General features: G+C 63.8%; 382 protein-coding genes, 11 pseudogenes and 3 riboswitches (2 of these 396 running past the window's edge). Of the genes and pseudogenes, 131 read left to right on the forward strand and 262 right to left on the reverse strand.

What is annotated here, in order from left to right; all coding sequences use genetic code 11:
- The 7 genes in view from XH96_RS24325 to XH96_RS24355 are tightly spaced (at most 10 nt apart) and all read right to left on the reverse strand, a layout consistent with a single transcriptional unit that may run on beyond the window.
- A protein-coding gene (locus XH96_RS24325; RefSeq protein ID WP_246789725.1) for an ABC transporter substrate-binding protein crosses the window boundary here: on the reverse strand, positions 1-533 show its 5' portion. It extends 430 nt beyond the left edge of the window; the window shows 533 of its 963 coding nt (coding positions 1-533); the start codon lies at positions 531-533; the stop codon falls past the left edge of the window.
- Positions 530-832, reverse strand: a complete 303-nt coding sequence (locus XH96_RS24330) for a DUF4286 family protein (RefSeq protein ID WP_194387999.1) — start codon at positions 830-832, stop codon at positions 530-532. Before XH96_RS24330 ends, XH96_RS24325 begins: the two co-directional genes overlap by 4 nt.
- Positions 833-839: 7 nt before the next feature.
- Entirely contained in the window at positions 840-1,793 is a 954-nt protein-coding gene (locus XH96_RS24335; RefSeq protein WP_194388000.1) for a dihydrodipicolinate synthase family protein, read from the reverse strand.
- Entirely contained in the window at positions 1,790-2,221 is a 432-nt protein-coding gene (locus XH96_RS24340) for a MaoC/PaaZ C-terminal domain-containing protein (protein ID WP_194388001.1), read from the reverse strand. Before XH96_RS24340 ends, XH96_RS24335 begins: the two co-directional genes overlap by 4 nt.
- A gap of 3 nt (positions 2,222-2,224) precedes the next feature.
- The gene (locus XH96_RS24345; RefSeq protein ID WP_194388002.1) at positions 2,225-2,632 is read right to left on the reverse strand and encodes a MaoC/PaaZ C-terminal domain-containing protein; all 408 of its coding nucleotides are present in this window, start codon (positions 2,630-2,632) and stop codon (positions 2,225-2,227) included.
- Between the two features lie 10 nt (positions 2,633-2,642).
- Positions 2,643-3,806, reverse strand: a complete 1,164-nt coding sequence (locus XH96_RS24350) for an acyl-CoA dehydrogenase family protein (protein WP_194388003.1) — start codon at positions 3,804-3,806, stop codon at positions 2,643-2,645.
- Positions 3,803-4,993 carry a CaiB/BaiF CoA-transferase family protein gene (locus tag XH96_RS24355; protein ID WP_194388004.1) on the reverse strand — a complete coding sequence of 397 codons (1,191 nt, stop codon included), beginning with the start codon at positions 4,991-4,993 and terminating at the stop codon, positions 3,803-3,805. The genes XH96_RS24350 and XH96_RS24355 overlap by 4 nt, the downstream gene beginning before the upstream one ends.
- 193 nt (positions 4,994-5,186) lie before the next feature.
- Here XH96_RS24355 and XH96_RS24360 point away from each other — a divergent pair, with 193 nt between their 5' ends.
- The gene (locus XH96_RS24360; RefSeq protein WP_194388005.1) at positions 5,187-6,089 is read left to right on the forward strand and encodes a LysR family transcriptional regulator; all 903 of its coding nucleotides are present in this window, start codon (positions 5,187-5,189) and stop codon (positions 6,087-6,089) included.
- Positions 6,090-6,094: 5 nt separating this feature from the next.
- On the opposite strand, the gene dapA is transcribed toward XH96_RS24360, so the two are convergent.
- Entirely contained in the window at positions 6,095-7,006 is a 912-nt protein-coding gene (dapA, locus tag XH96_RS24365) for a 4-hydroxy-tetrahydrodipicolinate synthase (protein ID WP_194394238.1), read from the reverse strand.
- Positions 7,007-7,190: 184 nt separating this feature from the next.
- Here dapA and XH96_RS24370 point away from each other — a divergent pair, with 184 nt between their 5' ends.
- The 6 genes from XH96_RS24370 (at position 7,191) to XH96_RS24395 (ending at position 12,791) form a co-directional block, all read left to right on the forward strand.
- Positions 7,191-8,276 (forward strand): LacI family DNA-binding transcriptional regulator, encoded by a 1,086-nt coding sequence (locus XH96_RS24370; RefSeq protein WP_194388006.1) that lies wholly within the window; start codon positions 7,191-7,193, stop codon positions 8,274-8,276.
- A gap of 3 nt (positions 8,277-8,279) precedes the next feature.
- Positions 8,280-8,648 carry a tautomerase family protein gene (locus XH96_RS24375; protein WP_194388007.1) on the forward strand — a complete coding sequence of 123 codons (369 nt, stop codon included), beginning with the start codon at positions 8,280-8,282 and terminating at the stop codon, positions 8,646-8,648.
- A gap of 12 nt (positions 8,649-8,660) precedes the next feature.
- The gene (locus tag XH96_RS24380; RefSeq protein WP_194388008.1) at positions 8,661-9,803 is read left to right on the forward strand and encodes an acyl-CoA dehydrogenase family protein; all 1,143 of its coding nucleotides are present in this window, start codon (positions 8,661-8,663) and stop codon (positions 9,801-9,803) included.
- A 4-nt stretch (positions 9,804-9,807) separates the two neighbouring features.
- Positions 9,808-11,391, forward strand: a complete 1,584-nt coding sequence (locus XH96_RS24385) for an acyl CoA:acetate/3-ketoacid CoA transferase (protein ID WP_194388009.1) — start codon at positions 9,808-9,810, stop codon at positions 11,389-11,391.
- Positions 11,392-11,400: 9 nt separating this feature from the next.
- Positions 11,401-11,883, forward strand: coding sequence for a MaoC family dehydratase (locus XH96_RS24390; RefSeq protein ID WP_194388010.1), 483 nt, complete (start codon positions 11,401-11,403; stop codon positions 11,881-11,883).
- A 71-nt stretch (positions 11,884-11,954) separates the two neighbouring features.
- Positions 11,955-12,791, forward strand: coding sequence for a transporter substrate-binding domain-containing protein (locus tag XH96_RS24395; RefSeq protein WP_194388011.1), 837 nt, complete (start codon positions 11,955-11,957; stop codon positions 12,789-12,791).
- A 1,270-nt stretch (positions 12,792-14,061) separates the two neighbouring features.
- On the opposite strand, the gene XH96_RS24400 is transcribed toward XH96_RS24395, so the two are convergent.
- The 3 genes from XH96_RS24400 to XH96_RS24410 all read right to left on the reverse strand — a co-directional run bounded on the left by XH96_RS24400 (position 14,062) and on the right by XH96_RS24410 (position 18,570).
- Positions 14,062-15,360: a lysine N(6)-hydroxylase/L-ornithine N(5)-oxygenase family protein gene (locus tag XH96_RS24400; RefSeq protein ID WP_194388012.1), complete on the reverse strand. Its 1,299-nt coding sequence runs from the start codon at positions 15,358-15,360 to the stop codon at positions 14,062-14,064.
- Positions 15,361-15,382: 22 nt separating this feature from the next.
- Positions 15,383-16,444, reverse strand: a complete 1,062-nt coding sequence (locus XH96_RS24405; protein WP_194388013.1) for a GNAT family N-acetyltransferase — start codon at positions 16,442-16,444, stop codon at positions 15,383-15,385.
- Between the two features lie 179 nt (positions 16,445-16,623).
- A complete protein-coding gene (locus XH96_RS24410) occupies positions 16,624-18,570 on the reverse strand; it encodes a cyclic peptide export ABC transporter (protein ID WP_371739876.1) in 1,947 nt (648 codons plus the stop codon).
- 55 nt (positions 18,571-18,625) lie between these two features.
- Here XH96_RS24410 and XH96_RS24415 point away from each other — a divergent pair, with 55 nt between their 5' ends.
- Both XH96_RS24415 and XH96_RS24420 read left to right on the forward strand, forming a co-directional pair.
- A complete protein-coding gene (locus XH96_RS24415) occupies positions 18,626-19,687 on the forward strand; it encodes a siderophore-interacting protein (protein ID WP_194388014.1) in 1,062 nt (353 codons plus the stop codon).
- A complete protein-coding gene (locus XH96_RS24420; RefSeq protein WP_194388015.1) occupies positions 19,684-20,538 on the forward strand; it encodes an ATP-binding cassette domain-containing protein in 855 nt (284 codons plus the stop codon). The genes XH96_RS24415 and XH96_RS24420 overlap by 4 nt, the downstream gene beginning before the upstream one ends.
- 21 nt (positions 20,539-20,559) lie before the next feature.
- On the opposite strand, the gene fhuB is transcribed toward XH96_RS24420, so the two are convergent.
- The 24 genes from fhuB to XH96_RS24540 all read right to left on the reverse strand — a co-directional run bounded on the left by fhuB (position 20,560) and on the right by XH96_RS24540 (position 75,374).
- Positions 20,560-22,566, reverse strand: coding sequence for a Fe(3+)-hydroxamate ABC transporter permease FhuB (gene fhuB / locus XH96_RS24425; RefSeq protein WP_194388016.1), 2,007 nt, complete (start codon positions 22,564-22,566; stop codon positions 20,560-20,562).
- The gene (locus tag XH96_RS24430) at positions 22,553-23,485 is read right to left on the reverse strand and encodes an ABC transporter substrate-binding protein (protein WP_194388017.1); all 933 of its coding nucleotides are present in this window, start codon (positions 23,483-23,485) and stop codon (positions 22,553-22,555) included. The genes fhuB and XH96_RS24430 overlap by 14 nt, the downstream gene beginning before the upstream one ends.
- Positions 23,486-23,550: 65 nt before the next feature.
- Positions 23,551-24,531 (reverse strand): alpha/beta hydrolase, encoded by a 981-nt coding sequence (locus tag XH96_RS24435; protein ID WP_194388018.1) that lies wholly within the window; start codon positions 24,529-24,531, stop codon positions 23,551-23,553.
- A complete protein-coding gene (locus XH96_RS24440; RefSeq protein WP_194388019.1) occupies positions 24,521-40,969 on the reverse strand; it encodes a non-ribosomal peptide synthase/polyketide synthase in 16,449 nt (5,482 codons plus the stop codon). The genes XH96_RS24435 and XH96_RS24440 overlap by 11 nt, the downstream gene beginning before the upstream one ends.
- Positions 40,962-47,531 carry a non-ribosomal peptide synthetase gene (locus XH96_RS24445; protein ID WP_194388020.1) on the reverse strand — a complete coding sequence of 2,190 codons (6,570 nt, stop codon included), beginning with the start codon at positions 47,529-47,531 and terminating at the stop codon, positions 40,962-40,964. The genes XH96_RS24440 and XH96_RS24445 overlap by 8 nt, the downstream gene beginning before the upstream one ends.
- A 2-nt stretch (positions 47,532-47,533) precedes the next feature.
- Positions 47,534-57,277 (reverse strand): non-ribosomal peptide synthetase, encoded by a 9,744-nt coding sequence (locus tag XH96_RS24450; RefSeq protein ID WP_194388021.1) that lies wholly within the window; start codon positions 57,275-57,277, stop codon positions 47,534-47,536.
- A gap of 57 nt (positions 57,278-57,334) precedes the next feature.
- Positions 57,335-58,303, reverse strand: a complete 969-nt coding sequence (locus tag XH96_RS24455; protein ID WP_194388022.1) for a TauD/TfdA family dioxygenase — start codon at positions 58,301-58,303, stop codon at positions 57,335-57,337.
- 4 nt (positions 58,304-58,307) lie between these two features.
- Entirely contained in the window at positions 58,308-59,027 is a 720-nt protein-coding gene (locus XH96_RS24460; protein ID WP_194388023.1) for a thioesterase II family protein, read from the reverse strand.
- 21 nt (positions 59,028-59,048) lie between these two features.
- The gene (locus tag XH96_RS24465; RefSeq protein ID WP_194388024.1) at positions 59,049-59,276 is read right to left on the reverse strand and encodes an MbtH family protein; all 228 of its coding nucleotides are present in this window, start codon (positions 59,274-59,276) and stop codon (positions 59,049-59,051) included.
- 354 nt (positions 59,277-59,630) lie between these two features.
- Positions 59,631-62,006, reverse strand: a complete 2,376-nt coding sequence (locus XH96_RS24470) for a TonB-dependent siderophore receptor (RefSeq protein WP_194388025.1) — start codon at positions 62,004-62,006, stop codon at positions 59,631-59,633.
- A gap of 537 nt (positions 62,007-62,543) precedes the next feature.
- The gene (locus XH96_RS24475; RefSeq protein WP_194388026.1) at positions 62,544-63,473 is read right to left on the reverse strand and encodes an urease accessory protein UreD; all 930 of its coding nucleotides are present in this window, start codon (positions 63,471-63,473) and stop codon (positions 62,544-62,546) included.
- Entirely contained in the window at positions 63,470-64,120 is a 651-nt protein-coding gene (gene ureG / locus XH96_RS24480; protein ID WP_194394240.1) for an urease accessory protein UreG, read from the reverse strand. Before ureG ends, XH96_RS24475 begins: the two co-directional genes overlap by 4 nt.
- The gene (gene ureC / locus XH96_RS24485; protein WP_194388027.1) at positions 64,117-65,823 is read right to left on the reverse strand and encodes an urease subunit alpha; all 1,707 of its coding nucleotides are present in this window, start codon (positions 65,821-65,823) and stop codon (positions 64,117-64,119) included. Before ureC ends, ureG begins: the two co-directional genes overlap by 4 nt.
- A 2-nt stretch (positions 65,824-65,825) precedes the next feature.
- Complete coding sequence (gene ureB / locus XH96_RS24490; RefSeq protein ID WP_246789726.1) at positions 65,826-66,521, reverse strand: urease subunit beta; 696 nt, start codon at positions 66,519-66,521, stop codon at positions 65,826-65,828.
- A gap of 19 nt (positions 66,522-66,540) precedes the next feature.
- Positions 66,541-67,221 carry an urease accessory protein UreF gene (locus XH96_RS24495; protein ID WP_246789727.1) on the reverse strand — a complete coding sequence of 227 codons (681 nt, stop codon included), beginning with the start codon at positions 67,219-67,221 and terminating at the stop codon, positions 66,541-66,543.
- On the reverse strand, positions 67,211-67,663 hold the full coding sequence (ureE, locus tag XH96_RS24500) for an urease accessory protein UreE (RefSeq protein WP_246789728.1): 453 nt from the start codon (positions 67,661-67,663) through the stop codon (positions 67,211-67,213). The genes XH96_RS24495 and ureE overlap by 11 nt, the downstream gene beginning before the upstream one ends.
- A gap of 33 nt (positions 67,664-67,696) precedes the next feature.
- Entirely contained in the window at positions 67,697-67,999 is a 303-nt protein-coding gene (locus tag XH96_RS24505) for a putative quinol monooxygenase (protein WP_194388029.1), read from the reverse strand.
- Positions 67,999-69,513 (reverse strand): amidase, encoded by a 1,515-nt coding sequence (locus XH96_RS24510; protein WP_194388030.1) that lies wholly within the window; start codon positions 69,511-69,513, stop codon positions 67,999-68,001. Before XH96_RS24510 ends, XH96_RS24505 begins: the two co-directional genes overlap by 1 nt.
- A gap of 84 nt (positions 69,514-69,597) precedes the next feature.
- Positions 69,598-70,299: an ABC transporter ATP-binding protein gene (locus XH96_RS24515; RefSeq protein ID WP_194388031.1), complete on the reverse strand. Its 702-nt coding sequence runs from the start codon at positions 70,297-70,299 to the stop codon at positions 69,598-69,600.
- The gene (locus XH96_RS24520; RefSeq protein WP_194394243.1) at positions 70,296-71,024 is read right to left on the reverse strand and encodes an ATP-binding cassette domain-containing protein; all 729 of its coding nucleotides are present in this window, start codon (positions 71,022-71,024) and stop codon (positions 70,296-70,298) included. The genes XH96_RS24515 and XH96_RS24520 overlap by 4 nt, the downstream gene beginning before the upstream one ends.
- A gap of 2 nt (positions 71,025-71,026) precedes the next feature.
- Complete coding sequence (locus XH96_RS24525) at positions 71,027-72,091, reverse strand: branched-chain amino acid ABC transporter permease (RefSeq protein WP_194388032.1); 1,065 nt, start codon at positions 72,089-72,091, stop codon at positions 71,027-71,029.
- Positions 72,091-72,957 (reverse strand): branched-chain amino acid ABC transporter permease, encoded by an 867-nt coding sequence (locus XH96_RS24530; RefSeq protein WP_061020378.1) that lies wholly within the window; start codon positions 72,955-72,957, stop codon positions 72,091-72,093. Before XH96_RS24530 ends, XH96_RS24525 begins: the two co-directional genes overlap by 1 nt.
- 62 nt (positions 72,958-73,019) lie before the next feature.
- Positions 73,020-74,258: an ABC transporter substrate-binding protein gene (locus tag XH96_RS24535; protein WP_061882172.1), complete on the reverse strand. Its 1,239-nt coding sequence runs from the start codon at positions 74,256-74,258 to the stop codon at positions 73,020-73,022.
- Positions 74,259-74,324: 66 nt separating this feature from the next.
- On the reverse strand, positions 74,325-75,374 hold the full coding sequence (locus XH96_RS24540) for a substrate-binding domain-containing protein (RefSeq protein ID WP_194388033.1): 1,050 nt from the start codon (positions 75,372-75,374) through the stop codon (positions 74,325-74,327).
- Between the two features lie 246 nt (positions 75,375-75,620).
- On the opposite strand from XH96_RS24540, the gene XH96_RS24545 reads away from it, so the two are divergent.
- Both XH96_RS24545 and XH96_RS24550 read left to right on the forward strand, forming a co-directional pair.
- Complete coding sequence (locus XH96_RS24545) at positions 75,621-76,076, forward strand: MarR family winged helix-turn-helix transcriptional regulator (RefSeq protein WP_131873153.1); 456 nt, start codon at positions 75,621-75,623, stop codon at positions 76,074-76,076.
- Positions 76,077-76,293: 217 nt separating this feature from the next.
- Positions 76,294-77,193: a LysR substrate-binding domain-containing protein gene (locus tag XH96_RS24550; protein WP_194388034.1), complete on the forward strand. Its 900-nt coding sequence runs from the start codon at positions 76,294-76,296 to the stop codon at positions 77,191-77,193.
- Positions 77,194-77,370: 177 nt separating this feature from the next.
- Here XH96_RS24550 and XH96_RS24555 read toward each other — a convergent pair whose 3' ends face one another.
- The 8 genes from XH96_RS24555 to XH96_RS24590 form a co-directional block, all read right to left on the reverse strand.
- On the reverse strand, positions 77,371-78,861 hold the full coding sequence (locus XH96_RS24555) for an amidase (protein ID WP_194388035.1): 1,491 nt from the start codon (positions 78,859-78,861) through the stop codon (positions 77,371-77,373).
- Positions 78,862-78,877: 16 nt separating this feature from the next.
- The gene (locus tag XH96_RS24560) at positions 78,878-79,675 is read right to left on the reverse strand and encodes a xanthine dehydrogenase family protein subunit M (protein WP_194388036.1); all 798 of its coding nucleotides are present in this window, start codon (positions 79,673-79,675) and stop codon (positions 78,878-78,880) included.
- Between the two features lie 11 nt (positions 79,676-79,686).
- On the reverse strand, positions 79,687-82,074 hold the full coding sequence (locus tag XH96_RS24565) for a xanthine dehydrogenase family protein molybdopterin-binding subunit (protein WP_194388037.1): 2,388 nt from the start codon (positions 82,072-82,074) through the stop codon (positions 79,687-79,689).
- A 2-nt stretch (positions 82,075-82,076) separates the two neighbouring features.
- A complete protein-coding gene (locus XH96_RS24570) occupies positions 82,077-82,568 on the reverse strand; it encodes a (2Fe-2S)-binding protein (protein ID WP_194388038.1) in 492 nt (163 codons plus the stop codon).
- A 21-nt stretch (positions 82,569-82,589) separates the two neighbouring features.
- On the reverse strand, positions 82,590-83,696 hold the full coding sequence (locus XH96_RS24575; RefSeq protein ID WP_194388039.1) for an ABC transporter ATP-binding protein: 1,107 nt from the start codon (positions 83,694-83,696) through the stop codon (positions 82,590-82,592).
- 2 nt (positions 83,697-83,698) lie between these two features.
- Positions 83,699-84,604, reverse strand: a complete 906-nt coding sequence (locus XH96_RS24580; RefSeq protein WP_194388040.1) for an ABC transporter permease — start codon at positions 84,602-84,604, stop codon at positions 83,699-83,701.
- Positions 84,601-85,479, reverse strand: a complete 879-nt coding sequence (locus XH96_RS24585; protein WP_194388041.1) for an ABC transporter permease — start codon at positions 85,477-85,479, stop codon at positions 84,601-84,603. Before XH96_RS24585 ends, XH96_RS24580 begins: the two co-directional genes overlap by 4 nt.
- Positions 85,480-85,562: 83 nt before the next feature.
- Positions 85,563-86,912, reverse strand: coding sequence for a PotD/PotF family extracellular solute-binding protein (locus tag XH96_RS24590; protein ID WP_194388042.1), 1,350 nt, complete (start codon positions 86,910-86,912; stop codon positions 85,563-85,565).
- Between the two features lie 253 nt (positions 86,913-87,165).
- Here XH96_RS24590 and XH96_RS24595 point away from each other — a divergent pair.
- Both XH96_RS24595 and XH96_RS24600 read left to right on the forward strand, forming a co-directional pair.
- Positions 87,166-87,297: pseudogene (locus tag XH96_RS24595) on the forward strand (IS3 family transposase); the annotation flags it as partial.
- An 84-nt stretch (positions 87,298-87,381) separates the two neighbouring features.
- Positions 87,382-87,600: a hypothetical protein gene (locus tag XH96_RS24600; protein WP_194388043.1), complete on the forward strand. Its 219-nt coding sequence runs from the start codon at positions 87,382-87,384 to the stop codon at positions 87,598-87,600.
- Positions 87,601-87,617: 17 nt separating this feature from the next.
- On the opposite strand, the gene XH96_RS24605 is transcribed toward XH96_RS24600, so the two are convergent.
- Positions 87,618-87,851 carry a DUF2274 domain-containing protein gene (locus tag XH96_RS24605; RefSeq protein WP_194388044.1) on the reverse strand — a complete coding sequence of 78 codons (234 nt, stop codon included), beginning with the start codon at positions 87,849-87,851 and terminating at the stop codon, positions 87,618-87,620.
- Positions 87,852-87,963: 112 nt separating this feature from the next.
- Here XH96_RS24605 and XH96_RS24610 point away from each other — a divergent pair.
- A pseudogene (locus XH96_RS24610) lies at positions 87,964-88,161 on the forward strand (hypothetical protein); the annotation flags it as partial.
- A 106-nt stretch (positions 88,162-88,267) separates the two neighbouring features.
- Entirely contained in the window at positions 88,268-88,579 is a 312-nt protein-coding gene (locus XH96_RS24615) for a TRAP transporter large permease subunit (protein WP_246789729.1), read from the forward strand.
- On the opposite strand, the gene XH96_RS24620 is transcribed toward XH96_RS24615, so the two are convergent.
- Positions 88,464-88,889: a response regulator gene (locus tag XH96_RS24620; protein WP_194388045.1), complete on the reverse strand. Its 426-nt coding sequence runs from the start codon at positions 88,887-88,889 to the stop codon at positions 88,464-88,466. The two genes, XH96_RS24615 and XH96_RS24620, sit on opposite strands and share 116 nt — an antisense overlap.
- 869 nt (positions 88,890-89,758) lie before the next feature.
- Between XH96_RS24620 and XH96_RS24625 the strand changes: the two genes are divergently transcribed.
- Positions 89,759-90,094, forward strand: coding sequence for an H-NS family nucleoid-associated regulatory protein (locus XH96_RS24625; RefSeq protein ID WP_124158613.1), 336 nt, complete (start codon positions 89,759-89,761; stop codon positions 90,092-90,094).
- 439 nt (positions 90,095-90,533) lie between these two features.
- On the opposite strand, the pseudogene istB reads toward XH96_RS24625, so the two are convergent.
- Positions 90,534-91,338 (reverse strand): annotated as a pseudogene (gene istB, locus XH96_RS24630) (IS21-like element helper ATPase IstB).
- 92 nt (positions 91,339-91,430) lie between these two features.
- A pseudogene (locus tag XH96_RS24635) lies at positions 91,431-91,946 on the reverse strand (IS21 family transposase); the annotation flags it as partial.
- A 79-nt stretch (positions 91,947-92,025) separates the two neighbouring features.
- On the opposite strand from XH96_RS24635, the pseudogene XH96_RS24640 reads away from it, so the two are divergent.
- Positions 92,026-92,277: pseudogene (locus XH96_RS24640) on the forward strand (DDE-type integrase/transposase/recombinase); the annotation flags it as partial.
- Between the two features lie 16 nt (positions 92,278-92,293).
- Here the strand turns inward: XH96_RS24640 and XH96_RS24645 are convergent.
- The 6 genes and pseudogenes from XH96_RS24645 to XH96_RS24670 form a co-directional block, all read right to left on the reverse strand.
- Positions 92,294-93,709: pseudogene (locus XH96_RS24645) on the reverse strand (IS30 family transposase).
- A gap of 194 nt (positions 93,710-93,903) precedes the next feature.
- Complete coding sequence (locus tag XH96_RS24650) at positions 93,904-95,022, reverse strand: UDP-N-acetylglucosamine pyrophosphorylase (protein WP_194388046.1); 1,119 nt, start codon at positions 95,020-95,022, stop codon at positions 93,904-93,906.
- A gap of 19 nt (positions 95,023-95,041) precedes the next feature.
- A complete protein-coding gene (locus tag XH96_RS24655) occupies positions 95,042-95,602 on the reverse strand; it encodes a hypothetical protein (protein WP_194388047.1) in 561 nt (186 codons plus the stop codon).
- Between the two features lie 290 nt (positions 95,603-95,892).
- The gene (locus XH96_RS24660) at positions 95,893-96,507 is read right to left on the reverse strand and encodes a transglutaminase-like cysteine peptidase (RefSeq protein ID WP_194388048.1); all 615 of its coding nucleotides are present in this window, start codon (positions 96,505-96,507) and stop codon (positions 95,893-95,895) included.
- Positions 96,508-97,116: 609 nt separating this feature from the next.
- Positions 97,117-97,488, reverse strand: a complete 372-nt coding sequence (locus XH96_RS24665; RefSeq protein WP_194388049.1) for a hypothetical protein — start codon at positions 97,486-97,488, stop codon at positions 97,117-97,119.
- Positions 97,489-97,647: 159 nt separating this feature from the next.
- Positions 97,648-98,535, reverse strand: a complete 888-nt coding sequence (locus tag XH96_RS24670) for an efflux RND transporter periplasmic adaptor subunit (protein WP_194388050.1) — start codon at positions 98,533-98,535, stop codon at positions 97,648-97,650.
- Between the two features lie 214 nt (positions 98,536-98,749).
- On the opposite strand from XH96_RS24670, the gene XH96_RS24675 reads away from it, so the two are divergent.
- The 7 genes from XH96_RS24675 (at position 98,750) to XH96_RS24705 (ending at position 112,710) form a co-directional block, all read left to right on the forward strand.
- Positions 98,750-100,666 (forward strand): HlyD family efflux transporter periplasmic adaptor subunit, encoded by a 1,917-nt coding sequence (locus XH96_RS24675; RefSeq protein WP_194388051.1) that lies wholly within the window; start codon positions 98,750-98,752, stop codon positions 100,664-100,666.
- A gap of 10 nt (positions 100,667-100,676) precedes the next feature.
- A complete protein-coding gene (locus tag XH96_RS24680; RefSeq protein ID WP_194388052.1) occupies positions 100,677-102,830 on the forward strand; it encodes a peptidase M50 in 2,154 nt (717 codons plus the stop codon).
- A 9-nt stretch (positions 102,831-102,839) separates the two neighbouring features.
- The gene (locus tag XH96_RS24685; protein ID WP_194388053.1) at positions 102,840-104,858 is read left to right on the forward strand and encodes a DEAD/DEAH box helicase; all 2,019 of its coding nucleotides are present in this window, start codon (positions 102,840-102,842) and stop codon (positions 104,856-104,858) included.
- A 149-nt stretch (positions 104,859-105,007) separates the two neighbouring features.
- On the forward strand, positions 105,008-110,701 hold the full coding sequence (locus XH96_RS24690) for a LamG-like jellyroll fold domain-containing protein (RefSeq protein WP_194388054.1): 5,694 nt from the start codon (positions 105,008-105,010) through the stop codon (positions 110,699-110,701).
- Between the two features lie 296 nt (positions 110,702-110,997).
- Positions 110,998-111,852: a hypothetical protein gene (locus XH96_RS24695; protein WP_194388055.1), complete on the forward strand. Its 855-nt coding sequence runs from the start codon at positions 110,998-111,000 to the stop codon at positions 111,850-111,852.
- Entirely contained in the window at positions 111,830-112,306 is a 477-nt protein-coding gene (locus XH96_RS24700; RefSeq protein WP_194388056.1) for a hypothetical protein, read from the forward strand. The genes XH96_RS24695 and XH96_RS24700 overlap by 23 nt, the downstream gene beginning before the upstream one ends.
- Before the next feature lie 170 nt (positions 112,307-112,476).
- Positions 112,477-112,710 carry a hypothetical protein gene (locus XH96_RS24705; RefSeq protein ID WP_194388057.1) on the forward strand — a complete coding sequence of 78 codons (234 nt, stop codon included), beginning with the start codon at positions 112,477-112,479 and terminating at the stop codon, positions 112,708-112,710.
- An 811-nt stretch (positions 112,711-113,521) separates the two neighbouring features.
- Here the strand turns inward: XH96_RS24705 and XH96_RS24710 are convergent.
- The 13 genes and pseudogenes from XH96_RS24710 to XH96_RS39880 form a co-directional block, all read right to left on the reverse strand.
- Positions 113,522-114,019, reverse strand: a pseudogene (locus tag XH96_RS24710) (transposase); the annotation flags it as partial.
- Positions 114,020-114,022: 3 nt separating this feature from the next.
- Positions 114,023-114,971, reverse strand: a protein-coding gene (locus XH96_RS24715; RefSeq protein ID WP_194394098.1) for an IS630 family transposase whose coding sequence is annotated in 2 segments (ribosomal slippage) — positions 114,023-114,634 and positions 114,636-114,971 — 948 coding nt in all. Because the reading frame shifts where the segments join, the coding sequence is not laid out codon by codon here.
- 207 nt (positions 114,972-115,178) lie between these two features.
- On the reverse strand, positions 115,179-115,781 hold the full coding sequence (locus XH96_RS24720) for a plasmid pRiA4b ORF-3 family protein (protein WP_194388058.1): 603 nt from the start codon (positions 115,779-115,781) through the stop codon (positions 115,179-115,181).
- Positions 115,778-117,343, reverse strand: a pseudogene (locus tag XH96_RS24725) (IS66 family transposase). Before XH96_RS24725 ends, XH96_RS24720 begins: the two are co-directional and overlap by 4 nt.
- A gap of 51 nt (positions 117,344-117,394) precedes the next feature.
- On the reverse strand, positions 117,395-117,748 hold the full coding sequence (gene tnpB / locus XH96_RS24730; RefSeq protein WP_194388059.1) for an IS66 family insertion sequence element accessory protein TnpB: 354 nt from the start codon (positions 117,746-117,748) through the stop codon (positions 117,395-117,397).
- A complete protein-coding gene (locus XH96_RS24735) occupies positions 117,742-118,164 on the reverse strand; it encodes a transposase (protein WP_194388060.1) in 423 nt (140 codons plus the stop codon). The genes tnpB (XH96_RS24730) and XH96_RS24735 overlap by 7 nt, the downstream gene beginning before the upstream one ends.
- An 80-nt stretch (positions 118,165-118,244) precedes the next feature.
- Positions 118,245-119,177 (reverse strand): annotated as a pseudogene (locus tag XH96_RS24740) (IS66 family transposase); the annotation flags it as partial.
- 122 nt (positions 119,178-119,299) lie between these two features.
- Positions 119,300-119,626 (reverse strand): IS66 family insertion sequence element accessory protein TnpB, encoded by a 327-nt coding sequence (tnpB, locus tag XH96_RS24745; RefSeq protein ID WP_194394245.1) that lies wholly within the window; start codon positions 119,624-119,626, stop codon positions 119,300-119,302.
- 252 nt (positions 119,627-119,878) lie between these two features.
- Positions 119,879-120,106, reverse strand: a complete 228-nt coding sequence (locus XH96_RS39215; protein ID WP_246789731.1) for a transposase — start codon at positions 120,104-120,106, stop codon at positions 119,879-119,881.
- 221 nt (positions 120,107-120,327) lie between these two features.
- Positions 120,328-121,641 (reverse strand): HlyD family type I secretion periplasmic adaptor subunit, encoded by a 1,314-nt coding sequence (locus XH96_RS24755; RefSeq protein WP_194388061.1) that lies wholly within the window; start codon positions 121,639-121,641, stop codon positions 120,328-120,330.
- On the reverse strand, positions 121,638-123,575 hold the full coding sequence (locus XH96_RS24760; protein ID WP_246789732.1) for a type I secretion system permease/ATPase: 1,938 nt from the start codon (positions 123,573-123,575) through the stop codon (positions 121,638-121,640). The genes XH96_RS24755 and XH96_RS24760 overlap by 4 nt, the downstream gene beginning before the upstream one ends.
- Positions 123,576-124,435: 860 nt before the next feature.
- Positions 124,436-127,219 (reverse strand): Ig-like domain-containing protein, encoded by a 2,784-nt coding sequence (locus XH96_RS24765; RefSeq protein WP_194388062.1) that lies wholly within the window; start codon positions 127,217-127,219, stop codon positions 124,436-124,438.
- Between the two features lie 381 nt (positions 127,220-127,600).
- A complete protein-coding gene (locus XH96_RS39880; protein ID WP_371739878.1) occupies positions 127,601-128,479 on the reverse strand; it encodes a reverse transcriptase domain-containing protein in 879 nt (292 codons plus the stop codon).
- A gap of 676 nt (positions 128,480-129,155) precedes the next feature.
- On the opposite strand from XH96_RS39880, the gene XH96_RS39220 reads away from it, so the two are divergent.
- Positions 129,156-129,668: a phosphatase PAP2 family protein gene (locus XH96_RS39220; protein ID WP_246790182.1), complete on the forward strand. Its 513-nt coding sequence runs from the start codon at positions 129,156-129,158 to the stop codon at positions 129,666-129,668.
- A 254-nt stretch (positions 129,669-129,922) separates the two neighbouring features.
- Here the strand turns inward: XH96_RS39220 and XH96_RS24780 are convergent, their stop codons facing one another.
- The 7 genes from XH96_RS24780 to XH96_RS24810 form a co-directional block, all read right to left on the reverse strand.
- Complete coding sequence (locus XH96_RS24780; RefSeq protein ID WP_194388064.1) at positions 129,923-130,960, reverse strand: glycosyltransferase family 2 protein; 1,038 nt, start codon at positions 130,958-130,960, stop codon at positions 129,923-129,925.
- Entirely contained in the window at positions 130,950-132,098 is a 1,149-nt protein-coding gene (locus XH96_RS24785; protein ID WP_194388065.1) for a glycosyltransferase family 4 protein, read from the reverse strand. Before XH96_RS24785 ends, XH96_RS24780 begins: the two co-directional genes overlap by 11 nt.
- Before the next feature lie 23 nt (positions 132,099-132,121).
- On the reverse strand, positions 132,122-132,937 hold the full coding sequence (locus XH96_RS24790; protein ID WP_194388066.1) for an FkbM family methyltransferase: 816 nt from the start codon (positions 132,935-132,937) through the stop codon (positions 132,122-132,124).
- Positions 132,938-132,953: 16 nt separating this feature from the next.
- Positions 132,954-133,709 (reverse strand): class I SAM-dependent methyltransferase, encoded by a 756-nt coding sequence (locus XH96_RS24795; protein ID WP_246789734.1) that lies wholly within the window; start codon positions 133,707-133,709, stop codon positions 132,954-132,956.
- Between the two features lie 103 nt (positions 133,710-133,812).
- Positions 133,813-134,781, reverse strand: coding sequence for a bifunctional 2-polyprenyl-6-hydroxyphenol methylase/3-demethylubiquinol 3-O-methyltransferase UbiG (locus tag XH96_RS24800; protein ID WP_194388067.1), 969 nt, complete (start codon positions 134,779-134,781; stop codon positions 133,813-133,815).
- A gap of 111 nt (positions 134,782-134,892) precedes the next feature.
- On the reverse strand, positions 134,893-135,942 hold the full coding sequence (locus XH96_RS24805) for a glycosyltransferase family 2 protein (protein WP_194388068.1): 1,050 nt from the start codon (positions 135,940-135,942) through the stop codon (positions 134,893-134,895).
- Positions 135,939-136,733: a hypothetical protein gene (locus XH96_RS24810; RefSeq protein WP_194388069.1), complete on the reverse strand. Its 795-nt coding sequence runs from the start codon at positions 136,731-136,733 to the stop codon at positions 135,939-135,941. The genes XH96_RS24805 and XH96_RS24810 overlap by 4 nt, the downstream gene beginning before the upstream one ends.
- Positions 136,734-137,002: 269 nt before the next feature.
- On the opposite strand from XH96_RS24810, the gene XH96_RS24815 reads away from it, so the two are divergent.
- Together XH96_RS24815 and XH96_RS24820 are read left to right on the forward strand one after the other, a co-directional pair.
- Positions 137,003-138,241 carry an O-antigen ligase gene (locus tag XH96_RS24815; RefSeq protein WP_194388070.1) on the forward strand — a complete coding sequence of 413 codons (1,239 nt, stop codon included), beginning with the start codon at positions 137,003-137,005 and terminating at the stop codon, positions 138,239-138,241.
- A gap of 33 nt (positions 138,242-138,274) precedes the next feature.
- Positions 138,275-139,351: a hypothetical protein gene (locus XH96_RS24820; protein ID WP_194388071.1), complete on the forward strand. Its 1,077-nt coding sequence runs from the start codon at positions 138,275-138,277 to the stop codon at positions 139,349-139,351.
- A gap of 25 nt (positions 139,352-139,376) precedes the next feature.
- On the opposite strand, the gene XH96_RS24825 is transcribed toward XH96_RS24820, so the two are convergent.
- The 5 genes from XH96_RS24825 to XH96_RS24845 all read right to left on the reverse strand — a co-directional run bounded on the left by XH96_RS24825 (position 139,377) and on the right by XH96_RS24845 (position 144,717).
- Positions 139,377-140,495, reverse strand: a complete 1,119-nt coding sequence (locus XH96_RS24825) for a glycosyltransferase family 2 protein (RefSeq protein ID WP_194388072.1) — start codon at positions 140,493-140,495, stop codon at positions 139,377-139,379.
- 28 nt (positions 140,496-140,523) lie between these two features.
- Complete coding sequence (locus XH96_RS24830) at positions 140,524-141,684, reverse strand: hypothetical protein (RefSeq protein ID WP_194388073.1); 1,161 nt, start codon at positions 141,682-141,684, stop codon at positions 140,524-140,526.
- Positions 141,681-143,204, reverse strand: a complete 1,524-nt coding sequence (locus tag XH96_RS24835) for a lipopolysaccharide biosynthesis protein (RefSeq protein ID WP_194388074.1) — start codon at positions 143,202-143,204, stop codon at positions 141,681-141,683. The genes XH96_RS24830 and XH96_RS24835 overlap by 4 nt, the downstream gene beginning before the upstream one ends.
- A 65-nt stretch (positions 143,205-143,269) precedes the next feature.
- Positions 143,270-143,923, reverse strand: coding sequence for a PIG-L deacetylase family protein (locus XH96_RS24840; RefSeq protein ID WP_194388075.1), 654 nt, complete (start codon positions 143,921-143,923; stop codon positions 143,270-143,272).
- Positions 143,920-144,717 (reverse strand): sugar phosphate nucleotidyltransferase, encoded by a 798-nt coding sequence (locus XH96_RS24845; RefSeq protein WP_194388076.1) that lies wholly within the window; start codon positions 144,715-144,717, stop codon positions 143,920-143,922. The genes XH96_RS24840 and XH96_RS24845 overlap by 4 nt, the downstream gene beginning before the upstream one ends.
- Positions 144,718-144,959: 242 nt before the next feature.
- Between XH96_RS24845 and rfbC (XH96_RS24850) the strand changes: the two genes are divergently transcribed.
- From rfbC (XH96_RS24850) to XH96_RS24860, 3 genes are read left to right on the forward strand one after another with little or no spacing between them, the layout of a single operon-like run.
- Positions 144,960-145,538 carry a dTDP-4-dehydrorhamnose 3,5-epimerase gene (gene rfbC / locus XH96_RS24850; RefSeq protein WP_194388077.1) on the forward strand — a complete coding sequence of 193 codons (579 nt, stop codon included), beginning with the start codon at positions 144,960-144,962 and terminating at the stop codon, positions 145,536-145,538.
- Positions 145,538-146,941, forward strand: coding sequence for an NAD(P)H-dependent oxidoreductase (locus XH96_RS24855; RefSeq protein ID WP_246789735.1), 1,404 nt, complete (start codon positions 145,538-145,540; stop codon positions 146,939-146,941). The genes rfbC (XH96_RS24850) and XH96_RS24855 overlap by 1 nt, the downstream gene beginning before the upstream one ends.
- 8 nt (positions 146,942-146,949) lie before the next feature.
- The gene (locus XH96_RS24860) at positions 146,950-147,240 is read left to right on the forward strand and encodes a hypothetical protein (RefSeq protein WP_194388078.1); all 291 of its coding nucleotides are present in this window, start codon (positions 146,950-146,952) and stop codon (positions 147,238-147,240) included.
- Between the two features lie 248 nt (positions 147,241-147,488).
- Here the strand turns inward: XH96_RS24860 and XH96_RS24865 are convergent, their stop codons facing one another.
- The 5 genes from XH96_RS24865 to XH96_RS24885 form a co-directional block, all read right to left on the reverse strand.
- Positions 147,489-148,541 carry an NAD(P)-dependent oxidoreductase gene (locus XH96_RS24865; protein WP_194388079.1) on the reverse strand — a complete coding sequence of 351 codons (1,053 nt, stop codon included), beginning with the start codon at positions 148,539-148,541 and terminating at the stop codon, positions 147,489-147,491.
- A gap of 188 nt (positions 148,542-148,729) precedes the next feature.
- The gene (locus XH96_RS24870) at positions 148,730-149,731 is read right to left on the reverse strand and encodes an NAD-dependent epimerase/dehydratase family protein (RefSeq protein ID WP_194388080.1); all 1,002 of its coding nucleotides are present in this window, start codon (positions 149,729-149,731) and stop codon (positions 148,730-148,732) included.
- A 233-nt stretch (positions 149,732-149,964) separates the two neighbouring features.
- Positions 149,965-151,227 (reverse strand): UDP-N-acetyl-D-mannosamine dehydrogenase, encoded by a 1,263-nt coding sequence (gene wecC, locus XH96_RS24875; protein ID WP_194388081.1) that lies wholly within the window; start codon positions 151,225-151,227, stop codon positions 149,965-149,967.
- A complete protein-coding gene (gene wecB / locus XH96_RS24880; protein ID WP_194388082.1) occupies positions 151,220-152,344 on the reverse strand; it encodes a non-hydrolyzing UDP-N-acetylglucosamine 2-epimerase in 1,125 nt (374 codons plus the stop codon). The genes wecC and wecB overlap by 8 nt, the downstream gene beginning before the upstream one ends.
- A 3-nt stretch (positions 152,345-152,347) precedes the next feature.
- Complete coding sequence (locus XH96_RS24885; RefSeq protein WP_194388083.1) at positions 152,348-153,142, reverse strand: WecB/TagA/CpsF family glycosyltransferase; 795 nt, start codon at positions 153,140-153,142, stop codon at positions 152,348-152,350.
- Between the two features lie 189 nt (positions 153,143-153,331).
- Between XH96_RS24885 and XH96_RS24890 the strand changes: the two genes are divergently transcribed.
- Complete coding sequence (locus tag XH96_RS24890; RefSeq protein ID WP_194388084.1) at positions 153,332-154,237, forward strand: glycosyltransferase family 2 protein; 906 nt, start codon at positions 153,332-153,334, stop codon at positions 154,235-154,237.
- A gap of 23 nt (positions 154,238-154,260) precedes the next feature.
- Here the strand turns inward: XH96_RS24890 and XH96_RS24895 are convergent, their stop codons facing one another.
- The 5 genes from XH96_RS24895 to rfbC (XH96_RS24915) are packed head-to-tail and all read right to left on the reverse strand — an operon-like array spanning position 154,261 to position 158,893.
- Positions 154,261-155,430, reverse strand: coding sequence for a hypothetical protein (locus XH96_RS24895; RefSeq protein ID WP_246789736.1), 1,170 nt, complete (start codon positions 155,428-155,430; stop codon positions 154,261-154,263).
- A gap of 54 nt (positions 155,431-155,484) precedes the next feature.
- Entirely contained in the window at positions 155,485-156,360 is an 876-nt protein-coding gene (rfbA, locus tag XH96_RS24900) for a glucose-1-phosphate thymidylyltransferase RfbA (protein WP_194388085.1), read from the reverse strand.
- Positions 156,269-157,255 carry a dTDP-4-dehydrorhamnose reductase gene (rfbD, locus tag XH96_RS24905; RefSeq protein WP_194388086.1) on the reverse strand — a complete coding sequence of 329 codons (987 nt, stop codon included), beginning with the start codon at positions 157,253-157,255 and terminating at the stop codon, positions 156,269-156,271. Before rfbD ends, rfbA begins: the two co-directional genes overlap by 92 nt.
- A 7-nt stretch (positions 157,256-157,262) precedes the next feature.
- A complete protein-coding gene (rfbB, locus tag XH96_RS24910) occupies positions 157,263-158,321 on the reverse strand; it encodes a dTDP-glucose 4,6-dehydratase (RefSeq protein ID WP_194388087.1) in 1,059 nt (352 codons plus the stop codon).
- Between the two features lie 14 nt (positions 158,322-158,335).
- The gene (gene rfbC, locus XH96_RS24915; protein WP_194388088.1) at positions 158,336-158,893 is read right to left on the reverse strand and encodes a dTDP-4-dehydrorhamnose 3,5-epimerase; all 558 of its coding nucleotides are present in this window, start codon (positions 158,891-158,893) and stop codon (positions 158,336-158,338) included.
- 339 nt (positions 158,894-159,232) lie between these two features.
- Between rfbC (XH96_RS24915) and XH96_RS24920 the strand changes: the two genes are divergently transcribed.
- The 3 genes from XH96_RS24920 (at position 159,233) to XH96_RS24930 (ending at position 165,304) form a co-directional block, all read left to right on the forward strand.
- The gene (locus XH96_RS24920; protein WP_194388089.1) at positions 159,233-161,554 is read left to right on the forward strand and encodes an AAA family ATPase; all 2,322 of its coding nucleotides are present in this window, start codon (positions 159,233-159,235) and stop codon (positions 161,552-161,554) included.
- 100 nt (positions 161,555-161,654) lie between these two features.
- Positions 161,655-163,658 (forward strand): hypothetical protein, encoded by a 2,004-nt coding sequence (locus XH96_RS24925; RefSeq protein ID WP_194388090.1) that lies wholly within the window; start codon positions 161,655-161,657, stop codon positions 163,656-163,658.
- Between the two features lie 176 nt (positions 163,659-163,834).
- A complete protein-coding gene (locus tag XH96_RS24930) occupies positions 163,835-165,304 on the forward strand; it encodes an exopolysaccharide biosynthesis polyprenyl glycosylphosphotransferase (protein WP_194388091.1) in 1,470 nt (489 codons plus the stop codon).
- A 75-nt stretch (positions 165,305-165,379) separates the two neighbouring features.
- Here XH96_RS24930 and XH96_RS24935 read toward each other — a convergent pair whose 3' ends face one another.
- On the reverse strand, positions 165,380-165,751 hold the full coding sequence (locus XH96_RS24935; protein ID WP_194388092.1) for an H-NS family nucleoid-associated regulatory protein: 372 nt from the start codon (positions 165,749-165,751) through the stop codon (positions 165,380-165,382).
- Positions 165,752-166,491: 740 nt separating this feature from the next.
- Here XH96_RS24935 and XH96_RS24940 point away from each other — a divergent pair.
- Positions 166,492-166,884: an H-NS family nucleoid-associated regulatory protein gene (locus tag XH96_RS24940; protein WP_246789737.1), complete on the forward strand. Its 393-nt coding sequence runs from the start codon at positions 166,492-166,494 to the stop codon at positions 166,882-166,884.
- A gap of 2,263 nt (positions 166,885-169,147) precedes the next feature.
- Positions 169,148-169,567, forward strand: coding sequence for an MBL fold metallo-hydrolase (locus XH96_RS39225; RefSeq protein WP_246789738.1), 420 nt, complete (start codon positions 169,148-169,150; stop codon positions 169,565-169,567).
- Positions 169,568-170,126: 559 nt separating this feature from the next.
- Here the strand turns inward: XH96_RS39225 and XH96_RS39230 are convergent.
- Both XH96_RS39230 and XH96_RS39235 read right to left on the reverse strand, forming a co-directional pair.
- On the reverse strand, positions 170,127-170,678 hold the full coding sequence (locus tag XH96_RS39230) for a transposase (protein ID WP_246789739.1): 552 nt from the start codon (positions 170,676-170,678) through the stop codon (positions 170,127-170,129).
- On the reverse strand, positions 170,675-171,088 hold the full coding sequence (locus XH96_RS39235) for a transposase (protein ID WP_246789740.1): 414 nt from the start codon (positions 171,086-171,088) through the stop codon (positions 170,675-170,677). Before XH96_RS39235 ends, XH96_RS39230 begins: the two co-directional genes overlap by 4 nt.
- A gap of 424 nt (positions 171,089-171,512) precedes the next feature.
- Between XH96_RS39235 and XH96_RS24955 the strand changes: the two genes are divergently transcribed.
- The 20 genes from XH96_RS24955 to XH96_RS25050 all read left to right on the forward strand — a co-directional run bounded on the left by XH96_RS24955 (position 171,513) and on the right by XH96_RS25050 (position 193,568).
- Complete coding sequence (locus tag XH96_RS24955; protein WP_061882139.1) at positions 171,513-172,763, forward strand: ABC transporter substrate-binding protein; 1,251 nt, start codon at positions 171,513-171,515, stop codon at positions 172,761-172,763.
- 121 nt (positions 172,764-172,884) lie between these two features.
- On the forward strand, positions 172,885-173,712 hold the full coding sequence (locus XH96_RS24960; RefSeq protein WP_194388093.1) for an AraC family transcriptional regulator: 828 nt from the start codon (positions 172,885-172,887) through the stop codon (positions 173,710-173,712).
- A gap of 193 nt (positions 173,713-173,905) precedes the next feature.
- Positions 173,906-174,916 carry a branched-chain amino acid ABC transporter permease gene (locus XH96_RS24965; protein ID WP_194388094.1) on the forward strand — a complete coding sequence of 337 codons (1,011 nt, stop codon included), beginning with the start codon at positions 173,906-173,908 and terminating at the stop codon, positions 174,914-174,916.
- 1 nt (position 174,917) lies between these two features.
- Complete coding sequence (locus XH96_RS24970) at positions 174,918-176,000, forward strand: branched-chain amino acid ABC transporter permease (protein ID WP_194388095.1); 1,083 nt, start codon at positions 174,918-174,920, stop codon at positions 175,998-176,000.
- Complete coding sequence (locus tag XH96_RS24975; RefSeq protein WP_194388096.1) at positions 175,993-176,775, forward strand: ABC transporter ATP-binding protein; 783 nt, start codon at positions 175,993-175,995, stop codon at positions 176,773-176,775. The genes XH96_RS24970 and XH96_RS24975 overlap by 8 nt, the downstream gene beginning before the upstream one ends.
- A complete protein-coding gene (locus XH96_RS24980; protein ID WP_194388097.1) occupies positions 176,768-178,978 on the forward strand; it encodes an ABC transporter permease in 2,211 nt (736 codons plus the stop codon). The genes XH96_RS24975 and XH96_RS24980 overlap by 8 nt, the downstream gene beginning before the upstream one ends.
- Positions 178,979-178,981: 3 nt before the next feature.
- On the forward strand, positions 178,982-179,815 hold the full coding sequence (locus tag XH96_RS24985) for a phosphoenolpyruvate hydrolase family protein (RefSeq protein WP_194388098.1): 834 nt from the start codon (positions 178,982-178,984) through the stop codon (positions 179,813-179,815).
- A gap of 25 nt (positions 179,816-179,840) precedes the next feature.
- Entirely contained in the window at positions 179,841-182,753 is a 2,913-nt protein-coding gene (locus XH96_RS24990; RefSeq protein WP_194388099.1) for a flotillin family protein, read from the forward strand.
- 9 nt (positions 182,754-182,762) lie between these two features.
- Complete coding sequence (locus XH96_RS24995) at positions 182,763-183,200, forward strand: SRPBCC family protein (protein WP_194388100.1); 438 nt, start codon at positions 182,763-182,765, stop codon at positions 183,198-183,200.
- Positions 183,201-183,202: 2 nt separating this feature from the next.
- Positions 183,203-183,646, forward strand: a complete 444-nt coding sequence (locus XH96_RS25000) for an SRPBCC family protein (RefSeq protein WP_194388101.1) — start codon at positions 183,203-183,205, stop codon at positions 183,644-183,646.
- Between the two features lie 2 nt (positions 183,647-183,648).
- Positions 183,649-184,467 (forward strand): xanthine dehydrogenase family protein subunit M, encoded by an 819-nt coding sequence (locus tag XH96_RS25005; RefSeq protein ID WP_194388102.1) that lies wholly within the window; start codon positions 183,649-183,651, stop codon positions 184,465-184,467.
- Between the two features lie 6 nt (positions 184,468-184,473).
- Positions 184,474-184,950: a (2Fe-2S)-binding protein gene (locus XH96_RS25010; RefSeq protein ID WP_194388103.1), complete on the forward strand. Its 477-nt coding sequence runs from the start codon at positions 184,474-184,476 to the stop codon at positions 184,948-184,950.
- A 12-nt stretch (positions 184,951-184,962) separates the two neighbouring features.
- Positions 184,963-186,555, forward strand: a complete 1,593-nt coding sequence (locus XH96_RS25015; protein WP_194388104.1) for a xanthine dehydrogenase family protein molybdopterin-binding subunit — start codon at positions 184,963-184,965, stop codon at positions 186,553-186,555.
- A gap of 1 nt (position 186,556) precedes the next feature.
- Positions 186,557-187,579, forward strand: a complete 1,023-nt coding sequence (locus XH96_RS25020) for a xanthine dehydrogenase family protein molybdopterin-binding subunit (protein WP_194388105.1) — start codon at positions 186,557-186,559, stop codon at positions 187,577-187,579.
- Positions 187,580-187,589: 10 nt separating this feature from the next.
- On the forward strand, positions 187,590-188,471 hold the full coding sequence (locus XH96_RS25025) for a MoxR family ATPase (protein ID WP_194388106.1): 882 nt from the start codon (positions 187,590-187,592) through the stop codon (positions 188,469-188,471).
- Positions 188,468-189,586, forward strand: a complete 1,119-nt coding sequence (locus XH96_RS25030; RefSeq protein WP_194388107.1) for a VWA domain-containing protein — start codon at positions 188,468-188,470, stop codon at positions 189,584-189,586. Before XH96_RS25025 ends, XH96_RS25030 begins: the two co-directional genes overlap by 4 nt.
- Positions 189,583-190,467: an amidohydrolase gene (locus XH96_RS25035; RefSeq protein ID WP_194388108.1), complete on the forward strand. Its 885-nt coding sequence runs from the start codon at positions 189,583-189,585 to the stop codon at positions 190,465-190,467. Before XH96_RS25030 ends, XH96_RS25035 begins: the two co-directional genes overlap by 4 nt.
- Positions 190,468-190,497: 30 nt before the next feature.
- Positions 190,498-191,346, forward strand: coding sequence for an MBL fold metallo-hydrolase (locus tag XH96_RS25040; protein WP_194388109.1), 849 nt, complete (start codon positions 190,498-190,500; stop codon positions 191,344-191,346).
- Between the two features lie 17 nt (positions 191,347-191,363).
- The gene (locus tag XH96_RS25045; RefSeq protein ID WP_194388110.1) at positions 191,364-192,938 is read left to right on the forward strand and encodes an isochorismatase family protein; all 1,575 of its coding nucleotides are present in this window, start codon (positions 191,364-191,366) and stop codon (positions 192,936-192,938) included.
- A gap of 3 nt (positions 192,939-192,941) precedes the next feature.
- A complete protein-coding gene (locus XH96_RS25050) occupies positions 192,942-193,568 on the forward strand; it encodes an FMN-dependent NADH-azoreductase (protein ID WP_194388111.1) in 627 nt (208 codons plus the stop codon).
- Positions 193,569-193,598: 30 nt separating this feature from the next.
- On the opposite strand, the gene hydA (XH96_RS25055) is transcribed toward XH96_RS25050, so the two are convergent.
- From hydA (XH96_RS25055) to XH96_RS25075, 5 genes are read right to left on the reverse strand one after another with little or no spacing between them, the layout of a single operon-like run.
- A complete protein-coding gene (gene hydA / locus XH96_RS25055; RefSeq protein ID WP_194388112.1) occupies positions 193,599-195,059 on the reverse strand; it encodes a dihydropyrimidinase in 1,461 nt (486 codons plus the stop codon).
- Positions 195,020-195,751, reverse strand: coding sequence for an aspartate/glutamate racemase family protein (locus tag XH96_RS25060; protein ID WP_194388113.1), 732 nt, complete (start codon positions 195,749-195,751; stop codon positions 195,020-195,022). Before XH96_RS25060 ends, hydA (XH96_RS25055) begins: the two co-directional genes overlap by 40 nt.
- 9 nt (positions 195,752-195,760) lie before the next feature.
- Positions 195,761-196,537: an ABC transporter ATP-binding protein gene (locus XH96_RS25065; RefSeq protein WP_194388114.1), complete on the reverse strand. Its 777-nt coding sequence runs from the start codon at positions 196,535-196,537 to the stop codon at positions 195,761-195,763.
- Complete coding sequence (locus XH96_RS25070; protein WP_194388115.1) at positions 196,537-197,388, reverse strand: ABC transporter permease; 852 nt, start codon at positions 197,386-197,388, stop codon at positions 196,537-196,539. Before XH96_RS25070 ends, XH96_RS25065 begins: the two co-directional genes overlap by 1 nt.
- Positions 197,372-198,376: an ABC transporter substrate-binding protein gene (locus XH96_RS25075; RefSeq protein ID WP_194388116.1), complete on the reverse strand. Its 1,005-nt coding sequence runs from the start codon at positions 198,374-198,376 to the stop codon at positions 197,372-197,374. The genes XH96_RS25070 and XH96_RS25075 overlap by 17 nt, the downstream gene beginning before the upstream one ends.
- Before the next feature lie 251 nt (positions 198,377-198,627).
- Here XH96_RS25075 and XH96_RS25080 point away from each other — a divergent pair, with 251 nt between their 5' ends.
- Positions 198,628-199,287 (forward strand): GntR family transcriptional regulator, encoded by a 660-nt coding sequence (locus XH96_RS25080; RefSeq protein WP_194394251.1) that lies wholly within the window; start codon positions 198,628-198,630, stop codon positions 199,285-199,287.
- A 2-nt stretch (positions 199,288-199,289) separates the two neighbouring features.
- Entirely contained in the window at positions 199,290-200,039 is a 750-nt protein-coding gene (locus tag XH96_RS25085) for an aspartate/glutamate racemase family protein (protein WP_194388117.1), read from the forward strand.
- Here XH96_RS25085 and XH96_RS25090 read toward each other — a convergent pair whose 3' ends face one another.
- Positions 200,040-201,428: an amidase gene (locus XH96_RS25090; protein WP_194388118.1), complete on the reverse strand. Its 1,389-nt coding sequence runs from the start codon at positions 201,426-201,428 to the stop codon at positions 200,040-200,042. It lies immediately after the preceding gene.
- A gap of 88 nt (positions 201,429-201,516) precedes the next feature.
- On the opposite strand from XH96_RS25090, the gene XH96_RS25095 reads away from it, so the two are divergent.
- The 4 genes from XH96_RS25095 to XH96_RS25110 are packed head-to-tail and all read left to right on the forward strand — an operon-like array spanning position 201,517 to position 205,386.
- Entirely contained in the window at positions 201,517-202,611 is a 1,095-nt protein-coding gene (locus tag XH96_RS25095; protein WP_194388119.1) for an ABC transporter ATP-binding protein, read from the forward strand.
- A 30-nt stretch (positions 202,612-202,641) separates the two neighbouring features.
- On the forward strand, positions 202,642-203,688 hold the full coding sequence (locus XH96_RS25100) for an ABC transporter substrate-binding protein (protein WP_194388120.1): 1,047 nt from the start codon (positions 202,642-202,644) through the stop codon (positions 203,686-203,688).
- 19 nt (positions 203,689-203,707) lie between these two features.
- The gene (locus tag XH96_RS25105; protein ID WP_194388121.1) at positions 203,708-204,571 is read left to right on the forward strand and encodes an ABC transporter permease; all 864 of its coding nucleotides are present in this window, start codon (positions 203,708-203,710) and stop codon (positions 204,569-204,571) included.
- Complete coding sequence (locus XH96_RS25110) at positions 204,571-205,386, forward strand: ABC transporter permease (RefSeq protein ID WP_194388122.1); 816 nt, start codon at positions 204,571-204,573, stop codon at positions 205,384-205,386. Before XH96_RS25105 ends, XH96_RS25110 begins: the two co-directional genes overlap by 1 nt.
- On the opposite strand, the gene XH96_RS25115 is transcribed toward XH96_RS25110, so the two are convergent.
- Positions 205,387-205,722, reverse strand: a complete 336-nt coding sequence (locus tag XH96_RS25115; protein WP_194388123.1) for a hydroxyisourate hydrolase — start codon at positions 205,720-205,722, stop codon at positions 205,387-205,389.
- Positions 205,723-205,745: 23 nt separating this feature from the next.
- On the opposite strand from XH96_RS25115, the gene XH96_RS25120 reads away from it, so the two are divergent.
- Positions 205,746-206,942, forward strand: coding sequence for an MFS transporter (locus XH96_RS25120; protein ID WP_194388124.1), 1,197 nt, complete (start codon positions 205,746-205,748; stop codon positions 206,940-206,942).
- Complete coding sequence (locus XH96_RS25125) at positions 206,929-208,290, forward strand: amidase (protein WP_194388125.1); 1,362 nt, start codon at positions 206,929-206,931, stop codon at positions 208,288-208,290. Before XH96_RS25120 ends, XH96_RS25125 begins: the two co-directional genes overlap by 14 nt.
- 129 nt (positions 208,291-208,419) lie before the next feature.
- On the opposite strand, the gene XH96_RS25130 is transcribed toward XH96_RS25125, so the two are convergent.
- Together XH96_RS25130 and XH96_RS25135 are read right to left on the reverse strand one after the other, a co-directional pair.
- On the reverse strand, positions 208,420-208,674 hold the full coding sequence (locus XH96_RS25130; RefSeq protein ID WP_194388126.1) for a hypothetical protein: 255 nt from the start codon (positions 208,672-208,674) through the stop codon (positions 208,420-208,422).
- Positions 208,671-209,525 carry a helix-turn-helix domain-containing protein gene (locus tag XH96_RS25135; RefSeq protein ID WP_194388127.1) on the reverse strand — a complete coding sequence of 285 codons (855 nt, stop codon included), beginning with the start codon at positions 209,523-209,525 and terminating at the stop codon, positions 208,671-208,673. The genes XH96_RS25130 and XH96_RS25135 overlap by 4 nt, the downstream gene beginning before the upstream one ends.
- Positions 209,526-210,031: 506 nt before the next feature.
- Here XH96_RS25135 and XH96_RS25140 point away from each other — a divergent pair.
- From XH96_RS25140 to XH96_RS25165, 6 genes are all read left to right on the forward strand, one after another.
- Positions 210,032-211,855 carry a PAS domain-containing sensor histidine kinase gene (locus tag XH96_RS25140; RefSeq protein WP_246789742.1) on the forward strand — a complete coding sequence of 608 codons (1,824 nt, stop codon included), beginning with the start codon at positions 210,032-210,034 and terminating at the stop codon, positions 211,853-211,855.
- Positions 211,852-212,523 carry a response regulator transcription factor gene (locus XH96_RS25145; protein ID WP_028179426.1) on the forward strand — a complete coding sequence of 224 codons (672 nt, stop codon included), beginning with the start codon at positions 211,852-211,854 and terminating at the stop codon, positions 212,521-212,523. The genes XH96_RS25140 and XH96_RS25145 overlap by 4 nt, the downstream gene beginning before the upstream one ends.
- 106 nt (positions 212,524-212,629) lie before the next feature.
- Positions 212,630-213,007 (forward strand): response regulator transcription factor, encoded by a 378-nt coding sequence (locus XH96_RS25150; RefSeq protein ID WP_194388129.1) that lies wholly within the window; start codon positions 212,630-212,632, stop codon positions 213,005-213,007.
- A gap of 170 nt (positions 213,008-213,177) precedes the next feature.
- Positions 213,178-215,073 carry an FUSC family protein gene (locus XH96_RS25155; protein ID WP_194388130.1) on the forward strand — a complete coding sequence of 632 codons (1,896 nt, stop codon included), beginning with the start codon at positions 213,178-213,180 and terminating at the stop codon, positions 215,071-215,073.
- Positions 215,070-215,273 (forward strand): DUF1656 domain-containing protein, encoded by a 204-nt coding sequence (locus XH96_RS25160; RefSeq protein ID WP_028179429.1) that lies wholly within the window; start codon positions 215,070-215,072, stop codon positions 215,271-215,273. The genes XH96_RS25155 and XH96_RS25160 overlap by 4 nt, the downstream gene beginning before the upstream one ends.
- An 11-nt stretch (positions 215,274-215,284) precedes the next feature.
- On the forward strand, positions 215,285-216,583 hold the full coding sequence (locus XH96_RS25165) for an HlyD family secretion protein (RefSeq protein ID WP_194388131.1): 1,299 nt from the start codon (positions 215,285-215,287) through the stop codon (positions 216,581-216,583).
- Between the two features lie 378 nt (positions 216,584-216,961).
- On the opposite strand, the gene XH96_RS25170 is transcribed toward XH96_RS25165, so the two are convergent.
- From XH96_RS25170 to XH96_RS25210, 9 genes are all read right to left on the reverse strand, one after another.
- A complete protein-coding gene (locus XH96_RS25170) occupies positions 216,962-217,897 on the reverse strand; it encodes an acyltransferase domain-containing protein (RefSeq protein ID WP_194388132.1) in 936 nt (311 codons plus the stop codon).
- A gap of 9 nt (positions 217,898-217,906) precedes the next feature.
- Positions 217,907-218,857 (reverse strand): AEC family transporter, encoded by a 951-nt coding sequence (locus XH96_RS25175; RefSeq protein ID WP_194394252.1) that lies wholly within the window; start codon positions 218,855-218,857, stop codon positions 217,907-217,909.
- Positions 218,854-219,735, reverse strand: a complete 882-nt coding sequence (mdcB, locus tag XH96_RS25180) for a triphosphoribosyl-dephospho-CoA synthase MdcB (RefSeq protein ID WP_194388133.1) — start codon at positions 219,733-219,735, stop codon at positions 218,854-218,856. Before mdcB ends, XH96_RS25175 begins: the two co-directional genes overlap by 4 nt.
- On the reverse strand, positions 219,732-220,412 hold the full coding sequence (mdcG, locus tag XH96_RS25185) for a malonate decarboxylase holo-[acyl-carrier-protein] synthase (RefSeq protein ID WP_194388134.1): 681 nt from the start codon (positions 220,410-220,412) through the stop codon (positions 219,732-219,734). Before mdcG ends, mdcB begins: the two co-directional genes overlap by 4 nt.
- Positions 220,387-221,109, reverse strand: a complete 723-nt coding sequence (gene mdcE / locus XH96_RS25190) for a biotin-independent malonate decarboxylase subunit gamma (protein WP_194388135.1) — start codon at positions 221,107-221,109, stop codon at positions 220,387-220,389. The genes mdcG and mdcE overlap by 26 nt, the downstream gene beginning before the upstream one ends.
- Complete coding sequence (locus XH96_RS25195) at positions 221,096-222,034, reverse strand: biotin-independent malonate decarboxylase subunit beta (RefSeq protein WP_194388136.1); 939 nt, start codon at positions 222,032-222,034, stop codon at positions 221,096-221,098. The genes mdcE and XH96_RS25195 overlap by 14 nt, the downstream gene beginning before the upstream one ends.
- Positions 222,031-222,348, reverse strand: a complete 318-nt coding sequence (gene mdcC / locus XH96_RS25200) for a malonate decarboxylase acyl carrier protein (RefSeq protein ID WP_194388137.1) — start codon at positions 222,346-222,348, stop codon at positions 222,031-222,033. The genes XH96_RS25195 and mdcC overlap by 4 nt, the downstream gene beginning before the upstream one ends.
- A 9-nt stretch (positions 222,349-222,357) precedes the next feature.
- Positions 222,358-224,004, reverse strand: coding sequence for a malonate decarboxylase subunit alpha (mdcA, locus tag XH96_RS25205; protein ID WP_194388138.1), 1,647 nt, complete (start codon positions 224,002-224,004; stop codon positions 222,358-222,360).
- Positions 224,005-224,178: 174 nt separating this feature from the next.
- Positions 224,179-224,964 carry an alpha/beta hydrolase gene (locus XH96_RS25210; RefSeq protein ID WP_131869954.1) on the reverse strand — a complete coding sequence of 262 codons (786 nt, stop codon included), beginning with the start codon at positions 224,962-224,964 and terminating at the stop codon, positions 224,179-224,181.
- Positions 224,965-225,216: 252 nt separating this feature from the next.
- Between XH96_RS25210 and XH96_RS25215 the strand changes: the two genes are divergently transcribed.
- The 6 genes from XH96_RS25215 to XH96_RS25240 all read left to right on the forward strand — a co-directional run bounded on the left by XH96_RS25215 (position 225,217) and on the right by XH96_RS25240 (position 232,539).
- Positions 225,217-225,576: a hypothetical protein gene (locus XH96_RS25215; RefSeq protein ID WP_194388139.1), complete on the forward strand. Its 360-nt coding sequence runs from the start codon at positions 225,217-225,219 to the stop codon at positions 225,574-225,576.
- A gap of 118 nt (positions 225,577-225,694) precedes the next feature.
- On the forward strand, positions 225,695-226,222 hold the full coding sequence (locus XH96_RS25220) for a hypothetical protein (RefSeq protein WP_194388140.1): 528 nt from the start codon (positions 225,695-225,697) through the stop codon (positions 226,220-226,222).
- Positions 226,223-226,242: 20 nt separating this feature from the next.
- On the forward strand, positions 226,243-227,415 hold the full coding sequence (locus tag XH96_RS25225; protein ID WP_194388141.1) for an efflux RND transporter periplasmic adaptor subunit: 1,173 nt from the start codon (positions 226,243-226,245) through the stop codon (positions 227,413-227,415).
- Positions 227,412-230,555, forward strand: a complete 3,144-nt coding sequence (locus XH96_RS25230; protein ID WP_194388142.1) for an efflux RND transporter permease subunit — start codon at positions 227,412-227,414, stop codon at positions 230,553-230,555. Before XH96_RS25225 ends, XH96_RS25230 begins: the two co-directional genes overlap by 4 nt.
- Positions 230,542-231,000 carry a thioesterase family protein gene (locus XH96_RS25235; RefSeq protein ID WP_194388143.1) on the forward strand — a complete coding sequence of 153 codons (459 nt, stop codon included), beginning with the start codon at positions 230,542-230,544 and terminating at the stop codon, positions 230,998-231,000. The genes XH96_RS25230 and XH96_RS25235 overlap by 14 nt, the downstream gene beginning before the upstream one ends.
- A 57-nt stretch (positions 231,001-231,057) precedes the next feature.
- The gene (locus XH96_RS25240; RefSeq protein ID WP_194388144.1) at positions 231,058-232,539 is read left to right on the forward strand and encodes a sensor histidine kinase; all 1,482 of its coding nucleotides are present in this window, start codon (positions 231,058-231,060) and stop codon (positions 232,537-232,539) included.
- 23 nt (positions 232,540-232,562) lie between these two features.
- Here XH96_RS25240 and XH96_RS25245 read toward each other — a convergent pair whose 3' ends face one another.
- Positions 232,563-234,851, reverse strand: a complete 2,289-nt coding sequence (locus XH96_RS25245; protein WP_194388145.1) for an FdhF/YdeP family oxidoreductase — start codon at positions 234,849-234,851, stop codon at positions 232,563-232,565.
- A gap of 250 nt (positions 234,852-235,101) precedes the next feature.
- Here XH96_RS25245 and XH96_RS25250 point away from each other — a divergent pair, with 250 nt between their 5' ends.
- Positions 235,102-236,349 carry a cupin domain-containing protein gene (locus XH96_RS25250; protein ID WP_194388146.1) on the forward strand — a complete coding sequence of 416 codons (1,248 nt, stop codon included), beginning with the start codon at positions 235,102-235,104 and terminating at the stop codon, positions 236,347-236,349.
- Positions 236,350-236,451: 102 nt separating this feature from the next.
- Here the strand turns inward: XH96_RS25250 and cydB are convergent, their stop codons facing one another.
- The 12 genes from cydB to XH96_RS25310 form a co-directional block, all read right to left on the reverse strand.
- Positions 236,452-237,438, reverse strand: a complete 987-nt coding sequence (gene cydB, locus XH96_RS25255) for a cytochrome d ubiquinol oxidase subunit II (protein ID WP_194388147.1) — start codon at positions 237,436-237,438, stop codon at positions 236,452-236,454.
- Positions 237,439-237,440: 2 nt separating this feature from the next.
- Positions 237,441-238,841 carry a cytochrome ubiquinol oxidase subunit I gene (locus tag XH96_RS25260; protein ID WP_194388148.1) on the reverse strand — a complete coding sequence of 467 codons (1,401 nt, stop codon included), beginning with the start codon at positions 238,839-238,841 and terminating at the stop codon, positions 237,441-237,443.
- A 19-nt stretch (positions 238,842-238,860) separates the two neighbouring features.
- Positions 238,861-240,399, reverse strand: coding sequence for a malate dehydrogenase (quinone) (mqo, locus tag XH96_RS25265; RefSeq protein WP_194388149.1), 1,539 nt, complete (start codon positions 240,397-240,399; stop codon positions 238,861-238,863).
- A gap of 51 nt (positions 240,400-240,450) precedes the next feature.
- Positions 240,451-240,855: a hypothetical protein gene (locus XH96_RS25270; RefSeq protein ID WP_194388150.1), complete on the reverse strand. Its 405-nt coding sequence runs from the start codon at positions 240,853-240,855 to the stop codon at positions 240,451-240,453.
- Positions 240,856-240,868: 13 nt separating this feature from the next.
- Positions 240,869-242,293, reverse strand: coding sequence for a class II fumarate hydratase (gene fumC, locus XH96_RS25275; protein WP_194388151.1), 1,425 nt, complete (start codon positions 242,291-242,293; stop codon positions 240,869-240,871).
- A 131-nt stretch (positions 242,294-242,424) separates the two neighbouring features.
- Entirely contained in the window at positions 242,425-243,018 is a 594-nt protein-coding gene (locus XH96_RS25280; RefSeq protein ID WP_246789743.1) for a YoaK family protein, read from the reverse strand.
- Between the two features lie 105 nt (positions 243,019-243,123).
- Entirely contained in the window at positions 243,124-243,960 is an 837-nt protein-coding gene (fdhD, locus tag XH96_RS25285; RefSeq protein ID WP_194388153.1) for a formate dehydrogenase accessory sulfurtransferase FdhD, read from the reverse strand.
- Between the two features lie 3 nt (positions 243,961-243,963).
- On the reverse strand, positions 243,964-244,563 hold the full coding sequence (locus XH96_RS25290; protein WP_194388154.1) for an HdeD family acid-resistance protein: 600 nt from the start codon (positions 244,561-244,563) through the stop codon (positions 243,964-243,966).
- Positions 244,564-244,746: 183 nt separating this feature from the next.
- Positions 244,747-245,322, reverse strand: coding sequence for a sensor histidine kinase (locus tag XH96_RS25295; protein ID WP_194388155.1), 576 nt, complete (start codon positions 245,320-245,322; stop codon positions 244,747-244,749).
- A gap of 85 nt (positions 245,323-245,407) precedes the next feature.
- Positions 245,408-245,908, reverse strand: coding sequence for a Dps family protein (locus XH96_RS25300; protein WP_028180084.1), 501 nt, complete (start codon positions 245,906-245,908; stop codon positions 245,408-245,410).
- A gap of 109 nt (positions 245,909-246,017) precedes the next feature.
- Complete coding sequence (locus XH96_RS25305; RefSeq protein ID WP_194388156.1) at positions 246,018-246,581, reverse strand: cytochrome b; 564 nt, start codon at positions 246,579-246,581, stop codon at positions 246,018-246,020.
- Positions 246,578-247,630, reverse strand: coding sequence for a catalase family peroxidase (locus XH96_RS25310; RefSeq protein WP_194388157.1), 1,053 nt, complete (start codon positions 247,628-247,630; stop codon positions 246,578-246,580). The genes XH96_RS25305 and XH96_RS25310 overlap by 4 nt, the downstream gene beginning before the upstream one ends.
- A gap of 841 nt (positions 247,631-248,471) precedes the next feature.
- Here XH96_RS25310 and XH96_RS25315 point away from each other — a divergent pair.
- Both XH96_RS25315 and XH96_RS25320 read left to right on the forward strand, forming a co-directional pair.
- A complete protein-coding gene (locus XH96_RS25315) occupies positions 248,472-248,714 on the forward strand; it encodes a hypothetical protein (RefSeq protein WP_061882075.1) in 243 nt (80 codons plus the stop codon).
- A gap of 232 nt (positions 248,715-248,946) precedes the next feature.
- Positions 248,947-249,180, forward strand: a complete 234-nt coding sequence (locus tag XH96_RS25320; RefSeq protein ID WP_194388158.1) for a hypothetical protein — start codon at positions 248,947-248,949, stop codon at positions 249,178-249,180.
- A 999-nt stretch (positions 249,181-250,179) separates the two neighbouring features.
- Here the strand turns inward: XH96_RS25320 and XH96_RS25325 are convergent.
- From XH96_RS25325 to XH96_RS25350, 6 genes are all read right to left on the reverse strand, one after another.
- Complete coding sequence (locus XH96_RS25325; protein ID WP_194388159.1) at positions 250,180-251,466, reverse strand: efflux RND transporter periplasmic adaptor subunit; 1,287 nt, start codon at positions 251,464-251,466, stop codon at positions 250,180-250,182.
- Complete coding sequence (locus tag XH96_RS25330) at positions 251,463-254,645, reverse strand: efflux RND transporter permease subunit (RefSeq protein ID WP_194388160.1); 3,183 nt, start codon at positions 254,643-254,645, stop codon at positions 251,463-251,465. The genes XH96_RS25325 and XH96_RS25330 overlap by 4 nt, the downstream gene beginning before the upstream one ends.
- Positions 254,646-254,705: 60 nt before the next feature.
- Complete coding sequence (gene rpoH / locus XH96_RS25335) at positions 254,706-255,722, reverse strand: RNA polymerase sigma factor RpoH (RefSeq protein WP_246790183.1); 1,017 nt, start codon at positions 255,720-255,722, stop codon at positions 254,706-254,708.
- Between the two features lie 168 nt (positions 255,723-255,890).
- The gene (locus XH96_RS25340) at positions 255,891-257,315 is read right to left on the reverse strand and encodes an ATP-binding protein (RefSeq protein ID WP_194388161.1); all 1,425 of its coding nucleotides are present in this window, start codon (positions 257,313-257,315) and stop codon (positions 255,891-255,893) included.
- Between the two features lie 16 nt (positions 257,316-257,331).
- Positions 257,332-258,009 carry a response regulator transcription factor gene (locus tag XH96_RS25345; protein ID WP_194388162.1) on the reverse strand — a complete coding sequence of 226 codons (678 nt, stop codon included), beginning with the start codon at positions 258,007-258,009 and terminating at the stop codon, positions 257,332-257,334.
- A gap of 74 nt (positions 258,010-258,083) precedes the next feature.
- Positions 258,084-258,263 carry a hypothetical protein gene (locus tag XH96_RS25350; protein ID WP_194388163.1) on the reverse strand — a complete coding sequence of 60 codons (180 nt, stop codon included), beginning with the start codon at positions 258,261-258,263 and terminating at the stop codon, positions 258,084-258,086.
- Between the two features lie 231 nt (positions 258,264-258,494).
- Between XH96_RS25350 and XH96_RS25355 the strand changes: the two genes are divergently transcribed.
- Positions 258,495-258,740, forward strand: coding sequence for a hypothetical protein (locus XH96_RS25355; protein ID WP_194388164.1), 246 nt, complete (start codon positions 258,495-258,497; stop codon positions 258,738-258,740).
- Between the two features lie 268 nt (positions 258,741-259,008).
- On the forward strand, positions 259,009-259,395 hold the full coding sequence (locus XH96_RS25360; protein WP_194388165.1) for a hypothetical protein: 387 nt from the start codon (positions 259,009-259,011) through the stop codon (positions 259,393-259,395).
- Positions 259,396-259,541: 146 nt separating this feature from the next.
- On the opposite strand, the gene XH96_RS25365 is transcribed toward XH96_RS25360, so the two are convergent.
- The 6 genes from XH96_RS25365 to XH96_RS25390 form a co-directional block, all read right to left on the reverse strand.
- Positions 259,542-261,596 carry an acetoacetate--CoA ligase gene (locus XH96_RS25365; RefSeq protein ID WP_194394254.1) on the reverse strand — a complete coding sequence of 685 codons (2,055 nt, stop codon included), beginning with the start codon at positions 261,594-261,596 and terminating at the stop codon, positions 259,542-259,544.
- 93 nt (positions 261,597-261,689) lie between these two features.
- A complete protein-coding gene (locus tag XH96_RS25370) occupies positions 261,690-262,385 on the reverse strand; it encodes an ABC transporter ATP-binding protein (RefSeq protein ID WP_061882067.1) in 696 nt (231 codons plus the stop codon).
- Complete coding sequence (locus XH96_RS25375; protein ID WP_028181856.1) at positions 262,385-263,134, reverse strand: ABC transporter ATP-binding protein; 750 nt, start codon at positions 263,132-263,134, stop codon at positions 262,385-262,387. The genes XH96_RS25370 and XH96_RS25375 overlap by 1 nt, the downstream gene beginning before the upstream one ends.
- Entirely contained in the window at positions 263,131-264,429 is a 1,299-nt protein-coding gene (locus XH96_RS25380) for a branched-chain amino acid ABC transporter permease (protein ID WP_194388166.1), read from the reverse strand. Before XH96_RS25380 ends, XH96_RS25375 begins: the two co-directional genes overlap by 4 nt.
- The gene (locus tag XH96_RS25385) at positions 264,426-265,373 is read right to left on the reverse strand and encodes a branched-chain amino acid ABC transporter permease (RefSeq protein WP_131869983.1); all 948 of its coding nucleotides are present in this window, start codon (positions 265,371-265,373) and stop codon (positions 264,426-264,428) included. The genes XH96_RS25380 and XH96_RS25385 overlap by 4 nt, the downstream gene beginning before the upstream one ends.
- A gap of 110 nt (positions 265,374-265,483) precedes the next feature.
- A complete protein-coding gene (locus XH96_RS25390) occupies positions 265,484-266,716 on the reverse strand; it encodes a branched-chain amino acid ABC transporter substrate-binding protein (RefSeq protein ID WP_061882063.1) in 1,233 nt (410 codons plus the stop codon).
- 417 nt (positions 266,717-267,133) lie between these two features.
- On the opposite strand from XH96_RS25390, the gene XH96_RS25395 reads away from it, so the two are divergent.
- Entirely contained in the window at positions 267,134-267,994 is an 861-nt protein-coding gene (locus XH96_RS25395; RefSeq protein ID WP_194388167.1) for an alpha/beta hydrolase, read from the forward strand.
- Positions 267,995-268,118: 124 nt separating this feature from the next.
- Here XH96_RS25395 and XH96_RS25400 read toward each other — a convergent pair whose 3' ends face one another.
- The 10 genes from XH96_RS25400 to XH96_RS25445 form a co-directional block, all read right to left on the reverse strand.
- On the reverse strand, positions 268,119-268,451 hold the full coding sequence (locus XH96_RS25400; RefSeq protein ID WP_371739880.1) for a Rieske (2Fe-2S) protein: 333 nt from the start codon (positions 268,449-268,451) through the stop codon (positions 268,119-268,121).
- A complete protein-coding gene (locus XH96_RS25405) occupies positions 268,444-269,148 on the reverse strand; it encodes an ABC transporter ATP-binding protein (protein WP_028176801.1) in 705 nt (234 codons plus the stop codon). Before XH96_RS25405 ends, XH96_RS25400 begins: the two co-directional genes overlap by 8 nt.
- A complete protein-coding gene (locus XH96_RS25410) occupies positions 269,141-269,923 on the reverse strand; it encodes an ABC transporter ATP-binding protein (RefSeq protein ID WP_194388169.1) in 783 nt (260 codons plus the stop codon). Before XH96_RS25410 ends, XH96_RS25405 begins: the two co-directional genes overlap by 8 nt.
- Positions 269,923-270,969 (reverse strand): branched-chain amino acid ABC transporter permease, encoded by a 1,047-nt coding sequence (locus XH96_RS25415; RefSeq protein WP_194388170.1) that lies wholly within the window; start codon positions 270,967-270,969, stop codon positions 269,923-269,925. The genes XH96_RS25410 and XH96_RS25415 overlap by 1 nt, the downstream gene beginning before the upstream one ends.
- Positions 270,966-271,838, reverse strand: a complete 873-nt coding sequence (locus XH96_RS25420; protein ID WP_194388171.1) for a branched-chain amino acid ABC transporter permease — start codon at positions 271,836-271,838, stop codon at positions 270,966-270,968. Before XH96_RS25420 ends, XH96_RS25415 begins: the two co-directional genes overlap by 4 nt.
- Positions 271,839-272,120: 282 nt before the next feature.
- Entirely contained in the window at positions 272,121-273,275 is a 1,155-nt protein-coding gene (locus XH96_RS25425) for an ABC transporter substrate-binding protein (RefSeq protein WP_194388172.1), read from the reverse strand.
- Between the two features lie 77 nt (positions 273,276-273,352).
- A complete protein-coding gene (locus tag XH96_RS25430) occupies positions 273,353-274,540 on the reverse strand; it encodes a 2Fe-2S iron-sulfur cluster-binding protein (protein WP_194388173.1) in 1,188 nt (395 codons plus the stop codon).
- Complete coding sequence (locus XH96_RS25435; RefSeq protein ID WP_194388174.1) at positions 274,537-275,373, reverse strand: xanthine dehydrogenase family protein subunit M; 837 nt, start codon at positions 275,371-275,373, stop codon at positions 274,537-274,539. The genes XH96_RS25430 and XH96_RS25435 overlap by 4 nt, the downstream gene beginning before the upstream one ends.
- On the reverse strand, positions 275,370-277,763 hold the full coding sequence (locus XH96_RS25440; protein WP_194388175.1) for a xanthine dehydrogenase family protein molybdopterin-binding subunit: 2,394 nt from the start codon (positions 277,761-277,763) through the stop codon (positions 275,370-275,372). Before XH96_RS25440 ends, XH96_RS25435 begins: the two co-directional genes overlap by 4 nt.
- A gap of 9 nt (positions 277,764-277,772) precedes the next feature.
- The gene (locus tag XH96_RS25445) at positions 277,773-279,050 is read right to left on the reverse strand and encodes an amidohydrolase/deacetylase family metallohydrolase (protein WP_194388176.1); all 1,278 of its coding nucleotides are present in this window, start codon (positions 279,048-279,050) and stop codon (positions 277,773-277,775) included.
- A gap of 187 nt (positions 279,051-279,237) precedes the next feature.
- On the opposite strand from XH96_RS25445, the gene XH96_RS25450 reads away from it, so the two are divergent.
- Positions 279,238-279,732, forward strand: a complete 495-nt coding sequence (locus XH96_RS25450) for a MarR family winged helix-turn-helix transcriptional regulator (RefSeq protein WP_246789744.1) — start codon at positions 279,238-279,240, stop codon at positions 279,730-279,732.
- Between the two features lie 266 nt (positions 279,733-279,998).
- Complete coding sequence (locus XH96_RS25455; protein ID WP_194388177.1) at positions 279,999-281,417, forward strand: cytosine permease; 1,419 nt, start codon at positions 279,999-280,001, stop codon at positions 281,415-281,417.
- A gap of 20 nt (positions 281,418-281,437) precedes the next feature.
- On the opposite strand, the gene treZ is transcribed toward XH96_RS25455, so the two are convergent.
- Positions 281,438-283,267 (reverse strand): malto-oligosyltrehalose trehalohydrolase, encoded by a 1,830-nt coding sequence (gene treZ / locus XH96_RS25460; RefSeq protein WP_246789745.1) that lies wholly within the window; start codon positions 283,265-283,267, stop codon positions 281,438-281,440.
- Positions 283,268-283,451: 184 nt separating this feature from the next.
- Here treZ and XH96_RS25465 point away from each other — a divergent pair, with 184 nt between their 5' ends.
- From XH96_RS25465 to XH96_RS25480, 4 genes are all read left to right on the forward strand, one after another.
- A complete protein-coding gene (locus XH96_RS25465) occupies positions 283,452-283,730 on the forward strand; it encodes a DUF3606 domain-containing protein (RefSeq protein ID WP_194388178.1) in 279 nt (92 codons plus the stop codon).
- Positions 283,731-283,750: 20 nt separating this feature from the next.
- Positions 283,751-285,988 (forward strand): glycogen debranching protein GlgX, encoded by a 2,238-nt coding sequence (gene glgX / locus XH96_RS25470; RefSeq protein WP_194388179.1) that lies wholly within the window; start codon positions 283,751-283,753, stop codon positions 285,986-285,988.
- Between the two features lie 232 nt (positions 285,989-286,220).
- Positions 286,221-286,454, forward strand: a complete 234-nt coding sequence (locus tag XH96_RS25475) for a DUF3551 domain-containing protein (RefSeq protein ID WP_194388180.1) — start codon at positions 286,221-286,223, stop codon at positions 286,452-286,454.
- Between the two features lie 69 nt (positions 286,455-286,523).
- Entirely contained in the window at positions 286,524-287,501 is a 978-nt protein-coding gene (locus XH96_RS25480) for a patatin-like phospholipase family protein (RefSeq protein ID WP_194388181.1), read from the forward strand.
- 34 nt (positions 287,502-287,535) lie between these two features.
- Here XH96_RS25480 and XH96_RS25485 read toward each other — a convergent pair whose 3' ends face one another.
- Complete coding sequence (locus tag XH96_RS25485; RefSeq protein ID WP_194388182.1) at positions 287,536-289,848, reverse strand: TonB-dependent receptor; 2,313 nt, start codon at positions 289,846-289,848, stop codon at positions 287,536-287,538.
- A 490-nt stretch (positions 289,849-290,338) separates the two neighbouring features.
- Here XH96_RS25485 and XH96_RS25490 point away from each other — a divergent pair, with 490 nt between their 5' ends.
- Complete coding sequence (locus XH96_RS25490) at positions 290,339-290,542, forward strand: hypothetical protein (protein ID WP_246789746.1); 204 nt, start codon at positions 290,339-290,341, stop codon at positions 290,540-290,542.
- Positions 290,543-290,568: 26 nt separating this feature from the next.
- Here the strand turns inward: XH96_RS25490 and XH96_RS25495 are convergent, their stop codons facing one another.
- From XH96_RS25495 to XH96_RS25540, 10 genes are all read right to left on the reverse strand, one after another.
- On the reverse strand, positions 290,569-291,570 hold the full coding sequence (locus tag XH96_RS25495) for a formate dehydrogenase subunit gamma (RefSeq protein ID WP_194388184.1): 1,002 nt from the start codon (positions 291,568-291,570) through the stop codon (positions 290,569-290,571).
- A 40-nt stretch (positions 291,571-291,610) separates the two neighbouring features.
- Complete coding sequence (gene fdh3B, locus XH96_RS25500; RefSeq protein WP_194388185.1) at positions 291,611-292,207, reverse strand: formate dehydrogenase FDH3 subunit beta; 597 nt, start codon at positions 292,205-292,207, stop codon at positions 291,611-291,613.
- Positions 292,208-292,220: 13 nt separating this feature from the next.
- Positions 292,221-295,163, reverse strand: a complete 2,943-nt coding sequence (locus XH96_RS25505) for a formate dehydrogenase subunit alpha (protein WP_194388186.1) — start codon at positions 295,161-295,163, stop codon at positions 292,221-292,223.
- A gap of 13 nt (positions 295,164-295,176) precedes the next feature.
- The gene (locus XH96_RS25510) at positions 295,177-295,386 is read right to left on the reverse strand and encodes a twin-arginine translocation signal domain-containing protein (protein ID WP_194388187.1); all 210 of its coding nucleotides are present in this window, start codon (positions 295,384-295,386) and stop codon (positions 295,177-295,179) included.
- Between the two features lie 29 nt (positions 295,387-295,415).
- Positions 295,416-296,195, reverse strand: a complete 780-nt coding sequence (locus XH96_RS25515) for a molecular chaperone TorD family protein (protein ID WP_194394257.1) — start codon at positions 296,193-296,195, stop codon at positions 295,416-295,418.
- Between the two features lie 129 nt (positions 296,196-296,324).
- The gene (locus XH96_RS25520) at positions 296,325-296,927 is read right to left on the reverse strand and encodes a DUF3306 domain-containing protein (protein ID WP_194388188.1); all 603 of its coding nucleotides are present in this window, start codon (positions 296,925-296,927) and stop codon (positions 296,325-296,327) included.
- Complete coding sequence (locus XH96_RS25525) at positions 296,924-297,442, reverse strand: DUF3305 domain-containing protein (protein WP_194388189.1); 519 nt, start codon at positions 297,440-297,442, stop codon at positions 296,924-296,926. Before XH96_RS25525 ends, XH96_RS25520 begins: the two co-directional genes overlap by 4 nt.
- Entirely contained in the window at positions 297,439-298,446 is a 1,008-nt protein-coding gene (locus XH96_RS25530; protein WP_194388190.1) for a DUF6352 family protein, read from the reverse strand. The genes XH96_RS25525 and XH96_RS25530 overlap by 4 nt, the downstream gene beginning before the upstream one ends.
- The gene (locus tag XH96_RS25535; RefSeq protein ID WP_194388191.1) at positions 298,443-298,982 is read right to left on the reverse strand and encodes a DUF6505 family protein; all 540 of its coding nucleotides are present in this window, start codon (positions 298,980-298,982) and stop codon (positions 298,443-298,445) included. The genes XH96_RS25530 and XH96_RS25535 overlap by 4 nt, the downstream gene beginning before the upstream one ends.
- A complete protein-coding gene (locus XH96_RS25540) occupies positions 298,979-299,686 on the reverse strand; it encodes a biotin/lipoate--protein ligase family protein (RefSeq protein ID WP_194388192.1) in 708 nt (235 codons plus the stop codon). Before XH96_RS25540 ends, XH96_RS25535 begins: the two co-directional genes overlap by 4 nt.
- 197 nt (positions 299,687-299,883) lie before the next feature.
- Here XH96_RS25540 and XH96_RS25545 point away from each other — a divergent pair, with 197 nt between their 5' ends.
- On the forward strand, positions 299,884-301,854 hold the full coding sequence (locus XH96_RS25545; protein ID WP_194388193.1) for a 4Fe-4S binding protein: 1,971 nt from the start codon (positions 299,884-299,886) through the stop codon (positions 301,852-301,854).
- A 50-nt stretch (positions 301,855-301,904) separates the two neighbouring features.
- Positions 301,905-302,204 (forward strand): hypothetical protein, encoded by a 300-nt coding sequence (locus XH96_RS25550; RefSeq protein ID WP_246789747.1) that lies wholly within the window; start codon positions 301,905-301,907, stop codon positions 302,202-302,204.
- 105 nt (positions 302,205-302,309) lie between these two features.
- On the opposite strand, the gene XH96_RS25555 is transcribed toward XH96_RS25550, so the two are convergent.
- Entirely contained in the window at positions 302,310-303,599 is a 1,290-nt protein-coding gene (locus XH96_RS25555) for a c-type cytochrome (protein WP_371740176.1), read from the reverse strand.
- 595 nt (positions 303,600-304,194) lie between these two features.
- Between XH96_RS25555 and XH96_RS25560 the strand changes: the two genes are divergently transcribed.
- Positions 304,195-304,431, forward strand: coding sequence for a hypothetical protein (locus tag XH96_RS25560; RefSeq protein WP_246789749.1), 237 nt, complete (start codon positions 304,195-304,197; stop codon positions 304,429-304,431).
- Positions 304,432-304,667: 236 nt separating this feature from the next.
- Here XH96_RS25560 and XH96_RS25565 read toward each other — a convergent pair whose 3' ends face one another.
- The 11 genes from XH96_RS25565 to XH96_RS25615 all read right to left on the reverse strand — a co-directional run bounded on the left by XH96_RS25565 (position 304,668) and on the right by XH96_RS25615 (position 315,977).
- On the reverse strand, positions 304,668-305,663 hold the full coding sequence (locus tag XH96_RS25565; RefSeq protein ID WP_194394261.1) for a tripartite tricarboxylate transporter substrate binding protein: 996 nt from the start codon (positions 305,661-305,663) through the stop codon (positions 304,668-304,670).
- A 172-nt stretch (positions 305,664-305,835) separates the two neighbouring features.
- Positions 305,836-306,597 (reverse strand): SDR family NAD(P)-dependent oxidoreductase, encoded by a 762-nt coding sequence (locus XH96_RS25570; protein WP_194388194.1) that lies wholly within the window; start codon positions 306,595-306,597, stop codon positions 305,836-305,838.
- Positions 306,598-306,630: 33 nt separating this feature from the next.
- On the reverse strand, positions 306,631-308,370 hold the full coding sequence (locus XH96_RS25575; protein WP_194388195.1) for a nitrilase-related carbon-nitrogen hydrolase: 1,740 nt from the start codon (positions 308,368-308,370) through the stop codon (positions 306,631-306,633).
- A 13-nt stretch (positions 308,371-308,383) separates the two neighbouring features.
- Positions 308,384-309,373, reverse strand: a complete 990-nt coding sequence (locus tag XH96_RS25580; RefSeq protein WP_194388196.1) for an acetamidase/formamidase family protein — start codon at positions 309,371-309,373, stop codon at positions 308,384-308,386.
- Between the two features lie 33 nt (positions 309,374-309,406).
- Complete coding sequence (locus XH96_RS25585) at positions 309,407-310,135, reverse strand: ABC transporter ATP-binding protein (RefSeq protein WP_194388197.1); 729 nt, start codon at positions 310,133-310,135, stop codon at positions 309,407-309,409.
- Positions 310,128-310,844: an ABC transporter ATP-binding protein gene (locus XH96_RS25590; protein ID WP_061883163.1), complete on the reverse strand. Its 717-nt coding sequence runs from the start codon at positions 310,842-310,844 to the stop codon at positions 310,128-310,130. The genes XH96_RS25585 and XH96_RS25590 overlap by 8 nt, the downstream gene beginning before the upstream one ends.
- Positions 310,844-311,908 (reverse strand): branched-chain amino acid ABC transporter permease, encoded by a 1,065-nt coding sequence (locus XH96_RS25595; RefSeq protein WP_194388198.1) that lies wholly within the window; start codon positions 311,906-311,908, stop codon positions 310,844-310,846. The genes XH96_RS25590 and XH96_RS25595 overlap by 1 nt, the downstream gene beginning before the upstream one ends.
- A 15-nt stretch (positions 311,909-311,923) precedes the next feature.
- Positions 311,924-312,796, reverse strand: coding sequence for a branched-chain amino acid ABC transporter permease (locus tag XH96_RS25600; protein WP_025035503.1), 873 nt, complete (start codon positions 312,794-312,796; stop codon positions 311,924-311,926).
- A 94-nt stretch (positions 312,797-312,890) separates the two neighbouring features.
- Positions 312,891-314,144 (reverse strand): urea ABC transporter substrate-binding protein, encoded by a 1,254-nt coding sequence (locus XH96_RS25605; RefSeq protein ID WP_194388199.1) that lies wholly within the window; start codon positions 314,142-314,144, stop codon positions 312,891-312,893.
- 10 nt (positions 314,145-314,154) lie between these two features.
- Complete coding sequence (locus XH96_RS25610) at positions 314,155-314,820, reverse strand: ANTAR domain-containing response regulator (RefSeq protein WP_194388200.1); 666 nt, start codon at positions 314,818-314,820, stop codon at positions 314,155-314,157.
- Positions 314,817-315,977, reverse strand: a complete 1,161-nt coding sequence (locus XH96_RS25615) for a transporter substrate-binding domain-containing protein (protein ID WP_194388201.1) — start codon at positions 315,975-315,977, stop codon at positions 314,817-314,819. Before XH96_RS25615 ends, XH96_RS25610 begins: the two co-directional genes overlap by 4 nt.
- Before the next feature lie 656 nt (positions 315,978-316,633).
- On the opposite strand from XH96_RS25615, the gene XH96_RS25620 reads away from it, so the two are divergent.
- Positions 316,634-317,770: a GNAT family N-acetyltransferase gene (locus XH96_RS25620; protein WP_194388202.1), complete on the forward strand. Its 1,137-nt coding sequence runs from the start codon at positions 316,634-316,636 to the stop codon at positions 317,768-317,770.
- 28 nt (positions 317,771-317,798) lie between these two features.
- Here the strand turns inward: XH96_RS25620 and XH96_RS25625 are convergent, their stop codons facing one another.
- A complete protein-coding gene (locus XH96_RS25625) occupies positions 317,799-319,022 on the reverse strand; it encodes an NAD(P)/FAD-dependent oxidoreductase (protein WP_194388203.1) in 1,224 nt (407 codons plus the stop codon).
- 465 nt (positions 319,023-319,487) lie between these two features.
- Between XH96_RS25625 and XH96_RS25630 the strand changes: the two genes are divergently transcribed.
- The 3 genes from XH96_RS25630 to XH96_RS25640 all read left to right on the forward strand — a co-directional run bounded on the left by XH96_RS25630 (position 319,488) and on the right by XH96_RS25640 (position 323,809).
- A complete protein-coding gene (locus XH96_RS25630) occupies positions 319,488-320,834 on the forward strand; it encodes a lipopolysaccharide biosynthesis protein (protein ID WP_194388204.1) in 1,347 nt (448 codons plus the stop codon).
- Between the two features lie 237 nt (positions 320,835-321,071).
- Positions 321,072-322,247: a glycosyltransferase family 4 protein gene (locus XH96_RS25635; RefSeq protein ID WP_194388205.1), complete on the forward strand. Its 1,176-nt coding sequence runs from the start codon at positions 321,072-321,074 to the stop codon at positions 322,245-322,247.
- Between the two features lie 29 nt (positions 322,248-322,276).
- The gene (locus tag XH96_RS25640) at positions 322,277-323,809 is read left to right on the forward strand and encodes a hypothetical protein (RefSeq protein WP_194388206.1); all 1,533 of its coding nucleotides are present in this window, start codon (positions 322,277-322,279) and stop codon (positions 323,807-323,809) included.
- Positions 323,810-323,864: 55 nt separating this feature from the next.
- Here the strand turns inward: XH96_RS25640 and XH96_RS25645 are convergent, their stop codons facing one another.
- Entirely contained in the window at positions 323,865-324,788 is a 924-nt protein-coding gene (locus XH96_RS25645) for a LysR family transcriptional regulator (RefSeq protein WP_194388207.1), read from the reverse strand.
- A gap of 107 nt (positions 324,789-324,895) precedes the next feature.
- Between XH96_RS25645 and XH96_RS25650 the strand changes: the two genes are divergently transcribed.
- From XH96_RS25650 to XH96_RS25700, 11 genes are all read left to right on the forward strand, one after another.
- Positions 324,896-325,219, forward strand: a complete 324-nt coding sequence (locus tag XH96_RS25650; RefSeq protein ID WP_028176754.1) for a Dabb family protein — start codon at positions 324,896-324,898, stop codon at positions 325,217-325,219.
- The gene (locus XH96_RS25655; protein WP_194388208.1) at positions 325,216-326,295 is read left to right on the forward strand and encodes a maleylacetate reductase; all 1,080 of its coding nucleotides are present in this window, start codon (positions 325,216-325,218) and stop codon (positions 326,293-326,295) included. Before XH96_RS25650 ends, XH96_RS25655 begins: the two co-directional genes overlap by 4 nt.
- A gap of 5 nt (positions 326,296-326,300) precedes the next feature.
- Positions 326,301-327,674 (forward strand): amidohydrolase family protein, encoded by a 1,374-nt coding sequence (locus tag XH96_RS25660; RefSeq protein WP_194394262.1) that lies wholly within the window; start codon positions 326,301-326,303, stop codon positions 327,672-327,674.
- A gap of 21 nt (positions 327,675-327,695) precedes the next feature.
- Positions 327,696-328,598, forward strand: a complete 903-nt coding sequence (locus XH96_RS25665; RefSeq protein ID WP_194388209.1) for an NAD(P)-dependent oxidoreductase — start codon at positions 327,696-327,698, stop codon at positions 328,596-328,598.
- A 13-nt stretch (positions 328,599-328,611) separates the two neighbouring features.
- Positions 328,612-329,496: an intradiol ring-cleavage dioxygenase gene (locus tag XH96_RS25670; protein WP_194388210.1), complete on the forward strand. Its 885-nt coding sequence runs from the start codon at positions 328,612-328,614 to the stop codon at positions 329,494-329,496.
- A gap of 55 nt (positions 329,497-329,551) precedes the next feature.
- Positions 329,552-330,946 (forward strand): FAD-linked oxidase C-terminal domain-containing protein, encoded by a 1,395-nt coding sequence (locus XH96_RS25675; RefSeq protein WP_194388211.1) that lies wholly within the window; start codon positions 329,552-329,554, stop codon positions 330,944-330,946.
- A gap of 24 nt (positions 330,947-330,970) precedes the next feature.
- Positions 330,971-332,494: a sugar ABC transporter ATP-binding protein gene (locus XH96_RS25680; protein ID WP_194388212.1), complete on the forward strand. Its 1,524-nt coding sequence runs from the start codon at positions 330,971-330,973 to the stop codon at positions 332,492-332,494.
- Positions 332,487-333,437 carry an ABC transporter permease gene (locus tag XH96_RS25685; RefSeq protein WP_194388213.1) on the forward strand — a complete coding sequence of 317 codons (951 nt, stop codon included), beginning with the start codon at positions 332,487-332,489 and terminating at the stop codon, positions 333,435-333,437. Before XH96_RS25680 ends, XH96_RS25685 begins: the two co-directional genes overlap by 8 nt.
- Complete coding sequence (locus XH96_RS25690) at positions 333,434-334,411, forward strand: ABC transporter permease (RefSeq protein ID WP_194388214.1); 978 nt, start codon at positions 333,434-333,436, stop codon at positions 334,409-334,411. Before XH96_RS25685 ends, XH96_RS25690 begins: the two co-directional genes overlap by 4 nt.
- A gap of 42 nt (positions 334,412-334,453) precedes the next feature.
- The gene (locus tag XH96_RS25695) at positions 334,454-335,428 is read left to right on the forward strand and encodes a sugar ABC transporter substrate-binding protein (RefSeq protein WP_194388215.1); all 975 of its coding nucleotides are present in this window, start codon (positions 334,454-334,456) and stop codon (positions 335,426-335,428) included.
- A gap of 77 nt (positions 335,429-335,505) precedes the next feature.
- The gene (locus tag XH96_RS25700; RefSeq protein WP_194388216.1) at positions 335,506-335,793 is read left to right on the forward strand and encodes a YciI family protein; all 288 of its coding nucleotides are present in this window, start codon (positions 335,506-335,508) and stop codon (positions 335,791-335,793) included.
- A gap of 3 nt (positions 335,794-335,796) precedes the next feature.
- Here the strand turns inward: XH96_RS25700 and XH96_RS25705 are convergent, their stop codons facing one another.
- The 13 genes from XH96_RS25705 to hydA (XH96_RS25765) all read right to left on the reverse strand — a co-directional run bounded on the left by XH96_RS25705 (position 335,797) and on the right by hydA (XH96_RS25765) (position 351,360).
- Positions 335,797-336,774: an ABC transporter ATP-binding protein gene (locus XH96_RS25705; RefSeq protein WP_194388217.1), complete on the reverse strand. Its 978-nt coding sequence runs from the start codon at positions 336,772-336,774 to the stop codon at positions 335,797-335,799.
- Entirely contained in the window at positions 336,771-337,760 is a 990-nt protein-coding gene (locus XH96_RS25710) for an ABC transporter ATP-binding protein (protein WP_194388218.1), read from the reverse strand. The genes XH96_RS25705 and XH96_RS25710 overlap by 4 nt, the downstream gene beginning before the upstream one ends.
- Positions 337,761-337,803: 43 nt before the next feature.
- Complete coding sequence (locus XH96_RS25715) at positions 337,804-338,727, reverse strand: ABC transporter permease (RefSeq protein ID WP_194388219.1); 924 nt, start codon at positions 338,725-338,727, stop codon at positions 337,804-337,806.
- Positions 338,724-339,665, reverse strand: a complete 942-nt coding sequence (locus XH96_RS25720; RefSeq protein WP_194388220.1) for an ABC transporter permease — start codon at positions 339,663-339,665, stop codon at positions 338,724-338,726. The genes XH96_RS25715 and XH96_RS25720 overlap by 4 nt, the downstream gene beginning before the upstream one ends.
- Positions 339,666-339,682: 17 nt before the next feature.
- On the reverse strand, positions 339,683-341,284 hold the full coding sequence (locus tag XH96_RS25725) for an ABC transporter substrate-binding protein (RefSeq protein WP_194388221.1): 1,602 nt from the start codon (positions 341,282-341,284) through the stop codon (positions 339,683-339,685).
- A gap of 142 nt (positions 341,285-341,426) precedes the next feature.
- The gene (gene nikE / locus XH96_RS25730) at positions 341,427-343,097 is read right to left on the reverse strand and encodes an ABC transporter ATP-binding protein (protein ID WP_194388222.1); all 1,671 of its coding nucleotides are present in this window, start codon (positions 343,095-343,097) and stop codon (positions 341,427-341,429) included.
- Positions 343,094-343,942: an ABC transporter permease gene (locus tag XH96_RS25735; protein WP_194388223.1), complete on the reverse strand. Its 849-nt coding sequence runs from the start codon at positions 343,940-343,942 to the stop codon at positions 343,094-343,096. Before XH96_RS25735 ends, nikE begins: the two co-directional genes overlap by 4 nt.
- Entirely contained in the window at positions 343,939-344,973 is a 1,035-nt protein-coding gene (locus XH96_RS25740; protein ID WP_194388224.1) for an ABC transporter permease, read from the reverse strand. The genes XH96_RS25735 and XH96_RS25740 overlap by 4 nt, the downstream gene beginning before the upstream one ends.
- Positions 344,974-345,001: 28 nt before the next feature.
- On the reverse strand, positions 345,002-346,621 hold the full coding sequence (locus XH96_RS25745; RefSeq protein WP_194388225.1) for an ABC transporter substrate-binding protein: 1,620 nt from the start codon (positions 346,619-346,621) through the stop codon (positions 345,002-345,004).
- A 97-nt stretch (positions 346,622-346,718) separates the two neighbouring features.
- Positions 346,719-348,155, reverse strand: a complete 1,437-nt coding sequence (locus tag XH96_RS25750) for an NAD(P)-binding domain-containing protein (protein WP_194388226.1) — start codon at positions 348,153-348,155, stop codon at positions 346,719-346,721.
- A complete protein-coding gene (locus tag XH96_RS25755; protein WP_194388227.1) occupies positions 348,152-348,901 on the reverse strand; it encodes an SDR family oxidoreductase in 750 nt (249 codons plus the stop codon). The genes XH96_RS25750 and XH96_RS25755 overlap by 4 nt, the downstream gene beginning before the upstream one ends.
- A gap of 1 nt (position 348,902) precedes the next feature.
- Entirely contained in the window at positions 348,903-349,874 is a 972-nt protein-coding gene (locus XH96_RS25760; protein WP_194388228.1) for an NAD(P)-dependent oxidoreductase, read from the reverse strand.
- Positions 349,875-349,890: 16 nt separating this feature from the next.
- On the reverse strand, positions 349,891-351,360 hold the full coding sequence (gene hydA / locus XH96_RS25765; protein ID WP_194388229.1) for a dihydropyrimidinase: 1,470 nt from the start codon (positions 351,358-351,360) through the stop codon (positions 349,891-349,893).
- A gap of 56 nt (positions 351,361-351,416) precedes the next feature.
- On the opposite strand from hydA (XH96_RS25765), the gene XH96_RS25770 reads away from it, so the two are divergent.
- Positions 351,417-352,079, forward strand: coding sequence for an aspartate/glutamate racemase family protein (locus XH96_RS25770; RefSeq protein WP_194388230.1), 663 nt, complete (start codon positions 351,417-351,419; stop codon positions 352,077-352,079).
- Here the strand turns inward: XH96_RS25770 and XH96_RS25775 are convergent.
- The 8 genes from XH96_RS25775 to XH96_RS25810 all read right to left on the reverse strand — a co-directional run bounded on the left by XH96_RS25775 (position 352,076) and on the right by XH96_RS25810 (position 363,837).
- Entirely contained in the window at positions 352,076-352,744 is a 669-nt protein-coding gene (locus XH96_RS25775) for a flavin reductase family protein (RefSeq protein WP_194388231.1), read from the reverse strand. The two genes, XH96_RS25770 and XH96_RS25775, sit on opposite strands and share 4 nt — an antisense overlap.
- Positions 352,741-353,673: an N-carbamoyl-D-amino-acid hydrolase gene (locus XH96_RS25780; RefSeq protein ID WP_194388232.1), complete on the reverse strand. Its 933-nt coding sequence runs from the start codon at positions 353,671-353,673 to the stop codon at positions 352,741-352,743. Before XH96_RS25780 ends, XH96_RS25775 begins: the two co-directional genes overlap by 4 nt.
- Before the next feature lie 112 nt (positions 353,674-353,785).
- Complete coding sequence (locus XH96_RS25785; protein WP_194388233.1) at positions 353,786-355,468, reverse strand: long-chain-fatty-acid--CoA ligase; 1,683 nt, start codon at positions 355,466-355,468, stop codon at positions 353,786-353,788.
- Entirely contained in the window at positions 355,465-356,760 is a 1,296-nt protein-coding gene (locus XH96_RS25790) for an aspartate aminotransferase family protein (protein WP_194388234.1), read from the reverse strand. Before XH96_RS25790 ends, XH96_RS25785 begins: the two co-directional genes overlap by 4 nt.
- A 10-nt stretch (positions 356,761-356,770) precedes the next feature.
- The gene (locus XH96_RS25795; protein ID WP_194388235.1) at positions 356,771-358,351 is read right to left on the reverse strand and encodes a hydantoinase B/oxoprolinase family protein; all 1,581 of its coding nucleotides are present in this window, start codon (positions 358,349-358,351) and stop codon (positions 356,771-356,773) included.
- Positions 358,348-360,357: a hydantoinase/oxoprolinase family protein gene (locus XH96_RS25800; RefSeq protein ID WP_194388236.1), complete on the reverse strand. Its 2,010-nt coding sequence runs from the start codon at positions 360,355-360,357 to the stop codon at positions 358,348-358,350. The genes XH96_RS25795 and XH96_RS25800 overlap by 4 nt, the downstream gene beginning before the upstream one ends.
- 423 nt (positions 360,358-360,780) lie before the next feature.
- Entirely contained in the window at positions 360,781-362,325 is a 1,545-nt protein-coding gene (locus XH96_RS25805) for a PLP-dependent aminotransferase family protein (protein WP_194388237.1), read from the reverse strand.
- A gap of 78 nt (positions 362,326-362,403) precedes the next feature.
- On the reverse strand, positions 362,404-363,837 hold the full coding sequence (locus XH96_RS25810) for an NAD-dependent succinate-semialdehyde dehydrogenase (RefSeq protein WP_194388238.1): 1,434 nt from the start codon (positions 363,835-363,837) through the stop codon (positions 362,404-362,406).
- Between the two features lie 271 nt (positions 363,838-364,108).
- Here XH96_RS25810 and XH96_RS25815 point away from each other — a divergent pair, with 271 nt between their 5' ends.
- The 3 genes from XH96_RS25815 to XH96_RS25825 all read left to right on the forward strand — a co-directional run bounded on the left by XH96_RS25815 (position 364,109) and on the right by XH96_RS25825 (position 366,017).
- Positions 364,109-364,933, forward strand: a complete 825-nt coding sequence (locus XH96_RS25815) for a helix-turn-helix domain-containing protein (protein ID WP_194388239.1) — start codon at positions 364,109-364,111, stop codon at positions 364,931-364,933.
- A gap of 107 nt (positions 364,934-365,040) precedes the next feature.
- A complete protein-coding gene (locus XH96_RS25820) occupies positions 365,041-365,271 on the forward strand; it encodes a hypothetical protein (protein WP_194388240.1) in 231 nt (76 codons plus the stop codon).
- Positions 365,268-366,017 carry a siderophore-interacting protein gene (locus tag XH96_RS25825; RefSeq protein WP_246789750.1) on the forward strand — a complete coding sequence of 250 codons (750 nt, stop codon included), beginning with the start codon at positions 365,268-365,270 and terminating at the stop codon, positions 366,015-366,017. Before XH96_RS25820 ends, XH96_RS25825 begins: the two co-directional genes overlap by 4 nt.
- Here the strand turns inward: XH96_RS25825 and XH96_RS25830 are convergent.
- Entirely contained in the window at positions 365,984-367,432 is a 1,449-nt protein-coding gene (locus XH96_RS25830) for a PepSY domain-containing protein (protein ID WP_194388241.1), read from the reverse strand. The two genes, XH96_RS25825 and XH96_RS25830, sit on opposite strands and share 34 nt — an antisense overlap.
- Positions 367,433-367,444: 12 nt before the next feature.
- Positions 367,445-369,802 (reverse strand): TonB-dependent siderophore receptor, encoded by a 2,358-nt coding sequence (locus tag XH96_RS25835; protein ID WP_194388242.1) that lies wholly within the window; start codon positions 369,800-369,802, stop codon positions 367,445-367,447.
- A 116-nt stretch (positions 369,803-369,918) separates the two neighbouring features.
- Positions 369,919-370,122: riboswitch (cobalamin riboswitch) on the reverse strand.
- A gap of 72 nt (positions 370,123-370,194) precedes the next feature.
- Here XH96_RS25835 and XH96_RS25840 point away from each other — a divergent pair.
- Positions 370,195-370,767: a histidine phosphatase family protein gene (locus XH96_RS25840; RefSeq protein WP_194388243.1), complete on the forward strand. Its 573-nt coding sequence runs from the start codon at positions 370,195-370,197 to the stop codon at positions 370,765-370,767.
- Positions 370,768-370,773: 6 nt separating this feature from the next.
- Here XH96_RS25840 and cobT read toward each other — a convergent pair whose 3' ends face one another.
- The 8 genes from cobT to cbiE form a co-directional block, all read right to left on the reverse strand.
- A complete protein-coding gene (gene cobT, locus XH96_RS25845; RefSeq protein WP_194388244.1) occupies positions 370,774-371,826 on the reverse strand; it encodes a nicotinate-nucleotide--dimethylbenzimidazole phosphoribosyltransferase in 1,053 nt (350 codons plus the stop codon).
- 10 nt (positions 371,827-371,836) lie between these two features.
- Complete coding sequence (cobF, locus tag XH96_RS25850; protein ID WP_194388245.1) at positions 371,837-372,586, reverse strand: precorrin-6A synthase (deacetylating); 750 nt, start codon at positions 372,584-372,586, stop codon at positions 371,837-371,839.
- 46 nt (positions 372,587-372,632) lie between these two features.
- Positions 372,633-373,310 (reverse strand): energy-coupling factor ABC transporter permease, encoded by a 678-nt coding sequence (locus XH96_RS25855; protein WP_194388246.1) that lies wholly within the window; start codon positions 373,308-373,310, stop codon positions 372,633-372,635.
- Positions 373,311-373,346: 36 nt separating this feature from the next.
- Positions 373,347-373,567: riboswitch (cobalamin riboswitch) on the reverse strand.
- Positions 373,568-373,612: 45 nt separating this feature from the next.
- The gene (cobA, locus tag XH96_RS25860) at positions 373,613-374,344 is read right to left on the reverse strand and encodes a uroporphyrinogen-III C-methyltransferase (protein ID WP_194388247.1); all 732 of its coding nucleotides are present in this window, start codon (positions 374,342-374,344) and stop codon (positions 373,613-373,615) included.
- Complete coding sequence (locus XH96_RS25865; protein ID WP_194388248.1) at positions 374,341-375,651, reverse strand: cobyrinate a,c-diamide synthase; 1,311 nt, start codon at positions 375,649-375,651, stop codon at positions 374,341-374,343. The genes cobA and XH96_RS25865 overlap by 4 nt, the downstream gene beginning before the upstream one ends.
- Complete coding sequence (gene cobM, locus XH96_RS25870; protein ID WP_194388249.1) at positions 375,651-376,433, reverse strand: precorrin-4 C(11)-methyltransferase; 783 nt, start codon at positions 376,431-376,433, stop codon at positions 375,651-375,653. The genes XH96_RS25865 and cobM overlap by 1 nt, the downstream gene beginning before the upstream one ends.
- On the reverse strand, positions 376,430-376,798 hold the full coding sequence (locus XH96_RS25875; RefSeq protein ID WP_194388250.1) for a cobalamin biosynthesis protein: 369 nt from the start codon (positions 376,796-376,798) through the stop codon (positions 376,430-376,432). The genes cobM and XH96_RS25875 overlap by 4 nt, the downstream gene beginning before the upstream one ends.
- Entirely contained in the window at positions 376,795-377,976 is a 1,182-nt protein-coding gene (gene cbiE, locus XH96_RS25880) for a precorrin-6y C5,15-methyltransferase (decarboxylating) subunit CbiE (protein WP_194388251.1), read from the reverse strand. Before cbiE ends, XH96_RS25875 begins: the two co-directional genes overlap by 4 nt.
- Between cbiE and XH96_RS25885 the strand changes: the two genes are divergently transcribed.
- Entirely contained in the window at positions 377,975-378,721 is a 747-nt protein-coding gene (locus tag XH96_RS25885; RefSeq protein WP_194388252.1) for a cobalt-precorrin-6A reductase, read from the forward strand. The two genes, cbiE and XH96_RS25885, sit on opposite strands and share 2 nt — an antisense overlap.
- Here XH96_RS25885 and cobJ read toward each other — a convergent pair.
- From cobJ to XH96_RS25920, 7 genes are read right to left on the reverse strand one after another with little or no spacing between them, the layout of a single operon-like run.
- A complete protein-coding gene (cobJ, locus tag XH96_RS25890; RefSeq protein WP_194388253.1) occupies positions 378,697-379,431 on the reverse strand; it encodes a precorrin-3B C(17)-methyltransferase in 735 nt (244 codons plus the stop codon). The two genes, XH96_RS25885 and cobJ, sit on opposite strands and share 25 nt — an antisense overlap.
- The gene (locus tag XH96_RS25895; protein ID WP_194388254.1) at positions 379,428-380,159 is read right to left on the reverse strand and encodes a precorrin-2 C(20)-methyltransferase; all 732 of its coding nucleotides are present in this window, start codon (positions 380,157-380,159) and stop codon (positions 379,428-379,430) included. The genes cobJ and XH96_RS25895 overlap by 4 nt, the downstream gene beginning before the upstream one ends.
- A gap of 2 nt (positions 380,160-380,161) precedes the next feature.
- Complete coding sequence (locus XH96_RS25900) at positions 380,162-380,791, reverse strand: precorrin-8X methylmutase (RefSeq protein WP_194388255.1); 630 nt, start codon at positions 380,789-380,791, stop codon at positions 380,162-380,164.
- On the reverse strand, positions 380,791-381,954 hold the full coding sequence (cobG, locus tag XH96_RS25905) for a precorrin-3B synthase (protein ID WP_194388256.1): 1,164 nt from the start codon (positions 381,952-381,954) through the stop codon (positions 380,791-380,793). The genes XH96_RS25900 and cobG overlap by 1 nt, the downstream gene beginning before the upstream one ends.
- Positions 381,951-385,199 carry a cobaltochelatase subunit CobN gene (gene cobN, locus XH96_RS25910; RefSeq protein WP_194388257.1) on the reverse strand — a complete coding sequence of 1,083 codons (3,249 nt, stop codon included), beginning with the start codon at positions 385,197-385,199 and terminating at the stop codon, positions 381,951-381,953. The genes cobG and cobN overlap by 4 nt, the downstream gene beginning before the upstream one ends.
- Complete coding sequence (cobW, locus tag XH96_RS25915; RefSeq protein WP_194388258.1) at positions 385,199-386,233, reverse strand: cobalamin biosynthesis protein CobW; 1,035 nt, start codon at positions 386,231-386,233, stop codon at positions 385,199-385,201. Before cobW ends, cobN begins: the two co-directional genes overlap by 1 nt.
- The gene (locus XH96_RS25920) at positions 386,230-386,604 is read right to left on the reverse strand and encodes a DUF1636 domain-containing protein (RefSeq protein ID WP_131870075.1); all 375 of its coding nucleotides are present in this window, start codon (positions 386,602-386,604) and stop codon (positions 386,230-386,232) included. The genes cobW and XH96_RS25920 overlap by 4 nt, the downstream gene beginning before the upstream one ends.
- 93 nt (positions 386,605-386,697) lie before the next feature.
- A riboswitch (cobalamin riboswitch) is annotated at positions 386,698-386,918 on the reverse strand.
- A 39-nt stretch (positions 386,919-386,957) separates the two neighbouring features.
- Between XH96_RS25920 and cobO the strand changes: the two genes are divergently transcribed.
- Positions 386,958-387,593, forward strand: coding sequence for a cob(I)yrinic acid a,c-diamide adenosyltransferase (gene cobO / locus XH96_RS25925; RefSeq protein ID WP_194388259.1), 636 nt, complete (start codon positions 386,958-386,960; stop codon positions 387,591-387,593).
- Between the two features lie 7 nt (positions 387,594-387,600).
- Complete coding sequence (locus XH96_RS25930) at positions 387,601-389,049, forward strand: cobyric acid synthase (RefSeq protein WP_194388260.1); 1,449 nt, start codon at positions 387,601-387,603, stop codon at positions 389,047-389,049.
- Here XH96_RS25930 and cobD read toward each other — a convergent pair.
- Together cobD and cbiB are read right to left on the reverse strand one after the other, a co-directional pair.
- Positions 389,038-390,003 (reverse strand): threonine-phosphate decarboxylase CobD, encoded by a 966-nt coding sequence (cobD, locus tag XH96_RS25935; RefSeq protein ID WP_194388261.1) that lies wholly within the window; start codon positions 390,001-390,003, stop codon positions 389,038-389,040. The genes XH96_RS25930 and cobD overlap by 12 nt on opposite strands.
- A gap of 11 nt (positions 390,004-390,014) precedes the next feature.
- Positions 390,015-390,956 carry an adenosylcobinamide-phosphate synthase CbiB gene (cbiB, locus tag XH96_RS25940; protein ID WP_246789752.1) on the reverse strand — a complete coding sequence of 314 codons (942 nt, stop codon included), beginning with the start codon at positions 390,954-390,956 and terminating at the stop codon, positions 390,015-390,017.
- Positions 390,957-391,083: 127 nt separating this feature from the next.
- On the opposite strand from cbiB, the gene cobU reads away from it, so the two are divergent.
- From cobU to bluB, 3 genes are read left to right on the forward strand one after another with little or no spacing between them, the layout of a single operon-like run.
- Positions 391,084-391,587, forward strand: coding sequence for a bifunctional adenosylcobinamide kinase/adenosylcobinamide-phosphate guanylyltransferase (gene cobU / locus XH96_RS25945; protein WP_194388262.1), 504 nt, complete (start codon positions 391,084-391,086; stop codon positions 391,585-391,587).
- Positions 391,584-392,369 (forward strand): adenosylcobinamide-GDP ribazoletransferase, encoded by a 786-nt coding sequence (gene cobS, locus XH96_RS25950; protein WP_194388263.1) that lies wholly within the window; start codon positions 391,584-391,586, stop codon positions 392,367-392,369. Before cobU ends, cobS begins: the two co-directional genes overlap by 4 nt.
- A 4-nt stretch (positions 392,370-392,373) precedes the next feature.
- Positions 392,374-393,006, forward strand: a complete 633-nt coding sequence (gene bluB, locus XH96_RS25955) for a 5,6-dimethylbenzimidazole synthase (protein WP_194388264.1) — start codon at positions 392,374-392,376, stop codon at positions 393,004-393,006.
- Positions 393,007-393,639: 633 nt separating this feature from the next.
- Here the strand turns inward: bluB and XH96_RS25960 are convergent.
- Positions 393,640-394,551, reverse strand: a complete 912-nt coding sequence (locus XH96_RS25960; RefSeq protein WP_194388265.1) for a LysR family transcriptional regulator — start codon at positions 394,549-394,551, stop codon at positions 393,640-393,642.
- A gap of 129 nt (positions 394,552-394,680) precedes the next feature.
- Here XH96_RS25960 and XH96_RS25965 point away from each other — a divergent pair, with 129 nt between their 5' ends.
- Together XH96_RS25965 and XH96_RS25970 are read left to right on the forward strand one after the other, a co-directional pair.
- Positions 394,681-395,619, forward strand: coding sequence for a ring-cleaving dioxygenase (locus tag XH96_RS25965; protein ID WP_194388266.1), 939 nt, complete (start codon positions 394,681-394,683; stop codon positions 395,617-395,619).
- Entirely contained in the window at positions 395,616-396,242 is a 627-nt protein-coding gene (locus XH96_RS25970; protein ID WP_194388267.1) for an alpha/beta hydrolase, read from the forward strand. Before XH96_RS25965 ends, XH96_RS25970 begins: the two co-directional genes overlap by 4 nt.
- A 48-nt stretch (positions 396,243-396,290) precedes the next feature.
- On the opposite strand, the gene XH96_RS25975 is transcribed toward XH96_RS25970, so the two are convergent.
- The 6 genes from XH96_RS25975 to XH96_RS26000 form a co-directional block, all read right to left on the reverse strand.
- On the reverse strand, positions 396,291-397,199 hold the full coding sequence (locus XH96_RS25975) for a DMT family transporter (protein ID WP_194388268.1): 909 nt from the start codon (positions 397,197-397,199) through the stop codon (positions 396,291-396,293).
- A 151-nt stretch (positions 397,200-397,350) separates the two neighbouring features.
- Complete coding sequence (locus tag XH96_RS25980; protein WP_194388269.1) at positions 397,351-398,424, reverse strand: L-dopachrome tautomerase-related protein; 1,074 nt, start codon at positions 398,422-398,424, stop codon at positions 397,351-397,353.
- A 53-nt stretch (positions 398,425-398,477) separates the two neighbouring features.
- On the reverse strand, positions 398,478-399,683 hold the full coding sequence (locus XH96_RS25985) for a major royal jelly family protein (RefSeq protein ID WP_246789753.1): 1,206 nt from the start codon (positions 399,681-399,683) through the stop codon (positions 398,478-398,480).
- 35 nt (positions 399,684-399,718) lie between these two features.
- A complete protein-coding gene (locus tag XH96_RS25990; protein ID WP_194388270.1) occupies positions 399,719-400,156 on the reverse strand; it encodes a heme-binding protein in 438 nt (145 codons plus the stop codon).
- Positions 400,157-400,220: 64 nt separating this feature from the next.
- A complete protein-coding gene (locus tag XH96_RS25995) occupies positions 400,221-400,742 on the reverse strand; it encodes a cupin domain-containing protein (RefSeq protein WP_194388271.1) in 522 nt (173 codons plus the stop codon).
- A gap of 54 nt (positions 400,743-400,796) precedes the next feature.
- Positions 400,797-401,810 (reverse strand): zinc-binding alcohol dehydrogenase family protein, encoded by a 1,014-nt coding sequence (locus XH96_RS26000; RefSeq protein WP_194388272.1) that lies wholly within the window; start codon positions 401,808-401,810, stop codon positions 400,797-400,799.
- Between the two features lie 147 nt (positions 401,811-401,957).
- On the opposite strand from XH96_RS26000, the gene XH96_RS26005 reads away from it, so the two are divergent.
- Positions 401,958-402,827, forward strand: a complete 870-nt coding sequence (locus XH96_RS26005) for a LysR substrate-binding domain-containing protein (RefSeq protein ID WP_194388273.1) — start codon at positions 401,958-401,960, stop codon at positions 402,825-402,827.
- Positions 402,828-403,120: 293 nt separating this feature from the next.
- On the opposite strand, the gene XH96_RS26010 is transcribed toward XH96_RS26005, so the two are convergent.
- The 6 genes from XH96_RS26010 to XH96_RS26035 all read right to left on the reverse strand — a co-directional run bounded on the left by XH96_RS26010 (position 403,121) and on the right by XH96_RS26035 (position 410,046).
- The gene (locus tag XH96_RS26010) at positions 403,121-404,617 is read right to left on the reverse strand and encodes an ABC transporter substrate-binding protein (protein WP_194388274.1); all 1,497 of its coding nucleotides are present in this window, start codon (positions 404,615-404,617) and stop codon (positions 403,121-403,123) included.
- Between the two features lie 50 nt (positions 404,618-404,667).
- On the reverse strand, positions 404,668-405,678 hold the full coding sequence (locus XH96_RS26015; RefSeq protein ID WP_194388275.1) for an ABC transporter ATP-binding protein: 1,011 nt from the start codon (positions 405,676-405,678) through the stop codon (positions 404,668-404,670).
- Entirely contained in the window at positions 405,675-406,688 is a 1,014-nt protein-coding gene (locus XH96_RS26020) for an ABC transporter ATP-binding protein (RefSeq protein ID WP_194388276.1), read from the reverse strand. The genes XH96_RS26015 and XH96_RS26020 overlap by 4 nt, the downstream gene beginning before the upstream one ends.
- Positions 406,689-406,690: 2 nt before the next feature.
- Positions 406,691-407,578: an ABC transporter permease gene (locus XH96_RS26025; RefSeq protein ID WP_194388277.1), complete on the reverse strand. Its 888-nt coding sequence runs from the start codon at positions 407,576-407,578 to the stop codon at positions 406,691-406,693.
- Positions 407,575-408,525 (reverse strand): ABC transporter permease, encoded by a 951-nt coding sequence (locus XH96_RS26030; RefSeq protein ID WP_035669781.1) that lies wholly within the window; start codon positions 408,523-408,525, stop codon positions 407,575-407,577. The genes XH96_RS26025 and XH96_RS26030 overlap by 4 nt, the downstream gene beginning before the upstream one ends.
- Before the next feature lie 99 nt (positions 408,526-408,624).
- Positions 408,625-410,046, reverse strand: a complete 1,422-nt coding sequence (locus XH96_RS26035) for an amidase (protein WP_194394266.1) — start codon at positions 410,044-410,046, stop codon at positions 408,625-408,627.
- A gap of 124 nt (positions 410,047-410,170) precedes the next feature.
- Here XH96_RS26035 and XH96_RS26040 point away from each other — a divergent pair, with 124 nt between their 5' ends.
- Positions 410,171-411,058, forward strand: coding sequence for a LysR family transcriptional regulator (locus XH96_RS26040; RefSeq protein ID WP_194388278.1), 888 nt, complete (start codon positions 410,171-410,173; stop codon positions 411,056-411,058).
- Between the two features lie 6 nt (positions 411,059-411,064).
- Here the strand turns inward: XH96_RS26040 and XH96_RS26045 are convergent, their stop codons facing one another.
- The 15 genes from XH96_RS26045 to XH96_RS26115 all read right to left on the reverse strand — a co-directional run bounded on the left by XH96_RS26045 (position 411,065) and on the right by XH96_RS26115 (position 426,311).
- Positions 411,065-412,000, reverse strand: a complete 936-nt coding sequence (locus XH96_RS26045; RefSeq protein WP_194388279.1) for a carbohydrate kinase — start codon at positions 411,998-412,000, stop codon at positions 411,065-411,067.
- Positions 412,001-412,005: 5 nt separating this feature from the next.
- Positions 412,006-413,649 carry an FGGY-family carbohydrate kinase gene (locus tag XH96_RS26050; protein WP_194388280.1) on the reverse strand — a complete coding sequence of 548 codons (1,644 nt, stop codon included), beginning with the start codon at positions 413,647-413,649 and terminating at the stop codon, positions 412,006-412,008.
- A 39-nt stretch (positions 413,650-413,688) separates the two neighbouring features.
- Positions 413,689-414,462, reverse strand: a complete 774-nt coding sequence (locus XH96_RS26055) for an SDR family NAD(P)-dependent oxidoreductase (protein WP_035669759.1) — start codon at positions 414,460-414,462, stop codon at positions 413,689-413,691.
- A gap of 31 nt (positions 414,463-414,493) precedes the next feature.
- Entirely contained in the window at positions 414,494-415,501 is a 1,008-nt protein-coding gene (locus tag XH96_RS26060; protein ID WP_035669757.1) for an ABC transporter ATP-binding protein, read from the reverse strand.
- 15 nt (positions 415,502-415,516) lie between these two features.
- Positions 415,517-416,347, reverse strand: coding sequence for a carbohydrate ABC transporter permease (locus XH96_RS26065; RefSeq protein ID WP_194388281.1), 831 nt, complete (start codon positions 416,345-416,347; stop codon positions 415,517-415,519).
- Between the two features lie 3 nt (positions 416,348-416,350).
- Positions 416,351-417,223, reverse strand: a complete 873-nt coding sequence (locus XH96_RS26070) for a carbohydrate ABC transporter permease (protein WP_131870100.1) — start codon at positions 417,221-417,223, stop codon at positions 416,351-416,353.
- An 84-nt stretch (positions 417,224-417,307) separates the two neighbouring features.
- Entirely contained in the window at positions 417,308-418,651 is a 1,344-nt protein-coding gene (locus XH96_RS26075; RefSeq protein ID WP_371739881.1) for a sugar ABC transporter substrate-binding protein, read from the reverse strand.
- Positions 418,652-419,055: 404 nt separating this feature from the next.
- On the reverse strand, positions 419,056-420,006 hold the full coding sequence (locus XH96_RS26080; RefSeq protein WP_194388283.1) for a sugar-binding transcriptional regulator: 951 nt from the start codon (positions 420,004-420,006) through the stop codon (positions 419,056-419,058).
- Positions 420,007-420,013: 7 nt separating this feature from the next.
- Positions 420,014-420,676, reverse strand: coding sequence for an HAD family hydrolase (locus tag XH96_RS26085; RefSeq protein ID WP_194388284.1), 663 nt, complete (start codon positions 420,674-420,676; stop codon positions 420,014-420,016).
- 71 nt (positions 420,677-420,747) lie between these two features.
- Entirely contained in the window at positions 420,748-422,664 is a 1,917-nt protein-coding gene (locus XH96_RS26090) for a nitric oxide reductase activation protein NorD (RefSeq protein WP_194388285.1), read from the reverse strand.
- Between the two features lie 7 nt (positions 422,665-422,671).
- Complete coding sequence (locus tag XH96_RS26095) at positions 422,672-423,478, reverse strand: CbbQ/NirQ/NorQ/GpvN family protein (RefSeq protein WP_194388286.1); 807 nt, start codon at positions 423,476-423,478, stop codon at positions 422,672-422,674.
- 62 nt (positions 423,479-423,540) lie between these two features.
- Positions 423,541-424,887: a cbb3-type cytochrome c oxidase subunit I gene (locus tag XH96_RS26100; RefSeq protein ID WP_194388287.1), complete on the reverse strand. Its 1,347-nt coding sequence runs from the start codon at positions 424,885-424,887 to the stop codon at positions 423,541-423,543.
- A 37-nt stretch (positions 424,888-424,924) separates the two neighbouring features.
- Entirely contained in the window at positions 424,925-425,377 is a 453-nt protein-coding gene (locus XH96_RS26105; RefSeq protein WP_194388288.1) for a cytochrome c, read from the reverse strand.
- A 101-nt stretch (positions 425,378-425,478) separates the two neighbouring features.
- Positions 425,479-425,733 (reverse strand): cytochrome C oxidase subunit IV family protein, encoded by a 255-nt coding sequence (locus XH96_RS26110; protein ID WP_194388289.1) that lies wholly within the window; start codon positions 425,731-425,733, stop codon positions 425,479-425,481.
- Positions 425,734-425,735: 2 nt separating this feature from the next.
- On the reverse strand, positions 425,736-426,311 hold the full coding sequence (locus XH96_RS26115; RefSeq protein ID WP_194388290.1) for a cytochrome c oxidase subunit 3 family protein: 576 nt from the start codon (positions 426,309-426,311) through the stop codon (positions 425,736-425,738).
- A gap of 171 nt (positions 426,312-426,482) precedes the next feature.
- Here XH96_RS26115 and XH96_RS26120 point away from each other — a divergent pair, with 171 nt between their 5' ends.
- Positions 426,483-426,638: a hypothetical protein gene (locus tag XH96_RS26120; RefSeq protein ID WP_091892367.1), complete on the forward strand. Its 156-nt coding sequence runs from the start codon at positions 426,483-426,485 to the stop codon at positions 426,636-426,638.
- 145 nt (positions 426,639-426,783) lie between these two features.
- Here XH96_RS26120 and mmsB read toward each other — a convergent pair whose 3' ends face one another.
- The 16 genes and pseudogenes from mmsB to XH96_RS26200 all read right to left on the reverse strand — a co-directional run bounded on the left by mmsB (position 426,784) and on the right by XH96_RS26200 (position 444,707).
- Positions 426,784-427,974: a multiple monosaccharide ABC transporter permease gene (gene mmsB, locus XH96_RS26125; RefSeq protein ID WP_194388291.1), complete on the reverse strand. Its 1,191-nt coding sequence runs from the start codon at positions 427,972-427,974 to the stop codon at positions 426,784-426,786.
- On the reverse strand, positions 427,971-429,548 hold the full coding sequence (mmsA, locus tag XH96_RS26130) for a multiple monosaccharide ABC transporter ATP-binding protein (protein ID WP_194388292.1): 1,578 nt from the start codon (positions 429,546-429,548) through the stop codon (positions 427,971-427,973). Before mmsA ends, mmsB begins: the two co-directional genes overlap by 4 nt.
- A 149-nt stretch (positions 429,549-429,697) precedes the next feature.
- Positions 429,698-430,768, reverse strand: coding sequence for a multiple monosaccharide ABC transporter substrate-binding protein (chvE, locus tag XH96_RS26135; protein WP_194388293.1), 1,071 nt, complete (start codon positions 430,766-430,768; stop codon positions 429,698-429,700).
- Between the two features lie 72 nt (positions 430,769-430,840).
- Entirely contained in the window at positions 430,841-431,719 is an 879-nt protein-coding gene (locus XH96_RS26140) for an SMP-30/gluconolactonase/LRE family protein (protein WP_194394267.1), read from the reverse strand.
- Positions 431,719-432,795, reverse strand: coding sequence for an aldose epimerase family protein (locus tag XH96_RS26145; RefSeq protein ID WP_194388294.1), 1,077 nt, complete (start codon positions 432,793-432,795; stop codon positions 431,719-431,721). The genes XH96_RS26140 and XH96_RS26145 overlap by 1 nt, the downstream gene beginning before the upstream one ends.
- Before the next feature lie 2 nt (positions 432,796-432,797).
- Positions 432,798-433,724, reverse strand: coding sequence for a Gfo/Idh/MocA family protein (locus XH96_RS26150; protein WP_194388295.1), 927 nt, complete (start codon positions 433,722-433,724; stop codon positions 432,798-432,800).
- A complete protein-coding gene (locus XH96_RS26155) occupies positions 433,721-434,497 on the reverse strand; it encodes a FadR/GntR family transcriptional regulator (protein WP_194388296.1) in 777 nt (258 codons plus the stop codon). Before XH96_RS26155 ends, XH96_RS26150 begins: the two co-directional genes overlap by 4 nt.
- Entirely contained in the window at positions 434,494-435,474 is a 981-nt protein-coding gene (gene yjfF / locus XH96_RS26160; RefSeq protein ID WP_194388297.1) for a galactofuranose ABC transporter, permease protein YjfF, read from the reverse strand. The genes XH96_RS26155 and yjfF overlap by 4 nt, the downstream gene beginning before the upstream one ends.
- On the reverse strand, positions 435,471-436,463 hold the full coding sequence (locus XH96_RS26165; protein WP_194388298.1) for an ABC transporter permease: 993 nt from the start codon (positions 436,461-436,463) through the stop codon (positions 435,471-435,473). The genes yjfF and XH96_RS26165 overlap by 4 nt, the downstream gene beginning before the upstream one ends.
- The gene (locus XH96_RS26170) at positions 436,460-438,004 is read right to left on the reverse strand and encodes a sugar ABC transporter ATP-binding protein (protein WP_194388299.1); all 1,545 of its coding nucleotides are present in this window, start codon (positions 438,002-438,004) and stop codon (positions 436,460-436,462) included. Before XH96_RS26170 ends, XH96_RS26165 begins: the two co-directional genes overlap by 4 nt.
- Before the next feature lie 120 nt (positions 438,005-438,124).
- Complete coding sequence (gene ytfQ / locus XH96_RS26175; RefSeq protein WP_194388300.1) at positions 438,125-439,090, reverse strand: galactofuranose ABC transporter, galactofuranose-binding protein YtfQ; 966 nt, start codon at positions 439,088-439,090, stop codon at positions 438,125-438,127.
- Between the two features lie 474 nt (positions 439,091-439,564).
- Entirely contained in the window at positions 439,565-440,737 is a 1,173-nt protein-coding gene (locus XH96_RS26180; RefSeq protein WP_194388301.1) for a fumarylacetoacetate hydrolase family protein, read from the reverse strand.
- Positions 440,738-440,848: 111 nt separating this feature from the next.
- Positions 440,849-441,826: a HEAT repeat domain-containing protein gene (locus tag XH96_RS26185; RefSeq protein WP_194388302.1), complete on the reverse strand. Its 978-nt coding sequence runs from the start codon at positions 441,824-441,826 to the stop codon at positions 440,849-440,851.
- 2 nt (positions 441,827-441,828) lie between these two features.
- Complete coding sequence (locus XH96_RS26190) at positions 441,829-442,062, reverse strand: ferredoxin family protein (protein ID WP_007593252.1); 234 nt, start codon at positions 442,060-442,062, stop codon at positions 441,829-441,831.
- Positions 442,063-442,090: 28 nt separating this feature from the next.
- A complete protein-coding gene (locus tag XH96_RS26195) occupies positions 442,091-443,833 on the reverse strand; it encodes a fumarate reductase/succinate dehydrogenase flavoprotein subunit (RefSeq protein WP_194388303.1) in 1,743 nt (580 codons plus the stop codon).
- A 102-nt stretch (positions 443,834-443,935) separates the two neighbouring features.
- Positions 443,936-444,707, reverse strand: a pseudogene (locus XH96_RS26200) (ferredoxin--NADP reductase).
- Positions 444,708-444,902: 195 nt separating this feature from the next.
- On the opposite strand from XH96_RS26200, the gene XH96_RS26205 reads away from it, so the two are divergent.
- The 5 genes from XH96_RS26205 (at position 444,903) to XH96_RS26225 (ending at position 449,582) form a co-directional block, all read left to right on the forward strand.
- Positions 444,903-445,205 (forward strand): gamma-butyrobetaine hydroxylase-like domain-containing protein, encoded by a 303-nt coding sequence (locus XH96_RS26205; RefSeq protein ID WP_194388304.1) that lies wholly within the window; start codon positions 444,903-444,905, stop codon positions 445,203-445,205.
- A gap of 226 nt (positions 445,206-445,431) precedes the next feature.
- Positions 445,432-446,205, forward strand: coding sequence for a Crp/Fnr family transcriptional regulator (locus XH96_RS26210; protein ID WP_194388305.1), 774 nt, complete (start codon positions 445,432-445,434; stop codon positions 446,203-446,205).
- Positions 446,206-446,386: 181 nt separating this feature from the next.
- A complete protein-coding gene (locus XH96_RS26215; RefSeq protein ID WP_194388306.1) occupies positions 446,387-447,808 on the forward strand; it encodes an ABC transporter substrate-binding protein in 1,422 nt (473 codons plus the stop codon).
- Positions 447,805-448,713, forward strand: coding sequence for an ABC transporter permease (locus tag XH96_RS26220; RefSeq protein WP_194388307.1), 909 nt, complete (start codon positions 447,805-447,807; stop codon positions 448,711-448,713). The genes XH96_RS26215 and XH96_RS26220 overlap by 4 nt, the downstream gene beginning before the upstream one ends.
- Complete coding sequence (locus XH96_RS26225; RefSeq protein WP_194388308.1) at positions 448,710-449,582, forward strand: ABC transporter ATP-binding protein; 873 nt, start codon at positions 448,710-448,712, stop codon at positions 449,580-449,582. The genes XH96_RS26220 and XH96_RS26225 overlap by 4 nt, the downstream gene beginning before the upstream one ends.
- Positions 449,583-449,722: 140 nt before the next feature.
- Here XH96_RS26225 and XH96_RS26230 read toward each other — a convergent pair whose 3' ends face one another.
- From XH96_RS26230 to XH96_RS26260, 7 genes are all read right to left on the reverse strand, one after another.
- The gene (locus XH96_RS26230) at positions 449,723-450,781 is read right to left on the reverse strand and encodes a YeiH family protein (RefSeq protein ID WP_194388309.1); all 1,059 of its coding nucleotides are present in this window, start codon (positions 450,779-450,781) and stop codon (positions 449,723-449,725) included.
- Positions 450,782-450,891: 110 nt separating this feature from the next.
- On the reverse strand, positions 450,892-451,110 hold the full coding sequence (locus tag XH96_RS26235; RefSeq protein ID WP_194388310.1) for a hypothetical protein: 219 nt from the start codon (positions 451,108-451,110) through the stop codon (positions 450,892-450,894).
- A gap of 166 nt (positions 451,111-451,276) precedes the next feature.
- Positions 451,277-451,990, reverse strand: a complete 714-nt coding sequence (locus tag XH96_RS26240; protein ID WP_194388311.1) for an ABC transporter ATP-binding protein — start codon at positions 451,988-451,990, stop codon at positions 451,277-451,279.
- Positions 451,987-452,742: an ABC transporter ATP-binding protein gene (locus XH96_RS26245; protein ID WP_194388312.1), complete on the reverse strand. Its 756-nt coding sequence runs from the start codon at positions 452,740-452,742 to the stop codon at positions 451,987-451,989. The genes XH96_RS26240 and XH96_RS26245 overlap by 4 nt, the downstream gene beginning before the upstream one ends.
- Before the next feature lie 2 nt (positions 452,743-452,744).
- Complete coding sequence (locus XH96_RS26250) at positions 452,745-453,764, reverse strand: branched-chain amino acid ABC transporter permease (protein ID WP_194388313.1); 1,020 nt, start codon at positions 453,762-453,764, stop codon at positions 452,745-452,747.
- The gene (locus tag XH96_RS26255; RefSeq protein WP_194388314.1) at positions 453,761-454,663 is read right to left on the reverse strand and encodes a branched-chain amino acid ABC transporter permease; all 903 of its coding nucleotides are present in this window, start codon (positions 454,661-454,663) and stop codon (positions 453,761-453,763) included. Before XH96_RS26255 ends, XH96_RS26250 begins: the two co-directional genes overlap by 4 nt.
- Before the next feature lie 87 nt (positions 454,664-454,750).
- A complete protein-coding gene (locus XH96_RS26260; RefSeq protein WP_194388315.1) occupies positions 454,751-456,010 on the reverse strand; it encodes an ABC transporter substrate-binding protein in 1,260 nt (419 codons plus the stop codon).
- A gap of 174 nt (positions 456,011-456,184) precedes the next feature.
- Here XH96_RS26260 and XH96_RS26265 point away from each other — a divergent pair, with 174 nt between their 5' ends.
- Genes XH96_RS26265 through XH96_RS26275 form a run of 3 tightly spaced genes read left to right on the forward strand, consistent with a single transcriptional unit; the run spans position 456,185 to position 460,223 of the window.
- Positions 456,185-457,678: an AMP-binding protein gene (locus XH96_RS26265; protein ID WP_194388316.1), complete on the forward strand. Its 1,494-nt coding sequence runs from the start codon at positions 456,185-456,187 to the stop codon at positions 457,676-457,678.
- Positions 457,675-458,316: a TetR/AcrR family transcriptional regulator gene (locus tag XH96_RS26270; RefSeq protein WP_194388317.1), complete on the forward strand. Its 642-nt coding sequence runs from the start codon at positions 457,675-457,677 to the stop codon at positions 458,314-458,316. Before XH96_RS26265 ends, XH96_RS26270 begins: the two co-directional genes overlap by 4 nt.
- Positions 458,313-460,223 (forward strand): NAD(P)/FAD-dependent oxidoreductase, encoded by a 1,911-nt coding sequence (locus tag XH96_RS26275; RefSeq protein ID WP_194388318.1) that lies wholly within the window; start codon positions 458,313-458,315, stop codon positions 460,221-460,223. Before XH96_RS26270 ends, XH96_RS26275 begins: the two co-directional genes overlap by 4 nt.
- Before the next feature lie 150 nt (positions 460,224-460,373).
- Here XH96_RS26275 and ald read toward each other — a convergent pair.
- A pseudogene (gene ald, locus XH96_RS26280) lies at positions 460,374-461,373 on the reverse strand (alanine dehydrogenase) (its annotated part continues 104 nt past the right edge of the window); the annotation flags it as partial.

A 461,373-nucleotide genomic window follows, 5' to 3' on the forward strand; every position in this document is an offset into this window, starting at 1 on the left:
TTTGTGCCGCTGTCGGGAGACACCACGACCGAAATGGCCTGAATGGCGTAAGGCACCATGTACATCAGCTTGGAGCGCTCCTCGGTCCAGAACATGCCGGTATTCACGCCATCGATGCGCGCTGCACCCAAGGCAGGAATCATCGCTGGAAAATCCATCCGGACGAGTTCGACCGGAAGACACAACCGTTTGCCGAGTTCGGCGGCGAGCTCGACATTGAGGCCCTGCAGCTGTCCGTCCTTGTCGACGAATTGCTGCGGCGGATTGGTCGGGTTGATGGAGAGCTGCAATTTGCCGGGCGCAATCAGATTGCCATCGGTGATTGCGGGCGTACAGGCGGCATGCACCGCCGTGGATGCAAGAACGAGTGCGGCGGCTGCACTCAAGCGAAACAGTGTCGAGACCATGGATACCTCCAGTAAGACGCCAATGACCGATGCAGTTCCTCGCCCGGGACTCCCCACAACGCTTCTTGGATGCGGCCAGCCGGTACTCGCGACCCGGCAGGCAGCATCGTCCTTGATCCGCTTCAAGCCGGTCCCGACATCGGCTTGAGCTGGATGCGCATGAAATTCTTCACCAGGGATTCGAACGGGCCGAATCCCTTCACTTTCAAAAACTCCGGCGTCTCGAACGCCCAGCGTCCCGCGACCTCGTACATGGCGGCGTATTTCGGCCCGTCGCCGACCGAGACGAAGCGCTTTGCCGACAACCAGCCGGGACAGGCGAGCAGATCCGGAAAATGCCTCTGCTCGTACCAGGCGTTGAACGCAGCCTCGTGCTCGGGATCGATGTCGAGCCGCACGATATGGATGAAGGCTTCGTCGGCCATGGGTTCCTCACGCCAGACGAATGTCGCCGGCCGCGCGCGCCGCGCCGACCGTCGTTGCAATGGCGTCGCACAGCGCCGGAAGGACCGGCAGCAACGGCGGCCGCGGATCGGCGTTGCGGATCAGGCCGAGCGCCTTGAGCCCGACCTTCATGCGCGTATGCATGTCCATGATCGGGGCCGGCCCGTAGATCGAACGCACGATCGGATAGAGCCGCTCGTTGACGGCGCGCATCGTCTTGAGGTCGTCGGCGAGCGAGGCCTGCCAGAGCGCTGCGAACAGATGCGGCGCGAGGCTGACAAGGCCGGAGAGAATGCCGTCACCGCCGACGGCGAGCTGCGGCAGGAACCAGTTGAAGTTCGACGGCAGGATCGCCACGGAGGGATCGGCCTGCTTCACCACGCGGCGGTTCTCGTCATAGGCCAGCATGGTGTCGCTGCCTTCCTTGACGGCGATGACGCTATCGAGCGCTGCGATCTTCGCCAGCGTCTCCGGCGAATAGCCGAAGCCGGACGCCAGCGGATATTGGAAAATCGACACGGGAATCCCGATGGCGGAGCTGACGGCCTGCACGAAGGCGACCGGCGCGCGCGAGGTCGCCGAGGCGCCGCCGCCGAGCGGCGCAGGCGGGAACAACACGGCGCAATCGGCGCCGGCGGCCTCCGCGAGCTGGGCCTGGTGGATCGCTTCCGCCGTCGAATGCGCGATGATGCCTGAAAGCAGTGGCTTGCCGCCGATCTGCCGGCGCGTCCGCTCGATCACGGCCTGACGTTCGTCGTCCGAGAGCGATCCGCCCTCGCCCGCGTGACCATTGACGAACACCGCCGCGATGCCATCAGGGCATGCGCAATAATCCAGCACGCGGGCATAGCCGTCCCAGTCGATCGAGCTGTCGTTCCTGAAGGGCAGCACGGTCGCCACCGTGACGCCACGCAGATCCGGTTTCTTCATCGGCTTGCTCATGACGGTCTCCGCCGTGGGAATTTCAGGCTCGCCCGCGCCTTCAGCACTTCGAGGCCGCCCTCGTTGCGTGCGCTCGCCTCCCAGATGATCGTGCGGGTCTCATCGTGCTGCTCGGCGATCCAGACATCGAAGGTGAGCGTGTCGCCGTAGAACACGGGACCTGTGAACCAGAACCGGTCCTCCACCGACACGCCGATGGTGCCGACCAGCTCGCTGGTCAGGATGCTGGTGCAGAGCCCCGCGACCATGATCCCCGGCGCCAGCCGGCGGCCGAAGCGGGTCGCGCCGGCATAGATCTCGTCGACATGGACGGGGCCGAAATCACCGGTCGCGGCGATGTAGAGCGCGCCATCGGCCTCGGTGATGGTCTTGCTCAGGCTGACCCTGTCGTTGACCTTGAGATCGTCGAAGGATTTTGGCTCGTACATGGCTCAGGCCTTCGTGAAGGGAACCAGCGTAGCGGTGCCGTCCACCACGGTGGCGCCTGAGGGCGACAGCGTGCAGGTGATCCGGCAGACTGCGTCGTCACCTGTGACCGAAACGATCTCGGCCCTGGCCTCGACGGACTCGCCAACGATCACGGGCGCGGCAAAGTTCAGCACAATGCTGCCGATACGCCGCGTGGGACCACCGAGCTGGCTCAGGCAGGTGGTGGCGAGACCGCCAACGGCAAGCTCGAAGGCGACCATGTTCGACGCGCCGGCCTTTTTGGCGCGCACGGCATCGACATAGAGGCCGCCGAGATTACCGCTGATGCCGGTGAACATCGCCTGCTCGGCCACCGTCATGGTCTTGCGGAAGGCGAAGGCGGCGCCGGGATTGAGAGGTGCGTGGGACATCGATCGTTTCCTAGAGCTGCAAGCCGTTCTTGATGGTGCTGCGCGCGACCAGCATGCGGTGGATTTCGGAGGTGCCGTCATAGATGCGGGTGACGCGGGCGTCGCGATACATCCGTTCCAGCGGCAGGTCTTTGCTGAAGCCCATGCCGCCGAACACCTGGATGGCGCGGTCGACCACGCGGCCCTGCATCTCGGACGCCGCGACCTTGATCATCGAGACCTTGTCGCGCGCATCCTTGCCCTGGTCGATGTCCCAAGCGGCATTCATCACCATCATCTTCACGCCGAAGATCTCGGTGGCGGAATCGGCGATCAGCTTCTGCACCATCTGAAACTCGCCGATCAGCTGGCCGAACTGGCGCCGCTCGCCGGCGTGCCTGCGCATCATCTCCAGCGCGCGCTGCGCCATGCCTACGGCGCGCGCGCCGATATGGGCAAGCCGGATCTGAAGCACGCTCTGCATGATCAGCTTGAAGCCGCCGCCGACCTCACCGAGCACGGCCGTCTTCGGGATGCGGCAATCCTCGAAGCTCAGCTCAGCATGGCCATAACCCCGATGGCCCATCATCGGCTGGGTGCGCGCGACCTTGAAGCCGGGCGTGTCGCGGTCGACCAGGAACAGCGTGATGCCGCCGCGGGCACGCTTGTCCTTGTCGGTCAGCGCCATCAGAATGATGTAGTCGGCGATGTCGCCGTCGCTGATGAAGTGTTTGGTGCCGTTGAGCACCCATTCGTCGCCATCGAGATGTGCGGTCGTGCTGATCGACGCGGCGTCGGAACCGGCGCCCGGCTCGGTGATCGCCATGGCGCAGATCTTGTCGCCCTTCACCGTCGGCAGCAGGTAGCGCTCGACCTGATCGCCCTTGCAGGCCATCAGCATCGGATAGACCTGGCCGAACACGCGGCGGATCAGCGCATCCGAGGTCTTGCCGAACTCCTCCTCGACAAGGCAATGCTCGACGCAAGTCAATCCGCCGCCGCCGACATCCGCCGGCATGTTCATGGCGTAAAGGCCGAGCTTTTGCGCCTTGGCCTTGGTGACCGCCAGCGCGTCGGCCGGCACCTTAGCCGTCTGCTCGACGACGTCTTCGAGCGGCTGCACCTCCGTCTCGACGAAACGGCGGACGGTATCGACAAGCAGACGCGTCTCCTCGGGGAGAGAAAAATCGATCATCGCGCCACTCCCACGGCCTTGCCGCCGATCATCGCGTCAATGTCGGCAGCGCCATAGCCGATCTCGCCGAGCACCTCGCGCGTCTGCGCGCCCAGCCGCTGCGGCACCAGCCGGATCTCCGGCGTCTGCCCGTCATAGCGCGCGGGATGGGCGACCATCCGGATTGGCGCGCCGCCTGCGCTCTCGGCACTCTTGAACACGCCGAGATGCCTAAGTTGAGGATCGGACTCGAGATCGCGATAATCCTGCACCGGCGCATGCCAGACCCGCGCGGCTTCAAGCGAAGGTAGCCAGTCGGACGTCGACTTCTGCTTCAGCCTGATAGCAACGATCCGCGTGATCTCCTCGCGCTTCGAGAAGCTGTCGGTGTCGGCGAATTTCTGCAGTTCTTCGCTCTCAAGCGCGACCGCGAGCGCGCTCGGCGTAGCCATGGAGATCGCCATATGACCGTCCGCCGTGGCGTGGACGCCGTAAGGCCCGGGGCTGAACCACGCCGCGATACCGGCCGGACCGCGCGAGGTCGGCGATGGCGCGCCATTCAGCCACGCCGTCAGCGGCTCGACCTGGAGATCCAGCGCGGCCTGATAGAGGTTGACCTCGACGAGCTGCCCCTTGCCGCTCTTCGTTCGTGCGAACAATGCCGCCAGAATGCTCATGGCGTAGAGTGAGGCGGCGTGCTGATCGACGATGACAGCGCCGACCGCCGTCGGCTCGCCGTCCGCCCGCCCGGTCCGCATCGCAAGGCCGGACATCGCCTGGAGCAGCAGGTCCTGACCGGGACGATCCTTGTACGGCCCCTCTGATCCAAACCCGGTCGCCACCGCATAGATCAGGGCGGGGTTGATTGCCTTCAGCGAGTCGTAGCCGAGACCGAGCTTGGCCATGGTGCCCGGCCGGAAATTCTCCATGACGACGTCGGCGGTCGCGACCAGCCTCTTCACCGCGGCGACGCCGTCGGGATGCTTGAGATCGACGGCGAGGCTGCGCTTGTTGCGCCCCGTGGCCAGATGATTGACGCTGTCGCCTGCGACAAAATGGTTGGCGACCGCCCAGTTGCGCTGAAACGCACCCTCGATCGGCTCGATCGCGATGACGTCAGCGCCGAGATCGGCGAGCGTCTGCGCGGCAAGTGGACCCGCGAGATAGTGATTGAAACTGAGGATCTTGACGCCGTCGAGCAGGTTCATGCGTTCACACCATGCTGGCGCTCAGGCTCTCGCATTTGAGAATGCTTCGTCCATCGCGCGATGTCTTCGCATGAAGCGTAAGCTGACACCTGAACGACCGACAACATCGCCATCAATTATTTTCCGAGCGAGGTTGATAACCGAAATCTATAATGCACACTGTCATCGCTCACTCATGACCGGACAATGCGAGATGAATCTTAGACAGCTTGAAATCCTGCGCGCCGTGATGCGCACGCGATCCACGGTCGCGGCGGCGAAGGATCTCGGCATGTCGCAACCGGCGGTCAGCAACGCCATCAAGCACGCGGAGACCACGCTCGGCTTCCTGCTGTTCGACCGCGTCAACAAGCGAATGGTCCCGACGCAGGAGGCGCAGATCCTGCTCGCGGAGGCCGAGCCGCTGTTCCTGTTGCAGGATCTGATCAGCCAGACGGCCGCGCATCTGCGCGCCGGCCGCAAGGGGCGGATGCGGATCGTCGCCACCTCCGAACTCTCGGAATCGCTGCTGCCGCAGGTGGTCGCGCGTTTCAGCAGCGATCACGGTGGGGTCGAGATCTCGCTGGAGACGCAGCGGCTCGACGATCTCCTGGAATATGTCGAGACCGGCATCGTCGACGTCGGCTTCGCCATGGAGCCGCATCCGCGTCCGACGCTGGACTATTTGCCGCTGGCGCAGCTCGACATGGTCTGCGCCTGCCCGGGCGATAGTCCGCTGGCGCAATTGAGCTTTGTCAGTCCGACCGATCTGCGCGATATGCCTCTGATCAACGCCCGCACCTCGAGCCGCATCAGCAGCCTGATCCAGGAGGCGTTTCGCCGCAGCGCCGTCAACTTCGCGCCTGCCATTGAGGTGCGCTTCATGAATGTCGCCGGACATTTCGTCGAAGAAGGGCTCGGGGTGACCATCATGGACGAGCTGACGGCGTCCTCGACACGCTATAGCCGCCTCAGGAGCATACCGTTCAAACCGAAGACCGAGGTCACCGTATCTGCCGTCGTGCCGGCCGGCCGCATGCAGCAACGGCTGACGCAATCCCTGATCAGGCACGCGCGCGAGGAGATCGCGGCCCGGATTGCAGTGGCGCGGCAGTGAGGCCTTCATGCGCTCGCCCGCTTTGATGCATCCGGCCAAGTCAGACCGAAGCGCCCGATCAACGCCAGCGCGGCAGCATCCTGTGCTGCGGGAAGCGGCAGTCGCGGCGGGCGCGGATGGCCGGCCGCAAAGCCCATATGACTGAGCAGCGCCTTGCTGCCGGCGACGTAAGCCTGGCCGCCGACGAACTCGATCACCGGCAGGTATTTGAGATAGAGCTCGCGCGCGTCCTTGATCGCGCCGTGGTCGGCGACGAGGCTGAAGATGCGGGCCATCTCCGCCGGGACCACGTTGGAGGCCACGGCCACCCAGCCCTGCGCGCCCTCGACGAAGGATTCGAAGCCGAGGATGCCGCCGAACACCGTCATCCTGTCGCCGCAGAGGCGGATGATGTCGCGCACGCGCGTCACCTCCAGCGTCGACTCCTTGATATAGAGGCAGTTGTCGATCTCGGCGATGCGCGCCACAAGTGGCGGCTTGAGATCGACATTGGCGGTTGCGGGATTGTTGTAGACCATGATCGGCAGCGCGATTGCGTCGGCAACCTTCTTGTAATGATGCACGAGCTCGTCGTCGGTCGGCGTCGAATAGAACGGCGGAATAATCATCACGCCGTCGGCGCCCAGTTTTTCGGCACGGCGACTGAGGCGCACCACTTCGCGCGTATCCTCCGCACCGGTGCCGATCAGCACGGGGACGCGGCCCGCGGCCTGGCGAATGACGACCTCGGCAACCAGCGCCTTCTCGTCATCGTCCATGGAGAGGAACTCGCCGGTCGACCCGAGCGGGATCAGCCCATGAATGCCCTGCGCGATCTGCCAGTCGACGAAGGCGCGCAAGGCCGCGACATCGACCTCGCCCGCTGTCGTGAACGGGGTGATCATGACGGTATAGGTGCCGCGGAACGTCTTCATCAGGGTACTGCCGGGTGCTCGGGTGGATTCAGGCGATGGGCGCCGCCTGCGGAATATCCGCACGCATTATGCAATCGTTTGCATAGACGGCTCTGCATTGGGCAACACCATCCATTTTTTGAGCTTGATCCGTGCGGAATATGCTCATAGCGTTTCTGCAATCGTTTGCAATTTATCGGCAGGTTTGATGAGCGTCACGCTCAAAGATGTGGCACAGGCGGCCCGTGTTTCAGTCAGCACTGCTTCCCGAGCGCTGACGGGAACCGGCCTGACCAGCGAGCGCACGCAGCAGCGCCTAATGCACATCGCGCGCGAGCTTGGCTATCGGCCGAACCCGATCGCACGCGGCCTCAAGACCGGACAGTCCCGGCTCGTCGCGCTGCTCGTCCACAATCTCACCAACGCTTCGTTCCAGGTAATGGCCGAAGTGGTGCAGGCGCGCCTGAAGGCGCTGGGCTATCAGATGCTTCTGTGCATCGGCGGCGACGATCCGCAGCAGGAGAGCGACACCCTCACCACGCTGGTCGACCACCGCATCGACGGGCTGATCGTGGTGCCCACGGGAAAGAACGGTGCGCAGCTCGAGACGCTCTCCAAGGACGTGCCCATCGTCTGCCTGGTGCGGCGCGACGACGCGACCGATCTTGAGACCGTGCTCGCGGACGATCCGCAAGGCGCTTATCTGGGCACACGTCACCTGATCGAACTCGGGCACAAGCGCATCGGGCTGATCGTCGGCCGCCAGGACACCACGTCAGGCCGCGAACGGCTGTCCGGCTATGTCCGCGCGCTGCGTGAGGCCGGCATCGCCAGGGACGACACATTGGTTCATGCCGGCCACTACGTGCCCGAGACCGGCGCGACCTGCTGCCGCAAGCTGCTCGACCATCCCCGCCCGCCCAGCGCGATCTTCGTCGCCAATCATGAAGCCACGCTCGGCGTGTTGCGCGTCACCGCGGAACGGAACATCGCCATTCCCGATGATCTCTCGCTGCTCTGCTACGAAGACATGCCATGGTTCGAATGGCATCGCCCGGCCATCAGCATCGTCGACAACGGCGCCCGGGATCTCGCCAATCTCGCCGTCGACCGGCTGCTGCATCGCATGGACGTCAAGGGCAACGGCAGTGATGGTGTTCGCGAATATCGCGTCGGCGCGCGGCTGATCCAGCGCGACTCCTGCCGCCAGATCGATACCCCGGGCCCTGCGAAATCCGCGAAATCCAAATCGCCCTCACCCAAATCGTCTGCGGCCAAGTCCGCGAAGGTCTGATCGATGCCCTATGTCGAAGTGCTCGCCCCGCAAGCTCCAGCCCAGCGCAAGGCCGCGCTGGCGCGGTCGGTGACCGACGGCCTGATGTCGGCGTTTGGCGTGACAGCTGACACGGTCACGCTCTACTTCCTGAACATTGCTCCCGATGACTACGCCCATGCCGGCACGTTCGGCGCGGAGGCCACCGGCCAGCGCATCCTGCTCAAGGTCCACGCCTTCCGCCGCAGCGAGGCCGAGCGCCGCGCCGCCGCGATCGCGCTGACCCGTGGCGTGTGCAGCGCCTATGGCGTGCCGGGCGACGACGTCGCGGTCTACTTCTGCGATCGCGACCGCAGCGAGGTCTCCCACGCTTCCAAGCTCGCCAGCGACTGACGGGAGCACGCCATGGACCGTTTCTACAGCCAAGACCAGAAAGCCCTGCGCGAGACCGCCCGCCGTTTCGCGGAGGCAGAAATCTTGCCGCGCGCCGCCGCGATCGATCGCGAGGACCGCTTCGATCGTGCGCTCTACAAGGGCATGGCCGATCTCGGCCTGTTCGGGATCTGCCTGCGCGAAGGCGCCGGCGGCGCCGGTCTCGATGCGGTCGCAGCCTGCATCGCGATGGAGGAGCTGGCGCGCTGCTCCGGCGCGGTCGCCAATGCCTTTGCGATCCCAGTCGAGGCCGTGCTGTTCTTCGACCATCACGGCACCGAGGCGCACAAGGCGCTGATCCCGCAGATTCTGAGCGGCGACATCATTCCCGCGACCGCCGTCTCCGAGCCAGATCACGGCTCCGACGTAGCTAGCATCCGCACCAACGCGGTACGCGAGGGCAATGGCTGGCGGCTCAACGGCACCAAGGCCTGGGTGACGCTCGGTGGCGTCGCCGATCGCATCATGGTGTTCGCGCGCACCGGCGCGGATGCGGGCCATCGCGCCATCTCGTGCCTCCTCGTCGACGGCGCCCTGCCCGGCGTCGCGCGCGGCAAGAACGAGGAGCTGCTCGGCATGCACGGCCTCGACGACTGCCAGGTTACCTTCTCTGACGTTCGCCTGCCCGCCGACAGCGTGATGGGGCCGGAGAACCAGGCCTTCAAGATGGCCATGAGCAATTTCAACTTCAGCCGGCTGATGATGGCGTCGATGGCGCTCGGCATGGCGCAGGCCGCGTTCGAGGACGCGACCGCCTATGCCAGGGACCGCAAGCAGTTCGGTCAGGCCATCATCGGCTTCCAGGCGGTGCAGTTCATGCTCGCGGACATGTCGACCGACATCGCCGCCGCGCGCCTGCTGATCCACCATGCCGCGCGCCTGCACGATGCCGGCGAGCCGATCGCCAAGGAGGCGGCGCAGGCCAAGCTGTTCACCACCGACATGGCGATGAAGCACGTCTCCAACGCGCTGCAGATCCACGGCGGCAACGGCTATTCGCGCGAGTATCGGATCGAGCGACTCTTCCGCGACGTCCGCCTCGCCCAGATCTACGAGGGCACCAACCAGATCCAGCGGCTGATCATCGCCCGCCAGGTCGAGAAGGAGGCTGCGTGAGGGCATGCTGAGCATCATCACTGCGGCAGAGGCCGCCGGTCTCATCCGCGACGCCGACACGCTGATCGTCGGCGGCAATGGCGGCACCGGCGCTGCCGAAGCCATTCTCGATGCGCTGGAGCGACGTTTCATCAGTGGCCAGGGCCCGCACAATCTGACGCTGATCAACATCACCGGCGTCGGCGCCGTGACCGAGAAGGGCCTCTGCCATCTCGCTCATGAAGGCCTGATCACGCGCGTTATCGGCGGCAACTTCGGGCTCCAGGTGCCGTTCATGCGCCTCGTCCGCGACGAGCTGATCGACGCCTACAATTTCCCGCAAGGCGTGATGAGCCAGCTCTGCCGTGCCATGGCCGCGAAGCATCCGGGCGTACTCACCCATGTCGGCCTCAACACCTACATGGACCCGCGCCAGGATGGCGGGCGCATGAACAAGCGCACCACCGCACCGTTGGTCGACCTGCTCGAGCTGCACGGCCAGTCCTGGCTGCTCTACCGCGTCCCCGCTCCCCCCGACGTCGCCATCATCCGCGGCACCTCGGCCGATGAGGACGGCTATGTCAGCATGGAGCACGAGGGCACGACGCGCGAGGATCTCTCGATCGCGCAGGCCGTACACAATGCCGGCGGCACCGTGATTTGCCAGGTCAAGCGTATCGTGAAGCGCGGCTCGATCCATCCGCAGATGGTGAAGATTCCGGGCTTCCTGATCGACCACGTCGTGCTCGAGCCCGAGCAGATGCAGACCTACGGCACCGCCTATGATCCCGCGCGCTGCGGCGAGACGCGGGTTCCAGAGGCGATGATCACGCCCGATCCGCTCACCGAGCGGCGGGTGATCGCCCGCCGCGCCGCTTTTGAATTGCGCCCGCGCGACGTCGTCAATCTCGGCGTCGGCATCTCCGCGATGATTCCCAATGTCGCGGCCGAGGAAGGCATCTCCGATCTGATCACGCTGACGGTGGAATCCGGCGTCGTCGGCGGCGTGCCGGGTCATACCCGCGAATTCGGCACCGCCATCAATCCGCGCGTCATTCTCGACCAGGCCTATCAGTTCGACTTCTATGACGGCGGCGGCCTCTCCTGCGCCTTCCTCTCCTTCGCCGAGGTGGACGAGGCGGGCAACGTCAACGTCACCCGCTTCGGCGAGCGCCGCGACGGCTCCGGCGGTTTCATCGACATCACCCAGAATGCCAAGCGGCTGATCTTCAGCGGCACCATGACCGGCGGCAAGTTCGACATCGGTGTCGAGAACGGCCGCCTCGCGATCCGGCGCGACGGCGCTTTCCGCAAGTTCGTCCCACAAGTCGGCCAGATCAGCTTCAGCGCTTCCCTCGCCGCTCAACGCGGCCAGCATGTCAGCTACGTCACCGAACGCGCCGTGTTCGAGCTCGAGAACGGCCACGTGACCCTGACCGAGATCGCGCCGGGCGTGCGGCTGGAGCAGGATATCCTCGCCCATATGGGCTTCAAGCCGCGCATCAGCCCGCAACTGAAAGACATGGACCCGCGTATCTTCCGCTCCGGGCCGATGGGCATCGCGCAGAGTTTTCGGGCCCTCCCGGCGCGGCCACGCAAGGTCGCCTGAGGGATCGCCATGGACACGAGCGCCCCGATCAATCTCCGCTACGAGGACATCGCGCTCGGCGCGGAGTTCGAGACCGCCGTGCACACCGTGACGGAGGCCGACATCGCGGTCTTCGCCGATGTCACGCGCGATCATCATCCGCTCCATGTCGATAGCGCCTATGCGCGCTCCCGCGGCTTTCCCGCGGTGATTGGCCATGGCCTGTTCGGCCTGTCTCTGATGGAAGGACTGAAGTCGGAGCTGAAGCTGTACGAGGAGACATCGGTCGCCTCGCTCGGCTGGGACGAAGTCAAGTTCAAAGGTCCCATCGTCGCCGGCGATAGATTGCGGGTGCGCTTCCGCTTCGTCGAGAAGCGGCCGACCAAAAACCCCGCGCGCGGCATCGTCGTCGAGACGCTCGACCTCCTCAACCAGCGCGACGAGGTGGTGACCGCGGCGCGCCACATCTCGTTGATCCTGACCCGGCAAGCTGATGCTGCGGCGGCCACATGACGAGACAATGAAGAAGACTTCGGACCGGAGAACGGCTCCTCTGCCACCCACGATTTGATCGGAGTATTCAGATGCGATTTCCCAAAATCTTCTCCGCCCTCGTTCTTCTGGCCGGCCTGACGCAGGCCGCCGGTGCCCAGACCTGCACGCCGAAGGTTCCGGCGTCGAGCCTGATAGAGGCGCCGAAATGGCAGATGTCGATCAACCCGACGCTGCCACCGCAGCAATTCGTCGACGACAAGGGCGAGTTGCAGGGCCTCAACGTCGAACTCGCACGCGAGATCGCCAAGCGCATCTGCGTCGAGGCGGTGTTCCTGCGCATGGACTTCCCGCCGATGATCCCGGCGCTGCGCGCGGGGCGGTTCGATGCCATCAACACCGGCCTGTTCTGGACCGAGGAGCGCTCGAAGATGCTCTACCTCGTGCCTTATGCGCAGCAGGCGATCAGCATCTACACCGATCCCTCCTCCAGCTTGAAGCTCGAAAAGTTCGAAGACCTCGCCGGCCGCGTGGTCGGCGTGGAATCGGCGACCTACACCGAGCGCAAGGCGCGCGAGTTCAGCACGGCGATGGAGGCCAAGGGCCTCAAGCCGATCGAGCTGCGCACCTTCACCACCGTCACCGCCACCTCTGCGGCGCTGCGCGCCGGGCAGCTCGAGGCCGCGCTCAATATCAACGAGACCGCCAACTCGCTCGAACAGAAGGGCATCGCAAAGATCTGGGTCCGTGACATCGCCGGCACAGACATTACGTTTGCCTTCCGCGACAAGCTACTGGCCCAGGCCGCTGCCGAGGCGCTGACGGCGATCCGCGCCGACGGCACCTATGACAAGCTGTTCGACAAGTTCGGCATGACCAAGCTGAAGGCCACGACGTTCGCCATTCGCGGCGACGGGCCGACCAATTGACAAGCTTGCGCTGCCTCATGTGTGGCCGCGCATATACGATCGACCCTATCAACAACTGCCGTTGATGGGAGAACAGCATCCGCCCGCTATACTCGTTGGTCGCGGGGAACGCGACCAGCCCATACCCTAGACTAGGAATGGATTGATCTCGGATCGATCAGCACGACCATGCGACTACGTGGCGATTGAGTGACAATTTTCATCTTCGAGAACTGAGGTTGCTCGTCAGCACTCGCACTATAGTCTACGGTCACCTCGAAAACTTTGCCTTGCACTTGCACCACTGAAGGCCGAGCCGTCCGCCTCAGAAGGCTTGCTCATCGTTGGCTGTCGCAAGATTTTTCTTGCTCTCTCGGTGCACACGTCGTGCACACACTACCCTCTAGACTAAGTATTTGAATAACTTAAACACGATCAATTATGGCCGCACGCTTCCGCTCGCCCAGGGCGTCAAGTTCGACGTCGATTGAACGGAAATCGCAGTGAACGCGTCGCTGCAGACATCATCGCATTTCCGGCCGGCCTCCCGCCTCTCGTCGATCGGGATATCCGGCGATTTTACGGAGCTGCTTCGCGCGATCGCTCTTGTACCAAGGTGGTTACCGAGGAGAGACAACGACGACTACCCTTCCGCACGGAAGAGCGTTGGAACGCAAAACGGCAGATCACGCTATCGAGACTCTCGTTGACGTCGCGCATGCGATGCCCGTGAAAGGCCATCCACTTCTCGATCCGGCATACGCCCGTGCGTCCCAGCCCCGGCTGCGCAAGGAGTTCGGCCCTGGTATGGAGCGACGCAATTTCGAGGAGATAGTTTATGCGCGTCGACGGCTCCCTGCCGATCAACGCCGCAAGTGGGCTGTAGACCAATATGACTGCGATCCGCTCCGGCAAATGACTCTGGCTTTGCTTGAGAGCGAAGGCTTTCCTCACGGTCAGTTCCACCCGAACCTACAAAGATTCCAAAGATCGTTCTAAGAACATCTCTAGCAGAGCCGTTCGGCGTTGTCCCCGGTGTACAGCCCCTGGTTGATCTCGATTGGACAAGTTCTAGATCGGGGCCGCTCCAAGTCGATTATCAGAACACGCCAGATTGCGTCCTGCGGACATCGCGAATTGGGCCGCGACCTCAGCTTGAGCCGTGCCAGAAGCGACCCTCGGGGCCGCAGACGTAGGTTTTGCGGTCTCACCGCACACATTAATCGTCAATGCGGGGCCGTGCCGAATTCGCCTGGTCCGGCGCAGCAATTGGCGTGTTCATCAACGCGAGCTACGCGATGAGTTCCCGGCGCGATATGGTCGAAAGCAGTGACTCCGCAATCTCCTGGGAACGCACGGCAAGAACCGAAAGCAGCGTATCGCTCAGGCCGTGGGAGGACTCCGAATAGCCCTGGAGGTGGATCTGCGGCCGGAACGTCGGGCTGGTCACGAGCCTGTAGTTGCGATCCAACGCCGCATCGCGAATGTAGCAACGGACCGGTTCGAGAAATCTGTGCGGCGTTTCCCTATCGTATCCTGTCGCCAGGACGACAACGTCATAGGTCGACCGGCGGCTTTCGCCACGGAAGTTGTCGACCACGCTGATATCGATACCGTCCGGCCCCGCGTCCACAATCGTGATCTCGCTGCGCGGACGCAGCACGATCCTTTCGCCGCCACCAACGCGCTGCTGGTAGAGCAGCCGGTACAGCTGGTCCAGCAGGTCGGAATCGACCACGGCGTAGTTCGTATTCCGGAAGTTGCGGACGATCGCGTCCCGCCGCTCGGCAGGCTGCGCGTAGACGAAGTTGGTATAATCGGGGTTGAATATCTCGTTGACGAAAGGGCTGCTGTCGGACGGCTTCAGGGCATGGCCGCGGAAGATCAGATCGATGTGCGCCTGGGGGCATCGGCCATGGAGATCGACCGTCACCTCGGTCGCGCTTTGTCCGCCGCCGATGATGGCTACGCGCACGGCCCGACCGCGCGGGACGACCCGGTCGATCAGGTCGAGATAGCGGCTGGAATGCAGCAGCCGGCGGTCGTCAGCGGCCGTGGCAAACACCTGCGGGACATACGGCTGGCCTCCGACCGCGACCACGAGATTTCGTGCGAGCCGCACGGTCTCGCCGCCGGCCAGCGATCGTGAATGCACTCGCAATGATGTCACTGTCTGACCGGCCGTCACCGGCTCGATGGCAACGATCGTTTCCCCGTAAGCGGCTTGCGACTTGAAATGGCTCGCCACCCACTGGAGGTAATCATTGAACTCGACGCGGCTCGGATGGAACGTCCGGCAGTTGATGAACTCCAGCAAGCGGCCACGCTTGTGCAGATAGTTCACGAAGGTGAAGGGGCTGGTCGGATCGCGTAAGGAGACAAGATCCTTGAGAAACGATATCTGCATGTCGCTGCCCGGAAGCAGCATGCCACCATGCCAGGTGAAGTGCGGCTGCTTCTCAACGAACAACGGCGCGCATTTCAGCCGCGATCGCTTCGCGCATTCGTCCAGTGCGATGGCGAGCGCGAGGTTCGAAGGCCCGAATCCGACGCCGATGATGTCGTGCTCGATCGCAAGTTGATGAGACATGAAGCCGCACTCCGCTTGCGCGTTAGGACGAGACCGCCGGGCCGGCGGCTGCCGGAAGCCAGAGCCGATCAGCGAAAAAGCGCTCGCGCAACAGCATCACCAGGGTCGCCCGTTTGTGAGGAAAGTCGAAATTCTTGATCTTGGCGAACCCCGAGCGTTCCAGATTGCGAAGCTGCTGGGAATGCGCCGCCGCGGGCTCTCCCACGATCCGCTGCGTACGGCAATCGTCGAGGAACATGTAGTGCATCAACGAGGGCAGCCACGCGCTGATATAACGACGGCCGCGAAAAGCGTCCTCGCCCACGACCACGTGCCATCCCCGATCGTAGTCCCCGGCATCATAGAACGGCGCAATCCGATTTTCCTTGGCCCAGTACAGCTCGAAATAGCCAAACGGCTCATCACCGAAGCAACCTATCAGCGGCAGCATGTGAGGATCGGCCAGGATGCCGGCCAGATAGCGTCGATGCTTGTCGAGATCGCCCGCCTCGTTCCAGAACGCATCGACACGGGGGTCATTCATCCAGCGATGCAACAGATGGAGATCATTCTCGAGAGCGGCCACGCGAAACGAGACGACCTGCGACAGCCAGGGGATGAACCGGCTATACACTTTTCCTGTCGGCTTTGCGGCGCGCCGCGGATGCCGCCGTCCGTCCGTCAAGACGTGGAGTTGCGGAAATGGCGGTCGTTCGGGGTGCACCAGCCAATTGTCCCGTCGCTGCATGACCAGTTCGGAAAGCAACACCAACTGTCCCTCGGACATGAAGGCAAGGCCGCTATCCATCAGTTCCCGCGCAAGCGAGGCTCCATCAGCAAGACCGAGAACGATCCGATCAGCGCCCGGCCACCAAGCAAACAGCGCTTCGGCGGACGCCGACACGGCCCGTGCCGCAAGCTGACTGTCCTTCGACGCATTCAAGACCTCAAGGTGATCGACGCGATCCCGAAGACGCAGTTCCAATGCCGTTACGTCATCGGCAACGACGCGAAGGCGATCGCCTTCCTGGAAAACCATCAGAGCGGAGTACGGGCCGACCGGAAACGCACGAGGTCCGGTCCCGGAATCCGAAGCCTTGTTCATCCGGCCCTCGCATCTCGATCATCGTTGACGCGTGGTGTAGATCACTCGCCTACAGGCTGACAAGAAATGCGCGCACACGCAGATTAGATTCTCTACAAATCTGACAACCTGTCGCAAAACGGATCGCATGCTGTCGTTTACATGCGACAGAAAGGCACCGGCACTTCGCCACAATATATCTAAAGTGGCGCGTTGGTTGGAACTGCGGAAACCTCAGCAACGTTATCAGCCCTCGCCTCACTTGCGACGATCTTGCCGTCACGCAGCCGCACCAGATGATCCGCGATCCCGAAATAGCGATCATCGTGGGAAATCACGATGATGGTCTTTCCGAGATGCTTCAGATCCGATAGCAGCTCCGTGTAGAAGATGTGCCGGAAGGCCGGATCCTGATCCGCGGCCCACTCGTCGAACACGAGAACGGGTCTTTCCTCCAGCCACGCATTCATCAGGGCCAATCGCTTGCGCTGTCCGGTCGACAGGTCCGTCGTCGTGAACACGCCGTTCTCGACGGAGACCTTGTGCGCGACCTCCAACCGCTGGAGGTAGCGCTCCGCGACATCGGGAACCACGCCCTCTCCGCGTATGAGATCCTCGAACAGATAGTAGTCGGAGAAGATGGTCGTGAAGAGCTGGCGGTAATCGTCCCGCGTCTCCGTCAGGACGGGCGAGCCGTCGCGAAGCACGAGGCCGCCATGAGGAGCATATAGGCCCAGCAACAGCTTGATGAGAGTCGTCTTTCCGCTTCCATTCTGCCCCACGATGAAAACGATTTCTCCCTGCCGGACAACCAGATCAACCGGCCCAAGGACGAAGGGGGCACTGCCCGGTACGGCGCGAAAGGCATAGGTGACGCCACGAAGCTCGATCGATTCGATTGTAGTCTTGCCCGGCGGAGCGGGAGCAGTGGCCAGAAGATTATGCTCGGGGGTCGAGAACTGCTCCGAGAGTTCCGCAATGCGCCGCATCGCGACCTGGGCGCGGCCAAGCGCCGGCAGGATACCGATGACCTGATCAATGGGTCCGCGCATGTAGAGCAGGACCAGCACGAAGCCACTGGAAACTGCGGCAGGGCTGTCGGGCCAAAGGAACGGACGCAAGGTCAGCGCCACGCCGATCACGACAAAAAACAGCATCGTGCCGAACGCCCGCGCCGTCACGAACAGATTGATCGACCTGATCTGCACCGAGCTGATCCGGTCGACGGTCTGCTGGAGTTGCTCGGCATAGACGCGCCAACGGCGGACGCGATTGAGACGCAGCTCCTTGGCGCCCTCGGCAATCGCGCGATACTGCTTGTGCAGCTGATCCTCCGCATCGCGCGCCACGTTGAAGCCGTGGACGCCTCTGGTTCTTGCATAGCCATGCGCCAGCGACCCCAGAACTATGACGGCTCCCGTGATCAGGAACAACGGCCACGACAGCACTGCCAGGTAAACCATGCAGCCTAGCGCGATCACGAGGGAGACGAAAAAGGACGAAAAGAAGAACGCGAAATCGCTGATCGTGTCGACGTCCTGCGTGAGGACCGGGATCAGGCGATGGGTCCGGTAGATTTCGAGCTGATCGATGGGCGCGGCCAGGATTTTGGCGGCCAGCGACTTGCGAAGCTCGGCGATGATCCGCTGTCCGACGTAATTGGCGCTGACATCGGCGCCGATCGACCCGATCAAAATCAGGAGGCACAGGCCGGCAAACGCCAGCAGTAGCGTGATGACGTCGGCCTGCGTGGCATAGAGCCCGTGATTGACGACCGCGAGCAACGCCGCGACGCTGGCACCGCCAACCAGACCCAGAACGATGCCGCCGAGCACGAGCGGCCAGTAAGGTCGCAGGAGGTGCAGAATCTGCGCCATCAGGCCGCTTCGTGAGTTCATGATGAGAGCCGCGCTGGAGGAGACCTGATGCGAACCTATACGGTCCGTCACGATCAGAACAAGCCGTGCCGATGTGATGCGAATACATGATGGCAGCACCGCGCTTCCAGCACTTATTTCGTCGGCTCTTTCGATGGATTCTAATTTGGGATCGCCAATGCCTTTAATATGATGCGGGTAGTACCGCTTTTGCAGCGCAGCCGGCGGGCGAGCAGGATTTTGATCCAACGCCGTGCCGGGCCGCGACATCCGGACATCGAAGCACTTGAAGGCCAGCATCGGACAGGCCCGATGGAGAATGACTTTGGACCCGCTTATCTCCGAAACCCGCATCGTGCTTCCCGATGCCACCGGCCTCGCTGCGCGGATGATCGATCATCTGGCCGAGCATGACATCGCCTTCGAGGACCGCGACGGCCTCATGGTGGCGACATTGCCGTTCGGAACCAGTTCCCTCGCCGTCGAGGCCGAAGTGCTCAAGATCCGCGTCGAGGCCGACGACAAGGGTAATCTGGAGATGCTGCGCGCGGTCGTCGCCTCGCATGTGATCGAGTTCGCGGGCGACATTGCCCCGACCATCGTTTGGTCCGGTCATGAGTCCAACGGCGGCACGCTGGCCAACTTCCGCGAGGTGCGGCTGAAGACCGCGATCACCCTGACGCCGCACATGCGGCGGCTGACCTTCACCGGCGAAGACATCGCCCGTTTCGTGAACGACGACGAGTTGCACGTGCGGCTGTACTTCCCGCCCGAAGGCCTCGCCAAGCCAGAATGGCCGTGGCCGGCGCCGGACGGACGTATCCTTTGGCCGGAGCCCGACCGCAGGCCCGTGACCCGCTATTACACGATCCGCCGCATCGACTTGCAGACCCGCGAGATCGATATCGATTTCGTGATTCATGATCATGCCGGACCGGGCTCGGCCTTCGCCGTCACCGCAAAGGCCGGCGCCGTCTGCGGCATGGCCGGCCCGCTCGGCCGCGGCATTCGTCCGGCACGCTGGTTGCTTCTCGCGGGCGACGAAACCGCCCTCCCCGCCATCGCGCGAATTCTCGAGACGCTGCCGGCGACGGCAACAGGTGAGGCCTTCATCGAGGTTGCCGATCGAAGCGAGGAAGTTCCGCTGGTCGCGCCGAGCGGCGTAGCGATCCGCTGGCTGCATCGCGCGGGCCGTCCGGCCGGAACGACGGAGATCCTCGTCGACGCCGTCAAGGCCGTGCAATGGCCCGACCATGGCGAGGTCTTCGCCTGGGTCGCGTGTGAGGCGCAGGCGCTGAAGACCCTGCGAAACCATTTGCGCGACGAGCGAAAGCTCTCCCGCGATCAGCATCTGGCCGTCGCCTATTGGAGCCTGCGCCAACCATGACTTTCCAAAACGCGCAGACGGACGAAAGCACGCTCGCCGCGCCGACCGGCACCACGCAGGCCTTACAAAATGTACCCCCCTCGTTGTTCGAACTCGACCAGGTCGGCTTCGCGGTGGCTGGGCGCGCGCTGCTCGAACCACTCACCTTGTCCCTTCCCGCGCGCAGCGTCGTCGGACTGATCGGGCATAACGGCTCCGGCAAGTCGACCTTGCTGAAATTGTTGTCGCGCCAGCAGCCAAGTTCGTCGGGAATGATTCGTTTCGAGGGTCGCGCACTAAGCGCCTGGAGCGATCGGGACTATGCCCGCAAGGTCGCCTACCTGCCGCAGCAGACGCCGCCCGCCGCCGGCATGCTGGTCAGAGAGTTGGTCGCACTCGGCCGCTATCCCTGGCACGGCGCGCTCGGCCGGTTCAGCGAGATCGACCGCAAGAAGGTCGAAAGCGCCATGGCGTTGACCCATATCGAGCCATTCGCGGACCGCCTGGTCGATACGTTGTCCGGCGGCGAGCGTCAGCGGGCCTGGATCGCCATGCTGGTGGCGCAGGATGCCGAGTGCCTCCTGCTCGACGAGCCGACCTCGGCGCTGGACATCGCCCATCAGATCGAGGTGCTGTCGCTGGTCAGGCAGTTCGCCCGCGAACGCAATCTTGGCGTGGTCGTCGTGCTTCACGACGTCAACATGGCCGCCCGCTTTTGCGACGAGATCATCGCGCTCCACTCCGGCAAGCTGATTGCCCGCGGCAAGCCGGAAAAAATCATGACGCCCGCCGAGCTCGAAACCATCTACGGCATCCCGATGGGCGTGATACCGTCGCCGGATCACGACCATCTGATCAGCTTCGCGCGGTAAGCGGCATCGCTTGGGCCGTAGTCATCGCCGCTGCGGGCGCAGCAGCCAGATGAGGTAGGGTCCGGCGAGCATCATGGCGAAGATGCCGGCGGGCATCTGGAACGGGAAGATCACCATGCGCCCGGCCCAATCCGCTGTAACCATCAGGATTGCCCCGATCAACGCGGCCAGCGCCGCCTGATGCAGCGCGCGCTGCGCTCCCATCATCCGCGCCATATGCGGCGCGATGAAGCCAACCAGGCTCAGAAGGCCAACCATCAGCGTCGCCGTCGCGGTCAGCAATGCCGTAAGCAGCATGATGATGATGCGGCTTCTCGCCAGCGAGATGCCGACCGAACGCGCGGCCGTCGCTCCGAGCGGCAGAATGTCGAGCCAGCGCGACAGCAGCGGCACCATGATCAGCAGAACGAGCGCCGCCCCAGCGAGGACCGCGGCCTCGGCCGGACCGATCTGGTAAAGCGACCCGGTCAGCAACGACAGCAGCGTGCCGATCCGCGGATCGCCCGTCGCCAGCGCCATGGCGATGATCGCGCCGAACGCCGCGCTCATGGCGACCCCGGCCAAGAGCACGCGCTCCGGACTGAACTCGGACCGCCGGCTGAACAGCAGCACCAGCGCCAGCACGATGAAGGCGCCGATGCCGGCCGCCGCAATCTGCGCCAGCCGCGTGTGCGCGGGAAAGAGATAGAGCAGAACGATCACGCCCATCGCGGCGCCATAGCTGATGCCCATGACCTCCGGCGCGGCCATCGGATTGCCGGTCATTCGTTGCAGCAGCGTGCCGGCGACCGCCAGCGTCGCGCCCGCGGCCAGCGCCGACACCACGCGCGGCCCGCGCCACGGCCAGAACTCCTGCAAGCCGGACGGACCGCTCCAGTGCCAGCCGTCCGAGCCGACCCCCAGGGCGAGTGCGATCCAGACCACGAGCAGCAGCAAGGCAAGAGCGAACAGGATCACGCGCCAGGGGTGATCGAGGCGCGGCGGAGCGGATGGCGTCAGATTTCCCATCGGCATGGTAGCCCGCAGCCGCGGCAGCAGCAGGAGCAACATCGGCGCGCCGATCAGGGCCGTCACCGCGCCGGCCGGCATTTCGCGATAGCCGGGCGGAATCAACATCACGAGCTGATCCGTCAGCCACAGCAGCACGGCGCCGCAAAGAGGCGCCCAGATCAGCCGGTCGCGAAAGCGACGCGCGCCCGACAGCATGACGATAGCGGGCGCGGACAAGCCGACGAATCCCATGACGCCGACCACGCTGACGACCGAAGCGCTGAGCGTGATCGCAATGACGAGCGCGAAGATCCGCGCTCGCGTCAATCCAAGGCCCAGATTGCGCGCGGTCTCGTCGTCGAACCCGAGCAAGGTCAGCGGACGAACCATCGCCGCGATCAGCACGATCGAAATCAGGAGCCGCGGCGCCAGGAACGTCACGTTGCTCCAGTCCTGCTGATTGAGGAAACCCGCACCCCAGATGAACAGCCCGATCAGATATTCGTGGTTGAGCAGCACCAGCGCCTGGGTGGTCACGGCGCAGTAGTAACTGACGATCAATCCCGCGAGCACCAGGACGACGGGCGACAGCGCGCGTTTCCAGGTCAGCCCAAACACGCAGAGGAACGCGGCGAACCCGCCGAACAGCGCAATCCACTCCCGGCCAAAGGCAAGCAGCGACGGCGCCCAGAGGGTTGTCACAGCCAGCGCGAGATACGCGCCGTTCAGGACACCGAGAGTGCTCGGTTCAGCGAGCGGATTACGCAGCACCTGCTGACAAACGGCGCCGGCGAGGCCGAGAGCTGCGCCGGCCAGCAGAGCCACTGCGATTCGCGGAAACACCGTGTAGTGCACGAGCATCTGTTGCGGATCGGTGATCTCGGGCCGCCACAACACAGGCAGCCAGGCGCTCGCGGGCAGATATCCCGACAGGTTCCGCCAGGTGAGCGCGGCCGCGGCCGCTACCAACAACCCGATCAGCATCGCCGGATGCATTTCGAAGCCGGATCGGGCCGGCAGCGCGTCAACCTTGCTCATGGCTTTCCCGCGGCAACCGTTCGGCGAGAAGACGAGCGAAACGCTCGGCCGCCGGCACGCCGCCATAGAAGAACTGATTGTCCAGGATCGTGAGCCTGTGCGACCGAAGCGACGGCAGGGTCCGCAGCACCGGGCTAGCCTTCAGCAGCGCTTCGACATCGGCGACCCGCGAGGTCATCAACACCAGCCGCGCGTCCGGAACCGCGGCCAGCACTTCGAGCCCAACACTGGTATAGCCCCATGGGCCGCTCTGTCCGGGCCAAGCATTCTTCAATCCGAACTGGTCGAGCACCTCCTGATAGAGGCTGTTCGGACCGAACACGAGCGCGCGGTTACGCGCGATCTCGCTGACGAGATAGAGCGGCTTGCCGCCGCGATCGCGAAGCCGCTCGCGATAGCCAGCCATGGCAACATCGAAGCGCGCGAAATAGGCTTCGCAGGCCCCCTGCACCCCGAGACGTTTCGCAAGCTCCATCGTCGAACGGCGTGCCGTGTCCAGGGGATGCCCGCCGGGTCTGAAGATCGTGAACATTTCGACCGGCGCGATCAGCTTGAGCCGGGGCACGACGGCCGCGATGCTGGGATCAATGATGATGATCTCAGGCGCGAAGCTCTGCAGCAGCTCGAGATTGGGCTCCGAACGCAGGCCGATCTCCTGAACGCCGGGCGGGACAGCCGGCTCGACCACGAGCCGGCCATAGCGCTCGATTTCCGGAATTACCAACGGCACGACGCCAAGCGCCAGTATCGTCTGGGCGCAGGCCCAGCCCAGCGCGGCGATCCGCGGCCCGGCTGGCGATCCTCTGGTTTGGGCAAATGCCATCGGCCATGCGCCCGCGAGCGCCGTGCCTCCGATCGCCGCGCCCACGCGGAGAAGCGCGCGGCGGGACAGCCTGTGGTGTGGGACGAACGTGCTCATGGAATGCAGTTCAGGAGAGGACAATGACAGTCATGACATACCCTCGTTCGCGCCGCGTTTCCATATCAAGCTGCCCTTTCGCCACCGGAACGAAATGCATTGGCCAGCGCCTGCCCGATCGCCGCCCTCGCTTGCAAGGCATCGGCCACGACATTCCCCATGCGCAGGAATTCATGGATCATGCCGGGATAGACGCGCAGATCGACCGGAACGCCGGCCGCCGCCAACCGCGCCGCATAGTCGCGCCCTTCATCCACCAGAGGATCGAACTCGGCGAGGACAATGAATGCGGGAGCGAGGCCCGACAAATCCCTCGCGGCGAGCGGTGCAAAGCGCCAATCGTCGCGATCTGACTCATCGCGCAGATACTGCCGGAAGAACCAGTCGACGGTGCTGCGTTCCAGGAGATGGCCTGTACCATATCGTTCATAGGACGAGGAGGTCTGCCGCGAGCTGAGGCCGGGATAGGCGAGAACCTGAAGCACTGGCTGCGGAAGGTCCTTGTTTGTCTTCGCCTCGATCGCGAGAGCGGCGGCAAGCGTCCCGCCGGCGCTGTCGCCGCCGACAGCAACAAGGCGGCCATCGAGCCCTATTGCTCGGCCCTCGCGGCCAATCCAGGTCAGCGCATCGACCGCATCTTCGAAAGCCGTCGGAAATTTGTGTTCCGGCGCGAGCCTGTAACCGACCGACAGCACGGCCGCGCCACTGTCCTCGGCGAGGCCGCGGCACAATGGCTGATGCGAATCCAGGCTGCCAACGACGAAACCGCCGCCATGCATATACAGAAGTACCGGCATCGGAGGGCGATCGCTCGGCGCCTCGCTCGCATAGAGCCGCGCCTCGATCACAGCGCCATCCCGCGTCGGCAGCGAGAGACGGCGCTCATGGGGAAGCGCCGGCGGATCGACATCGAGCAGCGGCGAGGATGCATCGAAATCCGCCCTCGCCTGCACGGCGGTCAATTGCGGAAACGGAGTTCGCGCGCCGCTTTCGGCGCCGGCCTGAACCATCTCGAGCAATGCTGCAATATCAGGATCAAGGCTCAAGGGCTAACTCCGCCGGTTCCGGAACGGTATCTTGTGCGATCGTCGATGCCGATGCAGGCACGAGCAGATCGCAGATCTCATCGAGAAGGCCGGCCTCCTTCAGGATCGTGAAATGGTTGTGGCCTGCGACGCCGCGATCGGTCGCCTTCGGCAGCTGCAGTTCCAGCCGAGCGCGCTGCACCAGACGAGCCGACGTCCACCAGCAGAGCGGCGTGGCTTCGAGGCCGCGCGGCAGCGTGGTGTTCTGCGCCAGCCTGTTCAGATGTCGTCCGACAGCGAAGGCGGCGGACAAATCGTCCGCGCCTAGCGACGCATCATCTGCCCTCACGCTCCCGCCCTTCTCGACGACGGCCGCGACCAGATCGCGAATGCTCTCAGGAGTCTCCGGCAAGTCAGCACGCTTCGCTGCCTCGACTTGCGCCTTGATCCGAGAGGCCGCAGCCGCCGGAAGAACCGCCGACAGCAATCCAGCGAGATCATCCGCCCAGTGGGCGATCGCTACCGGCCGGCTCGATCCGTCCGGCTGCCGCGGCACGAAGCTGTCGACCATGGCAAGACGTTCGACCCGCTCACCGCTGCGTTCGAGCTCCACCGCAACGAGACCGGCCAACAGCCCTCCCAGCGACCAACCGATCAGGCTGTAGGGGCCACGCGGCTGCATCCGCCTGATCTCGGCCGCATAGTCCATGGCCATTGCTTCGAGCGAGTTGTCGGTCCAGGTTGGATCGACCAACATTCTCGACTGCAACCCAACCACCTGCCGATACCCTTCGAGGCGGCGCGCCAACGGTCCATAGTCGAAGACCGTGCCGAAGCCACCATGCAAACAGAACACGGGATTGTCGCCGGCAACCGCAGCATTCAGCGCTAGCAGCGCCGACGGTGCCGCAGCGACGGCAGAGCCCGTAGAGGCGCTGCCGGCGAGCAGCGCACTGATCGTCGGCTTCTGAAGCAGATCGCGCAGCTTGATCTCGATCCCGAACGCCTTGTCCTGGCGGAGCCGCGCCACGACCTTGAGACACAGGATCGAATTGCCACCGAGCTCGAAGAAATTGTCGGTGACGCCGACCTGCGGCACTTGCAGAATGTCCGACCACAGGTTGGCCATCGCTGTCTCGGCTGGGCCCTGCGGCGCAACGAAGCTGCGTATCGACGCATCGGGAGCCGGCAACGCACGACGGTCGATCTTGCCGCTCGACAATGTCGGCAGCCGCTCCAGCACCATGATGCGAGCCGGCACCATATAGGCCGGCAGGATCCGCCTCAGGAAGTCGGTCAACCGGTCGACCAGCGCTTCGGCCGCACCTGGCGCGGCGTCGCGTGCCACCTTCGGCGCGACATAGGCGATGAGCTGATTTCCAGCCGCGTTTGGGACTGCCACCACCGCCGCCTGCGCGATCGCCTCGTGACGGAGCAGCGAGGTCTGGATCTCTCCGAGCTCGATCCGGAAGCCGTTGACCTTGACCTGATCATCGCTGCGCCCGAGATATTCGACGGTTCCGTCATTGCGCCATCGCGCCAGATCGCCGGTGCGGTACAGCCGGGCGCCCGGCACCGTCGAGAACGGATCAGGCACGAAGCGCTCCGCAGTCATGCCGGCCTTAGCGTGATAGCCGCGCGCCAGCCCGAAGCCGCCCAAATAGAGTTCGCCGGCGACACCCGCTGGAATGATGTCGAGTGCTCCATCGAGAATGTAAGCGCGGCGGTCACCGACCGGAACGCCGATCGGCGCATAGGGCGTGTCGCATTCGCCCGCACCGTCGACCTTCCAGACCAGCGGCGTGACCACGGTTTCGGTCGGGCCGTAGCCATTGATCAGGATGCGGGGCTTGAGAACGCGCCTGATCTTGTCGAACCCAGCCTTCGGCATTGCCTCGCCGCCGAACGAATAGAGCTTGACCGGCGGCGGGTTGCCGTTCTGCTCGACGCATTCCGCGACCTGCTGGAGGTAGGCCGGCGGCAATCCGATATGGCTGACGTAATGGGCGTGCAGGTTTTCGACCGTCTGCTCCGGCGTCCACAATTCGGCGTCGCGCATCAGTAGCCGCGCGCCGTGCGACAGAACCGTCAGCCAGCGCTCATGAGCGCCATCGAAGGCCAGCGACAGGAAATGCAGCTCGCACGAGCTTTCGTCGATCTCGTAGAGACCGCCCGTGACGTGACAGTGCATCGCCAGCGGCCCATGGGCGACGGCGACACCCTTTGGTGTCCCCGTCGAGCCCGAGGTATAGATCAGATAGGCAAGGTTTTCAGGATGCAGGTCAGGTTGCGGCGGATGGTCGGGTCCTGCGCCGAAATCGAACGTGGACAGCGAGATCCGTTCGGCGCCATCCGGGCTGTCCTCGATGCTGAGCTGTGCCGTCAACAGGAACGCGATCTCCGCATCACGCATGACGAACGCACGCCGCTCCGATGGAAGCTCGGGATCGATCGGAACGTAAGCTCCGCCTGCCTTGAGGACAGCCAGCAGTGCGATCATCGTGGATTCGGTTCGCTCGACGACCACGCCGATGCGTTGCTCGGGTTTGAGCCCGCGGGCGACCAGATGATGGGCCAGACGGTTGGCCCTGCGTTCGAGGTCCCCGAACGAAAGTACCGTGCTGCCTATGGTCAACGCCGTCCGCTCTGGATGACGCTGCGCGTGACTGCTGATCGCCTCATGCACCAGCGGCAGCGGAGCACTCGCCGCGGCATTCCGATTGCAGCGATCTGCCAGTGCGCCGTCGAACTCCGTGACGGGATCAAGATTGCCGAGCAGAGCCATTGCGTCCCGCGTCAGAGCCGTTAGCAAATGCTCGAACTGCGCCTTGATCTGCGCCGCCTGCACGGCCGTGAAATGGCTCGGCATATAGGTGTATTCGACCTGGATTGTATCTTCGACGAGCACCGACAGATCCATCGGATAGTTCGTCACGTCGACATTCTTCAGACCGCTGAACTGCAAAGCGCCGTCGCCGCGATGCATGCTGCGTTCGATCGGATAGTTCTCGAAGACGATGATGCTGTCGAACATCGTCTGGCCGGCGCGGCCGGCCCAGCCCTGGATGTCGTAGAGCGGCGTGTGCTCGTAGTCCCGGATCGCCGAGTTTCGGTCCTGGAGCGCGCGCAGCCATTCTCCGATGGTGCTGGCGGGCGGAAGCGTTTCGATCACGGGCAGCGTATTGATGAAGAGCCCGAGCATCTGCTGCGATCCGTCGAGATCGGCCGGCCGACCGGCCACTGTCACGCCGAACGTCACGGTGCTCTGGCCCGTATAGCGCTGCAGCAGCAGCGCCCACACGCCTTGGACGATGGTGTTCAACGTAACCCGCTCGCGGCGCGCGAACGCCTTCAGCTCCGCGGTCGCCCTCTCTCCTAGACGAGTGTAACAGCGTTCGTGGCCGGACGCCTCATAGCGGCGCAGGCCGAAGGCGTCGGCGAGCTGCGTGGGCTGGTCGAAGCTTTTGAGCTGCTCGCGCCAGAACCCTTCGGCTGCCTTTGTATCCTGCGCCAGCAGCCAGGCGATGTAGTCGCGGTAGCGGGTCGTGTTCGCGGAAGGCGTACCGCCATAGTAGCAATCCAGGACTTCGCCGACGAACCTGGCCGAGCTCCAGCCATCCATCAGGATGTGATGATATGTCCAGATCAGTCGGTACAGGTCGTCCTGGAGCTGCAGCAGCCGCACCCGCTGGAGCGGCGGCGCCTGGAGATCGAACTCGGCGGCGCGCTCATCGGCAAGGGCAGCCGCAACCCGTTCATCACTGACCGCCTGCCCACGCCAGTCTTCCTGCTCGAACGGAGCGATGGCATCGCGATAGACGACTTGCAGCGGAGAACCGGAGAACTCCCGCCACAGGAAGCCGGTCCGAAGCATCTGATGACGCGCGCTGACCTCGCGCCACGCTCTGCCGAGCCGCTCCGGATCGAGACCCCGGATCTCGACACTGACCTGGTTGACATAGACGCCGCTGCCGGCATCGCGCAGGCTGTGAAACAGCATGCCCTGCTGCATCGGCGACAACGGATAGACGTCCTCGATGCCGTCCCGGTCGAGTTCGAGCAGCTCGACCGAAAGTCCCGCAAGCGAACCGCGCTCCGACGCCGCGGCGCCTTTGCCGGGGCCGACCTCGCGGCACGACGCAATCAGCGCCTCGATGGTCTGATGCCGGAACACGTCGCGTGGCTCAATGAGCACGCCTTCGCGCCGCGCGCGGCTCACCATCTGCAGCGAGATGATGGAATCCCCGCCGAGCTCGAAGAAATTGTCGGTGACCCCGATGTTGGGCTGGCGCAGCAGATCGGCCCAGATTGCAGCCAGCGCCGCCTCGGCCGGCGTGCGTGGCGCGACGTGCTCGGCGGAAGCTGTGAGCTGATCCGGCGCCGGCAGCGCCTTGCGGTCGATCTTGCCGTTCGGCGTCAGTGGCAGGCGCTCCAGCACCATGATCCGTGCCGGCACCATGTAATCCGGCAACACCGAGGACAAGGCCGTCTTGAGCGCCGCACCATCCAACGCCTCGCCGCTGACATAGCCGACCAGCTGGCGGCCGGCGCCGGCCTCGCGCGCCACGACCACGGCTGCACGCACGCCCTGCTGCGCCTGTAGCCGCGCCTCGATCTCGCCGAGTTCGATGCGGAAGCCGCGGATCTTCACCTGGTGGTCGGCTCGGCCGACATAGTCGAGCACGCCATCGGAGCGCCACCGCGCCACGTCGCCGGTCCGGTACAGCCGCGCGCCCGGCGGACCGAACGGGTCGGGGATGAAGCGCTCGGCCGTCAGTGCCCCGCGCCGCCAATAGCCCCGCGCCAGCCCGGCGCCCCCGATGTAGAGCTCGCCGGAAATGCCGACCGGCGCCAGGTTGAGATCGCCGTCGAGAACATAAAGCGTGGTGTTGCCGATCGGGCCGCCCAGCAGCGGACGATCGTCCGCCGCATCGAGCCGATGGCGGGCCGACCACACCGTGGTCTCGGTCGGGCCATACAGGTTCCAGACCTCGCCGGCCTGCTCCACCAGCCGCCGCGCCAGATCCGGCGGCAGCGCCTCGCCGCCGCACAGCACCCGGCAGCTTGCCGGCAGCGAAGGACCTGCGTGATCGAACAGCATCCGCCAGGTCGACGGCGTGGCCTGGATCAGGGACACGCCGTGTCGCTCCACGATCGCCTTGAGCCTGCTCGGATCATGCGCCGCCGCACGATCGGCCAGCACCACGCAGGCGCCGATCGTCAGCGGCAGCCACAGTTCGAGGACCGCGATGTCGAAGGACAACGAGGTCAGGCCGAGTACCCGGTCGCTTGCGGTCATGCCGGGCCGCTCCGCCATGGTCGCCAGGAAATTGGTCACGGCGTCGTGGCGGACCGTCACGCCCTTGGGCAGGCCGGTCGAGCCCGAGGTGTAGATCACATAGGCGAGGCTCTCGCCGTGAACGGCGACATCGAGATTGCCGGCATCTCCGCCCTCACCATCTGAAGCGTCGAGCAGCCAGGCCTCGGCACCGGTCTCCTCCAGCACGGCGGCGAACTGATCGTGCAAGTCCGTCTGCGTCAGCACCAGCGCCGCGCCGCTGTCGCGCAGCATGTGCGCCAGCCGCTCGGGCGGGTAATCCGGATCGAGCGGCAGATAGGCCCCACCTGCCTTGAGCACGGCGAGCAGTGCGACCAGCATCTCGACGCCCCGGTCGAGCGCCAGCCCGACCACCACGTCGGTCCCGACGCCGCGATCGCGCAAGCGCCGCGCCAGCCGGTTGGCACGCGCATTCAGTGCGGCGTAACTCAGCTCCGTCTCGCCAAACACCAGCGCGATCGCTTCCGGCGACGTCCGGACCTGTGTCTCGAATTGCGCAATGATCCCCTCGCGCGGTTCATCCCGGCGCGTGTCGTTCACCCGTGCGAGCAGGACGTCATCCGCGGGATCGCGGGCCGCGATCATGCCGACTGGTCGATCGGCATCGATGCTCAGCGCCTCGATCAGCCGTACAAAGGTTCGCTGCAGCCGTGCGATCTGTGCCTCGTCGAAATGCTTGCGCTGATAGTTGAAGACGAGACGCAGGCGCTCATCCACGCCGACGCTTGCAAACAACGGATAGTTGCTGGTCTCGACGATCCTGGTCTCTCCGACTTGGATCTGCCGGCTCTTTCCGATCAGCGCGCGATCGACGGGGTAATTCTCGAACACCAGGATGGTATCGAACAGCGGCCGTCCGGGCCGCCCTGCCAGGCGCTGTATCTCATAGAGCGGCGTCGAACCGAACTCGCGCACGGCCAAATTGCGATCCTGCAACTCGCGCAGCCATACTCCAATCTTCCGCTCTGGGCTGACATCGTCAATGACCGGCAGAGTGTTGATGAACAGGCCGACCATCTCTTCAGCGCCGGCAAGCTCAGGCGGCCTGCCCGACACGGTGACACCGAAGCAAACTGCTGCCTGCCCGGTATGCTGACGCAGCAATTGCGCCCACGCCGCCTGCACCAGCGTGTTCATCGTGACGCGCTCGCGCGCGGAAAATTGCTGCAACCTTCCGGTCAGGGCAGGATCCAGCTCCAGCGAAAGCGAGCCGTGGTCCGGCGACTGCGGTTCTGTGCGTTCGGCCAGGCTTTCACTCAGGAAACTTGGCTCGTCCAGCCCAGCCGTCGCATCGCGCCAGAACCTTGCCGGTGCGTCGCTGTCACGGCCCTTCAGCCACGCGATGTAGTCGCGGTAACGATGCTGCAACGCCGGGAGACGTCCCTCGCCGTTATGCTGCATCACCTCGGCGATCAGCCGCGCCGAGCTCCACCCGTCGAGCAGGATGTGGTGATGCGTCCAGATCAGCCAATGCCGGTATTCTCCTAGCCGGATCAACCGGACGCGCTGCAAGGGCGGTCGCGACAAGTCGAACCCTGCGGCCTGCTCCTGCCGCGAGACGTCGACCAGCGCCGCGTCCAACCGTGCCTGATCCCACCCTTCAATTCGTTCACGCCAGTCATCTTCAACAAAGGGCACTTCGGCCCGGCGATAGACGACCTGTTGCGGCGCGCCGGACAGGTCACGCCAGACAAATCCCGTCCGCAGCGCTGCGTGACGATCGCTGGCTGCCTGCCAGGCGCGGTGCAGCTTTCCGGCTTCCAGCCCGCGGATCTCCGCCGCGACCTGGTTGACGTAGAGCCCGCTCTCGCCGTCATGCATCGCATGGAACAACATGCCCTGCTGCATCGGCGACAATGGATAAATGTCCTCGATCTCGCGCCAGTCGAGCGCAAGCCTGTCGAGTTCGGCCTGACTCAGTGCCGACAACACCACGTCGGATGGCGTCAGGCCACAGGCGCCGCCGATGCAGTGATCGACCAGCTCGCGCAACGCAGCCTCGTACAGCGCGGCCAATCGCTCGACGGTCTCGCGCCGATACCGCTTGCGGCCGAAGCCGAACGATAGAACCAACCGACCATCGCGCACCGTGCCGTTCACGCTCAGCCAGCGTCGCAGCGGGCTCAAGGCATCGCGGGATGGACCGGCGCTTTCCGCCGCCATCGCGAACAGCGCCGCTTCAGCGTCACTGCCGTCGATCTGGCCCAAATAGTTGAAGGCGATCTTCGGATCGGCAACATGCGACAGCGCCGTGCGTTGCTCCTCCGAGCCGAGATAGCGCAACACGCCGTAGCCGAGCCCACGGCCGGGAATGCCACGAAGCTCCTCCTTCACCGACTTGATCAACAGCGAGGACTCTTGCGAGCCACCGGCCAATCGCACGGGAAAAGCTGTCGTGAACCAGCCAACCGTGCGCGAGAGGTCGAGATCGCCGGACAGGTGCTCGCGGCCATGACCTTCCAGCTCGACGAGGACGTCGTCCTGTCCGCACCACCTCCAAACAGCCCGTGCGAGGCCGGCAAGAAGAAGATCGTTGATCTGCGTGCGATAAGCCGACGGAGCTTCCGCGAGCAGCCGCCGTGTCCACTCGCTTTCGAACGTCAGCAGGACCTCATCGGCATCTGCAATGCGGTCGACGCCATCATGATCGTCGTCGCAAGGAATGTCCGCACCCGCATGGCGGCCGGTCCAGTAAGGTAGTTCCCTCGCCAATTGAGGCGACGTTGCGTGGGCCCGCAAGCGCTGTCCCCACAGCGCGTAAGCGTGGGTCTTGGGCGGAAGCGTGACAGTCGCATCACCTTGCGCAAGCTGGGTGTACGCAGAGGCGATGTCCTCCAGCAGAATTCGCCATGATACGCCGTCGACGACCAGATGGTGGATCACGACCAGAAAGCGCTGGCTGCCATCGGCGACATCGATGCCGACCGCTCGCAACAGCGCTCCGCTGGAGAGCGACAGGCTCTCCTGCGCCGACGATGCCAGCGCAGTCATAGCATCGCGGTCGGCCGCCTGCCGAACCCAGAACAGTACGTCCGCGGCTGGAGGAACACCGTACTCGGCACGCCAGCCGTCTTGGCTCTCTTCGAAGTGGAGGCGCAGCGCGTCGTGATGATCGACCACGGCGCTGAGCGCGCGCCGCATCACGTCCCAGTCGAGACGATCTCTCGGCTGCAGCAGCACCGCCTGATTCCAATGATCCCGATTTTCCATGTCCTCCGCAAAGAAGCGGCACTGAATCGGCAAGAGCCGATGCGGGCCGGTGACCGCCCCTTGATCGGCGAGCGTCTCCGTGGGCTGCTCGATCCGCGCCGCGAGCGCGAGCGCCTCCAGCGTCTGATGCTGAAACACGTCGCGCGGTTCGATCAGGTATCCAGCGCGCCGGGCGCGGCTCACCATCTGGAGCGAGATGATGGAATCGCCCCCGAGCTCGAAGAAATTGTCGCGGAGGCTGACGGCTGGCTGGCCGAGCAGCTCGGCCCAAATCGCCGCAAAGGCGATCTCGGCGGGCGTGCGTGGCGCCTGGTGCTCCGCATTCCCATGGATCATGTCGGGCGCCGGCAGCGCGTGGCGATCCACCTTGCCGCTTGGCATCAAGGGCAGCCGTTCCAGCACCGCAATTCTCGGGGGCACCATGTAATCGGGCAGGACGGACGACAGCGCCGTCCGCAGCCCCGCCTCCTCCAGTTCACCCGTGCCGCTGACGTAGCCGACCAGCTGGCGGCCGGCGCCGATCTCTCGCGCCACCACGACCGCCGAGCGGACGCCGGGCTGCTTGAGCAGCCGCGCCTCGATCTCACCGAGCTCGATGCGGAAGCCGCGAATCTTGATCTGATGATCCGCACGCCCGACGAAGTCGATCGCACCATCGGTCCGCCAGCGCGCCAGATCTCCCGACCGATAGAGCCGCTCGCCCGTCTCACCGAAAGGATCGGGAATGAAGCGCTCTGCCGTCAGACTCGCGCGACGCCAATAGCCCCGCGCCAAACCTGCCCCGCCTATGAACAGCTCGCCGGTTACTCCCGTCGGCACCAGGTTCAGATCAGTGTCGAGGATACGGATCGTCACGCCGGGGATGGGCCGTCCGATCGGCACGCGCGCCGCACCTTCATCACGACAGGTCCAGTAGGTCGCGTTGATCAAGGCTTCGGTCGGACCGTAGCGATTGTCGAACCGGACGCCAGGGAACGTCGCGAGCACGCGCGTCATCAGGTCGAGCGACAGCGCTTCGCCGCCCGCGAACAGGCGCTTGAGCGAGGTGCAGCGCGCTGCGCCGGGCTCGGCCACGAAATGCTCGAGCATCTGAGGCACGAAATGCAGCGTCGTCACGTCATGGGCTATGACGGCCTCCACGAGACGCCGCGGCTCGCGATGCGCCCCCGGAGCCGCGATCGCAAGCCGCGCGCCGGTCGCAAGCGGCCACAGGATTTCCCAGACAGAGACATCGAAGCTGAATGGCGTCTTGTGCAGGAAGGTCTCCCTGGCGTCGAGGCGATATTCCGCCTGCATCCAGCCAAGCCGCGCACCAAGCGCGCGATGAGAACAGGCCACGCCCTTCGGCACGCCGGTCGATCCCGATGTGTACATCACATAGGCCAGACTGTCCGGATGGAGCGTTGCATCGGGAATACCAGCGCAGACCTCGATGCGAGCTTCGTCCTCTCCATCGATGGACCAGGATTCGGCATTCGCATCCGCGATCACAGGCGCCAAATGCGTCAAGAGCCGCTCCTGGGTCAGCACCAACGCTGTTCCGCTGTCACGCAGCATGTGAAGGAGGCGATCGGACGGATAGTCCGGATCGAGCGGCAGATAGGCGCCGCCGGCCTTCAGAACGGCCAGGACGCCGACGACCAGCTCAATGCTTCGCTCAAGCGCCAAGCCGACCAGCCGGTCGCGACCGATCCCATGATCTCGCAGCCGCCACGCCAGGCGATTGGCGCGCGCATTCAGCGCGCCATAACTGATCTCGCGGTCGCCGAAAACCAACGCGACCGACGACGGCGACGCCTCGGCCCGTGCTTCAATCTGCGCGACGATACTCTCACGAGACTTCGGAGCCCGCTCAACGCAGCCGCTCCAACCGAGCACCTTCTGGGTCTCGTCGGCATCGAGGCTCTCGAGCACGCCAAGCGGACGAGACCCGTCCTCCATGATCCTGACCAGCAGCTGCGACAGCGAGGCTTGCAGATGCCTTATCTGATCGTCGTCAAAGCGGCCGCGGTCGTAGCGAAAGCCCAGATTGATGCCGTCGGACTTGGCGAACACCGCCAGCGTCAACGCATAATTGGTGATCGAGACCTGCTCGACCCGGCCGAACCGGCTGCCGCTCCCGCTTTCGTCTCGCAGCACCTGATCGATCGGGTAGTTCTCGAACACGAGGATATTGTCGAACAGCGCACGCCCGGAGCGCCCGGCAAGACGTTGAATTTCATAAAGCGGCATCCAGCCGTGATCACGCAGATCCATGTTGCGCGCCTGGAGCTCGCGTAGCCACGCCCCCACCTCCTCCTGCGGGTTTGCCTGATCGACGATGGGCAGCGTGTTGATGAACAGGCCGACCATGTCCTCGACGCCACTGATCTCGGCGGGTCGGCCGGAGACCGTCGCGCCGAAACAGACCGCGCGCTGGCCGGTGTGACGACGCAGCAACTGCGCCCACGCACCTTGCACCAACGTGTTGAGTGTGACGCGCTCGCGCCTCGCGAACGCTTGCAAGCCTGCCGTCAGCTCGGCTGTGAGAAGCATGTCAAGCGAGTCGTGGCCGGAATCGCCCTTGATTGCAGGTCCTCTCAGCGTGGCCGCCAGGACACTGGGCTCATCCAATTCTGCCAGCGCGGTGCGCCAGAACGATGTCGACGACTCGCGGTCCTGCTTCTGCAGCCACTGGATATAGTCGCGGTAGCGGCCCCGCACAGCAGGCAGCCGCTCGCCGCGTTCGTGCTGCAGGATCTCGGCCAGCAGGCGCGCCGCGCTCCAGCCGTCAAGCAGGATATGGTGATGCGTCCAGATCAGCCAGCGGCGTGTCTCGTCGAGCCTGATCAGCCGCACCCGCTGCAACGGCGCCTGCGACAAGTCGAATGCCCCGGCGCGCTCGGCTTGCGCGGCGCGCGCCAACGCGGCCCGGAGCTCTTCATCGTCCCTGGCGGCCGCCCGCGTGCGCCAGTCCTCTTCCTCGAACGGCAAATGCGCAGAGCGATAGACCACCTGCTGTGCCGCCCCCGACAGCTCACGCCACGCAAATCCGGTTCGCAACACTGCATGCCGCAAGCTGACCTCGTGCCAGGCCGCACGCAGCCTGCCAGCATCGAGGCCACGGATCTCCAGGCCGATCTGGTTGACGTAATTGCCACTTTCGCCATCACGCAGAGCGTGGAACAGCATGCCCTGCTGCATCGGCGACAGCGGATAGATGTCCTCGATCTCGCGACAGTCGATCGTTGCGACCAGCGCATCGAGATCAGCCTGGCTCAGGTCCGACAACGCGAAGTCCGACGGCGTCACGCCGCGCGCGCCATCCGTGCAATGCGCGACGAGTTCGCGTAAGGCCGCAGCATAATGCTCTGCGAGACGTTCGACCGTTGCCCGCCGGTAACGCCTGCGGCCATAGCTGAACGACAGGCGCAACTGCCCTTCGCCGACCTGGCCATTGACGCTCACCCAGCGGCCAAGCGGCGCGCTGTCGCTGCGCGTCGGCCCGGAGCTCTCGGCCGCGAGCTGGAACGGGTTGTTCCCGCCCATGCTGGAATCGAACTGGCCAAGATAGTTGAAGACGATGTGCGGCTCAGGCAGCGCCTCAAGCGCGCTGCGCTGCGCCTCCGTGCCGAGATGGCGCAGGACGCCATAGCCCAGCCCGCGGTTGGGAACGGCGCGAAGCTCCTCCTTGACCGATTTTATTAGCGCAGCGTCGTCACCGGAGTCGGCCCGCAAGCGCACTGGAAACGCTGTGGTGAACCAGCCAATGGTGCGGGACACGTCCATGCCTGCGAAGATATCCTCCCGGCCGTGCCCTTCGAGCTCGACGACAACATCATCAATCGCGCCCCAGCGCGAGACTGCCCGAGCAAGCGCCGCCAGCAGGAGATCATTGACCTGGGTGCGATAGGCGGATGGCGCCTCCTTCAGGAGCCGCATCGTCAGTTCTGCGTCGAACGTCAGTAGGATTTCCTCACCGTCCGCAACCCGGTCGATGTCGCCATGATCATCGTCGCAGGGAAACGCGGCGTGCGCTCCTCGATCAAGCCAATAGCCGAACTCGGCAACCAGCTCGTCGGTCGTTGCATAGGCCTGCAACCTCGCACCCCAAGATGCATAGAGCTCGCTCCCCGCCAGCGTGACGGAAGCCGCGCCCTGCCGAAGCTGATCGTATGCCGTCGCAAAATCCTCGAGCAGCACGCGCCATGACACGCCGTCGATGACGAGGTGATGCACCACCACCAGAAGCCGCTGGCTGCCGTCCGCGATGTCCATACCGACCACGCGCAGCAACGGTCCGGCCAGCGAGAGGCTGGCCTGGGCTTCAGAAGCGACTTTCGTGACTGCGGCAGCGTCGCGGACGTCGTTGCGAATCCACAGCAGCTCCGACATTGGCGGCGTTGCGCCATAGATCGCACGCCATGTGCCATCCATGTTCTCGAAGCGCAGGCGCAAGGCCGCGTGATGAGCGACGAGAGCACCGACCGTGCGCTCGACAAATCGCCAATCGAGCCGCGACTTCGGTCTCAACAGGACAGCCTGGTTCCAGTGGTGGCGGTCCCCTGCGTCCTCACCGAAGAAACGCAGCTGGATCGGTAGCAGCGGATGCTCGCGGCCCTCGATATCGCCTTCGACGACGACATCTTCCGCCTTGCTTTCACGCCGCGCGACGCGCGCCAGATCCTGCAAGGTCTGATGCCGGAAGACGTCACGCGGCTCGATCAGCAGTCCCGCCTGGCGGGCGCGGCCGACCAATTGCAACGAGATGATGGAATCGCCACCGAGCTCGAAGAAATTGTCCTCGACACCGATTACGGGCTGGCCGAGCAGCTCAGCCCAGATCGCAGCGAGCACCGTCTCGGCCGGCGTGCGCGGCGCGACATGAGCAGCGGTTGCTAAGGGTGTTTCGGGCGCCGGCAGGGCGTCGCGATCGACCTTGCCGTGGGCGGTGAGCGGCAGCCGTTCGAGCCGCATAATGCGGGAAGGCACCATGTAGTCAGGCAGCTCGTCCGCAAGTGCCGCGCGCATCGTCGCTTCGTCGAACGGTCCATCGCCGGCGACATAGCCGACCAGCTGACGGCTGGCGCCCGTTTCGCGGGCAACGACGACAGCCGACCGCACCCCGGCTTGCCGCATCAGCCATGCTTCGATCTCGCCGAGCTCAATTCTGAAGCCGCGGATCTTCACCTGGTGGTCGGAGCGGCCGACATATTCGATCACCCCGTCGGCGCGCCACCGCGCCAAATCTCCTGTGCGATAAAGCCGTGCGCCCGGCGTACCGAATGGATCTGGGACGAAGCGTTCAGCCGTCAGCTCGGCACGCCGCCAGTAGCCGCGCGCCAGTCCCTCGCCGCCGATGAACAGCTCGCCGACCACGCCGACCGGCACTACATTGAGATCATTGTCCAGAATATAGGCCGCGCGGCGCCCCACCGGATGACCGATCGGCGCGTAATTGCCGTCAATCTCCTCGCTGGCATCGACTTTCCAGACCAGCGGCGTCACCACGGTTTCGGTTGGGCCATAACCGTTGATCAATGTGCGCGGCTTGAGCGCGCGCTTGACCTTGTCGAAGCCGGCTTTGGGCATCGCCTCGCCGCCGAACGAGTAGAGTTCCACCGGCGGTGGATCGCCACGCCACATCGCGAATTCGGCGAGCTGTTGTAGATAGGCGGGCGGGAAGCCGGCATTGGTGACGCGTTGCCGGCGCAGGACATCGAGGGTCTGCTCGGCCGACCATAAATCTGCATCGCGCATCACCAGTGCGGCGCCGCAGGTCAGTGCGGTCCAAAGCCGCTCATGTGCTCCATCGAAGGTGAAGGATAGGAAGTGCAGTTCGCGCGAGTGCCGGTCCATGTCGTAGAGCCGGGCCGTCACCTCACAATGCATCGCGAACGGGCCGTGCTCGACCGCGACGCCTTTCGGGATACCGGTGGAGCCCGAGGTGTAGATCACATAGGCAAGGCTGGTCGCAGCCAGCGCAATCTCCGGATCGCTTTCGCTCTCCCCCGCGAGGTCGATCCCACCGAGGTGAACGATCTCGATGCCGGGCGGCGACGGGGTCAGCGCCGAACCAGCCGCGTCAACCAGTACGACGCGCGCCCCGGCGTCACGCATGGTCCCGACCTGTCGCCTCGCTGGATGCTCGGGATCGAGCGGCAGATAGGCGGCCCCCGTCTTCAAGATTGCGAGCAGGGCCACGATGAGATGTGGTGAGCGTCGCGCCGAGATGCCGACGAGGTCGGAGGGACTGACGCCCAGGTGCATCAGATGGTGTGCGAGGCGATTGGCGCGCCGGTTGAGCTCGGCATAGGTGATTTCATCCTCGCCGAAGACAAGCGCCGGCGCATCGGGCGTTTCGGTCGCCAGCCGTGCGACAGTCCGGTGAACCGGCATGAACGGTGTACCGGTCGTTCCACCATCCCCATCGTTCCACTGGCGCAGCCTCTCCAGTTCCTGTTCGGAAAGCAGCGCCACTTCGGCGATCGATTGCATGTCGTCGGCAACCATCGCCTTCAGTATCGTGGTCCAATGCGTGGCAAGGCGCTCGATCGTTGAGGCCTCGAACAGCGCCTTCGCGTAAGTAAAGATCGCGCGGATTTCGCCCCACGGCCCCTCTTCGGTATCGAGCGCGAGATCGAACTTAACCGTGTCAACGTCGGCGTCGATCTTTTCGATCTGAAGGCCGGTCCGATCAGGTGGATTGCCCGAGGCCCGACGGTGCTGGTGATTGTAGAGGACCTGAAAGAGCGGATTCTGGCTCAGGCTGCGCGTTGGCTGGAGGATCTCGAGCAACCGCTCGAACGGAAGGTCCTGGTTCTCCTGTGCCTCTACCGTGGCCGAGTGGACCGCCCCGATGAAGTCGGCGATCGCCGCGCGGCCGCCGATCTGCGTACGAATCACCAGGGTGTTGACGAACAAGCCGATCACGTCGCGTGTTTCGTCGCGGTGCCGATTGGCGACGGGCACACCGATGTTGATGTCGGACTGGCCGGTGTAGCGATAAAGCAGCAGTTTGAAGCTCGCCAGCATGACAACAAACAGTGTCGTACGGTGTCGCCGCGCCAGAGCGCGCAAGCCAGCGGCCAATACCGGATCGAGCGGAACGTGGCGTGCGGCTCCCGCAAGATCGGGGACCGCCGGCCGCGCCCGGTCGATCGGCAGCTGGAGCACGGCCGGATCGGCAAGACGCTTGGTCCAGTAATCGGCCTGCCGCGTTCCGTCGACCGCACTCATCCAGAGCCGCTGCCATTCGGCATAGTCGGCACAATCGATCTCCGGCTCCGGTAGAGCGTGCGTTTCACCGTGCGCGAATGCCGCGTACAGCTTCCAGAATTCGTCGACCAGCACGCCCATCGACCAGCCGTCGGTGACGATATGGTGCAGACTGACGACGAGGAAATGGTCGCTCTCGTCCAACGTCAGCAACGCCGCACGCATGAGCGGGCCGGCTTCGAGATCGAACGGCAGCGAAGCTTCTCGCCGCGCCAGCAAGCGCGCCTGTCCCTCGCGGTCATCGCCGTCGAGCGACACCTGCCGCAATACGACGGGCCGCGGGTCGCATATGCATTGCTCGGCGATCTCGCCTTCCTGCCGAAATACCGTGCGAAGTGCAGCGTGGCGGGCGACGAGCGCATCGAACGCCTGTTGCACCGCGTGCGGGTTCAGCGTGCCACGCACGCGCACCGTCGCCGAGATGTTGTAAGCGGCACTGCCCGGGTCCATCCGCCACAGGAACCAGAGGCGGGATTGCGCAAAGGACAGCGGCGCCCGTTTGCGCTCCTGGCGCACGATGGGCAGCATGGCGAGGTTGACGCCCTTCACCGCAAGCTGAGAGAGGAACGCGCGCTGCTTGCCAGCATCGAGGCGCATCAGGCGCCGTGAAATGTCGCGTAGCTGCTGCTTTTGCGTGGTTGCCGTGTCACTCATCGGACAGTTCGACTTCCTTCAACATGTCGAGCATCGCGGCGATATCGTCGCCCCGCTTGGCGGTTTCGTCCTCCAGGCCCAACGCAGCCGCCATGGCTTCAACAGTCGTCATGTCGAACAGACGGTTGAGCGGCAGGTCGTAGCCGAGATCGCGCTTGATGCGGCTGACGAGCTGAACGGCGATCAGGGAATCCCCGCCGAGCTCGAAGAAATTGTCGGTGACCCCGATGTTGGGCTGGCGCAGCAGATCGGCCCAGATTGCAGCCAGCGCCGCCTCGGCCGGCGTGCGTGGCGCGACGTGCTCGGCGGAAGCTGTGAGCTGATCCGGCGCCGGCAGCGCCTTGCGGTCGATCTTGCCGTTCGGCGTCAGTGGCAGGCGCTCCAGCACCATGATCCGTGCCGGCACCATGTAATCCGGCAACACCGAGGACAAGGCCGTCTTGAGCGCCGCACCATCCAACGCCTCGCCGCTGACATAGCCGACCAGCTGGCGGCCGGCGCCGGCCTCGCGCGCCACGACCACGGCTGCACGCACGCCCTGCTGCGCCTGTAGCCGCGCCTCGATCTCGCCGAGTTCGATGCGGAAGCCGCGGATCTTCACCTGGTGGTCGGCTCGGCCGACATAGTCGAGCACGCCATCGGAGCGCCACCGCGCCACGTCGCCGGTCCGGTACAGCCGCGCGCCCGGCGGACCGAACGGGTCGGGGATGAAGCGCTCGGCCGTCAGTGCCCCGCGCCGCCAATAGCCCCGCGCCAGCCCGGCGCCCCCGATGTAGAGCTCGCCGGAAATGCCGACCGGCGCCAGGTTGAGATCGCCGTCGAGAACATAAAGCGTGGTGTTGCCGATCGGGCCGCCCAGCAGCGGACGATCGTCCGCCGCATCGAGCCGATGGCGGGCCGACCACACCGTGGTCTCGGTCGGGCCATACAGGTTCCAGACCTCGCCGGCCTGCTCCACCAGCCGCCGCGCCAGATCCGGCGGCAGCGCCTCGCCGCCGCACAGCACCCGGCAGCTTGCCGGCAGCGAAGGACCTGCGTGATCGAACAGCATCCGCCAGGTCGACGGCGTGGCCTGGATCAGGGACACGCCGTGTCGCTCCACGATCGCCTTGAGCCTGCTCGGATCATGCGCCGCCGCACGATCGGCCAGCACCACGCAGGCGCCGATCGTCAGCGGCAGCCACAGTTCGAGGACCGCGATGTCGAAGGACAACGAGGTCAGGCCGAGTACCCGGTCGCTTGCGGTCATGCCGGGCCGCTCCGCCATGGTCGCCAGGAAATTGGTCACGGCGTCGTGGCGGACCGTCACGCCCTTGGGCAGGCCGGTCGAGCCCGAGGTGTAGATCACATAGGCGAGGCTCTCGCCGTGAACGGCGACATCGAGATTGCCGGCATCTCCGCCCTCACCATCCGAAGCGTCGAGCAGCCAGGCCTCGGCACCGGTCTCCTCCAGCACGGCGGCGAACTGATCGTGCAAGTCCGTCTGCGTCAGCACCAGCGCCGCGCCGCTGTCGCGCAGCATGTGCGCCAGCCGCTCCGGCGGGTAATCCGGATCGAGCGGCAGATAGGCCCCACCTGCCTTGAGCACGGCGAGCAGTGCCACCAGCATCTCGACGCCCCGGTCGAGCGCCAGCCCGACCACCACGTCGGTCCCAACGCCGCGATCGCGCAAGCGCCGCGCCAGCCGGTTGGCACGCGCATTCAGTGCGGCGTAATTCAGCTCCGTCTCGCCGAACACCAGCGCGATCGCTTCCGGCGACGTCCGGACCTGCGCCTCGAACTGCGCGACCAACGGGAGGTCTAGCGGATAATGCGCTCGACTCCGATTCCACGCCTCCAGCAAGAGCCGGCGCTCCTCTGCAGGCAGGATGTCGAGGCCTCGGACCGGCGCGCGCGGCGAACGTTCCAGTGCTTCGGCCAATCGATCGAGCGCCTGCTGCATCAAGGCGCAGATGCGGTCAGGCGAGAGCGGACGGACGATCTGAGCCGTCAGCCCGAGCGCCCGGCCATAGTCCTCGACGGCCAGCATCAATGGATAATTCGTGCGCTCCTCGCCACCAAGCCATTCGATGCCCGAGCCGTCCCCGTCGTCGGCCAAATCGGCCGGCATTGCATTGTGTCGATAATTGAGGATCGAGCTGAACAGGGGCGCCGGGGCCGCAACGCCGCTACATCTTTGCGCGAGCGCCAGCGAGGCGTGCTCGTGCGCCATCAGCTCGGTCAACCGATCATGTGCATTTCGAACGCTGTCCTCGACCGCCCTATCATCGAGATCGAGCCGCAGCGGCAAGGTGTTGATGAACAGGCCCATGGTGCGATCGCCGCCGGCGCCGGCCTGCATGCGACCGAACAGGACCGTCCCGAACACGACGTGCTCGCGCCCGCTGGTTCGTGCCACCACCTGCCCCCAGGCGAGATGACAAAGGCTGGCCAGGCTGACGCCCAGTCGCCGAGCCTGAGCACGAAGCCTTGCGGCCAATTGTTCGGGCAGTATTCGTCGGGCTTCCGCAACGCCCCCACCGTCCCCGTGCACCCGGTCCAGTCCAAATGGCGTGGTCGGCTCATCGATGTCGGCGAGCATGCCGCGGAAGAAACGCTCGTGCTCCGCGGTCGCCACCGAGCCGCGTGACTGCGCCACCAGATTGCGGAACGGATATGGCCGCGGCAACTCATGACTACGTCCCGACAAGATCTTCCAGACCTCGTCATGCATCACCTCCAGCGTGGAGTGGTCGCCGATCAAGTGGTGCAGCAGCACCAAGAGCAGCCAGCGCCCACCCTCGGGATCGGCGGCAATTGCAAATCTCAGCAGCGGTGGCTGACCGAGATCGATCCGATGGAGACGCGGGTCGAACCGTCGCACGAGCTGCTCAACCGCGGGACCTTCGCCATCCAGCACGACCTCGCTGACAACCAGCGGAGCCTGCCGCCAAACCACCTGTGCCGGCATGGACAAGCCGTTCCACACGATGGACGTTCGCAGAATGTCGTGGCGGTCGACTACATGGCGGACAGCGTCGAGATAGCGATCGAGCAGGTCGCGGCTTTCAAATGCCATCCGGCCGACCAGCAGATACGGATCGCCCTCTTTCGACAGCAGATGGTGAAAGAGGATACCATCCTGAAGCGGCGACAGGCCGTAAATGTCCTGGATGTTGGCAACGCCGCCTGGAACGCTGGCCACGATGCTGTCGATGTCGGATTGCGTCAATGCGATCAGCGGCAACAATTCGGACGTGATCGCCTTCGTCTGCGGGGTGATCCGGTTGACGGGAACGTCGACTGCTCCGTCGCCACCAAGGCCGGCAGCAAAGTCTGCCAGAATCGGCTTTGCGAACAGCGCGCGCGCGTCCGTTCTCAGCCCGTGCCGCTGCAGCCGCTCCAGCATGCGGACGGCGAGCAGCGAGTGGCCGCCGAGCTCGAAGAAGTGGTCGCTGCGTCCAACGCGATCGACGCCCAGGAGCTCGGCCCAAACATTCGCGACGATCTGCTCAGCATCGCCCCGCGGCGGTTCGAAACGGCGCCGCGCAAACGCATCGTCCTCCGGCGCTGGCAGCGCCTTGCGGTCGACCTTGCCATTTGGCGTGAGCGGCAGTGCATCGAGGCGCACGAACGCTGATGGCAACATGTAGTCCGGCAAGCACGTACGCAGGTGATCGCGCATCGCGCCGGCAAATTCACCGGCGTCGAGCCCCACGCTGTTACCGCGACGCGCGGCCACATAGGCAATCAGCCGCATGTCGCCGCTACGATCACGCTGAGCCAGCACGACGGAATCGGCCACGTCGGCGTGCTCGTTCAGCCGAAACTCGATCTCGCCGAGCTCGACGCGAAAGCCGCGGATCTTGACCTGCTGATCATTGCGACCAACGAACGCGACATTGCCGTCCGGCAGATAACGCCCGAGATCACCGGTGCGATACATGCGCGCATCTGGATCGCCGTGGAAGGGATCGCGCACGAAGCGCTCGGCCGTCAGGTCAGCGCGATTGAGATAACCGCGCGCAACACCGATTCCGCCAATGCAAATTTCGCCCACCGCGCCGAGTGGAACGGGCGCCCCAAACCGGTCCAGAAGATAGATTCGCGCATTCGGCAACGGACGGCCGATCGGGGCTGCATCACCATCAAAACCCGGTGGCCGCAACCAGCTCGTGGCGCAGACCGTTGCTTCCGTCGGCCCGTAACCATTGAAGACGGCGATGCCAGGAGGTAATCGCATGATCAGCTCGGTCTTGGGCAACTCACCGGCAAGAACAAGAACCCGCAGCGAGGCCAAGCGGTCGAGATCGGTGCGCCCGTGCAGCATCGCCGGCGGCAGGGTCGCATGCGTGATCGCGTTGTCCGTGAGATAGCCGAGCAATTCCGAGATGTCCTGATGCTCGCGCGGGCCAGCCAGAAACAACGAGGCGCCCGAGCACAGCGCCATGACGATTTCCCAGATGCTGGCATCGAAGCTGAACGAGGCAAACTGCACGACGCGGCTGTGCGAATTGACCTCGAACAGCGTCCGTTGCGCGAGCGCCAGATTCACCAGGCCGCGATGCTCGACCATCACCCCTTTCGGCCGGCCAGTCGAGCCGGAGGTGTAGATGATGTAGGCGAGGCTACGCGACGTCAATCCTTCGACAAGGCCGCCCGGATCGCATGGCGCCTGCGTTGTGACGATGGAGGCATTCGCCTCGGGATCGACGACCTCAAAGGCCCCATCCGGGAATATCGCCCTTCTCGCCTCGTCGGCTATCAGCACGCGCGGCTCGGCATCGTCGACGATCTGACGCAGCCGCTCTGCCGGATAGGCGGGATCGAGCGGCAGATAGGCCCCGCCCGCCTTCAGCACGGCCAACAGGCTCATGACCATGGTGATGCCGCGCGGCAGGCAGATTGCGACGGGCTGATCCGGCACCACGCCTAAGGCCATCAGGTGCCGCGCAAGCTGGCCCGCTTTGGCATCGAGGTCACCATAGCTCAGGCGGACGTCATCATACACCAGGGCGACGGCCTCCGGCGCCCTTCTCACCTGCTCCGCAAACAATTCATGAATGCAGCTTTCCGCGGGAATTGGCGCGGTGGTCTCATTCCATATGTCGAGAACGCGTCCACGCTCCGCAGCACCAATGATATCGATGCGATCGACCGTTTGGTCCGCATCCGCAACCATCGCACGCAGGACGGACAACAAATAGTCCCGATGGCGCCTGATCGTCGCTTCGTCGAACAACGCGGTCGCATAGTTCAGGGAGCCGACGATACGTCCGCCCAACTCGCCCAGATCAAGCTCCAGATCGAACCTGACCTGTTGGAGCGGGATATCGGCGGTCTCGGCCTTGAGCCCCGGCAACTCGAGAGTCCCCGTCTCGTTGCTCTGCCAGGCGAACGCGACCTGAAAGACCGGTGTATGCTCCCGTGCCCGAAGCGGCTGGGCGATTTCGACGACCTGCTCGAACGGCAGATCCTGATGATCCTGCGCGGCAAGCGCGGCAGTGCGCACGCGACGAAGCAGTTCGGCGACGCTGGGCTCGGCCGAAAGATCGATGCGGACAGCCAGCATGTTGACGAAGAATCCGATCAGGCCCTCGATCTCGGGCCTGTTTCGATTGGCCGTCGGCGTTCCGATGACGATATCCGTCTGCCCGGAAAGCCTCGACAGCACAACCGCCCAGGCCGCCAGCACGATCATGAACGGGCTGGCGCGATGCGACTGGCTCAGTCGCCGGATGCCGGATGCGAGCTCCGCATCGATCTCGATCGGCAAGGACGCCCCGGTAAGGGTCCTGACCGGCGGACGCGGCCGATCCGTCGGCAATTCGAGCACGGCAGGAGAATCCATGAGCGCCTGACGCCAGTAATCTACCTGCCGCTGCGATCGCTCGCCCGTCAGCCATTGTCGCTGCCAGGCAGCATAGTCCGGATACTGGATCGCCAATGGCGGCAAGGGATCGTCTTTTCCGGCGGCGAAAGCCCGGTAGAGGACACCCAGCTCACGCACGAGCACGCCGATCGACCAGCCGTCGGAGACGATGTGATGTTGGGTGAGCAGGAAGAGATATTCCCTCTCCGCCGTTCGGATCAACCGACCGCGGATCAATGGTCCTTTGGCGAGATCGAACGGCGTCGCAGCCTCCTCGCGCCAGAGGCGCGCGAGCTCCTGCTCGCGATCGTCCCCGCCGCGCAGATCCTGTTCAAGCAGCGGGACACGTTCATCGGCGGGCAGCAGCACCACGCGCGGCTGTTCGTCGATCACGCGAAAGACGCTGCGCAGCGCCTCATGCCGCGCGAACAACCGGTCGATGCTCCGACGCAACGCGTCGACATCGAGCTCGCCGGAGAGCCGCAATGCTCCTCGAATGTGATAGCTGGAATTGGTACCGTCGAGTTGTGCCAGCAGCCAAAGCCGTTGCTGCGCAAAGGACATCTTCAGTGAGCCGCCACGCGTCACCACGGGAATCGCGTTTGCGCTGCCCCTGTCGGCATTTCGGCCGCGTTCCCGGGCCAGCGAGACCAGCCTCCTCATCTGGGCCGGATCCATCTCTCGCAAGCTCGGCTTTGCCGTCTCGGTCATGCTCACTGCTCCGCTCCAACCAGTTCCCGGAGCTCTTCGGCGTCGAATTCCTGTTCGATCAGCCTGATCGACACGACACGCGCAAACGATGCCAGATCGGGATGAGCGAACAGATCCGAGACCGCGACCGATATACCGATCTCCTGCGAGACGCGGCTGAGCACCCGCACTGCGAGCAAGGAATGCCCACCAAGCTCGAAGAAGTGATCGTTACGTCCGATCTGATCGACACCGAGCAACTCCGCCCAGATCCTGGCCAGTGCGAGCTCGATCTCATCCTCGGGCTCTTCATAGGAGTGGCGCGTCAGCGCATCCTCGCCCCGCGCGGGCAGCGCCCGTCGATCGATCTTCCCATTCGGGGTGAGCGGCAGCTGCTCCAGCACCGTGACCGTCGACGGCACCATGTAATCAGGCAGAATGGCGGACAGTGCATCACGTAAATCGCGACCGTCGAGCGTGGGTTCACCGCTGGCATAGGCAAACAACTGGCGTCCGGTCCTGCCCTCGCCGGCCACCACGGCCGCCGCACGCACGCCGCGCTGCGCGAGCAGGCGCGCCTCGATTTCCCCGAGCTCGATGCGGAAGCCGCGGATCTTCACCTGCTGGTCGGCACGGCCGACATATTCGATCACGCCATCGTCGCGCCAGCGCGCGAGATCGCCGGTGCGATAGAGGCGCATGCCGCTATCGCCGAACGGATCGGGGACGAACCGTTCTGCGGTCAACGCTCCCCGGTTCAGGTAGCCGCGAGCCAGGCCTGCCCCGCCGATGAACAGCTCGCCGGTCACGCCGACCGGAACGATGTTGAGATCGGAATCGAGGATGTGCGCCGATCTCACGCCGACTGGCCGTCCGATCGGTGCGGGCTGGCCAGGCTTCAACGTCGTGTCGTCGATGATCCATGCGGTCGGGGCGATCACCGTCTCGGTCGGACCATAGGCGTTGACCAGAAGGTCGACATCGGCAACACCACGCAAGGCCTTGATCCCGACATCCGACCAGGCCTCGCCGCCGACGATACAGGCCCTGATCGCGAGCTTTCGCCCCTCCTGCCGCAACGCCGCGCTCAATTGATCCGCATAGGCCGGCGGAAGAAAGATCGAGGTCACCGCATGGCGCGCGAGCTCGCTGACGAGGTCGTCCACCAAGAGGCCGGGCTTCGAGGGCAGGACCAGCGACCCACCCGTCATCAGCGGCACCAGCCATCGCTCATGGGCGATATCGAAATTGATCGATGCCGTCTGGAACTCGCGATCGCGGGATGTCATCCGGTACAGCCGGCCGATTGCTTCGCAATGCATCGCAAGCGGTCCACGCGCGACAGCTACCCCCTTCGGCATTCCGGTCGATCCCGAGGTGTAGATGACATAGGCCAGGCTCTCGGGATGGACTTCGACGTCGAGATTGCCGCTGTCGCTGTCAATGGATGGCGATGGCTCATCAATGCAGAGCGCTTCGACCCCGGCTTCGCGTAGTACCGGCGCGAGCGGCTCCAGCAGCATGCCTTGCGTGAGAACCAATGTCGTACCGCTGTCACGCAACATATAGGCAAGCCGGTCGGACGGATAATCCGGATCGAGCGGCAAGTAAGCGCCGCCGGCCTTCAGAATCGCGAGCAGCGCAACTATCATGTCCGGGCTTCGGGTCAGCGCAACGCCGACCAGCCGATCCGGATCGAGGCTCCAGAGGCGAAGCCGCCGAGCAAGCGCGTTGGCACGCCCGTTCAACTCGCGATAGGCGATGCGCTGGTCGCCCCAGACAATGGCGACGGCGGACGGCGCTTGTGCGGCCTGCACTTCGATATGCGTCACGACGTCGGCACAGGAAGATGCCGAGGTCAGTTGCGCTGCGCCGCTCCAATCGAGAATTCGTCGAGCGTCTTCATCAGACGCCGATCGGAGGTCACCGAGCACGCGCTCCGCGTTCGCCACGATCCGCGCCAGCAGATCCTGCAGAATGTTGCGAATACGCAGGATATCCGCCTCGTCGAATTGGCGCGCGTCATAATTGAACTCGATATTCAGCCTGTCGCCTACGGCAAACACCGCCACTGCCAGCGCATAGTTCGTCGGCGTCACATGCGCCACACGACCAATCCGAGGGCCGCCCTCGCCGCCCCGCAGCAGTCCCTCGTCGATCGGATAATTCTCAAACACCAGGATGCTGTCGAACAGCGGCTGGCCGGCATGGCCGGCGAGGCGCTGGACCTCGTAGAGCGGCGTCCAGCCGTGCTCGCGCAGGGCCAGGTTCTGGTCCTGCAAGGCGCGCAGCCAATCGCCGACGATCGCCTCTGGGCTCGGCGCGTCGACGATGGGCAGCGTGTTGATGAAGAGGCCCACCATCTCGTCCGAGCCAGGCAGTTCGGCCGGACGACCCGAGATGGTCACACCGAAGCAGACAGCGGACTGCCCCGAATGTCTGCGCAACAACTGTGCCCACGCGCCCTGTATGAGCGTATTGAGCGTCACCCGTTCGTGCTTTGCGAACGACTTCAGCCGTTCGGTCAGCGCCGCATCCACGGCAAGGCCGATGCTGGCGTGGCCTTCGGCGCGAGACGTCTTGGTGGCCACCAGCGCATTCGCGAGCAGCGTCGGCGTCCCGAGCCCCGCCAGCACCTCGCGCCAGAATCTCTCGGAGCTTTCGTGATCACGGCTCCCTTGCCATGCAATGTAGTCACGATAGCTGCCCTGCACGGCCGGGAGCGATTCACCGCTCGCCTGCTGCAACACCTCCGCAACCAGCCGGGCCGAGCTCCAACCGTCGACGAAGATGTGATTATGGGTCCAGATCAGCCAGTGACGGTTCTCGTCGAGCCGTATCAGGCGAATGCGCTGGAGCGGCGGCTGCAGAATGTCAAAGCCTTTCTCCCGGTCGTGTCGGGATATCTCGGCGAGCGCTGCATCCAGCTCCGCAGGTGGGCTGTCGCGCCAGTCCTCCTCGACGAACGGCACGGTCACATGGCGATGCACCACCTGTTGCGACGCGCCTGACAGGTTCTGCCAGACAAACCCGGTCCGCAAGGCGGCATGCCGGTCGCTGATCGCCTGCCACGCAGCCCGCAGCTTGCCGGCATCGACACCGAACAACTCGAGCCCGACCTGGTTCACATAGGAGTCGTTGGCACCGTCGCGCAGCGTGTGGAACAACATGCCCTGCTGCATGGGCGAGAGCGGATAGATGTCTTCGACGCCGCGAAGGTTCAAGGTCGTAGCTAGCCGATCGAGGTCAGCCTGTGCGAGTCCGGACAATGGAACGTCCGATGGCGTGAGGCCGGCTGCTCCGTTGCAGCAGTGCGCGATCAATTCGCCCAACGCATCTTGATAATGCGCCGCCAGTCGCTCGATCCTGTCGTGCCGGTAGCGCTTGCGTCCGTAGTTGAAAGACACTTCAAGCCGGCCCTCGCGCACGAGGGCATTGATGTTCAGCCATCCGCGCATCGGCGCCGCGGCGCTGCGCGAAGGACCCGCGCTCTCGGGTGCGAAGGAGAAGCGATGTGTGGCGCCAACGCTCGCGTCGAAGCGGCCCAGATAGTTGAAGACGATCTGCGGCTCCGCCAGTCGCGCGAGGGCACGACGTTGCTGCTCGGAACCGAGATAGCGCAGCACGCCATGACCGAGCCCGCGATTTGGAATCGCGCGCAGCCTCTCCTTTACCTCCTTGATCAGCGACGCCTCGTCGAAGCCTGCATCTCTCAGCCGGACCGGAAATGCCGTCGTGAACCAGCCGACGGTACGGGATATATCAGCGCCTGGAAAAATATCCTCGCGGCCGTGGCCTTCGAGCTCCACCACCACCTCGTCGTGCTGGCTCCAGCGCGACACCGCTCGCACGAGACCCGCCAGCAGCAGGTCGTTGACCTGGGTCCGATAGGCGCCGGGCGCCCGTTCGAGCAGCCGCGCCGTCAACTCGGCATCGAACACCAATGACACTTCGCCGCCGTCACCGACGCGGTCGATTCCGCCATGGTCGTCGTCACATGGCAAGCGCGCACCGGCACCGCAATCCAGCCAATATGGCAGTTCGGCCGCGACCTCCGCGGTCGCCGCATAGGCACGCAGCCGCTCGCTCCACGAGCCGTAAGAATCGCTCTTCGGGGGCAGCGTGACGGGCCCACCCTGCCGCAGCTGGTCATAGGCCGACGCCAGGTCTTCGAGCAGGATGCGCCAGGACAGGCCGTCGACGACGAGATGATGAATCGCAAGCAGCAGTCGTTGACTGCCGTCCGCGAGGTTCATGCCGACCACGCGCAGCAGCGGTCCCGAAGACAGTGAGAGGCTCTCCTGCGCGGCGCGGGCGAGCCCGGCGATCTCCGCCGGGCCGCCGACGTGCGGGTGAATCCACAATAGTTCGGTGGACGCCGGCGGCCCCTGTTCCCCTTGCCAGACGCCATCCACCTGCCTGAACCTCAAACGCAACGCATCGTGATGCTCTACGATGGCAGCGAGCGCACGCCGCAGCGTGTCCCAATCGATCTGCATGTGTGGCAGCAGCAGAACCGCCTGATTCCAGTGATCCCGGTTGCCGATATCCTCGTCGAAGAAACGCATCTGGATCGGCATCAGGTGACGCATGCCGCGATCGGCATTGCCGCCAGCAGACGTCTTCGTGTCTGGCTTCTCTTTCTTCGCGCTCGTCCCTGTCGATATGACGGCGACGGTCGCCAATCCGGCAATCGTCTGCTGGCTGAAAATCTGCTTCGGCGTCAGCCGGATGCCGCGCTTCCGCAGGCGGGCGATGATCTGCAGGCTGAGGATGGAATCGCCACCGAGCTCGAAGAAATTGTCATTGCGGCCCACATGCTCACGACCGAGCACCTCGCACCATACCGCCGCGATCGCGACTTCAATATCTCCCGCGGGTGCGGCATAGCCGGCGTACACCCCGTCTTCCGCCGGTTCGGGCAAGGCGCGACGATCGACCTTTCCATTGGGCGTCAGCGGTAATCGCGCCAGCATGACGACGTGTGACGGCACCATATAGTCCGGCACGATCGCAAGAAGCTGTTGCTTGATCGTATCGGCCTGCAGACTGGCATCGCGCGATGGTACACAATAGGCAACCAGCTCCTGGCGATCGGCATTCGCCCCGATCGCGCGCGGGAGCACCACCGCATCATCGATGCCCGGCAGTGTCTTGATGACGCGCCCGATCTCTCCGAGCTCGATACGATAGCCACGCAACTTGATCTGATCATCGGTGCGGCCCAGGAATATCAGCTGGCCCGCGCCATCGCAGCGGACACGATCCCCGGTTCGATAGAGGCGCTCGCCTGCTGCCCCGAACGGATCCGGGACGAAACGTTCCGCAGTCAGACCGGCCGCGCCGCGATAGCCGCGCGCCAAGCCGGCGCCGCCGATATAGAGTTCGCCGGTAACGCCGATCGGTACTTCGTTCAGCGCTTCATCCAGGACATGGGCGCTCAGATTGGCAAGTGGCAGACCGATCGGAACCGGGTTGCTCTCGCGCTCGGCCGCGCATTCATGCGTTACCGCACCGACGGCCGTTTCCGTAGGCCCGTAGTGATTGAGAATCCGACATTCCGGACGCAAGCGATGGACTTCGTCCAGCAGCGCCCGGTCGCAAGACTCTCCGCCCAGAATGAGCGCCTCGCGGGGCAGAAGATCGGCCGACCGCGAGGCCTTCAACAGCCCTCGCAGATGGCTCGGCACGATCTTGAGAATGTCGACCTCGCCTTCGCGCATCGCTTGCGCGAACGCATCCGCGTCGAACACGGCGTCTGGAGACAGCAAATGCAGCGTCCCGCCGGACGCCAGCGCGCCGAACAGGACGGTGTGGCCGAGATCGGCCGCCACCGTCGACACCATCGCCATGCTCGCTGACGGACGCGGCTCCAGGCGTAGCAGCAGGGCCTGAACGTAATTGGCCAAGGCGCCATGCGAGATGCTGACGCCCTTCGGCGCGCCGGTCGATCCCGATGTATAGATGACGTAGGCGGTCTGCTCCGGATGAATGATCGTGGCGACCGGCAGGCCAGGGACCTCCCCGCGCGCGGCTTCGGCTTCTGAATCGAGCACTAGGCAATCAAGCCCACGCGCATCCCCGAGCTTCTCACCCGCCGACAGCACGATCTCGATACCGCCGTCCGCCAGGATGCGGCGGACGCGATCCATTGGCCATTTCGGGTCCAACGGGACGTAAGCGCCGCCGGCCTTGAGCACACCGAGCAAGGCGACGACAAAAGCCGGCGAGCGCTCGATCCACAGCGCGACCGGCGTCTCCCGCACCAAGCCCCTGGCGCTGAGCACCTGCGCGATACGGTTCGACCTGCGCTCGAGTTCCGCAAAGCTCAATTGCTCCCGGCCGCATCGGATGGCCGTGGCGGTCGATCGATCGGCGGTCGCCGCACGGTGAAGGCTGATGACATCGGTGAAGCCGAATGCGGCGGCCTTACTTGGGACGGCCTGCCGGTGCCCATCGTCAATGGCAAAGTCCGATATCCGCCGCTCGGCATTGTTGGCAATCTGCCGCAACATCGAACCGAACTGCGCCGCCAGCCGCCCGATGGTGGGACGATCGAACAGATCGGTGGCGTAGTTGAACGTGACCTTCATGCCGTCGGCGCTATCGATGACGTCGAGCGCGAGGTCGAAATGCGAACCCGCGAGATCGATGATGTCGATTTCGGCGGTGAGCCCTTCGACGCCGGCAAACCCGCCCGGCGCCGTCATGTAGTTGAACTTTGCCTGGAACAGCGGATTGTGGCCCCCGCTGCGTTCCGGCCTGAGGCCTTCAACCAGCATTTCAAAAGGAAGGTCCTGGTGCGACAATGCCTCGACCACCGCTTCCTTGACCTGCTGCAGCAGGCTCGGGAAGGTCGCGTCGGCTGCAATCTCAGCCCGCAGCACCAGCGTATTGACGAAACATCCGATCAAGCCCTCGAGCTGCGTGTGCCGGCGTCCTGCGATCGGCACGCCGACGCGCAGATCACTCTGTCCGGTGTAGCGATGGAGCAGCACCTGATATGCGCCGAGCAGTAGCATGAAGACGCTGACGCGCTGCTTGACAGAGATTCCCCGGAGTCGGGACGCAAGCGCGTCGTCAATGATAAGGCCGATCGTCTCGCCGGCATGGCTCTGGATGGCCGGGCGCGGCCGATCATGCGGTAACGCCAGGACGGGATGAACATCGCCGAGCTTCGCGCGCCAATACGCGAGCTGCCGCTCGGCCTCGCCTGCCGAGAGCCAGTTTCGCTGCCAAGCCGCAAAGTCGGCGTATTGAATCGCCGGAATCGGCGGCGCGCCTCCGCCCTGACCGATACCGCTGCGATAGAGCGCGGCCAGTTCGTCGAGCAGAACGTCGAGCGACCTGCCATCGACGATGATATGATGGGCGAGCAGCAGCAGCTCGTGCGCATCGTCCGCGAGCCGAAGCAACACCGCGCGCAACAGCGGACCATTCACTAGGTCGAACGGCTTGGCGAGCTCCGATCGCTTGAGACTTTCCGCGCGCTCGGCGCGTTCCCCTGCAGAATGGGAACGAAGATCCTCCTCCCGGATACCGATGCTCATGACATCGTGGATGAGCTGCGTTCCGCGGCCGTCGCTGGCTGTGAACGTGGTACGCAATATCTCGTGACGGCGGACGATCTCGCCGAGCGCGCGCGACAGGACGGCATGATCGAGCCATCCCTTCAGACGGATTGTACTTGCAACGGTGTAGGCGGTCCCGGCCGGGTCCATGTTCCAGAGGAACCAGAGCCGCTCCTGCGCGTGCGACAGCATCGCACGATCGGCCGAGGCAGCCCACGGGATCGGCGGCAGCGTCCGGCCGCCACCAGCGCCCGCCAGGCCATCGATACGGCCGGCGAAGGCCGCGAGCGTCGGCGCGTCGAAGAAGGTACGCAGCTCGACCTCCACGCTTAAGCGGTCGCGGATCGCCGCGGCAACCTGACCGGCTGCAATCGAATTTCCGCCGAGCACGAAGAAATCGTCCTCGCGATGCACTGCCGCGACACCAAGCGCATCGCACCAGATCGAGGCGACGGCGCGTTCGGTATCGGTCGTGGGCTTCGTCAAGGATACGCCGCCACGGCGACGCCCCCTCTCGAACACCATGAAGCTGTCGAGCGTATTGTCGGCGAGGCGTGCGGCGCAGGCCGAACGTTGCAGCTTGCCGCTCGTGGTCAGCGGCATTGCTTGCGGGTTCAGCAGAGCGATCACGGCCGGATATTCCTGCGCTTGCCGGAGGACCGCTTCGCCAATCGCATGTGCGAGCGCTTCCGGATCGCTGAGCCTGAGCACGGCGCGGCTGAACTCCGCCGCCACGCCGATGGCTTCACGCCCGTCCATTTCGACCGGAAAGACGGCAACCCGTCCGCTGCGGACAGTCTCGACGTCGGCTTCGATCGCCTGCTCGACGTCCGTCGGATAGACGTTCTGTCCGCGAATGATCAGCAGGTCTTTGAGGCGCCCGGCCACGACCAGCGCGCCATCACGAACGAAGCCGATGTCGCCGGTCCGCAGCCAGCGCACGTCGTTCCGCTCGACGAAGGCCTGGTGCGTGGCCTCGGGATTATTCCAGTAACCGAGCGCGACGCTGGGACCCGCGACCCAGATCTCACCCACCTCATTCGCCTCGGCCACGGCCGATCCGTCGACACGCATGATGCGTATGTCGTGGCCTGCGGCGGTTCGACCGCACGCCACGAGATCGGTGCCTGCGCTGGCGCTTGCGATACGACCTGCAGCGAGTTCCGCGGTGTCGAGCGTATAGCTAATGGTGTCAGCGGTGATGTCGCCGGCCGTGACCAGCAGCGTCGCTTCGGCGAGGCCATAGCAAGCAGTTAGCGCCCGTCGATTGAAGCCAGCCCGCGCGAACCGGTCACCGAACTTCTCGAGAGTGGTCCGGCGGACAAACTCCGAGCCCGAGAACGCGAATCTCCACCGGCTTAGGTCCAGCCGACTGATGGTCTCATCCGAGATGCGGTCGGCGCAGAGCGAGTACGCGAAATCGGGACCGCCGCTCAACGTGCCGCCGTGACGATCGATCGCCTCGAGCCAGCGGCGAGGCCGCTCCAGGAAATTCCGCGGTGACATCAGGACGCCGGTAAAACCGGTGAACAGTGGGTTCAGGAGCCCGCCGATCAATCCCATGTCGTGATAGAGGGGCAGCCAGCTCACAAAAGCGTCGTCCGGCGCGCCACCGGCAACCGCTTCAATGGCCCGCTCGTTGGCAACCAGATTGCCATGGGAAACACAAACGCCCTTTGGCTGTGAGGTCGACCCGGACGTATACTGGAGGAACGCGATCGCATCGGCCGCGGGCCTTGTCTCGCGCCAGTCCGCTGCAAGTTCGGACGGGATGGTATCCACCGTGACGATGTGCACGTCGTCCAATGCGGGCAGCGTTGCTTCGATGAGGCCGTGCAGGGCCGTCTCACCCAATATGAAGCGCGGCGCCGCATCCCGCAGGATGCCGTCGAGACGTCCTGCATAGCGCTCCGAGCCACCCTCCGGCGGATAGGCCGGAACGGCGATCACGCCCGCATACAGGCAGGCATAGAATGCCACGGCATAGTTGATCCCGCTCGGAAGCAGGATCACCGCCCGCTCGCCTGCGCCGCCCATCTGCTGCAACCACGCCGCAAGCGCCCTGATTCGAGCGTCGAGCGCGGCAAACGTCAGCTCATCGGCGACGTCGTCGCCTTCCAGGAAGCGCAACGCCACCTTCTCCGGTCGCAGGGTGGCGTGCTCCCGCAAGCGTTCGACGAGGTTGGCTCTGTCCATGTTTTCGAATCCCTGTCCGGCCGCGAGCCGGAAATCACCACCGACGATTGCCGTCGATCACCCTTGCCGATGAGCATCGGCCATGGCGACGATCACCTTGCGCGGCCCCTTGAACGGAGCACGCGCGTGCGCGGTGAGCATGTTGTCGAGCATCACGACGTCGCCGACTTGCCAGGGAAAGCTGATCTTGTGCTTCTCGAGAACGGCCCGGACCGATGACAGCGTCTCATCGTCGATGGCCGAACCATCGCCGTAGAAGACGTTGCGTGGCAGATCGGCTTCGTCATCGACCACGTCGAGCAGACTCTCGCGGACCTCAGGCTCGAGATTGGAGACGTGGAACAAATGTGCCTGGTTGAACCAGACCCACTCCCCCGTGAAGGGATGCTGCGCCGTACCCTGACAGATCTGGCGCGTACGGAGCTCGCCATCCTCCTTCCATTCGCATTCGATGTCGTGGCGAGCGCAGTAAGCCTCCACCTCCGATCTGGAGTCCGTGCCGAACACCTGTTGCCAATCGACGTCGAGGCCGTTGCCGTAGTTCCGCACATACATCACGCCCTTGTCGGCAAACCGTTCGCGAATGGCTGGCGGCATGTCTCGATAGATGGCTCGGCTGTCGGCGATCGGCGTCTCCCCGCCCTCCAGCGCCGGCTGCATGCAATAGAACCAGATCTTCATCGGCCAATCGCGGGTATAGGCCTGCTCGTTGTGCAGCGGAATATGCTGGTGCGGCGGGTATTCCGTCGAAGTGTAGACGCCCGAGGTCACCTGCGAACGCGGCGTCGATCCGAATTCGTATGTGAGCAGCGGGTGACCGAAATCGGCCGCGAAGGCCCGAAACGCATCGGGGCCATCCAGCGAGAAATTGCGGAACAGAATGCCGCCAGCATCGATCAGGTGCCTGCCTATCGTCTCGCGCAGCATGGGAAGTGCTTTGCCGAGCGGCTGCCCGGCCTCACCGGCCTTGAGCAGCAGAGGAAGAGTTCTGCCCTCAATGAGTGGCTGGACGGAGAACGTGCTCATGATCCTAGCTCCGATGCAGATCAATCGATCGCCCCGATCGCAGGGCCAACGCCGCACCGATCCGCTCGATCAGCTCGGCCTGCTGCGTGTGAATGAAGAAGTGACGGCCGGGCAGCACATCGAGCGTGAATGACGCGGAGGTCTCCCGCCGCCAGGTCTCGAGCGCTTCGCGGCCGGTCTCGTCGCCCGCTCCGGCAAAGACGTGCACGGGGCACGGCAGGGGACGACGCGGTCGATAGACATAGGCCCCGCACATCAGGAAGTCGGCGCGGAGCACCGGCAACGCAGATCGCATCAGCTCTGCGTTCGACAGCGCCTCGTCGGGCGTGCCCTGAAGATGGCGCAACTCCTGCTTCAGCGCATCGTCGCTCAACGGCTCGCGCCACCTGCTGCCGTCCCGAACCGCAGGCGCTTCCGCACCCGAGGCGAAGAGAACGGCCGGCGCAGCCGCGCCGCGATCGAGCAGGCCGTGTGCAAGTTCGAATGCGATCACGGCACCGAGGCTGTGACCGAACAGCGCGTAAGGCCCGTCGAGCTGGCCGCCGAGCTCGCCAGCGAGCTTCGCGGCCAATACATGCGGATCGGTAGCCAAAGGCTCATCCATGCGCGCGCCGCGCCCGGGCCACTCCACCGGCCTCACGTCGATCCACGATGGCAGCAGCCTGCGCCACCGCGCGTAGAACATGGCGCTGCCGCCGGAGTAAGGCAGACAAAGAAGCCGCATCGGAAGACCAGGCTCCGCCGACTACGCCGACCGCTGAGGCGTCGCGTCGTCCATGAACTTGCGCAGGCTGAGCGGGCGCATGTCGGTCCACACCTGCTCAATGTGGTCGAGGCATTCCTTTTTGCTGCCGATCTTCCCAACGGCCTTCCAGCCCGCCGGAATCGTCTTGAACGTCGGCCAGATGGAGTATTGCTCTTCGTGATTGATGACGACGGTGAATGTGACGTCGTCTCTGTCGAACACCATCATGGCGCGATCCCTTTCAGCGAGCGAAAGTAGAGACGTTTGACTAGGTCAGAAGCAGACGATGGTCAAAGCAATATCGACGCGACTTTTTTTAAGACCTCAAAACTGGCGACGCGGAGACACAATGCAACCTCCGCGCTTGCGCGCCAACGCGCGGGAAAATATCGAGATTTCAGGTCACGCCGCAGATTGCTGCAATTCTAACTGGACAAGCGGGAACTTTTCGGATGCGGCATGATCGCACGGTTTGTTGCGCGATCCTCGTCATCGCATTGTCATCAATTGCGTTGCTCATGTCGAAACAATGCCGCTGCGGATCGTCCGCGGCGGCATCGATTCCGACTCCAAGCCAGCGATTCAGAAATTGAACGTGGTGGACACCAGATAGGTCCGAGGCGCACCAAGTGTGATAACCCCGCTATATGCCGAGGCCCAGTAGGACTTGTTGCCCACGTTCTCGATATTGGCGCGCACGACGATCGGTTTTCCGTTCCAGGGGGACGTAAAGGTGTAGCGCGCCCCGATGTCGACACGTGTCCATTCGGGCAACGTCAGCGTATTCGTGACGTTGACGTATTGTGAGCCCGTATAGATCACCTTGCCCGTGAGCGTAAGACCCCGCACGAACGGCGTATCCCATTCCGCGCCCATGTTGACGTTGACCACGGGCACGCCGACCGCACTCTTTCCGTCGTTGATTCCGCCCTGCGTTTTCTCCTGCACACCATCAATCAGGGCGACGCCGCCGAGAATACGGATGTCGGGAGTGATCTCGCCGAACACGTTGAGCTCCGCACCCCGATTGCGCTGTCTGCCGTTGAGTTGCTGGGTCGCTGTAACGCCGGACGCCACCGAAATGATGCTCGGTTGACTGATGTCGAATACGCTCAAGGTTGTCGTGAATCGACCTGCGTCGATCTTCATGCCAACCTCGGCCTGCTTCGTCTGCGCCGGCGGAAACACGGTTCCAACGTTTGCAAACGCGCCGCTGACCACAACGGGGGTCTGGAGCCCTTCGATATAGTTCGCATAGAGCGCGACATTTTCCACCGGCTTGACGAGAACCGCGTAGGCGGGGCTCCAGACGGAGGCGTCTTGTTCCGGACGGCTCGATGCCGGTGTCACGAAGTTCGTCACTTCCGTTCCAGCTGTCTGACGGCGAACGCCAAGCGTGAGCTGAACGCGCTTGTCGAGGATCGACATCGTGTCGGATACGCCAACGCTAGACAGCGACACGCCAGTGGTCTGGTTGGCAGAAACCGTCGAGAAGTTCGGTTTCGCTATGTTTGTCGGCTCGGTGTAGAGATTCCAGAAGATCACATCCGCAAGAGCATTGTTCGAGCGGGTCCAGACCTTCTGATTGTAAGTCCGGTCGTTGATCGAATAGTTAACGTTCACTGCATGATTAACGGGGCCGGTATCCACCGTGGCCCGGACGCCAGCCTCGCCCGCGAGCGTCTCAAACGTTTCCTTCCCAGAGAAGGGACGCGACCACAAACCTCCCAACTGGGAAACACCCGGCGGAGACGTCACGGCCCCCGGCGCAAGATTGGAGATGTTGGGCGATGGATAAGCGTAGTTGATGTTGCTGTCGTGATAGCCGAACGCCCCATACGCGGTTATCCAGTCGGCGACATCCACTTCGCCTCTGGCTGTCGTAAAAAAGTCGGTCGGGGCATAGTAGGCCCACGGGACCTGGAAGTTCAGCCCGGCCTTCGGTGGCGAAGGAATGGTCGTCGTCGTGGCCGGGACATTGAAGAAGCGCAAGGGTGGATTCAGATTGTCGGCCTGGTAGCCGACATCGACTGCCGCGCGCACACGCTCCCCCCGATAATCTACGCCCAGAACCACATTGCCGAATTCGTCGGTTTGACGATTCCAGGGCGTGTTGCCGTTCGAGTAGGTGCTGTTGAGCCGGACACCCCACTCCTTGTGCTCACCGTAGCGACGGCTGACATCAATATTCTCGCCAAACTGCGATTTTGAAACGTAGGTTGCCGTAAGCTGCGTAATGTCGACGTCGGGCGCATGCTTGGTAATTAGATTGACGCTTCCGCCAACTGCACCGCCGCTGGCAACGCCAGTGCCGCCGGCCGTCATGCCATTGAGCAATGCGCTCGGCCCCTTCAGGACTTCGACACGCTCCACGAAATTCGCGCCCGAAGAATAGTATGGAGCAATTCCGTAGAGGCCGTTCAGTCCGTAGTCGCCACTGTCATAGTAGAAGCCGCGAATAAAGAGACTGTCCGCACCACCACCGGCTGCCTGAACGACTCTGACCGAGGGATCGTTGGCGAGAACGTCACGGATCGTGCGCGCTTGCTGGTTCTGTATCAGCTCCGCTGTGTAACTGGTCTGGTTGAACGGCGTGTTCATCACACCGCGATTGCCGAGAAGACCGAGACTTCCGCCGGTCGCGACCTGGCCGCCTGCATAGGCGGGGGGCACCGTGCCGAGCGTACCGGTCGAAGGCACCACGTAGGGAACAGGCGCGGCCTGGCGCGGAGCCGCCGCGGCGACGGATCTCTGTCCCCGCGATGCGCGGGTTGACTGGGATCTTTGAACCGACTGCCGTGCTCTCGGCTTGGGTGCATCGACGGTCACTGGCGGCAGGTTCGTTTGCGCAAACGCTTGCTGAAGGTCACCCGACGATTCCAGCGACAGCGCGAGATAGCTCACCGCTCCAAGCGATAGCGTACGCACAATTTTCTTGGCCGAGAGTTCACGCGTCATTCCTGCACCCCAATTCCACTACAGGTCCCCGCGCTTCCTAACATGCGCGAGTGCTCCGGGAAGGGATGGAGAACTAGAAGTTATCTAAGGTTGCACGACAACCCGTCGCGATTGGACGATCGTTGTCGGCCACGAATGACGCCGCTCAATATTTGAATGTTTCTATTTTCAAACCATTCTAATCTCGATGCGCATGCAGCATCTCGGCGAGACTCCGTTGCTCCGTCTCGGATTTCCGATCCGAGCAGGTTGCGTATCGCCCGCTCCCGGAACGACCTTTGCCGCCTTGGACCGCGCACCACAATGCGCCCGAAGTCCTCAGACCGACGCAGTGGAGAGCCATGCGCAGGATGTCGCACCTCTTTCTAAATCCTGTGCGCTTCCAAGATGGCCAAGCGGCGTGGACATCGATTGTGCAATGATCGAGCACGTCGCCATAGCCGATGTCCACTTTCAATCCCTGATCGGACACCACGCCCCGAATCAAGTCTTCTGCTTCCAGATGGGATCGCTCCATCATCGCGTCGGTCGCTGTTCTCAGCGTCGCTCACAGCTCGCCGCGCCCCGACGCGATACCGACGCCGGCTCTTCAAGCCTCGCATCGTGACCTGCATTCCCTTCGGTGATGGACAGGTTCTCGGAACGAAGTCCGTCAATCCATTCCGAGAGCGTTTCGCGATAGATTAGTTTGATCCTCTCAAAAGCTTGACGGATATTTCTTAAGTCCAGGGCAGCGAGACGGATCGAGAGCCCAGCCTGTGCCGGCGACGCGCTCACTGCGCCATAGAGCCCTTTGATTCGCTCTAGCGCTGCTGCCAACTTCCCTTGCAGCCTTCCCGGATCATGTGCAGAGGGCAGCACAATGAATGCCGATCCGAAGGCCCCGTAGCCACGAAAGAGGCTTCGGTCTGGGCGAAACAGACGCGTCCGCTCCATCAGCAGCGGCTCGCCACCCGATCTTCTCAGGCAGAACGTCGACTCCAGCTCGCGGAAGTAGCTCGCTCCGCCACAGGGGTCGTGCATCGTGAATGCATCGACGATCAACGCATAGGCGTCCGGCGCGCAGTCAAGCTCGATCGTCTGTGACAATGCCGCCTCGGGAAACAGGATGCGAGGCTCCGGCAGATATTCGAGACTGGCGTTGCTCCCGACATCAAGCTCCACCGTCTCGACAGCGCGCGCAGCGGGGTGGGCGCGATGAACCGACGTCGCGCCCTGAGTGGTCAGGCAAACGGCCGTCCCGGGGCCGAGCATAAGGCGTTGTGCAAGGCTGTCCTCTCCGTGAACCGCCCCGCTTGCCGTCTGCACAATCACGCTGAGGCGATCCGGCCGATCCGGATCGACATGAAAGCTGCGCGTGAGCACGAATGGCCAAGCGAAGTTCCGTCGGTCGATCACAGTACGGTTGGCGCGCCGAACGAAGCTAAGGTCGAGCCGCGCTGCGTCGCTCGCCGTTGCGTCATTCATGTCTTGAACAACACTTCGCGCTCGATGAGATCGACGATCGATTCGATGCCCTCGCCGCGGCGACAATTGGTGAGCAGTACCGGACGATCTCCTCTGACGTTCAATGCGTCTCGATGCATGCGCTCCAAATCCACGCCAACGTAAGACGCCAGATCGACCTTGTTGATGACGAGAAGGTCGGCGCGAATGACACCCGGACCGCGCTTGCGCGGAATATCGTCGCCTCCGGCGACATCGATCACAAACATCCAAAAGTCCGTCAGATCGCGCGAGAACGTCGAGGCGAGATTGTCACCACCACTTTCGAGCAGGATCAGCTCGACCCCCGGGAAGCGACGTTCGAGCTCATCCGCGGCTTCAATGTTGAGCGTGGGGTCCTCGCGAATGACGGTGTGCGGACACGCGCCCGCCTCGACAGCCGACACCCGTGCCGGATCGATCAGCCCGGAGCGTCTGATCCGTTCGGCGTCCTCGGCCGTGACGAGATCGTTGGTGATGACGGCGATATCGATGCCCCGCGCAGCGAGTGCTGGAATCAAGCACTCCACCAACGCAGTCTTGCCTGAACCGACCGGTCCTCCGATTCCAACCCGTGCGGCCGCGATCCGTGGCTGCGCCAATCCATTGTTGAGCGAGAGCCGGCTCATCGGAGCATATACCGTCTTGCCAACGGTACCTTCGTCGCCGGCGGGCACATCAGAAGCTTCCCGTCAGCCCGAACCTCGAATGTTTGCGGGTCGACCTCGACATGCGGTGTCGCGGCGTTGCGCAACATGTCTGCCTTCCGCAATTTCCGGACATTCTTGATCTGGACGGGGGCGCGCTCAAGGCCAAGCTTGCGGGTCACATCGGCATCCATGGCGAGCTTCGACATGAAATTGACGCCCAGCCTTTGCGGTGCGGCACCGAGCGCCCCCCACATCCGCTTCTGGATCATCGGCTCCGACAGACCGAGGCTGCCATTGCCATCGCCCATGGCTGCCCAGACGACAAAACCGTTCTTGATCACCATGTAGGGCTTGATGCCGAAGGAAGCGCGCGGCCAGAGAACGAGATCGGCCATCTTGCCGGGCTCGATCGAGCCGACGAGGTGATCGATGCCCACCGCAATGGCGGGATTGATGGTCAGCTTGGCAATGTAGCGCTTGATGCGCTCATTGTCCGCACGTGCCGTCTTTTCCTCGGGCAGGCGGCCGATCCGGTCCTTCATGACGCTCGCGAGCTGCCAGCACTTCGCGACGTTCTCGGCGAGGCGTCCCATGCCTTGCGTATCCGTGCCGAAGATCGAGATCGCTCCCATGTCGTGCAGAAAGTCTTCCGCGGCCATCGACTGGGCGCGCACCCGCGCCTCGCCGAACATCACGTCCTCGGGCGCATTGTAATTGAGCTGATGACAGATCATCGTCATCGGCACGCCCTCTTCCATGCCGTAGGACGTGTAAGGATTGGTCGGATTGGTGGACGAGGGAATAACGTTGTCCCACGACACGACTTTGAGCAGGTCCGGGGCGTGACCGCCGCCGGCGCCCTCTACGTGATACATATGGATGGTGCGCCCCTCGACGGCCGACATCGTATCCTCGCAGAAGCCGTATTCGTTGATCGAGTCGGTGTGGAGGTGAACCGCGAAATCGTTGCGATCTGCCGCAATGAGGCTCTGGTCAATCACCGCAGGGGCGGCGCCGAAATCCTCGTGAATCTTCACGGACATGCCGCCGGCCGCAACCGCTTCCTCGATCGCCTCGGGGTTGGAACCCGCACGTCCGAACAAGGCAAAATTGAGCGGGGAGAATTCGATCGCCTGCAGGAAGCGCGCGAAGGTCGAAGCGGCCCCGCTGCCGACGTCAAAAACCGGTCCTGATCCGCTTCCGACCAGGGTGGTCGTCCCGCCGGAAAGCGCATGGTCGGATTGCTCGGGCGAAATCAGGTGCGCGTGCGACTCAATGGCGCCGGCGGTGACGATGAAGGGACCGCCGGCAATCGGCGCCGTCGTGTGACCCACGACCATGTCGGGATGCACATCGGGCATCACGTCGGGATTGCCGGCCTTGCCGATGCCAACGATGCGCCCGTCACGGATGCCGATGTCGGCCTTCACGATGCCGGCGACTGCGTCGACGATGGTGGCGTTCTTGATGACAACGTCGAGGGCCTTGTGCGAGGCAGTCCTGTAGGCGTTGACGCCTTCGCCGTCGCGCAGGTTCTTTCCCGCACCAACCAGCAGTTCGTGCCCGTACGTGGTGTAGTCGTGCTCGATCTCGGCGAGCAGACTGGTGTCGGCCAACCGCACGAGGTCGCCCTTGGTTGGCCCGTAGAGTTCGCCGTAGGCTCTGCGTGACAATGTGGCCATGGTCAGGCTCCCAGATAGCCGCGGGCGCGAGCACGCTGAAGCGCTTCATCCCTCGCCGACGGCGCATCCAACGAACCGTTGACGAGCCCCGCCTGCCCATGCACGACGCGATCACCCGAGATCGGGACCAGCCGCACGGACTTGGTGACCCCCGGCTCGAAACGGATACCGGCCCCCGCGGGACGGTCGACTTTCCTGCCCCAGGCTGCCGCGCGATCGAAGAGCAAGGCGCGATTGACCTCGAAGAAGTGAGTGTGGCTGCGAACCTGAACGTCACGGTCGCCGGTATTTGTGACATCGATGGTGATCGCAGCCAAGGTTGCGAAGCTCTCAATGTCTCCGTCGCCCGGGATAATCTCACCGGGCACGATATCGTCCACGACCGATGTGTCACTGGGACCGACCGGTTCGAAGAGCGCCATCACCTTGGTCCCTTCCGCGAACATGCATTCGATATAGAGCATCGGAATCATCTGCCCGACGCCGGGCTCGACATCGTCCCATGTCAACAATCGCCCTGCCATGTCGCGGATCTCTGCATAAGGCAGGTTACGGCGCGCCGCGGTCATGACCTCGTCTGTGATGTAGGCGACCGCCTCCGGATGGCTCAGCCGGATTCCAAGCGACCGATTGCGGCGCGCCATTTGCGCGGCATTGAAGATGACGAGGCGATCCAACTCGGTCGGTGAAAGGTTCATCATGGAAGAGCATCCTCTCTCAAGTCGTGAACATGCGGACATGTCGCAGCGGTCCACGCGAAACCGCTATGTCGATGAACGGCGTGAAGCTCGCAGGCAGTGCATCGGGCGACGGAATTTCCTCAAGCAGTCGCGCCAGCAACATGCGTGCGGCTTCCTGGCTGCGCTGCGCCTCGATGTGGCCGATGATCCCGAGCCTTACGGCTGCACTGACGAGGCCGGTTACGAGCGTCCAGCCCGAGACCAGTTCTGCGGCCTCCAGGCCGAGCCCCGCGTCCCGGCCGACGACGGCCTGCACAACGGCCAGATGGCCTAGCCTCGTGTCCGACGACACCAAGCCACGGTAGGCGACCGATAGCGGTCCATCGAGCTTGAACCACACCCCGAGTAGCGCCCTGCCCGCCCGCCGCGATCCTTCCCGCATTTCGGCCGAGGGTGTTGCCGCCTCGGCCAGGCGATCCACGCGCGCGATCGCCACACAATCCTCTGCCCGAAAGGCCTGGCGCAGCAAAACACGGTCCATGCTTGCCCAGCGCCGCTCAAGCTGGTCCGCGATGATCCGATCGAGTTCGCTGCGATTGGCAAGCATGCCGTCCGCAGCAAGGCCTTCCAGCCCCCAGGAAAATGCAAAGCCGCCGGCCGGGTAGGCACTGTCCCCGAGCTGCAACAAGGCCAGCGTCTGCAATCTGTCAAACAGCATCGCTCTCCACGATCTCGCCCGCGTCGAGCAGCGGCCTGATCCGTGCCCGGTAAGTGTCGAGCGGCCCATCCAGCAGGACAACAAGGAGATCGCCTTCGAAACGGACCCGCCAATGCAGATTTCCGGCATTCCAGCCGAGCTTCAGCGCGGCAGCTTGGCTGACGGGCTTCAATCGCCAGCATTCCTGCTCGCCGAAGCGGACGATGATGGCGCGATCGTGTGCGAGAAACAGCAATGCCCCGTCGACCAGGTCCTCGTCCCGGTCCAGGCTGACGGCGCAATCGGTTCCGCGGTCGGTCGTCAAGCGAAAGCGCTTGCGGCCGACGTCGGACGGCGGCACGAACAGGAGTTCGATCCCGCCATGATGTTCGACGTGGTGGAGACGGCCTGCATAAGCCGCGTCGTCGGATCGTCCGATGATGCCATGAAGCCGTAACGTCACGATACCCTCCCACAAATGACAGATGGACCCGACTCACCGCATCGTTGCCGACACCTCCCTCGAGGTCACCAAAGTGACCTCGCCATCCAGGATGAGCTTGGCAATTCCGAAGAAGGTCGCGACGACCGCCGAGCTGTTGTGGCGATCCATCGCGGCCTTGTCGGCAAATCGCTCGTACGTCGTGAACACACGCGGATCGTCCTCACTCTGCGCGATGAAGAATCCGATCGTATCAGGCTCGTTAGCCGCGACATTTTCGGCGACGGCCATCAACGCGTCGCGCATCGTGGTCTCATGCCCCGACTTCGCCCTGATCACGGCGGTGATGGTGATCATCAGAATTTCTTCCAATCACCGTCGGCCTCGAAGGCGCTGGCCGCCTGGTAGATGGTCGCCTCGTTATAGTCTTTGGCGATCAGCATCAGGCCGACCGGAAGGCCGTCCGACAGGCCGCAGGGAATGGTCATCGCGGGATGGCCGGTTACGTCGAACGGACTGGTCGTGGCCGTCATTTCAAAGGCACGCTGGACAATCTCGGCGAGCGGCGCATCCTTGGCCGGGATCGGCGTGGCGACACAGGGCAAGGTCGGCATCAGCAGCAGATCGTAAGAGCCGAATACCGCATCATAGGCCGCCTTGGCAGCGATCGCGATGTTGCGCGATTTGGCATAGTAACGACCGCGATAATGGCTGACGCCCCACTGCCCAACCAGCATTGTGAGCTTGAGCGTTTCCGACAGGTCGTCGGCACGGGTACGCCAACCCGAGTGGGCGTCGAGCAGGCCCACGTCATAGAGGCCCTTCCAGTTGAAGCCCATGCCGTTGCCGATCATCATCTGGACCAGGAATCCTTCCAGCGTGATCGGGTTCCAGGCCGCGAGTGCATGAAGATGTTCGGGAATCGAAACTTCCGACACGCTGGCGCCGAGCTTGGCGAAACGCTCTGCGCCGGCCTTCACCTTGGACGCAACGCCTTCCTGCATGTTCGCAACGGCAAATCCCTCCTTGAGGATGCCGATCTTCATGCCCTTGACCCCCTTGCGGAGCATCTCGGTGTAGCTCGTGACCTTCGGCGCATATTGGCGCGGATCTAGCCCGTCGGCGCCGGCCAGCACCTCCAGCAACAGCGCGTTGTCGGCGACGTTGGCCGTCATCGGGCCAGTGTGGTCGATGGTCGATTCGATCGGCATCACGCCCGTATACGGCACGAGCCCGTGCGTCGCCTTCATGCCATAGATGCCGCAATAGGATGCCGGGATCCGGATCGAGCCGCCTTGATCGCCGCCGATCGCCATGTCGACCTCGCTGGCTGCGACCAGCGCGGCACTTCCCGACGAGGATCCGCCGGCCGAATAGCCCATCTTGAGGGGATTGTGAACCGGTGCAGGATTGGAGGTGTGGCTGCCGCCCGACAGACAGAAGTGCTCACACACGGCCTTGCCGACGATGGTGCCGCCGGCATCGAGTATGCGGGTCACGATCGTTGCGTCGGCGGCGGGAATGAAGCCCTCGAGCGTGGTCGAGCCGTTCATCATGGGGACGCCGGCCAAGGCGACGTTGTCCTTCAGCACGATGGTACGACCCGCGAGCTTGCCGGTGGCTGCGCCCTTGACCTCGGTCTTGATCGCCCACGCGCCGTACTTGTTGTCCTTCGGCATCGGCTTGGAGCCCGGCATGCGCGGATATTTGACCGGCGGCAGCGGGTTCGGCAGCTCGTCGATGACGTCGTAGGCGTCGAACATCCCGCCCATGAGGGCAAGATAGCTTCCGGCTTCTTCGACCGTCATGTTCATGTGCAGGCTGGCGGCGAGCTCGGCGACATCTTCAGCAGTCGGGCGTTTGATAGACATAAGTCATCCTTTCTTGTGAGGACAAGCCGGCAGCAAGAGAACCAGCGATCGTGACGACCGGCGCAGCCGCGCCGGAGATTGAACTCAGTTTGGATGCATCGCGCCGTCCCGAGCCAGAAGGTTTTCGCGGTCGAGCTCTCCCGTGATGCGCCCCTTCTGGATATTGAGAATCCGGTCCGACAGTGAGGTGATGAACTCGAGGTTCTGCTCGACGACGATCAGCGACATGTTCCACTGCTTCTTCAGTGCGAGCAGCGTCTCGACGATCTCTTCGATGATCGATGGCTGGATACCCTCGGTCGGCTCGTCCAGCAGGATCAGTCGGGGCTTCGTGCAGAGACAGCGCGCCAATGCCAGCAATTGCTGCTCACCGCCCGACAGGGCCCCACCGCGTCGGTCGAGCAGTCGCACCAGGCGCGGAAAGTCCTGAAGCACCGCGTCGATGACCGATCGGTCCTCCTTCGGCGCCGCCGCCAGGCCCATTCGTAGGTTCTCAAGGACGCTCAGGTCGGGAAATATCTCTCGTCCTTGCGGCACAAGCCCAATGCCAAGCCTGGACCGCTCGTGCGGCTTGAGATGGGTGATCGGCTTGCCGGCGAACGTGACGGTGCCCCCCGTCGTCGGCAAATGCCCCATCAGCGCACGCAGCGTCGTGGTCTTGCCCATGCCGTTGTGGCCGAGAATACCGAGATACTCGCCATCCTGAATCGTCATGTCGAGACCAAACAGGATTGGAATGCGGCCGTAGCCCGATCGTAAATCCCGGACCTCGAGAAGCGCGCTCATGCCGCCACCTTCTTGCCGAGATAGACGTCGCGCACGCGCTGATCCGCCAAGACCTTGTCCACGGTGTCTTCGACCAGCACGCGCCCCTGATGAAAGACCGTCACCTTCTTTGCAATCTGCTTGATGAACTCCATGTCGTGCTCGACGACGATGATGGCACGGGTCTGGTTGATCTCGCGGATGATGGCGGCTGTGTGCAGTGTCTCCTCGTCGGTCATCCCGGCGGCCGGCTCATCGAGCAGGATCAATTCCGGCTCAGCCGCAAGCACCATGCCGATTTCGACCCATTGTCGTTGGCCGTGTGACAGCGTCGCCACGATGCGATCGGCATGATCCGTCAACCGGATCATCTGCAATACCGAATCGACCGCGGGCCCCTGGGCGCGCGGCGTCGCTTTCCGCCGAACAGCGAGCCAGATATTCTCCCGCACCGAGAGACCGTTGAAGACGTTCGGCACCTGGGTCTTGATGCCGATTCCCATGCGGGCGATCTCGTGCGACAGCTTGCCGGCGATCGGCTGACCGCGAAACGCAATCGCACCCGACGTCGGTACAAGTTGTCCAGTCAGCGTCTTGAAGAACGTGCTCTTGCCGGCGCCGTTAGGCCCGATCAGGCAGCGCAGCTCCATCTCTTCCAATGTGAAGGTGATGTCGTCATTGGCGACGACACCGCCAAAACGCATCGTGAGGTGCTCTGCCTTGAGGAGGGGTACAAGGTCCGCCATAGTCATTCGGCTCCGGCCATGTGGGACGCCGCCACCGCCGGCGGTAACTGCTCGTCCGCGAGTTGCGCCTTCGGTTTCGGTGCGGGCACGAGCCGCATCAAAAGATCGCGCGCCGTCGGTACGAGTCCCTTCGGAAGCAGCAGCACGAAGACGACCAGCACGGCGCCCAGCACGAGGTTGGAGTTCAGGGCCTGTTGCGAGCCGATATAGGCGACGATGTATTCGATGAGCACACAGCCAACGATGGGGCCAAGCAAGGTACCGAGCCCCCCCACCGTGATCCAGATGATGATCTCCGCCGACAACGACAGGCTGAAGATGGTCGGCCCGACGAACGCGCCCCAATTGACGTAGAGCGCACCGGCAAGGCCCGCAATCGCGCCGCTCAGAATGAAAGTGAGCAGCTTGACCTTCCGCGGGTCGTAACCGAGCAGCGAGGCACGAACCTCGTTCTCGCGCACCGCCACGATGACGCGTCCGGCCGGAAGGGACAGCAGCAGACGCAGCAACAGGAATATCCCGAGCAGGGTCCCGCCTGTCACCCACCAGGATTGCTCGGGTGACAGGATTTGGTCGGGATAGAATGGGACATTGAAGGTCGGCACCGCCGGCATGCCATTGAAGCCGCCGAGCAACGCCTTGCCAATCCTGTACTCGTCGCCCGAGGTCGAGTTGACGCAGTTGAACAGGATCAGTGTCACGGTGAGCGTGATCACACCGAGATAGACGTCGGAGATGCGACCGAAGAAGATGAAGTAGCCGAGGATTGCAGCGAACAACGCGGGAATGATAATGGCGAGCAGGATCGACGGCGTGGAATCCTGAAAATTGATCGCTGATATCGCGTAGGCATAGCCGCCGAGGCCGAAGAAGGCCGTCTGTCCGAAGGACAAGATGCCGCCAAAGCCCCAGATGAAGGCGAGGCTGAGCGCCAGCACCGCCATTGCCGCGAACAACGTCAACTGCATCATTGCGAACAGCTCGATGACGCTCGGGATCAGCACGATCGCGATGATCGCGATGAGGACGGCAACCGCCTGGGCCACAAGGCGAAAGCGGATGGTCATTACAGATTCCCCTTGAAGAAGCGGCCGGAAATTCCCTGCGGCAGCAGGCGGATCAGCACGATCGCCGCCGTGAACACCAGGACCTCGCCATAGACCGGCGTGGTGAAGAAGGCGCCGACCTGATTGACAGCACCGAACAGGCTCGCCGCTGACATCGTCCCCGACAGAATGGCAGCGCCTCCTCCGACGACGGTCATGAAGGCCTTGGCGACGTAGGCGCCGCCCATGCCGGGCGTGATGCCCGAAACCGGAGCCAGCAAGCCTCCGGCGAGACCTGTGATGGCCGCTCCGACCGCGAACGTGCTCATGTAGACCCGCGCCGGATTGACGCCCAGCGTGGCTGCCATTGCCGGGTTCTGCATCGTCGCGCGGGCGATCAGCCCGAAGCGGGTGTAGCTCATCACGCCGTAGACCACGGCCATCATGACCACCGCCATTCCGGCCAGGAACAGCGTGTAATAGCTCGACTGATACGAACCGATGGAGAAGCCACCGAGAGGAGTCGGCACGCCCTGCTGCGTGTTGCCGTAGATCGTAGTGACGATCCCGATGATGAGAAGGCTGAGCCCCCAGGTCGCGAGCATCGAATCGACGAGGCGACCATAGAGAAAGCGAATAAGGCACCGTTCGATGACGAGACCTACGAGACCGACGAAGAGCGGAGCAACGACCAGCATCGCGATCCAGATATTCACACCTGCATTGGCCGATATGACAGTCGCATAGGCGCCGAGCATGATGAACTCGCCATGGGCGAGATTGATGATCTTCATCATGCCGAAGATGATCGCCAGTCCGAGGCACAGCAGGAACAGCGACGATATCCCATTCAGGACGTCGAGCGCGACGATGAGGTAGATCGCCATTCTAGGATTCTTTCGGTCCCCTCGAAGTCACGGGCCCCGCCGGTGGCGAGGCCCGGCTAACATCAGAGATTGATGATGTACTGCTTGGTGTCGTTCGGATTCTTGACGAGATCGCAGACACTGGCAGTATCGGCCGGCTTGACGTCGGAGTAACTCTCCAGCACCGACCATTTACGGTCCTTCACCTCCGCGAGAAACGCATTGCGGGTGGTGTGATGGGTCGGCTTGTCCAACGTCACCTTGCCGCTCGGGCCATCGAAAGCGATCCCGTCCTCCAGCGCGGCAATCACCTTCATGCGATCGATGCTGGCGGCCTTCTTCACGCCGGCAGCCCAAAGCATGACACCCTCATAGGTGCAGGCAGCCAGCTCGCTGACATAGGGTGAGTCGGGATGGGCCTTCTTGATCTTCTCGACGAAGCTCTTCGAGGCCGGAGTGGTAAGCTCCTCGAAATAGCCGTAGGCGCCGAGAATGGAATCGCTTTCGGCCGCATCGAGCGTGGTCGGCTCGTTGACGAGACCGAAAGTGGTCGACGCGATCGGAATCTTGCCCTTCATGCCGGCCGAGGTCCATTGCCGGTAGAAGGCCGTATGATTGCCGCCGACCAGTGCCGACAGGATGAGGTCGGGCTTTGCCGCCTGAATCTTCGAGATCGTCGTACCGAAATTGGTGACGTCGAGCGGGAAGAAGTCGGTCGCCAGCACCTCGCCGCCATTGTCCTTGACGTACTTCGTCATCCACTTCGCGGTGATCTGACCGTAATTATAATCGGCGGCAATGATGTAGGCCTTCTTGCCGGCCTTCTTCATCGCGCTCGGCACCAGCTTTTCCACGGTCTGCGCAGGCGTGGTACCGGTGCAGAAGGTGTTACGATCGCAGACACCCCCCTCGTAGAGAACGTTGTAGAAGTACAGCACCTTGAAGCGATCGAAGGTCGGACGCACCGCCTCGCGCGAGGCCGAAGTGATGCCGCCATGGACGACATCCACTTTGTCTTTCACCGCAAGCTGCTGCGCGAATTGCGAGTACATCTGGATGTTCGACTGGGTGTCGTAGTGGATGACCTTCAACGGGCGTCCCAACAACCCTCCGCCGGCATTGATCTCGTCCACGGCAAGCTGGAGCGCGTAGACCATGGGCGTGCCGGACGCTGCGATCGGACCAGACTGGTCATGAAGGCTGCCGACGACGATCGGGTTCTCGGCGCCAAAGGCGCCGGAGCGGAAGACTGCAGGTGCAGCAATCAACGTCGTCGTTGCAATTGCTGAGCGCTGCAGGAAGCGACGGCGGGAGAAAGTCATATATGTCCCCATCAATCTTTGAGATGGAAAATATTACTAATACAATATTTGAAAAGGCAAGCTATTTTATCGCCGCGCGATGATTGAGAAATCGTACCCGTCGAGCTGAGCCAGATAGATCGGATGGCGGCCGCCGACCACCGATTGCGCCAAATCGCCTCGTGCCGTGCGTCGCTGGAACGTCCTGCCGTACAGGCGCGTCAATTTGCGCGCGTCGAGACTGGCGGCCCCCTCGATCAAGGACGCGAGCGAGTAGATGCCTTCATAGCAGGACTCTCCAAAGGCATTCACGGGAGGCGGACTATCGCCGTACGCCGTGTGATAACGCTCGAGAAACGCGCCATTGTTACGTGAGCGGACCGACCCATAGTAGCTCGAAGCGGCGTAGAGATTCTCGGTTTCATCTGCATTGAGGCCGTATGCCACGGTCTCGTCGATCGCCGAGGAAAACCGCAGCGCGCGCGAACTCAGCCCCGCGGCACAGAAGGCACGATTGAATGCGATGCAGTCGGAGCCCAGGAAATACGGAAGAACGACGTCCGAGCGCGTTGCCTTGATCCGGTCCAGCATCTCGTCGAAGTCATGCTGGCCTACCGGCAGATAGTATTCACCCGTCACCGTGCCGCCGAAGCGGGCAATCAACCTGCGCGCAATCTGAAGGGATGAGCGAGGCCATACGTAGTCATTGCCGCAAAGAAAATATCGGCGCGCACGCCTCGTTTCCGAAAGCCATTGAATCGCGGGAGAAAGCAGCTCTTCGGCGGTCTCACCGGTCGCCATGACGTCCAGCGTCGATGAGCGGCCTTCGAACTGCGGCGTATATATGAACGGGACGCGACCACGAGCCGCGCGCGCCACGAAATCGCGCGCGAAGCTCGGCAACATTCCGACGATGCCGTCGACACGATCGATGTCAATTGCATCGCGCGCGGCCCATCCCGCACTTGGGCCGGTTTCTCCGGCGTTCACAACGTGCAATTCGACGGGACGGCGAAGGACACCGGACATTGCGTTAATCTCGTCGACGGCCAAGCGTCCGCACGCCTCGGCTGACGGGGCCCAAAGCCCCGCAGCGCCGCTCTGCGGGATAAGCAGACATATCCGGACGCTACGCAACGATGGTGTCTCCGCACTTTCCGTGCACAGAACACTCACGAATCGTGCCAACGGCAATCCTGTGCCGCTACGGCCCGTTTAACGACGGGAAAGCTCGATCCTGAAGGGAACATGCCCTTTTTCAGGGCGCCAGCCGATGCATTCGCCCCTTCCCTAGGCAGTTGCGCGCAAATCTGCTTTTCGCTTGCTCCTCGTTACGTTCCAAGGCAAATATTGAAATATCAAATAATTCGCTAAGGGTGCAACGTGGACCTCCCCGAACTCATCCGAGGTGTGAATCGCCGGCTTGAGCAGATGCTGGAAGCGAAGCTCAAGCCACGAAGCCTATCCCTTCACCAGTACCGCGTGCTCGAGGCGCTGTCCGAAGAAAACGGGATGCCGATGGGCGATCTGGCAACCCGCCTCTTGGTCGACGGTCCAACGCTCACAAAGATCATCGACAGAATGGTCGAGTCGGCGCAGGTCTATCGCGCGCCCGATCCACATGACCGGCGCAGGGTCCTGATCTTCCTCTCGCAGCGAGGGGCGGAGCAATTCAAGGACATCGGCCCAATCATCAAATCCATTCAACAGAACCTTTTGAACAGGCTGGGCGCATCAGATGCCACAGTTCTGACGGGCCTGCTCTCGGAATTGCTTAGCGACCGTGCCTCCGCGCATTCGTACCCGGTTCGCGGACAAGAAACACTGATCCATGATTGATGCCCTTCGCCCGCGGGCTACTTCGTAGCCGCGGTGTGCCGTCCGATCCCACTAACTCCAGTCTTCAACATTGTGATCGAAGGCAACAATGGCGTCCGCGGCGCCTGTGACGGCAACGCCGCCATTTCCTCCTCGCGCCGGCAACAAGACCGTCACCGACAAGCTTGCGGGGAGGTAGCACGGAACTTGCATAAATTCTGGGCGACATGGACGCCGCATGAACCTCATCAGTCTCGACATTCGCATGCTCCGGTCGCTGATCTCGGTGGTCGAGACCGGCAGCATCACCGAGACGGCGCGACGGCTTGGCCGTACCCAGCCTGCGATCACCCTTCAATTGCAGCGGCTGGAGGAGCTGACCGGCAAGCAGCTGTTCGAGCATGGCGGCCGTCGGCTGACGCTGACTGACGATGGCACCACCGTCCTCACCTACGCCAAATCCATCCTGAGGTTGCATGACGAGCTGATTTCGCAGCTGGCGTCACAGGAGATCGAGGGCCAGGTCGTGCTCGGCACGCCCGATCTCTACGCCGCGTTCATGCTGCCGCAGATCCTCAGCGTGTTCCGGAAATCCTTTCCGCGCGTGCAGGTGGAGCTCAACTGCGCGCTTTCGACGCCGCTGGTCGGCCTCGTCAAGCGCGGCGATGTCGACATCGCGCTGGTTACCCGCATGAACGATTTCACCGGCGGCCAGGTGGTTCGCCGAGAGCAATTGGTGTGGATGACCGGCGAGCAATCCGCCGCGCACCAGGAACGTCCGATCCCGCTCGCGCTATTGCCGCCGGGCAACATCTATCGCGACTACGCCATCGATACGCTGGAGCGCGCAAACCTGCGCTGGCGCATCGCCTGTGTCAGCGAAAGCGTCGGCGGCCTTCAGGCCGCAGCCTTCGCAGGCATGGCGGTTACCGTGCTCGGGCGCAGCGCGCTGGTGCCGGCGATGCGCGAGATCGGACTGAACGAAGGCCTTCCACCGCTGCCGAAGATCGAGCTGCTGCTCTACAAGTCGAGCGGAGCGACCTCGAAAGCAGCAACCGCCCTGCACGACTACCTCGCGCACTATCTGCGCCTGGACGAAGAGCTCAGCGGCAGGGGTATGCCGATCGAGCTGTCCTGAGACGACAAGATTGCGCGCGTCCCGCGCTCTCCCACACAAAGTGGGAAAACAACCCCATGCACAGTAGACGGCGCTAGTCGGATCAAGGACTTACGCGGGTGGCAAGGAGGCCATGCGCCGGCGGCAGCGTGGCTTGACATGTCGGGCAAAACAGCAGCAAGATTCCATCATGGCCCGTCACGCCTTGGTACGCGCTCGGTCCGATTCACGTAAAGCCAGCGGCGGCCAGAACTTGGCCCAGGGTTGCGCCTGCTCGAAGGCGGCAGCGATGCGGAAGATCGTGGGTTCGTCGAGCCAGGGCGCGACGATCTGGAGACCGACCGGCAGCCCGTCGCGGTCGAAACCGCAGGGCAACGTCGCCGCCGGCAGGCCGGCAAGATTGATCGGCCAGGTGAAGGGCGACCAGCCGAGATGCGGATCGACCTTGCAGCCGTCGATCGTATCGACACCGATCCGCCCGGCCTCGAACGCGGTCACCGCGACCGTCGGTGTCACCAGCGCATCGACACGCTCGAACAGCTTTACGAACGCATTGCGCGCCTGGCCCCGGCGGTAGCCAGCCTCGATGTAGTCCGTGCCGCTGAAACGCCGGCCGGCCGTGACGACATCACGGTAGTCGGTCTCCGAGCTTGCGAGATCGGCAGCGGTCCTGGTCGCCACCGCCGCCGCCTGCTCGGTGAAGGCGATCGGCTTCAGCGTGTGCTCCAGAATGCCGGGATCGAGGCCAGGACCGTCCAGGGTGATCTGCGCGCCGCAGCCGTCGAGAACGGCCAGCGCTTTGCTGAACGCGGCACGAACATCGGGGCTGACAGCGGCGTAGCCGAGATCAGCGCTGGCGCCGATGCGAATGCCGGTCAACGGCGCCGCGTTGGTGTCGAAGCGGCGTGGCGACACCGGCAGGCTCGCGGGGTCGCGCAGATCGTAAGCAGCAATGATCTCCAAGGTGAGCGCGGCATCCGCGACGGTGCGCGTGATAGGCCCGGTATGGGCGAGCGAAGCCCAGGACGGCGGCGCGAAGCCCGGCGAGCGCGGCACCAGGCCGAAGGTCGGCTTCAGTCCGAACACGCCACAGAAGGACGACGGCACGCGGATCGAGCCGACGCCATCGGTCCCGATCGCGATCGGCCCGCAACCGGCGGCAACACCGGCTGCTGCGCCGCCGCTCGAACCGCCGCTGGTGCGGCCGGGATTCCAGGGATTCCGCGTCGTGCCGGTGACCGGGCTATCCGCCGTCAGTTTGTAGCCGGACTCGCAGGTGGTGGTCTTGCAGGTGATGATCGCACCGGACGCCCTCAGCGCCGAAACCACGGCGGCATCGACGTTGGGCACGAACGCCTTGTTCATCGGCGAGCCGGCATAGGCCGGTACGTCCGCGACGAAGACGAGATCCTTGATCGTAACTGGCACACCGGCAAGCGGCCCCTTGGCCTCGCCCGCACCCATCTCCCTGGTGAGCCGGTCGGCTTCTGCCCTCGCCTGCTCGTACATCGGCGTCACCACCGCATTGCAGGCCTCATTTGTCGCCTGAAGCGCAGCGATGGTGTCGTCAACCACATCGCGCGGGGTGAACGCCTTGCGCCGGTAGCCGGCCATGATCTCGGTAACAGAGAGCGCACCAAGACCAGTCGGCGCCGGCGGGAAGGCCGTTCGGCCGGAACCATCAGTCATCATCAATCCCAAAGAGCTAGCTGAGCGCCGCGTCGACGGCGCGCTTGGCCATGACCGTGACGAGATGCGCCCGGTAATCGGCTTCGGCATGAATGTCGGAGGTCAGACCGTCCGTATCGATCTTGATCGCGGCGACGGCCGAGGGATCGAAATTGGACGACAGCGCGGCCTCCATCGGCGGCACGCGAAAAACGCCTGAACCGGCGCCGGTCACGGCGACGCGGACACCATCGGCGAATTTGGCGACGAACACGCCGACCAGCGCATAGCGGGAGGCCGGCGCCTTGAACTTGGCGTAGCCGGCCTTCAACGGCACCGGAAAACGGATCGCCGTGATGATCTCGCCGGGCACGAGCGCGGTTTCGAAGAGGCCGAGGAAGAACTTGTCGGCCGCGATCTCGCGCACGCTGGTGACGATGGTGGCGCCGAGCCCGAGCACGCCGGCGGGATAGTCAGCCGCAGGATCGTTGTTGGCGACCGAGCCGCCGATGGTGCCGCGGCTGCGCACCGCGGGATCGCCTATCATCGAGGCCAGCGCGGCGAGCCCCGGGGTTTTTGCCTGGACCAGCTTGGAGGCGGCGACTACCGCATGCGGAGTCATTGCGCCGATCGTGATCGTCGCGCCGCCATCGGTGATGCCCTTCAGCGACCCGAGCTTCGACAGATCGACCAGCGCAGGCGGATTGGCCAGCCGCTGCTTCAGCGTCGGAATCAGCGTCATGCCGCCGGCAACGAGTTTGCTGTCCTCGATCGAGGTCAGAAGCCTGGCCGCATCGGGAATCTGGTCGGGCTGGTGATAGGAAAACGGCTTCATTGTTATCCTCCCTATTCCGCGGCGACCGGCAGCGACGCGTTCTGCAACAAGCGCCAGATCCGGTTCGGCGTGGCCGGCATGTCGACATGGGTGACGCCGAGATGCGAGAGCGCGTCGACGACCGCGTTGATGACCGCCGCCGGCGAGCCGATGGTTCCGACCTCACCGCACCCCTTCACGCCCATCGGCGTATGCGTGCACAGGGTGGAATGGGTCGCCACCTTCATCATCGGCAGATGATCCGCGCGCGGCATGCAGTAGTCCATCAGCGAGCCCGACAGCAATTGCCCTGAACCTTCGTCGTAGACCGCATTCTCGAACAGCGCCTGGCCGACGCCCTGCACGATGCCGCCGTGCAACTGCCCCTCGACGATCATCGGGTTGATCACCGTGCCGACATCGTCGACTGCGGTGTAGTTGACCAGCGTGACCGTGCCCGTCTCCGGATCGACCTCGACCTCGGCGATGTGGCAGCCGCCGGGATAGGTGAAGTTGACGGGATCGTAGTAGGCCTGCTCCTCGAGCCCCGGCTCCAGCACTTCCAGCGGATAATTGTGCGGCACATAGGCCGCGCCGGCGATCTCCTCGAAGGTCTTGCTGCGGTCCGTGCCCGCGACCGAAAACTTTCCTGCCTCGAACTGAATATCGACTTCGGCCGCCTCGAGCAGATGGGACGCGATCTTCTTGCCCTTGGCGATCACCTTGTCGGTCGCCTTCGACAACGCGGCACCGCCGACCACGAGGGATCGCGAGCCATAGGTGCCCATGCCGAACTGCACCCGATCGGTATCGCCGAACACGATGTCGACATTCTCGAAGGCGACGCCGAGCTTTTCCGAGACGATCTGCGCAAAGGTCGTCTCGTGGCCCTGGCCGTGATTGTGGGTGCCGATCATGACCGTGACCTGGCCCGTCGGATGCACGCGCACCGTAGCGCTCTCGTAGAGGCCGCCGCGCGCGCCGAGCCTCCCTGCGAAGCGCGACGGCGCAAGTCCGCAGGCCTCGACATAAGTTGAGTAGCCGAGCCCGCGGAACTTGCCTTTGCTGGCCGAAGCCGCCTTGCGGATACCGAAATTCTTGACGTCGGCGGCAACCAGTGCGCCATCGAGGCAGCCCATGGGATCGCCGGAATCGTACTGCACCAATACCGGCGTCTGGTACGGATAGGCCTCCTTCGGTATCATGTTGCGGCGGCGGATCTCGACGCGGTCGATCCCCATCTCGCTGGCTGCGACATCGACGATGCGCTCCAGCACGAACGTCGCCTCGGGCCGGCCCGCGCCCCGATAAGCGTCAACCGGCACGGTGTTGGTGAACACCACCTTCACGTTGCAGTAGATCGCGGGCGTGGTGTAGACGCCGCCGAGAAGCGGCCCATAGAGATTGGTCGGGATGTTGGGACCGAAGGTTGAGAGATAGCCGCCCATATTGGCGAGCGTGTTGACGCGGAAGGCGAGGAATTTTCCGGTCTCGTCGAGCGCGAGCTCAGCCTCCGTGACGTGGTCGCGGCCGTGACGGTCGGAAACATAGCCCTCCGAGCGGCTCGCCACCCATTTCACCGGCCGCCTGACGCGCTTGGCGGCCCAGGTGATCACGGCCTCCTCGCCGTAATGGAACTGCTTGACACCGAACCCGCCGCCGACATCCGGCGCCACCACGCGCAGCTTGTGCTGCGGGATGTTCAGCACCAAGGCGCCCATCAGGAAGCGCACGACATGCGGGAACTGGCTTGTGGTCCACAGCGTGAAGCGATCGGTGCCCGGCTCGTATTCGGCGATCGCTGCGCGCGGTTCCATGGGGTTGCCGATCAGGCGGTTATTGACCAGGCTGAGCTTGGCGACATGCGCGGCCTTCTTGAACGCGGTCTCGACCGCGGCCTTGTCGCCGAGCTCCCAGTCGCAACAGATGTTGTTCGGAACATCGTCGAAAAGCTGCGGCGCATTGGGCCTGACAGCTTCGAGCAGTCCGACCACTGAGGGCAACACCTCGTAGTCGATCTTCAACAGCTCGGCCCCGACATTCGCCTGCTCCGGCGTCTCGGCGACGACGAAGGCCACCATGTCGCCGACGAAGCGCACCTTGCCCTGCGCCAGCATCGGGAACGGCGGCTCCTTCATCGGAACGCCCTTGGCATCCGAGATGCCCCAACCGCAGGGCAACGAGCCGAGCCCATCGGCCTTGACGTCCTCGCCGGTCAGCACGGCGATGACGCCGGGCGCAGCCAGCGCCGCGCTCTTGTCGATGCCACGCAGGACCGCATGCCCGTGCGGCGAGCGCACGAACACGCCCGCGGCCATGCCGGGGCGCTTGATGTCGGAGACGTAATTGCCGCGGCCAGTGAGAAAGCGCTGGTCCTCTTTCCGCTTCGGCGCGGCGCCAATGCCGATCACATTGCCCATGGTCACTCTCCCTTGGCGGCGTTCATGGCGGCAGCGCCGGCCATCACGGAAATCACGATGTTCTGGTAGCCGGTGCAGCGGCAGATATTGCCTTCGAGGCCGTGACGGACGTCGGCCTCGGTCAAATTTGGCTTCTCGACAGCCAGCGCTACCGCCGTCATCAGCATGCCCGGCGTACAGAAGCCGCATTGCAGGCCGTGATGCTCGCGAAACGCCTCCTGCATCGGATGCATCAGGTTCGAGCCCGGCGCGCCTTGCAGGCCTTCGATGGTCAGCAGCGTCGCGCCGTCGAGCGCCGGCGCCAGCAGCGTGCAGCTCTTCACCGGCAGGCCGTCGAGATGCACCACGCAGGCGCCGCACTGGCTGGTGTCGCAGCCGATATGGGTGCCGGTCAGGCTGAGCTGCTCGCGCAGCAGCTCGGCGACGAGCGTCGCCGGTTCGACATCCATGGTGGTGGGACGGCCGTTGAGTGTAAAGGATATCTGCACGGTCATGCTCCTGTGCGCGACGGGTCTTCAGGCGAGTGGCAACGCGCTGCCGGTGGCCCATGTGGCCATCACGACATCGCCTACGGCGAAGGGATCTGCGAAGAAGGTCTTCTCCGGCACGTAGGCGACGAACTCGTCGTCCGGCACCGTGTCGAGCATGACCTTGACGAAATAGCCCTGGTATTCGATCGCGAGCACGCGGCTCGGCAGCGAGGTTGTGCACCCCGGGGGCAAGTCTCTGCCGGGCCGGACCAGCGCGACGTCGTCGCGGCGCACCGCGATATCGACCTTGTCGCCGACACTGACGGCCGAGCGTGGCCGCAACGGCACCTCGATGCCTTCGGGCGCCGCCTGCGCGAGCGTGAAGCTCGCGCCGTTGACCTTCTCGACGCGGCCCGACAACACGTTCTGGCCGCCCATGAACTCGGCGACATAGCGATCGTGCGGATGCGCGTAGACGTCGCGCGCCGGACCCGCCTGCTTGATCCTGCCCTGCTCCATCACGACGACGAGGTCGGCCAGCGCAATCGCCTCGAGCTGGGTATGGGTGACATGGATGAAGGTGATGCCGAGCTCCTGCTGCATCCGCCGCAGCTCCTGGCGCATCTGGACGCGGAGCTGCTCGTCGAGCGCGGACAGCGGCTCGTCGAGCAGCAGCACGCGCGGCTCGGTGATCGCGGCCCGCGCCAGCGCCACACGCTGCTGCTGCCCACCGGAAAGCTGAGCGGGCAAACGGTCGGCGAACTGCGTCAGCCTGACCTTCTCAATCATGGCATCCGCTGCGCGCAGCCGATCGGACTTGGACTGGCCGCGCACGCGAAGTGCAAAGGCGATGTTCTCCCGCACGGTCAGATGCGGGAACAGCGCGTAAGACTGAAACATCATCGCGGTGCGCCGTTGCACCGGCGCAAGACCAACGACGTTCTGGCCGCCGATCACGATCTCGCCGGCGGTCGGGTCGTCATGGCCTGCGATCATGCGAAGGATCGTGGTCTTGCCACAGCCGGACGGGCCGATGAAGCAGCAATAGGCACCGTCCGCGATCTTCAGATTGACGCCGTCGACCACGTAGGTCGCGCCGTCAAAGCTCTTGCAGACGCCCGCCAGTTCGATATCGCCGCGATCGCTCTTCATTCCTAACCCTTTGTCGCGCTGCCGCGCCTTTTCTGGATCAGCACGATGGTGCCGAGGCTCGCACCGATGACGACGAAGGAGACGATGGTGGTCACCGTGCCGAGCGCGTAGAGCGAGGGCGAGGTGACGTTCAGCGTCATGCTCCAGATTTCCAGCGGCAGCGTGTTCAGCGAGCCTGCCGTCTGCAGGCTGCGTGCAAACTCGTCGTAGGACAGCGTGAAGCCGAACAGCGCAACCGCGACGAGACCGGGCGCCAGCACCGGGATCATCACCAGCCGGATCGACTGCCAACGGCTGGCGCCGAGATCGTACGCCGCCTCCTCCCAGACGTGGTTGAAGCGCGACATCACCGCGAACATCACGAGCACGCCGAACGGCAACGTCCAGGACAGCTGCGCGCCCAGTGCCGACGTGTACCAGCTCGCATTCAGCCCAAGCGCCTGGAACAAAAGTCCCGTCCCGAGACCGAGCACGAGGCCGGGCGCGACCAGGCTGCCGATCATCATGTAGAAAACAAAGGTGTCGCCGCGAAATCGCTTGCGAAAGCCGAGGCCGGCGAAGAACGAGACCACCACAGTGATGACGGTGACGATGACCGCAAGCTTGATCGAGCGGTCGAAAGATCCCTTGACGTCGCCGGTCCGCACCTGCGTGAAGAGGTCGACGAACCAGTGCAGCGAATGCCCCTTCATCGGGAATACAAGTCCGCCGCGGATGTCCTGGAACGACAGGATGTAGATGCAGAACATCGGGCCGTAGAGCGCGATCACGTAGAAGGCGAACAGAGCCGCCAGCACGTAGAACGTCCAGGGCCGGCCGCCCTTGCTCGGCGCGATCGCTTTGGTCGTCGCGGGCGCCACCGTCTTCGACACGTCGGACTTTGGCATGTCGGCGAGAACCGCGCTCATCGCGTGATCTCCTGCCGGATATCCACGGTGCGGAGGATCAGCGAGACGATCGCGACCAGCACCAGGGTCAGCAGCACGGCACTGGCCGCCGCGGTCGGATATTGCAGCACGCCGACGTCCTCGTAGAAGGCGCTGACCACCGACGCCGAGCCGCCGCCGGACATCACCTTGACCACGAAGAAGTCGCCCATCACGATCGAGACCACGAAGATGGTGCCGAGCGCGATCCCGCTCTTGGACATCGGCACCACGATCAGGCGCATGATGTCGAAACGGCTGGCGCCGGCGTCGATCGCGGCCTCGATCAGCTTCTTGTCGATCCGCGCCATGGAATTGAAGATCGGCACGATCATGAAGATCGTGAGCTGATGGACATAGGCGATGACCACCGCGAGATCGGAGAACAGCAACACCTCGAGCGGCTGACGGATCACGCCCATTCCAAGCAGCGCCTGATTGATCAGGCCTTCCTTGCCCAGGAGCGGAATCCAGGAAATCATCCGGATGATGTTCGAGGTCCAGAACGGCACCGTGCACAAGAGAAACAGGCCGATCGCGAGCAACTGGTTGCGGACGTGGAACACCAGGAAGTAAGCGACGAAGAAGCCGATGATCAACGTGAAGATCCAGGTCAGTACCGTGAACTTGATCGTCGCCAGATACAGCTTCAGCGTCAGCGCCGAATGCAGGACCTCGACATAGCTTGCCAGCGTGAAGCCCGGCGTCAGCCCGCCAAAGCCGTCGGTGGCGAAGAAGCTCGCCGCCAGCACCACCAGGATCGGCGCCACGAAGAACGGCACGAGCACCAGGACCAGCGGCGCGACATAGAGCCAGCCGGCGAGATTTGCGCGTGGCGGAGTTTGACTGGACTGCATAGCGGCAAACGCCTCGAAGTCGGTCTTCTCGCACCGGCGCGTGACGGCGCCGGTGCATCGCTTCAGGTCATAGAAAGCAGGTTTCAGGCCACCTTGAAGTCGTTCCAGCGCTTGTTCATGTACGCCGCTTCGTCCATCAGCGTGTTCCAGCAGGAGATGTTCTTGACGCGATCGAGGAACGAGCCGCCGTCACGCTTGGTGCCGGCCTTCTCCATCGGCACGCCGTAGGGATCGTTGACCACCTCCGGCGCCGGCTGCCCCTCGTACCAGAACGCCCATTCGGCCGGGGTCAGGAACTTCTTCGCGGTCGAGGGCACCGGGCTGTAATAGCCGTAGCGCGCGACGAAGCCGCCCTGCCAGCCGGACAGGTACCAGTTGAGATATTCGTAGGCCGCATCGAGCTTCTTGCCGGAGAGATGCTTCATCAGGCCCATGCCGTTGCACCAGCCCCGATAGCCTTCCTTGCCGTTCTTGACGTTGACCGGCGCGTAGACGCAAGGAATCTCCTTCACGCGCACCGCCGCGACCGCCGGCGACCACATCGACTGGATCACCACTTCCCCCGCAGCCATGAGCTGTACCGACTGGTCGAAGGTAGTCCAGGTCGCACGGAACTGGCCCTGCTTCTTCAGCTCGATCAGCTTGTTGCAGGTGAAGTCGATCTCCTCCTTGGTCATGTTGCCCTTGTTGCCGTATTTGATCAGACCGGCACTTTCGAAGCAGAGCGCGGCGTCCATGATGCCGATCGCGGGCACGTCGAGGATCGCGGCCTTGCCCTTGAACTTGGGATCGATCAGGTCCTTCCACTCGGTCACCTCGTGGCCGACGAGGTCGGGACGATAGCCGATGGAATCGGCGTTATAGACTTGCGGCAGGAAGGTCGCCCACTCGGTGACACCGTCGTGCAGATCGGTGGAATCGGGCTTGGCGATGTACATGGCCTCATAGGGTGAGATGCCCTGGCGCGGGATCTTGTGGCCGTCGATCTCGCCCTTGGTGAAGATCGGCAGGATGTTGTCGAACTCCTTGACCTTCTTGACCTGAATGCCCTGGATCACGCCGCGCTTGGCGGCGAGCTTGGCCTGCCAGCCTTCGAGGTCGGCGATGTCGACCGTATTAGGCTGGCTTATGAAGCGGTTGATGGCGGCGGAGGTATCGAGGTTTTGCATCGTCACCTTGAAGCCGAGATCCTTGGCGGCCTGATCGCCGATCGCCTTCACCACCGAATAGGAGACGCCGACGTGGCGGAGCTCGATGTCCTTGATCTCCTGCGCCCAGATGGTCGGGAAGCCGCGGATCGCGTCCGAGCCGATGGCCGCGCCTGCGACCGCTGCGGCACTCTTCAACAGCCTGCGGCGGCTCAATTTTCTTACTTCCGCCGGCTCCGTTCCGGCCTGGTTGGCACCAACATTCCCCTTGTCCCTGTCAAGCATGGCAACCCCCGTTGGTTACGATGAGCGGCCGCAACGATCTTCAGCGATCCCTGCGGATGTGATCAATTGCGCTTGAGGCTATTGACGGGATTTCGCGAAGTAAAATTGGAAGTAAATATTCGCGACATAAGCGCGCCTAATGGCTCAACTCTCTGCATTTCATTCCGGCACGCAGCTTACGAAGGCGGCAGGCAGGTAAACCGCGTCGAGCCAGATTCGGCTGTCATCTCGCGGCGCGCGAGTGACCGCCGCCGCCAGCGACGCCCTCGCATCGATCGGCAGATACCTCGACTTCTACAACGGTCGGCGCCCGCATTCGAGCCTTGACGGCAACACGCCTGATCAAGCCTACTTCAACCCACTGCCACTCCGCTTGGCAGCCTAACCTTGGCAGAGGCTCCACTTATCGACGCGGAAAATCTGTTCAGACAATCGGGACCACCTCTACCGTGATGCGTCGACAGGAACAGTGATCGCCTCGATCGAAATTCCGGCCCAAGTAATCGAAGGGGCGGTTCTCGAAGATGCTTCCGTGGAAATCACTTTTGTGGAGGCATTTTTAACTAGCCAAAACCTTCACAAACAAGAGGCGACGGAAGGAAAACTCAGAACATTGCTCGGACGTCTTCATAAGTCTGTTGAAGCGGTTGAGCGCACGATCCACTTCCTTGGCGTCAAGGCCGAATAGGGCCACAGAATTGATGCCTAGGATTCTACGCCTATCGGTTCGCCGCTTCTTTTCTTGTTTCCCTTCCGGAATTCTGCGTCACTGTCAAGATATGCCTCGAGCATGAAGGGTACCAACTCAGCTACTTCCTCCTTGTTGCCGTAGGTCTCCGCATAGAACGCCGCATACTCACGCAGCTTCTGCGCTAAGCCTGACGTCAGCACTACGTTGATCTTCACCGGTTTCCGATCGAGCAGCTTCGCGAATTTCATTTCTCACCTGCCCTTAGCCGCCGTCTGAACGTCCTGATATGGCTTCAGTACAAGATCCTTCGAAGCATTCAACGGCTGCGTCGCGACCGCATTCTGCGCCGGCCTCGCCTATTGCGGTTTCGAGGTCGTCGACGTTGCCCGCAGCCTCGACGAACGCAGCATCACCGGCCTCGAATTCCCGATGTGGATCTACTATTCGGCGATCCTGACCGGCGCCGTGCTGATGCTGCTGCGCTACGTCATCAAGCTCTACCACCTCGTCTTCCGCTTCGATCCCGCCACCATGGTCATCGCCGTTCTCGATCACTGAGCGGACGACGAAGCTTGCGAGGTTGCCTGCGGCCAATTTGAAATCGTCAACCAACTGCCGCGGCCCGGCCCGGGATGCGGCCAGTTCCAGCGAGAACCGACGCGATGTGGACCCTCTGTTCCTGCTGATGTTCCTCGGGCTGCTCTGCGCCGGAATACCGATCTTCCTGGTACTCGGCCTCTGCGCAGCGGTTCTGTTCGGCTTCAGCGGCCAGCCCGTGGTTGCGATCGCACAGAAGATCGCCGACGAGATGAACTCGAGCACCCTGATGGCCCTGCCGCTGTTCGTCATGGCGGCTGCCTTCATGCGTCGCGGCGGCGTCGCAAAGGCCCTGGTTGACGTCGTGGTGCCAAGCGCTGGTTCTGGGCCACCTTCCGCAGGGTCGCGACCAGCATCTCCGGCTTGGCCTCCTTGGTGAGAACGAGGCAGGAGCCGGGCGCTGCCAAGCCTGGTGGCTCGCTAACGCCAGCCGCGTCTGCGAAGAGAACCACCCGGGTGCCTTGGCCCGCGGTTCTTGCCAGAGCAAGAAGGCCGGGCACACCGATATTAGGCATCGCAGCATCTACCAGCGCGACGTCCGGAACAAGAAGCCGCATTGCCTCGCTGCAGCTTGCTGCATCTCCGCAAGAGGCCAGGATCGTAAGATCACTCCGCGCGGAAAGGACGCTGCGCATCACTTGCAAGACGATCGGGTGCCGATCCGCGATGACAATTCTGATGCGGCGCATGTTTCCTCAGCCCGAGAATCAAAACCTGCACGGCGCCGGTTTATTCCGGCGATGTCCCTACTGAAACGGCTGACGCACCTTAACCATAAAACCAATACACAATGTCAAAGCTTGGCACCTGCTGCGGCCCTATCAGCCGCGGCAGTGTAACTTGCTTTGGAAATGCATGCAGCACCTCATGAATGCGGGCCTCGCTGGAGAGCGGGACCACGAATTCCTCCGACATTGACAATTTTAAATAGTTGTGTCAAAAAATTTTGGCAGAGATGTATTAGGATCGAAATTCATCTTATCATCCCCTCGATTATTGCCGAGGATATAAAGTTACAATCGCAATTTAAATCTAACGCTCAGCGAAGTTTCGCTGAAGCTCGCTGAGGAGCGTGACTCTTCTCGATCGTGGGATTTCAACGGAGGTGGCCAATAGAAGCATCGCAATCCACAAAGGCTTCTGTTTCAATTATGGGACCGTTGAACGCTGATCGGCGAAGCAGATCGGCATCTACACCGTCCGACGTAGTTTTTTGCCAAGCGGTCAAAAGTGATCTTCGGTAACGATTAGGTGGTCACATGTATTCTGCGGCTGTTTTGCGTCAAAATCATCAAGCGCTCATCATTCAATTCACTGAATTGCAGAACTTGCGTAGTCGTGTGTTTAGGGCCGAGCAGCGGTTGCTTGCACCCAGGCGACGAGCCCGCGGACGGAGGGTGCCTGGGGGGCGCCCCCTCGCTCGAAGGCACGGGCCCAGCCGGTAAGTCCCACCACCACGTTCCGGCGCAGGCGCGCGATTGGATCGAGCTTGCCGGACCCCGGTTTGACCTGATAATCCCCACTCCGGTTTCGATTCGGAGCTAGTTGGGCGGCTTTCATGGAGAACGAGGACTGGGCATCCGTGTCCACAGCTGAGCTGTGGCAACTCTACGATGAGGTCACGACCGTTCTTGGTCGCAGGATGACCGCGGAAAAGGCCAAGCTCGAAGAGCGACTTCGCAGGATTGAGGGGACGGCCGCTCCGACCCAGAACGAGGCACGTCCGCGCCGCCCCTACCCCCCAGTGCTGCCGAAATACCAGAACCCGAGGGATCCATCCGAAACTTGGTCCGGTCGCGGCAAGCAGCCCCGATGGCTGAAAGCCCAGCTTCGAGCAGGCAAGAAGCTGAATGATCTCCTAATCGACCGCCCATCTCGACAAAAGCGCCGCTGAACCGGCTGAACATCCGACCATATCGTTAGGGCGGCGGCGGTGTTCAGGGCTGGCAGGCGGCACGGCCGTTACGCGCGCGCCGTGACGATGCTTTTTGCAGCGCCGGACTTTCTCAGCGCGGTTCGGGCCGCACGCCCTAGCTAGCGCCGCCTTCGCCCTTGCGGGTCTCGCCGGCAAGCTATTGCGCTTTGGCGCGATCGCCCAGTGCGTGAGCGGACCAAATCCAATGCCAGCCTCCCGACCGCGATCCGGCAAGTCCATCAAGTCAGCGGCGGACGCTACGGCAGTCTCCCGCGTCCATGCCGTCTTGCGCAGCCAGGGACGTGGCGCAAGCCGTGGCCGGATCGAACGGCTGATGCAACGGCATGGCATTCGGGCGATCATGGCGCCGCCTCGTCGGGTCCGCACCACCTACAACCGCCACAATCTGCCGATCGTGTCAATCGGCTTGCAAATTTGCCCCCTCATCGGCGTCCAATTTTGACCCCTTCGCGCGGCGCGGTTTGACGGTAGCGCTCGTCTCGTCGGAGCTGGCCGGGATAGCGGAGGCGAGACGAGCGCGGGTGGAGTGATCGTCGTCTCGGCTCTTGAGCCGCCAGCTATCGTTGCCGGTCTCGACAATGTCGCAGTGATGGGTCAATCGGTCGAGCAGCGCGGTGGTCATCTTGGCGTCGCCGAACACGCTAGGCCATTCGCCGAAGGCGAGATTGGTGGTCACGATGACGGAGGCGCGCTCATAGAGCCGGCTGACGAGGTGGAAGAGAAGCTGGCCACCGGACTGAGCGAAGGGCAAATAGCCGAGTTCATCCAGCACGATGAAGTCCATCCGGGTCAGATGCTCGGCGAGCCGTCCTTGCCGTCCGTTGCGGGTCTCGGTCTTTAGGCGATTGACGAGGTCGACTACGTTGAAGAAGCGGCCGCGGGCACCGGATCGGATGCAGCTTCTGGCGATGGCAATGGCCAGGTGGGTCTTGCCTGTGCCGGTGCCGCCAACCAGCACGACGTTGCGTTGTTGGGCGATGAAGCCGCCGCCAGCGAGATCATTGACGAGAGTCTGATTGATCGGCGTGCCTGTCGAACTGGAAGTCGGCGATGTCCTTGGCAAGCGGCAGCTTGGCGATGGTGAGCTGGTATTTGATCGACCTGGCTTGCTTCTCGTTGATCTCGGCGTTGAGCAGGTCGCCCACAATGCGCTGAGGTTCGTGCTGGCGCTTGACGGCCTTTGCCTGCGCGGCGGCGATCAGGGTGAGACTCCAGCGACAATCAGGATGAGACTGCGCCGATGGGGGCGGACCGAAGGGAGGGCGTAGCCCGACCGGAGGACCGTCCCCATCGGCGTCTCGCGTGGATAGGCCCGCACGAACAGCATGCGGCTGTGGCAGAGGCGGACATGGGCGACCTTCACCATCACCGTTGTGCCGCTCAGCAGGACCACCTCGTGGCTCCAGTCGAATTGGTAGGCTTCGCCGGGGGCAAAGCTTAGTGGGACATAAGCGGCCGCGGTCAATTGCCCGCGTTCTTTGCTCCACCGCCTTGCGTAACGCCGCACGGCATCGTAACCGCCGTCGTAGCCGCCCCCGCGCAGCTCTTCGAATATCCGGATCAGCGTTAGCTGTTCACGAGCCGGTTTGGTCGCGTTCGCCGCCAGCAGCCTATCGAGCTCCGATGCCCACCGCCCCAGCTTTGGTCGTGGCTGCACCTGCCGCTCGTACTCGAAGGAGGTCTCTCCGGACCTCAGCACCTTCCGGACCGTGTTCCGCGACACCTTCAGGTCGCGGGCGATCTCCTTGATCGTCTTGCCCTTGATGAAGTGCTCGCGCCGAATCCGCGCAATCGTCTCCACGATCAGCATCCCCGACCACCTGCTTCATTCCAAAGCAGGCAGCGCAACAGCCCAGACTTAGGGGGTCAATTTTGCATGCCGAATAACACCGATCGCACCGAACCTGATCGCGCGCGACTTCACGGCTTCCGCCCCGAACCGGGCCTGGCTCGCCGACATCGCCGACATTCCGACCGCGGAGGGCTGGCTGTATCTGGCGGCCGTCATGGATCTATTCAGCCGAAAGATTGCCGGCTGGGCCATGCAAGACCATATGCAGGTCGAACTCGCATCGGCGGCGCTGGCGATAGCCGTCAACCAGCAACGCCCGCAGCCCAGATTGATCCATCATTCCGACCGCTGTGTGCAGGGCGGATTCAAGCGGTCGTCGCAACACCAAATTGTTTTTCACTCAAGGCAGTAGTTCGTCAAGCGCTTCTGCCGGCGTTTTCCAGCCCAGCGTCTTTCTCGGTCTGGCATTGAGGGCCGCTGCTACAGCGGATATCTCGTCGGCGCTGTGGACGCTCAAGTCTGTGCCTTTCGGGAAGTACTGCCGCAGCAGCCCGTTGGTGTTCTCGTTAGTGCCGCGCTGCCAAGGGCTTTGCGGGTCGCAGAAGTAGACCTGGATGCCTGCATCGATCTTGAGGCGATCGTGCTGAGCCATTTCGGCTCCTTGATCCCAAGTCAGCGAGCGACGCAGTTCTTCGGGCAAGGTGATGACGGTGCGCGTGATCGCGTCGCGCACGGCTTCGGCTCCGTGTCCCGCGAGCGCAGGTCCGTTCTTCACGCGCGGAGCTTCGCCATGCCCCACCAATCGGGGAAGGTGCAATAGCATCGTGAAGCGCGTCGTGCGCTCGACCAGCGTGCCGATTGCCGAGCTGCCAAGACCGAGGATGAGGTCTCCCTCCCAATGTCCCGGCACTGCTCGATCGGCAGCTTCAGCAGGGCGCTCACTAATCATGATCTCCGGCGAGACAAAGCCCTTGCCTCGCGTGCGTACGCGCGCCCTGGGCATCCGCAATACACGCCCGGTTCTCAAGCAGGCCGTCAGCTCGCTGCGCAGCGCCCCACGGCCCTGAACGAAGAGAGCTTGATAGATAGCTTCGTGGCTGATGCGCATCGTCTTGTCGTCCGGGAAGTCGATCGGCAAGCGTCGGGCAATCTGCTCAGGACTCCAGGCTTTGGCCCATCGTCGATCCTTTCGACGGCCATGTCGGCGACCGTTCCACGGAACGGCCGGACCAGGAACATGCGCCCCGCTCGGGGCTACGACGCCGCCGGCAAGTCTCTCCTCCACATAAAGGCGCAAGGTTGCATTGAGCGCAAGCTTGGTCGACTTGGGGCGGCGGGCAGATCGATCCGCATGCCATTGGGCAGTTGTTGCCCGATACTCCAACCCGCCGCCGCGGGTGGCCGCGTTCCGCCGCAGTTCACGGGAGACCGTCGAAGCATCCCGCCCCAAGCGGCGCCCTATCTCCCGTGTAGAATGGCCCTGCACCCTGAGGAGGGCGATTTCCTCGCGCTCAGCCAATGACCAATGAAAGGTAGCGCCCGGAGAGAGGCTTGGCCGAAGATCTGAACATCGCTGGTGGCATGCCCCCTGCCTTTCGGAACAGTCTGCTTCCGACAGGTTGCGATAGTCCGGCCGCAAGCGCAGCATCTTCGCTGCTTTGCCCTGAAGCAATCGCCTTCCAAAATCTATCCTGTTCATCGCGTCCAGCCGCAGACGGCCGGCCTGGCGATGGCAACGGCGCCCGTCCTGACCGGGCCGAACGTCGGCTCAAAACTTTCATCGCAACCTCCAACTTCTTGGTGTTGCGACGACCGCTTGAATCCGCCCAGCTCACACGCTTATCGCAGTTCTCACCTGCCGGCATCGTCGCATCGATGAGCCGCAAGGCCGATTGCAACGACAACCTCGCTGCCTTGAACTTGAACTCGCGACTGAACTTTCCTCTCTGCATGACCTATCTGCAGCGTGATGATTCTAAGTGCTAATTTGATTATTTCGAACAAACTGTTGCACGATGGCTTGCAACCAATCTGTACCGGCACTAATCGCATCGTCAGAAAGGGTCCGCAGCCATTCCACATGGCTCATGGAGCTTGGCTCTATTGCCAACGGACATGCAATTAAGGGGAGTTGCATGGCAGGCAGAGTGCTGACTCCAAGAAATTGAGCAAGCCTGAACCACCGCTCCGACATACTGCTATCGATGAGATGGATCGCTGCATCCATCGCCATCCCCAAATGAGACTGTCTCTGCTCGCCAGTTAAGCGTGCTTTCCGTACCGCAACATACCAAGCGCGAAGGGCCGCTAGTTGGCCGACGTATTCTAGGTTTCGTTCGACTCTTGGGCCAGAGAGTCCTCTTGCTTCGAAGGTCCAAGGAGCGTCGATTCCGCGCAGCGTTTCGGCATGGATTCGTCTGGCTCCAACGTCCGAACGTATGACCTGTCCGGCAACAGTGAAGGTGCCGTAGCCTATGCGGTTAGGGCCGACCATCCCACTGATGCCACCTATAAAGATTCGCTCCTGCCTGAGAAAGACTCCTTGAGGAACGTCTCCAATCAGCGAGGGAGTTGCTTTGTCGCCGGCTTCTCCCCACGGGGTGAAATTGAAATGAATGAACCCGCTACCGATTTCCGTGTGATTGGACCTTGAGCGCCCCCCTGAAATGAAGCAGTCGCAGCAATTAATGAGCGAACCCAGCGTTACGAAGCTCGTCAGGATCGTGTGCTTAAGGCCGACCGCATGAGCAGTCGAAGCCTCCTCTTCAAGGAGAGTACCCCCGCGAACGTGCCCGCTCGAGCCTATTCTAGCTTTCGAAAGAAGCACCGAGTCGGTGACAAATCCGCTGGCGATTTCCGCGTCTTCTCCAACGATCGAGTTTACAACGGTTGCCGGTCCCTCGGTCCCCAGCTTTGCGCCAGGAGCAACAACGGTTCCATACCCTAGCAAGCGGGTCCCCGGAAAAAGTACAGATCCCGGAAAAATGCGATTCAGTTGGACTTCATCGTCGATGAATATTTGGCGGGGATCAACGAGATCTACGCCCTTCTCAGCAAGGCGCTCAAGTCTGTCGACAAGCGAAAGCTTCTTCATTTGTAGCGCATCTGACTTGTTAAAAATAGACCTCGGATCCCTTAGGATTGCGAACGATGGATCCTGCCGCGACTTTGTCGGATGAAGCCACAATCGAGCCCGGGCAGATTATAGCCCCAAGACCCAATCTAGCTCCGTCGCCGACGAATGCCACCAGATCTGGCGTTTCAGCTGCTGCATCTCCCACGAGACACCCCGCTCTGACCAATACGTCGGACCCGAGAACGCAGTTCTGCACAACGGAGTTCTCGCAAAGAGTACAGCGGTTCATGACTATGCTATCAGAAACGAATGACCCGGCTCGAAGCTGTGATCCTGTCCCAATGAATGACCTGCCAAGAATTCTCGCCCCACATTCAATGACGCAGTCCGGGCCAACTATCAGAGGGCCGCTTAGAACGGCCCCCGATTTGACGTGACTATTCCGACCCAAGTAGACGAGCCCTGACACAATGGCCTGGTCTTCGATGGTCCCTTCGATCTGCTGCCGACCGAGCTTGGCGTAGAGCTGATCCCGAGAGGAAAATAGATCTTCGAGCGTCGCAAACTTCGATAGCCATTTCTCGAATTCGTCGTCCATGGGAGAGTGAAACAAGTCACTAGGTCGCATTGGTGTCTCCCAGTTCTCGCGCCAAGGCTCGCACGTCCGATCCTAAGCGTCTCAACCATGATTTGCCAGGCAATAGATAACCAGAAGGGCTTCGGAGGACGATCTGGAGCGCCTGATGTCGCGACAGGGCCTCCACAAGCCGTCACAGAGCCGCAGACCGCTCCAGAACTGAATGGAAAGCCCTCGAGGGGTGTCCTGAACCGCCCTCCTGTGTTACTGGCAAGGAAAGGATGATTCGCATTTGGCTCGCGCGGTCAGGATTATGCACCTTTGCCGTTGATCGTCGCCCATAGCTGGTGACTGCTCGGCATTTGCACGCGAAGCCAGCGATAGGGGATTTCCGACCAGGGCTTGATCTCCAGGGCGAGATTGTCGAGCACGAGATCGCCGCTCAGGGTGCGGACGAGCAGCACCAGATGATGCCGTCCGGAACCAACGATGACCTCGCTCAGTAGCAGGGCCCGCGCCGGCCAGCCACGCCGAAGGAGTTCGTGACGTTTGCTTACGGCGTAGTCATTGCAGTCCCCGCGATCGGGATTGATCCTCCACGCCTCGTCGGCCAGGCCGTGGTCGTTGGGCAACGGCACAATGGCCAGATTGACCATGCGATTGACATCCAAGAGTTCCAACCACCGCTCGCCCGTCAGCCGGACCGGACCGCCCCGGAAGCCTCGCCGCGGCCGGCATTCGGCCTCATAGCGCTGGCAGAACATCGTGTACGTCAGAGGCGGAAGCGTGGGCCGTCCGAGTTTGATGCGGCCTGGTGCAGCTTGAGGAGTCGTGGGCATCGCCAGGCGCCCTGCGCCCGCCCATGAGGCACCTCCGGCCATCATGGCGACCGCTACAACCAAGATGGAGCAGGAGACTCGATACATCTGCCGATCCCCTTGCGGCAACACTGAGGCTCGGATCCAGCCGCAGCGAAGCTATGGCCAGAGCCGTGCGATTAACCGTCTTCTCTTATTTAATTATATTATTTTTTATAGAATTATCAACCAAAAATAACGATGCGACTAATTAATCCAGGACCAAAGGACCCGGCCTGCCAGTGGACAAGCAAGATCAACTACACGGCGGCTGCCATTCCGGGAGCGCTGCCACTCTCGCGCGGCCCTGCCGTCCGTCGTCGGCAGGAGCGTTCGTGTCGCGAGCATCGCGCTGCGATCGGCCGGGCTCCAACTTCGTCCCCACGGTCCAGCTGCACGCCAGGCGAATGGATGCACCGAGTGGACGCATCTCCTGCACAGGGGATCGCCGCACTGGTCCGCGGTCATGCGCCCAATTCTGTGCGCAGGGCGGAGATGCGAGTCGAATCGCCAGCACCATTGCTTCTCGCGCAGGGCAAACGCCTGACCGACGCCTGCGATGGAGCCTACGAGCGGGATTCAATCCGAACGCTCGGATTGGACATTCAGGGCTATTGTGCCGCGGCTCGGTCGCGTTGAGGCCGCCGATCGAACTCGGCCATCGAGCCCGGCTGGCCATCACGACGGCTGCGGCTTTTCCATCGCCTCCGGCATGTTACCGGGGGCCTCTTGATCGGTGGGTAATGCGCTCGCGACGGCCGCAGGGCGTGCGCGGCTGATCTCCCAGGGCCACAAATCTACTGGTTCGCCTGCTCCCGAAGTGGAGATCTTTGCACGTAGGGCGGGGGCAAGCCGCTCCAAAATCAGGTGCCGCTCCAAACGGATCTCGCGCTCGAGGGCGTCCGAATAGATCGAGAGCGCGTGGATCGTCTCACGAGGGATTCTGCAGGACACGCGCCCAAACGGGGTCGCTGCCCCAACCACGATGGCCTTGCCATCCCATTCGATTTCGCCGACGAACTCGATGTCTTCAACGGAATTCAGTGCCATATTTAAATTCCAGCTCCGACAACCTACTTGCCATAAATTTACAATATTAAAAACCACAATTAAATAAGATACAAGCGCAATTCACTTCGGAGATTCAGCGAACCGCACTTCGATCTCGTCAAAATCAACCGCTTCAGGCTCCCGCAATGATCCCGCACTCTATTTTTGGCGGGATGACGCCGCGTCACCAGCCATAAGAGCCGGATTGTCACCGTCCAACACGAAGGCGACTTTGCAGCGAATTCCCCCCGGCAGCGCCAAACGCGGGTTCGGCAAGGCAAGACGCACCCCGAACGTTCCGCTGGCAGCGTCGAGTACACTGTCGACAATTGCGACAGAGGCGACATAGACGCCCCCGATGGGCGGCTCCGGTCGCACCTTGGCTCTGCTGCCGGTATGGATCTGACCAAAATATGCGGTGGGCACGAACACTTCGACCCTCAGCGGATCAATCTGTGCGAGCGTGAGGACCGGGCTCTGGTCATTTCGATATTCACCCGGAACGAGAAGCCGCTCGACCACCACGCCGTCGACCGGGCTACGCAGCTCGCGTTGATTCAAAACCTCTTCGGCGTGCGCGACCTCCAGACGAGCGAGCTCCTTGTTGAGCCGCGCCTCCTTGAGCTGCTGTTCGGCAACCTGCACCTCCGCTTCGGCTTCCTGGAGTGACGCGAGAGGACTGACGGACCTTTCATGAAGCTCTTTCAGACGCTCGTGTTTCTGGCGTAGGAACTGCGCGCGGGCTTCGGCCGACTTCACCGGGGCATCATTGGTCGCGCGAGCCCGCGCGAGCGCCAGCGTTGCGGCCTCGACTCCATCTTCGATCTTGCCAATGACCTGGCCCTGCCGAACGATATCACCGCGATCAACATCAAGGCGCGCGATCGTACCGACCGCCGGGCTCGCCAGCTTGACGGTTTGTTGCGGCTCGATCACGCAATTGAATTCCCGCTCCCCCGCCGAGATTTCCGGGGTCTCTGCCCTCGCAGCGGAACCGGCAAGCAAGATCCCCACCGGCAGGGACAAGCACAACACGATGTAGTTCATCCGCTGCACTCGGCGGACAATTCCCTCAATTGGGCGCATCATGCGAGTTCCCATCGAATTCCGCTTCCGCCCCATTGTATATAATATCAATTGGATTTAATAATCTTAAAGTGACATAACTCAAAAATAATATCGTCCAATGGATTGGCGCAGGATGGCAGCCCCCTCCCGCAGCACCACCACGACATTGGTCGGCACTTCTTCTGGACGGCACATGTCTGAGCCCGACTTGACAGCAAGCGGGGGCTCCGCCCCACAATTGCGGCGGATGCCCGCAGATGCCACGACGTCGCCGCACTGGCAGGGATTGCTGAATGCGGAGAACGAAGCGACATTTGTTGCGGCCTGGCTGGCGCTGCAATGCAGCCGTATTGCCGGCGTGTCAGCGGGCCTGTTGCTCATGCGCCGGGTTGATTCAGCTGCGCCGTTACTATCGGTAACGTGGCCACCTCGGGATATCGACGCCAGCGATCTCATGCGCCTGGCCGAGACCGCCTACGCAGAGCGCCGCCTGGTCGTTGCTCCCGGTCGCGTCGGTCCTGATTCACGGCCCGCGCAACCTGTGGTCCTGATAGTTGCTCTGCCGCTGGGCACTACGAACGAGCCGATTGCGGCTGTGGCCATCGCATTGACGACGACGGCCGCCAGGCCCCTGGTCACTCCGGCCATCGTCGCTGAGCAATTGCGCTGGGGCGCGGGCTGGCTCGAGTCATTGCCCTGGGCCAGGCGCACCAAGGATCTCTCCTCTGACGTAACGCGAGCCGCATCGTGCCTCGACCTCCTCGCCACGGTGAACGCGCAGCCGCGGCTGAGCGGCATGGCAATCGCGGTCGTCAATGAGCTGGCAACCCGCCTGCGGTGCGAGCGCGCGTCGCTGGGTATCGTCGGCCGAATTGGCACAATCAGCCTGCGCGCAGTTTCGTTCTCGGCCAGCTTCAAACGCGAGAGCCGCCTCGTCAATGCGATCGAGAGCGCAATGGAAGAAGCGATCGAGCAGCGTGGATGCGTCGCTTATCCACCATTGCCGAGGATGGGGCGCGTCGTGGCCGTCGCCCATCGGGCGTTGGCGGAGGAAGCAAAGGCGCCCGGCTCGTCGACGATGTCAGCCATACTGGTCGGGCCCCATGGAGAACCGACCGGCGCTCTCACCTTGGAACGTCACCGCGCCGATCCCTTTACGGACGACGCGCTGAAGTTGGTGGAAGGGATCGCGGCGCTGCTGGGACCTCAGATCGGATTGCAGCTGCGTGCGAACCGGCTCCTGGGCGGGCGTGCGGTTGACGGTATTGGCGACGGATGCGCGGCATTGTTCGGCCCACGGCGGCCGACCCTCAAGCTCTGCATCGGCAGTGTCATGGTGCTTGCGCTGACCTTAGTCTTTGCGAAGGGCGAACACCGCGTCACCGCGAAATCGGTGCTTGAGGCCGAAGTGCAGCGCGCAGCTGTGGCTCCGTTCGACGGATTCGTTCGAGCGGCCCCGGCTCGGGCTGGCGACACGGTGCGGCAGGGCGATCTTCTCGCCCTGCTCGACGACCGGGACCTCGTTCTCGATCGGTTGAAGTGGCGAGCCGAACTCGACAAGCTACTTCAGCGCGATCGCGAGGCGCTCGCCAAGCACAATCGCAATGGCCTCGTGGTACTGGAACCGCAGATCCGGCAGGCGGAGGCCCAGTTGGCTCTTGCGGAGGACAAGCTCGCGCGCACCCGGATACTCGCTCCGTTCGACGGTGTCGTCGTCTCCGGCGACCTGAGCCAGATGCTCGGCTCTCCCGTGGAGAAGGGAAAGACGCTGTTCGAAGTGGCGCCACTCAATTCCTATCGCTTGATCATTCAAGTCGACGAACGTGACGTTCGCTTCGTGGCGGTCGGACAAAGCGGAACCGTCGCATTCGCAGGCAGGCCCGGCGAACCGGCGCCGATGACCCTGACCAAGATCACGCCGGTTACGCTCGCCGAGGAAGGACGCAATGCTTTTCGAATTGAGGCCCGCCTCTCGGAACCAGGCCCTGCATTGCGCCCCGGAATGGAAGGCGTTGCAAAGATCAACTCCGGACGACGCTCGCTTGCGTGGATCTGGATGCATCCTGTCATCGATTGGCTGCGCCTTGCCGCGTGGAAGTACCTGCCGTGAGAGGGGCAACATGACCGCAGCCCCGTTTCTAAGCTCATCCTGGTATCGCGTCGCGCAACGCAGGCCGAAGCTTCGCGACCACACCTCGGTCTACCGACATCGGTATCGGGGTTGCACTTGGTATGTCGTGCAGGATCACGCGACCGGCCGCATGCACCGCTTGTCGCGCGCCGGCTACATGATCGTGGCCGCGATGGACGGCGCGCGAACGGTTGACCAGATCTGGCACGAGGCCGGAACCACTCTCGCGGAGGACACCCCGAGCCAGAGCGATGTCATCCAGTTGTTGGCCGAACTCAGCGCTTACGACCTGCTACAAACCGAAGTGACTCCGGATCCAAGCGCGCTGGTCGCACGTGCTTCGAAAGCCAAACGATCCAGGTGGCTCGGCAACGTGCTCTACCCGCTGGCCCTGCGGATTCCGCTCTGGCATCCGGTCAGGTTTTTCGAGCGTACCCGGCCACTTGCAGAATGGTTATTCGGCTTGCCGGGTGCCGTGCTGTGGCTGCTGGTGGTGTTGCCGGCGCCTCTATTTGCGGCCCAACACTGGCAGGAACTAACGGCCGACGCCTCCGACCGAATCCTGGCCACCGATAACCTTCTTTTGCTCGCGCTGGTGTATCTCCTGCTCAAGGCCTTGCATGAATTTGGGCACGGATTTGCGGTCACTGCGTTCGGGGGAACGGTACCCGAATTCGGAGTAATGATCCTGGTGTTCGCCCCGCTGCCCTATGTTGACGCCTCTGCGGCATCGGCATTCCGCAGCAAGTGGAGGCGCGCTCTTGTCGGCGCGGCCGGAATGATCGTCGAAGTGTTCTTCGCTGCGCTCGCGCTTTACGTATGGCTCACCGTGGAGGCTGGACTTGTCCGTGCGCTCGCATTCGACGCACTGGCCGTTGCCGGCGTCTCGACCCTGCTCTACAATGGTAATCCACTCCTGCGTTATGATGGCTACTACATTCTCGCGGACCTGCTGGAGATCCCGAACCTGGCGCAGCGCGCTACCCGGTATTGGGGCTACCTAGTCAATCGTCACGCGTTTCGCGCCGATGAACCGGGGGAATTCGTGGCCACGACCGGCGAACGAACTTGGCTCCTTCTCTACGCACCGGTCGCTTTCCTCTACCGACAGGTCGTGATGCTCGCGATCGCCGTGTTCGTTGCCTCGCAGTATCTCGCCCTCGGCGTCTCGATCGCAGTCTGGAGTCTGCTGACAGGTGTTGCGCTGCCGATCGGCAAGGCACTGTGGTTCGTGCTCGCGAGCCCGAGGCTTCATCGCAATCGCGCCCGCGCAGTAACAGCGACCTTCGGCATGATCCTGGCCGCCGCGGTGATGGTTTTCCTGGTTCCGGCCCCTTCTTACAGCACGACGGAAGGCGTCGTCTGGTTGCCGGAGAACGCTATCGTGCGCGCGAGAACCGATGGCTTCGCGCGCGCACTTCTGGTCCGTCCGGGCGTGCACGTCACAGCCGGGGAAGCGCTCGTCGAAAGCGAAGAATCGACACTCAAGGCCCAGCTTGCAATTCTTCGCGCACGGGTCGCCGAGCTCGAGACGAGGCTTGCCATCGAGCGCTTTACCGACCGGGCGAGCGCAGAGATCACCACGACGGAATTGGGACAAGCACGCGCCGAGCTCGCGACCGCAACCGATCGCGCCGCACGCCTCATCGTGCAGAGCCGCAGCGAGGGCACCTTCTCCGTTATGGAACCACAAGATCTGCCAGGACGCTTCCTGCGCGAAGGGCAACAAATCGGCTACGTACTTGCTCCCGGTTCACGAGTCGTGCGCGCAACAATCCGTCAGGACGACATCGACCTCGTTCGCCATCGGCTGCAGAGCGCCGAAGTCAAACTGGCAGAGCGCCCTGATGAGACGCTGCCAGTAGAGTCTATTCGCGAAATACCGTCAGGCCGTGACGTTCTCCCCAGCAGGGCTTTGGGGGGCTCCGGCGGCGGCGCCTTCACTGTCGACCCCAGCGATCCCGAGGGGCTGAAGACGCTGCAGCGCGTCTTTCAAATTGATCTGCTACTGCCCGAGAATGCACCGGCAGCCACCGCGTTCGGCGGTCGCGCCTACGTCCGCTTCAACTTCAATTGGGAGCCGCCGGGTCAGCAGATCTGGCGTCGTCTCCGACAATTGCTGCTGTCTCAGTTGCAGGTCTGAGAGCTCAGTATGCTCAAGCGCAAACGACACTTTGTCGGTTCGGCCCCGGTGGCGGTGGACGCACCCTACGCGGAGCAGGCGGCTCGCCGAGAGATTGGGCTCGATGCTGCCCTGCTCGACGCTTGGGGTCGGGTCTTGCCCTTCCTGCAGCCGGCCCTCGCGCGCGACCGCCTCGGCCGCTTTGTCCGGCTGGTCGGTGATCTGGAACCGCAGTTCGCCGTCCTGACGAACCGGCGTTTGCGCGAAATCACGGAGGAGCTGCGCGCATCATTGCTGTCAGCTCCCCTCTACTCGCACCAAATGGCGCGTTCGTTCGCGCTTGCGCGCGAGGCGGCGCGACGTCACGTCGGGAAGCGTCTCTTCCCGGTACAATTGCTCGGCGGCGCCGCCATGATGGGAGGCGCGGTCGCCGAAATGGAAACCGGTGAAGGCAAGACCTTGACGGCGTTGCTGCCGGCGATCACCGCCGCACTCATGGGACGTCCGGTTCATATCATTACGGTCAACGACTATCTCGCGCGCCGCGACGCCGAACAGCTCGCACCTGTCTACAGCGCGCTTGATCTCACCGTCGGGCTCGTCGAGCCCGGGCAGTCGCGGCAGGAGCGGCAAAGAGCCTACGCAAGCGACGTCACGTATTGTACCAACAAGGAGCTTGTGTTCGACTATCTCCGCGATCGGCTCGCGCTCGGCCCCCGCCGCGCCCGCTCTCGACTTTCTCTCGACGCGATATTCAACAGCCGACTTGCTGGTCACCATCAATCCCCGCTTCTGCGCGGCCTGCATTTTGCGATCGTAGATGAGGCTGACAGCGTCCTGATCGATGAGGCCCGCGTGCCATTGATCCTCTCCGGATCGCAAGAGGGGCCCGAGAACACCGACGGCCTCTACGAGACCGCACTGGATCTCGCTCGACGTCTGGTGGCCGGCGACGACTTTCATGTGCGTGCAAACGAGAAGTCGGTGCGGCTAACCACCCGCGGCGAGAGCCGGATCGCTCAGTTCACTTCAGGACGACCGGGCCTATGGGCAATCCGGCGCGCCCGTGAGGAACTCGTTCAACATGCACTTGCCGCCCTTCATCTCTACCGACGCGACGTTCAGTACATCGTCGCCGATGGCAAGGTTCAGATCGTCGACGAATATACCGGGCGCGTCATGCCGGACCGTTCGTGGGAAGGCGGCATTCACCAGCTCATCGAAGCCAAGGAACGTTGCACCATCACGGAGCGACGCACGACCCTTGCGCAGATTACATATCAGCGGTTCTTTCGGCGCTACATGCATCTTTGCGGCATGTCCGGCACGGCGATCGAGCCCACGGGAGAACTGTACGGCATTTATGGCCTCCGAGTTGCACGTATCCCAACGAACCGACCATTACGACGAACGAATGCCGGCGCACGCATGTTTCCGACGGCCGACCTCAAATGGGACGCCGTGGTCGATTCTGTTCACGACATCGTTCGCAAGGGCCGCGCCGTGCTCGTCGGGACCCGCTCGGTTGAAGCCTCTGAGCAAATTTCGCGGTTGCTCAGCCAATCCGGACTCGAATCCGAGGTTCTTAACGCGCGACAGGACCACGCAGAGGCCGAGATCATTGCGGGCGCGGGTCAGCCGGGCCGAATTACCGTCGCTACCAACATGGCCGGCCGCGGCACCGACATACAGCTGCATCCTGTGGTCCGGAGCCGAGGCGGCCTGCATGTCATCCTGACTGAATATCACGAGTCTCGCCGCATCGACCGCCAACTCTTTGGGCGCGCCGGCCGCCAGGGTGATCCCGGCAGCTACGAAACGATCGTCGCGCTCGATGATGAGCTCTTCAGACGATTTATGAACCCGAAGCTTCTTCGGTTGCTGGGCAAGAGATCGAAACGGGCGCAGCCGATTTCAGGAGCAATAGGACGCGCACTCCGCAGCTATGGCCAGCATGCGGCGGAGCGTCTGCACGGGCGAGCCAGACGGACTGCGCTCAGCGAAGATCTTCGCATCAACAGAATTCTCAGCTTCGCCGGGACTGAATGACGGCTCGCCTTGCTGAACCCAATTATTATATTCTTTCCAGAAACTATTATAAACCAGTAGCGAGAGCAGCGCATTGTGGTATTAATAAAATGCACATTAAATAAATTATTATGCACTAGCGATTTCGGTTCCGGCATTCGGAGACATCGATGTCACGTTCCTGGGGCTTGTTCGGCCATTTCTCGCGACGGATCCTTCACGACAGCGCGACGAGCGATCGCAAGACGATCGTCGATCGTAAGGGCGATGCTGGCCATTCGCCGCTGATCCTCGAGGTGCTCGAGCCACGCATGCTGCTTGCCGCGGATCCCCTCGGCACCACCGCAGGCTACGCCTTCAACGAGGTCTCGGGCACCACGACGGCAGATGCGTCCGGTCACGGCATCATCGGCACGCTCACGAACGGTCCGACCTTCACAGCCGGAAGATACGGCAATGCGGTCGCACTCGACGGCGTGAACGACTACGTCGATCTCGGGAATCCGAGTGCGCTGCAATTGACTGGCAGCATGACCCTCAGTGCGTGGGTTTACGTCCGTTCCTTCCCCGCCGACGATGCGCCCGTTGTGTCCAAGCGCAACTGGGGTGAATCTGGATACCAGCTTGACATCACAGCGGATACCGGACCTCGCACGATCGGATTTAAACTCACCAACAGCTCGGGCGGACAGATGTTCCGCTACGGCGCGACAGCGCTGCAGTCCGACACCTGGTATCACGTCGCCGGTGTCTATGACGCTGCGAGCCAAACCTTGAACGTCTATCTCAATGGTGTCCTCGACAACGGACAGTTGATGGGCACAGTCACGAGTTCGCAGCAGAATTCGACGGCCAACGTGAATATCGGTAGTCGACCGGGCCGTACAGGCTTCGCGTTTCCTGGTCTTATCGATGACGTGCGCATCGCCGATCATGCGCTCACCCCCGATCAGATCCAGACCGATATGGCAACTCCTCTTGCCGGAACGGCAGACACCATTGCCCCGACCGTGTCCCTCACGTCTCCGAGCTCGATCGTATCCGGCACCGTGAATCTTGCAGCGAGCGCTTCGGATAACATCGGCGTTGCCGGCGTCAAGTTCCTGCTGGACGGCAACACCCTGATCGGCACCGAGGATACCACTTCGCCGTACGGCGTCTCATGGACCACGAGCGCGGCATCGAATGGCTTGCATACGCTGACCGCGCAGGCACGCGATGCTGCCAATAACATAACCAACTCGACGCCGGTCAACATCACCGTCGACAATCAAGCGCCAACCGGTACGGTGACGATCAACGGCGGCGCAGCGGCGACCAACAGCACGTCGGTCACGCTGACGCTCACAGCGACCGATGCGGTGACGTCCGTCAAGCAGATGCGCTTCTCCAACAGCGGGAGCTCGTATTCGACGGCGGAAGCCTTCGCCCCGACCAAGTCCTGGACGTTATCGAGTGCAACAGGCACCAAGACGGTCTATGTTCAGTTCATGGACGCCGCGGGCAACTGGTCTGCGGCGGTGACTGATACCATCGTGCTCGACACGACCGCACCAACGATTTCCGGGCGGACAGCAACGAATATTACCGGCAGTACCGCACAAGTCACGTGGACAACCGATGAAGCCGCCACTTCGCGGGTCGAGTATGGGCTGACGACCAGTTACGGGTCCTCGACAACACTTGATGCAACCCTGGTGACGGCACACAGCGTTGCGCTAACCGGCCTTGCTCCCAACACGACTTACAATTACCGCGTCCGTTCGATCGACGCTGCCGGGAACGAAAGGATCAGCTCAAACGCTACATTCACGACGACCGCCACCCAGGATACCACGCCGCCATCGACTCCTACAGGCCTCACGGCGACCGCGGCTTCGACAACGCAGATCAATCTGTCGTGGAACGCCTCGCCCGACAACGTTGCGGTCACCGGTTATCAGGTCTTCCGTAATGGTGCGCAGGTTGGCACCCCGACGACGACCACGTTCAGCGATACCGGCCTGTCGCCAGGCACATCCTACACTTATACCGTGCGGGCGAGGGACGCGGCGTCGAACCTCTCCGGACAGTCCATACCGGCCAGTGCCACCACGCTGACGCCCGACACGACACTACCTACGGCCACGATCACAGGGCCGACGGGATCGGAGACCGTCTCAGGTACGATAACGATCAGTGCCAATGCATCCGACAATGCCGGGGTGGCGGGCGTGACCTTCCTGGTGGACAATATCGCGGTCGGCGGGGGCGAAGACCTGACATCACCCTACAGCGTCAGCTGGGACACGACGACGGTCGCGAATGGCGTCCACACGATCGCGGCACGCGCACGGGATACCTCCGGAAACACCGGCGATTCGCTGCCCGTCAGCATCACGGTGTCAAACACTCAAACACCGGGTCTGGTCGCTGCCTATTCCTTCGATGAGGGATCGGGAACGACTGCGGGCGACTCCTCAGGGCAGTCGAACCTGGCGACACTCAACAACGGCGTTGCCTGGATAGCCGGCAAGAATGGCCGCGCCGCGAGCTTTGACGGAGTCAACGACTTCATTTCCATTCCAAACTCCGCCTCGACCAACATTTCCGGTAATGCCCTCACATTGTCGATGTGGATCAATCCCCAGTCGCTCGCGAGCGGCGATTCTGTCGTCATCGGCAAGTTCTGGAATACGACGATGTCGTCGCCCTACTACCAGTATGGACTCGAACTGCGCGGCGGCAATCAGACCGATTTCTATATTGGGACATCCAGTGGTGCGCGCGTCGCCACCGGAGGAACCACTTTGCCATTCAACCAGTGGTCCCACCTCGCCATCACCTTTGATGGTGCGCAAGTCATGACCTATGTCAACGGAACCCTCGTCAACACGCAGGCGCTGTCAGCAACGATCACGGCGCGCGGCAACCCCATGCGCATCGGAGCGGATGCGTCGACCGCCCAATTCTACAAGGGAGCGCTCGATGATCTGCGCATCTACAACCGCGCACTGACCTCTGCGCAAGTGCAATCGGACATGACGACGCCCGTCGGCAACCCGACGGCCGGATCACCGCAGGTCCTGATAGATTCCCCAATCAATGGGGCGCAAGTTAGCGGCATCGTCAATGTGACCGCAGATGCAACCGACGACACCGGCATCGCCAATGTGCAGTTCTATATCGACAACGTGGCCACCGGCTCCCCCGATACGACCGATCCTTACGCGCTTGCGTGGGACACGCGTACGGCAAGCAATGGCGCGCACACTATCACCGCGATGGCGACCGACATAGACGGCCATACGACACTGTCAGCACCGATAACCGTCAACGTCGCGAACAGCAGCTTCTTCCAGAACGAGATCCTGGCGACGGGCTTCAATCTGCCGACCGCGATCAAATTCCTGCCCGACGGCCGCATGCTGGTGGTGGAGCTCGCCGGCACGATCAAGACGATGCCGCCGCCCTATACCACACCCGATCCCACGCCCTTCCTGCAACTCACCAACATCGGCTCGGCGGGCGTACAGCAAGGCATCTATGACATAGCGCTCGACCCAAACTTCAGCACCAACCATTACTATTACATCTTCTATACGCTGGGGACGCCGAACGTAGATCGCTTCTCGCGCTTCACGGCGAACGCAACGCTGACGGGTACCGTTCCTGGCAGCGAGTTCGTCATTTATCAGGACTCGGAAATTGCCAACGCCGAGCACCACGGCGGAGCAATCAACTTCAGCAACGACGGCAAGATCCTTCTCACGACCGGGGAGCACTTTCAGGCTGGCGAAGCTCAGGATCTCACGAAGCCGCGCGGCAAGATCCTGCGATACAACATGGACGGTACCGTTCCCACTGACAATCCGTTCTATGACGGCAACGGGCCGAACTACGATGCGGTATGGGCACTTGGTCTGCGGAATCCCTTCCGCGCCTACTACGACGCGCCCACAGGGCGGCTGATCATTGGCGATGTTGGCGGGAACGTCTACTCGACTGCAATCGAGGAAATCGACATCGGAGCAAAGGGTGCCAACTACGGCTGGCCGAACGTAGAAACTCCGAATGGGAATCCCGCCTACACTGGACCAGCTTACTATTATCCGCACAACGGCCGCGACGCCGCAGTCGTCGCCGGGTTTGTCTATCACGGCACGCAGTTCCCAAGCAGCTATCAGGGCAGCTTCTTTTTTGCGGATTACACTCAGAACTGGATCAAGCGCATGACGTTTGACGCCAACGGAAGCGTCACCGGCGTCTTCAACTTCGAGCCAGCCGACGGCTCGGTAGATGGCCCCTACGGGGACATTGTCTACTTGACCGAAGGCCCCGATGGCGCGCTTTACTATGTCGACCTCGGCTACTCCGATATCAGCGGTACATTCGGCGTAAGCAAAATCCGCCGCATCGAATTCATTCAATCGGATCTGCCACCGGTCGCGACGGCTTCGGCATCACCAACGAAAGGACCCAGCCCGCTCACCGTCGACTTCTCCAGCGACGGTTCATCTGATCCGGAAGGAAAGCCTCTCACCTATTCTTGGAACTTCGGTGACGGCGCGACTTCGACCGCGGCCAACCCGTCGCACACATATACAGTCTCCGGCCCGTATCAGGCCCGGCTGACGGTCTCCGACGGAGTCAATTCCACGCTATCGACCCCGATCGCGATCAGCGTCGGCAATAGTCCCGTTGTCAGCCTCCTTGCGCCAACCGATGGCGCGACCTTCAGGGCAGGCGACGTCATCACATTCAGCGGCACCGCGACCGATGCCGAAGATGGTACACTCCCCGCAAGTGCCTACACCTGGAATATCGACTTCCTCCACGAAGGTCATGTTCATCCGGGCATCCCGATCACCGGCGTGACCAGCGGCACGCTCACGATCCCGACCTCCGGGCACGACTTCAGCGGGTTCACGCGGTACCGCATAATGCTGACTGTAACCGATTCCAGCGGGCTGCAATCGAGCCAATCCGTCACGATCTTCCCTGATAAGGTCAATCTAGACTTCGGCACGGCGCCGGCCGGACTCACGCTTTACCTGGACGGTATCGCGCGTACGACACCTTTCACCTACGATACGCTCATCGGCTTCAACCACGAAATCGAAGCCCGCAACACGACGGTCGGCGCGACCACCTACAACTTCGTTTCGTGGTCGGATGGCGGAACTCAGGACCACATTATTGTCGTTCCCGTTGGCGGTGCCACCTACACTGCCATGTACAATGCAGTCACGGCGCCGGCACCGTTGGCATTCGTCCAAGCGAATTACGCCACCCCGCAATCCAACCAGACTCAGGTATCGGTTGCCTACACGAACGCCCAGACGACGGGGAATACAAACATCCTCGTAATCGGATGGAACAATACGACATCGAACATCACGTCAATCACGGACTCGGCCGGCAACGTCTATCAGCTCTCCGTCCCGACGGCGCGAGGCAGCGGTATCAGCCAGGCCATCTACTACGCCCCGAATATCAAGCAAGCGGCCGCCGGCGCCAACACTGTGACAGTGACCTTCAACACTGCGACTCAATACGTGGACATTCGCGCTCTGGAGTACAGTGGTCTCGCTCCCATCAATCCGTTTGACGTGGGCACCTCGGCGTCTGGCACTACCAATTCGGCAAACAGTGGAGCCGTTACGACCTCCACCGCGCACCAACTCATTTTTGGTGCCGGAACGACCGTCGGTGGGTTTACGGGGGCGGGCAGTGGTTTTACCACGCGTGTCATTACGACCCCCGACCTTGATATCGCTCAAGACCGGTTCGTAACCGCCACGGGTACCTACAATGCGACCGCGTCTCTCCAGGGCTCCGCGGCATGGGTGATGCAAGTCGCGACCTTCAAGGCAGTGGGTTAGTCCGCATGCCGCGATCCCGAGGCCTATGCGGCAATGCCGTCGTGCACCACCTCGTGCGTAGCAATGCCCTGAATAGCCAACGTACCCACACGAGCCCAGTCGTCTGGCAGCTGGTCGGTCGAACTGACGCACCGAGGCGCCGGACCGAGGAGGACGATGGCTTGCGAGGAGCCATGCATGTGCTCGACCACCGCGGGGGCTCCAGGGATGGAGAGATCTTAGACGGTTCGAAATGGCGCTCCGGTTGTCGCCGGGGCCTTTCACGACTAAGTTGAGGTAGCACGAGGCACTATATTATGACTGCTTCGGATGAACCGATTGTCGGAAGCTACGCATCGCCCCTGGTGAAGGATCTAACTCGTGGCGGATTCTTCGCAGGATTATTTGCTCTGGGCTGCGCCAGCGGTCTAGCGTCCCGTGTCATTCAATCGATCCACGGACTTGGATGGCTCGATGCGCTTCTCGACACGTTTGAGATCAGTGTAATCGTTTGGATATCATGTGTCGCTGGAGTTTCCCTCGTTCTTCAAGAGCGAACGATTGGGATTCGTTCTTCAGAACTCGTCTTGGGAGCGGCCTTTGTGCTGCTCGCCATTCTACCGGTAGGTCCCGCCAGTTGGCTGGCAGTATCCGCGCTCAGTCTCTATGTCATCAGCACGTCCGATGCCTCTTCGACACGGCGTGGCGCTCTCATCCTTCTTGCCGTTACTGTGCCCATGCTTTGGAGCCGGTTGTTCTTTCATTTCTTTGCCGAGCTAATTTTGCGGATCGACGCCGCACTCGTCGGTTGGATATTGCGTACCCCCCGAACCGGAGACGTCGTCGAATTTGCCGACGCGTCCGGCGTTCTGGTCATTCTGCCGGGCTGTTCCTCGCTCGCAAACGTGTCGCTTGCATTTCTCTGCTGGGTGACCGTGAGCCAGTTAGCCCGCCACAAGAGATCTGCTTACGATCTATTCTGGTGTCTAATGGCTTGCTTCTCGGTCGTAGCCGTGAATGTCACTCGTATAAGCTTTATGGGCTTGAGCCAATGGCACTACGCCATGTTCCATAGTTGGTGGGGAGGCGCGGTCGCGAACACAGCCATTTTGGGCCTGACGGTCGGCTTCTGCATGCTGGGGGTGAGGCGTGAACTGCTCCGCCCGCTTTAACTGGGTTATCGCGGCCGTGCTATTGCTGGCCACTGCGTGGAAGATTGCGATCCCATTTGAAAATCCAGGCCAGCTAAGAGAGGATCTCGTTAGATTCCTCGAACAAAATCACTTCAGCGTCGTAGCGACCAATGAAGTTACGACTGGCACTCTGATCATCCGCGCCACCAGAGCGTCATGTCAGTTGCAAGTCGCAAAGCTTACTCCTGACGGCTCCAACAGAAATCTCGTTCGACATCTGGCAACAGGAACCGATCGCTCGTTCGTCGTGTTTCGGGGCCAAGTGTACGCGCAACAGCCGATAGCCTGGACGGTGCTTCATTATCTGTGGTCGAGATTTCTTCGCGAACTTGGATTCGTTCGACACATCACCCCGGTCATCGACGTGGCGGAGAGCTTGGGCTGCAATGCAGAACGGCTTCCATGGGCTGAAATTCAGAATCGCACCGCGTGATTCAGCTTCGACCTTCTCGTGCGACCATCGGATTTTGATGGTACCGGCGTCAAATCGTCGCGCGCGCATTCTCCATCGGTCTCCATCCAAGATTTATATTGACACCTATTTTAAATTCTGGTGATTATAATATTTGAAATATTTATTTTATAAACTGCAGGAGAAGAGCCATGACGTTGCCCGGGTGGGTTCTTGCCATTTTCCTCACGATGGCCGCAGCGATCCCGGCCGGCGTCTATTTTACGGCTACACTGTTCTTTCCTCCTGACCAAAGCTACACCTACGTCGGTCAGGGAACAGCACAGGGCGCACCTGGACCGGTCGCGGGCGCGGGGCTATCCTTCGCCGCAGTTGCATATGCGGCGTATTGGATAATCAGGCGCCGTCAGCGCAAACCGGACTAGGCGCGACGTGATCGGACTCTGTACCGCGCGAAGTCGAATGATCCGGCTCGGGGCGTATGGCGTACGAGCAGCGAGGGAGCGGCGGCCAGCTTCAAGCCCGCGCGGTTTGCAAGCCGGGTCCCACCGCCCTCCCGACCGGCAGGCCACACCTGCGTAGGTGGACGAATGCGGTTTCAGCGCGACGCGGCCCCAGTCGCGGCTCATGCCGGCGCGCTGCTCCTGTTGTGACCGCTGTCGAGACTCTCCAGATAGTCGTCGATCTTCCGGTTTGAGCGCGGCGAAGCGCATCGTCGCAGTCCGCCCACGTGAATCCCGATCGATGTCGGGCGGCGCAATGGAGAAGCTTCTCAAGTTCGGCACGGAACGCGCATCGCCTATTCGGAGCAGCAGCAACTTAACGCCAAGAATAATTATAATCGTTGATTTAATCGTTCACCGAAGCCTGATCTTCAAACAGGCTTTCCTCGGGAAGGACGGATCTAAATGCCGGATGAGCTACTCGTCATTCTAGGGGCCGAGACTATAATACTTGCCTGCGTGGCGGTGATGACCCTGGACGCCAAGCGAATGGACGTGCTGAGCGGACGGTCGCTCGAGCGATCGGTAGTTCCGCCCGGGGGCAACGGACATCCGTCACGGTCGATCCGTCGAAAGCCGCGTGCTCTACCGCGGTTGATCGGGAGGTGGGCGACCTCACGATGTCCGCCCCGCCAGATCTCTTGCGGCGAGCTGACATCACCAGAACGCCGCGGTTGGGTCCTCGAGCCAGGCTACAGATTCTGTCTTGGCTCGTGATGCGTAAGCGTCGTTCTCAGGCCACGGCTTTGAGGGCTTGAGCTCGGTAGGCCCAGGGCAGTAGCTGATCGATGTCGCGGTTTGGATGCCCGTTGACGATCCTGGTCAGGACGTCGGCAAGATAGGCGAGCGGATCGACGTCGTTGATCTTGCAAGTCTCGACCAAGGTAGCGACGACGGCCCAATGTTCGGCGCCACCGTCGGATCCGGCAAACAGCGCATTCTTGCGGCTGAGCTTGATGCCACGGATTGATCGTTCGACGGTATTGTTGTCGAGTTCGATGCGCCCGTCGTCGATGAAGCGCGTCAGCCCTTGCCAGCGCGAGAGGGCGTAGCGAATGGTCTCGGCGAGCTTGCCCTTTTGGCTGATGAGAGCGAGCTTGGCACGCAACCAGGTCTCAAAGGCCTGGGCCAGTGGTCGGCTCTTCTGCTGCCGCACGAGGCGACGTTCCTCGGCGCTGCGGCCGCGGATTTCCTTCTCGATCGCATAGAATGCGGCGATGTGCTTTGGAGCGTTTCACATTTTGATTGAAGCATAACCGGCGCTTGCGAAGTAGTTGGCGCATTCGCGAGGCTGGATGTCCTGGACGAGGTGACCGATATGGCGCCAGGTGTCCTCGATGGTGCGCTTCTGAGCTTGCCGCATCCAATGTTTGATCTTGGAGAAGGCCTGTTCGATCGGGTTGAGGTCGGGCGAGTATGGCGGCAGGTACCAGAGCCTGGCGCCGGCAGCCTTGATCATCTGCCTGATGGCTTTCGACTTGTGGCTTCCGAGATTGTCGAGAATGACGATGTCCCCCTCGCGCAGGGTTGGCAGGAGAAGGTGCTTCACATAAGCGCGGAAGCATTCGCCGTTGATGGGGCCGTCGAAGACGCAGGGTGCTGTGAGTTGGTCATGGCGGAGTGCGCCGAGGAATGTGAGGGTACGCCAATGCCCGTGCGGGGCGAAGCCACGCAGGCGTGCCCCTTTGGGGCCCCAGCCTCGCAAAGGGGCCATGTTGGTCTTGATCCAGGTCTCATCGATGAAGACGAGCCGACCCGGATCAAGTCCGGCCTGCCAGGATCGCCAACGCTGGCGCCTACGAGAGACGTCGGCGCGAGCCTGTTCGAGGGCGAACAATGTTTTTTTTGAACCGCAGCCCTTCCCGGCGTAGGAACAGCCAGACCGCGTTGTGTGAAACCTTGACCCCACGGGCTGCCAGTTCCGCCTTCAGGCCATGCAGCGTCAGATGCGGCGTCTGAGTGATCCGTTCGACGATGAAGGCGCGATGCGGATCAAGCACAGGCTTGCGGTGACCCCCCATCTTGCCAGGCGCTACCGAACCGGTCGCTCGATAACGCTGTGACCACTTCACAACTGACGAGACCGCAACGCCAAACCGTTCCGCCACAGATCGGCAGCTCTCACCTTTGGCAACAGCGGATACCGCGCGCTTGCGCAAATCGTTGGAAATTGGTCGCACCATCGGATGCTGGCCTCCAGCCCAGCCAGCATCTTGAATCATATTCGCCCCAGATCCGGAATCCCTTCCGATTCAATAAATTCGTGAACCGCTCTAGTCTAGCGCCTCGCTTGCGATCGGCGCGGGGCCGGGTGTCGCGAGTTCATAGAAGTTGCGCCGCATGTGCACCGTAAGCGTAGCTCTGCAGCCCTTTTGAATGGCGCTTGACGCCTATTTTGTTCGCGTGGCGCGTCGCCGCGGTATCCATGTGTCGGACAACGCGTTGACGGCGGCTTCGAGCGCCTTCCGGTCGACGACGTTGGGATCGAACCGCTCCGGGCCCCAGAGGCGCATGTGTTCGTGCTCGGGATGGCCGGGGTCGCTGATGGCGGCGAGGTATTCGGCATAGCCTGGCGCACCGCCGACGTCTTCCGGAGGACAACGACCGGCGGCCTCGAGCAGGAAGGGAAGCCCCTCCGTCGTGGTGTTCTCGAACCATTTTTCGAGCTTGATCACATGGTCCCAGCTGTCGCCGAAGTCATAGAGATAATGGATCGTCTTGGCGCCGGTCTCGCGAACGACATCGCAAAGCCGCGCTTTGCTGGCATCCATGGGCTGGTGGCCATAATCGTTGTGGGGGTCAGGAATCCCCCAACGGACCTCGCCAGCGAAGAACTCGAAGAGGTGGCTGTTCGTCCAGCCGAATGCCTCCTGAAGCGCCAGATGCAGCCGATCAAGGCGCAGGGTGACGGGTACGACAAGGCGACGCATCACCTCCGGCTTCACATCCTTGAGGGTCACCTTGATCCGGACCGCGGTCGTGTTCAGGCTCATGCCGCCAGCCTCGGATCGTGTGTATGCATCGTATAGGTCGACGCCCAGGGAAGCAGTTCGTCCAGTCGCGCCGCAGGCCAACCATTGACGAGCTTGGCGAGAACGTCAGCGAGCCAGTGCTTGGCACTGACGCCATTGAGCTTACAGGTCTCAATGAACGAAGCCAGCAATGCCCAATTCTCGGCACCCTCGTCGCAACCGGCAAAAAGGGAGTTCTCCGCATTGAGCTTGATCGGCCGCATCGCACGCTCGACAGCATTCGTGTCCATCTCGATGCGCCCATCATCAAGGTAGAACGTCGCGCCGTCCCAATGACGCAGCGCGTAACGCAGGGTCTCTGCCGTGTCGCTCTTCTGCGCAAGGTGAGCAAGCTTGGCCTCAAACCACTGCTTCAAGGCTGTAGCCAAAGGCCGGGCATGCGCTTATCGCCCCGCGCGGCGCTCGTCCGCAGATCGGCCGCGGAGTGCCTTCTCGACCGCGTAAAGTTGGGCGATGCGCTCAAGGGCCTCGCGGGCAACCGGAGCTGGCGCCGGCGCAGCCTCGCGCTCGATCTTCACAAACTGGCGCCGCAGATGCGACCAGCAGAAGGCGAGCGTTCCGGACAGGGCGTCCGCACGCGTCTCTCGGGTCATGGTCTTGTAAGCCCGATAGCCGTCGCAGTGGATGATGCCGCGATAGCCCTCAAGCAGCCGCAAGCCATGAAAGGCGCCGCGGCCCGGTGCATAGGCGTAAACCACGCCAGGTGGGTCAGGTCCGGCCCAAGGCCTGTCATCGCGTGACAGCGCCCAGAAGTAGCCGGTTTTAGTCCTGCCGCGCCCCGGATCCAGCACCGGTGCGGGGGTCTCATCGACACAGAGCTTCGACGAGACCAGCAGAAGCTGGCGCAGACGATGCCACAAGGGCTTCAATTCCTGGGCGGTATAGCCGACCCAGAAGGCGAGCGTGGAACGGTCGATGGCGATACCGTGCGTCGCCAGCATCTGCGCTTGGCGGTAAAGCGGCAAATGCCAATGATACTTGGCATCGATGACATGCGCGACCAGTCGCTCGGTAGGCAATCCTCCCCTGATCAGTCGCTCGGGCGCGGCGTGCTGGAGGACGACGCCATGACAGGCGCGGCAGGCCAGCTTGGGCCGGCGGGTGACGATGACGCGATACTGCGCCGGCACGACGTCCAGCCTCTGGCTCTCATCGTGGCCGATCTCAAAGAGATCGCCTTTGCAGGACGGACAGCAGGTTGCAGCGGGCATCAGAGTTTCGACGATGCGCGGCAAATGCTCCGGAAGCTGACCGCGGTTGGCCCTGCGCGCGGCAGCTCTCTTCTCGCATGTCTTGGGATTGGCGCGATCCTCGGCGGCTTCGAGAGCCGCAACGGCCTGATCGATATCCTCCAGAACAAGTTGCAGCTGATCAGCATCCAGCTTTTCCGAGGACCGACCGAACTGCGCATCTTTTGCAAGCTTGAGCAACCGCTCGAGCCGGGCGCAGCGATCCAGCAGAGCCGCGGCAAAGGCACGCAACTCGGCTGGATCGCTCGGCAGATCATCGGGCAAATCACTCATTGGCCCGAGCTTGCCATGCTTCGCGTCACGATGCAGCGAAGATCTGTATCTTTACGCAAGCGCTTTCGGCCGCGGGATTCGAGGCGCATGCATCCGCGTCCAATCCATGCCGGCCAGAAGCGCGGACAGCTGGGCCACATTCATCCGCATCACACCGGCCACGATGGGTGGCCATTTGAAGCCGCTGCCATCGAGCCGCTTCCAGTACATCACAAGGCCGCTGCCGTCCCAGACGACGATCCTCACCCGATCGGCGCGCTTCGCACGGAACACCACCGCCACGCCCTTCATCGGATCATGGCCCAGCGTCTCCTTCGCCAACAGCGCCAAGCCTTCCGCTCCCTTCCTGAAGTCGACAGGTTGCGTCGCCACGTAGATCATGAGGCTCGCGGGTGGCGTCAGCATGAACGTGTCCGTCGGAGCGCAATGAACACATCGCTCAATACAGCAAGGCCAGATGCCCCGCGCACCTCCACGCGCGCGCCCTGGAGCTCAACCGTCACAACGGCGGCTTCCGGCGACCCGGAGGGGTCCGTGGCCGCAGGCAACGCCGATTCCGACATCACCGGCACGAACGACAGCGTGTCCGCCGACGCCGGCAATACCAACTGGCCCAAACGCGCCCGGCGCCGCCAGTCATGCACCTGCTGGGGCCGGCAGCCATGGCGACGGGCGACGTCTGTGACAACCGCCCCTGGCTCGAGGCTTTCCGCAGCAATCTGCGCCTTCAAATCATCCGGCCAGCGCTTGCGACCTGTGCCTGCGAACACTTCAATACGCGGTGACAACGGTCGTCTTATGTCGTCAGAATGGTCGTCCATTGTGAGCACCCTTGCAGAAGATGACTCTTCTAACGGTGCTCTCAAGACTCCGCACAAGCAATCTAAGGGGCCTCGGCGCTACGCTTACTGTGCACCCAGCAAAAGGCGAGCTCGACCTCGCCACGTTCGGCAAGCTTTGGATAGGCGTTGTAGCCATCGACCTGCAGGACGCCCTTGAAGCCGGCAAGATGGCTGAACAGCCGCTCGGCCTTGCGGTCGGGTGCATAAACATAGGCGATGCCGGGCGGATCGAGGCCACCCCAAGGCCTGTCGTCGGCGGCATAGGCCCAGAGCTGGCCAGTCTTGGTGTGCCCTCGACCGGGATCGAGCACCGGCACTGTCGTCTCGTCGGCGAACAGTTTGCACCTCGCTCGAAGCACCGTGAGGAGGCGCTCATGCAGCGGACGCAAATGGAAGGCGGCATGCCCAACCCAATCCGCCAGTGTCGAGCGGTCGAGTTGGATGCCCTGGCGGGCATAGATCTGGGCCTGCCGGTAGAGCGGCAGATGATCGGCGTATTTGGACACCAGAACCTGAGCGACGGTTGCCTCCGTCGGCAGTCCGCCCTCGATCAGCCGGGCCGGAGCCTCGGCCTGCAGGACGCCATCTTCGCAGGCGCGGCAGGCGTATTTGGGACGTCGGGTGACGACAACGTGGAACTGCGCCGGCACCATCTCCAGCCGCTCGCTCTTGTCTTCACCGATCCGGTGCAGCTCGCCCTGGCAGCAGGGGCAGGTCTTGTCGTCGATATCGACGACGACCTCGATCCGCGGCAGATGCGCCGGCAGTGCGCCGCGATTGTTGCGGCGCTTGCGTGCGCGCTCCGCCCGGCCTCCCGGGGCGGTCTCGTCCTGACAGGCCTCGGTAGAGGCCGCGACCTGCTCGACGTCCTCGAGGCCCAGCAGCATCTGTTCCTCAGGAAGCGACTCTGCCTTCCGGCCAAAGCGATGACGCTGCAATTCCTTGATGATCTGGCGCAGCCGCTCGCTCTCGTGCCGCTCGGCCAGCAGCATCGCCTTCAGCGTCTGAAGATCATCAGGAAGGTTATCGCTCACAGGCAAATCAGAGCATATTCGCGCCCGCCTGACGACGTGCTCGATACCCCTGATTCACTTCGCCGCAGCGCGGCCCACAATTATCCGGCTTGCTTCGGGACGACCGTCTCCCGTGCCGCGTGGACACGCCGCCAATCGAGCCCTTCGAGCAGCGCCGACAATTCCGCCGCCGATGAACGCATCACGCCATCCTCGATCTTCGGCCAGTGGAAGAGGCCTTCCTCGAGCCGCTTGGCGAACAGGCACAAACCCGTACCATCCCAGAAGATCAGCTTGATCCGGTCCGCCCGCTTGGCACGGAACACATAAACAGCTCCCGAGAACGGATCGGCTTTCATGTGCTCGCGTACCAGCATCGCGAGCTCTTCCATTCCTTTGCGGAAGTCGATCGGCTTGGTTGCGACCATCACCCGGACAGTTCCGGACGGGCCGATAACCGGCCTGCCTTCAGCGCATGGACGATGGCCGCAATCATCACCACGTCCGTGCCTCGGCCGACCCGGATCGTAACGCCTTCGGCTTCGATCTCGATGTCCCCAGCGTCGCAACGGCGAGCCCGGACATTCGGCCTGGCTTTGCGTCGCGCTGTCTTGCGCTCATGGCCAACAGCTACCGCCGGCATTGGGGCGTCTACCACCGCCGGTACAAGCGGCGGATCGTCAGCCATCGGCGGCCGGCGACCGGCGCGCCTGCCGGCGCCAGGTGAAGACTTGCTGCGGGCTCAGCCCGTGTCGACGGGCAATCTCGGAAACGACCGCCCCTGGTGCCAGCGTCTCCTCGACGATCCGGGTCTTGTCGTCCTTGGAGAACCAACGACGGCGTCCCGTCTCCGTGATCACCTCCAGCCGGCGCGCCGTCACGTCCGACTTAAGCGTATGGTCAAGCATAGACACAAGCCGATCCCTTCAAAGAGATCGTGAAGCTCGCCTATTCCATCTTCCGCGAGAAGGTGCGAGCGGAACGACGCTTACCGTGATGCTCTTTCGTCGGTCGGGCACGCCCGGTGCTGACGCCGTGCTTTCAGAGGCTACCCCAACGCCGACGCCACGGATCGGCGTTGGCCCCGATCGCGTGAAGTCGAGCGCTGCTAGCTAGCTTCCGCGAGGAATCAACGCTCCTTGAATGCACGCTCCGCCTGATCGTGCAACGGCTTGAGCAGATAGGACAGCGCGGTCCGACCCGCCGTCTTGATGAAGACCTCCACCGGCATGCCGGGCAGCAGCTTGGCCGACCCGAGTTTCGCCAGCTCTTCGGGCTTCAGCAGAACGCGCCCCGTGTAATAACTCGTACCGGCACGCTGATCTTGCGTAATGTCGGCCGAGACCATGCTGACCTCGCCATCGATTTCGGGCGTAGTCTTCTGGTTGAACGCCGCGAAGCGCATTGTCGCGGTCTGCCCCACATAGACCTGGTCGATATCGCGCGGTGCGATCTTGACCTCGATTGCAAGCGAATCCGCGTCAGGTACGATCAGCATGATTTGCTCACCGGGAGTGATTACCCCCCCAACCGTGTGGACGCTGAGCTCGTGGACGCGGCCTGATTGCGGTGCCCTGATATCGACCCGATTTAATTGATCGACCGCCGCAGTTTTGCGCTCGCTCAGTTCGGAGAGTTTCGAGCGTGTTTCGATCAGGTCCTTACCGACCTCCGTCCGCAGGTCCTGGTCGACCTGAATGATCTGGAGTCCGATTTCGGAGATCTTGCCCTTCGACTGAGCAATCATTCCTGAGAGCTGGCTGCGCTCGCCTTCGATGCGAGCTGAGTCGCGCTCGAGGGAATTGAGCCGCGTGATCGGCACCAGGTTCTTCTGCCAGAGGCTGCGCACGCCCTCCAGCTCCTGCCGGATGAATTCGACTTCCTTCTGCTTGGCCTCGGTCTGCCCCATATAGCCCTTGATCTCGTTCTCCAGCTGCGCGCTCTTCTCCTGCAGCTGGGCTTTTTGGCCGCTCCTCGCCTGGCGACGCAGCTCAAACAGCTTCCGCTCAGCGGTGATTGCTCGGCTCGCCTCTGAGTTGCTCTCCTTGGCCCGGTCGAGCAGCACCTTGGGAAACTTGACCTCCTCGGCGCCATCGCGCTCAGCCTCGAGACGAGCCTGCCGCGCGAGCAGCTCATCGATGCTGTTGGTGACGATTGTCGCGTTCGCGAGCGTCTGAGTCTCGTCGAGGCGTATCAGAGTGTCGCCCGCATTGACCCGGTCGCCCTGCCGCACGCGCAACTCCCCCACGATCCCGCCAGTGGCGTGCTGAACCTTCTTGACGCTCGAATCCACCACGACCACGCCCTGGGCGATCACCGCGCCCGACAATTGGGTCGTTGTCGCCCAGCCGCCGACCCCAAAGGTCACCAGAGCGAACATGATCATTCCGGCGATCATGTAACGCTGGATGGATTGCAGCGCCGGCGCTATCTGACCGTTCATCGGCCCCCTCCATGAGCTTCAGCGACGACTTTGAGCGGTACCGGATTCCGCAACACTTTCTTGAGAACCTCCTCTCTCTTGCCGAAGGACTGAACCCTGCCTTCCCCAAGGCACAAGACATGGTCTACTCCTTCAAGCGCCTTGGGACGATGCGCGACCACGGCGACAATCCCACCGCGGCGGCGCACGTTCAAAATCGCCTCTGTCAGCGCCTCCTCGCCCTCGGCATCGAGATTGGAGGAGGGCTCATCGAGCACGACCAGGAAGGGTTTGCCGTAGAAGGCACGTGCGAGACCGATGCGCTGCCGCTGCCCCGCCGACAGCGCCAATCCGCCCTCGCCGATTTTCGTGCCGTAGCCGTCGGGAAGCGAAAGGATGAGATCGTGCGCACCCGCGGCATGCGCGGCCTCCAAGACAGCGGCGGCCGTCGCCTGCGGATCGAACCGTGCAATGTTCATTGCAATGCTGCCGTCGAACAATTCGACGTCCTGGGGCAGGTAACCGATGTGCTTGCCGAGCGCGTCCGAAGACCAGTGATCGAGCGCGGCATTGTCCAGCCGTATCCGGCCACGAATGCACGGCCATACCCCCACCAGCGCACGCGCCAGCGTCGATTTGCCCGATCCGCTCGGCCCAATGATACCAACGGCCTGCCCGCTCCGCAGCTGGAACGACACCTCGCTGAGTGTCGGCCGCTCCGAGTTTGGCGCGCCGATATAGAGATGCTCGACCGTGAGCGTTTCGGCAGGAGGAGGCAATGCCAGCCGCTCCTCCTCGTGAGGCAACAGCCTCAGCAGATGATCGAGCCGTTGCCCCGACTGCCGCGCAGCGACGAATCCCTTCCAGTTCGCAATGGCCATTTCGACGGGCGCCAGTGCCCGCGCGGTGAGGATCGATCCGGCAATGATGATGCCGGCCGTCGATTCCTGGTTGATGACGAGGACTGCGCCAACGGCAAGAACCAGCGATTGCAGGATCGCTCGAAATATCTTGGACGCCCCCCCGAGCCCGTTTGCGACATCGCTGGCCCGCTCATGGGCCGCGAGGTACTTCGCGTTGACATCCCGCCAACGCAACGCCGCCTGCTGCCGCATGCCCATGGCCTGTAGAACCTCGGCATTTCGCCGCCCCTCGAGCGCCAATGCCGTTCGCGAGACTGCAAGACGCGAGGACGCCTTTGCCGGCCCTCGTGTCCGGGTCTCTGTGAGCATCGTAATGCCGACCAGCACCAGCGCGCCGGCCAGCGCAGTGACGCCAATCCAGAAGTGAAAGAGGAAGCAGACGCCAAGATAGATCGGCATCCAGGGCAGATCGAACAGCGCCGTCGGCCCTCCGCTCGACAGGAAGCTGCGGACCTGATCAAGGTCACGCACCGGCTGCAAGCCGTCGCCATCGGCTCTGGTCTTCAGGGGCAGGCGAACAAGGGCATCGAATATGCGAACGCCGAGCTTTTCATCGAAATATCGGCCCACCCGGGCGCTGATCCTGTTCCTGACGAGATCGAGCCCGCCCTGAAACAGGTAAAGCACCGTGGCCAGAACCATCAAGGCGATCAGCGTCGGTATGCTGCGCCCGGGCAGCACCCGATCGTAGACTTGCAGCATGAAAAACGAGCCGGTGAGCATAAGGAGATTGCTCATCCCGCTGAAGGCCGCGAGTGCCCAGAATATTCGGCGGCAAGACCGCAAGAAGGCTGACAGCTCCGACTGCGACTCATCATAGTCGCTAGCCGGCCGCGGATCATCGGAGAACAGTCGTCGCCGCAGGACATCGACGAGGTGCCTTGCCCAGCCGATCGACTCCCGCGTCCGCAGCTCGGCATCTTCCGCCCACTGTCGTGCGACGGCCCCAAGTCTCGTCAAATGCGAAAGTTGGATCCGAAAAGTGCCCGCTGGCAGGGGGATTATTACCCCCCACCGTTCAAAATTTGTCATGGCTCCCACCCTTGAACCGTGCCTTATGTGACGATCCCCAAGAAGATCCCGCAAGGCAGATTTGAGTCTGATGTCCCTGTCGTCGAGTTAGTTACGCGAAGTAGAAGTCAGGCCGATTTTGCGCACCGAGCCTGAGCACCTCTTGCGTGTCACCTTCCTGCACCGCCGTGAGATGATGGCCATCCCGCCATTTAATCTGCCTCTCAGCTTTTTCGACACGCACTCCACGACGAAGTCGTTCGCAGAGCGCGATACCGTGGCGATCTGTACCACCACCTCATGGTTAATCAGCTTGGCCTCACGTGCCGGTCGCCGTAGGCTTTTTTAGGACCAGATGGGGGCCGGGCCGAGGTTTTTTTAACCAGCACGCCAACTCACGGTACCGCAATATCCGCGAGATTTTTCTTTGATTAAATCGTCGCGCATTTCTCTGATGTCACGCCAGACAGCCAGACTCAACACGCCATCTGCCGAGGCACGGCCCTAGCCCACAGAAATCGTTTGCTTCGACGCTCGGCAAGCCCGGTACGAGACCGGCCAGCGCATTTAATTTCATTTATTTCCACACACCGCGATCGTCTTGACGCGCTGAGGGCCGAACAAGACCGTCAAATCGGAGCGACAAAGTGTAGCGGCGCGACGCGCTTGGCTGCTGGCGGTCCGAGAATGACCATTGCGCAAAGCGTCGGCCGGCCAAGGTCGCCCATAGCGATCCTGTCCGCGCTTTGTATCCCGCCAACACGGCGAAGCTGCTCATGCGTAGAGCAAGAGAGGCAGCCGGAATCAAAGAAGGCGGGGGACCATCCCCGCCTTCCATAATCTGAACCGCAGTCGAGCGGCTCCTTTCGCTGAACTCGCGACTACGCGAAATGGAAGTCGTGGCTGTTCAGCTTGTCGAGCTTGATGTTCTTCAGCGTGAGGGTGTCGCTCCCCGTCGCGATGACGACGTCGTGGCCTGACTGGGCCGCGTGGGAGAGAACGCTCGCAAAACTGTCGAACACGCTCTTGCTGAACTCGATCGTGTCGTGAGCCGGTCCGCGGGCAGCGAAGTCCTTGATGACGTCATGGCCGAAGTTCGACGCGAACTGGAACGTATCCGCACCACATTTGCCAACCATGATGTCGTTGCCCTTGGTACCGGTCAGCGTGTCGCTGCGGCCCGAACCGACGATCGCCTCGCCCGAGCTGGTCCCGACCACGTGGCCTGTGGTGTCGACCTGCTCTGCGGAAAAGGCGTGACTCTTGCCCGACAGGTCCGAGGTCTTGAAGCTCCACTTGCCGTCGGCTCCTGTGGTGACCGAACCAACCGAGGTCGTGCCGTCAAACAGCTTGATTGCGCTGTTGGGATCGGCAGTGCCCGTGATCGTTGCCGTGTGACCCCAATGGTGCTGCACATTGGTGACTTCCACGGTTGAGGTGCCGCCGCCGTTGTGCGAGCCAATCGGCGGATCAATCGGCTGCGACAAGGCGCTGGTGTTGCCGGCAGCGTCGGTGGCCGTCGCGGTGAAGGTGTGCGCCCCCTGCTTGAGGTTCGGAGTCGTCACGCTCCAGCCGCCGTCACTTGCAACGGTCGCGGTACCGAGCAAGTTCGTGCCCTCATAGAGCTTGATCAAGCTCCCCGCTTCCGCGGTGCCGAATACCGTTGCCCGGTTGTGCGTGGTCGAATCGCTCAACAGAACCGGAGCATCGGGGGCAGCGGTATCCACCGTGACATCCAGCGCAGTCGATGCCTTGCTGGTGACGCCGGAAACCGTATCGGTCGCGATGAAGCTGTGCTTGCCGTCGGCCAGCACTACAGTCGAGTAGTGCCACGCTCCTTTCGCATCCGCCGTGACCGTGCCGAGCTGGGTCTTGCCGTCGAACACTTTGACTGAGCTGTTGGCTGCTGCAGTCCCGGTCAGGGTCAGCGTGTTGTCGCTCGTGATGTGATCGCCGGCGACACCGCTGTCAGTCGAAAAAGTGACGATCTTCGGTGCGGCCGGTGCAGTGGTGCCCGCGCCCGATGTGCCGGTGCCAGAGGTACCCGATCCGGAGGTACCTGTACCCGAGGTACCCGAACCGGACGTGCCCGAGCCGGAGGAGCCCGTCGTTCCGGAACCAATGACCGGATCCACAGCCGCCGACGCAGCGCTGACGTTACCGGCAACGTCCGTCGCCTTGGCCGTCAGGACGTGCGAACCGGACGACAGCGCAGACGTCGTGACACTCCACGCACCGCTCGAGTTGGTTGTCGCGGTCCCGACCTGCGTCGTTCCATCATACACCTTGATCGCGCTGTTCGCTTCGGCAGTCCCCGTCACCACCACCTGATTGGCAGAGTTCACGGTGTCGCTCGCGATCGTCGGAGCAGCCGGTGCCTTGGTGTCGATGGTGACGACCGTCGCAGCCGATGCCGCGCTGGTCTGGCCCGACGAGTCGGTCGCAGTCGCGGTGAGCGTATGCTTGGCGTCGGTCAGGACCTTGGTGATGTAGTCCCAGCTGCCGGTCGAGTTCGCGATGGTCGTACCGATTTGCGTCGAACCGTCGTAGATCTTGACTGTGCTACCGGCAGCGGCAGCGCCTTTGATCTCGAGGGTATTGTCGTTCGTGATACCGTCGCCGGCTACGCCGCTGTCGCCCGAGAGGGAGGCTATCGTCGGGGCGCTCGGCGGCGCCGGGACGCTCGGAGCAGGCGAAGTCGGCTCCGTGTAGGTGGGTCCGGTGTAAGCAGGCGCATTGGCATCCTGCTCGACCTCGCCGGTCACCATGTTCACATTGTGCACGAAGGAGGTCTGGGAATAGGAGTCGTCCGGCCCGGCGGCCGGATAGTTAAAGCCGAAGGCTTTGGTCACATCGAAATAGTTGTCGTGCGTCGAAAATGCTCCGCTGAGATTGGCGGCATCGGTCCCCGGACCGGAGACGGACATCCAATAGCTGACGCTGCCGATCAGCGTGTTACCGGCGAACTCGCCCGACTTCGTGTTGTCGGCAATGAAGCCCTGGGTCGTACCGCCATCCTGAACCGCCGTGTTGTAAAGGATGTGGGTCGAATCAATGGTCGGACCATAGACTTGGAGATAGTCGCCATGGGTGCCTGAGCCGCCCATGCCGGCCTGCTGCAGCAGGTTATATTGGATCGTGATGTCGCCGCCGTCCTGACCATGGCGGCCGATCAAGTCGGAGTTGGAATTCTTCAGCCACGAATATTCGATCGTGAGGCCAGGCCCTTCCATTTCGACGAGAAATTCGGCATGCCCGCCGCCGCTCAGACCATCGATGGTACAGTTGGAGATATGCAGATTGGAGGACGACAACGTCCCTGTAATAACGGCATCCTGCGGCCCAGACGGATTGAGACCATTGAAGTTCGAGTTGGTCAGGGTAGTGTTCGCTGCCGTGGTGACGACAGCCCAGCCGCCGAAATCATAACCGTCGAGCGTGACGTTGCTGCCCGTCACCGTGATGCTCTTGTGGGCCGCGTCAACGGACACGCCTGCCATTGAGATCGTTGCCGGATCCTTCAGCGCCAGTCCCGTTGGCACGCCGACGTGATAGTCCACCCCTGCGACTTTCCATGCCGGCCGGTTCATACCATATGTATCCAGCAGGCTCGAAAGCTGCGCTGATCCAATTGGCGCGTTCGCAGAACCGTCGTTAACTGCCATTACCTGTTCTCCTGATTTGATGTCATCCGCATGCGCTCGACCCCGAAGGGCCTTCCCCGAGCAACATGCCGTTCACTTTGATTATTGGACAAACCACCACGTGATGATCGCCGAGCCGACTATTGGCCGGGCGCCGCGGGCTTTTTTGGGACCACAACTAGGCTACGCCGGGGTGATGTTTGGCTCCCACCTGCCACACTCACTCGGATACGAATCAAATTGTGGACGACTGCATTGTGAGTCGCCTGCGATTTAAAAGTAAAGAATGTTATCGCCGGCTACGATCGATTTTGGAATAGTTGCCGTTGCGCACTGCGGGCATGACGCTTACGGCACTACGCAAAATCCCGCAATTCAATATTTTCATTTGCGAATCTTAATTTAATCAGCGGCATAATAAATATTGTGGCAAGGCCCATCTGAATCTTCATCACACGTGGTGCGTGGCTCGCACCGCCGCTGAAGCGAGAGGGCAGCGAACCGACCAAAGTCGATCAACCGCGTCTTGTCCTCATGGAGCGTCGGGCCGAAGCCGGCCAGTCGCGCGTTGAGGACCCAGAGCATTTCCTGCGCATCTGCCTTGCTCTCGAAGCCCACCACGAAGTCGTCCGCACAGCGCGCGGTCACAACGCGACCACGTGCATGGCGACGACGCCATTGGTGGACCCAGAGATCGAGGATGTAATGCAGGAAGATGTTAGCAAGGAGCGGGCTGATGCTTGCCCCTTGCGGCGTGCCCCTGTCCGTCTCTTGCTTCTCGCCGCTCTCGAGGACGCCAGCTCGTAGCCACAGCCCGATGAGCCGTAGGATAAGAGGATCGGGCGATCCTGTGCGCCACCACCCGCAACAGCCACTCGCGATCGACCGGGTCGAAGAAGCTGCGTATGTCAGCATGGAGCCCAGTTCACATGCTCGCCAGGCGACTCCGGCTAGGCGACGGATGATCGGCGACCACCGCAAAGCCAGCGCTGGAGACACGACCAAGCTACGCCCCCGCGGGACAAACAGAATGCTACTTGAAAGGGTCATAGTTGGGCGAAGTCCGGCGAACCCGCCTTGCCCCATGGCCGGTCGTCCGCCGCCTAGATCCAGAGCTGACCAGTCTTCAGGTGCCCCACGGCCGGAGTCGAGCACCGGCATCATCGTCTCGTCGGCGGATAACTTGGATTGCTGCCGATACTTGAAGAGCAGGCGCTCATGCAACGGACGCGGGTCGTAGCTGCCGGCCTCGGTCTGCCATGGGGCCGTCTTGGCGATCACGCTCCGAACGATAACCCTAGAGGAGCGAGTGCCGTATCTATCCGCGTCGGGGGCGCGGAAATTAACCACTTCTCTGCCGACGTCTTCACTTCCTCTGAATGCGCCCCTGCGCCAGCGACAGCCTTGCTCGTGTCGTGCTCCGAAGAGACTGGGGACTGCCCTTGTCGGGGCCTCACTGGTTAACGGAGCGTGCAGGCGGTGGCCGTGCCGCCGTGGATCATTTTCAGCCACCGTACACGCGAGTTCCATCGTTTTATTTAATTACGTTTATTTCCACATTTATTTATCTGGCGGGTTAATATAATGTCCGGCTCACGGAGTTTATACGATGAAACGGCAGCTTGCGAAGGACCAGACCAGGTCATCTGTGATCTCGATCGTCCCGACGGAGGTCCCGCGCTCCCCCTGGGATAGGCTGTCGAAGATCACATTGTTCGCATCAGTAGTTGCGCTCGCCGCCGCAATCTTCGGATTGCAGCTTCTTGCGGTAAGATTCAGCGGGACGGTAAGCGGCGTATGGGATCGGGATCTCCTTCTCAGGCTGAACTCGTCCGCTGCAACTGACTCGCTGTATGTATGGGAATTTGCCAACAATTCCTTGTTCAGGGGGGGACCGATATTCTTCTCAATACTCGCGTTGTGGTTCGCCGGCGATGACCGAGAACGGCGCAGCCGGATGCTCACAGGCCTTATTGCGGTTTGCTTTGCGACAGTTCTCTCGGTCTGGATACAATTTCATTTTGCCACTCACATTCGTCCGCTTCTGGACCCAGCGCTTCCTTTGAATGTAGCCGATCCGCGATGGAGTTTGGATTGGGACCGCAGAAACTCGTTCCCCAGCGACACCTCGACACTATTCTTTGCACTAGCCACACTGATCCTCATAGAAAATCGATTGGTCGGACTGTTTTGCTTTCTCTGGATCGCCGTCATTATAGCAGCGCCGCGGGTCATCTTCGGATGGCACTATCCAAGCGACGTGGCCGGCTCCCTGGTCTTAGGACCGGCATGCGTCTTACTCTTTTACGTAATTCCATACCCGCGAGCGCTAATCGACCGCGCGCTGATTCGATTTCGGGATCACATGTACATTGTCCATGCACTTCTGTTCGTCTTCTTGAGTGACGCGTCCATGTTGTTCATTAGCCTACAGAAACTCGGAAAAGATCTTGTACGATTGTTGGGCTAGCCGCACTGGCTTGGAGCTCCGATAGTTTGATCGCAGTCATATCGAGCCTGCATCGGTGCCCTCGGGCCGGACTGCGGACTCGAGCCCGCAGCGCCGGGCCTGCCTCCCATCTTTCATGGACGGGCTGAAAGCGATCGGCGAGACGTTAAGGACGAAGGACCTCTCCCAGCCGCTGCCGCGCGTTCCCCGTTCGGTCGGGATTCCCAGGAGATACGATGGCCAGCGCAACAGAAGACGCTGGTACACAGGAGCGCCTAGCCAAGCACGTGCAATTGCAGGGATGCGTCCGGCTTTCCTGTCTTTCCCAGCACTCCGTCAATCAATCCTCTGACGGTAATCTTTGCGGCGGTTGGAGCCCCCATGGCGACGTATCTGATCGCGTACAACAAACCGAAAGCAAAATGGAGGCCCCACCGCCATCCTGCCTCACGGCGAGCGTAGACAATGCTATTGCGGGCAGACAGATACACAGACAGGTAGGAGCGTTTCTTCGGATCGACGGCAGAGCCGATAGCCGTGCCCCCAACGTGCCGCACGATCGCTCTTTCTGCAAATCCTATCCGATGCTCGCCACGACGGCGCCCCCAGTCCAGGTCCTCCATGTAGAGAAAATAGTCCTCAGTCATCAGACCGACCTCTTCAACGAAGTCGCGCGTGACCAGAACGCAAGCACCGCTGATTGCGTCAATCTCGGACATCTCCTCGTGCGACGGAGCCCTCCCCGCCGGAGCGTTTCGGCCAACTGCTACGACACGGCCTGTCGTCGAAGACCAATGCAGACCGTAATTGATAATCTTGTCCGGCACGTGATCGAACACCAAGGTCGCACCGACCATACCAAATCCTGCGGCAGCCTTCGCCACTAATTCAGACAAGCAATGACTGTCCACCTCGGTGTCAGGATTGAGAACGAGCACGGAATCCCAGCCCGGGCTCTCAAGGAATTGCTCGAGCCAGGCGTTGACACCACCGCCATAGCCCAGATTATCCACCGCAAGTCCAAGCCGAACGATATTTGCCCGGCTCCGAAATCGACATCTTTCGACGACGGCTAGTCTTCCTCTCGCGTGGTCCAGAATATCCGAGCCGCCGTGCAGTTGCTGGAGCGTTTGGTCTGGACCGGCAACTACCGCCAACATCCGCTCGAACGCCTCCTTCCCTCCGTTCTCACAGACGAAGACCTCGAAATCCTTCCAATCAGAATGAGCCAACGACTTCAAACAGCGATCGACATCATCCGGATTGCAATAGGAGACGATGAGCACCGCAAGTTTGGCGCGATCAGATGCCATAGCCTAGACGCCCTATCATTTGCTCGCGGCGCTTGCTAGCGACCGCGGTCCACGTGAAACGCTCCGCATGCTCAAGCGCAGCAGCCGACATTCGTCGTCGAAGTTCAGTATCCTCCGCCAGCCGCCGAATGGCAGTGATCCAACCAGCTGCGTCATACGGATCCAGCACAAGGCCTTCACGTTCATTTCGGACGATCCGTCCCGCACCCATGCTGGTCGTTATGACCGGTAGGCCGCAACCGCACGCCTCGTAGGTGACTTGGGGTCCTCCCTCCTCCAAGGATGGGAAGACGAAGATGTCCGCCGATCGATAAAGCGATCCCACATCCTCGACATAGTCGAGCACCGTCACGTCATCCCGCGCGAGCAAGTCGCTGTATTTTTCCTTGATGACCGGCTCCATTCTTCCAGCCAGCACCAGCCTGCCCTTCACCCCGCTTTTCGCCCAATAATCGAGGATTAAATGGGCTCCCTTTCGTACGCCAATGATCCCGACGAAGACCGCAGTCAATTCATGATTCGAGGGAAGAAGCCGATTCTTTCCCGAAAAGCGAACCGGGTCCCAGCCATATGCTGTTTCCAAACATTTGCTTTTCGACACGCCGTTCTCGAGCAACGAACTTTCGACCGGTTGATTCGGGCAGAATATGTAGTCCATCGCCTCCAGAATTTTGGTTTCGCGATCAACTGTCGCGTCGGTGATCCCATGCATAGGCGCCACACCAATCCTGCCGTATGCATCATCGAGAATTGTCTTGGCGGTCCTAGTATGACAATTGAACTGCTCTCGAAATACCGGGATGTCACGCCGTCTCAACTCCTGGAGCAATTCCATGCTGGCGCTGGGCCAGAGATACGCAGCCACCCTGCGCGATCGAGAGCGATCCAGGTGTGAGAGGAATGCAGCCTCCATGCTTCGCCAAGCGCTGCTCTTCACCCAGCCATATGGGAAATACCGTTTCCAAGCGGGCAACGTCTCGATCACTTCAACCAGAGGCAGAGGCCATCGGCTGCGCGGAGTGACGATCGTCACGCCAAAATCCTGATCGACCATAGCCTCTGCGAGGGAGCCGCAGGTGTAGCCCACTCCTTTGCCTGTAAGCGGCAATGGCATCAAAACGCCCGTCGAGAAACTCAATGCGGCCTCTGTAGTCTGGCAGTCTAGATCGGGTACCATCCCCGGCGCATGGTTCTCCAAAACGCCGACATCCCGCATCCAGCTCGATTAGATGCTTTCACGTGCGCCTCTGTGAGATACCAAGTGAAGGTTACGGACAGCGGTGCAGTTCCCGACCTAAAGCATCCCCGATCGTAGACGTAGGGGCGATAGCCGAGATCAGCCAGGAATTCGGTAACCGCCGGCGAGGCAAACGCACACATCAATGCGGGTCTCTGCCGTTGTAATGTTTCTTGCGCACCCTTGAGGATATCCAGCTCCGCTCCCTGGGCATGAAGCTTGATCAGAGCCGGAGCCAGATCGAGAGAATCGAGAGCTTTGCACGTAACCCGATGCTCCCGGACAGATAGCTTCCTTTCGTCAAAACGGTACATCCGTCCCGGATTCCTCAACCATGCCGTCGCCCCCTCGTAGGACGTCGCGGCCATTCCGTCGCACTCCCATCGACCGTATCTTGGAAGAAAAAAGTCGATAACCTCGGACCTGCAGCCAAGCGCGCAGTCGAGAATGGTCACGGCGTCATCTCGGCGATGGCGAAATGCGAGCCGCTTCGCTGACCGCGGTTCGGGCTCGAAGGCCATGATACGGGACTTTGGCGCAAGTCTCTTGAATGCCGCCGTGCTCTGGCCTCGGTTCGCGCCCACGTCCACTATCAAGGCGCTTCCGATGCAGAGCAATCCAACGCCGCGAAACTCCGGCTTGAAAAGGTACGGCGCAACACTGTCCTTGACAGCAAACCTCACTGCCGCAACGCCAGGAACGTTGGCGTAAAAATAGCGGGCTACTGCCTTCAAATTCATAATGCTCTCGCTATCCTCATTTGGCGATCTTCCAGATAAGTGACTTCTGGGGTTCCTCGCCATCAATGGCTTCTCCAAGCATGATGTACTGCTTCGCCAGATGGTGCTTCAACAGGCCGAACGAAAGACGATGGAGCGTCTTTGCCTTGTAGCCCTGCATTCCGGAAATCAGTCCCTTGGAGACCTTCAGGCCCGCGGAGTTCATGAGCCCGATCGCGGTATCCTCGACAAAGAACCTCAGATGGGTGCGGTCCAGAATACCCGCATCCTGGTAGTCAAACTGGCGCTTGAACAGAAGCGGAATCGCAACACTGAGATGCGCGACATTTGGTACCGACACCACGACATGACCACCAGGCTCGAGCAGTCCTCGCACGTTCTGCAGGACGGTTTTCGCATCGACAAGATGCTCGAGGACGTCGAGCAAGAGTATGAGATCATACTTCTTGAGCCGAGGTAGGCATTCATCAATGCTGCCCAAGACCGCCACATCCGCATTGCGGCTAAGTTCCTCTGCAACCGCGTCATTTATCTCGACGCCGGTCGTCACTGCTTCGGGATAGATCGTTCTGATCCAGCGCAACGTCTGCCCGGAGGCGGCCCCAATCTCGAGGATGCTGGTTGCGGCCTTCGGCAGCAACGGTCGTATCTCGGCGCGCACATGATGAAAGTAGCAGTTCATGTCTGCTTCGGGCGCCGAGACGCGTTGTCTCTTCATATCGCTCAGCGGAGGAGCACGGAGGCTTTCGACCGCATGTTCGAGGCTCCGCATTTTCCAAACCCTCCAGTTGCCGTGTCTATCCAAAGCGGCCGCACTTTCGCCCGCAGAACTCCAGCCGTTGGCCCAGTGCGCAATGCGTGTCTTGCCTGGCTGGTCAATGCAGTTGCGTTGCCCCATCCGCCTGATTCAGCTCGCTCCTTGAGAGCGGCTTCGGCAACGCCGCGTCCGCTATCATTCTCGCGAAGTCGCTCGGGTCCACGGAATCCGGATCAATCACAATATGATCGGCCCGGTATTTTCGCCGGATCTGAGACGATTTGAAGTGATACGAGAGGCTTCGAAAAGCGAAAGGACCTATGAACTCATGAAGCATGCGCTTCCACCTCGGAATATTCTGTCTATCCCAGGCGGCCCAGCTTCCGGTCGCGAAGCTCGTCCACGTCGCATCGTAGTCTGACTGTTGCACGCTCAAGTCGGAAACGCTGCGGACCTTTCTTGAGAATACCACCAGCACCGTCTGCTCTTCAAAGGGGATCTGGTTCCTGCGGTTGAGGGCCACTGGCGGCTTAATCAGATGCCACCTCTTCGGGCGGGACTGCCTGACCAGAAAGACACCGGTATGTTCGAACCCATTTCGTTTACTGAAGAGACTGTAGAAGAATTCCGGCGAGTACTGGTAAAGGCCGTGCGCGGGAAAGCCGTTTGCATTCGTCGCTATGAGAACGTGTCCGCCCGGCCTGACCAGGTTCACTATGTTGTCGACCACCTGTGCGACATCAAAGACGTGCTCGATCGACCCGAAGTCGAGGAACGTATCGAACTTCCCGTTCATATCGCTCGGTATCGGAAGATTGAAATCATGTACAAGCGACGCACCCTCGAAAGCTGAGGCGTCAACCGAGACGATGTTCTCGGCACCAAGCTTGCGCAGGAGGGGCTCGCAGTAGAGCCCCACTGCAATCGACTGATCATACGCGAGGCTCGAATTCTTCCGAACCGCGTGAAATTCCTGTTTCCAGAAATGGATCTCATGTCTTCCGAGAGTGACCGTGTTCCGAAAATCGAATCTATAGACTCGGTTTGCGAAGCTGAGCGCACGGAGGCCCGTCATATCGATGCCCACAACTCTCTCCCTCTGGACGCTGGACCACGACGTGGCCCCTTCTGCGAGGTCACGTAGTTCTCGCGGCCCACTGACAATTCTCACACTCCAACTCTGCGCACTGGGTCGACGTCATCGTGCCGGACTCCAGGCCTTGATAAAACCCGACCGAGCATAGTAGACGCGTCTGCGTGCGCCTCGAACCATTCGCAGACCTTCACGCGCGAGCGAGGATGAAATCGAAGACGGCACGGCGACCGGACCCTGAGGCTCGAGCCATTCACGGATTTGCGGATGCCCAGGTATGAGGGTCTCGAGAAGCCTGTTCCAGAGCTTCGGCTCCATGGAATCGTGAAAGTGAAGTACACTCACTCCCGTCATCTTTGCCCCGTCATAGTTCCTCGGCAGATAGCTACACAGGGGAAAGTTGCTTGCATCCGGCAGTGCTTGCCAAGCCAGCCCAAGCCGGATCACCGTCAAGCCCAGAACGACCTGATCCATGAAGTGTACTTGCGAGTGTGTTCTGGCCACTTGACGATCAAGAAACGTCTTGAAATCGGCAAGAAATTCTCGGCCGAACCGCGTGGTGCGCCGGTACACGTAGAGGCCGGCATTCCAGTAGAACCTAATCCGGTGTCCATCGCCCGTCTGAAGCCACGGAAGGTCGTCAGCAACTCTTCCGATGAGTGCAGCGGACCGCTCCCAGAACGGATCATTTAGATCGGTTACCCCCCTCGACCCGATTACCCCGGCATCCGGAGCACTCGCGAGGAAATCTACCCCAGGCGGCAGTTCAAGACCGTTGGGCTCACGCAAGAATAGGATATCACTGTCGATCCACGCAATCGCCTCTGTCGTGACCAAGTTCTCGACAGCAGCAATCGCCTCCGCCTTATTCATATAGTGGTGCCAGACATAAGGATTGTCGGGAAAGACGCGTAGATGCTTGATCCCAAGCTCCTTCATTCGGCGATGCGTCTCTCGCGCGAGAGCCGGAGTAGACCGAGGCGTGATGGCAATGACTTCCAGGTTTGCAAAGCGGCCGCCGAAGCGCCGAAGGCTCTCCACCATGCGCAGCGTAAGTGGCTCCAGCATCCCTGACTCGATGCAGACCACAATCGTCATCGAAGGCTGCTTGCCGCCAGCACTGTCCTGCACGGCACCGCTCAGGCAATCGGTCAAATGGCATCCTCGCTTGCTTGTGCAAATCCGAGCTCCCTCGCCTTCGCTTCAGGACACTCGAACTTGGGGTTCAGCGTGGGCGCGCTCAGCATGGCCCTGTATCTCAGCCGGAAGCGGCGAAGCAGCAGCGGCAGGGGATTCCGGCTCAACTGAACGATCACCGTCGGCCAGGGGAGGTGTGCCCTCCACTTCCGGATCATGAAACGGTAGGCAGCCAGGTAGGAGGGATCGAGACGAAGAGTTGCCTTGCTATTGTGGATAATCGGCAGGTCGATCACATAGGATTTCATGCCGGCCCGCTTTGCCTCGAGCACGATGTCCGTTCCGTACAGGTGGAAGGACGGCAGGCTTGGATCGAACAGGGTGCCCGCGGCCCGGCGCACGATCAAAACGACTTCGTCGAGGCTCGCAGCAAGACGGGGTCGGTCAAATCGGCCGCCGCATACGGTGCCCAGACCGGAATCCCACAAATGGCCGACGAATTCTCCGTCGGGAGTCATGCCGCAAATGCCGGCGACAGCCCAGGACGGATCAATCGAATTCAATCTCTCGCAAGCTGCTCGCAGTGCCATGAACCAGCCCTCGGGAAAATAGACGTCCTGATGAGCGAACACGACGACATCCGACCTGGCCGCGGCGATTGCCTGGGAGTATGCCGCTGATGCAGCCGCGGCCCCCCAGATGACGGAAACCCCAATACGGTTGTCCGCAAGTTCCGGAGATCGCTTCAGATTTCGAGCAAGTGTCGCTTGCTCGTTGGCAACGCAATAAACCTCTATCGAGCAGGTCATTTCCCACCTTCGGTCGCGCGGCCAACTGAATTAAATATATCGCAGCGCAATTCATTATCAATATAATATTTGGCAACCGCCATTAAATAATATATCTTTATTCCAGTCCAGTTAATGTTTTCGGATCGAGAGGACACATGTCATCCTACGGCCTCAGTGGGTCCGGCCTAACGGAGAGTGGACCGCCACCCCAGGCCGTTACGCTCGAAGGGAGTACCGCGACAGGTTCAAACGGATGGGCGGCATGGTTGATATTGCTCGGGTGCGCCATGCCCTCCTACATGACGATTTACGTGGGGGGCGCCAAGTTCATTCCCGCGCGGATTGTAATCTTCTTGCTGCTCGTTCCTGCCCTGACCGAACTGTTTCAAAGAAGGCGATGGCTGTGCGCGTCGGATTTTTTCGTATGCGCGGCGTCGGCTTGGATGCTGGCGGCGGTACTGGAAACGGATCAAGGGTGGTCTTCCGCGGCCGCTCTCGTACTTGAGTTCTCCGGCGGCTACCTCGTAGCTCGCGCCTACTTTTTTGGGCGCTGGGGATTGGAGGCTTTTGTCCGAGTCCTCAAGCCCGTTACCGCAGGGATCGTTGCTGTTGCGGTCCTGGAGCATCTTACCCAGCACAACGTCGTCGCAGCCCTTATGGGCTTGCAGAGCACGGGGTATGAATATCGTTATGGCTTGCTGCGGGCGACCTCAACATTTCCTCACGCGATCCTATTCGGCTCGTTCTGCGCCGTTGCCGGCGCTGTTTTTCTGTACTCGGAACGCAGCTTTCTTGGTCGAACCTTGTATTGCGGGTTGTGCCTTTTTGGATGTGTACTAGCAATGTCTTCGGCCCCGCTGATGGCATTCGGGATTGTGCTATCCGTCTATTGTTATGATCGGCTGCTGCTAGGGTGCCGCTGGAGGTGGCACGCCTTGGTGGCTAGCCTTTTCACGCTCCTCGGCGTCGTATTTCTGGTCGCCAACAAACCAATCTCTTGGATCGTCGCAAATCTCACGCTCGACCCAGCTACCGGATATTTCCGCGTCGCGACTTGGGAGAGCGCCGGCTACTACATCGATCTCTCTCCCTATGTGGGGTACGGATTTGGCTCGTACGCCTCCCCCGACGATTTCTTTGGCAACGCCTCAGTCGACAGCGTTTGGCTGACCTTGGCGCTCCGCTTTGGTATTCCATTAGTCGTATTAATTCTTCTGGCGAATATTGCGGCATTCCTTCCGACCAAGCGGACCGCCAGCATTCCGCACTACCAAGATGCTTACATGAGCAACATGCGTACGGCATTCACATTGGGCCTCGCAATGTTCATGTTCGTGGGATTGACAGTTCATTATTGGAACAACAGCTGGATACTCTGGGGAATATGGATTGGCATCCGCGCATCGCTGAAGGAGGAATCCGTCGCGGTAGTCGAGAACCCCGCACTCTATCGCCAGGGGATAGCAAGCATCGATCGTGACCCCACCGTCGGGCAGGCAGCTCGGGGATTCTATGCGTCCAGGTAACGAACCACGCCGGGCAAGGCTCCCGCTTCCAACATGATAGCCCGCTATATTGAACCTCTCTTCGCGTTCATGCTGCCTTGGTCGATAGCCGCCAGTCAGGCGCAAAGCGTCCCGTACGGAGACATGCGGCCGCCAGAGCGCGCCGCAACCGACAAATCAGCCTTCGATGATGGCTCATCCTCCGCGCCCAGTTGTATAATTCAGCATCCGTCCCTCCTGACGAAGTACAGAGTCCGTCCGGAGTGGAAGGTCGCGGGTGTGGACTATTGCGTTGGCTATACGAATACTCCCATCAAAGATCCGGCAACGATCTCGATGGAAGGCGTTTCGCTCGACGTGGCTCAGAAGAGCATCACAGTGACAGGCGACAATGTTACGCTCGAGGGCTATGATTTCGGCGGCTGGTCCATTGTGACGACGGCAGCAAACACCAATCTAATCAACTCGAAATTCGATGGTCTGAATCCGGGCGGCCCGCAGAATAGTGTCATCAGCGGTGCGCCGTCCTCCTCCGATCTACGCATCGTCAATTGCATCATTGACGGCCTGAGCGGAGGCGGACGTGCCGAATTTCTGATCGAAATGGAAGGGCCCGGCCTCACGATCGAATATTCCTGGCTGAAGAATTCCAATTCCGACCTGATCGGCCGCCATGGCCGAGACGGCGGCAACATCGTCATTCGATATAGCGTACTGGAACAGGCCGGAATGCGCGGCCCAGGGACACACGGCGACTATCTGCAGGTCTACGGGCCAACCGTGGAAGCAACCCGCATTCTTTACAACACAGCGATCCAGAATGGCGGCAGTACTCAGGGGTTCATTGCGGATAACACGAAGCTGGGCGAGTTTGGCTACAATATCCTGATCGGCAGCGTCACCTACTGGATGTCCGTATCCGGTCCGGGGACCGACGCCGCCAATCTGTCCGGGACATTCTCCACGCACAACAACTATTTTGATGCGACACGAGCGTTCGGCTTTAATTATCCGGCAGTCGGGCCGAACGACCGCTACGCGAAGACCGTTTTCAAAAACAATGTAAACATGGTAACGGGGCGGGTCGTCCAAGATTCTACCAGCCCGAAGCCGAAACCGTCACGTCCGTGACTTCGCGTATCATCCGATCTGGCCGCTACGCTTTCGAGGTGAGCTTCCTCTTGAGGCGGCGGAGCCCGCCAATGATTGGTGCAGGAATAAGCAGCCAGCAGGCCAGGCGCATGACGGTGAACGAGTCCTGAGCCTGCAAGGCCACTAGGTGACGCCCCCATTGCCTCAACACTGGAAGTAGTTCGCGAAGACGAGCGCCCCTTTTGCGATACGAGACGATGATCCCGATGGCCTCACGGGCCAGGAAATATCTGGCTCGCAATTGCAGCTGATGGCGCCTTCGTTCATTCCCGATTCTGTGCTCGGCGGTGACCGTTATGAGATCAACCAGCTTCCTGAGATCCTCAAGGTGGCTCTCGAGCACTAGACGAGATGTCTGCGTGGCGTCGTGAAGGGAATAGGAGCCGCAACATTCATTGACAAAGCCTGCCTTGCCTTCCAGCAGCAATGGGAGATGCCGTGCAAGATCACTCGCGAACGGCCATCCTGCCGGGAATCCTCCCCAAGCCCGGAGTCTCTCGGTACGAAGTATCGTGGTGCAGCCCTGCACCAAGATGCGCCGTTTCAGATATTCATCGAGGACATCGACGCCGTCCCAGATTCCAGTTGTCAGAATTCGACTAGCCCGTGGTGGCAGGTTGCGTCCCGACGCGACGACCCGGGCCTCACCCAACGCCATCACGATCGGTACTTCAGGCTCACTTCGGATCAACGAAATGCATCGCTCCAACAGCCAGGGCGCAATTCTGTCGTCGTCTGGAACAAATACGATATAGTCACCCCTCGCCTGTGCCACGCAAGCATTCCAGTTTGCGGTCGCCCCTATGTTCTTCGGCTGGCGCACGACGCGCAGTCTTTCGTCATTGAATTGGCTCAGGACCAGGGCGGTTTCATCGGTCGATGCGTTGTCCGACACCAGCACTTCGAAATGTGGATACGATTGACTTAGCACCAGGCGAATACAGTCCAGCAACCACGTAGCTCGATTGAATGTGGGAATGGCAATGGTCACTAGCGGGCCGGTCCAGCGCGAGGCGGGATCCGGTCCCGCCATGGCGTCTTCCGACAGCTGCAGACTGACGGGACGGGCTGACTTCTCGATCTCGCCTGAAGCTCGCATGGCAAACTCGAAAACCTGTGGCATCCCACTGGTCGCAATCAGTGTCGAGGCATCAATGTTCCATCGCCCCTATTTTTCCGGCATCCGAAGCGGCATAGGACCGGTCAGCTACCTCCAATCGCGCTCTCTCCTTTAAACGACCATCAGCCGCGAGTCCGCGCTCTTGCACTGTGTCAGTGACCCTTTCAAGCCACGCTTCACGCCACCAGGAATAGATGCTCCTCGGGCAGAACATTTTGCAATTGCTGTATCGAGATCTGCACCAAACGTCCTCCAGGATCACAGCCGGCGTCTTGAGTGATCTCATCTTTCCGGTCTTCTCATCGATGAATCTCGTTATCTGTGTCTTGACCTTGTAGAGGCCGCCGCAATACGGGACCAGCTCTGCATCAAAGGCCATGCCTCGATTTATGTTTTCAGCGTCGAGGGTCGCGAGAATTTCCTTGTAATTCTTCACCCGCACCAATTCACCAGGCTGCAGGTTCAAGGTGACGCTGGGAGTCTCATGCCGATGTGGTATTTTTCCCTTCCACCTCGGAAACGGAATGCCGCCCCGCAACTCCTGGAAAAGATCGTAAGCCAAACGAGACACGTGACCCAGTCGTGCTCTCTTGGCGAGCGCGAGATGCCAGTAGGCCAGGTATACGAATCCGCGTGCGATCCGCCCAAGGCTGGCGTTCCCCGAGGTGTAATCCTCCACGTATTGCCTGACATCCCACCATCGAGCCAACGTCGTAAAGCGGGGCAATTCGGTTGCCTGGCAAGAGTATCGGATTTCTGCATCCGCGGCGTTATCGCCGATACGCGTCCCCCGAAAGACGTCTTCCTCTGTACATCGGCCTTTATCCGCGAATTGTCTGACACGTTCGCCCCTATGCGCCGGTGAAATCACCACAGCGCTTGCGCTTTCATTGATAGGCCTGAGCCACGCCTCCTTCCAGAAAATGAGGCATGCAGCTTGGCAGCCACCATACGCCTCACCGTCGCATCTCAGATCAAGATGGATACCATTCGGAAGCCATCTGCCACCCGTGTTTGTGACGGTGTCACAAGTCTTGTGGGAGCGCTTGTAGACCTTAAATCGCTTGCCGCAATACTTGAACATTTGCGGCATGAACGGGAGCCCCTCGAAGCTGCCACTGCTGTCGAGCGTGCTAAGGATCTCCTCCTTGGTCCGCACTTCTACCCAGTCGCCCGCTCGCAGCTTAGTCATCTTGCCCTCCAAATGCGGTGGCCGTCGTCCAATCTCGAACCTAGCCCGCTCGCTTTTTCATGAGTCTTCATGGAAAGTGCGCCTTGCAGTTCCTTGAACAGGCCGAAGTAGACTGTCTTCTGTCCCATAAGAAACAGCAGCATCCAGAGATAGATTGCGGCGATAACGCAGCCTCCAAGAAGGAGTCTCAAAAGATGCGACTCTAAACCGCCAAGAAAGACTTGAAGTCCGAGAGCTACCGCCGCCGCCGCCGCACTTGCGATCAATGGCCGGCCCGCTGCGAAAAGTAGATCTCGCAGAGAAATCACCGTTCCATGCAAACACCAGAGAACGTGGGGGATGAGCCACAATATCATCGCGGCAGAATACGCGAACGCGACACCGGTCGGCCCATAGGGCAATCCGATGAGGTAGGCCACAATGACCAGCGGAGCGATCACTAGGGCAATCTTCAGACTTCGTACCTGTAGGCCTGCCGAATACAACAGCCACGCAAGGGGATTGATAATGCCGAATACCAAGATCGTCGGCGTCAACATGCGGAAAATGACCACCGTATCTCTCCACTTCGGCCCGAGTACGACCTCGACGATGTCATCCACGAACACCGCACAGAAGACCGTAATGGGCAGCGTCATCGACAGGACGATGGTATAGCCCTTCAGGAAGTAGCTCTTCAGTCGAGGCAAATCGTTCTGAATCCGCGACAATCCCGAAAACGCGACGCCTCCAATCGCTGCGTTGAGCTCTGCCGTCGGCAGGTTGACAAGCCGATATCCTCGTTCGTAAATTCCGAGAGCATCGGCTCCCCAGTACCGGCCAAGAAGCAACTTCTCGAAGTTGTAGGCGATGTACACCACGAGAGAATTCAGGGTAACTATCCCACCAAAGCTCAACATGCCGCGGACTCCGGCGGTCCGGCGTGGTGGGCCAGGAATCCACCCCGTGGCCACCCATACGCACACGGTGTAAACAACGGTCGAAATCAGCGTCATTCCCAGGATGGCCCAATATGCCAAGCCGCCAAAGGCCATGGCGACTCCGGCAGCAAAGCTCACCATCTGTGAGAGCACTTCAATGATCGTCAACGTTGTGTACCGCAGTTGACGCTGAAGCAGCGCTGAGTGCTGCACCGCTACTGCGCTCAGGAAAAATCCCAAGCCTGCTACGACGGTCAGCCAGAACAGTCGAGGCTCATGGTAGAACGCCACGAGAGCAGGCGCGGTTGCCGCGCAAAGGAGCGCAAGCATCATTCCGATCGCTAGATTGACCCAGAACAATGTCGACATCTGCTCGTTGGTGACGGTCTCTTGCTGGACTGTGGCCGACGACAATCCTGCCGCTGCGAAGAGTTGAAAAACTCCGCTGACGGCGGTTGTCATCGCAACCAATCCGAAATCCTGCGGGTCCAGTAGACGCGCGAGGGCGGCCATGACACTAAGCCGAAGAGCGAAATTCGCCGCCTGGCCGCCAAGCCGCACCACGCCGCCGCGAATTATCATCCCCTTGAGATTGTCCATTCCAATCCCCGTAGAAGAGAATTCGGCATCGGCTCACCTTTGGGCACGCTTCCTCCAACGGCTTGTCATGACAGTACGAGTTTATTCGCCACAAATGCTTCGGCGTATTTTTCCGGCGCTCGACATTCCATGCCCCGCAGCCGCGCTAGACCGCGGAAGACCTCTGGATCGAACCATTGCTTGGAACGCTGACTTCCAAAATGCGACATCAGCAGGTCGATCTTGCGCTCCAGTGCTTGGGCTGAAACAGCCGAATACAAATTTGGTTGACCGACGTCTCCGTCCCACTTGGGGATCTCATATTCTAGAATCAAATGATCTCTGAATGTATTCCACGTTAAACGTGACACCTGACGATGATCCTGATGGGCATCATTTCCGCGATGCGTCAAAATCAGATCCGGCTCGACGCGTCGCTTCAACGACTCGAACCACTTCTTGATCTCGTCACCCTGTTCCGGAAAGAAACCGTCTCGAAAGGACATTGCTTCAATTTGAGAACGAGCGGCGTCGCATACGAATTCAGTCGCCGACGCCCTCGCCTCGCTCTCACGTTCACCTGACGCGCTAAGTACACACCAATGCACGTCAAGCCGCACGCCACGCGCAATCAGATTCAGAATTGTCGCACCAACACCTATTTCGATATCATCCGAGTGCGCACCGAGACAAAGGATCGAGAGCCGCTCTCCAGAGGCGGCAAATTGAAACGCCTTCATGAAGCCGCCTGCGCGCGCGCTTCGGGAAGCACCTTCCAGGGCATTTCGCCCCGCTCAATCATCTCCTCAAGAACCTGCCGGTCCCGCAGCGTATCCATCGCGCGCCAGAAACCTTCGTATTTGTAAGCCATAAGCTTTCCGGCTTCGATCAGGCGACTGAATGGTTCAAGCACAAGCTCCTCGCCCTCACGTATGTAGTCGAAGATCTCCTTCCGGAAGATGAAGTAGCCCCCATTTATCCAGATCTCGGACTGCTGACTGGAGCGCAAACGCTTGACGGTGTCTCCGCCGTTGAATTCAGCAAGGTGAAAGTTGAACGGCGGATGCACGGCGATAAAACATCCGACCATCTTGCTCCTCTTGAACCGCTCGATGATTTCGGGCAACGGCGCGTCAGTCAGACCATCACTGTAGTTCGCGAGAAAGATGTCCTCGTTCTCGACGAGCGAGCGCACCGCCATCAAACGCTGACCGATGTTTCGCCAAATGCCGGTGTCGATCAGCGCCACCTGCCAGTCCGGCGGCTGCTCGCCGATGACCTCAACCTTCCTGCCGAAGTTGGAAACGACGCAATCACTGTGAGCCCAACGATCCGAGTTCAGGAAATACTCCTTGATCGCATTGGCCTTGTACCCGAGACACAATACGAAATCGCGGTGACCATACTGACTATAGTATTGCATGACATGCCACAGCATCGGGTGTTGGCCGACGGGCACCATGGGCTTCGGAATGCTTTCAGAGTATTCCCGGATGCGGGTTCCGAGTCCCCCGCAGAACAAGACAACCTTCATGGCCAGCGCTTCCCATCTTTCCGGTCGACCGTTTCGGTCGCCGCAGATCGCCTAAAGCGGCTATTACGAGCCTCGCGATTTAAATGCATAAATCAAACTATTCAATGGCGCAGATTTTATATTGCGAGTAGTATTAATCAATATCTTTTTGAAAGCCGTTTTGAGATTTTTCTCTTGTACGCTATTATCATTGATATTGCATCATATTTGAACGCCGGCCGCACAATTATGGAGGAATCCGGGTGATTATAACCGAAACCAAGCTTAAAGGAGCCTACATTATCGATATTGAACGGCGCGAGGATTCGCGCGGCTTCTTTGCGCGAGCTTTTTGCCAGAGAGAGTTCAGGGCCCTCGGCCTCAATCCAATCATTGCGCAGGCGAATATCGCGTCAAATGTCCGGCGGGGAACCCTACGCGGCATGCACTTCCAGTTTCCGCCGGCCGCGGAGACGAAACTGGTTCGTTGCACGCGGGGCACGATCCTCGACATCATCGTCGACCTGCGACCGGAAAGCCCGACCTACCTGCAACATGTCGCTGTCGAACTGAACGAGCTCAACCAGCGGGCGCTCTACGTGCCGGAACGATTTGCTCACGGCTATCAGACTCTCGTCGACAACACCGATACCAGCTACCAGGTGGGTGAGTTCTATACCCCCGAGGCGGAGAGCGGGCTGATGTACAATGATCCCAGGCTCGGGTTGACCTGGCCGCTTCCGGTTTCCGTGATTTCGGAGAAGGATCAGCGCTTTCGCTTACTCAACGAGGTCGAATCCGAACTGAAAGGGCGGATGGAGCTCGCCGGCATCGAAGGTTGATGCCGACAGCGCGCTGCTCGCAGCCGTTTACCGATCCCCTCCAGTTGAAAGACTCCACGATGATACTTGTCGATCACGCACTGCAAGCTCGTCATGCAGCCGGAAAGCCAATCCGTGTCGGCCTGCTCGGCTCGGGCTTCATGGCTCAAGGGCTCACCAATCAGATAAACAACGGTGTTCCCGGAATGCGGGTCGTGGCCATCTACAGCCGAAAGCCCCGGCGCGGGCATGAGGTGTTCGGCTATTCCGGCCAGACCGGCGTGGTTGACGTGGACAGCCAGGGGCGGCTCGACAGAGCCATTGCCGCCGGCGTTCCGGCGGTCACCGAGGACGCGTTCCTGCTCGCCAGATCGGACCTGATCGACGTGATCGTCGACGTGACCGGATCGGTTGAGCTCGGCGCCCAAGTCGCGCTGGAGGCCTTCAAGCATCAGAAGACCGTCGTCCTCATGAACGCGGAGATCGACGCTACGATCGGACCGATCCTGCAGGTCTATGCAAAGAAGTACGGCGGCTCCCTGTCCGCATGCGATGGCGACGAGCCCGGCGTGCAGATGAACCTGGTTCGATGGGTAAAGGGGCTCGGCCTGATCCCGCGCGTTGTCGGCAACATCAAGGGACTACAGGATCCGTATCGCAACCCCACCACGCAGAAGGGATTTGCCGAGCAATGGGGACAGAACCCGGCCATGGTGACCAGTTTCGCCGACGGATCCAAGATCAGCTTCGAGCAGACGATCGTGGCCAATGCCACCGGCTTCAAGGTGAGATCACGCGGCATGTCGCGCGGGCTGGAGTATCGCGGCGACGTCATGAAGATCGGCACACTCTACGACATAGACGAAGTCCGCGCCCTGGGCGGAATCATCGACTATCTCGTTGGCACACCGCTGACCAAGGTCTACGTGCTGGCCGAGCACACAGATCCGAAGCAACAGAAGTATTTGAACCTGTACAAGATGGGCGAAGGCCCCCTGTATTCGTTCTTCACACCATATCACCTCGTTCATTTCGAAGTGCCGAACTCGATTGCCCGTGCGTTTCTTTTCAAGGATCTGGTCGCCCCTCCCATCGCCGGTCCGGTTGTCGAGGTCTGTGCAGTCGCGAAACGTGATTTGGAGGCGGGCGAGGTCCTCGACGACTATGGAATGTACATGACCTATGGCGAAGCCGTGAACTCCGAGGAAATGAGCCAGATGCAATACCTGCCTGAAGGTCTCGTAGAGGGCTGCAGGTTGCGGCACGCAGTCAAGAAGGATGCAGTCCTCACCTACGCGGATGTCGATCTGCCGCCGGGCCGCCTGGCCGACAAGCTGCGCGCAGAACAATACAAGCACTTCAACGGACACAGCTGGCTTGAGCAACGGATCACCCGGGACGCCTCGTTCGCTCTCACGGTGTGAAGAGCTGGATGATGACCACATTCGCCGAGCCGTGCGACGCGGGACTGCATACGCACCGCGAGGAGATCCGCTCGCCCGCCCTACCCGTTGGTCCTGAGCGACCTGGTCTCTCCATGAATGTTCATTGCGCCCCCTCGCCTGAGGCGATCGGCGGCTGCATCCAAGCCACGGCGCGTCGTCCCATCTCGATCCCGGCCAGTTCAATGTGCCGATACCTGAGTTCAGAGACCATCATCGTGGCAGGTATGCTCGGGCATGAAAGCAGCAACATCTCTGGAGCAGCCCCAGAGATCGAGTAGGAGCGCGCGCCAGAATTTTGCACCAGGGGGTTTGTGAGCGCGCGCGCAGGTCAGTCGGCTCACAATTCCTGCCACGAAGTCGCCGGTTGCGAGCCGCAGGGCTCCGGGGCCCGCCGCGCCTGCCGAAGCTCAGCCCGAATCCGGCCAGCCAGCGCGCGCCTGCCTCAGCGAGACCGCAGGGCGCAACCGCAGCATGAGCGCGCCGACCTCCCGCTCACCGGCTTTTCGTCGCCAGGGAGCCTGGCCACTCACGACACCGCTGCAAGCTGCAATCTCGAGTGGCGCAAATCGCCACCGAGAATTCTCTCCGCCAGCAGCTTCCGAAGATGGCCGATTCGTTGATATCGTGGCCCTTCGAACTCCTCCAAAGTCAGCTTTGACGAACGATAGACCCTGTAGAGCTGTTCGGCGCCCATTCGCGCGTCCCAGCGCGGCTGGAATCCCGGCAGCTTGCGCCGGATCTTTTCGAAGCTCACTCGGTAGGACCGCTCATCTGGGCTCGCATCCTTCGCAAACTCCACCGTGGAATTCGGCACCACACTCGCGACGATCTCGGCTAGATCCCGAATTCGATAATTGTGAGCAGTCTGGCCGACATTGAATGCCTCATTGAAAACGGATTCGGCTGGCGCCTCCAGTGCGGCAATGAAAGCTCGCGAAATGTCCTCGATGTGGACAATCGGCCGCCAGGGCGAGCCATCCGATTTGAGGTGAATTCGTCCTGTCGTGAACGCCCATGCGACCAGGTTGTTCAGGACAATGTCGAAGCGCAGTCGCGGCGAGACTCCGTATGCCGTCGCCGGCCTCAGATACACCGGGCAGAACCCGTTACCGGCCAACGCCGAAATATCGCGTTCGGAGGCAACCTTGGATTCTCCGTAGGCCGTTACCGGATTGAGCGCGGCTGTCTCATCGATCATTTCCTCGCCGGCTTTTCCATAATTGCTGCAGGACGAGGCAAACACAAATCGACCTACGCCGGCGTGTTTCGCAATCGAGGCCATCCGAACGCTTGCGCGATGATTGATCTCATCCGTCAGTTCCGGCCTCAGATTGCCGAGCGGATCGTTGGAGAGCGCGGCGAGATGCAGCACTGCGTCGAAGCCAACGAGATCCGCAACCTCCGCGTCTCTGACGTCCTTCCGGATGATCGGGACGTCGAGAATGCTACCGCCGGCGGCATATGTACACCGCGAGTAGATGTCGCTGTCCATTCCAGTCACCTCGTGACCGGCACCCACCAGCAACGGCGTCAAGACCGTGCCGATGTAGCCAAGATGACCTGTTACAAGAACTCGCATTGCCATTCTCCATCGCACTCAGTTTCATGGACGAAACATTGTCCGGCTGCCGTGTTTCGGCAGCGTCCTCTCAATTCCGACCCCTCGCCCTATCGAAGGACCGCCTCGAGCACTCAAGGTGCGGTGCCGGGACGGCTGCTCGCACAGCTTCGGCTTCTTCGCGGGAACTTGTGACCCAGAAAGGGAAGTCATGAAGCCAGAGCCTGTCGTTGCCGCGTGGTCGCATGCCCTCGTTCGGAGCGCCACCACTTCACGAACTCCGTCAGTCCGAGCTCGAGCGGCACTGTGGCCTGGAAACCCAACAGACGTTCCGCTTTCCCTGTCGACGCCACTCGGCGCGGGACCGGGTTGATCGAGTGCTCAGGCGCGATGTGTGGGAGCACGCCGTCGTGGCCCATCACGGAAGCCAGGGCCGAAGCGAGCTGCACAAGGCTTGTTTCAATGCCGCTCCCAATGTTGAACACCTCGTCGCTGACCTTTGCCTTCCCAGCAAGGATGGTTGCGCGTGCCGCGTCGCGGACATGAACCAAGTCCAGGGTCTGCTGGTCGTGCGCAACTATCACCGGCGGCGTTCCAGCCTCTACTTGCTCTATCCAGCGGATCAACATCTCGGCATATCGATCGTGTACGTCCATTCGGCTGCCATACACGTCAAAGTATCTCAAAGCGATATAGTCGAGCCCGTGCATATCGTTATAGGCGCGGAGCAAGCCTTCATTGCAGAGCTTCGCTGTTCCACAGACCGTACGGTTTCCGTAGGGGCTCTGATGCTCCGTTGTCGGAAATTCCTCCGCCGCGCCGTAAACCGAAGCCGAAGACGCGGCGACGAACTTCTCGACGTCATACTTCACGCAAAGTTCGAGCAGTTCGAAGGTGCCGTTCACCATGACTTCCATGGCAAGACGCGGTTCGGCCAAACAATGGTCACTGCACGGTGCGGCGTGGTGAAAGATGATGTTGGCCCCCTTTACCAGAGCTTCCACCAACCTGATGTCGCGCAAGTCGCCACGGACCAATCGCACCGGTCCTCGATTGAGCGACTTCCTGAGATTCTCCGGTCGGCCGGTCATCATATTGTCGAGCGCGACGATCTCGATGCAGCCTTCGTCGCACAACAAGTCGACGATATGCGACCCGATGAATCCGGCACCTCCGGTAACGAGAACGCGCTTGCCCTTGAGATCCATCATGACCGCTCTCCCGGTTCTAGGCTGATCGGCCATATCGAGGCATCACGTCCTGAAATGCCGCGATCGCAGAGCGCTGCTCGAAAGCGCCTGCTTCAGGCTCCGATGCAGACTGCTCGTCCCGGATGGCACGCGCGGTCGCAACGTCGATTTGCGCTCCCACCGTCTGGGTTTTCACCTTCAAGTCCAAGAAAGGTATCAAATCGGCAACCCCGCTTCCAAAGGGTCCGGCAGCTTCACGTCCGCGCAGGCATATCTTGCCATATACCCCGAGTGTCGATGACGTCGAGATGTCGGCGTTCGGCCAGCGGAACCATCTTGAATTCGTCGTGATCGACCAGGAGAAGGGCGATCTCGCACGTGCGCAGCGCTTCGTCTATGTTCAAGAAGCCGCGCCGGTAGTCCGCAAGTTCCGGCGGCAACCGCCTTAGATTCGGCTCGACGAACTTGATACGCTCCCCGTACTTCTTCGCGAGATGCAGTGCGATCTCCATCGCAGGGCTTTCGCGCAGATCGTCGACATTAGCTTTGAATGTCAGCCCGCAGCAAGCCACGCTGGCGTATGGATGATCGTCGATCAGGGCCTCGGCGCGCTCAATAATGCTTTCCGTCTTTGCAATGTTGACCTCGCGGCTCGCCCGCATGAGACGCGCCAGGTCCGGCGCCGAGTCGATAATGAACCACGGATCGACGGCGATGCAATGACCGCCCACACCTGGTCCCGGACGCAACACGGTCACGCGTGGATGACGGTTGGCGATATCGATGACCTCCCAGACATTGATGTCGAACCTGTCGCAGATCAATGAGAGCTCATTGGCAAATGCAATGTTGGTGTCCCGGAACGCGTTCTCCGTGAGCTTGACCAACTCGGCCGTGCGCGCAGTGGTTGCAACGCAAGCCCCCCGAACGAACATCTTGTAGAAGCGCTGAGCCCGACGAGTGCAGGCAGGGGTCACTCCCCCGATGCATCGGTCATTGTTGATGAGTTCACTCAAGATCCGCCCGGGCAATACGCGCTCCGGACAATAAGCGACGTAGACGGCACCATCCTCATGACCGTTGACACCAATTCTCAGATCGGGCCTGTGTTCGCTGATCCGCCTGGCGATTCCTTCAGTGGTTCCGATCGGCGAGGTCGATTCGAGAATGACGAGGTTACCCGGTTGAAGCAGATTCAGTATGGTCTCGACCGCGGCATTCACGTTCGACAGATCCGGACGATTGCTTTCGTCGATCGGTGTGGGCACCGCGATGATGAAGACGTCGGCGGGTTGCGGTTCACTTGATGTCGTCAACGCCCCGCTCGACACCACTTTGGAAACGAGACCATCGAGGTCTGGCTCTGAAATGTGAATGGCTCCCGAGCCGACCGTCCTGACCACATAGTCCTTTGTGTCTACCCCGACCACCTGGAGGCCGCGGCTGGCTATCAGCGCGGCCGTCGGCAAACCGATGTAGCCAAGTCCGACGACGGTAACTTTCTGGAATTCAGGCATCAAGAAGCACCTTCACGATCCGCTCGCTCGCCCGCCCGTCGCCGAAGGGATTGTGGGAGCGAGCCATAGCCGAATAGGTCTCATCATCATCAAGAAGACGAAATGTTTCGTGGACGATCCTGTCGTAGTTCGCTCCGACCAATCGTGCGGTCCCGGCTTCGACGCCCTCTGGACGCTCCGTCGTCTCGCGCATCACGAGGACGGGCTTTCCGAACGTCGGCGCCTCCTCTTGCACGCCTCCCGAGTCGGTCAGCACCAGATACGACAGCGACAGCAGGCTGACGAAATCGGTGTACTCCTGGGGCGAAATGAGTGCGACGCGCGGATGATCGGCGAGCCGGCTCGCAAACACGTCGCGAACGTTCGGGTTCGGATGAACCGGAAGTACGACGGCAACGTCCTCCCTGCTCAGGATCGTCTCAAGTGCATTGACGACGTTGAAAACTCCCCCGCCGAAATTCTCGCGGCGATGGCAAGTGACCAGGATGATGCGGCGGTTGCCGTGGCGCTTCTTGATTCCGTCCCATCGGGACGAGAGCTGCGGATCGGCCTCGACCATGGCCTTCGCGAGGATTAGCGCGTCGACGACAGTATTTCCGGTAACGTGAATGCGATCCTTGGAGACGTTCTCCGCCCGCAGCGCTCTCGCCGCCCGCTCGGTCGGCGCGAAATGCTGATCGGCGATCGAACCGACAATCTTGCGGTTCACCTCCTCCGGCCAGGGCGCGAAGATATCTCCACTTCGCAGTCCCGCCTCGACGTGCGAGACCGGAATGCGGTGATAGTACGACGCCAGTGCACCTGCCATGGCCGTCGCAGTGTCACCCTGGACAATCACTCTGGTGGGCTTCACCCTCTCTAGAACTTCTCCGATCTGCGCTAATAGCCGGCCGGTCAGATTATCGAGCGTCTGATTCACCGTCATGACGTCGAGATCGAAATCCGGGACCACCTTGGCCACCTTTAGGACCTGGTCGAGCAGCTCCCTGTGCTGCGCCGTCGCGCAGACCGTGAGGGCGATGCCCTTGTTCGCTTCCGCCTTGAGCCGGTTGATCACCGGAAACAGCTTGATCGCTTCAGGCCTGGTTCCCAACAGGATGAGAAAATGCTTCCGCACGTCTCACCCTCCGATCCGGCCTGCCCCGGGGGGCAGCACACTGTACATGCGGGGCGCCCGTCGAAACGCCTGCCGCGCGAAGGCCTGCGTCAAGATTCCCGCAAACAGCGTGTTCGTCCTGGCATACCGCCACCACATCCGTCTGGGCTCCTGATAGATGCGATACAGCCATTCGAGGCCGAATTGCTGCATGTGAATGGGAGCTCGCAGAACCGAGCCCGCGAGAACGTCAAACCCGCCACCCACGCCCATGATGAACGGGACGCCGAGCTCGTCGCGGTGAGCCGCAAGAAAGCGCTCCTTCCGCGGCGTGGGCATGCCGATGAACAGGCAATCGGCGCCACTGGACCGAATATCGCGGACGACCTCGTTCTCCTGCTCGCTGGAAAAATACCCGTGCTTGATCCCGGCAAAGACCAGCGAGGGATGCTCGTCCCGGACACGCTGCGCCGCCTGTTGCACGACGGCGGATGTGGCTCCAAGAAAATACGGTCGGAGGCCCTCTTGCGCGCACACTTTGAGCAACTCGCTGAGTAGATCCACGCCGGTCACTCGCGACGTCGCCGGGAGACCGAGCGCCCGCGCTCCCCAAAGGATACCCATGCCGTCGATTCCGACGATGTCGCTACTGGCGACATCGGCGGCAAGCACCGGATCGGAGCGCATGTTGACGAGCTTCGCGACATTGAGGGCCACATGCTGCAGACGTTGACGGTTTCGCATGGCCTTACGCGCGAGGTCGACGGTTTCCGCCATGGTCAAGATATCGATGGGGCACCCTAGAAAGTAGGCACGCATGGGTTCCTCCCCCGGCCAAAATTCGCTTTCAGCGAAATATCGCCTTCCAATTGAACCTAAATAATATCTAGATAATAATGCTCGCGGTTTTATTTGCAAGTTATATTGATATTATATCGTAACTTAAATACCGGGCAGACGGCGCGCGCCAACCGCCGAAATGCAACCACCGACGGCGGAGAGCATTAAATGACGATTAAACGCAAAAGGATCTCAGTCGTCGTTCCACATTTAAATCAACCCGGCGCCCTGAAGACTTGCCTGTCGAGTCTCGATGCGCAGAGCATTCCCCGGGATTGGTTCGAGATCGTTGTCGTTGACAACGGCTCCGTAACCTTGCCGACCGACGTCGTCGCTCAATATCCGGGCGTACGGCTGTTGTGCGAAGCGCGGCCCGGGCCGGGCCCGGCGCGCAACACCGGAGTTGCTGCTGGAAGCGGCGAGGTGCTCGCCTTCATCGACGCCGATTGCAGAGCACATCCGGATTGGCTGAGCAGCGTATGGCGCTCACTGCATTCGCTCCCGTCGGGAACAGTGCTCGGTGGAGACGTCCGCATCTGGCGGGACGCAAAGCCACACCTGGACGCCATCGCGGCCTATGAGAGCGTCTTCGCCTATCGCTTCAAGCTCTATATCGAGCGCGACGGCTATTGCGGCACCGGCAACATGGCGATGTTTCGTCGGGATTTCCATTCCGTCGGTCCGTTCGCAGGGATCGACGTGGCAGAGGATATGGAGTGGGGACAACGCGCGCAGCGTGCCGGGCTTCGATTTCAATATATCCCGGAAATGATCGTCTTCCACCCGGCCAGGAGCTCTCTCCGGGAGCTCTATGTCAAGTGGGACCGGCAACTTCTGCACTACCGCAACATGGCAGACGGTACGCCGGCATGGAGATTACGCTGGATTGCGCAGGCCCTACTCGTCTTGGCCTCGCCCGCTCCGGGCATCATCACGATCCTTACGAGTGACCGGCTCTACGGCGTCGGAGCCCGCACCAAAGCTATCGCAGTCATGTTTGCCGTAAGAATGCATCGCGTCATAACAATGCTGTCGCTGTTGCGCGATCGGCGAACCGTCGCCTGGAACCGCTAGCACAAGCGTTTGTGCCCACGGCGTCAGGCCGGCATTGGTACCTTGCCAAAGGCCGAGTTGTGGGTCAGTTCCAGCAGGTCACCTCGCTGACCGAATGACCACAATATCCAACCTAGTTCGTAGCTACGGCATTCCAGTCGAAGTCCGACGACGGCATTCTCAATCAGCCCGGGCTCGTGTCCGGAGTACGCGTTTTTGATTGCGCGCAGCACCCTGGGTGCCCTCGTTGACAGCTCCTGCTTTCGAAGCTGAGATCGGATAGTCAACCCGAGATCTGTCACCAGCATGGAGCGGCGAAGCTGGTTCTTGCCCAGTACCCAATTAAATCCCTTGATTAAGGCATCTCGCGCCCCCTCAACCCGATAGCGCTCTGCCCATTCGAGCAACGCCGGAGCCATACCATACTGGTGCACCGAGTAGATTTCATAAAAATCGAGCACGCGCCCACCAGCCGCATCGAAGAACCAGGGCCACTCGCCGTCGGGGCCCTGAAGCGCGATCAACTTGCGCACGCAGGCGTCTGCCATCGCGAGTGCGGATGACTCGCCTGCGAATTCACCGTAATGATAGCACGCAATTGAGAGATAGATCTGCGTCGCGAACGAAGCGAAGCGCCGCCGAAATCCCGATGCTGCGTCGAAGAATAGCCCTGATCCGGTGTAAAATCGCTCCTGCAGAAAGCGATACAGCGGAGCGGCGAAAGGCACCCACTCCTTGCCGCCAGCTCCGGCCTGAGCCACCACGCCCGTCAACAGCATACCCAAATCCTGGGCCCGAAACGTCTTCCACCCTGCCTGATCGATCAAGAGTGCCTTCACTTCACGCCTAACTTGCTCGGGCAGCTCAAGGCCGAGTTCTGCGGAGACCCAAAGCGCCATGCCGAGTGCATATTTGGGTACCGAAAGTACCGTGAGCTGGACCGCATTCCGATAGAATGTCTCCGACAGATTGATGCTGCTGGGCACCTCCTTTATCCTGGACATTCCGAGCAGAACGTTGAGCGTGTAGAATACATCGCTGCGCCGTAAAGATTCGTTCGGCGAAGCGCGCCCGTCCAGATGGTAGATGTGTGACCAGCAGCCGTGTTCAGATAGCCAGCACCGCTCCAATCCTCTGAGCGCATAGCGCACCAGCGGGGAATTTTGCGAGAAATCGGGCATCAAAGTCCCACTCTTGATCGGGCTGATGTTCATCGAAGAACCATGAGGCAACTCGTTCCAATTTCTGCAGACGATTCAGCCCGAGACTCACGTCAGGAGAGACCCGATCTCGCGCAAATACTGACCGTAGCCGCTCTTCTCCAACGGTCGCGCTAATTCTTCAATTTGGTTGCGCTCAATGAAGCCCTGCCTCAGCGCAATTTCCTCAAGACAAGCAACCTTCATTCCCTGACGCTTTTCGAGCGTTTGCACGAACATAGCCGCGTCGATTAGTGACTCCACCGTTCCGGTATCTAGCCAAGCGAACCCCCGTCCCATCCGCTCGACATGGAGCGCCTTGGCCGAAAGATACCGCATCTGCAGATCGGTGATCTCGAGTTCTCCGCGCGGCGACGGCTCGATGCGCCGTGCGTAGCGCACGACGTTGTTGTCGAAGAAATAGAGACCTGTGACCGCCCAGTTCGAGCGCGGTTGCTTCGGCTTCTCCTCGATTCGAAGCGGGCGATCGTATTCATCGAACGTAACGACGCCATACCTCTCTGGATCCCGTACATGATAGGCGAAAACGGTTGCACCTTCCTCGCGCTCGGCGGCCCTTGCGAGCAATTCGCTCAGGCCGTCGCCAAAGAAGATGTTATCTCCAAGCACCATCGCGACGCGATCGTTCCCGATGAAGTCGGCGCCAACAATAAACGCATCCGCAAGACCGGCGGGTCGGGGCTGCTCCGCATAGCTGAGCCTGACCCCCCATTGACTGCCGTCCCCCAGCAAGCGCTCGAACTGACACCGATCCGATGGCGTGGTTATGATGAGGATCTCGCGCACGCCTGCCAACATCAGAGTTGACAACGGATAGTAGATCATCGGCTTGTCATAGATGGGCAGTAGCTGCTTGCTGACCGCTCTCGTGATTGGATACAGTCGAGTTCCGCTGCCCCCAGCCAGCACAATTCCTTTGAGCATCGATGCTACCTTCCACGAGTTGGTCGAGACAGGTTTCGAGAGAACAACGCCATGGCGGCAATCGAATGCCTAGGACGCGTTCGGCCTTGGATGAATCGAGGCGCGAATTCCGCGGCCGTCGCGCGGCCGTCCGGTACTGTTCGCTCGTGATCGCCTCAAGCTGCGGCACTCGGATTCCGCGACGAGCGAGCAAGTCGAAAATCGCTTGGGCAAACCCATGCCAAGTCGTCTCACCTTGTCCGGCAAGATGAAAGATGCCGGCCATAGCCCTGCGATCGTCAGTTAGCAGCCGCCCCGAGAGCTGAAGGATCGCCGACGCAAGGTCGAGCGCGAAAGTTGGATTTCCGCGCTGATCCTGAACGACCCTGACGACCGGTTGCAATTCACAGAGTCGCAACATCGTCCGAACAAAGTTGTTGCCATGAGGACCATATAGCCAAGAAGTGCGAATTACCGTTGCGAGCGGGTGAGCCGCCAAAACGGCAGCTTCGCCAGCGAGCTTCGAGGCGCCGTACACGTTCATTGGCGCAGGAACATCGCTTTCCTCGTAAGCATCCAGCTTTGTGCCGTCAAAGACGTAGTCGGTTGAGATGTGGATGAACGGAACATTCATTTTCCATGCGACATCCGCCAACGCGGCCGCTGCGTCACGATTAATGCTGAACGCTCTTGCTACTTCCGATTCTGCTAGGTCCACAGCCGTGTAAGCGGCGGCGTTGATAATCATGGACGGTGCGAATGGATCGATCGCTCGGCGGAGTTCCCCACGAGCCTCCAGATTGAACTCGCCGCGTCCAAGAGCGACCACGGGTATCCTGTGCAGCACCGCGAGGTCATGAAGACACCTTGCCAACTGACCATTGCGACCAGCGATTAAAATGGGGTTCTCCGTCATCGCAGCCTCAATGTTGTGTCGCAAGGAGCCCTAAACGCGAGCCGTCATAGACACCGCCGCGGGCACGCTCCCACCACGAGCGGCTCTTGAGATACCATGCTACGGTCTCGGCCAACCCCTGCTCGAACGTTCTCGTGGGCTGCCAGCCGAGTTCACGACGCACCTTCGATGCGTCAATCGCGTAGCGGATATCGTGTCCCGGACGATCTGGCACAAAAGTGATCATCGATCGTCTTATTGTCGGACCGGGATACAACTTGTCGACGACGTCGCAGATCTGGGTGACAACGTCGAGGTTGGAGCGCTCGCTATCGCCCCCGAAATTGTACTTTTCGCCGGGCTTGCCTTCCAACAGAAGCGTGATCAGACCTGCCGCATGATCTTCAACATGCAGCCAGTCGCGTACATTTTGGCCGTCGCCATACACCTGCAGCGGCCTACGCTCGATCGCATTAAGGATCGTCAAAGGGATGAGTTTCTCCGGAAACTGAAACGGCCCGTAGTTGTTCGAGCAGTTGGACACAATGACGGGGAGACCGTAGGTCTTGAACCATGCAAGCGCGAGATGATCGGAGGCCGCCTTGCTTGCTGAATAGGGCGAACTCGGTCGGTAGGGCGTTTCCTCCCGGAAGTAGTCGGCTGGCCCGAGTGAACCGTAGACCTCGTCCGTCGAGACGTGAATGAAGCGAAAGCGCTTTCTTCGTGGCAGCGAGAGGCCCTCATAATATTTCCGGGCTGCTTCCAACAGCGTATAGGTGCCCACGATGTTCGTCGCAATGAAAGCCGCCGGGCCGGTGATCGATCGGTCGACGTGACTCTCGGCTGCGAGGTGAACGACCGCGTCAGGCTGGGAGCTGCTGAACACGAAATCCATGGCTTCGCGATCGCAGATATCTTGCTGCTCGAACAAATAGGATTCTAGCCTCTGGATGGGCGCTAACGAGGCGGGGTTGGCCGCATAAGTCAGCTTATCGACATTGATCACTGCAGCGCCCTTCTGCAGCACCAGGCTGCGGCACACTGCAGAGCCGATAAATCCCGCTCCCCCGGACACCAAAACGCGCATTTGACCGCTCTCCGTCACTCAAAAACGGTTGTAAGCTGATCCAACCTCGGCAGGGACCTGTCTTTCGGCGACACTTGGGCTTCGAGTGCCGTTACCGGCCAGTCGATCTCCAGTGCCGGATCGGCCCAATAGAGCCCTGCGTCATGGCTTGGGGCGTAGACCTCGTCGACCTTGTAGAACACGACGGTCTCAGGTTGCAGCGTGCAGAAACCGTGCGCAAAGCCTTTCGGGACAAGCAGCTGCTCACCTGATTGGCTGTCTAGCTTGACGGCTATATGTTTTCCGAAGGTCGCCGACGAACGCCGAAGATCGACCACGACATCAAGAATAGCTCCGCTTAGTACGCGTACAAGCTTGGCCTGGGCGAACGGCGGTCGCTGGAAGTGCAGGCCCCGGACTGTCCCGGCCTTATCTGAGCTGGATTGATTGTCCTGAACGAAATCGACAAGAATCCCTCTTTCTGCGAACGCAGATCGCTGAAACGTCTCACAGAAGTAGCCCCGGGCGTCGGAAAGCCGATCCGTACGAATTATTTTAATACCTGGAATTTCTAAACACCGCACTTCCAGCATAGAAACGTCCTCTGGTAACCCATTCAAGCATACGCTCGTCGTTGAACGGATAGGCCCGGCGCGCCTTTTCTCATTCACTATGAGTCTCGACAGATCAAACATTAACAAATAAATTCAGACCCAATTTAATCCTATGCGCGCGACGCCTCCACGTGAGCGCTTGCGCCGGCAAGGCCGGCAAAATCGCCCCTTCCCCGGCGACCATCGAATTAATACCCCAATAACATTTAATTTGGCAATCAGATTTTTCTGAGATATATTCAATTAATAAATTATACACCGAACGCTCGCGCCTGCGGGCGACTAATCCGACGCGCTCCCGAACCAGACAGGCACCCGATGCTTCAGAGCAATCTACAGACCGACAGAACACGCTTAGCTCTGGGCGGCCAGACCCAGTCGAACCAAATCAACGGCGGGGGAATCGGCGATCTCGTCAAGTTCGTGGTTATCTTCTTGAGACGTCGATATCTCATGATCATCGTCACCGCGGCTCTCGTATTCGCTGCTGCGCTGCTCTACCTGCGGTTCGCGCCCCCCACCTACACAGCTCAAGTACAAGTCCTGCTGTCGAATCCTCGAGCTCAATTCGTTCAGCAGCAATCAATTCTTCCGGAGCCCGTCGTCGACGCGGCCCAAATCGAAACGCAACTGCAAATGATACGGTCGCCGGGAATTGCAGCGGCAGTCATAACGCAGCTGGATCTCGCCAACGATCCAGACCTTACCGGTTCGCGATGGTCCTTTAGCACGCTGCTGCAGCGTATTCGAAACCGTGGCCAACAGCCGGAGCACGATTCGAAGGCTGACACGCTCAAGAAAGGCGCGATTGCCGCGTTGATGAATCGGCTCACCGCGTACAGGATCGGATATAGCAAGATCATCGAAGTCAGCTACAGTTCGAGCAATGCGGAACGCGCGGCGGAGATCGCCAATGCCGTGGCCAATGCGTACATCAACGACCAGATGAATGCCAAGTTCGAGGCCACGCGGACGGCAGCCAGTTGGTTGCAGGAACGTCTCCAAAACCTCAACGAACAAGCACTGGCGGCCGAACGTGCCGTGAGTGCATATAAGTCCCAGAACAACATCGTATCGACCGGCGGAAGATCGATTGACGAACAGCCCGTCAACGATCTCAGCGCCCGATTGGTAGCCGCCCGAACCCAGACATCCGATGCACAGGTCAAGTTCAACCGCTACGACGCGGTTCTGCGCGCCAACGCAGCTGGCTCATCCACCATCAGCGCTCCTGACGCGGCGAGCGCCGATGCGCTCCAGAGCTCGATTATCAACGCGCTTCGCCAGCAATATCTCGAATTGTCACGACGCGAAGCCGATTGGTCGACCCGGTTCGGCCGGGATCATTTGGCGGTTGTCAACCTGCGGGCTCGTATCCGTGACATTCGCACATCCATCCTCGAAGAGGTCAAGAGGCTCGCCGAAGCCAGCAAGAACGAATTGGAAGCTGCTCGACAGCGGCAGCAGGAACTCGAGAAGCAACTTGCTCGAGCCGTCTCGCAATCGCGTCTGACGAACTCCGCAGAACTGACCATCCGGGATCTGGAAAGCCGAGCGAAGAGTCTGCGCGCCATGCATGAGGCGTTTCTGCAGCACTCCATGGGGGCGACCCAGCAGGAGACATTCCCGATCGCGGAAGCACGGGTGATCTTCCCCGCCTCCCCGCCAGAGCGCAAAAGCAAACCCAAGGCAAACCTGGTGCTGGGCTTCGGACTAGCCGCCGGACTCGCACTCGGGATCGGCCTGGCCCTTCTGAGAGATGTTATGGACAGAGTTTTTCGCACCTCTTCACAGGTGGAGACCGCACTGGAACTGCCGTGCCTGTCGCTGGTCCCCTTGCTGTCGCCGCCCAAGGCGCAGAAGTCCACCGTCCCGTCCCAGCAATCGGAGGAAGATCTGCGATCACGCACGATTTCAAACGTGCCGACTCTTCATAGGGCTGTCGTTGGAATGCCGCTCTCTCGCTTCACGGAAGCCATCCGTTCAATCAAGCTTGCTATCGACCACACACCCGCGAAGGCATCCAACCAGGTGATCGGAATCACGTCGGCACTGCCAAATGAGGGCAAGACGACGGTTGCAGCCTCTCTCGCTCACCTCATAGGACATAGCGGCAAACGGGCTATCGTAGTCGATTGCGACCTTAGAAACCCTTCACTTTCCGCAGCTATGGCTCCGAAAGCTACATTCGGATTGCTCGAGGTGGCAAACGGAAAGCGTTCCCTCGAAGAGGCGCTGTGGCACGATCCCAGAACCAATCTCGCATTCTTGCCAGCCGTTCGGCGTGGACCCCTGCTTCACACGAGCGAGATCCTTTCCGCCCAGAACATAAGCAAGCTGTTCGACAGTTTGCGTCAGACCTATGATTACGTCATCGTGGATTTCCCCCCACTTTCTCCTCTGGTGGATGTGCGCGTTACTGCGCCGCTGATCGACTGCTACGTTCTTGTCGTCGAATGGGGACATACGAAAATCGATGTGGTCCAACATGCCTTGCATACCGCGCCGACCATCTCCGATTCATTGATCGGCGTCGTCCTCAACAAGACTGATATGAGGTCGATGGCGAGGTACGACGCTCACCGAAGTGATTACTACGATGACAGCCACTACATCAGATATGGCTTGTCGGACTCTTAGGATGACTTTCTCTGGCATACGTCGGGCCTAACGATGGAGTCGGCGCCTTCTGCAACATGCTCTCCGTTTTTGGGCGGGCCAGAGTCAGAGATGGTTTGAAATGGTCATCCAGTCCACAATGCTAGCTGTTCCTGCGGCGATTGCTACCGCTTTCGCTGCAATCGAGAACCTACCGGGTCCAGCGGTGCTATCGGGCGTCCTAGCGGCCGCTATACTGGCCGTCGGCCTCTTTTCCACGTCGTCAACCCTCGCCAGATTCGCCAAGCTTCTACGGCCCCTCTTCATTCTGGCTCTCGCCGCACCGGTGCTTTGGATCGCCTTGCAAGTTGTTCCAGTCCCGCTCCGCGGTTTCGGAAATCAGATCTGGGCGACAGCCTCGGCGGCCCTGGAGCAACCTCTTGCAGAGAGGTTCTCGGTTGACGTACGCGAGACGATACTGGCGCTTTCACATTACAACGTTGTCCTCGCTGCCGCCCTGGTCACCGCAGTCGTTGCTCTGGACAAGCAGCGCGCCGCGCAGGTCCTCTACGTCCTCGTATCGATCACCGCCACGATCGGCATCTTTTCGATATGGAGAAATGGCGACCAGAGCGGTTCCCCGCCAGCCGAATACATCTGGACAGGCTCGACCGTGGCGGCACTTGGTGTCCTTCTCTCCACTGCAATGGCTATCCGTGCGGTCGACCAGTTATGGCAGCCCAAACGCCCCCCTCGTCTGCCAACGGGGCCGCTCGCCATTCTTACCTGCGCAATTCTATCGTTGATAGTCTCCCTTGCGGCAGTCGCGCTTTGTCGCGGCTCGACCGCGCTGATTGCCGTTCTGCTCGGAGCGACAGCCATCCTCACGGTGGTCGCTATTCGCAGATGGTTCTTTGGCCTATGGGGCAGAGCCGGCGTTTTCGCGACCGCCGCCATGTTGTACGTCGCCAGCTTCACGTTCATTCCGATCAATCGGAATACCGACCTGACGATGGCCTTGTCGACGCAAGCTCGGGCAGCAACAGAGCGGATGCTGCAGGACACTCACCCGATCGGGACCGGTGCAGGTACGTTTGTTGCTCTTCTGCCGATTTATGGGGACGTTGGCATGCACGCAATGCGCGAACGGCCGACCGCCGCCGCGGAGATCGCGGTCGAAATGGGACGCACATTCCTCTGCGGCCTGTTGATAGTCACCATGATCAGCGCCTGCATCCTGTTCGGGCGCGCCTTGTCTCGCAAACACGCTTACCTATACCCAGCCCTTGGCGCAGGCGCTTCCGTTTCGTTGACAATACTCGCCTTTGCCGAAAACAGCCTTTTCGATCTGTACGCTTCGCTGCTGATCGCGGCGGTTTACGGCCTTGCTTTTGCTCAAAGCCTGCCCGGTACAGCGCGCGATGCGGAGTCCATGGAGTTGCGGCAGCTTACGCTGGCGGCCGGCGACCGAGCCACGGCAGCGCAACGAATTCCTTCGACTAGGTTCGCTTCGCCATGGCCTCTGCCCCGCGTCGCTCTGACAATGATCGGATTGCTGTTAGCCGCGCAAGCGGCTTGGATGGTCTCGCAAAGCTGGCCTTTTTGTGATCGCCTCTCAATTACGCCGGTTGCCGGTTCGAACGAAGCCTGGACCTCAGCGCTCCGATCCAGGCGCGAGACTGTCACGACGACCTCCGGACTCACTGCAACTAAGTCTGACAAGGCCACAGACCTCCAGGCCATGGGCGGGGCCACGGACTTGGGTGCTCTTGCTGCAGTGCTGAAATACTCCCCCCTTCGAGGCGACGTTTGGCTCGTACTTGCAGCACTGTCGAAGCAGCACAGGACGACCTATGACACGACAAGCTTACTCAAGATGTCCTACTATACTGCACCAAACGCGCTGAATCTCATTCCGATGCGGCTTTCCGTCGCTCTTGGCACAGATACTGCGATCAAGGAACCTGAGCTTCAAGATCTTATCCGGCACGACCTTAAAGTTGCCATTAACAGCCAGATCGCACTCCGGCCGGCCATTGTCGCCGCATACCAGTCGGCATCGGCAGACGGCAGGGCGTTTGCCGAGAGCTCAATTTCGGAGCTAGACCCCGGGTACGTACAGAAACTGCGCTCACGAGTCCCATAACAGTTTTCGGCAGTACGCCTCCGGTGGCGGTCGCATCCTGATCGACCCGAACTGATGTCGCGGCCACTTTGATGTTTTCTCATTAAATGCATTGATTTCGAATAATTAATTTGATTAGCATGTCTTGGTTTATAGTATATTAATTTAAGGCCGACCGAGTTCTTTGTAGATTAGCCATGAATTTTATCAATCGGCATATCGGCGACCATGGGAGTGATCTGGCTGCCGTCAACTCACCCTCATTCACTGCGGATGAAGGCATATGGCCCGTCCGTTACGACTCGATCGAATTTGTAGCGATCTGCGCCGATATCGCGACCATTCTATTCGCCGGCCTCCTTTCCACCCTTCTTTTTTCACCCGCCGGCCGGGCACCAGCCGGCCTGGCCCAGGCATGCGCCTACGCGGCAATAGCATCAGTGCCCTTCGTCTACATTCTGAAAGGCAGGGGACTATATCGGCCAACCGAACTCCTCGTACTCCGAAGCCAAGTTCGCGCCATTTGCCTCACATGGGTTCTGTTGCACGTCCTGGCCGCCGCTGTGGAGATGCTCGACGACAACTCACACTTCTTCCAAGGTGCCGGCCTCCTGTCTGCCGCACTCGGCTTGGCATCCTTGATTGCGCAACGGTGCGTCACCAGAATTCTGCTGATAAGATGCTTCAGTGGCAGGAGGTTCGCTCGGACGAATCTCGTCCTGATCACCGATCAGCCGCCTTCGACTCATGCTGGTCTGTCGGAGACTCTCTCGGTGCTCGGCTATTGCGTTAAGGGCCGCTTTGGCTTGCCTGCGATCGGCTCGGACCCCGACTCCAGAAAACGGCTCAGCTCCCGTGTCATCGAGCACATTCGTAATTCCGAAGTCGACAAAATCGTGCTGGAGGCCAAGCCGGAACGATGGGCCGAGCTTCGTGCCTTTATCTCCGACCTGAGAGTATTACCATTCCCGATCGTGTTTATCCCAGTTGGCGCTGCATCCGAACTGCTTCGACATCCGACACGGAGCTTGGGAAGTGCCGCTTGCGTTGAGATCCAGCCCGGCTCCCTCACCGCAATCGAGCGCGCGAGCAAGCGAACACTCGACATAGTCGGTGCAGGACTTACCTTGACGATCTGTGCACCATTGCTCGCGATAGCTGCAGTCGCAATCAGATTGGATTCTGCCGGCCCAATCCTTTTCAAGCAACAGCGATGCGGCTTCAATGGCCGAATCTTTTCAATCCGAAAGTTTCGGACGATGCATGTGCTCGAAAATGGACCTGTCGTCGTTCAGGCAACGGCTCTCGACCCCCGCATCACCAGGGTTGGCAGATGGTTGCGGCGAACGAGCCTCGACGAGCTGCCGCAGTTGTTGAATGTCCTGGACGGCAGCATGTCGCTAGTAGGCCCACGCCCCCATGCCGTGGCTCACGACGGACAGTTCGACAAGCTCGTCCGGAAGTACGCCTTCCGACGCCGAGTGAAGCCGGGATTGACCGGATGGGCCCAAATTCATGGCTGCCGCGGACCGACGCCTACAGCAACTATGGTTGAGAGACGCGTGGAGTACGATCTCTGGTACATCGACAATTGGAGTCTTCGGCTCGATTTTGAGATCCTGCTCCGGACTCCTCTTGAGGTTTTGCGGGGCCGCAATGCCTGTTGAGTTGCATTCCTACTGGCGGCTCTCCCGCCAATCACTTTTCCACCGCGCGAAACTGAATCGTGCGATCGGATCAAATCACGCTCGCTGCCGTATCCTCGAATTTGCTTCGCCCAAGCGGAACTCCTCGATTTTGCGGCCCGACTTTATAGCTACAACAAGCCAACGTGGCCGCTTTCCACGACCCGACCAGGTTTCGGACGTCTGGGGATTGCGGTATTTCGGGAGCACTCGTGGATATTTGCGTCTGGGCTTTCCGGTAGACGAAATTTCCGGTCCCGTCGACGTATTGGCAAAAGCGCCCATACCGACCCCGAGCACCGCCAGCCGTTTCTCAAGTTCTTGCTTTTCAGCCTTGATCCGGGCTGATAAAATCCCATTAATTTCCTCATGAAGCGACCAAAGATCGTCGAGGGACATTGCTTCTAGTTCAAGCTTCTTAGTCGTCATGTTGGCATCCCGTAGTTGCGCCCATATGATACTTCCCCGGTTGATTAATCAAGAACCGAGTATCAGTTTTCCAAGAAAATGCATGGAACCAAAGCGGAATTCGCGTTCCACTTAACTAAGTAATGGTCGCTAATCAAGGCGGAAAAATAAGCTATCCGCAGAATCTAAATGCGGGAAAGTGAATATCGCATCCATACGCGTTCGCCGCTACCGCAAATATGCAATTCTAACTCGATTCTGAATAATGCAGGAATGAATTAAGCGGGCCGCAAGGCCAATCTGCCACGCCCCGCTCTCATTGAGTGTGCGCGGCGGGCGAGTCGGCCTCCCCGCCTTCTGGGGAAGCTTCTTGTGATGCGCCCCTCCGTTAGTCGCAACTGGAGGCGAATAGCCTCAATGTCGCTGAGCGCACGCCGCCGAAGCTCAATTTGCTCTTTCAGAGCCTGGACGTCCGTCAATGCAGCCGAGGGAACGATAAACCGCCTGATCGAACTCTCGAGACGACTAAGAGGATGATCGACAATATCCATTTTGCCCTTGTGCCTACCGTCACTTTTGCTCAATCGCAGAGCCAATTAATAAAATAATCCTCGCAATAATTATTAAATAATATAACATTTATTTAGTATCACGTCAATTGAAAGCGCTGGCTTTGGTCCATCGTTTCATTCGCCACTGGAACAAAGATACTCAAAAAGGTGAGGATGATGCGTCAGGGGTCAGGCAAACGGTGAACGAGAATGCTGCATCGGCAAGATCTCGAAGCCATGGACTTTGAAGAACTCTGGCTCCTCCACGAGGAGCTAACAAAGATACTTGCCGAGAAGATCACGGCCGAGAAGCGGGAACTCGAAAAACGCCTTGCGCAGCTCAACCAGCCGGAGCAGTTCGCCGAATCTGAAAGCGGCGGCGCCGCCGCGACGGGACCGGGCCAGCCGCCGCGTCGCAAGTACCCGAAGGTCGTACCGAAATACTTCAATCCACTCAAGCCTACGGAGACTTGGTCTGGACGCGGTAAACAGCCTCGCTGGCTGGTTGCGGCGCTCCAATCGGGGCACACGCTCGAAGAGTTCAGGATTCGCGAGAACGGCGGATCGTCCGATCGGAATGCTGGTGGTCAAGGGCATTCCTAGCTCTGCTCGCCTGCACAGATTTAGGCCGTCCGAAACGTTTTAGCCCTACGGATTCCCGAGCGATATGCCGACTTGGCTGGGTTCCGGACCGCAAACGTGCATGAGATCTGCCGCCGACTCCTCCAAACCTCTCGTCTGACCGTCACTGGATTTAGACCTTTCCTACACGAACTGCGATGGCTGCCCCCCCAACAAGCACTGTAAGGTGTCCGCTCTCCGACTCTGCATCTGGAGATGCTGGAATCGTCTCGACGCAAGAACACTTGCCCGTCGAGCATCATCGCCTCGATCGCGATGTCGGCCTCGCCGGCGGCGTGCTGGTCCGAAGTACAAAATGGCGAGAGCAACCGCCCCAAAAGAATCCCGATTTGCCGCCCGGACACTTATTCTTTGCCGACCTAGATTCGTCGAGAAGGCGCAATCGATCGGCATTCGCCAATCGACTTCGAGCAACGCTCGATCGATCCACACGTTGAGGAGCTGCCGCGTGAACTGGCGCGCGGTGTGCTCGTCAATCCCTAGCTCGCAAGCCGCTGATCGATGTATTCCAGAGAGGCGCTTTGCGCCAACTTGCACCAAATGCCCCGCTCGGTCGAGTTCAAAAATCTTCTGCCCTGCTTCGCTGAACAGCATCGATCGACCGTCCAGCAGCATCCGGCGCCAGTTTCAACACCATCTCTGCCGATGTTCTTTCCAGCACGCCTTCAAACCAATATTAACAAATCTGCCTCGCCCTTTAGCTGAGGCGGCGACCGCGGCTGCGATGCAATTATCGCGCTAGCCGACAGACGGACAGCTGCCGCCTACGCCATTCAGTCCAGCCAAGCCCTGCGGCGCCGCGTTCCCGTTCAGCCGCCCCCTCGTCCGGCTCATTTCGAAATGACAATCTGGCCGGTCATGCCGCGAGCTGACCGTCCTTGCTCCTTCCTTGCGAAGAAATGTTCACGACCTGCTCTCCGAGCAAGCTCGCTCTCGCCATCAATCGATGAGCATCCAATAGGTACCGATAAGCTTCGCGATCCGCACTCCGTTCTCTCAGAATGCGCTCCTTCTCGCCCATGCTTACCAATTCCGCGCGCATTTGAGCCAACTGCGGTGTCTCGGGGCCGGGCTTGTACTCGCTAAGATTTAATTCCCACATCATCTCCTCCAATCGGGGAAGCTTGGACGAATTTAGCTTACGTGATTGGCGGAAATTAACAACGACATTTATATATTTAGCTTACAATCAAAATTTGTTTCACATTTGAAGCTCGCGCACCGAACCGATATCAGTAATGGGATTACCGCAGCGCGCGCGAAGAGGGCTGAACGTTCGCGGCAAGGCATCGCAATAAATCGCACGAGAGTCGGAAATCAGACCGACATCCGAGATTTTTGTTTGCACATTAAATTGAAACAAAGAATATTAATACTGTAGACTGGGAGTGGAACAGTGATCCAGTTTGGCCGACCTGTCCTTCAAGATGACATTAATGGTATCGCAAGCGGAGGATTTCGCACCAAGTCGCAGCAGTTTCGATATGACCGTCGTTAGAGGCTTCCCAGAAGCTTTGGGTTGAGGTCGGAGCCTCGTTCAGGTTTCCGCGCGAAGCCGAAATCCGAAGAGCTCGCCAAGCAGGAGTCCGGTCGGATGGAAAAGCGTCGTCACGAGCAAGCTGCCCTTTGCTCGAACAACGACCTAGGCGCGATGCGCCCCAAGTCACCCGCACTAACGAGAGCGTACTCCAGCCGGCCGGCGCCCCTTTTACTCGACAAATACGCTTTTCAGGGAGGCGCCTATGGGTATGATCATGTTCAAGTGTCCACAAACCGGTCACGCGATTCCTACCGGGATCAAATCCGATCCTGAGAACTTCCTGCGGAGCATCGTATTTTTCGGCAATACTCGTTGTCCGCTCTGTCGGCTAATCACAACTGGTTCGCCCGCGAGGCCTGGGTCGAAGAGCCAGTTGTCCGGACGAAGGTCGATCTCGGCGAGGTCATTGTCGTCGGCCAGCCGACCTCGACCGTATTCCCACATCCTGCATCGGAGCCACCTTCGTTCAAGGCACATCGCGGCTCGGACGAGCCGCGATGTGAGGGTTAAGGCCGAAACGGCGGCGTGAAAAGCTGGGCCAGCCTCCCTTCCGATATCGACAGTGTTGATGGGACCCTATCGAGCCCGCGGCTCTCCCTAAGGCGCGGCGCGCTTCGTACCTCACGGTGACCGCAGCCCGGGCAACCAGGCCGCCTAAGCGGCCGCCCAGTGGAGAACATCTTGATGACGCAAGCGGCCAAGACCTATCAAGTTGGCGAAGCATCCATCTCGCGGATCGACGAGTTGCGGCTTGCCACATTCAAGTTCGACGCGCTCTATCCGCATGGTGAGGTGCAGGCGCTGGAGCGCTATCGCGACCGCCTGGAGGCGGGCTCATTCGATCCTGGGACCGGCACCTTCATTCAAAGCATTCACAGCTGGCTGGTCAGGACGCCGCACCACACCATCTTGATCGACACGGCCACCGGCAATGACAAGAACCGGCCGGAGATCCCACCGCTTCACCGGCTCAACGAGCCGTTCCTGGCGCGGCTGGCGGCAATGGCTGTCACGCCGGAGCAGGTCGACTACGTGCTGTCACCCACGTGCATGCCGATCACGTCGGCTGAAACACCCGCCTCGTCGACGAGCGCTGGATCCTAAGCCTCCCGAATGCAACCTATGTCTTCTCCGCGATCGAGCAGGCTATGGCGAGAGTCTCGCGACAGGCACAGAGCCGATCGGACCGGCCCGCCCTGCCCCGGCCCTCGGCGCCGCGCCGCGCAAGCCGACCGACCGTGTCTCTAACGACAGCGTCCGGCCGGTGATCGAAGCCCGACTTGCCGGGCTCATCGTGGTGGACGGGGGCGAGGTCCTCGAGGGCATCTCGTTCATTCCGACACCCGGCCACGGCGTCGATCACGCCTCCATCCGGCTCGTCTCGGGTGCCGAGGAGGCGCTTTTCGCCGGAGACGTGATGCACCATCCGCTCCAGGTGTGTGAGCCCTCGCTCAACTCCTGCTTCTGCGAATTCCCGGAAGCCGCCTTCCGCTCGCGTGCCGTCGTGCTGGAGGACGCAGCCGAGCGGGGCGCACGATCTTCACCACCCATTTCGCACAGTCTTTGGTCGGCCGCGTCAGCCGGACCGGAGAACGCTTTATCTGGCAATTCGTCTGAAACGAGAGCGATCATGAACCAGCACACCAGCGCGCGCTCGATCAGCTCACCGCAACGCGTAGCGGCTCGGATCCCATTTCTCGCCGCGGGCGATCATCGTATTGAGGATGACGATCAGCTTGCGCATGCAGGCAATGAGCGCAACTTTCGGCTCCTTGCCCTTGGCAATCAGCCGTTGATAGAACGCCTTGAGCACCGGGTTGTTCTGGGTGGCTGCGCCGAGACAGGGCATGTAGAGGGCGTTGCGTACCCAGCGGCGGCGGCCCTTGATGTGGCGCTCGCCACGTCGCTTGCCACTGTCGTCATCATAAGGCGCAGCGCCCAATAATGCGGCGGCGATCTCCTCGCGGACCGTCCCGAGCTCCGGGAGCCCCGCAATGAAGACCGCAGAGGCCGTTTCGGCGAGGCCCGGCACGCTCTCGATGATCTCGGCGCGCGCGGCAAATGCCGGTGTGGCCTTGACCGTGACAACGATTGCATCCTCGAGCTTGGCAATCTCAGCATCCAGGCCCTTCAAGACGCGGGCGTGGGCTTTCTGCACCGCTCCCGGCACGGCGTGCTCGTTCTGGCTCTGCAAGCGGGTCTTCAGATCGATCACGGCTTTGCGTGCTTTGACCAGTGCCGCCAGCTCCTCGCGCGCCGCATCGTGGGTTTGGCTCGGCGCATCTTCAAACGTCTCAGCGAACCAGGCATCGTGTCCGCGTCGATCGTATCGTTCTTGGCGAGCCGCCCCGCCGATCGGGCGAAGTTACGCACTCGCCGTGGATCGACGATCCGCACCGCCAAGCAGGCTTCGCGCAGCGCCTTGGCCCAGTCCCGCTCGTAGCCGCCGGACGCCTCCATCACCGCCCTGTCGACCTTGTGCTTGCGCAGCCAGGCGACCAGCTTGCGCCGCCCCTTCGCACCGCTCGGAAACGCTTGCCGTTGCGACAGCGAGCGAATGCATGCATCCACCTTGTCCTTGGACACATCAATCCCGACGACAACGCGACTGTTTTGTGCCATCATCCACTCCCTTCCTTGCTTGGTTCGGGCTCGAAGCCCATGCAACTGTTCGGGTTGAGGAAGACACGCCGAATCCGTCCCACGCTCCCCGACAGGCTCTAGGCCTTTGAGCACGAACGGGCTCGGATCCAGCGACGGCGGTTGGTCAGAACCGCCCGTTCGCACATCCTGGCAGATTTTGCGCACACAAGAGCTCGAGGCAGACTTCCACTTGGGACATTTTTTTGCGGCGCGAGCGCCTGCTGCACCGCGAAACGACCTGCACCGCAACATTCAAAAATGAGACTGCCAGTCAAGCCGAACGAGACACCGATGCCTGCACCGCATTCGACTTCGGCTAGCTTCCCTCTAAAGCCGCGGCCTTCGAGAGCCACGGGCGTCGCGCAGGTCGGCGCGGCAACAAAACGACGACACAGGGGAGGAGCACATGTCGAAATGCAGCATGGGACTGCTCGCGTTGAGCAGCCTGTTTCTTTCGGGCGCAGCAATCGCCCAGGAAAAGATCAAGGTGGGCGTGACCGCAACCCTCGAGGGCACTTACACCGTGCTCGGCGAAGACGGGATGCGCGGCCACCAGACGGCGCTCAACGTGCTCGGCAAGAAGATCGGCGACAAGGAACTCGAATTCATCGTCGCCTCGACCGACGCAACGCCTGACTCAGCCGTGCGCGCTGTGCGCAAGCTGATCGAGCAGGACAAGGTCCAGATCCTGCTGTCGCCGCTCTCTGGCGACGAGGGCATCGCAGTGAAGAACTTTGCAAAGACCCATCCCGAGCTGACCTTCATCAATGCGGCCTCCGGCGCGCAGGAAACGACCTATGTCGACCCTGCCCCGAACTTCTTCCGCTACAACATGGACGGCGCCCAGTGGCAGGTCGGCCTCGGCAAATACGCCTATGAGGACAAGAAGTATCGCAAGATCGCAACCGTCGGCGAAGACTATTCCTTCATCTACACCCAGGTGTTCGGACTCGTGCTCGAGTTCTGCGGAATGGGCGGGCAAGTCACCAACCGACAATGGGTGCCGCTGGGAACGAAGGACTTCGCCTCTGTCATCGCCGCCCTGCCCGACGACGTCGACGCCATCTATCTCGGGCTCGGCGGCGCGGATGCCGTCAACTTCCTCAACCAGTATCAGCAGGCCGGCGGCAAGGCGCATCTGATGGGCGGTTCCATCATGATCGACCAAACCATCCTGTCGTCCAAGGGCAACGCCAAGAACGCTCTCATTGGCACCATCGCGGCGAGCGGACAGGCCGACACCTGGGAGGATCCGGGCTGGCAGAAGTTCGTGAAGGCCTATCAGGACGCCTTCCCGCCCAACAAGCGCTTCCCGAGCCCGTCGCTGCTCGCCACCAACTACTATGATTCAACCATGGCACTGATCCTCGCGCTGCGGCAGGTCAACGGCGATCTCTCCAACAACCAGGCGAAATTCAAGGAAGCGCTGGCGAAGATCGAGCTCGACGCACCGAACGGCAAGATCAAGCTCGACTCCAACCGCCAGGCGATCGGCACCAACTTCGTTACCGAGGTCGTCGACGACGGCAAGGGCGCGCTGTTCAGCAAGGTCGTGAAGGTGATTCCGAACGTGAACCAGACGCTCGGCTACGATCCGGCCGTCTTCTCCAAGATCGGGCTGCCGAGCCGCACCGTTCCGGAATGTAAGAAGTACTGACGTATCACCTCGGCAGTCCGCAGACGGGGAGCGACTTGCTGACGCGGTCGCTCTCCGCTCTTGCAATCTCGTCGGCGTTGTTGAACGCTGACCGAAAAGAGAACATTCGGGAGGGGAAGGCATGAGCCGTGCGCTCGCCGTCTTCCATGGCCGGTTCGGCCGGGCGACGGTTTACCAGTTGAACCGCCCTTTCAACATCCACGCCCATCGTGAAGGTCATCTGATCTTTCATGTCGGCGGCATGCCCGCATGCATTGACGTCTCCAACGGGCATTATGATCTCACCGAATCGTCCGTCGTCGCCGTCAATCCGTGGGAGCCGCACAACTTCCTGCCGGCCGATCTCGATGGCGGCGCCATCTTTTTCGTACTCTACGTCAACGCCGAATGGTTTGCGCCCGATGCTTCGGGCAGCGACCGGCTGCGTTTCGGCCGCACCCAGTTCAGGCGTACTCCTGCACTCGACAAGCATATCAGGCGGACCGCTGCGCTCGTGTGCGGCGCACCATCGCTCTCCAGTCTCGATTCCGAGCTGAGGAGGCTGATCGACATCTGCTACGACGAGAGCTGGCAGCAGGCTGAGATTGCGCGCGATCCGCGCGCAAGCGGCTCCGTCACCGACTTTCGCGTGCGCAAATGCATCAAGATGATGTCGGAAAGCCCCGGCGCCGAGATCGAGCTCGACACCATCGCGCGCGAATCCGGCCTGTCGCGGCCACACTTCTACCGATTGTTCCGCGTGCAGACCGGCCTCACGCCGAACCTCTATCTCAATACGCTGATCATGGAACAGGCGCTCGAAGCGCTGGTCGCGAGCGAAACGCCGATCGCCGACATCGGCTTCGATCTCGGCTTCTCCTCGCAGAGCGGATTCACCCGCTTCTTCGCCGCCAATGTCGGGATGGCCCCGACCGATTATCGCCGCGCCGCCAAGATTTTGCGCGCCTGAGCGCGGGCCACGAAAAGATACTCACGATCAAACGCCGCCATCGCCGCCCGGGTAGGATGTAGGCAACGCGATCCCGAGATGATCGCGACCGATGGGAGCGCACGTCCATGGCAAGGCCTGCAGCCGCTGCAAGGCTGTTCGACCTGCATTCTGTGAACCTTCGGCCTGTGGCCCGGACAACCGGACGGCGCACATGAGCCGTTTTGTCGAACGACATCCCGCCTGGGCGCTGATCTCGATCATTGCCATTGCCATCATGCTCTGGCTGATCTTCGCCACCTGGCCGCCGGGTCTCGAACAGGCCGTCGGCCGCAAGCGCGTCTTCCTCAACGCCGTCTTCAACGGCATCACGCTCGGGGGCCTCTACTTCCTCGTCGCCAGCGGCTTCACGCTGATCTTCGGGCTGATGCGCAACGTCAACCTCGCCCACGGCTCGCTCTATCTGTTCGGCGGCTATGTCGGCTACGCCATCAGCGCCTCGACCGGGTCCTGGGTCCTAAGCTTCATCGCTGCCTTCATCCTGACCGCCCTCGTCGGCGTCCTGCTTCAAGTCATCGTGTTCCGCCGAATGGAGGGACAGGATCTCAGGCAGACCATGGTGACGATCGGGCTTTCGATCGTGTTCGCCGACCTCATGCTGTGGGCCTGCGGCGGCGACTTCTACCAGATCCAGACCCCGAACTGGCTGATCGGGCCGGTGGAGCTGCCACTGATCACCGCGATCAAATCCTCCGGCGAGCCGGTTTATCTCAGATATCCCTCGGTGCGGCTCGTGATCTTCGCGGCGTCCGTGGTCATCGGCGTGGCGATGTGGCTCGCGCTCAACCGCACCCGGATCGGCATGATCATCCGCGCCGGCGTCGACGATCGCGATATTCTGGCTGCGACCGGCGTGCGCATCCAGCTCGTCTTCGTGCTGGTGTTCGCCTTCGGCGCGGGACTTGCCGGCATCGCCGGCGTGGTCGGCGGCACCTTCCAGTCATTGTCGCCGGGAGAGGACATCCGCTTCCTGCTCGCCTCGCTCGTGGTCGTGATCGTCGGCGGCATGGGCTCGATCCCCGGCGCAGCGCTGGGCGCGCTCATCATCGGCCTCGCCGAGCAGCTCGGCTCGGTCTACATCCCGACCTATGCCATCGTCGTGACCTTCCTGATCATGGTGTTGGTGCTGGCCATCCGGCCCCAAGGCCTATTGGCGGGGCGCTGAGATGTCGCTCGCTCACGATGCTCACGTTGCCGTTCGCCCCACCGCCGTGGCGCAACGCCCGACGCGGACATGGCCGGAAGTCAACAATCCCGCCGCCTGGATCGTCGCGGTCATTCTCCTGATCATGCCGCTGATCGCCAGCGGCTTCTTCCTGATCGAGATCTTCGCCTCCACCTTGATCCTCGGAACCATCGCGCTGAGCCTGATGTTCCTCGCCGGGTACGGCGGCATGGTCAGCCTGATGCAGCTCACCATCGCCGGCTTCTCGGCCTACATGGTCGCGGTGTTCGGCGTGAGCGGCAACGCCAATATCAGCCTGGGCTGGCCGTGGTGGCTCGCGGTGCCGATGGCGCTGGCGCTGGCGACCGCCTTCGGCACGCTCGGAGGCGCGCTCGCGGTGCGCACCGAGGGCATCTACACCATCATGATCACGCTCGCGATCGGCGCGGCCTTCTACTATTTCACCAACCAGAACTGGGCGATCTTCAACGGCCATACCGGCATCAACACCGTGGCCACGCCGCACTTCTGGGGCGTGAACTGGCGCGCTGACATCCCCTTCTACTACATCGTGCTCGCGGTCGCCGCGCTCTGCTATTTCGCGGTCGAATACCTCTCACGCGCGCCCTTCGGCCTGGCGCTCCAGGGCGTCCGTGACAATCCCAGGCGCATGGCGGCGCTCGGCTTCAACGTCAATGCGCACCGTGTCGCGGCTTACGCCTTCGCCTCCTTCGTGGCCGCGCTGGCCGGCGTACTCCAGGTCTGGAACTACCGCCAGATCTCGCCGGGCTCGGTCAGCGTCGGCGCCTGTATCGACGTGCTGATCATCGCCGTCGTCGGCGGCATCACGCGCCCGATCGGCCCCTTCATCGGCGCGCTGATCTTCGTGCTGCTGCGCACCTTCGCGCTCGACTTCCTGGTCCGGATCGGGCTCGACGGCAACCGCTTCCGCCTGCTGATCGGGCTCGGCTTCCTCGCCATCGTGTTCTGGTCGTCGGATGGCGTCATCGGCCTCTGGCAGCGTTGGCGTCAGCGCCAGCGTCCACGAACGGACCGCCCAGGCGGAGGACGCGGCCATGGATAGCGTCGCTCAACGCCTTTCAGCCGTTGGCGCCGGTGCCGCTCTCGAGCTGCGCGGGGTGACACGGCTCTTCGGCGCCCTGGCGGCGCTGACCGACGTCACCATCACGGTGCGTCCGGGCGAGCGGCGCGCCGTGCTCGGCTCGAACGGCGCCGGCAAGACCACGTTGTTCAACTGCATCACCGGCGATTTCCCGCCCTCCTCCGGCACCATCCGCTTCTTCGGCGAGGACGTCACGCACTTCCCGCCCTATGAACGCATCCGCCGCGGGCTGCGCCGGACCTATCAGATCTCGGCGCTGTTCCCCGGCCTCACCGTCCAGGACAACGTCTATCTCGCCTGCCGCGGCGTCTCGCGCGGGCGCTTCTCGTTCCTGCGGCCTGGACAGAACGATGCGCTGATGCATGCGGCCGACAATCTGGTGCAGGCCGTGCATCTCTCCGCGGTGAAGGACCAGCGCGTGGCCGAACTCGCGCACGGCCAGCAGCGTCAGCTCGAGATCGCGCTCGCGCTCGCCGGCGCCCCGCGCTTCGTTCTGTTCGATGAGCCTGCCGCTGGCCTGTCGCCGACCGAGCGGGCCGAGCTGATCGAGATCCTGACCTCGCTGCCGGCGCACATCGGCTACATCATCATCGAGCACGACATGGACGTCGCCTTGCGCGTCGTCGAGAGCGTCACGATGATGCACAACGGCCGCGTCTTCAAGGAGGGCCTGCCGGAGGAGATCCAGTCGGATCCCCAGGTGCAGGAGCTCTATCTCGGAGGCGGCCATGAATGAGGCCCACCGCAGCAGTGCCGCACTCGAGGTCCGCGGTCTCGACGTCTACTACGGCCACTCGCACGCGCTGCAAGGGGTCGACCTCACGCTGGAGAGCGGCGTGTTCTCCGTCGTCGGCCGCAACGGCATGGGCAAGACCACCCTGTGCAAGGCGATCATGGGGCTGGTGCCCGTGAGCGGCGGGTCGATCCGCGTGCGGGGCGAGGACGTCACGCGGAGGCCACCGGCGCAGATCGCCCGGCTCGGCGTCGGCTATGTGCCGCAGGGCCGCCGGCTCTGGCGCTCGCTTAGCGTCGACGAGCATCTGCGGCTCGCCGGAGGCATGCGCTCCGGCGCCTGGACCGTCGAGCGCATCTACGACACCTTCCCGCGTCTCGCCGAGCGCAAGGATCATGGCGGCGGTCAGCTCTCCGGCGGCGAGCAGCAGATGCTGGCGATCTCACGCGCGCTGCTCACAAATCCTCATTTGCTGATCATGGACGAGCCGACCGAGGGCCTCGCGCCCGTCATCGTGACTCAAGTCGAGGAGATGCTGCTGCGGCTCGGTGAGGACGGCGACATGTCCGTGCTCGTGATCGAGCAGAACATCGGCGTCGCCACCGCGGTCTCGCGCAACGTCGCGATCATGGTCAACGGGCGCATCAACCGCATCATCGACTCCGCGCGCCTTGCCGCCGACCGCGAGCTCCAGCAGCGGCTGCTCGGGGTCGGGCTTCACGCCGAGCTCGAGCCCGAGGTCGACGTCGCACCGTCCGGCCGTGAAGTAAAACCGGCGCCTGCGCCACGCCGCGACGGGCCGCTCCGCATCTACATCTCCAACCCGACGCTTCCGACGCGATGGTCCCAACCCGTGCCGATCGCCCGCATCGAGGCAGCCGCCCGCACGGTCTCGACGCAGGTGACGCGGTTCGACGAGACGGCGCGCCGCCAGCGTGAACCTTCAGCGGCCCAGGCCTCGGGCCCGCCTGTCGTGCTGATCGTCGGCACGCTCGACACCAAGGGCCCCGAGCTGCGCTACATCCGCGACATCATCGCGGAAAGCGGACTGCGCACGCGGCTGGTCGACGTCTCGACCAGCGGCAAGCATTCGTCGTGCGACGTCTCCGCGCAGGAGATCGCTCTGAATCACGGCCGCGGCGGCTCCGCTGTGTTCGGCCCGGATCGCGGCGCCGCCGTGACGGCGATGGCCGATGCATTCGCCAGCTGGCTTCGGCGCCAGGGCAATGTCGCCGGCGTGATCTCGGCCGGCGGCTCGGGCGCGGCGTCGCTGGTGGCGCCGGCCATGCGCACCCTTCCCGTCGGCGTGCCCAAGCTGATCGTCTCCTCCGTCGCCTCCGGCGATGTCGGGCCCTATGTCGGACCAGCCGACATCACCATGATGCACTCGGTCACCGATGTGCAGGGGCTGAACTCGATCTCGCGGGCGGTGCTGGCCAACGGTGCCAATGCGCTTGCCGGCATGGTGAAGGCGCGGCTCGGGGCGCGCGCCGCAACGGCGCGCGAGCCTCGCGGCCTGCCCTCGGTCGGCATCACCATGTTCGGCGTCACCACACCGGCCGTACAGAAAATCGCGGCGGAGCTGCGCGATGATTTCGAATGTCTCGTGTTCCACGCCACCGGCGTTGGCGGGCGCTCGATGGAGAAGCTCGTGGAGTCCGGCCAGCTCGCCGGCGTCATCGACCTCACCACGACCGAGATCTGCGACCTCCTGATGGGGGGCGTGTTTCCGGCGACGGAAGATCGTCTTGGCGCGATTGTCCGCAGCCGCCTGCCCTATGTCGGCTCGGTCGGCGCGCTCGACATGGTCAATTTCGGTGCGCCGGACACCATTCCCGAACGTTATCGCGGCCGCAAGTTCCACGTCCACAATCCGCAGGTGACGTTGATGCGGACGACCGCCGAGGAGAACGAGCGCATGGGCCGCTGGATCGCCGATCGGCTCAACCAGATGGACGGCCCCGTGCGCTTCTTCCTGCCGGAGGGCGGCGTCTCCGCGCTCGATGCGCGAGGCCAGCCGTTCTGGGACCCGGAAGCCGACACCGCCCTGTTCCGTGCACTCGAGCACAACGTGCGGCAGACCGGCAACCGTCAGCTCATTCGCGTCCCCAAGAACATCAACGATCCCGACTTCGCCGCCGCCATCGTCGGCGCGTTCCGAACCCTGTTCGGCCGCACCGGCGCGCGGCGGAGACTAGCGAGGTGACCGATGGCCAGATTTGAACGCGCAGCCCTCCTGAAGAAGTTTCGCGACATGGCGAGGCGCGGCGTGCCGATCGTTGGTGGAGGTGCTGGCACCGGGCTGTCGGCCAAATGCGAGGAAGCTGGCGGCGTCGATCTCATCGTCATCTACAATTCCGGCCGCTATCGCATGGCTGGCCGAGGCTCGCTCGCGGGCCTGATGGCCTACGGCGACGCCAATGCCATCGTGCTGGAGATGGCCTGCGAGGTGCTCCCCGTGGTCGGCCAGACCCCGGTGCTTGCGGGCGTCAACGGCACCGATCCGTTTCGCGACATGGATGTCTTCCTCGACCAGCTGAAGGCGCTTGGTTTCGCAGGCGTCCAGAACTTTCCGACGGTCGGCCTGATCGACGGCACCTTCCGGGCCAATCTCGAAGAGACCGGCATGTCCTACGCGCTCGAGATCGACATGATCGCGAAGGCACACGACAAGGACATGCTGACCACGCCCTACGTGTTCAGCGAGAAGGAGGCGACCGCCATGGCGATCGCGGGCGCCGACATCATCGTCTGTCACATGGGCCTGACGACCGGCGGCACGATCGGTGCGCACACCGCGCCAAAGCTCGGGGACTGCCCCGCGCGTATCGACACCTGGGCTTCCGCCGCCCTCAGCGTCAATCCGGACATCCTGGTGCTCGCGCATGGCGGTCCGATCGCGGATCCCGCCGACGCCGATTTCATCATGAAGAACACCCGCCATTGCCACGGCTTCTACGGCGCGTCCTCGATGGAGCGGCTGCCCGTGGAGCGGGCGCTGACGGAGCAGGTACGTCAGTTCAAGGCGATCGGCGCGCGGTAACGCCGAAGGGACGAGGGAGGGAAGGATGTCGGGCAATCTGGTCGGTGAATTGATCCTCTGGCTGATCGTCGCGATCATCGTGATCGTGGTTGGCGTCTACATCGTGAACTGGCTCTACCATCGCTCCTCCAAGGAGACCTCGTTCGTCCGGACGGGCTTCCTCGGCGAACGCGTGGTGATCAATGGCGGCGCCTTCGTGCTGCCATTCATCCACGACTACACGCCGGTCAACATGAACGTGCTGCCGATGGGTGTCATCCGTTCCAAACAGGATGCCGTGATCACCCGCGACCGCATGCGGGTCGACATCGAGGCCGACTTCTACGTCCGGGTGCAGCCGACACGCGAAGCGGTCTCGATCGCCGCGGCGACGCTCGGCCGCCGCACCATGGAACCGGGGCAACTCCATGCGCTGCTCGCCGGAAAGTTCATCTCCGCGATCCGCTCGGTCGCCTCCGAGATGACCATGGAGGAGATGCACGAGCGGCGCGGCGACTATGTCGCGCGCGTCAAGACCGAAGCGGCGGAAGCCCTCGCCCAGAACGGCCTCGAGCTGGAATCCGTCGCCATCACCGATCTCGACCAGACCGATCTCGAATTCTTCAACCCCTCGAACCGGTTCGACGCCGAAGGCCTGACCCAGCTGATGCAGGACATCGAGGCTAAGCGGAAGCTGCGCAACGACATCGAGCAGGACTCGATGATCAAGATCCGCGCCCGCAATCTGGAGGCCGAGCGGCAGGCGCTGGAGATCGAGCGCGAGAGTGAGACCGCGCGCCTGGAGCAGGAACGCGACATCGAGATGCGCCGCGCGCTCCAGCGCACCGAAGTCGCCCGCGAACGGGCGCTGCGCGAGACCGAGGCCGAGCAAGCGCAGATCTCGGCCCGCGAGGCCATCGAGCGCGCTCGCATCGCCAATGACCAGGCGATCGCGGAGGCCCGTATCGCCTCCGAGCGGGAGACCCGCCAGAGGGAGATCGAGCGGACCCGTACCATCGAGGAGAAGGAGCTGCTGGCGCGCGAGGAGATCGAGAAGACGAGGATTGCCAACCAGCGCTCGATCGACACCACCCGCATCGCCTCGGAACGCGAGGTCCGCCAGCGCGAGATCGAGCGGATGCGCACCGTCGAGGAAGCCGAGATCGCCGCGCGCGAGGCCATCGAAAAGGCGCGGATCCAGCAGGATCGCGTCGTCACCGACGCCCGCATCGCCAACGAGGAAGAGACAAGGCGCCGCGAGATCGAGCGCACGCGAGCCGTGGACGAGGCCGAGATTGCCGCACGCGAGGCGACCGAGAAGGCCCGCATCGCGCAGACGCTGATCGTCAATGTCGAGCGCATCTCGTCCGACGAGCGCACCCGCGCGCTGGAGATCCAGCAGGTGCGGACCATCCAGGAGGCCGAAATCGAGGCGCAGCGCGCGGTGGAAGCCGCCCGCATCGCGCGGGAGCGGACGCTTTCCGCCGAGCGCATCGCCGCCGAGCAGAACACGCGGAAGCTGGAGATCGAGCGGAACCAGGCTCTTGATGTTGCCGGCATCGCCGCGCGCGAGACCACGGAAGCCTCGCGCATCGCGCAGGAGGAGCGCGTGCGCTCGTTGGAGATCGCCCGCAACCGCGCCGTCGAGGAAGCCGACATCGCCTCCCGCGAAGCGATCGAAGCGGCGCGCATCGCCCAGGAAAAGGCGGTTGCGGCCGAGCGCATCCAGGCCGAGCGCGAAACCCGCGCGCTGGAGATCGAACGTACCGGCGTATTGGAGGCGGCCGAGCTGAAGCGTCGCGACGCGATCGAGCGCCAGCGCATTACGGTCGATCTGGCGCTCGAAGCCGAGCGCATCAACTCCTCCAAGAAGCGCGAGGTGCTCAACATCGAACAGAAGAAGGCGATCGAGATCGCGGACGAGGACCGCGTCATCGCGCTGTCGACCAAGAAGTCCGAGCGGATCGACGCCGACCGCCAGGTCCGGCAGGCCGAGATTGTCGCCCGCAAGGAGGTCGAGACCACCGACGTCTCGCGCGAGCAGGCGCTGGAAGCCGCCCGGATCGAACGCCGCCGCGCCATCGAGCAGCTGGAGGTCGCCCGCGTCCAGTCGCTCCAGGAAGCCGAGATCGCGTCCCGCGAGGAGGTCGAGCGTGCCCGCATCGCCTCCGACCGCGGCCTCGACGAAGCCCGCATCGGCCGCGAGCGCGAGCTGCGCAAGCTCGAGGTCAATCGCGAGAAGGAGGTCGAGACCGTCCTGATGGAGAAGGCGATCGCGATCCACACGAAATCCCTGGAAGAGTCCGCAGCCAAGGCCTCTGCCGAGGAAGCGCGCATGCGTGCGACTGAGGCTACCGAGCGCGTCGTCACCGCCCGGGAGAGCGAGATCGCCAAGCGGCGCAAGACCGTCGAAATCCTGCTCGCCGAGAAACAGGCCGAGGAGACGCGCATCGCGGCCGAAGCCGAGCGCGTGCGCGCGGCGGTCGAGGCCGAGGCGCAGCGGCTGCTCAACGAGGCCGAGAACGTGCTCACCGACCAGGCGCGATACTCGCTGTTCCGTCGCAAGCTGCTCGACCGCATCGAGGGCATCGTGCGCGAGAGCGTCAAGCCGATGGAGAAGATCGAGGGCATCCGCATCCTCCAGGTCGACGGCCTCAACGGCAACGGCCACGGCAACGGCAATGGCGGCCGCAGCGCCACCGACGAGGTGATCGACTCAGCCTTGCGCTACCGCGTCCAGGCGCCGCTGATCGATTCCATCCTGTCGGACATCGGCGTCGAAGGCGGCAGTCTCGCCAAGATGCCGGGGCTGATCCGCGAAGCTCGCGACATGCAGGGCATCAAGGAGGCCGCGCGCAAGGGTAGCGGCGGTGGTGGCGGTGGTGACAAGACGGCGGCCTCCCCGCCCGCTGCCGAAGGCGAGCCTCCGGCCGAGCGCGGTCCAAGGAAGAAGAGCTGAGGTCGCACCATGGCCCGCGTCTACGTCTCCACCGTCGTCAACGCCCGCAACGACCGCGTCTGGGCACGGGTGCGCGATTTCAACGGCTTGCCGAACTGGCACCCGGCCATCGCAGAAAGCCGGATCGAGGGCGGCGAGCCCTCCGACAAGATCGGTTGTGTCAGGGATTTCCGCCTGCGCAACGGCGACCGCATCCGCGAAAAGCTGCTCGGCCTCTCCGACTACGACATGTTCTGCACCTATTCGATCCTGGAATCCCCGATGGGCGTCGAGAACTACGTTGCGACGCTGCGGCTGACGCCTGTCACCGACGGCGACCAGACCTTCATGGAGTGGACGGCCGAGTTCGACTGCGCGCCGGAACGCGAGACGGAGCTCGTCAGCAGCATCGGCAGCGGCGTGTTTCAGGGCGGCTTCGACGCCCTGAAACGCGTGTTCGGAGGTTAGCCGTGCCCCACATCGTCAAGAGCACGATCCTGAACGCGCCGACAGAGGCGGTTTGGCGCGTGCTGCGCGATTTCAACGGGCACGATCGCTGGCATCCTGCGGTCGCGACCTCCGCCATCGAACGCGCGCAGTCGGCCGACAAGATCGGCTGCGTCAGGCGGTTCAAGCTCAAGGACGGCTCGGAGCTGCGCGAGCAATTGCTGGCACTGTCCGACCTCGAACAGGCATTCAGCTATTGTCTGCTCGATACGCCGATCCCGATGTTCAACTATGTCGCCCATGTTCGTCTGCTGCCAGTCACCGATGGTGACCGCACCTTCTGGCATTGGGAATCGCGCTTCACCACCAGACCCGATGACAGCGACCGCATCACCCACATGGTAGCGGAAGACATCTACCAGGCAGGATTCGAGGCGATCCGCCGCCATCTGAAGGAGGGCGCCTAGCCATGGCTGTGACCGTAAAGACCTTTGCCAGCGCCAGCGAAGCGGCCGGGGCAATATCTTCAGATCGCAGCGCCCGCTATCTCGCCGGCGGCACGCTGGTGATGCGGGCGCTGAACGAGGGCGACGTCTCGATCTCGACGATCGTTCGCGCAAGCGATCAGGCGCTCACCCGTATCGATGCGTCCGGCCCGCGCATCTTGTTGGGGGCCGGCGTCACTTTCGCGCGCATTCTCGCCGAACGCGACCTCGCCTTCCTGCACGCACCGGCCCGTTCGATCGGAGGCCCTGCCGTACGCAACATGGGCACGGTCGGCGGCAATCTCTTCGCGCCGAACCCTTACGGCGATTTCACCGTCGCGCTGTTGGCGCTCGACGCCACCGTCGCGGTGCAGGGCGGATTCGGCACTCGCGACATCCCGATCGAAGAGTTTTTGCAGGCGCGCGACCGGCAGGCCGGGACGCTGGTGCTGTCGGTCTCCTGCACCCGGCCGGGGAGCACGGACGCCTTTCGTTATCGCAAGATCGCCCGAATCAAGCCCAAGGGCGGCTCGGTCATCACCCTTGCCGCGCATCTGCCAATCAGCGGCGGCCGGATTGCCGGCGCCCGCATCGCGCTGGGATCAATGGCCCCGACGCAGGTCCGCGCTCGCGCCGCCGAACGCGCGCTCGAGGGCCGTTCGCTGGATGCCGCGACCATCGCTGCTGCCGCATCCGCAGCGAACGAAGGAACATCGCCATCCGACAATGCGCTCGGTAGCGCCTGGTATCGCCGCGAGATCGTCGGCGTGCATCTGCGCCGTTTGCTGTCGGGGCAGGAATAGATCGCCATGTCCAAGATACCCCTGCAATTTCGTCACAACGGCCGCGACGTCGCAATCTTCGTCGATGGCGGCACCAATCTCCTGGTGGCGCTGCGCGAATTGATCGGCGACATGACCCCGAAATTCGGCTGCGGCCAGGGCGGCTGCGGCACTTGCAGCGTGCTGATCGACGGTGAACTTCACCTCTCCTGCCTGACACTCGCCGAGACGGTCTCGGGTCGCTCGGTCGAGACCCTCGACGGCATGAAGCAAGGCCCGAACCTGCATCCCCTCCAGCGCGCCTTCGCCGACAATTTCGCCGCCCAATGCGGCTATTGCACACCGGGCATGCTGATGGCGGCAAAAGCCCTGCTCGACCGCAACCCTTCGCCGAGCCGCGACGAGGTCGTCGAGGCGATCTCCGGCAACATCTGCCGCTGCACGGGCTACGAGCCGATCATCAACGCCATCCTCGCCGCCGCCGGCGGCCGGGTCAGCGCCTAGAGGGACGCGACCATGCTGGAACTGCGCAAGGACATCTTCGCCGACGAGCGCGACGATAACCTGAAGGAAATCGGCAAGGGCACGCAGCGGCAGGACATGCTCGGCCACATCACGGGCACGTCCAGCTATTTCAATGACCACAATCTGCAGGGCATGCTGCACCTGAAGGTGGTGCGCTCAACCCAGGCCCATGCAAGGCTGCGCCGCATCGATACCACCGAGGCCGAACGTTCCGCCGGGGTGCGGCGGATCATCCGCGGCGCGGACGTGCCACGCAACCTCAATACGCTGCTCAGTCTGATCAACTTCGGCAAGGACGACGAGCCGTCTCTGGCCGTCGACAAGGTCCGCTACAAGGGCGAGCCGATCCTCGCCATCGTCGCCGACAGCGAGCGCGAGGCGTTCGAGGCGATCGCGAAGGTCAAGATCGACTACGAGCCGCTGCCCACCGTGTTCGACGTCGAGGACGCGCTCAAGCCCGGCGCGCCCGTGGTCAACGAGACCTATCCGAAGAACGCCTTCATCTATCACGACGTCTACGATCACCAGCGCCTGCGCTTTGGCGATGCTGATGCCGCGCTCGCGACCGCCGACCACGTGCTCGAACAGCGCTACCAGATGTCGCCGATCGAGCACGCGCCGACTGAGACCAACGGCGCCATTGCCGCGCCCGACACCAACGGCCGCTACGTGGTCTACACCTCGACGCAGGCGCTGTTCTTCTCCGTCGACACCTGCGCCAAAATCCTGGACGTGCCCTCCAACACCTTCCACTTCATCGGCGGCACGGTGGGCGGCGGGTTTGGCGGCAAGGTGGATACGCTGACCGAACCGCTCGCGATCCTCGGCGCCATGCTGACCGGGCGCCCCGTCCGCTACGTATTCGGTCGCGAGGAGGAGATGCAATACGGCCCGCCGCGCGGCGCCGAGCGCATCTACATCAAGGACGGCGTGATGCGCGACGGCCGCATCGTCGCGCGCAAGATCCGTGCCTATTTCGACAGCGGCGCCTATACGCGGTTGTCGAGCTACGCTGCCGTCAAGTGCGCCGCCCACCTGCCGGGCCCCTACACCATCCCGAACGTCTATGGCGACGTCTATTGCGTCTTCACCAACCGGACGCCGGCGACCGCCATGCGCGGCTTCGGCGTCACCGCGATGGATTTTGCGATCGAATGCCAGATGGACAAGCTCGCGGGCCTCGTCGGCATGGACCCGATGGAGTTCCGGATTCTGAACGCCTATCGCGACGGCGACATGAAGGCGCATCGGCGCGAGGCCAAGAACACGGCACTGATCGAATGCGTGCAGGTTGCGGCCGAGAAGGCCAAATGGCCCATTCGCGACGAATTCAGGCGCGCCTCCTCCCGCAAGGACGGCGGTGGCAGCCGCGCGGCCATCCCGCCGACGCCGACGGATTCGCGCAGCCGGCCGGCTGCGCCGGCGCAGCAGCGCACGAGCTACGACCGCGCGCCGGTGACGGCGACAAGAGAGCCGCCGCGCGAACCACCGCCGCCGGCGCCGCCACCTCCCCCGCCCCGCCCGGCTGCGCCATCGCACGGCGCGACCCGCTTTTCCTCCGTGTTCGGCACCAGGAGGCGCTGAGATGACCCGGCATCGCGGACGCGGCATGGCGTCGATCAACTACCCCATCGGCATGAATCTCGGCGGCGATCCGAGCCAGGCGCTGGTGCATTCCAACCCCAGCGGCAAGTTCACGGTCGCGCTGTCGTCGATCGATCTCGGTCAGGGCATGAAATCGGTGACGCGGCAAATCTGCGCCGAGACGCTCGGCGTGCCCGTCGAGGACGTCTATGTCGACACGGCGGATTCCGACACCGGCCCGCATTGCATGGGCTCGTTCGCCTCGCGCGGCACCCACCGCGTCGGCAACGCGGTGATGGCCGCCGCCCGCGAGGCGCGCGGCGTGATGATGGAGGCCGCGGCCGAGGAGCTTGAGGTCAACGCCGCCGACCTCGAAACTGACGGCCGCGGCAACATCCACGTCAAGGGCGCGCCGCATCGCTCGATCTCGACCAAGGATGTCGCCATCGCGGCGCAGTTCAAGCAGGGCAAGACCATCTCCGGCCGCGGCATCTTTCTCGTGCCGCTCTCGAACGTCGACCCCGAGACCGGCGAGATGTCGCCGGCGACCTGCTACGCCCATGCCTGCCTCGTCGCCGAGGTCGAGGTCGATGACGAGACCGGCGAGGTCGCGATGGTCCGCATGGATTCCGCCTATGAGCTCGGCCGCGCGCTCAACCCGCGCCTGGTCGAACAGCAGCTGGTCGGCGGCGCCTGGATGGGCGTCAGTCACGCGCTCTACGAGACGCCCGAACCCTACTACCCCGATCCAGCGCACGGGCCTCGCGACTTCGTCGAATATCTGATGCCCGGTCCCGGCGATATCTGCCCGCACGACATCGCGGTGCTGGAACGCCCTGCACCTGACGGTCCGTTCGGCGGAAAAGGCCCCGGCGAGATGTGCGCCAATCCGGTGCTGCCGGCCGTTGCGAATGCGATCTTCAACGCCGTCGGCGTCCGCATCGACGACCTGCCGATCACGCCGGAAAAGGTGCTGCGGGCGATCAAGGCCCAGGGCGGCGCGCGGCCGCAGGCGCGGCGTTAGAGGATCGGCCGTGGCGGTTCGCAGCAACATCGTCGGCATCGATAGTCCGGAGGCGCTGGAGAAGGCGTTGCGCGCGGCGTACTATCTCGCCGACGAAGGGCTCGCGACCGCCGCCTATCTCGGCCTCGCGCTCGGCAAGCCGCTGCTGCTCGAGGGCGCGCCGGGCGTGGGCAAGACGGAGGCGGCAAAGGCCATCGCGGCCGTGCTCGGCCGCCGCCTGATCCGCCTGCAATGCTATGAGGGCATCGACGCCTCTGCCGCGCTCTATGAGTGGAACTATCCGCGCCAGATGCTGGCGATCCGCCAGGCCGGTGACGAGAGCATCGACATCTATGGCGAGACGTTCCTGATCGAACGTCCGATGCTGGCGGCGCTGCGCGCGCCGGATTCCACGGTATTGCTGATTGACGAAATCGATCGCGCCGACCAGGAGTTCGAGGCCTTCCTGCTCGAATTCCTCTCCGACTTCCAGATCTCAATTCCCGAGCGCGGCACGGTCCGCGCCACCGAGCGCCCCGTGGTGGTGCTCACCTCGAACCGGACCCGCGATCTGCACGAAGCGTTGCGTCGCCGCTGCGTCTATCACTGGATTGACTATCCCAGCGCCGAGCGGGAGGCGCGGATCATCATGATGCGCGCATCCAGCGTCGCCGAGGCCACGGCCCGCGCCGTCGTCGCTGCCGTCGAGAAATTGCGGCGCGAACCGCTGAGCAAGGCGCCCGGCATCGCCGAAGCCGTCGACTGGGCCGAGGCCGCGACCCTCCTCAACAAGGGCGGCGCGCGCTGGCCCGATGCCTTCAAACGCTCGATCGGCGTGGCGCTGAAGGACGAAGAGGACCTGCACTTCATCGCGCCGCGGCTCGATGCCATGCTCGCGGAGGCGACCGCATGAGCACCGAGCTGCAGCTTCCGCGCGCTGCCCGCATCTTCGTTTCCTTCGCCGCGTTGCTCCGCGTCAACGGCTTCGCAATTGCCCCGGAGCAGACCACCGCATTCCTCACCGCAATCGCACTGCTGGGCCCGCGCGACCTCGGCGACATCAGGCAATCTGCGCTCGCCACCCTCGCCCCGCCGCCTGAGCGCCGCGCCACCTTCGACCGGCTGTTCGACCTTCATTTCCGCGGCAGCGAGGCGATCGAGCATGCCGAAGACGACGAGGACGACGAGACCGTCCGCCTCCAGGAGGAAGGTCGCGGCGACGAGGAGCCCCTGCTCTCCGACGATGCCAATGAGTCCGGCCTCACCGCGACGCGCGCCGAGGCGCTGGTCGAGCGCCGCTTTGCGCAGCTTGCCGCGACCGACGCGCTCCGGCGCTTGGCGCGCGAAGCCCCGCGGCGCCTGCCGCGCCGGCGCGGCCATCGTCGCATGCGCGCCCGCCGCGGGCCGTTTGCCGATCTTCGCCGCACCTTGCGCGACAGCGTCCGCAGCGATGGCGAGATCCTGCGTCTCGGCCATATGAAGCGGCGCCAGCGCCCGAGAAAAATCCTGCTGCTGATCGACGTTTCCGGCTCGATGAAGAGCCGCACCGAGGAAAACATGAAGCTGGCGCATACGCTGGTGCAGGCCGCGCCCAACGTCGAGGTCTTCACCTTCGGCACGCGGTTGACCCGTGTCACTCGCGCGCTGCGGCTGAAACGCCGCGAGCAGGCGCTGAATGCGGCAGCGCATCTCGTCAGTGACTGGGACGGCGGCACCCGCATCGGCGACGCGCTGCAGGCGTTCCTCGCGGTCCCACGGTTCGGCGGCTACGCCCGCGGCGCCGCCGTCGTCATCGTGTCGGACGGGCTCGAGCGGGGCGAGCCCGACTCCCTTCGTGACGCCGTCGCGAAACTGTCGCGGCGGGCCTGGCGCCTGAGCTGGCTGACGCCGCTCGCGACGAGCCCTGCGTTCCGCCCGCAGACCGAAGCGCTGGTCGCGATCGAACGCTTCGTCGACGATCTCGTGGACGGCGGATCGAGCGCCACGATCGTCGCTCATGTACTGGCACTGGGAAGGAGAGCTGCGTGAACCATATTGTCGACGGCCACCATCACATCTGGCGGCAGGCCGACCTGCCCTGGCTGACCGGCCCGATGCAGCCCCGCATCTTCGGACCGTACGAGCCGATCCGGCGCGACTATCCGATCCAGGAATATCTCGACGACCTCAAGGGCACCGGCGTCACCCGCTCCGTCTACGTCCAGACCAACTGGGCCAATGACCGTTTCGAGGACGAGGCTGCCTGGGTGCAGCAGACGGCTGATGAGCATGGCTGGCCGCACGCCATCGTCGCCTACGCCAACTTCGCCGTGGACGATGTGCGCCCGCAGCTCGACCGCCTCAGACGCTATCCGCTGCTGCGCGGGGTGCGCATGCAGCTGCATTGGCATGAGAACCCGATCTACCGCTTTGCGGCCCGCTCGGATCTTTGCGCCGACCCCATGATCCGCCGCAACGTCGCGCGTCTCGTCGACTACGGCTGGAGCTTCGATCTGCAGGTGTTCACGCCACAGATGCCGGAGGCCGCGGAGCTGGCCGACGCTTGTCCAAAGGTGACCTTCATCCTCCAGCATGCCGGCATGCTGGAGGACCTCTCACCGTCTGGCCGCAGCGCCTGGCGCGCCGGCATGGCGCGACTTGCGGCCTGTCCGAACGTGGTCTCGAAGCTCTCAGGTCTCGGCACCTTCATCCATCGCAACGACCCCGCGCACATCGCCGCCGTGATCACCGACACCGTCGCGATCTTCGGCGCCGAGCGCTGCCTGTTCGGCTCGAATTTCCCGATCGAGAAATTGTGGACCAGCTATCGGGAGCTGATCGACGCGTTCCGCGCGGCTGCGGCGCCGCTGAGTTCCGCGCAACAAACCGCGATCTTCAGCGCCACCGCGGCGCGCGTCTACCGGCTTTGACGGACAAGAAACGAGACAGGAGGAAACCGAATGGCGCTGGAGATCAAGATCCTGGACTACGGCGATATCGAGCTGGAATCGAGCTTTCTGGTGCTCGGCCGCGACTGCGGCCGCACCCGCCGCGTCCTCACGCTCGGCTTTTTGATCCTCGGCGGCAAATATCCTGTTGTCGTCGACACCGGCTATCGCTCCAACCAGATCATGGAGACGCTGGGCATGCGGGGACTCCAGTACCATGAGAACATGATCGAGAACCAGCTCGCGCGCCACGGCGTGCGCATGGGCGACGTCCGCTTCGTCTGCCACACGCACCTGCACATCGACCATGCCGGCAAGGACGACCTGTTTCCGATGAACACGACCGTCGTGCTCAACCGCAAGGAGCTCGAATATTCCGTCTCCGGCCTGATGCACCCGCAATACCCGGCCCCCGACATCAAGCACCTGATCGACCGCCTGCATACCAAGAGCGCGCTGCGCTTCCTGGACCTCGAAATCACCGGCCCGATCGAACTGATGCCCGGGGTCTATTGCGACGCCGCCAACGCGCACACCGAGGGCTCGATGAACATCATCGTCGAGACTGCCGACGGCATCGCCACCATCTGCGGCGACGTGATCTACGACTTCAACGACCAGATCGTCACGCCCTTCCATGAGATCCACGACTGGGAGCCGCGCACCACGGGTAACCACGGCACCAGCAAGCGCGCGGAAAAAGCCGCGATCAAGAAGCTGCTGAGCAGCTCGCGCTATTTGCTCCCGGTGCACGACCGTCCCGCCAAGATCGAAGGCGGCAATGTCGTGGGGCGCTTGCACGACCAGGTCCCCGGACCGGTCGTGCAGTCGCTGCCAGAACGCAACTGGTTCCCGGCTTGAATGTCGAGGATCGACCGATGACGCATGTGACGTTGCGAAGCGAATTCGAAACCCTGATCGACCCCTATGCGCCGGTCGCCCAGATCGGCACCGGCTTCGACTTCACCGAAGGGCCGATCTGGCATCCGGTCGATCATTATCTGCTGTTCTCGGACATGCCGGGTGACGTGCGCCGGCGCTGGGATGCGCGACGGGGCGTCGTCGAGGTCAAACGCCCGTCGAACAAATGCAACGGCATGACCTACGACGCCGAGCTCAACCTGATCGTTTGCGAGCACGCGATCTCGTCGCTGGTCCGCGAACGCCCGGACGGACGACGCGAGGTGCTGGCCTCGCATTTCGGCGGCCAGGAGCTCAACAGCCCGAACGACGTGTGCGTGCACTCATCCGGCGCGATCTATTTCTCCGATCCCTGGTATGGCCGCATGCCGGTCTATGGCGTCGAGCGGCCACGCCAGCTCGGCTTCCAGGGCGTCTATCGCGTCGTGCCCGGCGGCGAGCCGAAGCTCGTGGTCGAGCGCAACCTGTTCGACCAGCCGAACGGGTTGTGCTTCTCGCCGGACGAGAAGCTGCTCTATGTCAACGACACCGTGCAAGCCCTGATCCGCGTATTCGACGTCAGCAGCGACGGTTCGCTGTCGAATGCACGCGTGTTTGCGAGTGGAATCAAGTCCGAGCTCGAGGCGGGCCTGCCCGACGGCATGAAGTGCGATCAGCACGGCAATGTCTGGGTCACCGCCCCCGGCGGCGTCTGGGTTTACTCACCGCGCGGCGAGCTGCTGGGCAAGGTGCGCGTGCCGGAGCTGGTTGCCAACCTGTCATGGGGCGGGCCGGATTTCCGCACGCTCTACCTGACCGCGACGCATTCGGTCTATGCGATCCCGACCCGGGTCGGCCCGCGGCATGAGCCCTATATGAGCGGCAGGCGCGCCGGCGGCGGAGCAAGCCCGAGCTCCGCGCCGGCGGCGCCCATTCTGACCGAGGGCGAGATGCGGCTCGATCCGCAGCGCTGCGCCATGATCATCCAGGATCTCCAAAACGACGTCATTATGGACGGCGGCGCTTTCGCCGAGTCCGGCGCACCGGGCCATGCAAAGCAGCAGCATATCGTGGAGAATGTCCGGCGTCTCGCGGAAGCAGCGCGCGCCCGCGGCGTCGCCATCATTCATGTCTGGTTCGTGGTCGAGCCCGGCGCCCCCGGCGTCACGCTGAACGCTCCGCTATTCGAGGGGCTCGTCGACAGCAAGGCGATGGTGCGTGGAAGCTGGGGCGCGGCCCCGGTTTCAGGCCTCGAGCCTCGGCCCGGCGATTTCGTGGTCGAGAAGATGCGGATGAGCGCCTGGGAAGGCACGCGGCTGGAGACGATTCTCAAGGCCACCGGCCGCGACATGATCATCAATACCGGCGCGTGGACCAACATGTCGGTCGAGCACACGGCGCGGACCGGCGCCGACAAGGGTTATTTCATGATCGTGCCCGAGGATTGCTGCTCGACCATGAATGCGGACTGGCACAACGCCTCGATCAACTTCGCCATGCAGAATGTCGCCGTCGTGACCAGGGCCGACACCGTGATCAGAGCGCTGGGATGAGCTGTGGCAAAGCTCCTGCACCTGTCCTGCTCCCCGCGCGCCGAGTCGGTCTCGACGGCCGGCGCGCGGGTTTTTCTCGACGGCTTCCGCCAGGCCCGGCCGGATTGGGACATTGATGTCGTGGACATCTGGCGTGAGCGGATGCCGGAGTTCACCGGTCCGATCATCGAGGCCAAATATGCGCGGATGAAGGCTCAGGGCTTCACCGACGCGCAACGCGACAGCTTTGCCGAAGCCGAGCGAATGGCACTGCGCTTCGCGCTCGCCGATCGCGTGCTGATCTCGACGCCAATGTGGAACTTCGGCCTGCCCTACAAGCTCAAGCAATGGTTCGACATCATCGTCCAGCCCGGTCTCACCTTTCGGTTCGATCCGTCGCGGGGATATCTGCCGCTGCTCAAGGACCGGCCGACGCTGGTGATCATCGCCAGCGGCAGCGATTTCGCCACCGGCATGAACCGCGGCCGCACCGACATGGCAACGCCTTACCTGCGGGAGATCCTTCGCTTCATCGGCATCAGCAATGTCCGTTTCGTTCTGGTCGGTCCAACCACGGGACCGCAAGCGCCGATCGATGCCGCCTGCGAAAGAGCCCATCAACGCCTCGCTGCAATGGCCACGGCCTTCTAGAACTCCGCCTTGACGGCGCATCGAGCCGGATCAGATCAGGCTCGACTTGCCCCGGCTCAGCACTTGGCCTGCCCCCTTGGCGCCGACGATCCGACCCTGGTCATAGACCACCTGGCCGCGGGCGATCGTCGTCACCGGCCATCCCGTGACCTCGAAGCCTTCCCAGGGCGTGTAGTCCGAGCCGTGATGCAGATCGGCCTGCTGGATCGGCTTCTTTAGTTTGGGATCCCAGAGAACGACGTCGGCATCAAAGCCGACGCCGATCGAGCCCTTGCGCGGATAGAGGCCGTAGATTCGCGCATGGTTGGTCGCGGTCAGCTCGACGAACTTCTGCAAGCTGATGCGTCCCTTCGAGACGCCCTCGGAGAACAGGATCGGCAGCCGGGTCTCGACACCGGGGATGCCGTTCGGCACCCAGCGGAACGAGGTGCGCGCATTCGGCGTCAGCTTGCCCTTGGGATCGTCGTAGCGGAACGGGCAGTGGTCGGACGAGAAGGTCTGGAACACGCCAGTCGTGATGCCTTCCCAGATCGCGTGCTGGCTCTCGACGTCGCGCGGCGGCGGTGAGCAGACGTATTTCGCGCCTGATATGTCCATGTTCAGGCCCTTCATGTCGTCGGCCGTCAGCGTGATGTATTGCGGGCAGGTCTCGGCATGCACCGGCAAGCCGCGCTGCTGGGCCCAGCGCACCTGCTCCATCGCCTCTCGGCCCGAGACGTGCACGATCATGATGGGAACGCCGATCACCTCGGCATGGCTGATGGCACGATGCGTCGCCTCGCGCTCGACCGCCTGCGGCCGCGAAGTGCCGTGATAATACGGCGCGATATGGCCTTCACGTTCCAGCTTGCTGGTGAGGAAGCGGATGGCGTCATAGCCCTCGCAATGAACCATGACCAGCGCCTCCTCGCGGCGCGCCACCTCGAACACCTCAAGCAGCTGCTTGTCGCTGAGCACGAGGTCGTCATAGGTCATGAACACCTTGAACGAGGTGTAGCCGTCCTTGACGAGAGCCGGCAACTCCTGGCCGAGCACGACCGCAGTCGGATCGGAGATGATGAGATGGAACGCCGTGTCGATATAGCACTCGCCTTCGGCAAGCTTGCGGTAGTTCTCGACGCAGGTCCGCAGGGAGGTGCCCTTCTCCTGGAGCGCGAAGGGCAGCACCATGGTGTTGCCGCCGGCAGCTGCCGCGCGCGTTGCCGAGGCAAAGTCGTCGGCCATCACCACATCGGGGCCCGAGGGCTGGGAGATGTGGACGTGGCTGTCGATCCCGCCCGGCAACGCGAGCAGTCCCGTCGCATCGATCTCGCGTGCCGCGCCCTCGATGCTGTCGGCAATGCTGACGATACGGCCGTCGCGAATGCCGATATCGGCGTGGAACTCGTCGCTGGCGGTCACGATGGTGCCGCCGCGAATGGCGAGATCGAGCTGCGTCACTGAGGCCTCCGTCACTTGATGGCTGGCATTGTCTGGAAGATCCGGCCCCATTGCGCAAGGGCGCCGATGTCGCCGCCGGCAAGGCCGAGGGATCGCCAAAGCGTCACCGCGACCGAGTCGAGCACGGCGATGTCCAGCTTCCGCTCCAGCGTGGCCGCCAGCGCGGCGCCGTCGAGATTGGTGCAGAGGATGACGATCGCGTCGGCCCCCTCCGCCGCCACTGCCCGGATCATCTCGGCGATGGTCGCAGGCGCGACCTCGCCAAAGGAAAAATTGTCGCGCAAGCCGAGATGCCGCTCGGCATGCGGCGCGACTCCCTCCCCGGCCCAGACGTCCACGATGCGTTGCTGCACGTCATCAGTGTAGGGCGAGACCAATCCGACATGTCTGGCGTCGAGCGCGCGAGCGGCGTCAATGCAGGCAAGCGTGGACGTTGTCGCGGGGATACCCGTGCGCGCCGCGATCGCTTCGCACAGGTTTCTGTCGCGGCCGATCCCGAGCCAGCTCGCGGAGGTGCCGTTCCAGGCGATGGCGTCGACCTTGGCATCGGCCAGCAATTCCGCGGCCGGAAGCATCACGGATGCGTCGAACTGGTTCAGCGCGGCGGCGTCGAGCGCAATCTCGGTGACGCGGAAGCGTGAGAAATGCGCAGTGACGCCGGCAGCGTCGGCCAGCATGGCGCTGGTGACGGGCTCGAGTACCGAGTTGGAGGACGGCGTGATCATGCCGAGACGCTTGCGCATGCCGAAACCTTACGACGCCTGCGCCAGGCGCGTCGACTCCTCGCGGATCAGGGACAGGATGTGGCGCTTTGCGTCGTTGAACTCGGGGCTGGTGATGTCGCGCGGGCGCGGCAGGTCGAAATTGACGGCCTCGCGGATCCGGCCCGGCCGCTTCGTCATCACCACGATCTTGTTGCCGAGCACCAGCGCCTCGTCGACGCTGTGGGTGACGAACACGATGGTGCAGCGGCGCTTCTGCCAGATTGCGACCAGCTCCTCCTGCATTTCGAGCTTGGTCTGGGCATCCAGCGCCGCGAAAGGCTCGTCCATCAGGATGACGCTCGGGTTCATCAACAGTGCGCGGGCGATGCCCACGCGCTGATTCATGCCGCCCGACATTTCGGACGGATGATGATGCTCGAAACCGCGAAGGCCGACGAGATCGATGAACTCCATGGCGCGCTGGTGCCGCTCGGCCTTGCCAACGCCCTTGAGCTTGAGATGGAAGGCGATGTTGTCGATGGCCGTCAGCCACGGCATCAGGGTCGGTTGCTGGAACACCACGCCACGGTCCGAGCCTGGCCGCTCCACCTGCCTGCCGTCGACCAGCGTGCGGCCGGAGGTCGCCTGCTCGAAGCCGGCGATGATGTTCAGGAGGGTCGACTTGCCACAGCCAGAAGGGCCGAGCAGGCAGACGAAATCATTGGCCTCGATGTCGAGATTGATGTTGTCCAGCGTCAGCAGGTCGCGGCCGCGCCGCTTGTCGGAGAACACCTTGACGATGTTGCGAAGCTCGATTGCCGCCATCAGCCCGCCCTGCCCTGCACGGTGGTTGTCTGCTGCCAGCGCAGCGTGCGCGCCATGATCGCCTTGAGGCCGAGGTCGGAGAGATAGCCGAGCAGCCCGATCGATATCATCGCCGCGAGCACGATGTCGTAGCGCAGGAAGTAGTAGGAATCCCAGAGCACGTAGCCGAGGCCGCTCTTCACCGCGACCATTTCGGCCGTGACCGTCAACATCCAGGCCGAGCCGACCGCAATGCGCAGCCCGGCGAAGATCGACGGCAACGCCGCCGGCAGCACGATGTCGGTCAGCATCTGCCGTCCGTTCGCGCCCATCATCGCGCCGGCCCGCACGAGATTGTGGTCCACGGTCTTGACGCCATGGATGCTGTTCATCAGCACCGGAAAGAATGCGCCGAGGAAGACCAGGAAGATGGCCGGCTTGTCGGCGATCCCGAACCAGATGATCGCGAGCGGAATCCAGGACACCGGCGGGATCGGGCGCAACATCTGCAGCGTCGGCTCCAGCGTCTTCTCGAACAGCCGGGACCAGCCGATCGCGACCCCGGCGAGGATGCCGAGCAGGCTGGCCAATGCAAAGCCGCCAAAGACGCGAAGAGCGCTGGCGAGCGCATCACGCAGCCAATGGCCAGAGTAGGTCTGCGTGGTCTCGTCGAAGCCGAATACCCAATCGCCGAGCGCATGCAGCACCGCACTTGGCGCCGGCAGCAGCGCAGGCGGCAGCATGCCGCTGCGGGCAAACGCCTCCCAGCCCGCAATCAGCAGCGCGGGGACGACGAGGCGTTCGAGCCCCTGGAACGCCCGCGTCAGCCGGAACGTCGGCCGCGCGGGCGAGACGTCAGTAACCGAGGTCATTCTTGGCCTTTCCCGTGGCCTTTTCCAGGAACGAATAATCCATGTTCTTCTCCGCTTCCGCGGAGACGTCCTTGGAGATGTATTTGAGGTCGCGCATCATCGCCGCGATCGCCAGCGTCTGCGACCGATGGATCGCGGGATCGGGCGAGGCATTTTTCAGCGCCTCCGTCGCGACCGTCTTGTCGAGGCCGGTGAGCTTGTTGATGACCTCGATCCACGGCCCCTTGTCGGCGATCAGCTTGTTGTCGAGCTCGACCACGGCGGTGACGACGCCCTGGACGCCGGCGCGCTGGCCGGCGATCACGTCGGAGCGGGTGACGATCAGGTTGGTCAGATTGCCTGCGGCCTGTTCATACGGCAGCACGAAGTGCTTGCCGGCACCGGCGAGCCGGATCTGCGATGCAAACGGCTCGACCGAACAGATCATGTCGACCTCGCCGCGCTGGAGTGCTGCGAGATGGTCGGACGGATTTGGAATGTTGATGAACTGGATGTCCTTGTTGGGATCGACGCCCTGCTTGAGGAACGCGCCGCGCATATGGATGTCCTGCGCGTTACCGCGGGACGCTGCGACCTTCAGCGGCTGACCGTCGCTCTTCGCCTTCGCAACGGTCGCCTTGAACGCGGCCCAATCCTCGGGCGGCAGGCTCAGCTTCGCGGAGGACAGGCATTCAGAGCCGCCATTGATCTGACCGGACACGGCGACGACATCAAAGCCTTTGTCGAGCGCGGTGATGTAGTGGAGATACGTGACCTGCGCGACGTCGATGCTCTTCGATATCAGGGCGGTGAGAACGTCGTTCCCCGAGTTGAAGCCGGTGGCCTCGACCTCGACGCCCTTGGCCATGCCTGGGATCAGCGACATCGGCAGGCAGTGCGCGCATTTGGCGTAGCCGAGCTTGATCTTCGCCGTCTGCGCCGAGGCGAGATCGCCTCCGCCAAGCATTGCCGCCATGGCCACTAGACCCAGTCGCAAACTCGTCCGCATCGCTTACTCCGCTCCGAAGGCGCGATATCCGCGCGTTGCGCAGGATCATCCGTCGCCCTTGGCCGCAACGCAATCCACTTTCTGCATGCTGCATACAATTTGCGCGCTATGCCATTGTTTTCAGCGAGATACGTTGATATTTTGGGCAAGCAAAGGAGCTGGAAACGGCTAAGATCAAGGTGATAAGCGAGGCACGCGTGCAGCCAAAACCGGAAGCGTCAAAGGGACGAAAGTCGCCCAAACTCAAGCGGATGGGCCTGCATGAGCGTGCCGCGGCGCGGATGCGGACGATGATCATTCGCGGCGAACTGCCGCCGGGTTCGCAGACCCAGGAGACCTGGCTGTCGAAGGAGCTCGGCGTGTCGCGCACCCCCTTGCGCGAGGCCATGAAAGTGCTTGCCGCGGAGGGGTTGATCGAGCTTCGCCCCAACCGCAGCCCGCGCATTGCCGATATCGCGGCGGGCGACATCTCGGAATTGTTCGAGGCGCTCGCCGGTATCGAGCGGCTCGCCGCCGAGCTCGCTGCGGAGCGCGCGACCGAGCGCGACCTCGCCCGCTTGCGCACGCTTCAGGCCCGCATGGAGGGTCATCACCGCAGCGGCAAGCTGGACGACTATTTTGCCATCAACGGCGAGATCCACAACACCATCGTCCGCATGGCCCGCAACACGCCGCTGCGGGAAGCCCACGAAACGCTGATCTCCCGGGCCGAGCGCGCGCGATATCTCGCCCTCGGCGCCGACCGCCGCTGGAGCAATTCGGTCGACGAGCACGCCGATATCCTGGCAGCCCTCGAAGCGCGCGACGGCGAAACGGCGGGCCGCCTGCTCCGCGCGCATGTCGCGCGCACCGGCACGGCCCTGCTCGAAGTCCTCGCCGCCGCCTCTCAGGCCAAACAGACGGCGGCATAGTCATGAAGCTGCTGCTGCTCAACCCGAACACCAGCGCCGAGGTCACGCACCTGATGATGGGTGTCGGGCAGCGGGTGGTCTCGCCCGGGACGGAGCTGATCCCCTGCACAGCGACCCGCGGCGTGCCCTATATCGCGACACGCACCGAGGCGCAGATCGGCGGAGCCATTGCGCTGGAGATGCTGGCCGAGCACCACAGGACGGTCGATGCCGCGATCATCGCAGCCTTCGGCGATCCCGGCCTGTTCGCCGCGCGCGAGACCTTCGACATTCCCGTGGTCGGCATGGCGGAAGCGGCGATGCTGACCGCCTGCATGGCCGGGCGTCGCTTCGCCATCGTCACCTTCGCCCAGGCGCTTGGTCCCTGGTACGAGGAGTGCGTCCGCGCCCACGGGCTGTGGGAGCGCTGCGCCGGCATCCGGATGCTCGATACGCCTTTTCAGGCCATCTCCGAGGTCGGCACCGAGAAGGAGGACGTGCTGGTCGAGCTCGCCGACCGCGCCATCGTCGAGGACAAGGCCGATGTGCTTATCTTTGCCGGGGCCCCGCTCTCCGGCCTCGCCGAGCGTGTCGCCGACCGGATTCCCGTTCCCGTGGTCGATCAGGTCGTCGCCTCAGTGAAGCAGGCCGAAGCGCTGGTTGCCTTGCACCTGCGCAAGGCAACAGCGGGAACGTTCCGCCGGCCCGCCGCCAAACCGACCCTCGGTCTCGCGGCTGCGCTCGCCGCGCGGATCGAGCATCGCGACAGCTGATCAAAAAGGCGGCCGACGATGCGAAAAGCCCAATTCGTTCTCGATAACACGGCCGAAGGCAAACAAGCGGGATTCCCCGCCGGGCGGCGCGACGACCTGAATGCCGAAGGGCAGTTCGTTCGGTTCCCGCCGTACCGGCACGGTCAGGACGGGAAAGCCGACCAGCGACACGATGAAGGTGACAGCGAGATAGTCGATTGGCGTCGACAATGTCGCCCCGTCAATTGCGGTGACATCGCTGATGTCGTTCGGCCAGGGGAAGACGGACGCGGCCGGCGCAATCAGGAAATCGGCACGGGTGAACAGCTCGCGAAAGCTGCGGTAGATGGCGGTGCGACGCCGTTCTGCGTTGAGGTAGTCCTGCGCCGACAGTTTCGTGCCGGCCTCGATATTCCAGATCACCGTCGGAGTGAGCTCCGCACGCCGGGTCCTCAGCAACTCGCCATAGCTGTTGGCGATGTGCGCGGCGCGCAGCACGCGGAAGGTCTCGACCGCGCCGCCGCAATCGGGCGACGACGGCACGGCGTCGGCAACCCGGGCCAGCGCCTCGCACGCGGTGGTGAAGCGCGCGCGAACGTCGCGTGCGACCGGTGCAACACCGAAATCTGGCGTGACGGCGATCCTCGGACGTCCCACGTTCGACCAATCGTCGCTGCCGAGGCCGATCGATACGGGGTCGCGCACATCGCTTCCCTCGCACACGGACAGCGCAAGGGCGAGGTCATCGACACCGCGGGCCAGGAAACCGTGGGTGGCGAGCATGTCCCAGCCGAGCGGCCGGCGCGGCGACGGAATGCGGCCGGGCGTCGGCCTGATCGAGGCGACGTCGCAGAAGCTTGCGGGCGTGCGCACGGAGCCGCCGAAATCGGTGCCATGCGCCACCGGCACCATGCCGGCCGCGACCGCGACGGCAGAGCCGCCGGACGATCCGCCGGAGGTCAGTGCGGAATCATAGGGATTGCGCGTCGGCCCGCACAATCGGTTGGTGCAGACCGCACCGAAGCCGAACTCCGGCGTGTTGGTCTTGCCCAGAATGATCGCACCGGCGCGGCGCAACCGCGCGACCACCAGATCGTCCTCGGCCGGAACGTGATCACGAAACAGCATCGATCCATAAGTCGTCTTAAGCCCGCCGGTGTCGGTGAGGTCTTTGATCCCGATAGGCACACCGTGCAGCGGACCGAGCGGCTCCGATGCCGCATCGCAAATCTGCGCGGCGCGGCGAGCTCCATCCGCATCGACCGTCACGAACGCCACCAACTGACTGTCGAGACTCGCAATCCGCGCAAGATGCGTTTCAACGGTCTCACGCGAGGACAGTTCGCGCCTCGCAATCGCGCGGGCAAGCTCCGTGGTTGTGAGGTCGCAAACCGATCGATCCGATGTCATCGCGCCACCATGCCTGAGCGCGCGCCGAAAAGCGACAGGCGCGGGCATGAGACTTGCTTTCTCCTCTGGGGCAACGGGAGGCAACACCATGGCTGAAACGCAAGGCGGCCGATCGCTCGTCGTCGACGCGGTCACCCACCGGTACCCGAGTGGCGCGCTCGCAGTCGAGAACATCAATCTCGACATCAAGGGTGGCGAGATCATCGCCCTGCTCGGCCCGTCCGGCTGCGGCAAGACAACGCTCTTGCGTATCATCGCCGGCTTCATCGCGCAGACGCAAGGACGGATCATCATCGGCGACGACATCGTCGATACGCTGCCGCCGAACCGCCGCGCCGTCGGCATCGTGTTCCAGAACTACGCGCTGTTCCCGCATCTGTCGATCAGTGAGAACGTCGCTTACGGCCTCGCCGCCCGCGGCGTCGACAAGGCGGCGCGCCAGCGCGAGGCGCAGCGCCTGCTGGAGCTGGTGCAGCTGCCTGCTATGGGCGAGCGGCTCCCGCGGCAACTCTCCGGCGGCCAGCAGCAGCGGGTCGCGTTGGCCCGGGCGCTCGCGATCAAGCCGTCGATCCTGCTGCTCGACGAGCCATTTGCCGCGCTGGACAAGAATCTGCGGCTCGACATGCAGATCGAGGTCAAGCGGCTGCAGCGCGTTTCCGGCATCACCACGCTCATCGTCACTCACGACCAGGAAGAGGCGCTATCGATGGCGGACCGCGTCGCCGTGCTGAGCCACGGCAAGCTCGAGCAGTTCGGCACACCGTCCGACGTCTACGACCGGCCGCAGACATTGTTCGTCAATACTTTCGTCGGTTCGACCAACCGCATGCCCGGTGTGGTGGTTTCGGCGGACCGTACCGCCGCCAAGGTGCGCCTCGACGCCGGCGCGGAGATCATCGCACGGCCCGCCGGCGGAGCGCTCAGCGAAGGTGGCCGCGTCACCGTCTGCATCCGTCCCGAGCATCTGCAATTCGTCGGCGACGAGACCGGCTTTGCCGGTGTGGTCGGCATGTCGCTGCCGCTGGGAGCCACCGTCGTGCACGAAGTCACCACTGCCGACGGCTCCGGCGTCAAGGTCTCCCAGGCGCGCATCGGCGAGACGCGCGCGCTGGAGAACGGTGCTGCGGTGCGCCTCGCACCGCTAGCCCCGTCGCTCGCCAACGCCTTTCCCGCAACGCTTTGAAATGCAGTCATAGTCCAAACGGAGTTCGACATGATCCTCAACCGCCGAAGCCTGCTGACCACCGCCCTCACACTCGGCGCCATGAAAGCGTTTCCCGGATTGAGCTTTGCCCAGGCTCGCCCACTGGTGTTCGCGACCTTCACCGGAAGTTGGGAGGAAGCCCACAAGGCCGTACTGGTGCCGGCCTTTCGCAAGGCGAACGCGGACGCTGCGATCGTGCTCGACCCGATGCTCTCGGTCGACCAGATCGCGAAGGTCAACGCTGCCAAGGCCAATCCGCCGATCGACGTCATGTTGCATGATCCCGGCCCTGCACTCGTCGCCATCGGCCAGGACTTGGTCGAGCCCTATCCGATCGAGAAAAGCGCCCATTACAAGGACCTGATCGCCGAGGCGCAGGAGCCGATGGGCCCTGCCCCGTTCTTCCAGGTCGTCGGCCTCACCTACAATCCGGAAGCCGTCAAGACGCCGCCGACGTCATGGGCCGATCTCTGGAAGCCCGAGTTCAAGGGCCGCGTCGGCATCACCAACCTCAACTCGACGCTCGGCACCGGATGGCTGGTCGAGATCGCCAAGATGCGCGGCGGCTCGGAAGCCAATGTCGATCCCGCCTTCAAGGCGCTGGAAGAGCTCAAGCCCAATCTCGCCGCGGTCGCCGCCAATCCCGGCGCACTCGCGACCCTGTTCCAGCAGGGCCAGATCGACATCTCGCCCGGCAACTTCAACGCCATCCAGATCCTGAAAGCGCGTGGCGTGCCGGTCGAGTTCGTGGCGCCGAAGGAAGGCGCCATCGCCTTCAAGACCACGATCCATATCGTCAAGAACTCGCCGAACCGCGAGCTCGCCTTCAAGCTGATCGAGGCGGCGCTGACGCCGGAGGTGCAGACCACGCTGATGAACCCGCCCTATCTGATCGTGCCGACCAATTCCAAGGTCACGATGGGCGGCGAGATCGCGCGCGTGCTGGCCAAGGACACGGCCGAGCTGAAGAAGAAGTTCGTGTTCCAGGACTGGAAGAAGATCAACGAGCAGCGCTCGGCCTGGATCGAGCGCTTCAACCGCGAAATCAAGATCTAAGACCTTGAAGGTTTGAATCATGGGTGCAGCACCGGCATCACGCGATGTGACGTCCTACGGGATGGGATTGGCAGCGCCGCTGGCGCTGTTCTTCCTCCTCTTCTTCGTCGCGCCGCTGCTGCAACTGTTCTGGCTCTCGCTGCACAACGACACGGCCGGGCTCCACTGGGGGCTCGGCCAGTACCTGCACTTTCTTACCGATCCATTCAGCCTGGGCGTGCTCGGATCGACACTGCTGCTGGGCGCCGAGGTAACTGCCCTCTGTCTCGTGCTCGGCTTTCCCATCGCGTGGCTCTATCAACGAGTCGGACCAAAGCTTCAGACCATCATCATCCTGATCGTGCTGCTGCCGCTTTTGACCAGCGTGGTCGTCCGCACCTTCGCCTGGATCGTCATCCTGGGCCGCCAGGGCATCATCAATGCGACACTGCAATCGCTCGGGATCATCGATACCCCATTAAAACTGCTCTATACGCAGTTCGGCGTGGTGATCGCGCTGGCGCAGGTGCAGATGCCGCTGATGACGCTGCCGCTGATCACCGCGCTCGGCCGCATCGACGCCAATCTCGACGATGCCTCCTGCTCGCTAGGCGCCGGAAGCTGGCGCACCTTCTTCCGTATCGTGCTGCCGCTGTCGCTCCCCGGCGTGATCGCCGGCTGCACGCTGACCTATGCCGCCGCGATCACAGCCTTCATCACCCAGTCACTGGTCGGCGGCGGGCAGATGCTGTTCATGCCGATGTATCTCTACCAGCAGGCCTCCACGCTCCAGAACTGGCCGTTTGCGGCGGCGATCTCGATCATCTTCCTGCTCGCCGTGCTCGCAGTCGTCTCGGTCTTCACCACGCTCGGCCGCCTTTCGCGCGGCTATGGAGGCGCGTGATGAGCGACCGCAGGCGCACCCTGGAAGCCCTGAGCTTCGAGCTGGTCATGACCGTGATCGCGGTGATCGCGCTGATCATCATCATCGCGCCGTCGCTGGTCGTTCTGATCGTCTCCTTCACCAGCGGCTTCTCGCTGCGCTTCCCGCCGCCGGGCTATTCGCTGCGTTGGTACGCAGAATTGTGGAATGCCTGGCAGCTGCATTTCGCGGCGAAGAACAGCATGATCGTGGCGTTGTGGGCGACGGGCCTCTCTGTCGTGCTCGGCGTCGCGGCGGCGCTCGCAATCTCGCGGTCGCGGTCGCTGTCCGCACGACTGCTAGATTCCCTCTTCATGTCGCCGCTGGTCTTGCCGGCGCTCGCCTTCGGCCTTGCCGCCCTGATGCTGTTCTCGCTGGTCGGCCTGCCGGTGTCGCCGCTGACGTTGGTGATCGGACACACCGTGGTCTGCGTCCCCTATGTCGTGCGTAACACGGTTGCGGCCCTCGCCCAGCTCGAGCCGACCCTGCTCGAAAGCTCGGCCGTGCTGGGGGCAAGCCGTCTCTACACGTTCCGCCGCATCGTGCTGCCGCTGATCCGGCCCGGCATCATCGCGGGCGCCTTCATCGCCTTCATGTCGTCCTTCGACAACGTGCCGGTGTCGCTGTTCCTGCGCGATGCCGCGACCGACATGCTGCCGATCCGGATGTGGCAGGATCTCGAAGGCAAGCTCGACGTTACCATCGCCGCGCTCTCCGGCGTGCTGATCATCGCCACCGTCGCGCTGGTCGCGGTCATGGAGCGTGTCACCGGCCTGTCGCGGCGGCTGACCAACTGATCAGGCACCGCGAAACAGCGAGTAGCCCCAGCGCGTGAATTTCAGCGGCAGATGAAAATGCTCGTCAACGTTCTTGATGCGGAACCGGAACGGCGTCACGGTCAGGAAACCGTCGCTGTCGCCAAAGAACTCGCCGAGATGAAACAGCACCTCGTACTCGCCGGCCGTCACGCCAGCGCCTTGCGCGACGGCATGATCGAGCGCGCCGTTGGCGCCGAGCCGCCCATCGGCGATGCGCGCGGAGTCCGGGTCGATCCGCCAGATCTCGACGCGCAGCCCCTGCGCCGGCCGCCCGCTCGCCACATCGACCGCGTGAATGGAAATGCCGCCTGCCACGTTGTTCCTCCCATGAGCAAGCCATGGTAGACGGAAACGCGGCCGTTCGGCCAGCACCCGCATTGCTGCCGGCCCTTGGCGCGATGACCTTGCTGCAGGCCCTCGTTGCGTTTGCCTTGTTCGCGCCTGGCGTGGTCGCGCCGCGCGCCCATATCGAGGTCTGGCAGCTCTCGATGTTCTCCTGCGCTGTGTTCGCCGTTGGCATCCCGGCCTCGTTCTGGGGCAGCGGCTTCATCGCGCGGGCCGGCTCGCTGCGGATCGCGAGCCTGTGCGCGGCGGCCATCGTCGTCGCCATGGCGCTGGCCGCGCTCGGATCGACCGCCGCCCTGCTGGCCGCGGGCATCTGCCTTGGCCTTGCGATGGGGCCCGAGACACCGGCGAGCGCGGCGCTGCTGGCGCGGCTCGTAACCGCCGAGCGGCGCACCTTCGTGTTCTCGGTGCGCCAGACCGGCAACCAGATTGGCGCCGTCTGCGGCTCGCTGGCCCTGCCCGCGATCGCCATCGCGTTCGGGCCGGCCTGGTGCTATGCGGTGGTGGGCCTCTGCGCGCTGCTGGCGATCGTTCTGTTTGAATCGTTGCGACCGGCCTACGCCGTCAAGCTCGTCCCGCCCCCAAAACTCGATCTCCGCGCGCGGCTGGCGCTGATGACAGCGGACCGGCGCATCGCGATGCTGGCGCTGGCCTCGATGCCGTTCAGCGCGATGCAGGTGTCGCTCAACACTGTGTTCGTCATGCTCGGCACCCGCGAACTCGGCCTCAGCCATATCGAGGCCGGCATGGCGCTCGCCTGCGCGCAAGCCGGCGGCCTCGTCGGCCGGCTCAGCTGGGGATTTGTGGCGATGCGACTCGATGCTCCGCGCATGGTGCTCATCGTCATCGGTCTCGGCATGGCCTTCTGCGCCGCGCTGCTCGGCATCGACGGCGGATCGCTCAGTCGCACCTGGCAGTTCGTGATTGCGGCGCTGTTCGGCTTGACAGCGTCGGGCTGGAATGGCGTCTTCATTGCCGAGATCGCCCGCCTCGCCCCTCAAGACCGAATCGGCGAAACCACCGGCGCGGTGCTGACCGCATCCTATGCCGGCCTGCTGGTGGCGCCCGCGCTGGTATCAATCCTTGATGGTGCGGCCGGCCTCGGCGCGGCCTTCTTTGCCTTGGCGTGCCTGGCCCTCTGCGGCACGGTGGCGCTGATCTGGGGAGGCCGTCACAATGCCAGCGCATAGCGCCCGCGAGATCGCGGCCGATGTCGCAGCCGGGCGGACGAGCGCCGTCGAAACCGCAAAGGCCGCGCTCGCGCGGATCGAGGCCGCCAAGGCGTTGAACGCGGTCGTCGCGATCGATCCCGCACGTACGCTGGCCGACGCCGCGATGATCGACGATCGCCAGCGTGCCGGCGAGGCGATGCCGCTCGCCGGCGTCCCCGTCATCGTGAAGGACAACATCTGGGTCGGCGGCTGGCGCGTGACGCAGGGCTCGCGCCTGTTTCGCGATTTCATCGCACCGCACGATGCCATCGCGATCGAGCGCCTGCGCGGGGCCGGAGCGGTCGTCGTCGGCATCGGCGCAACGTCCGAGTTCGCCTGCAAGGGCGTCACCACCTCGCCGCTGCATGGGCCAACGCGGCATCCCCTCGATCCCGCGCTGACGCCCGGCGGCTCATCCGGCGGCCCAGCCGCGGCCGTCGCCGCCGGCCTCGTGCCGCTCGCGATCGGCACCGATGCGGGTGGCTCGAGCCGCAGGCCGCCAGCCCATGTCGGGGTCGCCGGCTTCAAGCCGTCCTATGGCGCGATCCCCTATGGACCAGGTTTCGCCGAGCCCTTCTTTGGCCTCTCCGTCATCGCGCCGATCGCAGCTGATGCGGCCGATATCGCACTGGCGTTCGAAGCCATGGTCGGCGCCGATCCGCGCGATCCGGATTCCTCCGTCGTTGCGCTGCAGGCCGAAGACATCGGCGGCCAGCGCATCGCGTTCTCGCCGCGCCTTGGCCTCGATGTCACGATTGATGACGTCGTCGCGAATGGGCTCGCCTCCGCCATCGACCGCCTTTCCGCGGCAGGTTTGTGCATCACGCAACGCGATCTCGTTTGGCCGACAGGCGCCACGGAAGACGCCATCATGCCGCTTCAGCATGCGGGTCTCGCGGCGCTCTACGGTGATACTTTCCGCAAAGATCCCACCATCTTCGATCCCGACATCGCCAGGCAGATCGAACGAGGTCTCTCCTGGTCGGGCGCCGAGGTTGCCGGAGCGCTGCTCGCGAGCGCCGCGATCTCCAATGCCTTCGCGGCTTTCTTCACCGAATTTGACCTGCTGCTGACGCCGACGGTGCCGTGCGTCGCGTGGCCGCTGACGCAGCTCGGCCCGGACATGATCGGCGGAAAAGCCGTGAGCCCGCGTGCCCACGCGGTGTTCACGCCGTTTATCAATCATGCCCGCCTGCCCGCGATTTCGATTCCGTGCGGAACGGATCGGTGCGGACTTCCATTCGGCCTTCAGGTCATCGCCGCGCGCGGACAAGACCGCTCGCTGCTTAGAGCAGCGCAAGAGATCGAGGCCATATTGCGAGCGTGAATCCTGTCGTCACTGAGCGGCACATCGACCTCGAACACCTGCTCGCCATGCACATCTCGGAGCTCTCGGCCATAATGAGCCCGTCGAGCCGACTGTGAAACCGCTCGCATCAGTCCAATGCCTTCTGTTTCAAGCCTGCGGGACCGCCTCCTCGATCGACCGGTCCATCAATGCATAGTGTGCGATGCCTCCGACAATAGTCCTGCAGAAGTTCAGAGTGAAGCGGCCGTAAAGAGCGCCTAACCCGGATCCCGAGGATGCAAAGCGATAGGAGGCACCGAGGACACGCGCGATCTCGAACAATCCCATGAGCTCGTGGTACGCCAGCGCCGACTGAATGCCGAGCAGCGGCAGCAACAGGGCCTGCATACCGATGCCGTTCATGACGCCCTCGCTTCCAGGCGCGGCAGCGGCAGGAATTGTGCAAGATGAGCACTCCTCCACTGATATGGCGTATTGCCGGCGAAGCGCTTGAACACTGTCGTGAAATGAGCCTGGGTCTGGAACCCGACGGTCAGGGCGATGTCGACGAGCGAGACGTCAGCCTGCTGCAGCAATTCCTGGGCTCGCTCGATCCGCCGCTTCAGCAAATATTCGTGCGGCCGCATGCCGACGGCCGCCCGGAACTGCGCGGCGAAGTGCATCCGGCTCAGGCCGGCAACGGCGGCCAGATGCTGCAAGGTGACCTTCGCCTCCAGATTGTCGTCGATGTATTGCATGACGCGCTTGAGACGCCATTTTTGCAGCGACCGCACCGCCCGGCAGGCGTGCCCTGCGCGGTCACTCTCGGCCGGCTCGGACTGGCCTCGTCCGGCCGTCGTCCCCCCGCTGGCCTTGCGGGTCAGAATGGCCAGGCGCAATGCGTCGACGAGAATGGCGGAATGGGGATTGTGCATGGCTTTGGTGGCCGCGAGGGCATCCGAGAGGCGCCGCATCACCGGGTCCGCGCCCTCCTCCGCACCCGCCTCCAGATCGGACTCCGCGGACGCGTGCGCAAGACGCTTCGCCGACACCCTGAAGCTCGGCCCGCCACTGGCAGATCCCCGCACGTCCGGTGCTGGTGGCTCGATGGCCAGCGCAACATCCAGATGCACGAGAGAGAGCATCACCGCCTCCTCGCCGGAGCGCGACGAACGTTTCGACGACCGCAGCTGCGGACCGTCGATGGGAGAGACGTCCATCGTGGCAGCGACATGATCCTTGGCATTTTGCGAGTATGATATCTGCAGCGACATCGTCGAAGCTCCTTGTCCCAATTCGCACCAGCAATGCCTGGCCGGCTTGTCCGAATGCTATGGGAGCAGAGTAGTTCGGCGATCCGCGCGCTCCATTCTACGCGCGGGTGCATGGATAAGGTCTCGGGTTAACCGCGTCATACGTAGGTATGATCGCGGGCGAGAGAGCGAGCGGAACACTCCGCCCCACGCTCGAGCCCTGAACCTGCCCCTGCCTGCGGCAAGTTGACGCGTCCGCGATCGGCAAAATCACCGATAAGCCTTGTTCCACTTGGGAATTTCCGTGTCGCCCCCTCGCCGCATTGGACTATCCACGAGGTCTTCCAAGAGGGCACGAAAATCAGCTGGCGGGATATTGTGGGCGCGATCAAATCGCGGCATCAACGCGGCTGCAATGAGAAGAAGCCCCACCTGCGACGATGACGAACTTTGATCGGCCCACGGGCTCGTCGATGAGCCGCGCCGGCCTGCGGTTCTGGTCCGCCGTTCTTGCCTTCGCGGTCTTCATGGTCGACGTGCTGACGCCGCTCGAAGGTGCGGTCGCGGTTCTCTACGTCGTTGCGATCCTGCTCGCGGCGAGGACGAACCGGCGCAACGACATCATCGTCGCCGCGATCGGCTGTGCCGCCCTGACGATCACCGCGTATCTGTTATCGCATGATCACGAGCCCATCGGCTCACCGGCCCTTCGCGCCCTGGTGAGCCTGGCGGCCATCGCAATCACCACGCTGCTCGCGCTCCAGAATCATGCCGCAACCAATCGCCTGGCCGCGCAGGCTCGCCTGCTCAACCTCTCGCATGACATGATCTTCGTCCGGGATCGCGCCGGCGTGATCAATTTCTGGAACAAGGCCGCGGAACAGACCTACGGCTGGACCACCGACGAGGCGCTCGGGCAGATCGCCGACAAGCTTCTGCGAACCAGCTATCCCGACCGGAGGGAAGTCATCGAGGCCACCCTGCTCGATACCGGGCGATGGGAAGGCAGGGTTGAGCAGCGCACGAAGGCCGGAGCCATACTCGCAGTCGATGCCCGCTGGGCCCTGCAACACGACCATCTCGGCAAACCCGTCGGAGTGCTCGAAACGCACACCGACGTCACGGACCAGGTGGCGGCGCACAGCGCGCTCGTGCAGAGCGAGCAACGATACCGCCGAATGTTCGACGCAAGCCGGATCGGCGTCGTCGAGGAAGACTGGAGCGGACTCCGGACCGCGCTGCATTCGCTACCGGCCCGAGGGGCGGACCTGCGCGATTATCTGGCACGACATCCCGATTTCGTCCGCCATGCCCGCGGACTTGCCAGAATTACCGACGTCAATCCTGCCCTGCAGAAGATGGCGGGGGCGAGCAGCTCTGCGGCCTTCATCCAGAACGTGGACAAGCTGCTGGGCGAGAACGATCGCAGTTTCCTGGACGCGCTGGTGGCATTCGCGGAAGGCGAGCAGTTCCACGAAGGGGAGAGCGAGCTCGTGCGCCTCGACGGACGCAAGGTCCCCGTGCTGTTCACGATCACCTTTCCGCCTCAATCCGACGAAGATCACAACGTGCTCATCTTCGTCGTCGACATTACCGAGCGCCGGCAGGCGCAGGATGCGCTGCTCGCGGCACAAGCCGAGCTCGCTCATGCCGCACGCGTTGCAACGCTCGGCGAACTCAGCGCGTCAATTGCGCATGAGGTGAACCAGCCGCTGGCGGCGATCGTCACCAGCGGCGAGGCCGGCTTGCGGTGGCTGCGGCGCGACGTCCCCGATCTCAAGGAGGTTACGACGACGATCGGCCATGTCGTCGCTCAGGGCCGCCGTGCCAGCGAGATCGTGACCCGCATCCGCACGTTCCTGAAGAAGGCCCCGCCCCAGCGGGATATGCTGCAAATCGGCGAGATCATCGAGGAGGCGACCGCACTGGTCGCGCGCGAACTTGCCAAGGACCAGGTCACCCTCACCGTCGAGTCGCAGCACGATCTGCCACCGATACGTGGCGACCGGGTCCAGCTGCAACAGGTCCTGGTCAACCTTCTGATCAATGCCGGCCAGGCCATGTCAGGCCAGCCCGGTTCCCGCACCATCACGCTGCGCGCCGGCAGCGAGGACAGCGAAACCCTCGCCATCATGGTACAGGATAGCGGCCCGGGCATCCAACCCGAGGACCTGCCGCGCCTGTTTGATCCGTTCTTCACGACGAAGGATGGCGGAATGGGCATGGGGCTTGCGATCTGCCGAACCACGGTGGAAGCTCACGGCGGCCGGTTGTCGGTGGCGAGCACTCCGGGCTCGGGAACGACGTTCCACCTGACATTGCCATTTAGCCAAGAACAACCCTTGCCATGACCCGTCCCAACCAGGCGCAGCCGCCCGCCCAACCCTCCAGTGCATTGGTGATCGTCGTCGACGACGACGAAGGCATCCGCGCCTCGCTCGACAGCCTGTTCCGATCCGTCGGCCTGCAGACGCGCCTGTACGGCTCGCCCGCCGAATTGCTTGCCGGCTCGCTGCCCGACGGTCCCGGCTGCATCGTGCTGGACGTCCGCCTTCCGGGCGTGAGCGGGCTTGATCTGCAGAGCCAGTTCGTCCGGCAGGGCATCAGCTATCCGATCATCTTCATGACCGGCCACGGGGACATTCCGATGTCGGTGCGTGCCATGAAGGCCGGCGCCGTCGACTTTCTTTCCAAGCCGTTTCGCGACCAGGACATGCTGGATGCCGTGACCGCGGCGCTCGAGCGCGATGCGCAGCACCGTGCCGAAGCCGCGGCCAAGGAGGACATCCGCGCCCAGTACGAGACCCTGACGGCGCGCGAACGCGAGGTGATGGGCCATGTCACCGCCGGCCTGATGAACAAGCAGGTGGCGGCCCTGATCGGCCTCAGCGAGATCACGGTCAAAATCCACCGCGGGAACGTCATGCGCAAGATGGGGGTTAGGTCATTGGCCGACCTCGTTCGCAAGGCCGAGGCGCTCGGAGTTTCCCAAACCCGCAGGACTACGGACCAAACCTGAGTATAATTTCGGCGGTCCGGGGCCCGGGTGCATAAGGCGTCATCGGCCGCGCAACGGGAGATATCCTCCTTGCCTTGCGGAACACCGCGGTCAGGATTGAGCGCAAATGGCCAAGACTCCTGTGATTGCGATTGTGGACGACGATGAAGGGGTTCGCGCTTCGCTCGCGAGCCTGGTGCGTTCGCTCGGCTACGAGGCCGATGCCTACGAGTCCGGCCTGGACTTCCTGCGGCATGCGCCGGGAGACGATCCGGCATGCATGATCGCCGACGTGCAGATGCCGGTCATCACGGGCGATGAGTTGCAGGCCCAATTGATCGCCGCCGGCCGCCGCTTCCCGATCATCTTCATGACGGCATTTCCAAGCGAATCCGTGCGCCAGCGCGTCATGGCCGCAGGCGCGCATTGCTTTCTCGGCAAGCCCTCCAGCGGCGATGAGATCATCCGCTGCCTCGAAGAGGCGCTGGCAGGCCACGCGCCGTAGCCCGTCTATTCGTCCCTCGCGCAACGGCCCTCCTCCCCAACCAGACGTGCATTCCTGCAACCGGGTTGGTGGACCGGAAATACCGGCGGGAGCTGCAAACCTCATAATCGTCATCGACTTTTTCGATTTCGGCCGGGCGGCACGCTCTGCCGAAAAACGGATGAGGCACGATGCCCGTGAACGCCGCCAGTGCTGCCGCGCCGTCCCCGTTGGTCTTCGCCGGCTTCCCGGCGAGTTCCTGGGCCTTCGCGCTGCGGGTATGGCTGGCGACGATGCTCGCACTCTATGCGAGCTTCTGGCTCGAACTCGAATCCCCCTCGTCGGCGGCCTTGACCGTGGCGATCCTGGCTTTGCCGACACGCGGTCAGGGCATGGAAAAAGCCGGTTACCGGCTGCTCGCGACGGCGATTGGGGTCATGGCATCGATTGCGATCGCCGGCGTGTTTTCTCAGACCGACGGCCTCCTGCTCGCCGTGCTCGGCATCTGGGTCGGGCTCTGCGTCTATGTCGCCGCCATGCTGGACGGCAATCGTGCCTATGCGGCGGCGCTCGGCTGCATCACCGTCGCCCTGATCGCCATCCAGCAGATCGACACGCCGCTCCAGGTGTTTCCGACCGGCATCGCGCGCGGTGCCGCCATCGGCATCGGGGTGCTTGCGGTGGCGCTGGTCAACGAGGTGCTGGCCGCGCCGGACTATCATCCGGTACTGGCAGGCCGCATCGAGGCGCTGTACGACCGGGTCAAGGCCCTCACGCACGGTACCGACCGTGACTCCGCGGTGGCTGCAGCGAGCCTGTTGCACGACATCGCTGCGATACGTCCGGAGATCGCCAGCCTTACCACGGAATCGAGCATCGGCACGGCACGGACCGCGGCCGCGCGTTCCGCGCTGGTCGACCTCGTCAGCGTCCTCTCCCTTGGGCGCATGCTCGCGGCGCTCCCGGTCACGTCCGCCCCGGCGCAGAGTGCGAACGGCCCAGGCCAGAAGGCGGCCGGGCTGACGGCCATTTCCCGATCCTGGCTCCGCAGCGAGATCAGCCATAAGCTTGCCCAGGCCCGCAGCAGCCTCGATGCGCTGCACCAAGGGGTAAGTCCGTATCATGCATGGCGCGCGCCGCTCTACCGCTCGCGCCGCATCGCGGCGGAAACCGGCGCAAGGGCCGCAATCTCGTTCGCGCTGATCGGGCTCTTCTTCGTGTTGACAGGATGGCCGACCACCGAGCTCTGCCTCTCGCTCGTCGCGGTGATCCTCGGCCTCGGCTCGACGGCGCCCGCGCCACGCACCTTCACGATGGTGACGGTGATGGCGATGCCGATCGCCTGCGCGCTGGCCGGCATCCTGAAATATTTCGTCTTCAACGGCGTGTCCGAATTTCAACTGCTGGCGATCGGTCTCGCGCCTGTCGTCATCGGCTTCGCGCTGCTGATCTCGTCGCCGAACCCGCTGCTGTCTTCCCTCGGCCGGCTCACGCTGGTGTTCACGATCGCCGTCCTCGCACCGACCAACCCGCAGAACTACGACCCCGAGGTGTTTCTCGTGACGAGCTTCTTTGCCTGCCTGTCGTCCGTGCTCGTGCTCGCAGCGCAGACGCTGCTGCCTCCATTGTCGGGCGACCAGCGAGTTCGTCTGCTGTTGCGAGAGGCCACGGGCCAGCTGGGCCCCCTCGACCGCTGGCGAGTTCGAGACCTCGCGCCAGAAGAAGCCGCGTTTCGCGACGCGGGGCGAGTTGAACAGATTTTGAGCGCAAACGGCGCCTCGGCTCTCAATGGTCAGATCGCGGCGAAGGCAATGCGCTGTTTCGACCAGGCTGAGAGCTTGCGACGCTGCCGCGCCGAACTGGAGCGGCTGACCCAAGGTCCGCTCGCCCGGGTAGTGCAGGACGCACGAGACGCCCTCGCCCAGCGCAACGGTGCCGCCATCCTCGGCGCTGCCGGGGCGCTGAGCAAGGCGGCATCGCAAAACAACCTGTCCGCGAATTCGGCCATCGCCGTGCTGGTTCCGGCAGCCGCCATATTTGCACCATCGCAGCCTCCAACAGGCCCCAGCCAAGGCAAGCAGCCATGACAAACACATATCGGGAGCTCGTCATCGGTGGCGTGCTCATTGCTCCCATCGTCTCCTATGCCGCAATCGCGCTGCTTGCGTTCCTGATGCTTCGCCCGCTGCTGCGCTTCGTCGGCTTCGCGAGAGTCTTCAGCAACCCGTCGCTGGCCGAACTTTGCCTCTACGTGGCGATGTTCGGCACGCTCGCGCTTTTCTTCTAGGGAGAAGTGCCATGGAAGCCACCCTGCCTCGGGACGTCACCCCGCTTCATGGCGAGCCCCGAGCCGAAGCACCGGTCGATGCCGCAGACCCCGTGGACGGTTCAAACGCGCCGCAGACCGTGGCACGCGACACCAGCGATCGGGCACCGGACAGCATCAGACCCTCCGCATGGGCAACGCCCGCCACGAGGCCACTGCGCCAAGCGGTCGGCCGCTTCATGCGCGGTGCCGGCAGGCACCTTGCAACTGTCGGCATCGCACTGGTTGCTATTCTCATAGCGGCTTCAACCTGGCAGCACTACGTTACCGCGCCCTGGACGCGGAACGGCACCGTCCGCGTCCAGGTCGCCAACGTGGCGCCGCAAGTGGCGGGCAAGATCGTGGAGCTTCGGGTGGCCGACAACCAGTTCGTCCACAAGGGCGATGTCCTCTACGTGATCGATCCGTTCGACTTCGAGGTGGCCGTTCGGGTCGGCAAGGCTCTGGTCGACCAGCGGGCGGCGGACCTCGTGGTGAAGCAGGCTGAGTTCGACCGCCGGCAGCACCTGTCCGATCTTGCGACGACGCCTGAAGAACAGCAAATCTATGCAGGCAACGCGGCGCAGGCGAAGGCTGCCTACGAGGCGGCGGCGCACCAGCTCGCACAGGCGGAGCTGAACCTGAAGCGCACGAGCGTGGTCAGTCCCGTCGATGGTTACGTCACCAACCTGCTGTTGCGCGCGGGAGACTATGCCGTCACCGGCGTCAGCAACGTTTCCGTGATCGATTCCAACAGTTTCTGGATCGACGGCTATTTCGAGGAAACTAAGATGGCGCGGGTTTGCATCGGCGATCGCGCCGAAGCCCAACTGATCGGCTATCCCAAGCCGATATTGGGACATGTGAAGACCGTGACGCGCGGCGTCAGCGTGTCGAACGCCGCCGTGGGCACACAGGGCCTGCCCAACGTGGACCCGATCTACACCTGGGTGCGGCTCGCGCAGCGCGTACCGGTTCGCCTCGCCATCGACACCGTGCCACCCGATGTGCCGCTCGTCTCCGGCATGACAGCGACGGTGACGATCCGGCAGCCCTCCGCGAGCGAGGGCCAAACCTGGCTCGACCGGTTCCGCGCGAACTTCGTCGATCCCGTCTCCGATCTGTTCGGCGCAGGCCGCCCGCCTCGTCCGGACTGCCTGCAGGCGACATCGCAGCAACGCCCCGAGGTGGACGTCCTTCCCTATGCGCGCGAGCCCGCGGCGGTTCCCCCGGCAGAGAAGATCGCACCCGGCCTGACGCCCGGCATCGACGCCTCGCCACGCCTGCCCTGAAGCAGTCCATGACGCCTGAGCTGGACGAGACGCCACCAAGTGTCTCGCCCCCTCCCGCACGCACCAGCGCAGCAGCCAGCACGCTAGTTCGTGCGGCGACCTGACCTCGACACCGCAAAGGCCCGGTCTCACGTGCTGCGTAAGGGCCTCTCGTGGATCATGCGAAATGAGAAACGGCGGGGGTTCTTGAAATACTCCGGCTACGGGATCGGCGATGGTGTGCGTGTTAAGTGACTGAGACCCCCAAGTCACGGCTCGAGCCTCCCTCCTCCCTAGGCATCCGAGCATTTTTAGGGGCCGTCCTCCCCAAGGGACGGCCCCCTTTTTTTCGACAGCACAATGCGCGATCGAGGGCATCGCGTTCGGGATTTGCCCGCGCTAGAGGTCGACGTGACGCGTGAGCCAGGTGCGGACGCCCTGAAGGCTCCTGAAATCATCCAGCGCGTGCGCCGGAACTCCGGGTGCGGCTTCCGCGGCCATGCCGCTCAGCGCGTGTCCCGGCCCGAGCTCGAGAAACCCTGTCGCGCCCGCTTCGACACAGGCTTGCAGGCAATCGGCCCATCGCACGGTTTGCGAGATCTGCGCGGCGAGTTTGTCGAGACCCGTCTCGGTGGAGACGACCGGAGCGGCATCGATTCCGCTCAGAATGCGCGCACCGGTCCGCGGCGGGAATATCACCGATGCCTCGCGCAAGGTCTGACGAAAGACGGCAGACGCCGCGGCGAGGCGTTCGGTGTGGGAGGCGACCTCGACCGGCAACGCAACGATCCTTGCGTGCATTGCCCGCGCGTCTCGGGCAAACTCGCTTAGCGCCTCACGACCGCCGCCGATGACAAAGGCATCACCCGGATTGACGATGGCGACCGCCGTGCCGTGACGCTCGCAAAGGCGATCGACCTCGTCCCGGGAAGGACCGCGGACGAAGATCAGTCCGTCACCGGCGCGCGTGGCCGCATCCATCGCCTCCGCGCGGCGCGCCACCAGATCGAGCGTTGCGGTCGAGTCAAACAGGCCACCGACACCCCAGGCCGCGACCTCGCCGACACTGTAGCCGGCAATGATGGCGCCAGGTGGAATGGCATCTCCGAGCGCGGCCGCGGCGGCGAGGGCCTGCAAGGTGCACAGAACCTGGCCAGCACGATTGCGATGCAGGGCATCGTCGGATTCGGCGCGCACGAAATCGCGCGGATCTCTGCCGCCCAGCAATGTCGCCGCATGCGCGAACAGGGGCGCGGCCTCCGGCGCATCGCCCGTGAGGGCGAACATGTCGCGATGCTGCCCGCCCTGCCCCGAACAAAGGATTGCCAATGTCATGGTCGCGCCCTAATGCGGAAACAGCAGCGCAATCACAATCGCCAGCGTCGGGACGCTGAATGCGGTGCTGGCGATAACCATGGACCCCACCCTCGCGGAATCCAGCCGGTAGTTGACCGCGAACAAAATCCCGAAGAAACCCGAGGGAACGGCGGCGAGCAGAATGGCCGTCTTCGCTGCATCCTGCGCGATCGGAAGGACGAGAATGACCGCGACAGCCAACAACGGGCGGACGATGTCCGAGGCCACCGTTGCAGCGCTGATCTTCCAATCCAGCCGGAACGATTGCGCCGACAGAATGGCTCCGGTGAGGAACAGGGCGACGCCGGCAGCCGAGCTTCCGATCAGGGCGAGGCTCGCATGAGCCAGCGCGCCGAGGCTCACATCCGACAACGAGAACACGATGCCGAGCGCGGGCGCCAGCACCACCGGTTTGGTGATCGCACGGCGGACCGCCATCAAGATCTGCCGCGCCGCCATCTCTTCGCCACGAGCCTTGGCGGCCCCCATTTCCGTTACGATCAGGGTCAATGGGCTGATGAGGATCGAGCCCGCCGCCAATGCGACGGCAACCGGAACAGCGCCGGTTGGACCCACGATTGAGGTCATGATCGGAAGACCCACCCCGGCGAGATTCGGGAAGCCGATCGTCAACGCCTGCAGGGACGCCTCGGACTGGGAAAGCTTGGAGAACCGGCGTGCGGCAAAATACCAGGCAAGATAGAGCAGCAGCATCGTGACGCCGAGCACCAGGAAGAGCGGGACCTGGTCGATCATCTCACGGCGCGACGCTGAGGCAGTCGCGGCGAACAGTGAAGCGGGCAATGCAAAATCCATCACGAGCGCGTTGAGAGCGTCGACATGGAGATTGTCGACGACATGAAGTTTGCCGGCGGCGTATCCCAACAAGAGAACGAAGAAGATCGGCACGAGCGCCATCAGGATTGCATTTGACATCATCGGCATGGGCTCTCATGGGCATCGACAAAGAGCGTCATCGCAAGCAGATCGGCCGATCCACCCGGGCTGAGACGACGGGCGACGAAGCTGTCATGGATCGATTGCGCCCGCGTACGCCAACCGGGCACGCTGACGCCGCCGGCATCGATGAAGCAGCGCGCCGCATCATGCGCAAAGCGAAGGCCGTCGAACCCACCGCGATGCAGGAGGTTGGTGTCCTCGACCGAGGCGATCAGGGCAAAGCATGCCTCGACCCGGGCGGCTTCGGCATTTTCCGGCACGGCATGCGCCACCCTGCGCAGCGCCGGCAATCCGATCCGGTAGACGCTGGGAAATCCGGTCGCGGCCTCGGTACGCGCACCGCCGGCGCGAAAACGGCGTCGGGCCGCACTGCCGTGGCTATGCAACAGCACCGGACCGTCGAGAATGCCGCCGCCCCACAGGCGCCTCACGACCTCGCCAAGCGAAAGCTCGGGATCGACCAACCCGCCGGCCCTCGCACCGGCCGCCGCGCACAACAGGCCGAGCCCGAAGATCGCGCCGCGATGCGTGTTGACGCCAGAGGTCGCTGCAAACATCGCGTGCTCGGCCTCGAGGCCGATGATTCGCAGCCGCCCCATGCCGCAGCCGCGCGCGCCTGAATCGGCCAGGTGCTGAAGATGGGGCTCGATCGCCGCGGCGCTGCGACGGAACGTGCCGGCATCCATATCATCGTGACTGCCATTGTCGATATGACTCACGAGCCCGGGCTTCGGCCAGGTTTCCAGCTCCCCGACGAGGCAGCGGGTGGCGATGGCGCCGATGCCGGAAACGTCGGGCGAGATGCGCGGCCGACGCTGAACCGACCTTTCCAGACCTCGCATGGCCGCGGTGATCATGATCCCCTCGCTCCGGAAATGAATCGATTCCTGCCGAGCAGGATCACGCTCTCGATGCTCTTCACCAGAAGCTCGCTCCCGCCGCCGTGGAGCTCGCGCCAGTTCACGGCAGCACCATCCGCGCGCATCAGCTCGCCATCGATCCGCATCGGCGCTTCGTTCTCGATCGCAGCCACATCGGCAACGAAACGATCGATGTCGGTCTCACCGCGAAACTCGAACAGCACATCGAGGTCCGATCGGTCCGTCACGTAGTCGAGCCCGGTCAGCGATTGCCAGGCCAGGCTGCCGAAGACGCGCGCGTCCACCGAGTGACGAAGCTCCAACCGGTCGAGCCGGTCGAGCGTCGGCCACCAGTTGCGCGGCGCGTAAGCGCGCGCCTGCCGCAGCGACGGCGGCCTCGCCACCGAGACGACGTGGTTGATATCAACCAGGAGGGAGATCCGCCTCTTGCCGGCCGAGGGCGGCAATGGCAGGCCCAGGGCAAGACCGGCTTCCTCGCATGGCAGAGCGCGCCGCCTGATCGCCGGCCAGCCCATTTTGGACCACCGTGCAACCAACGCATCGGAAGCGAGATCGCCTCGCTCTTCCAGCATCGCGCGCCATCCCGCCGGGCTGACGAAGACGAGGTCATGACGACCTGGTGAACGCTCACCGTGCTTGCAGGGCCAGGTCACGAACCCGCTCCGCAATATCAGCAGCCTTCAGCCGGCCACCACGCGCCTTACCAAGGGTATCCCGCTGGTCTCGCGCGGCCGGCATGTCGGCCAGCAGCACCTCCAATTGATCGGCGAGCGAGGCGTCATTGCTCCATGTCATGTGAACCGCGCCCATCTGCACGAGATTGGACAGCCCCGGCGCGAACACCGGCGTCGACTTCGCCTTCTTTTCGAGCGCTTCCATCGACAGCTTGGTGACCTTCGCCATCGACGGCAGATCCATCACTGCAGGGTGTGCACCGGGCAATCCGATCAGCACGCGGGTTGCAAGTCCCGTCGCGAGCAGAGCGCCCGCCGCCGAGTGACCGTAGAGCAGGCCGATGGTCGGGCGGCCGTTCATGTCCGCGTGGATCAACACTTTCGCCAGATGCGCGAGGAATTCGTTCAGCCCGAGCAACTCGTCGCGCTTGCTCATGCGCTGGCTGTCGCTATCGACGAGCACCAGGATCGGGCCGGAGTCCCGGCCGATCGACGCCAGGACATGGCCGGACAATCTGATCGCCTCGTCGACGCCCAGTGCGGTTCGATCCGCGACACCGAGGACGAGCATTTTGTCGCCACGTCGCAGCGTCGCCGAGCCGAGAAGGACGCCTTTGTCGTTCCTGATCTCATGGCCCTTTGGGAAGAGCGAGGCGAGAATGTCATCGAGCGTCACGGCTGGTCCTCCCGATCCTGTTGGCGAGCGTAATGAATTGATCGGCCGGCAACTCCGGAACCGTTTCGGCATGCGCGATGCCCTGCGCCGTCCAGATGTCGACGGCATCCAGGCAGGCGCCGTAGCGACTTAGCCGGTCGGCAAGCCGCTCCTGCTCCGCCTTCAAGCTGTCGAGGGCGAAAGGTCCAATCAGGCCCAGCAGTTCCAGCGCGGCCTCGCGGAAATCCTGCACGTTGTCATCGGCAAAGACGTCGGCGGCGCCGAGCAGCCGGCGATGCTTGCCGCCCATGGTGCGCCAGACCAGCGCGCGGTCGCGGGAGTCGAACTCCTCGACGCCGCGATTGGTCTCGATGACCTCGGGGCCGGACACCGCAATGCGCCCAGGTTCAGACACGGCGAGCGCCGAGCAGCAGCCTGCGATCAACCCACCGCCGCCGTAGCATCCGGACCGGCCGCCGATCAGGCCGACCACCTTCACACCGGCGCTGCGCGCCTCCATCACCGCCCGCATGATCTCGGCGATGGCAAGCTCGCCCGCATTGGCTTCCTGCAGCCGGACGCCGCCGGTGTCGAACAGGATCAGGACGGGCATCGATGCGATCTGGCGCGCCGCGCGGAGCAACCCGATCAGCTTGGCGCCATGCACCTCGCCGAAGGCGCCGCCCATGAAACGGCCCTCCTGTGCGGCGACGAACACCGGCGCGTCATCGAGGCGGCCATGGCCGACGACGAGGCCGTCGTCGAACTGCTCGGGCAGATCAAAAATCTTCAGATGCGGACTGACCTCGCGCTGCTCCGGACCGATGAACTCGACGAAGCTGCCGGCGTCGAGCAGCAACTCCAGCCGCGTGCGGGCCGACGCTTCGTAGAAGCTGGTGCTGCGGGCGCGCTCGGCCGGTGTGACGTCCTTGAGTGGCGTGGTCATTGGCCGTTCTCCGTGATCAATCGCACTGCCTGCGCCAACCGAAGCGAGACCGTATCGGGGCGCGCGCCGCCGTCATTGATCGAGAATCTCAGCCCGCCGGGCGAGTAGCGCTCGACGAAATCGCCGATTACGGCGGTCCAGACCTCGCCGAAGCCAACCGCCGCGGTCCTGATCTCGATGGTGCATTCCGCATCCGGGAGGACGCGCTCCACCAGCACCTCCAGATTGCCCGAGGCGACAACGCCGACGATCGCGCTCTGCCTGGCGCCACCGGCTCGGGTGCGAACGCTGTGCTCAAACCTAAGATCTTCCATGGCCCGTCCTCACCAGTTCCTGAACTTCGATGGCGGCGCGTAGAGTCCGCCGGACCAGCGCACGAGATCCTTGATCGAGCGCGCCGCGAGCAGGCTGCGATCCGCATCGAGCGGATTGATGCCGAGGTCCTCGGGCCGGCGGATCACCCCGCGTTTGCGCAAGTGCGCGACCATGCCGTGATCCCGCCGACGGCCGACATCGGTGTAGCCGGCGACGCCGCGGATGGCCTGCTCACGCTCCTGCGCGGTACGGCAAAGCAGCAGATTGGCGACGCCCTCCTCGGTGACGATGTGCGTGACGTCGTCGCCATAGATCATGACCGGCGCGAGCTCGAGCTCCAGCTTCTCCGCGAGCTCGATGGCATCGAGCTTCTCGACGAACAGCGGCACGTTCTTGTCGCCGAACGTCTCGCCGATCTGCACCACCAGCTTGCGGCCGCGGCGCATCAGGGGAGAGCCGTCGGGGTCGGACTCCGCCCCGGCCTTCAGCCACGGCTCGCTCGGATGACGCCGGCCGCGCGCATCTGCTCCCATGTTCGGCGCGCCGCCGAACCCGGCGATGCGGGAGGTGGTGATGGTCGACGAATTTCCCTGCAGATCGATCTGCAACGTCGAACCGATGAACATGTCGCAGGCATAGAGCCCGGCGGTCTGGCAAAAGGCGCGGTTCGAGCGCAGCGAGCCGTCGGGGCCGGTGAAGTAGACGTCGGATCTGGCGCGGATGTAGTCGTCCATGCCGACTTCCGAACCGAACGAGTGGATTTGCCGGACCCAGCCGGATTCGATCGCGGGAATGAGTGCGGGATGCGGGTTCAGAGCAAAATGGGTTGCGATCTTGCCCTTGAGGCCGAGCCGCTCGCCGAAGGTCGGCAGCAGGAGCTCGATCGCGGCCGTGCTGAAGCCGATGCCGTGATTGAGCCGCTGCACGCCATAGGGAGCATAGATGCCCTTGATCGCGAGCATCGCGGTCAGGATCTGTCCCTCGGTGATCGCGGCCGGATCGCGCGTGAACAGCGGCTCGACGAAGAACGGCTTGTCGGACTTGACGACGAAGTGGACGCGATCCGCCGGGATGTCGACCCGCGGAACCTGCTCGACGATCTCGTTGACCTGGGCGATCACGATGCCGTCCTTGAAGGCCGTTGCCTCCACCACGGTCGGCGTGTCCTCGGTGTTCGGACCGGTGTAGAGATTTCCGTCATGGTCGGCGCTGACGGCAGCGATCAGCGCGACGTGCGGCGTCAAGTCGATGAAGTAGCGTGCGAACAGTTCGAGATAGGTGTGGACCGCGCCCAGCTCGATCTTGCCGCCGAACAGCATGCGCGCGATGCGGGCCGATTGCGGCCCGGAATAGGCATAGTCCAGCCGCTTCGCGACGCCGCGGTCGAACAGATCCAGATGTTCCGGAAGCACGACGCCCGACTGCACCATGTGCAGGTCGTTGACCCTGGAGAGATCGACCGCGAGCAGCGCGCGACTGAGTAGATCGGCCTGCTTCTGGTTGTCGCCTTCCAGGCAGATCCGATCGCCCGGCCGGATCACAGCCTCGAGCAGGCGCGTGGCATTGCCCGCTTCGACGACTTTGCCGCGGGCAAGTGCGGCACCTCCAGCGATGCGGGCATCACGCGCGGCGCGGTTGTTCTGCCAGCTCGTCATGGCCTTTGCTCCTTGACGCGCGTCAGGCCACGAAGCGGTCCTCGACTTGCGCTGGTCTTCTCGATCATACTCATGGAATTCTCCGGGGGGTGGGCAGTCAGACCGGCGGGAGTGCTGCCTCTCCCGCCGGCCCTCCGTTCACCGGCCGTGCGTCAGGACCGGCAAAATGCGGCGTCAGCGGGTGACCGGTTGATCGATGCTGCGCGCTGCGCGCGTGATGACAGCCGCCACTTCCTTGGGATGCGACTCGTAGACCGAGTGGCTCGCGCCCGGAATCACCGTGGTGTGGCTCTTGGCACGCTCGTAGTACCAGCGCTCCAGATCGGGATTGATGATCTGGTCGCCGCCGGCAACGATGCCCCAGCTCGGCTTGGTCTTCCACGCAGCCGCCGTCAGTGGGGTGCTGAACACCTGTGCCGCGGCCAGGACCTGGGAGCGTGCCACGAACTCGGCGCGCTCACGCGGCAGATCGGGCGCGAACAGTTTCGGGAATTGCACGGGATCGAGATAGGTGAACTTGTCCGGCGTGACCTTGATGACGCCCTCGGTCTTTCCAAGCACGCTCGGTGTCTTCTTGCCGAGCGCCGATTCATCCTCGCCGACGTCGGGGGCGTGCGCGGCGACGTAGACGAGACCGGCGACTTTGGGATGGACGCCGGCCTCGGTGATGATCGACCCGCCATAGCTGTGGCCGACGAGGAGTGTCGGACCATCCTGGAGATCGAGAATTCGCTTCGCTGCCGTGACATCGTCGGCGAACGACGTTTCCGGCTCCTGCACCATGGTCACGCGGAAGCCTTCCTTGCTCAGGATTTCGTAGACCGGCTTCCAGCCGGACGCATCCACCCAGGCGCCGTGGACCAGGACGATGTTCTTAACGGGTTCCGCACGCGCCGGGGCGACGCTCGCGAACAGGGAAAGAGCTGCAGCAAAGGCGAGACCTGCATTGAGGTGTTTCATGTCGGGATCACTCCGGTTGGAACGGTGCGACACTACGTTGGCCACTTGCCTCCGTATTTCGGCAAACAACGGCCCTTACCACTTCGCACGCCGGGAATTATCGGCCGCAGCTCTGATCCAGCTCATGCTCCGGTTTCTCTGATGGCACGATCTCGTGCGCATGCAAAGCAGCCGACGTTCGCAAGCGAAAGACGGCGCGTATCGGTCCTGTCATTCAAGACAGACGTTCGCTAACGACACGAAGGATCGACAATGACATCGAATTCACTCATCCGGATTGCAGCTGCCACTATAATCCTCCTGCAGGCGGCATCCCCGGCTCGTGCTGCGTCCTGCGAGGATTCGATCGGGCGTGTCCAGGCACAGCTGGACGCCGCGATCGAGAAGAATGCCGGCGCACATGGCTGGAGCCCGGAAAGCCTCGATGCACTGCGCGGTTATCAGCCCACGCCGCGATCGCTGGCGCAAGCGGAAGGCGCGAGCGGAGTGTACCTTCGGCTCGCGCTCGATGCCCTCGACCGCGCGCGCGCCGCGGACAGCTCCGGCTACATCGCCACGTGCCGCCGGGAGCTGTCCGAGGCAAAGCGACTGCTTCGGAAGGGCCCCCAATGATCCCGGGGGTGGTTGGCTTTCGATCGTGCGGCCAGACAGCGGGACGTGCATTCAGGGAATACCGGCACGCCGGCCGCTCCCTATCGTTCCTCACACATGAAAGAATCCGGAGCAGCCCATGCGAGAACAGCTCTCACTGAACAGGTTCGGATGCCGCCGATCTGCATCGATGCATCTGGGCGTGGCGCTCGCAACCAGCCTGATTTGGCTGATCCCGGCCGCGGCGACTGCGCAGATGACGCTGCCGACGACGCTGCCTCCTGTCGGCATGTCTGCAACCTCGCCGCTCAACCTGGGCGCCACACGGCCAGTAGGCATTCCACTAGGCTCGACCGAAATCGCCACCCCTGGCGTATCCCCGATCAATCCTTCGCAAGCAATGACGAACTGCCCCCCATCAGGGAATACCGGATCGTCGGGAGCCTTGTTTGACGGCGGCGGACTCTCCGGAAGCTCGTCACTCGGCTGCCCCGACGGCACGACGACCCAAGCGGCCTTGCCACCCTCGACATCGACGGTCGGACGCGTCGGGATTCCGCTCGGATCCACCGAGCTCGGCGGCGCCGGAATCAGTCCGTCCCTGCCGGTGCCCGGCCCCGTGCCCATGGGCAACACGAATTCAATCAACGGTTCCGGCAATCCCTGAGATCAAGAAGGACCATCACCGTGAAACGGAACCTCACCCTTGCACTGGTTGCTCTCGCCGCGATCCTGATCGGCGCAAGCCTCTGGTTCTACGGCAGCGACCACAGGCCGGCCGTGGCGGCCGCGCCGGTGCCCGCTGCCGTGCCGGTCGTCGCAGCCACCGTCACCGGCAAGGACGTCCCGATCTACCTGCGCGGCATCGGCACCGTGGTCGCCTACAACACCGACGTCGTGCGCAGCCAGATTCAGGGGCAGATCGTCAAGATCGCCTTCACCGAGGGACAGACCGTCAAGGCCGGCGACCTGCTCGCCCAGATTGATCCGCGTCCCTACGAGGCGCAGATCGAGCAACTGACGGCCAACCGCGACAGGGACCAGGCGCAGCTCGTGAACGCCGAGGCCAATCTCGCACGCTACAATCAGCTCGGCGACAAGGGCTACGCGACCCCGCAACTGATCGAGACGCAGACGGCGCAGGTGGCGCAGCTCAAAGCCGCCGTGAAGGCCGACCAGGCGTTGATCGATCAGGCCAACGTCCAGCTCAGCTACACGCGCCTGACCTCGGCCATTCCCGGCATCACGGGCGTCCGCCAGATCGATGTCGGCAACGTGATCCATCCGACCGATCCCAATGGTCTCGTCGTCGTCACCCAGATCGAACCGATCTCGCTGCTGTTCACCCTGCCGCAGACCGACCTGCCCTTAATCCAGGAGCACGCTGCGAAGGGATCGCTGAAGGTCATTGCCTACAGCCAAGACAACAAGATGAAGCTCGACGAGGGCACGCTGCTGCTGGTCAACAACGAGATCGCAGGAACGACCGGCACGGTCCAGCTCAAGGCGGTGTTCCCGAATCGTGAGCACCGGCTGTGGCCGGGCCAGCTTGTGAACGCGCGCCTGCTGCTCGAAACTCGGAAAGACGCGCTCACTGTCGCGGGCTCGGCCGTGCAGCAGGGTCCGAACGGCAGCTATGTCTATGTCGTGACCGGCGGCCAGACGGCGGCCTTGCGCCCTGTTCACGTCGCACAGATCAGTGATGGCCAGGCACTGATCGACCAGGGGCTGAAGTCAGGCGACGTGGTCGTGGTCGACGGCCAGTATCGGCTGACGGAAGGCAGCCGCGTCCGGGAACTGCATGGCAAGGCTGCGCAGGAAGCCGACCTGCAAAGCGCCGTGCAGGACGCGATCCCATGAACCTCTCGGCTCCCTTCATCCTGCGGCCGATCGCAACCGCCCTGCTGATGGCCGGCTTGCTGCTGTGCGGCCTTGCAGCCTATCCCCTGCTGCCGGTCGGTGCGCTGCCGAACGTCAATTACCCGACGATCCAGATCTCGGCGCAACTGCCGGGCGCCGATCCGGGCACCATTGCCTCGTCGCTCGCAACGCCGCTCGAGCAGCAGCTCAGCCAGATCCCCGGCATCACCCAGCTCACCTCGTCCAGTGCGCTCGGCGTGGCCCAGCTCACGGTGCAATTCGAGCTGTCGCGGACGGTGGACAGCGCGGCGGTGGACGTGCTGGCCGCGATCAATGCCGCCAGCCCCTTCCTGCCGCCGAACATCCCCTACCCGCCGACGATCAGAAAGGTGAATCCGGCGGAGACGCCGATCATGCTGATCGCGCTGACGTCGGACTCGCTGCCGCTGACCACGGTCGATGCCTATGCGGAAAATATCCTGTTGCCGAAGATTTCGCAGGTACCGGGCGTGGGTCTCGTCGGCATCGGCGGCCAGCAGAAACCGGCGATCCGTGTTCGCGTCAATCCGCAGGCGCTTGCGGCCCGCGGCATCGGCCTCGAAGACGTCCGCAACGTGATCGCCGGCGCCAATGTCGACCTGCCCAAGGGCACGCTCAACAGCCCGCGCGTCACCTACACGCTGAACACCAACGACCAGCTGCTGAAGCCCTCCGCCTACGAAGACCTCATCATCGCCTATCGCAACGGCTCGCCGGTGCGGATCCGCGACGTCGGCACGGCGATCGAGGCACCCGAAAACGATCTTCTGGCCGGCTGGTACGGCAAGGAGCCCGCGATCATCCTCGCAGTCCAGCGCGTGCCCGGCGCCAACGTGATCGAGACCGTCGACCGGATCAAGAAGCTGCTGCCGCAGCTGCAGGCTTCCGTTCCGCCGGCGATCAAGGTGACGATCGCCGCCGATCGCACCGCCACCATTCGCGCCGCGGTTACCGACGTTCAGTTCACGCTATTGCTGACGGTCGCCCTGGTGGTGATGGTCATATTCCTGTTCCTGCGGAATTTCTGGGCCACCGTCATTCCCGCGATCACTGTGCCCCTGGCGCTGATCGGGACGTTCGCGGTGCTCTATGTGCTCGGCTACAGCCTCGACAATCTCTCGCTGATGGCACTGTCGATCGCCGTCGGCTTCGTGGTGGACGATGCCGTCGTGGTCATCGAGAACATCGTGCGCCATCTCGAGCAGGGCATGACCCCGATGGAGGCGGCACTCAAGGGCTCCGCCGAGATTGGCTTCACGATCGTCTCCATCACCTTGTCGCTGATTGCGGTGTTCATCCCGCTGTTCCTGATGGGCGGCTATGTCGGCAAGCTGTTCCAGGAATTCGCCGTCACCATCACCGCCTCGCTGCTGCTGTCACTGGTCATCTCGCTCACCCTGACGCCGATGATGTGCGCGCGCCTGCTGAAGGATGATACACGAAGGAAGCACGGCCGAGTCTACCTGCTGTTCGAGCGCGGTTTCGATGCCCTGCTGGCCCTCTACGCGCGGGGCCTGCGCGTGGTGCTGCGGCATCGCTTCGCGACGCTGCTCGTCATGCTCTCGACCATCGCGTTGACCGGTTACCTCTACGTGATCATCCCGAAGGGCTTCTTCCCGCAACAGGATACCGGACAGATCGTCGGCATCACCGAGGCTGCCCAGGACATCTCGTTCCCCGCGATGTCCGAACGCCAGCAGGCGATCGTGAGCATCCTCTCAAAGGATCCCGCGATCCAGTCGGTGGCAAGCTATATCGGTCCGGGCGGCCCGACCGCAACGCTCAACCAGGGGCGCATCTTCATCGTGCTGAAGCCGAAGCCGGAGCGCAAGGCGAGCGCCGACCAGATCATCGATCGGCTGCGTCCGCGGCTTGCCCATATCCAGGGCATCACGCTCTACATGCAGGCGGCGCAGGACATCACGATCGGCGCACGCCTGTCGAAGACGCAATATCAATACACCCTGACGGACGCCGATTCCAACGAGCTCACCCACTGGTCGGCGATCTTCCTGGAGAAGCTCCGCGCGCTCGACGTCATCAGCGACGTCGCAAGCGACCAGGCCAATGCCGGCCCACGGCTGGAAGTCACCGTCAATCGCGAGGTCGCCTCTAGCTTCGGCATCCTGCCGACGACGATCGACAATGCGCTCGACGACGCCTTCGGCCAGCGCATCGTCTCCACCATGTTCACCTCGCTGAACCAGTATCACGTCGTGATGGAGGTCGATCCCAAGTTCCAGTACGGGCCCGAAGCGCTCAAGGACATCTACCTGAACTCGGCCAGCGGCCAGCAGGTCCCACTCAGCACGCTGGTCCATGCCGTGATCAAGCCTGCGCCCATCCTGATCAACCACCAGAGCCTGTTTCCCTCGGTGACGATCTCGTTCAACCTGCGGCCAGGCGTCGCGCTGGGCGATGCGGTGACGGCAATCCAGAAGATCGAGAAGGAGACCGGCAAGCCCGCCTCGCTGTCGACCTCGTTCCAGGGCAACGCCCAGGCGTTTCAGTCCTCCCTGTCCGGCACGCCGCTGCTGATCGGAGCCGCGTTGATCGTGATCTACATCATTCTCGGTGTTCTCTATGAGAGCCTGATCCATCCGATCACGATCCTGTCGACGCTGCCTTCGGCGGGTATCGGCGCGCTGCTGCTGCTGCTGGCTGTCCACATGGACCTCAGCGTCATCGCCATCATCGGCATCATCCTGCTGATCGGCATCGTCAAGAAGAACGGCATCATGCTGGTCGACTTCGCGCTCGAGGTGGAGCGCCGGCAGGGGCTGAGTCCGGAGGAGGCAATCTATCAGGCCTGCACGCTGCGCTTCCGCCCGATCCTGATGACGACGATGGCTGCGCTGCTCGGCGGCGTGCCGCTGATGATCGGCTCCGGCACCGGCGCGGAGCTGCGCCAGCCGCTCGGCTACACGATCGTCGGCGGCCTGATGCTGTCGCAGATCCTGACGCTCTACACCACGCCTGTCGTCTATCTCTATCTCGATCGGCTCGGCAACTGGCTCACCGGGCGCAAGCCGCAGGCCGCCAAGACATCCACCCCATCCACGACCGAGGCACAGACGGAATTGAGCCATGAATCCGCTTGAGAAAGTGACGACCGGCATGACCGCCGAAAAACTGGTGACCGTTACGCCCGAGATGACCGTCGGCCATGTGGTGCCGGGCATGCCTAAAGTCTACGGCACGCCGATGATGATCCTGCACATGGAAATGGCTGCCGGGTCGGCGGTTCAGCCGTTCCTTCCCGCAGGTCATGTCAGCGTCGGGATGATGGTCAATATCCGCCATCTGGCCGCAACGCCGGTCGGCCGCACGGTGCGGGCGACGGCACGAGTCGTCGCGATCGACGCCAGAAGCGTCCTGTTCGAGGTCGAGGCCTGGGAGGGCGACCGCAAGATCGGCGACGGCACCCACCGCCGTGGCGTCGTCAATGTCGCCGAGTTCGAGCAGCGATTCGGCGTCACGAGGCCAACCGCCGAGACGGCGCAGGATCGCATCCAGCAAGCCCGATCGCAGTTTCGTGCGTTTTGACAACACGCCTGCGAAAACGCAAAAGACCTCCCGTCGGCGGCGCGCTAGACCTTCCGCATGATGCTCGAACGCCTGGATGGCTCACCCCCCGTACAGCCCCAGCGATGGTGGCGGCGTTTGCTGGCGATCCAGACGATACAGGATCGGATTCTGCTGTGGGCTTGGGGTAGCCTTGTTCTGACCCTGCTGTCCTTCGCCTGTTCACTGCTTGGAGACAATTTCACGGCGATCGCTTTCGCTGCTTTTCTAGCCGCTTCGCTGACGCTCGTCGGCGCGATCATGGATATCACGGCCTTGAAGAAGACCAATGCCGAGCTGGAGCGGAGCGAGCAGCGATACCGCCAGCTGTTCAGCCGCATGCCGATCGCGTTCCGGCAGCTCGACGCCAGCAGGCTCGTCGCACTGTTCCGAAAATTGCGCGCCGAGGGCGTCAAGGATCTCGGCGCCTATTTCGACAGCCATCCCGAATTCCTTCGCACCTGCATGGATGCGCTCACGTTTCAGGAGGCCAACGAGCGAGCCATCCAGATGTTCGGGGGAGGCGTCGAAGGCTTCGTCGGACGTTCCATGACGGATACCTGGAGGGAACGGCCCGATACGTTCCGCCGCGCGATGGAGTCCCGCTATCGCGGCGAGACGAATTTCGAGGAAGAGACCAAGATGGTCACGTGGGACGGTCGAATCGTCGACGTTCTCTTCACGACCGCGCGCGTCGGCCCTATCAATGATCTTGAAATAAGCCTGGTCGGCACGATCGATATCTCACAGCGTCTTCGCGCCCAGCAGAAGCTCCAGCAGGTACAGGCCGAGTTCGCACATGCCGCGCGGGTCTCGATGCTCGGCGAGCTCACCGCATCGATCGCCCACGAAGTCAATCAGCCTCTCGCAGCCATCGCCACCAATGGCGCCGCCGGGCTGCGATGGCTGAATAGGCCCACTCCCGATATCGTCGAGATCCGCAAGACCATCGAAAACATCGTCGTAGATGCGCAGCGGGCGGCGAACATCGTGGCGCGCGTTCACGGAATGGCTTCGCGGAGGCCCCCCGAACAGGCATCCCTGTCGTTTGACGAAGTCATTCGCGAAGCGCTTCTCTTCCTCCGGCATGAGCTCGAATCGCGCGCGGTGACGATCGTGCACCGGCCCGACCCGAGTGCGCCGCAGGTGCTCGGTGACCGCACCCAGCTCCAGCAGGTGATCGTCAATCTGGCCATCAACGCGATGCAGGCCATGACCCAGGCCGGATATGACGATCGCCGGATCGTCATCAGCACGGTCACGTCCGACGCGTCGACATTGTGCTGCTCCGTTGAGGACAACGGACCCGGCATCGCTGCCGAACATGTCGATCGGCTCTTCGACAGCTTCTTTACGACCAAGGAGACCGGGTTGGGCATGGGACTGCCCATCTGCCGGTCGATCGTCGAAGCGCATGGAGGCCGGATCGGCGCGGAAGGCAATGGCGCACACGGCGGAGCCCGTTTCTGGTTCACGCTGCCGGTCTCCGTCCGGGCGGATGCGCCGTGCTGCGATGCGTGACCGCAACGCGCCTGTCGCTGGCTCTATTCCCGGGCCGCAGCCGAGCGCACAAGGCGAATCGGAACACCCTTGTATGACGGCGTGAAACTGAGGGGATCCCGGGCATAGAGCGGGACCAGCGGATTGGTCTCCGGATAGTATGCGGCGCAGCAGCCGGTCGGGAACGAATAGGCGACGACGCGGAAGTTTCGCACGATCCGCTCGGCTCCATCGGTCGATACGGTGATCAGGTCGACGCGGTCGCCGTCGACCAGTCCCCGCTTCTTCAGCTCATACTCGTTGAGGAAGACCACGTCGCGCTGGCCGAACACACCGCGGTAGCGGTCGGACATCGAGTAGAGCGTGGTGTTGTACTGGTCGTGGCTGCGTATGGTGGTGAGCCAGAGGAAATCGGCATCGCTTTGCGGGTCTTCGCCACACCCCGGAAACACCAGGAAGTTCGCCTTGCCCGACGGGGTCGCCCATATCCGCTCGCGCGCTGTCGAGGTGAGGTGGAAGCCGCCGGGGATGCGAATACGGGCATTGTAGCCCTGGAAGATCGGGAACACCGCCTCGATCGCATCGCGGATTCGGTCGTAGTCGGCAACGAAGCCGTCCCAGTCGACCACCGTGCGTTCGCCCAGTGTCGCCTTGGCGACGCCGGCAATGATCGCAACCTCACTGCGGAGATGCTCCGATGCAGGCTTGTTGCGGCCGCCGGACGCATGCACCATCGACATGGAGTCCTCCACCGTGATCGATTGCGGCCCTGACGCCTGGATATCGATCTCGGTGCGTCCGAGGCATGGCAGGATCAGGGCGGCGCGGCCATGGATCAGGTGGCTGCGGTTGAGCTTGGTCGAGACGTGGACGGTGAGATCGAGCTTGCCGAGTGCCGCCTGCGTCGCCTGCCAGTCCGGAATGGCTGCGGCGAAATTGCCGCCCATCGCGAAGAAGGCTTTCACCTCGCCCCGGATCATGGCCTCCAGCGCGGTCACGACGTTGTGTCCCGGCGCGGCCGGCGGCTTGAAGCCGAAGCGCTGCTCGAGGCGATCGAGGAAGTCCGCCTTGGGAACCTCGGTGATCCCGACGGTGCGATCGCCCTGCACGTTGGAATGGCCTCGAACCGGGCAGACGCCGGCGCCCTCGCGCCCGACATTGCCGCGCAACAGCGCGAGGTTGGCGATCTGCTGCACGTTGTGCGCGCCGCGCCAGTGCTGGGTAATGCCCATGCCGTAGACGATGATGGCACGCTCGGCCTTCATGTACGCGCCAGCGGCGTATTCCATGTCCTCGCGCGTCAGGCCGGACTGACGTTCGATGTCGGGCCATTGCGTGCGCTTGAGATCGTCGATCAGCGCCTCAACACCGACGGTGTGACCGCGAATGAAATCCCAGTCCAGGATCTCCGGCTGCTCGGCGGCGCGGGCGTCCTCGTCCGCCTCGACCAGGATCTTCATGATCCCTTTGAGGACAGCGACGTCGCCGCCGACCCGCACCTGGAAGAGCTTCGAGCTGATCGTCGTCGAGCTCAGCGTGATCATCTCGATCGGGCTCTGCGGCGCCTGAAATCGCTCCAGCGCACGTTCGCGAAACGGGTTGAACGAGATGATCGATGCGCCCCGACGCGCCGCATTGCGCAGACTGGTCATCATCCGCGGGCTGTTGGTGCCCGGATTCTGGCCGAAAATGAAAATGCAATCGGCCTTGTCGAAGTCCTCCAGCAGCACGGTGCCCTTGCCGACCCCGAGCGAGTAAGGCAGGCCGACGCTGGTCGCCTCATGGCACATGTTCGAGCAGTCGGGGAAATTGTTGGTACCGTATTCGCGCACGAAGAGCTGGTAGAGGAAAGCTGCCTCGTTCGAGGTCCGCCCGGAAGTGTAGAACTCCGCCATGTTCGGATCCGGCAGTGCCCTGAGCTCCCGTCCGATCATGTCGAACGCATCGCTCCATTCCACCGGGACATAGCGGTCGGATGCGGCATCATAGGCCATCGGATGCGTGAGCCGTCCGACCATTTCGAGATCATAATCATTCCAGCTGGCGAGCTCGGTGACAGTGTGCTCCGCGAAGAACTCGGGTGTGCAACGCTTTGACGTCGCCTCCCAGGCAATCGCCTTGCCGCCGTTCTCGCAGAATTCGAACGACGACGTGTGCTTCGGATCGGGCCATGCGCAGCCGGGACAATCAAAGCCCTGCGGCTGATTCATCCGGCTCAGCGTCGCCGCGCCCTTCAGCGGCACCCGCTGCACCAGAAGCGCCTCGCTGAGCGCCTTGAGTGCGCCCCAGCCGCCGGCAGGCTCACGGTAGGGACGAACCGATTTCTTGGTCATCTCGATGTCTCTCGATCTTGCGCTTCTCCGGGTCAGTTAACGATCACGCGGGCAGAGCCGTCTTTTCAGAACGAAGCCGAATTTCTCAATTGCACACGTTCGAACCCGGCCGGCTGGCGGCAACAGCCAGTGCATTCCGGCAAAAAGAGCACCGTTCGCGGAAGCTGAAACGGCAGGCGGAAACTAGGTTGGGCGGTTGAAGCCCCGTCGTGACAGAGGGCTTTCGACATATTTTCAGGAGCGACCCAACATGTTTTCACGACGTGATTTGCTCGCCATGTCCGCGGCAGGCGCCGCCATGGTCGGCACAGGTGCGCAGGCCGCAAGCTTCGGCAATCCGGACGAGCCACCGCAAGGTGCCGTAAACGCCACGAGTCCGGGAAGCCTGACCGATCCCGGTCCGCAGAATCCCGCGCTGGCCAGGCAATTCCCATCGGCGCAGAGCCCGCCCGCGACCGATGTCGGCGGCCTGCCGATGGATTGGGCCTCCTTCAATAATGCGCCGAAGCGCATCCAGAATGGCGGCTGGGCCCGTCAGGTCACCGTTGCGGATTTCGCCATCTCCAAGGAGATATCCGGCGTCAACATGCGGCTGTCCGCCGGCGGCATCCGCGAGCTGCATTGGCATCAGGCCGCCGAATGGGCGATCATGACCTACGGCACCTGCCGCATCACGGTGCTCGACACCCAGGGACGCCCCTATGTCGCCGACGTCAAAGCCGGCGACCTCTGGTATTTCCCGTCCGGCGCGCCTCACTCGTTGCAGGGATTGGGGCCCGACGGCTGCGAGTTCGTGATCTGCTTCGACGACGGCCACGCCAATGAGTTCAACACGCTGCTGGTAACGGATTGGCTCGCCCATACCCCGCCCGAGGTCCTGGCGAAGAATTTCGGCGTCCCAGCCGAGGCCTTTGCAAAGATCCCGCTGCACAATCTCTGGATCTTCCAGGGAACGGTGCCCGGCGATCTCGCCGCCGATCGCGCCGCAGTCGCCAGGCACGCCGAAGCGCCGCCCTACCCCTTCGTCCACTCGCTCGGCAGCTCGGCCCCGGTCAAGGAGAGCCCTGCCGGAAGCATCCGCGTTGCCGACAGCAGCAACTTCAAGGTGTCCACGACCGTCGCCGCGGCACTGGTGACGATGCCGCCGGGAGCGGTCCGGGAAATGCACTGGCACCCGAACGCCGACGAATGGCAGTACTACATCAAGGGCAAGGCGCGGATGACGGTGTTCGACACCGGTCCGAACGCGCTGACGACGGATTTCGCGGCCGGCGACATCGGCTATGTCCGGCGCAATCTCGGCCACTATGTCGAGAATGTCGGCGATACCGAGCTGCAGTTCGTCGGCGTGTTCCGTGCGCCGCGCTACGAGGAGGTCTCGCTCACCAACTGGCTGACGCACACGCCGCCCAAGCTCGTCGCCCAGCATTTCAACATCGACGAGAAGCTGATCGCGAAATGGCCGGACAACAGTCCCGGCATCATGCCCAAGTCCTGAAGGAAGCCGCTCAACGATCGCTCCTCAACGAGAAAGGCGCCGGCAAGGGCGCCTTTCTTCTTGTCCGCTGCAGTTCCGCGGCAAGTTCGAGCCGTCTGGCCGTCAGTAGTGGTCGACCGCCGGGGCAGACTTGCCGCGGAAGACGCGGTAGCCGACCGCGACATAGAGCAGCATCAGCGGAAAGACGAACAGGCCGGCCCCCCAGAACATGAATGCGAGACTTGCATGAGGCGCCGCGGCCTCGTCGATCGTAAGGACGAACGGGATCATATAGGGCCAGAAAGACAGGGCGAGCGTACCGAACGCCGCCGCGAAGATCAGTGCGACCATGTGAAATGGCCAGTAATCGTCGTGGCGCAGGACACTCGTGGCGAGCACGGCAGCGGCACCGGCCCCGACAAGCGGAAACAGGAACAGATAGGGCCGGTCGGTCCAGCGCTGCAGAATCGGCAGATGTTCGGCAAGCGCGTAGGCGAAGACGACGATCAGGAACATCAGGACGCCGATCGCCAGCGGCGGGATCTGTCGCCGCGCGGCGTCCCGAACGAGACCATCGCACTTCCGCACCAGCCAGCAGGCGCCGAGCAGCGAATATCCGAAGCAGAGTCCAATCCCGCACAGGGCGGAGAAGACGGTGAGCCAGCCGAACGTCCCACCGGCGTAGTCGCCGTTGGAGAATTGAAGTCCTTCGACGAGGGCGCCCACCATCGCGCCCTGCATGAAGCTGGCAGCGAACGAGCCCGCGACGAAGCTGACGTCCCAAATCCAGCGCGAACGGAGCGCCTTGCCGCGAAACTCGAACGCCACGCCGCGCAGGATCAATCCGAGCAGCATCACGATGACAGGGATATAGAAGGCTGACATCACCGTGGCGTATGCCAGCGGAAACGCGCCCCACATGATCACGCCGGCGACGACCAGCCAGGTCTCGTTGCCATCCCAGACCGGAGCAACCGTGTGCAGCATCGTCTCCCGCTTCGCCTCGCTGTGTGCGAGGCCGCACAGCATCCCAACCCCGAGGTCGAAGCCGTCCAGAAGGAGATAGATCAGGATGCTGATGGCAAGAAGCGCAACCCAGAACGTCACCATGGCTATTCTCCCGCCTCGACGATTGTCGGCATTTTGTCGGCAAGCGACATCGGCCGGTTGGGGACGGGAACGTCCAGCGATTTGCCGCCGAGTCCCGCCGGTCCGGCGCGCAAGAGCCGATAGATGTAATAGGTTCCGAACGAGAAGATGAAGGCATAGACCGCGACGAAGAGGATCAGCGAAGCCGTCGCGGCCGACGCGGTCAGGAACGGCGTCGCGGCATCTGCCGTGCGTAGCACGCCATAGACCGTCCAAGGCTGGCGGCCGACTTCCGCTGTGTACCAGCCCGTGAGGATGGCGATCCAGGGCAATGGAAAGCTGAGGAAGATGCCCCACAGCAGCAAGCGGCTGCGCTCGAGCCGATGCTTGAGCCCGAGCCAGGTCCCGAGCCAGGCAAGCCCCAGCATCACGAAGCCGCAGCCGACCATGATGCGAAAGGCAAAGAACGGGATTGCCACCGGCGGGCGGTCCTGCGGCGCGAAGCTGCTCAGGCCGACCTCCTTCGAGCTCAGGCTCATGCTCGCGATGATGCTGCCGAGAACCGGGATCGAGATCGCATATCTGTTCGATTCGGTGCTCGAGTCCGGGATCGCGATCAGCACCTCCGAAGCCGGTTGCTCGTCATGCCAGCGCGCTTCGATCGCAGCGAACTTGGCCGGCTGGTAGTCGTGAACGTAGTCGCCGACGAGATGCCCGATGAACAGCTGGACTGGAAGCAACACGGCCGCGAGCGCGAGGCCCATGCGCAACATCACATGCGCCTCGGGCCGATAGGTCCGCCGCAGCACGTACCACGCGCCGGTCGCCGCAACGCAGAACGCGCCCGTCAGATAAGAGGCAAGCAGCATGTGCGGAAACCTGACCCAGACCACCCGGTTGAAGATGATCTGCGCCCAATCGTCAGGCACGAACTGGCCGTTTTGCAGGACATAGCCGGTCGGCACCTGCATCCAGCTGTTGTTGACCATGATCCAGAACGCCGACAGCGTGGTTCCGAGCGCGACCATCGCGGTCGAGAACAGATAGAACCAGGGCGGCACCCGAGGCCGTCCGAAGATGAGGATACCGAAGAAGCCCGCCTCCAGCATGAAGGCGGTGAATGTCTCGTAGGCCAGCAGCGGGCCCTGGATCGGCCCCGACATCTTGGACAGCACGCTCCAGTTCGTTCCGAACTGGAACGCCATCACGACGCCGGACACGACGCCCATGCCGAAGGCGACGCCGAAGATCTTGAGCCAGAACTCGAACAACGTCCGGTACACTGGCCTGCCGCTGTACTGGTGCATCGCTTCGAGCACGGTGAGCCAGGCGGCAAGCCCGATCGTGAACGCCGGGAAGATAATGTGGAACGAGATGGTGAAGGCAAACTGCAGCCGGGACAGGAGAAGCGCCGTCGGATCCATGGGAATGCCCCTTCTTCTCTCACGCTCGCGTCGTGGTCGCCGGTGCACGTGCGGCCGGCTGCGGAATGTTTTCGACCTTGAGGACCTCCGCCGTTGCAGCGCGGATCTTGCGGCAGAAATCCGCGTCCTCGATCAGTGACACGCCATAGGACGGGATGATCTGCCTCAACTTCGGCAGCCAAGCGCTTGCCGTCAGCTCACCGGCGAAACACTTCTCCAGCACGCTGATGGCGATGAACGCCGCGGTGGAGGCACCTGGCGAAGCGCCGAGCAGCGCAACCAGCGAATGATCGTCCGCGCCGACGAGTTCGGTTCCGAACTCAAGCAATCCGCCACGCTTGACGTCGGGCTTGATGATCTGGACGCGCTGGCCCGCGACCTGCAACTTCCAGTCCTTCGGATCGGCCATCGGGAAATATTCGTCGAGTGCCGCCAGACGGTGGCTCTCGGACTGCAGCACCTGCCCGATCAGATACTCGGTGAGATCGAAATTGTCGCGTGCCACCGAAAGTAGCGGTTTGACGTTCGCGGGACGGATGGACTCGAAGAGGTCGAGCAGAGAGCCGTGCTTGAGGAACTTGCTAGAGAAGCCGGCATAGGGCCCAAATAGTAACGATCGCTGACCGCCGATCACGCGCGTGTCGAGATGCGGCACCGACATCGGCGGTGAGCCGACGTCGGCCTTGCCGTAGACCTTGGCGTGGTGACGTCGGTTGATCTCCGCATCGTCGCAGCGAAGCCAGATCCCGCTGACCGGGAAACCGCCATAGCCGCGTCCCTCTGGAATTCCGGACTTCTCGAGCAGAGGCAAGGCACCGCCGCCGGCGCCGATAAAGACGAACTTCGCGCGCACCCCCCGCGTCTCGCCGCTGTCGGTGTCGCGCACCTCGATGCGCCAGCGACCGTCCTGCTCGCGAACCAGATCGGTGACGCAGCTCTTGTAGTGCGCGGCGCAGCCCGGCTGGCCGACGAGATGATGGACCAGGAGATGAGTCAGTGCCCCGTAATCGACGTCGGTCCCCGTGATGATACGCGTGGCCGCCACGGGATCACCGCCGGTGCGGCCCTCCATCACCAACGGCGCCCACTCGGCGATCTTCGAGGGATCCTCGCTGTATTCCATGCCCTCATAACAGTGATGGGCGGCCATCGCCTTGAACCGCTTCCTGAGAAAGGCGACGTTGTCGGCACCGTGCACGAAGCTCATATGCGGCACGGGATGAATGAAGGATCGCGGATCGGCGATCGCGCCACGCCCAACGAGATAGGACCAGAACTGCCGCGACAGGTCGAACTCGACATTGACCTGGAGCGCCTTCGAGATATCGACGCTGCCATCGGGCCTCTCCGGCGTGTAGTTCATCTCGCAATTGGCCGCATGCCCGGTGCCCGCGTTGTTCCACGCATCCGAGCTTTCGAGCGCACAATCCTCGAGAGCCTCGAGCATCTGGATCGTGAGGGAGGGCTCCAACTCCTTGAGAAGAACCCCAAGGGTCGCGCTCATGATGCCTGCACCAATGAGGACGACGTCGCATTCGTGGTCGGAAGTTGCCTGCATGGCGCCCCTCTTCGTTCAGTTGGAGTTCGCAGCTGTGCTCTGGATGGCTGATCAGGCCCGCGCCGGCTGCGGCGCCTTGGCGCGGAACGGCACTTCTGCTCCCGGCCGCAGCACCACGTAGGCGCGGCGCCAGGACGAATCGTCCGTCAACTTCCAGCTGTGGCCCGATCCTGCGGTGTCTTCGGCCAGCAGGACATTGCCGGGATGAATGAGGAAGTGATGACCGTCACGCGTCTGGAAATCGAGCGTTCCACTCAACGTGATCACGAGTTGGCGGACCGGCGCGGTGTGCCAGGAGAAGGCGCCGCCCGACTCGGTCTCCTGGAAGGAGACGCTGACGGCATCGATCTTGCCGCTCAGGAAGTCACCGCGCTGGCCGGGCTCCAGCTCGATGAAACCCTCCTCGAAATGCGAATTGGCGTCCTGTCCAGTCCACAGACGTACACAGCGGATCATTGCTTCTCTCCCTTCAACCAGCCTTCGCACCAATCTTGATCTCGGCGACATAGGGTCTGACCATCTTCACGGGATCCACGATACGGTCAAATTCCGCCTCGGTGACGAAGCCGAGTTTCAGCGCTGCCGATTTCAGCGTGAGATCGTTCTCCATTGCGTAGTGCGCGATCTGCGACGCCCTGTCGTAACCGATCACTGGCGCCAGTGCGGTCACCAGCATCAAGGATCTCTCGACGTATTCCTGGATCTTCTTGCGATTGGGCTGGGTGCCTTCGACCAGGAACGTGCGGAAATTCGTGCAGCCGTCGGCCAGGATGGTGATGGACTGCGCGATGTTGTGGATGATCAGCGGCTTGTAGACGTTCATTTCGAGATAGCCGCCGGCGCCGCCGAACCCGACGGCGACATCGTTCGCCATCACCTGCACGGCGATCATCGTCAGCGCTTCCGCCTGTGTAGGATTGACCTTGCCCGGCATGATCGAGGAGCCGGGTTCGTTCTCGGGGATCAGCAATTCGGCAAACCCCGCACGCGGACCGCATGACATCAGGCGGATGTCGTTCGCGATCTTGTAGAGCGAGCCGGCGAGCGTCCGCAGCGTGCCGGACAGCTGCACCAGCGCGTCATGCGCACCCTGCACCGCGAACTTGTTCGGCGCGCTGACGAACGGCAGGCCCGTCAACTGCGCGATCTCGGCCGCAACGGCCTCCGCGAAGCCGGGCGCCGCGTTGATCCCGGTACCAACGGCCGTGCCACCGAGCGCAAGCCGGAAGACGCCCTTGAGCGCGTCGCCGATGCGCGTCAGATCGTCTGCGAGCATGCCGGCGTAACCGGACCACTCCTGCCCGAGCGTCAGCGGGGTGGCATCCTGCATGTGGGTACGGCCAATCTTGACGATGCCGTCCCACTGGCTCGACTTTGCCGCGATGGCGTCATGCAGCGCTTCGACAGCAGGGACGAGACGTTCCGTCACGTTCGTCGCCGCCGCGATGTACATGGCCGATGGAAAGCTGTCATTCGATGACTGCGACATGTTGACGTGATCGTTCGGATGAACCGGCAGCTTGCTGCCCAGCGGCGTGCCCGCGATCTGGCAGCACCGATTCGAGATCACCTCGTTCACGTTCATGTTGAACTGCGTTCCGCTACCGGTCATCCAGACGTGAAGCGGAAACATGTCGTGGTGCTGACCCGCCAGAATCTCGTCGCAGACGTGGATGATCAGCTCGTGAAGCTTGCCATCGAGACGACCGCCAGCGTAGTTGGCGTTCGCGGCCGCCTTCTTCAGGATCGCGTAGGACTGGATCATCTCGCGCGGCATGAGGTCTCTGCCGATGCTGAAATGTTCGAGCGAACGTTGCGTCTGCGCGCCCCAGAGCTTGTCCGCGGGAACGGATACTTCACCGAGGCTGTCTGTCTCTTTGCGGAGGTCGTTCATCCCTGGCCTCGTGGCGGTTGATCTCGTAAAGCGCCAGCCGGCGCGCTTAAATGATACCGTTGCGCCCGGCAAACCTGCTTTCGCGAACGAACGCCCCTTTGCCGATTGGCATGGCATAACGGTACACCCGCTCAGCCGGGATCGCGGCGGATCCGGCTCTGCAAGCAGAGCAGCAGAGCGCACGCCGACAATGCGATCGGCACCGCAATACTCGCCGCTCCGAGCCGCGTCGTCGCATAGCCGCCGAGGGCTGCGCCACAAAGGAACGTCAGACAGAGCACGAGCATGGCCGCGCCACCACGCAAAGCGTCGCGATCGGAAGTCGACACGAACTGATCGATGGCGCGCAGCATGTTGCCGGTCACGGTGACGGAGAGATAGCTCCAGCGATCGACGCGCCTGAAGCTAGCAGACTGCAGCGCGATGCCAAATGAGGTCATGAGGATGGCGATCGGATCTGGGACCCGGTGCAACAGCAACATCGCTGCCGTGAGACAGACGATATGCGCAGCGAGACAACGCAGCGGCGCCTGCATGCGGATCGCCACCCAGGCACCGAGAAGAAAGCCGACGATCGGCAGCAGATGGTGCGCCGCTTGCTGCCATCGCCCGGACAGGGCATTGATGCCAAGGAAGACGACATTGCCGGTCTGCGAGCTCGCGAACACACCACCGAGCGAGAGCCAGGTGAAGGCATCGAGGAATCCGCCGGACATGGTCAGCATTGATGCAACCAGGAGCGATCGCTCCGGCGCATGGGCTGTGACGCGTGGCTCCGCTCCCGGCGCCGCAGATGCGGCCTGCGTCGTCATCTTGGTCGGCCCGCGAGGTTAACACCCGAGGCGCGGCGCGGCCTCGTCAGGCAGCAAAACGCGTCGCGGGTGTGTGAACACGCCGTATCCGTCATCGCGGGCAATAGCCACGAGCGTGATGCCCGCCTCCTTCGCGGTCTGGATGGCGAGCGCGGTCGGAGCGGAGACGGCCACGACGACCGGCACGCCCATCATCGCCGCCTTCTGCACCATCTCGACCGAGACGCGGCTCGTCAGGAGCACGGCGCCCTCGCCGGCCGAGCCGCCGTCGCGGAGGACCGCACCCGCGAGCTTGTCGAGGGCATTGTGCCGCCCAACGTCCTCCCTGACGGGACCGATGCCGGTGCGCGGCGTCCAGAAGGCCGCCGCATGAACGGATCGCGTGTGCTGATTCAATGTCTGGAGCGGAGACAGGGCCTGCATCGCGTACAGCAGATCCCGTGCGCGAAAGACAATGTCATGATCTTTCACCCGCGAGGGCGCACGGCGCGCCTGTTCGAGGCTTTCGATACCGCATAGCCCACACCCAACCGGACCGCTGATGGCACGGCGGCGGGCGGCCAGGGACGCCGAGCAGTCGCCATCGAGCCACATCCGCACCTCGACGCCCAGTTCGTTCGGAATCAGATCGATGCTCCTGATTTCGTCTCTTCGTCTCACGATGGCTTCGGTGAGGCTGAAGCCGATACCGAAATCCTCGAGATCGGCGGGCGTGCCCATCATCACGGCATGGGTCGAGCCGTTATAGGTGAGCGCGATGGCCGTCTCCTCGGCGATCAACCGCGAGGTCGACCGCGTCTGACCGCCGCGCCAGGCAATCTCCGAGTGCCGCGTGAAAGTCGATCCCGTCATCATGGCTCACACCGTCGCCGGCTGGGCCGAGTGGCGGGACGCCCGGCTCCTGAGCGCCAGCCCGAATGCAATGAAACCCCAGCCCTGGAAGATCAGGTCGACCACCAGCATCGCGCCGAGCAGCCACAGGCCGATCGCGGGCCAAGCCGCCACCAGCATGACGCCGACGCCGAACGTCAGAACACCGGCCGCGACGATCCAGCGCCAACCCGCAGCCGGTCGCATATGAAAGCCTGCCCAGATCCGCATCACACCGGCGAGGACGAGGAAGGCGCACACCGCGAGAGACAGCGTGAACGAGGCCAGGACCGGATCATAGAGGATGATGATCCCGGCCGCGCCGTAAACAACGCCCGCGAGCAGCCAGAACAGGAATCCCCGCATAGCGCGCACCGAGAATGCATGCACAATCTGGAAGACGCCGGCGACAGCCATGGTGGCGCCAATGACCAGCACGGAGGCGAGACTGGCGGCCACCAGGTTTGCGGACGCAATGCCACCGAGGACCAATTCGCCTGCGCCCAGAGCAACGAACCAGCCCCATTTTCCGCTGATCGCGTGGATGGCCCATCCAAGCGACGCCTTCGAGTTCGACATATCTGCCATGGCTTGACCCTTGCACGTATGACCGCTCTTCCGGTCATGAATGGGAGAAACCGTACAAGCGGGCCCGCGCTCCATCTTTCGCAAAAGCGGCGATATTGTTGATCTGCACGACGTGGAGCGTTGGCGCGGTGAGCTTGCGGGGCACGAACGGGAAGCTTGCCGTCGCCGCGCGTCGAGACGACGCTAGGTCCGACGCGGGATCTCGACGACGGTCCTGGTCCCGTCTGGTCCGAAGCGGATATCGATCGTTCCATTCAGACGCGCAACGAGCATATCGACGGTGGAACGGTCGAGCCCGGGCCGGCCTTCGGCGGTTGTCCCATTGTCGATGATACAGCACGTGACCGAATCCGCCGTTCCCCAGACTTCGAGCCGGATGGTGCCGGCCCCATCGAGGGAGAGGTGACGCGCCGAGGCGGTGATCAGTTCGAAGACGATCATGCCCAGCAGCCAGCAACGCTCGGAGCTTACCTTGAGCGGCTGGATCAGGAGCGAAAGCGCGATGCCCTCATACTCGAGCCGTGAGCGGCTGATCGACCTGCACAGTTGCTGGAGATAGGAGGCCAGATCGATGGTCGTGGCGAACTGGGGCATCTGCAATGCGTGGTGGAGGCACACATGGCTTTCCAGTCGATCCTGCACGGAAGCGAGTATCGCTCTCGCCTCCGTGCCTTCGCAGCGACCGGCAGCCTCCGACAGCAATTCGATCACGGACACGAGCTCGCCCTCGATCTGATGGGCCAGCTCGCGCAGCAACATGCGCTCCGCGTTGATGCCGCTATCCGGCGATAGCTCCGAGAGACTGCTCATCCTTCACCCGCCTCCCGGCCGACGGCTTGCCTTCCTACGAATTCGCACCGCTCCGCCCGGTCTCGTACAGGAACCAGATCCGCCGCTCCGTCTCGTCGATCCAGTTCTCCAGCAGGCTTGCGGTGGCGACATCGCCATATTCGTCGCAGAGTTCGTGGACCCGGCGCATTTCCCGTGTCAGCTGCTGATTGTCGCTGCGCAGCTCGGCCAGCATATCCTGCGGATCGACATAATCCGCGTCGTTGTCGAGAATGCGCTGCTCGCGGGCGATGTGACCGATCGATCGCAGGGTGGTGCCGCCGATCTTGCGCGCGCGCTCGGCGATATCGTCGGTCATGGCGAAGATCTGCTCGGCCTGCTCATCGAGCATGAGATGGTAGTCGCGGAAATGACTGCCGGATACGTGCCAATGGAAGTTCTTCGTCTTCATGTACAGCGCGAAAACGTCGGCCAGCAGCGCTCTCAACGCGGCGGGAACGTCACGGTTCGCATTGGCTCCCAGATCCGTTGGGCTTTGCAGGTCTGCTTTGGTCATGGTTGGCTCCTTGTTGGAAAGTGGACAGTTTCTAGCCGGAGTGCGGGCAGCCGGTCTTTCCGTGCCGAAGCATCGTTCCCGGATTGCACGCCCACAGGCGCGCGATCGCTTATTCGGTCGGCTTCATCTGCTGACGCTGCGGCAGAGGCGACATCGTCGCGAACACGTCATCGCGACGAATCAGGGCGTGGAACAGCGCCGCTGCCAGATGCAGCAGCACGAGGGCGAAGAACGCGAGCCCCAGATAGACATGCGCATTCCAAAACAGCGTGTGCGCGTGGTCGCTCTGCGGCAGCAACGCCGGAATCCGAATCCCGCCGTACAGGACCACCGGATAGGCCGCGGCCCAGAGCATGCCGAGACCTAGCAAGGGCATGACGATCATGAAGCCATAGAGCAAAAGATGCGACAATCGCGCTCCCAGCTTCATCGCCGGCGGAAGGTCGGCCGGCAATGGCGGTGCGCCGAAATGAAGCCGTAGCGCCAGCCTGACCAGGACGAGCACGAGGAGCGCAACGCCGAGCGTCTTGTGGATCAGGATGAGCGGCAGGTATTTCTGGGCCACCGTGGACACCATGCCGACACCGATGAAGAGCATGGCGATGATGCAGATCGCCATCAGCCAGTGCAGCAGCCGCTGGATCGGGGCGAAGCGTTGCGGGACACTGGTCATGGCTTGGCAACCTCGGTTCTCGGATAGTCGCCGGCTTCGGCTGCGCGAAGATCGTAGGATTTGCGGTAGACGGACGAGCGCGCCGCCGGGAACGGATCGTCCGACACCCGGACTCCCTGCGGCAGCACGGTCGGATCGAAGTTGATGTCGCGGCAGGGCCCATCCCGCTCGGGTTCAATTCGCTGCACGACCAGCGTTCCGACCTGGACCTTGCGCCGGTTGTCCGGCCAGGCTTTGCTCGGATCAGCGGTCGGATCGCCCGGCTCGGCCACAGTGGTGACCATGGTCCACCGTTGCGGCGCGGACTTCACCCGGGTCGTGATCTCCTGCTCGAGAAAATCCGGGCCGCGTTTCTCAAGCTCCGCCTGGGCGATGGCAGCAGGCTCTGCCGTAGGCACCAGCGACCACCGCACAGTGTGCTCATCGCCCTTCGCGTTCGTGAAGACGAAGCTGTTGAGACTGTTATACGAATCCTCCGCGTAGCTTCCGGTCCAGGGCGCCGCCTTGGCCCAGGCTGCGAAAGCGGCGAACTCCGGATTTGCGCTGATGAACGTCTTCATCGCCTCCGGATCCTTCTTGCCGGCCGCAACCAGCAGGTCGTGAAACGCGTCAGGCGTGGACACCGCAAAGAATGGCGGATTGATCATCGCCATTCGCCACTCCTCTCCGTCCGCCGCCGATATCTGGAGCCCCATGCCGCGCACGCGCACGGTCGCGTCCACCGCGTTCGGATCGGCCGTACCGAGATTGAAACGACCCAGAATCGGATAGCGGCCCTGCACGAACACCTTGGCGCGGGACAGCTCGACACCATTTCCGTTCGCTTCGAACGTGCCGGTGAAGCAGATTCCCTTGGCATGATTCCGCCGGTGCCCCAGCGGCGGGCCGCTCGGAGGCGTCAACGCTGCAAGCATGCGATCCGGCGTAAGACGTCCCGGCGTGAGCCACCCCGCGGTATACGCAAAGGCGGCGGCGCTGCCGCCGACCACTGCGGCAATCAGAACGAGCCATCCAAGGCTCGAACGCTCTACTCTACCTGGCTGATTCATCAAGTCCTCTCGCAACGCGGCGGCCGCCCGGCGCTCGAAAGCGCGCAGCCCTCCGCTCGATGACATGAGCGGAACTTAGCGGACCGCCGCTATGCCGATCTTCCCAAACGCACCGTCATTTTCGTGAAGGCACGTACTTTCTGGATGCCGTAAGGCCCTGCCCCGCCCCAATCACGAGGGCTGCGCGGCCCCGTGCAATCCCGATACAAACGCCCGGAATGGCAAGATCGCCACAATTCGTCATGGCATCCTGATCCGGCAATGAGGCGTCGAAACCGTCCGCGCACTCCTCCGTGACGGAGTGCTGAGCGGCGAGCGCGTTGCGGAACGTTCCGGAGCACGGGGGATGCGGTGCTTGCCGAGGCCGCATGCATCCGATCGGTGGATCGGATGACGCCCCCGGGGCATCCACTGCTGCCTGAACAGAGCCCACCACTCTCTGACGACGGAAGCGCCGTACCGAGTGAATTCTTTCCGGATGCGGCCCCGGAGAGCACAATCCAGGCAACGACGCAGAAGCGAGATGAACCTCATGGCTCGCAGTCCCGGTCGCTGCGTCTAGAACCAGGCACCGCGCGCGATTTGACCATCGCACGATGGCGCGATCGATTCTGACATCGCTGACGGAATTCCGTTCGACGACGTATGAGGTATTCGTCGAAAGCTTGGGCTCCATGTCTTGCACTCGGCCATCTTCTCGCAACAGTGATGCACAATCACGGGCCTTGCGGACGAGGCTGCCTATATATCTCGACATAGAATACAATTCTGGAAACGCCGTCAGCCGAGCAGCGATCCCCATAGAGCGACTCTCCGCACGAGAAAGCAATGGAGACTCGCTATGAATGCATTCAAGATCCTGATCGCCTCGGTGCTGATCTCAGCTGCGACAGTGTCGTCGGCCTCCGCCGCCTGGTCCTTCGCCGACCAGGAACCCGCAACCTTTGCCTCGATGTATCCCGACCGCGACGTGCTGAATGGTGGTGCATTGACCCCGGCCGGACGAATGGGGCTCGAGCGCCCCGGTGGCGCGGCTCCCGTGTTTGGCGCGGTTCAGGTTCGCAACCACCACTGGCGCCGATGACAAGCCGGACGAGCAATCAGGTACAACGACCAGATTCAGATGACCATCGTTCACGCCTCGAACGGAGTACGACCGCGCGATGCGGCGTACCCGTGGCGTGGATGTGCATGCATCCCTTCGTGCAACGACGAAAATGATCGTTCAATTGATACTGCCGATCCGGCGCACGCATGCACATGTCTGATGCGCGAGCCGAGGCATTCCCGGCGTCGCTTTGTCAAGGAGATGTACGATGACTACACTGAAGCTGTTCTCGACCGGGTTGATCGCTGCGGCCATGGTTGCTTCCCCGGTGATGGCGCGTGAAGGCAATACGAACGCGCGACGGACGAATGTCGATGCCTACGCATCGGCTCAACGTGTTCCGGTTACCTCCAAGCGCGGTTGCACGCGGGCTCCGGACGTCGGGGCCTATGCATCAGCCCCGTGGCGTCGCCCACCCTGCGAGCCCAAGTCCGGCTATTGAGCGCACCGGCCGGACAACGCGGCTTCGGCAGAACGCAATTGCGCGTACTGCACTGAAGCGGGTCGTTGCGCGTCTCGAGGCGTTTTGGCTTACGCGGAAAGAGAGGAATGGCAGCTCCTCATGCTGTCATTCCTCCAATTCGATCGACAACTCTCGAGTCGTCCGCTCTGTCACCGCCGCTGCACGGGCGATGGAGGTGCCGACATCAGGAATGATTGCCGCGGCCCGGCAGAGCGGCGACGACCGTTTCGGGTGACACATCCATCCGTCTGTCGCGATGGTCGGCTGTCCCTCAGCACCCCGGCGGCAAGATCGGCGAAACTCCGGGCGTTGGCGCCGCGCCTGACGCGTTGGCCGGCAGCACTGTTGCAGGAGATGCCAGATTCATCGTCATGCTTTCCGCACAGGTCGTGGTGTTGGGGCTGGGCGCGACGGCAGCACTTGGATCAATGCCCGTGCCGACGTCGCCGCTGATCGCGACCGGGATCGTACCCGGGGGCGGCCCGGCCTGCACTTGCGGAATCGAGAGCGGCAAACTTGCAGCGCTCGCCACCGTCCCGCCCGGCGTTGAGCTGCACGCCACTGTCACCCCCGTCCCTGACGGTGCGGCCGCGGAAATTGTCCCGATCGAGCTCCCGTTTTGTCCCATGAGCGGTACGATTGGAGCCACATTCCCCGCCGTCGGCGATCCCGTGCTCGATGCGGTCGGCATTGTCGGCACCGACGTCGGAGATATCGGAGACGTCGATGGTGGCGCACAGACGACGACCGTACCCGGCGTCGTCGGATCGGAGGCGAGTGGAACGGGTGCCAGCGTGGTATCGGGTGCGCCTTGCACAGTCGTTGCGGAGAACGGACCCGGGCTATTGAGCGGTGAGGTGACGATCGCGCCCGGTACGGTCGGTAGGCTCATCGCCGTGCTACCGGTTGTCGCGACCTGGGCTTTGCCCGCGGAGCAGCCGAGCAGCACGGCGGCGAACGCCGCGCAAACGACGCGGATCATGTCTGCCCCCCCTCGCTCGCCTCATTCTTGCGTATGGAGACGCGGCTACCCTCCGCCAGATTGACCGCTGGACTGAGCACGACTTGCTCGCCGGGCTTCACGCCCTCGCGCACTTCGACCGAGGTGCCGAAATCTCGCGCGATCGAGACCTTCTGCAAATGAACGGTGCCGTTGCGCACGACTGCGACATGAAGGCCGTTCTGGTCGAAGACCAGCGCATCGGCGGGAATCGACATCGACGGCGTCTTGCGCGGGATCGACAGTTCGACCGTGCAGTAGATGCCGGGATTCAACGCGCCATCGGGATTGGGCACGTCGATCTCGGTCAGCAGCGTTCGGCTTCCCGGCTGCAACGCCGTCGCGATGCGCGTGACCTTCCCTGGAAATGCCCGGTCCGGGATCTCGGGAACGTGAATCTCGGCCGCGACCCCAGGCGCGACGCCGAAGGCCTCGTCCTGCGGTACGAACACTTGCGTTCGGATCACGTTCGAATGCATCAGCGTGAACATGAAGGTCGATCCCGCCTGAACGAGGCTGCCATTGTCCACGTTGCGCTGCGTGATCACACCGTCGAACGGTGCCACCACACGCTGGTAGGCCTTCTCCTGTTGAAGCACGCGAATCTGCGCCTCTTGTGCCGTGATGTTCGATTGGGCGACGCTCACGGCCGCCTGCTGGGCGCGCAAGGTAAGACGGTCGTTGTCGCCCTGCTGGGCCGTCAACCAGCCCTGCTTGACCAGATTGCTGTCCCGCGAATTGGTGACGTCGGCAAGCTCCCGGCTCGCCTGTGCCTGCTGCAACGCCGCCTGGTTCTGCGCCAGCGTCGCCTGCGCCTGCGCGATCTGCTGGTCGAGTTCCGGCGCGGTGATCTCCGCCAGGAGATCGCCCTTCTTCACATGATCGCCGATGTCGACATAGCGCTTCTCGATGTAGCCGCTGGCCCGTGCGAAGATGTTCGCCGCCTCGAATGCCGTCGTCGTCGCCGGCAGAGTGACCTTCGTGATCTCGGGGCTGGCGCGGACCGTCGCCACCCGAACCTCCGGAACGGCGGTCCTGATCTGCTCTGCCGATACAGCCAGATCGCGCGCGGCCTGATAGTGCCGCCAGCCACCCACGCCGAGACCGCCGGCAAGGAGCAGGACCATGGCGCCGCCGAGCCATACGCCGCCGTAGCGGCGGCGCTGCCGCGCGTCCTTGCCCGGCAGCTCCACGATGCGGCCGCTTTCCGCATCGGGCGGCTTGCTCACGTCGTGACTATTGGTCCGCACCCGAACATCGCTCATTCCGGTAACTCCTCGAACACGCCGTGGTGAGGCTTGCCGTCGTTGCGCTTGCGCAGCCAGGCGAAGAGATAGGGCACGATCAGCAACGTCGTCGGCGTTGCGAACAGCAGCCCGCCGATCACGGCACGGGCGAGCGCCGCGTTCTGCTCCTCGCCCGGGCCTCCGATCGCCATCGGGACCATGCCCACGATCATCGCGGCAGCCGTCATCAGCACGGGGCGGATTCGCGTGCGGCCCGCGTTCAGCGCAGCCTCGAACGCGGTGTGCCCATTCAGTTGCGCGTCACGCGCGAAGGTCACGAGCAGGATGGAATTGGCCGATGCGACGCCCACGGCCATGATCGCACCCATCAGCGAAGGCACGTTCAGCGTCGTCCCCGTGATGAACAGCATCGTCATGATACCGCAGAAGGTCGCGGGCAACGCCATGATGACGACAAGGGGATCACCGAAGTTCTGGTAGTTCACGACCATCAACAGATAGACCAGGATGGCGGCAAACAGCAGCCCGATCCCGAGATCGCGGAACGATTGATGCATGCTCTGGATCTGCCCCAGAACCTCAATCGAATTTCCCGGCTGGAGCTGCTTTTGAAGCGTCGACGTGACCTTGCCGATATCGGCCGAGACGCCGCCGAGATCGCGCCCCTGCACGCTCGCATAGACGTCATACACCGGCTGAACGTTTGCCTGGTTCAAATTGGTGGGTACAGTTCCGCGCTTGAAGGTCGCAACATTGCTGAGCAGCCCTGGCACCGTCTGTCCGCTTGCAGCCGACGAGGCCGACACCGGCGTGTTCTCCAGTGCGTTGAGCGAGTTGGCCCTGTACTCCGGCGTCTGGACGGCAAGATAATAAGGGATGCCCGACGTCGGGTCGGTCCAGAAATTCGGCGAGACCTGGGCGGACGAGCTGAGGCTGACATTGATGTTGGTTGCCACCGTGCTGGCATTGAGCCCCAGCTGTGCGGCCCTTGTGCGATCGATGTCGGCGTAGAACGCGGGAGCGTCGACCTCCTGTTGAAGATGCGCGTCGACGACTCCCGGAATGGCCGCCAGGCGCTTTTGCAGCTCCTTTGCGACGGACAGATTGTCGGCGCCGTAGCCGACGGTACGGACGTCGATTTGCGCCGGCAGGCCGAAATTCAGGATCTGGGTGACGATATCCGCCGCCTGGAAATAGAAGACGTCCTCGGGGAATGCCGCTGGGAGGACCTGGCGCAGCTTCTTGACGTAATCTGCGGTCGGTCTGTGGCCGTCCTTGAGCGATACCAGGATCGTGCCATCGTTCACTCCTATCGTCGATCCGTCGGTGAAGGCCAGATTGTAGGGACGCGCCGGCAAGCCGATATTGTCGACGATCAGCCCGCGATCCCGGTCCGGAATGACTTCGCGGATCTTATCCTCGACCGCCTGGAAGATGGCCTCGGTGCGCTCGATCCGGGTCCCCGCCGGCGCACGAACATGGAGCTGGATCTGACCACCGTCGATCAGGGGATAGAAATCCCTGCCCACGTAGACGAACATGACGGCCCCGAGCGACAGCACGAGCACGGCAGCGATCGGCACGATGCTGCGGCTCCGGAGCAGAGTCGTCAGGACTTCGGAATAGCCGTCGCGCAGGCGCTCGAAGCCGCGCTCGAACGCGGCGGATGCGCGCGAAAACATGCCGGACGAGCTCGCGCCCTCGCCATGGCGCCGCTCCCCCTTCAGCAGCAGACCGATCGTGATCGGCGTGAGGGTCCGCGACAGCGCGTACGACGCCAGCATTGCAAACACCACCGCAAGGCCGAGCGGCGTGAAGAGGTATTGCGCCGGTCCTTCGAGGAATATGACCGAGGTGAAGACGCAGCTGATGGCGAGCGTGGAGACGAGCGTCGGTACGGCGATCTCGGCCGCACCGTGCAGCGTCGCCTCCGACAGCGGCATCCCCTCCTCGGTCCAGAGCCGATGCGTGTTCTCGATCGTCACCGTCGAATCGTCGACCAGAATGCCCACTGCGAGCGCCAGCCCACCCAGCGTCATGGTGTTGAGGGTCTCGCCGAGAAAATGGAGCACGATGAGCGAGGACAGCATCGCGAGCGGGATGGAGATCAGAACGACGAGCGTCGACCGCCACGATCCCAGAAATACCAGGATCATCAGCGCCGTGAGACCGGCCGCGATCGCTCCTTCGCGCAGCACACCGTCGACGGAGTGAGTGACGAAGACCGATTGGTCGAACAATTCGCTGATCTTCAGCCCGGCCGGCGCCGACGCCCGAATCGACTTCAAGGCCTGCTTGACCCCGTTGACGACGGCAAGCGTCGAAGCGTTGCCATTCTTGATCACGCTAAGCAGAACCGAGCGGTGACCGTCCTCGCGCACGATATTCTGCTGGACCTGCGATCCGTCCCGAACCTGGGCGACATCCTTCAGCAGGATCGTCGCGCCGTTCGCGAACTTGACCGGAATCATGTTGAGATCCTTGATCGAGGCCGGCGTCGCATTGGTTCGCACAGTGTACTGGGTATCGCCGATCTTCGCCGTTCCGGTCGGCAGTGTCAGGTTCTGGGTGTTCACCGCATTGACGATGTCGAGCGGCGTCAATCCGCGCGACGCGAGTTTGTTCGGGTCGATGTCGACCATGATCTGGCGATATTTTCCTCCCGCAGGCGTCGGCAGCGTCACCCCGGGAACAGGCGCCAGTTGCTGCCGGATCCGATAGATGCCGAAGTCGTACAATTGCTGTTCGTTCAACTTGTTCGACTCGAGGCTGAGCTGCAGCACCGGCACGCTCGACGCATTGAACTGCACGATCACGGGCGGCTGAATGCCCGGCGGCATCAGGGCGCGGATGGCGTTCGTTGCCGATACGATCTGCGAGATCGCGAGATCGAGATTGACGTCCGGCTGGAAGTAGATCTTTTGAACCGACAGGCCATTGAGCGTCTGCGCTTCGATATTCTTGATGCCGGTGACATTGGCGCTGATCGAATACTGGCTGTACGTGGAGACGCGCTGCTCCATCTCCGGCGTCGAGAGGCCGGTATAGCTCCAGATGACCGTGACGACGGGGATGCGGATCTCGGGAAAGATATCCGTCGGCATCGACCAGACAGAGATGCCGCCCAGAAACAGGATCAGGGCCGCGAGCACATAGAATGTGTGCGGAAACCGGAGCGCAAAGCGGACAATTCCCATGGAGACAACTACTTCGAGCAGGTTACGGGAAATTTTCAGATGGCGACGATGCTTGACCGTTCAAATGAAATCGAGTTCAGCATCGCGACCTCTCGACCGCTCACGTCGATGCGAACGCCTCGCGCTCGAGATAGTGTCAGGACAGGTGGGTGGCGACAGAGACGACGCCGCGCACCGCCCCTGCCCCCGGGCGGTGACCACGGGCTCCAGGGTGGCACGGATGGCGGCACGCCTGACCTTTGCAAAGGCGCGAATCTCGATCTGCCGAACGCGCTCGCTGGAGATCGAAAGCTCGCGGGCGAGCTGATCGAGCGTCGGGGGATGCTCCGCCAGCCGCCTTGCCTCCAGCACGCGCCGCTCGCGCCCCGTGAGGCCATTCAGCGCAATGCGCAGGGCATCGGTCCGATGTTCCATCTGATCCTGATCGGCAAGGACGGTCTCGGCGTCGCTCGCCTCGTCCACAAGCAAGGCCTCCCACTCGGTACCTTGCTCGTCGCCGCCAACCCGCGCATTCAGCGATAGGTCGCCGTGCAGGCGGCAATCCATCTCCATCACATCGCGCGCCGAAACTTCGAGCCTGGTGGCGATCGCCTCGGCGACATCGGGGGTAAGCCGCGCCATCCCGCCCTGGCCGGCCTTTCTCATCTCGCCGCGAAGCCGGAAGAACAGTTTCTTTTGCGCGGCCGTTGTTCCGATCTTGACCAGCGACCAGGAGCGCAGGATGTATTCGTGGATGGCGGCCTTGATCCACCACGTCGCATAGGTGGAAAATCGCGAGTTTCGGTCGGGCTCGAACCGCGACGCGGCAATCACGAGCCCGAGATTGGCCTCGGCCATGAGATCTGCGAACGGAAGGCCGTATCCCCTGTAGCTCCGCGCGACCTTGGCGGCGAGCCTGAGGTGGCTCGTGACGAGCGCATTCGCGGCGTCGCCGTCCCTCCTCTCCTGCCAGCGACGCGCAAGCTGCTGCTCCTGCTCGCGTTCGAGCAGGTCGTACCGGCCGATGACTGTGGAATACGCATTGAACACAGCAGCCGCCGTACGCCTGCCCGGCTCAGCCGTATCGATCCTGCTCAAACCCGCATGTCGCATTGGCATCTTTTGCTCCCACATTCGAACCGGCAAGTCGAACGTAAGAAGCCTCCGACTGACGGCGCCAGTAAACTGCACTTAACAAGCCTGAATTCGCTTTCAGATATCTCGCCGCTCTTTCCGCTTCGCACGGATCGCACGTGGCATCGGCGGTCACGTCGGCGCGAGGCTCGCGTGAAGCGAACGATCCGGCGCCGATGCCGCGGGTTCGTGTGACGTCGCGCCCGTCGTGGCGAGGATCTCCACCCGTCCGCCGGGTGCCGGGCAAATGGTCAGGCAGAAGCCGTGCAACTTCAGAATCGCAGCGACGAGGCTCAGTCCCAGCCCCACTCCCGGCGTGTTGCGCATCTTGTCGGAGCGATAGAACCGACGCAGCACCGCCTCGCGCTCCGACTCACCGATGCCGGGGCCAGTATCGCTCACGCGCACGAGCACGGCCCTGTCGTCCGACACCAGCTCGAGCGTCACTCTTCCGCCCGCGGGGGTGAACTTGACGGCATTGTCCACGAGATTGGCAACCGCCTCGAACAGCAGGTCCCGATCACCCCGCACCTGCACTTTGCGGTCGATCTCGACGTCGATGTCGATATCCTTGTCTTCGGCAATCGGTTCGTACACGTCGCACACCTGTCGCAGGATCTCGTCGAGCGCGACGTCGCCGAAGCCGGCCGTACGGCTGCTGCTCTCGATTTCGGCGAGACGCAGCAGCGCGGTGACGATTGCGAGCGATTGGTCGATTCCGGCCATTGCCTTGTCCACGATGTCCTGAAGGTCCTCCAGCGTGGCCGCGTGTGTGCGCCCGCGCTCCAGCGCCAGGCGGGCTCGCGTGAGCGGCGTTCTGAGATCGTGAGCGATATCGTTGCCGACACCGGCCAGCGCGTTGATCGTGGTCTCCATTTCATCGAGCATGCCGTTGACGATCCTGGCCAGCCGCGCGAACGGATCGTCCGCATCGGCCTGTGGGAGCCGCTCGTGGAGATCACCGGCAACGATGCGCTGAACGTGCCGGTTCACCTGCTCGACGCGCCGCTGCGCACGGATGCTCAGCCACGCCCCGGCGAGCAGGCAGAGGCAGAATGCCGGCAGCAGGCCGAGCAGCAGCGCCTGTCCGACGACGATGGATATCTCGCGCGTCTCGTCGACATTCCGCCCGATCACGAGGATATGGCCGTCGCCGAGCCGCCTGCCCGCGGCCTTGACGACGGCATCGTGAACCGTCGACGGCCCGTCCCGTGCGAGCCGCACGCTCCGGACCGGTCCGCCGACATCGAGCTTTGATGGCAATCGCGCGATGTTGCCGGCAAGCCGGGTCCCTGCGGCATCGAACAGGCCGGCATATTGCACGCCGCGCGAATCCTGCTTGAGATGATCGGAGATCGCGTCGATGAGACGGCCGGGCGGCAATTCGGCCATGAAGTTGAGCTGCGTTGCAATCATACGGTCGGATCGCATGATCAGGTAGTCGTCGATCTTCCAGTAGATGAAGCCGAACAGGGCGGCGACGAACAACGCCAGCGTGGCTGCTATCGCCGCGGCCCACAGGAACGTGTTCGAACGAATGAACTGAATCTGGCGCATCGATCCGCCGAACCTGTTAACGAGTGCGCAGCACGAAGCCGGAGCCGCGAACATTGTGAATGAGCTGCGTCTCGCCGGGGCCGTCGACCTTGTGACGAAGGCGGCCCATGTGCACGTCGATGAGATTGGTGGTTGCCGGAACGAATTTGTAATTCCAGACCTCCTCGAGCAGCATCGCGCGGGTCAGCAGCTGATCGCTTCGGCGCATCATGTATTCGAGCAGGCGGAATTCGCGCGGCAGCAGATCAATCTCGCGCTCGCCTCGCCGCGCGGTCCGCTCGATCAGGTCGAGCTCCAGCGGCCCGGCGCACAACGTGGTCTCGCGGCTGTCGATCGGACGCCGCAGCAACGCCTCCACGCGGGCGACGAGCTCGATCAGCGCGAACGGCTTGGTGAGATAGTCGTCTCCGCCGACGCGCAACCCGCGCACCCTGTCGTCGACCGCGCCGAGCGCACTCAGCACCAAAACGGGCGTCCTGACCTGGTCCTTGCGCAAGGCCTCGATAACGGTCAGCCCGTCCATTCCGGGCAGCATGCGATCCACGATCAGGGCATCGGGAGACGATTCGCGCGCCCGATCGAGACCGTCGATCCCGTCGGGCGCCCATCGCACCTCGAACCCGCGCTCGGTGAGTTCGGCCACGATCGCGTCGGCGGTCTCGGCATCATCCTCGATCAGGAGAATCCGCGTCATTGTGCTGGTTCCACGTCCCGCGAGGCCTCGAGACCGGCGGCGAAGCATGGGCTCGGTGATCCGCGACGACATGTTCAATGCCCGCCCGGGCCGAACACACCAGGCAGGACCGGCATGCGACGCAACGCTGTCTCGCAACAGAAGTAATCCTGCGTGGAATGAAGCACCATTAAATTGCATTTCAGAGCGCCCGCGAACAAGGCCACTGCTATCGTCGGCGCGTAGGCGATCGAATGTGCTGTCGCAGCGATCATTTCTCATCTCCATGCAGCAGGACGTTCCAGCAGATATGTCCTCAGCGAGGCTGCTGTTACGCGCCAGGATCGAAAGCGTTGCGAGTTTGCACGATCGTGCTTGCCGGCAAGGCCGGGATCACGGTCCATTGAACACGGGTGAGCAATTCGTGCGTTTTGTCGATGCGCGTTCGTCCGCACCTCCTTCGCAGGCCGGCTTGGACTGCCAGCTTTCATCAAAGGAGAAGCCAAATGACCACTCTCAAGCTCTTGTCGACCGGACTGATCGCAGTCGCCATGCTCGGTGGACCCGCCGTGGCGCGGGAGCGCCATACCGACGTCCGCCCATCCGCCATGCAAGCCGATCCGGTTGCATCGTACGGGTCGGTCTATCAGGTCGGCCGCGGCTGCGTTCCAGCGCCGCGTGTCGGGGCGTTTGCGACGGCGCCGTGGACCGGCAACAACGTCCCCTGTGAGCCGGGCACCGGCAGCTTCTGATCCCGACGACGTCGCGGCCGGCCGGGCGGGTGCCTCGCTCGGCCGTCGCCTTTCGCGATGGGGTCGAGCCTGACGTTGACCCCGTCCACGCTCGGCAGTCGCGTCGGCGGATCACCTCGCCGATGCGCAGCGCCCCGCTCCTGAAATCGAATTCAGTGGGATTGCCGCACGACCTTCCTATCTTCCCTTCAAGACGGGATTTGCTGGCGGCACGACGCTGAGGCAACGGCATCGGCCGCCGGGCATCCGGACACGAAAGGAGTCCCTCATGAAACGAGCATTGATGATCATGGCGGCAGCGGCGCTTGCCTCAGCGCTGGCGGTCGGAACGGCCGAGGCACATGGCGGCGGTGGCGGTGGCCACGGCGGCGGTGGCTTCGGAGGCGGACATATGGGCTTTGGCGGCGGCCACATGGGCTTCGGTGGCGGCGCGCATTTCGGCGGCATGGGACATGCCGGCGGATTCGGCGGCGGAGCCCGATTCGGCGGCGAGCACCTCGGCTTCGGCGATCATGTCGCGACCCGCGGCCTCCGGCAGCACGCGTTTCACCGTTTTGACCGCTTCCGGTCCGGATATGGATTCTACGGCTATCCGGATTGCTATGACTGGTACGAGCTGCATCCGGGCCAACCCTTGCCGCTGAGCTGCAGCTAGCTCCGCGCCGATCGGTCCGGACCACGCAAGCTCGCGGCCCGGATCGCTCGAACTGTGCGCGCGAACACCACACCGCAGCCCACGGTGGAACCACTCCTCGGCGTGCCTGCTCAGTGGTCGGACGGCAGATGCCGTGCCCATCGCGGTCAAGCCGCTCCTGCGACCTTCTTCAGATGCATCGCTGCGAAATCGAGATACCAATCCAGACAGCCGGGATTGGCCATCGCCTCCCTGTTGATGACCTTCTCCACGGGCTGGCCGAGCAGCAGCTTCTTGATCGGCAGCTCCTGCTTCTTGCCGGACAGCGTCCGCGGAATCTCGGCGACGGCGAAAATCTCGTTCGGTAGAAAGCGTCGTGACAGGCCGGACTCGATCGCCTTGTTGATCCTCGCCTGCATCGCCGCATCGAGCGCAATGCCGTCGCGCAACACGACGAACAGCGGCATGTAACTGTCGCGGCCGAGATATTCGAGATCCACGACGAGGGAGTCGAGCACCTCGGGCAGCGACTCGATTGCGGAATAAAGCTCGCTCGTACCCATGCGCAGGCCGTGCCGGTTGATGGTGGCATCACTGCGGCCATAGATGATACAGGAGCCATCCGGATTGACCTTGAGCCAATCGCCGTGCCGCCACGCCGGACCGCGCCCTCTGCCGTCGAAATCGTCCGGATAGGTCTCGAAATAGCTCGCGCGATAGCGCACCCCACCCTCGTCGTTCCAGAAATAGAGCGGCATCGACGGCATCGGCTCAGTACAGACGAGCTCGCCGACCTCGTCGATGACGGCGTGCCCCTGGTCGTTGAAAGCCTCCACGGCCGCGCCCAGCAGCCGGCACTGCATGGCGCCCGGCGTCTGCGGCAGCTCGCGGTTGCCGCCGATGAAGGCGCCGGCGAAATCGGTCCCGCCGGAAATGTTCGCCCACCAGATGTCGGCCTGCGCCTTGCTGCCGTTCGTCTTCGACAACGCAGCGAAGCGCGCGTTGAACCAGGCTTGCGTGTCGGCGCTGAGGGGCGAGCCGGTCGAGCCGAGGCAACGCAGCTGCGAAAGATCGCCGGCGGCAGCAAGGTCGATCTCGGCCTTGGCGCAGTTCGCGAAGAACGCCGCGCCTGCCCCGAAGAAGGTCGACTTCGATTGCGCGACGAAGCGCCACAGCGTGGTCCAGTCAGGCTTGTCCTTCGCGCCGGCCGGGCTGCCGTCGAAGATGCAGCAGGTGGTCCCGCTGAGCAGGCCGCCGACTTGGCTGTTCCACATGATCCAGCCGGTCGAGCTGTACCAGTGATAACGCTCGCCGAAGGAATTCTGGTGATAGGAACAGCCGATGTCGTTGTGCAGCCCCAGAAGCGCGAGTGCCACGATGATGATGCCACCATGGCCGTGCACGATCGGCTTCGGCAGGCCGGTCGTGCCGCTGGAATAAACGATCCAGAGCGGATGATCGAACGGCAGCCAGATCGGCTCGAAGGCCTCGATAGCCGCGCCCGTTCTGGCGAGAATGTCGGAGAGCAGCGCGTCCGGTGCCGCAGCTGCGCCGGCTTCGCCATGCAGGATGACGTGCTCGACGGTCGGCAGGGACCGCCTGAGCTCGCCGACAACGTCGCGACGGTCGTGCCGCCGTCCGGCATAAGTGACGGCGTCGCAGGCGATCAGCACCCTCGGTCCGATCTGCTTGAAGCGGTCGATCACCGCAGGCGCCGCCATGTCGGGCGCACAGACGCTCCAGATTGCACCGATGCTGGCTGTCGCCAGAAACGCAACGATGGTCTCGGGGATGTTCGGCAGATAGGCCGCGACGCGGTCGCCGGGGCGCACGCCCTTGTCCTTCAGATCGAGCGCGAGCGCCGCTGCCTTGCGCCGCAGCTCCGGCCAGCTCGTCTCCGTGAGACTGCCGTCCTCACCGCCGCTGACGATGGCGGGCAGCCCGGCTGCGTCCGCTGCCGCGACATGCCGGAACACCTGCCTGGCGTAATTCACCTGCGCGCCGGAAAACCACACCGCATTCGGCATTTTGCGCTCGGCAATCACGGCGGCAAACGGCGTCGGCGATTGCAGATCGTAATAGTCCCAAATGCTGCGCCAGAACCCGTCGAGATCGCGCACCGACCATTGCCGCATCTCTTCGTAGCTCGAGAAGACAAGGCCGCGCGTATCCCCGAGCCATTGACGATACAGGGCCATTTGAGGAACGTAGGGAGCTGCCATCATCAAATTCCGAAGGTTCATGGATTGCGAGAGCTGCACCGAACTGAGGACGTGCGCGCGGCGGCGCCCGTTGAATGGTCCGTCTCACAAAGTTCAAACCTCGAGCCACTCCTGGCGAACCGCCGCGTTCGCCCTGAGTTGGTCTGGCGTGCCTTCAAAAACCACGCGACCGTGTCCCATGATGTAGACGCGCTTCGAGATGCGCATCGCGATCGATAGCTTCTGCTCGACGAGCAGGATCGCGACCCCGGCTTGCGCGATGCGGACGATGAGATCTCCGACCTGTTGCACGATCAGCGGCGCGAGACCCTCCGTCGGCTCGTCGATCATGATGAGATCAGGATCGCCCATCAACGTGCGGCACGTCGTCAACATCTGTTTCTCGCCGCCGGAGAGGACCCCAGCAGGCGCGTCGGCGCGCGCGGCGAGGTTGGGAAACATGTCGAGCATGTCCTGCAGCCGCCATTTGCCCGGCCGTCGCGTGTCCTTGATGCCGAGCAGAAGATTTTGTCGCACCGTCAAGCTCGGAAAGATGTCGCGATGCTCGGGAACGTAGCCGAGGCCGAGACGTGCGATCTTGTAGCTCGGCAGGCCCGCAATGTCCTTGCCCTTGAAGCGGATCGTGCCCTGCGGAACGACCTCGCCCATGATCGCCTTGACCGTGGTCGAACGCCCGACACCGTTGCGACCAAGCAGGCTCACCACTTCGCCGGCGGCGACATCGAGGTCAACGCCCTGGAGAATATGGCTCTTGCCGTAATAGGCGTGGAGGTTCCTGACTTCGAGCATCAGTGTGCCTCCTCGCCAAGATAGGCTTCCCTGACCTTCGGATCGCGCCGGATCTCCTCAGGAGTGCCTGAGGCGATGATATGACCGTAAACCAGCACCGAGATGCGGTCGGCAAGGCCGAACACGACGCTCATGTCGTGCTCGACGATGACCAGCGTTCGCCCTTCGGTCAGGCGCCGGATCAACGACACCGCGCGCTCCGTCTCGGCGTGGCTCATTCCAGCGGTCGGCTCATCGAGCATGACGACGGTAGCGCCCCCTGCGATCGTGATGCCGATCTCCAGCTCGCGCTGCTCGGCATATGTCAACAGGCCGGCCGGGACGTCGCGGCGGTGCGTGAGGTGAATGTCCTCGAGGATCCGCGCCGTCCGTTCGCGCACCTCAGGCAGGCTGTCCACGTTCTTCCAGAACGCGTAGCGATGCCCGGTGGCCCACAGCACGGCGCAGCGGACGTTTTCCCAGACCGTCATGCGGGCGAACACGTTGGTGACCTGGAACGATCGCGACAGCCCCCGCCGGTTGATCTCGAACGGCTGCAGGCCGGAGATCACGTCGCCATTGAGCCGGACCTCGCCCGAAGTCGGCTTGATGTGCCCACTGATCAGATTGAACGTCGTCGACTTGCCCGCGCCGTTCGGACCGATGATGGCGTGCCGTTCGCCCTGCGCGATGCTGAGGTTCAGGTCGCGAATGATGCCAACGTTGCCGAAGCGCTTCTCGACGGCGCGGACTTCGATGGCTGCAGTCATGCCAGATACCCCCGATCACGCGCGACCGTGGCCGCCCGATCCCACGCTTCGCCAACCCGCCGCCACGTCAATCGCGCGATGACGGAGCCACCGGCCACGAGAACCGCTGCGGCAATCCAGGTGGCCGGAGACTTGGGATTGAAGGCAATGCCGAACAGGTTGATCGCATTGGCCTCCCCGCCGGAATGACGCGCGATCGTCTCGATCACCAGAATGACGCCGCAACCGAGCGCCACGGTCGGCACTATCGCGACGAGATAGGACGGTATCACTGTCCATAACGTTCCGGCGCGAAGGAGCGGCCGGTGCATCATCACGAGCCCGGCGATGCCGCCGGGCGAGAACATCACGATGCCGATGAAGATGATGCCGAAATAGAGCTGCCAGACGCTGGTGACGCTGGTCAGCCCAAGCTGCAGATAGGTCACCAGGATCGCGCCGAGAATCGGTCCGAAGAAATAGGCGGTACCGCCGATGAAGGTTGCGAACAGCACCAGGCCGGACTGGATCGCGCCGAGATAGGCCGAATTCGCGATCTCGAAGCTGATCGCGGCAAGCCCCCCGGCGATACCGGCGAAGAATCCTGCAAAGCAATAGGCGAGATAACGAACCACGTGAGGATCGTAGCCGATGAACTGGACTCGTTCCGGATTGTCACGGACGGCATTGCTGATCCGCCCCAGCGGGGTTCGGGTCAGCGCGTACATCGCGATCGCCGAGACCACCAGCCAGAACGCGATCAGATAATAAACCTGGATCTGCGGCCCGAAGGTCCAGCCGAACATGCGCGGCAGCGCCGTGCGGTCCGTCGTGATGCCGGCTTCGCCGCCGAAGACCGACCGGAGGATCAGAGACGAAGACGCCACCAGCTCGCCGATGCCCAGCGAGATCATGGCGAATACGGTGCCGGCACGCTTGGTCATGAGCCAGCCGACGAGGATGGCGAACCCGAGGCCACCGAGGCCGCCGAACAATGGGATGAACGGAAGCGGGATCGGCCAGCCGTGGGAGACGATCGCGTTCATCACATGGCAGGCCGTGAAGCCGCCGAGACCGTAGTGCACGGCATGTCCGAACGACAACAATCCGGTCTGTCCAAGCAGGATGTTGTAAGAGAGCGCGAACACGATCGCGATCCCGATTAGGCTGAAGGATGTGAGGGAGCCGCCGGACGAGAACACCAGCGGCAGCACGATGAGGACGACCATGCCGGCCAGCCAAACACCGTAGAAGCGCAGGTTCTCGCCGGCCGCGTTCGCTGCGGGTCCCGATACCGATGTCGTTGCCGTAGTCATGATTCGCGCGTCCCCATCAGGCCCATGGGGCGAACAATCAGGATGATGACCAGCAGAAGATAAGGAATGATCGGCGCGACCTGCGCGATTGTGACGTTCCAGATGTCGGAAAGAGCGGAAGGTCCCCCCGCTGAATCGAGCGGACCGAAGACGCTGGCCAGCGAGCCATTCAACGCCACCGCAAAAGTCTGCACCAGGCCGATGACGAGCGAGGCGACGAAGGCGCCAGGCAAGGAGCCGAGGCCGCCGAACACGATGACCACGAACAGGATCGGCCCGAGCGCGGCCGCCATGTCGGACTGCGTCACCAGCGCCGGTCCAGCAATGACACCGGCAAGGCCTGCCAGCGCGCTGCCCACACCAAACACCACCATAAACACGCGCCCCACATTGTGGCCGAGGTGTCCGACCATGTGAGGATGCGTCAGCGCCGCCTGCACGATCAGGCCGACCCTGGTACGCCGCAGCACCAGCAGGAGCGCGACGAAGATGACCACCGATACCGCGAGCATGAAGATCTTGTAGGCGGGATAATTGGTGGAGAAGATCGTGAAGGCTGGGAAGTCGAGCAGCGCCGGCACGCGATAATCGACCGGGCTCCTGCCCCAGATCATTGCGACGATCTCTTCGATCGCGAATGCGAGGCCAAAGGTCAGCAGCAATTCCGCGACATGGCCATGCTTGTGCGTGTTGCGCAGTCCGTAGCGCTCGACCGCCATCCCGATCGCGCCGACCAGGAGCGGGGCGAGCACGAAAGCCGGCCAGAACCCGATCCATTTCGTCAATTGAAAGCCGAAGAAGGCGCCGAGCATGTAGAAGCTGGCATGGGCGAAGTTGAGCACGCCCATCATGCTGAAGATGACCGTCAGCCCGCTCGACAGCAGAAACAGCAGCATGCCGAACAGCACACCGTTCAGGGTCGAAATGACAATGAGTTCTAGCACAGCGTACTCGTGAACTATCCGAGGCAGAGCCCCGGTTTCCATCCAGGAAGCATTTCGGCCGCCACCTGCCCGCGACGAGAGTGCCGCGGGCCGGCGGCGTGTATGGCCCCTTACGGTCGCGTCATCTTGCAGGTGGTGGTGACCATGGCCTGCGGGGTATCGACCTTGCTGACCAGGTGCCAGCCCCAGCCGGTGTTCTCCTCGTCGAACGGCTCGTTCGCGGCAAGCTTGCCGAAGGAGGAGATGTAGATTGGCTGGAAGAACTGATGGTCGTCCTTGCGCATGAAGCCGGTACCGCCATCCAGGACCTCGAACTTCAGGTCCTCGAGCGCCGCCGCCACCTTCACGGGTTCAACCGAGTTGGCCTTCTCGGCCGCGGCCTTGAACATGCGCATCTCGTTGACCGCACGCGGATACCAAAGCGACATGTTGACCTTGGCACGGAAGGCCTTCTCGTAATCCATCGCGGGCTGGTGGCCCGAATTGGCAAAACCTTCCGTCAGCTGGAATACCTGATGGTCGAGACCCGTCTGCTTGATCGCGGTCGGCCCACCGGCGCCACCGGCATAATAAGTGTACCAATTGACCTTCAGACCGGCATCGGCGGCGGCCTTGAGCAGCAGCGCGATGTCCTGCCCCCAGTTGCCGGTAATGACGCTGTCGGCACCGGAAGCCTTGATCTTGGCGATGTAGGGCGAGAAATCCGTGACCTTCAGCAGCGGATGCAGTTCGTCGCCGACAATCTGGACATCAGGCCGCTTCGCGGTCAACATCTTGCGCGCATCGCTGCGCACCGACTGACCAAACGAATAGTCCTGGTTGATCAGGTACACCTTCTTGATCGAAGCGACGTCCTTGATGTAGTTCGTCAGCGCCTCCATCTTGATGTCGGAGCTGGCATCCCAGCGGAAATGCCAGTAGCTGCACTTCTCGTTGGTCATGGCCGGATCGACGGCCGCATAGTTGAAGTAGAGCACTTCCTTGCCGGGATTGCGCGTGTTGTACTTCGTGACGAAATCCTCGAGCGCCAGACCGACGGACGAGCCATTGCCCTGTGTGATGTAGCGAACCCCGGCGTCGATCGCCTTCTGGGCCTGCACCAGGGCCTCCTGCGGATTGGTCTTGTTGTCGAAGGGCACGATCTCGACCTTACGGCCCAGGATGCCGCCCTTGGCGTTGAGCTCGTCGGCCAGGTACTGGAATGTCTTCAGACCCCCCTCACCCACGCTGGCGCCGCCACCGGAGAGTGGATCGATGTAGCCGATCTTGACGGTATCCTCCGCCCGTGCCGCATGGCCGAGCATCGGGGCGATCACGGCGGCGGCCAAAATCAGTCTACGCATAATGTTTCCTCACTGATTGTCGACTTTAGTCGATGCATGCATGCGTGGATCGCATGCACGGTTTGGACGGACACTGAGCAGAATAAACTCGAGCTGACAAGCTCGCTCCGACATAGCTGCGGTCGCAGGTACGGCAAAATGTAAAAGCACGGGGTACCCCCCATGACCAAATGTTCCCGGGCGTTGCGCGCCCGACCTGCCCCGCGACGCGGCGGGACGAGGCACGGCGCCGTGGCCGGCCAGCGCCTTCGCCCAACCTCGTGACGCTCAGCTTAATCCTCATGCTCACATACTACGCCTGGGCGCTTCGGACGCAGTCCACAGGACGAGCAGTCTTTTGATCCAACAGTTCAATAGAAGGTGACTGGCCGGTCCAAATCGACAAGAGTGTCATCCAGGGCCGCAACGGAGAGTTTCATGGCTGAGAACGCGCGTTCGACAATTCGGTCGCTTGACCCCCGTGGCAAATGGTCCGAGCTGTCGCAGGCAGAACGCAATGCCGCCTATGACAACAACGGGGCGGTCAAGAACAGCGCGGCCCTGATCGCCGAGCGCAACGAAGCCTCCAGCCGGCTGCGGGGCACGCTGAAGTCCCACCTCGACCTGCCCTATGGCGAGCGGGCCAACAACAAGATCGACCTCTACCCCGCCGCCAAGCCGGATGCGCCCTGCCTGGTGTTCCTGCACGGCGGCTATTGGCAGCGCAATTCGCGCGAGCTATTCGCCATGCTGGTCGAAGGCGTCGCCGCCCATGGCTGGTCGGTTGCCATCCCCGGCTATTCGCTGGCGCCCGAGGTATCCCTCAGTGACATCGTCGCCGAGATCCCGCGCGCGCTCGACTGGCTCGCGGCGCATGGCGCATCCTATGGCGCTGCCGGACCGGTCGTCTTGTCGGGCTGGTCCGCCGGAGCCCATCTCGTCGCGATGGCGCTGGATCATCCGCGTGTCCATGCGGGGCTCGCGCTCTCGGGCGTGTACGAGCTCGCGCCGATCCGCGATACCGGCCTCAACGACGCACTGAAGCTGACGGATGCGGAGATCGCCACGCTATCGCCGCTGCGCCTGCCCGTCATCCAGAAGCGGCTCGACATAGCCTATGGCAGCAACGAGCTGCCGGCGCTGGTCTGCGATTCCATCAGTCTCCACGACAAGCGCGTGGCGGCGGGAGCGCCGGGCAAGCTCATTCCGGTCGAAGGCGCTGACCATTTCACCATTCTCGAGGCTTTGCGCCGGCCGGACGGAGTGCTGGTGGAGGCCGCGCGGCGGCTGCTGGACTAAAAGTGCGAAAAACAACCCCATGCACAGTAGCGATGTCGTTGTTTGCAAAGGCGAATTGTTTGAGGGTCGATCGACACCGCCATTGCCGCTTTGACTCGTCGGGCAAAACAGGGGCATGATGGCATCATCGCGCAGGCTGCCGCCCCTGCAGCTCAATCCAAATTTTCTCGCCCATGATCCGCGCCGGATAAAGCCGCAGCGGCGGGCTCGGCCATCCCGCACTGATCGCGCCATCGCGCAAATCGAATGAAGCGGCATGGCGGGGACACTTGAGGCGCCCGGCCGTCACCTGCCCCAAGGCCAGATCCGCCTGTTCGTGCGGGCACGCACGTTCGCAGGCGACGACGTTGCCCTCGTTCCAGATCACGAGCAGGTCGCGCCCGGGGACGCGGACGATCGTCTCCGCCTTCAGCCGGTCGAGATCGCAGACGGCAATCCACCCGGCCCCATCACCCACCGAGATAGGCCTTGCGCACATGCTCGTTCGCGATCAGCTCGGAGCCGGCTCCGGACAGCACGATACGGCCGTTCTCGAGCAGATAGGCGTGGTCGCACATCTCGAGCGCGGCGAAGGCATTCTGCTCGACCAGCAGCACCGTGGTGCCGGCATCGCGGATGCCGCGGATGATGGCAAAGGTGCGCTCGACGATGTTGGGCGCAAGCCCGAGCGATGGTTCGTCGAACATGATCAGCCGCGGTCGCGACATCAGCGCGCGGCCGATCGCGAGCATCTGCTGCTCGCCGCCCGACAGCGTGCCAGCTGCCTGCCGTCGCCGCTCGGCGAGCCGCGGGAATTCCGCGTAGATGCGGTCGCGGTCGGCCGCAATCTCGCCCGAACCACGACGGAGGTAAGCCCCCATGTCGAGATTCTCCTCGACGCTCATGTGCGGAAACACGCGCCGCCCTTCCGGACAATGCGCGATTCCGCTCGCCAGCACGCGCGGGGGCCTCGCCCCGGTGATGTCGATGCCCTCGAACCGCATCTGGCCCGAGCGTGGCGGCACGAGGCCGGAGATCGCGCGCAGCGTCGTGCTCTTGCCGGCGCCGTTGGCACCGATCAGCGCGACCAGCTGGCCGGCTTTCACCTCCAGCGAGATGCCGCGCAGCGCGGTGACGCCGCCATAGCCACAAACCATCTCGCGGATCTCAAGCATGTCCCGCTCCATGTCCGAGATAGGCTTCGATGACCGCAGGGTCGTTGCGGATGACGTCGGGCGTCCCTTCCGCGATGATGCGGCCATAGTTGAGCACGACGATGCGGTCGGAGACCGTCATCACCATCGGCATGTCGTGCTCGACCAGGAGGATCGTGATGCCGCGGTCGCGAATGCTGCGGATCAGCTCGACGAAGCGGTGGGTTTCCGAGGCATTCATGCCGGACACCGGCTCGTCGAGCAGCAGCATCGATGGTTCTGCCGCGAGCGCCAGCGCGACACCGACGAGACGCTGCTCGCCGTAGGAAAGTGAGCCCGCTGCATCGTGCGCGCGGCGTTCGAGCCCAACCCATTCCAGCAGCTCACCCGCCCGCTGCCGCAGTCGGCGCTCCGAGGCGCGCGCGCCGGGCAGGCCGAGAATGGCGTCGATCAGCCGGACGCGGCCCTGTCGATGCAGGCCGATCAGGAGATTGTCGTGGACGGTGTCGTTGGGGAATACGCTGGTGCGCTGAAAGGTGCGGATCAGGCCGAGATCGGCGATCTGGTGCGGCTTCAAACCGGCGAGCGCCGTGTTGCGATAGGTCACGCGGCCGGCGCTCGGCGTCAGGAAGCCGGTCATAACGTTGAAGGCAGTGGTCTTACCGGCGCCGTTCGGCCCAATGAGGCTGACGATCTCGCCCTCCCCGACCGTAAAACTCATGTCGGAGATCGCGACCAGGCCGCCAAAGCGGACCGCCACCTGATCGATCGTCATGGCAATGCTGCGCGCCGTCATCACGCCGGCTCCTTGGCAGCGGTCTCGGCCAGAGCGACGGGCGACGGCGCCGTACGCCCGGTCCGTCGCCGCCTAAATCGCTGCGCGAGCGACGGCACGATGCCACGCGGCAGCACGAACAGGATGGCGATCAGCACGCCACCATAGGCGATCCACTGCGCTTCCGGCGCCATCACCGGACGGAGCGCGACCGGCAGCAGCCCGAAGATGAGCCCGCCGACGACGGGCCCGGCCAGCGAGCCTTTGCCGCCGGTGATGACCATGATCACCATGGTGACGGTGTTGATGAAGGCGAACACTTCGGGATCGATGATCCGGATGTAGTGCGCATAGAGGCTGCCGGCTGCGCCTGCGATCGCAGCCGAGATCACGGCTGCGATCGTCAAGGTCCTGGTCACGTCGATGCCGACGGAGACAGCCAGCGTCTCGTTCTCCATCAGGCCACGCATGGAGCGGCCGAAATGGGAATGAACGAGCCGCGCGATCAGGAGATAGGCGATGAGCGCGACGACCAGCACGAGATAGTAGTTCTGCAGCTTGGTGCGCAGCGTCAATTCGCCGACGCCCGGCAAGGGCAACGCGATGGAGGGGATGTTGGTCAACGCCAGCGGGCCCTGTGTCAGCTCGACCCAGTTCAGCGCGACCAGCCGGACCACCTCGGCAAAGGAGATCGTCACGATGACGAAATAGGCGCCGCGGACGCGGAACGAGAGCAGCCCGACGAAATAGCCGCACAATCCGGCAACGATGATTGCCAGCACGAAGCCCGCGATCGGCGGCCAGGGCGCGTGGACGAGGCGCACGTCTCCGGGCAGGCCGACGTCGAAACCGAGTGACGTCAGCGCGCTGACATAGGCGCCGATGCCGAAGAAGGCGATGTGACCGAGGCTGAGCTGGCCGGTGAATCCGAGCAGCAGATTGAGGCTCATTGCGCCGATGACGAATATCCCGGTCGTGATCAGGGCATTCAGGAGATAGGGGTCGCGCAGCCAGAGCGGGACCGAGGCAAGCGCTGCGACGGCAAGAATGGTGATGATTGCCTTCATCCGACGCGCTCCGCGCGCGCGAACAGGCCGGTCGGCCGGAAGATCAGCACAGCGATGATGATGAGGAAGCCCATGGCATCGCGGTAGCCCGACGAGACGTAGCCGGCGCCCAGCTCTTCGGCTAGCGCCAGAATGAAGCCGCCGATCACGGCGCCCGTGATGTTGCCGAGACCGCCGAGGATGACGATGGCGAACGCCTTGACGGCGGCAAGATCGCCCATTTGCGGGAAGATCACGTAGACCGGCCCGAGCAGCGCGCCCGCGGCGGCCGCCAGGCTGGAGCCGATCGCGAAGGTCGAGGTGTAGATCATGTCGACATTGACGCCCATCAGCGAGGCCGTGTCGTGGTCCTGGAACGTCGCCCGCATGGCGCGGCCCAGGCTGGTCTTGTTGATTAAGAGATACGTCACCAGGATCAGAAGCGCCGCGGCGGCGAGCACGAACAGGCGGAGCCAGGACACCGACACCGGTCCGAGCACCAGCGGCGCCTCGGGAAACGGCGTCGTCACTGATTTGGCGACCCCGCCCCAGATCCACAGCGTGCCCGACTGCATCGCGATCCAGGCGCCGATCATCACCAGCATGGTGGTGTCGATGTCGGAGCCGCGCAGCGGCCGCAGCAATGTCAGCTCGATGGCCGCCCCGAGCAGCCATCCGGCCAGCACGGCCACCGGCAGCGCGAGAAAGAAATTCAGCCCGAGCTGCTGCACCACGATGAACATGATGTAGGCCCCGAACGTGTAGAGCACGCCATGCGTGAAGTTGACCACGTTCATGATGCCGAAGATCAGGGTGAGCCCGATGCCCAGCAGCGCATAGGTGCCGCCGAGCACGAGCATGTTGATCAGATGCTGGAAGAATTCGCTCAAGACTGGTCCTGGATGTTGCGGATGCCGGCAAGGGCCGCAACGTGCCGCCCTCGCCCGGGATTTAGGATGCTAAAGCGGAACGGCTTTAGGTTGGATCGATGACCGCGGCGGCTTGCTCACCTCTCCCGCTTGCGGGAGAGGTCGGCGCGGAGCGCCGGGTGAGGGTTCTATCCTCTTGGGGACTCCCACCGCGGAGACACCCTCTCCCCAACCCTCTCCCGCAAGCGGGAGAGGGAGCGCACCTGCATCACGGCTCGCAATCGGACCTAGCTTCATCATGCTCTAGAGCGTCTTCATCCCGACCTTGCCGTCGTTGATCTCGATGAGATAGACGTTCGGCTGGCTCTGCCCGCTCTCCTTGCCCTCGGGGCCGGACTTGCGGAACACGATGTCGCCGTTGAGGCCCTTGATGTTGATCTGCCAGAGCGCGGCCTTGATCGCGGCAGGCTCGACCTTGCCGGCCTTCTCAATCGCGGCCGCGGCGGTGCGGATGCCGTCATAGCCGCGGAAGCTTTCGGTGCAGCCTGCGAAGTCGAAGCCGCGCTTCTTCCATTCCGTGATGAAGTAGTTGGTCGCTTCCGGATTCGGCGTCTTGTCCGGGAACCAGGGCAGGAAGGTCGTCAGATGCATGGTGCCGTTGGCGGCGGCTCCCGCCTGGGCGATGATCTGGTCCGGATTCTGCGAGCCGCCGGTGGTGATGATCCGCTTCTTCAGGCCCAGCGCCGCGGCCTGCTTGAAGATCAGGGTGAGTTGGTCGACCGCGGTCGTGACGATGACCGTCTCGGAATCCGAGCTCTTGATCTTGGAGAGCTGCGCGCTCATGTCCTGCGCGCCCTGGTCCATGGTCTCGACCAAGCCGATGCTGATGCCCTTCTCCTTCATCATCTTGCTGAAATCCTCGGCGGTGCCGCGGCCCCAGTCGTTGTTGATGACGAGGAAATCGACCTTCTTCAGCGCGAGCTTGTCGACGATTCCCTTGAACGCCGCGGCCTCGACCGCCGAGGGCGGCGAGATGCGGAAGATGAAGGGATTGCCCGTCGTCGTGATCTTGCCCGAGGACGAGGTCTCGACCACCATCGGGGTCTCGTATTCCATCAGCTTCGGCATCACCGCGAGCGTCAGGCTCGAGCCCCAGGCGCCCATCAGCACCGGCACCTTGTCGCTGGTGATCAGCTTCTCGGCGACGGCAGCAGCTTCGGTCGGGTTGCTCTTGTTGTCTTCGATCACCAGCTCGATCTTCTTGCCGAGGATGCCCCCCTTGGCGTTGATCTCGTCGGCGGCGATCTTGGCGCCGTTGACGACGTAAGTGCCTGACGCCGCGAACGCGCCGGTGAGCGGCTCGTTGACGCCGATCTTGATGGTCTGCGCCCCGGCCGTGCCGCCGATCAAGGTCGTCGCCAGCGCGATTGTCCGAACCAATCCGAGTGCTCGTGTCATGTTGTCTCTCCAAATCCAACGCTGTTGATGTCTTAAGTCAGTCCAGGCTTCGTCACTCCCGGTGTGCGAGCACACCGTCACCCCGCCTCGCTCCGGCGGCCAAAGATGCGGGCGATCCGTGCGCGCAAAACGTCCGACGCAATCGACCAGAAGCTCAGCTCCGCCGGCGTCCCCGGCCCTGACGGCACGCCGGACATGTGGCGATCGAGATTGGCGGCGAAGTCCGCGACCAGGCGTTTGGCGAGATCGCGCACCAGGCCGGGACGGCCGATTTGGGCCAGCATTCCCGTGAGCGTGTAGCCGATCGACAGCTCGACCGCGGTCGCCGCACCGCCTTCGAGCGGCAGCAGGCGATAACGGATCTCGCCTTGCGTCGCCGAATGGCTGCGCTGGTCGGTGCCGATGCCGACGATGCACCCGGAGAGCGTCGCGGGATCGCGCGCGACGCGCGCAGCACCCTCGAAGCTTGCTGCGATCGGCCCGAGCTTCACGCGGATCGATCCTTCCACGCGCTCCGGCCTCGGCGACGCTGTCAGCGACACGCCGGGAAGGCAGGCGGCAATGCCCGCGATATCGTCGAACATCGCGAACACCTTCGCCGGCGCGTGCGGCAGCGTGAAGCGCTGGTCGAGAACGGTCGCCGGGGTGAAATCGGGAATGGTGCCGCGCGCGACGCTCTCGGACGCCGGAGCCGCCACCGTGTGCGCGGGCTGCGGGTCGTATCGGCCGGATTCAGCTCGCCCCGAGCCGGCCGGACCGAGGATGGTCCTGCCGCCGTCGGCCAGCGGCGCGACATTGCGCGCGCGCCTCGCCTCGATCACGGACTGCACCGCGCGCACGATGCCGACATAGCCGGTGCAGCGGCAGAGATTGCCGCTGAGACCGACGCGAATGCGCCGCTCGTCGGCATCGGGCAGACGCAGCACGAGGTCGCGGGCGGAGACCAGCATCCCCGGCGTGCAATAGCCGCATTGCAGCGCATGCTCGCGGGTGAAGGCGGCGCGCAGCTCGGTCGTGACCTCGTCCTCGTCGAGACCCTCGATCGTGGTGACGTCGGCGCCCTCGCAGGCCGCCGCATAGGTGATGCAGGAGCGCGCCGGCACGCCGTCGAGCAGCACGGTGCAGGCGCCGCAGACGCCGTGCTCGCAGCCGAGATGGGTGCCGGTCAGGTCGAGCTTGTCGCGAACGAAATCGGCAAGGCTGGTGCGCGGCTCGGCCGACAGCTCCACAGCGCGGCGATTGACCTGAAGCGTGATCGTGCTCATGCCGCCGCCACCTGGACGGCGCGCCTCAGCACGCTGACATGGATATGGCGTTGCGCGGCATCGTCAATGCCCGCCCGGGACAGAAGGGCGTCGGCCACGCGGAGATCGAAACGCTGCTTGTAGTCGGCTGTAATGCGACCGCCGAACAGCTCGGCGGCGTCGGTGATGACAATGGGGGTCGTGTCGATCGCGCCGATCACGATGCGCGCCGAAGCCGCGGCGGGATCGATCAGGACCGCGCCGATGGCATGGGCGAACTCGCCGGTCTTGCGGCAGCTCTTGGCATAGCCCCAATGCGCCGAGGCCGATCGCGCCGGCACATGGACCGCCTCGACGATCTCGCCCGTGTGCAGCGCGGATTCCAGCGCACCTACCACGAACGTCTCGACGGGCATCGTGCGCGTGCCGGCAAGGCTGCGCAGCGTCACCCGTGCGCCCAAAGCGGCGAGCGCCGAAATCCAATCCGCGGCGGGATCGGCATGGCTGAGCGAACCGCCGATCGTGCCGCGGTTGCGCACGGCGCGATAGGCGATGTTGGCGGCGACGCCGCGCATGGCCCCGCGGGTCACGTCGGCCGCGCGCCCGTCTTCGATATCGGCGTGGGTGACCAGGGCCCCGAGCACGAGCTCACCGCCGGAAATCTCGGCGCGCTTGAGCTCGGCCAGGCCGGAAATATCCACGATCAGCTCCGGCTGAACCAGCCGCAGATTGAGCATGGGGCCGAGCGACTGTCCGCCGGCGATGATTTTGGCCGATCCATTGCTTGCGGCCAGCATCGACAGGGCGGCGGTGAGATCGCGCGGGCGTTCATAGGCGAAGGGCGCGGGCTTCATGCGGCGCTCCGTTCGGCTCGACGCGCAGCCAGCACGGCCGCGACGACGCGGTGCGGCGTGATCGGCGACTGCATCAGCTCGACGCCGAGCGGGCGCAGCGCGTCGTTGACCGCGTTGGCGATCGCGGCCGGCGGCGCGATCGCCCCGCCCTCGCCGATGCCCTTGACGCCGAACTGCGTGTAAGGCGACGGCGTCTCCATGTGGTCGAGGCGCGCGGCGGGAACCTCGGTCGGCCCGGGCAGCAGATAGTCGGCAAGCGTCGTCGCCAGCGGCTGGCCGGAAGCGTCGAACGGCATTTCCTCGTAGAGCGCGGTGCCGATGCCCTGCGCGAGGCCGCCGTAGATCTGGCCGTCGACCACGAGCGGATTGACCAGCACGCCGCCGTCCTCGACGATCACATAGTCGAGGATCTCGACCTCGCCGATGTCAGGGTCGACCGCGACCAAAGCCGCATGCGCGGCGTAGCTGAAGGTGCCGCTGTCGCGCACCGGCTTGTAGCCTTGCGTCACCTCGAGCCCGCCGGGATCGACGTCGGCCGGCAGATCCTGCGGACGGCGGTACCAGGTGTGGGCGATTGCCTTCAAAGTGACGCTGCCGTTGACGCCGCGGACCTCGCCGTTCTGCAACACCACGGAAGCCGCCTCGTGCTGCAACAGTTTGGCGCCGATGCGCCGGGCGCGTTCGCCGAGCTCGCGGCAGGCGGTCGCGACCGCACCACCCGCCATCACCATCGAGCGCGAACCCCAGGTGCCGGTCGAATAGGGCGTCATCGCGGTGTCGCCGAGGATGATGCGGATCTTCGCGACATCGATGCCCAGAATCTCATGCGCGACCTGCGCGAGCGTGGTCTCCATTCCCTGCCCGTGCGAATGCACGCCGACGCGCAGTTCGAGGCCGCCGTCGGGCGTCAGCCGGGCCGAGGCCTGCTCATGGCCCGGCACCATTGGGATGCCCCAGCCGGAATAGACTGACGTGCCGTGCGCGGCCTGTTCGCAATAGATGGAGACGCCGACGCCGAGACGGCGGCCGTCGGCCTCGCCCTGCTTTTGCTTGGCGCGGATAGCGTCGATGTCGATGGCGACGAGCGCGCGGCGCATCGCCTCCGGATAGTCGCCGCTGTCGAAATGCTTCCTGGTGATGTTGTCGAACGGCATCTGCTCGGGGCGCACCAGATTGCGCAGCCGGACCTCGCCAGGCTCGAGGCCTGCCTCCGCCGCCACGAGATCGAGCATCAATTCCAGTGCGAAGCAGACGCCGGTGCGCGCCACGCCGCGATAGGGCAGGATCGGACATTTGTTGGTGGCGACCGAGAAGGTGCGGCAGCGATAGGCCGGCATCTTGTAAGGACCCGGCAGGATGCTCGCGACCTGCGCGGCCTCCAAGCAGGCCGAGAACGGATAGGACGAGTAGGCGCCGGAATCCACGGTCGCCTCGCAATCGATGCCGCGCAGCGTGCCGTCGCGGTCGGCATAGACAGTGATCCTGTAGTGATGCTCGCGGCAATTGGAGCTGGCGACCAGATGCTCACGGCGATCCTCGATCCAGCGCACCGGATGGCCGCAGCGCATCGTCAGCCAGGACAGGCAGACCTCCTCGGGCAGCAAAATCCCCTTGTGACCGAAACCACCACCGACGTCGGGCGAGATAACGCGGATCTGGCCCTCCTCCATGCCGAGGCATTCGGCAAGGCCGCTGCGCGTGATGTGCGGCATCTGCGCCGCGGAATGCAGCGTGAGCTGGTCGAGCCTCCGATCGAACGTCGCGACCACGCCGCGGCCTTCGAGCGGCGACATGCATTGCCGCGCCGTCGAGATCTCGCGCGTCAACTTGATCGGGGCGTCGAGGGCGGCGGAGATATCGACCTCGTAGTTGGTTTCCAGAAAGACGTTGTCGCCCCAATGCTCGTGCACCAGCGCGGAGCCGGGCTCGCGCGCTTTGAGCATGTCGTAGACCGCGGGCAGCTCTTCGAGATCCAATGTCACAGACGCCGCGATGTCCTCCGCTTCGGCCCGCGTCGGCGCAAGGCACATCGCAACGAGCTCGCCGACCTGGCGCACCTTGCCGGTGGCGAGTACCGGCTGCTCCGAGATCTTGAAGCCCGGCAGTCCCGATACCGCGCGGATCGGCTTGATGCCTTCGAGATCGGCCGCCGTGAACACGCTGCCGCGATGGCGTTCGGGCACATGAATGCCGCGGATGCGTGCATGCGCCAGCGGGCTGCGCACGAAGGCGACGTCCTGAAGGCCGGCGAGCCTGACGTCGCCGACATACTGGCCGCGGCCGCGCATCAGGCGATCGTCCTCCTTGCGCGGCAGACGTGCGCCGACGCCCTGCCCCGACTTTCCGTGCGGAAATTCCCGCTCGTTGCGCACGCCCGCGTTCTCCTTCAACGCCCGGCCCTATGCCGCGACGGCTTGCGGCAGGATCGGCGCCACCGCCTCGAAGCGCGTGCCGGCGCGCAGGCAGAAGGCCGGCTGCAGCAGACGCTCGGCGATCACCTCGTTCTTCTCATTGTCCGTGAGGACGAAGCGGCCGTTCTGCTCCGAGAGCACGGAGACATCGGCATCCATGCCGACCTTGAGCGCACCGATCTCCCCGCTGCGGCCGAGCATCCTGGCGGGATTGGAGGTGACCATCGGCACCACTTGCTCCAGCGTCAGACCGAGTGCCATCATCGAGCTCATCGCCTGGACCAGGCTGAACTTGGCCTGGCCTGCGAACGGATGATTCTCCTCGTCCTCATGCTGGTCGGGTGTCCCGGCCGGCGCGGGCACATGGGTGTTGTAGCCGTGAATGTCGGCGCCGAGCGTGGTCGGAACGATGCCGGCCGCGATCGCCTTCTTTGCGAGCCGGTAGGAGAAATGGCTGCCGTGACCGACGTCGACCTTGAGGCCGCGATCGAGCGCTGCCTGGATCACCGGATGCACCTCGCCCTCGCGATTGACGAAACCGCCGGGATGGCGCGTGAAGGGATGGGCGAGAATGTCGCCCTCGCGCAAAAGCGGGATCACGCGCGTGAGGATCGTGTCGGCATCCTCGCCGTTGGCGCCGCTCTCGGGCAGGCCCCAGAGCTGGCCGAAATGCACGTAGACCGGCAGATCGGCGCGCTTGCCGATCTCCGCCGCCATCTCGATGACGCGGATGCCCCAGCGCGCGAAGCCGCCGATCTCGGCGTGAGCCTTGATGCCGCGCACGATGTCGAGATTGGCCGTCGCCGCCTTGACGGTCGCGTCGACGTCGACGCCGTCGGGGCTGTAGAGCTGCGGATAGAAATGGCCCTCGAGCCCGCCGACGAGATAGGCGGACAGGAACGCGTAGACGCGCGAGGCGGCGGGCTCCGCGATGAAGTGGCGGAAGCCCGGCAGCGTCATGCAGGACGGACCGCCCTGATCGACCAGCGTCGTCACACCCGACTGCACGCCGACCATGTCGGGATTCATGCCGAAGCGGCCGGAGACATATTGATAGACATGGGCGTGAGTATCGATCAGCCCGGGCAGCACCAGCTTGCCGCCGACGTCGACGACCTCCCTGGCGCTGGTCGGCAGAATGTCGGACGCGACCGCGGCAATCTTGCCGTTGCGGATCGCGACATCCTTGATGCCATCGACGCCGGAGGCCGGACAGATCACGCGACCGCCTCGCAGCAGAAGGTCGAAGCTGGCAGTGACGGACATGGCGCTCTCCTCTTCTTGCGAGGGCGACGGCTTCGTCCCCTCGAATTACGAAGCATGCTTCGCATTTTGACATTACGAAGCATGCTTCGTATTTTGACAAAAGCAAGCATCGTGCCATGATCCCGATATGGCAGGCGCACTCGAATCGAGCTAAGCGCGGCAGGGTTTCGGCTTGGGAGAGTGTGCATTGCGGCAGGCGAAGACACGTCGCGGCGGGACGAGGCACCGCCCCTGGCCCTTGTCGGAACGGCCCGGCTATCTGATCCGCCGGCTGCACCAGATCCACGTTGCGCTGTTTCAGGAAGCCTGCGGCGAATTCGAGGTCACGCCGCTGCAATACAGCCTGCTCTCGGCGCTGGCGGTGCGTGAAACCGCCGATCAGACCACTTTGGCGGCCGATATCGCGCTCGATCGCACCACGACGACCGGCGCCTTGAAGCGGCTCGCCGCCCGAAACCTGGTCGAACGCGCGGTGAACAAGGACGATCGGCGCGCGCGGCTATGCCGGCTGACACCGGCCGGAGCCGCGCTGCTCGTTAGAATCGAGGGTGCGGCGCGGCGGGCGCATCGTGCGACGCTCGGCGATCTGAGCCAGCGGGAGCAGGCGCTTTTCATCGAAATGATGCAGCGCATCGTGGCCGGCCATCCCAGTCGCGACAGCGCTGCTGCCGTATTCGACTAGGAGCCAGTGCTGCGCTTTTGAGTTGGGCTGCTCAATTTATCATCGTACCGCTGCCCGGCCGAGCAACATCGCCCGCCTCTCGCTGGCGCGGCCGACGTGCCGAAGCGTACTCACGCGCAACATCGGCCAACGCTTGAAAACGCAATCGCATCCGGCGCGATGCGCATGACCTCCGGCATCGACGCCCGCCCGCCCGGCCGCCCCGCTATTCCATGGCACGATTTATGCTGCGGTGATGCGAAGCGTGCTTCGTATTGGGGGATGTCATGACGGATTCCGAACTTCGCGCTGATCTTCACAGCATCGAGCCAATTCCCGACGCGGACCGGGACTCCAGCGGGCCGCAGCAGATGTGGATCTGGGCCGGCGCCAACATCGCGCCGGTCAACTGGGCGCTCGGTGCGCTCGGCATCATTCTCAAGCTCGGCCTGATGGAGACGATCGCGGTCATCGTGCTCGGCAACATCGTCGGCTGCGCGATCTTCGCGACCTTCACGGTGATGGGGCACAAGACCGGCGTCAACCAGATGGTTCTGAGCCGGTCCGCCTTCGGCGTGCGCGGCGCCTATCTGCCGAGCATCCTGATGTTCCTGATGACGCTGGGGTGGATCGGCGTCAACACCTACTTCCCGGTCAAGGTCTCGATGGGCATCCTCGGCCAGTTCGGCGTGCCCGACACATGGCTGATCGAGATGATCGTCATCACGCTGGTGATGGCGGTGCAGGTGCTGATCGGGATCTACGGCTTCTACGCGATCCGCACCTTCGAGAAATACACGGTGCCGCCGACCATCGCCATCATGGTGCTGATGAGCGTGCTGGCCTGGACGCGGCCCGGCGTCGTCAACTGGAGCCTGACCACCTCGCTGCCGCCCGGCGCGCATCTGGCGATGCTGACCATGCTCATGACCGCAATCGGCGTCGGCTGGGGGATTTCCTGGGTCACCTGGGCCTCCGACTATTCGCGCTTCGTGCCGCGCTCCACGCCGTCGAAGGCCGTGTTCTGGTACAGCTATGTCGGCATGTTCGTGCCGACGGTCTGGCTCGGCATCCTCGGCGCGACCATTGCCTCGACGACGCTGGACACCGACCCCGCCAAGATGGTCAGCGCGGTGTTCGGCGGTCCGGTCAGCATCCTCGTGCTCTTGATGGTGCTGCATGGCCCGATCGCGACCAACATCCTCAACGTCTATTCGGCGACGCTGGCGGCGCTGAGCGCGGGTCTGAAGTTCTCGCGATTCTGGCTCACCGTCATCGTCGGCGTCGCCGGCTATCTTGTCACCCTCTACTTCATCTTCGCGCCGTCCTTCGCGAAGGCGTTCGACCATTGGATGATCAGCCTGCTGTTGTGGATGAGCCCGTGGGCCGGCGTGGTGCTCGCCGACTTCTTTATCAAGCGCAAGGGCAAGATCGAGGTGGCCGAGCTCTATCGCTCACCGGAGAGCAGCGCCTATGGCGACATCAACTGGGCCGGTATGATCGCGTTCTTCGCCGGCCTCGTCGCCGGATGGCTGGTGCAGGATGGCCTCGTCAGCGCGCTGCAGGGACCGATCTCGATCAATCTGCTCGGCGGCGCCGACCTCAGCTGGCTGTTCGGGATCGGCGTGGCGGGCCTCGTCTATCTCGGGCTCGGCAAGTTCGCGACCTCGCCCACACCGGCGGTTGCGAGCCGTGCCGGCGGCTGACCCGCGGACCTCGTCCCGCGTCAGCGATTGCGGCCAAGCCTCACGATCATGTCGCCGGACGCAAGTCCTCCGGCGACATGAGGGCGCAGTCGCCACAAGCCTTCGCCATCGACCAGCGCGGGCATGGGAAGTTCGTGGCCGGCGAAGTTGGCGACGATCTGGAGAACATCCCCGCTCTCGGTCTGCCAGCGCACATCCACGCCGCCCATGCGCGGATCCGCGCCGAGCAAGTGTCGCTGCGCGGAAACGAACCCACTCTTGATCAGCGGCACGATCTTCTCGCGCCGGATCGTCAATAACTGCGTCGTCAGCGCTCGAAACCTCGCGCCAGCGGGAGATTGGTCGATGCTCGTCCAGTCGAGCCTGGATGCCAGGAAGGTTCTTTCGTCGCACGGGTCCGGAATTCTGGCGCGCGTTTCGGGGGTTGCGAAAGCCTTGAAGTGCGAAAACTCCCGGCGGCGGCCGTCCCGTGTCAGCTCGGCCGCTTCGCCCGTCCAGTCCGCGAAGAACAGGAAGGGCGTGTCGGCTGCGGCTTCCTCGCCCATGAACAGCATCGGAATATGCGGGCTCAGCAGAACCAGCGCCAGGGCGAGCTCCAGCTTGTCCGGGCCAACCAACCGGGACAGCCGCTCCCCGAAGGCGCGGTTGCCGACCTGGTCGTGGTTCTGGGCGAAGAAGATCGTCGCTTCCGGCGGGAGATGGGCGCTCGGCTCGCCCCGCGGCGCCTGGTGCAGCGGAAAGACTTCGCCCTGATAGGCAAAGCCCTCGGTCAGGGATCGCGCCAGATGTTCGAGCGGCTTGTCGGCGAAGGCCCGGTAGTAGCCTTCGTCCTCGCCCGTGAGCAGGACGTGGAGCGCGTTGTGAAAATCATCGCCCCACTGCGCGTCGTAATACCTCGCCCGTCCCTGCGAACGCGCGAGCAGGTGCGCCTGGTTGGCCTCGTTCTCCAGCATCAGATGGACGCGCCGGCCCCCGAGCTGGCTACGCACGGTCTCGGCGAGCTCGATCAGGAAGTGACGTTCGGAATCGTCCTTCAGCGCGTGGACCGCATCGAAGCGCAGCCCGTCGAAGCCATAATCGCGCAGCCACATCAGGCCATTCTCGATCAGGAACCCGCGCACGAACGCGCCATCAGGTCCTTCGAGGTTGACCGCAGGCCCCCAGCCCGTGGCGTGGCGCGGGTTGAAGAAGTTTTCCGCATAGAGATGCAAATAGTTCAGCTGCGGCCCGAAATGGTTATAGACGACATCGAGATAGACCATGATGTCGAGGGCATGCGCGGCCCGCAGCAGCCGCTTGAGATCCTCCGGCCGGCCGTAGCGGGCATTCGGCGCGTTCAGGAGCACGCCGTCATAGCCCCAATTGTGCCGGCCGGGGACGTCGTTGAGCGGCATCAGCTCGATGGCGGTGATGCCGAGATCGCGCAGATAAGGCAGCCTCTTCTCGACGCCGGCATAGGTGCCCTCCTCGCTGAAGGTGCCGACGTGCAGCTCGTAGATCACGGCCTCCGCCCAGGGACGGCCCGGATAGAGAACCGGGTCCCTCAGCGCGGCCGTATCGATCACCTCGCTGGGCGCACCGACGTCGTCCGGCTGGAAGAACGAGGCGGGATCGGGAACGACGATGTCTTCGTTGATCCTGAACTGATAGCGCGTGCCGGCACGCGCGGTTGGGCTCAGCAGCTGATACCAGCCGTCGTCATCGCGCGGCATCCTGCGGGGCGGCTGGCCGACTTCGAGCAGTTCGACCGATCGGGCCGTAGGCGCCCATAGGTTGAACGAAACCCCATGATCAACGATCTGAGGGCCGTGGCGCCGGCTCTGCTCGGCCATTCCCAGTGCTTGCCTCAAGCCCGTCCCCTTTCGCCTGCATGCCCTGCGCCTCGGCATGCTTCAAGATCGCTTGCAAGCGTCGGGGCGACAAAGCGGAGCCGTGAGCGTTCGTTCCTCGGTGGCGGCGACGTCGGACATTTGCAGCACGCAGGGAACGGAATCACTGGCGCGACGGTTACCGTTCCAGACAGGAGCAGCCGCCATGCGCCGCCCGAGACCGCAGACCATCCGTAACAAGCTCGACGTGACCGACCGCGCCCAGGTGCGCCTGCTCAAGAAGCGCCTCGGACTATCGGACGCAGAGCTCACCGCGATCGTCGGGCGGATCGGCAATTCGATCCCGGCTATCAGCAAGGAAGCAGCTCTGCAAAGGGCCAAGGTGCTGACCAAGCCGGCCGATGTGCCTGCTGCCGTGATCGCTTCGGCGAGCGTCGTCGAGCCGGCAACGGCCGAGGTCGCGGCAACCGTGACGACGTCCTGACGGGCTATTCGGGGGGAAGGATGGACCAAACAGTACATTCAGACGACGCCCTGACGCGGGCGGCCTCGAGCCTGCGCCGCACCCGGATCACCGAGGGCAGACCATTCCCACTCGGCGCCACCTGGGATGGGCTCGGCGTCAATTTCGCGCTGTTTTCGGCCCACGCCACCAAGGTTGAGCTCTGCCTGTTCGACGACACCGGTGAAACCGAACTCGAGCGCATCGAGCTTCCCGAATATACCGACGAAGTCTGGCACGGCTATCTGCCCTCCGCCCGCCCCGGCACCGTCTACGGCTACCGCGTCCATGGCCCTTACGAACCCGACGCCGGCCACCGCTTCAATCCCAACAAGCTCGTGCTCGATCCCTACGCCAGGCAGCTGGTCGGCCAGCTCCGCTGGGGACCGGAGCTGTTCGGCTACCGGCTCGACCATGCCGACAAGGATCTCGCCTACGACGAACGCGACAGCGCGCCCTTGATGCAGAAATGCCGCGTGATCGACCCCGCCTTCACCTGGGGCGCATCGCGCAAGCCCGAAGTGCCTTGGGAGCGGACGATCGTCTACGAGATGCATGTGAAGGGCTTTACCCAGCTGCATCCGCTGGTGCCGGAAGGTGACCGCGGCACGTTCTCGGGCCTGGCACATTCCGAAGTCCCGGCTTACTTGCGCTCGCTCGGCATCACCAGCGCCGAGTTGCTGCCGATCCATGCCTTCGTCGACGACAGCTATCTGGTCGAGAAAGGCCTGCGCAACTACTGGGGCTACAATTCCATCGCCTTCTTCGCGCCTGATCCGCGTTACCTCAAGGCGCCGTCCGCGAACGAGTTCAAGGCCATGGTGAACCAGTTTCACGCCCATGGCATCGAGATCATTCTCGATGTCGTCTACAATCACACCGCGGAAGGCAACGAGCTCGGCCCGACCCTGTCGTTCAAGGGCATCGACAACGCCAGCTACTATCGCCTGCTGCCGGACAAGAAGCGCTACTACATCAACGACACCGGCACCGGGAACACCGTCAATCTTTCGCATCAGCGCGTGCTTCAGCTCGTCGCCGATTCCCTGCGCTACTGGGCGACCGAGATGCGGGTCGACGGCTTCCGTTTCGACCTCGCCACCATTCTGGCGCGCGAACCCTATGGGTTCGACGAGGGCGGCGGCTTCCTCGACGCCTGCCGCCAGGATCCCGTGCTCTCCAGCGTCAAGCTGATCGCAGAGCCCTGGGATATCGGGCCCGGAGGCTACCAGGTCGGTCAGTTTCCGCCTGGTTGGGCCGAGTGGAACGACAAGTTCAGGGACACGGTGCGCGCCTTCTGGAAAGGCGATCCGGGCACGCTGGCCGACTTTGCCAAGCGCGTATCGGGATCCGGCGACCTCTTCAACAAGCGCGGGCGGCGGCCCTGGGCCAGCGTCAATTTCGTCACGGCCCATGACGGCTTCAACCTGAACGATCTCGTCTCCTACAACGACAAGCACAACGAGGCGAATGGCGAGGACAATCGCGACGGTCACAGCAACAACCATTCCTGGAATTGTGGCGCCGAGGGGCCGACCGACCACCCGGAGATCATCGGCTTGCGCGAGCGCCAGAAGCGGAATCTGCTGGCGACGATGCTGCTCTCCCACGGCACCCCGATGCTGCTCGCCGGCGACGAGTTCGGCCACACCCAGAATGGCAACAACAACGCCTACGCCCAGGACAACGAAACCACCTGGCTCGACTGGATGGGTATCACCGCGAACGGCCGCAGCCTTCGCGAATTCGCCCGCAAGCTGATTGCGACTCGCAAGGCTTTTCCGATCCTCTACCGCAGCCGCTTCCTGGTCGGCTCGCACAACGAGGAACTCGACGTCAAGGACGTGACCTGGCTGTCGCCATCCGGCGAGGAGATGACGACCGAGCAATGGCAGGATGGCAATGCCAAATGCTTCGGGATGCTGCTCGACGGACGCGCGCAGGAGACCGGGATCAAGCGTCGGGGCTCGGATGCGACCATGCTGCTGGTCTACAACGCCCATCATGACGTCGTGAACTTCACCCTGCCGGAGGTCACCGACGGGCGCAGCTGGCTGGGCCTGATCGACACCAATCGGCCTGACGCGCCCATGGCCGAGTTCGAGTTCGGGCACGCCTACGCGGTGACCGGGCGATCCCTGCTGATGTTGGGTCTTGCCAACGATAACATCGCGACGCGCCGCCTGCGGCAGGGTCTCGGCGCCCTGCTGGACATCGCCGACACACCTCTGCCGGGCTAAAGCGCGATGCGATGAGGATGAATCGTCATCACGCTTCAGGTTGTTGTTCAAGCTTGATCTTTTCGGAAAACCGCTGCGCACTTTTCCGGATCATGCTTTAGACTGTCGTCCGCAGCCCGCCAAGAACTGCGGGATGCCGGGACCAGGCATGGTGAGGCCTCCGAGGCGGGAGACTGATCAAGTTGGAACACCCGGTCACGGGCCGCGTTCATTGTCGACATTGGAGGTTTCGATGAGACCTTTGTTGATAGCTGCCGCCGCGCTGTCGATCCTGACGAGCTTCGGCTTTTCGACCGCCGCGGTGGCGCAAGACCGCTACTGCCTCCAGGGCCGGATCTGGGGCTATCCGGGCAACTGCCAGTTCGCCAGTTACGCCCAGTGCATGGCAACCGCGTCGGGAACGAACGCCTATTGCGGCATCAATCCCCGCTACGCCTATGCGCGCCGTTACAGAGGATACCGGTGATCAGCCTGACGTCCAGGCTGGCAAGCGGAGGCGGTTTTGCCTGATCGTGGCGCCGAGCCGGGCGGCACAATGGCAGCAGAGCTTCCGCTCACCGCCGTCGTCTTCTCCGGCGGCCTCGGCCTCGGTGCGTATCATGCCGGTGTGTTTGAAGCGCTCAGCTCTCTTCGATCACCGATCGACTGGGTGACCGGTTCATCGGCTGGTGCCATCACGGCGGCACTGATCGCGGGAAGCCCGAGCGGCGATCGGCTGCGTAACCTGCGGAGCTACTGGCATGGGACGGATCGCGCGCCTGCGCTACCGAACGCCAGCCGCCATCTCTTCGCCTGGTTCAGCTCGATCAATACCCGCCTCCTCGGTCATGCCGGTTTCTTCCATCCCCGCCTCCCGATCCCGGCATCTCACTTCGGCGGCCTCTACGATCTCGCCCCGACCCGCGAACGCCTTCAGCAGCTGATCGATTTCGGACGCCTGAACGGCGGCGATCCGCGCATCACGATCTGCGCCACGGACCTCGAAAGCGGCGATGCCGTGCTGTTCGACTCGTCGTCGCAGCGGATCGAAATGGACCATATCCTGGCCAGTTGCGGATTCCTTCCCGAGTTCGCGCCGGTGCAGATCGCCGGCCGGTGGCTCGGCGATGGCGGGTTCGCGCTGAACGCGCCTTTCGACCCGATCCTGGAAACTGCGGGCCCGCTCCGCCTGTATGTCATCGATCTCTTTCCGCGCGACGGCAAGGTCCCGGACGGGCTCGAGGCCGCGGCCGAACGCAAGAGCGACCTGACCTTCGGCAACCAGACCTTCCAGCGCCTTGGCTACGCCCTGGAAGCCCGTCAGCTCCGCGCCGAGCTTCAGGACCTCGACTACGACGACGAGGTCTATCTCCTGAGCTACCGCCCGGGCCGCGAGGAAGCTGGCCCCGAAAAATCGTTCGATCTGTCGGAAGCGGCCATGGCGCAGCGCTGGCGGGCCGGCTTTCTGGACATGCAATATGCCGCAAGCCTCGCCCCGATCCCGAACGGAATCTGCAGCGTGCGGCGGCCATAGCGATGTCTCTCAATGGGCGGGGAGCGAGCTGCTCTTAGAACGTCCCCGCCACAGTAACCCTGAACGTCAGCGGCTCCACCGGGTGCAGCACGTAGTCCATCACGCCGTTCTGACAGACTGCCGTTGGCGCTGTGCCTGATGTGCAGAGATTGTAGAGCGAGTCGGTCTTGAGCAGCGACCCATAGGCATAGGTGATCTGGTTCGCCTTCGTGTTGAAGAGGTTGAGCACGTCGAGCTGGATGCGCCAACCATTGTCGATGCGATAGCCGAGGCGGCCATTGAAGAGGCTGGTCGCAGAGGAGCGGAACGCATTGTCTTCGGTCAGCGGGCTCGAGGCCAGATAGCGCCAACGCACGGTTCCGAACCAGCCGGTCTTCTCGCCCAGCGTGACGCCGGCTGATGCCACCATCGCCGGTGCGTTCGGAATATAGTTGCCCGGGGCATTGCCGATCTGCGCCTCGGGATAGCCGGCAAGCGAGGCATAGACCTCCGCCTGCTCGCTGTCATAGCCGCGAAACCGCGCATGCGTCATTGCAAGATCGGCGTCGATGTCGATCCAGGACCTCGGCCGGTAATGGTTGGTCCACTCGAAGCCGTAGCGGCGGCTGGCGCGGGTTGCCGAGGTATCGCCGGCATCGCCGGAGAACAGGATCTCGGAATCCTGATCCAGGATGAAGAGGCTGAGCGAGGTGTCGAGGCCCGCAACGATCCTGCTGCGGACGCCGACCTCCGCGCCTCTGGTGCGCACCAGCAGCGGCGACGGCGTGAGCCTTGTCGCGGGATCGGTCGGATCTTCGGTCGTGGTCGCGCCGCGCGCGTCGTTCGAATGCATGCCGTAGCCGGCACCGAGGAAGAATTCGGTCTTGTTGAACGGACCAAGCACCATCCTGAATTTGGGGCTGCCGAGCGCGGCGTCGGCGCGGCCGGAATTGGCGGTGTTGAACAGCGAGGTCACATCGGCGGCATAATAGTCGCCGCGCCAGCCCACGGTCGTCCTGAGCCAGTCGGTCCAACGCACCGTGTTTTCGGCATAGACCCCGACGCTGCCCTCGCCGACCTTGTCGCTGCGGACATTGGAGAGAAAGCTGCGCTGGAAAGTGTCGGTGAGCGCGAGGTCGATCGCATCATAACGCGATTGCAGGCCGACCGTGGTCTGCGTCGGCAAGCCCGCGAATGAACCGTTCAGCGTACGCGAGACGTTGGCGCCGGCCATCAGGCGGTCGTCGTGCTGGTGAAACTGGTCGCCGAGCACGGGATCGTCGAGGAAGTAAGTGAAGTTGTTGAAGAGGTCGAGCTGGCTCTTCACCACATAGGCATTGGCCTTCCACGACCCGAGATCGTCGCTCTGCGCGATGCGGCCCGACAGTGCAAAACGGTTGGTGTTGCCGCCGTCGGTCGGATCCTCCGAGCCGAAGCGGTCGAGCAAGCCACCCGTGATCGCGCGCTGCGGCACCTGGTCGGTCGAATTCCACCTGTTGACGTAGGCCATGCCGGTGACGGACAGGCCGTCGGTCGCGGTGCCCTGACTGTAGCGCACGAGGCCGTTGAGCTTTCGCACATTGTCCGGATTGTCCCACGGGCCGTTGTATGTCCCAACTTCGCCGGCCACCAGCAGCGAACCGTCACCGACTTTTGCGGAGTCCATGCCGAGCAGGCGGCGATAGCCGAAACTGCCAACCGTCACCTGCGCGAGTCTCCTGGTGCGGTCGATCAGGCCGATATGAACGCTTCCGACCGAGGCGAAGTCGCCTTCGTCCGCGAAGTAAGGCCCCTTGCGCACGTCCATGGCGGCGATGGTTTCCGGGATCAGCCAGTTGAGATCGGCATAGCCCTGGCCGTGCGCGTGGGTGCGCATGTTGACGGGAACGCCGTCGACCGTGATCGCAAGATCCGTGCCGTGGTCGAGATTATAGCCGCGTAGGAAATACTGGTTGGCTTTGCCCTCGCCGGAATGCTGCGTCACGATCAGACCCGGGACGGCTTCGAGCACCTCACCCGGCCGCGCGACCGGGCGCGCGTTGATCTCATCGCGGGAGACGGTGATCTCGCTGGCCATGCCGGGCTCGCCCTTTGCACCCGAGCCGGCACTGCGCGCATCCGACTCCTGCGTCGGCGTCGGATGCAGGAAGATGCGGTGACCGGCCGCAGCCGGTCTGCCCGTGCGGCGCGATGCGGCCGGCCTCTTGCGCCCCGGCGTCTCGCTGCCACTGACCAGGACCGGCGGCAGTTCGCGTGAGGCGCTATTGCTCTGCGCAAAGGCGCGGCCATCATCCGCGAGCAGCGCCAGGGCCGAGAGTGCCGTCAGCGCGCCGCCGCGACGGCCGGGCTCAGACCGTCTCAATCGCATCGGAGCATTCCCAAACCTTCGTCGCGGCAGTCCCAGGCTCGACCGCCCGCAAATTCCGCCTCGCCACTCGCTCCATCAGCCCCGCCTTTACAGTATGACGTTTATCAAACTTTCTCATACTGACAAGAGCAAGAGCCGGACCACTTCGACCTCACGGCCGAACGCCGACGAGAACGGAAGCCAAATGGCTGCTCTCATGGAGGAATTCCGCGCCGGCCATTGACGACACCGGGGCGGGACGGAGCGCTTCTATTGGCAAGCTGATATCCACTCTGACGAGCAAGTTGACGGCTGGCAGGGGCTCACGGACATACCCGCCGCACCATCCGATCTGAGGATGGATTGCACGTTGATCCCGCAAGTGCCGGCCGCCTCCAGAACAGGTCCGTTTCAACGGTCGTGGAACCGGTCGCTGTGAAGTGGCTCACATGCGGACGGACAATCTGGATGTATTCGTCGAGCCGGGTGGAGATGGCAGACGGAGATGCGCATGAAACCCCTCATGCTCTCGCTCATTGCAGCCATGCTTCTCGCTGGTGCGGCCAGCAACGTGTTCAGGTCGCATGCAGTGATCCCTTTCGGTCAGCACGGCATGGCATCCATTCAAGACATGCAGACAGGCCAGGCGAACAAGCTGCCCGAGCAGGAGCTGCAGGACCGCTCCGTCCTGTTTGTGAAAGAGCCGGCTCAGTAGGCTGAAGCGCCCACGTCGGACTCCGCCTATTCGGCCGCGGCCGTTGCGGGTCGCGGTTGTCCGTCGTTCGGTCCGGTTTGCGCCTTCTGCTCGTCGAGCCAGAGGCTATGGTGCTCGCGAGCCCAGTTGACGTCGACTTCGCCCGAGCCCATGGCCTCGAACGCGCCTTCCATGCCGATGGTGCCGATATAGATGTGCCCGATCATCGCCGCGACAAACAGGACCGCGACGATGGAGTGGACGATCTGGGCCATTTGCATGCCCTCGATCCCCGTGCCGTAGAACGGGAACATCAGCGCATAGCCGGACGCTGCGACGAGTCCGCCGCCGATCACGACGATCCAGTAGATCATCTTCTGGCCGCCGTTGAAGCGGTAGGCCGGCGGATGGTCATGTCCGATCAGCCCGCCGCCGCGCTTCGCCCATTCGATATCCACCTTGTTCGGGATATTGCCGCCGATCCACATCAGGAAAATCAGGACGACGCCGAGAGTGAACGGGAAGCTGAGATAATTGTGCGCGTACTTGGCCCATTGCGACCATTCCGAGAACGCCTCGAAACCGATCAGCGGCAGCAGCAATGGCCGGCCAAAGGTGATGTTCAGCCCGGAAATGGCGAGCACGATGAAGCAGGTCGCCGTCAGCCAGTGCACGAAGCGCTCGAAGGCGTTGAAGCGCACGATGGTGCGGCCGGACCGGCCAGCTTCGAGACGCACCATCCCGACGGTCAGATAGAAGATCACGATGACCGCGATCATGCCGAGGATGGCGACGCCGCCGATCCAGGGCAGCGTCACATTGCGGAATTCCCGCCATTCCCGTCCCTGCGGCTGCTCGAGAACGCCGGAGCGCTGATCGGGAATGCTGACGCGGCCCTGAATCCGGTTGAGCTCCTGCAGAAGCTGCTGCTCCTTGACCGAGCTTGCGGTCGGGTTGACCTGCTGAGCACTCGCGGGCACCGCCGTCACCAAAAGAAGCAGCGCCCAGGCGCCGAACGCCAGACGAATGAACCTTCCAAACGACGCCATCACGTCCTCCCCGGTCTTGCGCGCCCTTCGGCTACCCACGTCAGGACTCGATTGTCTCGCGATATGCGGTCTTCCAGCCCCATGCGCCCGAGCCATAGCCGCGCTTCATGACGCGCTCCCTGTAGATCTGCGCAATGATCTCGCCGTCGCCCGCAAGCAACGACTTGGTCGAGCACATTTCGGCACACAGCGGCAGCTTGCCCTCGGCCAGCCGGTTCGCACCGTATTTCTCGTATTCCTCCTTGCTGCCGTCGGCTTCCGGGCCGCCGGCGCAATAGGTGCATTTGTCCATCTTCCCGCGCGAGCCGAAGTTGCCGACTTTCGGGTATTGCGGCGCGCCGAACGGGCAGGCGTAGAAGCAATAGCCGCAACCGATGCAGAGGTCCTTGGAGTGCAGCACCACGGCATCGGCCGTGGTGTAGAAGCAGTTCACCGGGCACACCGCCGCACAGGGCGCGTCCGTGCAATGCATGCAGGCCATCGAGATCGAGCGCTCGCCCGGCTTGCCGTCGTTGATGGTGACGACGCGCCGGCGGTTGATGCCCCAAGGCACCTCGTGCTCGTTCTTGCAGGCGGTGACGCAGGCGTTGCACTCGATGCAGCGATCAGCGTCGCAGAGAAACTTCATCCGAGCCATGTGCGTGCTCCTCTCAGGCTGCGACGATCTGACAAAGCGTGACTTTCGGCTCCTGCATGCCGGTCGCAGGATCGTAGCCGTAGCTCGTGATCGTGTTGGCGCTCTCGCCCAGCACGATCGGATCGGTGCCGGCGGGATAGTTCTTGCGCAGGTCGTTGCCGCCGAGCCAGCCGCCGAAATGGAACGGCATCCAGGCGACGCCCTTGCCGACGCGTTCGGTCACCAGCGCCTTCATCCTGGCACGTGAATTGTTCTCGGCACCGCTCACCCAGACCCAGCCGCCGTCCTTGATGCCGCGATCGGCCGCATCGGCCGGGCTGATCTCGATGAACATGTCCTGCTGCAATTCAGCGAGCCATGGATTGGTGCGGGTTTCCTCGCCGCCGCCTTCGTATTCGACGAGACGTCCCGAGGAAAGGATCAGCGGAAACTGCTTTGCGATCCCCTTTTCCACCGCCGCCTTTTGCACCGAGAAGCCGATATTGGGCAGGCGGAACTGCTTGGCATCGGGCAGGGTCGGATATTTTTCGACGAGATCGACGCGGGGCGTGTAGATCGGTTCGCGGTGCACCGGGATCGGGTCCGGCAGGCCGAACGCATTCATGCGCGCCTTGCCGTTGCCGAAGGGCACGCAACCGTGCTTCAGCGCGACGCGCTGGATGCCGCCGGAAAGGTCGACAGCCCAGGACACCGCATCCGGATTGGCCGGGTTGACTCTCTGGATCGTCGCCATCTCGGCCTCGGTGAGATCCTGGTCCCAGCCGAGCTTCTTCAGGCTTGCCAGCGTGAATTCGGGATAGCCGTCCTCGATCTCCGATCCCCTGGAGAAGGATTTGTCGGCGAGCAGGCTCACCTTCCGCGTCGTGCCGTCCGGCAGCTTCTCCTCGCGTTCGATGCCGAAGCGTGGGCGGAACGCGCCGCCGCCGTCCATCACGTGCAGATTGTTGTTGTAGAGCAGCGGCGAGCCGGGATGCTTCACCTCGGGCGAGCCCCAGCACGGCCAGGGCAGGCCGTAATAGTCGCCGCCGACCTCCGGATCGTCCTTGGGCGCACGCAGCGTCACCAGGTCGAACTTGTGCTGGTTCTTCATGTGCGCCTTGATGCGCTCCGGCGACTGGCCGCAGTAGCCGGTCGACCAGCTTCCGCGGTTGATCTCGCGCAGCACGTCCTCGGCGACCGGAAGATTGTTCTCGACCTTGATGTTCTTGAACATCTTGTCGGCGAAGCCGAACTTCTTCGCCAGCAAATAGATGATCTCGAGGTCGTCCTTGGATTCGAAGATCGGCTTGACGATCTGCTCGCCCCACTGCATCGAGCGATTGGAGGCGACCCGCGATCCCGTGCATTCGAACTGCGTGGCCACGGGCAGGATGTAGACACCATCCTTGCGTCCCGCCTCGACCGCCAGGGACGCCCAGGTGGTCGGGTGCGGATCGGCGATCACCAACAGCTCCAACGCCTTCAGGCCCTTCAGCGACTCCGGAATGCGCGTGATGCTGTTGCTGGCGTGGCCCTGCACGAAGACGGCCTTGACGTTGTCCTTCTGTGCGACATCGGCCTTCGGCAACAGCGCAGCATCGAACCACCGCGTCAGCGGGATGCCTGGCGTCTCCATCTGCTTCTTCTCGTCGAAGCGGGAGACGAGATAGTCGTAGTCGACCTCCCAGACCCGGGACCAGTGCTTCCAGGCGCCTTCCGCAAGGCCGTAGTAGAACGGCAGCGTCACGATATCGAGTCCGACGTCGGTCGCGCCCTGAACGTTGTCATGGCCACGCAGGATGTTGGCGCCGGCCCCGGCCTTGCCGACGTTGCCCGTCATCAGCAGCGCGATGCAGCTCGCCCGCACGTTGGCGGTGCCGACCGTGTGCTGGGTCTGGCCCATGCACCAGATGATGGTCGCGGGCTTGACCGTCGCGAACGTCTTGGCGACGCGCTCGAGCTGCGCGGCGGGCACGCCAGTGACGCGCTCGACCTCCTGCGGGTTCCACTTCTCGACTTCCTTGCGCAGGTCGTCGAAACCGTAGACGCGCTGGGCGATGAATTCCTTGTCCTCCCAGCCGTTCTTCAGGATGTGCCACATCATGCCGTAGAGCACGGGAATGTCGGTGCCGGGACGGATCCGGACATATTCGGTGGCGTGCGCCGCGGTGCGGGTCAGGCGCGGATCGAAGACGATGAAGTTCGCCTTGTTGAGCTCCTTGCCTTCGAGCAGGTGCTGCATGCTGACGGGATGCGCTTCCGCGGCGTTGCTGCCGATGAACAGCATCGTCTTGGAATTGCGCATATCGTTGATGCTGTTCGTCATCGCGCCATAGCCCCAGGTGTTGGCGACGCCGGTGACGGTGGTGGAATGGCAGATCCGCGCCTGGTGATCGGTGTTGTTGGTGCCCCAGAAGGCGCCGAGCTTGCGGAACAGGTAGGCGCCCTCGTTGGTCATCTTGGCCGAGCCGAGCCAGTAGACGCAGTCGCTGCCCGACTTCTCGCGAACCTGGAGCAGCTTGTCGCCGATCTCGTTGACCGCCGTGTCCCACGACACGCGCGTCCACTGCCCGTTCACCAGCTTCATCGGATAGCGCAGGCGGCGATCGCTGTGCACGAGCTCGCGCACCGAAGCGCCCTTGGCGCAATGCGAGCCGCGGTTGATCGGCGAATCCCAGCTGGGCTCCTGCCCGATCCAGACTCCGTTGAGCACTTCCGCCGTGACGGTGCAGCCCACCGCGCAGTGCGTGCAGATGCTCTTCTTGACGACGGCGCCGGCCGTCAGCGGACCGGCGGCGGCGGCTTCGGCCTTGCGCACGCTGCCGACCGGCATGGTTCCCAGCGCCGCGAGCGCGCCGCCGGCCAGGCCGGACTTGCGCAGGAATGTGCGGCGATCAAGTCCTCCGCCCTGGGCCGCAAGGGATTCGGCGACGGAGCCTCGGCGATCGGAACGCTGATGTGTTCGCTTGATAAGCACGGCAGCCTCCCTCTCAGGCCGGATAACGATTGACGCGGTAGAACGTCTTCACGTGATCGGTTTCCTTGTAGCGCGCCTTGCGCTTCTCATCGTTGCTTTCGCTGTCCGCCTGCGCGGACCCGACCAGCGGTGTCGCCAGCGTCGCGCCGACACCGGCCGTGCCCAAGCCGACCCTGCGAAGGAAATCGCGGCGTCCGACCTTTGCTTTCGTCTCGTCACTCATCGCATCTCTCCCGGACCAAGGCGCCTCGGTCAGTTGGCGAATGTGAATGCTTCCGTCTCGATTTCGATGAAGGTGCGGCCGAGCGCGCCGACCGCGCGATAGAAACGGGCGTCCCCGGCGCTCTCGATGTCGGCGAACAGCCGCCCCATCCAGGGCGACACATGTTTTTCGAAGAAGGCGCGCTGCGCCTCGGGCGAGGCATCGAAGCGGCCGTCGGCAAGGCCGGACATGATCTCGCACAGGATGGCGGCGTGATCCTCGGGTTCGGAACTGGTGGCGGCCCGCTCGATGCCGAGCGCCGTCAGGTCGCCGCGCAGGCGCGACAAGGGCCGTTCGTTGAGAAAGCCGGTCAGATAATAGGAGGCATAGGGCAGCAATTCGCCGCGGCCGAGCCCGACGAACAGATCGAAATACTCCCGCTCGACTTTCGCTGCGACGGCGCTCGAGGCGGCATCGGCCAGCGCCGCATGCACGCGCCCGAGGGGCGTCGCGTCACCAGTCAATGCCGCAAGCTGCTCAAGCAATCGTTTCGACGGAGGCGCCGACAGCAGCGTTGCCAGCAGCGCGTATTCCTGTGCGCGCGCCGCATCGATGGGATCGACGAGTTCGGCGGAGCCGGCCTGTTCGCCATAGAGATCGGGCCGCAGATCGTTTCGGGGAACGCCGGTGGCGGTTTCGACTGCAATCACCCGTTGTGCGGGCACGCGGATCCAATTCGATACGGAGGGCTGGCTGATGCCTATTTTGCGCGCAAGCTGAGCGATGCCGCCCGCGGCATCGATCGCGCGATCAAGCCCGTCATCACGCACGTGGACCTCCCATCCAAGTCCCGTCTGCTGATTATCGCTTTTGTTACAAAGCAGTAGGTAGCGTAATCCGGGCTCCAGCAACGGTCAACGCCTGCCATAGCCTGTGCCTATAGCCTTTGGTCGTGCTTCTCAGCGAGGCAGTGCACCACCATGGGTACGGGGCTTGATGGGCTCGGCAGAATTGGCAGAGCTGTCAGCCACTGTCGGTTGCGCTGCAACAGGAATTGCCGGACGCTCCGTCTCGTCCGGCGGCTCGACGACATTGGAAACCACTGTCACATCGGCTTGATGCAACTCGGCCGAAGGATCCGCTGACTCCATCGCCGTCTCGGCGAGAGACTGGGCCGCCTCGCGCACGCCGCCGACAATGCGGTCGACCAGTGCGGCCAGCTCCTCCGACGAGCAATCCAGCGGCCCAAACCCCGGCATCGCGGTCGGGTCGTTGAAGTCCCATGCATTCTCCGCAAGCCCGACGAAGTCGCGAATGGCGGGATCGGTCGCCCAGGCGCGGCGAAGAGCCGCACGGCTCAGCTCCCGAGGAATCCCCTTGCCGAGGAAGGCCGTGATGTCGGTCGCAGCATTGATCTCGTCGATCGACGGCAGACTCGAGAGGTCGAACTCACCCTCGTCGTCCTCGACCTCGGACGGCTGCGCCGCGGCAGGCTTCGCCGGCTCCGCCTGCGATTCGCGTTTGCGGCGCGACCAACGTGCAAGGAACTCCTCCTCGCTCATTCCTGTCCGCCTTCATGCTCCCGCCGGGCCAGCGCCTCAGGGTCGGCGCGGCGCCGCTTGCGCTTGACGAATTCCCGCTCGACATGGTGCTCGGCCACGAAGCTTTCAATCGCTTCGCGCAGCGCCTCCGGCATCGGCACGGCCTCGACGAGATTGTCGGCGGCTTCGGTAAATCCTTCGCCCTCGGCGGGGTCGGCGGTCACCGCGGTGACGGCATAGGGCCAGGCGCCGTCCGAGGGCGACAGCACAGTCCAGATGCTCGGACTGCCGGAGGCGAGATTGTCGCGATAGCGCGCCGTCTCGGACGGATAAAGATCGACGGTCGCGCTTCCGGCATAGAACAGGGTCGTGCCGTCCTGCTCGCGAAGTACGGTCCACGGCTGTGTCATCACCGGCTTGTCCGGCAGGACGGCAATTCCGCGCCAGATGAAATCGACCCACGGCGAGTCAGCCTTGCGCCGCTCGACCACGACACCGACGGCAATCGAAAGGGTGGGCAACGCCGCAGGGCTCATGTCGCCATCTCCAGGTGCTTCACCGGCAGCCCGGTCAGCAGATTCTGTGGCTTCATCCGGAGCTTCTGATCCGCCGTCATCGACAGGATCAGGTAGACCGGTTCACCGCCGACATCGTCAAGAGCGCTGCCTGAATCCGCAAACGTCAAGCGGAACAGCGCGAGCACGCGATCGGCGTCGCGCTCGCCGAGTTCTTCGCCGTGCCACAGCCGGTCGCCGAGCCTCGTGGCGTCGGCATCGAGCCCGACATACCAGGTGAGCCGTGCCTCGTGCAGCGCGCGCAGCGGCTCGATCACGACGTCGATGCCGAGCAGATGGGAGACCCAGCGCGTCATCGCCTGCGCCAGCGCAGCCGGTCCGCGGCCGCCCGCCGTAAGGTCGAGAGCCACGTCGAACTGGTCGCTACGCTGCCAATAGGCCTCGACATTCTCCTCGCTCAGCACCTCGACCACGGCATCGGTGGTGGCGCCCAGCATCGACATCAGGGAGAGCACCGGGGTCGGGCTCCGGCCGCCGACAACCTCCTCGTCCCCGAGCAACAGGGCCTGCTCATGCGGCAGGATGCGCTGGGTCCGAAAGAACAATTCGGCCGCGCGCAGCACGAACGGGTCGTCGCAGCCATCGAGCGCATTCCGCAGGATGACGTGCACCAGCTGGTTGACGAACAGCGGCGGCAGATCGTTCGCGCCCGATCTCACCGATGCAAGATAGGCGGCTTCGAGCGTCGGATGCCGCAACAGAAGATCGCGGAACGCCAGCACCAACTGCCAATTCTCCCGGGCATCGGCATCGACGATCCCCGCGATTTCGCCGGCGCTGACCGCCTGGCGCGGGTCGGCGAGCAATTCGCGGTGCAGCCGGCGTTCGACCGGGCACGCATCGTCCGGCGGCATCAGCTCGGGACGGGCAAAATAGGCCTTGAGGAACTCGTCCGTGACACGGAGCCCACCGCCTTCGTCGCGATCGAGCAGGTGATGACCACAGGCGATCCAGAAATCGTTCATCGGACGGTCGGCCCCCGACCCAGATCCGCAATCCTGAGATCGCCGTCAGGCTGGACCTCGTCCTCGATTTCCATGAACGAGAATGCCTTGCTGTGCCCCTGCCCTTCCCGGAGCTGCAGCCGGCGGAACGACTCGCGGACTTCGCCGTCGCTCGAGGTGCGGTGCACTGCAATGAGAGAGCTGATCGGATGGCTGCAGAGCGACTGCGCGAAAGCGACCTCCTCTTCCGCGGCCGTCTTCGCCGCCGCCATGTCCGGCGCACCGAAGCGATCGACGAGTTGCCTGGCAAGGAGATCGACCAGGCTGCGACGATCGTCTTCGGTTGCCGGAACGATCTGTGCCAGCGTCGACCAGCCCCAGGACTGCACCCCGAGGAAACCGCCGCGAAACGCCGCGCGCGCCTTGCCCTCGAGCCCGGCAGCGTCGTCATCCCAGAAGCGGAAAGCGCCTGAGACGGCCCATTCGCCCGGTTCCGCCGCTACGTCGAACACGAAGGTGTCGGAGGGATCGAGCGCGATGGTGCGCAAGAGTTTCACAGGCGCGGTCCTCCGAGGGCCGGATCGAGCCAGGACGGCGTCGCGAGCGCCTGCACGAGATCACTTCGCTGGACCCGATCCGTCCTGATGCGGCGCGTCAGGACATCGCCGCGATCGTCAATGCGCTGAACCGTCTGCCTTTCGCGCGGCATCCGAGCGAGATAGTCGCGCGCGACGCTGTCAAAGCCGTCAACCCGCCAGCCATCCAGCGCCAGCATCAGGTGCCGGGCAAAGCTCTCCGTGATCTGCGCCGCGCCGGCCTCGCCAAAGCCTTCCTGGTCGAGTGCCGAGGCCAGCGGGTGGACGCCCGGATCGTCATCGTTCATGGCAACCGTCCGGATCATGGCGCCGAACACCAGCCAGGGCGGCGGCGCATCCTCGTCAGCTGCGAATGGCCAACCCATCCGTCCGCCACCGACCAGCCCCCCGTCGATCCTGACCGCGTCCGGCCAATTGATCGTGATCGGCTTGCTCGGCGGCGCATAAGCGCTAAGGGCATCGGTGAGAGCGACCATGCCGGCGTAAAAGGCGCGCCGCGCGCTGCGCAACGGCTCGGCCGGCTCCAGCACCACGGCGAACTCTGCGAGATCGAAGCGCCCGACATAGACCAGCGTGCCGGCACCGGCCTCCGGTGCGATGCGGCATGCATGGGCAAAGGCATCTCCGCTCTCGCGCAATCGCACCAACGTGAACGGCGGCGGCAAGTGAATAGGTTCCGCCACGGAAACATGGTTGACTGGGATCGACGACAGGCCGTCCTCCGCTTTCCTTTTCTTCCCGATGGATAATGTCTATACGAGGCGAAGGGCCGGCGCGAGTCCGTCGTCGGCGTCCGAATGGCGGAGGGGTTAACCTGGAGCAGCCGTCGAAGACCGTCCTGATCTGCTCGTGCGAAGACACGATGTCCCTCGACGTGGCTGCGATCCGGCGCGGATGCCCGAACAGCGAGGTCAAGAGCTTTCGCCACCTCTGCGGTGCGGAGCTCGACCACTTCCGCAAGCTTGCCGCGGCAGAGGGCGTATTGACGGTCGCCTGCACGCAGCAGGCAGCGCAGTTTTCGGACGAGGCCGGCGAACGGGCCGATGCGATCAGCTTCGTCAACATCCGCGAAACGGCCGGCTGGTCCCGCGACGGCGCGCGCGCCGGCGCGAAAATGGCCGCCCTGCTCGCATCCGCCTCCATCCCCGCCCCGGACTATCCGCTCGTCAACCTGTCGAGCGAGGGCGTGATCCTGATCTACGGGCGCGATGAGGCCGCGATCGAGGCTGGCCGCCTGCTTGCCGATCACCTCGACGTCACGGTGATGCTGAAGCAGCTCGATGACACGGTGCCGCCAGCTGCAACGGTCTTTCCGATCGTGAAGGGCACGATCCGCTCCGCGAAGGGACATTTCGGCGCTTTCGAGCTTGCGATCGACGACTATGCGCGTCCCCGCCCCTCCTCGCGCGATCGTTTCGTGCTGGACCCGCCGCGAAGCGGAGTCACCTCGCGCTGCGATATCATCCTCGATCTTTCCGGCGACATGCCGCTGTTTCCTGCCCACGATCTGCGCGACGGCTATCTGCGCGCCGACACGAAGGATCCCGCTGCAGTGCTCCGCGCTGTCCTGACCGCGCGCGATCTCGTCGGCAGCTTCGACAAGCCGAAATATGTCGACGTCGCGCCCGCGCTTTGCGCCCATTCGCGCTCGAAGCGGACCGGCTGTCATCGCTGCCTCGATCTCTGCCCGACCGGGGCGATCACCCCCGTCGGCGATCATGTCGCAATCGATCCGAACATCTGCGCGGGCTGCGGCCAATGCGCAGCTGCCTGCCCCACCAGTGCGGTATCCTACATGCTGCCGCCCGCCGATGCGCAGCTCCAGAAAATCCGCGCCATGCTGCTCGCCTACCGCGAGGCCGGCGGCGCGAATGCGGTGCTGCTCTTTCATGACAGCCCGCACGGCACGCCCCTTATCGACGCCCTCGCGAGGCATGGCGACGGCCTGCCGGCGAACGTGCTTCCCTTTGCCGTCAACGAACTCACACAGCTGGGGCTGGAAGCGATCGTCGGCGCCTTCGCCTATGGCGTATCGGCTGTGCGTTTCCTGCTCCGTGCCAAGCCGCGTCACGATGTGACCGGGCTGTCGCAGACGATCGCAATGGCCGAAGCGATCCTCGGCGGCCTTGGATTTGCGGGCCGTCGCCTCGCCACCATCGAAACCGACGACCCCGATGCGTTGGGCGGGCATTTGACTGACATCGGCACGCTCACTGCGGTCGCGACGCCAGCGACCTTCAGGACCGTCGGCAAGCGGCGCGACCTCTTGCGGTTCGCCCTGAGCGAGCTGCATCGACTGGCGCCGCAGCCGGTCGACGTGATCGCCCTGCCACAGGGCGCCCCGGTCGGCGCAATCACCGTCGACACCGACGGCTGCACGCTGTGCCTCTCCTGCGTCTCGGCCTGCCCGACCGGCGCGCTGCGGGACGATCCCGAGCGGCCCGTGCTGAAATTCATCGAGGATGCCTGCGTGCAGTGCGGCCTGTGCCAGAGCACCTGTCCGGAAAAGGTCATCAGCCTCAAGCCGCAGATCGATTTCCGCGCGGCGCGCGCTCCCGCGACGATCATCAAGGAAGAGGAGCCCGCACTCTGCGTCCGCTGCGGCACGGCCTTCGGCGTCAAGAGCACGATCGACCGCATCGCAGCCAAGCTCGAGGGCCGGCACTGGATGTATCCGGCCGGCGACCGGCGGATCGAGGCACTGAGAATGTGCGCGGACTGCCGCGTCATCGTCATGAGCGAGCAGCAATTTGATCCGTTCAAAGGCGTCCCGGAACGAACGCCGCCGCGGACGACGGATGACTATCTGCGCCAGCGTGACGGCAAGGACTAACAAGGCGAACAGACATCTTCGCAGGGCTCGGAAACCAGGGAAGCATCACCATGTCTCGTTTGATCACCACTCTGTCGACGTGCATGATCTCCATCGCTCTCGCCGGCGGCGCGGCCGAAGCTGCCACTCCGCCGCTGACCAAGGCGCAGAAGGTTGCGGTGAAGCAGGCTGTGGTTGCCTGCAAGGCCGAAGCGAAGGGCAAGAAGATCGCGTGGCTGTCGCGCCGGAAATACGTCAACCATTGCGTCGCGGAAGCTCTCAAGGAGCACCCCACCATCGACGTCATTCAGATCCTCAAGCAGCATCCGGAAATGAGGGATTTCCCGATGGACAATTGGGACTCGATCTGAGGGAGCCCAAGCGCGATGAGATTTAGGTGAACCGTCATCGCGCTTCTGGTTGTTGTTACGCATGATCTTCTCGGAAAACCGCTTCGCACTCTTCCGGATCATGCTTTAGCGCGACGTGGCGCGGCCCAGAAACTCGGTGAGCGCGCGCCGGTCCTCGGGCGAGCCGATGCGCTGCTCCGGCATCTTGGTGCCGGGCGTATAGGCATTCGGTCCAACCTCGAACAGCTTCGCAACCGTCTCCGGTGTCCAGACGATGTCCATCGTCTTCAGCGCATCGGAAAAGCGGTATCCCGGCAGCGAAGCGATCCTGCGGCCGTAGAGTCCCGCAAGTGTCGGACCAGCACGCTGTACCTCCTTGTCCGACAGCGTGTGACAGGCAACGCACGCCCGAAAGACATCGGCGCCATGATCGCCGGCATAGGCGGCGAGCGGGTCGGCGGGTGTGCCGATCAGACCTGAGCCGATGGGATCGCCGGTGCGCGCATTCCAGCGCCTGATCCTGCCGTCCGCACCACCCGTCATCAATGTCTCGCGATCCGGAAGGAAGACGACCGACCACACCGGCGGCCCCGGCCCGACCAGCGTGCGCAGCAGGTTGCGCGACTTGCGATCGATGATCGCCACTGTGCCGCCGCTGCCGGCCGCAGCGATCAACGCGCCGTCCGCCGACATCGTCAAGGCCACCACCGGTGTCGGGCTGGCCGCGACCTCGCCGCTGACCTTGCCGTCCTTGGTCAGCATGCGCAGCCTGCCATCGACCGCGCCTGTGACGATTTCACCATCCGGCGCCACCGCCACGGCGTTCAGCGGCGCCGGCAAGGTCACGATGTCTGGCTGGCCATCCGGCAAACGCCAGATGCGCACCGCAAGATCGTAGCCGACGCTGACAAGCCCGCCGTCCGGCGCGAAAGCGACGCCGTTGACATTCTGCGTATGCCCTTCGAGCACGCGCGACGTGCCGTCCGACAGCGACCAGAGCCGCACCGTCCGGTCCCATGACGCCGATGCGAGCATCGCCCCGTCGGGCGACACGGCAAGCGCCGCGATCGGAGCAACATGTCCCTCCAGCACCCGGTCCGGCTCCGGCCGCCCCGCCGTCCACACCGCAATTCGTGCGTCGGCGCCGGCCGTGATCAGGCGGCGATCCTTCAGAAAGGCAACGGCATTGACGCCGCCGGCATGATACCGCAGCACTTGCTCTGCGGTATCCGTCTTGAGCGACCAGCGAATGACCGCCGTGTCGAAGCTGCCGGAGAGAAGGTCCTCCCCATCCGGGGAAACGGCAAGAGCCCGAATCGGGCCACCGTGTCCGACCATGTCGGCGTGCACGGATGATCCGGCAAAGATGGCCCACAGAGCTACGGCCACCTTCGTGCACAAAGGTGATCTGTTCATTTCCGGCCGGCCCTGCTTGAGGTCCACATTCTCAAGATTGCCAGAACAGGCGGCCGAAATGAACATCCCGGACCGGTCTACTTGGCCGGTTCCGTGGTGGTCTTGGAGGATCCCTCCGGCGCGGCCTGCATTCCAGGCGGACTCTGGCCTTGGGGACTTTCGGCCGGCGCACCACCCGAACCTGTATTGATTGGGCCCGTCCAACCCTGCGGCTGTGCCTGGCCCTTCTCTTCAGGAGGGGTTTTCGTCGCCGACGGGTTGGTTTGCGCGGGCTGGGCCAGGGCACTGCCAACAACACAAAGTGCCGCGAAGCACAAGATCGTCCTCGGTAATGTCACGCAAGACCTCCGATGCGCTCACCAAAGCGCGATGCGATCAGGATGAATCGTCATCGCGATTCAGGCTGTTGTTTAAGCATGGCCTTTCGGAAAACCGCTGCGCACTCTTCCGGATCATGCTTTAGGCTTTGCAAGAAACCTGCGAGGCCTGCTTCCGTTCCGAAGCGTGCAGCGCAACAGCCCACGTCGCGCATCCGCCGCTTGAATGCCGATAGCCCGGACACTAGATTCTGCCTGCTCACGTCAAGGAAGACCGCATGCAGGGGCGAACGGGGCCAATTCTGCGGATGATTGCGCGGCTACGCGTTCTTGGCGGCATTGATGGCCTGCGAGATCCCGCCGCGCGAGAAGCCTCCCCTTTCCTCCTCCTCGTTGCCGTCGTGCTCGCGCTGCTGCTCGCAATCCTGGAAGTCGATTCGAACAGCGCCGGGCTTCAGTCCCTTGGCTTGATGGGCAATGCGTTTTCCGCCGATCCCGTGTTCAAGAGCCCATAGGACTGCGGATGCCTTGCCACAGATGCCCTGGCGCGATCGACGAGCTTGCTCGCGATACGTCGCGTCGTATAGATGGCTTGATGTTCCAAATCGGGGGAGGATGAGGATGAAGGCTTTTTTGCTCGGCTGCGTCGCAGCCCTTGTGATCGCGATTGCGGGAATGGAGATCCTGAATCGAGTCCAGGAGCCCGTCGCTCAAGCGTTTGCTACGTCCGCGGTACGACTCTGAGAAGCGCTCAGTCGCGCTTGAGCCCGATCGACTTGACGATGGGAGCCAGGCGGACGAGCTCGTCCTCGACCAGGCGCTGGAATTTGTCGGGGCCTGAATCGATGTCCGGCTCCAGACCCTGCGAACGATAGCTTTCCTGCAACTGAGGATCAGCCATTGCCGTGCGGGTCGCCGCAGCGATCCGCACCACGATTGCATCTGGGGTTGCTTTTGGAGCAAACAGGCCAAACCAGCCGGCATATCTGAGGCCGGGCATGCCGGATTCGATCACAGTCGGAACTTCCGGCGCACCGCTCAGCCGCCGGTCGCTCGTCACGGCGATCAGACGCAGCTTGCCCGCAAAGTGCAATTGCAGGTTCTGGCTCGAGACCACCGCAATGACCGAGTTGATCTGGCCACTGACGAGGTCGTTGGTAGCGGCCGCCATGCCCCGGTAAGGGACGTGGATCAAATCCGCCGCAAGACCAGATTGTTGCCTGAACATCTCTCCGACGAGATGATTCCCGGTACCGACCCCCGGAGTGCCATAGGAAAGCCCGCCCGGATTCGCCTTGGCGAAAGCTGCCAGCTCCCGCAGGTCCTTCACCGGCAGGGACGGATGAACCGCGAATGCGAGCGTGCTGGTAATCAGCCGATAGATGGCACGGAAATCGCGAATCGTGTCGTAGGCAGGCTGCGCCGAGGACAACGGAATCGTCACCTTCGTGCTGCCATTGCCGAGCAGAAGCGAGTAGCCGTCGGGAGCGCTCTGCGCCACCGCTGCGGAGCCGATCGCACCGCCGGCGCCCCCGATATTCTCGACATGGACCGGGCCGAGCAGCGGCGCGACCTTGTCGGCCCAGGGACGGCCGATCAGATCACCTGCAGCGCCAGCCGTATAGGGAATGACCAGCTTGATGGAGCGGGAGGGATAGTCGTCGGCGGTCGCACCGCCGGGCCAGGCAGCCAGCGCCGTGAGACGCGCCGCCGCATCGAGCAGTTCTCGCCGTGAGAGAAAGGACATCGTCTGCGTATTCGGGACTGGGCTCGCTATCTTGCACGAATGACGTGTCCCGAAAATCCACGCGGGGAGATCGCTGCCCTGCACAATGCGGGCAGCAGTGGCCGCGCCGGCCCTGCGATCACACGGTCAATCATGACGCGGATGACAGATTTGCGTCTCAGCGCTCGCGCCTTCAGAATTGCACACCGCGCGTCAGTGCACCGTCGACGACGAGGTTCGTTCCAGTGATGAAGCTGGCGGCGCCACTTGCGAGAAATACGACTGCGTTCGCCATCTCCTGGGGCGTCCCCATCCGGCCCGTGGGATTGAGCGCAAGCGCTGCCTTGTAGAGCTCGGGATTGTTGTCCTTGATGGTGTTCCAGACACCGCCTTCGAAATAGGTGTTGCCCGGCGAGACCGTGTTGGCGCGGATGCCCTTGTGTGCGAGCTGATTGGCGAGACCCTGCGTGTAGTGGATGATAGCGGCCTTGAAGGTGCCGTAGGGGCCGGCCGCGAAATCGACCTCGCGCCCGGAGACGCTGGAGATGGCGACGATCGCACCGGCGCGGCTCTTCTCCAGATAGGGCATGGCCGCGTTCACCAGCCGGACCGTGCCCATCATGTCGGTCGAGAATTCCTTGGCCCAGCTTTCATCGTCCTGCCCAATGGCGAGCGCGCTCACATTGGCCACGACGACGTCAATTCCGTCCAGCTTGGTCGCCATGTCGACCACCCAGGCCTTGAGCGCCGCACCATCTGATACGTCGACCGCAGCGCCGAAGGCCGCGACGCCTTTGCTCTTGAGCGCGGCAACAGTGCTGTCGACGTCCGCCTGATTGCGCGCACAGATGCCGAGATTTGCGCCCTCGGCGGCAAAGGTCTCCGCGATCGCACGGCCTATCCCCTTGGTGCTGCCGGTGACGAGAACCTTGGCGCCCGCAAGTCCTAGATCCATGATCGGCTCCTTCTTCCCAGTAGATTTACACGTTCAATGGTTGTTTGCCGTTGCCCTGACCAACCCGCGATAGCTGTGTGGCATCCGCATCGAAACGAGGTCCTTTCGTCGCACGACGTTGGTCGGATACACGCTGTCGAGATTGGTGGTGTCGACCAGAGCAGTAGCAAGGTTCGTGCCGTCCGCTGCAATCGCTTCGCGGCGCGGAAATTCGAACGTATCGGGGCCAAACACGCCGCTCAGGCCGGGATAGCCGTGTTCGGGATCGAAGACGTTGGCAAACGCCAGGAACACGTTGTTCTCGCCGGCGCGGACCCGGAAGTGGTGCCAGTGATGCGGATCGGCGCCGGTCGGGATCGGGGCCGCCTGCACAACGGATGTTCCCGGATGCGGCGAACCGAAGGGGCCCTTGACCGCCGCGCAGCAAGCGATGATATCGCAGCCGCGAAGTGCGAGCACCCTCCCCGCTTCCGGAAACGCCGCATCGTGGCCGATCAAGAGGCCTACTCGTCCGATCGGCGTGTCGACGACGGCCCAGTCGTCGCCCGCCGTGGCCCAGCTCCGTTCCTCTTCGGTCAAATGCGTCTTGCGATAGATCGTGATCTTTCCATCCGGAGCGATCAGGCAGGCGCTGTTATAGACGGCATCGCCCGCGCGCTCGGCCATCCCACAGACGATGTAGATCTGGAGCTGCGCAGCGAGCGCGTGCAGGCTCTCCGTGGCCGGGCCCGGTATCGGCTGCGCCGATCTCGCCGGATCTGCGAGGCCGGCGACTGCGAGCTCCGGGAATACGACGAGCGCCGCGCCGTCCGCCTTGGCCTGCCGCGCGAGCTTCGCGATCGCCTCGAGATTTCGCGCAACATCGGCACTGGGTGCGAATTGGGCCGCGGCAACGCGCGAGCGGACGCCTTCCGGCCAGGGCTCGTGGCCGTAAAGGCCGAAGAAATCGCGCGGATTCCAGCTGAATGTGTCGGTGAGCAGCTCCGGATAGAGCTCGGGCCGGCGTTGACGGAAGACAGGCTCGCCCAGCACGCGGCGTGCACGCGCAATATCGAGATCGATCTCGGCCAGCGCGACCCCGTCGCCCTTGTCGAGGACCGTAATCACCTGGCCATCCGGCGCGATCACGCAGCTCCCGCCACTGAACTGGACGGTGCGCTCGAGACCCCAGCGGTTGCTCTCGACCACGTAGCAGCCGTTCTCGAAGGCGCGGCTGATCCAGTAGGGCGCTGGCGTTCGCTCCGCGAGCCAGTTGGAGATATGGCAGATGACGTCCGCGCCCCCCAGCGCCACCAGCCGCGCGGTCTCCACAAAATGGATATCCATGCATATGAGGAGCGCGATCCGTCCGATCGGCGTGTCGAAGACCTGGTTGTGCAGATCGCCCGCCGCCGCCCATTTCGGTTCGGAGATATAGGGATGCGTCTTGCGATGGCGGCCGACGATGCCATCGGGCCCGATCAGGACGGCCGAGTTGAAATAGATGCCGTCCTCGTCGACTTCGGGCATGCCGACCACGATGTAGCAGTCGTGCTTGCGTGCCAGCGCCGCAAACCGGTCGGTGGTCGGCCCCGGAATCCGCTCGACATAGGGCCGAACCTCGGCGCGGTCGAACCAGCAATAGCCCGTGGTTCCCATTTCCGGCGTGACGATGAGCTTCGCGCCGGCCGCCGCCGCCTGCTCACAGAGCTCGAGCAGGCGCGCGATGTTGCGCTCCTTCTCGAACATGATCGGCTCGAACTGGACGGTGGCGACCTTGTGCACGGTGGACATGAGCTGGCTGGCCTCAACCGAGATAGGACTTCTTGATGGAAGCGCCGAGCGTATACTTCGGATCGACCATGTTGCCGAGACGCACCCGACCGGCCTGCGTCAGCAGCATGTAGGCATCGATCTCGTCGAAACCGTAGTCCGCCGCCATCCAGCGGCAGAGCTCGCGATAGGCGATGCGGGCTGCATCTTCCATCGGACGGGCCGAGCCGATCGTCATGATGAAGTCCTTGGTCTCCAGCCGCGGCCAGGCGATGGTCCAGCCCTTGATCAGGTCGATCTGCACCGTGGTCACGGTCGGATGCTCGATGGCGACGCCGCAGAGCTCGCCGTCGCCCTGCGCCGCATGGCAGTCGCCGAGATAGAGCAGCGCGCCCTTGGTATTGACGGGCAGGTAGATGATGGCGCCGACGCCGACGTCGGGCAGATCCATGTTGCCGCCATAGTAATCCGGGACCAGCGACGAGATCGCCTCGATCTCCGGCGAGGTGCCGATGGTGCCGATGAAGGGCTCATAGGGCAACGTGATCTTGTCGTTCCATTTGGTGCCGGTCTTGGCGTCGATCTCCAGCTTCTTGACGCGCTCGGGCAGCGCCGGATTAAGCAGCGCCGTGTTGCCCGTACTGACCAGCCCACCGAATTCCGGCATGATCACCGTGGTGCCACGCGGCTGCGGCCCGCGCGGCACGATGCTCTCGATATAGACCGCGAGCGTATCGCCCTTCTCGGCGCCGTTGACGTGGATCGGCCCGTTCTGCGGATTGAGGAACGGGAAGTTGAGGATCTTCGACGGGCTGTCGGTCTCGTTCTTGATGGCGCCCTCGAACGCGTCATGAGTTTCGGCGGCCACCACCGCGCCCGGATCGACGGTGAGCACCGGCTTCACATAGGGGCCGTAGACATAGTGGTACTTGCCCTGCTCGCTTTCCGTGATCGTGTACTCGGTGCCGCGCTCGCCCTTGGCGACGCCCTTGCGGGCCATGATGGAGTCTTTCTGCCAGGACATTTGCTTTTCTCCTTCTGTCGTTGGCGTAGATCTTCAAACCGCGAGATGACGGCGCATCTCGGCCGCGTCGTCGAGCGCCGCGCGATCGAGGTTGGCGACGATGCGGCCCTTGTCCATGACGTAGCAGCGCTGCGCCATGGCGCGGATCATGTCGAGATTCTGCTCGACCAGGATGATGGTCACCCCGGTCCTGTGGTTGAGCTCGACCATGTTGCGCGCGATGTCCTGGACGATGTTGGGCTGGATGCCCTCCGAGGGCTCGTCGAGCAGGATGAGGTTCGGGTCGGCGATCAGGACCCGTCCGATCGCGAGTTGCTGCTGCTGGCCGCCGGACATGGTGCCGGCGCGCTGATGCCAACGCTCCTCGAGGATCGGAAAGGCTTCGACGATCTTGCGCCGGCCCGCTTCGGGAATGCCGCCGCGCTTGATCGCGGCGCCGACCGCGACGTTCTCGCCGACGGTCAGCCGCGGAAACACGTCGCGCCCCTGCGGCACATAGCCCATGCCGAGGCGCGCCCGCTTGTGCGCGGGAAGAAGCTCCACCGCCTCGCCGCGATAGACGATCGAGCCGTCCATGACCGGCACGAGCCCGATCAGGCTCTTCATCAGCGTAGATTTTCCGACGCCGTTGCGACCGATGACGGCGACGATCTCCCCTTCCCGCACCTCGATCTCGAGGCCCTGGAGCACCGGCTTGCCGCCATAGCCGGCGCGCAAGCCCAGGGTCGACAGGATCACTTCCTTGCGCGGCTGATCAAGCATGGGCCTGCCCCAGATAGATCGCCGCCACGCGTTCGTCGGCCACGATCTCGTCGATCGAGCCTTGCGCGAAGACCTGCCCGAGATGCAGCACGGTGACGCGGTGCGCGACCTGCCGCACGAAGGCCATGTCGTGCTCGATCGCCAGCACCGTCATGCCGTCCGCATTGAGCCGCTGCACCATCTCGCCGGTCATGTGGGTTTCCTCGGGCGACATGCCGGCGGTGGGCTCGTCCAGCAGAAGAAGGCGCGGCTTCAGGCTGACCGCCATGCCGATCTCGAGCCATTGCTTCTGGCCATGGCTGAGATTGCCGGCGATCTGCGCCTGCTCCGATTGCAGCCCGAGGAAGGTCAGCAGCCGGCCGATCTCCGCTTCGAGCTCAGCGCCGCGATGCCGGCTTTGCAGGGCGATCTCGAGATTCTGGCGGACCGAGAGGCCCTTGAAGACGCCGGGCACCTGGAACTTGACCGAAAGGCCGCGGTGAATCCGCGCAAAGGATTTCAGCGCCGTGATGTTCTCGCCGGCGAAGAGAATGTCGCCGCTGCCGGGATGATGCTCGCCGAGGATCAGGCGGAACAGCGTGCTCTTGCCGGCGCCGTTCGGGCCGATCAGGCAATGGATCTCACCGGCTTGCAGCGTGAGATCCACGGAATTGGTGACGTGCAGACCGCCGAAATGCTTGTTCAGCTGACGCAATTCGAGCAACGACATCAGCCGGCCCTCTGCGTGAAGCGGGCGGCGATACGGCCGAGCCAGTTCATCACCCCGAGCACGAGACCGTTCGGGGCGATCAGGACCGTGAGCACCAGCAGCACACCCATGAAGACCAGCGCGTACTGGCTGCCGTAGATCGTGAGCGCCTGGAACGCGGCGAGCACCACCAGCGTGCCGATCACGGTCGACGTCAGATCGCTGCGGCCGCCGACCGCGACCCAGATCAGCGGCAGCGCCGCAGCCGTCATGCCCATGCTCGACGGCGTGATGTACTGGCCCCACACCGTGTAGAGCACGCCGGAGAGCCCTGCGAGCGCGGCGCCGATGACGAAGGTGATGAGCTGGTACTTGCGGATGTCGTAACCCAGCATCTCCGCCCTCTCCGGGTTCTCACGGATCGCGACGATGACGTTGCCGAAAGACGAGTTCATCAGGATCCGCAAGGCCAGATAGACGAAGACGAGAAGGCCGAGCACGAGGTAGTAGAGCCCGATATCGGCGAACAGCACGATCGGCTCGCCCGGCCAGGGGATGGTCAGCGGCGGCATTGCGCTCATGCCGTTGAAGCCGTTGAGCCGCGCACTGCCGATGTGCCATTCCGGCCCCGCGGTCTGTGCCATGAAGCGTTCCAGCATCAGGGTCACGGCGAGCGTGACGATGCCGAGAAACACGCCGGCGATGCGGCCGAAGAACATGAAGTAGCCGAGCAACACCGCAAACAGCGCGGCGATCGCCACCGCAATCACCAGCGCCAGCAGCGTGAAGCCGTAGGCGGAGCCGAAATTGATGGTGAGCACGCCATAGCCATAACCAGCAATGCCGAAGAACGCGGTCTGGCCGAAGGAGAGCGAGCCGCCATAGCCCCAGATCAGGCACAGGCTGAGCGCGATGAAGACCCAGACGAAGAAGTAGACGGTGTTGCCGACCGTGTAGCCGTCGCTGAACAGCGGATAGGCGAGTGCGGCAGCGAGCACGAGTGCGAACAAGCCCCAGAAGGCCGGACCGCGACCGACGGTCTGCGGGCCTTCGAGACGGCGGAAAATTGCAAGGAAACCGGTCACGACGCCATCACTCCGTCAGGTGCGCTCGCGCAGAACGAAGCCGGAAATGCCTTTCGGCAACACCCGGACGACGATGATGACGGCGACCAGCAGACCGATCTGGCCGAACAGCTGGCCCTGCCAGGACGTCATCACCGATTTCACCACCGCGAGCACGCCGCCGGCCGGTGCGGTGCCGAGGAAAACGTCGGCGCCGCCGATCACCACGGTGACGAAGGCCTCCATGATGAAAGTCGCACCCATGGTCGGCACCAGCGTCATGGTCGGCGCATAGAGACCACCGGCAAGACCGGCGAGCCCTGCCCCGCAGGCGAAAGTGAGGCTGTAGATCAGGCGCGTGTCGACGCCGAGCGCCGCCGCCATGTGCGGCACCTGGATGGTGGCGCGCGCCAGCACGCCGAACCGCGTCCAGTTGAACAGCGCATAGAGCGCGGCGAGCACGCCGAGTGCGGCACAGAACAGCACGATGCGATAGATCGAATAGGAGTAGTCGCCGACCTGGAAACTGCCGAACGGCGTGCCGACGCCTGCCATGGTCGAGCCGACCATGATCAGCGTGCCCTGCGTGGCGATCAGGCTCAGCCCCCAGGTGGCGACGATGGTGTCGAGCGGCCGGTCGTAGAGATGACGGATGACCGCGAGCTCCACGACGACGCCGACCAGCGCCGACACGAGCGTGCCGGCCAATATTCCCAGCGGCAGCGGGAGGCCCGCATGCACGGTCGCGGCGGTGACGTAGGCGCCGCACATGATGAACTCGCCATGGGCAAGATTGATCACGCCCATCATGCCGAAGATCACCGCGAGCCCGCAGGCCGAGAGCACCAGGAATGCGAAGGCGTCGCCGAATTGATAGAGCGCCGAGAATACGTGGGTCGCGATGTCCATGAATCAACCAGGATGTGGGAGGATGCGGCGTCGCCGCCGCAGATGTCCGTGACCGCCCCGGCGCGCCGCAAGCGCCGGGGCGATCAGCCGCCGGTCAGGGCTTCGGCGGCGGATTCGACGGCGTGTACTGGGCCATCGGATCCTTCTTGGTGAGATCGCAGCCGGCTTCACCCAGCCAGTACGGCTTGATGTCCTCCCAGACCTTCGGGAAGGAGATCGAGTGATCGGCGCCGACCTTGGCGAGATAGATCGTGTGCGACATGTGCTGGCTCTTCGGGTCGATGCAGACCTTGCCCTCCGGCGCGTCCATGCAGACGTCGCCCAGCGCGATCACCTTGCGGATCTCCTCGCGCTTGGTCGACTTCGCGCGCTCCACCATCTGCTTGTAGAGATAGACCGCGAGATAGGAGTTCTCCGCCTCCTGGTTCACATAGGGCTCGCTCGGGAACTTGGCCTTGAACTTGGCGTAGAACGCCTTGCTCTTGGGCGAGTCGATCTCCTCGATGTAGTTGGTGGTGACGTACATGTCCTTCAGGCTCGGCGGCTTGAAGCGCTTGTGCTCGTAGCCCTGCCCGACATTGACCGAGGACGCCATCGGCAGGTTGACGTTGGCGGAGGCCGCCTGCTCGTAGTAGGAGGCCTGCGCGGTGCCGACCAGCAGCGTCACCACGAAGTCCGGCTTGGCCTTCTGGATGTTCTGGATGCTCTGCGAGAATTGCGACACGCCGAGCGGGATGAACTCCTCGCCGGCCATCTTGCCGCCGTTCTCCTTGACGATCTTGCGGACCCACTCCGCCGAGATCTGGCCGAAATTGTAGTCGGCCGCGAGCGTGTAGACGTTCTTGCCGTACTTCTCCATCATGTACGGAATGAGCGTCGAGAACTGCTGTTCGGGCACGGCGCCCGTCACGATCATGTGGCCGTCGCAGACACCGCCTTCATACTGGTTGTTGTAGAAGGCGAAGCCGTTGAACTGATCGACGATCGGGCGGTACGCCTCGCGCGAGGCCGAAGAGAAGCCTGCGAACACGACATCGACCTTGTCGCGCTGGAGCACGCGCCGCATGAACTCCTGGTAGCGGGTGTTGTCGGACTGCGTGTCGTAAGTGACGAGCTCCAGCGGCCTGCCCATGATGCCGCCGGCCTTGTTGATCTCCTCGGCGGCGAGCTGGATGGCGTGAACCTTGCCGATCGTGGCCGCTGCGAAGTCGCCGGACTGATCCTCGAGCACACCGAGTTTGATCGGGTTTTCCGCCGCGAGCGCCAACTGTGATCCAAGGGGTGATCCGAGGACAAGCGTCCCCGTGAGGGCTGCGGCGCGCAGCCCCCGCAATACAGACTTGCTCATTATGCTTCTCCTAGATGGCTTGCTTGTTGCCGCCTTGCAGCGTGATGCCGGTCGTGCGGCCGGACGTATCGGGCGGCTTCGCCCGCCTGCTCAGAAACTCCTCGCAATAGAGTTCCATGTTCTGCCGCGCGCGCATGCTCTCGCGGCGGAGCTGGGAATAGGCACCTTCCTCGTCGAGGCCCTCCTGCCGCATCAGCAGGATGACGGCCCGGATCACCGCGCGGCGGCCGCGGCGGCGCTCCTCGAGACTCTGCAGGCGCTCATACATCTCGGCGCGCAGCAGGAACTGGTTGATGCCCATGAACAGGGACGTGTAGACCGCGCCGCCATGCACCGGCTTGCGCAGGAATGAGGTCGCGCCCAGATTGACCAGCGCCTTGAGCCGGCTCGGCGCTTCGACGCCAACGAGTCCGATCACCGGCGCCGGCGGCAATCGCGAGGCGGGATTGACCTCGATGGCAACGGCGCCTTCGAGATCGCCGTCGATGAACAGGATGTCACGGTCGGCCTGCAGACTCGCAACATCGATCTGGGCGCGACCGTCGATGATCTCCGGGTACTCCGTGGAAACGCCGAGCTTGGCCAGCGTCGTTTCGAGCGCGCTCTCCCACCCTCCTCGCCTGGTGACGACGATGGCACGGCCGCCCTTGAAGTTCTGCAGCAGTCGGGAGCTCATGATTGCACCACCTTCAGATGTGGAGAGCGCATTGCGCTGGCAAAGCGCGGCGACGACTGAACGAGATAGGGATCCGGCGCGATCGGCTCGCGCGATTCCAGCAGCACTTCGAACTGCCCGTTGGCGGTCGACCGGCCGATCCGAGGCGTGAGCCAGGCGTGGAAGGTCTGGCGGTCGATGCGGACCTCGCCTTGCGGCGCATGCAGCCGCTGGTCTGCCACGGCGGCGCGGACCGTCCGGGCGTCGTCGGTGCCGGCCTGCGACAAGGCCGCTCCGAGCAGCTTGACGGCGATGTAGGACGCTTCGGCATCCGCCGACGAAGCCGGTCCGTCCGGAAAGGACGTCGTATAGGCGCGAATGAAGGCGCCATTTTCCGCCGAGTTCAGCGAAGAAAAATAGACACTCGAGGATAGATGTCCATCGATCGCATCCGGGCCGATCTCCGGCAATTCCGGCTCCGACAGCGTGCAGCTCGCGACCGGGATTTCGGCGGCCTGATCGATGCCGCGCGCGCGGCAGGCGGCCCGGAACGCCCGGAAGAACGCGTAGGCGCTGGTGCCGATCAGATTGTTGAAGACGAAGTCGGGGCGTTGGTCGATGATTGCCGCGATCACCTGATCGACCTCGGTGTCGCCGACGGAGAGATAGCGTTCGGCGAGCACGGTGCCACCACGCGCAGTCAGCGCCTCCCGGAAGATGCGGTTGTTTTCCCAGGCCCAGATGTAATTCGAGCCGACGCAGAAGGCGCGCGAACCGACGCGGGATGCCAGGTAGTCGACGAGTGGCAGCACGTGCTGGTTCGGCGCGGCGCCGGTGTAGATGACGTTATCGGAGCTCTCGAATCCCTCGTAGTGAGACGGATACCACAGCAGGCCGTCGAGCTTCTCGAAGCACGGGATCACCTCCTTGCGGCTCGACGAGGTGTAGCAGCCGACCACATGCCGGACCCCCGAGCCGAGCAGCTCGAGGCTGAGCGAGCGATAGCTCGCGAGGTCGCCGGACGGATTCACGACCACCGGCTCGAGCGCAATATCGCCGCCGCTCGCGTTGATCTCGCGAAGGGCGAGCAGCGCCCCGTTCAGCATCGACCGCGCGACGACGCTATAGGACCCCGTCGTCGAGAGCATTATGCCGATCCGGTATGTGGTCCGCGCCATCACTCGTCCCGAAATGAAAAAGGCGCCCATCGGCTCGTTAAGCCGAGGGCGCCCTCGCCGCCAACCGAGCACGCGAAATCCGCGCGATGTTGGAAATGGTTGAAACTCGCTGCGTTGACGGGCTGAACTGCCCAACGCTTGTCCAGCACGGTCGTTGAGATCAGTTACGAAGTCAAGCGCGTTATTGCAGCGAAAGCTGCTACGATTCGTATCGTGGTGCAGCAAAACTGTGCATCCGATCCGAGCCCACGCGTCGATGCGCCGTAGCCATGACGGCACGCCCGAAGTCCTGCCTTCGGGCCTGTCGTGCGCTATCGAAGGTTGCGCGGTCGAACCTGCTGATGGGCCTGCGCCACGCCAAGCCGTCGGCACTTCCCGCTACGAGCGACAGGCATCTCTGCCGGCGCTCGAATTCGCCGGGTGTGAATTCCGGCCGGCTGAGCATCATCCGGCATCGAGCCGGCCGCGCACGATCTCATCCTCAGCCCCGGGTCTGTGCACCTCCGGCATTTTAGGAATTTGGTAACGATACGAACGTCGCTGAACGCATTAATGCAAATCGCACGCTGCCGGTGTCTGCCCCGTAACGACCTTGCTATAAGCCCGGCCAGGCGCGACCGACGCTCGCGAAATCGACATGGTTTCACTGATTTCTCATGAACAAGCTCAGCAATACGTTCGACATCGTCATCGAGCAGTCGTTCGACTTTCTGTCTCCGGAATATGCAGAGCTGTTTGGTCGCTCGGCCGCCACTGCGTTCCAGCATCCGGTCTGGCTGCATAGCCTCTACACCAGGCTCGCGCCGGAAACGGGCGCAACTCCTCTGGTCGTCGTGGTCCGCCACCGCGCGACGGGAGCCCTCGCGATGGTGCTGCCCCTTCTCCGGATCCGGCGTGGTCCGATACGAACCGTCGAGTTCGCCGACCTCCGCGTTTCCGACTACCTGGCGCCGGTTTGCAGCCCGGACGTGTTCTCGCAACTGCTCGACGACGCGGCCGCGTGCGCGCAGATTCGGCGCCTTGTCCGTCCTTTCGATCTGCTCCGAATGGTCAAGCTGCCCGACGCACGGCTTCCGATCGAAGACCTCCTGGCTGCGTCCCGCCGCGTAGCGATGGACACCAATGCCTACGCGACGGTTCTCGTCGCGCCGTTCGAGCAATGGCGGGCCAGCACGCTCGATCGCTCCTATCAGAAGGAGCTCGCAAAGAAACGCCGTCAGCTCGAGAAGAAGGGCGCGCTGAGCTTCCAGTGCTGCGGCGACAGCGCGTCCGTGCTCGAGGCGCTGGACGTCATGAGGAAGTTCCGGGGTCCGCGCTTTCACGCACAGGGCGACGGAGACCTGCTGCAGCGCCCCGAATATCACGGCTTCTATTCCGCCGTCGCACTTGGCGGCCTCGGTTCCTTTGTCCGCCTCTACGCCATGAAGATGGACGGCGAGGTGATTGCCGCCGTGCTCGGACTATGCCATCGGGGCAGCTTCCTCATCATCATGAGCGCCTTCGACATCGCCGGCTACAAGAGCCAATCCCTTGGCGCGCTGATGTTCGAGCAGGTGGCGCGGGACTGTATCGAGCGCGGAGATCAGATGCTCGATTTCACCATTGGCGACGAGCCATACAAGAAACTGTTCGGCGGGCAGCCTTCGCCGATGTGGGCAGTCACGCAGGCCGGCAGCGCCGCAGGCGCCATCGCCCTGTTCGCGCTGAAGCAGGCTCCCTGGCTCAAGCTGGCGGCCAAGCGGCTGTCGGATTTGAGGCTCCAGCCCGCGCGAACCCCAACTCCCACGCGCTGACCGACAGCACGCGAAGGCGGAGCAGAATTCAGGCGCGCAACGCGCCGCGGACACGCCCGAGCCAACCCGGGCGCATCTGATCGACGCGGTGGGTCAGACTGCGCCGCAGGAAGTGCAACCGTCGTCGTACGTCCCAGCCGATGTCGCTGCGGGACGTCAGAGCCTCGCGGAAGCGCGCCATCTTCAGCGACTGCTGGTCAGCCGCGATCTTGTCGCGATCGGAATAGAACTGCGAGATCTTCTCTCGGCCCATGCCTGGCGTCATGAGCCACCGCGGCGCGTATTCGGTGCAAAGACGGTCGACGTCCACCAGCAGACGGGCGACACCCGTGCCGGCCGCGGGACAGTTGGTCTGGAACGCATCGCCGATAAGCACGACGCCGGGCTGGAGATGCCCCTCGACGACGGTCAGATCCATCACCCAGTTCTGGACCCGGTCGGTCACGCGGAAATCGCCGAGGTAGTCCCGCAATCCCGGCAGCAGGCGCAAGACCGTCGCCTCCGGCTCGCGACGCAACTCCCGCATGATCGGGTCGGTCGGATCGCGGAACATGAAGAGATTGGCCCGCATGCCGGCACGGACGGGAAACAGGCTGAGATAGTCGATGCCGTCCGCCGCACGTTCGCCGTAGCAGGTCAGCGCCTCGAAATCGAACGGAGTACCGTCCTGGCGGGCGATCGTGAAGCCGAACGAAACCGAATGGCGCTCGGCCAGCACGCGCCGCCTGATGCCGAGCCTGTAACCGAGGACTCCCGCCATGCCCGTGGCCAGAACGACGAGGCGTGCGGTGACGCGCCGTCCGGAGGCCAGCTCGAGATGCTGGACATCGTCGCTGCTGCTGATCGCAGTGACCTCGTCGACGATCAGGTGGGATGGATCGGGGATCTGGCGACGCGCCATGGCGACGAGATCGGCATAGGGAAATCCGTAAGCCTGGCCGACGCTGACATCGACCACCTTGCCCTCCCGGATATTGAGCACCTGGTCATATCGGCAGGCGACGTCCTCGAGCGCGTTGAGAAAGCCCAGCTTGCGAAACAGCTCCAGCTGATGGCCGCCGATCTTTTCGACCCGGAATTCGTCCGGATAGATCGCGCGCTTGTCGACGAGAGCAACGCGATGCCCTGCCCGCGCCAGCACGGCCGCCGCAAGCGATCCCGCAAGGCCACCGCCGACAACGACGATGTCGGAGACGATCGTTGCCGTCTCGCCCTCATCGATTGGCTCGGTCACGGCTCCATCCGTCGTCATGGCTTCGGCTCCCAGATTAACGGCGGTTCCCTGTGCAACTCTCTCGCCTGATGTCGCATCGCGGAGGCAAGTGCGATCATTTCCGAGGATTGAGGTTAATGACCGGAAGCGGCGGGCGCGCTGTTGCCGTTCCGGCACGCGTCTTGCTCGAGTTGCTCGGTAGATTCCGGGTTCCGACATCCCGGCGACCGATCCCACGCGCCATTCCGCACTCGAACCGCCGATCTCCTCTTCTTCGGTCGTCGATGCGGCGCCAGGCAGTCAGTCGGTCGAGCTGGACTTTGCACCAACCGGGACAATGAGGACGACGATGTTCCAGAGTGAAGCAGCCGACGTAGCCGCGATATCGTCGCGGCCGGCGAGATCCTGCATCTCGTCCATTAACACTCGCGCCGTTGCAGCATGCTAGGTTGTCGCCGGTATCGGAACACGTCTCTTCAGGGGAGCGTAGCCCCTTAAACCTCCATGATCGAAGCCATCCTCCAGTTCATGCGGCGCGATGTCACGCGCGGTGTTGCCGGGACCATCCTCCTCAAGGTTGGCAGCGGCGTACTCGCGTTTGCATTGTTCTCGCTGGCGGCACGGACGATGTCGCCCGATGGCTTCGGCATCTTTGCGACCTGGCTCTCGGTCGCCCAGATCGCAGCCGTCCTGGGACTGGTCGGCCAGGAATCCCTGCTGGTGCGATTCCTCAACGAGTATCAGGTCAGTGACAGGCCGGACCTCACCAAAGGCGTCCTCCTGTCGAGCTTCAAGATTACCTCGGTCGCAATGCTGATCGTGATCGCCGGGATCGCCATCGTGGCAAGCATGAGAGGCGACTGGTGGCTGCTGATCATCGTGGTGTCGGCCTACACGGCCGTCAACGCCGCCGTGATGCTTGGGAGCCAGATCGCGCGCTCGCTGGTCAGCATTCTCATGGGCGAGGGAAATCGCGAGTTCTTCTGGCGGGTCATCGTCGTCCTGTTCCTGCTCGTCATGCTGCTCGGCCATCGGCAACTCGATCCCACCGAGCTGATCGCGGTGATGACGATGGCCATGTCGGTGGGCCTGGTGGCGCAGATCATTTCGATCGCGCGAGTGCTGCCGGATTTGCGCGGTACGCCGGCGCGCACCGAGACATCCCGCTGGCGATCGAGCGCCCTTCACTTCTGGCTCGCATCCATCCTTGAAGCCGCCAACCAGTATTTCGACGTCATTCTGGTCTACTGGATGCTGGATCCGACGACCGCCGGAATCTACTTTGCCGCCTCGCGCCTTGCCAACATCTTCGCCATGCTGTCCGCAGCGCTGTACACTTTCGGCGCACGCCGGCTTCCGTCACTGTATTTCAGCAAGAACCACCGGGAGTTCGAGCGGACCTTGCGGTTGATGGCGGAAGTGACCGCACTTTGCGTGATCGCCGGCCTCGTCATCATCTGGATCGGCGGCCCCTATCTCCTCAACCTGTTCGGACCTCATTTCACCGCACAGCACTCGGTCTTGATCGTGCTCGCGATCGGAACTGCCATCCAGGCGGCAGGCGGCCCGTCTGCTGCGATCCTGCAGCTGACCGGCCATGAACGAATCTATGTGCCGGTCGTTGCCGCCAACGTCGCGCTGCGGCTCGTGGGATTTATCGTCCTCATTCCCTGGCTCGGCGTGCTCGGCGCGGCGATTTCGGCGACGGTGTCGCTCGCGCTCGCGACCATTGCCCTGAATATCCTCTGTCGCCGGCGATCCGGGGTGGATCCCTCGGTCCTCGTGCTCTTGCGCTTCCCTGCTTCGAGGCACGGCAACTATGCAGTTCGCGGCGCGGACTCGGGCGATTAGATGTCATCGGGCCGCGGCTCGGGGAATCCGCAGCCACGCGCCGGCAGCGTGCAGGACCGATTGGTTAACGCACTCGCCGCGCACCGTCGGGAAACAGCGGAAATACCGCGCGAACGATGTGGTTGCAAAGGCCTCGCATTAACTCCGTTTGTTGCTAGCCGATGTCCGGGCGATACCCGCATGATAGGTACGGAGTTAAGAAGGTGAAGATTTCGTTTCTTTAGCAGGTCGGCATTCGTGCTCCACTATCAGCCGAACAAGGAATTGGGCGAGACGAGCGCGACGGCTTTGGCGCGGCCGGACAATAGCGGGCCGAAACTGCACGTGCTTCTCGCGCAAACCCAGGCCGAGAACGCCGGTGCGCAGGAAATCTCGCGGCTTCTCGGCGCCGGGCTCACCGCTCGCGGCTACCGGGTCACCAATCTATTCTTCTTCCGCAAGTCGGACTCTTTCGATGAGCCGCCGGATACGCTCTACTGCGCGCGGAGCCGGCCGGGCAATCCGGTGGCGCTGCTGCGGATGCTGCGGACGCTCGGCCGCCATATCAGGGCCACGAGGCCCGACGCCGTCCTGACCTTCCAGCATTTCGGCAACGTCATCGGCGGTGGCGTGACGCGCCTCGTCAGCCGTGCACCGGTTGTCGCAAACCAGGTTTCATCCGCAATGTCGATGAGCTGGCCGGTCCGCACCGCCGACATCGTCATGGGCAGTCTCGGCTTCTTCGACTGCATCACGCTCAATTCGAAGGACATGCAGCGCGAATATTCGCGCTACCCCGCGGCCTACCGGTCGCGCATGGTGCATGTGCCGCACGGCTTCGACGACAAGGCCCTCACGCTGTCGAAGGAGGCTGCACGACATGGATTCAACCTGCCGCCAGACTGCGTCCTGCTTGGCTGCGCAGCAAGGCTGCATCCGCACAAGCGGCTCGATCTGGCGATACGTCTGTTGCCGGGTCAGCCATCCTGGCACCTTGCGCTTGCCGGCCAGGGCGCCGACGCGGCCCGACTGAGACAGCTCGCGAACGACTTGAACGTCTCGGACAGACTGCATTGGCTCGGGGAGATTCCTCCCAGCCGGATGGCGGACTTCCTGGCCTGCCTGGACGTGTTCGTGTTTCCGACACAGGCCGAAACCTTCGGTCTCGCCGCGGTCGAGGCTGCGAACGCCGGTGTTCCCTCGGTCGTGACCGATCTTCCCGTCCTGCGCGAAGTGTTGTCCTACGAAGGCAGACCGACTGCGCTTTTCGTCGATGCCTCCGACCATGCGAAGCTCTCCGCGGCTGTCTCCACGCTGTTGACGGACGAGCACCTGAGCGAGGAACTGCGACAAAACGCCAAAGGCCTGAGATTGCGCTATTCGGTAGATGCGATGGTTGACGAATACGTTCGTATTCTCGAGCAGGTCATTTGACATGATCCGTTGAAACAGATTGGCTCGACATGATCATCGAGTTTCGCTGTGAACGCGACTATGCGCGGCAATGGATGGCCCGCGAGACGCTGTCGATCGACGGCCGGGACGTGCCTGTGCGAATCGTATGGGCGCCAACGGCGGAGCCGCGGCCCGCAGGACTCGACGCCCTGTTCGAGCTCGAACGCGTGGTGCTGCGCAAAGGCAAACATGGCGGCGCAGACAGGCTGAAGATCGTTCCGGAAGGGGCGCAGGCTTGCGGCGCCGCTGATATGATCGTCGATTTTACGGGCGCCGCGCGGGATCCGAGTTGCTCTGCCCGGCTGTATCTGCGTCCGCTGTTCAACGGAGCTGCGGGCGAAAATGCCGCCCTCGCCGCCATTCTCGCCGGCGACCTGCCCGTGATCGACATCGTCAACGAGGTCGACGGTTCGGTCCTCGACCGTGGCCGTCCATCCGGAGAGATTGCCGCGGGCCTCAGCGGCGCGCTCGAAACCGTCATGGCGCGAACCCTGACCATGGTGGCGGCAGTCCTGTCGGGAAGGCCGCGAATTGTGCCGCAACTGGCGCGCCCCGCCGGGAATGGCTTGCGCCGCGGACCCGTCGGCTATGTCGCTCGCGGCCTTGCCGCATCGATCGCCAAGGAGATCTATCGCCTCTGCTGCTATGCCCCGCATTGGCATATCGGATGGCGCTTCAATGACGGCGGAGGCGTCTGGCAGACCGGAGATCTATCCGGCCCAGGCTGGAACGTGCTGGGAGATCCTGGAAACCACTTCTACGCCGATCCGTTTCCGATCACGTGGCAGGGACGCACATTCGTCTTCTTCGAGGATCTCGATCACCGCATCGGAAAAGGTATCATTTCTGCGATCGAGTTCGGCGACGCGGGGCCGGTCGGCGAGGTGATGCCGGTGCTGGAGGAGCCCTGGCACCTCTCCTATCCGTTTCTGATCGAAGACGATGGCGAGCTGTGGATGATCCCGGAGAGCTCGACGCGCGGCGACGTCGCCCTCTACAAATGCGTTCGGTTTCCGGACAAATGGGAGCGATATGCGACGCTCCTTTCCGGCCTCGAGCTGGCCGACGCCACGATCACGCGGCACAACGGCCTGCACTATCTGTTCGGCGCCTGGCGCGACGGAGCGGGCGGCTATTCGGATTCGCTGGCGATCTACTACGCCGACCGCCTCTTGGGGCCCTGGTTGCCCCACGCCAGCAATCCGGTCTTGATCGACCGCGCAAGCACGCGGCCGGCGGGGAATTTCGTCACCCTCAATGGCAAATTGTGGCGACCGGTCCAGGATTGTGCCGACGGATACGGCGCGGCGCTCGCCCTGGCGGAGGTGGTCGAGCTGTCGCCGACGGCGTTCAAGCAGATCGTCCGCCACTCTCTGAAGCCCGGACCGCTATGGCCCGGCAGGAAGTTGCATACCTTGAACCGCTGCGGCCGGCTCGAGGTGATCGACGGATCGCGCGTCCAACCCAAGACGCGCGCGTTCGCGAGTCACTTTCCGTCGACGGTCGTGTCTGCGCGAACCAGCCCGAGTTCGGCTGTTTGATCTGCGTATCGCGCGCCGATCCGCCCACGGCGACCCGAATTCTCGGGTTGCCCGCTCACTTCGCCGCGTCGATCCAGATCCCCGGCTCTGAATGCTCGCGAATGTGGCTGACCAGGAAGTCGGAGAAGACCCTGATCTTGGCTGGCAGCCTGACGCGGTTCTGATAGGCGATGTTCATGGTGAGCAGCGGCAGCTCCCAGCCCGTCAGGACCGGCACCAGCCGGCCGGCAGCGATATCGCCCTGCACGATGTAGAGCGGCTGGATCAGGATGCCGAGCCCTGCGCGCGCTGCACCACAGATGATCTGGCCGTCATTGCTGTCGAGCGTCGGCGCGATGCGGATGGTCTGCGTCGTGCTGCCCTGGCTCAGCCGCAGCGAATAGGGATCGTTGGCGAGGTTGTAGATCAGCATGTTGTGGCGGGCGAGATCGGCGGGATGCTCCGGCCAGCCGTGCTTCTCCAGGTAGGAGGGAGCCGCAGCCAGCACGCGGTGCATCTGGCCGATCCGGCGGACGATGATGTTGGAGTCCGGTTCGTGCTCCCGCGTGCGGATCGCGACGTCGATGCCGGCCTCGATGAAGTCCAGATAGCGGTTTGCGCTGATGATCTGCACGCTGAGATCAGGATAGAGCGCGCGGAAGGCGGGCAGCATCGGCGCGAGATAGATCATCGCGAACGACAACGAGCTCGTCACGCGGAGCATGCCCTTGGGCGACAGCGCGCGGTCGGAGACGGCATCCTCGGCCTCGGCCAATTCGTTCAGGAGCGTGCCGCAGCGCTGCAGGAGCTCCTGCCCTGCCTCGGTCAGCCATTGCCGGCGCGTGTTGCGCTCGATCAGCCGGACCGCAAGCCGCTCCTCCAGCGCGCTGAGATGACGGCTGACAGCCGCGTTCGACATCCGCAGCGCATCGGCAGCTTTGGACAGACTGCCGAGTTCAGCGGTTTTGGAGAAGACCTCGAGTTGGAGGAGCCGGTCCATTTTTGCGTAAACAGGAAAAGAGACTTACAATTTTTGACCTTTATTTCCGATTTCTGCAAGGCAAAATGGCACCAACAAAGTATTATCGCAGGCGAGGAAACTGGGAAATGTCGGGCCCGATCAGGCACATCGTGATGTGGCGGCTGCGCGGGGACACCCCCGAGGAGCGTTCCGCAGCCCGGGTCAAGGTCAAGACCCTGTTCGAGGGCCTCAAGGGCCGGATCGACGGCCTCACCCATATCGAGGTCGGCCTCGACGTCAGCGCTGTCGACTACGCCTGCGACGTCGTCCTGTTCTCCGAATTCACCGATCAGGCGGCGCTTGCCGCCTACGCCAACCATCCGGAACATCTGCGCGTCCGCGAGGCGCTGGGCGACTTGCGGATCGGGCGCTTCCAGGTCGATTATCCCATCAAAGAGACCGGCGCATGATCGGCTCGTTCACCTACGAAAACCTGCCCTGCCGCGTCGTGTTCGGCAGCGGAACGCTTGCTTCCGCCAAGGCTGAGGTCGAGCGGTTCGGCGGCAGGCGCGCGCTGGTGCTGACGACGCCGCAGCAGGAGGCGCAAGGCAAGAGCTTGGGCGCCGCGCTTGGCCCGCTCTACGCCGGCCTGTTTTCCAACGCCACCATGCACACACCGGTCGAGATCACGGAACGGGCGCTCGCGGCGCTGAAGGCGTGCGAGGCCGATTGTGTCGTCTCGCTCGGCGGCGGCTCGACCACCGGGCTCGGCAAGGCGCTGGCTTTGCGCACCGGCGTCAACCAGCTCTGCATCCCCACGACGTATGCCGGCTCGGAGATGACGCCGATCCTGGGCCAGACCGAGAACGGCCTGAAGACCACGGTCCGCGATGCGGCCGTGCTGCCGGAGACCGTGATCTACGATGTCGATCTAACCCTGACGCTGCCGGCAAGCCTCGCCGCAACATCCGGCATCAATGCGATCGCCCATGCGGTCGAGGCGCTCTATGCGCGCGACAGCAATCCCGTGACGTCGCTGATGGCCGAGGAAGGCATCCGCGCACTCGCGCGCGCCCTGCCCGCCATCGCCACCAGGAGCGACGACCGCGAGGCCCGCACCGAGGCGCTCTACGGCGCCTGGCTGTGCGGCGTCTGCCTCGGCACCGTCGGCATGGCGCTGCATCACAAGCTCTGCCACACGCTCGGAGGCACCTTCGACCTGCCGCACGCCGAGACGCACACCATCGTGCTGCCGCATGCGCTGGCCTACAACGCACCGGCAGTGCCCGACGCGATGGCGCGCATTTCGCGCGCGATCGGCGCGGCCGATGCGTCGCAAGGACTTTTCGAGCTTGCGAAGCGGCTGGGTGCGAAGGTCGCGCTGCGTGATATCGGCATGCCCCAAAGCGGCATCGACAAGGCGGCCGACCTCGCCGTCACCAATGCCTACTGGAATCCGCGGCCGCTCGAGCCAAACGCCATCCGCGACCTGATTGCACGCGCCTGGGCCGGCGAGCCGCCGGGCACCGCAAGAGCGGCGGCGTGAAAGCGATGCGGCGCACGTTGATCAAATCAGCCACCGTCATCAGCATGGATGACGCGATCGGCGACCTTTCGAGCGGCGATGTGCTGGTCGAAGGCAGCCGGATCGTCGACGTGCGCCCATCGATCGAGCTCGGCAGCGGTGCCGCCGAGACCGAAATCGTCGACGGCGCCGGGCGCATCGTCATCCCCGGCCTGATCAATGCGCACATGCACACCTGGCAGACGGGACTGCGCGGCTATGCCGCGAACTGGACGTTGCTCGAATATTTCCGCCGCATGCATGCCGGGCTCGCGACCGTATTCCGGCCCGAGGACATCCATATCGCAACGCTGGTCGGCGCGCTGAACCAGATCAACCATGGCGTCACCACGCTGGTCGACTGGTGCCACAACAACCCGACGCCCGATCATACCGACGCTGCCGTGCGCGGCCTGATCGAGAGCGGCATCCGTGCCGCCTTCTTCCATGGCTCGCCGAAGCCCGAGCCGAAGCCGGGCGAGCCGCATTTCTCGGAGATCCCGCATCCGCGCCGCGAGGTCGAGCGGCTGCTGGCGGGCCCCCTCGCCGACCGCGACGGGCTCGTCACGCTCGGGCTCGCGATCCTGGGTCCGCATTATTCGACGCTCGACGTCGCCATGCACGATTTCCGCCTGGCGCGAGAGCTCGATCTGATCGCATCGATGCATCAGGGCGGCGGCCCGGCCAAGACGCCCGGCGGCTGGGACAAGCTGATCGAGGCCGGCCTCGGCGGCGCAGGCGTCAACGTCGTCCATGGCAACGATCTGCCTGATGATCTCCTGGACCGGATGGTGGATCTCGGCGTGTCCTTCTCGGTGACGCCTGAGAACGAGATGATTCAGGGCCACGGCTTCCCGATCACCGGACGCCTCCTCAAGCGCGGCGTTCGGCCGACGATCGGCATAGATCTCGAATCCGTGCTGGCAGGCGATCTCTTCTCCGCCGCCCGCGTTGCGCTCTCGATGCAGCGGGCGCTCCACAATGCGGAGTCGCGACAAGCGAGCGGAACGATTCCCGCAACGACCACCATTCCCGTCCGCGAGGCACTGCGCTGGATCACGACGGAAGGCGCGCGCATGCTCGGCCGCGAGAGGCAGATCGGTTCGCTGACGCCGGGCAAGCTCGCCGACCTCGTCATCATCAACGCCTCCGATCTCAATCTCGTCCCGGTGCACGATCCCGTCGCCACCGTCGTGATGCAGACGGGCCTCGCCAACATCGAGGCCGTGATGATCGGCGGCGCCTGGAAGAAACGTAACGGCCGGTTGCTGGCCGAGGGACTGGAGACGAAGAAGGAGCAGCTGGCGCAATCCGGCCGGCGGCTGGTGCAGGACATCGAACGACAGGGACGCGCTGCCTAGCAGCGCCATTGGACAAGAACAATGACTGACGCTTCCAGGAATGTTGCTTTCATCGGGATCGGCAAGATGGGTCTGCCGATGTCGGCGCTCGTTATCAAGGCCGGGTATGCCGTGACCGCTTTCGATCAGAGTGCCGCACGGCTCGACGAGGCACGCGCACTCGGCGTTTCGGTTGCCGCTTCGCCGGCCGCCGCCGTGAGCGGCAAGCCGGCCGTCGTCACGTCCCTGCCCGATGACGCGGCGTTACGCGGCGCATTGCTCGGCCCCTCCGGCCTCATCGCCGCGATGGCACCCGAAGCTGTCCTGATCGAGACCAGCACCGTAAGCGTCGAGGCCTCGACCGAAGTTGCGGCCGCGGCGCAGGCGCGCGGAATTTCCTATCTCCGTTCGCCGGTCTCCGGCAATGCCAGCATCGTCCACACCGGCGCGCTGACCTGCTTCGTCTCGGGGCCGAAGCAGGCCTTCGAGAACGCAAAGCCGCTGTTCGCGACCTTTACCCGCGCGCAGACCTATCTGGGGCCGGCCGAGGAAGCCCGCTATGCAAAACTGTCCGTCAACCTGATGATCGCGGTGTCGGCGGCGATGATGGCGGAAAGCCTGGCGCTGGCGCGCAAGGGCGGCATCGCCTGGCAGGACATCCTGAAGGTGCTCGACGACAGCGCGATTGCCTCGCCGATGGTGAAGTACAAGACCGCGCCGCTGCGGACGCGCGACTTCGAGTCCACCTTCTCCTGCAAGCAGATGGCCAAGGATCTCGACCTCATCCTCGGCGCCGGCCACGCCGTCGGAGTGCCGTTGCAGCTCGCGGCGCAGGTGCGCGAGACCTATGGCGCGCTGGTCGCACAGGGCGACGGCGACACCGACTTCATTGCGACCGTCAAGCATCTCGAACGGCTGTCCGGCCTCGGCGAACCAAAACTCTGATCGCGAGATACACATGCGTAATCTCAACGAAAACACGATCACGGATGCGATGCTGGAGCGGATCGCGGGCGCGACCGATCCACGCATCAAGCAGGTCAGCGAGGCGCTGGTGCGTCACCTTCACGCCTTCGTCCGCGAGGTGCGGCCAACCCAGCAGGAGTGGGAGTACGGCATCGATTTCCTGACCCGCACCGGGCACATGTGCAACGACAAGCGCCAGGAGTTCATCCTGCTGTCGGATACGCTCGGCGTCTCCATGCTCGTCGATGCCATCAACCATCCGGTGCCAGAGGGTGCGACCGAGACCACGGTGCTTGGCCCGTTCTTCGTCCAGGCCGCGCCGGAGAAGGACAGCGGCGCTGACATCTCCGGGCCGATGGAAGGCGATCCGATGCTGGTCACCGGCTCGGTCTCGACCGTGGACGGCCAGCCGCTCGCAGGCGCCATCGTTGACGTCTGGCATTCGGACGATGACGGCTATTACGACGTGCAGCAGCTCGACAAGATCGGCGATCTCGCGATGCGTGCCCGCTTCCATACAGATGCCAACGGCCGCTTCCATTTCTGGTCGATCAAGCCGGCGGCCTACCCCATTCCGCATGACGGCCCGGTCGGCGAGATGCTGGAGGTGCAGGGCCGCCATCCCTGGCGCCCGGCCCATGTGCACTTCATGATCTCAGCGCCCGGTTTCGAGCAGCTCGTGACACACGTGTTCGTTGCCGGCGACCAGTATCTCGACAGCGACGTGGTGTTCGGCGTCAAGGACAGCCTGATCCGCGAATTCGTCCGCCTTCCCGCCGGCCGTGCGCCGGATGGTCGCATGGTGGACACCGAGTATTTTCATCTCAACTACGATTTCGGCCTAAAGCAGGTCGCGAGCAACGCGAGAGCCGCTTAAGCTGGACTACGGACCAACAAGAGTCCGGCAGCAGGGAGCAGACGGGAGCTTAAGGATGGGACCGCGGGTCAGCACGGACATATTGGCCGAGCGCCTCACCGGCATGATCGGCCCGCGCGCGAGCGTTGCGCGCGGCGTGCTCGATCAGCATGGGCAGAGCGAGTCGCATTATCGGAGCCTGCCGCCCGATATCGTCGTCTTCCCCGAGACCACGCAGGAGGTCGCGGACATCGTCAAGCTCTGCGCCGGCGCGGGCATGCCGATCGTTCCGTTCGGCGCCGGCACCTCGCTCGAAGGCAACGCGGCCGCGGTCGCCGGTGGCGTCTGCTTCGACTTCGCACGCATGAACAAGGTTCTCGCAGTGCACGACAGCGACATGGATGTCGTGGTGCAACCCGGTATCACGCGCAAGCAGCTCAATGCCGAGCTGCGCAATACCGGCCTGTTCTTCCCGATCGACCCCGGCGCCGACGCCTCGATCGGCGGCATGACCTCGACGCGCGCCTCCGGCACCATGGCGGTGCGCTACGGCACCATGAAGGACAATGTCATGGCGCTGGAGGTGGTACTGGCCGATGGCCGCGTGATCCGCACCGCGCGGCGCGCGCGCAAATCGGCGGCCGGCTATGATCTGACGCGCATGTTCGTCGGTGCCGAAGGCACGCTCGGAATCATCACCGAGATCACGCTGAAAGTGCATCCGGTGCCGCAGGCCATCTCGGCCGCGGTCTGCAGCTTCGACACCCTGCACGATGCCGTCGATACCGCGATCTCGGTGATCCAGTCAGCGATCCCCGTCGCGCGCATCGAGCTGCTCGACGACGTCATGATGCGCGGCATCAACGCCTACGCCAAGCTCGGCTATCGCGAGGCGCCCACCCTGTTCTTCGAATTCCATGGCTCCGAGGGCTCTGTGGCCGAACAGGCCGAAGCGGCGCAGGCCATCGCCGCCGATCATGGCGGCCATGGCTTTGCCTGGGCGAAGGCGCCGGAAGATCGCAGCCGGCTCTGGCACGCCCGCGACAACACGCTCTATGCCGGCCTCGGCCTGCGCCCCGGCGCACGCGCGGTGATCACGGATGTCTGCGTGCCGATCTCGCGGCTGGCGGAATGCCTCACCGAGACGCGGCGCGACGCGGACGTGCACGGCTTTGTCGCGCCGATCGTCGGTCACGTCGGCGACGGCAATTTCCACATGCTGATCCTGATCGACCCGGCAAGGCCGGAGGAGGTCGAAGGCGCCAAGGCGCTGCAGGCCCGCATGGTCGCCCGCGCCATCGCCATGGACGGCACCTGCACCGGCGAGCACGGCATCGGGCTCGGCAAGATCGATTATCTCGCCGACGAGCTCGGCGAAGCCGTCGACGTGATGCGGTCGATCAAGACCGCGCTCGATCCGAATGGACTGATGAACCCTGGAAAGATCTTTTCAGGCGGAGCCAATACATGAGTGCAAAGGCATGAGTCAAAAGTCATGAGCGACGCGCTCCCGATCGAGGTCACCTCACCCACGCCGCTGCTGGAGCTGCGCGGCATCAGCAAGGAGTTTCCCGGCGTCAAGGCGCTGGATGACGTGTCCTTTGCCGTCTACCCCGGCGAAGTCCACATGCTGCTGGGCGAGAACGGCGCCGGCAAATCGAGCCTGATGAAGGTGCTCTGCGGCGCCTACCGCGCCGACGCCGGCGAGTTCTATTACAAGGGCGAGACGGTCGCGATCAACTCCACCGCGGACGCGCAGAAGCTCGGCATTGCCGTGATCTTCCAGGAATTCTCGCTGGTCCCCCATCTCGATATCGCCCAGAACATCTTCCTCGGACGCGAGCCGAAGGGCCGCATCCCCGGCACCATCGACCGCCGCAAGATCCTCGCCGATGCAAAGCGCGTGCTCGGCACGATCGGCTTCGACATCGATCCCTCCACCACCGTCGACAAGCTCGGCGTGGCGCAGCAGCAGATGGTCGAGATCGCGAAAGCGATCAGCCAGGACGCCCGCATCCTGGTCATGGACGAGCCGACCGCGGCGCTCTCCGACCGCGAGACCGAGCTCTTGTTCGCGCTGATTGCGCGGCTGAAGGCGGACGGCGTCTCTATCGTCTATATCTCGCACCGCATGGCCGAGGTGTTCGCGCTCGGCGATCGCATCACCGTGCTGCGCGACGGCCGTCGCATCGACGGCGTCCGTCCCGCTGACGTCACGCCGGACCAGCTCGTCCGCATGATGGTTGGCCGCAACGTCGACATGACCTATCCGCGCCACTTTACCGACAAGCCCGGCGAGCTGTTGCTCGAGGTCAAGGGCCTGACCGCGCCAACCGGCATCTCCGACATCAACATCGAGGTGCGCCGGGGCGAGATCGTCGGCCTGTGCGGGCTCGTCGGCTCCGGCCGCAGCGAGGTCGCGCGCGCCATTTTCGGTGCCGACCCCGTCACATCAGGACAGATCATCTTCGACGGCAAGAGCATTTCCGGCGAGCCCGACCTCGCCGCCCGCCGCGGCATCGCGCTGATCCCCGAGAGCCGCAAGAGCGAAGGCCTCGCGTTGCTGCGCTCGGTCAGCGACAATCTGGTGGTATCGGCGCTGCGAAAGCTGTTCCCGAGCGGGCTGTTCGACCAGCGCAGAGCCCAGCGCACCGCCGACGGGCTGATCCGCCAGCTGCGCATTGCGACCCCAAGCGCACGGCAGACCGTCGGCCTGCTCTCGGGCGGCAACCAGCAGAAGGTCGTGATCGGCAAATGGCTGGCTGCCGGCTCGAAGCTGTTCATCTTCGACGAGCCGACGCGGGGCATCGACATCGGCGCCAAGTCCGAGATCTTCGCGCTGATCGACCGCCTCGTCGCGGAAGGCGCGGCGGCCCTGATGATCTCGTCCGAGCAGGTCGAGATCTGCCATGTCTGCGACCGCGCCTATGTGATGCGCGAGGGGCGCATCGCCGGACACCTGACGCGCAGCGAATTGACCGAGGAGAACATCGTGCGATTGGGGATGCATCATGCGTGAGGCCGCGATCGTCGCTCAACCCAATCCGCTGCAGCGGATTCCCGGCGTTGCCATGGTGCTGGTGCTGCTGATCGCACTGTTCAGCGTGATCGCGCCCGGCTTTCTGTCCGTCGCTAACCTCTCCAACGTGCTGGTGCAGTCGACCATCCTGACCATGCTCGCGCTGCCGATGACCTTGATCATCATGACCGAGGGGCTGGACCTGTCGATGGGCGCGGTGCTGACGCTGACCTCGCTCTGCGTCGCCATCGTGTCGCTCGCGACCAAGTCGATGCTGCTCGGCCTGGGTGCCGGCCTGCTGGTCGGCACGGCCTTCGGCCTCGCCAATGGCTGGCTGGTCGCGATCGTGGGCATTCCGCCCTTCGTCGCGACGCTGGGCACGCTCGGCATGGCGCAGGGGCTGTCGCTGATCGTCAGCGACGGCCAGAGCGTGGTCGGCATTCCCCACAGCGTGCGCGACATCTACTCGGCGACGCTTCTGAGAGTCCCCGTTCCGATCGTGATGGCGCTCGTGACCTACGCGGTCTTCCACGTGCTGCTCTATCATACGAGGTTCGGCACCTACATCTTCGCCCTCGGCGGCAACCGCGAGGCGCTGCGCTATGCCGGCCTCTCGCCGAACCGGCTCCTGATCGCGGTGTACGCAATCGGCGGCGCCATGGCCGGCATCGCCGGTCTCTTGATGACCGCGCGGATGAACTCCGGTCACCCCACCGCCGGTCTTGGCCTCGAATTCGATGCCATCGCCGCGGTCGCCGTCGGCGGCACCTCGTTCGAGCGCGGCAATGGCTGGCTGCTCGGCACGCTGCTCGGCGTCCTCTCGGTCGGCGTGCTGCGCAACGGGCTGAACCTGATCTCGCTGCCGTCCTCCGTGCAGGTCGCAAGTGTCGGCGTGCTCGTCATCGTTGCCCTGTTCCTCGACGGCCTCAGGAGCCGCGCATGACCGACATCACCAAGGACGCTATCGCGCCGCCCCGCTCGTTCCTTTCGCAGGACGCGATCCAGGTGTTCTACCGCCTGCTCGCGGCGCTCCTGATCTGCGCGGTGCTCGCCGTGCTCAGCGATTCCTTCCTGAGCCTCGGCAACATCCTCAACGTGCTCAGGCAGGCGAGCCTGACCTTCTTCATCGCCTCCGGCCTGACGCTGGTGGTGCTGACCGCCGGCCTCGATCTGTCCGTCGGCGCCAATGTCGCGCTGTCCGCCTGTATCGCCGGGACCGTGATCCACACGACCGGCTCGCCGGCGCTCGGCATCCTCACCGGCCTTGCCTGCGGCGGCATCGTCGGCCTGCTCAACGGCATCATGGTCACTGCGCTCCGCATCCCCTCCTTCATCGCCACCTACGGCATGCTCTGGGTGCTGAACGGCCTCACCTACTGGTACATGGCGGGCGAGACATTGCACGGCTTCCCGGCCGGCTTCCGTCAGATCGGCAGCGGCTATCTGTTCGGCCTGCCCATCCCGGTCTATCTGCTGCTGGTCTTCCTCGGGATCGGGACGTTCTTTGCGCAACGCACGGTCTGGGGCCAGGAGATCTATGCGATCGGCGCCAATCCGGTCGCGGCGCGGCTCTCAGGCATCCCGGTCGCGCGACGCCTGCTGCTGGTCTATGCCGTCTCCGGCACCATGGCCGGACTCGCCTCGATCATCTTCCTGTCGCGGCTCAATTCGGCCGAGGCCGACATCGGCGAGAGCCTGACGCTGCCCGCGATCGCGGCCGTGCTGATCGGCGGTACCTCGCTGTTCGGCGGCGTCGGCACCGTGTTCGGCACCTTCATCGGCGCGCTGATCCTCACCCTGGTGCTGAACGGCATGAACCTGCTCTCGGTCAGTGCCAACTGGCAGCCGCTCGTCACCGGCGTCATCGTCATTCTCGCGGTCTGGCTCGACATGAAGACCCGCCGCCGCGCGCAATGAGTTCTTGAAGTTCCAACAAGCAAAACAAGGGATGGAGGCAACATGAAACAGAAACTTGGCTATCTGGCGCTACCGCTGCTGATGGCGGCCGCGTTCACCACCGGGGCACGCGCCGATGGCGAGACCATCGCCGTCTTCACCAAGAACCAGACCAATCCGTTCTTCCAGACGGTGAGGGTCGGCGCCGACAACATGGCGAAGACGCTGAACGCGAAGACGCTGCAATACATCCCGACCAAGCCGGACTCGATCCCCGAGCAGCTCAGCCAGATCGAGGACGTCGTGGTGAAGAAGCCGAGCGCGATCGTCTTCACGCCGGTCGACTACAAGGCGATGGTGCCCGGCGTCGAGAAGATCAACGAAGCCAAGATCCCGGTCGTCAACATCACCGACCGTTCAGCCGGCGGCAAGTTCCTGTCCTTCGTCGGGGCCGACGACTACAGCCTCGGGCTCGAGACCGCACGCTTCCTGCTGAAGACGCTGGGCGGCAAGGGCAACATCGTCATCATCGAGGGCGTCAAGGGCTCGCTGACCAATGTCGACCGCGTCCGCGGCTTCAACGACGCGCTGAAGGAGAATCCGGGCGCCAAGCTTTTGGCCTCCCAGCCCGGCAACTATCAGAGGCTCCAGGCCCTCCAGGTGATGGAGAACCTGATGCAGTCGAACTCGCAGATCGACGGCGTGCTCGCCGCCAACGACGCCATGGCGGTCGGCGCGATCGAGGCGCTCGACGGCGCCAATCGCAAGGCCCAGGTGATCGGCATCAACGGCACCAAGGAGGCGATCGACGCGATCAAGTCCGGCAAGCTGCTGGCGAGCGGCGACTACAACGGTTTCGCGCAAGGCTGTCTCGGCACCATGATGGCGATCCGCTCCTTGCGCAATCAGCCTGTCATCAGCGAGATCGTGCTGAAGCCGACCGTCATCACCAAGGCCAATTACCAGCCGTTCGACGTCCCGCTGGAGCAGCGGACCTGTCCGACCTTCGAAGACGCCGGCAAGCTCGGCGCGAAGTAGACCACCCGATCACGTCCAGTCCGGACGGCCGCCCCCCGCGGCCGTCCCAAGAACCGAAGCAAGAAACGGAGACCACCATGCTGTTCGCCATTCACGCTCTCGACCGCACCGGTGCGCTGCCCACGCGGCTTGCCAATTACGACGCGCACAAGTCCTTCCTGAGCGATACCTCGCGCTTCGGCGTCAAGATCGTGATGTCGGGGCCGCTGGTCTCCGATGACGGCCAGGCGATGATCGGCAGCCTGTTCCTGGTCGAGGCGCCAGGCCGCGCCGAGGTCGAAGCCTTCAACCGCGCAGATCCCTTTGCCGCGGCCGGCATCTGGGACAAGGTCACGATCACGGGTTTCCTGCGCCGGCAGGGCTAGACCCTACGGCAGCTCTTCGAGGTGACAGGCCACCCACTGCTCGGCTCCGGTCGAACGCAGCATCGGCTCCTCTGTCCGGCAGCGGTCGAAGACGAACGGGCAACGGGTGTGAAAGCGGCATCCGTTCGGCGGGTTGATCGGGCTCGGCACGTCGCCCTTGAGAATGATGGGATTGCGCTGTGCCCCGGGCTCCGGCAGCGGCACCGCCGACAGCAGCGCCTTGGTGTAGGGATGCCTTGGCGCGGCAAAGATCTCCCGGCGCGGCGCCACTTCCACGATCTTGCCGAGATACATGACCGCAACGCGATGGGTCATGTGCTCGACGATCGCGAGATCGTGGCTGATGAACAGCAGCGCGAGGCCGAACTCGCTCTGGAGATCCTGCAGCAGATTGACGATCTGCGCCTTGACCGAGACGTCGAGCGCGGAAACCGCCTCGTCGCACACGATCAGCTCGGGTTCGGCCGCAAGCGCGCGCGCAATGCCGATGCGCTGACGCTGGCCGCCGGAGAATTCGTGCGGCCTGCGGTTCAGCGCCTCGCGCGGCAGGCGCACGGTATCCATCAGCGACGTGACGCGAACCTCGAGATCCTCCGCAGACTTGGCGAGGCCGAAATTGCGGATCGGCTCGGCGAGAATGTCGCGCACGCGCATGCGCGGATTGAGGCTCGAGAACGGATCCTGGAACACAACCTGCACCCGCCGGCGCATCTGGCGCATCGTGCTCGGCGCGGCGTCGTCGATCCTCTGGCCGTCGAGGATGACCTGCCCCGAGGTGATCTCGAACAGCCGCAGGATGGCGCGGCCGACCGTCGATTTGCCGCAGCCGGACTCCCCGACCAGCGACAGGGTCTCGCCCCGCGCGATCTCGAACGACACGCCGTCGACTGCATAGACGAATTCGGACTTGCGTCCGAAAAGGCCTTTGTTGACCGGAAAATGCTTCTTGAGGTCGTTGACCTGGAGCAACGGAGGGCTCATGCCGCGACGGCTCCCTTGGCCGCATAGTGGCAGGCGGCGACGTGGCGAGGGCCCTTTTCTTCGAGCCCCGGCGCATATTGCCGGCACAGATCGGTCGCAAGCGCACAGCGGCCGGCAAAGACGCAGCCGATGATCGGCTTTCTGAGATCTGGTACCTGCCCGGGAATTTCCGCAAGCCGTCTTGCCGTGCCCGTCAGCGACGAGCCGAGCCGCGGCACCGCGCCAAGCAAACCTTGTGTGTAGGGATGACGCGGCGAACGAAACAGCTCCGCCACCGGCGCCTCCTCGACCTTGCGGCCGGCATACATCACCATGACACGCTCGGCGATCTCGGCGACGACGCCGAGATCGTGGGTGATGAGGATGATCGCAGCACCCACGCGGTGCTTCAGATCCAGCATCAGCTTCAGGATCTGCGCCTGGATCGTGACGTCGAGCGCGGTTGTCGGCTCGTCCGCAATGAGAAGCTTCGGATTGCAGGCGAGCGCGATCGCGATCATGACGCGCTGGCGCATGCCGCCGGACAACTGATGCGGATATTCGCGCACGCGGCGCTTCGGCTCGGGAATGCCGACCAGCGTCAGCATCTCGATCGCGTGCGCCTCCGCCGCCTGCTTGTCGAGGCCCTGATGGATCATCAAGGTCTCACGAATCTGGCGGCCGACGGTCAGGACCGGATTGAGGCTGGTCATCGGCTCCTGAAAGATCATCGAGATGTCGTTGCCACGGATCGCGCGCATCTCGCGATCGGACAGCTTCAGCAGGTCCCTGCCCGCAAAGCGGATGCTGCCTGCGATCCTGCCCGGCGGCTCCGGGATTAGCCGCATCAAGGACATCGAGGTCACCGACTTGCCGCAGCCGGACTCGCCGACGATGGCGAGCGTCTCGCCCTCGTTGACATGGAAGGACACCCCGTCGACCGCGCGATTGATGCCGCCCGGTGTGCGGAAATGGGTCTGGAGGTTCTCGACTTCGAGCAAAGCCATCGCGATCAGCCTCGATCCATCACAGGCGACATCACAGGCAACATCACAGACTCTTGGCCATGCGCGGGTCGAGCGCATCGCGAAGGCCGTCGCCGAGCAGATTCACCGCGAGAACGGTGACCGACAGGAACGCCGCCGGGAAGAACACGATGTAGGGCTTCACCTGCCACAGTGCGCGGCCCTCGGCCATGATGTTGCCCCAGGACGGGATGGTCGGCGGCGTTCCGGCACCGATGAAGGACAGGATCGCCTCGGTGATCATGGCGCTGGCGCAGATATAGGTCGCCTGCACCAGCATCGGCGCGACCGTGTTGGGGAGGATATGGCGGAGGATGATCATTGGAGAGCGCGTGCCGCAGGCCACGGCCGCATCCACATAGGGTTGCTCGCGAAGCGACAGCACCACACTGCGGACGAGGCGCGAGACGCGCGGGATTTCGGCAACGGTGATCGCCAGGATGACGTTGCCGACGCTGCCGCGCGTCAGCGCCATCAGCGCGATCGCGAGCAGGATCGGCGGGATCGACATCAGGCCATCCATGAACCGCATCAGGATGCCGTCGGCCCAGCGGATGAAGCCGGAGACCATGCCGATGGCGAGGCCAGCGGCGGACGCAAAGATCGCGACCGACAGGCCGACCGTGAGCGAGACCCGCGCGCCGTAAAGCACGCGCGAATAGATGTCGCGGCCGAGCACGTCGGTGCCGAACCAGAAATCGGCCGACGGCGCCCGGGTGCGCTTGGCGGGTGCGAGCGCGGTCGGGTCGACCGTGCCGAGATAAGGCGCGAAGACCGCGATCAGCACAAGCGTCAGCAGCAGCGCGCCGCCGATGGCGACCGTCGGATGGCCGCGCAGGAGGCCGACGAGGCCGCGCCGGATCGTGACCGGCCGCAGGATCTCGGGCAGCTGCGGCGCGACGACGAGGCCGGCCGGAAGCGATTGCGGATTGACGGTGGTGTCGGTCAATAGCGGATCCTCGGGTCAACGAGCGTATAGACGACGTCGATCATCAGATTGACGAGGACGTAGACGAAGCTGAACAGAAGCACGATGCCCTGGATCACCGGATAGTCGCGGCGCAGGATCGCATCGATAGTCAGGCGGCCGAGGCCGGGGATCGCGAACACGCTCTCGGTCACGACCGCGCCGCCGATCAGGAGCGCGATGCCGATCCCGATCACGGTGACGATCGGTACCGCCGCGTTCTTCAGCGCGTGAATGAACAGGATGCCGCCCTGCCCGAGTCCCTTGGCCTTGGCGGTGCGGATATAGTCCTGCTGCAGCACTTCGAGCATGGCCGCCCGCGTGATGCGTGCGACCAGCGCGATGTAGACGCAGCCGAGCGCGATCGCCGGCAGGATCAGGTTTTCGAGCCACGGCCAGAAGCCCTGCGTGAGCGGCGTATAGCCCTGCACCGGCAGCCATTCCAGCTCCAGCGCGAAGACGTAGGCGAGCATGTAACCGACCACGAACACGGGCAGCGAGAATCCGAACACGGCAAAGCCCATGATGACGCGGTCGATCAGGCTGCCGGCCTTCCACGCCGCCACCACGCCGAGCGGCACCGCCACCACGATCGTGAGCAGCAGCGTGACGATCATCAGCGACAGCGTCGGACCCAGACGCTGCCCGATCATCGCCGAGACCGGCAGATTGGTGAAGATCGAGGTGCCGAGATCGCCGTGCAGGATGCGCCAGACCCAGCTTCCGAACTGGACCAGGAACGGTCGGTTGAGGCCGAGGCTTTGCCGGATGCGATCCACATCCTCCGGACTCGCCTGGTCGCCCGCGATCACCACGGCGGGATCACCCGGCGCGATATAGAGCAGGCTGAACACGAACAGCGCGACGATGGCCATGACCGGCAAGGTCGCGGCGATACGGCGAAGGATGTAGGAGAGCATCTGGCCTCAGCGCACGATCATGCAGACTTGGACACGCCCCAGAAGAACGGCAGCGGCCCCTTGGTGATGCCGGAGACGTTCTTGCGCCACGCAGTGTAGCTCAGGAAGAAGCCGGTCGGCGCATAGACGACGTCGTCGAGCGCCGCCTTGTTCAGGCGGCCGATGGCGGCCTTCTCCTCGTCGAGATTCTTGGCCTCGAACCAGGACGCCACCTCCTTCTCGGTACCGGGACTGTTCGGCCAGCCAAACCAGGCCTTGTCGCCGTTGGCGCGAATGGCCGTGTACGGCGCCGGGTTGGTGCAGTCCGCACCAGCGTGCCAAGTATGGAACATGTTCCAGCCGCCCTGTCCCGGCGGAGTCTTCGCCGCGCGGCGGGATCCCACGGTGCCCCAATCGGTGGCAACGAAGTCGACATTCATGCCGAGCTTCTTCAGCAGGTCCGCGGTCACATCGCCCTGCGCCTTGGTGATCGGCTGGTCCTGCGCGACCAGACAGGTCACCGGCTGACCGGAATAGCCACTTTCGGCAAGCAACTTCTTGGCCGCGTCGAGATCGCGCTTGCCCTTCAGGATCTCGCCGCCCACCTCGGTGTAGAGCGGCGTATCCGGCGTGAAGAAGCCGGGCAGCGGCTTCCAGAGCGCGTTGTCGTCGCCGACGATCGCGCGCATATAGTCTTCCTGGCTGAGCGCCATCAGCACCGCACGCCGCGCCCGCACGTCGTTGAACGGCGCAAAGAGATGGTTCATGCGGAACGAGCCGATATTGCCGAGGGGATCGCCGATATCGACGCTGATGTTCTTGTTCTTCTTCAGGACCGGAACGAGGTCAGCAATCGGGTTCTCCCACCAGTCGACCTCGCCGTTCTGCAACGCCGCGGCGGCCGTGGCAGGATCCGGCATCACGATCCATTCGATGCGGTCGACCAGCATCTGCTTGCCGCCAGCCAGCCACGACGACTTCTCCTGGCGGGGCGCATAATCGGCGAACTTCTCGAACACGGCCTTGGCGCCCGGCACCCACTCGCCCTTGGCGAACTTCATCGGACCCGAGCCGACATAGTCTCCGATCTGCTTGAACGGATCGGTCTGCGCGATACGCTCCGGCATGATGAAGGCGCAGGGCGAATTGTTCTTCCCCAGCGCGTAGAGCATCTTCGGGAAGGGCTGCTTCAGCACCCATTTGAAGGTGCGGTCGTCGACGGCCGTGAGCTCCTGCTGCAGCGCCTTGATCATCAATCCCATCGGATCGCGCGCCGACCAGCGCGTCAGGCTTGCAACGACGTCCTTGCTGAGCACCGGCTCGCCGTCATGGAACTTGAGGCCCGGCCGCAATTTGAACGTCCAGGTCGTACCGTCGTCGGTCACTTCCTCGGACTCGACCATCTGACGCTGCGGCTGCAACGAGGAATCGATGCCGTAAAGCGTGTCCCAGACCATCGCGGCCGCATTGCGCACGACATATTGGGTACCCCAGATCGGGTCGAAATTCGCGAGATTGGCCTGGGGTACGAAGCGCAGGGTCCGGGCGGATGCGCCTTGCGCGATCGCCGGCGCCGAGAGACCGGTCAATGCCAGACCGCCCGCGCCGGCCAGTCCCTTCAATACGGTCCTGCGATCCATGAAGTCCTCCAGTAATGCCGTGATTCCGGCCATCGTTGGCCAAGGGCAAAGTGAAACCGAACCCATTTGCAAGCAAATGGTATGCCACTAAATGCCCCTTCGCCAGCGGGATCTCATCTCTCTTTTTTGGCCGCGCCAGGCCTCAAAGAGCGGCCGCCAGCGTCGGTCCGGTCTCGATGTGCGGGATCGCCTCGACCAGTCTGCGCGTGTAGTCGGTCTTCGGATTGTCGAACAGCGCCCGGCTTTCGCCCTGCTCGACGATGCCGCCATTGCGCAGCACGATGGTGCGGTCGCAGAGCATGCGTACCACGTTGAGATCGTGGCTGACGAACAGCAGCGCGATGTCGTTCTCGCGTCGCAGCCGATCGAGCAGTTGCAGCACCACCGCCTGAACCGAAACGTCGAGCGCAGCGGTCGGCTCGTCCAGCACCAGGAGCCGCGGCCGGCAGGCGATGGCGCGGGCGATGCCGACGCGGGCCTTCTGTCCGCCGGAGAGCTGATGCGGAAACCGCGGCAACAGATCAAGCGGCAGTCCGACGCGTTGCGCGCATTCTTCCACACGCTGACGCAGCGCCTCACCCGTGCGCATGCCGTCGAGCCGCATCAAGGGATGGGCAATGCAATCGAACGCCGTGAAGCGCGGGTTGAGACTCTCGTTCGGATCCTGAAAGACCATCTGGATCTCTTTGCGGAGCGGCGAGCGGTGAAAATCACGCGACGCCACGTGGCCGATCGATTGCCCGTCGAACACGATGTCGCCTTCGCTCGGGTCGATCAGGCGACAGATCATCCGCGACGTCGTGCTCTTGCCGGAGCCGGACTCGCCGACCAGACCGACGCTCTCGCCGCCGGCCATGGTCATCGAGAAGTCGGCCACCGCGGCCGAGCCCTGGTCGAAGCGCTTTGCGAGCTTGCGCACTTCCAGCAGCGGCGGCGTGCCATGTGGCAGCACCGGCCGTGGTTTGTCGAGAATGGCGTTGTAACGCTCTCTCTCCTCCTCAGTCACGAGGTCTTCGATCCGTGACGTCGCCGTCGGCGATGCCGCGACCAGGCGCCTCGTATAGGCGTGCTGCGGCGCGCTGAAGAGCTTGCCGGGGCTCGCCTCCTCGACGATGCGGCCACGCTCCATCACGGCGATGCGGCGGCAATAGCGCGCCGCGAGGCCGAGGTCATGCGTGATCAAAATCGTGGCCATGCCTCGCGCGGCGGCAATGTCTGCCAGGAGATCCATCACCACCTTCTGCGTGGTGACGTCGAGCCCGGTCGTCGGCTCGTCGGCGATCAGCAGCGCGGGATTGCAGGAGATCGCAATCGCGATCATGACGCGCTGGCACATGCCGCCCGAGAGCTCGTGCGGGTAGGCGTTCATCCGCTGCTCGGGATCCCGGATCTGAACGGCGCGCAGCAGGTCCAGCGCCTCGGCGCGCGCAGCTTCCTTCGAGATGCGCTTGTGCGTGAGGATCGCATCCGCGATCTGCAATCCGATGGCCCGGATCGGATTGAGCGCCGCCCGCGGGTTCTGGAAGATCATCGACATCGCGGCACCCTGGAGCTGGCGGAGGTCATCGCCCCTGAGCTTGGTAACGTCCTGCCCGCGAAACAGGATCTTGCCGCCGGTGACGCGCCCGGCGGCATCGAGCAGCCGCGTCGTCGCAAAGCCGGTGACCGACTTGCCCGAGCCGCTCTCGCCGACGAGGCCGAGCATCTCGCCGGCCTTGACGGTCAGCGTCACGCCGCGCACGGCCTCGACCATTCCGCGCCGCGTCGAGAACGCGACGTGGAGGTCGTCGATCCTGAGCAGGTCCTCGCTCATGTGCGCATCCGGGGATCGAGAATGTCCCGCATCCCATCGCCGAGGAGATTGAAGCACAGCACCGCCATCATCAGCGCAAGGCCTGGAAAGGCCACCAGCCACCACCGTCCGGTCGAGATGAAGCGTGCGCCCTCGGCGACCATGATGCCCCATTCCGGCGTCGGCGGCTTGACGCCGAGGCCGATGAAGGACAGGCCGGCGGCATTCAGGATGGCCCAGCCGAGATTGAGCGAGATCTGCACCGCCATCGCCGGCAGGATGTTCGGCAGCAGGAAGCACAGTACCACGGAAAAATGGCTCTCGCCGCAGGCGCGTGCGGCCTCGACCCAGCCGACATTGCGTCGGACGTTGACCTCGGCGCGCGCGAAGCGGATGTAGAAGGGAAGATTGATGATCGCGGTCGCGATCACGATGTTCTCGATCCGGTTGCCGAGCGCCGCCACCATCGCCATCGCCAGCACGAACAGGGGGAACGCCATCATCACGTCGACGAAACGGCCGACGGCGCGATCGAGCCGGCCGCCGGCATAGCCGCAGAATGCGCCGACCACGGCGCCGATGACGAAGGAGATGCCGACCGCGGAGACGGCGATGGCAAGGTCGAGCCGTGCGGCAATGATGAGACGGCTGAACACGTCGCGCCCGAGCTGATCGGTGCCGGCCAGATGCGCCGCGCTCGGCGGCAGCAGGGCTTCCGAGACGTTCGAGACCACGGGATCGTAGGGCACGATCCAGGGACCGAAGATCGCGACCAGGACGAACAGCGTCACCCCGGCCGCGGCGACGGCCGTGAGCGGATTGCCGCGCAGGATCCAGACCGAATGGCGAAGGGTTGCACTGGTCATTCGATCGACACCCTGGGATCGGCGATGCCGTAGCAGATGTCGACCACGAGATTGACCAGCACGAACAGGCTGGCCATCAGCAGCACGAAGCCCTGCACCGGCGCATAGTCGGAGGACAGCAGCGCATCGAGCGCGTAGGACGCCACGCCCGGCCAGGAGAACACCTTCTCCACCAGCACGTTGGCGCCCAGCATGGTCGAGAACACGATGCCGGCGATGGTGATGACGGGAAGGATCGCGTTGCGCAGCGCGTAGGTCACGACGACCTTGCGCCAGGACAATCCGACCGAGCGCGCGGTGCGCACGAAATCGCTGCCGAGCGAGACCAGCATCGACGCGCGCGTGATCCGCGCCAGCGGCGCGATCACGAACAGGGCCATGCTGACGGCCGGCAGGATCAACTGCTTGCAGGCCGCCCACCAGCCCTCGAGATCGCCCGCGAGCAGGAAATCGATGGAGAGAAAACCGGTGTGCTGCGGCGGCAGCGAGGTGAAGACGTCGATCCGCCCGGTCGGATCAGGCGAAAGCCCGAGCAGATAATAGAAGACGTAGATCAGGAGCAGGCCCGACACGAAGGTCGGCACGCAGACACCGAGCGCGCAGAACAGGCGCACGCTGTGGTCGACGATCGATCCGGGCCGCAAGGCCGCGACCACGCCGAGCGGCACCGCCGCGATCAGCGCGATCAGGAGCGCGGTGAAGGTGAGCTCCAGCGAGGCCGGGAGCCGCTCGCGCAGGTCCTTGAGCACCGGCTGGCCCGTCATCATGGAACGGCCGAGATTGCCGTGGCCGATGTCGGAGAGATAGAACACCAACTGCTCCGGCACCGACTTGTTCAGCCCCATCTGCTTGCGGATCTGCTCGATCTCCTCCTTGCCGGCATTGGGCCCCGAGGCGAAGAACACCGCGGGGTCGCCGGGCAGGACGCGCATCAGCAGGAAGGTGAAGACCAGCACCCCGAACAGCGCCGGCAGCGACGACAGCAGCCGCCTGCCCGCCCGTATTATCGTTGCACCAAGACCGGTCTTCACTTTTCGGCACCTCTCCTGCTTTCGGAAGCTACTTGCGGCTCAGGTTGCGATAGTCGACCTGGCGGTGGAACTCGTAGGTGTAGCCTTCGACGGTGGCCGCCATCACCGCATCCTGATTTGGCTGCCACAGCATGATCTGCGGCATCAGGTCGAAATGCATCGCATTGAGCTTGCGGCCAGCCTCCTCATACTTGGCCTTGTCCGGCTCGAAGCGGGCTCCCTGCGCGATCGCGGCCAGGTCGGGATTGTTGATCGACGAGTAGTTCCAGCGCTGATTGCCGGTATAGAAGTTGCGGTAGAAGTAGTCCGTCGACGGCAGCCAGGCGACGATGCCTTCGGTGAAGAAGGGCAGCTTCTTCTCGTTGATCAGCGTCGACATCTGCGCGTCAGGCAGCTTCTGGATGTCGACCTTGATCCCGATCTTGCCGAGCGACTCCTTGATCAGCGCCGCCATCGGCTCCGCCTGGGAGGCCCACCCGACATTGAAGCTGAAAGTGGTCGAGAAGCCCTCCGGGAATCCGGCAGCCTTGAGATATTCCTTTGCCTTGTCGAGGTCGAGCTTGACCGGCTGCTGGAACGGATAGATTCCGTTCAGCGGTTTGCCGTCCGGCCAGCTGGCGCCGTATAGCGGCATGCCGCGGCCGAACAAGGCGGCCTTGAACATGTCCTCGTAGGGCAGCGCGAACGCGATGGCGCGGCGGACGTTGACGTTGTCGAACGGCGGGATCTGGTTGTTCATCGAGACGTAGGTGATCGCGTTGTATTGCGGCGTCGAGACCACTTTCAGCTTGCCCTTGGCTTCAAGCGACTGGACGTCGCTCGCCTGGAGATCGAGTACGATATCGGCATCGCCGCGTTCGACCAGATTGGCGCGGGTCGCCGGCTCCGGCACCGATTGCACGATGATGCGCTTGAAGAAGGCGGGCCGGTTGGGAGAACCGCGATTCCAGGCCTCGTTGCGCTTGAGGGTCACCTGCTCGCCAGGCTTGAAACTCTCGACCACATAGGCGCCGCTGCCGGCGGTGTGCTCCTTCAGCCAGGCCATCGCCCACGGATCGTCCGCCGTCGCATGCTCCTTGGCCATCTTCGAGTTGATGATCATCGGATAGACGGTGGCGAGATTCGGCAGCGCAAGCTTGTCGGGCTTCGGCAGCGTCACCTCGATCGTCAGGGGATCGATCACCTTGAACTGGTCGGCCGAGGTGAGCGATCCCGTCAGCAGCTGCGCCTTGCCGAGGATCGGCGCGGTGACGCAGCGGTCGAGCGACCACTTCACGTCGTCCGCCGTCACGGGCGAGCCGTCCTGGAACTTGGCGTCCTTGCGCAGGCGGAAGGTGATCTTCAGGCCATCGGGACTGACGTCGTAGGATTCGGCGAGCTCACCGTTGATGGTGTCGAGATCGAACACCCATTTGCCGTTGAGCTGCTTGCGACCGAACGACACCAGCCGATCGTAGGTGCTCATGCTGAGCCCGAAGGACTCGCGGGTCGCGCCGGGGATGTTTGGATCGAGCGTGTTGACCGATGCGCCGGTCACATAGCGCAGCGTTTCCGCCCTGGATTGCGCATGCGACGGCGCGGTCGCGATCAGCAACAGCGCGGTGGTGGCGAGGATCGTGGTCGCGGATCTGAAAGACACAAAACGCATTCGTTTTCCCTTGAATTGTCGAACAGGAAGGTCGCCAAGGCTGGTCAAGAAAGAAGCAAGTTGCGCGCCAATCTTCGCTGCGGCGGGGCATGGATGATCATCGCTGCTCCTCCATCTTTCGCGCCGGCCGCGCAACCACTGCCTGCGGCACGTCGTAGGCGCTGAGCGAAGCCCAGTGCCGCTCGACATCGGCGCGGAACAGGCCGCGCGTCAGCCCATTCACGAGCTTGGGCACCGCAGTGGTCATCGCATTGATCGACGATCCCGAGGCGCCAAAACTCATGGTGGAGGCGATGGCGAAGAGATGGATGTCGGAGATCCACGGCGTCTTGCCGGGCACGCGCTCGGTGAAGGCATAGTCGTCGGCGAGATAGGGAAAGCGGCCGAGCCGTTCATTGCGTTCGCCCTCCGGCGGCCGATAGCGGTCGGCCCAGGTGGCGATATTGCCGGCAAATCTGGAGAGCTCGCCGCGGCTGGCAAAATCCATCTCGATGCCTGCGCCGCAGATGACGAAATCGGCATTGATGGCGCCGCGCGGCGTCTGCAGTTCAATGGCCTTGCCGATCTCGCGCGCCGCTTCGATCGGCGCGCCCTCGTGCAGTGTGAAGTTTGCGTGCCGCGCGCAGCGATCATAGGTTGGTTGCGGAAATCCTTCCCGCATATCGAGGACCTTGCGCATGAAGCGCCAGCGCCAGGCATCGTCGAGATCGCTGAGATGACGCAGGAAGCCGCGGAAGGTCAGCCAGCGATAGGGCTGGATCACCTGGATCTGCGTCCGGCGGCATAGCAGGTGCACCTCGGCCGCCCCTGCCTCCAGCGCGGTTGCGGCATTGTCGAAGGCGGAGGCGCCGGCACCGATCACGGCGACGCGCTTGCCGCGAAGTCCTTCGAAATCGATGTCGTCGGCGACGGTCGCGACCGAGCTTGCCGGCAGATGCGCTAGCTGCTCCGGGATCATCCAGCCGCCCATCCCCTCCTGCCCCGTCGCCAGCACGATCTTGCGCGCATAAAGCGTCTCCGTCCCTTCGGCATGCTTCACGCGCGCGGCGAGCAGGCCGTCTGCCGCTGGCGCAATCTCCAGGAGCTCACAGCCGTTGCATACCGGCAAGCCGATCGTGCGCCTCAGCCAGAGCAGGTACTCGGCCCAGTGCGCGCGCGGAATCAGATCGAGCGTCTGCCAGCTCTCCTCGCCGAACCGGGCTTCGTGCCAGGACTGGTAGGTGAGGCTCGGGATGTCGAGGTCGGGACCGGTGTAATCCTTCGGGCTGCGCAGCGTCGGCATCCGGGCATAGGTGAGCCATGGGCCCTCCTTCCCCTCCTCGGCCTTGTCGATCAGGAGGATGTTGCTGACGCGCGAGCGCATCAGGCCGAAGCCGATGGCGATGCCGGATTGGCCGGCGCCGATGATGAGCACATCCAGCGCAGGATTGCCGTCCGGCCCGATCTTCGGTTCGAGCCATGCGGCACCGGGATGCGCGATCCGAGCGAGATCGGCGCGCACGTCCGCTTCGAGCTGGATGAGCGCCTCACTCATGCCGCGAGCCAGCCTCCGTCGACCACCATCACGGTGCCGGTCGTGAACGAAGAGGCATCGCTGGCGAGATGCAGCGCGGTCTGCGCGATCTCTTCGGCCTGGCCGAACCGCTTCATGGCGTGACGGTTGCGCGAGGCCTCACGCACTTCCTCTGAATTGGCGTGACGGGCAAAGCTGCGGCGAAGCATTGGCGTGTCGATCGCGCCCGGCGCGATGGCGTTGACGCGGATGCCGTCGGTGGCGAAGTCCACCGCCATGGTGCGGGTGAGGCTGACGATCGCACCCTTGGCGGCGATGTAGGCGCTGTTGCCCTTGCCACCCGCAATGGCGAGCTGCGATGCCAGCGTGATGATCGAGCCGCTGTTCTGCCGCTGCATCTGCGGCACCGCCGCCCGCGCCCACAGCCAGGTGCCGCCGACATTGGCGCGGAACACCGCGTCCCAGTCTTCCGGGCTCGTCGTCAGCACCGTGCCGCCGCAGGAGAAGCCGGCTGCCGTCATGAGGATGTCGAGGCGGCCGTGCCGCGCCACGACACCGCCGACAACGGTCTCGGCGAATGCGGCATCGCCGACGTCGCCGACATGCGTTGTTGCTTCGCCGACCAGGATCAGCGTTTCCTCGAGGCCAGCGGCATCACGATCGACCAGAGCAAGGCGCGCGCCCTCCTCCGCGAACAGTTTTGCGCTGGCGCGGCCGATGCCCGAGCCCGCGCCGGTGATGATGGCCGTGCGCCCCTGCAGCCGCATGTCAGATCCCCTCCTTGTGCTGCATCCACCAGACGCTCATCGCGGCAGCCGACTCCGCACAGCCGAACCGGGCACGCCAGCCGAATTCGTCGGCCATCCGCGCGACGGAGAGCGGCGCGCGATCGCCACCATGAAGCTTGATGAAGGTCTTCTCGCCCGGCTCCGCCAGCCGACACTCCAGCCCGGGATGCAGCGCCGCAAACGCCTCGCCCCATTGCAGCGCCGACCAGGCCACGCCGCTGGAGATGTTGTAGAGACGATGGCGCGGCCGCTCGGCCTCGATCAGCACAGCCACGGCCTCGGCGGCGTCGACAGCGTAGGTCCAATCTTTAACGCCTGGTCCCGGCATGATCGCCGGCTCGCCGCGGGCGAACGCGGCCAGTATCTGGAATTGGAGGCTGGGCGTATCGCGCACCGCGCCGGCCCGCTCCCACGGGCCAAACACGGCGCTCAGTCGCACGCTCAGGAAATCACCGCCGAAGAGCTCGGCGTGGCGCGCGACGGAGCGCTCCGAGGTGAATTTGCTGATGGCGTAGAACGAGACGGGATCGCAGGCCGTTTCCTCGTCCAGGACTTGATGACGCTGGCCTGCGGCGCCATAGGCGGACGCCGAAGACAGGTTGACGACGCGGCGAACGCCGTGACGAATCGCCGCTTGCAGGATCGGGATCTGCGCCATGACGTTGATCTCGAGAACGCGCGCGGGCGACGCCCTCTCGAGATCATCCCCGGCGGTGATGGCCGCACCCAGCACGATTGCGTCCCAGCCTTCAGCGATGAGGGCATCGATACCGGCCGCATCGGTGATATCGCCTTGAACGATGCGGAGCCGCTCCCGAGAATCCAGCAGGGATCGCTGCGCAGCCGGCGGCGGCGAACGATCATACAGCGTCACGTCGTGGCCGCGCGCGAGCAACGCCTCCGCCAGGTTGAGGCCGACAAAGCCGGTGCCGCCGAAGATGACGATCTTCATCGCGCTCGGTCCACCGTCACAGCAGTTTTGCCCCAAAATTCCGCTCGGGATCCATGTCGGCAACGAGCCGGCCGGTCGGCTTCGCCGCCTCGCCGCCGCTGCGCGCCAGGAATTTTCCGCTGCCCGCGCTCGCGAGGCACTTGTTGCCCTCGACGACCACGCGGCCCCGCGAGAGCGTCGTCACCGGCCAGCCCTTCAGCTTGCGGCCGGCAAACGGGGTGTAGCCGGTGAGATCGTGCATCATCTCGTCTGATATCGTGACCTCGCGATTGGGATCCCAGATCGCGATGTCGGCGTCGGCGCCGACCGCGATCGAGCCCTTGCGCGGATGCAGATTGTAGATCTTTGCCGGCGCCGTCGCGGTCAGCTCGACGAACTTCTCCAGGCCCAGCCGACCCTTCGAGACCATCGCGTCGAATAGCAGCGGCAGCCGCAGCTCCAGCCCCGGCAGGCCGTTGGCGACCTGCTTGAAGTTCGGATTGGGACCGGCGCGGAGCTTGCCGGTCTCGTCATAGCGATACGGCGCGTGGTCCGACGAGATGGTCTGGAGATCGCCGAGCGAGAGCGCCTGCCAGAGTGCTTCCTGGTCCGAATGCGTGCGCGGCGGCGGGCTGCACATCCATTTGGCGCCTTCCGCGCCGGGCTTGTCGAGATCGCCTGCGGTGAGGAACAGATATTGCGGACAGGTCTCGGCAAATACCTTGAGCCCCTGCCCGCGCGCGTCGCGGATCACCTTGGCGCCTTCGGCGGTCGAGACGTGGAAGATCATGATCGGCTGATCGATCAGCGCCGCCATGCCGATCAGCCGGGTGAAGGCCTCCGCTTCCGACACGCGGGCGTGACTGACGGCGTGGTATTTCGGCATCGTGTAGCCGCGTGAAAGCAGGCGCTTCACCATCCAGGCGATGATGCCGTGGTTTTCGGCATGCGCGCACAGCATCGCGCCGGACTGGCGCGCGGCGAGCAGAATGTCGAGCAGCGGCTCGTCATCGACCTTGAGCCGGTCGTAGGTCATGAAGATCTTGATCGAAGCATGGCCCTGCTTCACCAGCGCCGGAATGTGCTCCTCGACCGTCTCCCTGGTCGCGTCCGCAATGATCATGTGAAAGGCGTAGTCGATCACTGCGCCCTTCCTGGCCAGCGCGTGATAATCCTCCACTACCTGCGGCAGCTTCATCCCGACATGCTGGGCGGCAAACGGAATCACGGTGGTGGTGCCGCCGAAGGCGGCAGAGACCGTCGCGCTTTCGAACGTATCGGCATTCATGATGCCGGCGGCGGACAATTGCTCGATATGGGCGTGGCTGTCGACACCGCCGGGCAACACCAGCTTGCCGCGCGCGTCGATCTCGCGCTTGGCGGGAGGAAGGCCCTTCCCGACGGCCGCGATGGTCTCGCCGGAGATGGCGACGTCGGCCTCGAACACGTCGGTGGTGGTGGCGACGCGGCCACCGCGGATGATCAGGTCGTAAACTGGTTCAGTCATGAGGCACTCCATGATATGCCTGAAGCAAGTGATCTCCATTTTGCAGGAAGACCATCATGACCCGGCCGCGCATTCTCGTCATCAACCCGAACTCCAACCATAAGGTCACGCAAGGGTTGGAGAATGCGCTGAAGCCGCTCGACCTCGAAGGCGGGCCGGAAGTGGTCTGCCAGACGCTGGCCGAGGGTCCGTTCGGCATCGAAAGCCAGGCGGACGCCGACAGCGTCGCGATGCCGCTGCGAAAGCTCGTCGAAAGCGACAACAGCTCGGCCGCCTTCGTCATCGCCTGCTACAGCGATCCCGGGCTTCAGGTCTGCCGCGAAGGCACCGACCGCCCCGTGTTCGGCATCGCCGAGTGCGGCGTGCTGACGGCGCTTTCCCGCGCCGAGACCTTCGGCGTGATTGCGATCGCCCAGCGCTCGATCGCGCGCCACATGCGCTATCTCAGGCAGATGGGACTGACCGACCGCCTCGCCGGCGAGCGGCCGCTGAACATGAGCGTTGCGGAGACGGCCTCGGGCGACGGCACGCTGGCGAAAATGATCGAGGTCGGCCGCGCGCTGCGCGACGAGGACGGCGCTCGCGCCATCGTGATGGGCTGCGCCGGCATGGCGCGCCATCGCCGTCCGCTCGAAGACGCACTTCAAATCCCGGTGATCGACCCGACACAGGCGGCCGTCACCATGGCGCTGGGTACGGTGCAGTTCTCGGCTCACTAGGCGTCCTTCAGCTCTTTGGCGTCCTGCCGCGCGAGCCATTGCGCATGGCTCTCGCGGACAAGTGCGAACGTATCCCGCTGCGTGGTGTAGAGATTGCCGAACATGCGGCCGATCGGCCGGTAGGCCTCGAGATCGACATACATGTTGGCGGTATCGACGAGGCCCTCGCGGGCGTGAACCCGCAAGACCTCGCCGACCAGGAGCTCGCGATCCGGCGAAAAGTTCAACACGACATGTCGCCGGCATTCCAGCGCAAACGGCGCGGCCGCAAGGCGCGGCACCTTCACGTCGACCGAAGGAAGCGTCGCCAGGCCCGTCGCGGCGACCTCGCTGTCTCCGGAGGGGAAATCGACCGCGCAGTCGTTCATCGCGACCGACAGCGCCTCGTCCACCATGTGCACCACGAACTCGCCGTCCCGATGAATGTTGCGGGTTGTGTCCTTCGGCGAGTGATCGGGCTTGTGCTGGAGCCCGAGCACGATCAGCGCGGGACTTTCGGAGAACACGTTGAAGAAGCTGAACGGCGCGGCATTGACCGCGCCGTTCTCGTCCAGCGTCGTCACCAGCGCGATCGGCCGCGGAACCACCACGCCGCACAGCAGCTTGTAGCGATCGCGCGGATCGAGCTCGCGCAAGGGGATGCCTTTGTCGGCCATCGGCGTCATTTCTCCGGCGGCGGCACCGCGCCGGTCTGGCTGGTGATCAGGCCATAATGCTCGATGCGGCGATGCCGGGCGAAATCGAAGATCGTGGTCTTGCCGAAGGTCGTGGCATCGAGGTCGCAAGGATGAACCAGGACCTCGTCCTCGTCCGTCTTGGCTTCTGCAACGATCTCGCCATTGGGATCGACGATCAGGCTGCCGCTGAACAGCGGGTGGCCGTCCTCGACGCCGGCCTTGGCCACCGCCACGACCCAGGTCGCGTTCTGGTAGGCGCCGGCTTGCACCGAGAGGCGGTTGTGGAACAGACGCTTCTCGACGCCCTCCTCGCTCTTCTCCGCATTCACCGACGGCGTGTTGTAGCCGATCAGCACCATCTCGACGCCCTGCAGGCCCATGACGCGATAGGTCTCGGGCCAGCGGCGGTCGTTGCAGATCGCCATGCCGATGATGCCGCCGAGCTCGCGCCAGACCTTGAAGCCGAGATCGCCCGGCTCGAAATAGCGCTTCTCCAGATGCTGGTGCGAGCGCTTGGTGTCGTATTCCACATGGCCCGGCAGATGGACCTTGCGATATTTGCCGACGATCTTGCCGGATTTGTCGGTGAGAATAGCTGTGTTGAAGTGATGACCGTCGGGCGTCAGCTCCGCATAGCCGAAATTCATCGCCATTCCGTGCTGCGCCGCGCGCTCGAACAGCGGCTTCGTCGCCGCGTTCGGCATCTCCCGCTCGAACCAGACGTCGAACTCGGCCCGGTCCTCGACATACCAGCGCGGGAAGAACGTCGTCAGTGCCAATTCGGGATAGACGATCAGGTCGGCGCCCTTTGCTTTCGCCTCATCCATCAGCGCGATCATGCGCTTGACCACGGCCTGGCGGCTGTCGGCTTTCTGGATCGGGCCCATCTGGGCGGCGGCGACATTGACGATGCGCATCAGCGACTTCCTGATCTCTTCACGAATTTCCTGGCGAGGCTGGGGATCGCAGCTTCAAGGGTGTAGCGGCAGCATAGCGCGGCCTTGCGTCCGTTTTCCAGCCAAGCAGATTTCATGCCGTTCGCCCCCATTCGGCATCCTGCAACAGCCGCCAGTTGATCTTGTTGCTTGCGGTGCGCGGCAGCTGGTCGACGAAGACGACCGCGCGTGGTGCCTTGTAGCTCGCCATCACGCCACGCGCCCAGCCAACAATGTCATCGGGCGATGTCGTTGCCCGCGCCGCCTCGTCCAGCACGACAAGCGCCTTGACGGTCTCGCCGCGGTAATCGTCCGGCGCTGCAATGATGCAGCACTCCCGGATGGCGCGGTTCTGGTACATCGCGGCCTCGACCTCGGCCGGCCAGACCTTGAAGCCGCTGACATTGATCATCCGCTTGAGGCGATCGACCGCGAAGAAATAGCCCTCGGCATCGCGATAGCCGAGATCGCCCGTCCGCAGGAACCGCTTGCCGTCGCGTTCGATGAAGGCTTCGGCGTCCGCCTGCGGCCGGTTCCAGTAGCCCTGCAGCACCTGCGGTCCATGCACGATGATCTCGCCGACGACGTTGTCGTCGAGCTCGACCAGGCTCTCGGGGTCGATGATCCGTGCATCCGTCTCGTGAACGGCGATGCCGAGGCACTGCCGTTTCGGCGCCGCCATCGGGTTCAGATGCGTCGGCGACATCGTCTCGGTCATGCCGTAGCCCTCGACGAAATCGAGCCCGAAGCGTCCTTTGAGCCGTTCGGCCACCGCAGTCGGCATTGCGGCGCCGCCGCCGGTCAACACCTTGAGCTTGGCGAAGCTACGGTCGCGGAAGCCGGCGCTTGCGAGCACATCCACGATCATGGTCGGCGCCGCGTTCCAGAACGTCGCGCCATAGGTTTCGAACAGGTCCGGCAGCAAGTCCTTGTCCCAGCGCGCCATCAACAGCAGCGTGGCTCCGGTGACGATGGCGGCGTTCATCGAGCCCTGCATGCCCGCGACATGGAACAGCGGCATGAAGCCGGTCATCACGGCGCTGCCATCGAGCCCATACCAGCGCGCCTGCAACACCGCCGTGAACAGCGCGCTGCGATGGATATGCATGCATGCCTTGGGCTTGCCCGTCGTCCCGGACGTGTACGGCAGGATCATGAGATCATTCGGCCCCGCGGTCATCACACCCGGCTGCAAGCCTTGTGCGATCGCGGACGACCAGGAATGCCAGCCCGGCGATGACGGCACCTCGGCCGGCGCTTCCGTCACGCATGATGGCAGCGTATACGGCGTCGCGGCTGGAATCTCGTCGCGATACTGCGCGACGATCGCATGCCTGATGGCCTCGCCCAGCAGCGGCGCAAACACATCGCTCAGTTCGCTCCCGATGAGCGCGACCCTGGCCCCGCTGTCCACGGCGAGATACGCGATCTCGGCGGTCTTGTTCATGGGATTGACGGGTACGATCACGGCGTCCGCCCGCATCACCGCGTAATAGGCGATGACATATTGCGGCGAGTTCTGCAGCGCGATCATGACGCGGTCGCCGCGCTTGACGCCGCAAACGCCCTGCAGGAAGCCGGCCATGGCATCGACACGGTCGCGCAGCTCGGCGTAGCTCAGGCTTGCACCGTAAAACACCGTCGCCGGATGCGACGGCCGTTCATGCGCGGCCCGCGCCAGCGCGTCGTACAGCGTTCCCTCCGGCATCGCGAGATGCCAGGGCTCATCGGCCGGCCAGGCCGGCGACCGGCGTGGCGGTGCGTGATCGGCGCTCACCCGTGCTCCTCGTCGGCAATGTCGAGGCCGTGATCGAGCGCGTCCAGAAGCTGGTCAGCCTCGCGCTCGGAAATGACCAGCGGCGGCGCCAGGAACAGCGAGGTCTGCTCGCCGCTGGTGCCGATCACCGCACCGGCCTCCAGCGCCCGCTCCGCGACGCGCGAGGCGATCGGCACTTCCGTGGTGTCGGCGCGCCATGTGCGCCAATCCGGACCGTGCAGTTCCACCGTCCAGTGCAGCCCCTGCCCCGCGACGCGCTGCACGCTCGGATGCTTTTGCGCGATCGCGAGCAGGCGGCGAATGAACAGCTTCTCGAGCTGCTGCACACGCTCGAGAATCTTGTCGCCCGTGACAACCTTCAGGTAGGCGCTGACGGCCGCCATGCTGATGGGATGGCCGCGCAGCGTGCCGTAGTTCTGCCAGCTCGTCCCCTTGAGCCGCTCGACGATGTCCTTGGAGACCACGACCGCTGCCACCGCGGCGGCGCCCCCGCCGAGCGACTTGCCCAGCGTGACGATGTCCGGGCGGCTTTGCGCCCCCTGGAACGCGAACCAGCGGCCCGCGCGCCCGGCACCGGTGACGACTTCGTCGGCGATCCAGTAGGAGCCGGCCTGCCGCGCGCAGCGCGCCACCTCGTCCTGATAGGCGCCGTCGTAATAGATGCCGCCCTGGGTGTAGTCGATGATGGTTGCCGCCGTGTCCGAGAGCAGCCGCGTGGCATCCGCGAGATACTCGCTGGGCGGCGTATTGCTGGCCGGCGCGCCGTAGATCGCGCCATCCGGCGCCGGCAGGATCCGCACCGGCGCCATTGGTGCCGGCAGCTTCGAGCCACCGGCATGCACGGCGAGCCCGCCGTGCCATTGCGGCTGCACCGTCATGCTGCGCGACAGGCCGGTGATGCCGTGATAGGCGCGTTCGCGCGTCGCCAATGCGGACCGCTGCGTCAGCGCCTGGCAGAGCGACAGCGCCATGTCGTTGGCTTCGCTGCCGCTGATGCAGAAGCGCACCGCGCCGACCCAGTCCTCCTCGCCCCTGAATGCGGTCGCCATCAGATCGTCCGCGGCCTGCTCGCGGCCGACCCAGGTCCAACCCTCGTTCACGACCGGCGTGTCGGCGGCGCGGCGGATCGCCTCCACCATTGCGGGATGGCGATGGCCGAGACCGCCGCCGGTGTTGCTGCCGTCGATCAGCTTGCGGCCATCGGACAGGTGGAAGTAGACGCCCTCGCCGCCGACCACGGCCATCGGCGCGCCGTCGCCTGCATTCAGCCCGGTTCGCAACAATCTGCTCATCGCAATCCCCTCACTCTGCGGCCGCGGCGCCATAACCGCCGCCGCCGCACATCTCGATCGTGACGAGATCATCTTGCTGCAGCACCAGATTCGACTTGCCGTCGATCGCGACATTCGCGCCGTGCCTGACCAGCGAGATACGGCATGCCTTGCCGGATTCGCCGCCCTGCATGCCCCAGGGCGCAATCACCATCCGTTCGATGCAAGTGGTCAGGTGCATCGAAGGCGCCAGGATGCGGTAGGTGCGGACCGAGCCGTCGCCGCCGCGGTACGCCCCCGCGCCGCCGGATTGTCGGCGGATCGCCTGCTGCTCGAGCCGGATCGCGTAATTCGCTTCGATCACCTCGACCGGCGTATTCGAGGTGTTGGATAGATGCACCCGGGTTGCCGACATGCCGGCCCGATCGTGGCGCGCGCCTTCGCCGCCGCCGTGAACCTCGTAGAGCATCTTCCACGATCCGTTCGGCCGCGGCTCGGCAAAGAACAGCACACCCGCAGTGGTTGCCCCGCCGGCCGACAGGCGCTCGGGGATGGTGTCCTGCATGGCGCGAAAGATCGCATCGACGATCCGCATGGACGTCTCATGGTTGCCGGCCGCGACGGACGCCGACCAGCCCGGCTCCAGGATCGAGCCCGGGCGCGTGATGATGGTCAGTGGCCTGAGCGCGCCGGCGTTCTGCTGCATGTCGCGCCCGCTCATGATGCGCGCGGCGTAGGCGACGGCCGAGCGCGCCATGAACGGTGTGGTGTTGCAGAAGTTCGAGACGCGGTCGCAGCTGCCGGAGAGGTCGAAGGACGCCTCGTCGCCGCGAATGGTGATCTTCACATGGATGCGCGCCGGCGCGTTGTTCGCGCTGCCGTCGTCGAGGTAGTCCTCGCCCTCATAGACGCCGTCCGGAAGGTCGCGCAGCGCCGCGCGCATCTCGATCTCGGAGAGATCGTGCAGGCGCGACTGCGCCGCCATGAAGACGGCCTTGCCGTGCTCGCGGCAAAGCTCGATGATGCGCTTCTCGCCGGCCTTGGTCGCGGCGATCTGGGCGAGGAGGTCGCCCTCGCAGGATTCGGGATCGCGGACATTGGCCTTGAGCAGCTGCACGATCGCCGCATTGACGCCGGCCGAAGTCGCGATCAGCACCGGCGGAATCCGCATCGCCTCCTGGAACGTGTCGATCGCCTTGGCAAAATAGCTGCCGGGCCAGGTGCCGCCGATGTCGGGCCAGTGCGCGAGGCTGACCGCGAACGCCACGATGTCGCCGTCGACGAAAACGGGCCGCACGACCTTGACGTCGTTGAGATGATTGCCACCGAGCGCGCCGACATTGTAGATCAGCACGTCGCCGTTATTCAGGCTGTCGCGCGGCACCACCTTCAACAATTCGGGGATGGTGTAGGCCATCGCGCCGAGGTGGATCGGGATGTCGCGCCCCTGCCCGACCAGACCGCCGTGGCCGTCGGTGATCGCCGACGACAGGTCGCCCGCCTCGCGAAGCAGCGGCGAGCGCGCCGAGCGCGTCATCACCAGGCTCATCTCCTCGGCTGCGGCCGAGAGACCGTGCCTGATGACCTCGACGACGAACGGATCGAGCTTCATGCTGTCCTCCGCGTCAGGAACAGATTTCCTGATGTATCGGGCCTTGCCTGCCAGCCCGGCGGCACGACCACGGTGGACCATGCGTCTTCGATGATAGCCGGACCGCTGACGGTCTCAGTGAGCGAGGCGCGGTCGATGATTGCGGTCGGAATGTCATGGAAGCCGTCGAACGAGCAGCTGCGCGTGCCAGTAGACACCGCCCTCACTGCCGTCGCGGGCCGGCTGACGACCGTCGTCGACGGGCGGCGCGCCTGCACCCGCACGGATTCGATGACGCAGGGCTCACTGGTCGCATAGCCGAACAACTCGTGATGCCGCGTCAGGAAATCCTGCTTCAGCCTGGCGACATCGAGCGGCAGTGTGAACGGCACCGGAATGGCGTCGTTCTGCGCCGCATAGCGCATCAAGGCCACCAGCTCGACCTGGATCTCCGCCTTCGCAACTCCGTTTGCGAGAAGCGGCGCCGAGGCATCGGCAATCAGGGCCTCGATCCGTTCCGAGACGCGGGCGAGATCGATGCCATCGAGGGCGGCGCGAAGGGTCTGCTGCTGCAGGAAGCTGAAATCGGCGGTGAGACAGCCCAGCGCCGAGAAGGCGCTCGACGCGCTCGGGACGACCACCTCCGCGATCCCGTAGAGATCGGCGAGGCCCGCGGCATGCATCGGGCCGCCGCCGCCGAAGGCGAGCAGCGTGCAATCGCGCCCATCGATGCCGCGCTCGACCGTGACGCGGCGAAGCGCGCGGGCCATGGTCGCGTTCGCGACCTTGATGATGCCGAGTGCTGTTTCGGTGAGGCTCAATCCCAGTGCGTGCGCGATTGGCTCGATGACACGCTTGGCGCTCTCGATGTCGATGCCAATGCGGTCACCAAGCTTGGTCTCGGGATTGAGATAGCCGAGCACGGCATTGGCGTCCGTGATGGTCGGCTCCGTGCCGCCGCGGCCGTAGCAGGCCGGGCCCGGCTCGGAGCCGGCGCTCTCCGGCCCGACCGTGAGGCCGCCGGGACCGTTGCGCACGATCGATCCGCCGCCCGCGCCGATGGAATGCACCGCGAGCATCGGCTGGCGCAGCGGCTTGTCGCCGAGCATGCGGCCGTCGGTCATCTCGGCCTGGCCGTCGACGATCAGGCACACGTCGGTCGTGGTGCCGCCCATGTCGAACGTCAGCATCCGCGAGGTGCCGAGCTGGCGCGCGATGCTGACGGACGCAGAGACGCCGGCGGCCGGTCCCGACATCGCCATCACCAGCGGCCGACGTTTCACCGCCGAGATGGGGATCATGGCGCCGGCGGAATGAAACACCTGCAATCCCGGCCCGATCGGCAGCCGCTGCTCCAGTTCGCTCAGATACTCGACCGCGATCGGCATCGCGGCCGCGTTGAACACCGTCGCCGAAGTCCGCTCATACTCGCGTGCCTCCGGGTTGACCTCGTGCGACAGCGAGACGTGGGCGACGACCTCCTTGAGGCGCTCGCCGAGCATCTTCTCGTGGAGCGGATTGGCATAGGCGTGAAGCAAGGCCACCGCGACACTCTGCACGCCGGTGTCCTTCAGCCAAGCCAGCAGACGCTCGATCTCCGCTTGCTCCAGCGCCTTCAGCACCCGGCCTTCGTGATCGAGGCGCTCGGCAAGCCCGAAGCAGCGTTCGGGCGGCACCAGCGGCGGCGATTTCGGCGGAATGTCGAGCCGATAGAGATCGCGGCGGCGATAGCGCGCGATCTCGAGCACGTCGGCAAAGCCTTCGGTCGCGACCAGCGCGACCTTCGGCAGCCGGTTCTCGACGATCGCGTTGGTGACGCGCGTGGTGCCATGGACGAAGCGCTTGACCTCGTTCTTGCTTAGGCCCACCGCCTCGATCGCCTCCAGCATCGCCTGAACCGGCGCCTGCGGTCGCGACGGCACTTTCGCAATCCGGGCTTCGGCGGAATCGCGCCTGATGGCGATGATATCGGTGAAGGTGCCACCGATATCGGTGCCGACTTCCCAGTGACTTTCAAAAGAGCTCATGTTGCGTCAGCTGCGTGTGGCGCCCGAACCGGACGCCAGGCCCTTCCCGTCCATCGCAACCTCGAATGCCGAACCGAGAGCGCTCATCTTGCATCCCCTGTCATGCCACCGTCCGCGAGCGTGCGACAGAGCGGTGGCCTTCCGACAGGGCCAGAGTTGTCGCAATTCACTGGGCCAGCAGACCCATGGCGCAGCGCGCCACAGCACCGGATGCACGTTTTGGTGCAGCAGTGCCTGCAGAGACAGCACGCGAACGCGCGCTGTTCCGCGCCGGAAACGTACGACGCATCACGGATTTCTCTGAGCAAATCGCGATGTCTATTGCACTGCAGTCCGAGCGACCGAGATCAGCTGTCTAATTTTCAGGCGATCAATCGGCAGGACGGACATCCAGATGCCTATGAGCTATGCACGGCGGTCGGCTCAGCTTCTCTTTATTGTACGATCAGTAAGAGAGCGACTTCGCGGATCGGATGGTGCGTCGCGAGAGGCGCCGCCGATGCAGGCTGCAATTCTTGCAAGCAGCGGAGCAGCATCCTCGACGCGCAACCGCCCGTAGCCGAACACCAGGCCTTGTCGCGTCGGCCGCTCCAGGAAATTCTGCGACAATGGCTGCACGTGGATGCCGGCCTGCTTCAGGACCGCGGCCGCCTCCCGATCGCTGATCCGCGCCTGCATTGCGTCGGTGAACAACGCCACCAAGTGCAGGCCGGTGACGGCGGAGGACACGGTCAGATCATCCGGCATCAGCGCTCCGATCGCCTCGATCAGCGCCTTTCGCCGCGCAGCATAGACCCGCCGCATTGCGCGCAGGTGGCGCAGCAGATGCCCTTCCCGCATGAATTCCGCCAGGGCGAGCTGTCCGATGCCGGAGGTGTGCACGTCGATTCGCGCGCGGCCCTTGGCGAACCCTTCGATGAAATGCCTGTTCGCGACGAGGTACCCGAGCCGCAGGTTCGGCATCATGATCTTCGAGAAGGTGCCGAAGTAGATCACCCGGCCCTCGCGATCGAGCGAGCGCAGTGAGGCGATCATGCTGTCCTGATGCCTGAACTCCGAATTGTAGTCGTCCTCGATCACCCAGACGTCGTTCTTGTTCGCCCAGTCGAGAAGCTCGAGCCGCCGCTCCAGGCCCATGCTGATCCCGAGCGGGTATTGATGCGATGGCGTGACCACGATCAGGCGCGCGCGTGGTGCGCGCCGAATTCCTTCCGAGACGACCAGTCCCTTGTCGTCGACCGGAACAGGAACGAGCTTTGCTCCGGCCGCCGTGAGCGCCCATCGCGCCTCGACGAAGCCGGGCTCCTCGACCCAGACCTCGTCGCCGGGATCGAGGATCATCCGGCTGCAGAAATCCAATGCTCCCGACGTGCCGGAGGTGACGACGACCTCGTCCGGCGAACAAACGAGACCGCGCACGGAGCTGAGGAAGTTCGCGATCTCGCTCCGCAATCGCGGATGGCCTTCGGGCGGAAGATCGAGGCACTCCTGCTCTCTTGGATTCTGCCAGGCCTGCCGCAGCAGGCGCGACCAATCCTTGAAGGGAAAGGTCGAGATGTCAGGCGCGCCCGGACTGAACTCCGACGGCCAGTTGGTCTCGTAGTCGAAGGCCAGCAGCGACCGCCAGCGCTCCGACATGTGGGCGGGCCTGGCCGCAGATGAGGCGGACGATGGTTCGGCATGAGGCGCCGCCACCGATGCCACCATGACGCTGCCGCGCGGCGTCGATTCCAGATAGCCCTCGGCGTAGAGCAGTTCCCATGCCGTCAGCACCACGGTCCGCGAGCAACCCAATTCGCGCGCGATCTCGCGCGAACCGAGAAATTGCGTTCCTGAGGGAAAGGCGCCGCACAGAATGCCGTCACGGATATGCTTCGCGATCTGCAAGTGCAGCGGCACCGCGGAGGTCCGGTCGATATGGATCCCGGCAAGGGATACACGCTTGCTCGGATGACGGCTGTTGTTCATGTCTCGCCTGCCGGGCAACGCAGGTTCTGTCCGCTGTCATTCCGGGGGCGCGCCCCGGAATGACGGCGCGACTTTTCCTTACGCGCTCGCCTGGGTCACGAACTTCGTGTTGAGATAGCCCTCGATCGCCTCGAGGCCGCCTTCGGAGCCGTAGCCGGAATCCTTGATGCCGCCGAACGGCACTTCGGGCAGCGCGAGGCCGTGATGGTTGATCGAGACCATGCCGCTCTCGATGTCGGCACCGATGGCCTGCATCGTCTTGGTCGAGGTGGTGTAGGCATACGCCGCCAGGCCATATGGCAGACGGTTCGCCTCGGCCACCACCTCGTCATAGCTGCGGAACGAGGTGATCGGCGCCACCGGGCCGAACGGCTCCTCGTTCATGATGCGTGCATCGCGCGGCACGTCGGTGAGCACCGTCGGCTCGAAGAAGAAGCCTTCATTGCCGATGCGCTTGCCGCCGGCCTTGACCTTGGCGCCGCGCTGGACCGCGTCGGAGACGAGGCCCTCCATGGCGTCGACGCGGCGCGGATTCGCCAGCGGTCCCATGCGCGTGTCCTTGTCGAGGCCATTGCCGACCTTGAGGCTCTTGGCCGCCGCCACGAACTTGTCGACGAAGGGCTCGTAGACGCTCTCATGCACCAGGAAGCGCGTCGGCGAGACGCAGACCTGGCCGGCATTGCGGAACTTGTTGGCCGACAGGATTTTGGCGGCGTTGTCGAGGTCCGCATCCGCGAACACGATCGCCGGCGCATGGCCGCCGAGCTCCATGGTGACGCGCTTCATGTGCAAGCCCGCGAGCGCGGCCAGATGCTTGCCGACGGCGGTCGAGCCGGTGAAGCTGATCTTGCGGATGATCGGATGCGGAATGAGATACTCCGACACCTCCGCCGGCACACCGAACACCAGCTGCACGACGCCGGCCGGAATGCCCGCATCCACATAGGCCCGCACCAGCTCCATGCAGCTCGCAGGCGTCTCTTCCGGTCCCTTGACGATGATCGAGCAGCCGGCGGCCAGCGCGGCCGAGATCTTGCGCACCGCCTGGTTGATCGGGAAATTCCAGGGCGTGAACGCCGCGACCGGGCCGACCGGCTCCTTGGTCACGAGCTGGGTGACGTTGCCCATCCGCGGCGGCACGATGCGGCCATAGGCACGGCGCGCCTCTTCCGCGAACCAGTCGATGAGGTCGCCGGCCAGCATGGTCTCGCCCTGCGCTTCCACCACCGGCTTGCCCTGCTCCATGGTCATCACGGGCGCGATCTCGGCCGCGCGCGAGCGGATGATGTCGGCGGCCTTGCGCATCAGCTTGTAGCGGTCGAACGGCGAGGTCTTGCGCCAGATCTCGAAGCCCGCCTTGGCGGCCTCCAGCGCGCGATCGAGGTCTGCGCGCGAGGCATGCGGGGTCTTGCCGATCGGCTGGCCGGTGGCGGGATTGAGGATGTCCTCCGACTTGCCGGACGAACCATCGGTCCACTCACCGGCGATGAACATCTGAACTTTCGGGTACATCCGTGCTGCCTCCTGCATGATTTCGGCGGCGGCATTGGCGTCCACCACCTCGCGACTGGGCGCAGAGCTACACCGAAAGGCGGCCGGCGGAAAGGGACCAATGATGCCCTCGCAAGGCATCGCTGATCCCCTCAGCTGCCATGATCACGGAGGCGGACGGGAATGGCCCGTTAGAACCAATCGAGACTGGCGCCTTCCGCATTGAAAATCGGCGGCTCGGTCTCGATATTGCCGGAGCCAGCCAGTCATCATCGGTTCGACCATCGCTGCCATGCCCTTCTTCCGGCTCAACGAAAACGATCTTCGTCCCGATGATGCGGTCGATTTCGATCCGGAGGACGTCCCGCGCGCCATCGCCGCCTTCGGCGGCGAGATGGTCACCAAGGGCACGGAGCTGGCCATGCACACCCATTGCAAGGATGAACTCGTCCTGACCTTGCGAGGCATCGTCCGCTGTGAGGCCGGGTCGGGCGTCTGGATCGTGCCGCCGCGCTGTGGACTGTGGATTCCCCGAAATGTCCCCCACAGCGTCAGCGTCGCCGGAAACGTCGAAGTGTATTGCCTGTTCGTCGAACCGGGTGCGGTGCCAAGGCCGCCCCGGCAATGCTGCACGCTATCGATCTCGCCGCTGCTGGAACGTCTGCTGGTGCACGTCACCCGGATGCCGGCCCTGTATGATCCCGACGGCCCCGACGGGCGGATCGCAACTGTCCTGCTCGACCAGCTGGCGCTGGCGCCCACCGAAGGGCTGAGCTTCCCGATGCCGGCCGATGCCCGGCTGCGCAGGATCGCGAGCGCCATGATCGCCGATCCCTCCGACCGCGCGACGATCGACGAGTGGGCCAGCCGCATGGCCATCGCTCCGAGGACCCTGACCCGCATCCTGCAACGCGAGACCGGCATGAGCTTCGGCCGCTGGCGCCAGCAACTCCACATCCTGATTGCGCTTCAGCGCCTCGACCAGGGCGCGTCGGTGCAGGCTGTGGCGCTCGATCTCGGCTATGAGGGCACGAGCGCCTTCGTCACCATGTTCCGCAAAGCCCTGGGCAAGCCGCCCGCGCGATACCTCGCCGAGCGCGGCGTCGTCACGCACTGACCGAAAATCGCAATCGATTGTCACGTTCGCGGAATGCGGCCGGCAGACCGATTCCGTATTCAGGCTCCGAGGTCCGTCCGCGGGCGCATCTCCCGGAGCCGAGAAACATGGAATCCCTCAGCCAAGGCCTTGTCGCCGACGTTCTCCTTCGTCTTCATCGGGAAGCGGAGGCGGTCGATGCGCCACTGATGCAAGCCATGGGCGAAACAACCGATCAGCAGGGTGCCATCAGCCACTTCATCGAATCCGAGACCAGGGATCTCGCTTGGGTCTATCGCGGGCTCGCGGACAATTTTCTGAATGTCTCCCCCGAAGAAATGATTGGAGCCACGCTTTGAACGAGCCCGACCAACCCCGGATGTCCGAGCCATCAAAGCCGCCGCAGGGACGGGTCACGCGCATGTTGCTGCAATGGCTGATGCGCCCCGCGCGCATCGCCGGGATCGAGGTGCTCTCGCCCCGCTTTCGGTCGATCGCGCTCGAGGGCGACGCCCTCAAGGGCCTCGCTTGGACCGTGGGTCAGAAGATCCAGATCGCGATGGGATCCGGCCTGAGCGCGCGAACCTACACGCCGATGTCGTGGGACGCGGAGAACGGACGCACGACATTGCTGGCTTTCGCGCACGGCAGCGGTCCTGGCAGCCGATGGGCAAGCAGTTTACAGGAAGGCGACATATGCTGGCTCTTCGGCCCGCGCCGCTCACTCGAACCTTCCGCGGGAGAACCGCCCATAGTTGTGTTCGGCGATGAAACCTCATTCGGCCTTGCTTCGGCACTCCAGGAGAGCCGACAGGCGGGCGGCACAATCCACGTGTTCGAAGTTTCGGATGCCGCAGAAGCAGGTCCGGTTCTGGCGGCGATCGGTCTCGGCAGTGCGACACTGATCACGCGCAGCGCCGAGGATGCCCATCTCGCAGCCGTCGAGGCCGAACTGCTGCGCTTTTCCGCAAGCGCGCATTTCGTCCTGACCGGCAAGGCGTCGTCGATCCAGCGCATCAGCCGGGCCCTGAAAGCGGCCGGCGTCGCAACATCGCGGATGAGGACCAAGGCCTACTGGGCGCCGGGCAAGACAGGATTGGATTGACGCAAACGCCGCCAGCCGATGACGATGCCCGTGATCGAGAATGCCAGCCCGAGCGCGCAGAGGCCAACGATCAAGACGTCACGCAGACGCGGGTGTGCCATGAGAGCGGGAAAGTCCAGCGTATGCAACGCGCTGTAGGCCCAGCGATAGGCGCGCCGCGACGCATCCAGCCGTTGCAGCACGCGGCCTTCCGCGCCATCGATGTCGAACCAGAGCTCGCCACAGCGCAATCGGTAGACAGGTGAACCCGGGACAGCTGATCGCACGCTGTAAAAATCGTCATCGGCGACGACGGACGGTGCGTCGCAGCGCGGGGCGAGGCGCGCCGTCAATGCCGACAGTTCGCGCGCGCTGAGAAGCGCCGTCGGCTGATCGTGCGGCAGATCCCCTGCCCTGATCAATCTCTGACCGCCAAGCGCGACCCGGTCGCGCCGATAGACAGTGCCGTTGAAGCCGAACCATTCGACCTCGCGGGCCGAGGAGAATATTGACTGGCTATCGAGCGATGCGGCCTCCCTCCAATCCGGCGCACCGTTGATCACGCCGGCCTCGGCCGGGGTCAACTGCCCGCGCGAAAACAGCCGCCCGTGATCCATCGAGAGCCAGCCGCTGAAGATCCAGCTCAGCACGAAGAGCATCGCCGCGAGGCCAATGAGGTGGTGCAAGGCATGCCAGCTACGATAGGGGGAGGAGATCAGACGTCCTCGAATCTTCACCCGCGCGATCCCGAGCACCGCACCAAGCAATGCTGCGATCAATGCGAGCAGCGACAAGGTCCAGACCACCCCATCCCACAGCGCCCAGTTGCTGCGCAGAACCGTGGGATAGATCCAGTGCAGAACACTGCCGGCCCAATTCCAGGCGCGCTCGCTGCGCGTCGTGTCAAGCACCACCTCGCCGGTCGATGACGAGACATAGATCTCCGTCCCGGCGGCATCGCCGAGGGCAGCGCGGAACAACGGCCGGTGGCGATCGAATCCATTCGGTACACTCCATTGATCGTAGTCGGAATGCCCGGCGATCGTGGCGTGTGCTGCGTCGAGCCCGCGCTGACGGGCGTGAGCTCGCACGATGGCGAGCGCGGCATCGGCGGAGATCACCGATGCATCCTGCCCGTCGGAGGCGCGCACCGCTCTGGAACGCGTCGGTCCCGACGCGATGTAGACCGGTCCGTCGCTCCGCTGGATCAGCCGCACGCGCGTGGCATCCGCGATCCCGCTCGCGGCCACGGCGTCTCCGACCGAAATCCTGATCTTGCCGGGATCCACCGGCGCGAGCCCGGCAAACCGCTCCGCTTCCGTCAGCGACGGAAACGGAACGAAGTGCATCACGATCCCGGTCGCGAACCACATCGCAAACAGAAGGCAGAACGCGATCCCGAGCCAGCGGTGCGAGAGGACGATCGCGCCCATCATGCGTTCAGCGTCCTACCATTTGAACGCGGCCGAGATCTCGTAGGTGCGCGGCGCGCCCAGCAGGATCTGGTCGGGGTAGAACGGATCGCCCCAAATCGCATAGCGCTTGTCGGTGATGTTGCGGATGCGGAAGGTCAGGCGGGCCCGGTCCACCGCATTGAACACCGTCTTGGGAATGTCGACGAAGGCATAGACGTCGGCCACCGTGTACGCCTTCATCGTCACGACGTTGGCATCGGTGTTGTAGCGGTCGCCGACATGGCGGCCGGTGATGCCGAGTTCCACCGGCCAGGGCGTGAAAAACCGATACGACGCGCCGGCATTGGCCACGATTCGCGGCACGTTCGGCGGCGTGTTGCCGGAGAACGAGCCGCCGACGAAATCGTAGTCGGCATAGCGCGCGTCGACATAGGCGATGTTGCCCCACAGCCGAAGCGGCTCGATCGGCCGCACCGCCGCAGCGAGCTCGACGCCCCTGGACTCCTGCCGTCCGGCGATGTTGAGCTGCATGCCGCCGGCCGCCGCATAGACGTTCTTGCGCAGGATGTCGTAGGCCGAGAACGACCATTCCGCCCTGTTGTCCCAGAACAGATGCTTGACGCCGGTCTCGTAGGTGCGCGCAGTCGTGAGATCGAGCCGCTGTGTGGGCGAGAGCAGGAAGATGTTGTTGGCCGCGACGTCGGCGCCGGTGGCGTACTGACTGAAGAAGGTCAGGCCGGGAACGGCCTCCCAGGTGTAGCCGATACGGCCCGTCACCGGCGCCCAGTCTTTCGTGAACGGGAAGCCTGCCTTCTCCTGCCCGCTCACGTTGGTCGAATTGCGGTCGAGCCCGATATGCTCGACGCGGAGGCCGCCGACCAGCGCGAAGCTGCGCGTGAGCTTCAGCCTGTCCTCGAACGAGAGCGCTTCGTTGTCGATGCGCGCGGTCTGCTGCTGGGTCGTGAGCAGGCCGTAGTAGCCGCGATTGGGATCGACCAGCGAAACGGAATCGCCGGGAAAATTTGCCGCGCCCGGCCTGACGAAATCGAGATAGCTCGACGACAAGGTCGTGACCAGCCGGTTGTCGAAGCCTGCGATGTTCGCGTCCCAGGTCAAATCGGTGATGTTGCCGACCAGGCGCTGGCTGTGCGCGACATAGAAGCGCTCGCGATCGACCAGGTTCGTGGTGGAGTTGAACGCCTCGATCTCGTTGTTGAACCAGCTCCGTTCTGCACCATAGCCATAGGCCTGGCTCTTCAATGTCAGGTCAGGAGCGAGCTTCAGCTCAAAGCCGCCGCGCAGCCAGACCTCCTGCGCCACGTTGCGGTTGTCGAGGACGTTGTAATTGGTGTTGAAGGTGCGGTCGTCGATGGTGACCGCGCCAAGATTGGTCTTGTTGTAGTTCGAGACGTAGTTGCCGGAGACGATCCCCGTCGTTGCATGCGAGCCGCTGAAAGCGACCGGCACCAGCGGCGCGCCCCAATAGGCCTTGGAGCGATCCTCGCGGTACTCGAGCGCGCCCCAGATCTTGAGACTATCGGAGATGCGGTAGTCGAGCTGGCCGGACGTGCCGAACGTCTTGACGTTGGTGTCGTCGGCAAAGCCGTTGAGCGTGGAACGACTGATGTCGAAGCGATAGTCCAGCCCTTGCACATTGGTGCTCCCGCCCGAACCGTAATGCGCGCGGAATGAGTTGAGCGAGTCCCAGGAGAACTCGGCTTCGTTCCGGATCGGTCCGGTGTGCGGCTGCTTGGTGACGAAGTTGATGGTGCCGCCGGCGGCACCCTCACCTGACATCAGCGAGGCCGGCCCCTTCAGGAACTCCACGGCCTGCAGATTGGCGGTGTCGGTGATCCGCGAGGTCATGTTCTGCGGGCCGATCTTGATGCCGTTGTAGAGCGTATTGATCTGGCTGTTGGTGAAGCCACGCATGGAAAACGCCGCGGGCTCGGCCGGATTGTCGCCGGAGGTGACGCCGACGGCACCCTGCGCCACCTCTGAGACCGTTCGATAGCCCTGCTCGCGCATGGTCTGGGCGGAGATCACCTCGACCGTCGCGGGCGTTTCGCGCACCGTCAGGCCGAGCCGCGAGGCGCTTTCGGCCACGACATTGCTGTTGAGCGGCGTCTGCGCTGGCGCGTTTGGCGCGCTGGGCTTGGGCGGAGCCGATGCGGTCGCTGGCCGGCGTGCAGCTGCACGGCGCGCGCGCTGCGCGTCACGGTTGGCCGGCTTGGCCTGCCTGCCGGCTTCAGCAGGCGAGACCTCGACCGGCGGCAGGGGTTCGCGGACCTGCTGCGCCAAGGCGGCAGTCCTGTCGGCGATGACAAACGACGTGAATGCAGCGGAGGCGAGCAGGAAACGGCTCGGCCGTAAGATACAGATGGAAGACACGATACGAAACCTCGGTATGACGTCAGTGGCACGTCACAGCGAACGAGGTTTCATCTGTTGGCCTTTCAGGCCGTCCGATGAAGCCGAATGTCTGTACTCCCCGACCGACATCTTCGCGTGTGACCACGGCTGACGGCAGGTCTCCTGGCTCGCGGGTCGTGACCGCTTCGTCGCCTTCCCGGGACCGAGGACCCAGTGGCTTGTGACGAAGGATTCACCGCTTACAGTTGCGGGGGCAGCCGCGGCATTGGGGACAAGTTTCCCCGCACCGCATTCCCTTTTCATTCCCTCTCGGGGAAACCGTCGCAATCATCTAGGATTACCATCATGACAGAGTCAATGCGCCAGTTGCGGCGTTGTGGCCACAGCGACCAACTTCCCTGGAGATGAGCATGGAAGGCGAGACCTTCCTCTGGCTGATACGGCATGCGGCCGTCGCGGGCGTGGCGGGGACGATCCATGCGGCGGATGCGCGGGCGGATCTCGGCGATCACGCAGCGCTGGTGGCTCTGCGGCAGCATTTGCCGCCGGATGCCACCAGCTATGCCAGCCCGTCGCGGCGCACGGTCGAGACCGCGCGCGCACTGGGGTGCGAACCGGAATTGGTCGGCGAATTCCGCGAGCAGGATTTCGGCGACTGGACCGGCCGCCGGCATGACGAGCTCGCCGCGACCGGTGGCGAGACTTACGCGCAGTTCTGGCACGATCCGGCGCACGGACGGCCGCCGAACGGCGAAAGCTTTGCGGATCAGGTCGCCCGTGTCCGGCTGGGTCTGTCGCGGATCGGAGCCGGATCGGCTGCGCTCGTCGTGCATTCCGGCACCATCCGCGCCGCACTCTGCATCGCACTGGACCTGACGCCGCAGGCCGCCTTGCGCTTCGTGATCGATCCGCTGTCGCTGACCCGGATCGACCGGCTCGCGGCGGGCTGGCGCGTCGTCTCCGTCAACCAGCGCGTGGCTTGAGCCGCATCAGGCCCGGCGATCCGGCACATTGGCCTGCGCGAACGTCGCCATGCCGTTGTGAAGCGCGCAGGCCGCGCGGACCAGCGGCAGCGCGATGGCCGCCCCGGATCCCTCGCCGAGCCTGAGATCGAGGCTGATCAGCGGCTGAACGTTCAGCGCGCGCAGCACCAGCCGATGCCCCTGCTCCGCCGATTGATGCGAGGCGAGCTGGAACGGCTGGCAGGACGGATTGAGACGCGCCGCCGCCAGCGCCGCGACGGACACGATGAAGCCGTCGATCAACACCGGAATGCGGGCTTGCGCGGCCGCAATGATCGCGCCTGAGATCGCCGCGATCTCGAGGCCGCCGACGGCGCACAGGATCTGCTCGACCGACGCTCCGGCGACACCGTGGCGTGCGATCGCCGCATCGATCACCCGTGCCTTGTGCGCGCGGCCGGCCGCATCGACGCCGGTGCCGCCGCCCGCGATCTCCCCGGCACTCACACCAAGCAGGCTCGCCGCGATCGCCGCTGAGGTCGTGGTGTTGCCGATGCCCATCTCGCCGAGGATGAGGAGATCCGGCCGACCGGCCCCGGCGCGCAGCACCGCACGCCGGCCGGCCTCGAAGGCAAAGGCGAGGTCCGCGGGCGTGAGCGCAGCTTCGACGCTGAAGTCGCGCGTGCCGCTGCGCGGCTTATCGGTGACGATTCCCGCCATCTGCTCCCGGGCCAGCGTGCCGGCGTCGACCACCTCCAGGCTCGAACCCAGTTCACGCGCCAGCACCGAGATCGCCGCGCCGCCGGAGGCAAAATTCGCCATCATCGCGATCGTCACGGCTTGCGGATAGGCCGACACGCCCTGCGCGACGATGCCGTGATCGCCGGCGAAGATGATGATCGGCACCCGCGAGGCGCGCGGCTCTTCGGTCGCCTGCAAGCCCGCAAGCTCGATCGCGAGCTGCTCGAGCCGGCCGAGCGCGCCGGTCGGCTTTGTCAGTTGCGCCTGCCGCGCAATGGCCGCCTCGCGATGGACCGCGGAGACCTCGGGGCAGTTCCGGTAAACCCATTCGGGAAGCATGCTGCCTCGCTTACGCCCTGCGCTTGAGAATATAGCTGTCCATGATCCAGCCGTGCCGCTCGCGCGCTTCCTGTCGCGCTGTCACGATGTGCGGACCGATCTCGGCGAGCGCGCCGGACATGATGATCTGGTCGGGCATGCCGAGATAGGCGCCCCACCAGATATGCAAACGCTCTGGATCGAGCGACTGGAACGCCGTGCCGCCGTCGAGCATCACCACCACGGTATCGACACCTTGCGGCCAGCCGCCTTCACGCAAGCGCCGCCCCGTCGTGACCAGGAAAGGTTCGCCGATATCGTTGAGCGGCAGCGCATGCGCCGCGCACAGCGCCTGGATCGATGTGATGCCGGGCACGACTTCGATCTTCGGCAACGGATTCAGCCGGCGTGCAATGCGTAGCGAGGAATCGTAGAGCGACGGATCGCCCCAGATCAGCAGCGCAACCTTGCCGTCACCTTCGAGATGCCTCGCGATCGTCTGCGACCAGGATGCGGCAACCGCATCGTGCCAATCGTCCACGCCCTTGCGGTAATCGGCTTCACCGGTGTCGCGCACAGGAAGATCGAATTCGGCGATGGCTGTCGTATCGCTGGTGAGCACGTCCGCGCAGATCGTTCGCCTGAGATCGGCGAGATCGGACTTCGCAGCCCCCTTGCGCGGGATCAGGACGAGGTCGGCCGCATTGATGGCACCGATCGCGGCGCGCGTGAGCTGCTCGGGATCGCCGCAACCGATGCCTATCAGGGAGAGCGTGAGCATCGCGAGCGCGACGGGCGGCCGCAGCGGCCGCCCGTTCGCTTGTCTCTCAGGCGCCGTTGTGCAGGCGCGGAGTGACGAGGCCGGGCGCGGTGACGCCGCGCAGCGACTTCGCCAGCGCCAGCACCGCGAGGTCTGCCAGCGGCTCGATCACGATGACCAGCGCGTAGGAGGCCGCGAAGGTCGCGATGTTGGCGAGGTTGCTCATGGCAAAACCGGAGCCGTAGAGCGCCCAGAACGCCACCCAGGCGACAACACCCGCTTGATAAGTCGTCGACAGCGCCAGCGCCTGACCGTACTTCAGATCGACATAGGCGGTGTTGCGCGAAATGATGCGCGTGGCGATGGCCTGGATCGCGAACAGCGGCACCAGCAGCGTGGTGACGTTCATGCCATATTGCGGCAGGTCAGCGGGCTCGAACAACAGACCCTGGAGCAGCAGGCCAAATGCGAGGCCGAAGGCGGCGGGCGCAGCACCAAAGAGCAGGAACAAGGTCGAGCCGAGGATGAAGTGCACTTCGGAGACGCCGACCGGGAAGTGCGGCAGGACCTGGAAGAAGGTGAAGACGAGGCCCGTGGTGGCGAGCGTGCGCGTGGCGAACGAGCCGACGCCCTGCGCGCGGACGGTTTCGGCCGTAAGCTTCAGCGCAACGCCGCCTGCGGCGATGCCGGTTGCGTAACTCAGTACGAGCTTGGCGCCCGTGACGATTCCCGGTTCGATATGCATGGCTCAATTCCTTCCTGCCGTCACACCCGACGGCCTTGGTCTCAAAACGTGCAGGGCCGGTCTCCTGGCTCGCGGTTCACTGGGGTTCTCCGGCCTTCCCGAACCTTTCGGCCCAGTGGCTGATAGGAGCCCCTCACCGCTTACAGTCGCGGGGGCGGCTGGGGTTTTGGGCGCCGCAACTTGGTCCGCCCACCCCCATTCCCGATTATGCTCCGGCGCTTTGCGCCGCGACGAGCACCATGCCTCTCCTGTGTGCGCCTTTCGCGAGCCGGGCGTCAAGAGGCGAAGGGCGACCGCCGCCGTCATGACGGATAATCCCCTGCCAGTGCGCCGAACAGGATCACGGCCGCCGTGGACGCGGCGCCGCCCCGCGCAAGCTGCTCGGCGAGCTCGGCAATGGTGGTGCGGACGAGCCGCTCGTCGGGACGACCGAGGGATTCGGCAAACAGTGCGGGCGTGTTCGGAGCGAGGCCGTGTGCGATCAATTTTGCGGCAAGCGTCGGAAAGGTGCGCCGGCCCATATAGACCACGGTCGTGGCCTCGGGATCGGCCAGCGCCGCCCAGTTCAGGTTGGACGGCAGCTCGCCGCTGACATCGGCACCCGTGATGAACTGCACCCGGCGGGAGGTATGCCGACGGGTCAGGGGAATGCCGGCCTGGGCGGCGGCGACGCAGGCGGATGTGACGCCGGGAACGATCTCGTAGCCGATGCCGGCCTCGCGCAGCGTCTCCAGCTCCTCCTCGAGCCGGCCGAAAATGCCGGCATCGCCGGACTTGAGCCGCACCACGCGCGCGCCTGTCGCGGCATAGTCGACCAGGAGACGGTTGACGTGGTGCTGCTTGGTCGAGGGCCGCCCCGCCCGTTTTCCCACCGCGACGAGATTGGCGCCGGGCCGGGCCAGATCCAGGATCGCGCCGGAGGCGAGGTCGTCATAGAGCACGACGTCGGCCTCGCGCAGCCGCGCGGCGCCCTTCACGGTGAGGAGCTCGGGATCACCGGGGCCGGCGGAGATGAATGACACGAATCCTCTCACCGGTCCTCCGCGATCAGATGAAAGAACGTACCGGTGGCGTGGCCGCGCCGCGAGCCGGTCTCGGCCACGACGGCGCCCGTCGCATCGTGCACGACCGCCAGCGGCGCATCCGGCTGCGCGACGATGGTCGAATAGTGGAACTCGTGGCCGCGCAGGCGTGCGCCGGGCTGATGCCCCGGCATCGGCGCAGCCAGCTCGGCAAGGCGATAGCCCAGATGCATGCGGCGCTTTGCAAAGCTGGTCTCGAGGCCAAGCAGCCCCGTCATCTCATGGCTGACTCCGTCGGCATCGGTGAGGCCCGTGCCCAGAACCATATAGCCTCCGCACTCGCCGTGCACCGGCCGTGTCTCGGCGAAGGCGCGCAGGCCGCTTCGAAAGCGCGCATTGGCCGCGATCCTGCCGGCGTGCAGTTCAGGATAGCCGCCAGGAAGCCAGCAGACGTCGGCGCTCGCGTCAGGCACTTCATCGGCAAGCGGCGAGAATGTCGAGATCTCGGCGCCCGCCGCGCGCCAGGCCTCCAGCATATGCGGATAGACGAAGGAGAAAGCCGCATCGCGGGCGAGCGCAATGCGTTGCCCGGGTGGCGCCACGTTGAGACCGTTCGCGGCAGGCTGCGGCGACCAGCGAGCCGCCGATCGCAACACGGCATCGAGATCGACATGCTCGGCGACGAAGCGCGCGGCCTCGTCGATCAGCTTGCCGATCTCGGCCCGCTCCTCGGCCTGCACCAGGCCGAGATGCCGCTTCGGCAGGCTGATCTCGGCATGACGCGGCAGCGCGCCGAACACCGCGATGCCGATGTCGTCGAGCGCACGCCGCACCAGGTCTTCGTGGCGCGGGCTGGCGACGCGGTTGAGCACGACGCCGGCAAGTCGCACGCCGGGGCGGTAGTCGCGAAGGCCCGCGGCGATCGCAGCCGCCGTCTGCGCTTGTCCGGATGGATCGATCACCAAAACCACCGGCCAGCCCAGCATCTCCGCAATGTCGGCGGTGGCACCGGTGCCGGAGACGCCGCGCGCGGCGACACCGTCGAACAGGCCCATCGAGCCCTCGGCGAGCACGACGTCGGCGTCGGCAGCGCGGCTGACGAGATGCGCGATGGTGCCGCGATCCATCGCCCAGCTGTCGACGTTGACGGAGGCGCGGCCCGTTGCGGCGGCGTGGAACGCGGGATCGATGTAATCCGGCCCGCTCTTGAAGCACTGCACGTTCAATCCGCGATTGCGCCAGGCGCGGGCGAGCGCCAGCGTCAGCGTGGTCTTGCCGACGCCGGAGGCCGGCGCGGAGATGACGAGCGCTGCGGCCATCACGATGCCTCCGGAAAACGCGGCTCGGCGCCGACCGGCCGATAGCGGCGGTCGTAGTCGGCGGCATAGAGACGGCTCTCGTCGAAATCCGCTGCGCCAAGCGTCCTGCCGACCAGGATCAGCGCGGTGCGCTCCATCTCGCCGCCCACAGCCGTATCGAGCGTGCCCAGTGTCGCACGGACGATGCGCTGGTCCGGCCAGCTCGCGCGCCAGACGATTGCGACCAGGCAGTCCGCGCCGTAATGCGGCATCAGCTCGGCCACGACCTTGTCGAGCAAGTGGATTGACAGATGGATCGCGAGCACCGCGCCGGTCGCGGCGAATGCGGCGAGCTTCTCGCCTTCGGGCATTGCGCTGGCCCGCCCCGGCGTGCGCGTCAGCACGACCGTCTGGGCAAGACCCGGCAGCGTCAGTTCGGCTCCCAGCGCAGCGGCAGCAGCTGAGAAGGCCGGCACGCCCGGCGTGACCGAACAGGGAATGCCGAGCGCGCGCAGGCGGCGGAGCTGCTCGCCCATCGCCGACCAGATCGAGAGGTCGCCGGAATGCAGCCGCGCGACATCCTTTCCTTCCGCATGCGCGGCGGCGATCTCCGCGATGATCTCGTCGAGCGACAGCGGCGCGGTGTTGACGACGCGTGCACCCGGTGGGCAATGCGCCAGCACGCCCTCCGGCACCAGCGAGCCAGCATAGAGACAGACCGGACAGGCCGCGATCAGATCGCGGCCGCGCAGCGTCAGCAAATCGGGCGCGCCCGGGCCGGCGCCAATGAAATGGACCGTCATGCGCCGTCTCCTTCTGCGATCGCGGCGGTCGCGGTGCGATCCCGCGAGACAACGCGTGTCGCAATCAGCCGCGCGCGGGGACCGGCGGCTGCGAGCGCGGCTGCTTCGGCGAGCGATCCCGTCCCGAGCTTTTCCAGGACGCGTTTTGACTGCGTCGGCGTGTCGATGCCGGCCAGCCTGTCGGCCGGAACGGCCTTGATCGGTAGGCCGCATTCGCGCGCGAGCTGCTTCAGCGCCTCCGCGTCGGCCTTGTCGCTGACGGTCGCAAATGCCGCAAGACCTTCGGGGCCGCCAGCCGTCACGAGCGCCTCGCGCAGCGAGGCGAGCGTCACATCGCTCTTGAATCCCAGACCGGCGACTTTCATCGGACCGCACTCCATTGCACCACCGGCCGCGTCGCCTCCCAGGAGCGGTAGCGACCGAGGGGAGCCGCATGCGCGATTTCGAGCCGCATCAGCTCGCCGCCATGGCGCTGATGGAGTTCGCCGAGCAGCGCTTCCGTCTCCAGTGTGACCGAGTGTGCAACCAGCCGCGCACCTATAGAGAGCCGCGACCAGATGGCATCGAACATCATGCCATCAAGGCCGCCGCCGATGAAGACGGCATCCGGTGGATCCAGCGCAGCAAGGGCTTCGGGCGCCTTCCCCGAAACGATGCTGATCCGATGCGCCAATCCAAACGCGGCTGCATTGCTGCGAATGTTCGCGGCGCGATCTTCGCGCAGCTCGATGGCCGTGGCCGTCCCACCGCACAGCCCCCACTCCACTGAGATCGAACCCGAACCGGCGCCGACGTCCCACAGCCGTTCGCCGGGCCGCGGCGCCAGCGCCGAGAGGGCGAGCGCGCGCAGCGGCCGCTTGGTGATCTGGCCGTCATGGACGAAGAGATCGTCCGACAATCCCGAACTGCGGGGAATGCCCTGGCCTCCCTTCGCCTCGACGGCGACGGTGACGAGGTTTCCAGCGAGATCACCGGCAAGACTATCGGCGCGATATTCTCTGATGCTTTCGCGCGGGCCACCGAGGGCGGCGAGTATCCAGAAGGCCGAGGCGCCCCACCCGTGCTCGCTCAACCACCTTGCAAGATCGTCAGCCGCTTTCCCATCGCGCACGAGGCAGATGATGCGCACCCCTCGCGCCAGATGCGGACCGAGACGCTCGAACGGTGCGGCGTGAAGCCCGAGGCAGACGGTAGATTCGAGGCGCCAGCCCAGCCGCGCCGCCGCGAGCGAGAATGTCGACGGCGCTGGGTGCGCGATCCACTCGCCGCCATCAAGCATCTCGGCGAGGCTCGCGCCGGCGCCATGCCAGAACGGATCGCCGGAAGCGAGCACCGCCGTCGGCCGGCCACGGCAGCTCAGCACGATCCTTGCGTCGAACGGCACCGGCCACGGGCGGCCGCGGCTGCCAACCTCCGCAAGCGCGAGATGGCGCTCACCGCCGAACACGGTTTCAGCCTTGGCAAGCGCCTTTCGGCTTGCCTCGGACAGCCCGGCAAGGCCATCTTCGCCGATACCGATGATGGTCAGCCAGGGATCAGACATGACGCGCGCCCTCATTCTGGGCGGAACGGCCGATGCGAGCCTGCTCGCAGCGGAGATCGCGCGTGCCGGCATCGGCGCCGTCTATTCCTATGGCGGCCGCACCCGCGCGCCGGCCGACCAGCCGCTGCCGACCCGCATCGGCGGTTTCGGCGGCGTGAGCGGGCTGGCCGATTACATTCGCCGCGAAAGTATCACCCATGTGATCGACGCAACGCATCCCTTCGCAGCCGAGATGAGCCGGAACGCGGTCGAGGCGTGTGCGGAAACCGGCGCGCCGTTGATCGCACTGGAACGCGCGCCCTGGACGAGAGCGCCCGGCGATAACTGGATCGAAACGCGCGATGTCAACGCGGCCGTCGCCGCGCTGCCTGACGTGCCGACAAACGTGTTCGTCGCCATCGGCCGCCAGCACATCGCGCCGTTCGCGAGCAAGCCACAGCACACCTATACGCTGCGCTTCGTCGATCCGCCCGAAGCGCCCCTGCCCTTCGCCGCCGATGTGATCGTGTCGCGTGGACCGTTCACGCTTCCAAGCGAACTGGAGATGCTGCGCACGCGCGGCATCGCCTGGATCGTCGCCCGCAATTCCGGCGGTGACGGCGCGCGCGCCAAGATCGACGCGGCCCGCATGCTCGGCCTGCCCGTGGTCATGATCTCGCGACCGCAACTGCCCGAGCGGCCGCGGGTCGAGAGCGTGGCCGAGATCATGCAGTGGCTCGGTCATTCTACCCGCCTCGGCGCATAGACCCAGTGGCCGACGCGGCGCGTCTGCGAATTGCCGACGATCACGAGCGTGCGCATGTCGGCCATTTCAGGCGTCGCCTCGTTCAGCGTCACGGTCTCGATCTTCTCGTCAGCCGTGCTGATCGCGCGCGCGAAGATCACGAGGCGCCCGCCGCAGCCTGCCTCACGAAGCACCGCAAGCGCGCGGCCAAATCCTTCCGGCCTGCTCGCCGAGCGCGGATTGTACATCGCAATGGCAAAATCCGCTTCCGCCGCGAGGCGGAGGCGTTTCTCGATCACCGCCCACGGCTTGAGATTGTCGGAGAGATTGATCGCGCAGAAATCGTGGCCGAGGGGCGCGCCGGCACGCGCGGCCGCCGCAAGCATCGCGGTGATACCAGGCAGCACGCGGATCGACAGCGCCTGCCATTGCGGCGCCCGTTCGAGCGCCTCGAACACAGCCGAGGCCATCGCGAACACGCCGGGATCGCCGGAGGAGACGACGACGACCTGCCCGCCTTCGGCCGCCAACCGCAAGGCTTCGCTCGCGCGCTGCAACTCTTCGCGGTTGTCCGACGGGTGCAGCCTGAGCCCAGGTCGCGGCGGCACCCGCGCGACATAGGGCGCATAGCCCAGAATGTCGGTCGCGGCTGCAAGTGCCGCCGAAACTTCCGGCGTCACCAGCGCCTCGCTGCCCGGCCCGAGGCCCGCGATGGTCAGCGTGCCCGTCATTCGGCAGGGTCCAGATGCCGGCCCTTGCCGTGCACCAGCACGATCGCGAAATAGGGGCAATCGGCGGCATCGATCTCGGCGAGCCGCACCACGCGTTCGTCCGGCATGGTGCCGCGCTCGACCAGCCAGGCGTCGTCGAGACGGCCGGCGGCTGCGAGCGCGCGGCGCACCTTTGCGAGATTGCGGCCGGTCTTCATGACGACGAGCGCATCGGAATCGCGCATGCGCCGTTCGAGCTCGTCCTCGGGGAGCGTGCCCATCAGCACCGTCGTCACGTCGTCGCCGAGCGCGATCGGCTGACCGACGCCGTTCCAGCACCCGACCATCCCGGGAATGCCGGCGATCACCTCGATCGCGACGCGGCCCTGCAGGCGCGTGTGCAGATGCATGAAGGAGCCGTAGAAGTAGGGATCGCCTTCGCAGAGCACGACGACATCAACCGCGCGCGCCAGCCGCGCCAGGCGCTCCGCCCATTCGTCGTAGAAGCCGGCGAGCAGTTGCACGTAGTCGGGACTGTCGAAGGCGATCTCGGTCGTAACCGGATATTCCATCGGGTATTCGGTGACGCCGGCAGCGAGCATGCCCTCGACGATGCGGCGCGCCTGGCCCGGCCTGCCCTTCTTGCGGAAATAGGCGACGTGGCTAGCGCCGCGAACCGTGCGATCGGCGCGCACGCTCATCAGATCGGGATCGCCGGGGCCGAGACCGCAACAGATGATGCGTCCCATGGCTATTCGCTCCGGCTCGCCAGCGCGTTGACGGCAGCAACCGTGATCGCGGAGCCCCCTAAGCGACCCTCGACCGTCAATGCCGGCACCGGCGGATCGGCCATCAGCGCGGCCTTGGACTCGGCCGCGCCGACGAAGCCAACGGGACAGCCGATGATCGCTGCAGGCCGCGGGCAATCGCGGTCCTCCAGCATGTTGAGCAGATGAAACAGCGCGGTCGGCGCGTTGCCGATCGCGACGATGGCGCCTTCCAGATGCGGCCGCCACAGTTCCAGCGCCGCGGCCGAGCGCGTGTTGCGCATGGATTGCGCGAGCGCAGGAACGGTGGAGTCTCCGAGCGTGCAGATGACGGCATTGGCCGCGGGAAGCCTTGCGCGCGTGATGCCTTCCGAGACCATGCGCGCATCGCACAGGATCGGCGCGCCCTTCCGCAAGGCCGCGCGCGCGAGCGTCGCCATGCCTGACGTGAAGCGAACATGCGCCTCCAGGCCGACCATGCCGGCGGCGTGGATCATGCGCACCACCACCGGCTCTTCATCGGGCGTGAAGCGCGCAAGATCCGCCTCGGCCCGAATGGTCGCAAAGGATTGCCGGTAGATCGCCGCGCCGTCGGTCTCGTAGGTGTGCGGCATCAGTGTCCTCCGACCAGGATGGAGGGATCGCTGACGATGTCGGCGCCGCTCAGCCCGCGCAGGACGGGCTCGTCGCGGGTCGAGCCGTCGCGGACGAGATCGAAACCGGCATGCGTCGCAACCAGCGTGACCGCAGCCGTGCCGGAATGGGCGCAGCCCTTGCCGCAGCCGGAGACGTGGAGCCGCACATCGGCGGCAATGCGCGGCGCCAGCGCTGCTGCGAGTGCGCGCGTATCGGCATGGGCTTCCCGGCAGCGCGGCGCGCCGCTGCAGGCGATCACGCGCAGCGCCGGGTCGTACGGCTCGGTGATGAGGCCCGCCCCGCCCGGCATCTCGCGCTTGCCCTCGCTGAGCACCATCCGCCAGGGCGTCATACGCAGCGCATGTCCGCAACCGGAGAACTGATGGAGCGTGGCGGACAGCATCTGCCCGAACGCGACGCCGACCATCGCGCCTTGCGGATAGTGCCCGGGCCGCGCCGCGGCCATGACGGGCGCCGGCTCGGTCTCGCCGCGCAGCGATTGAGGCAACGCCGCACCGGACGCGATGTGGGCCGCCATACGCCCTCGCCCGTCCCTCGCGCCGCCGGAGACGATGAACCAGCTTGCGAGCGCCAGCGCCGTGCTCACGGCCTGTCCGCGTGCGACGGAGCGGCCGAGTCTTGCGCCATCGGCCCGCACCAGGAGACGACCCAAGCGATCGCGCTCGATGCGGATGTCGGCGGAATCGCCAGCCAGGACGCGCGACCTTCCGTCGTCGATGGCGAAGCCGAACTTGGTGGGAAGCGCAAGGCCGGAATCGGCGAGCGCCTCCTCGAGCTCCGCGGCGAGCGACTGCGTTTCGTCGCCGTTACTCCAGAACGGCGTCACCAGGATGTTGCGCCGCGCTTCGATGTCAGCGTCGGGGTCGAGCAACTGGAGCCGCGCAAGGCCGTCGAGCAACGGCCAATGGCTCTCTTCCTTGACGCCCCTGATCTGGAGATTGGCCCGGCGTGTGACGTCGATCAGACCATTGCCGAAGCGTTCGGCCAGTTCGGCAAGCCCGGAGATCTGTGGTGCTTCAAGTCGCCCGCCAAACGGACGCACGCGCACCACGAACCCGTCGCCCGACAGCATCGGGCGCAGCGCGCCGGGACACCAGCCCTTGACTGCGGCCGCGCTCATGAGGCCTCCCGTAGCGCCGCCGCGATCGAATTGCGACGGGTTCGCCAGAGTGAGGCGTCGTGCAGGCGTGTGAAGCAGGTCTCCATCGCGGCGAGCGCGGACGGATTTTCGCGGGCCATGAAGGCCCGGACGTCGTCATTGCCGAGCGTGGCATCGTAATAGAGGTCGAACAGATGCGGCGGCACGGCGCCCGCGAGATGCGCGAAGGCGGCCATGTGCTCCAGCGTCGCGGTGATCTCGGCGGCGCCGCGAAAGCCATGCCGCATCATGCCGGCGATCCAGGCCGGATTGGCCGCGCGCGCCCGGACGACACGAGAAATCTCCTCCGTCAACGTGCGCGCGCGAAGTTGCTCGGGGCGTGTCGCGTCGAGGTGATAGAGGGACGGCGCGCCTGCACCAAGGTGCGCCGCAGCCGCAGCGACGCCGGCTTCATGCGCTGCATAGTCTGCCGCGAGCAGCAGATCGGTTTCCGGTAGGTCCTGCACATGGACGAAGGCATCGGCAGACGCGAGCCGTTGTTCGATGCCGGCGCGATCTGGCTGCATCGCACCATCTGCCGAGAAGGCCCAGGACGATGCGGATAGCCAGGCCTCGCCCGCCGCATCGCGTGTCTCAGCCGTGAAGGCATCCGGGATAGCGGACAATCCGACGCCGTAATGTCCTGGGCGCGGCGCGAAGACGCGCGAGGTACGGTGACGATACGGATTCTCCTCGCCCTCCTCCGCGCGGCCCGCGAGCGCCTCGGCCGCAGCTTCGAACAATTGCGCAAGTCCAGAAAAGACGTCGCGAAACAGGCCCGACACGCGCAGCGTGACGTCGATGCGCGGACGGCCGAGCTCCGCCGGCGCGACGATGTCGTAGCCGATGACGCGGCCGGAGGCGTGATCCCAGCGCGGTGCAAGGCCGGCCAGGTGCAGCGCCATGGCGAACTCCTCGCCCGCCGTGCGCATCGTCGCCGAGCCCCAGAGATCGACGATGAGGCCCTTCGGCCAGTCGCCATGGTCCTGCAAGTGACGGCGGAGCAGTTCTTCGGCGAGCTTGATGCCTTGCGCATGCGCCGACGGCGTCGGCACCGCGCGCGGGTCGACGGCGAAGAGATTGCGCCCGGTCGGCAGCACGTCCTGGCGTCCACGATAAGGCGAGCCCGATGGGCCCGGCGCAACGCGCCGGCCTGCCAGCGCGGCAAGCAGCGCGTCCCGCTCCGTTTCACCGCAGGTGCCGCGGCCGAACACATGGAGGCCGTCGCCGAACTGACTCTCCTTGAGATCGCAGACGAAGCGATCGATCCGCGGGATCGCTTCGGCCGGCGCGGCCGATGCGTCGAGGCCGAGATCCTCTTCGAGGCCGGCGGCGCGGGCCTCGTCGCGGATCGCCGCGATGAGGCGCTGGCGGCGGGCGGGATCAAGCCCGTCGGCGGTCGAATATTCGTCGAGCAGCCGCTCGAGCCGGCGCAGGCCTTCCGGCACCGCGGATTGTTCCAGCGGGGGCGGCAGGTGTCCGATCGTGACCGCGCCGATACGCCGCTTGGCCTGCGCGGCCTCGCCGGGATCGTTGACGATGAAGGGATAGATGACGGGAAGATCGCCGATCAACGCTTCGGGCCAGCACGCTTGCGATAGCGCCACGGATTTCCCGGGCAGCCACTCCAGCGTGCCGTGCGCACCCATGTGCAGGACGGCGTCACAGCCCTGCTGCCTGAGCCAGAGATAGAAGGCGACGTAGGCATGGCGCGGCGTGCGGGCGAGATCGTGATAGTCGGCATCGCGCGAGGCCGCTTCGCCGCGTTCCGGCTGAATCGCGACAATCGACCGACCACATTCGATCGCCGCGAAATGGAACGCGCCGTCGCGGCAGCTCGGATCGTCTTCCGGCGCGCCCCAGGCCTGCGTGAGATCGTCCTGCAAGGTTTGCGGCAGGCGCGACAGCGCCGCGCGATAATCGGCGACATTCCAGATCAATTGCTGCTTCAGCAGCGTCTCGCCGAGCGCATGAACCGGAGCGACAGCGTATCCGGCCTCCGCGAGATCGGACAACAACGCCTCGACCGAAGCGAGCGCATCGAGACCAACCGCATGCGCGATCTGGTGCGGACGGCCGGGATATTTCGACAGCACGATCGCCAGCCGCTTCTCGCCGGCCGGCGTCTCGGCAAGGCGCCGCCAGGCCGCGACGCGCGCGGCGACGGCCTTCACGCGCTCCGCATCGGGCGTGTGCGCCAGATGCGAGAATTGCAGATCCGGATCGCGCATCGCGGCCGATTTGAAACTCACCACGCCCGCGAACAGGCGGCCGTCGACCTCGGGCAGCACCACATGCATGGCGAGATCGCCAGGCGACAGGCCGCGCAGCGACTCCGTCCAGTCCTCGCGCCGCGCCGTGGACAGCGCGACCTGAAACACGGGGCACGTCGCGGCATCGAACGGTGTCGTGCCGTCATCGCCGATCGCGGAGAACGCCGTTGCATTGACGATCGCGGCTGGAGGATTCTGCGCAAGATGCGCGCGGAGCCAATCCGCGACGCCGGGGGCCTTCAGCGAGCCGACGAATACGCCATACGCATCAAAGCCGCGCTCGCGCAGCGCCGCAATCAGGGCATCGACCGGTCCCGTGTCCGCAGCAGTGAGATAGGAGCGATAAAAGGTCACCAGCGCGCGCGGCTTGCCCTCGCCACCCACCGGCGCCGCAATGACACCACGCGCGGGATCATAAAAGCCCATCTCGGGCACGGTCATCTCGCCGACGACCGGTCCCGCGTAAAGCCCCGAGGCCAGCGCGAGCTGCGCGATCGCGGCCTGCGCGGCGACCGGACCGCCGGTGTCGCAAAGCACCTTGAGCCGCCGCAGCGTCGAGACCGGCAAGGTCGAGTACGCATCGAGCCGCGTGTCGTCGCGGCCGTCGGCCGGCAGCACCGCCAGCACGATGTTGCGGTCCCTCGCAAGCTGCTGCAGGGCCGTAAGCCCGTAGGGCCAGTAGGACTCGCCGCCGATCAGTCGCACCAGAATGCCGCGCGCCTGCGACAGCGTGCGCTCGATATAGGTGTCGACCGACAGCGGATGCCGGAGCTCGGCGAGATTGGCGAGCCGCAGCGACGGCAGGCTGTTCCGGCCACGCCGCCACCCGGCCGCGAACGCCGCAAGATCGGAATCCGAATACGAGAGCACCACGAGATCGGCCGGGTCCTGGCCGATGTCCCTTGGCGTCGCGGTCTCCTCGAGACCACGGCTCTCGCGGAAAACGACGTGCATCAGAGACCTAGTCCCGCCTTGATTGCCGTCTCGTCGATATCGCCGTGCTCGCCGATCACGACGAGCTTCGACTGCCTGATACCCACGCCCCAGGGCCTGTCGAACTGGTGGCGCACGCGCTCGCCGACCGCCTGAAGCAGCAACCGCATCGGCTTGCCCGCGACCGCGATATAGCCCTTGGCGCGCAGCACGTTCTGCTCGCGCGCCAGGCGCTGGACGGAAGCGACCAGCGCATCGACATCAGACACTTCCGGAAGATCGATCACGACGGAGGCGAAATCGTCGTGCTCGTGCTCCTCCTCGCCGTCATGATGCGACGGACGCGCGGCGAGATCGTTCTCTGCGGCAGCGCCAAGGCCGAGAATGACGCGCGCATCGATCGCACCGTCGGTGACGGAAAGCATCGGCACGCGGCGCGGCATCTCGGCGGTGATCGCCGCCCTGGCGGCTTCGATTCCCGCCGCGCCGGCGAGATCCGCCTTGGTCAGCAGCACGATATCGGCGCAGGCGATCTGGTCCTCGAACACTTCCGACAGCGGCGTCTCGTGATCGAGATTTTCGTCCGCCGCGCGCTGCGCTTCGACCGCAATCGGGTCCGGCGCGAAGCGGCCCGCCGCGACGGCCTCGGCATCGGCCAGCGCGATCACGCCGTCCACCGTGATGCGCGAACGGATCTCCGGCCAATCGAACGCCTTCAGCAGCGGCTTCGGCAATGCCAAGCCCGAGGTCTCGATCAGGATGTGATCGGGCCGCACCGGGCGCGCCAGCAATTTCTCCATCGTCGGAATGAAATCGTCGGCGACGGTGCAGCAGATGCAGCCGTTGGCGAGCTCGATGATGTTCTCCTCCGGGCAATTGGCGTCGGCGCAGGATTTCAGGATTTCGCCGTCGACGCCCTCGCTGCCGAACTCGTTGACGAGCACTGCCAGCTTCTTGCCATTCGCATTGGCGAGCAGATGCTGGATCAGCGTGGTCTTGCCGGAACCGAGAAACCCCGTGACAACAGTGACGGGGATTTTGGCGAGCGAGTTCATTCGGCGGCCTCCGGCACGACGGCAATGGGGGGAATGCGGGCAAGCGACTGCTTGCGGAATATTTCCGGCCTGCTGCGCCACGGCACGAGCCCGTCGGGCGCAGCCGCATAGGCCGCCGCGCCTGCGACTACGTCCTGCGCATTCGTCTCCGACAGGCGGCCATAGACATAGGACCAGCGGCCGGGCGCGCTGAGCGCGACCGAGCAGCCCTGGCTGCAGGCCGACAGGCATTCGACGGGAACCACAGTGACGCCGTCGGGGACGCCGGCGTCGAGGATCGCGCCATGCAGGCGCTTGCCGGGCGTCGTCTCGCCCTCGCCAAGCGTCTGGCCGGCGCGGCAGGTGATGCAGACGTGAAGTGTGACGGTCATCGCCTCTTCCAGGATAAAACAGCGGGAGGCGAGAGGCACACGGACCCTGACTCAAGAGGCCGTTTCCCCGTCGCGGAACACCCCGTCCGCCGGTCCAAAACTCTTCGCGCTGGCAGGTCTCCCGGCTTGCGGAGCAGGGCTTTGCCCTTCGATCCCCGCCTTCCCGATTCCCGCGGGAATCAGTGGCTTCGGGCATCTCTCCGGTCACGGTCGCGGGGGCGGCTGCATTTTGGACCCAAATCTTGCCGATTCGGACCCTATCGCATTCCCTCTTCGCCTGTCATAGGACAGGAACCAACGCCGGGCCACCATTTGCCCGTGGCTGCCACTTGTCAAGCCGAAGGACTGGTACGATGACGCCTGAACCGGACACCAGAACGGGCGAGGAAACCGACGCCCGGCACGCCCAGAAGATGGCGAAGAAGAAAGCCGCCCGCGACAAGATCATGGCGACCAAGAGCGGCGAAAAGGGCCTGATCATCGTCCACACCGGCAGCGGCAAGGGCAAATCCTCCTCGGCCTTCGGCATGATCGTCCGCTGCGTCGCCCATGGCTTCCCTTGCGCGGTCGTGCAATTCATCAAGGGCGCCTGGGACACGGGCGAGCGGCGGCTGCTCACCGGCCATTTCGGCGATCTCTGCCAGTTCCACGCCATGGGCGAAGGCTTCACCTGGGAGACGCAGGACCGCGCCCGCGACATTGCCGCCGCGCGCGCCGGCTGGGAGAAGGCGAAGGAATTGATCCTTGACGAGCGGCTGCGGATGGTCGTGCTCGACGAGATCAACATCGCGCTGCGCTACGACTATCTCGACATCGCGGAGGTGGTCGAGTTCCTGACCACGCAGAAGCCCCCGATGACACATGTTGTGCTCACCGGACGCAACGCCAAGGACGAGCTGATCGAGATCGCCGACCTCGTCACCGAGATGACGCTGGTCAAGCATCCATTCCGCTCCGGCATCAAGGCACAGGCCGGCGTCGAGTTCTGAGATCCCGATGGCACGCGCGCTGATGATACAGGGAGCCGGTTCGGACGTGGGCAAGTCGCTCATCGTCGCCGGCCTCGCGCGCGCCTTCACGCGGCGGGACTTGCGCGTTCTCCCGTTCAAGCCGCAGAACATGTCGAACAACGCCGCAGTCACCGTCGATGGCGGCGAGATCGGTCGCGCCCAGGCGCTCCAGGCGCTTGCCGCCGGAGTCGAGCCGCATACCGACATGAACCCGGTGCTGCTAAAGCCCGAGACCGATGTCGGCGCGCAGGTCATCGTTCACGGCAAGCGCATCGCGACAGCGCGTGCGCGCGACTACGCGGCGATGAAGCCATCATTGATGGGCGCCGTGCTGGAGAGCTTCGAGCGGCTGAAGGTGCGCGCCGATCTCGTGCTGGTCGAAGGCGCCGGCAGCCCGGCCGAGGTGAATTTGCGCAAGGCCGACATCGCCAATATGGGCTTTGCACGCAAGGCGGACGTGCCGGTCGTGCTGGTCGGCGATATCGACCGCGGCGGCGTCATCGCACAGCTCGTCGGCATCGAGACGGTGATCGACCCCGACGATGCCGCGATGATCAAGGGCTTTGTCATCAACAAATTTCGCGGCGATCCCACGCTGTTCGACGACGGCTACAGGCTGATCGAGCAGAAGACCGCATGGCGCGGCTTCGGCGTGCTGCCCTGGTTCGCGCGTGCCGGCGAGCTGCCGGCCGAGGATGCGCTGGGCCTGAGCGACGCGCGAAAGCCGGGCCGATGCAAGATCGCCTGCCTCGCACTGTCGCGCATTGCCAATTTCGATGATCTCGATCCGCTCAAGCTCGAGCCGGGCGTCGATCTCCTCATGGTGCGTCCGGGCGAAGCCATTCCCGGCGATGTCAGGCTCGTCATCATTCCCGGCTCCAAATCCACCCGCGGCGATCTCGCCTTCCTGCGCGCGCAGGGCTGGGACATCGATCTGCTCGCGCATCACCGAAGGGGCGGCCATGTGCTCGGCCTCTGCGGCGGCTATCAGATGCTTGGGCAGAGCGTTGCTGACCCCGACGGCATCGAAGGCCCTCCTGGCGAGACACCGGGCCTCGGACTTCTGGACGTGAAGACGGTGATGAGCCCGCAGAAGACGCTGACGCGGGTTGCGGCCGTGCATGCCGCCACGGAGCAACCGATCGAAGCCTACGAAATCCATATCGGCCGCACCGACGGCCCCGATCGCGCCCGTCCGTTCGCGAAACTGAACGGCGAGCCGGAAGGCGCGATCTCGCACGATGGACGCGTGCAAGGCAGCTATCTGCATGGCCTGTTCACGTCGGATGGTTTCCGCAAGGCTTATCTCGCAGCGCTCGACATTCCCGCAGGCGACGAGCCCTATCGCGCCAGAGTGGAGAGCGCGCTCGATGCGCTCGCCGACCACATCGAAACCCATCTCGACGTCGACGGCCTGCTCGCGCTAGCGCGCTAGGACCTCGCCAAGCCGCGCCCATTCGGTTTCGCGGCCGGGAAGCCCGAGGCGCAGCCATGTCGGTTTCTGCGCAAAGACGCGCGACCAGATTTGGCGACGCGCAAGCTTCTCCTGTGCGGCACGCGCGTCTGGCGTTTCGTACAAGCGAAACAGCGGCGTGCCGCCGACAAGCCGCCAGCCTTGCGCGAGTGCGATGTCGTCGAGACGAGCACAATCGCGCGCAAGCCGCGCCGACGTCGCCTCCGCCCAGGCCTCATCGCGCAAGGCGCGGCAGCCGATCGCGATCGCCGCTCCCGAGACCGGCCATGGACCCGACATCGCCGCGAGCCTGGCGATATCGGCGGCATTGCCGATCACAAAGCCGAGCCGCAGGCCGGCAAGGCCATAGAACTTTCCGAAGGAGCGCAGGATCAAAAGTCCCGGCCGATCCGCTTCCGGCGCGAGCGACAATGGCGGAACGGCATCCGCAAAGCTCTCGTCGATCACGAGACGGCCGGCGCGCGGCAGCAGCGCCAGCAGATCCCCAGGCATATGATGCCGGCCATCGGGATTGTTGGGATTGACGACGATGGCGAGATCCGCGCCCGCCAGCGCATCAAGCTCCGCGACCTCCTGCACATCCCAGCCGGCGGTCGACAGCACGCCGGCATATTCATTGTAGGTGGGCGCGAGGATGCGGGCGCGACCGGGCGGCGCCAGTTGCGGCAGCAATTGAATGGCGGCTTGCGCGCCACTCATCGCAACGACCGGTGCACGGGTGCGATAGGCCTGCTGCGCAGCCCGATGCAGCGCCTCGATCTCGGCACGCGACGGCAGCGCGCTCCAGGCATGCAGGCTCACCTCACCCACCGGATAAGGCAGCCGGTTGATCCCAGTCGACAGATCGATCCAGTCCTCCGCGCGTCCGCCAAAACGCTGCTGGGCCTGATCCAGATTTCCACCGTGCTCGCGCATGCCTCGTTGTTTCACGCGAAGGCCAGGATCGCAAGGACGCCGGCGAGCAGCAGCATGGCGCGGCGGTACAGCGTCAGTGCCTCGTCGATGTCGGCGGCGCGCGGATCGCGCGCGCCTTCGTTCAGCCAGGGCTCGTCGGTCGCGCTGCCGTGGTAGATGCGGGGGCCGCTGAGCCGCACACCGAGGCCGCCAGCCATGGCGGCCTCCGGCCAGCCGGCATTGGGCGAGCGGTGGCGGCGCGCATCCCGCGTCATGCACGACAGCGCCTCCGACCGGTGCGGCGCCAGCAGCACGAAGAGAAATCCAGTCGCCCGTGCCGGAATGAAATTGGCAACATCGTCGATGCGCGCCGCCGCCCAGCCGAACGCTTCATGCCGTTCGCTGCGATGGCCGATCATGGAATCCAGCGTGTTGATGGCCTTGTAGCCGAGGATTCCAGGCAAGCCGAACAGCGCGCCCCAGAACACCGGCGCCACGATGCCGTCGGAGGCGTTCTCCGCAAGGCTCTCGATCGTCGCGCGTGCGATGCCGGCTTCATCGAGCGCAGCCGGATCGCGGCCGACGATGCGGGACACCGCGTCGCGTGCAGCGGCGATGTCGCCGGCCCGCAACGGCTCTGCGACGGCAGCCACATGATCATGCAACGAGCGCAAGGCGACCAGCGGCCAGGCCAGGATGCCCACCGCCACGATCCGACTCCAGCCTGAGGGAAGCAAGGATTGAAGCCCCCAGCCGAGCGCGACCGAGAGCGCGATCACCACGAGCGCGCCGGCCACGCCGGCAGCACGGCGCAACGCCGGCGGATCGGACGCGCGATTCCAGGCGGAGTCGATCGCCGCGATCAGCCAGCCCAGCCAGGTGACGGGATGGCCGATCCGCGCGAACAGCGACGGCGGCCAGCCCAGAAGGGCATCCACCGCCATCGCCACTGCCATGGCCCCCGCAAAATCCACGCAAATCTCCCATCTCGCTCCGCCCCCTGTTGCGCAAGACGGCGGCCGAGCGCAAGTCCCTCGCCGCCTGATTTCGGCTTTGTCTTTGGGCGCGTTTGATGATTAGTGCTGGCGACAGGAGACCTTCATGGCCGTCATCTTGATCACCGGCGGAGCGCGATCGGGCAAGAGCACCCGGGCGGAAGCGCGCGCGCGCAGCTTTCCCGGCCAGCCCGTCTACGTCGCAACCGCCGAGGCGCTCGATGGTGAAATGGAGCAACGCATCGCACGACATCGCGCGCGGCGCGGAACCGATTGGATCGAGCGCGAGGTCCCGCTCGATCTCGTGCCGGCGCTGCTCGCAACCGATGGCGGGGGCGCGAGGCTCGTGGACTGCCTGACGCTGTGGCTCTCCAACCTGATGCATGCGGCGCGCGACTGGGAGCGAGACGTGAGAGAACTCGCCGGCGCCCTGCCCCGCCTGAGCAGCCCCGTCGTTCTTGTGACCAACGAGGTCGGCCTCGGCATCGTGCCCGACAACGCGCTGGCGCGCAGCTTCCGCGACGCCGCCGGGATCATGAATCAGATCCTTGCCGATGTCGCCGACGAGGTCGAGTTCGTCGTCGCCGGCCTGCCGATGAAGCTGAAATGATCCCGCGCGCCGAGCTCTTGCGAGACGTCATCGCCGACCTCAGGATCGCAGCGTCGTTCGTCACGATCCTGCCGGTGGCATCGTCGAAGCCCGCCGGCGACGGCGCGATCGCGCGCGCGACCTGGGCGCTGCCCGTCGCGGGACTGCTGGTCGGCCTCGCCGGCGCGTTGGTCTACAAGATCTCCATTCGCTTCGGACTGACACCGGGTCTTGCCGCCCTGCTCGTGCTGGCCACCACCGCTTTCATCACCGGCGCGCTGCACGAGGACGGACTTGCCGACACCGCGGACGGACTCGGCGGCGGCCGGACACGCGAGCGCAAGCTCGAGATCATGCGCGACAGCCGGATCGGGACCTATGGCGTCTGCGCGCTGATCCTGTCGTTCGGCCTGCGCTGGAGCGCGCTCGCGGCGATCGCCAATCCATGGGCGGTGATGCTTGCGCTCTGCGCCGCGCACACCGCTTCCCGTGCCGGCGTGCCGGCCTTCATGTCGCTGGTCCCGCCGGCGCGGCCCGATGGGCTGTCGGCCAGCGCCGGATCGCCGCCGGGCCGCAGCGTCGCCGTCGCCTTCGCTGTTGGAACGCTCGCGCTTGCCCTGGCGTTGGGGCCAGGCAAGGCGCTGGTCGGCCTGGTCCTGCTGTCGCTCGCCGGCCTCATGCTGGCGCGGCTTGCCATCCGGCAGATCGGCGGGCAGACCGGCGACATTCTCGGGGCGTTCGAGCAACTGGGCGAGATCCTGATCCTGCTGGTTGCCGCCGCGTCCTTCCAGATGAGACATTGACCTCATGGTCGAGTTCGATGACGCCTTCCGCCAACACCTGCGCGAGCTGTTCGTGTGGCGCCGCGACGTGCGCCGCTTTCGCAGCGACCCATTGCCGGCCGGCGCCGTCGATCGCCTGATCGAGACGGCCTGCCTCTCGCCTTCGGTCGGCCTCAGCCAGCCCTGGCGCTTCGTCACCGTCGACGACGACGCGCGGCGCCGCGCTGTGATCGACGATTTCAGATCGTGCAACGCCGACGCTCTGAACGCCTATGTCGACGAGCGCGCCGCGCGCTATGCCACGCTGAAACTCTCGGGTCTCGAACAGGCCCCTGGTCACCTCGCCGTGTTCGCGGACAAGGCCAGCGACATCGGCCACGGCCTCGGCCGCGCGACCATGCCGGAGACAACCGAATATTCCGTGGTCGCCGCGATCACCGCGATGTGGCTCGCCGCGCGCGCCGAGGGCATCGGTCTCGGCTGGGTGTCGATCCTGAGCCCGGATCGGATCCACGCCATTCTCGACGTGCCCAGCTCCTGGAAGTTCATCGCTTATCTCTGCATCGGCTATCCGGAGATCGAGTGCGACCGGCCCGAGCTGGAGCAGGCGAAATGGGAGCACCGGCGCGATGCGGACGAGTTCACGCTGCGGCGCTAGAGCACCTTTCGCGCAGATCATGCTCAGACAATGATCCAAGGCGCGATGATGATTCACCCTCATCTGATCACAGCAACCGTGTGAAACATTCGCGTTGGACTCAAATCAACAGTTCGGATTCAAGCCTCCTTAATTCTTTCACGAGTATGTATAAGTTGTTACAACCGACTGCTACACGCAATTGCGGCAACCATAGGGATACTGGCATACCTTCAAAAGGCTCCTGACAGACGAAAGCGGCGCTACGGCTATCGAATCTGGCCTTATCGCTGCAGGTGGCCTTATCGCTGCAGACTGCGTTCGCTGTCATTGGCTGCCGTCAAGAACATCGGCACCGCATTGAGCGGCGTCTTCACAAGCGTCAATACCAAGCTGACCACACTCTGAGCCTTCACGAAAAGCGGGGCGGCCCAGCCTCCCAGCGGCGGACTGCCGGAGATCCGAGCTCCAAGGATATTTTTGGTCAATCCAGGGCCGCCCTGCTTGCCCCTGCAAAGCCAGCGTGCCCGAGCGCCCTCATCGGCCAGCAGACGTCGCTCTCTCAGACCGCACATTGGGGAGCCCACGGCATTTGGTCCGTGCCGGACCGCGATCCTATCGCCCCTGAGCTATCGTCCGCTCCAGCCTCAAGTCTCAGCGCGTCCGCATGCCTGCCTCGTCCTCCCGGCCAAACCGCTCGACCAGAAAATCGATGAACAGCCGCACCTTCACCGACAGATGCCGCGTCGGCGGATAGACTGCGTACAGCGCGAGTGGCGGCGCAGAATAGTCCTGGAGCACGACGCGCAATTCACCTTTCCGCACGGCATCTGCGGCGATGAATTCAGGGAGCAGCGCGAGCCCCCTGCCCTTGACCGCGACGTCGCGGAGCACCTCGGCATTGTTGACGCAGAGTGACCAGGCCGGCTGGATCCAGTGATCGCCATCGCTGCCTGAGAGCTTCCACTGGTTGCCGGTCAGCAGGAAGCCGTAGGTCAGCGAGGTGTGCCCGCGCAGATCCTGCGGATGTCTTGGCGTGCCGTGACGCGCGAGATAGTCGGGCGAGCCACAGATCATGCGCGCCACCGGCATGATCTTGCGCGCGATCAGGCTGGAGGATTCCAGCTCCGCGATGCGCAGCGTGACGTCGAAGCCGTCCTGCACGGGATCGAGCAGATCGTCGCTGAGCACGATCTGGAGCTGAAGCTCGCCATGGCGCGCCATGAAATCGGCGAGCGCCGGCCCGAGCCGCATCGTGCCGAACGACATCGGCGCGTTGACCCGCAACAGGCCACGCGGCGCCGACTGCGCCTGCGTCACCGCCTGGTCCGCGGCCTCGATCTCCGAGAGGATCACGACCGCGCGTTCGAAATAGCGCTGGCCGTTCTCGGTCGGGCTGGCGTGCCGCGTGGTCCGGTTCAACAGCTGGACCCCGAGACTCTCCTCGAGGTCGGCGATGTATTTGCTGATCGCCGAGCGCGACAGCCGCAGCTGGCGGCCGGCCTCGGCAAAGCTCCCGCTTTCGACCACCTTCACGAAGGCTCGGAGGCTGCCGAGCTTATCCAAGGCCCCGCCTCTCCGATTGTTTCCAAATCGTAGACATAGCCGTCATAATTGCATGGATTGTCTCCAATCCCAAGCGGAACAATATTTCCGCCCAGAGCAAGCCCGCTCCCCAAATCTTGGAGGACGACAATGTCTGGACTGCACCATGTCACCGCGATCGCCGGCGATCCCATCAGGAATTTCGGCTTCTACACCCGGGATCTCGGCCTGCGCTTCGTCAAGAAGACGGTCAATTTCGACGATCCCGGCACCTATCACTTCTATTACGGCGACGAGACCGGCCGCCCCGGCACCATCCTGACCTTCTTCCCCTGGGCGGGCGTCTCGGCCGGACGCCGCGGCGTCGGCGAAACCCATCAGACCGCCTTCCGCGTGCCGCAGCGCTCGCTCGGCTACTGGACGCAGCGTTTCACCGAGAAGGGCATCGCGTACGAGGCGCTGGAGAAGCGCTTCGGCGAGTCCGTGCTGCCGTTCACTGACCCGGATGGCATGGCCCTGGCACTGGTCGGCATCCCCGGCGCAGAGAACGAGCCCGGCTGGAGCAACGGCGACGTGCCGGCCGAGCACGCGATCCGAGGCTTCCACGGCGTGACCTTGCTGCTGGACAGCGCGGCGAAGACGGCCGCCGTCCTCACCGACGTGTTCGGCTTCAAGGAGACCGGACGCGAAGGCTCGGTGATCCGCTTCAAGGCTTCAGGCGATGCCGAAGGCAGCGTCGTCGATATCTACGAGGCCAAGGGCTTCTTGCGCGGGCACCAAGGCGGCGGCTCGGTGCATCACATCGCCTTCCGCGCGGTTGACGATGCCGAACAGGGCAAGATGGCGCAGAAGCTCGTCAGCAATCACGGCCTGCACCCGACCGAGCAGCGGGACCGCAACTACTTCCGGTCGGTCTACTTCCGCGAGCCCGGCGGCGTGCTGTTCGAGATCGCGACCGACATCCCCGGCTTCGCCGTCGACGAGCCCGTCGCGACGCTGGGGCGTGAGCTGAAGCTGCCGAGCTTCCTCGAACAGCATCGCAAGCAGATCGAGGACGTGTTGCCGAGCCTGGAGGAGAGCGTGTCATGACCGCAAGTGCATTCATTCATCGTTTCGAGCCCGCGCGCGATGCGGGCTCACCCCCGCTGCTGCTGTTGCACGGCACCGGCGGCGACGAGAACGACCTGCTCGGGCTCGGCAAGATGATCTCGCCCGGCGCCGCCCTGCTCTCGCCGCGCGGCCGCGTGCTCGAGCACGGCATGCCGCGCTTCTTCCGCCGCCTCGCCGAGGGCGTGTTCGACGAGGACGACGTCCGCCGTCGCGCGCACGAGCTCGGCGACTTCGTCGCGGAGGCACGCAAGCAATACGGCCTCGCCGCGCCGATCGCGGTCGGCTTCTCCAACGGCGCCAACATCGCGGCGGCGCTGTTGCTGCTGAAGCCGGAGGCGCTTGCGGGCGCGATCCTGCTGCGCGCCATGGTGCCGCTGTCGGATCCGCCGAACGCCGACCTTGCAGGCAAGCCCGTTCTGCTGCTCTCCGGGCAGGCGGATCCGATCGTGCCGGCGAGCAATTCCGCAAGCCTTGCGGCGCTGCTGTCGGAAGCGGGCGCGCGCGTGACTCACAAGGTCCTGCCGGCGGACCACCAATTGTCGCAAGCCGACGTGACGCTCGCCCGCGATTGGGTCGGCAGCGTCGAGGCGAAAGTGGCATGATGTAGAAGCGGCGCAACGTTCACGAACGGTGCGCCGCTTTCATCGGCTTCACGTTCCGCTCCGAGGTCCGTGCTCGGGCCATAGCGACAGGCCAAGCGCCGTCACCAGAAACGCAGCGGCGACAATGTCCTGCACGGTCAGACGCTCGCCGAGAATCGTCCACGAGGCGGCCAGTCCGAAGAAGATCGAGCCGTAGGATGTCAATGCGACCACGATCGCCACATTGAGCACGCGAAGGGCCATGCTTTGCAGGAGCTGACCGGCGAGCGACAACAGCAACACAAGTTCGACATCGAACCACAGCACGGTTTGCACATCGAAGTGCTGAGCCGGAATGAGAACGGAATCCAGCCGTCCAGCAATGACACCAAGCGCACCGAGCGCAATGCAGCCGAGGGCGCCGAACACGCCGACGACAAACAGTGCTGGATAGACCTTGTCGAGCTGACGAATGCCGAGCGTCAGGATCGCCCAGGCGAGGATGAAGACGGCAATGAGAAGATCGCCGGTCATCGTCGCGGCGCCAGAGGACCTGGACAGCGTCAGCGTCGCAGCACCCGTGATGCCGATGGCAATCGCGATTATCTTCAACACAGAGAGCCGTTCACGCAGGAATAACGCCGCCATGCCGGCGGCCAGCGGTGGAAAGAGACTGAGCAGCAATACGGCATGCGACGCACTGGTGGCGTGTGCGCCGAGAGCGGATAGCGCGTTGGTGCCCGGTCCGTAGGCGATGCCACAAAACAGGAAAAGCGCCGCGCTCCTGATCGTCAGCGGAGGACATCGCCGTGGCCTGGTGGCGACGGCGAGCAGTAGGAACAGTGGCAGCGACCATACGCCGCGCGCAACGAAAAGACCGACGGCGTCAAAACCGGCGGCAGCCTTGGGCGCATAAAGTATCTTCGATGCTACCGCGTTGACGCCAAAGAACACCGCCGAAACCAAGGCCGCACCCACGGCGAGAGGCCGGCTTCTCTGATTGGCGCCCGGGCTTGCTGAAGGATCTGGAGCCTGCTCCATGATATTGAGAGAACTCAGTCTGGATCCTGACGATGGTTCATCGGCAGCTCCCCGATCTTTGAGAGCTGCTGCCGCACAACGGAAGCGGTCATCGCCGGACGGGCTTCACTCCGAGGGCAATCGAGTAAAGCCGGATTGGCCAATCGACGGCGTCCTTGCCCTGATTGAGACCCCGAGTCCGATTGAGCTGGGCGGCCGGCATCCACAACCTGCCTTCGTCGTCTATCCACATGGCATCCACCCATGCCAGGCGCGGATCGGCAATCAACGTCGATACCTTGCCGGTGGCCGACACTGTCAGAATCCGCGAACGATCGGTGTCGCTGACATAGATCGTACCTGCTGCGTCGATCGCAGTGCCACCGGTCGAGGGTGTGTCGGCAAATCGCTCGACGTGACCGGAGAGGGTCGCTTCGTCGAGAGACGCATCATCCAGGAAGCGCGTGCCGATCCGAAACATCGGGCCCGAGCAAGGCTGATAATAGAGCCAGCGTCCGTCGCCGGAGACCTCGAGCTGATCCGCATGCACGACGACCGGCCTGCCGTCAGAATCGAGCAGCTCCCGGCCCTCGGCTATCAGCGGCCGAACGGCTACCGTGGAAGAGTGGTTCTCCAGGACACGACGTGCCTGTCCGGAGGACAGATCGAGGACGATCAGCGCGGGTCGGCCCGCATCGGTCAGGTAGGCGACACCGCCATTGAATCGGACATCGTCGACGAAGCTCGCACCCCGGGCAACGGAGGTCAGATCGTAGACGCGGGTCACCCGATTGGCGGCCAGATCGATGCGAACGAGCTTCGGACCACCTTCCGCCAACGGCTTGCCGATCCCCGGCGCGCCGCGATCGACAATCCACAGGGCTCCATCGGGACCGACGCGCAGAGAGTTTGCGCCAACGAATGCGCGCCGTCCGTCCTGCCCCTCGCGCCAATCATTCCAGGTTGCGTCGGGATAGGGCCTGACCTTCCCGGCTGTGATTTCGGCGATCTCCGGCTGACCTGGCTTTTGCGGCTGAACAACGACGAAGCGCCGTCCGTCGAGCGAGGTCGTAACGCCATTCATGACGAGCTCATCCGATGCGAATTCCGGGACGAGCTTATTCACAGGCTTCGCCATTGCGACCGAACTCGCTAGAAAGAGAACAACGATTGTGCGAAGCATGGCGCGTTCCAGTCGTCCGCTCGATCAGATTCTGAATGCCACGGACCATCGTATCACTTCAGCAAGACGGGTCCCGCGTCGATCCTGACGCGGAAGAGCGTGTACGGCTTCACACGTTGGTCCTGTCCCTCATGGAATTGGGCTTGCCGATGAAGTTGGTTGGCCGTGAAGTACAGGTAACCGTCCGAGGCGACCGACAGCGTGTCAGGCCACAATATTCGTGGATCGTGCGCGATGGTCCTCCAGTCACCATCGCCCTGACGCTGGCGAATGCTGTTGCGCTCGTAGTCGCCTGCATAGATACGGCCCTTGTCGTCGGCCTCGAGACCATCCGAGGCTCCCTTTTCGCCCAGATCGATAACCGCCTCGGCGAGGGCTGCCTCCGATGCGGACCGATCGACCAGAAGGGCTGTCGGAACTGAATACAAGTGCCGGCTCGATAAGGGGCAGTAGTAGAGCGTCGCGCCGTCGGCAGAAATTGCGATGCCGTCGGCGGCGACGTTGAAGGATGCGGGAGGCTTTCCTTTTTCACGAACCGCCAGCCGCTCGCCTTCCACGACAGGAATAAATGCAGGGTCTGGCGAGGTCGACCTGTGCCCTGTCAGTTTCCTCCAGCTTTCGCCGCTATCGAGGTCGACAACAATAATGCCGCCCGGTCCGCTGATCGACGAATCCGTAATGAACGCGACGCCGGCTTTGCCCCGGCGCAGGTCGAAGCGCACATCGTTGATATAGGTCGTCGGCAAGACCGTGGACGACGGCAGCACAATGGTCTTCACCACCATGTTGGTCGCCAGGTCCACCGCGACCAGCTTCGCGCCGCCCGCGACCGGCGGTGAAAAGCCGGGCGCTGCGGTGTCGAGAATCCATAGCCGGCCCGCCGGGTCGACGACGACGCTCTGCACACTGCCAAGGGTCTCTCCAGGGCGCGCCGGATCGAAAATGTTGATTATCGCATCCGGATAGGGAACGACCTTGCCGTCCCGGATCTCGCCGACCGTGAACGGCACGTCATCACCCCACCGAGGGAAGTTGACGAAGATGCGACCGTCGGGGGCTACGGAGACCCCGGTCGGCATGGCATCGTGGAACTCAAAGACCGGCTCGATCGTCCCGATCGAACGATCGCTGGCGAGTTGCCTGCCGGATGCCGATAAAGCCATGGTGGTGTCCTCCGGATTTCGAGCCATCGCCGCCGTTCCTGAAGCGAAGTAGGCAGCGAGACAGGCGATTTTGGCCGCCTTGTGCAGGGTCATCATCAAATTTCCGTGCCGATCAGCGCAAGCGGGCTTCGTCATTCGGAAGCGGAGAGCGCCGCCAATATCGCGTCGCGCCCAGCCTCGGCGACGGCAACATCCTGTTCGGTGGTTCCAGAGCCGACGCCAATCGCCCCTACCAACTCGCCGCGGAAGACGATCGGAAGACCTCCGCCGAGATTGGTGATGCCGCCGTGACTTGCGAATGCCAGGTCCGCTCCGAACTCGAACGGAATTGCCCCCGTCGGCGCACCGATCGACACGCTGGTTGCGGCCTTGGCGATCGCAGGATCGCGGGCAAGAACGGCTGCGCCGTCGACCCTCGCGAACGCCAGGAGATTGCCTCCCGCATCGACGACGGCAATGCATTCCGGCGCCGCGATCTCCCTGGATTTCGCGACGGCGGCCTCGATCGCCATCGCGGCCGCCGCATAGGTGAGTTGCTGTTTGCTGTGCGTGAGGGGGTAGCTTGACATTGCGAGAATTCCCGATTGGCTTTCAATGATGAGACCCGATGCACCTTGCGATCGGGTCGCCATCTCATTTTGACGACGCCGCGATCGAAGGGACCCCGTCGATCCAGTCCTGGCGTTGCGGAGAGAAGAAATCGATATCGATCGTGTCTTCGGTGCAGACAAACTCATGCGGTGTATTCGGTGGAATGATCATGACGGTCCCCGCCGTCATGACGAACTTCTTGCCTTGCGAGCTGACCTCGCACCGCCCTTCGGTAATCCACGTGATCTGCTCGTTCGCGTGATGGTGCAGCGGGAAGACGCCTCCCTTCTTCACGATCCATTTGACGAACGTGGATTGCGCGCCAACCAGATATTGCCGTTGCACCAGGGGAGATATCTGTTCGATTGGCTGCTGGTCGAGCTGATAGAGGGCCGGAACCATCGCCGAATGGCCGCTGACGCTGGGCTGTATCCCGCTTTCAGGCGCGTCCGTGACGACAGGCGCTGCCGATAGTGAAGGCGCGGGGCGGTTCTGGGCGGTTGCAGGCGCGATCAAGGCTGATCCCGAGAGAAGCAGCGCAATGGCAGCGGGGTTGAGCTTCATTGGTCTTTCCTGAACTGATGGATGATTGCGACGGGCTCCGGCCTGAGCATGGCGTCAGAATCCCGATAGAACCGTCTTGCCGATGCTCCCGCCGCTTTCGACTTTCGCATGCACGCGCTTGAGGTTGAACGCGTTGATGGGGCCGGCCTCTTCCGTCAAAGTCGTGCGCAACAGCCCGGCATCGACGAGAGCCCCGACCTCATTGAGCAAATGGTGCTGCATGATCATGTCAGGCGTCTGGTACAGCGTGGGTGTGAACATCAGCTCCCAGTGCACCGAGACGCTCTTGCGCTTGAGGCTGACGATATCGAGGACGCGGGGGTCGTCGATGAGCGCCAGCCGGCCGTGCGGCGCGATCGCTTTCGCGATCGCAGGCAGATGCCTGTCGGTAGCCGTGAGGCCCGCAACATATCTGACCTCCTCGATGCCGATCTCGTTCAATCCCCGGCCCAGAGGGTGATGGTGATTGATGACATGATGGGCACCCATGCTGCGGCACCACGCCTCTGTTTCCGGCCGTGACGCGGTCGCGACAATGGTCAGTCCCGTCAATCGCCGCGCCAACTGCGTCAGTATCGATCCCACACCGCCCGCGCCGTTGATGATCAGCAGCGCGCCGGACTGGGTCTTCACCCCATATGAAATAGCAAGGCGCTCAAACAGCAATTCCCATGCGGCGATCGAGGTCAGAGGAAGCGCCGCCGCCTCACCGAAGCTCAGCGTCCTTGGCTTGCGGCCGACAACGCGCTCGTCAACGAGATGGAGCTCGCTGTTCGTGCCCGGTCGATCGATCGCGCCGGCGTAGAAGACCTCGTCTCCCGGCTTGAACAGCGTTACATCCGGGCCGATGGCGTCGACGACACCAGCGGCGTCAAATCCGAGAATCCGGACCTTCCCCTCGGGCGGCGACATTCTCGCCCGCATTTGCACGTCGGCGGGATTGACCGAAACCGCCTTGATGGCGACACGCAGGTCATGCGGACCGGGCTGCGCAGCCGGCAGTTCGAGATCGACAAGAGAGTCATCCGCCGAGAGGGGCCCTGCCACCCGATAGCCGACTGCCTTCATCAAGGATTCCTTTCGCCAACCTGACCGACGAAACGCTGCAGAATTCATCCTCCGCGGCGCATGGCTTCACGGGCTTATCGCCGCTTGGCGCTGAGAAGAAAAACGCATAGTTTGAATGGGTCCAGTAGCGAACCTAATAGGTGCGGTATGCGCGACCTCGATCTCGACTTGCTACGTGCGTTTGTCGCGGTCGCCGACGCCGGAAGCTTCACCGCCGCCGCCGACATGGTCAGCCGCTCACAATCCGCCGTGAGTCAGAAAATTCGGAGGCTCGAGGATCTGATCGGATATCCGGTTTTTGACCGGAACAGCCGATCGCTGGCGCTGACGGGTGCAGGTGGCCAATTGCTGATCGGAGCGCGGCGGCTGCTGGACCTGAACGACGACGTCCTGCGCTCGCTTCAGGCCCCACAGACGACAGGCCGCCTGCGCGTGGGGATCTGCGAGGATTTCGTGCCGCTCCAGCTCTCCAGGCTTTTGGCACGCTTTCTTCGACTTCATCCCGGCATTCAACTCGACGTAAACACGAGCTTGACGCACGGCTTGTTTCAAGAGTTTGAAGCGGGCAATTTGGACCTCGTTATCGCAACCCGCGAGTTCAAGGAGCGAGGTCGCGTCATATGGCGCGAACCAATGGTCTGGTTTGCTGCTTCCGACTTCCGGCTCGATCCGCACCGGCCAGTGCCGCTTGTTCTTCTTCAGCCACCTTGCAGTTATCGCGAGCTCATGTTCACGACACTCGACGCGGCGCGGCAGGCGTGGGTGACGGCATGCACCGTGAGCAGCCTGATGGGCGTTCAGGCCGCAGTTGCCGGGGGACTTGGCATCACGCTCCTGGGTCGCTCCTTCATTCAGCAAGGAATGCAGATCATCGATGTGCCGAAGCACTGGCCTCCCCCGCCGATGACGGAGATCATCGTACTCGGCGACGACACAGCCGACAAATCGCTCGCTCAACCTCTGTTGGAATTTCTTATAGAGGGAATGCAGATGCCTCCACTTGCGCGAATTGACTAGAGCGCTGGGAGCATCGCGTCGGAGGGCGGCTTCATGGTGGGCCTCGCCTGACGGCGCGTCCCAAACCAGGAAACCGCCGACGATCGCATCATGCCAGTGTTTTGCCCGACGGGTCAACGTCGGCCTTTTCGCGCAGACCACGCAGGGTGCAACGCGCAAGCCTTTAACAAGCCTTTGAAATGACTGGCCCCCGCCTACTGTGCATGGGGTTGTTTTTCAGGTTTCTTGTTTTGGAGCCCGTGATCTTCTCTCGGGAGAATGGACACGATCCTTTCGACCTGGTCTCGCGCGCCCTACTCCCAATACCAGGTCGAGAAATCGTTCTCGTATTGCGGCACGTCCTTCCAGACGCCCTTCAGCTTCTTGTTGGTGATGGTGATCAGCTGCGGCTGGTAGAGGTAGGCGGAGACGGCGTCGGTCGCGAGCATGCGCTGGGCGTCGCCGAGCAGCTTGGCGCGTGCCGCCTCGTCCGGCGTCGAGACGATCTGCTTGTAGAGCGCGTTGAACGTCTCGTTGTTGTAGCCGAGGTAGTAGTCCGGCTCGGTGATCTTGACGAGGTCGAACGGCTCGACGTGGCTGACGATGGTGAGATCGAAATTGTGTGGACCGTTGGGCGCGAACACCTGCGACAGCCACTGCGCCCATTCGACGTTCTCGATCTTGGCGACGATGCCGACCTTGGCAAGCTGGGCTGCGACGATCTCGCCGCCCTGCCGCGCATAGGACGGCGGCGGCAGCTTGAGCGAGAGCTCAAGCGGGGTGGTGACGCCGGCCTCGGCGAGCAGCTTCCTGGCCTTCTCGGGGTCGTAGGGATTGATCCCGGTGGTGTCGACAAAGCCGAGCGCGCCCGGGACGTAGAAGCTGCCGATCGGCGTGCCGAATCCATCGACGGCGCCCTCGATGATCGCCTTGCGGTCGATCGCGGCGAGGATGGCGCGGCGAACGCGGACGTCGTCCAGCGGCTTCTTCCGGTGGTTGATGCCGACGATGGTCTTGGCCCTGGAGCCGCCGACCATGACGTTGAAGCGCGGATCGGCCTTGAACTGCGCGATCGCCCGCTGTGCCGAGACGCGCGGAAACGCGTCGACGTCGCCCGAGAGCAGCGCCGCGGTCTGCGCCGCCGGCTCGGAGATGAAGCGGATCGTCACCTTGGACAGCTTGACCGCGGCGGCGTTGCGGTAGTCGGCCCATTTGGTCAGCGTGATCGAGGAGCCCTTGGCCCAGGCCGCGAGCTGGTAGGGCCCTGTGCCGACCGGCTGCGTGACGTTGGTGGCCGCGCTCTTCGGCTCCACGATCGAGCCGCTCGCCTGCCCGAGCAGGAACGGCAGGTTCGGCTCGCCATATTTCATGGTGATCACGATGGTGTCGGCGTCGGGCGCATCGACCTTCTCGATGGCCTGGAACAGGCTCTTGTCCTTGTTGGTGCTGGTCGGCGCGGCGTTGCGCTCGAACGAGAACTTCACCGCGGCGGAATTGAACGGCTCGCCGTTGTGGAATTTGACGCCCTTGCGCAGCTTGAACGTGTAGGTCTTCAGGTCGGGCGAAGCGGTCCAGCTCTCAGCCAGCAGCGGCGCGACCGAGCCATCCTCGTTGATCTTGGTCAGCGTCTCATAGATGTTGTAGAGCGTGACCTCGGCGATCGCAGCGGCAGCGGCATTGGTGGGATCGAGCCCCGGCGGCTCCAGCGCCATCGCCATGACGACGCTGTCCTTCTTGCCCTGCGCCAGCACCGGCAAAGGCGCTGCGGCAAGTGTAAGGGCAAATGCGACGATCGACAGTTTCCTGAACATACGTGACTCCCCGGCCTGTGCTTAAGCCTACGCCAATCCTGTTGCGAACACTAACCTTCCATGGCCGCCTGCGGCAACGCCATCACGGCCTCGGCCTTGTGGCAGGCGGCAAGGTGCCCCTCGCCGACCTTGCGTAACTCAGGCAGAACCTCGCGGCAATGCTGGTCGGCGAGCGGACAGCGCGCGACATAGGGGCAGCCGGTCGCCGCCGCCGATTGCGAGGCGATCGCCTGCGCTCCGCGCCGCCGCCGGCCCCCGACGGGGCGCGCCCGCGGCACGGCATCCAGGAGCGCCCGCGTATAGGGATGGGCGCAGCGCTCGAACAGATCCTCCGGTCGCCCCTGCTCGACGATCCGGCCGAGATACATCACCGCGACCTCGTCGCAGAGATAGTCGACGACGGCGAGGTCGTGGCTGATCAGGATGTAGCTGAGGCCGAACTGCTCCTGGAGGTCCTGCATCAGGTTCAGCACCTGCGCCTGCACGGAGACGTCGAGCGCTGAGACTGGCTCGTCGGCGACGATCAGCTTCGGCTGGGTGATCAGCGCACGCGCGATCGCAATGCGCTGGCGCTGGCCACCGGAGAATTCGTGCGGATACTTGTCCATGTCCGCATCGCGCAGGCCGACCTGCCGCAGCACCGCGGCGACGCGGTCGCGGAACGTGGTGCGGTCCGCGCCTTCGAGCACGGTCAGCGGCTCGGCGACGATGCGGGCGATGGTCTGGCGCGGATCGAGCGAGCCATAGGGGTCCTGGAACACCATCTGGAAATCGCGCCTTGCGCGGCGCAGCTCGTCTGCGGAGATGCGGTTGAGATCGCGACCGAGCAGCGCGACCTCTCCTGACGTCGGCCGCTCCAGCGCCATCACCAGCCGCGCGAAAGTCGACTTGCCCGATCCGGATTCGCCGACGACGCCGAGGCTCTTTCCGGCGGCGACCTGCACGCTCACGCCGTTGAGCGCACGCACCTGTCCCGGCGGCCGGAACAGGCTTTCGCGCGGCAGCGCGTAACGCTGCACCAGATCCTTCACGTCGAGAAGAGGCTCCGCTGCGGCGGTCATGCGGTCAGCGCTCCGACGCGCTCGGCCATCGACACATCCGTCCTGATGCAACGCACGAGGTGGCCGGGGCCAACGTCCACCATCGGCGGCAGGGCAGCGCGGCATTGATCGATCACGAGCGGACACCGATCGGAGAAGGTGCAGCCGGACGGCAGATCGGCGAGCTCCGGCACCGTACCCGAGATGGTCTTCAGCCGCGTCCCCTTGCGTGCCCCGAGCTTCGGCCGCGCGCGAAACAGGCCCTGCGTGTACGGATGTCCCATCCGGCGGAATACCTCGTCGGTCGGCCCGCTCTCGACGACGGCGCCGCCATACATCACCATCATGCGCTGCACGTTCTCGGCGATGACGCCGAGATCGTGCGAGATCAGGATCATCGACATGCCGCGCTCCTCCACGAGATCGGCGATGAGGTCGAGGATCTGGCCCTGGATGGTGACGTCGAGCGCGGTGGTCGGCTCGTCCGCGATCAATAGGTCGGGCTCGCAGGCGAGCGCCATCGCGATGGTGATGCGCTGGCGCTGCCCGCCGGAGAACTGATGGGGATAGGCGTCGACGCGCCTGACAGCATCGGGCAGCCCGACGCGGTCGAGCAAGGCGATCGCCTCTTTCCGTGCCTGCGCCGCCGAATATTTCTTGTGACGCCGCAGCGGCTCGGCGACCTGATGGCCGATCGTGTGCATCGGGTTGAGCGCGGTCATCGGCTCCTGGAAGATCATGCTGATGCGGTTGCCGCGCAGGCTGCAATAATCGGCATCCGAAAGCCCGACGAGCTCCTTGCCATCCAGCTTGATGCTGCCGGTGACGGCCGCACTGTCCGGCAGCAGGCCCATCAACGACAGCGCGGTGACCGACTTGCCGCAGCCGGATTCGCCGACGAGCCCGAGCGTCTCGCCGCGCTGGAGAGAGAAGCTGACACCGCGCACCGCCTGCGCCGGCCCGCGGCTGGTGTTGAGGCGGACGCCGAGATCGCTGACTTCGATCAGCGGCATGTTGGAGCGCTCGCCCATCACTATCGCTCCCGCGCCAGTCTGGGATCGAGCAGGTCGCGCAATCCGTCACCGAGCAGGTTGAGGCCGAGCACCGCGATCGCGATCGCCGCACCCGGATAGACCGCGAGCATCGGCGACTGGAACAGCAGCGTCTGCGCATCGTTCAGCATCCGCCCCCAGGACGGCTGTGGCGGCTGCGTGCCGAGGCCGAGATAGGACAGCGCGGCCTCGGCGAGGATGGCGAGCGCGAACTGGATGGTGACCTGCACGATCAGGATCGACAGGATGTTGGGCAGCACGTGCTCGATGGTGATGCGAAAGCGCCCCTTGCCCGCGGCGCGTGCGGCGAGCACGAATTCGCGCGCCCAGATCGCATTGGCCGAGCCGCGCGTCAGCCGCGTCAGGGTCGGGATCTGGAAGATGCCGATCGCGATGATCGAGGTCACCATGCCAGGCCCTGCCACCGCGGCGAGCATGATCGCGGAGAGCACGGCCGGAAAGGCGAAGGTAAAGTCGGAAAAGCGCATGATGATCTCTTCCGTCCAGCCGCGCCGGGCCGAGGCGATCAGGCCGAGCGTGACGCCGAAGGTGAGACCGATACCGACGGCGATGACGCCGACCATGATGGTGGATCGGGCACCGGCCAGCAGCAGCGAGACGATGTCGCGGCCGAAGGAATCGGTGCCGAGCCAATGCGCCGCCGAGGGCGGCCGGAGCTTCGATGCGATGTCGATCTCGTAAGGAGACCAGGGCGTCCACACCAGCGACAGCAGCGCGGAGGCGAGCACCAGCAGGCTCAGCGCAGCGCCGAGCACGAAACTGCGATGGCGCAGTGCTCGACGGAAAAACGTGCGGGCCGGCAGCGGCTGCACAGCGAGCGGCGCATCAATGGTGACGGGCGCGCTCACAGGTCATGCACCTTGATGCGGGGATCGATGAAGGCGTAGAGCACGTCGACCACGAAATTGACGATGACCACCATGGCGGCGAGCAGCATCACGCAGTTGCGCACCACGATCAGATCGCGGTTGGCGATCGACTGGAAGATCAGCCGGCCGAGGCCCGGCAGGTAGAACACGTTCTCGATCACGATGGTGCCGGCGAGCAGATTGGCGAATTGCAGCCCCATCACCGTCATCACGGGGATCATGGCATTGCGCAGCACGTGGCTCCACAGCACCTCGCGCTTGCCGAGGCCCTTTGCGCGCGCAGTGCGGACGAAGTCTTCGCGCAGCACTTCGAGCACGGCCGAACGCGTGACGCGCGCGAGGATGGCGGCCTGCACCACTGCGAGCGAGATTGCCGGCAGCAGCAGCGACTTCACGCCGAGCCAGATGCCGTCGTCCCAGCCGGCAAAGCCGCCCGCCGAGAGCCATTGCAGCCGCACCGAGAACAACAGCACCAGCAGGATGGCGAACCAGAAGTTTGGCAGCGCGATGCCGACCTGGGTCAGCGACATCACGCCGACGTCGCCGAGCTTGTTGTGATTGGCGGCGGTGTAGATGCCGGCGGAGAGCGCCAGCGTCACGGTGATGGTCATGGCCATGATCGCGAGCGGAATGGTCAGCATCAGCCGCTCCGCGATCAGGCTGGCGACCGGCGTCCCGTAGGCATAGGAGTTGCCGAGATCGCCGACGAGCAGCCCCTTGATCCAGTGCAGATAGCGGACCGCGAGCGGCTGGTCGAGCCCGAGCTTGACGGTGAGCGCGCGAACCGCATCCGCCGAGGCATCGGCGCCCATCAGCATCTGCGCGGCATTGCCGGGAAGCGCGTCGAGCACCAGGAAGATGATCAGCGATGCGCCGACCAGCGTCGCGAGCAAGGTCAACAGACGTCGGAGGACAAAGACGCTCATGCGCGCTCGGCTTCAGGGCTCACCTGCGGCACGATCAACATGTCTTGCCCCCGGAGGCAAGTCCCTTGCACACACGCCTCCTGCTGCATGCCCATGTCCTCAAGCCGGCCAGCGGGACAGAAGATCGCTCGAAGCCTCGAACATTGCGCTCACGCGCAGCAATTCCGCATCGGCGCGGAAGCGGCCGACGAGCTGGATCCCGATCGGCAGGCCGTCGCGGGCAAAGCCCGAGGGCAGGCTGATCGCGGGATGGCCGGTCATGTTGAAGGGCATGGTCCAGGGGAACCAGTGCGGCCGGACGCTGTCGAAATGCCGGCCATCGATCTCGATGCTGCCGAACAGGTCCTGCTCGATCGGCAGCGCGGTGCGCGTGAGCGTCGGCATCGCCAGGAAGTGCCCGCGCGCAAGCAGCGATTGCACGCGGCGGAACAGCGCGGTGCGCGCGAACATCGCCTCCTGGTAGTCGACGCCGCTGACTTCGGTGGCGAGCGCGAGCTGCTTGAGAAAGGCCTCGCTCAGCTCGTCCCTGTGCTCGGCCGCCAGTCTCGCGAAGCGCGTGCGCCAGACGGTGTGGTTGATGGCGCGCCAGATCGGCTCGATGTCGAAACCATCGCCGGAGAACTCCTCGAGCTCGGCACCGAGCCCCGCCAGCCGGTCGAGGCTCGCCTTGAAACTGGCGGCGACCTCAGTGGACACCGGGCGGCCCGGCGGCGTCAGGCAATACAGGATCCTCTGCCCACGCAGATCGCCGCGCGGGGCGGCCATGCCGACGAAATCGGGCACGGGCACGCCGATCGACCAGGGATCGCAAGGATCCTCGCCAGCCATCGCCTGCATCATCAACGCGGTGTCGGCGACAGTGCGGGTGGTCGGCGTGACATAGGTCTGGTTGCCGAACGCATCCAGCGCCTGGCTGTGCGGGATGACGCCGTTGCTCTGCTTCAGCCCGACCACGCCGTTGCAGGCGGCCGGAATTCGCGTCGAGCCGCCACCGTCGGTCGCGATCGCGAGCGGTGCGATGCCGCTGGCAACGGCGACCGCCGCGCCGCCGCTGGAGCCGCCGGAGGAACGTTCCGCGCTCCACGCATTGCGAGTGCGGCCGAACAAGGGCGAGTCCGTGAGGCACTTGCTGCCGAACTCCGGCGTCGTGGTCTTGCCGATCAGGATCGCTCCCTCGCGGCGCAGCCGCGCCACCGCCACGGCGTCCTCGTTCGGCACATTGCCCTTGTAGGGAACGGCGCCGAAGGTGGTCCTGACGCCCTTGGTGTTGACGATGTCCTTGACGGTGACGGGGATGCCGTGCAGCAGGCCGAGCGGCTCGCCGGCCATCACCTTGCGCTCGGCTTCGCGCGCCGCTGCAATCGCCTCATCGCCGCACAGGGTGATGAAACAGTTGAGCGCGGGCTGGAGCGCTTCGGCGCGCGCGAGAACGGCTCGGACGATCTCGACCGGCGAAATCCGCTTTCCGGCGATGAGGCCGCGCAGCTCGGTTGCGGACAAGCGACAGGGATCGCCGTTCATGGTCACATCGCGCTCCGAAGCGGGCCGCCATTGGCCCGAAGACGTTGACAGCAAGAATGACAGCCTTGTTAACTCGCCGTCCAATACGTTTTTTGCCGTCAGCCCATATATTTTCGGTATGCCAATGGATCTTCGCCGGCTCCGCTATTTCGTCGCCGTCGCCGAGGCGCGCAGCGTCGGCAAGGCCGCCGAGCGGCTGCGGATGGCGCAGCCGCCGCTCTCGGTGCAGATCCGCAAGCTCGAGGCCGAAGTCGGCGCGCCCCTGTTCCGCCGCGGCACGCGCGGCATGGACCTGACCGAGGCCGGCCAGGCCCTGCTGGCGCGCGCCGGCGAGGCGCTGGCCCTGGCGGCCGACGGCGTCGAAGCCGCGCGCGCGGTCGCGGCCGGACGGCGCGGGCGGATCTCGATCGGCTACATGTTCGCGCTGGCAAACGCGGTACTGCCGCGCCTGATTCCCGAGTTGCGGCGTTCCATTCCCGGCATCGAGCTTCATTTTGCCGAGCTCAGCGCCTCGACGCGCGAGGCGCGGCTGCTCGACCGCAACGTCACGGTCGCGCTGTGCATGCCGGCGATCAACCATCCCGAAATCCAGGTGGCGCGGGTCGGCGCGCAACCTCTCATGCTGGCGATGCCGATCCGATCGCCGCTCTCCCGCCTCGGCGCGGTGCCGATGGCGAAATTGCACGGCCGGCCGCTGATCGCGCTGCCGCGGCCGGAGCAGGACCCCGCCTCCTCTGCGGTGACGGCGTTGCTGCGGCGACATCAGGTGGTGATGCCGATCGCCAGCCGGGTTGAAACCGTGCATTCGGCGATGAGTCTCGTGCTGGCCGGCGAAGGGCTCGCGATCCTGCCCGCCTGTGCCAAGCTCGGCGCGCCGCAGGGCATCGTGTTCCGGCCGTTGCGGGACGCAACCGACTCCATCGACGTCGCCGTATGCTGGCGGCGCGACTCGCACAGCCCGCTGATCCGTACCTTCCTCAAGTGCGCCGAGAAGGTCGTCGCGCCAATGTGACGCGAACTACCAACTCCAATTGATCTCATGGCTCCAGGGTGGATCGGCGCCCGGGCGGGTGCAGGTCAGGCCCGCGCAATTGGCGGCAAAGGACAGTGCGCGGCGGAGCTCGTCCGCTCCGATCTTGATCAGGTTCTCGCGCACCAGCCAGCCCTGCTTGTGCAGGGCGAAGAGCAGCGCCGCCTGAAAACTGTCGCCGGCACCAATGGTGTCGGCAACCTCGACCTTCGGCGCGGGAACTTCGATCTGCCCTGCCCCCGCGTGCCACGCGATCGCGCCGTCGTTGCCGCAGGTGATGACGATGAGGCTTGTACCCTGTGCGAGCAGCGTGCGGGCGCACTGATGATACGGCTCGTCGCCGAAGAGATAGGCGAAATCGACGTCTGACATCTTGATGAGATCGGCGCTTCCCGCGAACTCGGCCATGCGCGCGAGATAGGCCGGCTTGTCGCTGACGAGGTTCGGGCGGCAGTTCGGATCGAAGCAGATCGTGGACGACGCACGCGCGTCCGCGATCAGCGCCTTGGTCTCGGCCGCGCCCTGGTCGTTGACGAGCGTGGTCGAGCCGACATGAACCGCTTCGACGCTCGCGAATGGAATGGACCCACGCCGGTAGGTCCAGTTCCGCGTCGCGGTCTCGGCATCATAGAACGCGTAGTGCGACTCGCCCGCGACGATGCGGACAAAGGCAAGCGTGGTCTGGTGGTCGCTGCGGGTGGCGGGACTGATATCGACATTGGAGGCCGCGGCGTGATCGGCGATCATTCGCCCGAACAGGTCGGTCGAGACGCCGCCGACGAAACCGGTCGGTGCGCCCAGCCGCGCCATACCGATCGCGACGTTGAGGCAGGAACCGCCGACCGCCGGCATCACGGCCTCGCGCCCGTCGATGTTTCGCGTCGGTACGAAATCGATCAGCGCATCGCCGCAGGCAATCAGCATGTCCTTCAACCTCGTTCGACGCTGCGCATCGCCGCGCGGCTACCGCGATCGACCTCGCGCAGCAGCTTGTAGACCTCGCGCTTACGGGCGTGAAACGCGGCCATGTCCGGCGCAGTCGGCTCGCTCTTCCGCCCCAGCGCCGACATTTTGGCCATGGTCTCGGCGATGGTGGCATAGGCGCCGCCGGCCACCGCCCCCAGCATCGCGGCGCCCAGCAGCACCGGCTCCTTCGTCTGCGGCAGCGCGACGCTGAGATCGGTCGTATCCGCCATGATCTGCCGCACCAGAGGACTACGGCTGGCGCCGCCGCCCATGATCATGATGTTCGAGCGGACGCCATGCGCGGCAAAGGCTTCGATCACCTCGGCAAGACCATAGGCGAGCCCGCAGAGGCCGGCGACGAACAACCGCTCCATGGAGGCAACGTCGGTGTCGAGATCGAGACCGGCGATCACCGCGCGCGTCTCAGGGTCGGCATAGGGAGAGCGGTTGCCGATGAATTCAGGCAGCACATGAACGTCACGCGCGAGCAGCGCGGCACGACTGGCATCGCCGGCGCGCGCCATGATGCGGCGCTCCAGGAAGTCGATCAGGTCGAGGCCCTCGCTGCGTGCCGCCGCGCCCGCCTCGCCGAAACCGGGATGCGACTTGAGGAGATGGTCGATCGCCGCGCCCGCGGCCGACTGGCCGCCCTCGTTGAGCCAGAACTCCGGGACCATGCCGGAGTAATAAGGCCCCCACACGCCGGGAACGAAGCACGGCTCCTTCGTCGTCGCCATGATGCAGGCCGACGTTCCCATGATGTAGGCGAGGCGGTCGCTGACATCGCCCGCCCCGCCTGCCCCATCGCGACCGCCGATCGCGCCGACACCGCCGGCGTGCGCGTCGATCAGCGACGCGCCGACCGGCGTTCCCGGTGCCAGACCGAACTCGGCCGCGGCAGCACGCGTGAGGCCTGCGCCGAGCCGCGTGCCGGGTGCGACGATCTCGGTGCCGATGCGCGCGTAGTTCTCGGCGACGAAGTCGGACAGGCCGATGCGCCTGAAGAACGGCGCACTCCAGCCGCCATCATGGGCGAGGTAGTTCCACTTGCAGGTGACGGTGCAGGTCGAACGCTGCAGTGCGCCGGTCGCACGCCAGGTCAGATAGTCGGCCAGATCGAAGAAGTGACCGGCGCCGTCAAAACTCGCGCGCAGATGCCGCTTCAGCCATAGCAGCTTCGGCATCTCCATCTCCGGCGAGATCGAGCCGCCGACATAACGCAGCACGGCATCCTCGGTCTCGTTGATCAGCCGCGCTTCGGCGGTGGCGCGATGGTCCATCCAGACGATGACGTTGCGCTGCGCCTCGCCGGACGCGCTGACGGTGAGTGGCTCGCCTTGCGGATCAAGCACCACAAGGGAACAGGTGGCGTCAAAACCGATGCCGCCGATGCTGTCGGGTGCAATCGCGGCCTCCGCCATCGCCGCCTGCACCGACTTGCAGCAGGCCTCCCAGATGTCCTGGGAGGACTGCTCGACGATGTCGCCGGCCTCCTGCCAGATCCGGATCGGATGCCTGGCGGTGGCGAGCAGGATACCGGCCTCGTCAAACACCCCTGCCCGCGTGCTCGTGGTCCCCACATCGACGCCGATATACGCTCGCGGCATTGTCGCTCCCGGTCGCTTCTCGCCAGTTTTGACGCAAGCCTACCAGCAAGTGTAGCCGCCATCCACCAGCACGATGCTGCCGGTCATCAGGCTCGCGGCTTCCGAGGAGAGGAACAGCACGACGGAGGCGATCTCCTCGACCTGCCCCATCCGCGCCATCGGAGTTCCGCCGATCCAGGCGTCGTACATCTTCGGATTGCTCTTCACGAAGGCATTCAGCGGCGTTTCGATATAGGTCGGCGCCACCGCGTTGACGCGGATGCCACGCGCGCCCCATTCGGCGGCGAGCGACTTGGTCAGATGATGCACGCCGGCCTTGGAGGCGTTGTAAAAGCACTGTTCCTGCGGCTTGTTGACGATGAAGCCGGACATCGAGCCGACGTTGACGATGGCGCCGCTCCCGGCCTTGAGCATGTGCTTGCCGAATTCGCGGCAACACCAGAACGTGCCATTGAGGTTGACGTCGATGACGTTGAGCCAGTGCTCGTCGGTCACGGTCTCGGCCGGGGTCTCGCTGCGCGCGATGCCGGCATTGTTGACGAGGATATCGACCTTGCCATGGCGGGCGACGAGGTCGCTCGCGACCTCCGCCACGCGCCTGGTGTCGGTGACGTCCATGATCGCGGTCTCGATGTCGAAGCCCTTCGCCTTCAGGCCGGCTTTGGCGCTGTCGGCGACCTTGCCGTCGCGGTCTCCGATCACGACCCTGGCGCCGGCCTCGGCCAGCGCTTCGGCGCAGGCGAGGCCAATGCCCTGGCCGCCGCCGGTGATGAACGCGGTCTTGCCGTTCAGCTTGAACTTTTCGAGGTACATGATCGTCTTTCCGTTGTCTCGTCGTTTCTTGTCAGCCCCGAAGAGCGTTGCCGCTCGCGTCGAAGCGGTGGATGCGCGCGGGATCCGGCAGCAGCGACACGCGGTCGCCGGCATGCAGGCTCAACTCGCCGATGTAGCGCGCAGTCAGCATGCCGAGCGGACCGGCATCGACGTAGAGAAACGTGTCGCTGCCGAGATGCTCGGCGACCGCGATCGTCCCCTGCCAGCCGCCACCGCCGTCACGCTCGATCCTGAGGTGCTCAGGCCGCACGCCGATGGTGGCGGCGCCACGCTGCAAGGCGAGCTCGCCGGTGACGAAGTTCATCTTGGGCGAGCCGATGAAGCCGGCGACGAAGAGGTTGGCGGGCTTCTCGTAAAGCTCCAGCGGCGAGCCATATTGCTCGATCTTGCCGCTGTTGAGCACGACGATCTTGTCGGCCATGGTCATGGCCTCGACCTGATCGTGGGTGACATAGATCGCGGTGGTGCCGAGCTGCTTCTGCAGCCGCGTCACCTCGATCCGCATCTGCACGCGCAGCGCCGCATCGAGATTTGAGAGCGGTTCGTCGAACAGGAAGGCCTTGGGCTCGCGCACGATGGCGCGGCCGATGGCGACACGCTGACGCTGGCCGCCGGAGAGCTCGCGCGGCTTGCGGTCGAGATAGGGCGTGAGGTTCAGCGTCGCAGCGGCCGCCTCGACCTTGCGATTGATCTCGTCCTTCGGCAGCCCTGCCATCTTCAGGCCGAAACCGATATTGCCGCGCACGCTCATATGCGGATAGAGCGCATAGGACTGGAACACCATCGACAGCCCGCGCTTGGCAGGGGGCGTATCGACCACATTCTTGCCGTCGATCAGGATCTTGCCGCCAGAGACGTCCTCGAGGCCCGCGATCAGGCGCAGCAGCGTGGTCTTGCCGCAGCCGGAGGGACCGACGAACACCACGAAGGAGCCGTCGGAGATGTCCAGGTCGGCGCCCTTGATGATGTGCACGGGGCCGAAGGATTTTTGCACGCCCTGGAGTGTGATCTGACCCATGATCCGCAAGCCCCTCTACTTCACCGCGCCAAAGGTAAGCCCGCGCACGAGCTGCTTCTGGCTGAACCAACCGAGGACGAGAATGGGCGCGATCGCCAGCGTGGACGCCGCCGACAGCTTCGCCCAGAACAGCCCTTCCGGACTCGAATAGGACGCGATGAACGTGGTGAGCGGCGCCGCGTTCGAGGTCGACAGATTGAGCGTCCAGAACGCCTCGTTCCAGGCCAGGATCAGGTTGAGCAGCAGGGTCGATGCGAGCCCCGGGATCGCCATCGGCGTCAGCACATAGACCAGCTCGCGGCCGATGGTGGCGCCGTCCATGCGCGCGGCCTCCAGGATGTCGCGCGGGATCTCCTTGAAATAGGTGAACAGCATCCAGATCACGATCGGCAAATTGCCGAGGCAGAGGATGAAGACGAGGCCGATGCGGGAATCGAGCAGGCCGAAGGACTTGTAGATCAGATAGATCGGCACCAGCACGCCGACCGGCGGCATCATCTTGGTCGAGAGCATCCAGAGCAGGATGTCCTTGGTGCGCCTGGTCGGCGAGAACGCCATCGACCAGGCCGCGGGAATGGCGATCAAGAGCCCTATCAGTGTCGAGCCGCCAGCGATGATGATCGAGTTCATCGCGTGGTGGAAATAGTCGCTGCGCTCCTGCACGGTCGCGTAATTCTCCGTGGTCCAGTGGAAGAACAGGAAGGACGGCGGTATCGCAAACGCCTCGAGCTCCGTCTTGAAGCTCGCCAGCACCATCCAGAGGATCGGGAAGAAAATCAGGAAGCCGGACAGCCAGGCTGCCGCCGTCGAGATCACCACCCGCCGCGTCGTCGCCATCCGCGCCATGCTTCAGGCCTCCAGATTGCGGCCGACGATGCGGACCAGGAAGAAGGCGACGATGTTGGCAATCACCACGGCGACGAGGCCGCCCGCGGAGGCGGTGCCGACGTCGAACTGGATCAGCGCCTGCGAATAGATCAGGAAGGCGATGTTGGTGGTCTGCAGGCCAGGCCCGCCGCCGGTCGTGACGAAGATCTCGGCGAACACCGTCAGCAGGAAGATGGTCTCGATCAGGATCACCACGGTGATCGGACGCGCGAGGTGCGGCAGCGTGATGTAGATGAAGGTCGAGACAGCGCTGGCGCCGTCCATCTCCGCGGCCTCCTTCTGCTCCTCGTCGAGCGATTGCAGCGCGGTGAGCAGGATCAACGTCGCGAAGGGCAGCCATTGCCACGTCACGATCAGGATCACCGCAAACAACGGCACGTCGTTGAACCAGTCGATCGGCGTCAGGTGAAACAACTGGGCGAGCCAGGCGAACAGGCCTGACACCGGATGCATCAGCAGGTTCTTCCAGACCAGCGCGCTCACGGTCGGCATCACGAAGAATGGCGCGATCACCATCAACCGGACGAAATTGCGTCCGATCACGGGCTGGTCCATCAGCAACGCCAAGGGGATGCCGAGCAGGATGGTCAACGCCAGGACCGAGCCGACCAGCACCAGCGTGTTCCGGAGCGAGGCGAGGAAGGCAGGATCGGTGAGGAAGTAGCGGAAGTTTTCGAGGCCGACGAACGATTCCGAGCCGGGATCGAGCAGGCTGTAGTGCAGCGTCGAGAAATAGAGCGTCAGCGCGAGCGGGACGATCATCCAGATGAACAGCAGCCCGACCGCCGGCGCCAGGAGCGAGCGCGCGAGAAGCTGCGTCTGCCGGGTTGCCATTCTTGGCGCTCCGCTCGGAGGAAGAAGGGCGGCCATCCAGCAAGGATGGATGGCCGCAAGTTTGAGCTCAGGGAGAGCCCGGGTTCACTTGATGTAGCCGGCGCGCTTCATCTCGCGCTCGGTAGCGGACTGCGCAGCCGTGAGCGCTGCATCGACCGTCATCGATCCCGCAAGCGCCGCCGAGAACTGCTGGCCGACCTGGGTGCCGATGCCCTGGAATTCAGGGATCGCGGCGTATTGCACGCCGACGTAAGGAACAGGCTTCACCGTCGGCTTGTTGGGATCGGCCGCATCGATCGAGGCCAGCGTCAGCTTGGCGAAGGGCGCAACCTTCAGATAGTCCGGGTTCTGGTAGAGCGAGGTGCGCGTGCCCGGCGGCACGTTGGCCCAGCCGTCCTTCGACGCCACCAGCTTGGTGTAGTCCTTGCTGGTCGCCCAGGCGATGAACTTCTCGGCAGCTTCCGTCTTCTTGGAGCCGGCCGGGATCGCGAGATTCCAGGCCCACAGCCAGTTGGCGTTCTTGCCGAGCCCGGTGTTAGGCGCGAGCGCGAAGCCGACCTTGTCGGCGACCTTGGAGTCCTTGGGATTGGTGACGAAGGACGCCGCGACCGTGGCATCGATCCACATCGCGCATTTGCCCGCGTTGAACAGCGCCAGGTTCTCGTTGAAGCCGTTGGAGCTTGCGCCCGGAGGACCGGCCTCCTTCATCAGATTGACGTAGGTCGTCAGCGTCGCCTTCCATTCCGGCGTGTTGAACTGCGGCTGCCACTTCTCGTCGAACCAGCGCGCGCCGTAGGAATTGGCCATCGCCGAAAGGAACGCCATGTTCTCGCCCCAGCCGGCCTTGCCGCGCAGGCAAATGCCGTAGGTGCCGGCGCCCTTGTCGGTGAGTTTCTTGGCGGCATCGACCACGAAATCCCAGGTCGGCTTCTCCGGCATCTTCAGACCGGCCTTCTCGAACAGATCGGTGCGATACATCACCATGGAGCTCTCGCCGTAGAACGGAGCGGCATAGAGCTTGCCGTCGGCGGAGACCGAGTCCTTGATCTTGGGCAGGAGGTCGGCGACGTCGTAATCGGCGCCGAGATTGGCAAGCGGCACCAGCCAGCCCTTCTTGGCCCAGATCGGCACTTCATAGGTGCCGATGGTGAGCACGTCGAACTGACCGCCCTTGGTGGCGATGTCGGTGGTGACGCGCTGGCGCAGCACGTTCTCCTCCAGCGTCACCCATTTCACGGTGATGTCGGGGTTCTTCTTGGTGAACTCACCCGTCAGCCCCTGCATACGGATCATGTCGCCATTGTTGACGGTCGCGATCGTGAGGGTGGTTTCGGCCATCGCGGGGACGGCCAGCAGGACAGACGCGCCGCAGACGGCGCCGAGGACGTATTTCACGGTGACCTCCCTTGGACTCGCGCTTTTGAGCATATGCCCACGCGTTGGGCGTATGTTCAACGCAAGGGCCACACGTTGTCAAGCAGCCGGGCGGATGTTCCAGCAACTTATGAGTGCTGCGGTGCGGAAGGAGACCGAAAGTGTTGCCTAGAGCGTTTTCGAGCGAAGTGGACACCGGTTCGCGTCAAGAAAACGCGTCAAAACAAGAATCTAGAGCCCCGTTCCGATTCCATCGGAACGGAAAAGGCTCTAGCCTAGCTGTCATGCTCCGCGACCCGGCTACGCCAAGGCTTCGCCGGGGTTGAGGTCTAGGGGGGCGCCGAAGCTTAGGCGGCAAGCGGGGCATCCGGTACTCCGTGCCCCAAGATGGGCCGCGACGTACTGGATCATCCGCCTTCGCGGATGATGACAGCGGCGCAAGTGGCGAGACCGCCCGCCTACCGCTCCAGAATCGCCCGTGCCGTCGTCTCGTCGGTGATCAGCCCGTTGATCAGGCCCCCGTTCAACGCCGCGGCGATCGCCGTAACCTTGGCCGCGCCCACTGCCGCGCCGATCGTCGTGGTCTTCGCCGGCACTTCCGGCGGGATGCTGGTCAGGCGCTTGTTGGTGCCGGCTTTGAGCAGACGGCCCCTGGAATCATAGGCCCAGCCGGTGATCTCGCCGATGGCGCCAAGCCGCATCATCTCGAACAATTCGTCGCGGGTGACGAAGCCGTCGATATGCACCTGCGCCTTCTGGTCCATCTGGCCGATGCCGACGAGGCGCAAGTCGGCCCTGGCCGCGACCGCTTTCACCTTGGCGATCGGCTCGATGCGCACCATCTTGTTGCGCTCGTCCTCCGACGACATCAGGAACGGTAGCGGCATCGGATAGTGCCGCGCGCCGGTGCGGTCGGCGAGCCGGCCGACGGTGTCGTAGAAGCTCGCCGAACCGTCGGCGGAGATGTTGCCGACCAGCGAGACGATCTGGTGATTGGGCCGCTCGATCGGCGTGACGCGCTCGACTGCGGCGCGCACCGCCCGGCCGGTGCCGAGCGCGACGATGACGGGCGTCTCCGATCTCAGCGTCGCATCCAGCAGGTTGGCGCAGCGTTCGGCGATGCCGGCGGTCGCCTGCGGCGCGGCGGGATCGGCCGGCACCACCTCGCAATGGACGAGATCGAATCTCTCCTTCAGCCGCGACGCCAATTCCATGCAGGCAGCGATGGGATGCTCGAGCCGGAAGGTGATGAGACGTTCGGCCAGGCACAGCGACACCAGCCGCTGCGCCGAGGCGCGCGAGACCTGGAGCATCCTTGCGATCTCGTCCTGGGTATGGCCGGCAATGAAATACAGCCAGCCGGCGCGCGCGGCATCGTCGAGCCTCGACTTGTCGTTCTCGGCGGCCATGCGGGCCTCACGCCTCCCAGAGATCGCTCATATGCGCAAAGACCCGATCGGCCCCGGCGGCGGACAATATAGCGCGGCCGTCGCGCGCGCGATAATGGCTGCCACCGACAAATCCCCAGACCGTCATGCCGGCCGCCTTGGCCGCCTGCACGCCGCTGACACTGTCCTCGATCACCAGCGTGCGCGAAGGTTGCGCCCCCATCTTCTCCGCCGCGTAGAGGAAGAGATCGGGCGCCGGCTTGCCGCGCGCGACCATCTGCGCGGTATAGATCCGATCGCCGAAATGCGCCCGCAGATCGGTGACGTCGAGCGAGAGCGAGACGCGATCGATGTCGCTCGACGAGGCCACGCAGACCGGCACGGTCAGCCCCGAGATCACCGCCCGTACCCCTGCGATCGGCTCGAGCGAGGCGGCAAACGACTCGAGCACGCGCGACTTCAATGCCGGCAGGAAGCTGTCCGGTAGCGACTGCCCGAGATCACGATAATGCTGCTCGATCGCCTTGGTGCTGCGCCCGAGAAACAATTCCAGCGCCTGCGCCTCGCTGAGCGTGAACCCGAACCCGGCCAGCACTTCGGTCAGGCAACGACAGCTCAACAGCTCGCTGTCGACGAGCACGCCGTCGCAGTCGAAGATGATCAGATCGGGTTGTGGCCGGCCTTCGTTCATCCAGCCATTCGATCATATACTCAGTTCCTGAGCAATAGCTCACCCCAAACAACCGAATTGGGCTTGCCGGGTCAACGCACCACCTGCCGATAGATCGCCGGCAGCGCTGCGGGCAATCGCTTGATGTTGCCGACGATGGCGTAGCCGCCGCGCCCGAACAGCGTCGGAAAGTAGGTTTGTGCCGCCGCGTCGATCGTCACGCCGAACACCGCGATACCGAGCCGGCGCGCTTCCCGCACGGATTTCCTGGTGTCTTCGACCGCAAAGCGCCCCTCATAGTGATCGACGTCGTTCGGCTTGCCGTCGGTTAAGACGAGCAGCAGCCTCTTGCGCTGCGGCTGGCGCGCAAGCTCGGCGGAGGCGTGGCGTACCGCCGCGCCGATCCGCGTGTAATAGCCGGGCCTGAGCGCGCCGATGCGGCGCTCGACCACGCCGCTCATCGGCTCACCGAACGCCTTGACTGTCTCGAGCCGCACCCAGGAGCGCCGGCGCGAGGTGAAGGTCAGGATGCTGTGGTGATCGCCGCAAGCCGACAGCCCGTGTGCGAGCACCAGCAGCGCTTCCTTCTCGACGTCGAGCACGCGATAGCCGTCGACCCAGGCATCGGTCGACAGCGAGACGTCGACCAGCAGCGTGACGGCGAGATCGTGCCCTTGGGGGCGCATCGCAACATGAATGCGATCGAGACCGCCGCCGCTCCCGGCACTGAGATCGCATCGCGCGCGCACCAGCGCGTCGAGGTCGAGATCATGTCCGTCGCTCTGGGCGCGCATCATCTCCTGACGCGGACGCAGGACCTCGAAGCGGCGACGCACCTGGCGAATGTGTCGGCGCGTGGCTTCATCCGCCATCCAGCTCTCGCCTTCCTCGGACGCCACAGCCCCGAGCACCCGGCAATGATTCGGCAGGTAGGAGTTGCTGCGATAGTCCCATTCGGGATAGGTCAGGTCCGCATTCAGCTGCGAGGCGTCGAGGGCCTCCGGCGGCAGGTCGAGATCGAACTTGAACCGGCTCGCCGGCTTGCCGCTGCGGCGGCTGAGCGTGATCTCCTCGAGATCGTCGACTGCCTTCTGCGCATCCTCGTCCTCGCTGTCATCAGCCGGACGGTCGACATTGACCATCTCGGCCATCGCGAGGATCTTCTCGAACCGGTTAAGCACGAAGGGATCGCGGCGATTTGCATTGTCTTCGCGCTCGCGGACGGCGAAGCGCTTGCGGTCGTCCTTCGCCGCGGCCTCCGCGCCCGGTGCGCATTCGTCTTCGCACGCATGTGCGGGCGAGAGCTCGCGCGTCCAGCAATCGCCCCAGAGCGGACACGGCAGGATCGCGCGATAGCCCGGCGGCGCCTTGTCCGGCATCGGGCTTGTCCCCATCATAGCCGGCCACAGCCTGCCTGCAGGCGCCTTTCCGGTTCCGAGCAGGGCCAAGACGATCTGCTCGATCTCTTGCTCGGTCCGCGGCAAAGGGCGACGAGGCCGGGCCTCGGCGGCGGCTGCGGCAAGCTGCGCGTAATCGGCGACGAGCCCTGGGAATTGCGTGAGCACCCAGACCGCGGTCTCGCTCGCCCGGCGCAATACCAGAAGGTCCCGCCGCAGCGGATCGGCTTCCGCGACCGCCTCGATCGGCGCGGCTGCGAACCACGCCGCAAGCCAGCGATAGAGCGTTGCGTTCAGGGCCCGGTCGGGAAAGATCGCGATGCGATCGGGCAGGAAGATGGTTGCCGCGTCGCGGCCCGGGTGCTCGAACCGCTCGTCTCCGAGGCCGATGCGCTGCCGCCAGCCGAGACGATGGCCTGCCCTGCGCGCGCCTGCGCTCGCGATCTGAACGCCGGTCTCGCCGCCAAGCGCACGGAATATCACCGCAAGCCGGCTCCTCACCTCTGCGAGCGTGACGGCGTGATCGTCGTGCACCGGATAGCTCGCGACGCCGCCGACCATCCGGTGCCAGGCGCGGCCGACCGTCTCTTCCAGTTCGAGGAAGTCGAGCATGGCGGCATCACCCGATCACGGCACGCGCGACGTCCAGCAACGCCGCCTTGACGTCGCCATCGTCGGTCAGCGGCTCGATCATGCCGGCGAGCACCGCATCCGCCGTCGGCATGCCCGCGGCAATCAGCGTCGCGCAATAGACCACGAGCCGGGTCGAGACGCCCTCCTCCAGATCGTTCCCCTTGAGCGCACGCAGCCGGCCAGCCAGCCCAACCAGCGGTCGCACGCGCTCCGGCGACAGTCCGCTTTCGGCGGACACGACGGCGATCTCCTGCTCGGGCGGCAGGAAGCCGAATTCGATGGCGACGAAGCGCTGCCGCGTCGAGGGCTTGAGCGCCTTCAGCAGCGTCTGATAGCCAGGATTGTAGGAGACGACGAGCATGAAGCTCTTTGGCGCCGCGAGTTCCTCGCCGGTGCGTTCCAGTGGCAGGATGCGGCGGTCATCGGTCAGGGGATGCAGCACCACGGTGACGTCCTTGCGCGCTTCCACGACTTCGTCGAGGTAACAGATGCCGCCCTCGCGCACCGCGCGCGTCAGCGGACCGTCGGTCCATACCGTGTCGCCGCCCCGCAGCAGGTGGCGACCGGTGAGATCGGCGGCGGTGAGATCGTCGTGGCAGGCGACGGTGTGGAGCGGCAGTCCGAGCCGCGCCGCCATATGCGCGACGAAGCGCGTCTTGCCGCAGCCGGTCGGCCCCTTCAGCAGAACCGGCAGCTGATGCCGCCAGGCGTGCTCGAACAGCGCGCATTCATTACCATTGGCGACATAGGCCGGCAGCGCGGGCGCAGCGACGGCGTGAAGGGCAGCTTTCATGGTCATTCTCCGCAATTCACATCGAGACGGCGGCCGCGATGAACCGCGACCGCCGATTGCATTCATTCAGCCGGCTGCAACGCGCCGGGAATGACCGCCTGCTTGGCGCGACCGGGCACCAGCACGGCCCAGACGAACATCAGCGCAGAGATCGCGACGAATACGCCTGAGCCGAGCCGGACCCAGTAGAACATCGCGAGCTGGTCCTGCACGTCCATGTAGCCCTGGCCGAGCACGCGCTGGAGGTGAACCTGGACCACGCCGGCGAAGGTCAGCGCGAAGGTCATCACCATCATGGACGTGCACATGATCCAGAAGCTCGCCATGGAGAGCCACTGGTTGTAGGGTGCGCGTCCCCTGATCTGCGGGATCGCATAGGCCATGACGGAAAGATTGAGCATCACATAGGCGCCGAAGAAGGCGAGATGGCCGTGCGCCGCGGTGACCTGGGTGCCGTGGGTGTAGTAGTTCACCGAGGACAGCGTGTGCAGGAAGCCCCAGACGCCGGCACCGAGAAAGGCCATCACCGAGCAGCCGACCGACCACAGCAGCGCAGCGCGGTTCGGATGCTTGCGGCCGGCCTTCCATGTCATCTGCACCGTGAAGATCACCATCGTGAAGAACGGTGCCACCTCGAGCGTGGAGAACAGCGAGCCGATCCACTGCCAGTAGCCGGGCGCGCCGATCCAGTAGAAGTGATGGCCCGTGCCAAGGATGCCGGAGAACAGCGCAAGGCCGATGATGACGTAGAGCCACTTCTCCACGACCTCACGGTCGATGCCGTTGAGCTTGATCATGAGATAGGCCAGCACCGAGGCCATGATCAGCTCCCAGACACCCTCGACCCAGAGATGGACGACGTACCACCAGTACATCTTGTCGAGCGCGAGGTTCGCAGGATTGTAGAAGGCGAACAGGAAGAAGATCGCAACGCCCCACAGGCCGAACAGCAGGATGTTGGTGATGGTGGTCTTACGCCCTTTCAGCGCCGTCATGGTGACGTTGAACAGGAACATCAGGCAGACGACGACGATTCCGACCTTGATGATGAAGGGCTGCTCGAGGAACTCGCGGCCCTCATGGTAGTGGAAGAGATAGCCGACCACGGCCACGCCTGCGGCGCCAAAAAACATCCAGAACTGGATCTTTGCCAGCAGCGGGCTGTACAGCTCGGTCTCGGTCTCCTCAGGCAGCAGGAAATAGGTCGCGCCCATGAAACCGATCAGCGACCATACGATCAGCGCGTTGGTGTGGATCATCCTGACGATGTTGAACGGCAGCAGGGTCGACAGCGTGTTGGGCAGGACGTAGATCGTTCCGGCGACGAGGCCGAACAGGACCTGCGCGAGGAACAGAGTCAGCGCGCCGTAGAAATACAGCATCGCGACTTTCTGGGTCTGATATTTCATCTCGGGTCTCTCTGTCTTGAAAGAGGAAACAGCGTGCTCAGCCGGCCTTGTTCGGCGGCCATTCCTGGCGTTTGATCTTGCTGGTCCATTGCAGGAAGTCGGCGAGATCGTCGAGCTCCTGGTCGGTGAGGTTGAACTGCGGCATCTGCCGCCGGCCAGGCGCGCCCGAGGGCTGCGACTGCATCCAGGCCTTCAATGTCTCGCGCGCAGCGGCCTGGTCCTCGTTGCCGCCCCAACGATCCCAGACGTTGCCAACTTCGGGGGCGAAATAGGCGCCCTCACCCAGCAGAGTGTGGCAATTGATGCAGGAGTTCTTCTCCCAGACATGCTTGCCGCGGGCGACCGACGACGTCAGCATCGTCGCGTCCGTGGAGGTGGTGGCCATGTAGTAATGGCTGTGCGCCGTCAGCCCTATGAAGATGGCGAAGAAGAAGGCCGAGCCGCCGTAGAAGACATTTCGAGCGGCCGACTTGGTCAGGCGTTCAGCCATTGCCAATCCTTTCCGGTTTGATTCCTGCGAAATCGCGATGGTGTGATTTATTGCCGCTCTGCCCGGCCCGTTCTTTGTCAGGGCGCAATGAGCGCGTCAGATCAGGGCGCGATGGTCGAGGCGAGCCAGGCAAGGAGCAGGACGATCAGGATCCAGCTCGCGACGAGGCCACGCCAGAGTCCGGGCACGGCGCGTAGATCCATGAAGTCGAACGCGATCCGGTGGCCCTTGAGTGCGGCGAAGGCGAGCAGCAGTGCGTTGCCGAGCAGCGGCCGCGGCGCCAGCGGCGGCAGCAAGATGGTCGCGAGCGCGAGGCCGATCAGCACGATCCAGGTGACGTCGATACGATCCGGCATCGTCATTTCACCAGATAGAGAATCGGGAACATGACGATCCAGACCAGATCGACCATGTGCCAGAACGCCGTTGCCGTCTCGACGCCCGATATCCCGGCGCGGCGGCAGACCACGGCGAGGATGACGATGCCGAGGCCGACATGCAGAAGATGAAAACCGGTCAGGAGGAAGTAGAGCGTGAAGAACGGGCTGGTCTCGAACCCGACGCCTCGCCCGATCTCGTCCGCATATTCGGTGATCTTGATCGCGATGAAGAGAGCACCGAGCGCCATCGCGCCGAAGATCCAGTATCGCGCCGCCGGCCATTCCCCGGCACGAGCTGCCTTCGTTGCCTTTGCCGCCGCCCAGCCGCTGGTGACGAGCACGACGGTGTTGAGGCCGGCGAGATTCGAATCGAGTGCTGACTGCCCGGCCGCGAACAGCGCCGGGTGGATCGCGCGGGTGACCGAAAAGGCGCCGAGGAACAAGCCGAAGGCGACGAGCTCGCTGAAGATCAGCACCCAGATCATGGGATCGCCGGGGAGATCTTCCAGAATTCCCCAGCCGCTTTCGTGATGTTCGCACTCGGCCGTCGACATCGTCTTTCCGGATCAGGACACCGGAATGGCTTAGCCGACCCGCCCAGTTCGGAATTTGTCGGAGGACAAACTCGCGAATTGCCGGGCGTCTGTTTGCGCCGACGCAACGTCCGGCCGGCCGGATCGCTGTACGAACCGACTCAGGGTTCCCAGGGAGTGGCGAGTGACGATATGAGCGACGCACAAATCGGGCTGATGACGGCGACTCCCATCATCATCGCCTTCGCCATCGCGCTCCGGCGAATGGGTGTGCTGTCGACTGTGGCAACCGTATCGGCGGTGAGCCTCTCCGTCGCGATCGCGGCGGTGCTGTTCACGACGCAGTAACGGCTGCCGTACAGCAGACAAAGCGACTTGTCCGCCGGAGCTCGAAGAGCGAAGGCGGACGCGTGCCACCACTTCTCTCGATCGGGGACAGATGGTGGGCACGGCGCGTTGCGCCTTTGCCCACCCTACTGGACCGTCAATGCGGCTACCGCCTCTGATTATACACGTCGATGCACACTGCTCCCAGCAGGACCAGGCCCTTGATCACCTGCTGGTAATCAATGCCGATGCCGAGGATGGACATGCCGTTGTTCATCACGCCCATGATCATGGCGCCGACCACGGCGCCGCCGACGCGCCCGACGCCGCCATAGGCCGAGGCGCCGCCGATGAAGCAGGCAGCGATGACGTCGAGCTCGAAGCCGAGACCCGCTTTGGGCGTCGCGGTGTTGAGCCGGGCGGCGAAGACGAGGCCGGCGAGCGCGGCGAGCACGCCCATGTTGACGAATGTCAGGAACGTCAGCCGCTCGGTCTTGATGCCCGACAGGCTCGCCGCCTTGGCGTTGCCGCCGACCGCGTAGATCTGCCGCCCGATCACGGTGCGGCGGGTCACGAAGCCGTAAAGCGCGATCAGCGCGGTCATGATGACAAGCACATTGGGCAGGCCGCGATGCGAGGCGATCAGATAGGTAAAATAGAGCACGGCGCAGGCCAGCAGGATGCTCTTGCCGAGGAAGAACGCATAGGGCTCGACCTCGATTCCGTGCGATTGCTCGCGCGACCTCCCCTTGGCGCTGGCGTAGACCAGGCCGAGCGCCAGCACGGCGCCGATCAGCATGGATGTCGGATGCAGCGTGCCGGCTTCGGGCAGCAGTTCCGGAATGAACCCCGACGACAACTTCTGGAACGTCGCCGGGAACGGCCCGAGCGACTGGCCCTGCAGCACCGCGAGCGCGAGGCCCTTGAACACCAGCATCCCCGCCAAGGTGACGATGAAGGACGGGATCTTGAAATAGGCCACCCAGTACCCCTGCGCGGCGCCGATGGCGGCACCGACCAGAAGGCAGGCGATGAACGCAACCGTGTAATCGACCTTGTAGGTCACCATCAGCACCGCGGCCACGGCGCCGATGAAGCCTGCAACCGAGCCGACCGAAAGGTCGATATGGCCGGTGACGATCACCAGGAGCATGCCGAGCGCCATGATGACGATGTAGCTGTTCTGCAGCACCAGGTTGGTGAGGTTGAGCGGCTGCAGCAGCGTGCCGCCGGTCACGACCTGGAAGAACAGCATGATCGCGATCAGCGACATCAGCATGCCGTAATTGCGCAGATTGTTCTTGATGAAGCTGCCGTGCCGGCGCTCCTCGGGCAGCGACACCGTCTTGTCGGTCATGGCTGCGATCCTCCCATCTCCGCGGCCTCAGGCACGCCGTTTCCATTGCTTCGTTGGTTGCGCATGATGGCGCGCATGATCTTTTCCTGCGTCGCCTCAGGGCCCTTGAATTCCCCGACGAAGGCGCCGTCATTCATGACGCAGATGCGGTCGCAGATGCCGAGCAGCTCGGGCATCTCCGAGGAGATCACCACGACGCCGCGGCCGGCCTCCGCCAACTCGTTGATGATACAGTAAATCTCGTATTTGGCACCGACGTCGATGCCCCTTGTCGGCTCGTCCAGGATCAGCACCTTGGGGTCGGTCATCAGCCATTTCGACAGCACCACCTTCTGCTGGTTGCCGCCGGAAAGCTGGCCGGTCTCCTGGTAGACGTCGGAGCAGCGGATGCGCATGCGGTTGCGATAATCACTGGCGACCTTCAGCTCGGCGATGTCGTCGATCACCCGCCTGGGTGCGATCTGGTCGAGGCTGGCGAGCGTGATGTTCTTGCGGACGTCGTCGGCAAGGATCAGGCCGAGTTGCTTGCGGTCCTCGGTGACATAGGCGAGGCCGGCGTCGATCGCGGCCGCGACGCTCGGCAGCACCATCTCCGTGCCTTCGAGCCGGAGAGAGCCGCTGATATTGGTGCCCCAGGAGCGGCCGAACAGGCTCATGGCGAATTCGGTGCGGCCGGCCCCCATCAGGCCGGCGATGCCCACGACCTCGCCTCGCCTGACGCTGAAATTGACGTTCTTGATCACCTGCCGCTCGGGATGGATGGGGTGATAGACCGACCAGTCCGCGACGTCGAGCACCGGTTCGCCGATCTTCGCGCTACGCTCCGGGAAGCGGTGCGCGAGATCGCGGTTCACCATGCTGCGGATGATGCGATCCTCCTGGATCGGCTCGGCGTGACAGTCGATGCTGTCGACGGTGCGGCCGTCGCGCAGCACCGTGATGTGGTCGGCGACCTTGGCAACCTCATTGAGCTTGTGTGAGATCAGGATCGAGCCGATGCCCTGCTCGCGGAATGTCATCAGGCGTTCGAGCAGCGCGGCGCTGTCGGCTTCGTTGAGGCTCGCCGTCGGCTCGTCCAGGATCAGCATGCGCACACGCTTGGACAGCGCCTTTGCGATCTCGACGAGCTGCTGCTTGCCGACGCCGAGATCCGTGATCAGCGTATCCGGCGATTCCTTGAGGCCGACCTGCGCCAGGAGCTCCCGGGTGCGGCGGTAGACCTCGTCGCGATCGATCACGCCGAACTTCGACGGCGGATGCGACAGGAAGATATTCTCTGCGATCGACATCAGCGGGATCAGCGCCAGCTCCTGGTGAATGATGATGATGCCGAGCGCCTCGGAGTCGTTGATGTCGCGGAAGCGCCGCTCCTCGCCTTCGAAGATGATCGTGCCCTCGTAGCTGCCATGCGGATAGACCCCGCTCAGCACCTTCATCAGCGTCGACTTGCCGGCGCCGTTCTCGCCGACGAGGGCGTGGATCTGCCCGGCCTCGACCTGGAAGTTGACGTCGCGCAGCGCCTGCACACCCGCAAAGCTCTTGCTGACGTTACGCATCTCCAGCATGGCGGTCATGGCATCGTGTCCTTGAAAAACGCCTGTCCGTCCGTCGTCATTCCGGGGCGATGCGCCGGGGCCGCGAAGCGGACCTGGAGCATCGAACCCGGAATCTCGAGGTTCCGGGTTCGATGCATCGCATCGCCCCGGAACGACGGAGCACTCTCCTACTGGAACTGCGACTTCTTGTAATAGCCGCTGTCGACCAGCACCTTCTCCCAATTGTCTTTGTAGACCACCACCGGCTTGAGCAGATAGGACGGAACGGTCTTGACGCCGTTCTCGTAGGTCTTGGTATCGTTGACGGCGACCTCCTTGCCGGCGAGCGCGGCGTCGACCATGTCGGCGGTCACCTTGGCGAGATCGCGGGTGTCCTTGAAGATGGTCGAATACTGGTCGCCGCGCAGCATGGCCTTGATCGATGGCACTTCGGCATCCTGACCGGAGATGATCGGCATCGGCTGGTCGGCGCTGCCGTAGCCGACACCTTTCAGCGAGGAGATGATGCCGATCGAGATGCCGTCATAGGGCGACAGCACGGCATTGATCTTCTTGTTGCCGTAGTAGGCGCTGAGCAGATTGTCCATGCGGGCCTGCGCGGTGGCGCCATCCCAGCGCAGGGTCGCAACCTTGTCCATGCCCATCTGGCCCGAGGCAACGACGAGCTTGCCGCTGTCGATGTAGGGCTTCAAGACGCTCATCGCGCCGTTGTAGAAAAAGTAGGCGTTGTTGTCGTCGGGCGAGCCGCCGAACAGCTCGATGTTGAAGGGACCCTTGCCTTCCTTCAGCCCGAGCCCCTGCTCGATCGACTGCGCCTGCAAGACGCCGACCTGGAAATTGTCGAAGGTCGCATAATAGTCGACGTTCGGCGTGCCGCGGATGAGGCGGTCATAGGCGATGACCGTGATGCCTTTTGCTTTCGCCTGCTTGAGCACGTCCGACAGCGTGGTGCCGTCGATCGCGGCGATCACCAGCGCCTTCGCGCCCTTGGTCACCATGTTCTCGACCTGCGAGAGCTGGTTCGGAATGTCGTCCTCGGCATATTGCAGGTCGGTGTTGTAGCCGCGCTCCTTCAGCACCTTGACCATGTTGTTGCCGTCGTCGATCCAGCGCGCCGACGACTTCGTCGGCATGGCGATGCCGACGGTCGCCTTCTGGGCGAAGGCGGTGACGCCCGTGGCCATCGTGGCAGCGCCGGCCAGCGCCAGCGCGAAGAATGTCGTCTTCAGTCTCAGCATGTTTCACTCCCTTGGGTGTCAGACTGTTTCTTCGTGACGTCGAGTACGTGGTCGTTGGATGCCTCTGGTCTCCTATGCGAGCTTGACGTCGGGCTCCGCGCGTCCGCGCGCGGCCGCCTCCAACAAGAAAGTGCAACCGGCTTGCGGATCGGCGGCGCGCGCAGTCGCGTCCATGTCCTGCCAGGCCGAGGTGACGAGCAGGCGCGACAGATCCGGGCCGACAAAGGCAGGACAGCTCGCCTGCCTTGCCGGCACGCCGAGTGAGCGCAGGCGCTCGCCTTGCGGAGAATAGACATCGATCCGGCTCGCGCCCCAGCACGCGTTCCAGATGTTTCCTTCGGCATCGCACACCGAGCCATCGAAGCCGCCGATGCCGGTGTGGCGCAACAGCACCTCCGGCTCGCCGCGCGGCAGGCCGGTCGCGGGATTGAGCGAAACGGCGTAGAGCACGGCGCGCGCGCTATCGGCGAAATAGCCGATCGCGCCATCCGGCGAGAAGCAGATCGAGTTGGGAATACTGATGCGGGGAAACAGCAGCGAGATCTTACCGCGATGGAACGCGTAGATCGCGCCTGCCCCCGGCTCCGCGTTGCGTCCCATGGTGCCGATCCAGAACGTGCCGGACTGATGCACCCGCGCGTCGTTGGAGCGGGTCGCGGGATTGTCGGCTTCGAGCGGACAGAGCAGCGTCATCACGCCATCGACGAGCTTGCGGATGTAGAGACCGTCCTCGGCGACGATCAATTGGCGCTCCGCATCGATGCGTCCGAGCGCGCTCGCCATCCGGCCGAGCGCGTGGACGCGGATGCTGCCGCTGCCGAGCTGCGCCTCGAACAGCAGCCCTTCACGGATGTCGAACCACCAGGCTGTGTCGGTGGTCGCGTCATAGGTCGGCCCTTCGCCCAGATGGCAGGGATGGCCCGAGAGCACGGTCGTGGGCACCTGTTCCATCATGGTGACCTCACTGAAAAGCGATAGACCGTATGATGGCGATAGACGTCGCCGGGGTCGAGGCGCGGGCTCGGAAAATCCGTCCGGTTGGGCGCGTCCGGCCAGATATGAGGTTCCAGGCACATGGCGTCCGATTGACGAATGAGCTTACCGCCCTTTCCGAAGGTCGTGCCATCCAGATAATTGCCGGAATAGATCTGGAGCCCGGGCTGATCGGTGAAAAGCTCCATGATGCGGCCTGAGCGCTGCGCCTCCAGCCGGGCGACAAACGCGAGCTTGCCGTCGCGGGCGAGGCAGTAGGTGTGGTCGTAGCCCCTGCCGTTCTGCAATTGCTGATCGCTCTCGCGGATCCGCTCGCCGACCGGCCGCGGCTCGCGGAAGTCGAACGGCGTGCCGGCTACCGGGCGTGGCGGCTCCGGCAGCGGAATGGCGGTGGGATCGATCGCCAGGAAATGGTCTGCGGCGACCGTCAGCTTGTGGTCGAGAATGGAAGTACCCGACGTCGCGCCCTCGAGGTTGAAGAAGCTGTGGTTGGTCAGGTTGACGATGGTCGGCCGGTCCGTCCGCGCCTCCATGATGAGCGAGAGTTCGGCCGGGCCGGTGACGCGATAGGTCACACGCACGTCAAGCCGGCCGGGATAGTTCTCTTCGCCATGCGGGCTGACACAGGTGAGCGTCACCGCGGGTTCGGCGCCCTCGTCGAGGTCCGCAAGCTCCCAGAGCTTGCGGTCGAATCCGTCGAGGCCGCCGTGCAGCGCATTGGGACCGTTGTTGACGGCAAGCTGCACCGTCTCGCCGTCGAGCAAAAACTGGCCCTTGGCAATGCGATTGGCGTAGCGGCCGACGGTTGCGCCGAAGAACTTTCGTTCGGCCAGATAGCCGGCGAATGTATCGTGGCCGAGCACGACGTCGTCGTGGCCGCCCCGCGCATCCGGGGTGATCAACGCCTGAAGCACGGCGCCATGGGTGATGATCCGCGCCTCGAAGCCGCCCTCCCCGCGCAGCACGATGCGCTCGACCTTGCGGCCGTCCGGCAGCGTCCCGAAAACGTCTCTGGTGATTTTTGATGCGGCCATGTTCAGTCCACGAACGGCTCGACGATCGTGCGTTTGCCCAGCAGGAAGGCGTCGGCGACGAGACGCAGCGGCGTCAGATCCATGTCACTCGTGCCGGTCGCTGCGAGTTCGACGAAGCGCCGGTAGAGCCCGCGATATTCCTCATCAGGCGCCTCGGCAAGCACCTTGCCGTCGACGGCCATGCGCGCGCCACCGCTGGACAGAGTCATCCGGCCCCGATCCGTTTCGACGACGATATCCCAGCTCTGCGGCCCGGTCTGGCGGAAATCGAACTCGGCGGTCACAGGCAGGCCTCTGATATCAGTCAGTGTCAGGTTCGCCGCGATCGGCGCCTGGCAATTGGCCGGGAAGGCCAGCTCGGCCGCGGTGACGAACACGGGCTTCGGTAGAATCCTGGTCAGGATCGACAGCGCATTGATGCCGGGATCGAACACGCCAAGGCCGCCCGGCTCCCAGATCCAGGCCTGGCCGGGATGCCAGACGCGGACATCTTCCTTCCAGCTAATGTGCACGGAGGCGATGCGGCGCTCGGCGAGCCATTGCCGCGCCGGCTCGACCGCCGGCGCATGGCGCGAATGCCAGGTCGCAAACAGTGTGCGCTTCGCTTCCGCTGCCATTGCGATCAGCGGATCGAGCTCGGCAACGCCGGTGCCCGGCGGCTTCTCCAGCATAACATGCTTGCCGGCGGCAAGAGCTGCCGCAGCCTGGGCCCGGCGCACCTGCGGCGGCGTGCAGAGCGACACCGCATCGATCGGCGGTCCCCGCTCCAGCAATTCCTCGATGGTGGCAAAATGCGGCAATTCCGGCAGCGACGCGTTGCGGCTGGCGACGGCCGCCAGTGTCGCGCCCGGCACCGCGGCGATCGCGCCGACATGCTGGTCGCGCGCGATCTTGCCGAACCCGACGATGGCGATGCGAAGGTCTGTCACGCTCGTTCTCCAGTATCCGCAGACGGCAGCGCCTCGGCCGGCGCGGTCTCGATCGCGGCACCCTCATGGCGATGCATTCCATTGTGAATGACGAAGACCATCGCTTCGGCGGCGGCGTCGGCGTCGCGGGCCGCGATGGCATCGACGATCCTCTGGTGCCACAGCAGCACAGTATCGCGATCCTCCGGCTCAACCGGGGCGCTGAGGAGGAAGGACGCGCGCAGCGCGGCCTCGATGACGTGCCCGATCGAGCGCATGAACAAATTGCCCGAGGCGCGCGCCACGGCCACGTGAAGCGCGAGATCGGCATCGGCAAAGCCCACCGAGTCGGATGCCTCACGCCGCATGCGCTCCATGCTGCGCCGGAGCTCGGCAAGGTCTTCCTCCGACCGCCGCGTCGCCGCGAGCATGGCCGCACGCGGCTCGACCGCAAGACGGATCTCGGCGAGATCGTTGAGGAAGCGCTTGTCGATGCCGGCGTCGAGGTGCCAGGCCAGCACATCAGCGTCGAACATGTTCCAGGCGCCGCGCTCGCGCACGACAGTCCCGACCCGCGCCTTGGTGGTGAGCAGGCCCTTGGCGACCAGCGTCTTCACGCTCTCCCGCAACACCGGCCGCGACACGCCGAACATCGCGATCATCTCGGCATCGCCCGGCAGACGCGTGCCTTCCGCATAGCGGCCGGCGATGATGTCGACGCCGATCGAACGGGCCACCTCCGCATGGTTGGAATGGGCCCGCCGCGTCGGGATGACGAGAATGCGAGAGGTCATGACGCCGCTCCTGCGCTCTTGACCACCGGCCGGCGCGCCAGCGCGACCAGCCCCTGCTGCAAGGCGATGAAGGCGAACAGTAGCACGCCGGTCGCGATCTTGGTCCACCAGCTCGACAAGGTGCCGTCGAAATTGATGTAGGTCTGGATCAGGCCCTGGATCAGCACGCCGAGGAAGGTGCCGATCACCGAGCCCTGGCCGCCCGTCAGCAGCGTGCCGCCGATCACGACGGCGGCGATGGTGTCGAGCTCGACACCGACGGCGGAGAGCGAATAGCCGGCACTGGTGTAGAAGGAGAAGACGATGCCGGCGATCCCCGCGAGCAGGCTCGACAGCATGTAGATCTTGATCGTCATCTTGCCGACGGCAACGCCCATCAGGCTTGCGGTGGTCCGGTTGCCGCCGAGTGCATAGACGTTGGCCCCGAACCGGGTGAGATGCAGAAGCAAGGCGCCGGCGATCACGATTGCGAGCATGATGATCGCGATCGCGGTCAGTCGTCCCCCGCCGGGCATCCGCACCGCGAAGTCCGACACGGCGGAATAGACCGGCGCGGTGATCGGTACCGATTCGGTCGAGAGCAGGAAGCTCGCACCGCGCGCCAGGAACATGCCGGCAAGCGTCACGATGAACGGTGGCAAATCGAAGACATGGATCACCGCGCCCATCGCCGCACCGAAGGCCGCCGAGAGCAGGAGAATGGCGACGAAGGCGACCAGCGGCGGCATGCCCCAGCGCTCGATCGCGAGCGCGACGAACACGGTGGTGAAGCCGATCACCGATCCGACCGAAAGATCTATGCCGCCGGAGATGATCACAAATGTCATGCCGGTCGCGACGATGCCGAGGAAGGCGTTGTCGGTGAGGAGATTCCCGACCACGCGCGTCGAGGCGATAGTGGGAAACTGCAGCGCGCAGAGCACGAAGCCCGCAACGAGCACGATGGCCGTGATGAGAACGGGCGGCAGGCCTTTCATGCCTTGGTCCTCCGCAGCCGCATGGCAATCCCGGCAAGCCCCGACAGTTTCGGTGATTGCAGCAGCAACACCGCGAGCACCACCACCGCCTTGACCAGCAGATTGAACTCCGGCGGATAGCCTGACAGCAGGATGCCGGTGTTCATGGTCTGGATGATGAGCGCCCCCAACACGGCGAGCACGAGGCTGAAACGGCCGCCGAACAGCGAGGTGCCGCCGATCACCACCGCAAGAATGGCGTCGAGCTCGAGCCAGAGGCCGGCATTGTTGGCATCGGCACCCATGATGTCCGCCGCCGCGATCACGCCGGCGAGCGCAGCGCAGACGCCGCACCAGACGTAGACCGAAAGGATCATGGCGCGGGTGCCGACGCCGGCGAGCTCGCTCGCCCGCGCATTGCCGCCGGTTGCCTCGATCAGCAGCCCGAGCGCCGAGCCGCGCACCACTGCGGCGGTGAGGACCAGCATGCCCAGGGCAATCACGACCGGCACCGGCAGGCCGAGTACCGAGCCATTGCCGAGCCAGACCAGATCCGGCGAGGAAAACGTGACGATGCGCCCCTCGGTGATCAGCTGGGCGATGCCGCGTCCCGCCACCATCAGGATCAGCGTCGCCACGATCGGTTGCATGCCGAGCACGGCGACGAGAAAGCCGTTCCACAAGCCGCAGACGAGTCCGGCGCCAAGCGCGGCCGTCAGCACGATCGGCAGCCCGTAGCTGTCGGCGAGGCTCGCCGCGATGGCGCCTGAGATCGCCATGACGGCGCCGACTGAGAGATCGATACCGCGCGTCGCGATCACCAGCACCATGCCGAGCGTGAGCAGCGCCACGGGCGTGCCGCGATTGAGCACGTCGATCAGGCTGCCAAAGAGACGACCATCCTGGAGGCGCAGGTCGAAGAACTGCGGGGATACCATGCGATCGACCGCGAGGATGACGATCAGCGCCAGAACCTGGGCAAGGCCGCGGCGCGGCAACAGTGCGGTCATGCCCGGCCCTCATGCGCAGTCGCGGCGCCATCGGCGGCGATCGCCGCGAGAATGTTGCCGACGTCGATCGCCTCTCCAGCGAGCTCTTCGACATGGGCGCGGTCGCGCAGCACGACGACTCGGTCCGAATAGGTCACGATCTCGTCGAGCTCGGAGGAGATCACGAGCAGCGCCAGACCATCGTCGCAGAGCTCGCGGATCAGGCGGATGATCTCGGCATGCGCGCCGACGTCGATGCCGCGGGTCGGCTCGTCCAGCACCAACAGGCGCGGCGACGTCGCGAGCCAGCGCGCCAGCAACACCTTCTGCTGATTGCCGCCGGAAAGCAGTCCAACGGGACGTTCCGGATCAGGCGGGCGGATGTCGAGCATCCTGACGTAGCGGCGCGCGATCTCGTCCTGCTCGCGGCGCGACAGCGGGCGATGCAGGCCGCGCTTGGCCTGGAGCGCGAGCACGATATTCTCGCGCACGCTGAGCTCGGCAATAATGCCGTCGGTCTTGCGTTCCTCCGGGCAGTAGCCAAAACCGTGGCGCACGCCGTCGCGCGGCGACTGCAGCCGCACCGGCGCGCCTTCCACCCTCGCCTGCCCGCGATCGGCGCGTTCGGCGCCGAACACCAGCCGCGCCGTCTCGGTGCGGCCTGAACCGAGCAGTCCGGCAAGTCCGACGACCTCGCCATGGCGCAGCTCGAGATTGAACGGCGCGACGTAACCGGCCTTGCCGTAACCTTCGAAGCTCGCGCAGATCTCGCGCGCCTTGTGTTCGGTAGCAGAAGCCCGCGTGCTGGTGGTCTCCGCGAGCTCGCGACCGAGCATCATCCGGATCAGCTCGAGGCGCGGCAGTGAAGCTGTTTCACGCTCCCCGACCAGGCGGCCGTTGCGCAGCACCGTGATGCGGTCGGAGATCTCGTAGACCTGATCGAGGAAGTGGCTGACGAAGACGATGCCGATGCCGCGCTGCGCGAGCTGGCGCATGATGCCGAAAAGAATCTCGACCTCATGGCGGTCCAGGCTCGCGGTGGGTTCATCCAGGATCAGCACGCGCGCGGAGAGATCGACCGCGCGCGCGATCGCGGTGACGTGCTGGATAGCCACCGAATAGTTGCCGAGCGGCGCGGCGACATCGATATCGAGACCGAAATCTGCAAGCAGTGCCTTGGCGCGGCGGCGCATCTCGCCTTCGCGCACGATGCCGAAACGCATCGGCTGGCGGTCGAGGAACAGGTTCTGCGCCACCGACAGGTTCGGCAGCAGGTTGACCTCTTGGTAGACGGTGGCGATGCCGGCGCCAAGCGCCGCCTTGGCCGAGCGCGGCACGACCTCTTCGCCACCGAGCCTGACAGTGCCGGCATCGCGGGGAAACACGCCGGTGATCACCTTGATCAGCGTGGACTTGCCGGCGCCGTTCTCGCCGAGCAGGGCATGGATCTCGCCGGCGCGCAGCGTGAAGTCGACCTCCTGCAACGCGCGCACCGCACCGAAGCTCTTGCTGATCCCGCGCACCTCAAGGAGCGGCGAAACAGGATCGGGGCTGTTTTCCATCGCAACGTCACTCCCACCGGCGTCCGCTTATGATGCGGATGCCCAGCCTATTCGTTCGCGCAGCGGTTTCGAAGGGGGACCGCCAGGCCGCAAGAAGCAGCCCGGCAAGGCGCGCCCGCCTCAGTAACCGAGGCCCTTCTTGCTGTCGTAGATCTTCTGCGGATCGTCCGCCGCGGTATAGAGCTTGGACTCGGTCTGGATCCATTTCGGCGGAACCGTGCCCTTCTCCTTGAACGCCGCGATGGCATCGAGCGCGGGGCCGGCCATGTTCGGCGTCAGCTCGACCGTGGCATTCGCCTCGCCCGCGGCCATCGCCTTGAAGATGTCGGGCACGGCGTCGATCGAGACCGTGAGAATCTCCTTGCCGGGCTTGAGGCCGGCTTCCTTCATGGCCTGGATCGCGCCGACCATCATGTCGTCGTTGTGGGCGTAGACCGCGCAGATCGACTTGCCGCCGCCTTCGGCCTTGATGAAGCTCTCCATCACCTCCTTGCCTTTGGCGCGGGTGAAGTCACCGGTCTGGCTGCGCACCACCTTCAGGTTCGCATACTTGGCGATCGCGGTGTCAAAGCCCTTCTTGCGGTTGGCTGCGACGCTGGCGCCGACCGTGCCCTGCAATTCGACGATGTTGCAGGCCTTCGTCCCCACCGTCTTGGCGAGCCAGTCGCCGGCAACGGCGCCTTCATGCACGCTGTCCGAAGTAACAGCAGTGAGATAGAGGTCCTTGCCTGAGGGGTCGATGTCGCGGTCGAGTAGCACGACCGGGATCTTGGCTTCCTTAGCTTCCTTCAGCACCGAATCCCAGCCGGTCGAGACGACGGGCGCGAGGAAGATCGCATCAACGTTCTGCGCGATGAAGGAGCGGATCGCCTTGATCTGGTTCTCCTGCTTCTGCTGCGCGTCGGCGATCTTGAGATTGACCTTCCGCTTGGCGGCTTCCTGCTTGGAGACCGAGGTCTCGGCCGCGCGCCAGCCGGATTCCGATCCGATCTGCGAGAAACCGATGGTGAGCTGGTCGGCATTGGCGGGCGCCACGAGCAGCAAGGCGGCCATGGCGCTGGCCGCGACGAGGGCTTTAGGGGTCATCAGGCGTGTCTCCCAAGATGTTTATCTGTGGCGCCGAATGGTAGCATGGCACCCGCAGACCGGCCTTTCAGGCGCGACGAGAGCACTATTTCATGGAAGACCGGTTCCAACTAGTCATATTATTTGACTATTCGCGGGAAAACGAGCACCGGCAGGATGGACGGTCCTACGACACGCCCAGGGCGATTTTGTTCCAGCGCTGCAACGGGGAGATGAAAAGAAATTATGAGGCGGCCAGGATGAGGGTGTCCGCGACGACGGTGACCGACAGCCTCGCAATCTCCTCCGCGTCATTGCGAGCGCAGCGAAGCAATCCAGAATCTGTCCGCGGAGGGACTCTGGATTGCTTCGCTGTCGCAATGACGTGGGAAGAGCTCTGCGTCTATCGACCAGATCGACTCGTGGAGAGTCCTCTCACCCGCCACGCTTCGCGTGTCGGCCTCTCCTCGCATGCAAGCGGGAGAGGCGCAGAAACTAGATCAGCTTCCGTTGCGCCAGGTTCTTCATCAGCGCGCCGATGCCAAACGTCCACGGCTCGCACTCGTCGCTGGTGCGCATGCGGTTGACGAGCTTGCCGAGCTGGGGCGCGGAGATCGTGACGATGTCGTCGCGCTTGTGGGTGAACCCCTGCCCCGGCGCATCGCGATCCTTGACCGGTGCGAACATCGTTCCGAGGAACAGCACGAAGCCATCAGGGTATTGATGGATCTTGCCGATGGTCTGCGCGACCAGATCGTTCGGATCGCGGCTGATCTTGCTGATCGAGGAATGGCCGTCGAGAACGAAGCCGTCCGTGCCCTTGACATTCAAGCTGATGTCCAGCTTGCGCGCGTCGTCGAGTGAGAACGTATCGTCGAACAGGCGCAGCAGCGGGCCGATTGCGCAGGACGCGTTGTTGTCCTTGGCCTTCGACAGCAGCAGCGCCGAACGGCCCTCGAAGTCGCGCAGGTTGACGTCGTTACCGAGCGCCCCGCCGACGATCTTGCCGCGGCTGGAGACGAACAGCACGAGTTCCGGCTCGGGATTGTTCCAGGTCGATTTCGGATGCAGGCCGGCGTCCATGCCGGTGCCGACCGACGACAACGTCGGCGCCTTGGTGAAGACTTCGGCGTCGGGGCCGATGCCGACCTCGAGATACTGGCTCCAGGCGTTCTGATCGATCAGCACCTGCTTCAGGTGCATCGCCTGGTCCGAGCCCGGCTTGAGCTTGGACAGATCGTCGCCGATCAGCCGCGTGACTTCCTTGCGGATCGCCTCGGCCGAAGCCGGATTCCCCTTGGCCCGCTCCTCGATGACGCGTTCGAGCATCGAGATGGCGAAGGTGACGCCGGCGGCTTTCAGCGTCTGGAGGTCGACCGGCGCGAGCAGCCACGGTTTCTTGAGGTCACGCCCGTCGGGTGCCGTGTTGGCAACAATTGCTTCGAGATCGCCGATACGCTCGCCCTTGGTCGTGGCCAGCGCCTGAGCGGGATTGTCTTCTTCGCAGAGCGCGCTGATGGTCGGGAATCTCGCGGTGACATCGAACACGCCGTCGCCGCGCACGGCGACCACGGCCGGACCATTGACCTGCGGCAGCCAGACGCGGCCGGCCAATGTTCCCCGCGTGCCGTCCGCGGGAAGAAGATCCTTCACAGTCAATGTCGTCATGGCCGGCGTCCTCGCTGTTTCTAAGGACCGGCCGCACTTGAAGACGGCCGATCGCATTGGCGAAGACCAATAAACGTCTGGCGGGGGAAGTCCAGAGTGGCAACGAGGCCGCTATGCCCCTGCCGGCGCCTTGCGGGCCGCGATCTGCTGCAGCGCCCAGCGTGCGTTCTTGCGGACATCGGGATCGGGATCGTCGGCGATCACCGCCAGGAACGCCTCGCCGTCCGGATGGGCGATCTCGCCCAGCGCGGCGGCCGCCTCCTTGCGCAAGTTCGCCTGGTCATGGTTGATGCACTTGCCAATCGGGCGCACCGCGCGCTCGACCTTCATCTTGCCGAGGCTGCGAATGGCCTTGAGCCGCACCTGCCAGAATTCGTCGGCGAGCGAGCCGACGAGCTGGTCGGCCGCGAGCGAACCGTTGGCGTTGAGACCCAGCGTTTCCGCAGCCATCTCGCGGACCATCCAATCCGAGTCCTTCAGCGCGCGCGTGATCGTCTCTGCCGCGGGCTTCATCTGCGAGAAAGCCAACGCGCTGACCGCGGCGCGGCGGACATGGGCGTCGGGATCGTTGATCAGCGCGGTCAGCGCTGGGATCGATTCTTCCAGCTTGAGGAAGCCGATCACGCCGATCGCCTGCACGCGCACGGCGGCATCGGCGTCCTGGAGTGCTTCCAGCGCCGGCTTGAGCGTGTCCTTGCAACGCAATTCCTTCAGCGCACGCAGCGCGCCCATGCGAACGAAGGCGTGCGCGTGCTTGACCAGCGGCAGGATGATCCCGGCGCAGGCCGGATCCTTGAACTCGGCCATGCTGTCGGCCGCCGCGGCTGCGACGATTCTCTCGGGATCGACCAGCAGCTTCACCAGCGCGCTCGCCGCCTCCGGCCCGTCGAACTCGCCGAGCGCCATCGCGACCTGCTGACGCACGCCGCTGTCGGGATCGGCAACCATCTTGGCGAGATGCCCGACCGCGGCGGGATCGCCGGAATGGCCGAGCGCGATGATGGCGACGCGACGCTCGGCGGGATCGGCCGCCTGCAGCCGCTCGTCAGCGTCTTCGAGGTCGTCATAGGACTCGAACGGACTCGACATGATCACCTCAACAAATAAGGAATGTTGACGGTGACGGCACCGGTCGGGCAATCGGCTTCGCAGGGCATGCAATACCAACACTCGTCATAGGCCATGTAGGCCTTGTTGGTCATGTCGCTGATGCGCAGGACGTCGAGCGGGCACACGTCGACGCAGACTGTACAACCCTTGTCGGCGATGCATTTGGCGTCATCGACGACGACCGGAACCGATGTCTGATAGGATGCGAGAGGCATTTGATGTCTCCTGTTGTGTTCTGGTGCGTCAGGCCGAGGCGCGGATGCGCTGCTTGTCGTAGAGATCCTTCTCGTCGTCGGCGATCGGCACGACATAGGGCTCGACGGCGCGCTTCTCACTGGTCATCTTGCCGTCACGCTTGCTCAGCAACGTGTGGCAGAACCAGTTCTCGTTGTCCTTCTCCGGAAAATCCGTGCGCCAGTGATAGAGACCCCAGCGGCTCTCCTCACGATAGAGCGAGGCGTGCGCGGCCATGTCGGCGCAGTCCATGATCGACTGGACTTCGAGGGCGCGGAGCAGCTCATGCGCGTTGCGCGCGATCATGCGCTCCTGCATGTCCTCGCGCGCCTCGGCCAGGCGCCGCATGCCGAGCTCGTATTTTCGCGTGACCTTCGGCGGCTGCAGATAGTCGTTGACGAGGCGCCGGGTCTTGTACTCGATCTGGTTGGGCGGAATGCCGTCCTCGCGCTTCGTCGGCGCCATCACGCGGTCGCGCTCCATCACGACGTCGGCCGCGTCGAACTCCGCGAAGTCGTGGCTGTCGGCGAACTCCATGGCGTCGATGCCGGCGACCGAGCCGTTGGTGAAGGCGCCCAGCATGTAATTGTGCGGCACGCTCGCCATATCGCCGGCGGCATAGAGGCCGGGCACGGTGGTGCGGGCATTGTCGTCGACGAACACGCCGGAGGCGCTGTGGCCGGAGCAGAAGCCGATCTCCGAGATGTGCATCTCGATCGATTCGCTGCGGTAGTCGACGCCCCGCCCCTGCTGGAACAGGCCCCGTGTCGGACGCTCGACCTTGTGCAGCGTCGACTCGATCTCGGAGATGGTGTCGGGGTGAAGATGCTTGAGCTGGAGGAACACCGGGCCCTTGCCGGACAGCAGCTCGTTGTAGAACTCGAGCATCATCTGGCCGGACCAATAGTCGCATTCGATGAAGCGCGAGCCTTCGTTGTTCGCCGTATAAGCGCCGAACGGACCGGCGACATAGGCGCAGGCCGGGCCATTGTAGTCCTTGATCAGCGGGTTGATCTGGAAGCATTCGAGATTCGCTAGCGCGGCGCCGGCATGATAGGCCATGGCGTAGCCGTCGCCGGAATTGGCCGCGTTCTCGTAGGTGCCGAACATGTAGCCGGAGGTCGGCAGGCCCAGGCGGCCGGCAGCGCCCATGCAGAGGATCACGGCCTTGGCCTTGATGACGAGCATCTCGGCAGTGCGGGTGTTGACGCTGACGGCGCCTGCGATGCGGCCATCGGCAGACTTCAGGAGCCGCGTCGCCATGTAGCGGTTGGAGATCAGGATGCGGGCGCGGCGGAGCTGGCGGTACAGCGCCCTCTTCACGGTCTCGCCGTTCGGCATCGGCAGCACGTAGGTCCCGATGTGGTGCACCTTCTTGACGGCATAGTCGCCGTTCTCGTTCTTCAGGAAGCGGATGCCGAAGCTGTCGAGCTCCTCGATGATCTTGTAGCAGTTTTGAGCGTATTTATAGACCGCCTTCTGGTCGACGATGCCGTCGTTGGCGATGGTGATTTCCTTGGTATATTGTTCCGGGGTCGCGTAACCGGGGATGACGGCGTTGTTCAGCCCGTCCATGCCCATCGAGATCGCCCCGGAGCGCTTGACATTGGCTTTTTCGAGCAGAACGACGTTGGCCTTCGGGTTCTTCAGCTTCGCCTTCAGCGCCGCCATCGGGCCGGCCGTGCCGCCGCCGATCACCAGCACATCGCAGGAAACCTCCGAAAGTCCGTCGACGATCTGATCTAGTGCCATCACTTGCTCCTGGTTCGCCGATGGTCGGCGCCTTTGCGTCAGATTTGTTCAGGCGGCGTCCGGGCGATAGCAATTAGTTGTCGCCGGGATGCGATTTGCGCCTCAGCGCTCGACGAAGGCCTTTTCGATGACGAAATGACCGGGCTCGCTATGGTTGCCCTCGACGAAGCCGCGCGCGGAGAACATGGCTTGCAGCTCCTCCAGCATCGCTGGGCTGCCACACAGCATGATGCGGTCGGTCTCGATATCCAGGCCGGATTGCTCGATATCGTCAAAAAGCTGGTTCGAGGCGATCAGGTCGGTGACGCGGCCGCGGTTCCGGAACGGCTCGCGGGTGACGGTCGGGTAGTACACCAGCTTGTCGCGGATCAGCGGGCCGAAGAATTCGTGGTTGCGCAGGCCCTCGACGACGTGCTCGCCATAGGCGAGCTCGGAGACCTGGCGGCAGCCATGGGCAAGCACGATAGTCTCGTAGTTCTCGTAGACGTCTGGGTCCTTGATCAGGCTGGCGAACGGCGCCAGGCCCGTTCCGGTCGATAGCAGCAGCAGACGCTTTCCCGGAATGAGATTGCCGGTGATCAGCGTCCCCGTCGCCTTGCGGCCGACCAGGATGATGTCACCTTCCCTGATCTTCTAAGGGCGAGGTCAGCGGACCGTCCTGCACCTTGATCGAGAAGAATTCGAGCGCCTCCTCGTGGTTGGCGCTGGCCATGCTGTAGGCCCGCATCAACGGCTTGCCCTCGACCTCCAGACCGATCATCGCGAACTGGCCGTTCTGGAAACGAAAGCCGGGATCGCGCGTTGCGGTGAAGCTGAACAGGGACTCGGTCCAGTGCCTGACCGACAGAACCGTTTCCTTCTGAAATGCGCTCATACTCTCTCCTTCGCGATCGATGGCGCAGAAGATTTCGGAGAGGGGCGAGTCCGGCAATGTGGAAGTGAAATTCCTGGTCGATTAGTTTCACATTTCGCGAGCGCTCATGGAAGAAAGCACGCGATCACGCGACGCCGGCAATTAGTTGCTGTTCGTACATGCCGCGACCACCTAGAGAGAAGTCGGAGGTCCGTCATGACAACGACATTGGTCGCACCGACCGTCGCCGACTACGAAGCCAGCGCCGATCTCGCCGCGCTGCTGGTCCGCACGACACAGGACGACGCGCTCAGCGTTTCTGCCGAAACACTCCGCCTCTCCTGCAAATGCGCCCACTGCACCCGTGCCCGCTTCGACGGCCGCTTCCCCGATAGGTTTCCCGGCATCGCCATCACCGAGATCGGCGATCTCGGCTACGGGCTGAACATCTCCTTTTCGGACGGACATAACCGCGGGATTTACCCGAAGCCGTATTTGCTGAGCTTGGCGGGACGGTAGCCAACGCTGCCTTGAGGATGGTTCGACAGTGACCACAAACTCCACTGTCATTCCCCGCGAAAGCGGGGAATCCAGTACGCCGCGGCCCCTCCGTATCCCTTTGACGCCTCTGGAATACTGGATCGCCCGCCTTCGCTGGCGATGACACCGGTGTAAGCGGCCTCACCCCCATCTGGCACGGACATTGCTCCTCTTTAGAACGATTTGAACGTTCCGGAGGCAGACGATGTTGCAGGCCGCCAATGTGGTTCGCGGGCCCATTCCCCCGGCAGTCCGGCCTGCCGGCAGCTCCTCGCTGCTGCTCACCGAAAACCAGCGATGGATCGGCGGGCCGCCGCCGCTGATGGACAAGCTCTCTCCACGCGAGCGGGAGCTGGTGCTCAAGCAGGGCCGCCGCAAGGTGCTCAACCGCGGCCAGACGCTGTTCAGCCAGGGCGGCAAGCATGACGGCATCTGGCTGATCGAGAGCGGCCGCATCCGGGTGTTCTACACCTCACCGCTCGGGCGCGAGATTACGCTCGCTTATTGGCATGTCGGCAATTTCGTCGGCGGGCCAGAAGTGTTCGAGGGCACTGTGCATCAATGGTCCGGCGTCGCGTCCAGCAATTGCAGCGTAGTGCACTTGCCCGGAAAGGAGTTGCGATCGCTTGCCGCAGAGATCCCGAACCTTGCGATCGGTCTCATTGAAGGCCTCACTTTCAAGGGGAAGTGCTATTCGGCCCTGGCGCAGATGCTGGGAACACGCTCGATCACGCAGCGGCTTGCGCACCTGTTGCTACACCTCGTCGAGCTCTATGGCGTCGACGACGCCGACGGAACTGTGATCGCCGCAGCCTTCACCCACGCCGACATCGCCCACATGGTTGGCGCCACAAGGCAATGGGTCACGATCAGCCTGAAGCGCATGCAGGAGAAGGGAATCGTGGTGACCAAGCGGTCGCAGATCGTGATCTGCCGGGCCGACGTGCTGGAGGAGATGCGCGGTCACGCAGCTGACTAGACAAATTTGCGGCCAAGGCGAATGCACAGGCAAGCGGCTTTATAGTGCAGGACTGCCCAAGGAGTATGCAATCAGCTTTTCCCGGCAACTAATCGACTGCGACAGCCACTCCGGATTTGCCCTGTCCACGCCCTCACCCAATCATGGCAACCACAGCACATCCAACCGAATGAGGATGAGAATGGTCCGCCATCTTCCCACGCTCTCGATCGCGATGTCGGTGACGTCGCTGGCGCTACTCGTCACGCAACCGGCCTCGGCGGAAACCGTCACGCTTGGCATCGGAACGCAGGACACCACGACCAACACGGTGACCGCCGGCGTCGTCATCCGCCAGTTGCGTCTCCTTGAAAAATACCTGCCGAAAGACGGAAAATACGCCAACATCAAGTTCGAGCTGGAGTGGCAGAATTTCACCTCCGGTCCACCCGTCACCAACGCGATGATGGCGAACAAGCTGCAGATCGGCATGATGGGCGACTATCCGCTGATCGTGAACGGCTTCACCTTCGAGAGCAATCCGGAGAGCAAGAGCCGGCTGATCGGCATCGCCGCCTATAGCCTGTCCGGCTCCGGAAATGGCCTCGTCGTCCACAAGGACTCGCCCTACTACGAACTCGCCGATCTGAAGGGCAAGCTCGTCAGCGTCCCCTTTGGCTCCGCCGCGCACGGCATGGTTCTGAAGGCGATGCAGGATCGCGGCTACGCATCCGACTTCTTCCAGCTCGTCAGCCAGAGCCCGGAGGTCGGCTCGACCAATCTCCAGGAGAAGAAGATCGACGCGCACGCCGACTTCGTCCCCTTCGCCGAGCTGCTGCCCTTCCGCGGCTTCGCGCGAAAGATCTTTGACGGTGTGGAGACGAACCTGCCGACCTTCCATGGCATCGTCGTCCGTACCGACTTCGCCGAAAAATATCCCGAGGTCGTCGTCGCCTACTTCAAGGCGCTGATAGCCGCCAACCAGTGGCTGCGCGACGATCCGAAGCTCGCCGCAGAAAAGATCCAGCAATGGACCGGCATCAACAAGGAAGTCGTCTACATCTTCCTCGGCCCCGGCGGCAACATGACCACCGATCCCACGATCAAGCCGGCGCTGATCGATGCCGCGACCGCCGACGTCAAGGTGCTGCAGAACCTCGGTCGCATGAAGGAATTCGATCCGAAGAAGTGGGTCGACGACAGCTACATCCGCAAGGCCTATGCCGAGATGAAGCTCGACTATGACGCGCAGCTTGCGAGCACCAGGAATTACGAGGTCTCCGGTGAAGATGCCTTCTGCAAGAAGCCGATCGCCGATCCGCGCAAGGCCGGCGAGGTCTGGGTCGACGAAGCCGGCATCATGCCCTTCTCGTCAGCCAGTTGCACACTCGGCGCCTATGCCGACTACAAGGCCAAGGGCAAGAAGATCAACGTCGCCTACGTCTTCGATACCACCCGGGGTATCAAGCTGTTCGCCGACCAGGCCTTCTTCGCCGTCGGCAATGGCGATGTCGCTCCGTTCCTGCTGAAGAAGGACGCCGAGGCATACGCGGCCAAGATCAGCGGCAAGGTGCTCGGCTTCGATGACGCGGTGAAAGCGGCGGTCGGCGGGGGCAAGACGTGAGCAGTCCCGCCCTCGTCAGACATCCCGAGGATAGCATGCCGGCAACAGCCATTGCAGAGGCGGGCCCCGCGCCCGCCGCCACGCCGCCCGCAACCCCCGCGTCGTTCGGTACGCTCACGCTGCGCTGGTACCGGCTCAACCAGGGCCGGCTGCGCGCCACCGCGATCGGCATCGCCTCGCTGATCGCCTTCCTCCTGGTCTGGCATCTGCTCACGACCTATCGCGTCGTGTTTTTCGTGCGCTTCACCAACGTGCCCTCGCCGCTCGCGGTCTATGCGAGCTTCACCACGGCGATCCACGACCCCAAATTCCTGATGCATATCCTGCTGAGCTGCCGGCGCATCTTCATCGGCTTCTCACTCGCAGCCATCGTCGGCGTGCCGCTCGGCCTGATCATGGGGCGATTCAAGCTGGCGCATGAGGTGATCTTCCCGGTCGCCGAAGTGCTGCGGCCGATCCCGGCGATCGCCTGGGTGCCGATGGCCATCATGCTGTGGCCGACCAACGAGCAGAGCATCGTATTCATCACCTTCCTCGGCTCGTTCTTCCCGATCCTGGTCAACACGCTGCACGGCATGTCGCTGGTCGATCCCGTTCTGGTTCGCGCCGCGCAATGTCTCGGTGCGCGCGAGCGATCGATCTTCCGCGAGGTATATTTTCCGGCCTCGCTGCCGCACATTTTCACCGGCCTTACCGTCGGCATGGGCGTCGCATGGGTGTCGCTGATCGCCGCCGAGATGATCTCCGGTCAGTACGGTATCGGCTACTTCACCTGGGAGGCGTATTCGCTGGTCCAGTATGCCGACATCGCGCTCGGCATGATCGCAATCGGCGTGCTTGGTCTCGGATCGAGCCTGCTTATCAGGGGCATGGGACAGTTGGTGATGCCGTGGAGGTCGACATGAGCGAGGTGCTTGCGAACACGTCGAAGGGCCACATCGAGGTCAGGAACTTCTCCCTCGCCTACGAGACGATCGAGGGACCCGTTCAGGCCGTCACCGATACGCAGATCCATGTCAAGCCCGGCGAGTTCGTCTCGATCGTCGGCCCCTCCGGCTGCGGAAAGTCGACGCTGCTCAACGCGGTCGCAGGCTTCCTCAAGCCGACAACGGGCATCGTCACCGTCGATGGCGACCGCGTCAACGGCCCCAGCGCCGAACGCGGCATGGTGTTCCAGCAATATTCGCTGTTCCCCTGGAAGACGGTGCGGGAGAACGTCGAGTTCGGCCTGAAGATGCGCGGCATGCCACGCTCGCAGCGCGAACGCGCCGCGCGCACGCTGCTGGGGCTCGCGGGGCTCGAGGCGTTCGAGAAGCACTATCCGGAAAAGCTGTCCGGCGGCATGAAGCAGCGCGTCGGCATCGTCCGCGCGCTCGCTACGGGACCGAAGGTCCTGCTGCTGGATGAGCCCTTCGGCGCGCTCGACGCGCAGACCCGCGTCATCATGCAGCAGATCCTCACCAACATGTGGCAGCGGCTGAAGATCTCGGTGCTGTTCGTCACGCACGATATCGACGAGGCGATCTTCCTCTCCGACCGCGTCTACTGCATGACCGCGCGGCCCGGCTCGATCAAGGCGGAGATCCCGATCCCGCTAGAGCGGCCGCGGCAGCAAGCGATGATGATGTCGTCGGAGTTCCTGGCGCTGCGCCGCGGGCTGATGTCGCTGATCCGCGAGGAGAGCCTGAAGGCGATGGGCGGCGAGATCAACGACATGGGGATGCAGGGTCTGAACATCGAGCTGCATGGCCATTCACTCGCGGATGTGATCTGATCTAGCTGCCCCACTCACGGCGATGGCAGTTTCGTAGGGTGGGCAAAGCGAAGCGTGCCCACCTCTTTATCGCGATTGCCGAGAGAAGGTGGGCACGGCGCATTCGCGCCTTTGCCCACCGTAGGGCTGTCTTGCTCCAATCATTTGAACCAATGCACCAGCGCGAGGCTGATGCCGAGCAGCAGCAGCAGCGAGAGCGTGACGGCTGCCGTCACCCTGCCTCCGACATTGGCGAGCACGCGGACGTCGACGCCTAGGCCGAGTGCGGCCATCGACACCACGGTGAGAAAACCGGTGATCTTCGTCACAGGACCGACCACCGTCGCCGGCACGATCTCCAGCGAGCGTAGGGTCGCGAGCGCGAGAAAACCGAGGATGAACCACGGAACCAGGCGGAAAAAGCCGACATTGGTCTTCTTGGCATCGTTCTGCCAGCGCGAGGCAATGAGGGAAAGGCCGACAACGACGGGCCCGAGCATCAGGACGCGCATCAGCTTGACGAGCGTGCCGATCTGCGTCGAGACGAGTCCGGCCGGCACCGTGGCGGCCAACACCTGCGGCACCGCGTAGACGGTGAGACCCGCGAGAATTCCGTATTGCGTGGCCGACAATTGCAGCAGCGGGATCAGGAGCGGCAGGCCAAGCACCATCATCACGCCGAGGATGGCGGTGAAGGAGATCGAAGATGCGATCTCCTCGTTGTTGGCGCCGATGATCGGCGCCACGGCAGCAATCGCCGAATTGCCGCAAATCGAGTTGCCGCAGGCGATCAGGATCGACAGGCGCGTCGACAGACCCAACAGACGGCTGAGGCCGAAGGAGACACATAGCGCGATCACGACGACGGCCGCGATCGAGACGAGGAGCGCGATGCCCGAGGCGGCGATCGCGGCGAAGCTGATCGAGGCTCCCAGCAGCATGACCGCAACCTCGAGCAGCTGTTTTGCGCTGAAGGCGATCCCGGTCTGCCACCGGGACGCCGGCTTCCAGAAGCTGCGGAGCGCCATGCCGAGCAGGATCGCCATGACGAGCGCTTCGACATAGGGATGCTCGAACATACCCAGCTCGGCGCGCTCCAGCAGGGCGGAGACGCCGGCGATCAGAACGCAAAGGAGAATGCCGGGAATCAGCGCCGCAATGCGGCTCGCGGCTGTGGCCGGCTTGGCGTCGGCCGGACTGGATGCTTGATTCTGCGACACAAATTTCTCCCTGAGGAGAAGGATTTATACGCAGCGCAGCCCGGGAGGGAAATAAGTTTTCGACATATCAGGCCAGAGGGGAGTTCTATCCTCAGCCCGGACGACCAGCCTCAGAAGATCAGGCTCTTGGCGAGGGAAGCGACGCGGCTGAAGCCGTCATAGACGCCGGGCTCGAAGAAGGCGGCGCGGGCAAGCACGATACCCGCAACCAGCGACCAGAACAGCCCGGTGCCGGCACGCAGCAAAAGCTTCGACGTACGCGACCGCGGCTGGGTGTCCGTCGCGGACACCAATTGCTCGCCGAAGGGTTCAAATCCGGTACGTTCCATGACTCTGGCCAATCCATCAAATTCTGATGGGAATGTCGTCGTTTCGGCCCCAAACGGCAATGGAAGCGATTGGCGTTTTTGTCCTCTCGAGGGAAAACTCCTTCCGTTCGACAACCTCTGGACAATAGTTTTCTTCTTCTGGCCTATTTGTGCACCGGCACCCGACTTACAGGGCCAGATAGCGGCGGCGGATCGCCTCGTTGGCCTTCAACTCGTCAATTCCGGCGGCATAGACGATCTGGCCCTTGTCGATGACGGTGGCGTGGCTCGCCAGCCCCAGGCAGAAATGCATGTTCTGCTCGGCGATCAGCACGGTCGATCCGAGCGAGCGGAGCTGCCGCAGGAGCTCGCCGATCCGCTGCACGATGATCGGCGCGAGGCCCTCGCTCGGCTCGTCCAGCAGCAGCAGCGCTGGATTGCCCATCAGCGTCCGCGCGATCGCCAGCATCTGCTGCTCGCCGCCGGAGAGGCGCCCGGCAGTGCGGTGACGCAGCGGTTCCAGGAGCGGAAAGATGTCGTAGATGCGCTTGATCGGCCATTCGTCCTGGCCGTCCGGTCCCTTCTTTTTCCCGATGACGAGATTGTCTTCGACCGTGTGCTCCGGAAAGATCTGGCGGTCCTCCGGCACGAAGCCGAGGCCGGCGCGTGCGATGGTGTGCGGCTTAAGACCGGATATCACCGTTCCGCGCAGGCTCACCCTGCCCCGTCGCGGCGGCGCCAGCCCCATGATCGCCTTCATCGTCGTCGACTTGCCGGCGCCGTTACGGCCGAGCAGCGCCATCGTCTCGCCCTGCCGCACCGACAGGCCGACGCCGAACAGGATCTGGCTGGTGCCGTAATAGACATCGAGATCGGCGACTTCGATGACGGCGGTGCTCATGCGGCGGCTCCCGCATGCTCGGTGCCGAGATAGGCATCGATCACGGCGCTGTTGTTGCGGATCTCGTCGGGTGTGCCAGCGGCGAGGATGCGGCCGTAGCACAGCACGACGATCTTGGGCGCGATCTTGAACACGATGTCCATGTCGTGTTCGATGAAGACGACCGTAATCTTCTGGGTCTCCCAGAGCTCGCGTACCTTGTCGATCATGCGCCAGCGCTCCTCCGGTCCCATCCCGGCGGTCGGCTCGTCCAGCAGCAGCACCTTCGGCTTGAGCACGAGCGCCAGGGCGATGTCGAGCAGCTTCTGATCACCGTGCGACAGCGTCGCGGCCGTGCGGTGGCGTTTGCTCGCCAACCCCAAGAGCTCCATCACGTGCTCGGCGCGGTCGCGCGTCTCAGGCAGCGGGAAGCGCTTGTGCAGCACCGCGGAGGAGCGTTGATCGGCGCTGACGGCGGCGAGCATCGTCTCCTGCACGGTGAGCGACTTGAAGATACTGGCAACCTGGAAGGCGCGACCGATACCGTGCCGCACGATCTCCGGCGGCGAGCGGCCGGCGAGATCGATGCCGTCAAGCAGAACCTGCCCCGAATCCGGGCTCAAGGCGCCGGTGATCAGGTTGAAGAAGGTGCTCTTGCCGGCGCCGTTCGGGCCGATCACGGCCGTGAGCGAGCCATCGGGGAAGTCGAGCGAGACGTCGTTGGTCGCCTTCACGCCGCCGAAGGATTTTGCGAGGTTGCGGATCTCGAGCATCGTTAGCGCCCCTTGCCTGCATCGTGCCGGTGCGAAAACCATTCGGCGACGAAATCCAGCAGGCCCTTACGCAAACCGAGCGCAAAAAACAGGATGACGACCCCAAGCACGATGCCGTGGTATTCGGTGAACCGCGTGACAGTATCGTTGAGCAGCAGGAGCAGTACGGTGCCGACCATCGGACCAAGAAAGGTGGAGACGCCGCCGAGCATGTTGATGAAGATGCCCTCCCCCGAGATCGTCCAATAGGCGAACTCCGGATAGGCGCCCGAGACGAACAGCGCCATCACCATGCCACCCATCGACGCGAACAGCGCGGCCAGCACGAACACCGTGAGCTTGGCGCGCCAGACGTCGATGCCGAGAAAGCTCGCGCGCGCGGCGTTGTCGCGAATCATGCGCAAGGTGTAGCCGAACGGCGACTGCGCGATCTGGCGCATCGCGAGCAGGCCGAGGATGAGCAGCGCGCAGCTCGTGACATACAGATGGACATGATTGGACAGATCGATGCCGAGAAAGACGGGCCGGGGGATGCCACCGCGCAGGCCCTGATCGCCGCCGGTGAACGAGGCCCAGGACAGGATGGTCGAGTGGATCAGCATCTGGAAGGCGAGCGTGACGAAGGCGAAATAGATCTCCTTCAGCCGCACGCAGATCGCGCCGATGATTGTCGCGAAGACCGCCGTGATGGCCAATGTCGCGACGAAAGCCACCGGAATCGGCACGCCGAGCTTCTGCATGATCAGGCCGAAGCTGTAGGCACCAAGGCCGAAGAACATGCCGTGCCCGAACGAGGTCAGGCCGGTGTAGCCCACCAGGAGGTTCAGCGAAGTCGCGAACAGACCATAGGCTGAGCAGCGGATGACGAAATCGAGCAGCGCCTTGCTGCCGGTGAACAATGGCAGGCTCGCCAGCACGGCGAAAGCGATCAGCGCGATCAGCACGTCGCGATAGCGTTGCAGCACGGCACCGCTGCGCACCGGCACCAGGGTTTGCGCGCGTCCGGCCTCCAGCTCGGTCATGCCGCCTCCTTGCCGAACAGGCCGGTGGGCTTTGAGACCAGCACGATCACCATGAACAGATACATCAGGCCTTCCGTGAACAGGGGAAAACCGAGCGACCCGAAGGAACGGATCAGGCCGAGCAGCAGCGCGCCGATCAGCGCGCCCAGGATCGAGCCCATGCCGCCGATCACGGTAACGATGAAAGACTCGATCAACACCGAGAAGCCCATGCCGGGAGTCAGCGAACGCACCGGCGCGGCGAGCGCCCCGGCAAGCCCCGCCAGCATGCCGCCGAGTGCGAACACGCCGCCATAGATCAGGCCGGTGTTGATGCCGAGCGCCGAGACCATGCCGGGGTTATGTGCCGCTGCGCGGATCACCTTGCCGATGCGGCTGCGCGACAGGCCGATGCCGAGCACGATGGCGGCGAGAAGCGCGACGCCGATCAGCAGCAGGTAGTAAGGCGGCACCACGCCGCCCGCGATGAACAGCGGCATCACCTGGAAAGCCGCCGGCATGCCCATCGCCTTGAATTCGGGCCCCCAGATGATGCGCACGACGTCGTCGAAGATCAGCACGAAGGCGTAGCAGACGAGGAGCTGCATCAAGACGTCGGCGCCATAGACGCGGCTCATGAAGACACGCTCGAAGATCAGGCCGAGAACCGCGGTGCCGGCCGCGCCCGCGAGCATCGCCAGCGCAAAACTGTCGGTGAGCTGATACGCCGTCATCGCGAAATAGGCGCCGAACATGTAGAAGGCGCCGTGGCTGAAATTGACCACCTTGAGCACGCCGAAGATCAGCGTAAGCCCGACGGCGACCAGGAACAGCAGCATGCCTATGATGAGGCCGCTGGTGGTTTGCGTCACCAGGCACGCGGAACTGGAGAGACAGCCGGCAAGCGCATCGATATCCACGGGAGCACTTTCATTGCGACGCGCCTGACACGGCGCGGAAAGCGAAACGACGGCGGAGACGGTCGCCCGTCCCCGCCCCTTGTGCGATCAGGTATAGCCCTTGCTCTTCTTCCACTCGGCTTCCAGCTCGAAGATGGTCTTCCAGTCCCCGGCCTTGACTTCGGGCACGTACGGCTCCTGTGGGATCGTCGTGCCCCAGCCGATGGCGTAGCCGACGAGGGTGTGATCGTCGCCGCGCATGGTCACCGTGCCATCGGCGCCGAACGGGCACTTGATCGTGAGGCCCTTCAGCACCTCTGCGATCTTCTTGCCGTCGGCCGAGTTCGCCTTCTTCGCAGCTTCCGCCATCAGCATGATTGCAGTGGCATTCTCCCACGACCAGTTGGTCGGATATTCATTGAACTTTGCCTTGTAGGCATCGCCCCAGGCAGCATTCTCCGGCGTGGTCGGGAAGGTCTTGATGTAACGGTTGCCGGAGTGGATGCCCTTGGGCAGGTTCTTCACCACGGTGAGCGCAGTGTAGTCAGCCATATTGACCGCGAACACTTCCATCTGGCCGAACATCGCGTAGATGTTGGCCTGGTCGATATAGGAGGTGAGATCGCCGCCCCACAGGCAGGAATAGAGCGCCTGGGGTTTGGCTTGCAGGATCTTCGTCACCACCTCGGTGTAGTCAGCCTGGAACAGCTTCGGCCAGGACTCGCTGATGATCTCGACCTCGGGCGCGAAGCGCTTCAGGTACAGCGTGAACTCCGCCGTGGTGTCGCGGCCATAGGCATAATCCGGCGAGCAGGTCGCCCATTTCTTCAAGCCCTTCGCCTTGGCGATCGCCGCGGCATAGCTGCCGCCGACGATGGAGTCGTGCACGCCCTGCCGCGCGGTACGGAACGCGTTGGGAATGTGCTGCTTGGGATCGGCGGTCAGGGCCGAGGTCTCCGAATTGGTGTGAATGCAGAAGACGCCGAGATCGCGCGCGACCTCGTGCACCGCGAAGGCGCCGGAGGAGGCTTCGGCATCGATCATGAGCTCGCAGCCGTCGGTGTTGACGAGCTCGCGCGCGACGCGGGCGGCTTCCTGCGGCTGGCCCTTGGAGTCGCGGATCACCATCTCGATCTGCCGGCCGGCAAGGCCGCCGGCGGCGTTGACCTTCTCGACCTCGAGCATCACCGCATTGCGCGACGACGTGCCGAGCTGCGCGACGCGGCCCGACAAAATCGTCGGCATTCCGATCTTGATGGTCTTGGCTTGCGCACGCGCCACCCAGGGCGCGGCAACACTCATCGCACCGGCGCCCATCAGCGCCAGTGTTGAACGGCGGCTGATGCCCGGCGTGCGGGTCCTCGTCATTTTCCCCTCCCTCTTTCGGGTCGGCGTTTCCTGATCCCTGTCGGAGATCGTCTCGTCTCCGTGTCTCGAAGGATTTCAGAGGTAGGGGGGTGACGTCAAGCCAAAGATGAATTACGAGTCAGAATTCATCAAGGAAGGAAACGAGGCCCGGGAATCGGCCCGAAACCAGCGAAAATGATCAATCTGTCGAGCTTCATCGCCTTTCATGCCCGACGCACGCCGGCGCGGCCCGCGCTGAAATATCGCGGCGAGGAGATTTCCTACGCGGTCCTTGATGCACGCGTCGGCAAGGTCGCCGGTTGGCTCGCCACGCAGGGCATCGGCCCCGGCGATGTCGTGGCCGTCTTGATGAAGAATAGCGCGGCGTTCCTGGAACTGGTGTTTGCCACCAGTCATCTCGGCGCAGTCTTCTTGCCGATCAACTTCCGCCTCTCGCGCGATGAAGTCGGCTACATCGTCGGCAATGCCGGCGCGCGCCTGCTGATCGTCGATGAAGAGCTGGCAGCGAATGCCGCCGGCGCGAAGAGTGTCGTGCTCGATGAAGCCGCGCAGCACAGCGTCATGCGTCTCGCGAGCAGCGCTGCACCCGCGCCGATGCATCCGCGCCAGCCATCGGACCTGATGCGGCTGATGTACACCTCGGGCACGACCGACCACCCCAAGGGCGTGATGCTCTCTTACGACAATTTCTACTGGAAGTCCGCCGACCAGGCGATTGCGCTCGGCCTCGGTGCCGAGACGCGGCTTCTCGTCGTCGGTCCGCTCTATCACGTCGGCGCGCTCGACCTGCCGGGCATCGCCGTGCTCTGGCATGGCGGCTTCATCCGCATCGAACGCAATTTCGAACCGGAGACCGCGCTTGCGGCGATCGCCGAGGACAGGCTCAACGCCGCCTGGTTCGCGCCGGTCATGACCACGGCGATGCTCACCTGTCCCACCCGCGATCGCTACGACGTCTCCAGCCTGACATGGGCGATCGGCGGCGGCGAGAAGACGCCGGAAGCGCGCATCCGCGCCTTCTCCGAATACTTCCGCAACGCGCGGTATATCGACGCCTATGGCCTCACCGAGACCGTCGGCGGCGACACCTTCATGGAAGCCGGCCGCGAGATCGAGAAGATCGGCTCCACCGGCCGCGCCATTGCCCATGTCGAGATCGAAATCCGCGACGAGGACGGCAGGGTCCTGCCGCCGAACGTCAACGGCGAGATCTGCCTGCGGGGGCCCAAGATCACGCGCGGCTATTGGAAGGATCCGGAGAAGACGGCCTCGGCCTTCTTCGGCGACTGGTTCCGCAGCGGCGACGTCGGCTATCTCGACGACGAGGGCTATCTGTACCTGACCGACCGCAAGAAGGACATGATCATCTCCGGCGGCGAGAACATCGCCTCCTCCGAGGTCGAGCGCGTCATCTACGATCTGCCCGAGGTGCGCGAGGTCGCCGTGATCGGCCTGCGCGATGCGCGCTGGGGCGAGCGGCCGGTCGCCATCGTCGTGCTGGCTGACGGCGCCAGCCTCGACCTCCCTGCCCTCACCGAACATTGCCGTGCGCGGCTGGCGAGCTTCAAGGTGCCGAAACAGCTCGTCGTCCGCGACAGCCTGCCGCGCAATCCAAGTGGAAAGATCCTCAAGCGCGTGCTGCGCGCCGAGCTGGAGACGTCTGAATGACGCAAGTGAACGCCAAGGTGACGAAGCTCAACCGAATCGAGCGCAACGCCTGGACCAAGCAGAAAATCTTCGAGGCCGCCACCAAGGTCGTGGGCAGATACGGCTATGCCGAAGCCTCGGTCGCCCGCATCACCGAACAGGCCGGCGTCGCGCAGGGCACCTTCTACAATCATTTCGAGAACCGCCAGGAATTGCTCGACCAGCTCCTGCCCAAGATCGGCCTCGACATGGTCGAATTCATCCGCGCTCGCACCGGCACGGCGGATGCGGCACGGCAGGAGATCACGCGGTTCTCCGCCTTCTTCGACTTCATCCGCGAGGTGCCGGAATTTCTGCGCATTCTCAACGAGGCCGAGTTCTTCGCACCGATCGGATACCAGAAGCATCTCGACAACATTTCGGTCGCCTATGTCCGCATCCTGCGCCGGGCTCGTCTCGCAGGCGCGATCGAGGATTACAGCGACGAGGAATTCGAGGCGATCGTCCACATGCTGATGGGTGCGCGCGGCTATCTCAGCCGCCGCTATTCCTATTCGGAAGGCGGCGTCACCACGGTTCCCGATCACGTCATCTCCGCCTATCGCAAGCTGATGACGCGCGGCCTCTTCACTGCCTTCGGAGATCAGGACACGCCATGAACATCGAATCTCCGCACAAGCCGCTCGACCTCGCCTCGGCTATCGCCGAGGGCGATATCCGTTGCCTGCTGATGGTGCTGGTGCACATGACCGGCGACGAGAAATGGCTCGAACCGCCCTACCTGCCCAAGCGGGATATCCGCCTCATCCCCGATCCCGAGGCCGGGGTGCCGCGCGACATCCAGGACGAGATCCGCGCCGCTGTGGTCAAGCTCTTCGCCGACGGCACACCGAAGCCCGTGATCACCGACCCCGGCGAGGAATTGCTGCTGAGGATGATGCGCGCCTGCCTCGGCGAGAACGTCGCGCCGGAATATGCGCCCCTGATGCGCGAAGAGATGGGCTTTGTGGCGCGCGAGGCACGCTGGACGACGCGCCCTTCCGACGAGAAGCTTGCGGGCCAGCACGTGCTGATCGTCGGCGCCGGCGTCTGTGCCATCGCGCTCGGCGTGGCGCTCGGCCATCTCGGCATCCCCTACACCATCGTCGAGAAGAACGAAGAACTCGGCGGCACCTGGTGGATCAACCGCTATCCCGGCTGCGGCGTCGATACGCCGAACCACTCCTATTCGTATTCGTTCGGATCGCGCAATGCCTGGACGCGCTACTTCTGCCAGCGCGAGGAGCTGCTCGGCTATTTGCTGAAGGTCGCCGACGAATACGGCATCCGCAAGCACCTGCGCGTCAACACCGAGCTGACCTCGTCGCGCTGGGACGAAGGCAGGCGGCGCTGGATCTCCACGTTGAAAACGAAGAATGGCGAAGAGAGCTTCGAATCGACGGCGCTTGTCTCGGCCATCGGCCAGCTCAACGATCCCTCACGCGCCCGCTTCGCAGGCGAGGACAGCTTCAAGGGAACGATCCTGCATTCGGCATTGTGGTCCGATAACATCAGCGTCGAGGGCAAGCACGTCGCCGTGATCGGCACCGGTGCCACCGCGATGCAGCTCGTGCCCGCGATCGCCGGCCGCGCAGCCTCGGTCACGGTCTACCAGCGCAGCGCGCAATGGGCTCGCCCGGTGAAGGGCTATGCCGACCCGATCAGCGAGGGCGCGCGCTGGCTGCTGGCGCATCTGCCGTTCTATGTGCAGTGGTACCGCTTCAACATGTTCTGGCGCTACGGCGATGGCCTCCTGCCCTTCCTGCGCAAGGACCCGGCCTGGCCGCATCCCGAGCGCGCCGTCAACAAGGGCAACGACCGGCACCGCCAGGAGCTGACGGACTTCATCCTCTCAGAGCTGCAGGGACGCCCCGACCTGATCGAGAAATGCGTGCCGACCTATCCGCCCTATGGCAAGCGCATCCTGCTCGACAACAATTGGTTCAAGACTTTGAGGCGAGACAACGTCGAGCTCGTCACCGAGCCGATCGACCATTTTGACGAAAGCGGCATCGTCACCGCCGACGGCAGGCAGCGCCCGGCCGACATTATCGTTGTCGCCACCGGCTTCAAGGTGACGGAGATGGCTGCGCGCCTCAATATCAGCGGGCGCGGGGGCACGAATCTGCGTGAAGCCTGGACCAACGACAATCCGACCGCATTCCTCGGCCTCACCGTGCCGGGCTTTCCAAACTTCTTCTGCATGCTGGGTCCCAATTCAGGGCCGGCCCATGGCGGCAGCGTCATATTCCAGTCGGAATGCCAGAGCCGCTACATCTCGGCATGTCTCGTCGACATGATCGAACGGGACATTGCCGCGATCGATGTCCGCCAGGACGTGCTCGACGAGTACGTCCGCAAGGTCGATGCCGAGCACGAGGCGATGATCTGGACCCATCCAGGCATGAGCACCTACTACCGCAACAGCAGTGGCCGCGTGTTCTCGGCGATGCCGTGGCGTTTTGTCGATTATTGGCGCATGACGCATGACCCTGATTTGGGGCAGTACAAGCTGACGAAGGGGTAAAGCAATCTGTTGGCACACTGTGGCCGACGCTCAAGTTGCGCTCGACCCACATCGTCATTGCGAGCGAAGCAATCCAGAGTCTTTCCGCGGAGGAATCCTGGATTGCTTCGCTTCGCTCGCAATGACCAGGGCGGCCTTTACGCCGCCAGCCCCGCTCTCCACCGGAGCGAACTCCATCCCGAGGCTCTCTGCCACCGCCTTGTTCGTAATCCGGCCGCGATGCACGTTCAGGCCGCCACGCAAATGCGGATTCTCCAGCACCGCCGCGAACCCCTTGCTCGCGAGCATCAGTCCGAACGGCAACGTCGCGTTGTTCAGGGCCTGACTCGAGGTCACCGGCACCGCGCCCGGCATGTTGGCGACGCAATAATGCACGACCCCGTCGACCTCGTAGGTCGGCTCGGCGTGCGTGGTCGGATGAGAGGTCTCGAAGCAACCGCCCTGGTCGATCGCGACGTCAACCAGCACGGCCCCCGGCCGCATCGATTTCAGCATGGCGCGCGTGACGAGCTTCGGCGCACTGGCGCCCGGCACCAGCACTGCACCGATCACGACGTCGGCCTCGAACACCTCGTCCTCGACCGATTCAATGGTCGAGAAACGGGTGCGCACGCGTCCGGCAAAGAGATCATCCAGTTCGCGCAAGCGCGGAATCGAGCGGTCGATCACGGTGACTTCGGCACCGAGGCCGGCGGCCATGCGCGCAGCCTGGGTTCCGACCACGCCGCCGCCGAGCACGACGACGCGCGCCGGCTGCACGCCCGGCACGCCGCCCAGGAGCAAGCCGCGGCCGCCGGCCGAGCGCTTGAGCGCGGCGCCGGCGGCCTCGATGGCGAGGCGGCCGGCGACTTCGCTCATCGGGGCGAGCAGCGGGAGGTGACCGCTCGCGTCCGTGACGGTCTCATAGGCGATCGCGGTGCAGCCGGAGTCGATCAGGTCCTTGGCCTGCTCCGGATCCGGCGCAAGATGAAGATAAGTAAACAGGATCTGGCCCTCGCGGAGCTGGGCCCATTCGCTCTTCTGCGGCTCCTTGACCTTCACGATCATCTCGGACTTGGCAAAGATCTCGCGGGCGGTCTCGGCAATGGACGCCCCTGCCCGCCGATAGACCTCGTCGGACGCGCCGATGCCACTGCCGGCGTCGGTCTCG

The sequence above is a fragment of the Bradyrhizobium sp. CCBAU 51765 genome, assembly GCF_015291725.1.
In the GTDB taxonomy this organism is placed as follows: Bacteria; Pseudomonadota; Alphaproteobacteria; order Rhizobiales; family Xanthobacteraceae; genus Bradyrhizobium; species Bradyrhizobium liaoningense.

Bases quoted from the DNA above. Each gene is read 5' to 3' on its own strand.
- XH96_RS24330 (WP_194387999.1), bottom strand. From the start codon at position 832: ATGGCCGACGAAGCCTTCATCCATATCGTGCGGCTCGACATCGATCCC.
- XH96_RS24335 (WP_194388000.1), bottom strand. From the start codon at position 1,793: ATGAGCAAGCCGATGAAGAAACCGGATCTGCGTGGCGTCACGGTGGCG.
- XH96_RS24340 (WP_194388001.1), bottom strand. From the start codon at position 2,221: ATGTACGAGCCAAAATCCTTCGACGATCTCAAGGTCAACGACAGGGTC.
- XH96_RS24345 (WP_194388002.1), bottom strand. From the start codon at position 2,632: ATGTCCCACGCACCTCTCAATCCCGGCGCCGCCTTCGCCTTCCGCAAG.
- XH96_RS24350 (WP_194388003.1), bottom strand. From the start codon at position 3,806: ATGATCGATTTTTCTCTCCCCGAGGAGACGCGTCTGCTTGTCGATACC.
- XH96_RS24355 (WP_194388004.1), bottom strand. From the start codon at position 4,993: ATGAACCTGCTCGACGGCGTCAAGATCCTCAGTTTCAATCACTATCTC.
- XH96_RS24360 (WP_194388005.1), top strand. From the start codon at position 5,187: ATGAATCTTAGACAGCTTGAAATCCTGCGCGCCGTGATGCGCACGCGA.
- XH96_RS24370 (WP_194388006.1), top strand. From the start codon at position 7,191: ATGAGCGTCACGCTCAAAGATGTGGCACAGGCGGCCCGTGTTTCAGTC.
- XH96_RS24375 (WP_194388007.1), top strand. From the start codon at position 8,280: ATGCCCTATGTCGAAGTGCTCGCCCCGCAAGCTCCAGCCCAGCGCAAG.
- XH96_RS24380 (WP_194388008.1), top strand. From the start codon at position 8,661: ATGGACCGTTTCTACAGCCAAGACCAGAAAGCCCTGCGCGAGACCGCC.
- XH96_RS24385 (WP_194388009.1), top strand. From the start codon at position 9,808: ATGCTGAGCATCATCACTGCGGCAGAGGCCGCCGGTCTCATCCGCGAC.
- XH96_RS24390 (WP_194388010.1), top strand. From the start codon at position 11,401: ATGGACACGAGCGCCCCGATCAATCTCCGCTACGAGGACATCGCGCTC.
- XH96_RS24395 (WP_194388011.1), top strand. From the start codon at position 11,955: ATGCGATTTCCCAAAATCTTCTCCGCCCTCGTTCTTCTGGCCGGCCTG.
- XH96_RS24400 (WP_194388012.1), bottom strand. From the start codon at position 15,360: ATGTCTCATCAACTTGCGATCGAGCACGACATCATCGGCGTCGGATTC.
- XH96_RS24405 (WP_194388013.1), bottom strand. From the start codon at position 16,444: ATGAACAAGGCTTCGGATTCCGGGACCGGACCTCGTGCGTTTCCGGTC.
- XH96_RS24410 (WP_371739876.1), bottom strand. From the start codon at position 18,570: ATGTCGCGGCCCGGCACGGCGTTGGATCAAAATCCTGCTCGCCCGCCG.
- XH96_RS24420 (WP_194388015.1), top strand. From the start codon at position 19,684: ATGACTTTCCAAAACGCGCAGACGGACGAAAGCACGCTCGCCGCGCCG.
- fhuB (WP_194388016.1), bottom strand. From the start codon at position 22,566: ATGAGCAAGGTTGACGCGCTGCCGGCCCGATCCGGCTTCGAAATGCAT.
- XH96_RS24430 (WP_194388017.1), bottom strand. From the start codon at position 23,485: ATGAGCACGTTCGTCCCACACCACAGGCTGTCCCGCCGCGCGCTTCTC.
- XH96_RS24440 (WP_194388019.1), bottom strand. From the start codon at position 40,969: ATGAGTGACACGGCAACCACGCAAAAGCAGCAGCTACGCGACATTTCA.
- XH96_RS24445 (WP_194388020.1), bottom strand. From the start codon at position 47,531: ATGACCGAGACGGCAAAGCCGAGCTTGCGAGAGATGGATCCGGCCCAG.
- XH96_RS24450 (WP_194388021.1), bottom strand. From the start codon at position 57,277: ATGGACAGAGCCAACCTCGTCGAACGCTTGCGGGAGCACGCCACCCTG.
- XH96_RS24455 (WP_194388022.1), bottom strand. From the start codon at position 58,303: ATGAGCACGTTCTCCGTCCAGCCACTCATTGAGGGCAGAACTCTTCCT.
- XH96_RS24460 (WP_194388023.1), bottom strand. From the start codon at position 59,027: ATGCGGCTTCTTTGTCTGCCTTACTCCGGCGGCAGCGCCATGTTCTAC.
- XH96_RS24465 (WP_194388024.1), bottom strand. From the start codon at position 59,276: ATGATGGTGTTCGACAGAGACGACGTCACATTCACCGTCGTCATCAAT.
- XH96_RS24470 (WP_194388025.1), bottom strand. From the start codon at position 62,006: ATGACGCGTGAACTCTCGGCCAAGAAAATTGTGCGTACGCTATCGCTT.
- XH96_RS24475 (WP_194388026.1), bottom strand. From the start codon at position 63,473: ATGAATGACGCAACGGCGAGCGACGCAGCGCGGCTCGACCTTAGCTTC.
- ureG (WP_194394240.1), bottom strand. From the start codon at position 64,120: ATGAGCCGGCTCTCGCTCAACAATGGATTGGCGCAGCCACGGATCGCG.
- ureC (WP_194388027.1), bottom strand. From the start codon at position 65,823: ATGGCCACATTGTCACGCAGAGCCTACGGCGAACTCTACGGGCCAACC.
- ureB (WP_246789726.1), bottom strand. From the start codon at position 66,521: ATGAACCTTTCACCGACCGAGTTGGATCGCCTCGTCATCTTCAATGCC.
- XH96_RS24495 (WP_246789727.1), bottom strand. From the start codon at position 67,221: ATGCTGTTTGACAGATTGCAGACGCTGGCCTTGTTGCAGCTCGGGGAC.
- XH96_RS24505 (WP_194388029.1), bottom strand. From the start codon at position 67,999: ATGATCACCATCACCGCCGTGATCAGGGCGAAGTCGGGGCATGAGACC.
- XH96_RS24510 (WP_194388030.1), bottom strand. From the start codon at position 69,513: ATGTCTATCAAACGCCCGACTGCTGAAGATGTCGCCGAGCTCGCCGCC.
- XH96_RS24515 (WP_194388031.1), bottom strand. From the start codon at position 70,299: ATGAGCGCGCTTCTCGAGGTCCGGGATTTACGATCGGGCTACGGCCGC.
- XH96_RS24520 (WP_194394243.1), bottom strand. From the start codon at position 71,024: ATGGCGGACCTTGTACCCCTCCTCAAGGCAGAGCACCTCACGATGCGT.
- XH96_RS24525 (WP_194388032.1), bottom strand. From the start codon at position 72,091: ATGACCATCCGCTTTCGCCTTGTGGCCCAGGCGGTTGCCGTCCTCATC.
- XH96_RS24530 (WP_061020378.1), bottom strand. From the start codon at position 72,957: ATGGCGATCTACCTCATCGTCGCGCTCGACGTCCTGAATGGGATATCG.
- XH96_RS24535 (WP_061882172.1), bottom strand. From the start codon at position 74,258: ATGACTTTCTCCCGCCGTCGCTTCCTGCAGCGCTCAGCAATTGCAACG.
- XH96_RS24550 (WP_194388034.1), top strand. From the start codon at position 76,294: ATGAACCTCATCAGTCTCGACATTCGCATGCTCCGGTCGCTGATCTCG.
- XH96_RS24555 (WP_194388035.1), bottom strand. From the start codon at position 78,861: ATGACTGATGGTTCCGGCCGAACGGCCTTCCCGCCGGCGCCGACTGGT.
- XH96_RS24560 (WP_194388036.1), bottom strand. From the start codon at position 79,675: ATGAAGCCGTTTTCCTATCACCAGCCCGACCAGATTCCCGATGCGGCC.
- XH96_RS24565 (WP_194388037.1), bottom strand. From the start codon at position 82,074: ATGGGCAATGTGATCGGCATTGGCGCCGCGCCGAAGCGGAAAGAGGAC.
- XH96_RS24570 (WP_194388038.1), bottom strand. From the start codon at position 82,568: ATGACCGTGCAGATATCCTTTACACTCAACGGCCGTCCCACCACCATG.
- XH96_RS24575 (WP_194388039.1), bottom strand. From the start codon at position 83,696: ATGAAGAGCGATCGCGGCGATATCGAACTGGCGGGCGTCTGCAAGAGC.
- XH96_RS24580 (WP_194388040.1), bottom strand. From the start codon at position 84,604: ATGAGCGCGGTTCTCGCCGACATGCCAAAGTCCGACGTGTCGAAGACG.
- XH96_RS24585 (WP_194388041.1), bottom strand. From the start codon at position 85,479: ATGCAGTCCAGTCAAACTCCGCCACGCGCAAATCTCGCCGGCTGGCTC.
- XH96_RS24590 (WP_194388042.1), bottom strand. From the start codon at position 86,912: ATGCTTGACAGGGACAAGGGGAATGTTGGTGCCAACCAGGCCGGAACG.
- XH96_RS24605 (WP_194388044.1), bottom strand. From the start codon at position 87,851: ATGAAATTCGCGAAGCTGCTCGATCGGAAACCGGTGAAGATCAACGTA.
- XH96_RS24620 (WP_194388045.1), bottom strand. From the start codon at position 88,889: ATGCGCCGCATCAGAATTGTCATCGCGGATCGGCACCCGATCGTCTTG.
- XH96_RS24625 (WP_124158613.1), top strand. From the start codon at position 89,759: ATGGAGAACGAGGACTGGGCATCCGTGTCCACAGCTGAGCTGTGGCAA.
- XH96_RS24650 (WP_194388046.1), bottom strand. From the start codon at position 95,022: ATGAAGAAGCTTTCGCTTGTCGACAGACTTGAGCGCCTTGCTGAGAAG.
- XH96_RS24655 (WP_194388047.1), bottom strand. From the start codon at position 95,602: ATGGACGACGAATTCGAGAAATGGCTATCGAAGTTTGCGACGCTCGAA.
- XH96_RS24660 (WP_194388048.1), bottom strand. From the start codon at position 96,507: ATGTATCGAGTCTCCTGCTCCATCTTGGTTGTAGCGGTCGCCATGATG.
- XH96_RS24665 (WP_194388049.1), bottom strand. From the start codon at position 97,488: ATGGCACTGAATTCCGTTGAAGACATCGAGTTCGTCGGCGAAATCGAA.
- XH96_RS24670 (WP_194388050.1), bottom strand. From the start codon at position 98,535: ATGAACTACATCGTGTTGTGCTTGTCCCTGCCGGTGGGGATCTTGCTT.
- XH96_RS24675 (WP_194388051.1), top strand. From the start codon at position 98,750: ATGTCTGAGCCCGACTTGACAGCAAGCGGGGGCTCCGCCCCACAATTG.
- XH96_RS24680 (WP_194388052.1), top strand. From the start codon at position 100,677: ATGACCGCAGCCCCGTTTCTAAGCTCATCCTGGTATCGCGTCGCGCAA.
- XH96_RS24685 (WP_194388053.1), top strand. From the start codon at position 102,840: ATGCTCAAGCGCAAACGACACTTTGTCGGTTCGGCCCCGGTGGCGGTG.
- XH96_RS24690 (WP_194388054.1), top strand. From the start codon at position 105,008: ATGTCACGTTCCTGGGGCTTGTTCGGCCATTTCTCGCGACGGATCCTT.
- XH96_RS24695 (WP_194388055.1), top strand. From the start codon at position 110,998: ATGACTGCTTCGGATGAACCGATTGTCGGAAGCTACGCATCGCCCCTG.
- XH96_RS24705 (WP_194388057.1), top strand. From the start codon at position 112,477: ATGACGTTGCCCGGGTGGGTTCTTGCCATTTTCCTCACGATGGCCGCA.
- XH96_RS24720 (WP_194388058.1), bottom strand. From the start codon at position 115,781: ATGAGCCTGAACACGACCGCGGTCCGGATCAAGGTGACCCTCAAGGAT.
- tnpB (WP_194388059.1), bottom strand. From the start codon at position 117,748: ATGCTGACGCCACCCGCGAGCCTCATGATCTACGTGGCGACGCAACCT.
- XH96_RS24735 (WP_194388060.1), bottom strand. From the start codon at position 118,164: ATGGACGACCATTCTGACGACATAAGACGACCGTTGTCACCGCGTATT.
- tnpB (WP_194394245.1), bottom strand. From the start codon at position 119,626: ATGGTCGCAACCAAGCCGATCGACTTCCGCAAAGGAATGGAAGAGCTC.
- XH96_RS39215 (WP_246789731.1), bottom strand. From the start codon at position 120,106: ATGCTTGACCATACGCTTAAGTCGGACGTGACGGCGCGCCGGCTGGAG.
- XH96_RS24755 (WP_194388061.1), bottom strand. From the start codon at position 121,641: ATGAACGGTCAGATAGCGCCGGCGCTGCAATCCATCCAGCGTTACATG.
- XH96_RS24760 (WP_246789732.1), bottom strand. From the start codon at position 123,575: ATGACAAATTTTGAACGGTGGGGGGTAATAATCCCCCTGCCAGCGGGC.
- XH96_RS24765 (WP_194388062.1), bottom strand. From the start codon at position 127,219: ATGGCAGTTAACGACGGTTCTGCGAACGCGCCAATTGGATCAGCGCAG.
- XH96_RS39220 (WP_246790182.1), top strand. From the start codon at position 129,156: ATGCTCACAGGCCTTATTGCGGTTTGCTTTGCGACAGTTCTCTCGGTC.
- XH96_RS24780 (WP_194388064.1), bottom strand. From the start codon at position 130,960: ATGGCATCTGATCGCGCCAAACTTGCGGTGCTCATCGTCTCCTATTGC.
- XH96_RS24790 (WP_194388066.1), bottom strand. From the start codon at position 132,937: ATGAATTTGAAGGCAGTAGCCCGCTATTTTTACGCCAACGTTCCTGGC.
- XH96_RS24795 (WP_246789734.1), bottom strand. From the start codon at position 133,709: ATGCGGAGCCTCGAACATGCGGTCGAAAGCCTCCGTGCTCCTCCGCTG.
- XH96_RS24810 (WP_194388069.1), bottom strand. From the start codon at position 136,733: ATGACCTGCTCGATAGAGGTTTATTGCGTTGCCAACGAGCAAGCGACA.
- XH96_RS24815 (WP_194388070.1), top strand. From the start codon at position 137,003: ATGCCCTCCTACATGACGATTTACGTGGGGGGCGCCAAGTTCATTCCC.
- XH96_RS24820 (WP_194388071.1), top strand. From the start codon at position 138,275: ATGATAGCCCGCTATATTGAACCTCTCTTCGCGTTCATGCTGCCTTGG.
- XH96_RS24825 (WP_194388072.1), bottom strand. From the start codon at position 140,495: ATGCCACAGGTTTTCGAGTTTGCCATGCGAGCTTCAGGCGAGATCGAG.
- XH96_RS24830 (WP_194388073.1), bottom strand. From the start codon at position 141,684: ATGACTAAGCTGCGAGCGGGCGACTGGGTAGAAGTGCGGACCAAGGAG.
- XH96_RS24835 (WP_194388074.1), bottom strand. From the start codon at position 143,204: ATGGACAATCTCAAGGGGATGATAATTCGCGGCGGCGTGGTGCGGCTT.
- XH96_RS24840 (WP_194388075.1), bottom strand. From the start codon at position 143,923: ATGAAGGCGTTTCAATTTGCCGCCTCTGGAGAGCGGCTCTCGATCCTT.
- XH96_RS24845 (WP_194388076.1), bottom strand. From the start codon at position 144,717: ATGAAGGTTGTCTTGTTCTGCGGGGGACTCGGAACCCGCATCCGGGAA.
- XH96_RS24855 (WP_246789735.1), top strand. From the start codon at position 145,538: ATGCCGACAGCGCGCTGCTCGCAGCCGTTTACCGATCCCCTCCAGTTG.
- XH96_RS24860 (WP_194388078.1), top strand. From the start codon at position 146,950: ATGATGACCACATTCGCCGAGCCGTGCGACGCGGGACTGCATACGCAC.
- XH96_RS24865 (WP_194388079.1), bottom strand. From the start codon at position 148,541: ATGCGAGTTCTTGTAACAGGTCATCTTGGCTACATCGGCACGGTCTTG.
- XH96_RS24870 (WP_194388080.1), bottom strand. From the start codon at position 149,731: ATGATGGATCTCAAGGGCAAGCGCGTTCTCGTTACCGGAGGTGCCGGA.
- wecC (WP_194388081.1), bottom strand. From the start codon at position 151,227: ATGCCTGAATTCCAGAAAGTTACCGTCGTCGGACTTGGCTACATCGGT.
- XH96_RS24885 (WP_194388083.1), bottom strand. From the start codon at position 153,142: ATGCGTGCCTACTTTCTAGGGTGCCCCATCGATATCTTGACCATGGCG.
- XH96_RS24890 (WP_194388084.1), top strand. From the start codon at position 153,332: ATGACGATTAAACGCAAAAGGATCTCAGTCGTCGTTCCACATTTAAAT.
- XH96_RS24895 (WP_246789736.1), bottom strand. From the start codon at position 155,430: ATGAACATCAGCCCGATCAAGAGTGGGACTTTGATGCCCGATTTCTCG.
- rfbA (WP_194388085.1), bottom strand. From the start codon at position 156,360: ATGCTCAAAGGAATTGTGCTGGCTGGGGGCAGCGGAACTCGACTGTAT.
- rfbD (WP_194388086.1), bottom strand. From the start codon at position 157,255: ATGACGGAGAACCCCATTTTAATCGCTGGTCGCAATGGTCAGTTGGCA.
- rfbB (WP_194388087.1), bottom strand. From the start codon at position 158,321: ATGCGCGTTTTGGTGTCCGGGGGAGCGGGATTTATCGGCTCTGCAGTG.
- rfbC (WP_194388088.1), bottom strand. From the start codon at position 158,893: ATGCTGGAAGTGCGGTGTTTAGAAATTCCAGGTATTAAAATAATTCGT.
- XH96_RS24920 (WP_194388089.1), top strand. From the start codon at position 159,233: ATGCTTCAGAGCAATCTACAGACCGACAGAACACGCTTAGCTCTGGGC.
- XH96_RS24925 (WP_194388090.1), top strand. From the start codon at position 161,655: ATGGTCATCCAGTCCACAATGCTAGCTGTTCCTGCGGCGATTGCTACC.
- XH96_RS24930 (WP_194388091.1), top strand. From the start codon at position 163,835: ATGAATTTTATCAATCGGCATATCGGCGACCATGGGAGTGATCTGGCT.
- XH96_RS24935 (WP_194388092.1), bottom strand. From the start codon at position 165,751: ATGACGACTAAGAAGCTTGAACTAGAAGCAATGTCCCTCGACGATCTT.
- XH96_RS24940 (WP_246789737.1), top strand. From the start codon at position 166,492: ATGCTGCATCGGCAAGATCTCGAAGCCATGGACTTTGAAGAACTCTGG.
- XH96_RS39225 (WP_246789738.1), top strand. From the start codon at position 169,148: ATGACGCAAGCGGCCAAGACCTATCAAGTTGGCGAAGCATCCATCTCG.
- XH96_RS39235 (WP_246789740.1), bottom strand. From the start codon at position 171,088: ATGATGGCACAAAACAGTCGCGTTGTCGTCGGGATTGATGTGTCCAAG.
- XH96_RS24955 (WP_061882139.1), top strand. From the start codon at position 171,513: ATGTCGAAATGCAGCATGGGACTGCTCGCGTTGAGCAGCCTGTTTCTT.
- XH96_RS24960 (WP_194388093.1), top strand. From the start codon at position 172,885: ATGAGCCGTGCGCTCGCCGTCTTCCATGGCCGGTTCGGCCGGGCGACG.
- XH96_RS24965 (WP_194388094.1), top strand. From the start codon at position 173,906: ATGAGCCGTTTTGTCGAACGACATCCCGCCTGGGCGCTGATCTCGATC.
- XH96_RS24970 (WP_194388095.1), top strand. From the start codon at position 174,918: ATGTCGCTCGCTCACGATGCTCACGTTGCCGTTCGCCCCACCGCCGTG.
- XH96_RS24975 (WP_194388096.1), top strand. From the start codon at position 175,993: ATGGATAGCGTCGCTCAACGCCTTTCAGCCGTTGGCGCCGGTGCCGCT.
- XH96_RS24980 (WP_194388097.1), top strand. From the start codon at position 176,768: ATGAATGAGGCCCACCGCAGCAGTGCCGCACTCGAGGTCCGCGGTCTC.
- XH96_RS24985 (WP_194388098.1), top strand. From the start codon at position 178,982: ATGGCCAGATTTGAACGCGCAGCCCTCCTGAAGAAGTTTCGCGACATG.
- XH96_RS24990 (WP_194388099.1), top strand. From the start codon at position 179,841: ATGTCGGGCAATCTGGTCGGTGAATTGATCCTCTGGCTGATCGTCGCG.
- XH96_RS24995 (WP_194388100.1), top strand. From the start codon at position 182,763: ATGGCCCGCGTCTACGTCTCCACCGTCGTCAACGCCCGCAACGACCGC.
- XH96_RS25005 (WP_194388102.1), top strand. From the start codon at position 183,649: ATGGCTGTGACCGTAAAGACCTTTGCCAGCGCCAGCGAAGCGGCCGGG.
- XH96_RS25010 (WP_194388103.1), top strand. From the start codon at position 184,474: ATGTCCAAGATACCCCTGCAATTTCGTCACAACGGCCGCGACGTCGCA.
- XH96_RS25015 (WP_194388104.1), top strand. From the start codon at position 184,963: ATGCTGGAACTGCGCAAGGACATCTTCGCCGACGAGCGCGACGATAAC.
- XH96_RS25020 (WP_194388105.1), top strand. From the start codon at position 186,557: ATGACCCGGCATCGCGGACGCGGCATGGCGTCGATCAACTACCCCATC.
- XH96_RS25030 (WP_194388107.1), top strand. From the start codon at position 188,468: ATGAGCACCGAGCTGCAGCTTCCGCGCGCTGCCCGCATCTTCGTTTCC.
- XH96_RS25040 (WP_194388109.1), top strand. From the start codon at position 190,498: ATGGCGCTGGAGATCAAGATCCTGGACTACGGCGATATCGAGCTGGAA.
- XH96_RS25045 (WP_194388110.1), top strand. From the start codon at position 191,364: ATGACGCATGTGACGTTGCGAAGCGAATTCGAAACCCTGATCGACCCC.
- hydA (WP_194388112.1), bottom strand. From the start codon at position 195,059: ATGGGGCCGGATCTTCCAGACAATGCCAGCCATCAAGTGACGGAGGCC.
- XH96_RS25060 (WP_194388113.1), bottom strand. From the start codon at position 195,751: ATGCGCAAGCGTCTCGGCATGATCACGCCGTCCTCCAACTCGGTACTC.
- XH96_RS25065 (WP_194388114.1), bottom strand. From the start codon at position 196,537: ATGGCGGCAATCGAGCTTCGCAACATCGTCAAGGTGTTCTCCGACAAG.
- XH96_RS25070 (WP_194388115.1), bottom strand. From the start codon at position 197,388: ATGACCTCGGTTACTGACGTCTCGCCCGCGCGGCCGACGTTCCGGCTG.
- XH96_RS25075 (WP_194388116.1), bottom strand. From the start codon at position 198,376: ATGCGGACGAGTTTGCGACTGGGTCTAGTGGCCATGGCGGCAATGCTT.
- XH96_RS25080 (WP_194394251.1), top strand. From the start codon at position 198,628: ATGGGCCTGCATGAGCGTGCCGCGGCGCGGATGCGGACGATGATCATT.
- XH96_RS25085 (WP_194388117.1), top strand. From the start codon at position 199,290: ATGAAGCTGCTGCTGCTCAACCCGAACACCAGCGCCGAGGTCACGCAC.
- XH96_RS25090 (WP_194388118.1), bottom strand. From the start codon at position 201,428: ATGACATCGGATCGATCGGTTTGCGACCTCACAACCACGGAGCTTGCC.
- XH96_RS25095 (WP_194388119.1), top strand. From the start codon at position 201,517: ATGGCTGAAACGCAAGGCGGCCGATCGCTCGTCGTCGACGCGGTCACC.
- XH96_RS25100 (WP_194388120.1), top strand. From the start codon at position 202,642: ATGATCCTCAACCGCCGAAGCCTGCTGACCACCGCCCTCACACTCGGC.
- XH96_RS25105 (WP_194388121.1), top strand. From the start codon at position 203,708: ATGGGTGCAGCACCGGCATCACGCGATGTGACGTCCTACGGGATGGGA.
- XH96_RS25110 (WP_194388122.1), top strand. From the start codon at position 204,571: ATGAGCGACCGCAGGCGCACCCTGGAAGCCCTGAGCTTCGAGCTGGTC.
- XH96_RS25120 (WP_194388124.1), top strand. From the start codon at position 205,746: ATGGTAGACGGAAACGCGGCCGTTCGGCCAGCACCCGCATTGCTGCCG.
- XH96_RS25125 (WP_194388125.1), top strand. From the start codon at position 206,929: ATGCCAGCGCATAGCGCCCGCGAGATCGCGGCCGATGTCGCAGCCGGG.
- XH96_RS25130 (WP_194388126.1), bottom strand. From the start codon at position 208,674: ATGAACGGCATCGGTATGCAGGCCCTGTTGCTGCCGCTGCTCGGCATT.
- XH96_RS25135 (WP_194388127.1), bottom strand. From the start codon at position 209,525: ATGTCGCTGCAGATATCATACTCGCAAAATGCCAAGGATCATGTCGCT.
- XH96_RS25140 (WP_246789742.1), top strand. From the start codon at position 210,032: ATGGTCGACGTGCTGACGCCGCTCGAAGGTGCGGTCGCGGTTCTCTAC.
- XH96_RS25145 (WP_028179426.1), top strand. From the start codon at position 211,852: ATGACCCGTCCCAACCAGGCGCAGCCGCCCGCCCAACCCTCCAGTGCA.
- XH96_RS25150 (WP_194388129.1), top strand. From the start codon at position 212,630: ATGGCCAAGACTCCTGTGATTGCGATTGTGGACGACGATGAAGGGGTT.
- XH96_RS25155 (WP_194388130.1), top strand. From the start codon at position 213,178: ATGCCCGTGAACGCCGCCAGTGCTGCCGCGCCGTCCCCGTTGGTCTTC.
- XH96_RS25160 (WP_028179429.1), top strand. From the start codon at position 215,070: ATGACAAACACATATCGGGAGCTCGTCATCGGTGGCGTGCTCATTGCT.
- XH96_RS25165 (WP_194388131.1), top strand. From the start codon at position 215,285: ATGGAAGCCACCCTGCCTCGGGACGTCACCCCGCTTCATGGCGAGCCC.
- XH96_RS25170 (WP_194388132.1), bottom strand. From the start codon at position 217,897: ATGACATTGGCAATCCTTTGTTCGGGGCAGGGCGGGCAGCATCGCGAC.
- XH96_RS25175 (WP_194394252.1), bottom strand. From the start codon at position 218,857: ATGATGTCAAATGCAATCCTGATGGCGCTCGTGCCGATCTTCTTCGTT.
- mdcB (WP_194388133.1), bottom strand. From the start codon at position 219,735: ATGATCACCGCGGCCATGCGAGGTCTGGAAAGGTCGGTTCAGCGTCGG.
- XH96_RS25195 (WP_194388136.1), bottom strand. From the start codon at position 222,034: ATGACCACGCCACTCAAGGACGTCACACCGGCCGAGCGCGCCCGCAGC.
- mdcC (WP_194388137.1), bottom strand. From the start codon at position 222,348: ATGGAAGATCTTAGGTTTGAGCACAGCGTTCGCACCCGAGCCGGTGGC.
- mdcA (WP_194388138.1), bottom strand. From the start codon at position 224,004: ATGACGAGCTGGCAGAACAACCGCGCCGCGCGTGATGCCCGCATCGCT.
- XH96_RS25210 (WP_131869954.1), bottom strand. From the start codon at position 224,964: ATGAAACACCTCAATGCAGGTCTCGCCTTTGCTGCAGCTCTTTCCCTG.
- XH96_RS25215 (WP_194388139.1), top strand. From the start codon at position 225,217: ATGACATCGAATTCACTCATCCGGATTGCAGCTGCCACTATAATCCTC.
- XH96_RS25220 (WP_194388140.1), top strand. From the start codon at position 225,695: ATGCGAGAACAGCTCTCACTGAACAGGTTCGGATGCCGCCGATCTGCA.
- XH96_RS25230 (WP_194388142.1), top strand. From the start codon at position 227,412: ATGAACCTCTCGGCTCCCTTCATCCTGCGGCCGATCGCAACCGCCCTG.
- XH96_RS25235 (WP_194388143.1), top strand. From the start codon at position 230,542: ATGAATCCGCTTGAGAAAGTGACGACCGGCATGACCGCCGAAAAACTG.
- XH96_RS25240 (WP_194388144.1), top strand. From the start codon at position 231,058: ATGATGCTCGAACGCCTGGATGGCTCACCCCCCGTACAGCCCCAGCGA.
- XH96_RS25245 (WP_194388145.1), bottom strand. From the start codon at position 234,851: ATGACCAAGAAATCGGTTCGTCCCTACCGTGAGCCTGCCGGCGGCTGG.
- XH96_RS25250 (WP_194388146.1), top strand. From the start codon at position 235,102: ATGTTTTCACGACGTGATTTGCTCGCCATGTCCGCGGCAGGCGCCGCC.
- cydB (WP_194388147.1), bottom strand. From the start codon at position 237,438: ATGGTGACGTTCTGGGTTGCGCTTCTTGCCATCAGCATCCTGATCTAT.
- XH96_RS25260 (WP_194388148.1), bottom strand. From the start codon at position 238,841: ATGGATCCGACGGCGCTTCTCCTGTCCCGGCTGCAGTTTGCCTTCACC.
- mqo (WP_194388149.1), bottom strand. From the start codon at position 240,399: ATGCAGGCAACTTCCGACCACGAATGCGACGTCGTCCTCATTGGTGCA.
- XH96_RS25270 (WP_194388150.1), bottom strand. From the start codon at position 240,855: ATGATCCGCTGTGTACGTCTGTGGACTGGACAGGACGCCAATTCGCAT.
- fumC (WP_194388151.1), bottom strand. From the start codon at position 242,293: ATGAACGACCTCCGCAAAGAGACAGACAGCCTCGGTGAAGTATCCGTT.
- XH96_RS25280 (WP_246789743.1), bottom strand. From the start codon at position 243,018: ATGCTGACCATGTCCGGCGGATTCCTCGATGCCTTCACCTGGCTCTCG.
- fdhD (WP_194388153.1), bottom strand. From the start codon at position 243,960: ATGATGACGGGATCGACTTTCACGCGGCACTCGGAGATTGCCTGGCGC.
- XH96_RS25290 (WP_194388154.1), bottom strand. From the start codon at position 244,563: ATGGCAGATATGTCGAACTCGAAGGCGTCGCTTGGATGGGCCATCCAC.
- XH96_RS25295 (WP_194388155.1), bottom strand. From the start codon at position 245,322: ATGTTGCTGCGCGAGCTGGCCCATCAGATCGAGGGCGAGCTCGTGTCC.
- XH96_RS25300 (WP_028180084.1), bottom strand. From the start codon at position 245,908: ATGACCAAAGCAGACCTGCAAAGCCCAACGGATCTGGGAGCCAATGCG.
- XH96_RS25305 (WP_194388156.1), bottom strand. From the start codon at position 246,581: ATGACCAGTGTCCCGCAACGCTTCGCCCCGATCCAGCGGCTGCTGCAC.
- XH96_RS25310 (WP_194388157.1), bottom strand. From the start codon at position 247,630: ATGAATCAGCCAGGTAGAGTAGAGCGTTCGAGCCTTGGATGGCTCGTT.
- XH96_RS25315 (WP_061882075.1), top strand. From the start codon at position 248,472: ATGAATGCATTCAAGATCCTGATCGCCTCGGTGCTGATCTCAGCTGCG.
- XH96_RS25320 (WP_194388158.1), top strand. From the start codon at position 248,947: ATGACTACACTGAAGCTGTTCTCGACCGGGTTGATCGCTGCGGCCATG.
- XH96_RS25325 (WP_194388159.1), bottom strand. From the start codon at position 251,466: ATGAGCGATGTTCGGGTGCGGACCAATAGTCACGACGTGAGCAAGCCG.
- XH96_RS25330 (WP_194388160.1), bottom strand. From the start codon at position 254,645: ATGGGAATTGTCCGCTTTGCGCTCCGGTTTCCGCACACATTCTATGTG.
- XH96_RS25340 (WP_194388161.1), bottom strand. From the start codon at position 257,315: ATGCGCCAGATTCAGTTCATTCGTTCGAACACGTTCCTGTGGGCCGCG.
- XH96_RS25345 (WP_194388162.1), bottom strand. From the start codon at position 258,009: ATGACGCGGATTCTCCTGATCGAGGATGATGCCGAGACCGCCGACGCG.
- XH96_RS25350 (WP_194388163.1), bottom strand. From the start codon at position 258,263: ATGATCGCTGCGACAGCACATTCGATCGCCTACGCGCCGACGATAGCA.
- XH96_RS25355 (WP_194388164.1), top strand. From the start codon at position 258,495: ATGACCACTCTCAAGCTCTTGTCGACCGGACTGATCGCAGTCGCCATG.
- XH96_RS25360 (WP_194388165.1), top strand. From the start codon at position 259,009: ATGAAACGAGCATTGATGATCATGGCGGCAGCGGCGCTTGCCTCAGCG.
- XH96_RS25365 (WP_194394254.1), bottom strand. From the start codon at position 261,596: ATGGCAGCTCCCTACGTTCCTCAAATGGCCCTGTATCGTCAATGGCTC.
- XH96_RS25370 (WP_061882067.1), bottom strand. From the start codon at position 262,385: ATGCTCGAAGTCAGGAACCTCCACGCCTATTACGGCAAGAGCCATATT.
- XH96_RS25375 (WP_028181856.1), bottom strand. From the start codon at position 263,134: ATGACTGCAGCCATCGAAGTCCGCGCCGTCGAGAAGCGCTTCGGCAAC.
- XH96_RS25380 (WP_194388166.1), bottom strand. From the start codon at position 264,429: ATGACTACGGCAACGACATCGGTATCGGGACCCGCAGCGAACGCGGCC.
- XH96_RS25390 (WP_061882063.1), bottom strand. From the start codon at position 266,716: ATGCGTAGACTGATTTTGGCCGCCGCCGTGATCGCCCCGATGCTCGGC.
- XH96_RS25395 (WP_194388167.1), top strand. From the start codon at position 267,134: ATGGCTGAGAACGCGCGTTCGACAATTCGGTCGCTTGACCCCCGTGGC.
- XH96_RS25405 (WP_028176801.1), bottom strand. From the start codon at position 269,148: ATGCTTGAGATCCGCGAGATGGTTTGTGGCTATGGCGGCGTCACCGCG.
- XH96_RS25410 (WP_194388169.1), bottom strand. From the start codon at position 269,923: ATGACGGCGCGCAGCATTGCCATGACGATCGATCAGGTGGCGGTCCGC.
- XH96_RS25415 (WP_194388170.1), bottom strand. From the start codon at position 270,969: ATGAAGGCAATCATCACCATTCTTGCCGTCGCAGCGCTTGCCTCGGTC.
- XH96_RS25425 (WP_194388172.1), bottom strand. From the start codon at position 273,275: ATGACACGAGCACTCGGATTGGTTCGGACAATCGCGCTGGCGACGACC.
- XH96_RS25430 (WP_194388173.1), bottom strand. From the start codon at position 274,540: ATGAGCACGATCACGCTTCAGGTCAATCGCCGCGCTGTGGAGCTGTCG.
- XH96_RS25435 (WP_194388174.1), bottom strand. From the start codon at position 275,373: ATGAAGCCCGCGCCCTTCGCCTATGAACGCCCGCGCGATCTCACCGCC.
- XH96_RS25445 (WP_194388176.1), bottom strand. From the start codon at position 279,050: ATGTCCGTCACTGCCAGCTTCGACCTTCTGCTGCGAGGCGGTCGCGTG.
- XH96_RS25455 (WP_194388177.1), top strand. From the start codon at position 279,999: ATGACGGATTCCGAACTTCGCGCTGATCTTCACAGCATCGAGCCAATT.
- XH96_RS25465 (WP_194388178.1), top strand. From the start codon at position 283,452: ATGCGCCGCCCGAGACCGCAGACCATCCGTAACAAGCTCGACGTGACC.
- glgX (WP_194388179.1), top strand. From the start codon at position 283,751: ATGGACCAAACAGTACATTCAGACGACGCCCTGACGCGGGCGGCCTCG.
- XH96_RS25475 (WP_194388180.1), top strand. From the start codon at position 286,221: ATGAGACCTTTGTTGATAGCTGCCGCCGCGCTGTCGATCCTGACGAGC.
- XH96_RS25480 (WP_194388181.1), top strand. From the start codon at position 286,524: ATGGCAGCAGAGCTTCCGCTCACCGCCGTCGTCTTCTCCGGCGGCCTC.
- XH96_RS25485 (WP_194388182.1), bottom strand. From the start codon at position 289,848: ATGCGATTGAGACGGTCTGAGCCCGGCCGTCGCGGCGGCGCGCTGACG.
- XH96_RS25490 (WP_246789746.1), top strand. From the start codon at position 290,339: ATGAAACCCCTCATGCTCTCGCTCATTGCAGCCATGCTTCTCGCTGGT.
- XH96_RS25495 (WP_194388184.1), bottom strand. From the start codon at position 291,570: ATGGCGTCGTTTGGAAGGTTCATTCGTCTGGCGTTCGGCGCCTGGGCG.
- fdh3B (WP_194388185.1), bottom strand. From the start codon at position 292,207: ATGGCTCGGATGAAGTTTCTCTGCGACGCTGATCGCTGCATCGAGTGC.
- XH96_RS25510 (WP_194388187.1), bottom strand. From the start codon at position 295,386: ATGAGTGACGAGACGAAAGCAAAGGTCGGACGCCGCGATTTCCTTCGC.
- XH96_RS25520 (WP_194388188.1), bottom strand. From the start codon at position 296,927: ATGAGCGAGGAGGAGTTCCTTGCACGTTGGTCGCGCCGCAAACGCGAA.
- XH96_RS25525 (WP_194388189.1), bottom strand. From the start codon at position 297,442: ATGAGCCCTGCGGCGTTGCCCACCCTTTCGATTGCCGTCGGTGTCGTG.
- XH96_RS25530 (WP_194388190.1), bottom strand. From the start codon at position 298,446: ATGAACGATTTCTGGATCGCCTGTGGTCATCACCTGCTCGATCGCGAC.
- XH96_RS25545 (WP_194388193.1), top strand. From the start codon at position 299,884: ATGTCCCTCGACGTGGCTGCGATCCGGCGCGGATGCCCGAACAGCGAG.
- XH96_RS25550 (WP_246789747.1), top strand. From the start codon at position 301,905: ATGTCTCGTTTGATCACCACTCTGTCGACGTGCATGATCTCCATCGCT.
- XH96_RS25555 (WP_371740176.1), bottom strand. From the start codon at position 303,599: ATGAACAGATCACCTTTGTGCACGAAGGTGGCCGTAGCTCTGTGGGCC.
- XH96_RS25560 (WP_246789749.1), top strand. From the start codon at position 304,195: ATGCAGGGGCGAACGGGGCCAATTCTGCGGATGATTGCGCGGCTACGC.
- XH96_RS25565 (WP_194394261.1), bottom strand. From the start codon at position 305,663: ATGTCCTTTCTCTCACGGCGAGAACTGCTCGATGCGGCGGCGCGTCTC.
- XH96_RS25570 (WP_194388194.1), bottom strand. From the start codon at position 306,597: ATGGATCTAGGACTTGCGGGCGCCAAGGTTCTCGTCACCGGCAGCACC.
- XH96_RS25575 (WP_194388195.1), bottom strand. From the start codon at position 308,370: ATGTCCACCGTGCACAAGGTCGCCACCGTCCAGTTCGAGCCGATCATG.
- XH96_RS25580 (WP_194388196.1), bottom strand. From the start codon at position 309,373: ATGTCCTGGCAGAAAGACTCCATCATGGCCCGCAAGGGCGTCGCCAAG.
- XH96_RS25585 (WP_194388197.1), bottom strand. From the start codon at position 310,135: ATGCTTGATCAGCCGCGCAAGGAAGTGATCCTGTCGACCCTGGGCTTG.
- XH96_RS25590 (WP_061883163.1), bottom strand. From the start codon at position 310,844: ATGTCGTTGCTCGAATTGCGTCAGCTGAACAAGCATTTCGGCGGTCTG.
- XH96_RS25600 (WP_025035503.1), bottom strand. From the start codon at position 312,796: ATGGACATCGCGACCCACGTATTCTCGGCGCTCTATCAATTCGGCGAC.
- XH96_RS25605 (WP_194388199.1), bottom strand. From the start codon at position 314,144: ATGAGCAAGTCTGTATTGCGGGGGCTGCGCGCCGCAGCCCTCACGGGG.
- XH96_RS25610 (WP_194388200.1), bottom strand. From the start codon at position 314,820: ATGAGCTCCCGACTGCTGCAGAACTTCAAGGGCGGCCGTGCCATCGTC.
- XH96_RS25615 (WP_194388201.1), bottom strand. From the start codon at position 315,977: ATGGCGCGGACCACATACCGGATCGGCATAATGCTCTCGACGACGGGG.
- XH96_RS25620 (WP_194388202.1), top strand. From the start codon at position 316,634: ATGAACAAGCTCAGCAATACGTTCGACATCGTCATCGAGCAGTCGTTC.
- XH96_RS25625 (WP_194388203.1), bottom strand. From the start codon at position 319,022: ATGACGACGGATGGAGCCGTGACCGAGCCAATCGATGAGGGCGAGACG.
- XH96_RS25630 (WP_194388204.1), top strand. From the start codon at position 319,488: ATGATCGAAGCCATCCTCCAGTTCATGCGGCGCGATGTCACGCGCGGT.
- XH96_RS25640 (WP_194388206.1), top strand. From the start codon at position 322,277: ATGATCATCGAGTTTCGCTGTGAACGCGACTATGCGCGGCAATGGATG.
- XH96_RS25645 (WP_194388207.1), bottom strand. From the start codon at position 324,788: ATGGACCGGCTCCTCCAACTCGAGGTCTTCTCCAAAACCGCTGAACTC.
- XH96_RS25650 (WP_028176754.1), top strand. From the start codon at position 324,896: ATGTCGGGCCCGATCAGGCACATCGTGATGTGGCGGCTGCGCGGGGAC.
- XH96_RS25655 (WP_194388208.1), top strand. From the start codon at position 325,216: ATGATCGGCTCGTTCACCTACGAAAACCTGCCCTGCCGCGTCGTGTTC.
- XH96_RS25660 (WP_194394262.1), top strand. From the start codon at position 326,301: ATGCGGCGCACGTTGATCAAATCAGCCACCGTCATCAGCATGGATGAC.
- XH96_RS25665 (WP_194388209.1), top strand. From the start codon at position 327,696: ATGACTGACGCTTCCAGGAATGTTGCTTTCATCGGGATCGGCAAGATG.
- XH96_RS25670 (WP_194388210.1), top strand. From the start codon at position 328,612: ATGCGTAATCTCAACGAAAACACGATCACGGATGCGATGCTGGAGCGG.
- XH96_RS25675 (WP_194388211.1), top strand. From the start codon at position 329,552: ATGGGACCGCGGGTCAGCACGGACATATTGGCCGAGCGCCTCACCGGC.
- XH96_RS25680 (WP_194388212.1), top strand. From the start codon at position 330,971: ATGAGCGACGCGCTCCCGATCGAGGTCACCTCACCCACGCCGCTGCTG.
- XH96_RS25685 (WP_194388213.1), top strand. From the start codon at position 332,487: ATGCGTGAGGCCGCGATCGTCGCTCAACCCAATCCGCTGCAGCGGATT.
- XH96_RS25690 (WP_194388214.1), top strand. From the start codon at position 333,434: ATGACCGACATCACCAAGGACGCTATCGCGCCGCCCCGCTCGTTCCTT.
- XH96_RS25695 (WP_194388215.1), top strand. From the start codon at position 334,454: ATGAAACAGAAACTTGGCTATCTGGCGCTACCGCTGCTGATGGCGGCC.
- XH96_RS25700 (WP_194388216.1), top strand. From the start codon at position 335,506: ATGCTGTTCGCCATTCACGCTCTCGACCGCACCGGTGCGCTGCCCACG.
- XH96_RS25705 (WP_194388217.1), bottom strand. From the start codon at position 336,774: ATGAGCCCTCCGTTGCTCCAGGTCAACGACCTCAAGAAGCATTTTCCG.
- XH96_RS25710 (WP_194388218.1), bottom strand. From the start codon at position 337,760: ATGGCTTTGCTCGAAGTCGAGAACCTCCAGACCCATTTCCGCACACCG.
- XH96_RS25720 (WP_194388220.1), bottom strand. From the start codon at position 339,665: ATGCTCTCCTACATCCTTCGCCGTATCGCCGCGACCTTGCCGGTCATG.
- XH96_RS25725 (WP_194388221.1), bottom strand. From the start codon at position 341,284: ATGGATCGCAGGACCGTATTGAAGGGACTGGCCGGCGCGGGCGGTCTG.
- nikE (WP_194388222.1), bottom strand. From the start codon at position 343,097: ATGAGCGAGGACCTGCTCAGGATCGACGACCTCCACGTCGCGTTCTCG.
- XH96_RS25735 (WP_194388223.1), bottom strand. From the start codon at position 343,942: ATGACCAGTGCAACCCTTCGCCATTCGGTCTGGATCCTGCGCGGCAAT.
- XH96_RS25745 (WP_194388225.1), bottom strand. From the start codon at position 346,621: ATGCGTTTTGTGTCTTTCAGATCCGCGACCACGATCCTCGCCACCACC.
- XH96_RS25750 (WP_194388226.1), bottom strand. From the start codon at position 348,155: ATGAGTGAGGCGCTCATCCAGCTCGAAGCGGACGTGCGCGCCGATCTC.
- XH96_RS25755 (WP_194388227.1), bottom strand. From the start codon at position 348,901: ATGCGGCTGCAGGGGCGCACGGCCATCATCACCGGCGCGGGCTCGGGC.
- XH96_RS25760 (WP_194388228.1), bottom strand. From the start codon at position 349,874: ATGAAGATCGTCATCTTCGGCGGCACCGGCTTTGTCGGCCTCAACCTG.
- hydA (WP_194388229.1), bottom strand. From the start codon at position 351,360: ATGACTGAACCAGTTTACGACCTGATCATCCGCGGTGGCCGCGTCGCC.
- XH96_RS25770 (WP_194388230.1), top strand. From the start codon at position 351,417: ATGACCCGGCCGCGCATTCTCGTCATCAACCCGAACTCCAACCATAAG.
- XH96_RS25775 (WP_194388231.1), bottom strand. From the start codon at position 352,744: ATGACGCCGATGGCCGACAAAGGCATCCCCTTGCGCGAGCTCGATCCG.
- XH96_RS25780 (WP_194388232.1), bottom strand. From the start codon at position 353,673: ATGCGCATCGTCAATGTCGCCGCCGCCCAGATGGGCCCGATCCAGAAA.
- XH96_RS25790 (WP_194388234.1), bottom strand. From the start codon at position 356,760: ATGAGCAGATTGTTGCGAACCGGGCTGAATGCAGGCGACGGCGCGCCG.
- XH96_RS25795 (WP_194388235.1), bottom strand. From the start codon at position 358,351: ATGAAGCTCGATCCGTTCGTCGTCGAGGTCATCAGGCACGGTCTCTCG.
- XH96_RS25800 (WP_194388236.1), bottom strand. From the start codon at position 360,357: ATGAGCTCTTTTGAAAGTCACTGGGAAGTCGGCACCGATATCGGTGGC.
- XH96_RS25805 (WP_194388237.1), bottom strand. From the start codon at position 362,325: ATGAACAACAGCCGTCATCCGAGCAAGCGTGTATCCCTTGCCGGGATC.
- XH96_RS25810 (WP_194388238.1), bottom strand. From the start codon at position 363,837: ATGTACCCGAAAGTTCAGATGTTCATCGCCGGTGAGTGGACCGATGGT.
- XH96_RS25815 (WP_194388239.1), top strand. From the start codon at position 364,109: ATGCCCTTCTTCCGGCTCAACGAAAACGATCTTCGTCCCGATGATGCG.
- XH96_RS25820 (WP_194388240.1), top strand. From the start codon at position 365,041: ATGGAATCCCTCAGCCAAGGCCTTGTCGCCGACGTTCTCCTTCGTCTT.
- XH96_RS25830 (WP_194388241.1), bottom strand. From the start codon at position 367,432: ATGATGGGCGCGATCGTCCTCTCGCACCGCTGGCTCGGGATCGCGTTC.
- XH96_RS25840 (WP_194388243.1), top strand. From the start codon at position 370,195: ATGGAAGGCGAGACCTTCCTCTGGCTGATACGGCATGCGGCCGTCGCG.
- cobT (WP_194388244.1), bottom strand. From the start codon at position 371,826: ATGCTTCCCGAATGGGTTTACCGGAACTGCCCCGAGGTCTCCGCGGTC.
- cobF (WP_194388245.1), bottom strand. From the start codon at position 372,586: ATGCTCACGCTCTCCCTGATAGGCATCGGTTGCGGCGATCCCGAGCAG.
- XH96_RS25855 (WP_194388246.1), bottom strand. From the start codon at position 373,310: ATGCATATCGAACCGGGAATCGTCACGGGCGCCAAGCTCGTACTGAGT.
- XH96_RS25865 (WP_194388248.1), bottom strand. From the start codon at position 375,651: ATGGCCGCAGCGCTCGTCATCTCCGCGCCGGCCTCCGGCGTCGGCAAG.
- cobM (WP_194388249.1), bottom strand. From the start codon at position 376,433: ATGACGGTCCATTTCATTGGCGCCGGCCCGGGCGCGCCCGATTTGCTG.
- XH96_RS25875 (WP_194388250.1), bottom strand. From the start codon at position 376,798: ATGAAAGTCGCCGGTCTGGGATTCAAGAGCGATGTGACGCTCGCCTCG.
- XH96_RS25885 (WP_194388252.1), top strand. From the start codon at position 377,975: ATGACGCGCGCCCTCATTCTGGGCGGAACGGCCGATGCGAGCCTGCTC.
- cbiE (WP_194388251.1), bottom strand. From the start codon at position 377,976: ATGTCTGATCCCTGGCTGACCATCATCGGTATCGGCGAAGATGGCCTT.
- cobJ (WP_194388253.1), bottom strand. From the start codon at position 379,431: ATGACGGGCACGCTGACCATCGCGGGCCTCGGGCCGGGCAGCGAGGCG.
- XH96_RS25895 (WP_194388254.1), bottom strand. From the start codon at position 380,159: ATGGGACGCATCATCTGTTGCGGTCTCGGCCCCGGCGATCCCGATCTG.
- XH96_RS25900 (WP_194388255.1), bottom strand. From the start codon at position 380,791: ATGCCGCACACCTACGAGACCGACGGCGCGGCGATCTACCGGCAATCC.
- cobG (WP_194388256.1), bottom strand. From the start codon at position 381,954: ATGAGCGCGGCCGCAGTCAAGGGCTGGTGTCCCGGCGCGCTGCGCCCG.
- cobN (WP_194388257.1), bottom strand. From the start codon at position 385,199: ATGCACGTCGTTTTCCGCGAGAGCCGTGGTCTCGAGGAGACCGCGACG.
- cobW (WP_194388258.1), bottom strand. From the start codon at position 386,233: ATGAACTCGCTCGCCAAAATCCCCGTCACTGTTGTCACGGGGTTTCTC.
- XH96_RS25920 (WP_131870075.1), bottom strand. From the start codon at position 386,604: ATGACCGTCACACTTCACGTCTGCATCACCTGCCGCGCCGGCCAGACG.
- cobO (WP_194388259.1), top strand. From the start codon at position 386,958: ATGACGCCTGAACCGGACACCAGAACGGGCGAGGAAACCGACGCCCGG.
- XH96_RS25930 (WP_194388260.1), top strand. From the start codon at position 387,601: ATGGCACGCGCGCTGATGATACAGGGAGCCGGTTCGGACGTGGGCAAG.
- cobD (WP_194388261.1), bottom strand. From the start codon at position 390,003: ATGCGCGAGCACGGTGGAAATCTGGATCAGGCCCAGCAGCGTTTTGGC.
- cobU (WP_194388262.1), top strand. From the start codon at position 391,084: ATGGCCGTCATCTTGATCACCGGCGGAGCGCGATCGGGCAAGAGCACC.
- cobS (WP_194388263.1), top strand. From the start codon at position 391,584: ATGATCCCGCGCGCCGAGCTCTTGCGAGACGTCATCGCCGACCTCAGG.
- bluB (WP_194388264.1), top strand. From the start codon at position 392,374: ATGGTCGAGTTCGATGACGCCTTCCGCCAACACCTGCGCGAGCTGTTC.
- XH96_RS25965 (WP_194388266.1), top strand. From the start codon at position 394,681: ATGTCTGGACTGCACCATGTCACCGCGATCGCCGGCGATCCCATCAGG.
- XH96_RS25970 (WP_194388267.1), top strand. From the start codon at position 395,616: ATGACCGCAAGTGCATTCATTCATCGTTTCGAGCCCGCGCGCGATGCG.
- XH96_RS25980 (WP_194388269.1), bottom strand. From the start codon at position 398,424: ATGCTTCGCACAATCGTTGTTCTCTTTCTAGCGAGTTCGGTCGCAATG.
- XH96_RS25985 (WP_246789753.1), bottom strand. From the start codon at position 399,683: ATGATGACCCTGCACAAGGCGGCCAAAATCGCCTGTCTCGCTGCCTAC.
- XH96_RS25990 (WP_194388270.1), bottom strand. From the start codon at position 400,156: ATGTCAAGCTACCCCCTCACGCACAGCAAACAGCAACTCACCTATGCG.
- XH96_RS25995 (WP_194388271.1), bottom strand. From the start codon at position 400,742: ATGAAGCTCAACCCCGCTGCCATTGCGCTGCTTCTCTCGGGATCAGCC.
- XH96_RS26000 (WP_194388272.1), bottom strand. From the start codon at position 401,810: ATGAAGGCAGTCGGCTATCGGGTGGCAGGGCCCCTCTCGGCGGATGAC.
- XH96_RS26005 (WP_194388273.1), top strand. From the start codon at position 401,958: ATGCGCGACCTCGATCTCGACTTGCTACGTGCGTTTGTCGCGGTCGCC.
- XH96_RS26010 (WP_194388274.1), bottom strand. From the start codon at position 404,617: ATGTTCAGGAAACTGTCGATCGTCGCATTTGCCCTTACACTTGCCGCA.
- XH96_RS26015 (WP_194388275.1), bottom strand. From the start codon at position 405,678: ATGACCGCCGCAGCGGAGCCTCTTCTCGACGTGAAGGATCTGGTGCAG.
- XH96_RS26020 (WP_194388276.1), bottom strand. From the start codon at position 406,688: ATGGGCGAGCGCTCCAACATGCCGCTGATCGAAGTCAGCGATCTCGGC.
- XH96_RS26030 (WP_035669781.1), bottom strand. From the start codon at position 408,525: ATGAGCGTCTTTGTCCTCCGACGTCTGTTGACCTTGCTCGCGACGCTG.
- XH96_RS26035 (WP_194394266.1), bottom strand. From the start codon at position 410,046: ATGAACGGCGATCCCTGTCGCTTGTCCGCAACCGAGCTGCGCGGCCTC.
- XH96_RS26040 (WP_194388278.1), top strand. From the start codon at position 410,171: ATGGATCTTCGCCGGCTCCGCTATTTCGTCGCCGTCGCCGAGGCGCGC.
- XH96_RS26045 (WP_194388279.1), bottom strand. From the start codon at position 412,000: ATGCTGATTGCCTGCGGCGATGCGCTGATCGATTTCGTACCGACGCGA.
- XH96_RS26050 (WP_194388280.1), bottom strand. From the start codon at position 413,649: ATGCCGCGAGCGTATATCGGCGTCGATGTGGGGACCACGAGCACGCGG.
- XH96_RS26055 (WP_035669759.1), bottom strand. From the start codon at position 414,462: ATGTACCTCGAAAAGTTCAAGCTGAACGGCAAGACCGCGTTCATCACC.
- XH96_RS26060 (WP_035669757.1), bottom strand. From the start codon at position 415,501: ATGGGTCAGATCACACTCCAGGGCGTGCAAAAATCCTTCGGCCCCGTG.
- XH96_RS26065 (WP_194388281.1), bottom strand. From the start codon at position 416,347: ATGGCGCGGATGGCGACGACGCGGCGGGTGGTGATCTCGACGGCGGCA.
- XH96_RS26070 (WP_131870100.1), bottom strand. From the start codon at position 417,223: ATGGCAACCCGGCAGACGCAGCTTCTCGCGCGCTCGCTCCTGGCGCCG.
- XH96_RS26075 (WP_371739881.1), bottom strand. From the start codon at position 418,651: ATGCTCAAAAGCGCGAGTCCAAGGGAGGTCACCGTGAAATACGTCCTC.
- XH96_RS26080 (WP_194388283.1), bottom strand. From the start codon at position 420,006: ATGGCCGCCGAGAACGACAAGTCGAGGCTCGACGATGCCGCGCGCGCC.
- XH96_RS26085 (WP_194388284.1), bottom strand. From the start codon at position 420,676: ATGAACGAAGGCCGGCCACAACCCGATCTGATCATCTTCGACTGCGAC.
- XH96_RS26090 (WP_194388285.1), bottom strand. From the start codon at position 422,664: ATGCTCGACTTCCTCGAACTGGAAGAGACGGTCGGCCGCGCCTGGCAC.
- XH96_RS26095 (WP_194388286.1), bottom strand. From the start codon at position 423,478: ATGAAAGCTGCCCTTCACGCCGTCGCTGCGCCCGCGCTGCCGGCCTAT.
- XH96_RS26100 (WP_194388287.1), bottom strand. From the start codon at position 424,887: ATGAAATATCAGACCCAGAAAGTCGCGATGCTGTATTTCTACGGCGCG.
- XH96_RS26105 (WP_194388288.1), bottom strand. From the start codon at position 425,377: ATGGCTGAACGCCTGACCAAGTCGGCCGCTCGAAATGTCTTCTACGGC.
- XH96_RS26110 (WP_194388289.1), bottom strand. From the start codon at position 425,733: ATGCCGGATCGTATCGACGTCACCTGGATCGTGCTGATCGGCCTCGCG.
- XH96_RS26115 (WP_194388290.1), bottom strand. From the start codon at position 426,311: ATGTCGACGGCCGAGTGCGAACATCACGAAAGCGGCTGGGGAATTCTG.
- XH96_RS26120 (WP_091892367.1), top strand. From the start codon at position 426,483: ATGAGCGACGCACAAATCGGGCTGATGACGGCGACTCCCATCATCATC.
- mmsB (WP_194388291.1), bottom strand. From the start codon at position 427,974: ATGACCGACAAGACGGTGTCGCTGCCCGAGGAGCGCCGGCACGGCAGC.
- mmsA (WP_194388292.1), bottom strand. From the start codon at position 429,548: ATGACCGCCATGCTGGAGATGCGTAACGTCAGCAAGAGCTTTGCGGGT.
- chvE (WP_194388293.1), bottom strand. From the start codon at position 430,768: ATGCTGAGACTGAAGACGACATTCTTCGCGCTGGCGCTGGCCGGCGCT.
- XH96_RS26140 (WP_194394267.1), bottom strand. From the start codon at position 431,719: ATGGAACAGGTGCCCACGACCGTGCTCTCGGGCCATCCCTGCCATCTG.
- XH96_RS26145 (WP_194388294.1), bottom strand. From the start codon at position 432,795: ATGGCCGCATCAAAAATCACCAGAGACGTTTTCGGGACGCTGCCGGAC.
- XH96_RS26155 (WP_194388296.1), bottom strand. From the start codon at position 434,497: ATGACCTCTCGCATTCTCGTCATCCCGACGCGGCGGGCCCATTCCAAC.
- yjfF (WP_194388297.1), bottom strand. From the start codon at position 435,474: ATGAAAGGCCTGCCGCCCGTTCTCATCACGGCCATCGTGCTCGTTGCG.
- XH96_RS26165 (WP_194388298.1), bottom strand. From the start codon at position 436,463: ATGACCGCACTGTTGCCGCGCCGCGGCCTTGCCCAGGTTCTGGCGCTG.
- XH96_RS26170 (WP_194388299.1), bottom strand. From the start codon at position 438,004: ATGGAAAACAGCCCCGATCCTGTTTCGCCGCTCCTTGAGGTGCGCGGG.
- ytfQ (WP_194388300.1), bottom strand. From the start codon at position 439,090: ATGACCCCTAAAGCCCTCGTCGCGGCCAGCGCCATGGCCGCCTTGCTG.
- XH96_RS26180 (WP_194388301.1), bottom strand. From the start codon at position 440,737: ATGACGACATTGACTGTGAAGGATCTTCTTCCCGCGGACGGCACGCGG.
- XH96_RS26185 (WP_194388302.1), bottom strand. From the start codon at position 441,826: ATGTCGAGTCCGTTCGAGTCCTATGACGACCTCGAAGACGCTGACGAG.
- XH96_RS26190 (WP_007593252.1), bottom strand. From the start codon at position 442,062: ATGCCTCTCGCATCCTATCAGACATCGGTTCCGGTCGTCGTCGATGAC.
- XH96_RS26195 (WP_194388303.1), bottom strand. From the start codon at position 443,833: ATGGCACTAGATCAGATCGTCGACGGACTTTCGGAGGTTTCCTGCGAT.
- XH96_RS26205 (WP_194388304.1), top strand. From the start codon at position 444,903: ATGACAACGACATTGGTCGCACCGACCGTCGCCGACTACGAAGCCAGC.
- XH96_RS26210 (WP_194388305.1), top strand. From the start codon at position 445,432: ATGTTGCAGGCCGCCAATGTGGTTCGCGGGCCCATTCCCCCGGCAGTC.
- XH96_RS26215 (WP_194388306.1), top strand. From the start codon at position 446,387: ATGGTCCGCCATCTTCCCACGCTCTCGATCGCGATGTCGGTGACGTCG.
- XH96_RS26225 (WP_194388308.1), top strand. From the start codon at position 448,710: ATGAGCGAGGTGCTTGCGAACACGTCGAAGGGCCACATCGAGGTCAGG.
- XH96_RS26235 (WP_194388310.1), bottom strand. From the start codon at position 451,110: ATGGAACGTACCGGATTTGAACCCTTCGGCGAGCAATTGGTGTCCGCG.
- XH96_RS26240 (WP_194388311.1), bottom strand. From the start codon at position 451,990: ATGAGCACCGCCGTCATCGAAGTCGCCGATCTCGATGTCTATTACGGC.
- XH96_RS26245 (WP_194388312.1), bottom strand. From the start codon at position 452,742: ATGCTCGAGATCCGCAACCTCGCAAAATCCTTCGGCGGCGTGAAGGCG.
- XH96_RS26250 (WP_194388313.1), bottom strand. From the start codon at position 453,764: ATGACCGAGCTGGAGGCCGGACGCGCGCAAACCCTGGTGCCGGTGCGC.
- XH96_RS26260 (WP_194388315.1), bottom strand. From the start codon at position 456,010: ATGACGAGGACCCGCACGCCGGGCATCAGCCGCCGTTCAACACTGGCG.
- XH96_RS26265 (WP_194388316.1), top strand. From the start codon at position 456,185: ATGATCAATCTGTCGAGCTTCATCGCCTTTCATGCCCGACGCACGCCG.
- XH96_RS26270 (WP_194388317.1), top strand. From the start codon at position 457,675: ATGACGCAAGTGAACGCCAAGGTGACGAAGCTCAACCGAATCGAGCGC.
- XH96_RS26275 (WP_194388318.1), top strand. From the start codon at position 458,313: ATGAACATCGAATCTCCGCACAAGCCGCTCGACCTCGCCTCGGCTATC.